Source organism: Streptomyces sp. NBC_00876 (assembly GCF_045207435.1).
In the GTDB taxonomy this organism is placed as follows: Bacteria; Actinomycetota; Actinomycetes; order Streptomycetales; family Streptomycetaceae; genus Streptomyces.
The window spans coordinates 4367617-4828989 of record NZ_CP108800.1 but is presented as its reverse complement, the minus strand read 5'-3'; the positions used below and the strand labels follow the sequence as shown (position 1 = coordinate 4828989).

General features: G+C 71.1%; 401 protein-coding genes, 12 tRNA genes, 3 rRNA genes, 1 other RNA gene, 13 pseudogenes and 2 riboswitches (2 of these 432 cut by a window edge). Of the genes and pseudogenes, 211 read left to right on the top strand and 219 right to left on the bottom strand.

The genetic code is table 11. From position 1 onward, the window contains the following. Positions 1-352 carry the 5' portion of a MarR family winged helix-turn-helix transcriptional regulator gene (locus OG782_RS21130; protein WP_406453226.1) on the bottom strand. Its footprint begins 89 nt before the window's first position, so 352 of the gene's 441 nt are visible here — the first part of the coding sequence; it begins with the start codon at positions 350-352; its stop codon lies beyond the left edge, outside the window. A 145-nt stretch (positions 353-497) separates the two neighbouring features. Here OG782_RS21130 and OG782_RS21125 point away from each other — a divergent pair, with 145 nt between their 5' ends. Continuing rightward, positions 498-704 carry a ribbon-helix-helix protein, CopG family gene (locus tag OG782_RS21125; RefSeq protein WP_148019339.1) on the top strand — a complete coding sequence of 69 codons (207 nt, stop codon included), beginning with the start codon at positions 498-500 and terminating at the stop codon, positions 702-704. A gap of 46 nt (positions 705-750) precedes the next feature. On the opposite strand, the gene OG782_RS21120 is transcribed toward OG782_RS21125, so the two are convergent. After that, on the bottom strand, positions 751-2205 hold the full coding sequence (locus OG782_RS21120; RefSeq protein ID WP_406453224.1) for an NCS2 family permease: 1455 nt from the start codon (positions 2203-2205) through the stop codon (positions 751-753). Between the two features lie 185 nt (positions 2206-2390). Here OG782_RS21120 and OG782_RS21115 point away from each other — a divergent pair. Further along, positions 2391-2663: pseudogene (locus OG782_RS21115) on the top strand (DUF2530 domain-containing protein); the annotation flags it as partial. A 252-nt stretch (positions 2664-2915) separates the two neighbouring features. Next, positions 2916-5396, top strand: coding sequence for a cation-translocating P-type ATPase (locus tag OG782_RS21110; protein ID WP_406453222.1), 2481 nt, complete (start codon positions 2916-2918; stop codon positions 5394-5396). A 9-nt stretch (positions 5397-5405) separates the two neighbouring features. On the opposite strand, the gene OG782_RS21105 is transcribed toward OG782_RS21110, so the two are convergent. Further along, a complete protein-coding gene (locus tag OG782_RS21105) occupies positions 5406-5897 on the bottom strand; it encodes a MarR family transcriptional regulator (RefSeq protein WP_406453220.1) in 492 nt (163 codons plus the stop codon). A gap of 141 nt (positions 5898-6038) precedes the next feature. Between OG782_RS21105 and OG782_RS21100 the strand changes: the two genes are divergently transcribed. Further along, complete coding sequence (locus OG782_RS21100) at positions 6039-6548, top strand: MarR family winged helix-turn-helix transcriptional regulator (protein WP_406459180.1); 510 nt, start codon at positions 6039-6041, stop codon at positions 6546-6548. Positions 6549-6632: 84 nt separating this feature from the next. On the opposite strand, the gene OG782_RS21095 is transcribed toward OG782_RS21100, so the two are convergent. From OG782_RS21095 to OG782_RS21085, 3 genes are all read right to left on the bottom strand, one after another. Beyond that, positions 6633-7574: a hypothetical protein gene (locus OG782_RS21095; RefSeq protein ID WP_406453218.1), complete on the bottom strand. Its 942-nt coding sequence runs from the start codon at positions 7572-7574 to the stop codon at positions 6633-6635. 197 nt (positions 7575-7771) lie between these two features. Next, complete coding sequence (locus OG782_RS21090) at positions 7772-10984, bottom strand: sacsin N-terminal ATP-binding-like domain-containing protein (protein ID WP_406453216.1); 3213 nt, start codon at positions 10982-10984, stop codon at positions 7772-7774. A gap of 528 nt (positions 10985-11512) precedes the next feature. Beyond that, entirely contained in the window at positions 11513-12448 is a 936-nt protein-coding gene (locus tag OG782_RS21085; protein ID WP_406453214.1) for a DUF3027 domain-containing protein, read from the bottom strand. Between the two features lie 420 nt (positions 12449-12868). On the opposite strand from OG782_RS21085, the gene OG782_RS21080 reads away from it, so the two are divergent. The 4 genes from OG782_RS21080 to OG782_RS21065 are packed head-to-tail and all read left to right on the top strand — an operon-like array spanning position 12869 to position 16384. Then, positions 12869-14305, top strand: coding sequence for an MFS transporter (locus OG782_RS21080; RefSeq protein WP_406453212.1), 1437 nt, complete (start codon positions 12869-12871; stop codon positions 14303-14305). A gap of 27 nt (positions 14306-14332) precedes the next feature. Next, a complete protein-coding gene (locus tag OG782_RS21075) occupies positions 14333-14812 on the top strand; it encodes a DUF2771 domain-containing protein (protein WP_406453210.1) in 480 nt (159 codons plus the stop codon). Positions 14813-14841: 29 nt separating this feature from the next. Further along, a complete protein-coding gene (locus tag OG782_RS21070; protein WP_406453208.1) occupies positions 14842-15546 on the top strand; it encodes a futalosine hydrolase in 705 nt (234 codons plus the stop codon). Then, on the top strand, positions 15527-16384 hold the full coding sequence (locus tag OG782_RS21065; protein ID WP_406453206.1) for a 1,4-dihydroxy-6-naphthoate synthase: 858 nt from the start codon (positions 15527-15529) through the stop codon (positions 16382-16384). The genes OG782_RS21070 and OG782_RS21065 overlap by 20 nt, the downstream gene beginning before the upstream one ends. A gap of 15 nt (positions 16385-16399) precedes the next feature. Here the strand turns inward: OG782_RS21065 and OG782_RS21060 are convergent, their stop codons facing one another. Further along, the gene (locus tag OG782_RS21060) at positions 16400-16783 is read right to left on the bottom strand and encodes a cold-shock protein (RefSeq protein ID WP_406453204.1); all 384 of its coding nucleotides are present in this window, start codon (positions 16781-16783) and stop codon (positions 16400-16402) included. Between the two features lie 210 nt (positions 16784-16993). Between OG782_RS21060 and OG782_RS21055 the strand changes: the two genes are divergently transcribed. Beyond that, positions 16994-17218, top strand: a complete 225-nt coding sequence (locus OG782_RS21055) for a hypothetical protein (RefSeq protein WP_406453202.1) — start codon at positions 16994-16996, stop codon at positions 17216-17218. Positions 17219-17255: 37 nt separating this feature from the next. Here the strand turns inward: OG782_RS21055 and OG782_RS21050 are convergent, their stop codons facing one another. Beyond that, positions 17256-17879, bottom strand: a complete 624-nt coding sequence (locus OG782_RS21050; protein WP_406453200.1) for an HAD family hydrolase — start codon at positions 17877-17879, stop codon at positions 17256-17258. Between the two features lie 103 nt (positions 17880-17982). Here OG782_RS21050 and OG782_RS21045 point away from each other — a divergent pair, with 103 nt between their 5' ends. From OG782_RS21045 to OG782_RS21030, 4 genes are read left to right on the top strand one after another with little or no spacing between them, the layout of a single operon-like run. Next, on the top strand, positions 17983-18993 hold the full coding sequence (locus tag OG782_RS21045; protein ID WP_406453198.1) for a FecCD family ABC transporter permease: 1011 nt from the start codon (positions 17983-17985) through the stop codon (positions 18991-18993). Next, the gene (locus OG782_RS21040; protein WP_406453196.1) at positions 18990-20060 is read left to right on the top strand and encodes a FecCD family ABC transporter permease; all 1071 of its coding nucleotides are present in this window, start codon (positions 18990-18992) and stop codon (positions 20058-20060) included. Before OG782_RS21045 ends, OG782_RS21040 begins: the two co-directional genes overlap by 4 nt. Beyond that, positions 20057-20902: an ABC transporter ATP-binding protein gene (locus OG782_RS21035; RefSeq protein ID WP_406453194.1), complete on the top strand. Its 846-nt coding sequence runs from the start codon at positions 20057-20059 to the stop codon at positions 20900-20902. Before OG782_RS21040 ends, OG782_RS21035 begins: the two co-directional genes overlap by 4 nt. Before the next feature lie 32 nt (positions 20903-20934). Further along, a complete protein-coding gene (locus OG782_RS21030; protein WP_406453192.1) occupies positions 20935-21906 on the top strand; it encodes an ABC transporter substrate-binding protein in 972 nt (323 codons plus the stop codon). A gap of 521 nt (positions 21907-22427) precedes the next feature. On the opposite strand, the gene OG782_RS21025 is transcribed toward OG782_RS21030, so the two are convergent. Next, complete coding sequence (locus tag OG782_RS21025) at positions 22428-23552, bottom strand: hypothetical protein (protein ID WP_406453190.1); 1125 nt, start codon at positions 23550-23552, stop codon at positions 22428-22430. 75 nt (positions 23553-23627) lie between these two features. On the opposite strand from OG782_RS21025, the gene OG782_RS21020 reads away from it, so the two are divergent. The 3 genes from OG782_RS21020 (at position 23628) to OG782_RS21010 (ending at position 28977) form a co-directional block, all read left to right on the top strand. Further along, on the top strand, positions 23628-26078 hold the full coding sequence (locus OG782_RS21020; RefSeq protein ID WP_406453188.1) for a helicase-associated domain-containing protein: 2451 nt from the start codon (positions 23628-23630) through the stop codon (positions 26076-26078). Positions 26079-26397: 319 nt separating this feature from the next. Beyond that, entirely contained in the window at positions 26398-26964 is a 567-nt protein-coding gene (locus tag OG782_RS21015) for a hypothetical protein (RefSeq protein WP_406453186.1), read from the top strand. Positions 26965-27333: 369 nt separating this feature from the next. Then, the gene (locus OG782_RS21010) at positions 27334-28977 is read left to right on the top strand and encodes a DNA repair helicase XPB (protein WP_406453184.1); all 1644 of its coding nucleotides are present in this window, start codon (positions 27334-27336) and stop codon (positions 28975-28977) included. A 132-nt stretch (positions 28978-29109) separates the two neighbouring features. Here OG782_RS21010 and OG782_RS21005 read toward each other — a convergent pair whose 3' ends face one another. Beyond that, on the bottom strand, positions 29110-29298 hold the full coding sequence (locus tag OG782_RS21005) for a hypothetical protein (protein WP_406453182.1): 189 nt from the start codon (positions 29296-29298) through the stop codon (positions 29110-29112). Between the two features lie 373 nt (positions 29299-29671). Here OG782_RS21005 and OG782_RS21000 point away from each other — a divergent pair, with 373 nt between their 5' ends. After that, entirely contained in the window at positions 29672-31744 is a 2073-nt protein-coding gene (locus tag OG782_RS21000) for a HelD family protein (protein WP_406453180.1), read from the top strand. Between the two features lie 48 nt (positions 31745-31792). Here OG782_RS21000 and OG782_RS20995 read toward each other — a convergent pair whose 3' ends face one another. Then, positions 31793-34384: a glycoside hydrolase family 9 protein gene (locus tag OG782_RS20995; protein ID WP_406453178.1), complete on the bottom strand. Its 2592-nt coding sequence runs from the start codon at positions 34382-34384 to the stop codon at positions 31793-31795. Between the two features lie 393 nt (positions 34385-34777). Further along, the gene (locus OG782_RS20990; protein WP_406453176.1) at positions 34778-35467 is read right to left on the bottom strand and encodes a copper homeostasis protein CutC; all 690 of its coding nucleotides are present in this window, start codon (positions 35465-35467) and stop codon (positions 34778-34780) included. Between the two features lie 252 nt (positions 35468-35719). Here OG782_RS20990 and OG782_RS20985 point away from each other — a divergent pair, with 252 nt between their 5' ends. Beyond that, positions 35720-38032, top strand: coding sequence for a heavy metal translocating P-type ATPase (locus OG782_RS20985; protein ID WP_406453174.1), 2313 nt, complete (start codon positions 35720-35722; stop codon positions 38030-38032). 167 nt (positions 38033-38199) lie between these two features. Here OG782_RS20985 and OG782_RS20980 read toward each other — a convergent pair whose 3' ends face one another. After that, a complete protein-coding gene (locus tag OG782_RS20980) occupies positions 38200-38859 on the bottom strand; it encodes a GNAT family N-acetyltransferase (protein ID WP_406453172.1) in 660 nt (219 codons plus the stop codon). 236 nt (positions 38860-39095) lie between these two features. Here OG782_RS20980 and OG782_RS20975 point away from each other — a divergent pair, with 236 nt between their 5' ends. From OG782_RS20975 to OG782_RS20965, 3 genes are all read left to right on the top strand, one after another. Beyond that, positions 39096-39545, top strand: a complete 450-nt coding sequence (locus tag OG782_RS20975) for a hypothetical protein (protein WP_406453170.1) — start codon at positions 39096-39098, stop codon at positions 39543-39545. 113 nt (positions 39546-39658) lie between these two features. Beyond that, the gene (locus tag OG782_RS20970; protein ID WP_406453168.1) at positions 39659-40225 is read left to right on the top strand and encodes a hypothetical protein; all 567 of its coding nucleotides are present in this window, start codon (positions 39659-39661) and stop codon (positions 40223-40225) included. Beyond that, entirely contained in the window at positions 40222-40767 is a 546-nt protein-coding gene (locus tag OG782_RS20965; RefSeq protein WP_406453166.1) for a hypothetical protein, read from the top strand. Before OG782_RS20970 ends, OG782_RS20965 begins: the two co-directional genes overlap by 4 nt. Before the next feature lie 61 nt (positions 40768-40828). On the opposite strand, the gene OG782_RS20960 is transcribed toward OG782_RS20965, so the two are convergent. Next, positions 40829-41485: a maleylpyruvate isomerase family mycothiol-dependent enzyme gene (locus OG782_RS20960; protein WP_406453164.1), complete on the bottom strand. Its 657-nt coding sequence runs from the start codon at positions 41483-41485 to the stop codon at positions 40829-40831. Positions 41486-41603: 118 nt separating this feature from the next. Here OG782_RS20960 and OG782_RS20955 point away from each other — a divergent pair, with 118 nt between their 5' ends. The 5 genes from OG782_RS20955 (at position 41604) to OG782_RS20935 (ending at position 45896) form a co-directional block, all read left to right on the top strand. Continuing rightward, positions 41604-42056, top strand: a complete 453-nt coding sequence (locus OG782_RS20955) for a hypothetical protein (protein ID WP_406453163.1) — start codon at positions 41604-41606, stop codon at positions 42054-42056. After that, positions 42053-42841, top strand: a complete 789-nt coding sequence (locus OG782_RS20950; RefSeq protein ID WP_406453161.1) for a hypothetical protein — start codon at positions 42053-42055, stop codon at positions 42839-42841. The genes OG782_RS20955 and OG782_RS20950 overlap by 4 nt, the downstream gene beginning before the upstream one ends. Before the next feature lie 52 nt (positions 42842-42893). Further along, complete coding sequence (locus tag OG782_RS20945; protein ID WP_406453159.1) at positions 42894-43799, top strand: transporter substrate-binding domain-containing protein; 906 nt, start codon at positions 42894-42896, stop codon at positions 43797-43799. 99 nt (positions 43800-43898) lie between these two features. Then, positions 43899-44546 carry a hypothetical protein gene (locus OG782_RS20940; protein WP_406453157.1) on the top strand — a complete coding sequence of 216 codons (648 nt, stop codon included), beginning with the start codon at positions 43899-43901 and terminating at the stop codon, positions 44544-44546. 114 nt (positions 44547-44660) lie between these two features. Then, on the top strand, positions 44661-45896 hold the full coding sequence (locus tag OG782_RS20935) for a Cmx/CmrA family chloramphenicol efflux MFS transporter (RefSeq protein ID WP_406453155.1): 1236 nt from the start codon (positions 44661-44663) through the stop codon (positions 45894-45896). Between the two features lie 54 nt (positions 45897-45950). On the opposite strand, the gene OG782_RS20930 is transcribed toward OG782_RS20935, so the two are convergent. Both OG782_RS20930 and OG782_RS20925 read right to left on the bottom strand, forming a co-directional pair. Next, entirely contained in the window at positions 45951-46223 is a 273-nt protein-coding gene (locus OG782_RS20930) for a DUF4031 domain-containing protein (protein ID WP_406453153.1), read from the bottom strand. After that, positions 46220-46588: a hypothetical protein gene (locus tag OG782_RS20925; protein WP_406453151.1), complete on the bottom strand. Its 369-nt coding sequence runs from the start codon at positions 46586-46588 to the stop codon at positions 46220-46222. Before OG782_RS20925 ends, OG782_RS20930 begins: the two co-directional genes overlap by 4 nt. A 137-nt stretch (positions 46589-46725) precedes the next feature. On the opposite strand from OG782_RS20925, the gene OG782_RS20920 reads away from it, so the two are divergent. From OG782_RS20920 to OG782_RS20910, 3 genes are all read left to right on the top strand, one after another. Next, positions 46726-47643 carry a MurR/RpiR family transcriptional regulator gene (locus OG782_RS20920; RefSeq protein ID WP_406453149.1) on the top strand — a complete coding sequence of 306 codons (918 nt, stop codon included), beginning with the start codon at positions 46726-46728 and terminating at the stop codon, positions 47641-47643. Positions 47644-47724: 81 nt separating this feature from the next. Continuing rightward, the gene (murQ, locus tag OG782_RS20915; protein ID WP_406453147.1) at positions 47725-48690 is read left to right on the top strand and encodes an N-acetylmuramic acid 6-phosphate etherase; all 966 of its coding nucleotides are present in this window, start codon (positions 47725-47727) and stop codon (positions 48688-48690) included. A gap of 49 nt (positions 48691-48739) precedes the next feature. Beyond that, complete coding sequence (locus tag OG782_RS20910) at positions 48740-50284, top strand: PTS transporter subunit EIIC (protein WP_406453145.1); 1545 nt, start codon at positions 48740-48742, stop codon at positions 50282-50284. Positions 50285-50350: 66 nt separating this feature from the next. Here the strand turns inward: OG782_RS20910 and OG782_RS20905 are convergent, their stop codons facing one another. The 5 genes from OG782_RS20905 to OG782_RS20885 all read right to left on the bottom strand — a co-directional run bounded on the left by OG782_RS20905 (position 50351) and on the right by OG782_RS20885 (position 53352). Further along, positions 50351-50956 (bottom strand): Uma2 family endonuclease, encoded by a 606-nt coding sequence (locus OG782_RS20905; RefSeq protein WP_406453143.1) that lies wholly within the window; start codon positions 50954-50956, stop codon positions 50351-50353. Between the two features lie 119 nt (positions 50957-51075). Next, positions 51076-51960, bottom strand: a complete 885-nt coding sequence (locus OG782_RS20900; RefSeq protein WP_406453141.1) for an EamA family transporter — start codon at positions 51958-51960, stop codon at positions 51076-51078. A 41-nt stretch (positions 51961-52001) separates the two neighbouring features. Beyond that, on the bottom strand, positions 52002-52820 hold the full coding sequence (locus tag OG782_RS20895) for an inositol monophosphatase family protein (protein ID WP_406453139.1): 819 nt from the start codon (positions 52818-52820) through the stop codon (positions 52002-52004). Positions 52821-52874: 54 nt separating this feature from the next. Beyond that, complete coding sequence (locus OG782_RS20890) at positions 52875-53120, bottom strand: hypothetical protein (RefSeq protein ID WP_406453137.1); 246 nt, start codon at positions 53118-53120, stop codon at positions 52875-52877. Next, positions 53110-53352, bottom strand: coding sequence for a hypothetical protein (locus tag OG782_RS20885; protein WP_406453135.1), 243 nt, complete (start codon positions 53350-53352; stop codon positions 53110-53112). Before OG782_RS20885 ends, OG782_RS20890 begins: the two co-directional genes overlap by 11 nt. A 113-nt stretch (positions 53353-53465) precedes the next feature. On the opposite strand from OG782_RS20885, the gene OG782_RS20880 reads away from it, so the two are divergent. Next, the gene (locus tag OG782_RS20880; protein ID WP_406453133.1) at positions 53466-54308 is read left to right on the top strand and encodes a Scr1 family TA system antitoxin-like transcriptional regulator; all 843 of its coding nucleotides are present in this window, start codon (positions 53466-53468) and stop codon (positions 54306-54308) included. After that, a complete protein-coding gene (locus tag OG782_RS20875) occupies positions 54289-54555 on the top strand; it encodes a DUF397 domain-containing protein (protein WP_406453131.1) in 267 nt (88 codons plus the stop codon). Before OG782_RS20880 ends, OG782_RS20875 begins: the two co-directional genes overlap by 20 nt. 67 nt (positions 54556-54622) lie before the next feature. On the opposite strand, the gene OG782_RS20870 is transcribed toward OG782_RS20875, so the two are convergent. Together OG782_RS20870 and OG782_RS20865 are read right to left on the bottom strand one after the other, a co-directional pair. Then, complete coding sequence (locus OG782_RS20870; RefSeq protein WP_406453129.1) at positions 54623-55093, bottom strand: hypothetical protein; 471 nt, start codon at positions 55091-55093, stop codon at positions 54623-54625. Between the two features lie 231 nt (positions 55094-55324). Further along, a complete protein-coding gene (locus OG782_RS20865) occupies positions 55325-56134 on the bottom strand; it encodes a hypothetical protein (RefSeq protein WP_406453128.1) in 810 nt (269 codons plus the stop codon). A 376-nt stretch (positions 56135-56510) separates the two neighbouring features. Between OG782_RS20865 and OG782_RS20860 the strand changes: the two genes are divergently transcribed. Then, on the top strand, positions 56511-57326 hold the full coding sequence (locus OG782_RS20860) for a hypothetical protein (protein WP_406459178.1): 816 nt from the start codon (positions 56511-56513) through the stop codon (positions 57324-57326). A gap of 70 nt (positions 57327-57396) precedes the next feature. Here OG782_RS20860 and OG782_RS20855 read toward each other — a convergent pair whose 3' ends face one another. Next, on the bottom strand, positions 57397-60339 hold the full coding sequence (locus tag OG782_RS20855; RefSeq protein WP_406453127.1) for an FG-GAP-like repeat-containing protein: 2943 nt from the start codon (positions 60337-60339) through the stop codon (positions 57397-57399). Further along, positions 60339-62909 carry a S8 family serine peptidase gene (locus OG782_RS20850; protein ID WP_406453125.1) on the bottom strand — a complete coding sequence of 857 codons (2571 nt, stop codon included), beginning with the start codon at positions 62907-62909 and terminating at the stop codon, positions 60339-60341. The genes OG782_RS20855 and OG782_RS20850 overlap by 1 nt, the downstream gene beginning before the upstream one ends. Positions 62910-63320: 411 nt before the next feature. On the opposite strand from OG782_RS20850, the gene OG782_RS20845 reads away from it, so the two are divergent. Together OG782_RS20845 and OG782_RS20840 are read left to right on the top strand one after the other, a co-directional pair. Further along, positions 63321-67604 (top strand): S8 family serine peptidase, encoded by a 4284-nt coding sequence (locus OG782_RS20845; protein WP_406453123.1) that lies wholly within the window; start codon positions 63321-63323, stop codon positions 67602-67604. A gap of 167 nt (positions 67605-67771) precedes the next feature. Continuing rightward, positions 67772-71467: a S8 family serine peptidase gene (locus tag OG782_RS20840; protein WP_406453121.1), complete on the top strand. Its 3696-nt coding sequence runs from the start codon at positions 67772-67774 to the stop codon at positions 71465-71467. A 37-nt stretch (positions 71468-71504) separates the two neighbouring features. Here OG782_RS20840 and OG782_RS20835 read toward each other — a convergent pair whose 3' ends face one another. Both OG782_RS20835 and OG782_RS20830 read right to left on the bottom strand, forming a co-directional pair. Beyond that, the gene (locus tag OG782_RS20835; RefSeq protein WP_406453119.1) at positions 71505-72452 is read right to left on the bottom strand and encodes a helix-turn-helix domain-containing protein; all 948 of its coding nucleotides are present in this window, start codon (positions 72450-72452) and stop codon (positions 71505-71507) included. A gap of 92 nt (positions 72453-72544) precedes the next feature. Continuing rightward, entirely contained in the window at positions 72545-74221 is a 1677-nt protein-coding gene (locus OG782_RS20830; RefSeq protein ID WP_406453117.1) for a CocE/NonD family hydrolase, read from the bottom strand. Between the two features lie 106 nt (positions 74222-74327). Between OG782_RS20830 and OG782_RS20825 the strand changes: the two genes are divergently transcribed. Then, complete coding sequence (locus tag OG782_RS20825; protein WP_406453115.1) at positions 74328-75044, top strand: TetR/AcrR family transcriptional regulator; 717 nt, start codon at positions 74328-74330, stop codon at positions 75042-75044. Positions 75045-75149: 105 nt separating this feature from the next. Here OG782_RS20825 and groL read toward each other — a convergent pair whose 3' ends face one another. The 4 genes from groL to thrC all read right to left on the bottom strand — a co-directional run bounded on the left by groL (position 75150) and on the right by thrC (position 79377). Next, entirely contained in the window at positions 75150-76775 is a 1626-nt protein-coding gene (groL, locus tag OG782_RS20820; RefSeq protein ID WP_326737779.1) for a chaperonin GroEL, read from the bottom strand. Between the two features lie 326 nt (positions 76776-77101). Further along, the gene (locus OG782_RS20815; protein WP_003967346.1) at positions 77102-77308 is read right to left on the bottom strand and encodes a cold-shock protein; all 207 of its coding nucleotides are present in this window, start codon (positions 77306-77308) and stop codon (positions 77102-77104) included. A 456-nt stretch (positions 77309-77764) separates the two neighbouring features. Next, on the bottom strand, positions 77765-78043 hold the full coding sequence (locus OG782_RS20810; RefSeq protein WP_406453112.1) for a MoaD/ThiS family protein: 279 nt from the start codon (positions 78041-78043) through the stop codon (positions 77765-77767). A 41-nt stretch (positions 78044-78084) separates the two neighbouring features. Next, on the bottom strand, positions 78085-79377 hold the full coding sequence (gene thrC / locus OG782_RS20805) for a threonine synthase (protein ID WP_406453110.1): 1293 nt from the start codon (positions 79375-79377) through the stop codon (positions 78085-78087). Positions 79378-79394: 17 nt separating this feature from the next. After that, positions 79395-79521, bottom strand: a riboswitch (SAM riboswitch). Positions 79522-79675: 154 nt separating this feature from the next. Here thrC and OG782_RS20800 point away from each other — a divergent pair. Further along, positions 79676-80635 (top strand): glucosyl-3-phosphoglycerate synthase, encoded by a 960-nt coding sequence (locus tag OG782_RS20800; RefSeq protein ID WP_406453109.1) that lies wholly within the window; start codon positions 79676-79678, stop codon positions 80633-80635. Between the two features lie 53 nt (positions 80636-80688). Next, positions 80689-82080 carry a trehalose-6-phosphate synthase gene (locus tag OG782_RS20795; protein WP_406453107.1) on the top strand — a complete coding sequence of 464 codons (1392 nt, stop codon included), beginning with the start codon at positions 80689-80691 and terminating at the stop codon, positions 82078-82080. Here OG782_RS20795 and otsB read toward each other — a convergent pair. The 3 genes from otsB to OG782_RS20780 all read right to left on the bottom strand — a co-directional run bounded on the left by otsB (position 82057) and on the right by OG782_RS20780 (position 84562). Continuing rightward, on the bottom strand, positions 82057-82914 hold the full coding sequence (gene otsB / locus OG782_RS20790; protein WP_406453105.1) for a trehalose-phosphatase: 858 nt from the start codon (positions 82912-82914) through the stop codon (positions 82057-82059). The two genes, OG782_RS20795 and otsB, sit on opposite strands and share 24 nt — an antisense overlap. Before the next feature lie 137 nt (positions 82915-83051). After that, positions 83052-83312 (bottom strand): DUF3263 domain-containing protein, encoded by a 261-nt coding sequence (locus OG782_RS20785; protein ID WP_406453103.1) that lies wholly within the window; start codon positions 83310-83312, stop codon positions 83052-83054. 32 nt (positions 83313-83344) lie between these two features. Continuing rightward, positions 83345-84562, bottom strand: coding sequence for an extracellular solute-binding protein (locus tag OG782_RS20780; RefSeq protein ID WP_406459176.1), 1218 nt, complete (start codon positions 84560-84562; stop codon positions 83345-83347). A gap of 314 nt (positions 84563-84876) precedes the next feature. Here OG782_RS20780 and OG782_RS20775 point away from each other — a divergent pair, with 314 nt between their 5' ends. The 5 genes from OG782_RS20775 to OG782_RS20755 all read left to right on the top strand — a co-directional run bounded on the left by OG782_RS20775 (position 84877) and on the right by OG782_RS20755 (position 90055). Continuing rightward, entirely contained in the window at positions 84877-85785 is a 909-nt protein-coding gene (locus OG782_RS20775) for an SIS domain-containing protein (RefSeq protein ID WP_406453101.1), read from the top strand. A 182-nt stretch (positions 85786-85967) separates the two neighbouring features. Continuing rightward, entirely contained in the window at positions 85968-86900 is a 933-nt protein-coding gene (locus OG782_RS20770; protein ID WP_406453099.1) for an ROK family protein, read from the top strand. After that, positions 86900-88054, top strand: coding sequence for an N-acetylglucosamine-6-phosphate deacetylase (gene nagA / locus OG782_RS20765; RefSeq protein WP_406453097.1), 1155 nt, complete (start codon positions 86900-86902; stop codon positions 88052-88054). Before OG782_RS20770 ends, nagA begins: the two co-directional genes overlap by 1 nt. A 153-nt stretch (positions 88055-88207) precedes the next feature. Then, positions 88208-89149 carry a 1-phosphofructokinase family hexose kinase gene (locus OG782_RS20760; RefSeq protein ID WP_406453095.1) on the top strand — a complete coding sequence of 314 codons (942 nt, stop codon included), beginning with the start codon at positions 88208-88210 and terminating at the stop codon, positions 89147-89149. 54 nt (positions 89150-89203) lie between these two features. Beyond that, a complete protein-coding gene (locus OG782_RS20755; protein ID WP_406453093.1) occupies positions 89204-90055 on the top strand; it encodes a ketose-bisphosphate aldolase in 852 nt (283 codons plus the stop codon). Positions 90056-90136: 81 nt separating this feature from the next. Here the strand turns inward: OG782_RS20755 and OG782_RS20750 are convergent, their stop codons facing one another. Continuing rightward, positions 90137-91108 (bottom strand): carbohydrate-binding protein, encoded by a 972-nt coding sequence (locus tag OG782_RS20750; RefSeq protein WP_406453091.1) that lies wholly within the window; start codon positions 91106-91108, stop codon positions 90137-90139. Positions 91109-91260: 152 nt separating this feature from the next. Beyond that, positions 91261-92910: a diguanylate cyclase CdgB gene (gene cdgB, locus OG782_RS20745; protein ID WP_406453089.1), complete on the bottom strand. Its 1650-nt coding sequence runs from the start codon at positions 92908-92910 to the stop codon at positions 91261-91263. Between the two features lie 357 nt (positions 92911-93267). Between cdgB and OG782_RS20740 the strand changes: the two genes are divergently transcribed. Continuing rightward, positions 93268-93774: a flavin reductase family protein gene (locus OG782_RS20740; RefSeq protein WP_406453087.1), complete on the top strand. Its 507-nt coding sequence runs from the start codon at positions 93268-93270 to the stop codon at positions 93772-93774. Positions 93775-93849: 75 nt separating this feature from the next. Here the strand turns inward: OG782_RS20740 and arfB are convergent, their stop codons facing one another. Next, entirely contained in the window at positions 93850-94284 is a 435-nt protein-coding gene (gene arfB / locus OG782_RS20735; protein WP_136329760.1) for an alternative ribosome rescue aminoacyl-tRNA hydrolase ArfB, read from the bottom strand. Between the two features lie 170 nt (positions 94285-94454). Here arfB and OG782_RS20730 point away from each other — a divergent pair, with 170 nt between their 5' ends. Next, on the top strand, positions 94455-95030 hold the full coding sequence (locus tag OG782_RS20730; RefSeq protein WP_148019381.1) for a TerD family protein: 576 nt from the start codon (positions 94455-94457) through the stop codon (positions 95028-95030). Between the two features lie 346 nt (positions 95031-95376). After that, on the top strand, positions 95377-96960 hold the full coding sequence (locus tag OG782_RS20725) for a M4 family metallopeptidase (RefSeq protein WP_406453084.1): 1584 nt from the start codon (positions 95377-95379) through the stop codon (positions 96958-96960). A 28-nt stretch (positions 96961-96988) separates the two neighbouring features. Here the strand turns inward: OG782_RS20725 and OG782_RS20720 are convergent, their stop codons facing one another. The 4 genes from OG782_RS20720 to OG782_RS20705 all read right to left on the bottom strand — a co-directional run bounded on the left by OG782_RS20720 (position 96989) and on the right by OG782_RS20705 (position 100826). Continuing rightward, on the bottom strand, positions 96989-98416 hold the full coding sequence (locus tag OG782_RS20720) for a M1 family metallopeptidase (RefSeq protein WP_406453082.1): 1428 nt from the start codon (positions 98414-98416) through the stop codon (positions 96989-96991). 76 nt (positions 98417-98492) lie between these two features. Then, complete coding sequence (locus OG782_RS20715; RefSeq protein ID WP_406453080.1) at positions 98493-99632, bottom strand: hypothetical protein; 1140 nt, start codon at positions 99630-99632, stop codon at positions 98493-98495. Next, positions 99629-100243: an ankyrin repeat domain-containing protein gene (locus tag OG782_RS20710; protein WP_406453078.1), complete on the bottom strand. Its 615-nt coding sequence runs from the start codon at positions 100241-100243 to the stop codon at positions 99629-99631. The genes OG782_RS20715 and OG782_RS20710 overlap by 4 nt, the downstream gene beginning before the upstream one ends. Before the next feature lie 25 nt (positions 100244-100268). Then, complete coding sequence (locus OG782_RS20705; protein WP_406453076.1) at positions 100269-100826, bottom strand: heme-binding protein; 558 nt, start codon at positions 100824-100826, stop codon at positions 100269-100271. 179 nt (positions 100827-101005) lie between these two features. Here OG782_RS20705 and OG782_RS20700 point away from each other — a divergent pair, with 179 nt between their 5' ends. The 3 genes from OG782_RS20700 to OG782_RS20690 all read left to right on the top strand — a co-directional run bounded on the left by OG782_RS20700 (position 101006) and on the right by OG782_RS20690 (position 103565). Next, positions 101006-102343 carry a sensor histidine kinase gene (locus OG782_RS20700; protein WP_406453074.1) on the top strand — a complete coding sequence of 446 codons (1338 nt, stop codon included), beginning with the start codon at positions 101006-101008 and terminating at the stop codon, positions 102341-102343. After that, on the top strand, positions 102340-102975 hold the full coding sequence (locus OG782_RS20695) for a response regulator (RefSeq protein ID WP_406453072.1): 636 nt from the start codon (positions 102340-102342) through the stop codon (positions 102973-102975). The genes OG782_RS20700 and OG782_RS20695 overlap by 4 nt, the downstream gene beginning before the upstream one ends. A gap of 92 nt (positions 102976-103067) precedes the next feature. After that, positions 103068-103565 (top strand): hypothetical protein, encoded by a 498-nt coding sequence (locus OG782_RS20690; protein WP_406453070.1) that lies wholly within the window; start codon positions 103068-103070, stop codon positions 103563-103565. A gap of 102 nt (positions 103566-103667) precedes the next feature. Here the strand turns inward: OG782_RS20690 and OG782_RS20685 are convergent, their stop codons facing one another. Genes OG782_RS20685 through OG782_RS20675 form a run of 3 tightly spaced genes read right to left on the bottom strand, consistent with a single transcriptional unit; the run spans position 103668 to position 105831 of the window. Continuing rightward, the gene (locus OG782_RS20685) at positions 103668-104369 is read right to left on the bottom strand and encodes a pentapeptide repeat-containing protein (protein WP_406453068.1); all 702 of its coding nucleotides are present in this window, start codon (positions 104367-104369) and stop codon (positions 103668-103670) included. A gap of 57 nt (positions 104370-104426) precedes the next feature. Continuing rightward, entirely contained in the window at positions 104427-104897 is a 471-nt protein-coding gene (locus OG782_RS20680; protein ID WP_406453066.1) for a GNAT family N-acetyltransferase, read from the bottom strand. A 31-nt stretch (positions 104898-104928) separates the two neighbouring features. Further along, on the bottom strand, positions 104929-105831 hold the full coding sequence (locus OG782_RS20675; RefSeq protein WP_406453064.1) for an aminoglycoside phosphotransferase family protein: 903 nt from the start codon (positions 105829-105831) through the stop codon (positions 104929-104931). Between the two features lie 33 nt (positions 105832-105864). Here OG782_RS20675 and OG782_RS20670 point away from each other — a divergent pair, with 33 nt between their 5' ends. Together OG782_RS20670 and OG782_RS20665 are read left to right on the top strand one after the other, a co-directional pair. Beyond that, complete coding sequence (locus tag OG782_RS20670; RefSeq protein ID WP_406459174.1) at positions 105865-106539, top strand: rhomboid-like protein; 675 nt, start codon at positions 105865-105867, stop codon at positions 106537-106539. Between the two features lie 60 nt (positions 106540-106599). Beyond that, positions 106600-108000, top strand: a complete 1401-nt coding sequence (locus OG782_RS20665; RefSeq protein ID WP_406453062.1) for an NAD(P)/FAD-dependent oxidoreductase — start codon at positions 106600-106602, stop codon at positions 107998-108000. A gap of 10 nt (positions 108001-108010) precedes the next feature. Here the strand turns inward: OG782_RS20665 and OG782_RS20660 are convergent, their stop codons facing one another. The 6 genes from OG782_RS20660 to OG782_RS20635 all read right to left on the bottom strand — a co-directional run bounded on the left by OG782_RS20660 (position 108011) and on the right by OG782_RS20635 (position 116228). Beyond that, positions 108011-109963 (bottom strand): anthranilate synthase family protein, encoded by a 1953-nt coding sequence (locus OG782_RS20660; protein ID WP_406453060.1) that lies wholly within the window; start codon positions 109961-109963, stop codon positions 108011-108013. After that, entirely contained in the window at positions 109960-110616 is a 657-nt protein-coding gene (locus OG782_RS20655; protein WP_406453058.1) for an isochorismatase family protein, read from the bottom strand. Before OG782_RS20655 ends, OG782_RS20660 begins: the two co-directional genes overlap by 4 nt. A gap of 97 nt (positions 110617-110713) precedes the next feature. After that, the gene (locus OG782_RS20650) at positions 110714-111481 is read right to left on the bottom strand and encodes a 2,3-dihydro-2,3-dihydroxybenzoate dehydrogenase (protein ID WP_406453056.1); all 768 of its coding nucleotides are present in this window, start codon (positions 111479-111481) and stop codon (positions 110714-110716) included. 120 nt (positions 111482-111601) lie between these two features. Continuing rightward, positions 111602-112870 (bottom strand): 3-deoxy-7-phosphoheptulonate synthase, encoded by a 1269-nt coding sequence (locus OG782_RS20645; RefSeq protein ID WP_406453054.1) that lies wholly within the window; start codon positions 112868-112870, stop codon positions 111602-111604. A 42-nt stretch (positions 112871-112912) separates the two neighbouring features. Continuing rightward, positions 112913-114523, bottom strand: coding sequence for an FAD-dependent monooxygenase (locus tag OG782_RS20640; RefSeq protein WP_406453052.1), 1611 nt, complete (start codon positions 114521-114523; stop codon positions 112913-112915). A 220-nt stretch (positions 114524-114743) separates the two neighbouring features. Continuing rightward, positions 114744-116228 (bottom strand): MFS transporter, encoded by a 1485-nt coding sequence (locus OG782_RS20635; RefSeq protein ID WP_406453050.1) that lies wholly within the window; start codon positions 116226-116228, stop codon positions 114744-114746. Between the two features lie 264 nt (positions 116229-116492). On the opposite strand from OG782_RS20635, the gene OG782_RS20630 reads away from it, so the two are divergent. Then, positions 116493-116975: an SRPBCC family protein gene (locus tag OG782_RS20630; protein WP_406453048.1), complete on the top strand. Its 483-nt coding sequence runs from the start codon at positions 116493-116495 to the stop codon at positions 116973-116975. A gap of 81 nt (positions 116976-117056) precedes the next feature. Here the strand turns inward: OG782_RS20630 and OG782_RS20625 are convergent, their stop codons facing one another. After that, complete coding sequence (locus OG782_RS20625; protein ID WP_406453046.1) at positions 117057-117791, bottom strand: SDR family oxidoreductase; 735 nt, start codon at positions 117789-117791, stop codon at positions 117057-117059. A 101-nt stretch (positions 117792-117892) separates the two neighbouring features. Further along, positions 117893-119509 carry an FAD-binding oxidoreductase gene (locus tag OG782_RS20620; RefSeq protein ID WP_406453044.1) on the bottom strand — a complete coding sequence of 539 codons (1617 nt, stop codon included), beginning with the start codon at positions 119507-119509 and terminating at the stop codon, positions 117893-117895. Positions 119510-119817: 308 nt separating this feature from the next. On the opposite strand from OG782_RS20620, the gene OG782_RS20615 reads away from it, so the two are divergent. Next, on the top strand, positions 119818-120291 hold the full coding sequence (locus OG782_RS20615) for an AtaL-like protein (RefSeq protein WP_406453042.1): 474 nt from the start codon (positions 119818-119820) through the stop codon (positions 120289-120291). 57 nt (positions 120292-120348) lie between these two features. On the opposite strand, the gene OG782_RS20610 is transcribed toward OG782_RS20615, so the two are convergent. Continuing rightward, on the bottom strand, positions 120349-123180 hold the full coding sequence (locus OG782_RS20610) for an ATP-binding protein (RefSeq protein WP_406453040.1): 2832 nt from the start codon (positions 123178-123180) through the stop codon (positions 120349-120351). A gap of 494 nt (positions 123181-123674) precedes the next feature. Here OG782_RS20610 and OG782_RS20605 point away from each other — a divergent pair, with 494 nt between their 5' ends. The 5 genes from OG782_RS20605 (at position 123675) to OG782_RS20585 (ending at position 129120) form a co-directional block, all read left to right on the top strand. Continuing rightward, complete coding sequence (locus OG782_RS20605; protein ID WP_406453038.1) at positions 123675-124520, top strand: 2-amino-3,7-dideoxy-D-threo-hept-6-ulosonate synthase; 846 nt, start codon at positions 123675-123677, stop codon at positions 124518-124520. Between the two features lie 67 nt (positions 124521-124587). Then, entirely contained in the window at positions 124588-125694 is a 1107-nt protein-coding gene (gene griH, locus OG782_RS20600; protein WP_406453036.1) for a 3-amino-4-hydroxybenzoic acid synthase, read from the top strand. Between the two features lie 8 nt (positions 125695-125702). Then, complete coding sequence (locus OG782_RS20595) at positions 125703-126479, top strand: amidohydrolase family protein (RefSeq protein ID WP_406453034.1); 777 nt, start codon at positions 125703-125705, stop codon at positions 126477-126479. Positions 126480-126577: 98 nt separating this feature from the next. Beyond that, positions 126578-127885 (top strand): phenylacetate--CoA ligase family protein, encoded by a 1308-nt coding sequence (locus OG782_RS20590; RefSeq protein ID WP_406453032.1) that lies wholly within the window; start codon positions 126578-126580, stop codon positions 127883-127885. A 23-nt stretch (positions 127886-127908) separates the two neighbouring features. Next, positions 127909-129120: an FAD-dependent monooxygenase gene (locus OG782_RS20585; RefSeq protein WP_406453030.1), complete on the top strand. Its 1212-nt coding sequence runs from the start codon at positions 127909-127911 to the stop codon at positions 129118-129120. 115 nt (positions 129121-129235) lie between these two features. On the opposite strand, the gene OG782_RS20580 is transcribed toward OG782_RS20585, so the two are convergent. After that, complete coding sequence (locus OG782_RS20580) at positions 129236-130483, bottom strand: aspartate kinase (protein ID WP_406459172.1); 1248 nt, start codon at positions 130481-130483, stop codon at positions 129236-129238. 238 nt (positions 130484-130721) lie between these two features. Then, positions 130722-130794 (bottom strand) — tRNA-Thr (locus OG782_RS20575). A 160-nt stretch (positions 130795-130954) separates the two neighbouring features. Between OG782_RS20575 and OG782_RS20570 the strand changes: the two genes are divergently transcribed. From OG782_RS20570 to OG782_RS20555, 4 genes are all read left to right on the top strand, one after another. Further along, positions 130955-132355 carry an RNA-guided endonuclease InsQ/TnpB family protein gene (locus tag OG782_RS20570; RefSeq protein ID WP_406453028.1) on the top strand — a complete coding sequence of 467 codons (1401 nt, stop codon included), beginning with the start codon at positions 130955-130957 and terminating at the stop codon, positions 132353-132355. Positions 132356-132738: 383 nt separating this feature from the next. Continuing rightward, entirely contained in the window at positions 132739-133875 is a 1137-nt protein-coding gene (locus tag OG782_RS20565) for an ABC transporter ATP-binding protein (protein ID WP_406453026.1), read from the top strand. A gap of 207 nt (positions 133876-134082) precedes the next feature. Then, complete coding sequence (locus tag OG782_RS20560) at positions 134083-134496, top strand: hypothetical protein (RefSeq protein WP_406453024.1); 414 nt, start codon at positions 134083-134085, stop codon at positions 134494-134496. 34 nt (positions 134497-134530) lie between these two features. Then, positions 134531-135241: an NDP-sugar synthase gene (locus OG782_RS20555; protein WP_406453019.1), complete on the top strand. Its 711-nt coding sequence runs from the start codon at positions 134531-134533 to the stop codon at positions 135239-135241. A 98-nt stretch (positions 135242-135339) separates the two neighbouring features. Here the strand turns inward: OG782_RS20555 and OG782_RS20550 are convergent, their stop codons facing one another. The 11 genes from OG782_RS20550 to OG782_RS20500 form a co-directional block, all read right to left on the bottom strand. Further along, the gene (locus tag OG782_RS20550; RefSeq protein WP_406453017.1) at positions 135340-136965 is read right to left on the bottom strand and encodes a DoxX family membrane protein; all 1626 of its coding nucleotides are present in this window, start codon (positions 136963-136965) and stop codon (positions 135340-135342) included. A 211-nt stretch (positions 136966-137176) separates the two neighbouring features. Then, entirely contained in the window at positions 137177-138133 is a 957-nt protein-coding gene (rlmB, locus tag OG782_RS20545; protein ID WP_406453015.1) for a 23S rRNA (guanosine(2251)-2'-O)-methyltransferase RlmB, read from the bottom strand. 82 nt (positions 138134-138215) lie between these two features. Continuing rightward, positions 138216-139622, bottom strand: coding sequence for a cysteine--tRNA ligase (gene cysS / locus OG782_RS20540; protein ID WP_406453013.1), 1407 nt, complete (start codon positions 139620-139622; stop codon positions 138216-138218). 114 nt (positions 139623-139736) lie between these two features. Then, positions 139737-140141: a PPOX class F420-dependent oxidoreductase gene (locus tag OG782_RS20535; protein ID WP_406453011.1), complete on the bottom strand. Its 405-nt coding sequence runs from the start codon at positions 140139-140141 to the stop codon at positions 139737-139739. Further along, complete coding sequence (locus OG782_RS20530; RefSeq protein ID WP_406453009.1) at positions 140138-141403, bottom strand: MFS transporter; 1266 nt, start codon at positions 141401-141403, stop codon at positions 140138-140140. The genes OG782_RS20535 and OG782_RS20530 overlap by 4 nt, the downstream gene beginning before the upstream one ends. Beyond that, the gene (locus OG782_RS20525; RefSeq protein ID WP_406453007.1) at positions 141400-143124 is read right to left on the bottom strand and encodes an ABC transporter permease subunit; all 1725 of its coding nucleotides are present in this window, start codon (positions 143122-143124) and stop codon (positions 141400-141402) included. The genes OG782_RS20530 and OG782_RS20525 overlap by 4 nt, the downstream gene beginning before the upstream one ends. Beyond that, positions 143121-144641: an ABC transporter substrate-binding protein gene (locus tag OG782_RS20520; RefSeq protein WP_406453005.1), complete on the bottom strand. Its 1521-nt coding sequence runs from the start codon at positions 144639-144641 to the stop codon at positions 143121-143123. Before OG782_RS20520 ends, OG782_RS20525 begins: the two co-directional genes overlap by 4 nt. A 50-nt stretch (positions 144642-144691) precedes the next feature. Further along, entirely contained in the window at positions 144692-145279 is a 588-nt protein-coding gene (locus tag OG782_RS20515; RefSeq protein ID WP_406453003.1) for a GNAT family N-acetyltransferase, read from the bottom strand. A gap of 149 nt (positions 145280-145428) precedes the next feature. Next, positions 145429-145941 carry a 2-C-methyl-D-erythritol 2,4-cyclodiphosphate synthase gene (ispF, locus tag OG782_RS20510; RefSeq protein WP_406453001.1) on the bottom strand — a complete coding sequence of 171 codons (513 nt, stop codon included), beginning with the start codon at positions 145939-145941 and terminating at the stop codon, positions 145429-145431. Continuing rightward, positions 145931-146677, bottom strand: a complete 747-nt coding sequence (ispD, locus tag OG782_RS20505) for a 2-C-methyl-D-erythritol 4-phosphate cytidylyltransferase (RefSeq protein WP_406452999.1) — start codon at positions 146675-146677, stop codon at positions 145931-145933. The genes ispF and ispD overlap by 11 nt, the downstream gene beginning before the upstream one ends. A 582-nt stretch (positions 146678-147259) precedes the next feature. After that, positions 147260-147742, bottom strand: coding sequence for a CarD family transcriptional regulator (locus tag OG782_RS20500; RefSeq protein WP_006380568.1), 483 nt, complete (start codon positions 147740-147742; stop codon positions 147260-147262). A 607-nt stretch (positions 147743-148349) separates the two neighbouring features. Here OG782_RS20500 and OG782_RS20495 point away from each other — a divergent pair. After that, positions 148350-149027 (top strand): DUF461 domain-containing protein, encoded by a 678-nt coding sequence (locus OG782_RS20495; RefSeq protein ID WP_406452997.1) that lies wholly within the window; start codon positions 148350-148352, stop codon positions 149025-149027. A 122-nt stretch (positions 149028-149149) separates the two neighbouring features. Here the strand turns inward: OG782_RS20495 and OG782_RS20490 are convergent, their stop codons facing one another. Continuing rightward, entirely contained in the window at positions 149150-149830 is a 681-nt protein-coding gene (locus OG782_RS20490) for a response regulator transcription factor (protein WP_073733027.1), read from the bottom strand. Continuing rightward, positions 149827-151101: a sensor histidine kinase gene (locus tag OG782_RS20485; protein ID WP_406452994.1), complete on the bottom strand. Its 1275-nt coding sequence runs from the start codon at positions 151099-151101 to the stop codon at positions 149827-149829. The genes OG782_RS20490 and OG782_RS20485 overlap by 4 nt, the downstream gene beginning before the upstream one ends. A 198-nt stretch (positions 151102-151299) precedes the next feature. On the opposite strand from OG782_RS20485, the gene phoU reads away from it, so the two are divergent. Then, positions 151300-151977 carry a phosphate signaling complex protein PhoU gene (gene phoU / locus OG782_RS20480; protein WP_406452992.1) on the top strand — a complete coding sequence of 226 codons (678 nt, stop codon included), beginning with the start codon at positions 151300-151302 and terminating at the stop codon, positions 151975-151977. Between the two features lie 273 nt (positions 151978-152250). Then, the gene (locus tag OG782_RS20475) at positions 152251-152403 is read left to right on the top strand and encodes a hypothetical protein (RefSeq protein WP_406452990.1); all 153 of its coding nucleotides are present in this window, start codon (positions 152251-152253) and stop codon (positions 152401-152403) included. 71 nt (positions 152404-152474) lie between these two features. Here the strand turns inward: OG782_RS20475 and OG782_RS20470 are convergent, their stop codons facing one another. Next, on the bottom strand, positions 152475-153806 hold the full coding sequence (locus OG782_RS20470; RefSeq protein WP_406452989.1) for an MDR family MFS transporter: 1332 nt from the start codon (positions 153804-153806) through the stop codon (positions 152475-152477). Positions 153807-154014: 208 nt separating this feature from the next. Here OG782_RS20470 and OG782_RS20465 point away from each other — a divergent pair, with 208 nt between their 5' ends. The 4 genes from OG782_RS20465 (at position 154015) to OG782_RS20450 (ending at position 155883) form a co-directional block, all read left to right on the top strand. Further along, positions 154015-154773, top strand: coding sequence for a phosphoglyceromutase (locus OG782_RS20465; RefSeq protein ID WP_406452987.1), 759 nt, complete (start codon positions 154015-154017; stop codon positions 154771-154773). Positions 154774-154894: 121 nt separating this feature from the next. Further along, on the top strand, positions 154895-155236 hold the full coding sequence (locus tag OG782_RS20460) for an XRE family transcriptional regulator (RefSeq protein ID WP_406452985.1): 342 nt from the start codon (positions 154895-154897) through the stop codon (positions 155234-155236). 159 nt (positions 155237-155395) lie between these two features. Continuing rightward, positions 155396-155644 carry a hypothetical protein gene (locus OG782_RS20455; protein WP_406452983.1) on the top strand — a complete coding sequence of 83 codons (249 nt, stop codon included), beginning with the start codon at positions 155396-155398 and terminating at the stop codon, positions 155642-155644. Beyond that, on the top strand, positions 155641-155883 hold the full coding sequence (locus OG782_RS20450) for a hypothetical protein (RefSeq protein ID WP_406452981.1): 243 nt from the start codon (positions 155641-155643) through the stop codon (positions 155881-155883). Before OG782_RS20455 ends, OG782_RS20450 begins: the two co-directional genes overlap by 4 nt. Positions 155884-155922: 39 nt before the next feature. On the opposite strand, the gene OG782_RS20445 is transcribed toward OG782_RS20450, so the two are convergent. After that, positions 155923-156717: a hypothetical protein gene (locus OG782_RS20445; RefSeq protein ID WP_406452979.1), complete on the bottom strand. Its 795-nt coding sequence runs from the start codon at positions 156715-156717 to the stop codon at positions 155923-155925. 244 nt (positions 156718-156961) lie between these two features. Here OG782_RS20445 and OG782_RS20440 point away from each other — a divergent pair, with 244 nt between their 5' ends. Then, on the top strand, positions 156962-157972 hold the full coding sequence (locus OG782_RS20440) for a phosphotransferase family protein (protein WP_406452977.1): 1011 nt from the start codon (positions 156962-156964) through the stop codon (positions 157970-157972). 28 nt (positions 157973-158000) lie between these two features. Here OG782_RS20440 and OG782_RS20435 read toward each other — a convergent pair whose 3' ends face one another. The 3 genes from OG782_RS20435 to mshA all read right to left on the bottom strand — a co-directional run bounded on the left by OG782_RS20435 (position 158001) and on the right by mshA (position 162027). Continuing rightward, the gene (locus OG782_RS20435) at positions 158001-159713 is read right to left on the bottom strand and encodes a glycosyl hydrolase family 28-related protein (protein WP_406452975.1); all 1713 of its coding nucleotides are present in this window, start codon (positions 159711-159713) and stop codon (positions 158001-158003) included. A gap of 144 nt (positions 159714-159857) precedes the next feature. Continuing rightward, positions 159858-160412, bottom strand: coding sequence for a YbjN domain-containing protein (locus OG782_RS20430; RefSeq protein ID WP_406452973.1), 555 nt, complete (start codon positions 160410-160412; stop codon positions 159858-159860). Positions 160413-160662: 250 nt separating this feature from the next. Continuing rightward, a complete protein-coding gene (gene mshA, locus OG782_RS20425; protein WP_406452971.1) occupies positions 160663-162027 on the bottom strand; it encodes a D-inositol-3-phosphate glycosyltransferase in 1365 nt (454 codons plus the stop codon). A 206-nt stretch (positions 162028-162233) separates the two neighbouring features. Between mshA and OG782_RS20420 the strand changes: the two genes are divergently transcribed. The 3 genes from OG782_RS20420 (at position 162234) to OG782_RS20410 (ending at position 166017) form a co-directional block, all read left to right on the top strand. Next, positions 162234-163010, top strand: coding sequence for a class I SAM-dependent methyltransferase (locus OG782_RS20420; RefSeq protein ID WP_406452969.1), 777 nt, complete (start codon positions 162234-162236; stop codon positions 163008-163010). 305 nt (positions 163011-163315) lie between these two features. After that, positions 163316-164380: a C40 family peptidase gene (locus OG782_RS20415; RefSeq protein ID WP_406452967.1), complete on the top strand. Its 1065-nt coding sequence runs from the start codon at positions 163316-163318 to the stop codon at positions 164378-164380. 293 nt (positions 164381-164673) lie between these two features. Next, the gene (locus OG782_RS20410) at positions 164674-166017 is read left to right on the top strand and encodes a PP2C family protein-serine/threonine phosphatase (RefSeq protein ID WP_406452965.1); all 1344 of its coding nucleotides are present in this window, start codon (positions 164674-164676) and stop codon (positions 166015-166017) included. Here the strand turns inward: OG782_RS20410 and OG782_RS20405 are convergent. From OG782_RS20405 to OG782_RS20395, 3 genes are all read right to left on the bottom strand, one after another. Then, positions 165999-166337 (bottom strand): DUF2516 family protein, encoded by a 339-nt coding sequence (locus tag OG782_RS20405; protein ID WP_406452963.1) that lies wholly within the window; start codon positions 166335-166337, stop codon positions 165999-166001. The two genes, OG782_RS20410 and OG782_RS20405, sit on opposite strands and share 19 nt — an antisense overlap. A 116-nt stretch (positions 166338-166453) precedes the next feature. Further along, the gene (locus tag OG782_RS20400) at positions 166454-167098 is read right to left on the bottom strand and encodes a hypothetical protein (RefSeq protein WP_406452961.1); all 645 of its coding nucleotides are present in this window, start codon (positions 167096-167098) and stop codon (positions 166454-166456) included. 27 nt (positions 167099-167125) lie between these two features. Continuing rightward, positions 167126-167581, bottom strand: coding sequence for a helix-turn-helix domain-containing protein (locus OG782_RS20395; protein ID WP_406452959.1), 456 nt, complete (start codon positions 167579-167581; stop codon positions 167126-167128). 152 nt (positions 167582-167733) lie between these two features. On the opposite strand from OG782_RS20395, the gene OG782_RS20390 reads away from it, so the two are divergent. From OG782_RS20390 to OG782_RS20370, 5 genes and pseudogenes are all read left to right on the top strand, one after another. Continuing rightward, the gene (locus OG782_RS20390) at positions 167734-168237 is read left to right on the top strand and encodes an NUDIX domain-containing protein (protein ID WP_406452957.1); all 504 of its coding nucleotides are present in this window, start codon (positions 167734-167736) and stop codon (positions 168235-168237) included. A 202-nt stretch (positions 168238-168439) separates the two neighbouring features. Beyond that, positions 168440-169093 (top strand): class I SAM-dependent DNA methyltransferase, encoded by a 654-nt coding sequence (locus OG782_RS20385; protein WP_406452955.1) that lies wholly within the window; start codon positions 168440-168442, stop codon positions 169091-169093. A gap of 91 nt (positions 169094-169184) precedes the next feature. Continuing rightward, positions 169185-170093 (top strand): aminoglycoside phosphotransferase family protein, encoded by a 909-nt coding sequence (locus tag OG782_RS20380; protein ID WP_406452953.1) that lies wholly within the window; start codon positions 169185-169187, stop codon positions 170091-170093. Positions 170094-170119: 26 nt separating this feature from the next. Continuing rightward, positions 170120-170314 (top strand): annotated as a pseudogene (locus OG782_RS20375) (hypothetical protein); the annotation flags it as partial. A 92-nt stretch (positions 170315-170406) separates the two neighbouring features. Then, positions 170407-170874, top strand: a pseudogene (locus tag OG782_RS20370) (MFS transporter); the annotation flags it as partial. Between the two features lie 106 nt (positions 170875-170980). Here OG782_RS20370 and OG782_RS20365 read toward each other — a convergent pair. Continuing rightward, on the bottom strand, positions 170981-171913 hold the full coding sequence (locus OG782_RS20365; RefSeq protein ID WP_406452951.1) for a LysR family transcriptional regulator: 933 nt from the start codon (positions 171911-171913) through the stop codon (positions 170981-170983). A gap of 220 nt (positions 171914-172133) precedes the next feature. Here OG782_RS20365 and OG782_RS20360 point away from each other — a divergent pair, with 220 nt between their 5' ends. Together OG782_RS20360 and OG782_RS20355 are read left to right on the top strand one after the other, a co-directional pair. Beyond that, the gene (locus tag OG782_RS20360; RefSeq protein WP_406452949.1) at positions 172134-172790 is read left to right on the top strand and encodes a CatB-related O-acetyltransferase; all 657 of its coding nucleotides are present in this window, start codon (positions 172134-172136) and stop codon (positions 172788-172790) included. Between the two features lie 5 nt (positions 172791-172795). After that, positions 172796-172924: pseudogene (locus OG782_RS20355) on the top strand (virginiamycin B lyase); the annotation flags it as partial. Positions 172925-173221: 297 nt separating this feature from the next. Here the strand turns inward: OG782_RS20355 and rox are convergent. Then, positions 173222-174652, bottom strand: a complete 1431-nt coding sequence (gene rox, locus OG782_RS20350) for a rifampin monooxygenase (RefSeq protein ID WP_406452947.1) — start codon at positions 174650-174652, stop codon at positions 173222-173224. A 368-nt stretch (positions 174653-175020) separates the two neighbouring features. Between rox and OG782_RS20345 the strand changes: the two genes are divergently transcribed. After that, positions 175021-175410, top strand: coding sequence for a hypothetical protein (locus OG782_RS20345; protein ID WP_406452945.1), 390 nt, complete (start codon positions 175021-175023; stop codon positions 175408-175410). An 88-nt stretch (positions 175411-175498) separates the two neighbouring features. Here the strand turns inward: OG782_RS20345 and OG782_RS20340 are convergent, their stop codons facing one another. Further along, entirely contained in the window at positions 175499-176446 is a 948-nt protein-coding gene (locus tag OG782_RS20340) for a helix-turn-helix domain-containing protein (RefSeq protein WP_406452943.1), read from the bottom strand. 96 nt (positions 176447-176542) lie between these two features. Here OG782_RS20340 and OG782_RS20335 point away from each other — a divergent pair, with 96 nt between their 5' ends. Further along, positions 176543-177577: a saccharopine dehydrogenase NADP-binding domain-containing protein gene (locus OG782_RS20335; RefSeq protein WP_406452941.1), complete on the top strand. Its 1035-nt coding sequence runs from the start codon at positions 176543-176545 to the stop codon at positions 177575-177577. Between the two features lie 118 nt (positions 177578-177695). On the opposite strand, the gene OG782_RS20330 is transcribed toward OG782_RS20335, so the two are convergent. Together OG782_RS20330 and OG782_RS20325 are read right to left on the bottom strand one after the other, a co-directional pair. Beyond that, on the bottom strand, positions 177696-178535 hold the full coding sequence (locus OG782_RS20330) for a phosphotransferase (protein ID WP_406452939.1): 840 nt from the start codon (positions 178533-178535) through the stop codon (positions 177696-177698). Further along, positions 178532-179389, bottom strand: a complete 858-nt coding sequence (locus OG782_RS20325; RefSeq protein ID WP_406452937.1) for an alpha/beta fold hydrolase — start codon at positions 179387-179389, stop codon at positions 178532-178534. Before OG782_RS20325 ends, OG782_RS20330 begins: the two co-directional genes overlap by 4 nt. Before the next feature lie 75 nt (positions 179390-179464). On the opposite strand from OG782_RS20325, the gene OG782_RS20320 reads away from it, so the two are divergent. Further along, positions 179465-180097: a sigma-70 family RNA polymerase sigma factor gene (locus OG782_RS20320; protein ID WP_406452935.1), complete on the top strand. Its 633-nt coding sequence runs from the start codon at positions 179465-179467 to the stop codon at positions 180095-180097. A 49-nt stretch (positions 180098-180146) separates the two neighbouring features. Here the strand turns inward: OG782_RS20320 and OG782_RS20315 are convergent, their stop codons facing one another. Beyond that, complete coding sequence (locus OG782_RS20315) at positions 180147-181637, bottom strand: MFS transporter (RefSeq protein ID WP_406452933.1); 1491 nt, start codon at positions 181635-181637, stop codon at positions 180147-180149. Between the two features lie 201 nt (positions 181638-181838). Continuing rightward, positions 181839-182954 carry a DUF4037 domain-containing protein gene (locus OG782_RS20310; RefSeq protein WP_406452931.1) on the bottom strand — a complete coding sequence of 372 codons (1116 nt, stop codon included), beginning with the start codon at positions 182952-182954 and terminating at the stop codon, positions 181839-181841. 229 nt (positions 182955-183183) lie between these two features. Between OG782_RS20310 and OG782_RS20305 the strand changes: the two genes are divergently transcribed. The 4 genes from OG782_RS20305 (at position 183184) to OG782_RS20290 (ending at position 186593) form a co-directional block, all read left to right on the top strand. After that, the gene (locus OG782_RS20305; protein ID WP_406452929.1) at positions 183184-183672 is read left to right on the top strand and encodes a MarR family winged helix-turn-helix transcriptional regulator; all 489 of its coding nucleotides are present in this window, start codon (positions 183184-183186) and stop codon (positions 183670-183672) included. Between the two features lie 147 nt (positions 183673-183819). Next, positions 183820-185289 (top strand): MFS transporter, encoded by a 1470-nt coding sequence (locus tag OG782_RS20300; RefSeq protein ID WP_406452927.1) that lies wholly within the window; start codon positions 183820-183822, stop codon positions 185287-185289. A gap of 108 nt (positions 185290-185397) precedes the next feature. Continuing rightward, positions 185398-185955, top strand: coding sequence for a pyridoxamine 5'-phosphate oxidase family protein (locus tag OG782_RS20295; protein WP_406452925.1), 558 nt, complete (start codon positions 185398-185400; stop codon positions 185953-185955). Positions 185956-186074: 119 nt separating this feature from the next. Beyond that, a complete protein-coding gene (locus tag OG782_RS20290; RefSeq protein WP_406452923.1) occupies positions 186075-186593 on the top strand; it encodes a DUF2199 domain-containing protein in 519 nt (172 codons plus the stop codon). A gap of 54 nt (positions 186594-186647) precedes the next feature. On the opposite strand, the gene OG782_RS20285 is transcribed toward OG782_RS20290, so the two are convergent. From OG782_RS20285 to OG782_RS20260, 6 genes are all read right to left on the bottom strand, one after another. Beyond that, positions 186648-187376 carry a TetR family transcriptional regulator gene (locus tag OG782_RS20285; RefSeq protein WP_406459170.1) on the bottom strand — a complete coding sequence of 243 codons (729 nt, stop codon included), beginning with the start codon at positions 187374-187376 and terminating at the stop codon, positions 186648-186650. Positions 187377-187487: 111 nt separating this feature from the next. Further along, positions 187488-188291, bottom strand: coding sequence for a TetR/AcrR family transcriptional regulator (locus OG782_RS20280; RefSeq protein WP_406452921.1), 804 nt, complete (start codon positions 188289-188291; stop codon positions 187488-187490). An 18-nt stretch (positions 188292-188309) separates the two neighbouring features. Beyond that, on the bottom strand, positions 188310-189416 hold the full coding sequence (locus tag OG782_RS20275; RefSeq protein WP_406452919.1) for a phosphotransferase family protein: 1107 nt from the start codon (positions 189414-189416) through the stop codon (positions 188310-188312). Positions 189417-189511: 95 nt separating this feature from the next. After that, positions 189512-190765 (bottom strand): GNAT family N-acetyltransferase, encoded by a 1254-nt coding sequence (locus OG782_RS20270; RefSeq protein ID WP_406452917.1) that lies wholly within the window; start codon positions 190763-190765, stop codon positions 189512-189514. Positions 190766-190989: 224 nt separating this feature from the next. Next, the gene (locus tag OG782_RS20265) at positions 190990-191958 is read right to left on the bottom strand and encodes an asparaginase (RefSeq protein WP_406459169.1); all 969 of its coding nucleotides are present in this window, start codon (positions 191956-191958) and stop codon (positions 190990-190992) included. A 153-nt stretch (positions 191959-192111) separates the two neighbouring features. Next, entirely contained in the window at positions 192112-192738 is a 627-nt protein-coding gene (locus tag OG782_RS20260; protein WP_406452915.1) for an ABC transporter substrate-binding protein, read from the bottom strand. Positions 192739-192855: 117 nt separating this feature from the next. Between OG782_RS20260 and dtd the strand changes: the two genes are divergently transcribed. Further along, the gene (dtd, locus tag OG782_RS20255; protein ID WP_406452913.1) at positions 192856-193305 is read left to right on the top strand and encodes a D-aminoacyl-tRNA deacylase; all 450 of its coding nucleotides are present in this window, start codon (positions 192856-192858) and stop codon (positions 193303-193305) included. A 31-nt stretch (positions 193306-193336) separates the two neighbouring features. Here dtd and OG782_RS20250 read toward each other — a convergent pair whose 3' ends face one another. The 6 genes from OG782_RS20250 to OG782_RS20225 form a co-directional block, all read right to left on the bottom strand. Next, positions 193337-194302, bottom strand: a complete 966-nt coding sequence (locus OG782_RS20250; protein ID WP_406452911.1) for a YgfZ/GcvT domain-containing protein — start codon at positions 194300-194302, stop codon at positions 193337-193339. Between the two features lie 43 nt (positions 194303-194345). Further along, entirely contained in the window at positions 194346-194822 is a 477-nt protein-coding gene (locus OG782_RS20245; protein ID WP_406452909.1) for a Fur family transcriptional regulator, read from the bottom strand. Between the two features lie 63 nt (positions 194823-194885). After that, positions 194886-195458, bottom strand: a complete 573-nt coding sequence (locus OG782_RS20240; protein ID WP_406452907.1) for an FABP family protein — start codon at positions 195456-195458, stop codon at positions 194886-194888. Positions 195459-195718: 260 nt separating this feature from the next. Continuing rightward, positions 195719-196642 (bottom strand): hypothetical protein, encoded by a 924-nt coding sequence (locus OG782_RS20235; RefSeq protein WP_406452905.1) that lies wholly within the window; start codon positions 196640-196642, stop codon positions 195719-195721. After that, a complete protein-coding gene (locus OG782_RS20230) occupies positions 196639-197487 on the bottom strand; it encodes a hypothetical protein (protein WP_406452903.1) in 849 nt (282 codons plus the stop codon). Before OG782_RS20230 ends, OG782_RS20235 begins: the two co-directional genes overlap by 4 nt. Further along, complete coding sequence (locus OG782_RS20225; protein ID WP_406452901.1) at positions 197484-198290, bottom strand: hypothetical protein; 807 nt, start codon at positions 198288-198290, stop codon at positions 197484-197486. Before OG782_RS20225 ends, OG782_RS20230 begins: the two co-directional genes overlap by 4 nt. 301 nt (positions 198291-198591) lie before the next feature. Between OG782_RS20225 and OG782_RS20220 the strand changes: the two genes are divergently transcribed. Then, on the top strand, positions 198592-198954 hold the full coding sequence (locus OG782_RS20220; protein ID WP_024489658.1) for a DsrE family protein: 363 nt from the start codon (positions 198592-198594) through the stop codon (positions 198952-198954). A gap of 10 nt (positions 198955-198964) precedes the next feature. On the opposite strand, the gene OG782_RS20215 is transcribed toward OG782_RS20220, so the two are convergent. The 8 genes from OG782_RS20215 to OG782_RS20180 all read right to left on the bottom strand — a co-directional run bounded on the left by OG782_RS20215 (position 198965) and on the right by OG782_RS20180 (position 204809). Continuing rightward, complete coding sequence (locus tag OG782_RS20215; protein WP_406452898.1) at positions 198965-199294, bottom strand: DUF3099 domain-containing protein; 330 nt, start codon at positions 199292-199294, stop codon at positions 198965-198967. A gap of 158 nt (positions 199295-199452) precedes the next feature. Further along, positions 199453-199740: a DUF1416 domain-containing protein gene (locus OG782_RS20210; protein WP_018490348.1), complete on the bottom strand. Its 288-nt coding sequence runs from the start codon at positions 199738-199740 to the stop codon at positions 199453-199455. 76 nt (positions 199741-199816) lie between these two features. After that, positions 199817-200662, bottom strand: a complete 846-nt coding sequence (locus OG782_RS20205) for a sulfurtransferase (protein WP_406452896.1) — start codon at positions 200660-200662, stop codon at positions 199817-199819. A 165-nt stretch (positions 200663-200827) separates the two neighbouring features. Beyond that, the gene (locus tag OG782_RS20200) at positions 200828-200935 is read right to left on the bottom strand and encodes a putative leader peptide (RefSeq protein WP_353962123.1); all 108 of its coding nucleotides are present in this window, start codon (positions 200933-200935) and stop codon (positions 200828-200830) included. A 319-nt stretch (positions 200936-201254) separates the two neighbouring features. Further along, positions 201255-201944: a DUF2993 domain-containing protein gene (locus OG782_RS20195; protein ID WP_406452894.1), complete on the bottom strand. Its 690-nt coding sequence runs from the start codon at positions 201942-201944 to the stop codon at positions 201255-201257. 168 nt (positions 201945-202112) lie between these two features. Then, on the bottom strand, positions 202113-203594 hold the full coding sequence (locus tag OG782_RS20190; RefSeq protein ID WP_406452892.1) for a hypothetical protein: 1482 nt from the start codon (positions 203592-203594) through the stop codon (positions 202113-202115). Between the two features lie 10 nt (positions 203595-203604). Further along, the gene (locus OG782_RS20185; protein ID WP_406452890.1) at positions 203605-203859 is read right to left on the bottom strand and encodes a MoaD/ThiS family protein; all 255 of its coding nucleotides are present in this window, start codon (positions 203857-203859) and stop codon (positions 203605-203607) included. A 53-nt stretch (positions 203860-203912) separates the two neighbouring features. Then, positions 203913-204809, bottom strand: a complete 897-nt coding sequence (locus OG782_RS20180) for an alpha/beta hydrolase family protein (protein ID WP_406452888.1) — start codon at positions 204807-204809, stop codon at positions 203913-203915. Positions 204810-205110: 301 nt separating this feature from the next. On the opposite strand from OG782_RS20180, the gene OG782_RS20175 reads away from it, so the two are divergent. The 6 genes from OG782_RS20175 (at position 205111) to OG782_RS20150 (ending at position 210680) form a co-directional block, all read left to right on the top strand. Then, on the top strand, positions 205111-205914 hold the full coding sequence (locus OG782_RS20175; protein ID WP_406452886.1) for a response regulator transcription factor: 804 nt from the start codon (positions 205111-205113) through the stop codon (positions 205912-205914). A gap of 24 nt (positions 205915-205938) precedes the next feature. Continuing rightward, positions 205939-206988 (top strand): LacI family DNA-binding transcriptional regulator, encoded by a 1050-nt coding sequence (locus OG782_RS20170; RefSeq protein ID WP_406452884.1) that lies wholly within the window; start codon positions 205939-205941, stop codon positions 206986-206988. A gap of 118 nt (positions 206989-207106) precedes the next feature. After that, entirely contained in the window at positions 207107-208249 is a 1143-nt protein-coding gene (locus OG782_RS20165) for a S1C family serine protease (protein WP_406452882.1), read from the top strand. Positions 208250-208259: 10 nt separating this feature from the next. Beyond that, positions 208260-208454, top strand: a complete 195-nt coding sequence (locus OG782_RS20160) for a hypothetical protein (RefSeq protein WP_406452880.1) — start codon at positions 208260-208262, stop codon at positions 208452-208454. Positions 208455-208521: 67 nt separating this feature from the next. Then, entirely contained in the window at positions 208522-209253 is a 732-nt protein-coding gene (locus tag OG782_RS20155) for a response regulator transcription factor (RefSeq protein ID WP_406452878.1), read from the top strand. Next, the gene (locus OG782_RS20150; RefSeq protein ID WP_406452876.1) at positions 209250-210680 is read left to right on the top strand and encodes a sensor histidine kinase; all 1431 of its coding nucleotides are present in this window, start codon (positions 209250-209252) and stop codon (positions 210678-210680) included. Before OG782_RS20155 ends, OG782_RS20150 begins: the two co-directional genes overlap by 4 nt. Before the next feature lie 207 nt (positions 210681-210887). Here the strand turns inward: OG782_RS20150 and OG782_RS20145 are convergent, their stop codons facing one another. From OG782_RS20145 to OG782_RS20130, 4 genes are read right to left on the bottom strand one after another with little or no spacing between them, the layout of a single operon-like run. Then, positions 210888-212081 (bottom strand): ABC transporter permease, encoded by a 1194-nt coding sequence (locus OG782_RS20145; RefSeq protein ID WP_406452874.1) that lies wholly within the window; start codon positions 212079-212081, stop codon positions 210888-210890. After that, complete coding sequence (locus OG782_RS20140; RefSeq protein WP_406452872.1) at positions 212078-212806, bottom strand: ABC transporter ATP-binding protein; 729 nt, start codon at positions 212804-212806, stop codon at positions 212078-212080. The genes OG782_RS20145 and OG782_RS20140 overlap by 4 nt, the downstream gene beginning before the upstream one ends. Beyond that, complete coding sequence (locus OG782_RS20135) at positions 212803-213930, bottom strand: peptidoglycan-binding protein (RefSeq protein ID WP_406452870.1); 1128 nt, start codon at positions 213928-213930, stop codon at positions 212803-212805. The genes OG782_RS20140 and OG782_RS20135 overlap by 4 nt, the downstream gene beginning before the upstream one ends. 2 nt (positions 213931-213932) lie before the next feature. After that, entirely contained in the window at positions 213933-214466 is a 534-nt protein-coding gene (locus OG782_RS20130) for a hypothetical protein (protein ID WP_406452868.1), read from the bottom strand. A 185-nt stretch (positions 214467-214651) separates the two neighbouring features. On the opposite strand from OG782_RS20130, the gene OG782_RS20125 reads away from it, so the two are divergent. Further along, on the top strand, positions 214652-215308 hold the full coding sequence (locus OG782_RS20125) for a response regulator transcription factor (protein ID WP_331740267.1): 657 nt from the start codon (positions 214652-214654) through the stop codon (positions 215306-215308). Continuing rightward, positions 215305-216525, top strand: a complete 1221-nt coding sequence (locus OG782_RS20120) for a sensor histidine kinase (protein WP_406452866.1) — start codon at positions 215305-215307, stop codon at positions 216523-216525. Before OG782_RS20125 ends, OG782_RS20120 begins: the two co-directional genes overlap by 4 nt. A gap of 295 nt (positions 216526-216820) precedes the next feature. Here OG782_RS20120 and OG782_RS20115 read toward each other — a convergent pair whose 3' ends face one another. Continuing rightward, on the bottom strand, positions 216821-217396 hold the full coding sequence (locus OG782_RS20115; RefSeq protein ID WP_406452864.1) for a TetR/AcrR family transcriptional regulator: 576 nt from the start codon (positions 217394-217396) through the stop codon (positions 216821-216823). 87 nt (positions 217397-217483) lie between these two features. Between OG782_RS20115 and OG782_RS20110 the strand changes: the two genes are divergently transcribed. After that, complete coding sequence (locus OG782_RS20110; protein ID WP_406452862.1) at positions 217484-218281, top strand: alpha/beta fold hydrolase; 798 nt, start codon at positions 217484-217486, stop codon at positions 218279-218281. A gap of 719 nt (positions 218282-219000) precedes the next feature. Here OG782_RS20110 and OG782_RS20105 read toward each other — a convergent pair. Beyond that, positions 219001-219789 carry a tetratricopeptide repeat protein gene (locus OG782_RS20105; RefSeq protein WP_406452860.1) on the bottom strand — a complete coding sequence of 263 codons (789 nt, stop codon included), beginning with the start codon at positions 219787-219789 and terminating at the stop codon, positions 219001-219003. A gap of 305 nt (positions 219790-220094) precedes the next feature. Here OG782_RS20105 and OG782_RS20100 point away from each other — a divergent pair, with 305 nt between their 5' ends. After that, complete coding sequence (locus OG782_RS20100; RefSeq protein ID WP_266646419.1) at positions 220095-220526, top strand: VOC family protein; 432 nt, start codon at positions 220095-220097, stop codon at positions 220524-220526. A 69-nt stretch (positions 220527-220595) separates the two neighbouring features. On the opposite strand, the gene OG782_RS20095 is transcribed toward OG782_RS20100, so the two are convergent. Both OG782_RS20095 and OG782_RS20090 read right to left on the bottom strand, forming a co-directional pair. Further along, positions 220596-221327, bottom strand: a complete 732-nt coding sequence (locus OG782_RS20095; protein ID WP_406459167.1) for a transposase — start codon at positions 221325-221327, stop codon at positions 220596-220598. Between the two features lie 85 nt (positions 221328-221412). Further along, positions 221413-222066: a hypothetical protein gene (locus OG782_RS20090; RefSeq protein ID WP_406452858.1), complete on the bottom strand. Its 654-nt coding sequence runs from the start codon at positions 222064-222066 to the stop codon at positions 221413-221415. Positions 222067-222171: 105 nt separating this feature from the next. On the opposite strand from OG782_RS20090, the gene OG782_RS20085 reads away from it, so the two are divergent. The 3 genes from OG782_RS20085 to OG782_RS20075 are packed head-to-tail and all read left to right on the top strand — an operon-like array spanning position 222172 to position 223860. Further along, positions 222172-222711, top strand: coding sequence for a hypothetical protein (locus OG782_RS20085; RefSeq protein WP_266738324.1), 540 nt, complete (start codon positions 222172-222174; stop codon positions 222709-222711). Between the two features lie 31 nt (positions 222712-222742). Beyond that, the gene (locus OG782_RS20080) at positions 222743-223291 is read left to right on the top strand and encodes a SigE family RNA polymerase sigma factor (protein WP_093548562.1); all 549 of its coding nucleotides are present in this window, start codon (positions 222743-222745) and stop codon (positions 223289-223291) included. Then, entirely contained in the window at positions 223288-223860 is a 573-nt protein-coding gene (locus OG782_RS20075; protein ID WP_406452855.1) for a PASTA domain-containing protein, read from the top strand. The genes OG782_RS20080 and OG782_RS20075 overlap by 4 nt, the downstream gene beginning before the upstream one ends. A 150-nt stretch (positions 223861-224010) precedes the next feature. Here the strand turns inward: OG782_RS20075 and OG782_RS20070 are convergent. The 3 genes and pseudogenes from OG782_RS20070 to OG782_RS20060 form a co-directional block, all read right to left on the bottom strand. Then, positions 224011-224217: pseudogene (locus tag OG782_RS20070) on the bottom strand (DUF4158 domain-containing protein); the annotation flags it as partial. Positions 224218-224559: 342 nt separating this feature from the next. Continuing rightward, positions 224560-225799: pseudogene (locus tag OG782_RS20065) on the bottom strand (IS110 family transposase). An 871-nt stretch (positions 225800-226670) separates the two neighbouring features. Then, entirely contained in the window at positions 226671-228761 is a 2091-nt protein-coding gene (locus OG782_RS20060) for an ABC transporter permease (protein WP_406452853.1), read from the bottom strand. Between the two features lie 253 nt (positions 228762-229014). Here OG782_RS20060 and OG782_RS20055 point away from each other — a divergent pair, with 253 nt between their 5' ends. After that, the gene (locus OG782_RS20055) at positions 229015-229188 is read left to right on the top strand and encodes a hypothetical protein (RefSeq protein WP_406452851.1); all 174 of its coding nucleotides are present in this window, start codon (positions 229015-229017) and stop codon (positions 229186-229188) included. Here OG782_RS20055 and OG782_RS20050 read toward each other — a convergent pair. The 4 genes and pseudogenes from OG782_RS20050 to OG782_RS20035 form a co-directional block, all read right to left on the bottom strand. Next, a pseudogene (locus OG782_RS20050) lies at positions 229168-229647 on the bottom strand (ATP-binding cassette domain-containing protein); the annotation flags it as partial. The gene OG782_RS20055 and the pseudogene OG782_RS20050 sit on opposite strands and share 21 nt — an antisense overlap. 207 nt (positions 229648-229854) lie before the next feature. Then, positions 229855-230226, bottom strand: coding sequence for a hypothetical protein (locus OG782_RS20045; RefSeq protein ID WP_406452849.1), 372 nt, complete (start codon positions 230224-230226; stop codon positions 229855-229857). A gap of 294 nt (positions 230227-230520) precedes the next feature. Beyond that, complete coding sequence (locus tag OG782_RS20040; RefSeq protein WP_398969687.1) at positions 230521-230715, bottom strand: DUF397 domain-containing protein; 195 nt, start codon at positions 230713-230715, stop codon at positions 230521-230523. A 14-nt stretch (positions 230716-230729) separates the two neighbouring features. Then, positions 230730-231584 carry a helix-turn-helix domain-containing protein gene (locus tag OG782_RS20035; RefSeq protein ID WP_406452847.1) on the bottom strand — a complete coding sequence of 285 codons (855 nt, stop codon included), beginning with the start codon at positions 231582-231584 and terminating at the stop codon, positions 230730-230732. Positions 231585-231830: 246 nt separating this feature from the next. On the opposite strand from OG782_RS20035, the gene OG782_RS20030 reads away from it, so the two are divergent. Beyond that, positions 231831-232292 (top strand): ATP-binding protein, encoded by a 462-nt coding sequence (locus OG782_RS20030; RefSeq protein ID WP_406452845.1) that lies wholly within the window; start codon positions 231831-231833, stop codon positions 232290-232292. A gap of 261 nt (positions 232293-232553) precedes the next feature. Then, positions 232554-233651, top strand: coding sequence for a cell wall protein (locus OG782_RS20025; protein ID WP_406452843.1), 1098 nt, complete (start codon positions 232554-232556; stop codon positions 233649-233651). Positions 233652-233705: 54 nt separating this feature from the next. Here OG782_RS20025 and OG782_RS20020 read toward each other — a convergent pair whose 3' ends face one another. Beyond that, the gene (locus OG782_RS20020; RefSeq protein ID WP_406452841.1) at positions 233706-234599 is read right to left on the bottom strand and encodes a phosphatidylinositol-specific phospholipase C; all 894 of its coding nucleotides are present in this window, start codon (positions 234597-234599) and stop codon (positions 233706-233708) included. Between the two features lie 167 nt (positions 234600-234766). After that, complete coding sequence (locus OG782_RS20015) at positions 234767-236635, bottom strand: bifunctional metallophosphatase/5'-nucleotidase (RefSeq protein WP_406452839.1); 1869 nt, start codon at positions 236633-236635, stop codon at positions 234767-234769. 680 nt (positions 236636-237315) lie between these two features. On the opposite strand from OG782_RS20015, the gene mshD reads away from it, so the two are divergent. From mshD to pstB, 11 genes are all read left to right on the top strand, one after another. Next, the gene (gene mshD / locus OG782_RS20010; protein WP_406452837.1) at positions 237316-238254 is read left to right on the top strand and encodes a mycothiol synthase; all 939 of its coding nucleotides are present in this window, start codon (positions 237316-237318) and stop codon (positions 238252-238254) included. Positions 238255-238348: 94 nt separating this feature from the next. Next, a complete protein-coding gene (locus OG782_RS20005) occupies positions 238349-238756 on the top strand; it encodes a GntR family transcriptional regulator (RefSeq protein WP_406452835.1) in 408 nt (135 codons plus the stop codon). Then, complete coding sequence (locus OG782_RS20000) at positions 238756-239661, top strand: ABC transporter ATP-binding protein (protein WP_406452833.1); 906 nt, start codon at positions 238756-238758, stop codon at positions 239659-239661. Before OG782_RS20005 ends, OG782_RS20000 begins: the two co-directional genes overlap by 1 nt. After that, a complete protein-coding gene (locus OG782_RS19995; protein WP_406452831.1) occupies positions 239658-240635 on the top strand; it encodes a hypothetical protein in 978 nt (325 codons plus the stop codon). The genes OG782_RS20000 and OG782_RS19995 overlap by 4 nt, the downstream gene beginning before the upstream one ends. A gap of 241 nt (positions 240636-240876) precedes the next feature. Continuing rightward, positions 240877-243132 carry an RNA degradosome polyphosphate kinase gene (locus OG782_RS19990; RefSeq protein ID WP_406452829.1) on the top strand — a complete coding sequence of 752 codons (2256 nt, stop codon included), beginning with the start codon at positions 240877-240879 and terminating at the stop codon, positions 243130-243132. Beyond that, complete coding sequence (locus OG782_RS19985; protein ID WP_406452827.1) at positions 243119-244144, top strand: CHAD domain-containing protein; 1026 nt, start codon at positions 243119-243121, stop codon at positions 244142-244144. Before OG782_RS19990 ends, OG782_RS19985 begins: the two co-directional genes overlap by 14 nt. Next, positions 244141-244566 (top strand): NUDIX hydrolase, encoded by a 426-nt coding sequence (locus OG782_RS19980; protein WP_406452823.1) that lies wholly within the window; start codon positions 244141-244143, stop codon positions 244564-244566. The genes OG782_RS19985 and OG782_RS19980 overlap by 4 nt, the downstream gene beginning before the upstream one ends. Before the next feature lie 365 nt (positions 244567-244931). Continuing rightward, positions 244932-246068 (top strand): phosphate ABC transporter substrate-binding protein PstS, encoded by a 1137-nt coding sequence (gene pstS, locus OG782_RS19975; protein ID WP_406452821.1) that lies wholly within the window; start codon positions 244932-244934, stop codon positions 246066-246068. 195 nt (positions 246069-246263) lie between these two features. Continuing rightward, positions 246264-247256: a phosphate ABC transporter permease subunit PstC gene (pstC, locus tag OG782_RS19970; protein WP_406452819.1), complete on the top strand. Its 993-nt coding sequence runs from the start codon at positions 246264-246266 to the stop codon at positions 247254-247256. Continuing rightward, positions 247253-248335: a phosphate ABC transporter permease PstA gene (pstA, locus tag OG782_RS19965; protein ID WP_406452817.1), complete on the top strand. Its 1083-nt coding sequence runs from the start codon at positions 247253-247255 to the stop codon at positions 248333-248335. The genes pstC and pstA overlap by 4 nt, the downstream gene beginning before the upstream one ends. A gap of 23 nt (positions 248336-248358) precedes the next feature. Beyond that, complete coding sequence (gene pstB / locus OG782_RS19960; RefSeq protein ID WP_406452815.1) at positions 248359-249135, top strand: phosphate ABC transporter ATP-binding protein PstB; 777 nt, start codon at positions 248359-248361, stop codon at positions 249133-249135. Between the two features lie 246 nt (positions 249136-249381). Here pstB and OG782_RS19955 read toward each other — a convergent pair whose 3' ends face one another. Both OG782_RS19955 and OG782_RS19950 read right to left on the bottom strand, forming a co-directional pair. Next, on the bottom strand, positions 249382-250380 hold the full coding sequence (locus tag OG782_RS19955; protein ID WP_406452813.1) for an anion permease: 999 nt from the start codon (positions 250378-250380) through the stop codon (positions 249382-249384). Between the two features lie 5 nt (positions 250381-250385). Continuing rightward, positions 250386-251006 carry a DUF47 domain-containing protein gene (locus OG782_RS19950; RefSeq protein ID WP_406452811.1) on the bottom strand — a complete coding sequence of 207 codons (621 nt, stop codon included), beginning with the start codon at positions 251004-251006 and terminating at the stop codon, positions 250386-250388. Positions 251007-251206: 200 nt separating this feature from the next. Here OG782_RS19950 and OG782_RS19945 point away from each other — a divergent pair, with 200 nt between their 5' ends. Next, the gene (locus OG782_RS19945) at positions 251207-251611 is read left to right on the top strand and encodes a metal-sensitive transcriptional regulator (protein ID WP_406452809.1); all 405 of its coding nucleotides are present in this window, start codon (positions 251207-251209) and stop codon (positions 251609-251611) included. A 33-nt stretch (positions 251612-251644) separates the two neighbouring features. On the opposite strand, the gene OG782_RS19940 is transcribed toward OG782_RS19945, so the two are convergent. Together OG782_RS19940 and OG782_RS19935 are read right to left on the bottom strand one after the other, a co-directional pair. Then, positions 251645-251938, bottom strand: a complete 294-nt coding sequence (locus OG782_RS19940; RefSeq protein WP_406459477.1) for a hypothetical protein — start codon at positions 251936-251938, stop codon at positions 251645-251647. 144 nt (positions 251939-252082) lie between these two features. Continuing rightward, entirely contained in the window at positions 252083-252949 is an 867-nt protein-coding gene (locus OG782_RS19935; protein ID WP_406452807.1) for a hypothetical protein, read from the bottom strand. Between the two features lie 132 nt (positions 252950-253081). Between OG782_RS19935 and OG782_RS19930 the strand changes: the two genes are divergently transcribed. Continuing rightward, entirely contained in the window at positions 253082-253267 is a 186-nt protein-coding gene (locus tag OG782_RS19930) for a hypothetical protein (protein ID WP_406452805.1), read from the top strand. Positions 253268-253345: 78 nt separating this feature from the next. Beyond that, entirely contained in the window at positions 253346-254953 is a 1608-nt protein-coding gene (locus OG782_RS19925) for an FAD-binding oxidoreductase (RefSeq protein WP_406452803.1), read from the top strand. A 42-nt stretch (positions 254954-254995) separates the two neighbouring features. On the opposite strand, the gene OG782_RS19920 is transcribed toward OG782_RS19925, so the two are convergent. The 8 genes from OG782_RS19920 to OG782_RS19885 form a co-directional block, all read right to left on the bottom strand. Next, positions 254996-255727, bottom strand: coding sequence for a phosphatase PAP2 family protein (locus tag OG782_RS19920; protein WP_406452801.1), 732 nt, complete (start codon positions 255725-255727; stop codon positions 254996-254998). A gap of 269 nt (positions 255728-255996) precedes the next feature. Then, a complete protein-coding gene (locus OG782_RS19915) occupies positions 255997-257004 on the bottom strand; it encodes an NlpC/P60 family protein (RefSeq protein ID WP_406452799.1) in 1008 nt (335 codons plus the stop codon). Between the two features lie 239 nt (positions 257005-257243). Continuing rightward, positions 257244-257849 carry a hypothetical protein gene (locus tag OG782_RS19910; protein WP_406452797.1) on the bottom strand — a complete coding sequence of 202 codons (606 nt, stop codon included), beginning with the start codon at positions 257847-257849 and terminating at the stop codon, positions 257244-257246. After that, positions 257846-260305, bottom strand: coding sequence for an alpha/beta hydrolase (locus OG782_RS19905; RefSeq protein WP_406452795.1), 2460 nt, complete (start codon positions 260303-260305; stop codon positions 257846-257848). Before OG782_RS19905 ends, OG782_RS19910 begins: the two co-directional genes overlap by 4 nt. A gap of 227 nt (positions 260306-260532) precedes the next feature. Continuing rightward, the gene (locus OG782_RS19900; protein ID WP_406452793.1) at positions 260533-260853 is read right to left on the bottom strand and encodes a hypothetical protein; all 321 of its coding nucleotides are present in this window, start codon (positions 260851-260853) and stop codon (positions 260533-260535) included. 236 nt (positions 260854-261089) lie between these two features. Further along, positions 261090-262898 carry an alpha/beta hydrolase gene (locus OG782_RS19895; RefSeq protein WP_406452791.1) on the bottom strand — a complete coding sequence of 603 codons (1809 nt, stop codon included), beginning with the start codon at positions 262896-262898 and terminating at the stop codon, positions 261090-261092. Beyond that, positions 262895-263158: a hypothetical protein gene (locus tag OG782_RS19890; protein WP_406452789.1), complete on the bottom strand. Its 264-nt coding sequence runs from the start codon at positions 263156-263158 to the stop codon at positions 262895-262897. Before OG782_RS19890 ends, OG782_RS19895 begins: the two co-directional genes overlap by 4 nt. 315 nt (positions 263159-263473) lie before the next feature. After that, positions 263474-265297: a hypothetical protein gene (locus tag OG782_RS19885; protein ID WP_406452787.1), complete on the bottom strand. Its 1824-nt coding sequence runs from the start codon at positions 265295-265297 to the stop codon at positions 263474-263476. 140 nt (positions 265298-265437) lie between these two features. On the opposite strand from OG782_RS19885, the gene OG782_RS19880 reads away from it, so the two are divergent. After that, entirely contained in the window at positions 265438-265974 is a 537-nt protein-coding gene (locus OG782_RS19880) for an AAA family ATPase (RefSeq protein WP_406452785.1), read from the top strand. A gap of 60 nt (positions 265975-266034) precedes the next feature. Here OG782_RS19880 and OG782_RS19875 read toward each other — a convergent pair whose 3' ends face one another. Then, a complete protein-coding gene (locus OG782_RS19875; RefSeq protein ID WP_406459165.1) occupies positions 266035-267162 on the bottom strand; it encodes a hypothetical protein in 1128 nt (375 codons plus the stop codon). Between the two features lie 271 nt (positions 267163-267433). Here OG782_RS19875 and OG782_RS19870 point away from each other — a divergent pair, with 271 nt between their 5' ends. After that, positions 267434-268708 (top strand): hypothetical protein, encoded by a 1275-nt coding sequence (locus OG782_RS19870; protein WP_406452783.1) that lies wholly within the window; start codon positions 267434-267436, stop codon positions 268706-268708. A 321-nt stretch (positions 268709-269029) separates the two neighbouring features. Then, positions 269030-269800 carry a DUF4232 domain-containing protein gene (locus tag OG782_RS19865; RefSeq protein WP_406452781.1) on the top strand — a complete coding sequence of 257 codons (771 nt, stop codon included), beginning with the start codon at positions 269030-269032 and terminating at the stop codon, positions 269798-269800. Between the two features lie 154 nt (positions 269801-269954). Here the strand turns inward: OG782_RS19865 and OG782_RS19860 are convergent, their stop codons facing one another. Continuing rightward, positions 269955-270446, bottom strand: coding sequence for a hypothetical protein (locus OG782_RS19860; protein ID WP_406452779.1), 492 nt, complete (start codon positions 270444-270446; stop codon positions 269955-269957). A 95-nt stretch (positions 270447-270541) separates the two neighbouring features. Here OG782_RS19860 and OG782_RS19855 point away from each other — a divergent pair, with 95 nt between their 5' ends. Further along, positions 270542-271216, top strand: coding sequence for an NADP-dependent oxidoreductase (locus tag OG782_RS19855; protein WP_406452777.1), 675 nt, complete (start codon positions 270542-270544; stop codon positions 271214-271216). 132 nt (positions 271217-271348) lie between these two features. On the opposite strand, the gene OG782_RS19850 is transcribed toward OG782_RS19855, so the two are convergent. Beyond that, the gene (locus OG782_RS19850) at positions 271349-271762 is read right to left on the bottom strand and encodes a VOC family protein (protein WP_406452775.1); all 414 of its coding nucleotides are present in this window, start codon (positions 271760-271762) and stop codon (positions 271349-271351) included. Positions 271763-272021: 259 nt separating this feature from the next. On the opposite strand from OG782_RS19850, the pseudogene OG782_RS19845 reads away from it, so the two are divergent. Continuing rightward, a pseudogene (locus OG782_RS19845) lies at positions 272022-272503 on the top strand (phosphotransferase). 20 nt (positions 272504-272523) lie between these two features. Here OG782_RS19845 and OG782_RS19840 read toward each other — a convergent pair. The 3 genes from OG782_RS19840 to OG782_RS19830 all read right to left on the bottom strand — a co-directional run bounded on the left by OG782_RS19840 (position 272524) and on the right by OG782_RS19830 (position 274137). Next, positions 272524-272916 carry a helix-turn-helix domain-containing protein gene (locus OG782_RS19840; protein ID WP_406452773.1) on the bottom strand — a complete coding sequence of 131 codons (393 nt, stop codon included), beginning with the start codon at positions 272914-272916 and terminating at the stop codon, positions 272524-272526. Continuing rightward, positions 272913-273506, bottom strand: coding sequence for a Uma2 family endonuclease (locus OG782_RS19835; RefSeq protein ID WP_406452771.1), 594 nt, complete (start codon positions 273504-273506; stop codon positions 272913-272915). Before OG782_RS19835 ends, OG782_RS19840 begins: the two co-directional genes overlap by 4 nt. Before the next feature lie 172 nt (positions 273507-273678). Beyond that, positions 273679-274137 (bottom strand): ATP-binding protein, encoded by a 459-nt coding sequence (locus OG782_RS19830; RefSeq protein ID WP_406452769.1) that lies wholly within the window; start codon positions 274135-274137, stop codon positions 273679-273681. A 210-nt stretch (positions 274138-274347) separates the two neighbouring features. Here OG782_RS19830 and OG782_RS19825 point away from each other — a divergent pair, with 210 nt between their 5' ends. From OG782_RS19825 to OG782_RS19815, 3 genes are read left to right on the top strand one after another with little or no spacing between them, the layout of a single operon-like run. Continuing rightward, complete coding sequence (locus OG782_RS19825; protein ID WP_406452767.1) at positions 274348-275199, top strand: Scr1 family TA system antitoxin-like transcriptional regulator; 852 nt, start codon at positions 274348-274350, stop codon at positions 275197-275199. 10 nt (positions 275200-275209) lie between these two features. Continuing rightward, positions 275210-275401 (top strand): DUF397 domain-containing protein, encoded by a 192-nt coding sequence (locus OG782_RS19820; RefSeq protein ID WP_406452765.1) that lies wholly within the window; start codon positions 275210-275212, stop codon positions 275399-275401. Beyond that, the gene (locus OG782_RS19815; protein WP_406452763.1) at positions 275394-275612 is read left to right on the top strand and encodes a DUF397 domain-containing protein; all 219 of its coding nucleotides are present in this window, start codon (positions 275394-275396) and stop codon (positions 275610-275612) included. Before OG782_RS19820 ends, OG782_RS19815 begins: the two co-directional genes overlap by 8 nt. Before the next feature lie 102 nt (positions 275613-275714). Here the strand turns inward: OG782_RS19815 and OG782_RS19810 are convergent, their stop codons facing one another. Next, the gene (locus OG782_RS19810; RefSeq protein ID WP_406452761.1) at positions 275715-276059 is read right to left on the bottom strand and encodes a hypothetical protein; all 345 of its coding nucleotides are present in this window, start codon (positions 276057-276059) and stop codon (positions 275715-275717) included. Positions 276060-276254: 195 nt separating this feature from the next. Between OG782_RS19810 and OG782_RS19805 the strand changes: the two genes are divergently transcribed. From OG782_RS19805 to OG782_RS19765, 9 genes are all read left to right on the top strand, one after another. After that, positions 276255-276944: a DUF5701 family protein gene (locus OG782_RS19805; RefSeq protein ID WP_406452759.1), complete on the top strand. Its 690-nt coding sequence runs from the start codon at positions 276255-276257 to the stop codon at positions 276942-276944. A 114-nt stretch (positions 276945-277058) separates the two neighbouring features. After that, on the top strand, positions 277059-277646 hold the full coding sequence (locus OG782_RS19800) for a hypothetical protein (RefSeq protein WP_406452757.1): 588 nt from the start codon (positions 277059-277061) through the stop codon (positions 277644-277646). A 78-nt stretch (positions 277647-277724) separates the two neighbouring features. After that, positions 277725-278414 carry a DUF402 domain-containing protein gene (locus tag OG782_RS19795; RefSeq protein ID WP_406459163.1) on the top strand — a complete coding sequence of 230 codons (690 nt, stop codon included), beginning with the start codon at positions 277725-277727 and terminating at the stop codon, positions 278412-278414. Between the two features lie 279 nt (positions 278415-278693). Continuing rightward, on the top strand, positions 278694-279002 hold the full coding sequence (locus OG782_RS19790) for a hypothetical protein (RefSeq protein ID WP_018101695.1): 309 nt from the start codon (positions 278694-278696) through the stop codon (positions 279000-279002). A 179-nt stretch (positions 279003-279181) separates the two neighbouring features. Next, positions 279182-280015, top strand: a complete 834-nt coding sequence (locus OG782_RS19785; protein ID WP_406452755.1) for a hypothetical protein — start codon at positions 279182-279184, stop codon at positions 280013-280015. Next, complete coding sequence (locus OG782_RS19780; RefSeq protein WP_406452753.1) at positions 280005-281357, top strand: hypothetical protein; 1353 nt, start codon at positions 280005-280007, stop codon at positions 281355-281357. The genes OG782_RS19785 and OG782_RS19780 overlap by 11 nt, the downstream gene beginning before the upstream one ends. Next, a complete protein-coding gene (locus tag OG782_RS19775) occupies positions 281354-282904 on the top strand; it encodes an SCO6880 family protein (RefSeq protein ID WP_406452751.1) in 1551 nt (516 codons plus the stop codon). Before OG782_RS19780 ends, OG782_RS19775 begins: the two co-directional genes overlap by 4 nt. A gap of 42 nt (positions 282905-282946) precedes the next feature. Then, on the top strand, positions 282947-284365 hold the full coding sequence (locus OG782_RS19770) for an ATP-binding protein (RefSeq protein ID WP_406452749.1): 1419 nt from the start codon (positions 282947-282949) through the stop codon (positions 284363-284365). A 1-nt stretch (position 284366) separates the two neighbouring features. After that, complete coding sequence (locus OG782_RS19765) at positions 284367-286094, top strand: type VI secretion protein (protein ID WP_406452747.1); 1728 nt, start codon at positions 284367-284369, stop codon at positions 286092-286094. A gap of 25 nt (positions 286095-286119) precedes the next feature. Here OG782_RS19765 and OG782_RS19760 read toward each other — a convergent pair whose 3' ends face one another. Continuing rightward, positions 286120-286677: a GNAT family N-acetyltransferase gene (locus OG782_RS19760; protein ID WP_406452745.1), complete on the bottom strand. Its 558-nt coding sequence runs from the start codon at positions 286675-286677 to the stop codon at positions 286120-286122. Positions 286678-286820: 143 nt separating this feature from the next. Here OG782_RS19760 and OG782_RS19755 point away from each other — a divergent pair. The 4 genes and pseudogenes from OG782_RS19755 to OG782_RS19740 form a co-directional block, all read left to right on the top strand. Then, positions 286821-287618, top strand: a pseudogene (locus OG782_RS19755) (ATP-binding cassette domain-containing protein); the annotation flags it as partial. A 199-nt stretch (positions 287619-287817) separates the two neighbouring features. Continuing rightward, on the top strand, positions 287818-288477 hold the full coding sequence (locus OG782_RS19750) for a sensor histidine kinase (RefSeq protein WP_406459161.1): 660 nt from the start codon (positions 287818-287820) through the stop codon (positions 288475-288477). Next, positions 288423-288835: pseudogene (locus tag OG782_RS19745) on the top strand (LuxR C-terminal-related transcriptional regulator); the annotation flags it as partial. The gene OG782_RS19750 and the pseudogene OG782_RS19745, both read left to right, overlap by 55 nt. A 190-nt stretch (positions 288836-289025) precedes the next feature. Beyond that, a complete protein-coding gene (locus OG782_RS19740; RefSeq protein WP_406452743.1) occupies positions 289026-289586 on the top strand; it encodes a PH domain-containing protein in 561 nt (186 codons plus the stop codon). 50 nt (positions 289587-289636) lie between these two features. On the opposite strand, the gene rrf is transcribed toward OG782_RS19740, so the two are convergent. The 4 genes from rrf to OG782_RS19720 form a co-directional block, all read right to left on the bottom strand. Continuing rightward, positions 289637-289753, bottom strand: a 5S ribosomal RNA gene (rrf, locus tag OG782_RS19735). Positions 289754-289832: 79 nt separating this feature from the next. Beyond that, positions 289833-292957: ribosomal RNA gene (locus OG782_RS19730) — 23S ribosomal RNA — on the bottom strand. A 298-nt stretch (positions 292958-293255) separates the two neighbouring features. Next, a 16S ribosomal RNA gene (locus tag OG782_RS19725) occupies positions 293256-294781 on the bottom strand. Together the 16S, 23S and 5S rRNA genes form the textbook arrangement of a ribosomal RNA operon. Before the next feature lie 690 nt (positions 294782-295471). Beyond that, positions 295472-296026: a MarR family winged helix-turn-helix transcriptional regulator gene (locus tag OG782_RS19720; protein ID WP_406452741.1), complete on the bottom strand. Its 555-nt coding sequence runs from the start codon at positions 296024-296026 to the stop codon at positions 295472-295474. Between the two features lie 156 nt (positions 296027-296182). On the opposite strand from OG782_RS19720, the gene OG782_RS19715 reads away from it, so the two are divergent. Beyond that, positions 296183-297487: an MFS transporter gene (locus OG782_RS19715; protein ID WP_406459159.1), complete on the top strand. Its 1305-nt coding sequence runs from the start codon at positions 296183-296185 to the stop codon at positions 297485-297487. A 19-nt stretch (positions 297488-297506) separates the two neighbouring features. Here the strand turns inward: OG782_RS19715 and OG782_RS19710 are convergent, their stop codons facing one another. Together OG782_RS19710 and OG782_RS19705 are read right to left on the bottom strand one after the other, a co-directional pair. After that, positions 297507-299159, bottom strand: a complete 1653-nt coding sequence (locus tag OG782_RS19710; protein WP_406452739.1) for a SpoIIE family protein phosphatase — start codon at positions 299157-299159, stop codon at positions 297507-297509. A 190-nt stretch (positions 299160-299349) separates the two neighbouring features. Next, positions 299350-300747, bottom strand: a complete 1398-nt coding sequence (locus OG782_RS19705) for an NAD(P)/FAD-dependent oxidoreductase (RefSeq protein WP_406452737.1) — start codon at positions 300745-300747, stop codon at positions 299350-299352. A 399-nt stretch (positions 300748-301146) separates the two neighbouring features. On the opposite strand from OG782_RS19705, the gene OG782_RS19700 reads away from it, so the two are divergent. Both OG782_RS19700 and OG782_RS19695 read left to right on the top strand, forming a co-directional pair. Continuing rightward, entirely contained in the window at positions 301147-301977 is an 831-nt protein-coding gene (locus OG782_RS19700; protein WP_406452735.1) for a TetR/AcrR family transcriptional regulator, read from the top strand. Between the two features lie 538 nt (positions 301978-302515). Next, positions 302516-304540, top strand: coding sequence for a sigma-70 family RNA polymerase sigma factor (locus tag OG782_RS19695; RefSeq protein WP_406452733.1), 2025 nt, complete (start codon positions 302516-302518; stop codon positions 304538-304540). A gap of 69 nt (positions 304541-304609) precedes the next feature. Here OG782_RS19695 and OG782_RS19690 read toward each other — a convergent pair whose 3' ends face one another. Both OG782_RS19690 and OG782_RS19685 read right to left on the bottom strand, forming a co-directional pair. Continuing rightward, positions 304610-308044 (bottom strand): ATP-binding protein, encoded by a 3435-nt coding sequence (locus OG782_RS19690; RefSeq protein WP_406452731.1) that lies wholly within the window; start codon positions 308042-308044, stop codon positions 304610-304612. A gap of 92 nt (positions 308045-308136) precedes the next feature. Continuing rightward, positions 308137-310245, bottom strand: coding sequence for an asparagine synthase-related protein (locus OG782_RS19685; RefSeq protein WP_406452729.1), 2109 nt, complete (start codon positions 310243-310245; stop codon positions 308137-308139). 1290 nt (positions 310246-311535) lie between these two features. Here OG782_RS19685 and OG782_RS19680 point away from each other — a divergent pair. From OG782_RS19680 to OG782_RS19665, 4 genes are all read left to right on the top strand, one after another. Continuing rightward, positions 311536-313149: a sporulation protein gene (locus OG782_RS19680; protein WP_406452727.1), complete on the top strand. Its 1614-nt coding sequence runs from the start codon at positions 311536-311538 to the stop codon at positions 313147-313149. Positions 313150-313346: 197 nt separating this feature from the next. Then, positions 313347-314603, top strand: coding sequence for an L-2-hydroxyglutarate oxidase (lhgO, locus tag OG782_RS19675; protein ID WP_406452725.1), 1257 nt, complete (start codon positions 313347-313349; stop codon positions 314601-314603). Then, positions 314593-315531: a tRNA (guanosine(46)-N7)-methyltransferase TrmB gene (gene trmB / locus OG782_RS19670; RefSeq protein WP_406459157.1), complete on the top strand. Its 939-nt coding sequence runs from the start codon at positions 314593-314595 to the stop codon at positions 315529-315531. Before lhgO ends, trmB begins: the two co-directional genes overlap by 11 nt. Before the next feature lie 130 nt (positions 315532-315661). After that, positions 315662-317272 carry a PrsW family glutamic-type intramembrane protease gene (locus tag OG782_RS19665; RefSeq protein ID WP_406452723.1) on the top strand — a complete coding sequence of 537 codons (1611 nt, stop codon included), beginning with the start codon at positions 315662-315664 and terminating at the stop codon, positions 317270-317272. Here the strand turns inward: OG782_RS19665 and OG782_RS19660 are convergent. The 4 genes from OG782_RS19660 to OG782_RS19645 all read right to left on the bottom strand — a co-directional run bounded on the left by OG782_RS19660 (position 317269) and on the right by OG782_RS19645 (position 321458). Then, positions 317269-318243, bottom strand: coding sequence for an aldo/keto reductase (locus tag OG782_RS19660; RefSeq protein WP_406452721.1), 975 nt, complete (start codon positions 318241-318243; stop codon positions 317269-317271). The genes OG782_RS19665 and OG782_RS19660 overlap by 4 nt on opposite strands. A gap of 175 nt (positions 318244-318418) precedes the next feature. Next, a complete protein-coding gene (locus OG782_RS19655) occupies positions 318419-319576 on the bottom strand; it encodes a M23 family metallopeptidase (protein WP_406452719.1) in 1158 nt (385 codons plus the stop codon). Between the two features lie 11 nt (positions 319577-319587). After that, a riboswitch (cyclic di-AMP (ydaO/yuaA leader) is annotated at positions 319588-319741 on the bottom strand. Between the two features lie 271 nt (positions 319742-320012). After that, positions 320013-321173, bottom strand: coding sequence for a PP2C family protein-serine/threonine phosphatase (locus OG782_RS19650; protein ID WP_406452717.1), 1161 nt, complete (start codon positions 321171-321173; stop codon positions 320013-320015). A 211-nt stretch (positions 321174-321384) separates the two neighbouring features. Then, positions 321385-321458 (bottom strand) — tRNA-Met (locus OG782_RS19645). Positions 321459-321946: 488 nt separating this feature from the next. Between OG782_RS19645 and OG782_RS19640 the strand changes: the two genes are divergently transcribed. Both OG782_RS19640 and OG782_RS19635 read left to right on the top strand, forming a co-directional pair. Continuing rightward, complete coding sequence (locus tag OG782_RS19640; protein ID WP_406452715.1) at positions 321947-322333, top strand: hypothetical protein; 387 nt, start codon at positions 321947-321949, stop codon at positions 322331-322333. A 122-nt stretch (positions 322334-322455) separates the two neighbouring features. Further along, positions 322456-322866: an SHOCT domain-containing protein gene (locus OG782_RS19635; RefSeq protein ID WP_406452713.1), complete on the top strand. Its 411-nt coding sequence runs from the start codon at positions 322456-322458 to the stop codon at positions 322864-322866. A 94-nt stretch (positions 322867-322960) separates the two neighbouring features. Here the strand turns inward: OG782_RS19635 and OG782_RS19630 are convergent, their stop codons facing one another. Beyond that, on the bottom strand, positions 322961-324385 hold the full coding sequence (locus OG782_RS19630) for an NAD(P)/FAD-dependent oxidoreductase (protein WP_406452711.1): 1425 nt from the start codon (positions 324383-324385) through the stop codon (positions 322961-322963). Positions 324386-324718: 333 nt separating this feature from the next. On the opposite strand from OG782_RS19630, the gene OG782_RS19625 reads away from it, so the two are divergent. Then, a complete protein-coding gene (locus tag OG782_RS19625; protein ID WP_406452709.1) occupies positions 324719-326116 on the top strand; it encodes an FAD-binding oxidoreductase in 1398 nt (465 codons plus the stop codon). Positions 326117-326235: 119 nt separating this feature from the next. Here the strand turns inward: OG782_RS19625 and OG782_RS19620 are convergent, their stop codons facing one another. Continuing rightward, positions 326236-326598 carry a peptidase inhibitor family I36 protein gene (locus OG782_RS19620; RefSeq protein ID WP_406452707.1) on the bottom strand — a complete coding sequence of 121 codons (363 nt, stop codon included), beginning with the start codon at positions 326596-326598 and terminating at the stop codon, positions 326236-326238. A 614-nt stretch (positions 326599-327212) separates the two neighbouring features. Between OG782_RS19620 and OG782_RS19615 the strand changes: the two genes are divergently transcribed. Together OG782_RS19615 and OG782_RS19610 are read left to right on the top strand one after the other, a co-directional pair. Continuing rightward, positions 327213-328907 carry an alpha/beta fold hydrolase gene (locus tag OG782_RS19615; protein ID WP_406452705.1) on the top strand — a complete coding sequence of 565 codons (1695 nt, stop codon included), beginning with the start codon at positions 327213-327215 and terminating at the stop codon, positions 328905-328907. 380 nt (positions 328908-329287) lie between these two features. Beyond that, the gene (locus OG782_RS19610; RefSeq protein WP_406452703.1) at positions 329288-329845 is read left to right on the top strand and encodes a flavoprotein; all 558 of its coding nucleotides are present in this window, start codon (positions 329288-329290) and stop codon (positions 329843-329845) included. 202 nt (positions 329846-330047) lie between these two features. Here the strand turns inward: OG782_RS19610 and OG782_RS19605 are convergent. From OG782_RS19605 to OG782_RS19575, 7 genes are all read right to left on the bottom strand, one after another. Then, a tRNA-Lys gene (locus OG782_RS19605) sits at positions 330048-330121 on the bottom strand. A 90-nt stretch (positions 330122-330211) separates the two neighbouring features. Next, the gene (locus OG782_RS19600) at positions 330212-331885 is read right to left on the bottom strand and encodes an amino acid permease (protein ID WP_406452701.1); all 1674 of its coding nucleotides are present in this window, start codon (positions 331883-331885) and stop codon (positions 330212-330214) included. 71 nt (positions 331886-331956) lie between these two features. Continuing rightward, entirely contained in the window at positions 331957-334095 is a 2139-nt protein-coding gene (locus OG782_RS19595) for an FG-GAP repeat domain-containing protein (protein ID WP_406452699.1), read from the bottom strand. Positions 334096-334154: 59 nt separating this feature from the next. Continuing rightward, a complete protein-coding gene (locus OG782_RS19590; RefSeq protein ID WP_406452697.1) occupies positions 334155-337355 on the bottom strand; it encodes an FG-GAP-like repeat-containing protein in 3201 nt (1066 codons plus the stop codon). A 229-nt stretch (positions 337356-337584) separates the two neighbouring features. Beyond that, complete coding sequence (locus OG782_RS19585; RefSeq protein WP_406452695.1) at positions 337585-339882, bottom strand: DEAD/DEAH box helicase; 2298 nt, start codon at positions 339880-339882, stop codon at positions 337585-337587. A gap of 240 nt (positions 339883-340122) precedes the next feature. Then, positions 340123-340692, bottom strand: coding sequence for a hypothetical protein (locus OG782_RS19580; protein WP_406452693.1), 570 nt, complete (start codon positions 340690-340692; stop codon positions 340123-340125). A gap of 175 nt (positions 340693-340867) precedes the next feature. Then, on the bottom strand, positions 340868-341218 hold the full coding sequence (locus OG782_RS19575) for a metallopeptidase family protein (protein WP_406452691.1): 351 nt from the start codon (positions 341216-341218) through the stop codon (positions 340868-340870). A gap of 271 nt (positions 341219-341489) precedes the next feature. Between OG782_RS19575 and OG782_RS19570 the strand changes: the two genes are divergently transcribed. The 3 genes from OG782_RS19570 (at position 341490) to OG782_RS19560 (ending at position 341774) form a co-directional block, all read left to right on the top strand. After that, positions 341490-341562 (top strand) — tRNA-Glu (locus OG782_RS19570). Between the two features lie 38 nt (positions 341563-341600). Further along, positions 341601-341675 (top strand) — tRNA-Asp (locus tag OG782_RS19565). A 22-nt stretch (positions 341676-341697) separates the two neighbouring features. After that, positions 341698-341774 (top strand) — tRNA-Phe (locus tag OG782_RS19560). A 38-nt stretch (positions 341775-341812) separates the two neighbouring features. Here the strand turns inward: OG782_RS19560 and OG782_RS19555 are convergent. The 3 genes from OG782_RS19555 to OG782_RS19545 are packed head-to-tail and all read right to left on the bottom strand — an operon-like array spanning position 341813 to position 343946. After that, a complete protein-coding gene (locus OG782_RS19555) occupies positions 341813-342769 on the bottom strand; it encodes a cytochrome c biogenesis CcdA family protein (RefSeq protein ID WP_406452689.1) in 957 nt (318 codons plus the stop codon). Further along, entirely contained in the window at positions 342766-343587 is an 822-nt protein-coding gene (locus OG782_RS19550) for a DsbA family protein (RefSeq protein WP_406452687.1), read from the bottom strand. Before OG782_RS19550 ends, OG782_RS19555 begins: the two co-directional genes overlap by 4 nt. 59 nt (positions 343588-343646) lie before the next feature. Beyond that, entirely contained in the window at positions 343647-343946 is a 300-nt protein-coding gene (locus OG782_RS19545) for a hypothetical protein (RefSeq protein ID WP_406452685.1), read from the bottom strand. Positions 343947-343962: 16 nt separating this feature from the next. On the opposite strand from OG782_RS19545, the gene OG782_RS19540 reads away from it, so the two are divergent. The 4 genes from OG782_RS19540 to OG782_RS19525 all read left to right on the top strand — a co-directional run bounded on the left by OG782_RS19540 (position 343963) and on the right by OG782_RS19525 (position 348937). Then, positions 343963-344157, top strand: coding sequence for a hypothetical protein (locus tag OG782_RS19540; protein WP_406452684.1), 195 nt, complete (start codon positions 343963-343965; stop codon positions 344155-344157). Positions 344158-344249: 92 nt separating this feature from the next. Continuing rightward, positions 344250-348182 (top strand): ATP-dependent RNA helicase HrpA, encoded by a 3933-nt coding sequence (gene hrpA, locus OG782_RS19535; protein WP_406452682.1) that lies wholly within the window; start codon positions 344250-344252, stop codon positions 348180-348182. A gap of 115 nt (positions 348183-348297) precedes the next feature. Then, positions 348298-348372: transfer RNA gene (locus OG782_RS19530), tRNA-Asp, on the top strand. A gap of 139 nt (positions 348373-348511) precedes the next feature. Then, positions 348512-348937, top strand: a complete 426-nt coding sequence (locus OG782_RS19525; RefSeq protein ID WP_406452680.1) for a DUF6274 family protein — start codon at positions 348512-348514, stop codon at positions 348935-348937. A gap of 579 nt (positions 348938-349516) precedes the next feature. Here the strand turns inward: OG782_RS19525 and bldC are convergent. Next, positions 349517-349723, bottom strand: a complete 207-nt coding sequence (gene bldC / locus OG782_RS19520; RefSeq protein WP_003949541.1) for a developmental transcriptional regulator BldC — start codon at positions 349721-349723, stop codon at positions 349517-349519. 512 nt (positions 349724-350235) lie between these two features. Beyond that, positions 350236-351081, bottom strand: coding sequence for a hypothetical protein (locus tag OG782_RS19515; protein WP_406452678.1), 846 nt, complete (start codon positions 351079-351081; stop codon positions 350236-350238). 187 nt (positions 351082-351268) lie between these two features. Between OG782_RS19515 and OG782_RS19510 the strand changes: the two genes are divergently transcribed. After that, positions 351269-352351, top strand: a complete 1083-nt coding sequence (locus tag OG782_RS19510) for a Leu/Phe/Val dehydrogenase (RefSeq protein WP_406452676.1) — start codon at positions 351269-351271, stop codon at positions 352349-352351. 323 nt (positions 352352-352674) lie between these two features. After that, on the top strand, positions 352675-352932 hold the full coding sequence (locus OG782_RS19505; RefSeq protein WP_406452674.1) for a DUF3073 domain-containing protein: 258 nt from the start codon (positions 352675-352677) through the stop codon (positions 352930-352932). 185 nt (positions 352933-353117) lie between these two features. Here OG782_RS19505 and purM read toward each other — a convergent pair whose 3' ends face one another. Together purM and purF are read right to left on the bottom strand one after the other, a co-directional pair. Next, positions 353118-354191 (bottom strand): phosphoribosylformylglycinamidine cyclo-ligase, encoded by a 1074-nt coding sequence (gene purM / locus OG782_RS19500; RefSeq protein WP_406452672.1) that lies wholly within the window; start codon positions 354189-354191, stop codon positions 353118-353120. A 60-nt stretch (positions 354192-354251) separates the two neighbouring features. After that, positions 354252-355778 carry an amidophosphoribosyltransferase gene (purF, locus tag OG782_RS19495; protein WP_406452670.1) on the bottom strand — a complete coding sequence of 509 codons (1527 nt, stop codon included), beginning with the start codon at positions 355776-355778 and terminating at the stop codon, positions 354252-354254. Between the two features lie 680 nt (positions 355779-356458). Between purF and OG782_RS19490 the strand changes: the two genes are divergently transcribed. Both OG782_RS19490 and OG782_RS19485 read left to right on the top strand, forming a co-directional pair. Then, positions 356459-356551 carry a putative leader peptide gene (locus OG782_RS19490; RefSeq protein ID WP_406452668.1) on the top strand — a complete coding sequence of 31 codons (93 nt, stop codon included), beginning with the start codon at positions 356459-356461 and terminating at the stop codon, positions 356549-356551. 235 nt (positions 356552-356786) lie between these two features. Beyond that, on the top strand, positions 356787-358232 hold the full coding sequence (locus OG782_RS19485) for a sulfatase-like hydrolase/transferase (RefSeq protein WP_406452666.1): 1446 nt from the start codon (positions 356787-356789) through the stop codon (positions 358230-358232). 189 nt (positions 358233-358421) lie between these two features. Here OG782_RS19485 and OG782_RS19480 read toward each other — a convergent pair whose 3' ends face one another. The 6 genes from OG782_RS19480 to purS form a co-directional block, all read right to left on the bottom strand. Beyond that, positions 358422-359249, bottom strand: coding sequence for an META domain-containing protein (locus OG782_RS19480; protein ID WP_406452664.1), 828 nt, complete (start codon positions 359247-359249; stop codon positions 358422-358424). A 37-nt stretch (positions 359250-359286) separates the two neighbouring features. Beyond that, positions 359287-360087 (bottom strand): sterol carrier family protein, encoded by an 801-nt coding sequence (locus OG782_RS19475; protein ID WP_406452662.1) that lies wholly within the window; start codon positions 360085-360087, stop codon positions 359287-359289. Between the two features lie 10 nt (positions 360088-360097). Next, entirely contained in the window at positions 360098-360760 is a 663-nt protein-coding gene (locus OG782_RS19470) for a TetR/AcrR family transcriptional regulator (protein ID WP_406452660.1), read from the bottom strand. Positions 360761-360909: 149 nt separating this feature from the next. Further along, positions 360910-363159: a phosphoribosylformylglycinamidine synthase subunit PurL gene (purL, locus tag OG782_RS19465; RefSeq protein WP_406452658.1), complete on the bottom strand. Its 2250-nt coding sequence runs from the start codon at positions 363157-363159 to the stop codon at positions 360910-360912. Then, entirely contained in the window at positions 363156-363836 is a 681-nt protein-coding gene (gene purQ, locus OG782_RS19460) for a phosphoribosylformylglycinamidine synthase subunit PurQ (protein ID WP_406452656.1), read from the bottom strand. The genes purL and purQ overlap by 4 nt, the downstream gene beginning before the upstream one ends. Then, positions 363833-364093, bottom strand: a complete 261-nt coding sequence (gene purS / locus OG782_RS19455) for a phosphoribosylformylglycinamidine synthase subunit PurS (RefSeq protein WP_311311191.1) — start codon at positions 364091-364093, stop codon at positions 363833-363835. Before purS ends, purQ begins: the two co-directional genes overlap by 4 nt. A gap of 384 nt (positions 364094-364477) precedes the next feature. Between purS and OG782_RS19450 the strand changes: the two genes are divergently transcribed. From OG782_RS19450 to OG782_RS19430, 5 genes and pseudogenes are all read left to right on the top strand, one after another. Beyond that, positions 364478-364813, top strand: coding sequence for an Lsr2 family protein (locus tag OG782_RS19450; protein ID WP_406452654.1), 336 nt, complete (start codon positions 364478-364480; stop codon positions 364811-364813). Positions 364814-364977: 164 nt separating this feature from the next. Next, positions 364978-365049: transfer RNA gene (locus OG782_RS19445), tRNA-Gly, on the top strand. 81 nt (positions 365050-365130) lie between these two features. Next, positions 365131-365203, top strand: a tRNA-Gly gene (locus OG782_RS19440). 263 nt (positions 365204-365466) lie between these two features. Then, a pseudogene (locus OG782_RS19435) lies at positions 365467-365913 on the top strand (LuxR C-terminal-related transcriptional regulator); the annotation flags it as partial. A 22-nt stretch (positions 365914-365935) separates the two neighbouring features. After that, positions 365936-366008 (top strand) — tRNA-Gly (locus OG782_RS19430). A 60-nt stretch (positions 366009-366068) separates the two neighbouring features. On the opposite strand, the gene OG782_RS19425 is transcribed toward OG782_RS19430, so the two are convergent. The 6 genes from OG782_RS19425 to ffs form a co-directional block, all read right to left on the bottom strand. Then, positions 366069-366983, bottom strand: a complete 915-nt coding sequence (locus OG782_RS19425) for a phosphoribosylaminoimidazolesuccinocarboxamide synthase (RefSeq protein WP_406452652.1) — start codon at positions 366981-366983, stop codon at positions 366069-366071. A gap of 117 nt (positions 366984-367100) precedes the next feature. Then, positions 367101-368564: a N,N-dimethylformamidase beta subunit family domain-containing protein gene (locus OG782_RS19420; protein ID WP_406452650.1), complete on the bottom strand. Its 1464-nt coding sequence runs from the start codon at positions 368562-368564 to the stop codon at positions 367101-367103. A 457-nt stretch (positions 368565-369021) separates the two neighbouring features. After that, on the bottom strand, positions 369022-370758 hold the full coding sequence (locus tag OG782_RS19415; RefSeq protein WP_406452648.1) for a hypothetical protein: 1737 nt from the start codon (positions 370756-370758) through the stop codon (positions 369022-369024). A gap of 265 nt (positions 370759-371023) precedes the next feature. Next, positions 371024-372274 carry a phosphoribosylamine--glycine ligase gene (gene purD / locus OG782_RS19410; protein WP_406452646.1) on the bottom strand — a complete coding sequence of 417 codons (1251 nt, stop codon included), beginning with the start codon at positions 372272-372274 and terminating at the stop codon, positions 371024-371026. 162 nt (positions 372275-372436) lie between these two features. Next, positions 372437-374614, bottom strand: a complete 2178-nt coding sequence (locus OG782_RS19405) for a DNA polymerase III subunit gamma and tau (RefSeq protein ID WP_406452644.1) — start codon at positions 374612-374614, stop codon at positions 372437-372439. 119 nt (positions 374615-374733) lie between these two features. Further along, positions 374734-374830: signal recognition particle sRNA small type (gene ffs / locus OG782_RS19400), an RNA gene on the bottom strand. 132 nt (positions 374831-374962) lie between these two features. On the opposite strand from ffs, the gene OG782_RS19395 reads away from it, so the two are divergent. Continuing rightward, positions 374963-375050, top strand: a tRNA-Ser gene (locus tag OG782_RS19395). A gap of 78 nt (positions 375051-375128) precedes the next feature. Here the strand turns inward: OG782_RS19395 and OG782_RS19390 are convergent. The 6 genes from OG782_RS19390 to OG782_RS19365 all read right to left on the bottom strand — a co-directional run bounded on the left by OG782_RS19390 (position 375129) and on the right by OG782_RS19365 (position 379117). Beyond that, positions 375129-375317, bottom strand: a complete 189-nt coding sequence (locus tag OG782_RS19390; protein ID WP_406452642.1) for a hypothetical protein — start codon at positions 375315-375317, stop codon at positions 375129-375131. Between the two features lie 37 nt (positions 375318-375354). Then, entirely contained in the window at positions 375355-375663 is a 309-nt protein-coding gene (locus OG782_RS19385; RefSeq protein ID WP_406452640.1) for a hypothetical protein, read from the bottom strand. Between the two features lie 357 nt (positions 375664-376020). Then, a complete protein-coding gene (locus OG782_RS19380) occupies positions 376021-376407 on the bottom strand; it encodes an NUDIX hydrolase (RefSeq protein WP_406452638.1) in 387 nt (128 codons plus the stop codon). A gap of 65 nt (positions 376408-376472) precedes the next feature. After that, positions 376473-377387, bottom strand: coding sequence for an FAD-dependent oxidoreductase (locus tag OG782_RS19375; protein WP_406452636.1), 915 nt, complete (start codon positions 377385-377387; stop codon positions 376473-376475). Between the two features lie 4 nt (positions 377388-377391). Continuing rightward, positions 377392-377961 (bottom strand): isochorismatase family cysteine hydrolase, encoded by a 570-nt coding sequence (locus OG782_RS19370; protein WP_406452635.1) that lies wholly within the window; start codon positions 377959-377961, stop codon positions 377392-377394. Between the two features lie 25 nt (positions 377962-377986). Next, positions 377987-379117 carry a helix-turn-helix domain-containing protein gene (locus OG782_RS19365; RefSeq protein ID WP_406452633.1) on the bottom strand — a complete coding sequence of 377 codons (1131 nt, stop codon included), beginning with the start codon at positions 379115-379117 and terminating at the stop codon, positions 377987-377989. A 213-nt stretch (positions 379118-379330) separates the two neighbouring features. Between OG782_RS19365 and OG782_RS19360 the strand changes: the two genes are divergently transcribed. Genes OG782_RS19360 through OG782_RS19325 form a run of 8 tightly spaced genes read left to right on the top strand, consistent with a single transcriptional unit; the run spans position 379331 to position 386465 of the window. Further along, complete coding sequence (locus tag OG782_RS19360) at positions 379331-379798, top strand: NUDIX domain-containing protein (RefSeq protein ID WP_406452631.1); 468 nt, start codon at positions 379331-379333, stop codon at positions 379796-379798. 3 nt (positions 379799-379801) lie between these two features. Continuing rightward, positions 379802-380449, top strand: coding sequence for a hypothetical protein (locus OG782_RS19355; RefSeq protein WP_406452629.1), 648 nt, complete (start codon positions 379802-379804; stop codon positions 380447-380449). Beyond that, positions 380446-382245 (top strand): DUF4254 domain-containing protein, encoded by a 1800-nt coding sequence (locus OG782_RS19350; protein WP_406452627.1) that lies wholly within the window; start codon positions 380446-380448, stop codon positions 382243-382245. The genes OG782_RS19355 and OG782_RS19350 overlap by 4 nt, the downstream gene beginning before the upstream one ends. A gap of 46 nt (positions 382246-382291) precedes the next feature. Then, on the top strand, positions 382292-382867 hold the full coding sequence (locus tag OG782_RS19345; RefSeq protein WP_406452625.1) for a phosphoribosyltransferase family protein: 576 nt from the start codon (positions 382292-382294) through the stop codon (positions 382865-382867). Beyond that, on the top strand, positions 382864-384012 hold the full coding sequence (locus tag OG782_RS19340) for a glycosyltransferase family 9 protein (protein ID WP_406452623.1): 1149 nt from the start codon (positions 382864-382866) through the stop codon (positions 384010-384012). Before OG782_RS19345 ends, OG782_RS19340 begins: the two co-directional genes overlap by 4 nt. After that, positions 384009-385145 (top strand): hypothetical protein, encoded by a 1137-nt coding sequence (locus OG782_RS19335; RefSeq protein ID WP_406452621.1) that lies wholly within the window; start codon positions 384009-384011, stop codon positions 385143-385145. Before OG782_RS19340 ends, OG782_RS19335 begins: the two co-directional genes overlap by 4 nt. Continuing rightward, positions 385130-385879 carry an SDR family NAD(P)-dependent oxidoreductase gene (locus tag OG782_RS19330; protein ID WP_406452619.1) on the top strand — a complete coding sequence of 250 codons (750 nt, stop codon included), beginning with the start codon at positions 385130-385132 and terminating at the stop codon, positions 385877-385879. The genes OG782_RS19335 and OG782_RS19330 overlap by 16 nt, the downstream gene beginning before the upstream one ends. Next, the gene (locus OG782_RS19325; protein ID WP_406452617.1) at positions 385872-386465 is read left to right on the top strand and encodes a histidine phosphatase family protein; all 594 of its coding nucleotides are present in this window, start codon (positions 385872-385874) and stop codon (positions 386463-386465) included. Before OG782_RS19330 ends, OG782_RS19325 begins: the two co-directional genes overlap by 8 nt. A gap of 152 nt (positions 386466-386617) precedes the next feature. On the opposite strand, the gene OG782_RS19320 is transcribed toward OG782_RS19325, so the two are convergent. The 3 genes and pseudogenes from OG782_RS19320 to OG782_RS19310 all read right to left on the bottom strand — a co-directional run. Further along, positions 386618-387415: a DUF6907 domain-containing protein gene (locus OG782_RS19320; RefSeq protein WP_406452615.1), complete on the bottom strand. Its 798-nt coding sequence runs from the start codon at positions 387413-387415 to the stop codon at positions 386618-386620. 732 nt (positions 387416-388147) lie between these two features. Further along, the gene (locus OG782_RS19315; protein WP_406452613.1) at positions 388148-388972 is read right to left on the bottom strand and encodes a hypothetical protein; all 825 of its coding nucleotides are present in this window, start codon (positions 388970-388972) and stop codon (positions 388148-388150) included. A gap of 869 nt (positions 388973-389841) precedes the next feature. Next, a pseudogene (locus OG782_RS19310) lies at positions 389842-390111 on the bottom strand (NUDIX domain-containing protein); the annotation flags it as partial. 17 nt (positions 390112-390128) lie between these two features. Here OG782_RS19310 and OG782_RS19305 point away from each other — a divergent pair. Then, positions 390129-390332 carry a hypothetical protein gene (locus OG782_RS19305; protein ID WP_406452611.1) on the top strand — a complete coding sequence of 68 codons (204 nt, stop codon included), beginning with the start codon at positions 390129-390131 and terminating at the stop codon, positions 390330-390332. Continuing rightward, positions 390329-391150: a class I SAM-dependent methyltransferase gene (locus tag OG782_RS19300; RefSeq protein WP_406452609.1), complete on the top strand. Its 822-nt coding sequence runs from the start codon at positions 390329-390331 to the stop codon at positions 391148-391150. The genes OG782_RS19305 and OG782_RS19300 overlap by 4 nt, the downstream gene beginning before the upstream one ends. A gap of 115 nt (positions 391151-391265) precedes the next feature. Here OG782_RS19300 and OG782_RS19295 read toward each other — a convergent pair. Continuing rightward, positions 391266-391539: pseudogene (locus tag OG782_RS19295) on the bottom strand (HAD family phosphatase); the annotation flags it as partial. Between the two features lie 11 nt (positions 391540-391550). On the opposite strand from OG782_RS19295, the gene OG782_RS19290 reads away from it, so the two are divergent. Further along, a complete protein-coding gene (locus OG782_RS19290; RefSeq protein ID WP_406452607.1) occupies positions 391551-391703 on the top strand; it encodes a DUF6192 family protein in 153 nt (50 codons plus the stop codon). Between the two features lie 197 nt (positions 391704-391900). Here the strand turns inward: OG782_RS19290 and OG782_RS19285 are convergent, their stop codons facing one another. Next, positions 391901-392122, bottom strand: a complete 222-nt coding sequence (locus OG782_RS19285) for a hypothetical protein (RefSeq protein WP_406452606.1) — start codon at positions 392120-392122, stop codon at positions 391901-391903. A 186-nt stretch (positions 392123-392308) separates the two neighbouring features. Here OG782_RS19285 and OG782_RS19280 point away from each other — a divergent pair, with 186 nt between their 5' ends. Then, on the top strand, positions 392309-392524 hold the full coding sequence (locus OG782_RS19280; protein ID WP_406452604.1) for a type II toxin-antitoxin system VapB family antitoxin: 216 nt from the start codon (positions 392309-392311) through the stop codon (positions 392522-392524). Continuing rightward, a complete protein-coding gene (locus OG782_RS19275) occupies positions 392521-392943 on the top strand; it encodes a PIN domain nuclease (protein WP_328866186.1) in 423 nt (140 codons plus the stop codon). The genes OG782_RS19280 and OG782_RS19275 overlap by 4 nt, the downstream gene beginning before the upstream one ends. Positions 392944-393306: 363 nt before the next feature. On the opposite strand, the gene hisF is transcribed toward OG782_RS19275, so the two are convergent. The 3 genes from hisF to OG782_RS19260 form a co-directional block, all read right to left on the bottom strand. Next, a complete protein-coding gene (gene hisF / locus OG782_RS19270; protein WP_406452601.1) occupies positions 393307-394101 on the bottom strand; it encodes an imidazole glycerol phosphate synthase subunit HisF in 795 nt (264 codons plus the stop codon). Then, positions 394095-394736: an imidazole glycerol phosphate synthase subunit HisH gene (gene hisH / locus OG782_RS19265; RefSeq protein ID WP_406452599.1), complete on the bottom strand. Its 642-nt coding sequence runs from the start codon at positions 394734-394736 to the stop codon at positions 394095-394097. Before hisH ends, hisF begins: the two co-directional genes overlap by 7 nt. A gap of 370 nt (positions 394737-395106) precedes the next feature. Next, positions 395107-399705 carry a CHAT domain-containing protein gene (locus OG782_RS19260; protein WP_406452597.1) on the bottom strand — a complete coding sequence of 1533 codons (4599 nt, stop codon included), beginning with the start codon at positions 399703-399705 and terminating at the stop codon, positions 395107-395109. Between the two features lie 67 nt (positions 399706-399772). Between OG782_RS19260 and OG782_RS19255 the strand changes: the two genes are divergently transcribed. The 5 genes from OG782_RS19255 to OG782_RS19235 all read left to right on the top strand — a co-directional run bounded on the left by OG782_RS19255 (position 399773) and on the right by OG782_RS19235 (position 403778). Next, positions 399773-400159, top strand: coding sequence for a hypothetical protein (locus tag OG782_RS19255; RefSeq protein WP_406452595.1), 387 nt, complete (start codon positions 399773-399775; stop codon positions 400157-400159). A gap of 8 nt (positions 400160-400167) precedes the next feature. After that, positions 400168-400977, top strand: coding sequence for a hypothetical protein (locus tag OG782_RS19250; protein ID WP_406452594.1), 810 nt, complete (start codon positions 400168-400170; stop codon positions 400975-400977). 395 nt (positions 400978-401372) lie between these two features. After that, the gene (locus tag OG782_RS19245) at positions 401373-401786 is read left to right on the top strand and encodes a YciI family protein (RefSeq protein ID WP_406452592.1); all 414 of its coding nucleotides are present in this window, start codon (positions 401373-401375) and stop codon (positions 401784-401786) included. Further along, positions 401783-403030: an RNA polymerase sigma factor gene (locus tag OG782_RS19240; protein WP_406452590.1), complete on the top strand. Its 1248-nt coding sequence runs from the start codon at positions 401783-401785 to the stop codon at positions 403028-403030. Before OG782_RS19245 ends, OG782_RS19240 begins: the two co-directional genes overlap by 4 nt. A gap of 127 nt (positions 403031-403157) precedes the next feature. After that, positions 403158-403778, top strand: coding sequence for an HhH-GPD-type base excision DNA repair protein (locus OG782_RS19235; protein WP_406452588.1), 621 nt, complete (start codon positions 403158-403160; stop codon positions 403776-403778). A 58-nt stretch (positions 403779-403836) separates the two neighbouring features. Here the strand turns inward: OG782_RS19235 and OG782_RS19230 are convergent, their stop codons facing one another. After that, positions 403837-405528: a helicase HerA-like domain-containing protein gene (locus tag OG782_RS19230; protein WP_406452586.1), complete on the bottom strand. Its 1692-nt coding sequence runs from the start codon at positions 405526-405528 to the stop codon at positions 403837-403839. A 103-nt stretch (positions 405529-405631) separates the two neighbouring features. Between OG782_RS19230 and OG782_RS19225 the strand changes: the two genes are divergently transcribed. Next, a complete protein-coding gene (locus OG782_RS19225; protein ID WP_018101777.1) occupies positions 405632-405928 on the top strand; it encodes a type II toxin-antitoxin system VapB family antitoxin in 297 nt (98 codons plus the stop codon). A gap of 162 nt (positions 405929-406090) precedes the next feature. After that, positions 406091-406690, top strand: a complete 600-nt coding sequence (locus tag OG782_RS19220; protein ID WP_406459155.1) for a LytR C-terminal domain-containing protein — start codon at positions 406091-406093, stop codon at positions 406688-406690. Between the two features lie 38 nt (positions 406691-406728). On the opposite strand, the gene upp is transcribed toward OG782_RS19220, so the two are convergent. Further along, positions 406729-407364, bottom strand: a complete 636-nt coding sequence (upp, locus tag OG782_RS19215) for a uracil phosphoribosyltransferase (RefSeq protein WP_406452584.1) — start codon at positions 407362-407364, stop codon at positions 406729-406731. Positions 407365-407466: 102 nt separating this feature from the next. Between upp and OG782_RS19210 the strand changes: the two genes are divergently transcribed. From OG782_RS19210 to OG782_RS19170, 9 genes are all read left to right on the top strand, one after another. Then, positions 407467-407673: a hypothetical protein gene (locus tag OG782_RS19210; RefSeq protein WP_406452582.1), complete on the top strand. Its 207-nt coding sequence runs from the start codon at positions 407467-407469 to the stop codon at positions 407671-407673. 266 nt (positions 407674-407939) lie between these two features. Continuing rightward, positions 407940-408509 (top strand): hypothetical protein, encoded by a 570-nt coding sequence (locus OG782_RS19205; protein ID WP_406452580.1) that lies wholly within the window; start codon positions 407940-407942, stop codon positions 408507-408509. 9 nt (positions 408510-408518) lie between these two features. Further along, positions 408519-409019 carry a tRNA adenosine(34) deaminase TadA gene (gene tadA / locus OG782_RS19200; RefSeq protein WP_406452578.1) on the top strand — a complete coding sequence of 167 codons (501 nt, stop codon included), beginning with the start codon at positions 408519-408521 and terminating at the stop codon, positions 409017-409019. A 78-nt stretch (positions 409020-409097) separates the two neighbouring features. Next, positions 409098-409182: transfer RNA gene (locus OG782_RS19195), tRNA-Ser, on the top strand. A gap of 452 nt (positions 409183-409634) precedes the next feature. Then, complete coding sequence (locus OG782_RS19190) at positions 409635-409799, top strand: hypothetical protein (protein ID WP_406452576.1); 165 nt, start codon at positions 409635-409637, stop codon at positions 409797-409799. Between the two features lie 9 nt (positions 409800-409808). After that, complete coding sequence (locus tag OG782_RS19185) at positions 409809-410102, top strand: Dabb family protein (RefSeq protein WP_406452574.1); 294 nt, start codon at positions 409809-409811, stop codon at positions 410100-410102. Positions 410103-410497: 395 nt separating this feature from the next. Continuing rightward, entirely contained in the window at positions 410498-411313 is an 816-nt protein-coding gene (locus OG782_RS19180) for an RNA polymerase sigma factor SigF (protein ID WP_406459153.1), read from the top strand. A 234-nt stretch (positions 411314-411547) separates the two neighbouring features. Then, entirely contained in the window at positions 411548-412414 is an 867-nt protein-coding gene (locus OG782_RS19175; RefSeq protein WP_406452572.1) for an RNA polymerase sigma factor SigF, read from the top strand. 57 nt (positions 412415-412471) lie between these two features. After that, positions 412472-413293: a hypothetical protein gene (locus OG782_RS19170; RefSeq protein ID WP_406452570.1), complete on the top strand. Its 822-nt coding sequence runs from the start codon at positions 412472-412474 to the stop codon at positions 413291-413293. Between the two features lie 40 nt (positions 413294-413333). Here OG782_RS19170 and OG782_RS19165 read toward each other — a convergent pair whose 3' ends face one another. Next, positions 413334-413546 carry a hypothetical protein gene (locus OG782_RS19165; RefSeq protein ID WP_266780498.1) on the bottom strand — a complete coding sequence of 71 codons (213 nt, stop codon included), beginning with the start codon at positions 413544-413546 and terminating at the stop codon, positions 413334-413336. A gap of 514 nt (positions 413547-414060) precedes the next feature. Between OG782_RS19165 and OG782_RS19160 the strand changes: the two genes are divergently transcribed. The 5 genes from OG782_RS19160 to OG782_RS19140 all read left to right on the top strand — a co-directional run bounded on the left by OG782_RS19160 (position 414061) and on the right by OG782_RS19140 (position 419580). Continuing rightward, positions 414061-414582: a MarR family winged helix-turn-helix transcriptional regulator gene (locus OG782_RS19160; RefSeq protein ID WP_406452568.1), complete on the top strand. Its 522-nt coding sequence runs from the start codon at positions 414061-414063 to the stop codon at positions 414580-414582. Positions 414583-414605: 23 nt separating this feature from the next. Next, positions 414606-417104, top strand: coding sequence for a DHA2 family efflux MFS transporter permease subunit (locus tag OG782_RS19155; protein WP_406452564.1), 2499 nt, complete (start codon positions 414606-414608; stop codon positions 417102-417104). A 225-nt stretch (positions 417105-417329) separates the two neighbouring features. Further along, positions 417330-418148 carry a YceI family protein gene (locus OG782_RS19150; RefSeq protein ID WP_406452562.1) on the top strand — a complete coding sequence of 273 codons (819 nt, stop codon included), beginning with the start codon at positions 417330-417332 and terminating at the stop codon, positions 418146-418148. Positions 418149-418172: 24 nt separating this feature from the next. After that, positions 418173-418643, top strand: a complete 471-nt coding sequence (locus OG782_RS19145; protein WP_406452560.1) for a PPOX class F420-dependent oxidoreductase — start codon at positions 418173-418175, stop codon at positions 418641-418643. A gap of 49 nt (positions 418644-418692) precedes the next feature. Then, entirely contained in the window at positions 418693-419580 is an 888-nt protein-coding gene (locus tag OG782_RS19140) for an NAD(P)-dependent oxidoreductase (protein WP_406459151.1), read from the top strand. On the opposite strand, the gene OG782_RS19135 is transcribed toward OG782_RS19140, so the two are convergent. Continuing rightward, complete coding sequence (locus OG782_RS19135) at positions 419574-420368, bottom strand: TetR/AcrR family transcriptional regulator (protein WP_406452558.1); 795 nt, start codon at positions 420366-420368, stop codon at positions 419574-419576. The two genes, OG782_RS19140 and OG782_RS19135, sit on opposite strands and share 7 nt — an antisense overlap. Positions 420369-420461: 93 nt before the next feature. Further along, a complete protein-coding gene (locus tag OG782_RS19130) occupies positions 420462-421985 on the bottom strand; it encodes an MFS transporter (protein WP_406452556.1) in 1524 nt (507 codons plus the stop codon). A 140-nt stretch (positions 421986-422125) separates the two neighbouring features. On the opposite strand from OG782_RS19130, the gene OG782_RS19125 reads away from it, so the two are divergent. Continuing rightward, the gene (locus OG782_RS19125) at positions 422126-422989 is read left to right on the top strand and encodes an endonuclease/exonuclease/phosphatase family protein (protein WP_406452554.1); all 864 of its coding nucleotides are present in this window, start codon (positions 422126-422128) and stop codon (positions 422987-422989) included. A gap of 10 nt (positions 422990-422999) precedes the next feature. Here OG782_RS19125 and OG782_RS19120 read toward each other — a convergent pair whose 3' ends face one another. The 7 genes from OG782_RS19120 to OG782_RS19090 form a co-directional block, all read right to left on the bottom strand. After that, positions 423000-425147, bottom strand: coding sequence for an ArnT family glycosyltransferase (locus OG782_RS19120; RefSeq protein ID WP_406452552.1), 2148 nt, complete (start codon positions 425145-425147; stop codon positions 423000-423002). After that, positions 425144-426490: a glycosyltransferase gene (locus OG782_RS19115; RefSeq protein WP_406452550.1), complete on the bottom strand. Its 1347-nt coding sequence runs from the start codon at positions 426488-426490 to the stop codon at positions 425144-425146. Before OG782_RS19115 ends, OG782_RS19120 begins: the two co-directional genes overlap by 4 nt. A 26-nt stretch (positions 426491-426516) precedes the next feature. Further along, a complete protein-coding gene (locus OG782_RS19110) occupies positions 426517-428109 on the bottom strand; it encodes an ATP-binding protein (protein WP_406452548.1) in 1593 nt (530 codons plus the stop codon). Between the two features lie 4 nt (positions 428110-428113). Further along, positions 428114-428854: a response regulator transcription factor gene (locus OG782_RS19105; protein WP_406452546.1), complete on the bottom strand. Its 741-nt coding sequence runs from the start codon at positions 428852-428854 to the stop codon at positions 428114-428116. 88 nt (positions 428855-428942) lie between these two features. Next, positions 428943-429818 (bottom strand): amidohydrolase family protein, encoded by an 876-nt coding sequence (locus OG782_RS19100; protein ID WP_406452544.1) that lies wholly within the window; start codon positions 429816-429818, stop codon positions 428943-428945. A gap of 44 nt (positions 429819-429862) precedes the next feature. Then, entirely contained in the window at positions 429863-430744 is an 882-nt protein-coding gene (locus OG782_RS19095) for a DUF2797 domain-containing protein (protein ID WP_406452542.1), read from the bottom strand. A 135-nt stretch (positions 430745-430879) separates the two neighbouring features. Then, positions 430880-431167, bottom strand: a complete 288-nt coding sequence (locus tag OG782_RS19090; protein WP_406452540.1) for a DUF3303 domain-containing protein — start codon at positions 431165-431167, stop codon at positions 430880-430882. Positions 431168-431355: 188 nt separating this feature from the next. On the opposite strand from OG782_RS19090, the gene OG782_RS19085 reads away from it, so the two are divergent. Both OG782_RS19085 and OG782_RS19080 read left to right on the top strand, forming a co-directional pair. Next, positions 431356-432300 carry an RNA polymerase sigma-70 factor gene (locus tag OG782_RS19085; RefSeq protein ID WP_406452538.1) on the top strand — a complete coding sequence of 315 codons (945 nt, stop codon included), beginning with the start codon at positions 431356-431358 and terminating at the stop codon, positions 432298-432300. Between the two features lie 115 nt (positions 432301-432415). After that, positions 432416-433630 (top strand): NAD(P)/FAD-dependent oxidoreductase, encoded by a 1215-nt coding sequence (locus OG782_RS19080; protein WP_406452536.1) that lies wholly within the window; start codon positions 432416-432418, stop codon positions 433628-433630. A 38-nt stretch (positions 433631-433668) separates the two neighbouring features. On the opposite strand, the gene OG782_RS19075 is transcribed toward OG782_RS19080, so the two are convergent. Next, positions 433669-434625, bottom strand: coding sequence for an AIR synthase-related protein (locus OG782_RS19075; RefSeq protein WP_406452534.1), 957 nt, complete (start codon positions 434623-434625; stop codon positions 433669-433671). A 103-nt stretch (positions 434626-434728) separates the two neighbouring features. Next, the gene (locus OG782_RS19070; RefSeq protein ID WP_406452532.1) at positions 434729-436186 is read right to left on the bottom strand and encodes an MFS transporter; all 1458 of its coding nucleotides are present in this window, start codon (positions 436184-436186) and stop codon (positions 434729-434731) included. Between the two features lie 212 nt (positions 436187-436398). Here OG782_RS19070 and OG782_RS19065 point away from each other — a divergent pair, with 212 nt between their 5' ends. The 4 genes from OG782_RS19065 to OG782_RS19050 are packed head-to-tail and all read left to right on the top strand — an operon-like array spanning position 436399 to position 443849. Further along, positions 436399-437433: an AfsA-related hotdog domain-containing protein gene (locus tag OG782_RS19065; RefSeq protein WP_406452531.1), complete on the top strand. Its 1035-nt coding sequence runs from the start codon at positions 436399-436401 to the stop codon at positions 437431-437433. 4 nt (positions 437434-437437) lie between these two features. Continuing rightward, complete coding sequence (locus OG782_RS19060; protein ID WP_406452529.1) at positions 437438-439936, top strand: BTAD domain-containing putative transcriptional regulator; 2499 nt, start codon at positions 437438-437440, stop codon at positions 439934-439936. Beyond that, positions 439927-442167 carry an ATP-binding protein gene (locus OG782_RS19055; protein WP_406452527.1) on the top strand — a complete coding sequence of 747 codons (2241 nt, stop codon included), beginning with the start codon at positions 439927-439929 and terminating at the stop codon, positions 442165-442167. The genes OG782_RS19060 and OG782_RS19055 overlap by 10 nt, the downstream gene beginning before the upstream one ends. Then, positions 442158-443849 carry an AMP-binding protein gene (locus OG782_RS19050; protein WP_406452525.1) on the top strand — a complete coding sequence of 564 codons (1692 nt, stop codon included), beginning with the start codon at positions 442158-442160 and terminating at the stop codon, positions 443847-443849. Before OG782_RS19055 ends, OG782_RS19050 begins: the two co-directional genes overlap by 10 nt. A 21-nt stretch (positions 443850-443870) precedes the next feature. Here the strand turns inward: OG782_RS19050 and OG782_RS19045 are convergent, their stop codons facing one another. The 3 genes from OG782_RS19045 to OG782_RS19035 all read right to left on the bottom strand — a co-directional run bounded on the left by OG782_RS19045 (position 443871) and on the right by OG782_RS19035 (position 448831). Further along, entirely contained in the window at positions 443871-444833 is a 963-nt protein-coding gene (locus OG782_RS19045; protein ID WP_406452523.1) for a polyprenyl synthetase family protein, read from the bottom strand. Positions 444834-445121: 288 nt separating this feature from the next. Next, positions 445122-447839: an AAA family ATPase gene (locus tag OG782_RS19040; RefSeq protein WP_406452521.1), complete on the bottom strand. Its 2718-nt coding sequence runs from the start codon at positions 447837-447839 to the stop codon at positions 445122-445124. 146 nt (positions 447840-447985) lie between these two features. Next, a complete protein-coding gene (locus OG782_RS19035) occupies positions 447986-448831 on the bottom strand; it encodes a metallophosphoesterase family protein (RefSeq protein ID WP_406452519.1) in 846 nt (281 codons plus the stop codon). Between the two features lie 293 nt (positions 448832-449124). Between OG782_RS19035 and OG782_RS19030 the strand changes: the two genes are divergently transcribed. Then, complete coding sequence (locus tag OG782_RS19030; protein ID WP_406452517.1) at positions 449125-449844, top strand: 4'-phosphopantetheinyl transferase; 720 nt, start codon at positions 449125-449127, stop codon at positions 449842-449844. Positions 449845-450286: 442 nt separating this feature from the next. Then, complete coding sequence (locus tag OG782_RS19025; RefSeq protein ID WP_406452515.1) at positions 450287-451276, top strand: LuxR C-terminal-related transcriptional regulator; 990 nt, start codon at positions 450287-450289, stop codon at positions 451274-451276. Positions 451277-451296: 20 nt separating this feature from the next. Here OG782_RS19025 and OG782_RS19020 read toward each other — a convergent pair whose 3' ends face one another. The 8 genes in view from OG782_RS19020 to OG782_RS18985 are tightly spaced (at most 16 nt apart) and all read right to left on the bottom strand, a layout consistent with a single transcriptional unit that may run on beyond the window. Next, complete coding sequence (locus OG782_RS19020; protein ID WP_406452513.1) at positions 451297-452151, bottom strand: 4'-phosphopantetheinyl transferase family protein; 855 nt, start codon at positions 452149-452151, stop codon at positions 451297-451299. Beyond that, complete coding sequence (locus tag OG782_RS19015) at positions 452148-452393, bottom strand: phosphopantetheine-binding protein (protein ID WP_406452512.1); 246 nt, start codon at positions 452391-452393, stop codon at positions 452148-452150. The genes OG782_RS19020 and OG782_RS19015 overlap by 4 nt, the downstream gene beginning before the upstream one ends. Continuing rightward, on the bottom strand, positions 452380-454281 hold the full coding sequence (locus OG782_RS19010; protein WP_406452510.1) for an HAD-IIIC family phosphatase: 1902 nt from the start codon (positions 454279-454281) through the stop codon (positions 452380-452382). The genes OG782_RS19015 and OG782_RS19010 overlap by 14 nt, the downstream gene beginning before the upstream one ends. Before the next feature lie 7 nt (positions 454282-454288). Further along, on the bottom strand, positions 454289-455302 hold the full coding sequence (locus OG782_RS19005; RefSeq protein WP_406452508.1) for a 3-oxoacyl-ACP synthase III family protein: 1014 nt from the start codon (positions 455300-455302) through the stop codon (positions 454289-454291). Next, complete coding sequence (locus tag OG782_RS19000) at positions 455299-458256, bottom strand: type I polyketide synthase (protein WP_406452506.1); 2958 nt, start codon at positions 458254-458256, stop codon at positions 455299-455301. The genes OG782_RS19005 and OG782_RS19000 overlap by 4 nt, the downstream gene beginning before the upstream one ends. Continuing rightward, positions 458256-458588 carry an acyl carrier protein gene (locus OG782_RS18995; protein WP_406452504.1) on the bottom strand — a complete coding sequence of 111 codons (333 nt, stop codon included), beginning with the start codon at positions 458586-458588 and terminating at the stop codon, positions 458256-458258. The genes OG782_RS19000 and OG782_RS18995 overlap by 1 nt, the downstream gene beginning before the upstream one ends. A gap of 16 nt (positions 458589-458604) precedes the next feature. Beyond that, positions 458605-460368 (bottom strand): acyl-CoA dehydrogenase, encoded by a 1764-nt coding sequence (locus tag OG782_RS18990; protein ID WP_406452502.1) that lies wholly within the window; start codon positions 460366-460368, stop codon positions 458605-458607. After that, positions 460365-461373: the 3' portion of a fatty acyl-AMP ligase gene (locus OG782_RS18985; RefSeq protein ID WP_406452500.1), read on the bottom strand. It continues 812 nt past the right edge of the window; the window shows 1009 of its 1821 coding nt (coding positions 813-1821); its start codon lies beyond the right edge, outside the window — the gene reads right to left on this strand; the stop codon is at positions 460365-460367. Before OG782_RS18985 ends, OG782_RS18990 begins: the two co-directional genes overlap by 4 nt.

Below are 461373 nucleotides of genomic sequence, written 5' to 3'. Positions count from 1 at the left end.
GCCAGGCGTTCCGCTTGTCGCGGCTCTCGGCGAGCATGGCTTCGGCCTGCTCGGTCTGGCTGACCATCTTCTGACGACGGTCATCGGGGTGCGGTTCCAGCCTGACCAGGCCCTTGGCTTCCAGCAGCGCGACGATGCGGGTCATCGAAGGCGGCTGCACATGCTCCTTGCGGGCCAGCTCACCGGGGGTGGCCGAACCGCAACGGGCGAGTGTGGCGAGCACCGACATCTCTGTCGGGCTCAGCGACTCGTCGACGCGCTGGTGCTTGAGGCGCCGGCCTAGCAGCATGACGGCGGAACGAAGGGAGCTCACGGCGGCGGCACTGTCGCTGTCGTGGATCAGGTCAGGCATGTTTGTTAGCGTAACTCATTACCTACCCTAAAGACCACTCGGTGGTACACGCGCGAGAGCCGAATCACCAATCGATCACCCAAACGAGTGAGTCGATTCCGGAAAGTCACGCGCGTCGGGCCCCGAGGACGTAACCCTGCATGCCATGGGATCGACAGTGCTCAGCCTGCGGATAGACGGTGAGCTGCTCGACCGGCTCAAGCAGCACGCCGCCAAACGCGGAATGAGCGTCCAGGACTATGTGGTCCGGACGCTCATTCGCGACGATTTCGACGAGCGCTTCCAGGCGGCCGTCGACGAAACGGAGAAGTTCTACGGGGCGGAGGGGGTCACGGCCGAGGAGGTCACCTGACGGAGACCTTCCGGGCCGCGAGCCCGCTCCCGCACCCCTCTCGGGATCACGTGAGGCCGAGTGCCGGCATCGCGTAGTAGAAGACGAAGACCGCCGACACCACATACATGGCCACCGGCACCTCGCGCCCGCGCCCGGCGGCCAGCCGCAGCACGCAGAACGTGATGAAGCCGATGCCGATGCCGTTGGTGATCGAGTACGTGAACGGCATCATGACCATGGCCAGGAAGGCCGGGATCGCGAGCGTGTAGTCGCTCCAGTCGATGTCCCGCACCGAGCCCGCGATGATCAGGAAGCCGACCGCCAGCAGCGCCGGAGTGGCGGCCTGCGAGGGGACCATGGTCGCCAGCGGCGTGAGGAACAGCGCCACCGTGAACAGCAGACCCGTCACCACGCTCGCCAGGCCGGTGCGGGCACCCTCGCCGACACCGGCCGTGGACTCCACGAAGCAGGTCGAGGCGGAGGAGGAGGTCGCACCGCCCGCGGCGACCGCGATGCCGTCGACGAAGAGCACCTTGTTGATGCCGGGGAAGTTGCCGTCCTTGTCCATCAGCTTGGCCTCGTCGCCGACGCCGAGGATGGTGCCCATCGCGTCGAAGAAGCAGGACAGCAGCACGGTGAAGACGAACAGGACGCCGGTGAGGACGCCGACCTTGTCGAAGCCGCCGAACAGGCTGAAGTTGCCGAGCAGCCCGAAGTCGGGCGAGGCGACCGGGTTGCCCGGCCACTGGGGAACGGTCAGCCCCCAGGCCTCGCCCGGCAGGTCGGCGACCGCGTCGATGATCAGCGCGACGACCGTCATGGCCACGATCGAGATCAGGATCGCGCCCGGCACCTTGCGGACGATCAGCGCGAGGGTGAGCAGCGCGCCGAGGACGAAGACCAGGACCGGCCAGCCGTTGAGGTGACCGTCGCTGCCGAGCTGGAGCGGGACGGTGGTGTGGGCGGCGTCCGGGATACGGGAGACGAAGCCCGAGTCGACCAGGCCGATCAGCAGGATGAAGAGACCGATACCGATCGCGATGCCCTTGCGGAGCGAGGTCGGTACGGCGTTCATCACGCGTTCCCGCAGCCCGGTCGCGACCAGCAGCATGACCACGATGCCCGCGAGGACGACCATGCCCATCGCGTCGGGCCAGCTCATCCGGGGGGCGAGCTGGAGGGCGACGACGGTGTTGACGCCGAGGCCCGCGGCCAGCGCGATCGGCACATTGCCGATGACACCCATGAGCAGGGTGGAGAACGCCGCGGTCAGCACCGTCGCGGTGACCAGCTGGCCACTGTCGAGCTGGTGGCCGTACATGTCCTTCGCGCTGCCCAGGATGATCGGGTTCAGCACGATGATGTACGCCATCGCGAAGAAGGTCGCGAATCCGCCGCGGATCTCGCGCCCGACCGACGACCCCCGCTCGGAGATCTTGAAGAAACGGTCCAGGCCGCCCGAGGGCTGGGGAGACGAGGGCGGCGTGGAGTCGACCGAAGCGGTGGCCGAGGGGGACATGTATGACCTCAGTCGTACGTAGAGGGGTTAAATGTGGTCAGCTTTGGACTTTCACACGAATAATTCGAGACAGCCGTAAGCAGATTCAGTATGAATACATAAGGCGAAGATCGCTATCTCCGCGCGTAGACCCATGGGCCGACTGGCTCGACGGCCTTTATGCACCCGCCGCATACACTGAGCCCATGGCGAAGTGGACACCGAAGCATGAGGCACCCGAGCCCCTGGAGGGGCCGGTCGTCGCGACCATCACCGGCGGCACGATCCTCTGGTTCGTCCTCTTCCTGGTCCAGCTCCCCTTCTACGGCTGGTTCGACGACCACGGGCACCTGTGGTGGGTGTGGACCTGTCTGGCCGGTGCGGGTCTCGGCCTGATCGGCATCTGGTACGTACGGGGACGCGACGCCGCACTCAAGCGGGCCGCGGCTGCGGCCGCCGCACCGCAGACGGGTTCGGATTCCGGTTCGGGACCGGGTTCGGATCCGGATTCTGGTTCCGATTCTGGTTCCGATTCGGGTTCCGATTCTGGTTCCGATTCGGGTTCCGATTCGGGTTCGGATCCGGGTTCCGGGGACACCCCCGGCGCCACCGCCTGAGAGCTGGGCGCCTCGCCGGTCCCGTACACCCACGGGACCATTCGTGTCCTCCCCCGGTCTGATCTTCCGACCCACGGTGGGTGAAACGGACCTTCCGCCCGTACCGTCGGAACCATGACTCAGCGGGCACCCGACCCCTCCGGGGAGCAGCAACCCGGTTCCTCCGGACCCCGGGGCACCGCGCCGCCGGTGGCGATCGACGCCGGTTCCGAGCTCGACCCGGTCCACCCGGTCGAGCTGCCGGCCCCCGCGGCCGGCGGGCTGACCTCGGCCGAGGTCGCCGAGCGGATCGCCCGCGGTGAGGTCAACGACGTACCGGTGCGCTCGTCCCGGTCCCTGACCGAGATCGTCCGCGCCAACGTCCTCACCCGGTTCAACCTGATCATCGGCGTGCTCTGGGTGATCATGCTGAGCGTCGCGCCGATCCAGGACAGCCTGTTCGGCTTCGTGATCATCGCCAACACCGGCATCGGCATCGTGCAGGAGTGGCGGGCCAAGAAGACCCTGGACGGCCTCGCGGTCATCGGCGAGGCGAAACCCATGGTGCGGCGGGACGGAATGGCCGCCGCGATCTCCACCTCCGAGATCGTGCTGGGCGATCTCGTCGAGCTCGGACCGGGCGACAAGGTCGTGGTCGACGGCACGGTCGCCGAGGCCGACAGCCTGGAGATCGACGAGTCCCTGCTGACCGGTGAGGCCGACCCGGTACTGAAACGGGCCGGCGACCCGGTCATGTCCGGCAGCTTCGTCGTCGCGGGCGGCGGGGCGTTCACCGCCACCAAGGTCGGCCGCGAGGCCTACGCCGCGCAGCTCGCCGAGGAGGCGTCCCGCTTCACGCTCGTCCGCTCCGAGCTGCGCACCGGCATCTCCACCATCCTCAAGTACGTCACCTGGATGATGGTCCCGACCGCGATCGGCCTGATCATCAGCCAGCTCGTGGTCAAGAACAACGACATCAAGGACTCCATCGCCCGGACCGTCGGCGGCATCGTCCCGATGATCCCGGAGGGCCTGGTCCTGCTCACCTCGGTCGCCTTCGCGATCGGTGTCGTACGGCTGGGGCGCAAGCAGTGCCTGGTCCAGGAGCTCCCCGCCATCGAGGGCCTGGCCAGGGTCGACGTCGTCTGCCTGGACAAGACCGGCACGCTCACCGAGGGCGGCATGGACATCACCGAGGTCCGCGCGCTGAACGGTACGGACGAGCCGTACCTGCGCCGCGTGCTGGCCGCCCTCGGCACCTCGGACCCGCGGCCCAACGCCAGCCTCCAGGCGATCATCGACGCCTACCCGGTCCCCGAGGGGCAGGCGTGGACCGTCACCCGGACGCTCCCGTTCTCCTCGGCACGCAAGTACAGCGGCGCCGCGTTCGACGAGGGCGGGGGCGCCGAGTCCGTCTGGCTGCTCGGCGCCCCCGATGTGCTGCTTCCGGAGGAGGACCCCTCGCTCACCGAGATCGAACATCTCAACGAGCAGGGGCTGCGGGTCCTGCTGCTGGCCCGTGCCGAGGGCGAGCTCGACGGTCCGGGCGTCGCCGCCGGGGCCGTACCGAGTGCGCTGATCGTCCTGGAGCAGCGGCTGCGGCCGGACGCCGGGGAGACCCTCGCCTACTTCGCCGACCAGCGGGTCGCCACGAAGGTGATCTCCGGTGACAACGCCGTATCGGTCGGCGCCGTCGCCGCGAAGCTCGGGCTGCCGGGCGCCGAGCACACCCTGGACGCGCGCCGGCTGCCCACCGACCCGGACGCGATGGCCACCGCCATGGAGGAGAACGCGGTCTTCGGCCGGGTGTCCCCGCAGCAGAAGCGGGAGATGGTCGCGGCCCTCCAGTCCCGCGGCCACACCGTCGCGATGACGGGCGACGGGGTCAACGACGTCCTCGCCCTCAAGGACGCCGACATCGGCGTCTCGATGGGCTCCGGCTCGGAGGCGACCCGGGCGGTCGCCCAGATCGTGCTGCTCAACAACAGCTTCGCGACCCTGCCCTCCGTCGTCGCCGAGGGCCGCCGGGTGATCGGCAACATCACCCGGGTCGCGACCCTGTTCCTGACGAAGACCGTCTATTCGGTGCTGCTGGCCGTCCTGGTGGTCTGCTTCCAGGTGGAGTACCCGTTCCTGCCCCGCCATCTGACGCTGCTGTCGACGCTGACGATCGGCGTCCCGGCGTTCTTCCTGGCGCTGGCCCCCAACAAGGAGCGCGCGCACCCGCACTTCGTGCGCCGCGTCATGCGGTACGCGATCCCGTCGGGCACCATCGCGGCGATCGCCACCTTCTCGACGTACCTGATCGCGCGGCACCACTACGCCGGTACGGGGGCGCTGGACGCGGAGACGAGTGCGGCGACGCTCACGCTGTTCCTGGTCTCGATGTGGGTCCTGGCGATCATCGCCCGCCCCTACACCTGGTGGCGGATCTGCCTGGTGGTCACGATGGGCCTGGCGTTCCTGATCGTGCTCGTGGTGCCGTGGCTCCAGAACTTCTTCGCCCTGAAGCTGGTGGGCACGTCGATGCCGTGGACGGCGGTGGGTATCGCCGCCGTGGCCTCGGTGGCCCTGGAGTACGCCTGGCGCCTGGTGAGCCGCCGCTTCCCGGCGTAGCGGCGCTCGTCAGGCCGCGGTGACCACGGCGTTGGCGCGGGCGGTGATGCGGGCCAGGACGCGGGCGGCGGTGGCCATGTCCTCGGCCGGGATGCCGCTGTACACATCCGCCGTGATCTCGGCGACGGACGTGCTCAGCCGGTGGTACAGCGCGGCGCCGGACTCGGTGAAGGCGACCTTCGCTTCGTCGTCCGGAGCGGTCCGCAGCAGCCGGGCGTCGGTCAGCCCGGTGACGGTGGCGCGCGCGGTCGCCCCGTCGGTCTTCAGCGAGCCGGTAAGCCGGCCGACGACCTGGTCGCGGTGGACCGCCCCGCCGCCGGCGGCGACCGTCTTCAGGGCCACCCACTGCACGAAGGTGGTGCCGGTGCCGCGCAGGACGTGGGCCATCAGCGGCTTGTGGGCGTTCTCGGCCTCGCCGATCAGCTGCGGGTTCAGGGTGGGGGTGGGGTTCGAGGCCCGGTTCGTCGCCTGGTTCGCGGTCTGGTTCGTGGTCGCAGACATGGCAGACACCTTCGCAATCCATTAACCAGTCGAACGTTTCCCGTTCGAACGTTTCTGGCACTAACGAAATTACATCGTTAGTGCCACTAACGCAATGGCTATGATCGGTTCATGAGCGGCGCGGACGAGAACACGGGTGACATGACGAACGACGGCCAGGACGACGGGAGCGGCCCGGACGACCGGGCGGCCACCGCCCGGCTGCGCGGGCTGCCGAGCCGGCTGCTGGGGCTGACCGCCGCCCAGGCGGACCGTCTGGTCGGCGAGGGGCTGGCCGGCGCGGACGCGCGCAAATGGCACTACGCCGCACTCGTCGCACTTCTGGAATCCGGCCCGGCCAGCCAGGCCACGCTGAGCCGGCGCACCGGTATCTACCGCAGCGATCTGGTGGCCGTCATCAACGAGCTGGCCGAACGGGGCTTCGTGCAACGCGCACCGGACCCCGACGACCGTCGCCGCAACGTCATCACGATCACCGAGTCCGGCCGCCGCCACGCACAGCGCCTCGACGCGCTGCTGGCCGGCGTGCAGGACGAGCTGCTCGCCCCGCTCTCCCCGGCCGAACGCGAGCAGCTGACCGGGCTGCTGGCGCGGATCCTGGAACATCACACCCGGGCTGCGGCGCACGCGCCGCGGGAATCGTCCGCCTGAGCCCCGTTCCAGGACCCGCGCGCCCGGCACATCGGCCGGGCAATGAGCAGTGGGTAACGGGCGGCCCGGAAGGCCGCCCCCCGACTACTTCACGTCGACGTAGTCGCCCGTGGCGGTGGCGGCCGGGGTGGTGGACGTACCGGCGAAGCTGTAGCGCCAGTAGCCGTCGACCGAGGCCTTGACGGTGGTCTTCAGGTCGCCCTTGTTGTTCGTCGTGACGGTCTTCACCGTGGTGTAGGTGCTGCTTCCCTTCTTACGGAACTGCAGCTTCACCGGCTGGGCGGTGTAGCCGTGGTACTTCAGGTCGTCGAAGTTGGCCCGGGACAGCCATCCGGTGACGGTGAGGGTCCCGCCCTTCTTCACCGGCTCCGGCGAGGCGTTGACGGACTGCTTCGACGCGCGCTGGAGGAGGGAGGTCCCCAGACCGTCCTGGAGGGCGAAGCCGATCTTGGTGACGTCGGGGTCGAGCGGGTCCTCGCCGTTGTAGTCGACGGCGAAGCCCATCGCCTTCCACTTCGTGGCGTCGGCGTTGCCGTACAGGTCGAACTCGGGCCAGACGGAGATCTGCCCCTTGCAGGTCGCGACCGTGGCGGACACGGCCTTGCACACGGGGGCGTCCTCGCCGTAGAGCTCGTTCGCCGGATTGTCGAACGAACCGCGGTAGAGCGAGACGTCGAGGATGAAGGTCGGGGCGAAGATGTCCACATCGGCGGCATGCGTCACGGTGAAGGTGGTCGGGACCCGCTTCGTCAGCGTGGTGCCCACCACGATCGGCTTGCCGCCGTTGACCGTGAACTTGGAGAAGCTGAGGTCGAGCTCTCCTTCGGCGGACGCGGCCGCGGACGCGGCCGGGCGGGCGCCGGACTTCGCACCGGACTGGGCGGCGGTGGACTGGGCCGCACGGGCCGCATCGGCGGCGGTGCTGGTCGAACCGTGCGCGCCGTCGGCCTGGGCGGCCGACGGAAGGACGAGGGCGGAAAGGGCCAGGGCGCCGCTCACAGCGGCAACGGTGGCACGAATGCGCATGTTCGTTCCCCAAGGTGGAGAAGGGGGCCCGCGGCGGCGACTGTCCGCACGCAGACCCGGGATCGTCTGTGAAGCCTGATGGCTTCACAAGCAAGACGATCCTCAACCGTGAAGGGTTGTGCGGATGTTGAGACTTTTTCGTGAAAGCGCCACGCACCCCGCGCTCGGGGTGCGTGGCCGGCCTCTCACCACAGGCCCTAGTCGAACCAGCGGTCCCGGGCCAGTTCCGCCGTACGGGACGGGTCCTCCAGCAGCGCCGCGACCTCGAAGCGGCGCGGCCACTGGCCCGCGGCCCAGGCCAGGCCCGCCGCGACGCCCTCCAGCGTCGAGGCGTGCACCACCCCGTCCGGGGTGCGCCGCCAGTCCAGTTCGACGCCGCCCGCACGCAGTTCGCCGTGCTCGATGTACGTGTCCGGGGTGCCGGGGCCGAGCAGGATGCGGACCGGGTCCGGTACCTCGTGCTCCTCGCCCTCGGACGTCACCTCCGCCTCGACGCTCTCGCCGAGCCTGCGCACCTGGAACAGTTCGGCCAGCTCCGCCGCGTTCGCCGGGGCGACCGGCAGCAGCGCCACGCCCCCGGTCAGCGGCAGCAGGTCCGGGGCGTCCGCGATCACCGCGTCCGCCGCGTCGACGACCCGCACCTCACCGTCGACGACGGCCCGCAGGTCGTCCGGCAGCGTGACCTGATCCGGGTCGAGTTCGGCGAGCGCCGTGTACAGGGAATGCAGTTGTACGGGACCGACCTGCCGGTCCTCGTCCGCGAGCCGCCCGAGGAGTTCGGCCGCACCGCCGGGCTCGTCCAGCAGGGCCGCGACCGAGGTCCGCACGCCGAGGGCGCGCAGCACCTGGGCGTCGTCGAACCCGGTCGCGTCGACGGAGTCGTACAGGCCCGCCAGCCGGGGATCGCCGCCGTGGGCGCGCAGACCGGCCGGGCGGCGGCCGTCCAGCACCGGATGGTCGCGCAGCCACCAGGCGGTGTACGGGCGTACGGACTGCGTGGTGCCGTCCGGGAGCAGCACCCGTACGGGCTGGGTCAGCGCGTCACGCAGCGGCGGCTGGGCGAGGAGCGCGAGCGCCTGCGGCCAGGCGTCGTCGTCGACGAGGTCGAGGTCGCGGACGGCGACGAGTTCGGTGGCGACCGGCGGCACGGGTGTGTCCGGCAGCTGGTCGAGGATGTCCTCGCACCACACGTCGACGGCGTCGAGCAGTCCGGCGTCGTCGTTCTCGGCGAAGTCGTTGTCGCGCGGCTCCAGTTCGTCCGGGTCCAGGACCACGTCGGTGGCCCGGACGAGGGCGAACGTGGCGAGCACCCCGCAGGCGGTGAGCGGCTGCTCGCCCCAGCGGCCGGCCAGTTCCTCGTCGCAGAGGGCGAGTTCACCCTCGCGCATGATCGCGGCGAACGGGCTGCCGGGCAGCACGAGTTCACCGGCGGGTGCGCTCTCGCCGTCCTCGTCGGGCAGGGCGAGCGCCCCGAGCCAGGGCTCGTCGCCGGGGGCCAGGTCGGCGTCCCGGACGAGGGTGAGGACGGTCTCCACGAGCTCGTCGCCGTCCAGCGCGTCCTCGTCCCAGATCTCGCCCGCGTCCATGGAAGCGGCGACGGCGGCCCGTACCTGCGGGGTCGTCAGCACGGCGCGCGGCGTGGCGGGCAGGGCGCCGAGCTTCTCCAGGAGCGGGTGCGCGGCGTCCGGGTGGGCGACCTTCAGCCCGAGCCGGGCGAGCCGGCCCAGGACCGGTCCGGTCAGCCCGTCCGGCAGCGGAAGGAGGATCTGCCGGGGGCCGATCGTCGTACGCGGGACGGCCGGGGCCTCGGGGTCCGCCCCCTGCGACGCCGTTCCGGCGAGCGGCACGGGCAGCCCGGAGAGCCGGTCCGGGTCCACGCCGGCCAGGCTGTCGTACAGCCGCCGCCACCAGCCGGGATCGCGCTCCAGACCGGCCAGCCGGTCGATCGCCTCGGTCAGCGGGACACGGGCGACGCCGAGCGTGCGCAGTTCGGTGCGGCGCTCAAGGCCGGCGGGCAGCAGACAGGGCAGCACCTCGGCCAGCACGGCGACCGTCTCGGCGCCGACCCCCTCCAGCACCTCGGCCTCGATGGGCCGCAGCGCGGTGGTGGCCTCGCGGGCGCTCTCCGGCCCCGCGTCCCAGCTGTCCCACCGGTCCGGTTCGGCGGCGGGGTCGCGCGGCGCGGCCGGCTCCAGGAACGCGACGCGCGGCAGCCGTTCCAGTACGGCGCCCCGCAGGGCCCCGTCCAGCTCGCCCTTGCCGAGCGGTCCGGGCACCAGGGCGATGGTGGCGACGGACACCGGCTGCCAGCCGGCGAGCAGCTCCGCGTACGCGTCGGCCGCGCGCTGCACCAGGAAGTCGGTGAGCGGGCCGGGCGCGGGGTGCCGGCGGGTGGTGTCCAGGGGCAGTGAGGCGATGAGCAGCGCGGGGACGCCGAGGGGTTCGTCGGTGGGCGTCGGCGCGTGCACGACGGGGGCGGTACGGGGGCTGACGGGGGCGCCCTCCGCGTCCACGGGGACGGCCCAGGTCACCGACCAGTGCGGCCGCAGCCGTTCCTCCAGCGGACGGTCGGCGAGCAGGGCGGGCTCGACGGGGCCGTGGCGGGTGACGGTGCGCCAGCGGTTCGTACCGTGCGCGGAGTCCTCGATGTGCGTGTACGGGCCGTGCTGCGAGCGGCGCAACGTCCGTACGGTGTCCGGGGTTTCGACGACGATCTCGTCGAGGCCGGCCAGCGTGAGCAGCAGGGCGTCGTCGACGGCGTCGAGCAGCCGGCCGACCAGGTCCTGGGCGACGCCGTCGCGCAGCGGCAGGACGACGACGGTGTCGTAGCCGTCGGGGGCGGTGCCCTCGGCGGGCAGCGGGAGGCGCAGCAGCGGTACGTGGCCGTCGCGGCGGCGGAGCTCGTCGCCGAGCCCGGGGCTGCCGACGGCGGCCTCGCGGGCGAGGTCGCGGGCCTCGGCGAGGGACCAGCGCACGCCTCCGTGGCGGCCGACGACGGCGGGCTCGTCGCTCACCGCGAGCACGGCGGCGAACCCGACGCCGAACCGCCCGACGGCCCCCTCGTGGCCCTCGCGCTTGGCGGAGGCCCGCAGGGTGGACAGCGACTCCACGCCGGTGGCGTCCAGGGGTGCGCCGGTGTTCGCGGCGGCGAGGACCGCGGGGGCGGTCGCGGTCGCCGGGTGCAGGGTCAGCCGGAGCCGGCCGGGCACGCGGGCGCGGGCTGCGGCGTCGGCGGCGTTCTGGGCCAGTTCGACGACGAGGCGGTCGCGGTAGCCGCCGAGCGCGAGGTCCTCCTCGGCGTTGGCGTCCTCACGGAAGCGGGCGGGGCCCGCACCCCAGGCGTCGAGCACGCCGCGTCGCAGCCGCGCGGTTCCGAATGGGTCGGCCCCCTCGGTCCCAATGATGCTCACGCTGTGACTCCCTCTTCCGGTGACGCCCGTGCCGCCAAGTGTGCGCCCGAAGCTACCGGGTCCCTTCGTCCTCGATCGCCGGACGGGCTGGGATGGCCCCTGGACGGCCGGAAACCACCCGGCACCGAGCCCCGGATACGGGGTTGCGTCCTCAATCTCCCCCACAGCCTCAAGGGCATGGGGGACCCCCACGGCGGGCTGGAACGGGCTGACCGGACACGACGAGCAGATCAGGCCCGTCCGGCGGTCGAGGACGCAACCGGCACGCCGGACGGGCTGGGAATGCCGGGCTCGACGCAGCCCTGAGACCCGGCAGACTCAGCCCGTCCGGCGATTGAGGACAAGGCCGTGCGCCCGGACGGGCCGCGCCACATCAAGCCCGTCCGGCGATTGAGGACAAGGCGGTGCGCCCGGACGGGCCGCGCCACATCAAGCCCGTCCGGCGATTGAGGACGGACCCGGTACGCCGGAGCGGCCTGCACTCCGTCCCCCCACCCGCAGCGGGCCCCGGACCCCCCGGCCACGGCCTCAGGAGTGGCCGAGGTCCTCCGACGGCTCGTCCGTCTCCACCGGCACCGAGCCGGAGTCCCGCGCCGGACGCAGCGGGTACTCGTCCACCTGCATCGTGTCCAGCGCATGCGGTGCCGGCTTCGGCGGCTTCGGCATCACCGCGGCCTCCGAGTGCCCGCCGCACCCGTACGACAGGGACACCACATGCCCGTCCGCCGGACCGAACTCGTTCGCGCACACCCCGAAGGCCTGCTTCAGCGAGCCCGCCAGCGGGACCAGGAAGGCGCACGACACGCAGGTGGCCGGAGCCGCCTGGGCCATCGGCGTCTTCGCGCCGAAGCCCTCGTCCCAGCGGTCGGCCGCAGCGTGGAGCCCGTACCGGGACAGCACCCGCGCACGCCGCATGCCGAGCTCGTCCGCGACCGCCGCGATCGAACCGCGACGCGGCGGCTCCGGGCGCGTCGTCAGCTCCGCGTCCTCCGACTCGACGAGGTCGGCCAGCTCGGCCGAGACCCCGGCGACCGCGGAGTTCGGCGGCGGCTCGTCCTCGCCGGTGTAGCCGGGCTCCAGGCGCAGATCGTCCGCCTCGGTGGGCAGCAGATCGCCGGGCCCCATGTCGCCGGGCCGCAGCCGCTCGCTCCACGGCACCCACTCCGGCGCGAGCAGCGCGTCGCTGCCCGGCAGCAGCACCGTCTCGTCCAGGGTGACGTTCTTCGCACGGGAGGCCCTGGCGACCGTCACCGCCCAGCGCCAGCCCCGGTAGCCCGGGTCCTTGCACTCGAAGTAGTGCGTGACGACCCGGTCCCCCTCGGAGACCACGGCCACATGCTCACCCACGACCCCTGGCGCGGCTGCCTCCTCGGCCGCCGTGCGGGCGAGGTCTACCGCCTCGGCGCACAAACGGTCGGGAACAGGGGTACGGGCCGTACGGCTTCGCGTCGTCGCAGCACTCACAGGTCTCGCTTCTCTCCTACGCCAGTCTCACGAGCGCGCCAGCACATCCATCGATTTCGGCCATACGGCTGCGGGCGGAGCGGACCTGGGGGCCGCGTCGACGTCCACACCCGTGTGTACCTGCCTCGGGCGCACCTTCTGCAACCCATTCTGCGGGATCGCCGAGAGGCGCGCGGCCAAGAAGAACCGCCGGTGGCGCGCTACGCACGCTACCCTCTCCGCCGCTCCCCGCCCACCTGCCCGTCCCAAACGACGCCGTATCCGACGCCGTGTCCCGTGCGGGAAGCGCACTGCGGCCGCCCCGATCCGCTCCTCCGCACCCCCTGCGACCTGCCCGATCACTGACCCGACGGGGCGGTACACACCGCGCCCCGCCCCGATCTCGGTTCGCGACGGCGGGTACTGGGGCACTATGACCAAGTGGCTTCTGCCAGGTCGCACGACGGATCCGGCCCGCTCCGCAGGACGGGCCGGTCGATCGGTCATGCCCTCCACACCCCGTTCACCGGAACCGCCAGGGGCATCCGGAAGGCGACACACGCCCATGGGGCCGGCGAATCCGGGCTGGGCAAGCTGATCGAACTGCACGCGGTGAACGGCGCGGGCGACGTGATGATCACGGTCGCGCTGGCGTCGACCGTGTTCTTCTCCGTACCGACGGACCAGGCCCGCGGCCGGGTCGCGCTCTACCTCGCCGTCACGATGGCACCGTTCATCCTCCTCGCCCCGGTCATCGGCCCGCTCCTGGACCGTCTGCCGCACGGCCGCCGCGCCGCCATGGCGGGCTCGATGCTGGCCAGGGCCGTACTGGCGCTCACCATGTCCGGCGCGGTCGCCACCGGCGGCCTGGAGCTGTATCCGGCGGCCCTGGGCGTGCTGGTCTGCTCGAAGGCGTACGGAGTGGTGCGCAGCGCCGTCGTACCGCGCCTGCTGCCACCCCGGTTCTCACTCGTCAAGGCGAATTCACGGGTCACCCTCGCCGGTCTCCTGGCCACCGGCGCCGCCGCGCCCATCGGGGCGGGGCTGCAGACCATCGGACCGCCGTGGCCGCTGTACGGCGCGTGCGTGATCTTCGTGGGCGGCGCGATCCTCGCCTTCACCCTGCCGCACAAGGTGGACTCGGCGAAGGGCGAACGCAAGGCGCACCTGGTGCCGCCGCACACCGAGAACGCGCCCCGGCCCGAACCGCTGCGGAAGTCCGAGGCGCCCAGGACCGGAAACAGACCGGCCAGGTCCAAGGAGAAGAGCGGTGAGAAGCGGCCCGGCCTGCGCTCCGTCGGCCCCTCGGTCCTGCACGGACTCCAGGCCAACGCCTCGCACCGGGCGCTCTCCGGCTTCCTGATCTTCTTCCTGGCCTTCCTGCTGCGCGAGCACCCGCTCGCCGGGCAGAGCGCCGCGATCTCGCTCGGCATCGTCGGGGTAGCCGCCGGGGTGGGCAACGCGCTGGGCACGGCGGTCGGCTCCTGGCTCAGGGCCCGCGGCCCCGAGATCATCGTCGCCTCGGTGCTGGGCCTGGCCCTGGGCGTCGCCGTGCTGGCCGCCGTCTTCTTCAGCACGGTCATGGTCGCCGCGCTCGCGGCCGTGGCGGGCTTCACCCAGGCCCTCTCCAAGCTGTCGCTGGACGCGATGATCCAGCGCGACGTGCCGGAGGAGGTGCGGACCTCCGCCTTCGCCCGCTCGGAGACGGCGCTCCAGATGGCCTGGGTGGTCGGCGGGGCGATCGGGATCGCCCTCCCCCTCAACGGCGTACTGGGCATGTCCGTCGCCGCGTGCATCCTCGCGCTCGGTGCCGCAGCGTCCGTACGGGGGCTGCTGGGGGCCGCTCGGCGCGGCTCGCCGCACCCCCGCGTGGCGTGAGCCGGAGCGACCGATAGCCTTCGGCCCATGACCGTTGCGTTCTTCTCCGGTAAGGGCCGTCGAATCGGCGTCGCTCTTGGTGCCGTGTCCGCGGGACTCCTTGTCCTCTCCGCCTGCGACAAGCCGACGCCGCTCGCCACCGTGACGGTCGGCGACAACTCGGTGAGTACCGAGGCGTCCTGCTACAACGACGGCAAGGCTCTCAAGGAATCCGACATCAAGAGCTGCCTGAACAAGAAGGCGGAGAAGACCGTCAAGGTCGCGATGGAGGACAAGGTCCACTTCGGTGTCGACCCCGAGGTCGCGGACAACGGCTGGACGATCTTCATCAACGGCCAGCAGGCCGAGCAGGAGCCGAACAAGAAGACCTACCGGACCATTCCGGGCAGCGCCTTCTTCGCCAGCCAGACCGGCGAGACCACGGACAAGACGCAGCTCAGCATCGTGGAGACCAAGGGCAAGGAGCTGCTGGGCATCTGGCACTTCGAGCTCAAGAAGACCGACTGATCCCCTCCTGACCTCGGAGGACTCCTCCCGTGCGTGTGCTTGTCGTGACCGCTGTCCCGGTGGAACGGGACGCGGTCACGCGTGCGTTCGGGGCCGGTGACGAGGTCCGTGTCCGTACGGTGCCGGGCGCGGAGATCCACCGCGCGGGCCCCTTCGACGTCCTCGCGGGCGGCGCGGGACCGGCCGCCGCGGCGGCGTCGGCCGCGTTCGCCCTGGCCTCGGACAGCTACGACCTGGTGATCTCGGCCGGCATCGGCGGCGGGTTCGCCGGGGCCGCCCCGGTCGGCTCCCTCGTCGTGGCCGGCCGCATCGGCGCGGCGGACCTGGGCGCCGAGACCCCGGCGGGCTTCGTGCCCGTCAGCGATCTCGGCTTCGGCCGGGTCTGGCACTTCCCGCCCCGCTCGCTGGTGCGGGCGGTGGTCACCGCGACCCGTGCGGTGACCGGCGACGTCCTGACCGTCTCCACCGTCACCGGCAGCGCGCACCGTGCCGCCGCCCTCCTCGCCGCACACCCCGGCGCCGTGGCCGAGGCGATGGAGGGCTTCGGGGTCGCGGAGGCGGCCGAACGCGCCGGCGTCCCCGTCCTGGAGATCAGGGCCGTCTCGAACGCCGTCGGCCCGCGCGACCGCGACGCCTGGCGCATCGGCGACGCGCTGGCCGCCCTCACCGACGCGTTCGGGAAGCTCACCCCCGTACTGGAAGGCTGGACCCACCATGACCGAAACGACTCCTGACCCGCTGCGGATCGCCTTCTCGCCGTGCCCGAACGACACGTTCGTCTTCGACGCGTGGGCGCACGGAAGGGTCCCCGGCGCGCCCGCCCTCGATGTCACCTTCGCGGACATCGACATCACCAACGGGATGGCCGAGCGCGGCGACCTGGACGTGCTCAAGGTGTCGTACGCGGTGCTTCCCTGGGTCCTCGACGAGTACGCGCTGCTGCCGTGCGGCGGCGCGCTGGGGCGCGGCTGCGGGCCGCTCGTCCTCACGAAGGAGGCGGGCACGGACCTGACGGGCAGGACCGTCGCCGTGCCGAGCGAGCGCTCCACCGCCTATCTGCTGTTCCGCCTCTGGGCCGCGGACATGGTGCCGGGCGGGGTCGGCGAGATCGTCGTCATGCCGTTCGACGAGATCATGCCGGCGGTGCGGGACGGGAAGGTGGACGCCGGTCTCGTCATCCACGAGGCGCGCTTCACGTACCAGAACTACGGTCTGCACAACCTCGCCGACATGGGACGGCACTGGGAGGACACGACCGGGCTGCCGATCCCGCTCGGCGCGATCATCGCGAAGCGCTCCCTGGGCGCGGACACCCTGAAGCTGCTCGCCGAGTCGGTGCGCACCTCGGTGCGCATGGCCTGGGACGACCCCGAAGCCTCGCGCCCCTACGTCCTGGAGCACGCGCAGGAGATGGACCCGTCCGTCGCCGACCAGCACATCGGTCTGTACGTGAACGAGTTCACCGCCGACCTCGGCGAGGCCGGCTACGCGGCGATCCGCGGCCTGCTGACACGCGCCGCGGCCGAGGGACTGGTTCCGCCCCTCGGCCCGGACGCGCTGTCGTTCGGCTAGTCGGTCTCCCCGGCGCTACACGTCGAGCTGGTCCGCGACCGCGCGCAGCAGACCGGCGATCTTGGCGCCCGCCGCCTTGTCGGGGTAGCGGCCGCGCTCCAGCAGCGGCGTGATGTTCTCCAGCACGGTCGTCAGATCCTGCACGATCGACGCCAGCTCGTCCGGCTTGCGGCGCTGGGCGGCCGCGACGGACGGGGTGGGGTCGAGGATCGCGACGGAAAGTGCCTGGTCACCGCGTTGTCCGGCGACCACGCCGAATTCGACGCGCTGGCCGGGCTTGAGTGCGTCGACTCCGGCGGGGAGCACGGACGAGTGCACGAAGACGTCGCTGCCGTCGTCGCGGGAGAGAAAGCCGAAGCCCTTCTCGCTGTTGAACCACTTGACCTTGCCAGTCGGCAAAGCACGCACCCCATCTCAACCCGTATGCCGGAACAAGGCCCTCAGCAGGTCAGGCCGTCCTGTGGTCAGGCTCCCCTGCTGGCAGCAGCCTCTACAGGTGAAGTACCCCTCGTCAACCCTGGTCATCCGGACTCTGTCCGGAAACGGCACCTGGTTCACCCGCCGGGCGCCCGGCGCCGGTTCACCACCGCCGGGAACTACCCTGGCCGGGTGAGTACTACATCTTCTGGCGCAGGCGACCGGCTGGTCCGGATCGGCGCGATCGTGTTCTTCCTCGGCGCCCTGTCGACCCTGGTCACCATGGCCCCGCTCTTCCTCGGCACCGACCCGCTGCCGTCCATCGCCTGGTCCCTGTGCATGCTGATGGGCGTCGGCTTCCTGATCGCCGCGGCGGGCGTGGTCCGGTCGGTGCGCGCGGGGTCGCCGAAGCCGTAGCGCGCAGGCGCCCCCTGGCCCCGCACCCGGCGAAGCGCTACGCCGCGTGCTCCTTCACCCACTGCGGGAAGTCCGCCAGCGACGTCAGCACCACGTCCGCGCCCGCCGCGCGCAGCTCGGCCGCATCGCACGGGCCCGTCGTCACGGCCACCGACAGGGCGCCGGCGGCCCTGGCGCCCCGTACATCGCCCGTGTGGTCGCCCACGTAGACACCGGCTCCGTGCTCCCGCAGGGCGCCCGCCTTCGCCTCGGCCCACAGGCTGCCCACGATCACGTCGGGCTCGATGCCGAGATGCGCCAGGTGCAGCCTCGCGTTCGGTTCGTACTTCGCGGTGACGACGATCGTCCGGCCGCCCAGGGCGCGGACCGCCTCGACCGACTCGCGGGCGCCCGGCATCGCGAGCGCCGGGGCGATCGCGTGGGCGGGATAGGTCTCGCGGTAGCGGTCGGCCATCGCGGCCACGTCGGCGGGCGGGAACCAGTTCGCCAGCTCGTGCTCCAGCGGCGGGCCCAGCCGGCTCACCACCAGGTCCACGTCGATCACCGCGCCCGTCTCGGCGGCCAGCGCCACAAAGGCGGCCCTGATGCCGGGGCGCGAATCAACGAGGGTCATGTCCAGGTCGAAGCCGACCGTCAGTGCGCGCGAAGCCATGCCGTCCATTGTGCCGGGCCCCGTCAGGTCTCGGCACACCCCCGGTCGGCCCCGCGGAGGCGACACCTAGACTTAGCCCAGCCTAACCTTGTTTCGCTTTCGATTGGGTCCGATGTCAGCCGCCGCACCACGCCGCTCCAGACGCGCTCTCATGACGGCGGCGGCCGTCGTGGCGCTGCTGTTCGCGGTCCTGCTCAGTCTCGCCGTGGGGGCCCGTTCCATCGCCCCGTCCGCCGTCCTGGACGCCCTGCTGCACGGCGGGCACTCCGATGCCGCCGAGGTCGTCCGGAACATGCGGGTGCCCCGCACCCTGATCGGGCTGATGGTCGGCGCCTCGCTCGCCCTGGCCGGGACGGTGCTCCAGGGCATCACCCGCAACCCCATCGCCGACCCCGGCATCCTCGGCATCAGCCAGGGCGCCTCGGTCGGGGTGGTGCTGGCCATCGCGTACGCGGGCGTCCACACGCTCACCGGGTACGTCTGGTTCGCCTTCGCGGGCGCGGCGATCGCCTCCGTCGCCGTGTACGCCGTCGCCTCCAGCGGGCGGGGCGGCGCGACCCCGGTGAAGCTCGCGCTCGGCGGCGCCGCGATCAACGCGCTGCTGGTGTCCGTGACCATGGCCGTGCTGACGACGAAGGCGTCCGCGCTGGACGAGTTCCGGTTCTGGCAGGTCGGTTCGATCGCCGGACGTGAGGCCCAGGTGGCCCAGCAGATCTGGCCCTTCCTGCTGGTCGGGACCCTCCTCGTCCTCTCCGTGGCCCGCGGCCTCGACGCCCTCGCGCTCGGCGAGGACATGGCGAAGGGGCTGGGCCAGAGCATCGCGACCGTGCGGATCGTCGGCGGTATCGGTGCCACCGTGCTCACCGGCGCCGGTGTCGCGGCGGCCGGTCCGATCGCGTTCATCGGTCTCGCCGTACCGCACATCGCCCGCGCGATCGTCGGCAACGACCACCGCTGGGTGCTCCCGATGGCCGCCCTGATCGGACCCGTGATGCTGCTCGTCTCCGATGTCATCGGCCGGATCCTCTTCCCGCCGAGCGAGGTGCCCGCCGGGGTCATGACGGCCCTGATCGGGGTGCCGTTCCTGGTCACGCTGGTGCGCCGGAAGGCGGTGCCCGCATGAGCGCCCCGACGGCCGCCGTACGGCCCTCCGGCTACAGCCTCGTGACGATAGGGACGCGCGGACGGTTCCTGCTGCACCGCCGGGCCGCCGTCGTCGCCGCATCGCTCGTCGCACTGCTGGCCGTGGTCTGCGTCGCGTACCTCTGCGTCGGCGAGAGCTTCGTCGCACCGTCCGAGGTCGTGAACGTCATCCTGGGGCGGCCCTCCGCCGACGAACTCGTCGTCGGCACGCTGCGGCTGCCCCGCATGGTCGTCGGGCTCCTCGTCGGCCTCGCCTTCGGGATCGCCGGAGCGCTGATCCAGACCGTGGCCCGCAACCCCCTCGCGAGCCCCGACATCATCGGGATCAGCCAGGGCGCGAGCGCGCTGACGGTCGGCGCGATGACGTTCGGCATCACCTCGTACACCGTGCTGCCGTACCTGTCGGTGATCGGCGGGGTCGCCGCGGCGGCCCTCGTGTACGCCTTCGCCTGGCGCGGCGGCCTGCACGCCACCCGCTTCGTCCTCATCGGCATCGGCTTCGCGATCGCGCTGCGCTCGGTCACCACCCTGTTCCTGACCAAGGGCGACTACCTCGTCGCCCAGCAGGCCCAGATCTGGATGACCGGCTCGCTCAACGGCCGCGGCTACGACGAGGCCGCGCCCATCGGCTGGACCCTGCTGATCCTGCTGCCCGCCGTCCTGTGGGCGGCACGCGCCCAGCGGTCCGTGTCCATGGACGACGACACGGCGACCGCGCTCGGGGTACGGCTGGGCCGGGTACGGCTGGGGCTCGTCGTGCTCGGCGTGATCCTGGCGTCCGTGGCGACGGGGACGGCCGGGCCCGTCGACTTCGTCGCCCTGCTCGCCCCGCAGATCGCCCGCCGGATGACGCGCACCGCGCAGATCCCGCTGCTCTGCTCGGCGCTGCTCGGCGCGGTGATCGTCGTCTTCGCGGACCTGCTGGCCCGCAGGCTCTTCTCCCCCACCGAACTGCCGGTGGGCGTCCTGACGGCGGCGGTAGGCGCCCCGTATCTGATCTGGCTGATCATCCGCGGTCACGGTGGCCGCAGGGGAGGCAACGCATGACCACGACCCGGCAGCAGGACGCCGTGACCAGCCGCCTGACGGTGCGCGAGCTCACTCTCGCGTACGAGGACCGCACCGTCGTCCACGAACTGGACCTCGCCGTCCCGGACGGGAAGGTGACCGTCATCGTCGGGCCGAACGCCTGCGGCAAGTCGACGACGCTGCGCGCGCTCGGCCGGCTCCTCAAGCCGCGCGGCGGGGCGGTGCTCCTGGACGGCACCGAGCTCTCGAAGATCCCGACGAAGAAGATCGCCCAGTCGATCGGGCTGCTCCCCCAGACCCCCGTGGCCCCCGAGGCCATCACCGTCTCCGACCTCGTCGCCCGCGGCCGCCAGCCCCACCAGCACTGGTGGCAGCAGTGGTCCCAGGAGGACGAACGGGCGGTGACCGAGGCCATGGAGCGCACGGATGTCACCGCGCTCGGCTCCCGCTCGGTGGACGAGCTCTCCGGCGGTCAGCGCCAGCGCGTCTGGATCGCGATGGCCCTCGCCCAGGACACCGATCTGCTGCTGCTCGACGAGCCGACCACGTACCTCGACATAGCCCACCAGGTGGAGGTCCTCGACCTGGTGCGCCGGCTCGCCGCCCCGGCGGCGGACGGTACCCGCGGCCGGACCGTGGTGACCGTGCTGCACGACCTCAACCAGGCCGCCCGGTACGCCGACCACCTGGTCGCCATGAAGGCGGGCCGGATCGTCGCCGAGGGCCACCCGCAGGACGTCGTGACCGCCGAGCTCGTACGCGAGGTCTTCGGCCTCGAAGCCGTGATCGTCCCGGACCCGGTGACGGGTTCACCGCTGGTCGTGCCGGGGGCGCCCTGGCAGCCCGAGCCGTCGTCCTGAAACCACACCCTCCACGAAAGGCCACCCCTTCCATGTCCACCGACCTGCGCCGCCGCGGACTCACCCTCGGCGCCCTCGCCCTGACCGGCGCGCTCGCCCTCTCCGCCTGCGGTTCGTCCGACAGCGACAGCACCGCCAAGGCCGGCGCCGCCACGACCCACACCGTCAAGACGGCCATGGGCGACGTGAAGGTCCCCGTGACGCCCGAGCGGGTCGTCGTCCTGGACACCGGCGAGCTGGACTCCGCGCTCACCCTCGGCGTGCAGCCCGTCGGCGCGACGCACTCCGCGACGGAGGACGGCTTCCCCACGTACCTGCCGGCGGAGAAGACGAAGAAGCTCACGGAGGTCGGGGAGATCGCCAACCCCAACCTGGAGACCGTCGCCTCCCTGAAGCCGGACCTGATCCTCACCAGCAAGGTCCGTGACGGCGAGCGCTACGAGCAGCTCAGCGCCATCGCCCCCACCGTGATGACGGAGTCCACCGGCACCGCCTGGAAGGAGAACTTCCAGGTGCACGCCGAGGCGCTCGGCAAGCAGGCCGAGGCGAAGAAGGTCGTCGCCGCGTACGACGCCCACGTCGCGAAGGTGACCGAGGCGATCGGCGGCAAGGAGAAGGCGGCGGCCACGGACGTCAACTTCGTCCGCTTCGTCGAGGGCGCCGACATCCGCATCTACGGCAAGCAGAACTACATCGGCTCGATCCTCGCCGACCTCGGCATGGGCCGCCCCGCCATCACGGACAAGGCCAAGGACGGCTTCTCCTACGACGTCTCCCCCGAGAAGATCGACCTCGCGGACGCGGATGTCGTCTTCACGTCGACGTACGGCGACCCGGACAAGGCGGGAACGACCAAGACGATGCAGAGCGGCCTGTGGAAGGGCCTGACCGCCTCGAAGAACGGCAAGGTCTTCAAGGTCGACGACCGCCTGTGGATCGCCGGCATCGGCTACACGGCGGCGGGCCAGATCCTCGACGAGTTCCAGACGAAGATGACCGGCTGACGGCGGGGGTCTTCCGGGGCGCGGGGTTCCGTCCTCAATCGCCGGACGGGCTTGGTGCGGGTGCTCCGCGACGCGGAGGCGCGTTCCCCGCGTGGTGGGGGTCCGGTGCCCCTCCGGGGAGACTCCTCGGACGACGAACGTTCGGCGGGTACGCAGCGGACCCGGGTCGATGTTCGTCGCCCTGCGGGGACTCCCCTGCACGCCCCCGGACCGGCCGCCCCACGTCTGCGGCAGTACTACCGCCGGCGTGCAGACGCGATGACGGCCGGGTGGGGACGTGCAGGGGAGTCCCCGCAGAAAATGGCGTACGACCCGAGTCCCTCACGGACCGGGGTGCACACGCCATTTTTGAGGAGTCTCCCCGGAGGGGCCCCACCCCCACCCACCGGACAAGGCGCCCCGCGGGGCACCCGCACAAAAGCCCGTCCGGCGATTGAGGACGGAACCCCGCACAAACGGAACCCCGCACCAACAGGCCCGGGCAAGGGACACGCAGCCGCCCGCCCAAGGCCCCCGCGACCTCACCGCCCGCCCGGCCGAGGGCCCCGCGCCCGCCACACCAGGTAGAGCGCGGAGGCCACGGCCGCCCCCCGCACCACCCACGGCCATGCCTGGCCGATCGCGGGGCCCATCTGCCCCTCCGCGATGGGCGCGCCCCACCGGCCGTCCATCCGGCCCCACAGCCAGACGAGGGCGCCCGCCGCGACGCCCCCCGGCAGCCACATCACCGCCCACTTCGCCTGCGCCCGGGACAGCTTGCGCGTGGCGTACGCGAGCCCCCAGCCGCCCGCCAGCGCCGGCAGGGCCTGCGGGAGGTCCATCACCGCACCGGCGACCAGCAGCACCGCGGCCAGCAGGAGCAGCGGGTGCGAGAACCCGCGGGGCGCGTCGTCCTCGGCACGAGCGCGGGCGCGGGCTCGGCGCAGCCGCGGCAGCCACCTCCGCCGGCGCCGGCCCTCCCCGGCCTCCGCCTCTTCCTCGAACTCCTCTTCGTCCTCGTACGCGTCGTCCTCGTCGTCGCCCTCGTCCTCGTCCTCGTCGTCATCCGGCGCCGGCGGCCTCAGCACGGCCGGGATCTCCACCCCGCCCCGGAAGCCCGGCACGTCGGTCCCCGCGCCGAACTCGCCGGTGTCGCCGAACCGGCCCGGGGCGACGCTCCACCAGTCCGTGTCGTCCCCGGACGAGCCGAGTTCGTCCGTGCCCGCCCGGTGCGGTGCGGACGCCGCCGGTCCGGGTGACGTCCCCGGCTCCTCCCGCCGCACCTCGCCCCGCGCCTCCCGCCGCGCCTCCGACGCGCCCTTGCGCGAACCGTCTTTCCGGCCGTCCTTGCGGAGCCTGGCCCGGCGCGGCCGCGGGATGCCGGCCGCCGTGGCGGAACCCTCCTCGGGCCCCTGCGGCAACGGCACCGTCCCGTCGGCCGACGAGGCCGCCGCCGCGACGAGTTCGTCCGGTGTGCCGAGCGTCCCGATGATGCGGCGCACCGTGGCGGGCGTGTCCGCCGCCTGCCTGACGCGCTGCCGGTCGATCTCGCTCCGCAGCGTCGCCACGAGCCTCATCCGGGTGCCCGATGACAGCTGTTGCTGCTGCGCCAGGTCACCGACCCGGCTCAGGTAGTCGTAGACCAGCTGGTCGCTCTCGATCCCCACGCGATGGTTCCCCTCTACCGCCCTGCACCGACGGTAGCGCCCTCGGGCCTGTCCGGAGCGACTACCGTGGGACGGATGGGGATGACCACACCACCGCGGACGCTCGCCGAGGCTCTGCGCGCCCGGGACGACGAGTCACTGGCCGGGCTGCTGCTTGCCCGCCCCGATCTCCTCACCCCCGTGCCCGGCGACATCACCCAGCTCGCGACGCGCGCCGGCACCCGTGCCTCAGTCGTCCGCGCCCTGGAACACCTGGACCGGTTCGCCCTGCAGACCGCGGAGGCGCTGGCGGTCGCACCCGACCCGGCGCCGTACGAGATCCTGCTCGGCCTGCTCACCGGCGACGGCCGGGACGACGGCGAACACGCGGACGACGCGGGCGCCGCCATCGTGGCCGCACTGCCCGGAGCCGTCGCCACGCTGCGCGAACAGGCCCTCGTCTGGGGTGAGAACGACCGGCTGCGCCTGGTGCGCACCGCCCGCGAACTGCTGTCGCCGTCCCCGCAGCACCCCTCCCCCACCGGGCTCGGGCCGACCGTCGCGGAGGCCACCGCCGGCATGTCGCCGGGCCGGCTCCAGGAGATCCTGCACGCGGCCGGGCTGCCCGCCACCCATGACCCGGTCTCCGCGGTGACCGCCCTGGCCGCTCTGTTCACCGACCGCACCCGGATGGGCGAACTCCTCGACACCGCCCCCGTGGAGGCGCTGTCCGTGCTGGACCGGCTGGTCTGGGGCCCGCCGTACGGCGAGGTGACCCCGAACCCCACCCCGCCCGTGAAGTGGCTGCGCGACCGCGGGCTCCTGCTGCCCGTCTCGACCCGCACCGTCGTGCTGCCCCGCGAGGCGGCCCTCCACCTGCGGGCCGGGCGCGCCCACCGCGTGCCCGAGCCGCAGCCGCCCGCCGTGGCCGCCGTCGCCGAACGCGATCCACAGGCTGTGGACAGCGCGGCGGCGGGCCAGGCGTTCCTGGCGGTGTCCACCGTCGAGGAGCTGCTCAAGAGCTGGAACGGCGGCGGCCCCGCCATACTGCGGGCCGGCGGCCTCAGTGTCCGCGAACTGAAGAAGACCGCCGCCGCGCTCGACGTCTCAGAACCCGTCGCCTCCTTCTGGATCGAACTCGCCTACGCGGCCGGGCTGCTGGCCTCCGACGGCGAGGCGGACGAGCGGTACGCGCCGACTCCCGCGTACGACGACTGGACCGAACTGTCCGCCCAGGACCGCTGGGTGCGCCTCGCCGCCGCCTGGCTCGCCGCCACCCGCACGTCGGGACTGGTCGGCGGCCAGGACGCCAAGGGCCGCGCCCTGTCCACCCTCGGCCCGGACCTGGACCGCACCGCCGCCCCGGAGGTCCGCCACCGGGTCCTGGCGCTGCTCGCCGCGCTGCCGCCCGGCACCGCCCCTGACCCGGAGACCGTGCTCGCCCGGCTCCGCTGGGAACGCCCGCTGCGCGGCGCCTCGGCCTCCGCCGGGGACACCGTCGACCTGCGGTCCCGGATCGCCCTGTGGACGCTGAACGAGTCCGAGCTCCTCGGCATCACCGGCCGCGGCGCCCTCGCCCGGCAGACCCGCGCCCTGCTCGCCGGCGAGCCCGCCGAGGCCGCCGCCCTGCTCGCCCCGCTCATCCCGGAGCCCCTCGACCACGTCCTGCTCCAGGCCGACCTGACAGCCGTCGCCCCCGGGCCGCTGGAACGGCCCCTGGCGGACATGCTCGCCGCGCTCGCGGACATCGAGTCGAAGGGCGGCGCGACGGTCTACCGGTTCACCCCCGGGTCCGTACGCCGCGCCCTGGACGCGGGACAGTCCGCCGCCGACCTGCACGCCTTCCTCGCCGCCCACAGCCGCACGCCGGTGCCGCAGCCCCTCAGCTACCTCATCGACGACGTGGCCCGCCGCCACGGCCATCTGCGGATCGGCGCCGCCTCCTCGTACGTACGCTGCGACGACGAGGCCGTCCTCAACGAGATCCTCGCCGACAAGCGCTCCGCCACGCTGCGGCTGCGCCGCCTCGCCCCCACGGCCCTGGCCGCCCGGACCGACCCGGCGTCCCTCCTCGACGGCCTGCGCGAGATGGGCTACGCACCGGCCGCGGAGTCCGCCGACGGCGACGTCCTGATCACCCGCGCGGGCGCCCGCCGCACCCCGCACCGCGCGGCCCCCGTCCCCGTCCCCGAGGGCCCGCCGGTCCCCGACCCCACGCTGCTCGGCGCGGCGGTCCGGGCGATCCGGGCCGGGGACACGGCGGCGACGGTCGTCCACAAGGACACCGGCCCCTCGGCGCCGTCCGGCTCCCTGCCCCGTACGACCTCCGCCGAGACCCTGGTCACCGTGCAGGCCGCCGCGATGACGGGCTCCGCGATCTGGATCGGCTACGTCAACGCGGACGGCGCCGCGAGCCAGCGCGTCATCGCGCCGGTGCGGGTCGAGGGCGGCTACGTCACGGCGTACGACCACACGGCGGACGAGGTCCGCACGTATCCGCTGCACCGGATCACCGGCGTGGCGGAACTGGCGGACGACCAGACCTGACGGTGCGGGGTCCCGTTTGTGCGGGGTTCCGTTTGTGCGGGGTTCCGTTTGTGCGGGGTTCCGTCCTCAATCGCCGGACGGGCTTGTGTGCGGGTGCCCCGCGGGGCGCCCTGTCCGGTGGGTGGAGGTGGGGCCCCTCCGGGGAGACTCCTCAAAAATGGCGTGTGCACCCGACGACGAACAGGGACCCGGGTCGTACGCCATTTTCTGCGGGGACTCCCCTGCACGTCCCCACCCGGCCGTCAATGCGTGTGCACGCCGGCGATACGACTGTCCCGCGAACCGGGGGTGAATCGCGGCCCGGGCGGGCACACTTGGCGTGTCCACGACTCTGGGGGATCTCATGCGACGCACCGACGCGGCCAGACAGCTGGGCGGCTTCGTCCGCGAGCACCGCACCAACGGGTCCAGAAGGCTGACGCAGGCCGGGGTGATGATGTGCGTCGGGGCGGTGGGCCTGGCGTTCGGCATACCGGTCACGGTCGCGACCATCGGCACCACCGAGGGGGCTCCGGAACTGGCCGGCCTGCTCCTCGGCGTCGGGCTGGTCGGGATGGGCCTGGGGATCTGGCGGCTCGTCCAGGGCTTCCGTACCCGTGAGCAGAGCTTCGACATCCACGAGCGCGGGCTGACCCACCGGGTAGCCGGCACCGCCACCCTGATCCCGTGGCAGGACATCGAGACCGTCGGCGCACACGGCGACGACGGCCGGCCCCTGGCCGAGGCCCGCGGTGCGGGCTTCACCTGCGTGATCAAGCTGCACGACGGACGCAGCATCCGCATCGACACCTTCACCGAGGACGCCCGGCAGCTGGCACAGACCGTGCACAGCGCCGTACACCTGGGCCGGCTCCCCGAAGGCCGGGGCCACCGCCGGACCTCCTGACTCGACCGGCCTCCTCATTCCTGTGGCAGCAGTACCGCCGGTGTGCAGACGCGATGACGGCCGGGTGGGGACGTGCAGGGGAGTCCCCGCAGAAAATGGCGTACGACCCGGGTCCCTCACGGACCGGGGTGCACACGCCATTTTTGAGGAGTCTCCCCGGAGGGGCACCACCCCCACCCACCGGACAAGGCGCCCCGCGGGGCACCCGCACAAAAGCCCGTCCGGCGATTGAGGACGGAACCCCGCACAAACGGAACCCCGCACCCAGGGACCGGGGCACGGAACCCCACACCGCACCGCCATACGGCACACTGGAGGTTTGGCCAACCCGCCGCCCCCGTGGCGGCCCCGCAGAAAGGGCCGAAGCGCGTGACCGGACCCCTCATCGTCCAGAGCGACAAGACACTGCTCCTGGAAGTCGACCACGAGCAGGCGGACGCCTGCCGTCGTGTGATCGCCCCCTTCGCGGAGCTGGAGCGTGCGCCCGAGCACATCCACACCTACCGGCTGACCCCCCTCGGTCTGTGGAACGCACGGGCCGCGGGGCACGACGCCGAGCAGGTCGTCGACGCGCTCGTGAAGTACTCGCGCTACCCCGTACCGCACGCGCTGCTCGTCGACATCGCCGAGACGATGGACCGCTACGGCCGCCTCACCCTGTCCAAGCACCCGGTCCACGGACTGGTGCTGACCTCCACGGACCGGCCGGTCCTGGAGGAGATCCTGCGGTCGAAGAAGGTCCAGCCGCTGGTCGGGGCCAGGATCGACCCGGACACCGTGGCCGTGCACCCCTCCGAGCGCGGCCAGGTCAAGCAGACGCTGCTGAAGCTGGGCTGGCCCGCCGAGGACCTCGCGGGTTACGTGGACGGCGAGGCGCACCCGATCGACCTGGACGAGAGCGGCTGGGCGCTGCGGCCCTACCAGCAGCAGGCCGTCGAGGGGTTCTGGCACGGTGGCTCGGGAGTCGTCGTGCTGCCCTGTGGCGCGGGAAAGACGCTGGTCGGGGCGGGCGCGATGGCGCAGGCCAAGGCGACCACGCTGATCCTGGTCACCAACACCGTCTCCGCCCGGCAGTGGAAGCACGAGCTGGTGAAGCGGACCTCGCTGACCGAGGAGGAGATCGGCGAGTACAGCGGTACGCGCAAGGAGATCCGGCCGGTCACCATCGCCACGTACCAGGTGCTGACGACCCGCAGGAAGGGCGTCTACCCGCACCTGGAGCTGTTCGACTCCCGCGACTGGGGTCTGGTGATCTACGACGAGGTGCATCTGCTGCCCGCGCCCGTCTTCAAGTTCACCGCGGACCTCCAGGCCCGCCGGCGGCTCGGGCTCACCGCCACGCTGGTGCGGGAGGACGGCCGTGAGTCGGACGTCTTCTCGCTGATCGGGCCCAAGCGGTTCGACGCCCCGTGGAAGGAGATCGAGGCGCAGGGCTACATCGCGCCCGCCGACTGTGTCGAGGTCCGGGTCAATCTGACGGACTCCGAGCGGCTCGCGTACGCGACCGCCGAGCCCGAGGAGAAGTACCGGTTCTGTGCGACGACCGCGACGAAGCGGAAGGTCACCGAGGCGCTGGTGCGCAAGCACAAGGGCGAGCAGACGCTGGTCATCGGGCAGTACATCGACCAGCTCGACGAGCTGGGTGAGCATCTGGACGCCCCGGTGATCAAGGGCGAGACGAGCAACGCCCAGCGGGAGAAGCTCTTCGACGCGTTCCGGCAGGGCGAGCTGAACGTGCTGGTGGTGTCGAAGGTGGCGAACTTCTCCATCGACCTGCCGGAGGCCACCGTGGCCATTCAGGTGTCGGGCACCTTCGGCTCGCGCCAGGAGGAGGCCCAGCGGCTGGGCCGGGTGCTGCGTCCGAAGGCGGACGGGCACGAGGCGCGGTTCTACTCGGTCGTCGCCCGCGACACGATCGACCAGGACTTCGCGGCACACCGCCAGCGCTTCCTGGCCGAGCAGGGTTACGCGTACCGGATCATGGACGCGGACGAGCTGCTGTCGGACAGCTGACGGACGGTACCCCGGGCGGGGCCGCGTTCGGCCCCGGTGCGGCCGGACGGGCAGGACGGGCAGGACGGGCAGGACCGGTTGGACGGGCCCGGACCGCACACGGAGGACCGGCAGGGCGGGCCCGGACCACGTTCAGCGCGTGCGGCGGACGCCCGCCTCCTCCGCGTACTCGCCGAGGACGACGACGCCGAACGCGGCCCGGACGAAGACCTTGACGGCGCGCAGGGCGTCGCCGGCCCGGTGGCTGTAGTGGTGACCGGTGGCCGCGGTCGCGCCGTGCGCGGGGCCGGTCCTTCGGGGGTTCAGGGTGACGGTGCTCATGTCTTCCATGGTGCTCCGGACACGTGCGTCGCGGCGTCGGCCCGCAGGCTGAAGCGTGGGGGCGTGCGTCTACCCCTGTGGTCGCATGCCGTCCCCTACGGGATGGACCCGCGCGATATCCGTTCGCGTCCGGCGGGAGCGGTCGATACAATCGCCGGTCTGCCCGCCTCCCGCACCGTGGTACCGGCCGTCCGCAAGGACGCGTACCGGCAGCCGGGGGAGCGCCGCCGACCGGACGGAAACCGGCCGACAACCGTGCGTACGCCCTCGTACGCACCAGTGATCGATCCCCGAGCGGACCGCATCGCCCCCGCGCAGTGTCCGGGGACGGGGTGCGGTCCGCCGTCCTGCGTTGAATGCCGGAGGCAAGACCGTGCCCGCGCACGAACACGAGAGCGACACCACGACCGACCCCCTCGCCCATGAGCGCGCCCATCTCACCGCCTCGCGCGCCGCGCTGCGCGCCATGCGGGAGGACGCCCAGGCCCTGGACATCCGCGATGTCACGGCGAACTGGGTGAACGCGGCCGTGCTCCAGGCCCAGATCACCGACCGCATCAAGTCGCTCGCCGACCTCGCCCACACGCCGCTGTTCTTCGGTCGCCTGGACTATCTCCATGTGGTCGGTGCCGCGCAGGCCGAGGGCGCGGAGGGGGAGCAGTTCTACATCGGCCGCCGCCATGTCCACGACGCCGACGGTGATCCGATGGTCATCGACTGGCGTGCGCCGGTCTCGCAGCCGTTCTACCGGGCGTCCCGCAAGGACCCACTGGACGTCGGCCGGCGGCGCCGTTTCGGCTACACCGGCGGCGAGCTGACCGCGTACGAGGACGAGCACCTCACCGACCCCGCCGAGGCGGAGCAGACCAGCAAGCTCCTCCAGGCGGAGATCGAGCGGCCCCGTGTCGGTCCGATGCGTGACATCGTCGCGACGATCCAGCCCGAGCAGGACGAGATCGTCCGCAGTGAGCTCGGTGGCACCGTGTGTGTGCAGGGCGGGCCCGGCACCGGGAAGACTGCCGTCGGCCTGCACCGGGTCGCGTATCTGCTGTACGCGCACCGCGAGCGGCTCGCCCGCACCGGCACGCTGGTCATCGGGCCGAACAAGTCGTTCCTGCACTACATCGAGCAGGTGCTGCCGGCCCTCGGTGAGCTGGAGGTGAAGCAGGCGACCGTCGACGACCTGGTGACGGCGCAGGTCGAGGTCCGGGGCACGGACGAGGCGCGGGCCGCCGTCGTGAAGGGTGACGCCCGGATGGCCCAGGTGCTGCGGCGGGCGATCCGGTCCCACGTGACCATGCCGGTGGAGCCCGTCATGGTGGTGCGCGGTTCGCGGCGCTGGCGGGTCCCGGCGTACGAGATCGAGGAGATGGTCAAGGAGCTGCTGGCCCGCGACATGCGGTACGGGGCCGCGCACGAGGCCCTTCCGCAGCGCATCGCGCACGCGGTGCTGGTGCGGATGGAGGAGGCGGGCGAGGCGCCCGACGACCGGGTGCAGAACGCGGTGGCCCGCACCCCCGCGGTGAAGGCGGCGGTGAAGGCGGTCTGGCCCGCGGTCGACCCGTCGAAGCTGGTGCTGCGGCTGCTGTCGGACCCGGAGTTCCTGGCCGCCCAGGCGGACGGGCTGCTGACCGAGGACGAGCAGAAGACGATCCTGTGGACCAGGCCGGCCCGCGGTGTGAAGTCGGCGAAGTGGTCGGCGGCGGACGCGGTGCTGATCGACGAGGCGAACGATCTGGTGGCGCGTACGCACTCGCTCGGCCATGTCGTGATCGACGAGGCCCAGGACCTCTCCCCCATGCAGTACCGGGCGGTGGGCCGCCGCTGCTCGACCGGGTCGGCCACGGTGCTGGGGGACCTGGCGCAGGGCACGACGCCGTGGTCGACGCAGAGCTGGGGGCAGGCGCTGCACCATCTGGGCAAGTCGGACGCGGTGGTGGAGGAGCTGACGGCGGGCTTCCGTGTGCCGCGCGAGGTGATCGCGTACGCGTCCCGGCTGCTGCCGGTGATCTCACCGGGTCTCGCGGCGGTGGAGTCGGTGCGTGAGGCGCCCGGTTCGCTGTCCGTACGGGAGACGGCGGGCGCGGACGCACTGGACGCGGCCGTGGTCGCGGCGTGCGAGGAGTCGCTGAAGCACGAGGGTTCGACCGGTCTGATCGCCGCCGACGCGCGCATCCCGGCACTGGCCCAGGCGCTGACGGAGGCGGGCCACACCTACCTCTCCCCCGGTCAGGAGACGTCCGCCGAGTCCCGGCTGACCCTGGTCCCGGCGTCGCTGGCCAAGGGCCTGGAGTACGACTACGTGGTGCTGGACGAACCGGCGGCGGTGGTCGACGGCGAGCCCGACGAGCGGACGGGGCTGCGTCGGCTGTACGTGGCGCTGACCCGTGCAGTGTCCGGGCTGATCGTCCTTCACGCGGCGCCGCTGCCGGAGCAGTTGGCCTGACGGCGGACGGTGTGCGGGGCGGATGTCCGCCCCGCACACCGGACTTGTTCACCCGGCCGTGCAGGCCCTCCCGTTCAGCTTGACCGCGCCCGGGTCGGCGGCCGCGCCCGTGACGCTGCTGTTGAACCCGAAGTCGACCTCCGCGCCCGGTGCGAGGGTGCGGTTCCAGGACAGCGGCGCCGCGGTGACCGTCCGTCCGTACTGGGCGAGTTCGGCGCTCCAGGTGTGGCTGAGCTTCTGGTCGCCCGGCAGCAGCCAGGTCAGGGACCAGGGGGTGAGCGCCTCGGTTCCGGTGTTCTTCACCGTGACCGTGGTGGTCGATCCGGTGCCCCACGGGTGCGAGGAGTACGTGACGCGGCAGGAGCGGACCGGGCCCGCGCCGTCACCCGCGTCGTCCAGGTAGGAGGCGACGAAGGCCAGCGGCGCGTTCCAGTTGATGGCGACCTCGTTGGTGGCGTACGAGCCGTTGTCGTCGAGGTAACACATCGCCGCAGCGCATCCCTTGAGCTTCGCCGCGGCCTCCGGGTCCCCGGAGGTGGGGGCGGTGAGGTTGGGTCCGCCCGCGAGGGACCCGGCGGGCGGGTGGGGCAGGGAGGGGTCGCTCTGGTGCGCCCAGACCCGGTGGTGCTGGTTCTCGGAGCTGCGCTCGCCGTACCCGGTGACGTACGACTGGTTGAGCGGGTTGCGTCCGAAGAGGTAGTCGGCGCCGCGCAGTACGGCGTCGCGGTACTCGGCCTTCCCGGTGAGGTCGGCCGCGGTGGCCAGCACGATCATGTTGTTGAGCACCTGGCTGTTGGAGCCCCAGACGTAGTTCTGTCCGGCCGGGGCGTACGGCACCCCGTACAGCTGGTCCTCGGTCTGCCGGGCGTAGTGGCCGGCGGCCGTGGTCACCACGGAGCGGACCTCGGCCAGCTGTCCGGCGGTGAGGTCGTTGGGCACGGTGGCCAGGGTGAGGACGCCGAGTCCTGCCGTCCCGCCCCACCACATGCCGCCGTCGGCCGGGAAGACCGCGTCGGTGTCACCGTGCAGCGGGGAGTCGAGGAGGGCCTGACGGTAGGTGCCGTCGCCGGTGGTGGTGAAGAGTTCGGCGGCGGCCCAGTAGAACTCGTCGGAGACGTCGTCGTCGCCGTAGGTCCCGCCGCCCGTACCGTCGTTCGGGTCGGCGAGGACGTCCGGGTGGGCCTTCGCGGCGGCCCAGGCGGTCTCGGCGGCCGTACGGCACCGGTCGGAGAAGTCCGCGTCGTACGGGGCGTAGAGGCGGGCGCACTGGGCCGCCGCGGCGGCCAGGTTGAGCGTCGCGGCGGTGGTCGGCGGGTGCAGCTCACGCTGCTGCGGGTCCAGGTGGGGCATCGTCGGCAGCCCGGTCCACTGGGCGTCGTGCACCTTGTGGTGGACCATTCCGGCGAGCGGCTGCCCGGCCGGGACCTGCATGCGCATCATGAAGTCGAGCTCCCAGCGCGCCTCGTCGAGGATGTCCGGGACGTCGTTGCCGTGTTCGGGCACCCGCAGGGCGCCGTCTCCGAGTTCGGCGGACTCCGCCCCGTCGGCCGTCAGTGTCCGCTCGTAGGTGTCCATCAGCTCGGCGACCGCGATGCCGCCGTTGACGACGTACTTGCCCTGGTCACCGGCGTCGTACCAGCCGCCCCGCACATCGAGCCGGTAGTCGCAGACCCCCGCCTGGCAGGGCACGTCCGTGTCCCCCTTGTTGGGGGCGACGCCGAGGTGTCCGGCCGGGCGCGCGTACTGCTCGCCGACGAGGTCCGCGTCGATCTCGATGCCGCTGCGGTTCTGGTAGAAGTACGCCAGCGAGTCGCCGCGCAGGCTGTCGTAGAGATCGCCCCGGATCGAGAAGGGCTCGCTGACCTGCCCGTCCGCCTCGACGGTGTAGCCGTCTCCGGGAGTGGTGACCTCGCTGAAGTCGAAGGTGTGGACGTTCTGCCGCGAGGTGGGGTCGACGCCGCCGGGGACGGTGGTGCCGGTGGCGGCGGCCGTTCCGTCGGCCGCCCTGAGCGTCCAGGACAGCGGCCCGGTCGCCTCGGTGACCAGGGTGCCGCTCTTGGGGCCCTGCGGGAGGTAGCCCACCTGGTTGACGCGGACGGCCGATCCGGTGTCGGGCACGTACACGGGCGGTTCGGCGCCGCCGCGCAGGGACACGTCGTCGAGGCAGAAGGTGGCCGCCTCGTCGTTGCCGCCGATCTGGAACGCGAGTTGGGCGGCGTCGCGGTCGGCGGACGCGGTGAAGACATGGGTGACGGGGGCCGCGTCCGCGCCGATCGCGTCGGTCGCGGACAGATCGGTGGTGTACGGCTCGGTGGCCATCTGCACGTTGGTGTGGATGGAGAGCGGGGCGGTGGACGTGGCCGTGTAGGTGAGCGTGTACGTCTCCCCCGCGACGAGCGGGAGGTCGTTCTGGCCGACGATCACGTCCCACGGGTTGGCCGTTCCGGCCGGTACGCCGGTGCACAGCCGGCCGTCCGTGACGGCGGCGGCGGTGTTGGCGGTCCACCACCAGGGGGCGGTCCCGGCGGCGAAGTCACCGTTGGTGATCTGCTCCGGGGCGGGGTCGGCGCCATCGGCGGCGGCGCCCGGCGCGGTGAGGACGGCGCCGAACACAGCGGCGAGAGCCAGTGTCCCGAGCACACGGCGCCCGTGCCGGGCGCGGGCGCGACCGGTGGGGGACGGAGGCGGAGAGGTGTTCACCGGGAGCCTTTCGGTAGGGAGCGACGGCGGCGGTGCGAAGGAGCGGTCGGGTACGCGGCGGAGCTCGGCGGGAGCGCGGCAGGAGCACATTGGGAGCGCTCCCATATGTGATGGGCAGCGATGGGCAGAGCCGGAGAAGCGTCGTGGGAGCGTTCCCACGCCGCTGATGCATTGTGGCGGCCGTGGTGTTTGATGCGCCAGGGTCATGACAGAACCCGCCCGTGGAACCACCCCGGGACGACAGGGCGCCGGGCACGGCAACGGGCGGGGCGGGACGCCGTCACCCGGCATCCCGCCCCGCCCGTAACGCCTGCGCCGCAGGCTCTCGACCGCCTACGCGTCGAGCACGTCCCGCCATTCACGTACCGCCGCCGCGTCCACCGGTCCCGACCAGCCGTGCGGGCGGGCGGCGCCGCCGATGTGGACGGCGTCGATGCCCGCGGCCAGCAGCTCCGGCAGGTGCTCCAGCCGCAGGCCGCCGCCGACGAGGATCTGCGGCTCGTACCCCGGCTCGCCCTTGCGGGCCGCCTCGACCAGCAGCGTGGGGATGCCGTCGTCCACCCCGGCGGGCGAACCCGCGGTGAGGTACGTGTCCAGGCCCGGCAGGTCCGCGAGGGCCTTGCGCAGGGCGTCCCGGTCTGCGGCGCGGTCGATCGCGCGGTGGAACGTCCAGTTGCAGCCGTCCAGCTCGGCGACGATCCGCTCGACCGCGACGAGGTCGGGGCGGCCCTCCTCATCCAGGAAGCCGAGCACGAATTCGTCCGCGCCCTCGGCCCGCAACTCGTGCGCCTTGCGGACGAGCACGCCGACATCGCCGGCCGCGAAGCCGTCCGCGACCCTGAGCATCACCCGCAGCGGAATGTCCACCGCGGCGCGGATCGCCGCGAAGGTCGCACAGGACGGGGTGAGGCCGTCCGCCGCCATGTCGGTGACCAGCTCAAGCCGGTCCGCACCACCCGCCTGGGCAGCGACCGCGTCCTCCGCGTCGAGAGCGATCACCTCCAGGACTGCACGGTTGCTCATGGGAACCCAATCCTCCAGGAAGCAGCTATAGGTCTAGTCCAATGCCAGCCTACGGGGCGCGCCGCCGGACCCGCAGCCGCACCGTGAACGTGAAGATACGCGAGGTCAGAGACGCGACAGGCGACCGGACGCACGTGATCCGCGCATCCACGGCGGATCGCCCTTGCGTTTACATAGGGGTAGGGGGTATACCTGAATCAGCACCGCATACCCCCAGGGGGTATGAATGACCCATCGAACGAGGAGGGCCCCGTGTCCGCGCAGACCGCAGCCACCACTGGCACCACTGCTCCCAGTGGCCCCGCCGGCACCGGCGTCGCCGCAGAGGTCGAGCTCGCGATCGGCGGCATGACCTGTGCCTCCTGCGCGGCCCGTATCGAGAAGAAGCTCAACCGGATGGACGGGGTCGAGGCCACCGTCAACTACGCGACCGAGAAGGCCAAGGTCAGCTACCGGGGCGAGGACGTCTCCGTACAGGACCTGATCGCCACCGTCGAGAAGACCGGCTACACCGCGCACGAGCCCGCTCCCCCGGCCGCACGGACCGGTGACACCGGGACGGACGACGCGCAGGCGGCGGAGGCGGACGAGCTCCGCCCCCTGCGGCAGCGGCTGACGACCGCGGTCCTGCTCGCGGTGCCGGTGATCGCGATGTCGATGGTCCCGGCCCTCCAGTTCGACAACTGGCAGTGGCTCGCCCTCACCCTCACCGCCCCCGTCGTCACGTACGCCGCCTGGCCCTTCCACCGTGCCGCGTGGACCAACGCCCGGCACGGCGCGGCCACCATGGACACGCTGATCTCGGTCGGCACCTCGGCCGCGTTCCTGTGGTCGCTGTGGGCGCTGTTCTTCGGCACCGCCGGGATGACCGGCATGACGCACCCCTTCGAGCTGACCATCGGACGCAGCGACGGTTCCGGGAACATCTATCTGGAGGCTGCCGCGGGCGTCACCGCGTTCATCCTGGCCGGGCGCTACTTCGAGGCCCGCTCCAAGCGGAAGGCGGGCGCCGCGCTGAAGGCGCTGCTGGAGCTCGGCGCCAAGGAGGTCACCGTTCTGCGGGACGGCCGCGAGATCACCGTGGACACGGCGGACCTCCAGGTCGGGGACCGGTTCCTGGTCCGCCCCGGCGAGAAGATCGCCACGGACGGCACCGTGGTGGAGGGCAGTTCGGCGGTGGACGCGTCGATGCTCACCGGTGAGTCGGTCCCGGTCGAGGTCTCGGCCGGTGACTCCGTGACGGGCGCGACGCTGAACGCGGGCGGCCGGCTGGTCGTCGAGGCGACCCGGGTCGGCGCCGACACCCAGCTGGCCCGGATGGCGAAGCTGGTCGAGGACGCGCAGAACGGCAAGGCTGCGGCGCAGCGGCTCGCCGACCGGATCTCGGCGGTGTTCGTCCCGGTCGTGATCGCGCTCGCGCTGGGCACGCTCGGCTTCTGGCTGGGCAGCGGGGAGGGGCTGTCGGCCGCGTTCACGGCCGCCGTGGCCGTACTGATCATCGCCTGCCCGTGCGCCCTCGGCCTCGCCACCCCGACCGCCCTCATGGTCGGTACGGGACGCGGCGCACAGCTCGGCATCCTGATCAAGGGACCCGAGGTCCTGGAGACCACGCGGCGGGTGGACACCATCGTTCTGGACAAGACCGGCACCGTCACCACCGGCAGGATGACCCTCCAGGCCGTCCACACCGCGGACGGTGTCACCGAGACCGACGTCCTGCGCCTCGCCGGAGCCCTGGAGCACGCCTCCGAACACCCCATCGCCCAGGCCGTCGCCACCGGAGCCACCGAACGCACGGGCGCTCCTCTGCCCACTCCCGAGGGCTTCGCCAACGTCCCCGGACTCGGTGTCCAGGGCGTCGTCGAGGGCCATGCCGTCCTCGTCGGCCGTGAGCAGCTGCTGGCCGAGTGGGAGATCCACCTGCCCGTGGAGCTGGCCGGCCGCAAGGCGGAGGCGGAGGCCGCCGGCCGTACGGCGATCGCGGTCGCCTGGGACGGCGAGGCGCGTGCGGTGCTGGAGGTGGCCGACGCCGTGAAGGACACCAGCGCGGAGGCGATCCGGCGACTGCGCCGGCTCGGTCTGAAGCCGATCCTGCTGACCGGCGACAACCGGGCGGTCGCGGAGTCGGTCGCGGCCGAGGTCGGCATCGACGAGGTGTACGCGGAGGTCATGCCCCAGGACAAGGTCGATGTCGTCAAGCGCCTTCAGGGCGAGGGCCGTTCGGTCGCGATGGTCGGTGACGGCGTGAACGACGCGGCCGCCCTCGCCCAGGCCGATCTGGGCCTGGCGATGGGCACGGGCACGGACGCGGCGATCGAGGCCGGCGATCTGACCCTGGTCCGCGGGGACCTGCGGGCCGCGGCGGACGCGATCCGGCTGTCGCGCCGGACGCTCGGCACCATCCGTACGAACCTGTTCTGGGCCTTCGCCTACAACGTGGCGGCGCTGCCGCTGGCCGCGATGGGTCTGCTGAACCCGATGATCGCGGGTGCGGCGATGGCGTTCTCGTCGGTGTTCGTGGTCGGCAACTCGCTGCGGCTGCGGGGGTTCCGCGCGGCGGCGTAGGGCCTGCCGTGCGGATCGGGACGAAGGTTTCGCGCGGCGGCGTAGGGCCTTCCTTACGGATCGGGACGAAGGTTTCGCGCGGCAGCGTAGGGCCTGCCGTACGGATCGGGCGGGGGCGCAGGGCCTGTTGGCCGGCTGCGGCCCCGCCCGCCGGTGAGCGGCCGGACTCAGCTCCCCACGGGGAGCCGGGCCTCCGGCCGCTCACTGCCGCGTGGGCGCGCGATGCGCTCCTCCAGCCGTGCCCGGACGTCCGGCCACTCGTCCGCCGTGATCGAGAAGACCGCGGAGTCCCGCAGCCGTCCGTCCTCGCCGGGCGCCCATGACCTGGACCAGTTGCGCAGCACGCCCTCGAAGCGCGCGCCCGCCGCTTCGATCGCGGCCCGGGAGCGGCTGTTGCGCGCGTCCGTCTTCAGGTCGACGCGCGCCACGCCCCACACCTCGAAAGCGTGCCGGAACAGCAGGTACTTGGCCTCGGCGTTGATGCCGGAGCCCTGGGCGGAGGCGGCCAGCCAGGTGAAGCCGACCTCGATCGCGCTGAGCGTGTCCTCGTCCAGCCAGTGCCGGGGTTCCCAGTAGGCCGTGGCCCCGACCGCCCGGCCGGACGCCCGGTCCACCTGTGCGTACGGGGACAGCTTCCCGGCGGCGGCGCGGGCGAGCTGGGCGTCGATGTAGCCCTCGACCTCACCGGGGCCGGGCACCCAGGTGAACCCGTAGGAACCGCGGTCCTCCCCGGCGGCCCGGAGCAGGTCCCGCGCGTGGCGGTGCTCCAGCGGCTCCAGGCGCACCCGCGTGCCCTCCAGAACCGGCCCTTCCAACGCGAAAGCCATCGCTCATCCATCCCGTCGCAGCACGCACGCGTCCCTGTGCGGACGCAGGTCCGTGCGCAGCCTTCCAGAGGCTCCGCAGGCCTGTCGTGCGAATAATCCGCCGCTGTCGCCGGAGAACCGGGTGGCCCTTGCACGCGTCGTATCCCTCGTGGATCTCCCCGGGAACGGTGTGCTCCGGCGCACTGCGGCTCGCGGGATGATCCGCTCATTCCGAGCAATGATCACGGAGAATGTCTATGCATCGAACAGCCAGGTCCCCCAGTGCCACGAAGCGTTCCCGCCTCGGCCGCCGGGCCACCGCCGCCCTGCTCGGCGCGGTCGCTCTGGCCGGTCTGAGCAGCGTCACCGCGTCGCCGGCCACCGCCGCCGAGGCGCCGACCGGCATCAACTGGGACCACACGTGGAACGGAAAGGGCGTCAGGGTCTACGTGGAGGAGCACGGGGACTACATCTCCGTGTGCGACACGGCGGCGAACGGCCACTCGGCCTTCGTCACGGTCGATGACGTGGACCTCAACATCAGCCACTACAAGGCCAAGGTCACGACCGGCAAGGGCACCTGCGTCACGCACAAGGCCAGCCAGGGCGGCAGGTACAACCTGCACGAGTGGAGCGAGATCGGGCTCACCTTCGAGGGCGAGGGCGGCAGAGGGTCCTACGCGGTGAACTTCGTCAACGACCACTGACGCAGCACCGGGGCCCCGGGCGTTCACTGAACGGGATTGCCCAGCAACGGGGTTCTCCAGCAACGGGGATTTCCAGCAGCCGTGTTGTCAGTGGTCGTCTTTACGATCGCTCCATGACCAGCTGGATGTACGACTCGTTTGGCCACCACGAGGTGAACCTCGTGTTCGCCCGGGGCCTGTCCCTCGAAGCCTTCATCTCCGGCCTGCGCGATCAGCACCGCGAGCCGCTCGCCCACGGCGAGGCGGGCGGCTGGGTCTGGGCGGTGCACGACATGATCGACGACGAGACCGACGACTACGACGGTGTCCACTACGGCCGTCTCTGCCCCGAGGGCACGGAGGTCGCGGTGTTCGTGACCGAGCCGTGCAGCGCCAAGGCGCACGGGCCCCAGTTCCAGTACCTCCGGGACGGCCGCACGGTCCTCTTCTTCAGCTTCGAGGACATCGGGCAGCGGGTCGGCGAGAACCCCGACCTCATATCGGCCGAGCTCCTCGCCGCGAACCTCATAGGCCCCGGGGCGGAGTGCGAGCAGGAGGAGACGGACGACCACGACTGCTTCGACCACCACTACGACGACGAGGACCGGCTCGTGAGGGCGATCGCGGACGCGTTCGCCCTGCCGTCGCCCCCGCTCGCCCTGCCGTCGCCCCCGCTCGCCCCGGCGGTGACGGCGAAGTGAACGCGATCATCCCGCCGCACACGTATCTCACCTACGCCAGGGGCCTGGACCTGCCCACGCTCGGCGCCGTGTACGACGAGGCGTCCTACCCCGCCCTCACTCAGGGGGAGTCGGACGGCTGGGCCTGGGTGACGCACGACGCGACCGGGGTGTCCGGCCGCGGGGTCATGGACCTGGCGCGTGACATCACCGGATTCCGCTACGACGAACGGTTCGGCGGGCCCGGCCGCGTGGAGACGGTGTTCCTGGCCTCCACACCCGCGTGCGAGTGCCCGCACGGGCAGAACTACATGATCGCGCACTGCGACGACCACCCGTTCCAGTTCCTGCACAGCCGGGGCGGGTTCGAGCGGACGTACTTCAACGTCGGCCGGCGCCGCGAGTCGCACCGCAGCGGCGACCTGCTGGTGCGGGAGCTGCTGGACGCCGGGATCGTCGGCCGCGAGACCCCGCTGTACGACGCCGACCCCGGCTTCAACGCCGACGGCGCCGTGACGATGCGCATCATCGCCGAACACTTCGGGCTGCCCGCCGCGTCGTGACGGGTGAGGCACGGGGCGCGGGCAAGGGACCGCCCCCGCCCCGTGCCTCGCGCGCCCCGCCTCAGCCGAAGAGGAAGAGTTCGCGCTCCGTGACGCCCTCCAGTTCGTACCGCGTCCCCGCCAGCGACCTGCCCGCGCACAGCCTGATCAGCGTCGCCCCGTCACCCCGGTAGCGCCCGGGTGCCCGGCCCTCCTGCTCCCTGCCGATGACCAGCTCCTCCTCGCTGTCCTCGAGCTCGGCGACCAGCAACGGCATCTTCTGGTGGCGGGCGCGCGGCCCGAGGAGCCGGAGCGCGAGCGGCAGGCCCGGCCCCCGGTAGGCCCCTTCGAGCCCCCATGCCTCGCGTACGTCGCCCGCGTGCACCCACTCCCCCAGCGCCACCCCGTCCAGCACCCCGGGACCGGCGGCGATCACGGCTCCGGCGCCGGTCATCCCCGCCTCCAGCTCGTCCACCACCTGTGCGTCGGTCCAGCCGGCGCGTTCGGCGATGTCCCGGTCGTTGCACTCAGGGCTGAACACATCCGGCCCGAACCGGCTCTCCACCACCCGGCTCAGCACCGAACCGCAGTGCGCGAGCACATCCCGCACGGTCCAGCCGGGACACGCGGTGCGCAGCGCGAAGTCGCTCGCGGCGGCGGACCGCAGCAGCGGGATCAGGAGGTCCCGCTCGGTGCGCAGGAGGAGACCGGGAAGTTCGGGATCACGTTCGTCAGCCATGCCCCCAGCCAACCACTTTTTCCGGACAACCTTTGCGGATTCATGAACACGGCACGCATCCGCAACTACCCTCAGTTCCCCACGTGTTACTGGAACTCCGGAAACTCATGGAGCCATCGTGTCGCTGCTGTTCGAACTCGTCGGCCAGCTTGCCCCTCACGCGTCGCTCTTCGCCGGGCGTATGGCGGACGGAGCGATGGAGGGCGTCATCCAGCGGATCACCGACCGGACCGTGGACGGCGGCGAGGGGGTCTTCCGCCGCCTCATCGGCCGGGGCGGGCAGAATCCGGGCGGCCCGGCCGGGCTCTCCGAGCCGGATGCCGTCGAACTGGACGCCCTGCTGGACCGGTTGAACGAAGCCGAGCGGGCGCAGCTCGCGGCGGCGCTCACCACCTGGCTGAACGGCTCGCCGGACCGTCAGGACCTGAACGAACTGGTGGGGGCCCCGGCATCCGTCCCCGTCCCCGCGCCTGCCCCTGCCCCGTCCACCACGGTGAACTCCACGGGCGACAACAACATCGTGATCGGCAACGTGGGCACCTTCACCCAGCAACTGCGGGACGAGAGGTGACGAGCCCGGGCAACTGGGGTCACGGAGACCCGTCGCTCAAGTCGCAGGGCGACAACAACAACATCATCGGCAACGCCGGCACGTTCAATCAGTTCCAGATCCTCATCCGGCGTGCCTCCTTCGTCACCGGCTGGCTCTTCCTGATCCTCTCCGTCCTCCTGGCCGGCTACGCCACCTGGAAGTGGCCGGGGGGCTCCCGCAACCAGTACGTCGGCTTCTTCGCCTTCCTGCTGCTCGCCTTCCTCGCCTCCGTCGTCCACATCAGCCTGCGCCGCGCAGACCGCTCCGGTGCGACCGGGACGGGCGGTCCGGCCGGGCGGAAGGGCTCGGGGCTCCGCCTTCCCGACCTGCTGCTCATCGTCTCCCTCGTCTGCGCCCTCATCAGCTGGTGGTCGTTCCAGAACGTCGTGCGCAACGGCGAAGTCGATGTCCTGGTCCGGACGCAGGGCGCGCAGGCGCTGACCAACGAGCCCGACAGCGCGCTCGTCCTCACCGTGGCCCCGTCGAAGGCCGCCGACCGGCGCGGCCGGCTGCGGCTCACTCTGGAGCTCGGGGAGTACGACGCCGGGGCGCCCGCCTGCTCCCACCGGACCCGGGTCCGTCTCACGGCCCTCAGCGAAAGCGTCACCCCGCTCGTATCGGATCTGCCCGCCCGCTCCACCACCGACTTCGACCTCGGCGGTCTCATGCAGCCGAACGGTGTGACGTTCGAACTCAAGGTGCAGACCCCCCAGGGCTGCACCCTGCGCCTGGTGAACAAGCAGGCCACCCTGCACAACGATTGACCCCACGACTCCCGCGCCTGGCGCACGGGTTTCCCATGGAGCGAGGTAGCAGATGTCAGGAGCAGCTCTGCGCGGGTGGGCGGCCGTCACCGCGGCGATCCTCCTCTGCGGCGGCGTGGCCGGGTGCGAGTCCGACCCTCCGTCGATCCTCTCGGACAGCACGGAAGTGGGAACCAAGGACGACCAGCCGGGCACGAGCTTCTCGCCGCACGGCGGCCAGTTCATCGGTTTCGACGTCTCCGTGGTCGGCACCCTCATGAACAACCTCGGTTACAAGACCCCGCGTTTCACCAGCGTCATGTCCCAGGACCGCATCCGGGTCCTGCACGAGGGGGGCGTGCAGCTGGTGGCCGCCACCTTCTCGATCACCCCGGACCGCATGGCTCCCGAGGGTACGAGTCCGCAGGCCGGCGACCTCGACTTCGTCGGCCCGTACGCCACGACCCAGCAGGGCTTCCTGATCCGCAAGAAGGACGCCGCGAAGTTCAGGAAGAAGAGGGATTTCGACGGCGAGATCGTCTGTGTGTGGGCGGGCACCACGTCCGCCAATCAACTGTCGAAGGGCGGCTTCGAGAAGATCGTCCCGACGATGGAGGACGACGCGAAGACCTGTGTGAAGAGGCTCGAGGCCGGAACCGTGGCGGCTGTCTCCACGGACGTGCTGATCCTCTACGGACTGACCCAGGAGCACCACGGTCTCGAAGTCGTGCCAGGTCTCGAATTCGGGGAGGCTCCCAATCAGTACGGCATCGCGATGACCAAGGGGCACCGCAAGGACTGCGTCAGGCTCCGCGACGAACTGCTGAAGTACATCGGCAACGCGACCACCTGGGAGACGAACTTCAAGTCCAGTCTCCCCGCTGTCCCCAAGGCCATCCGGGACGAGGCCAGGCCCCGGGAGGAGGACGTCATGGATCTGTCCTGCGTGGACAAGCCCGGCAACGGCTCCTCCGACTGACCGGCGCCGCCCCGTCCGGCCCCTCACCGGCACCGCCCCGCCCCGTCCGACCCCTCACCGGCACCGCCCCGCACCGTCCGGCCCCTCTACAGTCGCCCCATGAGCGACAGCGCCCAGAGCCTCCGCATCCGCTGGCAGGAAGCCCTCGTAGCCGCCCGGGGCGGCACCGAGGGCCCCGACCCGTTGCCGTACGCCGACAACCTCCTGGCGCGCTGGGCCGAGCCTCAGCGCAAGTACCACACCGCCGCCCATCTGACGGCGGTCCTGGACCGCATCGACACGCTCGCCGGCCATGCGGCGGACGCGGACGCCGTGCGGCTCGCCGCCTGGTTCCACGACGCGGTCTACCGGCCCGACCGCTCCGAGAACGAGGAGCGCAGCGCCGTCCTCGCCGAGCGCGCCCTGCCCGAGGCGGGGGTGCCGGACGCGGTCACCGTCGAGGTCGCCCGGCTGGTCCGGCTCACCGTCTCGCACGATCCGGCCGCCGGCGACACCAACGGCGAGGTGCTGTGCGACGCGGACCTGGCGATCCTGGCCGCGTCACCGAAGGAGTACGCGGAGTATGCGGCCCGGGTGCGCGAGGAGTACGGCTTCGTGCCCGACGAGGCGTTCCGGGAGGGGCGGGCAGCCGTGCTGCGTCAGCTCCTGGACCTGCCGGCGCTGTTCCGTACCCCGCACGGGGCGGAGCGGTGGGAGCCGAAGGCGCGGCACAACCTGCTGACGGAGCTGGAGCTGCTCGCGCGCTGAGGCTCGGCGGCTTTTACCGCGGTAAAGGCCGTTCAGCACGCAGCGCAGGGAATGCCACGGACGTTCTCGCTGTTGGCACCTGTCATGCCCGACTCTGCCGCTAGCCGCTCCCGCATGCCCCTGGCCGTGTACATCCTGGGCCTCTCGGTCTTCGCCCTCGGCACGAGCGAGTTCATGCTCTCCGGGCTGCTGCCACCCATCGCCGATGACATGAACGTGTCGATCCCACGTGCCGGGCTCCTCATATCCGCCTTCGCGATCGGCATGGTCATCGGCGCCCCGCTGCTCGCCGTGGCGACGCTCCGGCTGCCACGGCGCACCACCCTCATCGCGCTGATCTCGGTCTTCGGCCTCGGCCAGGTCGCGGGTGCGCTCGCGCCGACGTACGAGGTGCTCTTCGCGTCCCGGGTGATCAGCGCGTTCGCGTGCGCCGGGTTCTGGGCGGTCGGCGCGTCCGTCGCCATCGCGATGGTGCCGGTGAACTCGCGGGCCCGCGCCATGGCCGTGATGATCGGCGGTCTGTCGGTCGCGAACGTACTGGGTGTGCCGCTGGGGGCGTTCCTCGGGGAGAACCTCGGCTGGCGCTCGGCGTTCTGGGCGGTCGGCGCGGCCTCCGCCGTGGCACTGGTGGGGGTGGCGACGCTGATCCCCCGCATCCCGCGCCCGGACGAGAAGCCGCAGCTCAAGCGGGAGATGGGCATCTACCGTGACCGGCAGGTGTGGCTGTCCGTCGTGATCACCGCACTCGCGGCGGGCGGGGTGTTCTGCGCGTTCAGCTATCTGGCGCCGCTGCTGACGGATGTCGCCGGGCTGGACTCGGGCTGGGTGCCGACCGTGCTGGCGCTCTTCGGGATCGGCGCGCTGATCGGCACGATGATCGGCGGTCGGGTCGCGGACGCGCACCTCTTCGGGGTGCTGCTGAGCGGCATCACGGCGTCGACGGTGTTCCTGGCCGCGCTGGCGCTGCTCGCCTCGAACCAGGCCGCCGTGATCGTGCTGTCGTTCCTGTTGGGCCTGTCGGCGTTCTTCACGGCTCCGGCGCTGAACGCCCGGATGTTCAACGTCGCGGGCGCCGCCCCGACCCTGGCGGGTGCGACGACCACCGCCGCGTTCAACCTGGGCAACACCGGTGGCCCCTGGCTGGGCGGCACGGTGATCGACGCGGACTTCGGCTTCGAGGCCACCGCGTGGGCGGGGGCGGCGATGACCGTGGTGGCGCTGGTGACGGTGGTGTTCTCGCTACGTCTTCAGCGCAGCCGCAGCTCGTCCCGGCTGGTGGCGGGCGCCCCGGCGTCAGCGTCGCAGCAGCAGGACGCGGTGGAGGCGTGCGCGCCCTCGTCGACCGCCTGAGAACGGCTGCGGGAAGGTCTCCGGGCCCTCTCAGGAGCCCTCTCAGGAGCCCTCTCAGCCAGGTGCCGGACGCCCCTTCGGGCGGCGCAGGCCAGCCTCCGTGATCCGGCGCACCAGTTCTTTGGAGCCGATCTGCCGGGCACCGGCCCGGACCGCGTCCTCGTACCGTGCCTCCGGTACGTCGTAGTGGTCGCGCTCGAAGGCGCGCTCCGGGCAGCCGATGGACGCCGCGAAGGCGTGCAGCTCATCGAAGGACACATCGCTGACCAGGTGCGACCAGAGGCGCCCGTGCCCCGGCCAGTCCGGCGGATCGATGTAGACGGTCACGGCCGCAGTATCCCGCGCAGCGAACCGACCGGGGCGACCGCCACCGTGGCCTTGGTGCAGACCCAGTGCGGGTCCGGGCCGAGCTCCGGCTCGACGTCGAGGGCGTGCGGGTCGCCCGCGTCGCAGACCGGGCACAGCGGCCAGCGGCCGTACTCCTCCAGCAACGCGTCCTGGACGTCCTGGGCGATGAGGCCGACGACGAACTCCGCGCCCTCCGGCCACTGCTCCACCCACCAGCGCCGGTGCGTCACCGCGTCCTCGACCATCGAGACGATCTGCGCCTCGGCGACGTCTCCGGCGGCGAGGTCGGCCATGACCAGGGCGCGGGCGGTGTGCAGTGCCTGCTCCAGGGGGTTCATCTCCATGCAGCCATTGTCCACCTGCACGCAAACAGCCTTCCCGCACTCGGAGCCGCGCGCACCGCGACATCCCTTTCGGACCTTTCAGAGGTCAGGACCAAAGGGGGGTTGACGGACACCGGGGTTGAAAATATCTTTCAAAGGTGACCAATGACCTGAAGGAAAGTTTCAGCGCGGATTCGCCGCCCGCGCCGGCCGCCCTCGCGGCCAAGGTGCGGACGCTCGCTCCGTCCATGACCCGCTCCATGCAGCGGGTCGCCGAGGCAGTCGCCGGCGACCCGGCCGGCTGCGCCGCGCTCACGGTCACCGGTCTCGCCGAGCTCACGGGTACGAGCGAGGCCACCGTGGTGCGCACCGCCCGCCTCCTCGGCTACCCCGGCTACCGCGACCTGCGCCTCGCGCTGGCCGGTCTCGCCGCCCACCAGCAGTCCGGCCGGGCCCCCGCCGTCACCGCGGACATAGCGGTCGACGACCCGATCGCCGATGTGGTCGCCAAGCTCGCGTACGACGAGCAGCAGACCCTCGCCGACACGGCCGCCGGGCTCGACACGGTGCAGCTCGGTGCCGCCGTGGCAGCCGCCGCCACCGCCCGCCGCATCGACATCTACGGCGTGGGCGCCTCCTCCCTCGTCGGCCAGGACCTGGCCCAGAAGCTGGCCCGTATCGGGCTGATCGCGCACTCCCACATGGACCCGCACCTCGCGGTGACCAACGCCGTGCAGCTGCGCTCCGGCGACGTGGCCATCGCGATCACCCACTCCGGCTCGACCGGTGACGTCATCGAGCCGCTGCGCGTCGCCTTCGACCGCGGTGCGACGACGGTCGCGATCACCGGCCGCCCCGACGGACCGGTCACGCAGTACGCCGACCACGTGCTGACCACGTCCACGGCCCGCGAGAGCGAGCTGCGCCCGGCCGCCATGTCGAGCCGGACGAGCCAGCTCCTGGTCGTCGACTGCCTCTTCATAGGAGTCGCGCAGCGTACGTACGAGACGGCGGCTCCGGCCCTCGCCGCCTCCTACGAGGCGCTGGCCCACCGCCACAACCCCCGCACCCGCTGACACGGCACGACAAACCCCGCACCCGCACCCGCACCCGCACCCGCAGAACCGTACGAGTTCAAGAAAGCAGAGCCGCTCTCCATGACCTCCCTCACCGACGCCGACGCCACCACCCCCGACGGATACGGGGAACTGCGCGCCGAGCTCGCGACCCTCACCACCGAGGCGTTCCGTCCCGAGCTCGCCGAGATCGACCGGCTGGCCACCCCCGAGATAGCCCGGATCATGAACGGCGAGGACCAGACCGTCCCCGCCGCCGTCGCCGCCCGGCTCCCCGAGATATCCGCAGCGATCGACGCCACCGCGGCCCGCATGGCGCGCGGCGGCCGGCTGATCTACGCGGGCGCGGGCACCGCGGGCCGCCTCGGCGTGCTGGACGCCAGCGAGTGCCCGCCCACCTTCAACACCGACCCGGCCGATGTCGTCGGCCTGATCGCGGGCGGCCCGTCCGCGATGGTCACCGCCGTCGAGGGCGCCGAGGACAGCAAGGAGCTGGCCGCCGCCGACCTCGACGCGCTGAACCTCACCGCCGACGACACCGTGGTCGGCATCTCCGCCTCCGGCCGCACGCCGTACGCGATCGGTGCCGTCGAGCACGCCCGCGCCAAGGGCGCGCTGACCATCGGCCTGTCCTGCAACGCGGACTCCGCCCTGGGCGCCGCCGCCGAGCACCCCCTTGAGGTCGTCGTCGGCCCCGAGCTGCTCACCGGCTCCACCCGCCTCAAGGCGGGCACCGCGCAGAAGCTCGTCCTCAACATGCTCTCGACGATCACGATGATCCGGCTCGGCAAGACGTACGGGAACCTCATGGTCGACGTCCGCGCCTCCAACGAGAAGCTGCGCGCCCGTTCCCGGCGCATCGTCTCGCTGGCCACCGGCGCCTCCGACCAGGAGATCGAGGCCGCGCTCGCCGCCACCGACGGCGAGGTGAAGAACGCCATCCTCACCATCCTCGGCCAGGTCGACGGCCCCACCGCCGCCTCGCTCCTGTCCGCGTCGGACGGCCACCTGCGCGCCGCGCTCGCCGCCGCCCCCCGCTCCACCTGACCCTCCTGCTCCACCTCCGCACCCCCCGCACAGCAAGGCACCACGCACCATGGCTACAGAAGACAAGAACCGCGCCACTGCCGCCGCGATCCTTCCGCTCGTCGGTGGCGCCGCGAACGTCAGCTCCATTGCCCACTGCATGACCCGGCTCCGGCTGGGTCTGCACGACAGTTCGCTCGTCCAGGACGAGGCACTGAAAGCCGTGCCCGCCGTCATGGGTGTGGTCGAGGACGACACGTACCAGATCGTTCTCGGTCCCGGTACGGTCGCCCGCGTCACCCCGGAGTTCGAGAAGCTCGTCGAGGAGGCCCGGGAATCGGCCCCCGAGACCACCGCGGCCGCTTCCGCCGCCCCGCTCACGGCGGAGGAACTGGCCGCGCAGGGCGCCGAGATGAAGGCGGCCAGGAAGGCGAAGAACGCCACGCCGTTCAAGCTGTTCCTGCGCCGGATCGCCAACATCTTCGTACCGCTGATCCCGGCCCTGATCGGCTGCGGCATCATCGCGGGACTCAACGGGCTGCTGGTCAACCTCGGCTGGCTGACGTCGGTGACCCCGGCCCTGGCGGCGATGGCGTCCGGCTTCATGGCGCTGATCGCGGTCTTCGTCGGCTACAACACGGCGAAGGAGTTCGGCGGCACGCCGATCCTCGGCGGTGCGGTCGCGGCCATCATCGTCTTCCCGGGCGTCGCGAACATCGAGGCGTTCGGCCAGAAGCTCTCCCCCGGCCAGGGCGGCGTCCTCGGCGCCCTGGGCGCCGCGATCCTCGCGGTGTACGTGGAGAAGTGGTGCCGTCGCTGGGTCCCGGAGGCGCTGGACGTCCTGGTCACCCCGACCCTGACGGTCCTCATCTCCGGCCTGGTGACGATCTTCGGCCTGATGTACGTGGCGGGTGAGATCTCCACCGCGATCGGTACGTTCGCCGACTGGCTGCTGTCCAACGGCGGCGCGGGCGCGGGTCTCGTCCTCGGCGGCTTCTTCCTCCCGCTGGTCATGCTGGGCCTGCACCAGGCGCTGATCCCGATCCACACCACGCTGATCGAGCAGCAGGGCTACACGGTCCTGCTCCCGATCCTCGCCATGGCCGGTGCCGGCCAGGTCGGTGCGGCCATCGCGGTCTTCTTCCGCCTCCCGCGCAACGAGTCGATCCGCCGGACGATCAAGTCCGCCCTGCCCGCGGGCTTCCTGGGCGTCGGCGAACCCCTGATCTACGGTGTCTCGCTGCCGCTGGGCCGTCCGTTCATCACCGCGTGCGTGGGTGGCGCCTTCGGCGGCGCGTTCGTCGGCTTCTTCAACCAGCTCGGCGACGCGGTGGGCTCCACCGCGATCGGCCCGTCCGGCTGGGCGCTGTTCCCGCTGCTGGACGGCAACCACGGCCTGGGCTCGACGATCGCGATCTACGCGGGCGGCCTGCTGGTCGGGTACCTGGCGGGCTTCCTCGCCACGTACTTCTTCGGCTTCAGCAAGGACCTGCTGACGGAGTTCAACGTCTCCCAGGAACCGGCCGCCTCCCCGGTCGCGGCCACCGGCCCGGCCACGCCCGCGACCGGCACCACCGGCCCGGACGCCACCGCGAAGGAACCCGCGGGGGTCTGACGGACCACGGAACAACGGAGACGGCGGCACCCCGGCGGGGTGCCGCCGTTTCCGTTGTTGTCCGCGTCAGACCGGGAAGGCGTCCGTGGCCAATGCGACGTCGAAGGGCACCGGCATGACGAGCGGCTTGCCGAACGGCACCGGGTCGGAGTGCTTGAACGTACCGTCCTCGTTGGGCTCCGTGAACAGCGTGGCCATGGGCCCCCGGGTGTCGAACCGGTCGATCAGCAGATACATCGGCACTCCGGCGCGGGCGTAGGCGCGGTACTTCTTCGTGCGGTCGTCGCGGGCGTTGCCCTTCGAGGTGATCTCGACGACGAGCAGCGCCTCGGAGGCATCCACCGGATCGCTGCTCTCGGAGTCGGCGGCATCGATCAACTCGGCCGGCATGACCACGAGGTCGGGCACGTACAACTTGTCGAGGGGTGCCACGTGCACCCCCAGGGTCTGGTAGATCCCCAGCTCGTCGGGCAGATTCGCGTAGAGACGGCGCTGCACCTTGTCGGCGATGCCGTTGTGATGCGCATGCGGCGGCGGTACCAAGACGATCTGCCCTTCGTCGATCTCGGCGCGCCACCCCTCGGGCACGTCCAGTTCCTGCCAGGTGCGCAGCAGGTAGTCCCACGGGCGGCCTTCAGAGTCCTGCTGGTTCTCGACCATCGCGGCGGTCATCGCGGGTCCCTTCTCCTGAAGCCTGTCCGGGGAGCGTAGATCGACAGTTTCGCGGCGCTGGGCCGCTTTCCTCAGCGTCCCACGATCGTGTGACCGGTGCACCGAACACCGCACGCTGTTCACCGGTCGGACGCGGCCGCCTCCACCGACCGGCCCCCCGCCTGCACGGTGACGAGGGCGATCCCCCCGCAGCACACCGCCAGCAGCAGGAGTTCGGCGGCCGACGGGGCGGAGGCGCTGCCCAGGGCCCAGTCGCCGAGCCGGACCGTGAAGGGCACCGCCAGTTGCACGGCGGCGGTGAAGACCGGGCCGCGGAGCAGGATCAGCCGGTGCTGTACGAGGTAGGCGGGCGCGTAGACCGCGGCGCCCAGCAGCACGATGCCGCCCGTCGCGGCCGGGGTCGGCGGGTGCGCGATGACCGCGGGCAGGGACATCGGGAGCAGCAGGCAGGTGGCGGCGGCGAGCAGCACCGGCAGGACGGCGAGCGGGGGCAGGGCCGACAGCCGTTGCCGGTAGAGGAATCCGTAGACGGCGAAGGCCACCGTCGCGGCCGCCACCAGCAGCAGCCCCACGAGGTCCAGGTCCCCGGCGTCGGCCCCCAGCGCCGCGTATCCGGCGGCCGCCGCGCAGGCCAGGGCCGCGCCCGCAACCTTGCGTGGCCCGGACCGCTCACCGAAGAACAGCGCGCCGACCGCCACCGACGCGCACGGCATCAGCGCGACCACGAGGTTGGTCAGCGAGGTGCCGATGCGCGGGATGGCCAGCAGCGTGCCGGCCGCGTACCCGGCGAAACCGAGCAGCCCCAGCAGCCATACGGTCCCCGGCCGGGCAGCGGCCCGGCGCAGATCGGCCCGCCCGCTCGCGGACGACGCGGCGACGACGGTCAGGACCAGGCAGCACACGGCGGTACGCCCGACCGCCACGGTCAGCGGTTCGGTCCCGGTGACCAGGGCGCCGGAGAGCAGCCAGGTCCCGGCGAGCAGCAGTACGAGAACAACCGGCATCGCCGGACGCCTTTCCACGAGGGGCAGGAACGGGGTGGGGATCAGCGCCCGTCCGGGGCGGCCTGCTTCCTCACCATCTCCAGCAACGCCTCGTGCGTCTCCCGGTCCGCCGCCGCGATCAGTCCGCCTGCTCCGGTGTACGGCGGCCGGCCGTGGATGTCCGTCACCACGCAGCCGGCGGCTTCGCAGAGCGCGATCCCGGCCGAGAAGTGCACGCTGTCGCGCAGGTCCCCGTCGGTGACGTACGCGGCCCTGCGGCCGGCGGCGACCCAGGCCACGGCCAGCGTGGTGGAGACGACGCGCGGCCGGAACCGCTCGGCGAACTCCGGGGCGGCGAGGAGCTGTACCGCCCGGAAGCCCGGCGCGCTGGGGAACGGCGCATCGAGATTGACGTCGACCAGCCGCGAACCGGCGGAGGGCTCCAGCTCCTCGTCCACGCCGTCCTTCCGGACACGGGCGTGCACTCCGTCGGTCCAGAACACCTCCCCGTTGAACGGGTCGGCCGACGCGGCCGCGGTGGTGTCGGGCCCCACCCGCAGGGCGACGTTCACCGCGACCAGCATGTTCCGCACGGCGTAGTTCAGCGTGCCGCACAGGGGATCGACCAGCCACCTGCGCCGCGCGCCGTCCGCGCCGGTGCGCCCGCTCTCCTCGCCCGTCACGGCGTCATCGGGCCGGGCCGTCCGCAGCACGTCGAGGATGGCCTCCTCGGCCGCGAGGTCCGCGGTCGTCGCGAAGTCACCGGCGGACTTCGCGATCCGGCTCAGCGTCGTCCCGTACATGTCGCGGACGACCGCCGCCCCCGCCTCCGCGGCCCGGACGGCCAGTTGCGCATCGCTTTCCGTGTCCATGCTCACCATGCCCGCAGGCTATCCGCGCCCCTCCCCACCCCGACACGGCCCCGCCCCGCAGCCTCACCGCGGCAGCTGCCCCTCCCGGTTGACCTCGGTCACCCTCGCCCGTAGCACCAGCCCCGGTGGCGCCGGGCGGACGAAATCGGGCGGGCAGTCCCATTCCGCGCCGCCACCCGGCGGCCGCAGCTGCACATACGGGCCGACCCGCCCCATCACCCGGCCCACCCGCCCGTCCCGCACGTCCAGGGCGAACGACCCCGGCTCCGGCGTACACGCCTCCAGCCCGCCGTCGCCCTCACCCGCCATGACCCGCCGCCTTCCCGTGCAGCAGCTGGCTCAGCCGCAGCGCCGTATCGAGGTTGCAGCGCCCCAGGTCGACCAGCGCTGCCGAATCGCTTGCCGCGCACGAGGCCAGGTCGATCCGCAGCGAGGGCAGGGTGATCCCGACCCCCGCGAACCCGTCCCGCAGCCGCGCCACAGCCTCCTCGGCCTCCCGCATTCTGCCCGCTGCCGCCCTGCGCCGTTCCGTAGTCGTCATGATCCATTCCTTCCACGCTGCGTAATGTCAATGCATACCCAGAGTGGTGATTCTCTCGTTAGCCTGGAAGAGGTGCAGTTCCAACAACCGCACGTGTACCACAGGGAGTTGTCATGCCAGGTCCCAGAAAGCTCGATCCCTCCTCCTCTCCTCGCGCCCTACTCGGTGCCGAACTCCGCCATCGGAGAGAGAATGCGGGCCTCTCCCAGACCGAGCTCGGCGCTCCGCTCTTCGTCAGCGGTTCGTTCGTCGGACAGCTGGAGTCCGGGGTCCGGCGGATGCAGATGGACCAGGCCGAGAAGTTCGACGAGATCCTGGGCGCGGACGGTTTCTTCGTACGGAACTGCGCGGCGCTGAAGAAGTCGAAGTACCCCGAACACTTCGTGGAGGCCGCCGAGGCCGAGGCCCGCGCGGAGGCCATCCGGGAGTACGCGCCTCAGCTCATCCCCGGCCTGTTGCAGACCGAGGCGTACGCGCGGGCGGTGTTCCGGGAGTACCAGCCGACCGCTGTCGACAGCGCCATCGACGAACTGGTGACGACCCGTCTGGAACGCGCCCAGCTCCTCACCGATCCAACAGTCCCCATGTTGTGGGTCGTGCTGGACGAGGCGGTATTACGCCGGAGGGTGGGCGGTCCCGAAGTCATGGCGGCGGCACTTCGGCATATCGCGGGACTGGCCAGGCAACACCGAATCGTCGTCCAGGTCCTGCCTTTCTCGGAAGGCGCCCACGCCGCACTGACCGGCCCGCTCAAGCTGATGTCCTTCACCGACGCACCCCCACTCGCATACGTCGATGGCATGGGCATCGGCCACTTGCAGGACGATCCAGCCACGGTCCGGCAGTACCAACTGACTTACGATCTGGTGACGGCCAGCGCGATATCACCGGCAGCGTCCCTGGCCCTGATCGAGTCGGTGGCGGAGGATTACGACCATGAAGCTCAGCGGTTCTGAATACGACCTGTCCATGGCGACCTGGCACAAGTCCTCGTACAGCGGGGGCGACGGCGGCAACTGCCTTGAGGTCGCCACCTGGCGCAAGTCCACCTACAGCGGCGGGAGCGGCGGCGACTGCCTCGAAGTGCTCGACGGTGTCCCCGAGGTCGTCCCCGTCCGCGACTCCAAGGTGACCGGCGGCCCCGCGCTGGTGTTCCGCGCGGCCGCCTGGCAGTCCTTCGTCGCCGGCCTCAAGCGCGGCTGAACCGGTCTCACCACTCGACCGGGCCCGGGGCTTGAGCCCCGGGCCCGTCCCGTTCTGCCGGGGCCGACTAGCCGACCCACTCCAGGGCCCACTCGGGCGCACCCTCACCGGCCAGCGTGGCCCGGTCGCCGCGCGCGGTGAGCGAGCCCGCCTGCGGCACCTCCTTGAGACGCAGGGCGATGGGCCCGCGGTCGTCCGGACCCTCGACCAGCCACTGGTCCGGGTTGGAGTCGCACGGGGTCTCCGACACGGCCGGCGGGAAGATCCTCACCGGTGACAGCCCCAGGCACTGGTCCGCCTGTCGCACCGGCCTGAACTGCACCGCGCCATCGGGCAGGTTGACGAGCCGCCACGCAGCGTCGATGCCGCCGCAGTCGCCGAGCCGGCCGCCGAAGGGGCCGCCGCCGGCGTTCAGGCAGGCGCCGCTCCGCGTGCTGTGGATGAGGTAGACGCCGTCGTCAGCGGCCTGTGACGGGGTGGCCAGCGCCACGACCGCGACAGCGGACGCGGCCAGGGAAAGGATCGCGCGAATACGCACGGGACTCCTCGGTCAGACGTGAGGGGGGTGGGAGCGCGGGCCGTGTGATCCGCGTCACCCCCAAGATCACAAACCGTCGGGGTCCTGAGCCACCGCCACCACACCAATGGCCGCGGCGTACTGGCAGCAAACCGGCGCACCGGCTCCGTGACGCGCGCCCGGCCATGCGGCCGAACCCCCGCACGCGAAAGACCCGGTGGGCTCAACCACCGGGCCTTCGGTCCAGCTTCACTACCGCGCGAACGTGACCCTCTTGAGCGTGGGCTGACCCACCCGCACCGTGTCACCGGCCGAGGCGATCTGCGCCGTGGTGCCGGTGCCGTCGAAGAACCAGCGCCAGGCGCCCGCCGATGTCGCGGTCACCGTGGTGCTGAGCTTTCCGCTGGTGCCGGTCTTCACCGTCTTGACCGTCGTGTACGAGCTCGCACCGGCCTTCTTGAACTGGAGCTTCACCGACTGCCCGGTGTAGCCGTAGTACTTCAGGTCCTCCCAGTTGGCCCGCGCGAGCTTTCCGGTGATCTTGAACTTCTCTCCCGGGCGCACCTGATCGGGCGCGGCATCGGTCACGAGGGTCGCGGCACGCTTGACCCGGTACAAGGCGATGCGGTCGGAGATCCAGTAGTCGCGGTCGTTGGCGTTGACCGTCGCGCTCACCGACCAGGTCCCCGCCATCTCATCGGCATCGTCCGACGAGTAGCCGTGCATCCACTCCGGGACGATGCTCATCATCGCCGTGCAGACCGACGTGGTGGCGCTCTTCTTCTCGCACGTCACGGAGTCCATCTGCGCGATGCCGATGCCGTTGGCGATGTTGTACGTGTCGACGCTGCTCACGTACTTGACGCCCGAGTTGTCCTTGATCGTCATGGCGATCGGGTATCTGACGGTCTTCGACGTCCCCACGATGACGTTCGTCCCGTGGTCGACCACCGTGCTGATGACCCGGATGTCGCCCCGCCCCTCGGCGTGTGCGGTCGTCGTGGTGACGAGCGCCAGTGCCGCGGCCCCCACCGCGACAGCCACGCCTCTTGTCCTGCGCATGAGTCCTGCTTTCTCTCTCCCCGCCCCAATCGCGGTGCGCCGGAGCGTACAACAGTGCGCATGCGCGGAATCCGAGGGGTGCGGCACGGCCCGGGGCTCAAGCGTCGAGATCCGAGCGCTCTTTCAGCGGAAGGGGTGGCGGGATTGAATGCCCACCCACCCTCCCTGCCTGGCGGGTTGACTTCTCGCGATCGACTTGCGACGGACCGTAGCGACGCTCTAGCGTCAGCCGGGACACGACGGCCCCCGCCGGTGCGCAAACACCGAGCAGGGGCCTGACCACTTCGATCGCTAGAAGGCCGATCTCATGGCTGTCAGCCAGCTTAGTGCTGCCTCTGTACCCCCGTACGTGCCCGCGCCCACGCTCGACCACCCGATGGCCAACCCCGGGTACGGCAAGCGTTCCGCGCCGGACCAACGCCCGCGCACGGGCCACGACTTCGTCCATCTCCTCCCCCGTGACGCCGCCATCGCCGCCTACATCGACGGTCTGTGCGACGGCGCCGACATCTCCGTGAAGACCCTGGCCAAGGCGCTCCCGTACGGGCAGTGCGCGCTGCGGACCACGCTCAACCGGCTCCAGGCGGCAGGACATCTGCGCCGGGGCAGTGAGTGCGTGGCGACGGAGGAGGCGCTGCTGTGGGTGACCCGGACGTTCTTCTCCCGTACCGCACGCGACGACGAGTGGTGGGCGGCCTTCACCCGGGGTGACGTACCGCCGGAGCCCCAACGCTCCACCCGCTCACGGGCGTTCATCCTGCTGGCCGCGCTCGGGCGCACCACGCCCGCGCTGACGCTGTCCCAGGCCAGCTGTGTGGAACTCGAACCGCAGGTCGGCGAGTGGTTAGAGCGTGGCGCCACCGAGGCGGAGATCCTGCACGCGCTGACCGAGGGACTGCCGGTACGGGTCCATCACGCCGCCCGGTTCGTCGGACGCAGGCTGCTGGACAAGCTGCCGCCCCTCCGTATCGCTCCCGTCCGCCAGGTCGTCCTGCGCACCCTGGAGTGCAGCGAGTGCCGGGCGCCCGGCAGCCCGGAGGCGATGCCGGGCGGGGTCTGCGGGGCCTGCCGGGGCACAGCGGATGAGGCGCCCAGAGGCCCGGAGGGCGCCGTGCCCGTACAGGGTGTGCGGGCACGGATGAGCGCGGTGCGGGCGGGGCTGGTGCCCCGGGCGGAGCGGACCCACCGGTGAAGGCCCCGGAACGGCCGCAGGCCCCCGCGTCCTGGGGGACGCGGGGGCCTGCACCGGTGATGTGCGTCGGTCAGGGAGCGTCGATCGTCGCCACGATCGTCTGGCGCATCGCGGAGAACGGCGCGGAGTAGCCGCCGCCTTGGAGCGCCGTCGTACGGTCCATGCCGTACTCGTCGAAGTTGAGCGACACGATCTCGTCGACGCCGTCACCGTTCAGGTCGGCGACGTGGATCTCGTCGCCGCCCATCGCCTGGACGTCGGCCACGCTGTACGGGTAGTCGTTTCCTGCGGTGAGGATCGAGGGGTCGTACGTGCTGGCGCCGCCGAGCTCGCCCGAGACGATGATGCGCTTGCCGCCGGGACCGTTCGCGAAGGCGGCCGTGTGCGAGTCCGCGATCGTGTACACCCGTGAGTCCTGGCCGTTCGGCCCGAAGGTACGCAGGGAGACCCTGCTGACCATGGTCAGACCGTCGGGACCGGTCAGCCAGCCGGTGAGGCCCCACGGGCCGCCGTCGGCGCCTTCGTGGAGCAGCTCACCCGTGCGACCGTCCCGGATCTGCATCATGGTCTTCAGGGCGCCGGTGGCGTCCTCGACGAACGCGGTGAAGACGACCGCGTGCCCGTCCGCGTAGGGAATGCCGGGCGAGGCGAACGTACCGGCCCGCAGCGGGGCGCCGTAGATGACGCCGTCCGTCGCGGACCCCGTCTTCGGAGTGACCGCCCAGTCGAGGGTGCCGGTCCTGGCGTTCAGGGCGACACCACCGGCCACGCCGGGCTGCATGGAGCCCACGTCGCCGGTGTGCGAGGCGTACTGGGCGTAGAGGTGGCCGTCGGCGACCGAGACGTCCGCGAAGACGACGTCACCGGCGGACGCCGGGGCGCCGTACTCCCACAGCTTCTTGCCGCTGCCGTTGTAGACGCGCACCTTGTCGGTGGCCACGAGGATCTCGGCCTTGCCGTCACCGTTGACGTCGGCGGCCTGCGCCGAACGGACGAACTGACCCTGGCCGTCGATCGTGGTGAGGACCTTGCCCGTACGGGAGTCCAGCACCGCGGTCGCGGAGTCGGCGGCGACGATCGTCTCGTCCCGCTTGTCGCCGTTGACGTCGGCCTTCACGAGCCCGTGCACCTGGCCGGGCACGGTGGCCGTCCACAGCTGCTTCGGCGTCCCCGACACCATCGACGGGCCGTCGTACGCGAAGACGCCGTTGGACACACCGCCGACGATCAGGTCCTGCTTCTTGTCGCCGGTGATGTCCGTGGACACCGCCGAGCTGACCGCGGAACGCAGCGGGAGGAGGTTCTCCTGCTTGCCGCTGCCCAGGTTGTACGTGCGGATGTTCTCGTTCGTGTCGACCGTCCGCAGCCGCCAGCCGCCGTTCTTGCGGAACGGCTGTGCCCACATCTGCGAGGTGACCAGGCCGCGCTGCTCCCAGCGCACCGAGCCGTCCTTGCCGGACAGGACTGCGAGGCGGCCGTAGCGGCCTGCGGCGCGGTTCTCGGCCATCTCGTAGCCGGCGTCGTCCTTGTACGAGGCGACGACCTTGCCGTCCACCACTTCGAGACCCCAGGCGCCGCCACCGTCATGGCCGTTGGCCTCGTCACGCTTGACCGTGCGCGACCACAGCTCACTGCCGTCGTCGCCGTTGACGGCGCGCACGGTGTTGGAGTTGATGTACAGCGCGGCGTCCAGCGTGGACTCGCTGACCGTGTACTCCGGCTTGGAGCTGCCCTGGAGGTCACCGATCACCAGGTCGATCGGCAGTGCGTTGATCCGACGGTCGACGGTGGTGCGGGTGCCGTCGGACAGCGCGTACGAGGCGAGCTCGTAGGCGACGCCCTCGTTCGGGTCCGACTGCTCCAGCGCGACGATGCTCTTGCGGGCCGCGTCGTAGTGCAGCTGCCGCGAGTAGAGGCGGTTGGTGGCCTGCCACTTGACGCTGCCGTCCGCGGTGTCGAGCACCAGGGTGTGACCGGACGGATCGGTGGTGGCGCTCAGCTTGCGCTGGTCCCAGGAGGCGGCGATCAGCCCGTCGCCCAGCGGCTCCAGGCTCGCCCAGCTCGCACCGAGGAAGGCGCCCGCGTCGTACGACCAGGTGTCGGCGGGGGTGAGCGCGCCGTCGGCGTACGAGAAGCGGATACCCGTCAGCGTGGTCTTCGAGTCCTGGGGCGCGTTCAGGTTCAGGTACGGCGAGTCCGCGAGCACCAGGGTCTTGCCGACCAGCTTGATGTTGTAGACGCCCGTGTAGAGCTTGGTCCACAGCGTCTTGCCGCTCTTGCCGTCCAGGACCGTCACGAAGGTGCCGGTCGGCAGCTTCGAGTCGGGGGACGTGAACGGGCGGTAGGGGTAGGCGCCGACGCTCGCGGTGAAGACCACGTCGTCCACACCGTCACCGGTCAGGTCACCGGTGGTGTAGCCGTTGTCGGAGGCCACGGTGAAGGGGCCGACCGCGTTGGAGCCCATGACGATGCGCGCCGGGTAGGGCTCGGTCTGCCACGGACGAACGTTCGTGATCTTCCAGTCGGCGTACAGCGAGGCGTTGTCGCGCCGCCACACCTCCTTGCCGTCGGCGGACCGCCGCTGGACGGGGCCGAGCGCGTCGAGGGCGAAGTAGTCGCCGTTCGCACCCGCCACCGGGGCGGTCGCGACCATCCCGAAGTCGCCCTCCACGGACGACTTCTTGGTGACCTTCCAGGTGCCTGCCGCGTCGGCGGTGGCGCCGTCGAGCGACGAGCCGCTGCCGCTGCCGCCCGTCGTGCCTGTGGACGGTGCCGTGGCCGCGTCCTCACGGGTGCCCACGTGCTGCGGGTCGTAGGCCTGACCCTCGGCGTCGCCGTAGGGGTTCAGCTGCGCACGCGCGGAGAGGTCGGCGGCCTGGCTGTCCGTGAGCGTCAGCAGACCGTTGCTGTTGTCGGCGTCGGCGGCGAGCGCGGCCGGGGCGGCGCTCAGCACCAGTCCGGCGGCCACCAGCATGGAGGCGAGGCGTACGCCTCTTCGGTTGATGTTCCTCATCACGCGGCCTTCGGGAAGAAGCGGATCGCGGAGGCGTCCTTGAGGACGGTCTCGTTGAAGGAGTACTGGAGGGCGTCCGTGCCGGCCTGGTTCTCGATGCCGATGGTCGCGGAGGAGCCCTTCTGCGTCGCCTTGGTGCCGATCCCCTTGTACTGGAGGGTGATCGTGCCGGTCGCCTCGTCGAAGACGGCCTCGAAGCTGAGGCGCACCGAGGTGTCGGAGACGAGCGCGGCGTTGTTCCACACGATGGCGAAGGTGCGGTGGCCCGCGGCGCCCGTCGTGGTGGTCTGGACGCTGGACTTCTTGTCGATCGTCAGGTCGTCCCAGAAGGCGGCGACGACGCCGTTGGGCTGGGCGGCGGCGGGCAGCGCGGTGTTGGCGTAGTCACCGAGGCGCGGCGACAGGAAGTTCACCAGACCGTTGGTGGTGATGTTGGCGCTGGTGTAGGAGACGCCGTAGTAGTTCACGGGGAACGGCAGGGCGACGCCCTTGGCGTTCTCGTCACCGCTCAGGGCGACGTTCGTCTTCCCCGAGACCCAGCCGTACGCGGCGGGCGTGCAGGAGTACGTACCGGCGGCGTCGGTGCGCGGCGGCAGCGAGGCCGACACGGTCTCGTTCCCGTCGACGGTGAACGCGCCGGTCCAGTCGCCGTTGCACAGCACCGGGGCGGCGGGCTTCACGGTCAGGTGGAAGGAGCCCTCGGCGACGGACGGGAAGGTGTACGTGCCGTCGGTGCCGGTGGTGACCGCGTCCAGGGGCGCGTCGGCGAACTGCACCTTGGCGCCCTTGAGGGGCTTGCCGGTGACGTCCAGGACCGTGCCGGAGACGCTGTGGCGGGCGACCGCGTCGAGCGCGACGTCGAGCGACTTGGTCTCGCCGATGCCGACCGTCACCGTGTCGGTGCGGGACGCGTAGCCGTAGCCGGTCGTGGTGACCGTGTACGTGCCGGCGGGCAGGTGCAGCTGGTAGCTGCCGTCGGCGACGGTGGTGACCGTACGCGTGATGTCGCCGTTCTTCGCGGTCACGGTGGCGGTCACGGCCTTGCCGGTGGCCCGGTCGGTCGCGGTGCCGGTGATGGTGCCCGCGGTGTGCGGGGCGGCGTCGACGGAGGCCAGGATGTCCAGCTTGCCGCTGCCCCAGACGTTGTTCATCGCCGCGGTGCCGCCGCAGTGGGTGTCGTCGACGTCCGCGGAACCCTGGTCGAGCAGGGCGCGGGTCTCGTCGATCTTGCCGATGAGCGAGGGGGCCGCGGACCACAGCAGGGCGACGGCGCCCGCGACGTGCGGGGTCGCCATCGACGTACCGGAGATGGAGTTGTACGAGTTGCCCGGCCAGGTGGAGCGGACGTTGACGCCCGGGGCGGAGATGTTCGGCTTCATCGAGCCGTCGAAGACGGAGGGGCCGAAGCCGGAGAAGTCGGCGATCTTCCCGTTGACGTCATAGGCGCCCACGCCGTAGGAGTCGGCCTGCGAACCGGGCGCGTGGCCGGTCGAGCAGGTCGCGCCGTCGCCGTCGTTGCCCGAGGCGAAGGCCTCGAAGATCCCGGCCGCGTTCCACGCCTTCACGATGTCCTGGTAGAAGTTCGTGTCACCGCCGCCCCAGGAGTTGTTGACGATGTCGGGCGCCATATCGGGCTTCGGGTTCTGCCCGTTGTGGTCGGTCGGCGCGAGGATCCACTGGCCGGCGGCCAGGAGGGAGGAGTCCGAGCACTCCCTGGCCTCGCAGCCCTTGGCGGCTATCCACTTGGCGCCGGGGGCGACGCCCACGCCGTTCTGGCCGACCATGGTGCCCATGGTGTGGGTGCCGTGGCCGTTGTTGTCGCAGGGGGCACCGGTGGTGCACTGGCCGGTCGGGTCGAAGAAGTTGTAGTCGTGGCTGAAGGTGCCGTTGCCCAGGTTGCCCCGGTAGTTGCCCACCAGATCCGGGTGGTCGTACTGCACACCCGAGTCGACGTTGGCGATGACGATCCCGTCACCGCGGTCGTTGTACTGGTCCCAGACCTGATCGGCCTTGATGTCCTTGACGCCCCACTCGGGGGTGACCTCGGTGGCACCGGAGTCCGCGTCGGTCTTCGTGCCGGGCGTCGTGGAGGACTCCAGCTCGTCGAGCGCGTAGCGCTGCTCCTTGACGATGCTCGCGACATCGGACCGCGCGGCGAGCTCGTCCACGAGCTTCTGGTCACCGGTCACCTTGACGGCGTTGGTGATCCAGAACGACTCGTGGCCGACCTTCTTCTTGTCGAGGAAGGACGCCAGGGACTTCTGCGAGGTGCCCGCCTCGGCCCGCAGCGCGGAGAAGGCGGACTTGGCCTTGTCCTTGTGCACGCGCTTGCCCCGGGCGGCGGACAGGTCGGCCTTCTTCTTCATGACAACGAAGAAGGTCGACTCCTTGCCCTTGCCGACAGCGGCACGCAGAGCGGAGTCGACCTTGGCGGCCGGGGCGGGGGTCGCGGTGGACCCGGATCCGGTGACGGCGACGGCGGACGGCGCCGAACCGAGCACGGCCAGGGCCGTGAACGCGGTCGCCGCCCATGCGACGCCGCGGCGCCGGGGGCTTCTGGGTGGGTACATGAAGGGGAGCTCCTACCGGGAGAGGTGCGCTGCGACCCGGCCGGACCTCCGGAGACCGGGGGAGGCACCGCAAGCACGGCCAGGTTGGTGCGAGAACCTACGAGGAGCCCGTTACTGAGGTATTACTGACCGCCTGGCGGCGCCCGGCACAGGACTGTGCCGGGCGGCCGGCCCTGGTCCCCACCCACCCTCCCTGCCCGGCAGACTGACCTTCCGGGCGGGGCTGGTCCCGCGGGCAGACCGCACCCGCCAGTGACACCCGGGCGGGACCGCCCTCGCCGGTAACGCCCTGCCCCGTCTCATGGCGGCTCTACGACATGTCGAATTGTCGCCACCTCCATCTGGTGCGCGGGGTCCGTCCGACTCTGTAGACCCGGGGAGCACACCCACCCCGGAAGGAGCAGGACAACCATGTCCCGCAAACCAACCCCCGCCAGACGACGGCTCACCGCTGCCGTCCTCGCAGCAGGGCTGACCGTTCCTCTGCTGGGCCTGTCCGCCCTGCCCGCCCAAGCGGCGCCTGTGCCGGGTCCGTTGGGCGCTGCCGTGCCCGACGTACCGAAGCAGCCCCTCAAGTCCGATCGGGACAAGCTCGGTTCGCACGACCGCACCCTTCTCCAGAAGGCCGAGAGCAAGAAGGCCGCCACGGTCACCGTGCTGCTGGCCACCGATCGCGGTGACACGGCCGACGTGCGCCGCCGCGTCACCCAGCTCGGCGGCACCGTCGGCGAGGTCACCGACAAGCTCGGTTACGTGCGCGCCACCGTACCCACCGGCAAGGTCACCGAGCTGGCCGCGCTGTCCTCGGTGCGCGCCGTCGACCTGAACGAGACGTTCAAGATCCCCGACCCGTCACCGGTCACCGGTGAGGACCGGAAGCAGGACCACTCGTCCGGCACGGGGAGCAGCAGCACTCCCGCCGCGCCCGGCAAGGGGACCCCTGCCGACAACCCGTATCTGCCCACCGGCGAGACGGGCGCCACCGACTTCACTTCCGCGCACCGCGACTGGGACGGGCGCGGCGTGACCATCGGCATCCTGGACACCGGCGTGGACGCCGCGCATCCGGCGCTGCAGAAGACCACGACCGGCGAGCCGAAGATCAAGAACTGGGTCACGGCGACCGATCCGCTCACCGACGGCGACCCGACATGGCTCCAGATGAGCCGCAACGTCACCGCCACCGGAGGCACTTTCCGTTTCGGCGGCGTGGACTACAAGGCGCCGGACGGCACGTACGAGTTCCAGACCTTCGCCGAGAGCACGACGTACGGCGGCGAGCTGGGCGGCGACGTGAACCGCGACGGCGACTACAAGGACACCTTCGCCGTCCTCTACCGGCCCGCCGACCACCGCGTGTGGGTCGACGCGGACCTCGACCACACCTTCGGTGACGGCGATGTCGTCGAACCGTACGCGAAGAGCGGGAAGTTCGCCTCGTTCGGCACGGACGACCCCAGCACACCCGTCGCCGAGTCGATGCCGTTCACCGTCGAGTACCGCGACGACGTGGACCTGTCGCCGCTGGGCGGCGGCAACGCCGGCAAGAGTGCCGACTACGTGAACATCGGCATCGTCGCGGGCGCGCACGCCACGCACGTCGCCGGGATCAGCGCGGGCAACAGCCTGTTCGGCGGGAAGATGAACGGCGCCGCGCCCGGCGCGCAGATCGTCTCCGAGCGGGTGTGCCTGTTCGCGTCCGGCTGCACCGCGTACGCACTCGCCGAGGGCATGATCGACGCGGTCGTGAACCAGCACGTCGACGTCGTCAACCTGTCGATCGGCGGACTGCCCGCCCTCAACGACGGCAACAACGTGCGGTCCGTCCTCTACAACCGGCTCATCGACGACTACGGCGTCCAGATCGTGTCATCGGCCGGCAACGACGGGCCGGGCATGAACACCGTCGCCGACCCCGCCGTCTCCGACAAGGTGCTCGCGGTCGGCGCGTCCGTCAGCAAGGACACCTGGTGGGCCGATTACGGCTCCAGGGTCCGGGCCTCCCAGTCCCTGTTCCCGTTCTCCGCGCGCGGACCGCGCGAGGACGGCGGCATGAAGCCGGAGATCGTCGCCCCGGGCGCCGCGGTGTCGTCCATACCCACCTGGATGCCCGGCGAGGGCGTACCCGACACCGGCTATGAACTGCCCGCCGGATACGGCATGTTCAACGGTACGTCGATGGCGTCGCCGCAGGCGGCGGGCGCTGTCGCGCTGCTCCTGTCGGCTGCTCGGCGCTCCGGTACGAAGGTGACGCCGGCCGCGCTGCGCACCGCGCTGACGAGCTCGGCGACGTTCCTCGCCGACCAGCCCGCGTACGCGCAGGGCGCGGGGCTCATCAACGTCCCGAAGGCGTGGAAGCTGCTCGCGAAGGGCGCCGAGCCGACGTCGTACACCGTCAACGCCCCCGTGTGCGGGGCGCTCGCCGGAATGCTCGCCACCCCGAAGTCCGGCACCGGCGTGTACAACCGGTGCTCCCCCGGCGACGGCGGCCAGACCACCGGCGACACCAAGGCGTACGACGTCCGGCTGACCCGTACCGGCTCCGGCAGCGGTGTCGCGCTGCTGTCGTGGCTGGGCAATGACGGCACGTTCAGCGCCCCGCCCGTCGTGCTGCTCGGCAAGGGCAAGGAGACCACCGTCACCGTCCGCGCGCGGACCGGCTCCACCGGTGCGCACTCGGCGCTGCTGCGCGTCGACGACCCGACGACCCCCGGCGTCGACAAGCTCGTCCCGGTCACCGTCGTGGCCGCCGCCGACCCGGCGAAGTCCTCTTACACGGTCAGCGCCAAGGGATCGGTGGACCGCAACCAGACACGTTCGGTGTTCGTGTCCGTGGCCGAGGGCGCCTCGGCGCTGAAGGTGGACCTGAGCGGGATCGCGGGCGACAGCCAGACCCGGTTCCTCGCCATCGACCCGCAGGGCATGCCCGTGGACGCCACCGCCGTCAGCCTCTGCTACACGAACTTCTCGGACGCCGGGACGTGCGACCCCGCCTCGCGCACCTACGAGCAGCCGATGCCCGGCATCTGGGAGTTCGAGGTGGAGGCGCGGCGCACGTCGCCCGTCATGGAGAACCCGTACCGGCTGAGCGCGTCCGTTCAGGGTGCCACGTTCGACCCGGCGTCGTCCGTGGTCGCCGAGGCCGCCCTGCACGCGCCCACCGAGCAGGCGTTCACCGCCGTCAACCGGTTCGCCCCGGTGACCGCGCACGCGGCCGGCGGCTCGCTCGGCGCCCTGTCGCAGGCCCGGCCCACCGTCGCCTCCCAGGCGATGACCGGCAAGCAGATCACGGTGCCGCGCGACGCGACCCGCCTTGAGGTCGTACTGGGCAACGCCTCCGACGAGGACGCCGACCTCGACCTGTACCTGGTCGCCCAGTCCGGAGCCCTGGTCGCCTCGTCCACCCACGGCGGCTCGCGTGAGTCGCTGACCATGAAGAACCCGAAGCCCGGCTACTACTTCCTGTACATCGCGGGCACCGACGTGCCGTCCGGTTCCACCGAGTTCGACATCCAGGACACGATGTTCTCGAAGTCGCTGGGTGCGGTGACGGTGGACGACGAGAAGCCGGTGAAGGTGGGCACCGGACAGTCCATGAAGATCGCCGGGCGTCTCGTCGCGGACACCGCGCCGCCGGCCGGCCGCCGTCTGGTCGGCCGGTTCTCCCTGGCGAACGACGCGGGAACGACGCTGGGCAGCGCGGACGTGCTGCTCGGCAACGTCACCGTGCCGTCCCTCGACGTCACCGGGTCCTTCGGCCCGGCCAGCGGCTTCGGCTTCAACGACCAGGGGCAGGTGTCCGGTTCGGCGCAGGTCTCAGGGGTCACCCGGCCGGTCCGCTGGGACGCCGAGCACGGCGTCACGCTGCTCGACAACACCGGGGTGCGCAACGGCAGCGCCCTGGGCCTGAGCCAGTCCGGTGCGTACACCACGGGTCAGGTGACGCTGACGGGCGGCGGCACCCGCGGCGCCGTGTGGGACGCGGACGGCAAGCTCACCACGCTCCCGCTGCCCGACTGGGAGGAGTACAGCTTCGACCGCGGCTTCGCGGTCGATGACGCCGGTACCGTCGTCGGCAACGCCACCGGGTACATCAAGAACCCCGCGACCAGCGGCAACATGCAGGTCAACGACCCGTTCATCTGGTCCGCGAAGGACGGGTTCCGCAAGCTGAACCACCTGACCGACTCGCGCACCCTGACCGAGCCGCTCGCGCTCAACGAATCCGGTGTCATCGTCGGCCACTCGTACAAGGCGGGCGCCCGCCACGCGGTGAAGTGGAGCGTGGACGGTTCGGTCACCGACCTGGGCACGCTGCCCGGCATGGCCGACAGCACCGCCCGGGGCGTCAACGCGTCCGGTGTGATCGTCGGCAAGAGCGGCGACGACGCGTTCGTCCTGAAGCCGGGCGGCACCATGACCCGGCTGCCCGACCTGGGCTTCGACGCCCAGGCGCTGGCGGTGAACGACGCCGGCTGGATCACCGGCACCGCCGAGCTCGAGCCCGACGCCGAGACGGCCGTGCTGTGGGACCCGCAGGGCCGGATGTACGACATCGGCGCCATGGTGGACCGCAAGCACTGGGCACCTCTGGAGGGCCTCGGCATCAACAACCGGGGCGAGGTGGCGTTCTACGCCAGCGATCTGACGGACGGGGGCTCGACGAAGATCGTCGTCGCCAAGCTGCCGTCCTGACCGTGTCCTTCCCGGCTGCCCGCGTGCGCGGGCAGCCGGGGAGGCACCTCCGCTCACCCGGCCGGCGTCCGTCAGCCGGGGAACCTCAACGTCCGGTTTTCGCCATGGCGAGAACTCGACACCGTCCACCGGTACGCAAGGTGTTCCGCACCGGATAGACCGTTCCCATGCAATCCATACCCAGACGCCGCTACCTACCCGCCGCCACCGCGCTCACCATGGCGCTCATCGGGTGGGGATCGGTCTCCGCTCCGGCGGCCGACGCCGATCCGGCCGCCGGGACCGGGGCCAGTGCACCGGCCGGCAAGTCCTACGACATCACCCTCGTCACCGGTGACCTCGTGCACTACACCGACCTGCCCGGCAACCACGACATCGTGACCGTGGACCCCGCCGACGCGGGCTCCGACGGCGTCGAGGTGCAGACCCGCGGCGACGACACGTACGTCATCCCGCGCCAGGCCATGTCGCTGCTCGCCGCCGGGAAGCTCGACGAGCGGCTGTTCAACGTCACCGGCCTGGTGGCGATGGGGTACGACGACGCGCACACGGACACCGTCCCGGTGATCGCGACCGCGCCGGCCGCCGCCCGCTCGGCGAAGACCAGGGCCGCGACCCCGGCCACGCCCACCGGTGCCGAGTCGGTCCGCACGCTCCCCTCGATCCACGCGAAGGCGCTGCGCGCCGACAAGGGCCGGGCCACGTCGTTCTGGAAGGGCATCGCGGCGGGATCCGACCCGAAGTCCCTGTCGGGCGGCATCGGCAAGCTGTGGCTCGACGGCAAGGTCGAGGCCTCGCTCGCCACCGAGACCGCGCAGATCAAGGCCACGGATGCCTGGCAGCAGGGCCTGGACGGCAAGGGCGTCAAGGTCGCCGTGCTCGACACCGGCGCGGACCTCGACCACCCGGACCTCGTCGGGCAGGTCGACGCCACGGCGAGCTTCGTGCCCGGCCAGAGCGTCGACGACGGCAACGGCCACGGCACGCACACCGCCTCCACCATCGCCGGTACCGGAGCCGCCTCCGGCGGCAAGGAGAAGGGCGCGGCCCCGGGGGCCCGCCTCCTGGTCGGCAAGGTGCTCGGCAACGAGGGCACCGGCGAGGAGTCGTACTCGATCGCGGGTATGGAGTGGGCCAAGGCGCAGGGCGCGGACATCGTGTCGATGAGCCTCGGCACCCCTGACGGGTCCGACGGCACGGACCCCACGTCGCAGGCCGTGAACGAGCTCTCCGCGGACGGTGGTCCGCTGTTCGTCATCGCGGCGGGCAACGCCTACGACCCGGGCACCATCGGCTCCCCGGGCGCCGCCGCCTCCGCGCTGACGGTGGCCGCGGTCGACAAGAACGACGACCGCGCCGCGTTCTCCAGCCAGGGCCCGCTGATCGGCACGCACAACCTCAAGCCGGACGTCTCCGCGCCCGGCACGGACGTGTCCGCCGCCGCCTCGCAGTCGGTGCCGGGCTGGACGGGCGGCCTGTACCGGACGATGAGCGGAACGTCGATGGCGACGCCGCTCGTCGCGGGATCGGCCGCGATCCTCAAGGAGCGGCACCCCGACTGGAGCGGCGAGCGCATCAAGAACGCGCTGATGTCGACGTCGGACAAGACCACCGAGACGCCGTACGCGGCGGGCACCGGCCGGGTGAACGTTGCCTCGGCCGTCAGCTCCACCATCGAGGCGACGGGCTCCGTGGAGGCAGCCTCCTACGACTGGCCGAACGCCGACGCGAAGACGGCGACCCGCACGGTCACCTACCGCAACGAGGGCGACGCGGACGTCACGCTGGCCCTCGCCCTCGACACGGCCGCCGACGCGTACACGCTGTCGCGGTCCTCGGTGACGGTCCCGGCGCACGGCACCACCGAGGTGACACTGACCCTCGACGCGTCGAAGGTCCCCGCGGGCACCACGTTCTCCGGCCAGGTCGTCGCCACGGACACCACGACCGGTCAGGCGGTCGCACACACCGGCTTCGCCCTCTTCAAGGAGGCGGAGATGTACGACTACACCATCAAGCTGACGGGCCGGGACGGGAAGCCGCAGTCCGGCAACGTCACGCTGCACACGGCGGACTCCACCGACGCCGCGGTCATCGCCGTCGACGGCGAGAAGACGCTGCGTCTGCCGCCCGGCCGCTACACCACCACGTCCTACGCCGAGGTGCCCGGCGACAGCGCCGACTCGCTCGGCCAGGCGCTGCTGATCTCGGACGAGGCCATCCTCGGCGACGGCCACTCGTCCGGCACCGCCGACCTGGACGCGACGAAGGTGCGCAAGGCGTACGCGGTCCCGGAGCGGGAGAGCGAGGAGACGCAGGCCGTCTTCAACCTCCAGCGCACCTACGACGCCGGCGCGGGCCTCAGCTGGTCCACCTCCTGGCTGGTGGCCGGTAAGTACGACTCGCTGTACCTGGCACCGACGAAGAAGGTGTCGGACGGTTCGATGCGCGCCTTCCTGCACTGGCGGCTGCGGCAGAAGGCCCTCGACGCCGAGACCGGCACCGGGCGGGACATCGAGCTGACGCCGCAGCCGAACACCGCGTACCACGACGGCTCGTCGACCCTGCGCACCGTGTACGCGGGCCGGGGCGCGGCAGCCGACTACACCGGCCTCGACGTGCGCGGCAAGGCCGTGCTCGTCGACCGTAGCGACGACGTGACCGCAGCCGGGCGGGCGCAGGCAGCCGCCGACGCGGGCGCGGCGCTGCTGGTCGTCGTCAACGACACCCCGGGGCGCCTGTACCAGAGCTACGGCAGCGCCGCCGCCGGGCTCACCGTCGCCTCCGTGCGGCAGGGCGACGGCGCACGTCTGGTCTCCGAGGCGAAGTCGGGGAAGGGCCGGCTGCGCGTGAAGCAGCAGCAGTACCCGGACTACACCTACGACCTGGTGCAGCAGTTCAAGGACGTCATCCCGGACAAGTCCCTGGCGTACAAGCCGGACGACCACGATCTGGCCCGCGTGAACAACAGCGTGTACGCGGCGCCGGGCACCCTCGGCTACGGCGGGCGCTACTTCATCCCGGCATGGGGCGCGGGACTGGGCGGTGACGGCTACGAGAAGTGGTCGCGGACGACGACGGAGTACGTCACGGGCGGCACCACCGCCGTCGGGTCCTGGTACGAGCAGCACACCGGACTCGGTGCGGCGGACGGCTTCTTCGAGCGCGGGTCGACGGACTCGTACACCGGGGGCCGCCGCTACGACGCCGCCTGGTTCAAGCCGGTCCAGGCCGCACGCCTGGGCGACACGTACGTCCCCTTCCAGACGATCAGCACCCTGAGCTGGAACGTCGCGATGTGGTCCGGCAGCAGCGACGGCACCCACGTCGGGGCCGGCGGCGGCACCAAGCAGACCACGCTGTACCGCGGCGACACCCAGCTGGCCACGTTCAAGGCCCAGTCGGGCCGTGCGTCCAACCTGCCGGCGGGCTCGTACAAGCTCGTCGCGACGGGGCAGCGCACCAACGCCGCCTGGCCCGGCACCACGAGCACGAGCACCACGTGGGGCTTCGACTACAAGCCGCTGCCGACAGGCCGTGCCAATGTGCCGATGCTGAACCTCGGCTACGACGTCGACACGGATCTGCAGGGCACGGCCAGGGCGGGCAAGCGCCTCACCCTGGGCCTGCGCTCGGCGACGTACGACGGGGCGACCGCTGCCACGTCGGCCACCCTTCAGGTCTCGTACGACGACGGGGCGACCTGGCGGGACGCCAAGCTCAAGCGGGCCGGTGACGGCCGCTGGACGACGGTCCTGGACACGCCGCGCGCCGCGAAGTCGGTGTCGCTGCGGGCCGCGGCCGGGGCGCCGGGCGGGCTGACGATCGGCCAGGACGTGATGCGGGCGATCACCCTGAAGTAAGCGGGGCCGAGATCAGGGTGGGTGTGGCCGAGGGGGGTCACACCCACCCGTGCTGTCCGGCGTACCAGCCCAGCTGGAGCCGCGAGGTCGCACCGGCGTGGGACATCATCAGCTGGATGCGGCGCTGCACGGTACGCGCCGAGAGCCCCACCTGCGTGGCGACGGCGGTGTCCGTGAGCCCGGCGAGCAACAGCCGCAGAATGTGCGCGTCGACCGGGTCGATGCCGGCGCCCGCCGCCTCCTGGTAGGGGCTGCCGCGCTCCCACACCTGCTCGAACAGTTCCCGGGCCATGTGGGCGAGCCCGCCGCGCAGCACGACCGCCGGGTCGACGTCGGCGTCCCGCCCGTGCAGGGGCAGCATCGCCACGGATTCGTCGCAGAGGATCAGCTTGTACGGCACTTCGGTGACGGTCCGCACCTGGACCCCGTCGGCCAGGGACTGCGCGACGTTCTCCGCGGCGCCCGGTTCGCGCAGGAAGCCCTGGTCGATGACGGCCCGCACCCGCACGTCGCGGGCGATGGCCGTCACCTCCTCGCTGTCCGCCGGGGTGACCGCCTGGGGCCTGCCCGCCGAGAAGATGTCGATGGTGCGGCGTGCGGACAGCTGCAACTGGCGGTAGCGGGTGCCGATGGCCTCGCCGCCCTCGACGATCTCCACGAGTTCGCGCTGGGCGCGGTCCGCGGTCGCCATGCGGTACGTCTCCGTGAGCCGCGCCACCGTCACCTCGGCGCGCTGCAACCGCTCGCGGTGCGCTGCGAGCTCGGCGCCCAGCGCGACGGCCGGGGGCGCCGCGGAATACCGGTGCCCGTCGACGGCGCGGACGACGAGGCCACGGGCCACCAGGGAGCGCAGTGCCGCACCGGCCCGTCCGGCGGGCAGACCGGCGGCCTCGCCGATCGCTTCCGCCCCGGCCGACGGCTGAGCGATCAGCATCTGGTAGACGGCCGCTTCATCCGGCACGATCCCGAGCTCGTCGAGTTCCATGCCCCGCCCCTCCGCTGTCCGGTGACCATCGGGGCACCGGGTGCATGGTACGCCCGAGCGTGTCAGCCGTGCGGTGCTGGATCATGGCGGGATCAGCCGTACGGCAGCACCAGGCCGGAGTCCGCGTGCAGGGTGATCCGTACCGGTACGAACTCCGTCGCCTCCGCCCGGGGTTCGCCCGTTCCCGGGTTGCGCGCATACCGCGGGTGCGCGCCCGCGCTGATCTGCCAGCGGATGCGGTGGCCCGCGGCGAAGCGGTGGGCGGTGGCGCCCATGGAGACCGTGACGTGCGCGGGCTCCCCTTCCGCGGTGCGCAGCTGGGCGAGTCCGTCGCAGACGTTGACGGAGCGGCCGTCCTCGTCCACGTCGCACAGCCGGGTGAAGACGTCCGCGAATCCGGTGTCCGTGGCCGCGCCGATCCGCGCGGTGACCTCGCCGAGGACGGTGACCGGCTCGGTCAGGACCGGGCCGGTGAAGGTCGTGACGTCCTCCCTCGCCTCCAGCGTGCGGTTGTCGCGGACGCCCGCGGTACGGGAGAGGAGCGGGCCGCCGAGCGAGGGGGTGGGGGCGTCGGGGTCGTAGCGGAAGGACGTCAGGGGTACGGCGTCGGTGGGTGCCTGCCGGGTGAGGTGGCCGTCGGCGGTGGGGAACCACGAGGTGGTGGCCGGGGAGAGCGGCCATTCGGCGAGGTCCTGCCACGCCGCGTGCGCACCGCTCGTGTGGACGCGTACGGGGGTGGGCCGCAGGCCGGAGGGGTCGTCGCACAGATGGGCGCGGAGCCAGGACAGGGACTCGGCGAACACCTCGGGCCAGCCCTTCTGCAGGGCCGAGGTGTGGGTCCAGGGGCCCACCAGCAGGGAGGCGTCCCAGCCCGCCCGGCGCAGCCGGCCGTACTGCTCGAAGGTCTGGCCGGCCAGGGCGTCGTGCCAGCCGGTGATCAGGGCGGTGGGGACGTTCGCCCGGTCGGCCGCCTCGCCGGCGGAGGCGCCCTGCCAGTACGGGTCGTCCGCGTCCGGGTACGTCATCACCGCGTCCAGCCACGGCACTTCGCCGCCGAGCGCGTTCGCGTACGACCCGCGCAGCGGCTGCGCGGTGACGAGGTCGCTCATGTGGCGCTGGAGGCGCAGGGTCGCCTTGATGAAGGGCCCCATGCCGCGGTGCTGGTGCGTCATGCCGGAGCCGACCAGGAGCGCGTTCTCCAGGTGCAGCGCGCCGTCGGTGTGGAAGAGGGCGTACGGGTCGTGCAGGCCGACCTGGACCGCCATGGCCTTCAGCTCCGGCGGCGGGTCCAGGGCGAGCGCCCACTGGGTGTAGCCGAGGTAGCTGGGCCCGGTCGTGCCGAGGCTGCCGTTGAACCAGGGCTGGTCGCGCAGCCAGGCAACGGTGGCCAGGCCGTCGGCGGCCTCGTTGCGCCAGAGGTCGAAGGTGCCGCCCGAGCCGCCGGTGCCGCGGCAGCTCTGGAGGACCACGTGGAAGCCCTGTTCGGCGAAGAGCATCCCGTACTGGGGGGACCACGGCACGCCCCGCCCGTAGGGCGAGCGCACGAGGAGGGTGGGGAAGTCGCCCTCCGTACGGGGGAAGTAGTGGTCCGTGATCAACGGGCTGCCGTCGGCGGCCGGAACCGTCAGCCCCGGCTCCCAGCCCACCTTGTGCCGGGCGGCGGGAAGTCCCCGCCAGCTGGCCCGCATCAGCCGTGCGGACAGGGGCGGCTTCGCGGACGACGGCGTCCAGGCGGGCCTCGGCAGGGCGTCGTGCGTGGGTGATGTCATCGTTCGCCTCCATCGCTCAGAGCATTCTCGTACTGTGTACGAGAATAGACGATGCTTGGATGACTTCGACAGGAGGAGCCGTGGTGAGGAAGGAAACAGCAGGATCGTGACCCGTGCCGACGGGCCCGGCGCCGGCGGCGTCGACCCACGAGAACTCTGGCTGGACCAGGACCGGCCCCGCAGGGGGCGCAGGCCCGCCTTCAGCCGCGAAGCCATCACGGCGGCGGCCGTCGCCCTGGCCGACGCCGAAGGAATCGACGCGGTCACCATGCGGCGGGTCGCCGCGGAGGTGGGCGCCGGCGTCATGTCGCTCTACAGCTACGCCCCCGACAAGGAGACGCTGCTGGACCTGATGATCGACCAGGTCAACGGCGAGCTGCCCACGTCCTCCCCCCTCACCGGCGACTGGCGGGCCGACCTCAAGGCCATCGGGCACCTCCAGCGCGACCACATGCTCCGCCACCCCTGGCTGGCCACCGCCGTACCCGCCCGCCGCACCCTGGGCCCCCGCACCCTCGCCTTCCTGGAACACGCCCTGGCCGCCCTGCGCCCCATCGGCCTCGACGGCCTCGCCCGGCTGGAGGTCTTCGCCCAGCTCACCGCGTTCGTCGCCGGACACGTGGCCCACGAGGTCGCCCAGGCCGCGGCCGCCCAGTCACCCGACCGGGCCACGGCCGAGGCGCTCTACCTCGCCGCCGTCGCGGCGGACGGCCACCACCCGGAACTGGCGGCCGCCCTCTCCTCGGCCGGCCGCCCGGTCACCCCCGACGCCACGTTCACCCGCTTCCTGAACCGGCTGGTCGACGGCCTGGACGCGGACTGACCAACCGGCCGGCCGGGGGCACACAAAAGACACCGACCCCCGGGGAACGAGTCCCCGGGGGCCGGTGTCGTGTACTGCTGTGCAGGAGCTACCGATCCGTCAGGATCAGAAGTCCATGTCACCGCCGGGCATGCCGCCCGGAGCGCCGCCGGCAGCGGCCTTCTCCGGCTTGTCGGCGATGACGGCCTCGGTGGTGAGGAAGAGCGCGGCGATGGACGCGGCGTTCTGCAGGGCGGAGCGCGTGACCTTCGCCGGGTCGAGAATGCCCTCGGCGATCATGTCGACGTACTCGCCGGTCGCGGCGTTGAGGCCGTGACCGATCGGCAGGTTGCGCACCTTCTCGACGACGACGCCACCCTCGAGACCACCGTTGACGGCGATCTGCTTGAGCGGGGCCTCCAGCGCCAGCTTGACGGCGTTGGCGCCGGTCGCCTCGTCGCCCGTGAGCTCGAGCTTCTCGAAGACGGCCGAGGCCTGGAGCAGAGCCACGCCACCACCGGCGACGATGCCCTCCTCGACGGCGGCCTTGGCGTTGCGCACCGCGTCCTCGATGCGGTGCTTGCGCTCCTTGAGCTCGACCTCGGTCGCGGCGCCGGCCTTGATGACGGCCACGCCGCCGGCCAGCTTCGCGAGGCGCTCCTGGAGCTTCTCGCGGTCGTAGTCCGAGTCGGAGTTCTCGATCTCGGCGCGGATCTGGTTGACGCGGCCCTGAACCTGGTCGCTGTCACCGGAGCCGTCGACGATCGTCGTCTCGTCCTTGGTGATGACGACCTTGCGGGCGCGGCCGAGCAGGTCGAGACCGGCGTTCTCCAGCTTGAGGCCGACCTCCTCGGAGATGACGGTGCCACCGGTGAGGATGGCGATGTCGCCGAGCATGGCCTTGCGGCGGTCACCGAAGCCCGGAGCCTTGACGGCGACGGACTTGAAGGTGCCACGGATCTTGTTGACGACCAGGGTCGACAGGGCCTCGCCCTCGACGTCCTCGGCGATGATCAGCAGCGGCTTGCCGGACTGCATGACCTTCTCGAGCAGCGGAAGGAGGTCCTTCACGTTGCTGATCTTCGAGTTCACGATCAGGATGTACGGGTCGTCCAGGGACGACTCCATGCGCTCCATGTCCGTGGCGAAGTACGCCGAGATGTAGCCCTTGTCGAAGCGCATACCCTCGGTGAGCTCGAGCTCCAGACCGAAGGTCTGGGACTCCTCGACGGTGATGACGCCTTCCTTGCCGACCTTGTCCATGGCCTCGGCGATGAGCTCGCCGATCTGGGTGTCGGCGGCGGAGATGGAGGCGGTCGAAGCGATCTGCTCCTTGGTCTCCACGTCCTTGGCCTGCTCCAGGAGGGCGGCGGAGACGGCCTCGACGGCCTTCTCGATGCCCCGCTTGAGAGCCATCGGGTTGGCACCCGCGGCCACGTTGCGAAGGCCCTCGCGGACGAGCGCCTGAGCGAGAACGGTGGCGGTGGTCGTACCGTCGCCGGCGACGTCGTCCGTCTTCTTGGCGACCTCCTTGACCAGCTCCGCACCGATCTTCTCGTACGGGTCCTCCAGCTCGATCTCCTTGGCGATGGAGACACCATCGTTGGTGATCGTGGGGGCGCCCCACTTCTTCTCAAGGACGACGTTGCGGCCCTTGGGGCCGAGGGTGACCTTGACGGCGTCGGCGAGCTGGTTCATGCCGCGCTCAAGACCGCGCCGGGCCTCCTCGTCGAAGGCGATGATCTTGGCCATATGAAGTGGTCCTCCCGGACAGGGGTGGATTTCTCCGGACCGAGAGGCGCCCGCGACGGACGGCCTGCCTGTCTGCCGGTTCCTTGCCCCGGCAGACCTGCGGGCCTCACCGGCCCGGTCCAAGTTTCTGTCACTCTCACCCAGAGAGTGCTAACCAATAATTAGCACTCGACCCCCGAGAGTGCAAGCGTCCTCCTCGGAGTGTGGACAGCCGTACGGGGCGCGCGGAAGCGGCCCGGGACGCACGAAGGGCCCGTACCTGTGAGGTGCGGGCCCTTCGTGCGTGAGTAGTGTCGTTGGCCGACTGTGTCGTGGCCGTGCCGGGCTCAGCCGACGGCGAGCTTGACCATGTCCGCCTGCGGCCCCTTCTGGCCCTGCGAGATCTCGAATTCAACTCGCTGACCCTCTTCGAGGGTGCGGTACCCGTCCATCTGGATCGCGCTGTAGTGGACGAAAACATCCGCACCACCGTCGACCGCGATGAAGCCGTACCCCTTCTCCGCGTTGAACCACTTGACGGTGCCCTGAGCCATGCCTAACTCCCCTATTACTGGCCCTTGCACAGGACCGCACTTCGCGGGCCCGGGTCAGAACTCACCCTCCGACAGGAGAGGGTGCGTGCGCCGGAACGCGCCGACCGCGGCCGAATGTATCTGCCCAACTGCCCTCTGCAACAGGTCAATCGGACGAGAAATCTGGGCAGCACCGATCGCCCGAAGATGAGGAATCCACAAGAATGCAGGGCAAGTCGGGCCAGGCAAAGGCGACTTATGACTCAAGGGGAGTGAACACTTTGGCTGCATCTGGTCACGGCCAGGCGCATTCTCATATGCGGGCGGCACGGGCAGCGAAGGGGACTTCCCTCACTCTACCGCGCTCAACCATGCAGAATTGCCCCCTCCGCTTCTCTCGCAGAGGGGGCAATTCCGGTGACACGGTGAAGTCGGGCCGCGGGGGCGGCCCGGACGACGGGCCCGGGGGCCCGGGGCTCAGCAGCCGCCGGCGACGGCCGGGATGATCGAGATTCCGGCGCCGTCCGGGGTGACCGCTTCCAGGCCGCCCTCGAAGCGCACGTCGTCGTCGTTGACGTACACGTTCACGAAGCGCCGCAGCTTGCCCTGGTCGTCCAGGACGCGGGCGGCGATGCCCGGGTGGTCCTTCTCCAGGGACTCGATGACCTCGGAGAGGATCGCGCCCTCGGCCGGGACCTCGGCCTGGCCGCCCGTGTAGGTGCGGAGGATGGTGGGGATACGGACCTTGACGCTCATGGTGGGTGCCCTTCCTGAAGTCTCGGGTGGTCGAACGCTTCTCAGCTGGTGGCGAGTCCGGCGGCGCGGAAGGCTTCCAGGCTCGGGCGGATCGTGGCGCTCGCCTGCGAGGTGGCGGCCACCGCGTCCAGCGTCTTGAGGCCGTCGCCGGTGTTCAGGACGACGGTGGTGAGCGACGGGTCCAGCAGACCGGCCTCGATCAGCTTCTTCGTCACGCCGACCGTCACCCCGCCCGCGGTCTCGGCGAAGATGCCCTCGGTGCGGGCCAGCAGCTTGATCGCTTCGACGACCTGCTCGTCGTCGACGTCCTCGACGGCGCCGCCGGTGCGGCGGGCGATGTCCAGGACGTACGGGCCGTCGGCCGGGTTGCCGATCGCCAGGGACTTGGCGATCGTGTTCGGCTTCTGCGGCCGCACGACGTCGAGACCGGCCTTGAAGGCGGCGGAGACCGGGGAGCAGCCCTCGGCCTGGGCGCCGAAGATCTTGTACGGCTTGTCCTCGACCAGGCCGAGCCTGATCAGCTCCTGGAGACCCTTGTCGATCTTCGTGAGCTGCGAGCCGGACGCGATCGGGATGACGATCTGGTCGGGCAGCTGCCAGCCGAGCTGCTCGCAGATCTCGTAGGCGAGGGTCTTGGAACCCTCGCCGTAGTACGGGCGCAGGTTGACGTTGACGAAGCCCCAGCCCTCGCCGAGCGGGTCGCCGATGAGCTCGGAGCAGAAGCGGTTGACGTCGTCGTAGTTGCCCTCGATGCCGACCAGCTCACCGCCGTACACCGCGGCCATGACGACCTTGCCCTGCTCCAGGTCGTGCGGGATGAACACGCAGGACCGCAGGCCGGCGCGGGCGGCGGCGGCGCCCACCGCTCCGGCGAGGTTGCCGGTGGAGGAGCAGGACAGGGTGGTGAATCCGAAGGCGCGGGCGGCCTCGACGGCGATCGCGACGACACGGTCCTTGAAGGAGTGCGTCGGGTTGCCGGAGTCGTCCTTGACGTACAGGCCGCCGGTGACGCCCAGCTCACGGGCGAGGTTGTCGGCCTTGACCAGCTTGGTGAAGCCGGGGTTGATGTTGGGCTTGTCCGCGACGTCGGAGGGGACCGGCAGCAGCGGCGCGTAGCGCCAGATGTTGTTCGGACCGGCCTCGATGCGCTTCTTCAGCTCGTCCGGGGAGCCGCTCGGCAGGTCGTACGCCACTTCGAGCGGCCCGAAACAGGACGCGCAGGCGAAAATGGGGCCGAGTTCGAATCGCTCTCCGCATTCGCGGCAGGAAAGCGCCGCGGCGGGACCGAGGTCCACGGAAGATTCGGTGTTTGCTGCAACAGTCTCAACAGCCATGATGGCGAGGCCCTTTCTCCTCATCTTCCTCGTGACGCATTTCGCCACAAGACGGAATTGGCACCTTCCCCACCTGACCTCGCGGTCGGCAGGAGGGTTGCCGGGACTTCAACGGGCCGTTCCCTCAGTCCCTCTGGATGAGCGCTATGGCACTGGATCATGGATCCAGGCGTTTATCGGCGGACGGACCCCCGGCATGCGACGGTCATCTGCGTTGTTCAAGACTGTAACCGAAGCACCGGACTGTTGAGATAGTCGTCCGAACCGCGAGATGGATCACATACAGGGAGTATCGACCGTGCTGGAAGAGGTCGAACGCTGGCTGACCAGGCGTTCCTGGTCGGCCGCCGACCGCCCGCTGGAGCGTCTCCTGGCCGCCCGGGGCCCCGGCGGGAGTGCCGCCGGCCACGGCCGTGTGAGTGTCGTCCTGCCCGCCCTGAACGAGGCGGCGACGGTCGGGGACATCGTGGCGACGATCCGGCGCGAGCTCATGGAGAAGGTCCGGCTGGTCGACGAACTCGTGGTGATCGACTCCGGCTCCACGGACGCCACCGCCGAGGTCGCCCGCCGGGCCGGCGCCCGGGTGGTGCACCGGGACGCGATCCTCCCCCGCGTCCCCGCCGCCCCGGGCAAGGGCGAGGTGCTCTGGCGCTCACTCCTGGTGACCGGCGGCGACATCGTGTGCTTCATCGACGCGGACCTGAAGGACTTCTCTGCGGACTTCGTCTCCGGCATCGTCGGCCCGCTGCTGACCGACCCGGACGTGCAGTTCGTCAAGGCGATGTACGACCGCCCCCTCGACGGGACCGCAGGCCAGGGCGGCCGGGTGACCGAGCTGGTGGCCCGGCCGCTGCTCAATCTCCACTGGCCGCGGCTGGCCGGCTTCGTCCAGCCGCTGGGCGGCGAGTACGCCGTACGCCGCTCACTGCTGGAGCGGCTGCCCTTCCCGGTCGGTTACGGAGTGGAGCTGGGCCTGCTCGTCGACGCCCTGCACACCGTCGGCCTCGACGCGCTCGCCCAGGTGGACGTCGGGGTCAGGAAACACCGCCACCAGGACGGCCAGGCCCTGGGCCGGATGGCGGCCGCCATCTACCGCACCGCCCAGCTGCGGCTCTCCCGCGGGCACCTGGTCCGACCGTCGCTGACGCAGTTCGAGCGCGGCGAGCACGGTTTCGTCCCGCACACGTACGCGGTGGACACCGAGGAACGGCCGCCGATGCGGGAGATCGAGGAGTACGTGTCACGCCGCGCGGCGTGACAACGGCCGACTTCGCACGTTTGGGCGCTTCGCGATCGGGCTAGGTTCCGCCCATGGTCTCCGAGCACGCCCTCCAGCCCGCTGCCCAGGTCCTCGTCGCGTCCAACCGCGGCCCGGTGTCGTACGCCCTGCGCGAGGACGGTTCCCTCGACGCGAAACGGGGCGGCGGCGGACTCGTCTCCGGCCTGAGCGCCGTCGACGACAAGATGTGGGTGTGCGCCGCACTCGGGGACGGCGACCGCGAGGCGGTGCGGCGCGGGGTCGGCGAGCCGGGAGTCCGGATGCTCGACATCGACGCGGACGTGCACGCCGACGCGTACAACGGCATCGCCAACTCGGTGCTCTGGTTCGTCCACCACCTGCTCTACCAGACCCCCTTCGAGCCCGTCTTCGACGCGGAGTTCCGCCGGCAGTGGGCCTCCTTCGAGACGTACAACCGGGCCTTCGCCGAGGCGCTCGCCGAGGAGGCGGGCGAGGGTGCGGCGGTCCTCGTGCAGGACTACCACCTGGCGCTGGTGCCCGGCATGCTCCGCGAACTCCGCCCCGACCTGCGGATCGGCCACTTCTCGCACACCCCGTGGGCGCCCGTCGACTACTTCCGGATCCTGCCCGACGACATCGCCGAACAGCTGCTGCGCGGCATCCTGGGCGCCGACCGGGCGGCATTCCTGACCCGGCGCTGGGCGGACGCGTTCATCGGCTGCTGCACGGAGATCCTGGGCGGCACCGGCCACACCCGGATCGGTGTGCACGGGCTCGGCGCCGACGCGGACTTCCTGCGCCGGCGCGCGCACGAGGCGGACGTGGACGAGCGGATGGCGGCGCTGCGGGAGCAGGTGGGCCCCGGCCGGAAGACGATCGTGCGGGTGGACCGTACGGAACTGTCCAAGAACATCGTCCGCGGTCTGCACGCCTACCGCGCCCTGCTCGACGGCCGGCCCGAATGGCGCGGCCGCGTCGTGCACGTCGCGTTCGCCTACCCCTCGCGGCAGGACCTGGCGGTGTACCGGGAGTACACCGCCGAGGTGCAGCGCGTCGCCGACGCGATCAACGCGGCGTACGGGACGCCGGACTGGACCCCGGTCGTCCTCCACGTCAAGGACGACTTCGCCCGCTCGCTGGCCGCGTACCGGCTGGCCGACGTGGCGCTCGTCAACCCGATCCGGGACGGGATGAACCTGGTCGCCAAGGAGGTCCCGGTCGTCTCCGACCACGGCTGCGTGCTGGTGCTGTCGCGGGAGGCGGGGGCGTACGAGGAGCTGGGCGCCGACGCGATCACGGTGAACCCGTACGACGTGTCCGCCACCGCCGAGGCCCTGCACGAGGCGTTGACGACACCGGACGGCGAACGGGCGGAGCGCTCGAAGCGGCTGGCCGCGGCGGCCACCGCGCTGCCGCCGCAGCAGTGGTTCCTGGACCAGCTAGAGGCTCTGCGCGAGGGCTGACAGGAACTCCACGACGGCCCCCGGCCCCGGCACCAGCAGGTCGGCGCGCTCGGCCAGTTCCGGCACTTCCGCGCTGCCGCTGCAGATCAGCAGGCCGGGGGTGCCGTCGGGTCCCTCGGTGCGGAGTTTCTCCACGGCGGCGTAGGCGGCGAGGTCGCCCAGGTCGTCGCCCGCGTAGAGCACGGACTCGGCGCGCGTCTCGCGCAGGTACTCGGTGAGCGCCACTCCCTTGTCCATGCCGGGCGGGCGCAGCTCCAGTACGAGGCGGCCCGGTTCGACGATCAGGCCGTGGCGGGCGGCGAGCTCGCCGAGGGGGCCGCGCAGGGCGTCGAAGGCGGCCTGCGGGTCGGCGGCGCGGCGGGTGTGGACGGCGAGCGCCTGCCCCTTCTCCTCCGTCCAGGTGCCGCGCCAGGAGTCGAACCGGTCCAGCACGCCCGGGAGTTCGGCCCGCACGGCGGCGACGCCGGGGTGCGGGGCGGGTGCGTGGACGGTGCCGGAGACGGCGTCCCATCGCTCGGCGCCGTAGTGGCCGAGGACGACGAGGTGGTCCAGTCCCGCCACCCCGGCGAAGCCGCCGTGGCGGACGGCGACGCCGGCCGGGCGGCCGGTGATCACGGCGATCGAGGCGACCTTGGGGGCGAGTGCGGCCAGCGCCTCGACGGCGCCGGGGTGGGCGCGGGCCTGTTCGGGGTCCGGGACGATGTCGGCGAGCGTTCCGTCGAAGTCGAGTGCGATGACGGCGCGGGCGGGCCGGGCGAGGAGCGCGGCGAGCCCCTCCCGGCCGGCGGAGGTGGTCGGGACCGGCAGGGGTGGGGTGTGCGGGTGGCTGCCCATGCCTTGAGCCTATAGGCGGTGGCCCACGTGTGGGGGGCTGCGGCCGGGGTGCCTGCGCGGCTGCCGGGGCGCTGGCCCGAACCCCGCCCCTCAATCGCCGGAGGGGCTTGATTTCGCCCGGCTGCGGAGCCCTGGTGTCACCGGCGGCCGCGCCGCGCCTCGCGCACGCGGCGCAGGCGGTTCACCGTCACCGGGTCCGCCTCCAGCGCCCGCCGGTCGTCCAGCAGGGCGTTCAGCAGTTGGTAGTAGCGGGTCGGGGAGATGCCGAGCTGTTCCCTGATCGCCCGCTCCTTGGCCCCGGGGCCGGCCCACGACTGCCGCTCGACCGCGAGGACCGCCCGGTCACGGTCGGACAGCGGGGCGGGCTCGTCGGGGCCGTTCGGGGGGAGGGCGGTCATATCAGCCAATATATTGCGCGGCCGCCGAGCCGCTACTCCGCGCTCTCCGCCGCCGACGACTCCTGCGCGATGCGCTCGAGCACGCTCGCGGCGTTCGCGCCGGGCTCGACCGCCTCGCCGATGTTCTCCTTGATCGACTCGCTGGCCTGGGCCCAGGACGTCTTGCCGAACGGATAGAGCTCCGCGTTGGGCAGCGCGGTGAGGAACTTCCGCAGCGGCTTGAACTCGGGGTCGGTCTCCATCACTTCCGAGGCGCTGTCGGTGACCGGCAGCATGTCGTACGTATCGGCGAATTCGATGACGTTCTTGTCGCTGAACATGAAGTCGAAGAACTTGCCCATCTCGACGCGGTGGCCGTTCTGCTTGAAGCCCATGATCCAGTCGGCCACCCCCATCGAGCCGATGGTGGGCCCCCCGGGGCCGGGCAACGGCACCATGCCGACGTCGACGCCCTGCTTCTGGGCCTCCTCCATCAGCGTGGGATGGCCGTTGAGCATGCCGACGTCGCCCTTGGTGAACGCCGCGAAGGCCTTCGCCCGGTTGAGCTTGCCGGGGGCGACGGGACCGACGAGGCCCTTGTCGACCAGGCTCGACTTCAGCCAGTTGAACGTCTTGGCGTTCTCGGGCGAATCGATGTTGTACGCGCCGGAGTCGTCGGTGTAGCCACCGCCGCCGCTGAGCAGCCACATCAGGGTCTCGGCCTGGGACTCCTCCTCGCCCAGCGGCAGCGCCAGCGGGTATTTCACGCCGCGCTGCTTGAGCGCCGCGGCGTCGGCGGCTATGTCGTCCCAGGTCCGCGGGGCGTTCAGGCCCGCCTGGCTGAAGAGCTTCTTGTTGTAGAAGAGCAGCCGGGTGCTGGCCACGAAGGGCAGTCCGTACTGGACGCGGCTGAACCGGCCCGCGTCCGCGAGCACCGGCAGGAAGTTCGCCTGGGTGGGGATGCTGAGCATCTGGTCGGCGGTGTAGAGCTTGCCGGCCTTGGCGTAGTCGGCGTACGCGCCGATCTGCGCGATGTCGGGGGCGTTGCCGGCCTTCACCATCTCGGCGACCTTGCGGTCGACGTCCGTCCAGGGATAGACGGACACCTGGACCCTGATGCCGGGGTGGGAGGCCTCGAAGTTGCGGGCGACCCCGTTCCAGTACGTGTCGGACTTGTTCGCGTCGCTCGTGCCGTAGTCGGCCGCGACCAGCTTCAGGACGACGTCGCCCGGGCCGCTCCCACCGCCGCAGCCCGACAGCGCCGCCGTCATCCCCAGTGCGGCGACAGCCGCCGTCAGTCCCAGATATCGCCGCTGCACAGCCCAGTCCGTCCTAGTCGATTGCGCCAACCGCGGCGCCACGTCCTCGTGGGCCCTCCGGATGAGCTGCGATCCTGCCCCACCCCGTTCGAAAAGGTCTACACCAAAGGGGTCTCGCTTCCGCAACGCAGCAGCATTGCACGGGACGTGCGGCGACTGCTAAGTAGGTCTCGGCGCAAGGCTCTTATTGGTTCAGACCTTTAGGCCGGCGCATACGGTGTCGCCGAGACTCCCCCGCACAGCCCAGCCGCAAGGAGCCGTCCAGCATGTCCCGTACCGCATCTGAAATTGCCACCCAGCCCAGCTGCTGGCGGCGTGCCGCGCAGGCGGGCGCGGCCTTCGACGGACTGCCGCGTCCGGGCGAGCGGGTCGCCGTCACCGGGTGCGGCACCTCCTGGTTCATGGCCATCGCCTACGCGGCGCTGCGCGAGGCCGCCGGGCAGGGCGAGACGGACGCGTACGCCTCCTCGGAGTTCCCCGCCGGGCGGGCGTACGACCGGGTGGTGGCGATCACCCGCTCCGGCACGACGAGCGAGGTGCTGGCGCTGCTCGGCGAACTGCGGGGCCGGACGGCCACGGTCGCGCTGACCGCCGACCCGAAGACCCCGGTCATGGACGCCGCCGACGCGGTGGCCGTACTGGACTGGGCGGACGAGGAGTCGGTCGTCCAGACCCGGTTCGCCACCACCGCGCTGGCCTTTCTGCGAGCCGGCCTGGAGGCGGCGGGCCCCCTCCCCGCAGGCGTGAAGACGGTCGCCGAGGCCGCCGTCGACGCGGAACTCGCGGTGACCGAGCCGCTGGACGAGGCGGTCGTCGCGGCCGAGCAGTGGACGTTCCTGGGGCGCGGCTGGACCTACGGGCTGGCCCAGGAGGCCGGGCTGAAGATGCGCGAGGCGGCCGGCGCCTGGACCGAGTCGTACCCGGCGATGGAGTACCGCCACGGCCCGATCGCGATCACCGGGCCCAACCGGGTGGCCTGGGTCTTCGGCGCCCTGCCCGAGGGGCTCGCGGGCGAGGTCGCGGGCGTCGGCGGGACGCTGGTCGCCCACCGGTCCGCGGACCCGATGGCCGATCTGATCCGGGCGCAGCGGCTCGCGGTGGTCCTCGCCGAGTCGAAGGGCTACGACCCCGACCACCCGCGCAACCTGTCGCGCAGCGTGATCCTTCCGGGCTGAGGGGCCTCCTCCGGGGCGCAGCCGGGGCGACGGCCGCCGAACGCCGCGCGGTCCCCGCCGGACGGTTGCGTCCCGATGCCGGCGGGTTGCCGGCCCGTTACGGCGCCGATTTTGTATGGATGCGCAACAAACAGCGATAGTGGACTAGACCTTTTGGGGTTCGTCGGGCGAAACTGTTCCCCGTGAAACACGTCATCGCCCTCGATGTGGGCGGCACCGGAATGAAGGCCGCACTGGTCGGGGCCGACGGCGCCCTGCTCCACGAGGCACGGCGCGCAACCGGCAGAGAGCGCGGCCCCGAGGCCGTCGTCGAGTCGGTCCTCACCTTCGCGGCGGATCTGCGCGCGTACGGCGAGGAGCACTTCGGCGAGAGCGCCCTCGCGGCCGGCGTCGCCGTGCCCGGCATCGTCGACGCCGAGAAGGGGATCGCCGTATACGCGGCGAACCTGGGCTGGCGCGACGTGCCGATGCGCCGACTGCTCGGCGAACGGCTCGGTGGCGTACCCGTGGCCCTCGGCCACGACGTCAGGACCGGCGGCCTCGCCGAGGGCCGGATCGGTGCGGGCAAGGGCGCCGACCGCTTCTTCTTCGTGCCGCTGGGCACCGGCATCGCCGGCGCCATCGGCATCGCGGGCACCATCGAGGCGGGCGCCCACGGCTACGCGGGCGAGATCGGCCACATCGTGATCCGGCCGGACGGCCCGGACTGCCCCTGCGGCCAGCGCGGCTGCCTGGAGACCCTGGCCTCCGCCGCCGCCGTCAGCCGCGCCTGGGCCGCCGCGTCCGGCGACCCGGAGGCGGATGCCGCCGACTGCGCCAAGGCCGTCGAATCGGGCGACCCGAAGGCCGTCGCGGTGTGGCTCGACGCCGTCGACGCGCTCGCCGCCGGACTGGTCACCGCGCTCACCCTGCTGGACCCCCGCACGATCATCATCGGTGGCGGTCTCGCCGAGGCCGGGGAAACCTTGTTCACACCACTCCGTGCGGCCGTCGAGGAACGCGTCTCGTTCCAGAAGCTGCCCCACATCGTCCCGGCGGCCCTCGGGGACACCGCCGGATGCCTGGGCGCAGGGCTGCTCGCCTGGGATCTTCTCTCCACGGAGGTATCCGCCTGATGGCCGGACGCGCAGAAAGCACCGTTCTCGCAGGTGCCCGGGTGGTACTCCCCACCGGCACCGTCGAGAACGGCCGGGTGATCGTCGAGGGCACCCGCATCGCCGGCAGTTCGGCGGAGGGCGCCCGGACCGTCGACCTGTCCGGCCACTGGATCGTTCCCGGCTTCGTGGACATGCACAACCACGGCGGCGGTGGCGCGTCCTTCACCTCCGGCACCGTGGACGAGGTGATGACCGGCGTCCGTACCCACCGCGAGCACGGCACCACCACCCTGGTCGCCTCCACCGTCACCGGTGAGATGGACTTCCTCGCCGAGCGCGCGGGCATCCTCTCCGAACTGGTCGAACAGGGCGACCTGGCCGGAATCCACTTCGAGGGCCCCTTCATCTCCCCGTGCCGCAAGGGCGCCCACAGCGAGGGCCTGCTGCGCCACCCGGACCCCGCCGAGGTCCGCAAGCTGATGGACGCCGCACGCGGCACCGCGAAGATGTTCACCCTCGCCACCGAACTGCCCGGCGGCATCGAATCCGTACGGCTGCTCGCCGAGCACGGCGTCATCGCGGCCATCGGCCACACCGACGCCACGTACGAGCAGACCGTCGAGGCGATCGACGCGGGCGCCACCGTCGCTACGCACCTGTTCAACGCGATGCCCTCCCTGGGCCACCGCGCGCCCGGCCCGATCGCCGCCCTCCTGGAGGACGAGCGGATCACGGTCGAGCTGATCAACGACGGGACGCATCTGCACCCCGCCGCCCTGGAGCTGGCCTACCACCACGCGGGCGCCCACCGTGTCGCGCTCATCACCGACGCCATGGACGCGGCCGGCTTCGGCGACGGCCAGTACCAGCTGGGCCCGCTCGCCGTCGAGGTGAAGGACGGGGTGGCCCGGCTCGTGGAGGGCAACTCCATCGCCGGCTCCACGCTCACCCAGGACACCGCCTTCCACCGGGCCGTCACCATCGACCGGATTCCGGTCGGCGACGTGGTGCAGTCCATCTCCGCCAACCCGGCCCGGCTCCTCGGCGTGTACGACCGGGTCGGCTCGCTGGAGCCCGGCAAGGACGCCGACCTCGTCGTGCTGGACGAGGGCTTCAGGGTCAAGGGCGTCATGCGCAAGGGCGAGTGGATCATCGACCCGCGGACCGCCTGACCGGGCCTGTCGCATACGTAACGAAGAGACGGCGGTTGGTCCCGAGGTCTGGGCCGACCGCCCTCTCTTTGGCATGATCGCCTGGGAAACAGGCAGAGAAAGCGCGTTCTGACAAAGGATCCGCGCTCCACAAGGATCGAGAGGGCGGCCGAAGTGATCCTCACGGTCACGCTGAACACGGCACTCGACCTGACGTACGGCGTACCGGCGCTCGTCCCGCACTCCAGCCACCGCGTCACCGACCTCTCCGAGCGCCCCGGCGGCAAGGGCATCAACGTCGCCCGCGTACTCGCCGCCCTCGGCCACGAGAGCGTCGTCACCGGCTTCGCCGGAGGCGCCACCGGAGCCGTACTGCGCGAACTCCTCGCCGCCCTGCCCTCCGGCCCCGCGACCGTCACCGACGCGCTCGTCCCGGTGGCCGGCGACACCCGCCGCACCCTGGCCGTCGTCGACCGGGCCACCGGAGACACCACCCAGTTCAACGAACCCGGACCGCACGTCAGCGCCGACGAGTGGACCGCCTTCCTCGGCTCGTACGGGAAGCTGCTCGCCGCCGCCGACGCGGTCGCCCTGTGCGGCAGCCTGCCGCCCGGCATCCACGTCGGCGCCTACGCCGAACTGGTCCGCCTCGCCCGCACCGCCGGCGTCCCCGTCCTGCTGGACACCAGCGGCGAACCGCTGCGCCGCGGCATCGCCGCCCGCCCCGACCTGATCAAGCCGAACGCCGACGAGCTCGCCCAGCTCACCGGCTCCCGCGAACCCCTGCGCGCCACCCATGACGCCCGCCGCCGCGGGGCGCACGGGGTGATCGCCTCACTGGGACCCGAGGGCATGCTGGCGGTCACCCCCGACGGCAGCTGGCAGGCGTCCCCGCCCGCCCCCGTGAAGGGCAATCCGACCGGGGCCGGCGACTCCTCGGTGGCCGGACTGCTGTCCGGCCTCGTCGAGGGCCTCAGCTGGCCGGACCGGCTGCGACGGGCGGTGGCACTGTCGACGGCGACCGTGCTCTCCCCCACGGCCGGCGACTTCGACCGTGCGGCGTACGAGGAGCTGCTGCCGCGCGTCGCCATCGAGAAACACGCAGACGCGGCCTGAGCGCCACGTCCCCACCGGGCCCGCGACGGGCCCGAGGAAACAACAGAGGTCAGCATGCCGCTCGTCAGCACCGGTGAACTCGTCTCCGCCGCACAGGCCCGGGGACGCGGGATCGCCGCCTTCAATGTCATCACGCTGGAGCACGCGGAGGCGATCGCCACCGGTGCGGAGCGCGCCGGGGCCCCCGCCATCCTCCAGATCTCCGAGAACGCCGTGAAGTTCCACGGCGGCCGTCTCGCGCCCATCGCGGCCGCCGCCGCCGCCGTCGCCCGCACCTCGAGCGCGCCGCTCGCCCTCCACCTCGACCACGTCGAGTCCGTGGAGCTGCTGCGCCAGGCGCACGACGAGGGCTTCGGCTCGGTGATGTTCGACGCCTCCAAGCTGAGCTACGAGGAGAACGTGCGGGCCACCGCCGAAGCGGTCGCCTGGGGCCACGAGCGCGGCATCTGGATCGAGGCCGAGCTCGGCAAGGTCGGCGGCAAGGAGGGGGAGGCCCCCCTCGACGCCCACGCCCCCGGCGTCCGCACCGACCCGGCCGAGGCCGCCGCCTACGTCCTGGCCACCGGCGTCGACGCCCTGGCCGTCGCGGTCGGCTCCTCGCACGCCATGACCGAGCGCACCGCCGCCCTGGACCACGAGCTGATCGGCCGGCTGCGCGACGCCGTGCCCGTCCCGCTGGTGCTGCACGGCTCCAGCGGCGTCCCGGACGAGGAGATCCGCCAGGCCGTCGCGGCCTCCGGCATGGTCAAGATCAACGTGGGCACGGCGCTGAACACCGCGTTCACCGGGGCCGTACGCGCCTACCTGGCCAAGAACGCCACCGGCGTGGACCCGCGCAAGTACATCGCCCCGGGCCGCGAGTCGATGGCCGCGACGGTGGCCGGCTTCCTGGCCCTGATGGGCTGAATCCGCCCGCACCACGACAACGCACCGGCCCCCTCGCCCGAAGGCGAGGGGGCCGGAATGCTCAGCCGCGGGCCGGGCGGATCAGCTGGTCTTGTGACCCGCCTCCAGCGACAGCTGGTCCAGGTTGGCATCGCACTGGTCGCCGTCGTTGCAGGAGATCGTCAGGGTGTTCTCACCCTTGGTGAGGTTGACGTAGGCGTAGGTCCTCGTCCACCCCTTCTCCAGATCGCCCTCGGCGGCGTTGGCGTAGTTCTTCATGTTGACGGACCGCGGGGCCTCGGCGTTCACCGTGAGGGACGTCTTCGCGTCCTTGCCCGGCACCCCGTACGTCACGTACAGCGTGTACTCGCCGGCGTCGGGCACCTCGACGGTCCAGGTCGCGGACCTGCCGACCTCGTTGAGGTTGATGTACTGCCCGTTGTTGCTCTTGGCACCCTTGACGGTGTTGTCGAGCCGGGCCGTACCGCCGAGCTTCAGCGACGCCGCGTCCTGCTTGGGGAGCTCGACGGGGGCCTCGGAGCTCTTGGACTGCTCCGGCGTCGGCGACTGCTCGACCTGCCCGCCCGCGCCGGCGGAGGACGCCGTCTCGTCCTTCTTCTTGCCCTTGTCGCCGTCGTCCGTCATCAGCGCGGCACCGATGCCGATGAGCACGACGGCGACCACCGCGAGCGCGCCGATCAGCAGGCCCTTGGTGTTGGGACCGCCCTTGCCGGGGCCGCCGGCACTGCCGCGGCCGCCCTGGTGCGGCACCTGCGCGGTGCCGGGACCACCGGGATACGTCTCCGGGGCCGCGTACTGAGCGTTCGGCTGGCCGTAGGGCGCCTGGGGGTACCCGTACGCCTGCTGCTGCGGCACCTGCTGCCCGTACTGGCGCTCGCCGACGGTCCGTACCTGGTTGTACGAGGTCCGGGGCACGCCCGGCTGCGCGGCGGGGCCCGGGTAGCCGTAGCCGCCCTGTCCCGGCGGCTGTGCGCCGGCCGCCTGTCCGTCCTCGTAGAGGTAGCCGAACGGATCGTCGTCCTCGGGTGTGCTCGCGCCGTTGTTCCCGGCCATCCCTGGGTCACTCCTCACCATGTCGCCAGCCGTCGCCGAATATCGCCAGCCGTGGCCGACCGGCCGAGCCTACCCCGAACGGCCGACGCCAAGAGTTGCCGGAGGTGCGGCGGGAACCGGCATGGGGTAAGGGAACGACACACCGGCGAACGTCAGCCGGCCCTGCGGTGAACCTTCGACCGGGACCGCTTCTCGACGTACATCCGCTGGTCGGCGGAGCGCAGCACCTCTTCGGCGGTCATCCCGCAGGCGGCCCAGCCGATGCCGAAACTCGCCCCGACCCTGACCGCCCGGCCATCGACCCGAATGGGGGGAATGATGGCGTTACGCAGGCGTACGGCCAGGTCCGCGGCGTCCGCGGCCCCCAGCCCGTCCGCGAGCACGACGAATTCGTCACCCCCGAGCCGGGCGACGGTGTCCCCGTCGCGGACACAGGTGGTGAGCCGGCGGGCGACCTCGATGAGAACCGCGTCACCCGTGTGGTGCCCGAAGCGGTCGTTGATCGACTTGAAGCCGTCCAGGTCGCAGAAGAGGACCGCCAGCCCCTTCGAGCCGTCGTCGCCCGTCGTGTCGGGTGCGACGGAATGCACATGGTGGTCGAACGGGCCGGCGCCCGGCCCGACGCCCAGCCCCTCGGACGGAAAGGGGTGCGCCCGCGCGTCGTCCACATCGCCGTACGCCGCGTCCAGCGCCTCCACGTCCGTGGACGCCACCGCGTGCGGCCGCGCACACAGCCGGGCGCCGAGCCGGGACCGCAACTCCGCGCTGTTGGGCAGCCCGGTGAGCGCGTCGTGCGAGGCGCGGTGCGCGAGGTTCAGCTCGTGGCGCTTGCGCTCCTCTATGTCCTCGACATGCGTCAGCAGGAAGCGCGGCCCGTCCGCGGTGTCGGCGACGACGGAGTTGCGCAGCGAGACCCAGAGGTACGTGCCGTCCCGGCGGCCGAGACGCAGCTCGGCGCGGCCGCCCTCGGCGGAGGTGCGGAGCAGGGTGCCGATGTCCTCGGGGTGGACGAGGTCGGCGAAGGAGTAGCGGCGCAGCACCGACGCGGGCCGGCCGAGCAGCCGGCACAGCGCGTCGTTGGTGCGCAGGAGCCGCCCGTGCTGGTCGCCGCCCATCTCCGCGATCGCCATGCCGCTGGGGGCGTACTCGAAGGCCTGGCGGAAGGATTCCTCACTGGCCCGCAGCGCCTGCTGCTCGCGCTCCAGACGGACCAGGGCCCGCTGCATGTTGGCCCGGAGCCTGGCGTTGCTGATCGCGATGGCCGACTGGGACGCGTACATCTGGAGCGCCTCGCGGCCCCAGGCGCCGGGGCGGCGTCCGTTGCGGGGCCGGTCGACGGATATGACGCCCAGGAGGTCGAGACCGCCGCCCGAGGCGTACATCGGTGCGTAGAGACGGTCCTCGGGGTGCCACTCGTCCTCGAAACGGGGTTCGGGACCCTCGGTGTGCCACTGCGGGACGTCGTCGTCGAGGAGGACCCAGCCCTCGGTGTGGGGTATGAAGCGGAGCTCGTCCCATATCTCGCCCATGGACAGCCGGCGCTCCCACGAGGTGCGGGAACCCACCCGGCCGGTGATCAGGGTCTCGGCGGCGGTGTTGCCCGCGAAGGCGGCGACGACGAGATCGCCGTCGGGACGGACGAGATTGACGCAGGCCAGCTCGTAACCCAGACCGGCGACGATTCCGTCGGCCACGGTCTGCAGTGTGTCGGCCAGGCTCCGTGCCGTATTGAGATCGGCCACGGCCTGGTGCAGCTGCCGCATCGTCGCAAGACGGACGTAGGGCTCCGACTCGGCCTCCATTGCTCGCACTCCCCGAGACCTCGACAGCACTCCAGATTTCATATCGACGTACATGACGTACTTACTGCAGTGTCCCGGCCACTGAATCACACTGAGCTGTGCACCCGGTACACAGGGTCAACAAATATTGCTCTCTGTGACTCAAGTCACAACAGGTGGTGAAGGGTCAGGAGCGACTCCCGGAACCGGTCCGTCCTTTTGTTGAACGCAATGAGCGAACTCCTGGCCTGGAGGTCCTAGGACCTGACTGGTCCCCTGGTCCGATGCGGGTGCACACCGTACGCGGCTAGCGTTCCCGGTGTGTTGCAGACGAAGCCCCCCGCCCCGCGTACCGAAGCCGTCCCCCATGCTGAGGGGGTGAGCAACGATGAGTTCCGTGGCGCCCTCGCCCGGCTGGCAGCCGGCGTGGTGCTGATCACCGCGCAGGAGCCGCCGCTCGACGAGCACGGGCGCGGTGAGGACGTCGGGATGACCGCGACCGCCTTCATGTCGGTCTCGCTGGACCCGCCACTGGTCATGGTGAGCCTGCGCAACGACTCACGGATGGACGATCTGCTGGCGGAACAGCCGCTGTGGGCCGTCTCCGTACTGGCGGAGAGCCAGCGGCACATCGCGGGACGGTTCGCGATGAAGGGCCGGATCAGCGACCGGCTGCTCTTCGAGGACATCCCCTACGTACGGGGCGAGATCACCGGGGCCCCGCTGGCCGGGGGCGCGCTCGCGACGCTGGAGTGCCGTACGGAGCAGCGGATCGTGGCGGGAGACCACACGCTGGTGATCGGACGCGTGCTCAGCGCGCAGCTGCCGAGCGTGGAGGGCGGACCGCTGACGTACTTCCGCGGCCGCTACCGGCAGCTGGGCTGACGGCCCCCAGGACACCGGGGAGCGGCGGGACACCGGGGGCGCCTGGACGCCTCGCGCCCGTGCCTGCCGGACGTACTACCAGTCGCGGCCCGAGCGGCCGCGTTTGGTGTCTCCGCGCTGCTTCTTCTCGCGCAGCCTGCGCTCGTTGATACCGCGCGGGATCTTGCGCTTCACGCGCGCCTTGGGGGGCGGCGCCGTGGCCTCGGCGAGCAGGGCGGTGAGCCGTACGGCCGCCGTCTCACGGTTGCGCCACTGCGAGCGGTGCTCCGAGGACCGGACCGACACCACGCCGTTGACCAGCCGGTTCGCCAGCCGTTCGAGCGCGCGCTCCTTCCAGACCTCGGGCAGCGACTCAGTGGCCGCGAGGTCGAAGCGCAGCTCCACCTGGGAGTCGCTGGTGTTGACGTGCTGCCCGCCGGGCCCGGAGGACCGCGAGAAACGCCACATGAGCTCGGCCTCCGGCAGGGAGACCGCACCGCGGATGACATAGGGCCCGGACATGACACCCATGTTCCCCGGCCCGCAGGGCGTTCGTCACCTCCTTTTGCCGTACCCCGTCATCAGTTCGGTAAAGAAAGTAAAGGCGGAAGGAACCTCGTGGCCCCCTGTCTGCGTTATGAACTGTGACGGTAGCTTCGTGATGGCATGAAGCCCGCACCGACAGATGAAAGGGACTTCCCATGGCAGTAAGCCTGTCCAAGGGCGGCAACGTCTCCCTCACCAAGGAGGCCCCCGGCCTCACCGCCGTCACGGTCGGCCTCGGCTGGGACGTCCGCACCACCACGGGTACCGACTTCGACCTCGACGCCTCCGCGATCGCGGTCAACACCGCGGGCAAGGTCTTCTCCGACGGGCACTTCGTCTTCTTCAACAACAAGGCGACGCCGGACCAGACCATCGTGCACACCGGTGACAACGTCACGGGTGAGGGTGAGGGCGACGACGAGCAGATCAACGTCAACCTGGCGGGTCTGCCGGCCGACATCGACAAGATCGTCTTCCCGGTGTCGATCTATGACGCCGAGACCCGCAGCCAGAACTTCGGCCAGGTGCGGAACGCCTACATCCGCATCCTCAACCAGGCCGGCGGCGCCGAGATCGCGCGCTACGACCTGAGCGAGGACGCCGCCACCGAGACCGCCATGGTCTTCGGCGAGCTGTACCGCAACGGCGCCGAGTGGAAGTTCCGCGCTGTCGGCCAGGGTTACGCCTCCGGCCTGCGCGGCATCGCGCAGGACTTCGGCGTCAACCTCTGACGCTCCGTACGTCCGCTTCACCGAAGCCCCCGGCCGAACGTCCTGCGGCCGGGGGCTTCGGCGTGTCCGCGCACCACCGCCCCCGTGCCACCGGCCCCGCACAGCAGGCCCCATGCAGCCCGCCCCACAGCACCGGCCCATACCACTGATCGCCGCCAACAGCGCACTCGCCACGCGGTGTTGTGAAACTGCCGGAAGTCCGCCGGATAGCGGACACAAACGCATCCCAGTCGGACAAGAACTGGTCAAAGAAATGTGAGGTAATTGTTGGTACACCGTCAATCCCGGTCATTCGGTGGCACGCTCTCCGCTCGTAACCCCCCACGGAACGAGCAACGGAGAAAGCATGACCCCCCACATGAACACCCGTCGCGCCGCAGCCCTGGCCGCCGTGGCCGCGATGGTCGTCGTAGGAGTCCAGACCGGTGCGGCGAACGCCAGCCCGAACACACCCGGCGACGGTTCGTCCGCTTCTCCCCGCACCACCTCTCCGGCCTTCAGCAGCGCCTCCGCGCGCATGTCCGCCATCAAGTCGGCCCAGACCGAAGCCTCTTCGACCGCCGGCGCCCTCGCGCTCGGCTCCAAGGAGAAGCTGATCGTCCGTGACGTGATCAAGGACGCCAACGGCACGGTCCACACCCGCTACGAGCGCACCTACGCCGGACTGCCCGTCCTCGGCGGCGACCTCGTCACCCACACCGCGAGCAACGGCAAGCTCAAGAGCGTCACCAGGGCGACCAAGGCGAAGATATCCGTGCCGTCCACGACGGCGAAGATCAAGACCGCGGCGGCTGCCCGCAAGGTCATCTGGGCGGGCGGCGGCAAGCCCGTCCTCGCCCTGGAGACCGTGAAGACCGGCGTGCAGAAGGACGGCACCCCCAGCCGGGTGCACACCCTCACCGACGCCACCACCGGCAAGAAGCTGCACAGCTACGAAGCGGTCGAGACGGCCGGTGTCGGCAACAGCCAGTACAGCGGCAAGGTCGACCTCTCCACCACCGAGTCCGGCTCGGGCTTCGAGCTGACCGACGGCGACCGCGGCGGCCACAAGACCTACGACCTGAACCAGGGCGAGAGCGGCACCGGCGACCTGGTCACCGACGACGACAACACCTGGGGCGACGGCACCGGCAACGACCGTCAGACCGCCGCCGTCGACGCCCACTACGGCGCCGCGGTGACCTGGGACTTCTACAAGTCCGCCCTCGGCCGCGACGGCATCGCCGGCGACGGCAAGGCCGCCTACTCCCGGGTCCACTACGGCGACGCGTACGTCAACGCGTTCTGGGACGACTCCTGCTTCTGCATGACGTACGGCGACGGCGCCGACAACAAGAGCGCCCTCACCGGCCTCGACGTCGCCGGTCACGAGATGAGCCACGGTCTGACCGCGGCCACCGCCAACCTCGACTACGTCGGCGAGTCCGGCGGCCTCAACGAGGCCACCAGCGACATCCTCGGCACCTCGGTGGAGTTCTTCGCCGACAACGCCACGGACGTCGGCGACTACCTCATCGGCGAGAAGATCGACATCAACGGCGACGGCACCCCGCTGCGCTACATGGACAAGCCCAGCAAGGACGGCGGCTCGGCCGACTACTGGGACAGCAGCGTCGGCGACCTCGACGTGCACTACTCGTCCGGTGTCGCCAACCACTTCTTCTACCTGCTGTCCGAGGGCAGCGGCGCGAAGACCATCAACGGGGTCGACTACGACTCCCCGACCTCCGACGGCTCCACCGTCACCGGCATCGGCCGGGACAAGGCCGTCCAGATCTGGTACAAGGCCCTCTCCGAGTACATGACGTCGACCACCGACTACGCGGCCGCCCGGGTGGCCACCGAGAAGGCGGCGACCGACCTGTACGGGGCGGACAGCGCCGAGCTCGCCTCGGTCAGCGCCGCCTGGAGTGGCGTCAACGTGAGCTGACGCCCACCGCGTTGCTTCCGGGAGCCGGTCAGCCGTCCGCGGCGGGCCGGCTCCTGCCGTACAGCCAGTCGTCCCACAGCTCCGTCAGATCCTGCCCGGTCGCCTTCTCCACATAGGCGGTGAAGTCCTTCGTCGAGGCGTTGCCGTGCCGGTGGGCCTTCGTCCAGCCGGCGAGCAGCGCGAAGAACTCCTCGTCGTCGTCGACCGCTTCACGGATCTTGTGGATCACCATGGCCCCGCGCCCGTACACCGGCTGCTCCGAGATGTCCGCGGCACTCGGCGGATCGGCGGGCGGAAAAGCCCAGTTGGCGTCGTCCTCGTAGGCCTCGTCGAAGGAGTCCTGGGCCGGGGTGTCCTCCTTCTCCTCCTCCCACAGCCACTCCGCGTAGGTCGCCAGACCCTCGTTGAGCCACATGTCGCGCCAGCTCTCGGGTGTGACCGAGTCGCCGAACCACTGGTGCGCCATCTCGTGGACGAGCAGCCCGATGCTCGGCGGCCCGGGGAAGAACGGCCGGTTCTGCGTCTCCAGCGCGTAGCCTGCGTCCCCCTTGCGCTCGACGATCGCGCCCGTGGCGGAGAACGGATACGGCCCGAAGTGCTCGGCCTCCCACGCCACCACCTCGGGGACCCGGGCCACGGTCCGCGCACTCGCCTTGGCCGACTCCGGGTCCACGGCGGTGAACACCTTGATGCCGCCCGCCATGGTCGTCGTCCTCGTCCCGAAGCGGCCGACGGCCAGTGTCGCGAGGTAGCTCGCCATCGGTTCGGCGGTGTGCCAGCGGAACGTGGTGCGGCCCCCGGCCGTCCTGGGCGGGCCGGCCAACACCCCGTTGGAGACCGCCGTCAGCCCCTCGGGGACAGTGACGGACACGTCGTACGAGGCCTTGTCGCTCGGGTGGTTGTTGCCCGGGAACCAGGCCATCGACCCGGTCGGTTCGCCGAGGGCGACCGAACCGTCCGCGGTCCGCAGCCAGCCCTCCTCGGAGTCGTCCGAGTCGGTGATGGTCCGCGGGGAGCCGGAGTAGCGGACGACAGTACGGAACGTCCTGCCCCGGTGCAGCCGGCTCTCCACCTCGGCGTCCGGACGCAGCGTCAGCTCGCCGCCCGCCCGGTTGACGGCGGCGGGCCGCCCCTCCACCGTGGCCGATTCCACGGTCATCCCGACGAGATCGAGGTTGAACGAACTGAGGTCCTGGGTGGCACGCGCGGTGATCTCGGCGGTGCCGCGCAGCGTCTGCCCGTCCGGGTCGACGTCGAGGGTGAGGCCGTAGTGCGTGACGTCGTAACCGCCGTTGCCGAGCTTGGGGAAGTACGGATCACGCAGACCGGAGGCGCCCGGCCTGCCCTCGACACCGCCGGTTCCGGCGGTGCAGGCGGGGGCGAGGAGGGCGAGGGAGAGGAGAAGGACGGCGGTCCCCGCCCTGCGAGGTGTGCGTGCCGGAGGTCGCTGATCCACACCGGTGATCCTATGTGCGGAATGCGGGGGTACGGGGACGAACCGGTCCGCCCCCGTGCCCGGGGGCCGTCAGACGTCAGAGCACCGCGATCCCCAGCGGCCTCTCACCCGCCGCCAGCCGCACCGGCGGAGTCTTCCCGGCGAGGTCCACGACCGTGATGCCGTTCCAGTACCCGTCCCGGGTGAAGCCGCCGGTGACGTACGCCGTGCGGCCGTCCTCGGACACCGCGACGTCCTCGTGCGGACCGTCCAGCTCGATGACGCGCTCGGTGCCGTCCGGCTTCCGCACGGTCAGCGACGCGTCCTCGTCGTCGGAGGCGACCGGGCCCGTACCGACGACGAGCAGCGTGCCGTCGGGGGCCAGGGCCGCACCGTGCTGGTGCGTGTCGGCCGTCATCGGTTCGATGGCGACCTTGCCGGTGGCCGGGTCGAGAACGGCCAGCCGCTCGCCCTCGAACGGCAGCAGCAGCTTCCCGTCCTCGGGGCGGACCACCGCGTAGTGCGGCTTCAGCCAGGAGCCGAGACCGCCCTCGGTGCCGTACGGGGCCACTTCCATGCGCCGGGTCCGCAGGGTGTCCGTGCGCACGGACGTCACGTCGAAGGAGTCGTGACCCGTGGCGTACACCTCCGCGCCGTCGCGGGAGACGTCCACGTCGAAGGGGCGGCGGCCGACCGGGACGGTGTCGGTGACCTCACGCGTCCCGGTGTCGATCACCTCCAGCACGCCCTTCGCACCGGGGACGTTGACGCCCACGTAGACATGCCGGCCGTCGGGCGCGAGGGCGATGCCCATGCCGCCGCCGCGGTACTCGCCCGTGGTGACGGGCCCGGTCTCCGTCTCGTACGGGATACGGGCCTGCCGGGTGCGGGTCCGCGTGTCGAGGACCGCTACGCCCTCTGCGGTGGCGACCCAGGCCCGGCCGTCGGCACCGACCGCCACGCCGTACGGGGCGGTGCCGACCTCGACCCGGGCGAAGGTGCCGCGCTCCGGATCGACGAAGCTCACCGTGTCCCCGCCGAAGTCGGCGACCAGCAGCGTGCCCTCGGGGGTGTTCCCGGACGCGGCCGGCACGGAAGGGGTGCCCTGCGCGGCCGGGGTCCTCGCGCCCGGGCTGTCCGGCGCCCCCGTCACGTCCGTGGCTTCCGTGGCTTCCGTGGCGCAGCCGGCGAGCACGGCCGCGGCGGCCAGCGCGAGCACCGTCCGCCGGGCCCTCACCGGGTGTCCCGGGTGTCCGGCGCGCCCCTCAGCAGCGCCGCGATCTCCGTGAAGCCGCGGCGCTCCGCATGGGCCAGCGCCGTGACGCCGTCGTTGTCCGCCAGCCCCGGCGTCGCGCCCGCGGCCAGCAGCAGTTCGACGATCTCCTGATGGGCCCGGCCGCCGTCGCCGAGGATCACGGCCTCCAGCAGGGCCGTCCAGCCCAGCCGGTTGACGTGGTCGACGTCGATGCCGGTGACCCGCAGCAGCTCCCGCACGTAGGCGACATGGCCCCGCTCGCTCGCCGGGATCAGCGCGATGCCGCCGAACCGGTTGCGGAGCTTCAGGTCCGGCCCGGCCGGCAGCAGCACGTGCAGCATCTCCACGCTGCCCGTGACGCCCGTGGCCAGCCAGGGGCTCTCCTCGCGGCGGTCCTGCGCATCCGGGTCCGCACCCGCCTCGACGAGCAGCCGGGCCGCCGCCGCATGGCCGCCGTGGACGGCCAGGAGCAGCGGGGTGCGCAGCTCCTCGTCGCGGACGTCCACCTGGGCGCCGCCCTCGATCGCGGTCCGCACGGCATCGGTGTCGCCGGTGCGCGCGGCGTCGAGCAGCTGGTGATCGAGGGCGTTCATGTCCGTCTCCCGTGGGTGGTCGCGACTACTTGGCGAGGGCGGCGACGCCGGCCCGGGCGAACTTCTCGTCGAGGTCGCCGCTGGGCGCGCCGGCCACTCCGATACCCGCCACCGGGGCGCCCTTGACCTGCACCGGGGCGCCGCCCGCGAGGAACAGGGTGCCAGGGATGTCCTTCAGGTTCGGGGTCTGGGCCAGCCGCCCGGACAGCTCCGAGGTGGGAGCGTTCCACGACACGGCCGTGTACGCCTTCTTCTCGGCCGACTCGTACGCCTGCGGGCCCGCGCCGTCGCCGCGCAGGGTCAGGATGGTGTTGCCGTTGCGGTCGACGACCGAGACGGCGACCCGCTGGTTCTCCTTCTCCGCCGCGTCGAGGGCGGCCTGCGCGGCCTTCGTCGCGGCGTCCACGGTCAGGTGCGTGGACTGCTGGAGATCACGGTTCGCGGTGTCGGCCCTGACGGTGGCGGCGGGGGTGGCGGCCGGGGCGGAGGCGTTCGCGGACACGGCCCCGAAGGTGCCGGCTCCCAGAGCGGCGGCGGCGACGGTACCGGTCAGGACACGGGTGCGCAGCGACATCTTCTTCATGGTGGGCTCCTCAGCGGTGGCATCGGGTGGTTGCGTGGTTCCTGCGTTCCGAGATCAATCCTCCGGCCGGATCCGGGGCCGTACGGTCGGCGTACCGGCTCGACAGCGCGCGCAGGACGGCTGACGGCCCCATCGGCCGATCGGTTGATGCGGGGGCGGCCGATCGGGGTGACGATGGAATGTCCACGCAGGTCAGCGGCGGTTCCCAGGTCCCCGCGCGGGGCCCGGTGCGGAGGAAGGGGTACGGGGTGGAGCGGCGAAGCAGTCCGGTGCGGGGCGCCTTGCAGGCCGGTGACCAGGCCGGTGACCCCGGGACCCGCGGTCTGGCCCTGCTCATGCACGCCGCGTTCTTCCTGCTGCTCGGCGCCTCGCTGACCCGGTTCCTGCTGCGGCACCCCGGCGAGCCCCGCACCCCGTGGGTCATCGGCCTCTCCGTCGCCCTGGCCGCCCTGTACGTGCTCGGGCCCGTACTCGGCTCCCGTCCGACGCCGCGCAGCCTGCTCCGGCTCGGGGTACTCGTGGCCGTGTGGATGGTGCTGGTCGTCCTCGCGCCGAGCTTCGCGTGGTGCGCGGTCCCGCTCCTCTACACCGGGCTGCACCTCCTGCCGCCGCGTGCCGCGCTCGCGCTGGTCGCCCTGCTGACGCTGTTCGTCGTCGCCGCACAACTGCGGCTGGCCGACGGCTTCGACCCGAACCTCGTCCTCGCCCCGCCCGCCGTGGCCGCCGTGGCGACGGCCGTCTTCGTCCATATGCGGCGCCAGTCCGTCACCCAGGGCGCGCTCATCGACGACCTGCTCCGCACCCGCCGCGAACTGGCCGCCACCGAACGGCGCGAAGGCACCCTCGCCGAACGCCAGCGGCTCTCGATGGAGATCCACGACACCCTCGCCCAGGGCCTGTCCAGCCAGCAGATGCTGCTCCAGGCCGCCGACCGCACCTGGGACACCGATCCGGCGACGGCCCGCCGCCATGTCCGTACCGCCACCGGCATCGCGGAACGCGGCCTCGCCGACGCCCGCCGCTTCGTCCACGACCTGGCCCCCGCCGACCTGGCCGAGGGCGGCGGCCTGGACGCGGCGCTGCACGCGCTCGCCGCCCGGGAGACCGCCCAGGCCCAGGGCCGGCACACCGTCCGCTGCCATGTGGAGGGCGCACCGCCCGCCGTGCTGCCCGACCGGACGCAGTCCGCTCTGCTGCGGATCGCCCAGGGCGCGCTGGCCAACGTCACCGAGCACGCCGGCGCCACCGAGGCCGCCCTGACCCTCACCCACCTCGACGACCGGACCGTCCTGGACATCGCCGACAACGGCCACGGCTTCGCGCCCGCCGCCCCCGCCGTGCCTCCGGGCGGAGTGCGCGGCCATGGTCTGCCCGCGATGCGCGCCCGGCTGCGGCAGCTCGGCGGCACCCTGAGCATCGAATCCGCACCCGGGGAAGGCACCGTCGTGACCGCCACCGTGCCCCTCGGCGACGCACCCGCCCGCCCCGCCCCCCGCACCCCCCAGGACCCCGTATGACCACGAACCCGCCCGTCCGGATCCTGCTCTGCGACGACCACGCCGTCGTACGCGCCGGGCTCCTCGCCCTCCTCGGCAGCGAACCCGACATCGAGGTCGTCGGTGAGGCCGGCAGCGGCGAGGAGGCCGTCGCCGCCGCCGCCGGGCTCACCCCGGACGTCGTCCTGATGGACCTCCAGCTGGGCGAGGGCATCGACGGCGTCGAAGCCACCCGGCGCATCGTGGCCGCCGCCACCGGCAGCCACGTCCTCGTCCTCACCACGTACGACACGGACGCCGACATCACCCGGGCCATCGAGGCGGGCGCCACCGGCTACCTGCTGAAGGCCGAACGCCCCGAGGAACTCTTCGCCGCGATCCGCTCGGCCGCCCAGGGCCGCACCACCCTCTCCCCGCCCGTCGCCAGCCGCGTCATGGCGCGCATGCGCAAACCGCAGCCCACCCTCACCGACCGCGAACGCGACATCCTGGGCCAGCTCTCCCAGGGCCTGGGCAACCGGGACATCGCCCGCGCCCTGTTCATCAGCGAGGCCACCGTCAAGACCCACCTGGGCCGCATCTACGACAAACTCGGCGTCGACACCCGCGCCGGAGCCGTCGCCGTCGCCAAGGAGCAGCGGCTGCTGCCCTGAGCGGACGGCCCCGCAGCCGCCGTGATCCGCCGGTGATCCGCCCGTGATCCGCCGGTGCGGAACCGGCCCGCCGGGCATGACACCATCGAACCGTGCTCGATATCGGCTACTCCCTCTCCCGGCGCTTCCCCGATCCCCCGCAGACCGACTACCGACGGGCGGACGTCCACGCCCTGCGCCACGATCTGTTCTCCGGGGACGTCTACCTCGCGGACACCAAGGAGGACCGCGAAGTATCCACAGCCTGGGGATGGGTGCCGGTACTCGACTTCGCCTGGGCGCTGTGCGACATCGTCGAACAGATCGACCAGGACCCCCGCGGCAACCGCTCGCACCGCCGCCAGTTCGCCGAACTCGACTTCACCGAGTCCTCCGACCGCATGCTCTTCGAGCGCCGCTTCGGCTGGGTGGACGTCGAGGCCGACTGGATGCCCGCCGAAGAAGCGCCCCTCACCTTCGGCCACTCCCTGCTGCGCCGGGAGGCCCGCGACTTCCTGCACGACCTCATCGCCGACCTCTGCGACATGCACGAGGGACTCGCCGACAACCCCACGGTCTGGGACCTCCAGGCCCGCTTCCCCCGCCTCTGACCAGCGGTCTTCGGCCCAGGCGGCCCAAGGCGGACCAGGCGGACCGGTCGGCCCCGGCCGCCCCTCAAGCCTCCGGCCGGGGTCCTCGGCCCGGCCGCCCCCTCACGCCTCCACGCGCACCCCGATCTGCGCCGCGAACGCCGGAGCCAGCTCCATCAGCTGCGCCGGGCTGATCACCGCACCCGCCAGCCGCTCCACACCCCGCGCGATGTCCAGCTCCGCGACCGTCCGCAGATCCACCGACTCCATCCGCACCGCACTGAAGTCGGCCCGCTTCAGCACACAGTCCCGGAACTCCACCCGGGCCAGCTGCGCACCCCCGAAATCGGGCTCCGACAGCACACAGCCCTCGAAGACCACATCCTTCAGCCGCGCCTTCCGCAGATTCAGGTAGTCGATCTTCCCGCCCCTGATCAGCACCCGCTCCAGCACCGCACCGTGCATCTGCACCCCGCCCAGGCGCGCGTCCACGATCTCCACATCACGCAGCGACGCCCCCGCGAGATCGGTGCCGACCCCCCGCACCCCCGTCAGCACCGAATCGATGAACCGGGCCCTGACCAGCTCCGTACGGTCCAGAGCGCAGCCCTCCAGCGCACAGTCCATGAACCGGGCACCCGGACCCGACTCGTCCGCCAGATCCACCGCCCCGAACCGCACGCCGTCGTAGTCCCCGTCCGGCTCCAGCCCGCCGCCCTCGTACTCCACCAGCGGCGGCAGCCGCACCTCGGGCCGCCGTGCCCCGGCGACACCGCCCTTGCCGCTCCTGCCCGTACCGCCACCACTACCGCCGCTGCGCACCATGCCCCCATCGTGACGCACAGCACTGACAACGCCCCGCCACCCGCACGTTCCCCCGCGTCAGCCGCCGAGCTCCGCCAGCGCCCCGTCCGTCAGCCGGTACACCGTCCACTCGTCCTGCGGCCGCGCACCCAGCGACTCGTAGAAGGCGATGGACGGGGCGTTCCAGTTCAGCACCGACCACTCCAGACGCTCGTAGCCGCGCTCCACACAGATCCGTGCCAGCTCCGTCAGCAATGCCTTCCCGTGCCCGCCGCCGCGCCGCTCGGGACGCACGTACAGATCCTCCAGATAGATCCCGTGCACCCCGCGCCACGTCGAGAAGTTCAGGAACCACAGGGCGAAACCGACCCTCTCGCCGTCGTCGGACTCGGCGATGTGCGCATACGCGGCAGGCCGCTCACCGAACAGCGCCTCGCGCAGCTGCTCCTCGGTGGCCCTCGCCTCGTCCAGCGCCTTCTCGTAGTCGGCCAGCTCACGGATCATCGCGTGGATGGCGGGGACATCAGCGGCAGTAGCGGTACGAATCATGAGGGCAGCGTAAGCAGCGCCGGCCCACCCCCTACCCCCGCCCCAGCAGCCGCCGTGCGATCTCGGCGTGCTCCGGAACCAGCCGCCGCTCACCGCTCTCACCGCCCCAGCACGCGTTCTGGAGCACCCGGCCCAGCGTCCACGCCCGCGCCCGCCCCCGGTCCAGCCCCAGAACCTCCGTCAGCAGGTCGAACCGCCGGCCCACCGCCGAGGCATCGAACCGGTTGGCCAACGCCGGAAACAACTCGAACCCCGGATCACCCACCAACGGCTTCGGATCGATCGCCACCCACCGCCCGCCCGGCCCGGCCAGCACATTGCCGAAGTGCAGATCCCAGTGCAGCAACCGGTCCCCCGGCTCCCCCGCCACCTCCCGCACCGCCGCCGCGCAGTCCAGCACCAGCCGCCGCTCGCCCTCGTCCGCCAGCAACCGCGCCGTCCCGGGCGCCGCCCCCAGCATCCTCGCCGCCGCGTCCCCCAGCCCGCGCAGACCGCACCCCGCCGGGGCCCGCACCGCCGTCAGCCCCGCCAGCGACTCCGCGACCACCCGCACCGCCTCCCGCACATCCGCGACGCCCGACAGCGCACGGTGCCCGTCCAGCCGCTCCAGCAGCATCGTCCCCGTCACCGCGTCGTGCGCCAGCAGCTCCACCGCGCCCGCCGACGCCTCACCCCACACCCGCAGCGCGACCGGCTCCCCGGCCGTCTCCTCGTCCACCGTCTGCAATTTCAGAGCCGCCCGGCAGCCGTCCGCCTCCCGCACCACCGGAAGGACCAGGGCGCACACCCCGTACCACGCGTCGCCGTCCCGGCGCAGCCCCCACCGCTCCAGGAAGTCCGCGGCCATGCCCGGCAACGCGGCGATGAACGCCCGCCCGGCCTCACCGTTGTACTTGGACTGAGTGGCGATCAGCGCATCCGGAATGTCAATCACGCCCACGATCGTAGGAGCGTGCGTCAATCGGCTATGACCCCGAGCCACCCCGCCCCGCCCACACGGCCCCGCACCGTCCCCGCCGCGTGGCTCCGCAGCGCCGGCTCATGGATCCGCAGCGCACCGGGCACCTACATCTGGCTGACCGCCCTCTTCGTCACCACGGTCATCGTCCACCAGATGTCACCGGACTTCGAGGAGGACTTCCTGCGCCAGCGCTCCACCAACATCCACGAACTGTCCCAGAACCCCGTGCGCGTCCTCATCAGCAGCGCCTTCTGGATCGACGGCGGCGCATGGCTCCCCTACGCCGTCCTCTACACCGTCTTCCACGCCCCCGCCGAGCGCCGCCTGGGCACCCTGCGCTGGCTCACCGTCGCCGCCGCCGCGCACGTCCTGGCCACCCTCGTCAGCGAAGGCGTCCTCGCCTGGGCCATCCGGCACGGCCACGCGCCCTCGTCCGCCGCCAACACTCTCGACGTCGGTGTCAGTTACGCCCTCGCCGGAGTCGTCGCCGTCCTCACCTACTACGTCCCGCGCCCCTGGCGGTACGTCTACCTCTTCGCCGTCCTGCTCATCTACGGCCTCCCCCTCGCCACCGGCGCCACCTTCACCGACATCGGCCACTTCACCTCCGTACTCATCGGCCTCGCCTGCTACCCCCTGACCCGCACCCGGCACGAGACGAAACCCGCCCCCGCCCAGTAACGTCCGCCACACAGGCACAGCCACCCGGCCACCAGGCCACCCGGACAAAGCAGGGGCGACATGAGTACCGTCAGCACCGTCAACGGCGGCATATCCTTCTGGTACGCGGACCAGGGCACCCCCACCCCCCGCGAACCCCTGCCCGGCGACAGCACCGCGGACGTCTGCATCGTCGGCGGCGGATACACCGGCCTCTGGACGGCGTACTACCTCAAGAAGGCCGTTCCCTTCCTCAACATCACCGTTCTGGAAGGCAAGTTCTGCGGATACGGCGCCTCCGGACGCAACGGCGGCTGGCTCTACAACGGCATCGCGGGCCGCGACCGCTACGCGAAGCTCCACGGCCGCGACGCGGCCGTCCGCCTCCAGCAGGCCATGAACGACACCGTCACCGAGGTGATCCGGGTCGCCGCCGAGGAGAACATCGACGCCGACATCCACCGGGGCGGCGTCCTCGAAGTCGCCTGCACGCCCGCCCAGCTCGCCCGCCTCAAGGCCTTCCACGCCGCCGAGACCGCCTTCGGCGAGACCGACCGCACCCTGCACGGCGCCCGCGAGACCGCCGAACGCATCCATGTCACCGGTGCCGTCGGCTCCAGCTGGACCCCGCACGGCGCCCGTCTGCACCCCGCCAAACTCGTCAAGGGCCTCGCCGACACCGTCGAGGCACTCGGCGTCACCATCCACGAGTCGACGCCCGTCACCGAGATCAAGCCCAAGCACGCCATCACGCCCTACGGCACGGTCCGCGCCCCCTACGTCCTGCGCTGCACCGAGGGCTTCACCGCCGGCCTCAAGGGCCAGCGGCGGACCTGGCTCCCGATGAACTCGTCCATGATCGTCACCGAGCCGCTCTCCGACGCCCTCTGGGACACCATCGGCTGGGAGGGCCTGGAAACCCTCGGCGACATGGCCCACGCCTACATGTACGCCCAGCGCACCGCCGACAACCGCATCGCGCTCGGCGGCCGCGGCGTCCCCTACCGCTACGGCTCCGCCACCGACAACGACGGCCGCACCCAGCCCGCCACCATCGAGGCCCTGCGCGAACTCCTGGTCCGCCTCTTCCCCACCACCGCCGGCACCCGCATCGACCAGGCCTGGTCCGGCGTCCTCGGTGTCCCCCGCGACTGGTGCGCCACGGTCACCCTGGACCGCTCCACCGGCCTCGGCTGGGCCGGCGGCTACGTCGGCTCGGGCGTCGCCACCACCAACCTCGCCGCCCGCACCCTGCGCGACCTGATCCAGCAGGACTCCGGCCAGTGCGGCCCCACCGAACTGACCGCCCTCCCCTGGGTCAACCACCGCGTACGCCGCTGGGAGCCCGAACCCCTCCGCTGGCTCGGCGTCCACGGCATGTACGCCGCCTACCGCGTCGCCGACCGCCGCGAACTCACCTCCCCGCGCCCCGGCACCGACCCGATCGCGAAGATCGCCGACCGGCTGTCGGGGCGGGGCTGAGCCCGCCCGCTCACCCCGGCCTGCTGTACGCGGGCTCCGCCAGGATGCGGGTCATCGCCTCGCGCAGGATCCGCGGGCCGTCCTGGGTGAGCAGCGACTCGGCGTGGAACTGCAGGGAGGAGAAGTGCGGCCCGCGCAGGGCGTGGATCTCCCCGGTGGCCGGTGAACGGCTGATCTCCACCGGGCCGACGTCCTCGCAGTCGGCCTCGTCCGTGTCGCTCCAGGCGGCGAAGGCGTTGTAGAAGCCGACCCGTTCGCGGCTCCCGAAGAGGTCGATCTCCTTCTGCACGCCCTGGTTGGGCACCTCGCGCCGTCCCAGGCGCAGGCCGAGGCGGGCGGCGAGCACCTGATGGCTGAGGCAGACCGCCAGGAAGGGCTGCCGGCCGGCCAGCAGCCGGTCGGTCGCGGCGTTCAGGCGGCTGATCTTCGGGTGGTCGCTGTCCCGCGGATCTCCCGGCCCCGGCCCCATGACCACGAGGTCGTGCCCGTCCAGGCGGTACGGCTCGTCATAGCGGCGGACGCTCACGTCCAGGCCCAGCGCCCGCAGTTGCTGGTCGAGCATGTACGTGAAGGTGTCCTCGGCGTCGATGACGAGGGCCGTGCGGCCGGCGAGGGCCGGGTCGGGGCCTTCGCGGCCGGCACCCTCGGCGAGCCAGAACCCCGCGATCGTGTCGTTGCGCCGGGCCAGCGCCGCGCTGATGTCGGGATGTGCGCCGAAGCCCGGCCGGCGGTCGCTCTCCAGCGCCGCGAGCAGCCCGGCGGCCTTGGCGTGGGTCTCCGCGACCTCGGACCCGGGGTCCGAGTGCCGTACGAGCGTGGCGCCCACGCCGATGCGCAGCCGGCCGCCGGCGTCGATGTCGGCGGTACGGATGAGGATCGAGGAGTCGAGGGCGCGCCCGCCCTCCTCGTCGTGCCCCACGAGTGCGAGGGCCCCGCTGTAGTAGCCGCGCCCACGAGGCTCATGACGGCTGATCACCCGGCAGGCGCTCTCCAGCGGACTGCCGGTGACGGTGGGTGCGAACATCGTCTCGCGCAGGATGTCGCGCACATCGTGGGTGGTGCGTCCCTCGACGAAGTACTCGGTGTGCGCGACCCGGGCCATTTCCTTGAGGTGCGGCCCGGTGACACGACAGCCGCCGGCGCAGATCCGGGCCATCATCTTCAGCTCTTCGTCGACGACCATGTACAGCTCGTCGGTCTCCTTGGGGTCCGCGAGGAACTCCATCACGCCGGGCAGCGTGGGCCCGGTCGCCGGGTAGCGGTAGGTGCCGCTGATCGGGTTCATCACCGCGACCCCGGCGCGCAGACTGATGTGCCGCTCCGGGCTGGCACCGACCAGGGTCCGCTCCCCGGTGTGCACCAGATACGTCCAGTACGCCCCCTGCTCGCCCTCCAGCAGCCGCCGGAAGAAGCACAGGGCGTGAGCGAGCGTGTAGCCGTCGATGTCCGCGACGAGCGAGCGCTGGATGACGAAGTTCGCCCCCTCGCCCTCACCGATCTCTTCCTTGATCACCCGTCGCACGATCTGCGCGTACGTCTCGTCGTCCACGTCGAAGTGCTTGCCGGTGATCTCGATCGGCACCTTCGGTATCCGGCGCATCACCTCGCCGGTCGTCAGCACGGTCTGCTCGGTGACCGTCATGGCCAGCAGGGGCTCGCCGTCGTCGGTGCAGGCGAAGCCTCGCTCCGCGATCTGGCGGTACGGGAGCAGCGCCAGCACCTCGTGCGCCGCCCGCCCCGGGCCCACCGGCCCGTCGGTGACCGGCAGTTGCGCCAGGGTGTCGAGCGTGGAGAGCTCACCGGTCACCACCTCCAGCAGCCCGGGACCCGTCGCCTGGGGCCGGTACAGCAACGCGAAGGGCGGTGGCTCGACGCCCAGGACGCGGTCCAGCAGATCCTGCGGTGCGGGGGTTGCCTGCGGTATGGGGGTTGCCTGTGGTGCGGGGGTTGCCTGCGGGCTCATCCTGCCGTCACCACCGTGTCGAGCGCGCTGACGACGGCGTCGGTGGTCAGGACCACCGCACAGCGCTCCGCCGCGTACTCCAGCGCCATCCGGTGGTACTTCTCCGAGAAGTCGGCGACCGCGTCGGCGACCAGGAACGTCTCGATGTCCTGGCTGAAGGCCTCCACGGCCGTCATCAGCACACCGACGTGCGCGTAGACCCCGCACAGGACGAGCTGGTCACGGCCGGACTCGCGCATCCACTCCAGCAGCCCGGACCGGATGAAGGCGCTGTAGCGCCACTTGGTGAACACCCGGTCCCCGGGGGCCGGCGTCAGTTCGTCGACGACCTGGCGGTCCGCGGGGGCCGGGCGCATCCCCGGGCCCCAGAAGTCCTTCAGGAGCCCTCGCTGCTCTTCGTCCATCCCGCCGGGCTGCGCCGTGTAGGCCACGGGCATCCCGGCCTCCGTACACCGCTCGCGGAGCCGCCCCGCATGGGTGACCAGTTCGTTGTGGGGCGGCCTGCCCGCGGGCAGGGGCTTGAGGAAGTACCGCTGCATGTCATGCACGAGCAGGACCGCGCGGCGGGGGTCTGGCACCCAGGACGCCGTGTTCCGGGGCAGGTCTCTCTGGGTGGGCATGGGGTACGAGTGGACAGTGGGTATGCCGGACATGCACGCCTCCCGCGTGATTCAGAACTTGTCGGTCCGCCGGGATTCCGCGGCGGACCGGCACAGGCTGTGCTGTGCGTACCGCGCCGGACCTGAACGGTCAGACGCCGAGCGACGCGCCGCCGTCGACGGTGAGGGCGTGCAGCGTGATGTGGGACGCCTGGTCGGAGAGGAGGAAGACGACCGAGTCCGCCACCGTGGCGGGGGCGGCGATCCTGCCCAGCGGGATGCCCACCCGGTACTCCTCGGGGCGGCCGTCGACGGTCCCCCGCAGGCCGCTCTCGTCCTGCCACATCGAGCTGAGCATCGTGGTGTCGGTGGAGCCCGGCGCGACCACGTTGCAGCGGATGCCGTACCGGGCGACCTCCAGGCCCAGGCACTTGGTGAACATCGTCGTCGCCGCCTTGGAGGCGGCGTAGGCGGCCATGCCCGTGCGGGGCGTTCCCGCGGCGTTCGAGGCCACGGTGACGATCGCGCCCCGGCCGCGTCCGACCATGCGGTTGACCACCGCACGGGACATGTGGAAGACGCCCGTGGTGTTCACGGCGAACGTGTCCGCCCAGTCCTGGCCGGTCAGCTTCCGCGCCTCACCGAGCCGCAGCACTCCCGCCGCGTTGACCAGGTAGTCCACCGGCCCCAGACGGTGCTCCACCGCTGCCACCAGCTCCTCGACCTGCCCGGCGGAGGTCACATCGGCGGGAAACGCCTCGACGGCCGCTCCCGGGTCCTGCCGCCGCACCGTCTCGTCGAGCCTGTCCGCTTCCCTGTCGACCGCCGCGACCCGTACCCCCCGCTCGCACAGGCTGCGGACCACGGCCTCGCCGATCCCGCCGGCCGCGCCGGTGACGATCGCTGTCTTGCCTTCCATCCTTACGAACCTCCGTTGGCCTGGTCCGGTACGGAACTCGACCGGACGCACGATTCCCTTCATCCGTAAGGGAATCGGGATGCGCTGTTCGTTGGGAGTCAGATGTCCGGGCGCCGGCTCTCAGCCGCGCCACTCCGCGGCCACTGCGACGGCCTGGCGGGGATTGAGCCGTGGATCGCACAGACTCGTGTACTTGACCCCGACCTGATCGAGCCGGGAGCGGTCGGCCACGCATTCGGTGACCTCGTCCGGGGTGGTCTCCAGGTGCAGCCCGCCGGGCACGCCGCCGGCCGAACGGACCGCCGACCGGAACGCCCGCACCTCGCGCAGCACCGTCTCCACGAGCCGGGTCTTCAGACCGTCCGGGCCGCTGACGGTGTTGCCGTGCATGGGGTCGGTCAGCCAGACGACCGGGTGGCCGGACGCGCGGACGGCCTCCACCAGCGGCGGCAGCTTCGTGCTCACCGCGTCGGCGCCCATCCGCGCGATGAGCGTCAGCCGGCCCGGCTCGCGCTCCGGGTCGAGGCGCTCGCACAGGGCCGCCACCTCACCGGGCGTCATCGAGGGCCCCACCTTGCAGGCGACCGGGTTCACCACGCCGGCCAGGAGCGCGACATGGGCGCCCTCCAGCTGACGGGTCCGCTCGCCGATCCACGGCCAGTGCGTGGAGGTGAGCAGCAGGCGCCCGTCGTCCGTGCGCCGCACCAGCGGGCCCTCGTAGTCCAGCACGAGCGCCTCATGGCTCGTCCACACCCGCGGCTCCGAAGACCGCCGGGCGCCGGAGCGCCCCTGTTCCTCCCCGCCGGACCACCCGAGGTACTCCATCGTGCTGCTCGCGGCCTCGTAACACGCCAGCATCCGGGCGGGATCGTGGCGGCGGGTCGCGAGTTCGGGCTGCGGGCCGTTCACCATGTGCCCGCGGTAGACCGGGAGTTCCTGGCCGCCCATCATCTCGGTCGGGCGGGAACGCGGCTTGGCGAACTGGCCGGCGATCCGGCCCACGCGCAGGACGGGCCCGAACGAGACGCTCTGGACCACCGCCGCCAGCGCGTGCAGCAGGTCCGCCTTGCGGGCCGTGTCACCGGGTGTGCACTCGGCCGGGTCCTCCGCGCAGTCGCCGGCCTGGACCACCTGGCGCTCACCCGCCGCGACGCCGGCCAGCAGGCCGCGTAACGCGTCGGTGTCCTCGACGCGGACCAGCGCCGGCGAGCCGGCGAGTTGCCGCCGCACCCCCGTGAGCAGTTCCCGGTCCTCCCAGTCCGGCTGCTGCCGGGCCTCCCGCTCCTCCCGTTCCCCCCACACATCCTCAGATCCGGGGCCGTCCCCCGCCGGACCCCTGAAGCCGGTCGGGTCGACCGGAGCACCGGGCCGGTCGGCTATTCCTGACATCGCTCTTCCCCCGTTGGTTGAGTGCGTCGTTGCGTATACCGTTCAGCTGCCGGTGAACCGCCCCAGCAGCTCGTCCCAGGCGCGGGGAGCCGGGGCCACGTCGCCCCGCCACGCCACATGGTGGTCGGGCCGCACCAGCACCAGATCGCGCTCCCACACGGTGCGTACGGCGTCGTCGTCGACGGTGAGCAGAGAGCACGGAACGCCCCCGCGCCGCGCCTGCTCCACCAGCGCCTTGCCCCGGTTCTCGCCGGACAGGTCGACCAGGGTGAAACCCGTTCCCAGCCGGTCGAACAGCGGTGTGCCGTCCCCCAGCCACACGTTCGGCGCGCGGCCACCCGGATGGGTGGTCGGGACGATGGAGTCCCACTGCCAGTCCGGCTCGGGACCGTCCTCGTGCCGGATCACCCCGGAGCCGCCGTAGCGGTGACCGAAGTGGATGCCCACGTTGTCGATCTGGAAGCTCTCCCTGCCGAGGTACGCGGCGAGCTGGGGGCGGGAGGCGCCGGCGGCCGCCAGTTGCGGGAAGCGCATCCACACGGCGAGGAGGTTGGCGCACATCTCACGGTTGAAGAGTGCGACGGGCCGGCGCTCGGCCTCGTAGGAGTCGAGCAGGCGCGCCCCGGCCCAGCCGTCGAGCGTGGCCGCGAGCTTCCACCCGAGGTCGAAGGCGTCACCGAGACCGGTGTTCGCCCCGTGCCCGCCGGTCGGGTAGAACTGGTGCGCCGCGTCGCCCGCGAGGAAGACCCTCCCCCGCCGGTACGAGTCCGCGACGGCCAGCCGTCCGTACCAGTACGCCACATTGAGCACCTCGTCCACGGCGAAGCCGAAACCCAGCCGCTCCTTGACGACGGCCAGCGGCTCGTCCGGCTCGGGCTCCCCGTCGGGAAGTACGAACGTGCCGGTCCAGGTGCGCCCGCCGTCGCGGTTCACCAGCGTCGCCCCGCCGGCGGTGATGGTGAGGAAGAACTTCCCGTGACGGGACAGGGCGGGGTCCTCGCTGCGGAAATAGACGTCGCAGTGGCGGGTGGCCGGACCGCTCTGCTGCGTCGCGATGCCCGCGCACCGCCGCACCGTGCTGCCGCCGCCGTCGCAGCCCACGAGATAGGAGGCGCGCAGGGTGTGCTCGGTGCCGTGCACCACATCGGACAGCCGCGCCGACACGCCTTCCCCGTCGTCGCTCAGGTCCAGCAGGTCCCACCCCTCCCGCAGGTCGACCAGCGGGTGTTCGCGCACCTGCCGGCGAAGGACGTCCTCCAGCAGCGAGCCCTGGAGCCGCTGGTACGGCTCGAGCGGCGCCGAGCCGTCGGTGACGCCGGCGGACTTCTCGCGCAGCCCGGCCACCGAGGGGTACTCCCAGACCGATACGGGCGGTTGCGCGGGGTCGGTCATCCAGTGGAAGTCGAACGGCTCGTCGGGTGCCACCCCCCGGCGGCGGATCTCCTCGGTCACACCGAGGCGGCGCAGCAGTTCCATGCTGCGGCCGTTGATGAAGTCCATCTTGGGATGGGCCGAGACGGTCGTGGAGCGCTCGACGACGGTGCTGCGCACACCGTGGTGGGCCAGTTCGAGGGCGAGGGTCGCACCGACCGGCCCGGCCCCGACGATCAGGACGGGCGCGCTGTCGGGGAGTGACGAGACGTGGTCGGGCACGGATGCTCCTGCGGGATCGGCACGGGGAGACAACGGGATGAGAAAAGGGCGCGAGGAAGCTCAAACGCGACAGGAAGGGCGCCGGAAGGAAAGGCGCGCGAGGAAAAGCGCGTGAGGAAGGGATCGGGAGAAGGGGATCGGGAGGAGGAACGCGGTGGGAAGGGCGCAGGGAAAGGGGCGGGGCCGGGACGCCCGGTCCCGGCCGCGCCCCGGCTGAGCCCTAGGAAGGCTGGGCCTCCGCCTGCGGCTGGGCGCCGAAGCGGATGAACCGGGTGAGCAGAGCCGCCAGCAGCGCCACACCGACCGAGCACCACAGGGCGACCTGGTAGCCGGAGACGAGAGCCTCCAGCGGTGCCCGGGTGCCGGTCAGGGCGTGCGTCCGGGCGTCGGCGACCGCGACGAGAACGGCGAGGCCGATCGCCCCGCCCGCCTGGTACGTGGTGGTCGCGAGGCCCGATCCGGCGCCGGCGATCGGGCCGGTGAGCCCCATCGTGCAGACGACGAAGGACGAGACGATGCACATCCCGAGGCCGAAGGCCCACAGCACGGCCGGCAGCAGGAACCCCGTGAGGTAGCCGCCCTGGACGTCGATCACCAGCGCCCACACGCCGAGCGCCACACCCTGGATGAGAGCGCCGCCCATGAGGACGTTCGGCGGGCCGTAGCGCAGCACGCGCGGGGCCACCTGCGTACCGGCCAGCATGGCCAGCGGAATCGGGACGTAGGACAGGCCGGCCTTCGCCGGGCCGTAGTCCAGCACCTGCTGGAGGTAGATCGTGATGATGAAGAAGGTCGAGATCAGCAACGTACCGACCAGGGCGAAGACCATGTTGCCGACGACCACCGACCGCATCCGCAGCAGCGCCGACGGCAGTACCGGATCGGCCGCCGTGCGCTGGCGGACGACGAACGCCACGATCAGGACCAGCGCGGCGGCGAACTCGGCCAGGGTCGAGGCCGAGCCCCAGCCCTGGGCACCGCCGCGTGACGTGGCCAGGATGAGCATGACCAGGCCTGCGGTGAAGGTGACCGCGCCGATCACATCGAGCTTGGCGGTGGTCAGCGGGCCGGTGGCCGGCAGCAGCCGCAGGGCGGCCACCAGGATGCCGATGCCGATCGGCACGTTGATCACGAAGATCCACTCCCAGCCGACCGTGGTGAGCAGTCCGCCGAGCACCAGGCCGACCGGCGCCGCGACACCGGCCATTCCCATGAACAGGCCGAGCGCCTTGTTGCGTGCCGGCCCCTCCGGGAAGATGTCGGTGATCAGCGCCAGGGCCGCCGGGGTGACCAGGGCCGCGCCCAGGCCCTGCAACAGCCTGGCCACCACCAGCTGCCAGTCGTCCGCCGCGAGCGCGCAGCCCAGTGAGGCCACCGTGAAGAGGGCCACACCGCAGGTGAAGAGCCGCCGCCGGCCGACGACGTCGGAGGCACGGCCCGCCAGCAGCAGGAAGCCCGCGAAGCCGAGCAGATAGGCGTCGACGACCCAGGCGAGGCCGGTGGTCGAGAACCCCAGGTCGTCCCGGATGGCGGGCAGGGCGATGTTCACCACCGAGGCGTCCATCACCGACATGAACTCGATCAGTGCCAGCACCGAGAAGATCGCCCAAGGACTGCGGCCACCAGCCGTTGTGGCCTTCCCTGACGCCGGCTGGTCGTCGCGGTCCACGGCTCCGCTCCGACTCGGTGTGGTGTCGTTGGTCATCAGAGGTTTCCCATTCGTCGTGTCGTCGGGGCCGTTCCGGCTGAGTCCCGCTGCGGCGCGGTGACGCTGCTCCATCGTCGAGCGGCCCCCGTTGTGCGGCATCACGTCATCACGCCATCCTTCGCACCCCGCGCCACGGGCGGACGGCCGGTGACCGGCCTCGGCAGATCGCGTGAAACTGGGATATCCCCGGGCCCCGGCGAAGGTCATGCTGCGGCGAGGAGCAATGTCATCTGCCACCGGAACGCACGAAAGGTTCGACCCATGGTCGTCTTCACGTACACCCTGCTCGTCAACGACCCCAGCCTCCCCGGGCACCCGGAGATCCAGCGCGACGAGCTCTGGGAGAGCCTGGTGCACAAGGCGGCCCAGCCGGTCTCCTACGTGCCGTCGATCAGCTTCGCGGAGGTGCTGGAGGAGTTCGAGGGCGGCTTCGTGCGGCGCATCGCGCTGCGGGGCGACCACTCGGTGCTGCTGCGGGAACGGATCACCCTGGAGCCGCAGCGGCGCATCGTCTTCACCCAGCTGGACAACCCGATGCTGACGCAGATCACCAATGAGATCGGCGAGGACGAGGAGGGCCGTCTCACCTTCACGTTCACCGCCTCGCTGTCCGCCGCGGGCCTGGAGCGCAGCCGGCAGGAGGCCGGTTTCATCGCGGAGAACGACCTGCTCTTCTACGACACGGCCGCGGCCACGGTGAACACCGTCCGGCTCACGGCCGGCCGGGCAGTGGCCTCGGCCTGACCCGGAGGAACGCGAATGCCGCGGTCCGGAACCCGATTTCGGGCCCCGGACCGCGGCATTTCACGACTGGCGCGCGAAGACCTACGCAAAGCCGCCGTTGGCGTGGATGGTCTGGCCGGTGAGCCAGCGGCCGTCCTCGCCCGCCAGGAAGGCGACGACATCCGCGATGTCACCCGGCTGCCCGAGCTTGCGCAGCGGGGTCTGGGCGATCAGGCCGTCCAGGTTGGCGCGCGCCTCGGGGGCGAGCATGTCCGTGTCGGTCGGGCCGGGGGCCACCGCGTTGACGGTGATGCCCCGCTCACCCAGCGCGTGGGCGAGGGAACGGGTCAGGACCTCGACGCCCACCTTCGTCGCCCCGTACGCGCCGAGGAAGGCGATCGCCGCGGCCGGCAGCCCGGCGGAGAGGTTGATGACCCGGCCGCCGTCGCGCAGGTGCTTGCTGGCCTGCTGGTGGGAGAGGAAGACGCTCTTGAGGTTGGTCGCGACGAGGCGGTCGAAGTCCTCCTCGCTGATGTACTCCACCGGCGCGGCGGCCACGGTCGCGGCGTTGTTCACGACGATGTCGACGCCGCCGAACTCCTTGACCGCGGCGTCGTACAGAGCGGCGACGTCGGCGGCGACGGACACATCACCCTGGACGATGACGGCCTTCCCGCCACCCGCGATGACGGCCTTCGCCGTCTCCTGCGCCGCCTGCTCATTGCTGTGGTAGTTGACCACGACGGCAGCGCCCTCGCGGCCGAGACGCTCGGCCGTCGCACGGCCGATACCGCGGGATGCGCCGGTGACGATGGCAACCTTGCCGTTGAGACTCATCTGTGGTGACTCCTAGTCAGTGCTGGATGGATCGGTACTGTGCCGGCAGGGGCTGTACGGATACGGGGCCCGGCCGGCAGGTGTGCGTTCCGCCGGCCCGTTCAGGCCGGCAGCGGTATGGACTGGGCATGACGGAAGACGTTCCGGGGATCCCACGCGGCCTTGGTCTTCTGCAGCCGCGGGAAGTTGACGCCGTAGTACAGGTCGTGCCAGGGCACACCCGAGGTGTTCCACGCCGGGTCGGAGAGGTCGCCGTCCGCGTAGTTCACGAAGCAGCCGTCGGTGAACTCACCGGACACGGGCACCCCGCCGGTGCCGGCGTACACGTCCCGGTAGAACTCACGGATCCACGCCTCGTGCCAGGCGTCCTGCGACTGGTCCCGCCAGAAGTTCACATACATCAGCTTCATGACGGAGCTGCGCTGGGACACGGCGGTCGCCGTCGGGGAGACGCTGTTGACCTTGCCGCCGTAAGAGCTGATCAGCACCAGGGCGCCGGGGTAGGCGTAGTCCGCGCGCGTCAGATGCTTGTAGAACGCCGCGACCTGGGCGTCCGTGAAGGTCTTGCGCATGTACGCGGACTTGCCCTTGAAGCGGTTGGTGGGGTCGCCACCGCCGGTGAAGCCCGGCCACTCGACCCCGTGCAGCCACGGGATGGTCCTGCGCTCGTCGACCTGGAAGGAGACTCCCGTGCCGAGGTTGACGGCCGCCAGGAAGTCGTCGAGCAGCTTGTCGGCACCGGGCAGGGACGCGTCGATCTCCGTCGTCAGGGAGAACGAACCCGCCGCCTTCGGCGCGGGCTTCAGCTGGCTGAACAGACCCGCGTACGGCGAGGTCGCGGAGGCGTTGTCCGCGCACCAGGTGCCGTAGTTCTTCAGGATCCGGCCGAACGACTGCTCCGTGAGACCGGCCCACGACCAGGAGACGGAGCTGACCAGCAGCGAGGCCGGCGGCTTGGGAAGCATGGTCTGCGGGGTGGTCCCGGCGTCCGGCGAACGGAACAGATAGCGCGTCACCACACCGAAGTTGCCGCCGCCACCGCCGGTGTGCGCCCACCACAGGTCCCGGTTGGGGTCGGACGCCTCACGGGTGGCCGTCACCAGCCGGACCTCGCCGGCCGCGTTCACCACTATCACCTCGACCCCGTACAGATGGTCGACGATGAGACCGTGCCGCCGGGACAGCGCACCGTAGCCACCGCCCGCCACATGCCCGCCCGCGCCGACCGTCGGACACGTACCGCCGGGCAGGGTGACCCCCCACCTCTTGTACAGGGCCTTGTAGATCTCCACGATCGTGGCGCCCGCCTCCACCACGAACACCTGGCGGGAGGCGTCGAAGTACACCTGGTTCATCTGGGACATGTCGACGACGACATTCACCCCGTCACTGACCCAGGGCTCGTAACAGTGACCGCCGCTGCGCACGGCGATCCGCTTGCCCGCGGTGACGGCCTCCTGCACGGCGCCGAGCGCCTGAGCCGGTGTGGCGGCCATCTGGACGTAGTCCGGCTTGCCCACCCAGCGCTGGTTGGTCCCGCGGACAAGATCCATGTACTGCTGATCGGCCGAAGTGACGTGGAACGGGCCGCCCGCCGTGCCCTGACCGCCCGCCGCCGCTCCCGTCCCGCCGGCCGCGACGGCCGTGGTGGCACCACCGATGACGGTTCCCGCCGCCGCCGTCGACACCAGGAACCCCCGCCTCGATATGCCGCTCATGTTCTGCTTCCCCCGTGTCATGTACCGCTCCCCCGTGAAGTGCTGACTCCCGCCCGCGGAAGGTTCCGGTTTCGATGGTTCCGGTTCCGTGCGGCGGGATCCCAGCCTCGCCGAGCACGCCCGCGCGCACATCGCGTCTTTACGGGATGCCGGGCCGGTCGGGCACCGGCCCGGCACCCGGGCGAAGCTCACGCGAACCGGGGATGTCCCGTGCGACGTACCGGAGGAAGCTGTCCTTCCGGGAAGAGCGCCGCGACGCGCGGGCGACGGCGTCCGCCGCGGCGCCGGCCCGCAGGAGGCGAGGACCCATGCCCGTGCTGAGCTGGACACTGCCGGTCGTAGGAAAGGACCGGGGGGACAAGCCGCTGGACCCCGAAGAGGTCTGGCAGGGGCTGCTGCGCAAGTCGGAGAACCCTGTCCCGTTCATCGCCGGCATCACCGCGTGCCGGGTGCTGGAGCGCCACGACGAGGGACTGCTGCGGGAGATCACCGTCGCGGACCGGGCCAAGGCCCGTGAGCGGGTCACCTTCCACGACCGCCGCCTCATGGTCTTCCACCAGCTGGACGACCCCTACCTGGCCGAGCTCCGCAACGAGATAGGACAGGACGAACAGGGCGTCACCACACTCACGATCACGGTCGTGCTCTCGGCGGCGGGAAAGGAGAAGGGCGAACGGGACAGCTCCTTCCTGGAATCGACCGCCGGATACTTCGGCGGCATCATGCAGCCGATCGTCGACACCATCGTCCGCATGCGGGAGGAGCTGACACCCAAGGCGTGACCGCTCAGCGGTCACGCCCCGGGCGGGAGCGGAAGAGGCCGGGGGCGCCGGAGCGGATCAGCCGCCCGCCGGTTCCTCGCCCGTCTCGTGGACCATCGCCTGCCGCGCGAGCTCCACCCGGCTGGACACACCCAGCTTGGCGAAGGCGTGCCGCAGATGCGTGTCCACGGTGTGCGGCGACAGGAACAGCCGCTCCGCCGTGGCCCGGTTGGTCAGCCCCTCGGCGACCAGACGCACCACCCGCAACTCGGCGTCCGTCAGGCTGTCCCAGCCCGTCTGCGCCCGCTGCACCGACTGCCACTTCTTACGGCGCACGCCCAGTGCGCGCAGCGCCCGCTGGGCCCGCGCCACGGACCGGGTGGCCCCGCAGTGCGTGAACCGGCTCAACGCCTCCTCGAACAGGGCGACCGCGTGGGTACGCCGCCCCGCCCGCGCCTCCGCGTGCGCGGTGTCCTCCAGGGCGATGCCCCGCGCCAGATGCCGCGGGCTCGTCCGGTACCCCTCCACCGCGGTGCGCAGGGACGCCAGATCGTCGTGCAGGAGCCCCTCCGCGTGATGCGCCGCAGCCGTCAGCGAGATGTTCTTCGGGGTGTGCACCGCCAGCCGCCGGGCCGCGGCCGCCGCCGCCTCCGCCTCCGGGCGCGCCCCCGCGTCGAGCGCGAACCGCACCAGCGCCGGCGAGGCCCACGAGATCTGGGTCAGCAGCAGAGGACGGACCTCCAACTGCGCATAGACACCTGCCAAGGCCGTCACCGCCGCCTTCGGATCCCCCGCCGCATACTCCAACTGGGCCTGCAACCAAGCGAGATCCTCCGCCACGACCCCGCCACCGGAGTCGGCCATCCGGCGCGCGTCCCTGAACAGCTCACGGGCCCGCACCAGTTCGTCCCGGTGGATCGCCACCTGACCGAGGACGGCCAGCAGCGAAGGGACCACGGCGAGCGCGCTGAGCTGCTCGGCCACCGCCTTCCCGGCCTCCGCCTCCGCCTGGGCGTCGTCCAGCTGGCCCGTCATCATCCGCAGCTCGGCCCTGCCGTAGTGCCACAACGGCAGCGACCAGGCGGAACCCAGGGTGCGCGCCTCGTCCTCACCCAGCGCGAAGACGGCATCGGCCTCGCTGAAACGGTCCGCGGCGACCAGCGCCCGGCCCAGCCACATCCGGGGATGCCGGTGACGCGCGTCCCCGCCCGTTTCGTCGGCCAGCTGCACGGCATCCGAAGCGAGGGACACGGCCTCGTCGATCCTGCCCCGGATACGCGCGGCCGCGCTGCGGGCCGCTCCCGCGTACACCGCCGTGTCCGTCTCCCCGAGCACCATGGCCTCACTCGCCGCGGCCTCCGCACCGGACACATCGTCGCCGGTGAGCAGGGCGTGCGCCTGAACGGCCAGGAGCTGCCCCCGGACCGCGCCCGCGACCCCGGGGTGCGCCAGGGCCCGGCGGGTGTACTCGACCGCCATCACATCCTGGCCCGCATGCTTCAGCGCATCGGCGAGCCCCACGTAGACCGCCGCCTCCTGGACCCGGCCGATACTGCGGTGCAGCGCCGCCCCGCCCAGCTCACGCGCCTCGGTGATGCGCCCCGACGACGCCAGCAGGCTGACCGCCCTGGCGAGCAGGGAAGGCGTCCTGGGATCGTCGCGCGACAGGATGCCCAGCGCCTCCAGCATCATGTCGGCAGCCGTACTCGGAGAAGTGGAGGCCACCTCGTCCGCCGCCTCGCACAGCACCGACAGGGTGCGCGGATTGTCGCGGCCGGCCCCCCTGATCAGATGCAGCGCGGTCTCGGCGCGCGGCCTGCCCGACGCCTCCAGAACAGTGGCGGCCTCCTGGTGCAGAGCCCGCCGGACCGAACCGGTCAGCCCGTCGTACAGCGCCTCCCTGATGAGATCCTGACGGAACGTCAGCGCCGTGCCGTCGTCCACCAGGACGTGCGCCTGCACCGCCTCCTCGACCTGCGGCACAAGAGCGACGCCGCGCTCCCCGAGCAGACCGGCCGCCTCACCCAGCAGGAACGGCCGGCCGAAGACGGAACCCGCCTCCAGGAACCGCCGGGTCGGCCCGGACAGATGGCCCAGCTGATAGTCGACCGCGGACAGGAAGTCGTCCGGCAGGGCATCGTTCCCCAGCACATCCACCGTGCCGTCGGCACGGTGCAGCCGGCCGCTCTCCTCCAGCGCGTTGAGCAACTGCCCCAGCAGATAAGGGTTCCCGTCACTGCGCGCCACAAGGGCCGCAAGACCGGGACTGGGGGCCGCGCCGAGCGCGAGCGTACAGAACTCGGCGATCGCGTCCGGACCCAGCGGTTCGAGCCCGATGTGCCGCGCACCGTCCTGGAGAAGCCGCCCGACCACGTCGTACCTCGGCGACTGGGCAGGCGGCGAACGCCGCGCCAGCAACCAGATCACCGAGCAGGCGTGCAGCCTCGGCACCAGGATCTGCAACGCGAACGCCGTCACCTCGTCCATCGACTGCGTGTTGTCCAGAGCGATGAGCAGCGGGCGGGTACGGGTGTACTCCTCGATGAGATCGCCGAGTTGGCTGACCAGCCAGAAACGGTTGGCCTCCTGACCCCCCAGACCGCCGAGCGCCGCCATGTCCGCCGAGTCCAGGACAGCGGGCACGCTGTCACGCAGAGCGGACAACAGCACCGAGAGCGGTGCCACCCGGTCCAGTTCGGTGGCCCGGCCGAGCGCCGCGGTCATCCCCAGCCGCCCCGCCTCCCGGGCGGCCTCCTGCAGCAGACGGCTCTTGCCGATCCCGGGCGGCCCCTCGACCACAAGACATTGGCCGGTTCCCCACGCGGCCGATTGCAGGGCTTTCCGCAGCCCGTCCAGCTCATTCTCCCGACCCACCGTCGGATCTGCGTTCCGCGCAACAATGTCGTGCATCGCGTTCCCCCGTGTGATTGTCGGCGCGGGCCTGAATCCCCACCCTGGGCCCGCAACCAGCACATCTTTTCGATCTCACGGTAGTCGCTCCCGCCTTGCCGGGCGCGGTCACTTTTACGGGACCGGACCGGGAGGGGCCGAAAGTCGACTGTACGCGGAAGCAGCCCCATGCCGTGGGCACAAGCCCGCCCACGCCCCGCGTGGCGCCGACACACCCCGCACACGGAACCCGCCCCACCCGCGCCCGCCGGAACCAGCCAGAACCCGCGACGACACACCCCGCGCGCGCCCCACCCGAGAAGACATCGCACCCCACCCGGCACGGCCCCGCACCCGATCTCCCGTGCCCCGCACCGGCCGGATCACGTAAACGAGCGATGGCACACCGGGACCCGTCGGCGAAAGCTTGCCGAAGACGGGCCAGGGGCAAGCCGAGCGGGCCAGGACCGAGAACCGCCGGCCGCCGCCCCGCACCCGCAAGGAGGGGATGTGCGATGTTCACCAATCTTTCATTCGGCCGCAGGCTCCGGCTGAGGCGCCTGTACGACGACGGCGCCCCACTGCTCGTCGTACCACTGGACCACCCCATCAGCGACGGACCGATCACCATGCGGGACGGCGGGCTGGACGCACTGGTCGGACAGCTCACCGACAACGGCGCCGACGCGGTGGTCCTGCACAAAGGAGGACTGCGCCGCGTCAGCCCGGACCGGTTCTTCCGCACCTCACTGATCGTCCACCTCAGCGCGAGCACCATGCACGCACCGGACCCGGACGACAAATACCTCGTCAGCAGCGTCGACGAAGCACTGCGCCACGGCGCCGACGCGGTCAGCGTGCACGTCAACCTCGGCTCGGCCGAGGAACGCCAGCAGATCACCGACCTCGGCCACGTATCCGACCTGTGCGACCGCCGGAACGTACCGCTGCTCGCCATGATCTATCCGCGCGGCCCCAAGGTCACCAACCCGCGGGACCCCGCCCTCATCGCCCACGCCATCACCGTCGCCGCCGAACTCGGCGCCGACATCGTCAAGACGCCGTACGCCGGCACACCCGACGAAATGGCGGACGTCGTCAAGGGCGCGCCCATCCCCGTCATCGTCGCCGGAGGCCCGCGCAGGACCACCGTGCCCGACGTACTGGCCTACGTCGACGAAGCCCTGCGCGGCGGCGTCAGCGGCTTCGCGATGGGGCGCAACATCTTCCAGTCCGCCGACCCCGGCGCGATGACACGCCAGATCGCACAGCGCCTGCACCAACTGCGCGGCCACGGCGTCGGGGACAGCCCCGCCATGGACAACCCGCACCAGGAACAGCTCAGCACCCTCGTCGGCTGAGCCGCACCGGCCACCGGCCGGCCCCGCACCACGACCACACCACTCATCTCTCCACGGGAGCACCGAAATGAAGATCAGCTGGCTGGACGTCCGAGGTCTCGGCGAGGCCAAGGAGGCCATCCTCCAGGAGGCCCTGCACTACCGCGTCGAAGGCCTCGTCGCGGACGACGCCGCCGATCTGGCGGACCTGCCGCCCACCATCACCAAGATCCTCTTCCCGCGGGGCAACAAGCTGCCCGAAGACTTCGGGGACGCCACCGTCGTCATCGTCGAACCCGCCCGCCACGGAGTCACCCCGGCCGAACTCGCCATCAAACACCCCGGCGTGGAATTCGGCCGCTTCGTCGAGATCATCGACGCGCCGACCCTGGAAGACGCCTGCGAGTCGGCACGCACCGAGAAGTGGAGCCTGCTCCTCTTCCGCGACCCCACCAAGATCCCGCTCGAGATCGTCATAGCCGCGGCCGCACGCTCGACCGGCAGCCTCGTCACCATCGCCCAGGACGTCGAGGAGGCCGAGATCATCTTCGGCGTCCTCGAACTCGGCTCGGACGGCGTCATGATGGCGCCCAAGACCGTCGGCGACGCCGCCAAGCTCAAGGCCGCCGCCCAGTCCGACGTACCCGACCTCAACCTCACCGAACTCGAAGTCGTGGAGACCTCGCACATCGGCATGGGCGAGCGGGCGTGCGTGGACACCTGCACCTACTTCCGCGAGGACGAGGGCATCCTCGTCGGCTCGCACTCCAAGGGCATGATCCTCTGCGTCAGCGAGACCCACCCGCTCCCCTACATGCCCACCCGCCCGTTCCGGGTCAACGCCGGCGCCATCCACTCGTACACCCTCTCCAAGGACGAGCGCACCAGCTACCTCAGCGAGCTCAAGGCCGGCAGCAAGGTGATGGCCGTCGACATCAAGGGCAGCACCCGGATGGTCACCGTCGGCCGGGTCAAGATCGAATCCCGACCGCTCATCTCCATCGACGCCGTCGCACCCAACGGCCAACGCGTCAACCTCATCCTCCAGGACGACTGGCACGTCCGGGTCCTCGGCCCCGGCGGCACCGTACTCAACAGCACCGAACTCAAGCCCGGCGACAAGGTGCTCGGCTACCTGCCGACCGAGGACCGCCACGTCGGATACCCGATCGACGAATTCTGCCTCGAGAAGTGAGCCCGCACATGTCAGCGGCGCAGACCGGACAACCGGTGCTGGACTTCCACGTCCGGCTCGCCCCGGTGCCCCAGGCACCAGGGCGGCTGCTCGCCGCCATGGACGAGTGCGGCATCGGACGCGCGGTGGTCTGCGCGGGCGGCACCATGCCGCTCGCGCAGCTCTCCCGCTTCCTCGTGGAGGGCGGACACATCGAGTCCGACGCCGACAACGACGCCGTACTAGGGGCCTGCGCCGCATCGGACGGCCGGCTGATCCCGTCCTACTTCGCCAACCCGCACCAGGACCCCGAGCACTACCGCCGCGCGGCAGCCGACTTCCGCGGCGTGGAGATCTCCCCGGCGGTACACGGAATCGCACTCACCGATCCACGCACCGCCGGCCTCGCCGAAATCGCCCAGGACGTCGGACACAGCATCTACACCGTCTGCCTCGAACGCCCCGGCAGCCGCGTCGCCGACCTCGTCACGCTCGCCACCCGCTTCCCCGAGGTCACCTTCGTCCTCGGACACGCGGGCATCGGAAACATCGACCTGTACGCCGTCGAACTGATCACCCCGCTGCACAACGTGCTGCTGGAGACATCCGGCGGCTACACCTGCGTAGCCCGCGCCGCAGTCGAACAACTCGGCGCCGACCGCGTGCTCTTCGGCTCCGAGGCCCCGCTACAGCACCCCGAGGTGGAACTGACCAAACTCCGCCACCTCGGGCTCGACGACGACGACTGGCAGAAGGTCGCCGGGCGCAACGCCTGCCGTCTTCTCGGACTGGAGGAAACGGAGTGACGACAACCGACAAACTCCCCGGCGCCGCAACGACGACCGGAGAAATACCCCGCCCCCGAGCAGCGGGGTCCGGAGAACCGCCCCGCGCCGGAACGACGGTGCCCGGCGACCTCCCACGCATCGGCGACTGGTCCACATACGAAGAACTGGCCGCCCTGCAACAGGCGACGCTGCCCCGGATACTCGCGCAAGCCGCCAAGTCACCCTTCTACCGGGCCCGGCTCGGCACGGACGCGATGACCGGCGACCCCACCGCCTTCCACCGGCTCCCCACCACCACCAAATCCGACCTCCGCGAGAACTACCCCTTCGGCATGCGCGCCGTACCCAACAGCGAACTCGCCACCTACCACGAATCCAGCGGCTCCACCGGCCGGCCCACCCCCTCCTACTACACCCAGGACGACTGGGTCGACCTCGCCGAACGCTTCGCCCGCAAATGGGTCGGCATGGACGCCTCCGACACACTCCTCGTCCGCACCCCGTACGCCCTGCTGCTCACCGGGCACCTCGCCCACGCCGCAGGCCGGCTGAACGGCGCGACCGTCGTACCCGGCGACAACCGCTCACTCGCCATGCCGTACTCACGCGTGGTCAGAGCCCTGCACGACCTCGACGTGACCCTGACCTGGTCCATGCCCACCGAATGCCTGCTGTGGGCCGCCGCGGCCAGGGCCGCGGGCCTCAACCCCGGCCAGGACTTCCCCGCACTGCGCGCACTCTTCGTCGGCGGCGAACCGCTCAGCCAGGCCCGACGGGCCAGAATCAGCAAACTGTGGGGAGTACCGGTGGTGGAGGAGTACGGCTCCACCGAAACCGGAAGCCTCGCCGGCGAATGCCCGCACGGCCGGCTGCACCTGTGGGCCGACCGCGTCCTGTTCGAGGTCCGCGACCCCGACACCGGGACGATCAGCAAGGAAGGCGCGGGACAACTCGTCGTCACCCCGCTCCACCGGGCAGCCATGCCCCTGCTCCGCTACAACCTGGAGGACTCGGTCGAGGTCTCGTACGACCCGTGTCCGTGCGGCTGGGTACTGCCCACCGTCACCGTCCTCGGACGAGCCCTCCACGGACACCGGATCGGCGACACCCTGGTCACCCAGCACCGGCTGGAGGACCTCGTCTACCGCCTCCCCTTCGAGTACGGAGTGCTGTTCTGGCGCGCGCAGACCACCGCCCGCCACCTGCGCGTCGAGATCGAGGTGACGGCCGGGCACCGGACCGCCGCATGCGCCGAACTGGCCGACGCCGTAAGGCGGGAGCTGGGCGTGGAGTGCCTGATCGAGGGGGTCGACCCGGGCACCCTGGTACCGCATGATGTGCTCACCGGCATGCCCGACGTAGTCAAACCCAGGAGTCTGTTCGGCCCGGACGAGGACTGGAACAAGGCCATCCTCTACTACTGAGGCCCCCGTCGAGAGTTGTGATCATGATCCAGAATCGAACGCCTTCCCTGGGGAGAAACGGCGTCCGCATCGCAGTGGTGGGCGCCGGCATCGCCGGCCTCACCGCGGCACTGTCCCTCAGCCGTGCCGGCATGCGCTGCGAAGTCTTCGAACAGACGAGGAACCTCCGCGAAGTGGGGGCCGGCGTCCAGCTCGCCCCCAACGCCACCCGCCTCCTGCACCGCCTGGGCCTCGGCCGCCGGCTGAGCCAGGTCGCGGTCCGCCCCTCGGCCGTGGAGATGCGCAGCTGGGACGAGAACCAGCTGCTCGGGCGCACGGAACTCGGCGACGCCTGCGAAGAGCTCTACGACGCGCCGTACTACACGGTCCACCGCGCCGATCTGCACCAGGCACTGCTGTCGAGCATCGACAACAACGTCCTGCACATCGGACGCAGGTGCGTGGGCGTGGAGGAACTGCCCGAAGGGGTACGGCTCCGCTTCGAGGACGGTTCCACGTACGAGGCCGACGTGGTGATCGGCACCGACGGCATCCACTCGGTGGTGCGCGACACCCTCGCAGCGGACGAGCCCACGTTCTCCGGGCAGTCCATCTACCGGGGGCTGGTCCCTGCCGACCAACTGCCCTTCCTGATGGAGGATCCCAAGGTCCGGCTGTGGTTCGGACCCGACCAGCACTGCGTCTGCTACCCGGTGAGCGCCGGACGGTGGATCAGCGTCGGGGCCACGGCTCCGGCCGGCGACTGGTCGGTCGAGTCCTGGACCGCACAGGGCCGCGCCGAGGAACTGCTCGAGACCTACCAGGGCTGGAACGACGAGGTGCTCACCGTCCTCAAGTCCGTTCGATCCGTTGGCCGTTGGGCCCTGCACGACCGCGACCCGCTCACCCGCTGGTCCACCCGCCGCACGACGGTCGCCGGGGACGCGGCACACCCCATGCTGCCCTTCCAGGCACAGGGAGCCAACCAGGCGATCGAGGACGCGGTCGTCCTCACCGCCGCCCTCCAGGGCGTCCAACCGGACGGCATCCCGGACGCGTTGGCCCGCTACGAGCGGATACGCCGCCCCCGCACCGACGGACTGCAACAACTGTCCCGGGCGAACTCCCGCAGCTTCCACCTCTCCGACGGAGAAGGACAGCGCGAACGCGACCTGGTCCTGGCCGGCACCCAGAGCCTGCGCGAGCAGGCCTGGCTGTACGGGTACGACGCCGAGTCGGCGTTCCTCGCCACATAGCCGGCACCCCGGAGACGGACGAGGAACGACGCACGACGCACGACGCACGAGGAACGACGGACGACGCCGCGGCTCACGGGCCGCGGCGTCGTCGTGCCATCCCCACACCCACTCGTCACCCGAGAGGGGCGACGCCCGCGAACGCCTCGGGACCCGCCGACGCGAACTCCGCGTGCAGCAGCCGCAGGGCCCGTACGTGGTCCTGCCTCGGCACGATCACGGAGACGCGCAGCTGGGAGCTGGACACCCAACTGGTGCCGATCCCCGCCCCGGTGAGAACCGTCGTCAGACGCGCCAGATACTCCGGACGGTTCAGCAGCCCCATACCGATCAGCGACACCTTGGCAACGTCCGTGTCCACCCGGACACCGCCGCCGAAGGCCGCCACGGCGGACTCGAGCGGCTCCACGATCCGGGCGACATCACTGTGCCGCACGGTGAACCCCATCCGGAACTCGTCCTCCTGCGGACCCGAGCGGGCGACAAGATCCGCGGGCACCGCGTTGCCGGCGAGAACGACCAGGATCTCGGAGGCCGGGTCGCTCCGGCCCTTGCAGTGCACGAGGACCCGCGCGACATCCGCGTCCGACGTGATGGCGGTGATCGCGCTCCCGGTCTCCAGCGAGCCCGTACCGCCCCGGCTCACCACCGTCCCCTCCCGGTCGGACAGCGAACTCCGGACATGCAGCTCGACCCCCTTGGCCGCGGCCAGCTCCGCCGACCTCGCATGCAGGACCTTCGCCCCCGAGAAGGCCATCTCCACCATGACGTCCGCGGCCACGTGCGGAAGCTTCCGGGCCGACTCGACCAGCCGCGGATCGGCCGTGTAGACGCCGTCCACGTCCGTGTAGATCTCACAGCCCCCCGCATCCAGGGCCGCCGCGAGCGCGACGGCCGTGGTGTCGGACCCGCCACGGCCCAGAGTGACCACGTCGCCCGAGTCGTTGAGCCCCTGGAAGCCCCCGACGACAACCACCCGCTCCTCGTCCAGGCAACGCCTGATGCGCCCGGTGTCGATCGAGTCGATCACCCCCTCCCCGTACCGGCCGACCACCCGGATACCGGCCTGCGCCCCGGTGAGCGAGACGGCGGGCACCCCCAGCCGCTCCAGCGCCAGAGCGAGCAACGCCGCCGAGGCGTACTCACCCGTCGCCAGCAACTGGTCGACCTCCCGCGGCGCGCGCCGTGCCGCGTGCCGCCCCCCGACTTCCTCGACCAGGCCCAGCAGTTCGTCGGTGGTGTCCCCACGGGCCGACACCACGACCACGGTCCGCTTGCCGGCGCGGCGGGTGGCCGCCACCCGCTCGGACACCCTGCGGAGTCTTTCCATCTGAGAGAGCGAACTGCCCCCGTACTTCTGCACCAAGATGTCCAAGACTGGCTCCGTCCCCGGTTCAGGATCCCGGCCGAGCGGTCGAGTAGCGTGCTCGGGCCAGTGGGGAGCCTGCCTTGCCCCTGAAGCCGGGACATCCCCCGATCGCGGGAATCCGACGGGTGAGCCCGCCCGCCGCTCCGGCCCGAGAGACCCCTGGCAGCGACAGCGGAAGTAGGGCCAGAAAAAGGAAATCCCAGGCCAGCATGGCTGCTGACCTGGGGTTTTGAGCCGCCTGTCGGAATCGAACCGACGACCTTCGCATTACAAGGGCGGCGCTCTACCAACTGAGCTAAGGCGGCAACGCGAACGAAAGGAAAGGCACGCGCGCGAGCCCTCACTCTACACAGCGCCCCACCCGCCGATCCAGGAAGTTCCACCCGCCCCGTAACCGTCCGAGCACCCGTGCGTGAAGAACACTGACGTACTGATCCGGATATCGGACAGTCGGGGGAGGCAAGCATGACGGACACCGCGGACCGGTCGACACGGGTGACGGGCGACGAGGCCAAGCGCATCAAACGCGAGGCTCTGGGCATCGCCGACCGCAAGAAGCACCACGGCCGGGCAACGACCGCCATGAAGAGCCGGGCCAAGGAGCCCGGCACACAGCAGCGCGTGTACCGGTACCGCTTCTACCCGACTCCGTCGCAGGCCGAGCAGTTGGAGAAGACCTTCGGAGCCTGCCGCTGGGTCTACAACGAGGGGCTGGCGCTCCGGGTGGGCGCCTGGGAACGGCATCGCGTTTCCGTGGGGTTCGCCGAGTCCTGCCGGGCGTTGACGGGGTGGCGCCAGTCGTCGGAGACGTCCTGGCTGGGTGAGGTGTCCTCGACGGTGCTGCAGCAGTCGTTGCGACATCTGGACGGAGCGTTCACGCGGTTCTTCAAACAGTTGGCGAAGTACCCGCAGCGGAAGACGAAGCGCCGGTCGCGGGATTCGGCGACGTATGTACGGACCGGTTTCCGCTGGGCGGAGAATCCCGAGCGGCCCGGTACGGGGCTGGTGACGCTGGCGAAGCAGACGGTGCCGCTGGACGTGCGGTGGTCCCGGCCGCTGCCGGCCGGGGTGACGCCGGTGAAGTTGTCGGTGACGCGGGACCGGGCGGGCCGGTACTTCGTGGCGATGCTGGTCGAGGAGCGGATCGATCCCCTGCCTGCCGCCTTCGTACCCGGAGGACGTGAACCGAAGGCCGTGGGGATCGATCTGGGGCTGGCCTCGCTGGTGACGCTGGACGACGGAACGAAGGTGGATCATCCGCGGCTGCTGAAGAAGTACGAAAGGGAGCTGGCGCGGCTGCAGCGGGAGCTGCACCGCAAGAAGAGGGGGTCGCAGAACCGGGGCAAGGCCCGGGAGCGCATCGCCCGGCTGTACGCCCTGATCAGCGACGTGCGCAGAGACATGCTGGACCGGCTGACCACCCGCCTCGTGCGCGAGAACCAAGTGCTCGTGGTGGAAGACCTGGCCATCATGAATCTGCTGCGTCCTGCCGCCGGGAAAGGACGTCGGCGCAAGGCCCGGCTGAGCCGGTCGATCATCGATGCGGCCTGGGGCGAGCTGCTCCGGCAGCTGCGCTACAAGTGCGCCTGGTACGGGCGGACGCTGGTGATCGTGGACCGCTTCTTCCCGTCGACGCGTCGGTGTTCCGACTGCCACGCCAAGGGGCCGTCACTCGACGTGTCCGTACGGGAGTGGACCTGCGCGGAGTGCGGTGCGGTGCACGACCGGGACGTGAACGCTGCGCGGAATCTCCGGGAGGAGGGCATGCGGCTGTACTGGCTGGTGGCCTCCGCGCTCCCGCCGGGGCGGATGCCTCCGTCTGTGATCAAGGCATCTGAGCTGCCAGACGTACTGCTGGCTGCATGAAGAAGTGAAGGACTGCGGTACGGACCGACGGGCCGTCGGCCGTAAAGCCTGTGGAGCCCGTGTAAGACCGGCCCGGTACACCCATCAGGGGTGCGTCGGGGTGGCAGGGGTGTTGAAGCAGGAAGTGTCACAACCGTGGCGAGGGTCAAAAGTGATTTGCTCTGCCGCCGTGCACACAAGGTCAAAAGTCAACCGCTCTGCCAGGGCCTTCCCAGCAGAAGCGCTGCCACCCCACCCCGCCAGGAGATATTCCTCCCCAGAGAACTACTGACAGATCCGAAATCGCCAGGTAGCGTCGCTGGAGGTTCACTCAGGTGGACCAGACCACTCCCTTTACAACGGATCGTCCGGCACGTTCCTGCCGGTTGAGGAGAAGATTCAGCATGGCCAGTGTCACGTTCGACAAGGCGTCCCGCGTCTACCCCGGCTCCACGAAGCCGGCGGTCGACCAGCTCGAGATCGACATCGCGGACGGCGAGTTCCTCGTCCTCGTCGGTCCCTCCGGTTGTGGCAAGTCGACCTCCCTGCGCATGCTCGCGGGTCTCGAGGACGTCAACGGCGGCGCCATCCGCATCGGTGACCGCGACGTCACGCACCTGCCGCCGAAGGACCGGGACATCGCGATGGTGTTCCAGAACTACGCGCTGTACCCGCACATGTCCGTCGCGGACAACATGGGCTTCGCGCTGAAGATCGCCGGTATCAACAAGACCGAGATCCGGGCGAAGGTCGAAGAGGCCGCCAAGATGCTGGACCTCACCGACTACCTCGACCGCAAGCCGAAGGCGCTCTCCGGTGGTCAGCGTCAGCGTGTCGCGATGGGCCGCGCCATCGTGCGTGAGCCGCAGGTCTTCCTCATGGACGAGCCGCTGTCGAACCTCGACGCCAAGCTCCGTGTCTCCACCCGTACGCAGATCGCCTCGCTCCAGCGCCGTCTGGGCATCACGACCGTGTACGTCACGCACGACCAGGTCGAGGCCCTCACCATGGGTGACCGCGTCGCGGTCCTCAAGGACGGTCTCCTCCAGCAGGTCGACTCGCCGCGCAACATGTACGACCGCCCGGCGAACCTCTTCGTGGCCGGCTTCATCGGCTCCCCCGCCATGAACCTGATCGAGGTCCCGATCACCGACGGTGGCGTGAAGTTCGGCAACAGCGTCGTCCCGGTCTCCCGTGAGGCGCTCACCGCCGCCGCGGACCGTGGCGACACGACCGTCACGGTCGGTATCCGTCCCGAGCACTTCGACATCGTCGAGCACGGCGGCGCCGCCGCGAAGTCCCTCACCAAGGACTCCGCCGACGCCCCGGCCGGTCTGGCCGTGTCGGTCAACGTCGTCGAGGAGCTCGGCGCCGACGGCTTCGTCTACGGTGGCGCCGAGGTCGGTGGCGAGCACAAGGACCTCGTCGTCCGCGTCGGCGGCCGCGCCGTCCCGGAGAAGGGCACCAAGCTGCACGTCGTGCCGCGCCCGGACGAGCTGCACGTCTTCGCGACGTCGACCGGTGAGCGTCTCACCGACTGATCCCGCACACGCTGTACGGTGGCCCCGCACGTTCTCCGTGCGGGGCCACCGCGCGTTGGGGGGTTTGGACGGGCGGCGGCAAATTCCCCGGCACAACGGTCATTTCACTCCGATTCGTCAACACGGGATTCGAAAAGCAGAGTCGAACCGTCCCTCGCGAGGGTGACGTAATGTCGCCGAATCACCACTGACCGCTACGCTCGCTGCGTGACCCACACCGCGCGCCGTATCGGCCGATCCCTCGCTTTCGTACTGCCTGTCGTCTTGGTCCTGTCCGGGACCCTCGCGGTCACCGCCGTGCCGTGGGCAGCTCGCAACTCCGACTCGACGATGCTCACCGCGTCGGCTCAGACCGTGTCCAAGCGCGCCAAGGCGCGCACCCCGCAGGACGTTCTGCGCGACAAGCTTCTCCTGGAGCTCCAGGAGAAGGACCCGGGTGTCGCGTTGACGGATCTCCAGCGTGCCGTCGAAGGCCGGCCGTCGCTCGCGAGGCACTGCATGTCGATCGCGAAGGCGCTGGGGAAGGCGGCGGTCGAGCAGTACGGTCCGACGCGTGCGCACCGGTTCTCGCGTCCGGTCTGTGACACGTCGTTCGCCTCGGGTGTCGCACAGTTCAGCTGACCGCTCCGGCCGGGCACGGCATATCGTGCCTGGCATGCATACGTTTCCGACGCAGGCCGTGATCCTGGCGGGTGGCCAGGGATCGCGGCTGCGCCCGTATACCGATGACCGCCCCAAGCCGATGGTCGAGATCCCGGGTACCGGGACGCCGATCATCGGCCATCAGCTTTCCTGGCTGGCCGCGGAGGGCGTGACCGATGCCGTGGTGTCGTGCGGGCATCTGGCCGAGGTGTTGCAGGAGTGGCTGGCCGAGGCGGTGCTGCCGCTGCGGGTGACGACGGTGGTGGAGTCCGAGCCGCTGGGCCGCGGTGGCGGGCTGAAGTACGCGGCGGCGCGGCTGCCCGAGCCCGAGCAGCCCTGGTACGCGACCAATGGTGATATCTGGACGCGTTTCTCGTTGCGTGAGATGGCCGCGTTCCATGCGGAGCGTGATGCGACCGCGACGCTGGCCCTGGCCCGGCCGCGGATTCCGTGGGGTGCGGTGGAGACGGACGCGTTCGGGCACATCACGGATTTCATCGAGTCCCCGCCGTCGCCGTATCTGATCAATGCGGGGGTGTACGTGTTCTCGCCGGCATTCACGGCGTTGTTGCCGGACCGGGGTGACCATGAGCGGACGACGTTCCCGCGGCTGGCGCGTGAGCGCCGGCTGGCGGGCTTTCCGTTGCCGCACGGGGCGTACTGGCGGGCCATCGACACGGCGAAGGACCTGACGGAGGCGGCGAAGGAGCTGAACGGGCAGTAGGCCCGGCGCCTGTGGCCGCGGGTCCGTGGCGAAGGGGCGGGTACCGGTTGGGATTCCGGTACCCGCCCCTTCGGTCTGTGCGGGGTGCGGTTTCCGCGTCAGCCGAGGAGGCCGCCGATGGGGTTGCGGCCGCCGCTGCCGCCTCCGCCGGTGGTGGAGCCCGTGGAGCCGGTGCCGGGGTCCGTGCCGCCGGTGGTGGAGCCGCCGCCGGTGGTGCCGGAGGAGCTGGGGCCGGAGCTGGTGGTGGCGGGGGGCTGTTGCGGGGTGCTCTGCTGCGGGGGCTGCTGTCCGGTGCCCTGGGTCTGGCTGGGCTGTCCGGTGCCTGCGGCCTGGCCGGTCTCTCGGACGGTGTCGGTGGTGGGGGTGGTGGCCCTGGCGGACGGGGTGCTGGGGGCGGTGGAGCGGGAGGGGGCCGGCCGGTTGCCCGCGGGGCTCTTGGAGGCCTTGCCGCTGCGGGATTCGCCCGGGAGCGGGGAGCCGGGGAGCTGGTTGGTGGGGATGCCGTCGGGTCCTGGGACGGTGACGACTTCGGAGGAGCGGACGGCGCCGCCGAGCAGGGAGCCGATGAGGAGGGTGAGGCCGACGACGACGGCGGCGACGATGGCTCCGCGGCGCAGTACGCGGCGGCGGAGGTCCCAGATCTCGGAGCGGGGGCCGAGCTTGCGCCAGGCTTCGCCGGCGAGGCGTCCGTCGATGGAGTAGACGGGGGCGCCCGCGATGACGAGGGGGCTCCAGGCGGCGAGGTAGATGATGTCGGGTGCGTCGTACACGGCGACGGTGCGCCAGCTGACGGTGACCAGGAGTGCGGCGGACAGGAGGGCGCCGACACTGGCGGCAACGCGTTGCCAGAGGCCGAGGACGGTGAGGACGCCGACGACGACCTGGAGGAAGGCGATGGTCAGTCCGGCGCCGACGGGGTGGGAGAGTGCGAAGTCACGCAGGGGTTCGGCGAGGGCCCAGGGGTGCAGTGAGGTCAGCCACTTGACCATGGAGCCGCGGTCGCCGCCGTCGAAGTAGACGGGGTCGCAGAGCTTGCCCATGCCGGCGTAGATGGAGATGAAGCCGAGGAAGACGCGCATCGGCAGCAGGACGACGCCGAGGTTCATGCGGTGGCCGGGGTAGTACGCGTGCCGGACGGTGTCGGTGTTCTGGCGTCGGCTGCGGTGGTCCGCGCTGTCGGCGTCTTCGGCGTCGTACGGTCGCCGGTCGTATTCGTCGTACGGTCCGGGCTCGACGGGGTCGTAGGCGCCGACGGCCTGGCGCATGGGGGGCAGCAGTGGTCCGCCGGGGCGGGGGCCGCCGATGACGGGGTTGGGCTGGGTCTCTTCGAGGCGCGGGATGACCTGGGTGCCGGCGCCGCCGTGTCCGCTGTCGAACTCGTAGGAGGCGTACGGCTCGTAGGGGTCGTAGGCGGTGTCGGCCCGGCCCGCGGTGGAGTTCCGTACGGCCTGGAGGAGTCCGGTGGCGCCGGGGTCGCCGGGGGCTGATCTGCCGCTCCACACGACGGGGGCGCGGCGGCCGCGTCCTGCTCCGGTGCCGCTCATGGCGGGGATCCTGGGCGCACCGGCGGGGGTCGCACCGCGCAGCCGTGCGCGCTGGCCGGGGGCGAGCTGCACCCGGAAGCTGGCGTGGTTGACGATGACCTGCGCAGGGTCGCAGTCCACCTTGGTCATGCTCAGGGCGGGTTGTTCGTCGAACCGAGGCGTTCTGGTGTCCACACTCATCTAACCGAGTGATGTGTGTTTAGGACACTGCCTTGACGGTGTCGAAGTGTCGGAGGCCCGTCAACAGGTGGTGGCGGGGTGCGCCGGGGCGTGCGCGTGTCCTGGTGCGCCCCCGGGCGGGTCCTGCCGGGGAGTCGGCCGGCGGAGGGTTGCTCCGTCGGCCGACGCCCGTGCGGGTGGTCCTGCGGGGTGGTCCTGTGCCCCTGGTGGCTCAGGCGCGGCGGCGTGCGACCTCGTACATGACGATGCCGGCGGCGACGCCGGCGTTGAGGGATTCGGCGCCGCCGGGCATCGAGATGCGGACGCGGTAGTCGCAGGTCTCGCCGACGAGGCGGCCGAGGCCCTTGCCCTCGCTGCCGATGACGATGACGACGGGTCCGCCGAGGGCTTCGAGGTCCTCGACGGTGTGCTCGCCGTCGGCGGCGAGGCCGACGATGGCGATGCCTTCCTTCTTGTACGCCTCGAGCGCGCGGGTCAGGTTGGTGACCCGGGAGACGGGCGTACGGGCGGCGGTGCCGGCGGAGGACTTCCAGGCTCCGGCGGTCATGCCGGCGGCGCGGCGTTCGGGCACGACGACGCCGTGGCCGCCGAAGGCGGAGACGGAGCGGACGATGGCGCCGAGGTTGCGGGGGTCGGTGACGCCGTCGAGGGCGACGATGAGGGGGTCCTCGCCGTTGTCGTAGGCGGCGGCGGTGAGGTCCTGCGGGTCCGCGTACTCGTAGGGCGGGACCTGGAGGACGAGGCCCTGGTGGTTGAGGCCGTTGGTCATGCGGTCGAGCTCGGGGCGCGGGGCTTCCATCAGGTTGATGTTGCCGCGCTCGCCGGCGAGCTGGAGGGCTTCGCGGACGCGCTCGTCGTTGTCGATGTACTGCTGGACGTAGAGCGTGGTGGCGGGCACGCCGTCGCGCAGGGCCTCGAAGACGGGGTTGCGGCCGACGACCATTTCGGAGGTGCCCTTGGCGCCGCCGCGGCGGGGGGCGGGGCGGCGGTTGGCCGCGTGCTTGGCCTTGGCGGTCGCGATGCGGTTCTTCTTGTGCTTCTTGCGGTCCTCGGCGGGCGGCGTCGGTCCCTTGCCTTCGAGACCACGGCGACGCTGGCCACCGCTGCCGACCTGCATGCCCTTCTTGTTGGACGTGCGGCGGTTCTTGCGCTGGCTGTTCCCGGCCATGACCTACCTGTTTCGTTGCTTCAGACGTGCGTACGTATAAGTGAGAGTGTGCCGCCCGGCGGGCCGGGCGGCACATGGAGGACTACTGGCGGGGGCCGAGTGTCCACCGCGGTCCGGTGGGGCTGTCCTCGATGACGAGCCCGGACTGGTTGAGCTGGTCGCGGATGGCGTCGGCGGAGGCCCAGTCCTTGCGGTCGCGTGCCGACTGGCGCTGGTCGAGGACGAGGCGTACGAGGGTGTCGACGACGCCGTGGAGGTCGTCGCCGCGGTCGCTCTCGCTGCCGGCCCAGTGGTCGTCGAGCGGGTCGAGGCCGAGGACGCCGAGCATGGCGCGGACCTCGGCGAGGCGTGCGACGGCGGCTTCCTTGTCGTCGGCGGCGAGGGCGGAGTTGCCCTGGCGGACGGTGGTGTGGACGATCGCGAGGGCCTGCGGGACGCCCATGTCGTCGTCCATCGCCTCGGCGAAGGCGGGCGGCACCTCGGCGGCGGGTTCGACGGTCTCGCCGGCCTTCTCGGTGACGCGCTGGACGAAGCCCTCGATGCGGGCGAACGCGGACTCGGCCTCGCGCAGGGCTTCCTCGCTGTACTCGATCATGGACCGGTAGTGCGGGGTGCCGAGGTAGTAGCGCAGCACGATGGGGCGCCAGTTCTTGACCATGTCGCTGACGAGTACGGAGTTGTCGAGCGACTTGGACATCTTCTCGCCGGACATGGTGACCCAGGCGTTGTGCACCCAGTACTTCGCGAAGTCGTCGCCGAAGGCCTTGGCCTGGGCGATCTCGTTCTCGTGGTGCGGGAAGATCAGGTCGATGCCGCCGCCGTGGATGTCGAAGGCGGTGCCGAGGTACTTGTGCGCCATGGCGGAGCATTCGAGGTGCCAGCCGGGGCGGCCGCGGCCCCAGGGGGTCTCCCAGCTGGGCTCGCCGGGCCTGGACGCCTTCCACATGGCGAAGTCGCGCTTGTCGCGCTTGCCGGACTCGTTGTCGCCGGAGGGCTGGCGCAGGTCGTCCAGGTCCTGGTTGGAGAGCTCCAGGTAGCCGGGGAAGGAGCGGACGTCGAAGTAGACGTTGCCGTCGGCGGCGTAGGCGTGGCCGCGCTCGATGAGGCCGCGCATCATCTCGATCATCTCGGTGATGTGGCCGGTGGCGCGGGGCTCGTAGCTGACCGGGAGGCAGCCGAGCGCGTCGTAGCCCGCGTTGAACGCGCGCTCGTTCTCGTAGCCGATGGCCCACCACGGGCGGCCCTGTTCGGCCGACTTCGTGATGATCTTGTCGTCGATGTCGGTGACGTTCCGGACGAACGTCACGTCGTAGCCGCGGTGGGCGAACCAGCGGCGCATGATGTCGAAGTTCAGTCCGGACCTGATGTGCCCGATGTGCGGGGCAGCCTGGACAGTGGCGCCACAGAGGTAGATCGAGACACAGCCCGCTGTGAGCGGGACGAAGTCACGGATCTGCCGGGCGCTGGTGTCGTACAGGCGAATAGTCACGCCTCAAGGGTAGTGGGCGCGCACCAGTGCCCCGCGACCCCTTGGGGGATTGCTTCGGCAGTTGTTACGGCTCCGGTTGGCCCGGCCGTCTTCCGTGGCTCCGTCCGGGGGTGCTCAGAGGCTGCCGACGACCTTCCTGGGGGTGATCCGGACGACGACGCGCGGGTCGTCGGTGGCGGAGGCGGGGTTGAAGTCGGCGTACTTCTTGCCGGTGTACTTCTGGGAGAGCTCGTCGATGAGTTCCTGGCCGCCCTCGGTGGTGAGGGTGGCGGTGCCGCGGATCTCGGCGTAGGTGTACGGGGAGTCGAAGGGCTGGAGCACGACGGAGACGCGTGGGTCGCGGGCGAGGTTCTGTTCCTTGCGGCGTCCGGTGGTCGTGGAGATGAGGATGTCGTCGCCGTCCCGTTTCACCCAGACCGGGGACACCTGGGGGCTGCCGTCGGGCTGGACGGTGGCGACGGTGACGAAGACCGGGGTGTCGAGAAGCGCCTTGAGTCCTTCGGAGAGTGCGGCGGTCATGGCGTACGTCCTCCTGAGCTGGTCGGTGATGCCTCTATCCCTACCCCAACCGCGCTTCCCCGTCCCTGCTTCCCGGCGGCGCCCACCGGAAGGGTCAGTGCCAGGGCGGCGCCGGCGAGCGGGACGGCGGCGAGGGCGGCCCACCGGACGGGTGCGGGGGCGTCGAGCAGGGCGCCGGTGGCGGCGCTGCCGCCGAGCACGGCGAGGCCGGAGACGGAGGAGAGCGCTCCGGTGGCCAGGCCCAGGTGCCGGTCGTCGACGAGGTCGGGTACGAGGCCGCGGGCGGCGGGCACCAGGAGCATCTGGCCGAGGGTGAGCAGGACGACGAGCGCGGCGGGCGGCAGCAGTCCGGCGGGGCCGGCGGGGGTCAGGGGTACGGCGGCGAACCCGGCGGCGACGGTGGTGAGGCCGGTGACGAGGGCGGTGCGGGGGGCGAGCCGGTGGGCGGACCAGCGGGTCAGGGGCAGCTGGGCGCAGACGACGAGCAGCGAGGAGAGGGCGAAGAGCCAGCCGAGGGCGGTCTGCGAACCGGTGGCGTGCTGCACCTCGGCGGGCAGCGAGAGGTAGAGCTGGTTGTACGCGACGAGGTAGCTGCTGTACGTGAGGCAGAGCAACAGGAACGGGCGGTTGGTGAAGACGTGGCGTACCGCGCCGCGGTGTGCGGCTGTTCGGGTGGCGGGGGCGCGGCGCGGCATGAGCCGGGCGTGTCCGGCGAGGACGGCGGCGAAGACGAGGACGCCGGCGAGGCAGGCGGCCCGGAAGCCGGCGCCGAGGAGGAGGAGCAGCGAGCCGAGGAGGGGGCCGAGGAAGGCGCCGGCCTGTCCTGCGGCGGCGAACCGGGCGAGGACCTGGGCGCGTGGGGTGCCGGTGCGTTGTTCGTGCCGGACGGCTTCGCGGGCGGTTTCGGATTCGACGGCGGGTGAGAAGAGTGCGGCGGCGAATCCGGTGAGCAGGACGGCGCCGATGACGGTGGCGGTGGAGTCGGCGAGGGCGAGCCAGCCGAAGCCGGCGATGCGCAGGGCACAGCCGGTGAGGACGACGGGGCGGGGTCCGTAGCGGTCGGTGAGGGCGCCGCCGATGACGAAGAGGCCTTGCTGGCTGAAGGTGCGGAGGCCGAGGACGAGGCCGATGAGCCAGCCGGCCATGCCGAGGCCGGTTCCGAGGTGGGTGGCGAGGTAGGGCAGGACGGCGTAGAAGCCGGTGTTGAAGGCGAACTGGGTGGTGGTGAGGAGGCGGAGGTAGGGGGTGGTGGCGGAGCTCATGCGGGGTGCTTCCGCGTTCCGCGGCCCCGTACCGCCGCTGTGGTGAGGGCGGCGAGGGCGCCGAGTACGGCGAGTGCGGCGGCGGGGGCGAGGACGGAGAGGGGGGCGCGTTCGGCGTAGGGGAGGTTTTCGGAGAGCATGCGCCCCCATTCGGGCGAGGGGGGTGCGGTGCCGAGGCCGAGGAAGCCGAGGGAGGCGAGGGCCAGGGCGATGGCGGGGATGCGCAGGACGGCGTGGCGGGTGACGGGTGGCAGGACGCCGGGCAGGAGGTGGCGGCGCAGCAGGTGGAGCCGTCCGGCGCCCATGGCGCGGGCTGCGGTGAGGTGGGGGGCGGCGCGTTCCTGGGCGTGCAGGGCTGCGGTGTGGGCGGCGAGGGGTGCCCAGGCGACGGCGGTGACGGCGGCTGCGGCGCTCCAGGGGCCGGGGCCCGCGATGCCGGCGACGACGAGTCCGGTGAGGATCGCGGGCAGGGCGTTGGCGGTCTCGGTGAGGGCTCCGGCGCGTACGGCTCCGAGGGCGAGGCCGATGAGCAGGGTGGCGGCGGAGACGGCGACGGCGGTCAGGACGGTGCGGGCGGCGCCGTGTCCGAGGCGGGCGAGGATGTCGCGGCCGAGGGAGTCCGTGCCGAGCGGGTGGGCGGCGGAGGGTCCGGCGAGGCGGGCGGCGGCGTCGATGTGGAGCGGATCGCGCAGGAGTCCGGCGAGGGTGACGGCGGCGAAGAGTGCGGTGAGGAGGAGTGCGCCGGTGATCAGGGACGGGCGTGCGCGGGTGGCGGGCGGGACGAGTGCGGGCAGGGCGCCGTCGTTCAGGGCGGGGCCGAGCAGGGTGCGGGAGGTGAGGCGGGCGGTGAGTCCGGCGGCGGTGCCGAGGAGCAGCAGGATCAGGACGCAGGCCTGGAGGACGGGGAGGTCCTGGGCGAGGGCGGCGGACAGGGCGGTGGAGCCGAGGCCGGGGATGGCGTAGAGGGTTTCGACGGCGACGGCTCCGCCGGTGAGGCCGACGACGATCAGGCCGATCTGGGGCAGCAGGCCGGGCAGGGTGCGGCGCAGGGCGTGGCGGGCGGTGCGGTGTCCGGGCATCCCGGCCGCGGTGGCGGTGCGGGCCCAGGGTTCGGCGAACGCGGCGGGCAGTGCGTCGTCCAGGAGCCGGCCGAGGAGGGCGCCGGCGGGGATGCCCATGGCGAGGGCGGGCAGCACGGTCTGTGCGGGGGTGCCCCAGCCGAGTGCGGGGAGCCAGTCGAGCCGGACGGCGACGACTGCGGCGAGGACGGCGGCGATCAGGAATTCGGGGAGGGCGGCGAGGACGGCGGCGCCGGTGCCGGGCCCGGCGTTGACGATCCGGTGCCTGGCCGCGCGTCGCAGGGTGCGGGCGGTGAGGGCGGCGGCGGTCAGGAGGGCGACGGTGAGCGAGAGGCCCATGAGGGTCAGGGAGACCCCGAGGGCGGATATCGCGTCGGGGGCGACGGGTTGTCCGGAGACCCAGGAGGTGCCGAGGTCGCCGCGCGGGAGTCCGCCGAGCCAGTTGCCGAGGACGTGGAGGGGGCCGCCGTCCAGACCGGTCTCGGCGCGGATGGCGTCGAGGGTCTCGTCGGTGGGCGGCCGGTCGGCGTACCGGGCGTGCAGGATCGTGAGGGCGGGGTCGGTGCGGGTGAGCCTGGGCAGCAGTCCGATGACGGCGACGACCGCGAGGAGTGCGGTGAGCCGGCCGGCGAGATGCTTCACCCGACGCGGGTGTCTGCGGTGATGAGGGTGCGTTCCATCGGGTCGAGGGATACGCCCTTCACGCGGCTGTCGTCGTAGCCCTGGACGAAGCGTTCGTGGAGCAGGGGTACGAGTGCGTCGGTGCCCAGGACGTCGGCCTCGGCGGTTGCGGCGGCGGTGTGGCGGGCGTCGGTCGCGGTGGTGGCGGCGGCCTTGTTCACGTCGGCGTCGACGCGCTCGTCGCAGAGCTGGGAGATGTTGAAGCTGCCGTCGCAGGTGAAGTCGGAGGCGAGGTAGGAGACCGGGTCGGCGGTGTCCAGGAGGGTGTTGCGGGCCTGGATGAAGGCGTCGTACTTCCCGGCGAGGGCGTCGGCCTCCAGCTGGGCGTAGTCGCGGACGACCTGCTTGACGGTGAAGCCGCGCCCGGTGAGCTGCTGCTGGACGACGGTGGCGACCTCGGGGAGTTCGGGCCGGTTGGTGTAGGTGGCGAGGACGATCTCCTTCGTCTTCGCGACCTGGGCCCGGTCGGCGGCCTTCGCCCGGTCGACGGGGGCGGTGCGGGCGTCGGCGGCCCAGGGGACGCCGGGGCCGAGGAGGCCCTGTGCGGTGTCGGCGCGGCCTTCGTAGACGGCCTTGACGAGGGCCTTGGAGTCGATGGCCTCGCGGGCGGCGGCGCGCATCGCGGGGTCGGCGAAGACGCCGTGCGCGGTGTTGAGGGAGAGGCCGTTGGTGCGGGCGGAGGGGAACTCGTGGACGAGCCCGTCGCCGAGGAGGGAGGCCTGGGAGACCGGTACGTACTCGGCGACGTCGACGGCCCCGGTGCGCAGGGCGTTGGCGCGTGCTGTGCCGTCGGCGACGAAGGTGACGTCGACGCCGGGGGCCTTGGCCGTGGCGCCCCAGTAGGTGTCGTTGCGTTCCAGGGTGGCGCTGACGGCGCCCTTGACGGTGGCGAGGGTGAAGGGTCCGGTGGCGTGTCCGGCCGGGTTCACCTTGCCGTCGCGGTAGGCGGCGGCGGACAGGATGGTGAGCGAGGGGTTGGCCAGGCGCTGGGGCAGCAGCGGGTCGGCTTCGTCGGTGACGATCCGTACGGTGCCGGCGCTTCCGGCGGTCGCGGTGATGCCGGTGTCGGACAGGACGCGGGGCTTCGGTGAGGCCTTCTCGGCGGCGTTGAGCGAGCGTGCGACGGCGGCCGGGTCGACCTTCGTACCGTCGTGGAAGAGCGCCTTGCGCAGGGTGAAGGTCCATTCCTTCGCGCCGTCGCGCTTCCAGGACGTGGCGAGTGCGGGCTTCGCCGCGCCGTTGCGGTCGAGGGTGGTGAGGCCTTCGACGACCGCGAGCCGGCTGAGGGTGACGGCGTCGTCGCCGTAGGGGGACATGGCCTGGGCGGGCGGGAAGGCCATGACGACCCGGAGTCGTTGCCCTGTGCCGGCCGCGTCGTCGGACGCGCCGCCGGAGCAGGCGGTGGCGAGCGGGACGAGGAGTGCGGTCGCGGACAGGGTCAGCGGCAGCGCGGAGCGACGGCGTCGGGGCGTGGGCATGGAAACGACCTTATATGAAAACGATTGTCATTTGATGGGAGGGGGGTGGCTCAGGCGCCAACGCGCGGCCCGGCCCCGGGGAACGGCAGCTCGAAGTGGACGATGCCCTGCCCGCCGCCCGGCAGGGTGCGCTCGTCGCACACCTCCCGCGCCAGCGACCGCCAGAACGGTTCGGCGCCCGGCACGGCGGGGTCGGTGTGCAGATAGACCGCGTCGTACCCGCCGGCGCCCGCCACGAAGTCGCAGAGCTCGCGCACCATCCGGCGGGCGAGCCCCTGCCTGCGGTGCTCGGGCGCGACATAGATCCGGCACAGCTGGGCGGTCGAACCGGACGGGAAGCGGTCCGCGACCCACTGCGGATTGGGCGGCGCCTGCGGGCCCCGGTCGCGCACGGCGCCCGTGGCGACGATCTCGCCCGCGCGCTCGGCCACCAGCAGCGTGCACCGCGCCGGGCGCAGATAGGCGGCCTCGGGGTCGATGATGTCGGCGTGCCAGCGCGGTACGTAACCGGACCGCAGATCGCGGTAGACGGTGTCGAGCATGACGGCCCGCGCCCCGCCGATGTCCTGCGGTCCGGCGGTGCGCAGGACGTACCCGCCGGCGTCGGCCCGTACCGGAGCGATCGTCGTCGTACTCATCCCGGAGTTCCACCGTCCCTCGCGCGCCACGTCATTGCCGTACCAGCGTACGTGCAAGTGATGTGCAACAAGGTCGGGGGCCCGGAGGACCGCCAGGTCAGGGCTGCGGGAGTGCCCTCAGCAGGACATCGGCGGACCCCCGGGCGGGCTCAGCCGGTGCGGTAGACCAGGGCGGTCGCGATGCCCGCGACGCCCTCGCCGCGCCCGGTGAAACCGAGCCCGTCGGACGTGGCGGCGGAGAGCGAGACCGGCGCACCGACGGCTGCGGCGAGCACCTGCTGCGCCTCGTCGCGCCGCTTGCCGATCTTCGGCCGTACGCCCACGACCTGGACGGCGACATTGCCGATCTCGAAGCCCGCGGCCCGCACGATCCTGGCCGCCTCGGTCAGCAGCGTGACCCCCGCGGCGCCGGACCACTCGGGGCGTCCGGTGCCGAAGCGCTGCCCGAGGTCACCGAGGCCGGCGGCCGAGAAGAGCGCGTTGCACGCGGCGTGCGCCACGACGTCGGCGTCGGAGTGCCCGGCGAGGCCGGGCCCCTCGCCCTCCCACAGAAGACCCGCGCACCACAGCTCGCGGCCCTCCTCGAAGGCGTGGATGTCGGTCCCGATCCCGACGAGTGGGATCACCGGCGCGGCGCGCCCGTCCGTGCTGTCAGAAGCCATCGTTCGCCCTCCTGCGTGCGAGAACCGCCTCGGCCAGGACCAGGTCCAGCGGCCGGGTCACCTTGAACGCCTCCTCGTGCCCGGGTACGACCACGACGGGCGCCCCGAGCTGCTCCACCATGCCCGCGTCGTCGGTCGCGCCCTCGCCGCTGACGGCGACCCGCTCATGGGCGCGCACCAGCGTGTCGCGGTCGAAACCCTGCGGGGTCTGTACGGCCCGGAGCCGGGCCCGTACGGGAGTGGAGAGCACCGGCTCGGGCTCACCGGGCGCACCCGGCTCGACCTCCTTGACGGTGTCGGCGAGCGGCAGCGCGGGGACGACGGCGGGCGCGCCGTCCCGTACCGCCTCGATCACCGCGTCCACGGTGTCGACGGGCACGAGCGGGCGGGCCGCGTCGTGCACGAGGACGGCATCGATGTCGGCGGGCAGTGCGTCGAGGCCCCGCTTCACCGACTCCTGGCGGGTGTCGCCGCCCGGTACGACGAGGAACTCCGTGCGCTCGGGCAGGGCGTGCTCGTCGAGCAGGTTCCTGACCTCGGGGGCGCCGTCCGGCGGTGCGACGACCACGACCAGGGACACATGGCGGGAGGCCGCCATGGCCCGGACGGCATGGATGAGCATGGGCGTCCCGCCCAGCCCGCGCAGCGCCTTGGGGGCGCCCGGGCCGAGCCGTACGCCGCGGCCGGCCGCGGGAATGACGGCGGCGGTGCGGTAAGGACGCGATTGATCAGACATCGGTTGCACTCCGAAGCATCGGCATGTTTGTCTCCACGGCCGACGTGGGTATGGCCACAAGCGAGCCGGGCGCTACGCCATGACTCGACCGGGACCCTTTCCGTGACCCCGGGCGAGCCAGGGACCGCCCCGGCCGCTCGGGATCGGCCTGACACGTCGACTTCACAAGATCGCGAGCAAAGTACCGGGGGATCGTCGGTGAGGCCAACGCACCGGCGTATCGGAAAGAACATCCGGGGTCACCGGGCCGCGCCGCCCACAGACGTCACCCCGTCGTTAATTCCTGTCCGGAACACATGGCCGTCAGGAACAGATGGCCGGATTCCGCAGCCCATGGCTTGAATGCATGCGCTTGGAATGCACGCCGGAACCGATGTCCGGGCACGCCTCGCCCGGACAGGCCGCATCCGGACAATCGACATACGCACATACGCACATACGTCCGGACATGCCGCAGCGCCCGGCGACACACCGTGAAAACGGCTGGTCAGCGGGCACCGCGGCACACTATCTATAGCCCGACGCGATCCAGCTGTGACGGCTGGCGCGATCCGGTTCGGACCGGTGCGGTCCTGGTCCGATTCAGGACGCGAGAACCTCGTCGAGGAGAGCCTCGGCCTTGTCCTCGTTCGTGTTCTCCGCGAGAGCGAGCTCACTCACCAGAATCTGGCGAGCCTTGGCGAGCATGCGCTTCTCACCTGCGGAGAGTCCACGCTCGCGCTCGCGACGCCACAGGTCGCGAACCACTTCGGCGACCTTGATGACATCGCCGGATGCGAGCTTCTCGAGATTTGCCTTGTAGCGCCGGGACCAGTTCGTCGGCTCCTCGGCATACGGTGCGCGCAGCACCTCGAAGACCCGGTCCAGCCCTTCCTGCCCGACTACGTCGCGCACACCCACGAACTCCGCATTGTCCGCCGGTACACGCACCGTCAAGTCGCCCTGAGCGACCTTGAGCACCAAGTAGGTCTTGTCCACGCCTTTGATCTGGCGAGTTTCGATAGCCTCGATCAGCGCGGCCCCGTGATGGGGATAGACCACGGTGTCGCCAACCTTGAACGTCATGTGACAGGTACCCCTTCCGTGGCTATCAAGAGTAACACGAGAACAGCTTCTCCTGAATGGCGTTTTCGCAGGTCAGGGCATATCTCGGGGCTTGACAACTGCGACACGGACGTGCTGCGGAAGGCTCTCGGGCGACGGTATTCGCAGGTCGGAGCGGCTGTACGGGCAGGGAGAAACGCGGACGTTACACCTACCGGAACCCGCCCCGAAGTGACTGAACGTCCCGGTTTGCCGGGTTCCAGATGGTGAACTTTCTGTACTCCGTTCGGCGATCGATCACCCGTACGGCGGTAAGTGCCGATGCCCAATGAAATTGATCAACGTTCGGCCGGCGCGAGGATTATGTGCAATGAATGCGTCAAGGCCGGTGAACAGCGGGGGAAGCGCGGGGCGAACGTGCGGCGGAATTGATCAAGCGTGTTATGTGAACGGCGTGCGAATGAACACCGGGCGGCGGCCCGCGATCCCCGGGACCCGTCAGGGGCGGGTCGGGTGCGGGGCGGCGACGGGGGCTCGGTAACCTGGCGGCTGACAGACCCTTAGGGCGGCTTTACACCGCTCGCCCGACCCCGTCCGTAAGTCCGTACGTTAAGGAGTTGCCGCCGCCGTGAGCCGCAGCCTTCGACACGGCGCCTTCGCCGCCACCGCCATCGTGTTCTCGATCGCCGCGCTCTCCGCATGTGGTGCGGGCCAGAACGCGCAGACGCTCGGAGTCAGGCCTGACAACGCCGCCACCTCGTCGGGCGACATCAAGATCCAGAACGCCAATGTCGTCACACAGTCCGTGCGCGGCGCCAACGGCCCGGCCGTCGTCACCGCCACGCTGTTCAACAACGGCACCAAGGCGGAGACCCTCGACGCCATCACCCTGACGGGCAGCAGCGGCTCCGTGCAGCTGCACGCCGCCGAGGGCTCGGGACCGGTCGTCGTCCCGGCCGGCGGCAAGGTCCTCCTCGGCGGCAAGGGGAACGCCGCCGCCGTGATCGAGAACGGCAACGAGGCCACGCAGAACGGCAACGTGCAGCGGCTGGTCTTCAAGTTCAGCGAGACCGGCGACATCCCGCTGGGCGTGTCCGTCGTTCCGGCGGACAGCTACTTCAAGGGCTTCGGCCCCAGCTCGCTGCCCCAGCCCCCGAAGCTGCCGGAGAAGTCCCCGGAGACCTCGCCGACCGGTTCCCCCTCCGAGACCCCGGGCGAGCCCACGGGCACCCCTTCCGGCTCGGCAACGGGCGGCGACACGTCCACCCCGAGCGACGCGGCGTCCGACTCGCAGCAGCCCGGCTGACCGCACCGACCCGCACGGCACGCAGGTATGGCTGAGGGCGCCTCCCGGTCCGGGAGGCGCCCTCAGCCATACCTGCGTGCCTCAGCGTGCCGTATCGCCCCGGAGCGGGGCGGCAGGCCGGTTTACGGCTCGAACTTGTACCCCAGACCCCGCACCGTCACCAGGAACCGCGGGGCACCCGGGTCCGGCTCGATCTTGGCGCGCAGGCGCTTCACGTGGACGTCGAGCGTCTTCGTGTCGCCCACATAGTCCGCGCCCCAGACCCGGTCGATCAGCTGCATCCGGGTCAGCACCCGGCCGGCGTTGCGCAGCAGCATCTCCAGCAGGTCGAACTCCTTGAGCGGGAGGTCGACCTTGCCGCCGGAGACCGTGACGACGTGACGGTCCACGTCCATCCGGACCGGGCCGGCCTCCAGGGCGGCCGGGGTGACCTCCTCCGGCTCCCCACGGCGGCGGAGCACCGCGCGGATGCGGGCGACGAGCTCGCGCGAGGAGAAGGGCTTGGTCACATAGTCGTCGGCTCCTATCTCCAGGCCGACTACCTTGTCGATCTCGCTGTCCTTGGCCGTGACCATGATCACGGGAACGTTGGACTTGCTGCGAAGCTGCCGGCAGACCTCGGTGCCCGGCAGGCCGGGCAGCATCAGGTCGAGGAGCACGAGGTCGGCGCCGTTGCGCTCGAACTCGTCCAGACCGTCGGGTCCCGTGGCCGCGATGGCGACCTCGAAGCCTTCCTTGCGGAGCATGTAGGACAGGACGTCGCTGAAGGATTCCTCATCCTCGACGACAAGCACTCGGGTCACGGAAGAGCCTCCGGGGCAGGGAATGATTCAAGAGTGTCTGGGGCGGCGGCCGGGTAGGGCCCCTCGTCGCCGTTGACGATGAGCGGTCCGCCTGATGTGCGGTCCCGTTCCCGTACGGAGCCCGCTTCGGGCAGCCGCAGGGTGAAGGTGGAGCCCTGTCCCTCCGAGCTCCAGACAGTGACCTCCCCGCCGTGCGAGGCGGCCACATGCTTGACGATGGCGAGGCCGAGGCCGGTGCCACCGGTGGCGCGCGAGCGGGCCGGGTCTACGCGGTAGAAGCGTTCGAAGACCCGTTCCCGGTCCTTCTCGGAGATGCCGAAGCCCTGGTCGGTCACGGCGATCTCGATCTCGTCCCCGCCGGGCACGGCCACCCGGCGGACGGCGATGCCGACGCGGGTGCGGGCGGGGCTGTAGTTGACGGCGTTCTCGACGAGGTTGCCGAGTGCGGCGGCGAGCTGGCCGCGGTTGCCCCATATCCGGAGCTCGGCGGTGCCGCCGGCGGCCATGGTGATCTGTTTGGAGCCGGCCTGCTGCCGGCAGCGGTCGATGGCCTCGGCGACCAGCTCGTCCACCCGGACCGGCTCGGCGTCCTCCAGCGGGTCGTCGTTCTGCACCCGGGAGAGGTCGATGAGCTCCTGTACGAGGTTGGTGAGCCGGGTCGCCTCTATCTGCATCCGGCCCGCGAACCGTTCCACCGCCTCCGGATCGTCGGAGGCGTCCATGACGGCCTCCGAGAGCAGGGACAGCGCGCCGGTCGGGGTCTTGAGCTCGTGGCTGACGTTGGCGACGAAGTCGCGCCGTACCGCTTCGATACGGCGTGCCTCGGTGAGGTCCTCGACCAGCAGCAGCACCAGCCGGGAGCCCAGCGGGGCGACCCGGGCGGAGACCGCGAGGGCCTCGCCCCGGCCGGTGCCGCGGCGCGGGAGGTCCAGCTCGACCTGTCGTATCTCGCCGTCGCGCCGGGTGTCCCTGGCCATGTTCAGCATCGGCTCGACGGCGAGGCGGCCTCCCCTGACCAGTCCCAGCGCGTACGCGGCGGAGCTGGCCTTGACGACGCTGTCGCTCTCGTCGAGCACGACCGCGGAGGAGCTGAGCACGGACAGGACCGTGTCCACTCCGGGGGGCAGGGGGGCATTGCTGTCGGGCCGCAGGGACGTACGCGTCGGCTTCTTCTGGTCGCGCTCGCTCCAGCGGAACGCCAGCATGGCGATCACACCGGTACAGACCCCGGCGATCGCTGCAGCTGCGGCGACCGCCGCGTTCACGTCCATGTGTCCAGGTTATGCGGCCGGGGCGACACTCTCCCAGCCGTCCGAGTGCGTATCCGAACACTCGTCGCCCAGAGTTCACCATGGGGCAAGCACCGGTTCACTTGGCCGGTCGGAACCCGACGCGTAGGGCCGTCACGGTGGCAACGTGGGGTGCAGAGCTGGCCCCGGCCTCGGTTAAGGACTGGAGAGGGACATCCCATGCGTGACGCGTACCACGAGGAACTCGACTCGATCGGCGAAGGCCTGGTCGAGATGGCCCGGCTCGTCGGGTCGGCGATCGGCCGGGCGACGACGTCCATGCTCGACGCCGACCTCAAGCTCGCGGAGACGGTGATCGCCGCGGACCAGAAGGTCGACGACCTCCAGCACGACCTCGAGGCCAGGGCCATCGCCCTGCTGGCGCGCCAGCAGCCGGTGGCGACCGATCTGCGGATCGTCGTCACCTCGCTGCGGATGAGCGCCGACCTGGAGCGCTCCGGCGACCTCGCCCAGCACGTCGCGAAGCTGGCCCGGCTGCGCTTTCCGCAGTCGGCGGTCCCGCACGACCTGCACGCCACCATCCTGGAGATGGGGCAGCTGGCGCAGCGCCTGATGGCGAAGGCCGCCGAGGTGATCATCACCAAGGACGTCGACCTGGCGCTCCAGCTGGAGCAGGACGACGACGAGATGGACCTGCTGCACCGCACGCTGTTCCAGCACCTGATGGACGACCGCTGGAAGCACGGCATCGAGACGGCCGTCGACGTGACGCTGCTCGGCCGCTACTACGAGCGGTTCGCCGACCACGCGGTGTCGGTGGCCAAGCGCGTCGTCTACCTGGTGACGGGTGAGCACGCGGACGAGATCCAGCAGCCGGCGCCGGTCGAGGGCTCGTAGGACTGCGTGCAGGGCTCGTAGGGCAGTCCCGGGTGGGGGTCCGGGGTGGGGGTCCGGGGTGGGGGTCCGGGGTGGGGGTCCCGGGCGGGGGTCCCGGGGCGGGGGGTGCACGACGGCGCATCGGCTCGCACAAATGTTCCTGCGCGTGTGCGCCGTTGATGCGCCCGTCCGGGTGGGCATGCAATGGGGTGGGGCGGTGCGACTTGTCCGTACCGCTCCGGTCGTGGGCCCCGTGCGGGCGTACGGCCCTGTCGTACGCCTTGAGGAGGAACCATGGCCGATTCCCCCATGACCGAACCCCAGCAGGAGACGCCCGCCGCCGAAGTGGCGCGGCAAACCGTCCTCGGCGCCTGCGGCTGCGGCTCGGGCTGCGGCTGCGGCTGCCAGTCCGGAGCGCCGTGCCAGTGCGGCGGCTGCTCCGGCTGACGGGCGCGGAACGCCGGAGGGGAGTCCCGCGCGGACCGTTCCGCGCGGGACTCCCCCGCCGACGCCCTGCCTCAGCCCATCCGCTCGACGGCGGGCTCCGCACCGGTCCCGGCCACAGCGCCGTCCACGGCCGGTCCGCTGTCCATGACCGGTCCGCTCTCCACGACCGTGGCGGGCGGCGTCGCGCCGTCCTTCGGCAGGTTCCGCATCAGCAGCCAGTAGCCGAACGCGGCCACGGTGCCCAGGACCGCGCACGTCCCCCACAGCCACCCGGCCCCGAAGTGGTCGATCACCACACCGGACATCAGCGGGGCGACGAGCGCCGCGGCCGCCCACGACAGGGTGTACATGCCCTGGTAGCGGCCGCGGCCGTGAGCCGGTGACAACTGGACGACCAGGCCGTTCTGCACGGGCGCGTTGACGATCTCGGCGACGGTCCAGACGCAGATGGTCAGCGCGTACACGCCGACCGAGCCTGCGAAGGCGGTCAGCCCGAATCCGTACCCGGCCAGCAGCGACGACACGATGAGCAGCCGGCGCGGGTCGCGGCTCTGGATGAACCGGGTGACCGGGATCTGCAGCGCCACGATCAGGACCCCGTTGACGGCGACCGCCGTACCGAAGTCGGAGCTGCTGAACCCGTCGGCCCCCATGGCCACCGGCAGCCCCACGTACCCCTGCTGGAAGATCAGGGCGATCACGAACGACAGCCCGACGACGCCCATGAACCGCCCGTCGCGCAGCACGGTGCCGAGCCGTACGGCATCGTCGGCGGCGGAGGCGCCCGGGGCGGTGGACGGGACCTTCGCCGGCCGGGACTCCGGCACCTTCATGAAGACGACGACCGCGCAGACCAGGGTCATCACCGCCTCGCCGACGAAGCCCGCGAGATAGCTGTACTCGGCGACGAACCCGGCCCCGGCCGACGAGACCGCGAAACCCAGGTTGATCGCCCAGTAGTTCAGCGAGAAGGCCCGTACCCGGTCCTTGGCCGGGACGATGTCGGCGATCATCGCCTGGACCGCCGGGCGGGAGGCGTTGCTGGCCATGCCGACGACGAAGGCGACGGCGGCGATCGCCACCGGATGGACCATGAAACCGAGCACGGCCACCGACACGGCGGTGGAGACCTGCGCCACCAGCATCGTGGGCCGCCGCCCGAACCGGTCCGTCATCACCCCGGCCCCGAGCGAGGAGACGACCCCGCCGAGCCCGTGGAGTGCGGCGACCAGACCGGCGTACGAGGCCGAGTAGCCCCGGTCCATGGTCAGGTACAGGGCCATGAACGTGGCGACGAACGCCCCGAGACGGTTGACCAGGGTGCTGGTCCACAGCCACCAGAACTCCCTGGGGAGGCCGGAGACCGTTTCACGGGTGGCCCGTCTGAGACCGGCGACAGACATACGGGTTCCCCCCGGGGCGTACGGAATCGGATGCCGGCGGTAAGAGGTCCGCCGACCACCCGAACATTACGAACCGGGGATTTGGAGCTGCCACTCAATTGACGCCGCCCGTCAATCGGAGCCCGTCGCCACCCCGCCGGCGCCACCCGCCTGTCCGCCCTGTGGCCGGGCGCGCGCGGCCCGTACGGGTTCGATTACGCTCGGACTCATGGCCGACGCACCGTACAAGCTGATCCTCCTCCGCCACGGCGAGAGCGAATGGAACGCGAAGAACCTGTTCACCGGATGGGTGGACGTCAACCTCACCGAGAAGGGCGAGAAGGAGGCGGTCCGCGGCGGTGAGCTGCTCAAGGACGCCGGCCTGCTCCCCGATGTGCTGCACACCTCGCTCCAGAAGCGCGCCATCCGCACCGCCCAGCTCGCGCTGGAGTCCGCGGACCGCCACTGGATCCCCGTCCACCGCTCCTGGCGGCTGAACGAGCGCCACTACGGCGCCCTTCAGGGCAAGGACAAGGCCCAGACGCTCGCCGAGTTCGGCGAGGAGCAGTTCATGCTCTGGCGCCGCTCGTACGACACCCCGCCGCCCGCCCTCGAGGACGGCACCGAGTTCTCCCAGAGCGGCGACCCGCGCTACGCGTCGATCCCGCCGGAGCTGCGCCCGCGCACGGAGTGCCTCAAGGACGTCGTCGACCGCATGCTGCCGTACTGGTACGACGACATCGTCCCGGACCTCCTCGACGGCAAGACGGTCCTGGTCGCCGCGCACGGCAACAGCCTCCGGGCCCTGGTCAAGCACCTCGACGGCATCTCCGACGCCGACATCGCGGGCCTGAACATCCCGACGGGCATCCCGCTCGCCTACGAACTGGACGAGAACTTCCGCCCGCTGAAGCCGGGCGGCACGTACCTCGACCCGGACGCGGCGAAGGCGGCCATCGAGGCCGTGAAGAACCAGGGCAAGAAGTAGCAGCCCCTGCGCATCGAGCCCCCTGCTCGCGGTTCATCCGCGTGCGGGGGGCTCTTCGCTGCCCGCGGATATCGCACCCATGCGATATCACACACACCGGAGCAGCCAGGAATGAGGACTCATGAACGCGAGTAGGCCGAAGGCAGCCAACTCCGTCAACTGGGAGGATCTCAAGGACGAGTTCGGCTTCTCCGCCCAGGAGGCAGCGGAGGTCGAGCAGCGAACTGCCGCCATGCTGTCGGAGGTGCGAGCGTATCGGCTCGCCGAGGTGCGCAAGCGTCAGAAGATGACGCAGACAGCAGTGGCCAGGACTCTCGGCGTCACCCAGGGGCGCATCTCGGCCATGGAGAACGGTGCCATCAGCCGGTCCGAGGTCGAGACGCTCGCCGCGCATGTGGCAGCCCTGGGGGGGCAGCTCAAGCTGGTCGCCGATTTCGGCGACGAATCCCTGGTTCTGGGCTGAACGACGGCTTGCCGCAGGGAACCGGCCGCCGGACTTTCCCCACCATCCGCCCACCGGCCGGCCGGCACCGCATGAAGCGGTGACGGCGCGGCCGCAAGTGACGCCTCCCACACCTCGTCGTACCCTGTGGCGCATGCGGGGAGAGCGGGGAGAGCAACCATGAGTGAGCCCCTGAAGACCTTTGTGGGCGGTGCCGAGGTCGAGGTGCCCAACAGCATTCCGGCCATCCGTGACGCCCTGCCCGAGGTCAGGCGCGAGGAGTTCGACCGCGCCATCAACGATGCCGGAGTGCACGAGATCCAGGCCGTGATGCGGCACTGGATGCTGGAGGCCGTTCCCGATCCGGAGGCCGAGCGCATCCTGGACCGGCTGGCGGCGGACGAGGCCGAGAGGCGGACCGTCGCTTGAGCTTCCGGATCTCCTACGCGCCGCCCGCCGACGACACCCTGGCCAAGATGCGGGACGGCGAGACCTTCCGGGACGAGATGGCGCAGACGCTGGGGCGTGACCCGTACGGGCACGGGTCGTCCGCCGTGAAGGGTGAGCACGATCGCCGCGAGGCGACGGTCGCCGGGGCGATCGTGCTCTTCTACGTCTCCGGGTCCGTGCTGACCGTCACCGTGGTGCGGCTCGTCCCGTTGCCGTGAACCTCACCCGGCCCACACCGCGTCGGCCCCGGCCCGCGATCAGGCCAGCTTGGCGGCCTGTGCGTCGATCACCGCGGTCGGCAGGTCGAAGTCGCCGCCCGCGCCGGACGCGCCCAGGTTGAGCGAGGTCAGCGAGGCGAGCGTGGTGCCCTTGCGGATCTGGATGAGCTTCATCGCGCTCTTCTCGCCGTCCGCCTCCACCGTCACCGTCCAGGCGACGGCCTCCTCGCCGCCCTTGACCGGCACCTCCGCGATCTTGACGATCTTCTGCTTCGTTCCGGCCGCCGTGACCGTGAAGCCGGACGCGCACTCGGTGGCGGCGGTCCGCAGACCGGACAGCGTCTCCCCGGCGCCCTTGCCGTCGTACGTGGTGAGCGTGGCGAGCGTCGTCGTGATGTCGAAGGCCGCCTTGAACGCCTCCGCCGGGTCCTCGCTCTCCTTGTCGCCACCCTTCTTCGGCTCGCTGACCACCTTGCGCTGCGTGGACGCGGCGGGCGTACCGGTCTTGGCGCCCATCAGGACGTCGCCGAAGACGTCACAGGCCGCCTTGTCCGCCTTCACGTCATCGGCGGAAATCGAGTCCGCCGGACCGGCCTTGGCGATCTTGTGACCCTTGACGTCGCCCTGGGCCAGCGAGGCCTTCTCCAGCTCGGCCGCGCTCAGTGCCTTGGCCGTGGACTGGTCCCCGCCCTTGTCCGCGGGCGCGGCGGAGGCGGAGGAGTCCGCCTTGCCGTTGTCCTTGTCCGCCTCGTCCGAACCGCAGGCCGCGGTGAGCAGGGCCAGGGACATCACGGTGGCGGCAACAGCGGTACGGCGTATGGCAGTGGGTCGCATGGCCCGTCCTTCTTGTCTCAAGGTGTTCCGCCCGCACGAGAGCGGCCGCGCCGGGTTCGGCGCGGCGGTGAGAGTCGTGGGGGTTTGCCAACTCTATGAGCCGACTGTGGTTTGAGCATCCGTCAAACGGGCAGCGGACCTGATCGTGACGACGTCGTGATCACCCCGCGAAGGCTCTGAACTGGGCATTCGGCACAGACGGCAGCAACTCGCCCCGGGGTGACCGCTCGAAGGGGGTTCGCTGATGCCGATCGATTCCGTCCTGTCCGCCGTGCTCGGTTCGGCGGGGGTGGCGCCGGAACTGGTCGCCTCGTCCGTCCCGCTGGCGGGAGGCACGTACAACGCCGTGACCCGTGTGGCGCTCACCGACGGGCGCCGGTGGGTGGTGAAGACGCCGCCACCGGCGGCCGCCGGCTGTCTCGGGTACGAACGCGATCTGCTGGTCAACGAGGTCACGTTCTACACCGCGGCGGCCGAGGTCGCCGAGGAGACCGCCGTCCCCGGCGTCGTGCGCAGCGGGCTCGACCCTGCCGCCCCCGGGGGCGCGTACGTGATCATGACGGAGTGCCCCGGGCAGCCCTGGCACGAGGTGGCCGGCGCCCTGGCCGACGGTGAGGAGCAGCTGCTGCGCACGGAGCTCGGGCGGATCGTCGGCCGGCTGCACAGCGCCCCGGGGCCGGGCGGATTCGGCTATCCGTCCGCGGCACTGGGCCCGTTGGCCCCGACGTGGCGGGCGGCGTTCACCGCGATGACCGATGCCGTGCTGGCCGACGCGCGGACGTACGAGGCGCGGCTGCCGCGTCCGGCGGCGGACATCGGCCGGGTGCTCGGCGCGGCTTCGTACGTCCTGGACGACGTCACCCGCCCCGCCCTGGTCCACTTCGACCTGTGGCAGGGCAACATCCTGGTCACCGGTGAGCCGGGTGCCCGGCGGATCGGCGGGATCATCGACGGGGAGCGGATGTTCTGGGGCGACCCGGTCGCCGACTTCGTGTCGCTCGCGCTGTTCGGGGACATGGCGGAGGACAAGGACTTCCTCGCCGGTTACGGGGCGTCGGCGCCGGGCGGGCCGGTGGAGTTCGACGGGTCGGTGCGGCTGCGGCTCGCGCTCTACCGCGCGTACCTCTACCTGATCATGCTGGTGGAGACCGTGCCCCGGGGGACGGAAGGGGCGGACCTGGAGTGGACGTGGAACGAGGTGGCGCCGCGGCTGGAGGCGGCGCTCGGTGAGGTGGAGTCGGCGCTGCGGGCCTGAGGGCCGCCGCAGCGCCGCCCCCCGTTCTTCAGTGCCCCAGGGCCCGTTGGGCGTCGTGCAGGTTGGCCGGCCGGACCGCCCCCGGTGTTCCGTACGCCTCCAGGCGGGTGTGCAGGTCGCCGGTGAAGTCGGGGACGTCGGTCTGGTCGGACTCCGTCACCTCGCTCACCCCGACGGTCGCGCTGTACGGGGCGAGGCCGTCGATCCGCATGAGGCCGGCCCGGCCGTTGGTGACGCGGATGTTCCAGTGGGTGAAGCGGGCGCCGAACAGTGGTCCGGCGCTCGCGTCGCCGCCGTGGCGCCCGTTGTTGTTCACGGTGATGTCGGTGCGGACGTCGGCGAACGGCATCCCGCGGTGCGAGTCGAAGGTGCCCATCTCCATCACGCCGCGCGACCAGACGTTGTAGCTGGACAGCCCCTCGACGTTGATGCCGTGCAGCTGGGTTCCGGCGGGCGCCGGGACGGTGCGCTGCTCGATGGTGAAGTCCTCGATCAGGTTGTCGTGGCTGCCCTCGCGGCAGTAGTACGGGTGGTGCGAGCCGCGGCCGGCGACCTTTGTGCCGCGCAGGGTGCAGGCGGACGCGCCGATGAGGCCGAAGCCGTTGTCGACGTGGCGGACGGTGATGTCGTCGGCCCAGCAGTCGTACGCGCACTGGAACGCGACGCCGTTGTAGCCCTTGTCGAGCAGGTGCGGGGACTGCGGGGTCTCGACCGCTTCGAGGGTGAGCCCCTCGACGCCCGAGCCGGTGAGCGGGGTGGCGAGGGTGGTGAGGCGCGGGTCCCACTCGGGGCGGACGTCGAGCGGCAGCGGTCGCTCCAGGGTGACCCGGCGGCCGTGCACGGCGGTGATGCGGACCGGCCATTCGTAGGGGACGTACGAGGTCAGCTTCGTCTTGTCGTCCCAGTAGTACGCCTCGGGGCCGGGGCCGCCGCCCGCCATGTGCTCCAGGAGGGTGTGGGCGGAGTCGTCGGCGAGGCGGAGCAGGACGAGTGCGCCGCGCTTCAGCTTCCGGGTGTCGTCGACGGTGATCGTGCGGTCGCCGAGGCGGGCGGGTGCGACGGTGGTCAGGGTCTGCCACTCGTCGCGCCTGTTCCCGGTCCAGCCCTCGAAGGGCCAGGCCTTCGCCCTGATGGCATCGGTCAGGGATGCCCAACGGACCTCGGGGCAGAGCCAGATGAGGCCGCCGGCCCAGGACCAGCTGGACTTGTCGCCGCCGTACCGGCTGCCGTACACCCCGATCAGCTCGGTCAGGTTCTTCGTCGCGTGCAGCGTGGTGCGTCCGCTGCCCGCGCCGCGCAGCACGACGTCGCTGTGGCCGATGCGGATGATGTCGTCGATGCGGTACGTGCCCTCGGGGACGATCACCGTGCCGCCGCCGCGCCGGCCGGCGTCGGCGATGGCGCGGTTGATGGCGGGGGCGGCGTCGGCGGAGTTGTCGGGCTTCGCGCCGTAGTGCAGGACGTTGGCGGTGAAGCCGTGGCCGGTGCGGCGGGGCAGGTCGGAGCCGCCGCGGTAGCCGGCCCGGCCGATGAACGGGATCTGCGGGTGGGTGAGGGGCGCTGCGGCGAACTCCCGCCAGAGCGGGGTGAGCTGCGGCCGGCTGCCGGTCGCGGGGCTGCCGGTCGCGGCGAGGGCTGTCCCGCCGCCCGGCGTTCCCGTCGCCGCAGCCGCGGCGACGGCCACCGCGCTGCCGAGCAGTCCACGCCTGCTGAAGTTCCTCTGCGCCGCTTTAGTCGCCATGAGCCCGATCCGCCTTCCATGAGTTTCACGGATGTGAACGATGTTCATATGTGCGTCGGCGGTGAGCATGCCACGAGCCTGGCGCGCGACGAAAGAGTCGCGCACCAGGGAATATCCGGACGGGCAACCGTCAGGCGGCAGGCGTCAGTTGACGGGGCGCTGGGTCAGATGTGTGAACGCGTCCAGGTTCCGCGTGGACTCCCCGCGCGACACCCGCCAGGCGTACTCCTTGCGGATCGCGCTCGCGAAACCGATCTCGAGCAGGGAGTTGAAGGCGCCGTCGGCGGCCTCCAGCACCACGCCGAGCAGCCGGTCCAGCTCGCCGGGCGTCACCACGGACAGCGGCAGCTTGCCGACGAGGTAGATGTCCCCGAGCGAGTCGATCGCGTAACTCACGCCGAAGAGCCGGAGGTTGCGCTCCAGCAGCCAGCGGTGCACCGCCGCGTCGTTCTCGTCGGGGTGCCGGATGACGAAGGCGTTGAGGGAGAGCGAGTGCGTGCCGACGATGAGCGAGCAGGTGGTGGAGAGCTTGCGGGTGCCGGGCAGCTGGACGACATAGCTGCCGGGTGCGGGGCTCTCCCAGTCGAGCCCGGCGTCCTCGAACGTCGCCTCGATGACCTGCGAGACCTGCGCGCCCTGCGCCACCTGCGCGACCGGTGTGACCTGCGTCGTCGCCGCTTCCTCGGGTACGTCAGCCATGAAGCGAGCGTACGTCAGCGGCCGGGCGTCCGTACGAGCGGCAGGCGTCCGTACGGACGGCGGCCGGCCGTACGGACGGCGGGCGGCCGTACGGACGGCGGGCGGGCGGCCGCACGGACAGCGGGTGGGCGTACGGGGGGAGGCGGCCCGTCTTACGGGCGGCAGGCGGCCGTACGGGAGGCCGGGCGGCCGCACGGGGGAGGCGGCCCGCCTTACGGGCGGCAGGCGGCCGTACCCCGTCGGAACGGTCTCAGCCGTGGTGCGACCGCACCCGCCGCCGGTGTTCCTGCATGGCCGCGGTGTACACGTCCGCGGTCGCCGCCGCCGCCGTGTCCCAGCCGAAGCGCTGCGCGTGCGCCGCCGCCGCGCCGCCCATCCGCTCCACGAGCTCCGGAGCCACCGCGAAACGCTCGAGCGCGCGGGCGTACGCCTCCGGGTCGTGCCCGGGGATCAGGAAACCGCTGACCTCGTCGCGCACCGCCACCGGCAGTCCGCCCACGGCCGCCGCGACGACCGGGGTGCCGGCCGCCTGGGCCTCGATGGCGACCAGGCCGAAGGACTCGCTGTACGAGGGCATGACCAGCACGGACGCGGCCCGGAACCAGTCGGCGAGCTGGTCCTGCCCGACCGGCGGGTGGAACCGTACGACGTCCGCGATACCGAGCCGGGACGCCAGCTTCTGCAGCCCCTCCGGCTTGGCCAGGCCGCTGCCGCTCGGGCCGCCCACCACGGGGACGACGATGCGGGAGCGCAGCGAGGGGTCACGCTCCAGCAGGACGGCCACGGCGCGCAGCAGCACGTCCGGGGCCTTCAGCGGCTGGATACGGCCCGCGAAGAGCGGGATCAGGGCGTCCTGCGGCAGCCCCAGGCGGGCGCGGGCGGCGGCCCGGCCGTCGGCGGGGCGGAAGCGCTCCAGGTTGACGCCGGGGTGGACGACGGCGACAGCGCCCGGATCGGCCTCGTAGAAGCGGACGAGCTCGTCCGCCTCCTCGGCGGTGTTCGCGATCAGCCGGTCGGCCGCGCTGACGATCTGGGTCTCCCCGATGACGCGGGCGGCGGGTTCGGGGGTGTCGCCGGCGGCGAGCGACGCGTTCTTGACCTTGGCCATGGTGTGCATGGCGTGGACGAGCGGGACGCCCCAGCGCTGCGCGGCGAGCCAGCCGACGTGGCCGGAGAGCCAGTAGTGGGAGTGCACCAGGTCGTAGTAGCCGGGGCGCTGACCGGCCCACGCCTGCATCACACCGTGTGTGAAGGCGCAGAGCTGGGCGGGCAGCTCTTCCTTGGCCAGACCCTCGTACGGCCCCGCGTCCACGTGCCGGACCAGGACGCCGGGCGACAGCTCCACGGCCGGCGGCAGTGCGCCGGTGGTGGAGCGGGTGAAGATCTCGACCTCGATGTTGATCGCGGCCAGGCGCTTGGCCAGCTCCACGATGTAGACGTTCATACCGCCCGCGTCGCCCGTCCCCGGCTGGTGCAGCGGGGAGGTGTGCACGGAGAGCATCGCGATCCGGCGCGGCTTGCGGTGGCTGCCGGGGAAGGAGCCGGTGAGACCGGCGGGGAACCTGAGACGCGGTGCGACACGGCTGCTGCCGAGCCGAGAGACGTACTGGCTCACGTCGTCCGGTCCTCCTTACTCAGGGCACTGGTACCGAATCGCTCACGGGCATGGCACCGAAGGGACACAGGGTCCCTTCGAAGGTCTGGAACAGTGGAACCCCTCCTTTCATTTCCGTTTTGCCAAATCATTACGGTATGGCTCCGGCGCGTCGCCACGGCGGCCGCCGGAAGCCCGCGCTCCCGGGGATCGTTACGCTCTGTGTCATGCGCCCGATCGGCACCGCGACCCGCGGGACCACCAACCCGAACCGGCTGCGCCGCATGGACCGCTGGATCGCCGCCACGCACGGCCCCGCCCTGCGCCGCGCCGACGCCCCCGTGGCGGTCGACCTCGGGTACGGCGCCGCCCCCTGGACCGCCGTGGAGCTGCTGGAGCGCCTGCGCACCGCCGAGCCGCGCACGGAGGTGGTCGGCATCGAGATCTCCCCGGAGCGGGTCGCGGCGGCGCGGCCGTACGAGCGCGAGGGGCTCACCTTCCGGCACGGCGGCTTCGAGATCCCGCTGCCCGGACGGCCGGTGCTGATCCGGGCGGCGAACGTGCTGCGCCAGTACGACGAGGGCGAGGTCACCGCCGTCTGGCAGCGGCTGTGCGACCGGCTCGCGCCGGGCGGGCTGCTGGTGGAGGGCACCTGCGACGAGATCGGGCGCCGCCACGTCTGGGTGGCGCTGGGACCCGAGGGGCCGCGCACGGTGACCTTCGCGACCCGGCTCGGCTCCCTCGGCCGGCCGTCCGACCTCGCGGAGCGGCTGCCCAAGGCGCTCATCCACCGCAATGTGCCGGGCGAGCCCGTCCACGCGTTCCTGCGCGACTTCGACCGGGCCTGGGCCGCCGCGGCACCGTACGCCTCCCTGGGCGCCAGGCAGCGCTGGATCACGGCCGTACGCGCCCTGTCGGGCGACTGGCCGCTGGCGGACGGGGTGCGGCGGTGGCGCCAGGGCGAAGTGACGGTGAAGTGGAGCGCGCTGCGGCCCGAGCAGTAGCCCGGGACGCGAGGAACGCACACGGGAGAGCGCGAGCGAGCGAACGCGCGGGGGAACGCATGCGGGAGCGCACGCGGGGAACAGGCGAGCGGTGGCCCAACACGCGTGGAACAAGAGGGAACCCTCGACCCGTCGGGAACGACCGCACGGCATCGTTCGTCCCAGAACAGGGAGGGCCGGCCGGACCGGTCATGGAGATGTGTCTGCCTCTGTTGCTTTTCGGTAGGGCATGGCACGATCTCGTCGGTGCCATAAGTTACTGACGGTAAATCAGATTCGTTGCAATCTGTTCGGAGGGGGAGCTCGTGTACCGACGCCACTGTGCCGCCGCTGCGATCACTCTGGTCTGCGCGCTGGCCGTACTCGCCGCGCCGGTCCAGGCCTTCGCCGCGCCCGAGCCGCCCCCTGCCTCCGCCGTACCCCCGAAGGCGGGGAAGAAGAGCCTCGAAGAGGTGCGCGAGGAGATCGACGCGCTGTACCGCAAGGCGGGGGCCGCGACGGACGCGTACAACCTCGCCGAGGAACAGGCGAAGAAGCAGTCGGGCGAGATCGTCAAGCTGGCGCAGGCCATAGTCGAGGGCCAGGCGAAGATCGCCGACCTCAAGAGCCGGGCGGGCGCCCAGGCGCGCGAGCAGTACCGCAACGCCGGACTGCCGCCCGGCGCCCGGCTGATGCTCAGCGGCGACCCGCAGCTCTTCCTCGACGGCCTCGGCCGGGCCCGCCAGGGCCAGCAGGCCGCCAAGGGACTCCTGGGCGAACTGAACAGGACCCAGGAGGACCTGGAGACGTACACGCACGACGCGAGCACCAACTGGACGAAGCTCGAAGCCAATCGCGTCAAGCAGGCCAAGGCCAAGAAGAAGATCAACGCGCAGATCGCGGCGGCGAAGAAGCTCGAGTCCCAGCTGGAGAAGAAGGAACGGGCCCGGCTCCTCCAGCTGGAGCAGGAGGCGGAGTACAAGTCGCAGACCGCCTGGCTGGGCTCCGGCGCCCTGAAGGAGATCAACCGCAAGGCGAGCCCGAGCGGCAAGAAGGCGGTGGCCTTCGCGACGGCCAAGATCGGGCTGCCGTACGAATGGGGGGCGGAGGGCCCCAAGTCGTACGACTGCTCGGGGCTGACGTCCCAGGCGTGGGCGGCGGCGGGACGGCCGATCCCGCGCACCTCGCAGGAGCAGTGGCGGCAGTTGCCGCACATCGCGATCAAGGACATGCGCCCCGGCGACCTGATCATCTACCACAGCGACGCCAGCCACGTCGGGATGTACATCGGCGACGGCGCGATCGTGCACGCCCCGCGCCCCGGCCGCAACGTCACGCTCGCGGGAGCGGGCTCGATGGAGATCCTCGGGGTCGTCCGCCCGGACAAGTAGGGCGGAGCGCTCGCGCCACTCCCGCCACTCCCCCGCTACCGGGCCCCGGCGTGAGCGGCGCCACGCCGGGCCGGACAGCGGGCGTGACCTTTGTCATGCCGTCCCGGGCGGCTCCCGGCGGGCCCATCACGCCGGATCCGTGACCTGACGCGGCTTATGGCGGTGCATATGCCGGAGGCCGGGTGCCGTGCGCCATTCCGTTCCCGCATCCCGTACCGCTATGGTCCCCGTCTGGCGGGTCGTCGATCGTCGTTCCGCCGCGCCCTCGGGGGGAGGGAAGGAAACCAGAACCGATGCCCGTACCCGTACCGCAGCAGCGTTCCGTTCCCGCTGCGGAGACCAGCTATGGCGCCGACCTCACCCTCCTGGTGATCGAGGACGACCCGGCGGGCACCATCAGCGTCCCGGAGCTCTCCGCCGCGGCCGGCGCCCGCGTCCGTATCCGCGCCGCCCGCAACCTGACCGAGGCGGGCCGGCTCCTCACGGACGACGTGGACTGCATCCTGCTGGACCTGGCACTGCCCTCCGGCACCGAGACGCGCGGCGACCGGGGCGCGCAGGAGGACAGGCTCGCCACCCTCGAGCACGTGCTGCGGATCGCTCCCCGGCACGCCGTACTCGCCCTCACCGCTGAGGACGACGCCGAGCTGGCCGCCGACGCCGTACGGGTGGGCGCGCAGGACTACCTCTTCCGCGGCGAGCTCGACGGCAGGCTCCTCAGCCGCGCCATCCGCTACGCCGTCGAGCGCAAACGCGCCGACGTGGCGCAGCACCAGCTCACCGAGTCCCGGCTGCGTGCCCAGGAGAACGCCCGCCTGGAGCGCGGGCTGCTCCCCACCCCGCTGCTCGACGGCTCCGATCTGCGCTTCGCCGCCCGCTACCGCCCAGGCCGCAGCCGCGCGCTGCTGGGCGGGGACTTCTACGACACGGTCCGCACGCCCGACGGCACGGTCCACGCGATGATCGGCGACGTCTGCGGCCACGGTCCGGACGAGGCGGCGCTCGGCGTCGAACTGCGCATCGCATGGCGGGCGTTGACGCTCGCCGGCCTGTGCGGCGACGAACTGCTCTCCACGCTCCAGCAGGTCCTGGAGCACGAGCGGGAGAGCGAGGAGATCTTCGCGACGCTCTGCACCGTCGACATCTCCCCCGACGGCCGCCGCGCGGGCCTGTGCCTGGCGGGCCACCCCGCACCGCTGATCGCCCGGAAGGGGCGGGCGGCGCGTCTGCTTCCGTACGAGGACGGCGGCCCGGCCCTCGGCCTGCTGCCGCGCGCACGCTGGCCGCGCAGACAGGTCGAACTGGGCGGCTCCTGGAGCCTGATGATGTACACGGACGGGCTGATCGAGGGCCGCGTCGGCAACGGCACGCAGCGCCTCGGCCAGGACGGCATGGTCGCGATGATCAACCGGCAGCTGACCGAGGGCCTGGCCGGCGAGGACCTCCTGGACGCGGCGGTCACCCACGTCCGGGAACTGAACGGCGGCGAGCTGACCGACGACGTCGCGGTCCTGCTGCTCGACCGCGACCAGGACACCGTCCGCCGCCGGGACCGCAACGGCGCCCGGGGCCGGAGCATCCCGCGCCCCCGCCCCGGTCAGGTCTCACCCGCGGGCGCTCAACGCCCGCCGTTGTAGGGCCCGTACGGCCCGTCGCTGCTCGATCCGCCGCGGCGGCCACCGCCGCCGCCCGAGACGGCCTTGAGGGCGGGCCGTACATCCACGAAGAACACGATGGACGCGACCAGCCCGGCGAGCTGCACGAAGAGCATGGGCACCCAGAGGTTCACCACGACCGCGATGCCGAGGATGATCAGCCAGAAGGACTTCTTCTGCTTGTCCGCGGCGCGGTAGGCGTCCTCGCGGGCGATCGCGGCCATGACCAGGGCGACCACGGCGAGGACGAGCATGGCCGTGTAGATCAGCCCGAGGAATGAATTGAAGCCTTCGAGCAACATGATGTGCACCGCCTAATGAGTGGATGAGCGCCTCGCGGCCAAGGTACCGGGACAACGACCGGGACACCCCGAAAGGTGCCCGCCCGTCCTCCCGGCACACCTGCCGGACATCGCGCCTACTTGGCGGTGGGCGGCGTGGCCTTCTTGGCGACGGGCTTGCGCGCGGGCGCCTTCTTGGCGGGCGCGGGTGACGGCTTGGCCTCGGCCTTGACGCTCTTGGCGGCGGGCGCGGGCTTGACGGGTGCGGGCTTGGCGGGCGCCGGCTTGGCGGGAGCGGGCGCGGCCTTGCTCTCCGGCTTCGACTCCTTGCGCGGCTCGACGACCACGGCGATCTCGACGATCTCCTCGGCCGTCTCGCCCCGCCACGTCCGCACGGTCTGCTCGCCGCGCTCGGCGACCTTCTCGTACGTCTCGCGGGCCCTGACCGCGTACTCCGCGGCCACGCCGACGCCGCGCAGCGCCAGGTCCTGGGCGCTCTCGCCCAGCTTCTTCAGGTCGGTGTCGAACGCCCCGATCACCTCGGTGACCTTGGCGGAGAGGGTGGCCTGCGCCTCCTTGGCCTGGCCGGCGACCTTCTCCTGCACGGCCTTGGGGTCGGTGTTGCGCACGGCCTCGATACGCTCCGGCGCCTCGGCCCGCAGCTGCTCGATCAGGGCCGGAACCTTCCGGGCCTGCTGCACGGCGAGATCGGCCGTACCGGCGGCGAAGTAGAGGGGGGTCGGGTCGGTGAGGGTCTTACGCAGGTCATCGGTGATGGCCATGACTGTGGTCCTCCCGGATCATCAGACTCAGTGTGAGGGTTTTGAAGGCTTGGAAGCTGTATCGGCAGCACTGCCGTCGTCACTGAGGGGCGCATCCGCAACGGACGCACTCCCCTCCTCGTCCCCGGGCTCGTCCTCGAACCCGTTCTCCTTGCGGAAGGAGGCGTAGATCTGGAGCAGCACGCTCTTCTGCCGCTCATTGATCGACGGATCGGCAAGGATCACCGCCCGCGTCTCCAGCTCCTCCCGCTCCCGCTCGTCCAGAATCCCGGCCCGTACGTACAGGGTCTCGGCGGAGATCCGCAGCGCCTTGGCGACCTGCTGCAACACCTCGGCGCTGGGCTTGCGCAGCCCGCGCTCGATCTGGCTGAGATAGGGATTGGACACCCCGGCGGCATCCGCGAGCTGCCGCAGGGACAGCTGCGCGGTACGGCGCTGCTCGCGCAGGTACTCGCCGAGATTGCCGACGTTGAGTGATGCCATGCCTCGATGGTGGACCCCTGGCGCTAACTTTTGCAAGCAGACGCTTGCAAAAGTGTTCCGAACCACTCGCGTGGGCCAGTGAGCCGGAGTGCGACAGGTGCCCTCATCCGCGTCCGGCCTCGCTGTCGGTGGGCTCTGCCAGGGTGTGCGTCGTGGACGAACCGGTGGAGCGTGTCGACGATCAAGATCGTGTACTTGGGGTGGCGGTCAGCCGCCGGCGGGCCATCCGGGAGGGCTGGCTGCATCGGGTCGCCGTGACGGTGTGTCGTGATGCGCGTGGGCGGGTCCTCGTTCACCGGCGGTCGGAGCAGCTGTCGCGCTTCCCCGGGCGCTACGAGGCCGTGGTCGGTGGCGCCGTGGGTGTCGGCGAGTCCTACGAACAGGCCGCCGCGCGGGAGCTGGCCGAAGAGCTGGGCATTCGTGTGCTGCCGCGCTTGCTGTTCACATTCCTCAACCGCAGCGGTTTGAGCCCTCACTGGCTCGGCGTGCATGAAGCCGTGGTGCCGGACGCCGTGGTCCCCGATCCTGATGAGGTCGCCTGGCATGGCTGGCTGACCGAGCCGGAGCTGCGGTCGGCCTTGCCGGAGTGGCGCTTCACCCCCGACAGTCACGAAGCCTTCAGCCGGTACCTCGCGTTCCGGACCGCGCGGTCCTGAACTTGCCGGCTTCTCGGGCCGGGGTGCCTGCTTGCGGCCAACTTGCCTGCAACAAGCACGGAACACATCAGCACAACGATGCGTATCCGGCGCGTCCCGTCTCGAAGGATCTGGCCTCCACATCAAGTGACCTGGTCTGATTCGCAGTTGTCCTCAGTCGATCCGATTCGTCATCCTGATCACTGCACTAATCTGTCGAGCCATGAACGCGGACCGCTGGTTGGCAGACACCCGGACCTCCTACGACACGGTCGCGGTCAGTTATGCCGACCAGCTACGTGAGGCTCTGGCCGGGGCGCCCTATCTTCGGGCGGCTCTGGCGCTGTTCGCCGACCTGGTCCACATCGCCGGCGGTGGGCCGGTGGCGGACGTGGGCTGCGGACCTGGACATGTGACCGCTCACCTGCACGAGCTGGATGTGGACGCGTTCGGCATCGACCTTTCACCCGCGATGATCGATGTGGCCCGGCGTGACCACCCTCACCTGCGGTTCGAGGTGGGCTCGATGACGGACCTCGACCTCGCCGATGCTTCAGTGGCCGGCCTGCTCGCATTCTGGTCGTTGATCCACATCCCCGACGAAGCAGTGCCCACGGTCTTCGGCCACTTCCGGCGCGTGTTGCGTCCCGGCGGACCACTGCTGCTCGGCTTTCACGTCGGCGACGAGTCGAGGCTGAAGACCCAGGGCTACGGTGGTCACCCGATGAACGTCCACGTTCACCGCCGCCGGCCTGACCAAGTGGCGGCCTGGCTGCGCGATGCCGGGTTCACCGTCGAGGCCCACATGCTGACCGACCCCGACAAGAGCGTTCCAGGTGCGGTCCTCTTCGCACGCCGTCAGCCCGAGAGCCCCTAGCCACGCCGGTCCCCGACATCTTCGGGGGTCACGGCCAGGGCTGCCGGAAAGTCACTGGCTTCCCGTTCCCTCCAGCGATGAGACTTCCCACGTGGCACTTCACGAGAACGAGATCCCGGTCGACGAGACGATCGTCCGATCACTGCTGAAAGCGCAGTGCCCGGAGTGGGCCGCCCTACCGTTGTCGCCCGCAGGCGCGGGCACGGACAACACCATGTACCGACTGGGCGATGACCTGCTCGTGCGCCTTCCACGAACCGCCGACAACGGGAGGTCCGTACGGAAGGAACAGGAATGGCTTCCCCGCCTGGCGCCCCTCCTCCCATGTCCGATTCCCGAGCCCGTCCACGCCGGGACGCCCACCGACGCCTTCCCATTGGTCTGGTCGGTCTACCGCTGGATCGACGGTGCCGAGGCCGGCCCCGACACCGTTCAGGACTGGTCCGCATTCGGAACCGACCTCGCGAAGGCCGTGAGGGAGCTCCACCGCATCGACCTCATGGGAGCGACCCGTGCAGATGGCCTCAGCTGGTATCGCGGAGGCGGTCTGGGGCCGTGCGACCAATGGATCAGTGGGTGTTTCGACGACTGTCGGACCACCGTGGGTTCAGAGCTCGACGTCGACGCTCTGGAACAGTTGTGGCGAGCCGCGCTCTCACTGCCCGAGCCCACCGGACCTCATGTGTGGCTCCACGGCGACCTCAAGCCGACCAATCTCCTGGTCCGGGAAGGCAAACTCCACGCGGTCATCGACTTCGGAGGGCTCTCGGTCGGCTTGCCCGACGCCGAGCACTCCACCGTCTGGGACCTGCCGTCACAGGCGCGACAGGCTTACTGGGACACCTTGAACCTCGACGAGGTGACCTGGACCCGCGCCCGCGCCTGGGCGGTCGCGGTGGGCGTCAGCGGGATCTCCTACTACTGGGACACCTTCCCGGCCTTCGTCGCCGAATGCCGGGCACGACTTCAGGCAATCCTCGCCGACGCCGCCACGCGTTGAGTGGCCTCCTGGCACAGGAGGAAGGGCACCAGTACGACCTGGTTCACGCCCACGGCGACTACGACCTGGAGTGGGACGCCACCACGGCAAGCCCACGCGAATGCGCCCAGCGCATCAAAAAGCTCCTCCCGCACCGCCCGAACCCGACCGCCTTCACCCGACTCCGCCGACGCCACCTGCCAGGCGGCCCCGCCGACGTCGATGCGACGGGACACCGGTGATTCCCGAACGCCATGCATGATCCTCGGAGTTCACCTGCACATGACAGATGAATTGGGTTGCGGCTGAGCGGCCGGCCCGGTGGGGTGCCTGGTTCCTCGGCGACGTGAGCGGGTTCTCCCCGGGCACCGTCAGCGCCCTGCTCGTGGCCGTCGGTGTGGCGTGTCTGGCCGGGGTGAGCATCACCGGCGCGCTGCTGGACCGCTTCCCGCACGCCGCCCTGACCACTGCCGTGGGCACGCAGGCGGTGGGCATGCTCGGCCTGTACGCCGCCGGTGACCATCCGGTGGCCGCGGTGGTGTTCCTGCTGTTGATGGGCGGTGCACTCGGGCCGGTGTTCATGACCACCCAGAACGCGATGCTGCATTGCGCACCGGGCCGCACGGATATCGCCCTCGCGGCGAACTCCGGTTCCTACAACGCCGGTATCGCTGCGGGCGCCGCGCTCGGTGGGCTGGTCCTGCCGCTGGCCGATATGAGAGGCGCCTTCCTCGCCGGCGGGCTGCTGACGTCGGGGGCCTGCGCGGCGCTGCTCGGCGGGCGGGCGGCCGCCCGGCCGTGACGACTCACGTACTTCGGTCAGGGTGGTTGTGCGTGCGCATTCCTCTGAGCCCTGGGCCGGGCCGGAGTGATCAGCCGCGGCGGAGTGATCAGCCAGGTCAGACACGTCAGCCAGAAGCCGGGTGACCGGCCAGCCGGATCTCGCGTGCCCCGAGTTCGCGGGCCGTCTCCACGAACGCCTGTACGTGCGGTGCGGGGGCGGATTCGGGCAGGACGAGCGCCCATTCGGTGAGCGGTGCGTCCTCGATCGGGACCAGCGCCACACCGGGATAGGCGTAATAGCGCGATACATGGGCGTTGAGCGGGCAGACCACGCGCCCGGTGGCCACCAGGGCCAGGACCTCGTGGAAGGTCCTCGCCTGCGGGCCGCGGTGGACCAGGCGGCCGCCCGGCGTCCGTTCCGGGCACATCGCCCGGAACCACTCCTCGGGCGTACGTGTGCCGGGATCCGGAAGGGTCCGGCCTGCCAGGTCCTCGAGGGACACCCGAGCCCGTGCCGCCAGGTCGGAGCCCGCGGCCACAGCCAGGACCCGGCCTTCCGTCAGCACTACGGGACCGGCCCGGAGTCCGGGCTCGGGCACCGGGAGCCACATCAGTTGGGCCGCCGCCTCGCCTGCCCGCATCCGGGCGAGCGGATCGCTGAAGTGGTACTCCACGAACTCCACGCCGCAGTCGGGGTGACGGGCGCCGAAATCATCGACGAGCCAGGTCAGTTCGGAGGGCAGTACGCCCATCACCCCCAGCCGCACGGCTCCGGAGCAACCGCGGGCGCTATCCGCCGCCCGGGTCAGGGCTTTGCGGATCAGCCCGTAGCCGGGGCGGAGATCGTCGCGCAGCCGACGGCCCAGGGGTGTCAGTGTCACGGTGCGGGTGCTGCGGTCGAACAAGGCTCCGCCCAGGCCGCGTTCCTGCCGGCTGATGGACTGACTCACGCGCGCCTGGGAGAGATGCAGCCGCTCCGCGGTCCGGCCGAAATGCAGTTCCTCCGCCAGGGTCAGGAAGATCTCGATGTCCCGCAGTTCCACGGATCCCCCATTCATCACTCCCGCTTATGGCTGTCTTGCGCAAATCGGCGTTGCTCCGGCCGATCAGCCTAGGCGAGACTCGGCCATGCCCAACTGGGCCGTCGGCGCACGGCCGTGAGGAGCGTCGGCCGCGTCTGCCGCCCTCTCTCCTCTCCGTACCGTCCGCCGACGCGCACCGCACAGCACCGCATCGCATCGCATCGCATCGCATCGCATCGCACAAAGGAACCGCGCTTTGACACCTGATCCGGCCACCGTTCACCCACTTCCCGCGCACGACCGCGTGGTGTTCCTCAAACCGCTAATCGCCTCACCGAAGATCGTCGTCGGCGAATACACCTACTACGACGATCCCGGCGGCGCGACGGAGTTCGAGCACCGCAATGTGCTCTACGCCTACGGGCCGGAGCGCCTGATCATCGGCAGGTACGGCGCCATCGCGACGGGAACCCGTTTCCTGATGGCCGGCGCCGAGCATCCGACGATGGGGGTGTCCAGCTACCCGTTCACCATGTTCGGCGGTCGCTGGGCCGAGGAAACCCTGGACATCGTGATGGCCATGCCCAGCCGTGGTGACACGGTCATCGGCAACGACGTCTGGTTCGGTCACCGGTCGACCGTCATGCCGGGTGTGCACATCGGCGACGGCGCCATCATCGCGGCCGGTGCCCTGGTCGTCGCCGACGTCCCTCCGTACACCGTCGTCGGCGGCAACCCGGCCAAGCCGATCCGGCAGCGGTTCAGCGACGACGACGTCGAGCGGCTTCTCCGCGCGGCATGGTGGGACTGGCCCGTCGACCTGGTCACCGAACACGCACGCACCATCATGGCCGGAACCCCCGCCGACATCGCGCGCATCGCCGCCGAGCACGGGCTGGAGAAGACCCTGTGACCCGGGTGTCCATCGCCGAGCACGCTGTGGCCGACAGCGAGGCCGGACCGTACGCCATCACCACCGGGCCGGACGGCGCGCTGTGGTTCACCCTGGTCCACAGCGGTCGGGTGGGCAGGCTGGTCCCTGGCGAGGAGACCCCCGGCGGCTGGTTCGTGGTCGACGTGGCCGACCGTGCGGAGGCCGTCGAACTGGCCAGGTCCCTGCCCACTCCGGAGACGATCGAGATCCGCCCGCTCCTCGAATCCGCCTGAGCTCCGTCACCGTCGTACCGGAGGCTCACGTCCGGTCGACCGGTCCCGGCCCGTACCGCGCGGCGAGGGACCTCGCCGGGCGGTACGGGCTACGGGCTACGGGCGCCGTGCGACGAGGACGAACTCCCCGCCCGGCCGGCCGGGCGCATCGCGTACGTCCGCGACCCGGACACCCGGTCACCCGGCCGCGGCGCCGAACCACCGGGGCAGTACGGCAAGCAGATCCGCCTGGTTCTCGCCGGCCCACACCACATGGCCGTCCGGCCGCAACAGCACGGCGGGCACGTCCAGTTCCTCGCAGGCGTCAACGACATGGTCCACGCGGTCCGTCCAGCCCGCCGCCGAGAGCCGGCCGGTCCGGTCGAGCAGCAGCCCCCGGCCTTCGTGCATCAGCCCGTAGAGCCGGCCCTCCTTCAGCTCGACGTCCCGCATCCGCCGGCCGAGCAGTTCATGCCCCTCGCCGAAGTCGTAGGCGACGTCGACCGCGGTGATGACGCCGGTCACGTACCGGTTCACCTCCTCGAAGTCCATCAGCTTCGAGAACAGCTCCCGCAGCGCGGTCGCACCGGGGCTGGTCCCCAGCAGCGTGATCTGCGCGCGGGTGTTCGCCAGTACGGCGGCGCCCACCGGATGCCGTTCGGCGTGGTAGCTGTCGAGCAGCCCGTCCGGCGCCCAGCCGTCGACCGCCGCGGCCAGCTTCCAGCCGAGGTTGAACGCGTCCTGCACGCCGAGGTTCATCCCCTGCCCGCCGGTGGGCGGGTGGATGTGCGCCGCGTCGCCGGCCAGCAGCACCCGGCCGGCCCGGTAGCTCTCGGCCTGCCGGGTGGCGTCGCCGAACCGGGAGAGCCAGCGCGGCGAGTGCACGCCGAAGTCGGTGCCCGCGACCCGCCGCAGCTGCTGCTTGAAGTCGTCGAGTGTCGGGGCCGTCGCACGGTCCTCGGACACCCCGTCGGCGGGCACGACGATGCGCCACGCCGTCCCGTCACCGCTGGGGGTGACGCCGAACCGCAGCTGAGTCCTGCGGACCTCCTCGACGACGGCGGCGATGATCGCCGGGTCCTCGGTCACCTCCATGTCGCCCAGCAGCGTCTCGACCGTGGCGGGCTCACCGGGGAACCCGATGCCGAGTCGCTTGCGCACCACGCTGCGGCCGCCGTCGCAGCCGACGAGGTAGCGCGAGCGCAGCCGCGTGCCGTCCGCCAGCTCGACGTCCACCCCGTCCTCGTCCTGGCTCACGGCGACGACTTCGCAGCCGCGCCGGATCTCCGTACCGAGTTCGAGGGCACGCTCGTTGAGCAGCCGCTCGGTGACCGGCTGCGGGGTCGCGAGGCCGTACGCGTGCGCCGTGTCCAGCCGGTCCGGCCACGGCTTGATGATGCCGCCGTAGAGACCGCCGGCCCGGAACTTCTCACTGACCGCGAGGAACCGGTCCAGCAGTCCGCGCTGGTCCATCATCTCGACGCTGCGCGCGTGGAGGCCCTGCCCACGGGACTCCCTGGTCGGCTCGGTCAGCTTCTCCAGCACGACCGTCCGCACGCCGTGCAGACGCAGTTCGGCGGCCAGCATCAGGCCGGTCGGTCCGCCACCGGCCACGAGCACATCAATCATCCGCACGCCCATTCATTTGAGATCGGCTATCGACCGGCTCGCCAATCCGCCTGGCCCATGTATCCGCAAACACATATGAGTTACGCGGATCTGTCATTTCCCCCGGTTCCGGGCCGTGGCCGATCATTCTGTGGGACACCCCGGGCCTTGCCGCAAGCCCCCCGGTGCGCTATATGTTGAGAGTGGAAAGGAGTGAGTAGCCCTCTTTCCACCTTCCGCGGCGTTCCCGGGAATCTCCCGCCGCCCTCCGCGCACTCGGTCAGCGTCTCCCGCGACAGCTTCGTGCGATTGCGCCGGACTACGTCATGGGCCGGAGCCGTGATCCGTAGAGTCTCGGGGCAACTCGCCCCACACAAGAGGAGATTCACGTGCATCCACTGGCGCTCGAACAGGACTTCCGGATGCGCGCGGACCGGCTTCGGAGCTGGGGAATCGGGTTGCTGGTCTGCGCCTGCCTGTTCTGGATCTACGCCGCGTGGCAGGTATTCACGCCGTACGACTCCACCTACAACGCGGTGGACTGCCCCGCACCCATCAACTCCGAACCGAGGGACATCTACTTCGCGGATTCCGGATCCGCGCACGAAAGCGCCCTGCAATGCGCATCCGACCGGAACTGGCCCCAACCGCTGGCCGCGCTGGTGCTCTCCATCCCTCTTTCACTCATAGGCACCGGGCTGTTGACCGCCGGGACGGTCAGTATCCGGCTGCGCCACCACGAGGCCGCACTTCATAGCGCTCAGAGCGCTCAGAGCTGAGGCGGGAACCTTTCAGGGGCGGCACGGGCGGGTCCGGATGGACCCAAACCCGTGCACCCGCACCGGCCGACCCGCCAAGCCGGCCCCGTCAGGCGGGCCTCGCGCTGCGGAACGCGCGCCGGTAGCTGTCCGGCGGGACCCCGACGATCCGCTTGAACTGGCGCCGCAGCGTCGTGGCGGTGCCCATACCGGTCGCGAGGGCGACCGCCTCGATGGACTCGTCGGTGGCCTCCAGCAGCTCCTGGGCGCGGCGTACGCGCTGGGTCAGGAGCCACTGGATCGGCGTCTGCCCGATCACCGACCGGAACTGCCGTCCCAGGTGGCGCGGGCTCGTGTTCGCCTTCCGCGCCAGATCGGTCACGCTCAGCGGCTGGTCCAGCCGCTGCTGGGCCCAGGCGAGCAGTTGGGTGAGCGCGTGGTCCCCGGACACCTGCACCGGTGTGGCCACGAACTGCGCCTGCCCGCCCGCCCGGTGCGGCGGCATGACGAGGCGGCGCGCGACCGAGTTGGCCAGGGCGGCACCGTGGTCGAGGTGGATCAGGTGCAGGCAGAGGTCCACGGCGGCGGCCTTGCCCGCGGCCGTGAGCACGCTGCCGTTGTCCGTGTACAGGACGTCCGGGTCGACCACGGCCAGGGGATGGCGGGCGCTCAGCTCGGCGGCGTGGGCCCAGTGCGTGGTGGCCCGACGGCCGTCCAGCAGGCCCGCGGCACCGAGCACGAACGCCCCGGTGCACAGGGAGGCCACCCGGGCACCCGCCTCGTGCGCCGCGCGTACGGCCTCGACCAGCTCCGGCGGCGGCGGTACGTCGATGTCGGCGCACGCCGGCACGATCACGGTGTCGGCTGTGGCGACCCGGTCCAGCCCGTGATCCGGCTCGACCTCGAACGGGCCGACCCGCACCGGCCCGGGGCCGCAGAGCAGGACGTCGTACCAGCCGTCCGTGGCCTCGCGCGGGGGGTTGCCGAAGATCTCGTAGGCCACGCCGAGTTCGAAGTGCAACAGGTCACCGGCGGTCAGCAGAGCGACAGTTGGCATGTCCGAAAGTGTACGCATGATGTCGTTCCAGACCATCACCTTCGCCTGCCGCCCGCACCGAGACTGGAGCCATCACCACATCGAGAGCGGGGAACCATGAGTACAGCGGCTGCAGTAGTGGTCTACGGGGCGACCGGGCACACCGGCCGGTTCATCGTCGCCGAACTCCGTCGGCGCGGCTTCACCCCGGTCGTCTCCGGCCGCAGCGCGGACCGGCTGGAGGCGCTGGCCGCCGCGTGGGGTGATGTGGTGGTGCGCCCGGCCGCCGCGGACGACGCGAGCGCGCTGGACCGGGCTCTCGCCGGCGCGGTGGCGGTCATCAACTGCGCGGGCCCCTTCGCGGTGACGGGCGGACCGGTCGTCGAGGCGGCTCTGCGTGCGGGCATCCCGTACGTCGACGTCGCGGCGGAGATCGAGGCGAACGTCGCGATGTTCGCCGACCACGCGGAAGCGGCCCTGGAGTCGGGCACGCCCGTCGTGCCGGCGATGGCCTTCTACGGCGGGCTGGGCGACCTGCTGGTGACGGCGGCGATGGGCGAGTGGACGGCCGCGGACACCGTGGACGTCGCGTACGGGCTGAGCAGCTGGCACCCCACGGCCGGCACCCGGGAGGCCGGGCAGGTGTCCCATGAGCGCCGCGCGGGCCGCCGGGTGAGGTTCGCGGACGGCGCGCTGCGGTACCACGACGACAAGGTGTCGCAGGAGGAGTGGCTCTTCCCCGAACCGCTGGGCCGGCGCACGGTGATCACGGAGTTCACCATGGCCGACGTCGTCACCGTCCCCAGCCATCTGGACGTGCCCCGGGTCCGCACCCACATGAGCGTCGAGGCCGCGGGGGACCTGGCGACGGCGGACACTCCGGCGCCGGAGGCGGTCGACGCGCTGGGGCGGTCGAACCAGACGTTCGTCGTCGACGTCCTGGTCCGCGCCGGCGGCGTCGAACGCCGGGCCACGGCCCACGGCCAGGACATCTACGCGGTCACCGCGCCCTTGGCGGTGGAGGCCGTCGAGCGCATCCTGGCCGGGCGCACCCGGACCACGGGAGCGGCCTCGGCCGGTGCGATGTTCGACGCGGCGGACTTCCTCCGCTCACTGGCCCCGTACGTGACGGTCGAGCTCCCGGCCGCCTGACCGGCCGCACGCCGACGCGCCTCCCGGAAGCGGACGGGCCGCACGCCGGCACGACTCCGGAAGCGGACCGGGCGGACGTCGGCGCGGCTCCCGGAAGCGGACCGGGCGGACGTCGGTTTCAGGGCGCTGCCGCCCCGGAACTCCCGGCCAGTTCGGGACGGTGGTCCGACACCCACCGGTGCGCGGCGCGCACTTCCTCGACGACGCCTGACTCCCGTATCCGGATCATGGCCGGATCACCCCGGCCGGCGGCCGCTTCGATGCCGCGCGCGCACCGGTCCTGCCACCACAGGACCGAGTCCACGATCCGGCCCTGGCCGGCGATGCCGTACGCCTCGCGGATGAGCGCGATGCGGCGGGCGGCCTCCGGCACGTCCGTCACGGCGGGTCCGAGGTCCAGGTACTGCCAGCAGACGTGCGCGACATCGTGGATGCGTTCGCCCGGGGCGGCGAGGTCCCAGTCGATGAAGGCCAGCGGGCGCCAGTCACCGCCGTCGACGGCGTAGACGGTGTTCTTCGGCGCGAGGTCGTTGTGGCAGACGACCTCATGGGCACCGGCGAGCGGCGTACCGGCCGTCAGGTCGTGGAACTCGCGGAGGAGCTCCGCCACCCGCACCAGGGCGGCGTCCGTGCAGGCCTTCCGCCGGTCACCCGGCTGCCAGGCCGCCCGGCCGTCGATGTGGCCGAGGATCTCCCGCCCCTGCCCGTCCACACCCAGGTAGCGGGGCGCACCGGACCAGCCACGCCGTTCGAGGTGTCCCAGGAGCCCATGGACGAAGTCCGGGCGCGCGGGCGGTGTCCGCCGCACGGTCGCTCCGACACGGACGACGTCATTGACGAACCCACCGGACAGGACCGTCTCCGTCTCCGTCTCCGTCTCCGGCTCCCGCTCCCGCTCCCGCTCCCGCTCAGTCTCCGTCTCCGGCTGCGGCTCCGGCTGCGGCTGCGGCTCCCTCATACGGACAGTCCGGCAGCGGCCCCGCCCAGGAACTCGGCGGCGGTCGCCGTGAACCGCTCGGCGTCGTCCACCCACGGATAGTGCCCCGCCCCCGCCTGCACGACGAGTGCGGCATCGGGGAACAGGGCGGCGAACGCGGCCACCGACGTCGGCGGACTGTTCAGGTCGAACTCACCGGCGAGCAGCAGAACGGGCGCCGCGAGGGCCGCGAGCGCGGTGCGGGTCGCCTCCGGGTCGAAGGCGCCCTCGGCCCCGAAGAGTGCGACGGCTTGCGGATTGTCCGGCCGGCCCGCCGCGTGATGGTCCCGTGCCGCCTCGTCCCACCGCCCGTAGAAGAACGGGTCGACAGCCGGCCAGTCCGTGCCCGTCCCCCGGTTGATCGCCTCCAGAGCGGCGAACGCCCCCGGGAACCACGGCTCGTCGCTCCGCAGCCGCGCGACCGCCCGGCGCTCCTCCCAGCCGGTCTCGATGCCGACGGCCCGGGCCCCCGGTGTGACCAGGGCGAGCCTGCCGACCCTTGAAGGGTGACGGGCCGCGTACTGCGCCGCGATGTTCGCACCCGCGGAGTGGCCGAGCAGATCCGCACGGGAAAGGCCGAGGTGGTGGCGCAGCGCCTCGACGTCGTCGACCAGGCGGTCGCAGCGGTACGAGGACATGTCCTCGGGAACCGCCGACCGGCCGGTGCCGCGCAGGTCGAGGACGACGAGGCGGCGGTGGGCGGACAGGCCGCCGAGGTCGCCCAGGTAGCGGGAGTCCGTGGGGCCTCCGGGGACGCAGATGACCGGGTCACCGTCTCCTTCGCCGTACGTGCGGTAGGCGAGCCGGGTTCCGTCGGTGGCGCTGAAGATCGTCATTGAGTACACCCTGCCATTCATAACCAGGTTGTACAACCTGGTTATGAATGAGTGGTGGCGGTATATAACTGAGGTGTGGCAGGCGCAGAGAACACGCAACAGAATCCCGGAACGCTGACCGAGGAGCAGGCCGCGCGGATGCTCGCCGGCATGAACGACGTCATCCGCGCCGGCGAGGAGATGAGGAAGCTCCGGGCCGAGATGATCAAACTGTTCGTCGGTTTCGGCTGGACCCAGGACCGTATCGCCCGGCTCACCGACATGAGCCAGCCCGCCGTGTCCAAGCAGGTGACGAAGTACCGGAGCGCCGATCCGGCACCCCCGGTGGACCTGTCCCTCGACCAGCACGACGTTCCGTGGCTCGAAGGGCGCCTGTGGGGGCTCGCCGAGGACCTCTCCGAGACGTACCCCGACACCGCCCGCTGCACCCGCTGCGTCGGCGCCCTCGCCCGGGGGAAGAAGCGCTTCACGCCCGAGAACGTCGACGAGCTCCGCCGCCTCGTCGAGGAGGACCTGCGCCTGCATGCCACGGAACCGGCCGGCGGCCGGGCGGGCGGCAGCCACCGGAGCGCGTACGACGAGATCAGCCGCGGCCTCGACCTGCCGGCCACACCTGACACCGCCCAGACCGCCCCGACCGCCCCCGCCTCCGTACGCCGCGCCCTCGCCCACCGGATCCAGCGCGACCGACTCAGGGGCGACGCCTGACCGTTCGGCTGCGGCCCGCACGCGACGCCTGACCGTTCCGCCCCCGCGCTCAGTCGCTGCGGGCGCGTACGGCGAGCGTCGCCGCCAGGATGCTCGGGACGAGCAGCAGACCGAAGGCGGCGGCGTACCCCGCCAGGTCGTCGGAGCCGAAGCCCAGGAAGAGGTTGAACAGGGCCGAGGCGACACCCATCACCGCCATCTGGCCCAGGTTCTGACTGGTCTGCATCGCGCTGCTGGCGTATCCCTGCCGGCCCGGCGGGCTGTGATTGAGCGAGAGCAGCGTGAGCGAGGGGGCGACCATGCCCATGCCGACGGCCGCGAGGACCATGGCCGCGGCCGCGGTCAGCAGGGGCGTCGCGGGCAGCGTCCCCACCGCGGCGATCGCCACCGCCGCCGCCATCACCAGCGCACCGGCCGTGACCAGGCCGTGGCGGGAGACGCGCCCCTGGAGGCGGCCCTGAAGCCAGGAGGCGCCCGCCCAGGCGATGGCGGCCCCGGTGAAGGCCAGACCGGTCTGCACGGGCGGCACCCGCCGCGCGGTGGTCAGCAGCAGGGGCACGAAGGCCTCCAGCGTGAAGTACGCGCCCGACGTCAGGCCGCGCAGCAACACGGCGGCGGGCAGTCCGCGGACGGCGCGCCAGGTGCCCGGCGGCAGCAGTCGCGGTACGAACACCACCAGCAGGGCGACCCCCGCCACCCCGCACAACAGATGGCGCACGTCCCAGCCCGAGACGGCGTACTGCCCCAGCGCCGCACCCACGCTCACCGCCGCGGCGACCATCAGCGCGGGCCGCGGCACCCGGCCCTCGGAGGGGCCGGACTCCACAGAACCCGACGCCACAGAACCGGACTCCGCAGCACCGGACTCCGCAAGACCGGGCCCCAGCGGCTTCGAGGGCGGCTTCGAGGGCGGCTTCGAGGGCGCCTGCCAGGAACGGCTGCGCAGCAGGACGACCACGGCCAGCGACGGAATCACGGTCAGGGCGGCCAGGCCGAAGAACACGACCCGCCAGGACCACCAGGCGGCCACGAGTCCCGCCAGCGGCGGGCCGGTCAGCGACGGAATGATCCAGCAGGTACTCATCAACGCCAGGGCACGCGCGCGCAGTCGGTCCGGATAGGCGTGGGCGATGGCGGTGTTGATGGCCACCGCGATCATTCCGGCCGCCACCCCGTCCAGGAAGCGGCCGACCGCCAACTGCCAGATGGAGGTGCTGGTGGCCGACACCACCAGGGTGACCACGGCCAGCACCACACCCGCAGCCAGTGGGCGCCCCGCCCCGGCCCGGTCCGCCCAGTCACCGCCCAGCACCCCGCCGAACAGGCTCGCTGCGACGAAACAGCCCGCCACCAGCGGGTAGAGCGACACCCCGTCCAGCTCGCGGGCGGCCACCGGCAGCATGGGGACGACGGCCAGTGCGGCGAACCCGGTCAGGAACATCACCGCGGCGAAGCTGAGCGTGGCGGCCGCGTACGTCCGCGAGAACAGGCGCTCCGCTTCCTCGCCGGCCTCGGGCTTGGCCGTTGCCTGGCCTGTCATCGCCGCCCGCCCGTCGCCGGCCGGCCGGATCGGGGGTCGCCGAGGGCTTCCGCGTACCCGTCGACGAGTGCTTTCGGATCTTGGGTCACGGGCGCCCAAGCTATGCGGGGCGCACCACGGCCCGCCACTGGATTTCGCACCGCCGCCCGCCGCCCGCCGCCTACCCCGCCGCCCGTCACCGACGGCCCGCCGGCTGGCCGCTCACGTACCCAACAGCCCCGCGCTCGCGGCCCGTAGCGCCTCCCCGCCCCTCCCCGTCAGCAGATCCGTGTTGTCCGTCCACTGGTCCACGGCCCCCGTCAACGGCAGGCCGCGCAGTTCCGGGTCGGTGACCGAGGCGGCCAGCGGGCGGGCGAAGCGTTCCGCGTGCAGGACGAGGAACGGACGGCCGTGGTACGGGCGGGGGGACGGGTCCACCGGGTCGACGAGGCCGGACTCGTTCTGGCGGGTCGCCACCGCCTCGTACGCGGCGCAGAGGTGCCGCTCCCGCTCCGCGTAGTCCGTTGCCGCCAGCGCCCCGCGCAGGGAAGGCAACAGCGTTCCAGCCGCGCCCAGTTGGGAGAACGCACTGCCCAGCCACTTGCTGTACGGCGCGTACCGCCGCTCGAGCAGCAGGCTCAGCCGCATGAGGTCACGCACCAGCCGGGCGGCGACCACGGCCGAGCCGAGCTCGTCGCCGACCTCGGCGCAGCGTCCGACGAAGGCCTCCTCCTGGGAGATCCGCTGCCACTGGCAGGCCAGCAGATACCGCCACACCTGTTCGGGGTACCGGGCCAGCCTCGCCCGCGCGGCGGTGAGGCGGCCGGGGCCGTCGTGGAACACCGCGCCGCCGGTGATCTCCGCGAGCTTCTGCTGCGGCATCGCGAGCCAGTCCAGCACGCCCGGTTCGGCGCTCGCGGCGTCGAACCCGGCTTCCCGGGTCAGCCAGGCGCCGAGGTCGTACGTGGACACGCGGTGGTTGACCGGCCCGTCGGTCGCCTCCATGTGACCGACCGGGTCGAGCGGGTCGTCGGCGGCGCGGAAGTGGGTGGGCCAGCCGCGGATGTCCTTCGGCAGCCGGTCCGCCAGGAGCCGTCGGATCGCGTCGCCGTGTGCCGCCAGGTCCTCCGGGGCGAGAAAGAGGTCCAGACGCGGCCCCCAGTCGTGGTCGGCCGACCGCGCGGTGTCGAAGCCGAGCACCTCGGAGCCGGATCCGATGCGCGCGGCGGCGTACGGCAGGCCGGGGAGGGCGTCATCGAGGACCGGCCGCACCGCCTCCTCGTACAGGATCCGGGAAAGCTCCAGACCGGGCAGGAAGGCGGCTTCGGCGTGGTTCATACGGCCAGACTGCTGGCGCCGGAGCGGATCGGCCAGCCAATATCCGGGGCCGAGTCCGGGACCGGACCCAGGGCCGAATCCGAGACCGACCCGGGGCCGGCCCCTGACCGACCCCGGGGCCGCCCCCGAACCGACCCCGGACCGACCCCGCGCCGACCCCGCCCCACCCCGGGCCGAAAGCTCTACTTGCGGACGATCCACCACAGACCGAATTGTTACGCTGGCAGACATGACCGCCATGGACCCCACCCGCACCGCACCGGACCTCTCCTACCTCCTAGACCACACCAGTCACGTCCTGCGGACCCAGATGTCGGCGGCGCTCGCCGAGATCGGGCTCACCGCGCGCATGCACTGCGTCCTGGTCCACGCCCTGGAGGAGGAGCGCACCCAGATCCAGCTCGCCGAGATCGGCGACATGGACAAGACCACGATGGTGGTGACCGTCGACGCCCTGGAGAGCGCGGGCCTCGCCGAGCGCCGGCCGTCCAGCCGGGACCGGCGGGCAAGGATCATCGCGGTCACCGAGAAGGGTGCCGCCCTGGCCGGACAGAGCCAGGAGATCGTGGACCGGGTGCACGCGGAGGCCCTGAGCAGCCTCCCCCGCGCGGACCGGGACACCCTCCTGCGCGCCCTGAACCAGCTGGCCGCCGAGCACCTGGCCACCCCGGCCGAGAACCCGCGCCCGGTACGCCGGGCCCGCCAGAGCCAGAAGTAGGCGCCGCGGCACCCACTCGCAGGGCAGCGAGATCCCCGATCACCGAACCGCCCGCGAGACCCCCGGAAAATAGAACCGAAAGAAATAGTCCGCAACAAAACCATCTGCTAAGTTCTCTCTTGTCGAACCGACCGACAGGAGAGCCCGATGTCTGCCCGCGCCACTACCGCTATCGCGCCCATCGCCCCCGCCCCCTCACCCGCCGGGACCCGCTCGCGCGGGATCGCACTCGGCGTGATCGCCACCGGTCTGCTGATGACCGTGCTGGACGGCTCGATCGTGACCGTGGCGATGCCCGCCATCCAGAACGACCTCGGGTTCACGCCCGCCGGCCTCAGCTGGGTCGTCAACGCCTACCTGATCGCCTTCGGCGGTCTGCTGCTGCTCTCCGGGCGGCTCGGCGACCTCATCGGCCGCAAGCGGATGTTCCTGGCCGGCACGGCGGTCTTCACCGCCGCCTCCCTGCTCGCGGGGGCGGCCGGATCCCCCGCCCTGCTGATCACCGCCCGTTTCCTCCAGGGCGCGGGCAGCGCCATGGCCTCGGCGGTCGGTCTGGGCATCCTCGTCACCCTCTTCACCGAGAGCCGCGAACGGGCCCGCGCCATCGCCGTGTTCAGCTTCACCGGCGCGGCAGGGGCTTCGATCGGCCAGGTGCTCGGCGGCATACTCACCGACGCCCTCGGCTGGCACTGGATCTTCTTCATCAACCTGCCGATCGGACTCGCCGCGCTCCTGGTCGCGGTGCGCGTCCTGCCCGCCGACCGCGGACCCGGACTCTCCGGCGGCGCCGACATCATCGGCGCGCTCCTGGTCACCGCGGGGGTGATGCTGGGCATCTACTCCGTCGTCGAGGTCGAGTCGTACGGATGGGTCTCGGCGCACACACTCGGTCTGGGCACCCTCGCCCTGGTCCTGCTCGCCCTGTTCGTCGTCCGCCAGACCACGGCCTCCGCCCCGCTGCTGCCCCCGCGGATCCTCGCGTCACGCAGCGTCGCGGGTGCCAATCTGGTCCAACTGCTCATGGTGGCGGCGCTGTTCTCGTTCCAGATCCTGGTGGCGCTGTATCTCCAGCAGGTGCTCGGTTACGGTGCCACCGCCACCGGACTCGCCATGCTGCCCGCGGCCCTGGTCATCGGCGCGGTGTCGCTCGGGGTCTCGGCCCGGCTGAGTGCCCGGTTCGGCGACCGGAACGTGCTGCTGGTGGGGCTGGTGCTGCTGATCGGCGTGCTCGGCCTGCTGGCCCGGATCCCCGTCCACGCGCACTACGCCACCGATCTGCTTCCGGTGATGCTCCTCGCCGCGGGCTTCGGCCTCGCCCTCCCGGCGCTGACCACGCTCGGCATGTCGGGGGCGGGCGAGGAGGACGCCGGGCTCGCCTCCGGGCTGTTCAACACCACGCAGCAGATCGGCATGGCCCTCGGCGTGGCCGTCCTGTCCACCCTCGCGGCCTCCCGCACCGACACCCTGCTCGCCGGGGGCCGCAGCCGGGCCGAGGCGCTGACCGGCGGCTACCACCTGGCCTTCGCGGTCGGGGCCGGACTGCTCACGGCGGCGTTCCTGGTCGCGCTCGTGGTGCTCAGGCGGCCGGGACACCGGACCGAAGCCACCACGTCCTGACCCGCAAGGCCTCCCCGTATCCAGCGGAGCCGACAGCCAACAGCCACCAGCCAGGAACCGGCAACCCCACCCGTACCACTCGTCCCGACCAGCCGAAGGACAGATCCCATGACCACACACCCCACCGACCCGGCCACTCCCACCACTCCCACCACTCCCACCACTCCCTCCGCCCTGGTCGAGAGCGAGTCGCAGTCCGGCCCCGGCGCAGGCCCCGCCCCGCGCGTGCTCACCGACGCCGAGCTGTCCCGGCTGCTCGGTGAGCAGCAGTTCGGGGTCCTGGCGAGCGTGCGGCGCACCGGGCATCCCCATCTGACGACCGTGCTCCACACCTGGGATCCCGAGGAGCGCGTGGTACGCGTCTCCAGCACCGCAGACCGCCTCAAGCCCCGCCGGTTGCGTACCGATCCGCACGCGGCGCTGCACGTCAGCGGGCCGGACGCGTTCTCGTTCGCGGTCGCCGAGGGCGAGGCGGAGGTATCGGAGCCGGCCGCGGTGCCGGGCGACGCGGTCAGCCTCGAACTGCTCTCCCTGACACCCGGTTTCGACGACCCGGCCGAGGAGGCGGCCTTCCTGGCCCAGGTCGTCGCGGACCGGCGCGTGGTGATCCGGCTCCGGGTCTCCAGGCTGTACGGAACGGCTCTGGACATCCCTGCCGCGGACTGAACACGGCGGCCGGCGCCTACCGCGGCCGCATGCGCGCGACACGGAAGCTCCAGGGTCTTTCGTTTGGGTCACCCCGCGAGCCCGGCATGACCCGGACGAGAGGCTCTAGGATCCCGCCCATGGCTACCGACCCCGGCTACACCTGCTCCCGCTGCGGCGAACACCACACGGAACTCCCGATGGGGTACTCGACCATGGCGCCCGACGTCTGGGACGCGAGCCTGGAGAACGATCCCGACAGCATGCTCTCGTCGGACCAGTGCATCGTCAGACACGAGCACTACTTCATCAAGGGCCTGATCGAGATACCCGTGATCGGCGGCCGGGAGCCGTTCTCCTGGGGTGTCTGGGTGTCCCTGAGCCGGGAGAACTTCGGCCGCGCCCTCGATGTGTGGGAGACGCCGGGCCGGGAGTCCGAGAAGCCGTACTTCGGCTGGCTGACCACCGAGTTGGGGCTCTACTCCCCTCGTACGACCAACCTCAAGACCAATGCGCACACCCGCCCGATCGGCCGTCGCCCGCTCATCGAGCTGGAACCCACGGATCATCCACTGGCCGTGGAGCAGCGCAACGGCATCACACTCGACCGGGTCCGGGAGATAGCCGAATCGGTGCAGCACGCCGAGCCCGGCCGATAGCGGCCGATAGCGGCCGGGAAGGGCTACTGACAGCCCGCACCGGTAAAGGGGGACCTACCGGCCTCCGCCGTCGCCGCCGCCGTCCCCCAGCCCCGACCGCAGCTGCGCGAAGCCCAGCTCCGCCGTCTCGACCGCCTCCCCGTACAGCGCGTCCGCGCTGCTCCCCTCGTCGATCCGCCGCCAGTTCTCCATGGCCAGGATGCGCAGGGCCGCAACGATCTGGGCGGCGGCCAGCCGGTCCGTCATCCGGTCGCCCAGGGCGCGGGCGAGGGCGGCCTCCGAGCGTCCCTGGTAGCCGTGGAGCCGGGCCACCAGGGACGGGGTCCCGTACAGCAGCCGGTGGAACGCCAGCACCTGAGGTACGTCGCAGAGCCCCGTGACCGGGTCGCGCCGCTCCAGCCCGTCCAGGAAATGACGTCGCAGCGCGTCCAGCGGGGACTCGCCGTCCTCACGGGCGGCGACCACCCGGGCGGCCTCGTCCTCGTGGTCGGCGAACCGGTGCAGGGCCAGGTCCTCCTTGGCCGGGAAGTACCGGAACAGGGTCGGCTTGGAGATGTCCGCGGCGGCCGCGATCTCCGCCACCGAGACCTTGTCGAAGCCGCGCTCCAGGAACAGGGAGATCGCTGCTTCCGAGACCGCCTGATACGTCAGCTGCTTCTTCCGCTCGCGCAGGCCCATCGGCGCGTCCGGCCCACGGGCCGCATCCGCACCCGCACCCGCAGCCGCACCCGCACCCGCACCCGCATCCACGCCGGACCTGGGCTTCTCTCCGCTCATGACCATGAAGCGTACGCCCATGACCTCAACCGGACTTGACGTCCGCTGGACAGCCCGGCCCATGCCATACCCCCGCACGCCCCCACAGCCGCCGCCTCCCCGGGCCTGTCCCTCCCGCTACCCGGCCTCCCGCGCACGGATGAGCACGTCGACCCCGTCCAGCACCCGTTCGAGGCCGAACCGGAACTCACGGCCGGGATCGTCCCGCGCCCGCATCACATCGGATGCCATCAGGCGGGAGAGCGCGGGATGGCGTACGGGGTCGACCAGCCGGTTCATCGTCCGGGCATAGCCCTCCGTCACCTCCTGCGCCGGTACGCCGCGCGCCTCGACGGCTGCGCCGAGATCGCTCATCAGCAGGGCCTCGCTCCGCACGAAACCGCAGACCAGACGGATGACGGAGACCTCCTCGTCCGGTTCCAGGCCGGTGCCTTCGAGGGCCTGGAGGCCCTGTTCCCACCAGGCGACGGAGTGCGGGCTGGCGGGCGGCCCCGCTATGGGGATGCGGAGCATCCACAGGTTCCGGTGGAAGACCCCGCGCTGCGCCCACGCCCACCGCGCGAGCGCCTCCCGCCAGCCGGCCGCCTCCTCGAGAGCGGACAGCGGGGGCGGCGGGCCCATGGCCGCCTCCTGCATGAGGACGTAGAGCTCGTCCTTGGCCGCCACGTACCGGTAGAGCGACATCGTGGAGGCTCCGAGGTCCTTCGCGACCCGGCCCATCGACACCCCGCCGAGCCCTTCGGACGCGGCCACCGCCATCGCCGCGTTCACGATCCGCTCCAGGCTCAGTCCGGGCCTGGGCCCCTTCACCGGCCGTGCCCGCAGCCCCCACGCCGCCTCGATGCTGGCCGGCAGGCCCGTGCCCCCGGGCGAGCCGTATCGCTGCGTCACCTGAACCCCCTCCGTCCACGGGAGGTTCATCCTAGTTATGCGCAACCCTTACGAATGTTCCCGCAGCCACCGGCCGTAGGCGGCGGCCACCTGACGTACCGTCGGCTCACGCGTCAGCCCGAGCGCGCCGTGCGCCGCCCCGAGCACTTCCTGGATCCGCCGGGCCATCCGGGCCGGAGAGGCCGGAGAGGCCGGAGAGGCCGGAGAGGCCGGCTGCCGCCGGCTCCCCTCACCCCCGGGGCCGCGCAGCACGAGCGCGGCCCGGATCACATCCGTGTAGACGGAATGCGCCCGCCTGTAGGCGCGGAGCACGGGGAGATCGGCGTCCCAGCCGGCGACGCATTCGGGGCGCTTCGCCTCGACCGCCCGGAACCAGAGCCGGGCGATCCGGTCCGCCTCCTTCGCCGAGTACCGCATGAGGTGGAGGTGGCTGGCCAGCTCGTAGAGCGGATCGCCGATCCTGGCGAGCTCCCAGTCGATGGTCCACAGGTCGCCGCCGCGGTCGACGATGAAGTTGCGGCGGTGCAGATCACTGTGGAGCAGGGCGAAGGAACGGGGGGTCAGGTCTGCGGCCCGCGCCTTCAGGTCCGCCAACGCGCCGTCCCGCACGCCGAGTTCGGCGAACAGCTCCAGGTAGTCGGCGCCGTGTTCCCGGTAGACGCGTTGCTCGGTGAAGTCGATGAGGCGGCTCAGGAATCCGGCGGAGTCGCCGTCGCCGAGCGAATCGGGACCGGCACAGACCCTGCGGGCGCGGACGTCACGGATGTCGAAGGCGGCGAGCTCGCCGAAGAGCTGCCCGAGCCGGCCGCGATGCCGCCGCGAAAGGGCGTTGCCCGGCAGCCCGCCCGCCCTCGGTATCCGTCCCTCGATGTACCGCTGCACCGGCACATCGGGGCCCACCGGTTCCGGGACGCGGGTCACCCGTCCCCGGAGGTCGCGAAGCAGCTCCTCCTCCAGGAGGAAGCACCGCGGGTCGACCCGGAGCAGCCCCGGACGCGGCTCCCGGTACTTGGCCCGCCCGCCGCCGGGCAGCGGGACCGCGTAGGCCACATGATGATGCCCCTCAAGGGGCCCCTCGATGCCCGGATGATCCACGGGCAGCCCGAACCGTTCCGCCGCCCGGCGCTTGACCTCGGTCTCCAGCGACACCGCCATGCGGGCACACCCTCACACGAGTAACTCAGCCTCCAGCGAAGGAAGTTACCCGCACCGGATCCCGCGCCCAGCATGATCCGGTCAAGAGGCCCTGACTAGAACACATCCGGGCACCAGGCCCGTCGGCCCGCCCGCAGCACCGCGTCCGCCCGTGCCGCCGCACCCGGGGTCAGCTCCTCGACGCGGCCCAGCGCAGCCAGCCGCAGGACCGATTCGTCACCGAGGTACAGCGTGCCCAACTCCCTTACGTCCATGGCCAGATCGGCGGACCGGGTCGTCGGGGTGCAGGTGGCGCCGTCCTGCGTGGCATCCAGGTGGAAGCGGCCGGCCGCGAGGCCCGCGGTGTCGTGGATGTCCAGGACGAGGGAGCCGGGAACCGCGTAGGTGCGGGCCTCCAGTGCGCGTACGACGTCCAGGATGCGCACCCACAGGAAGTCCGCGTGCGTCACGACGCGGGCCGCGCGCGGGTCCGGGAGGAGGAGCGGGAGCAGGTCGTCGGGGGCGCGGTGGCCGGTGCGGATCGTGGTGATCCAGTCGACCGAGCACAGGAAGTGCCACAGCGCCCGCTCCGCCGCCGGGGTCGTCGCGATCAGGCTGCGTACCGTCGCCCGGTTGAGCGGCTGCTTGGCGTCGCCCCAGTGGTCGTCGGCGCGGTAGACGAGCAGCCCGTCGACGGTGCCGTCGGCCGCCCGGTAGACGGCGTAGAAGGGCTCGGTCCAGTGGTCGTTGGGGAAGAGGGCCTGGCCGGTCACCAGGTCCCACCAGCGTGCGCCCCGGCTCACTACCCCGTGCTGTCGCGCCCTCAGCCGGTCGTGCAGCTCCGGGCCCAGCTTGCGAACCTCCGCACCGTCCACCAGGTCGATCCGGCCGCCGTCCTCGGCCGACGGGACGGGGAGGTTCGCGGCGAGGCCCGTCCGGGGGATGTCGATCTCCCACTCGGCGGTCCAGGCCGCGGGCCCGAAGCCGTACCGCCCGTAGATCGGATACTCGGCCGCGATGAGGGTGGCGGCCACCTCGCCGCGCTCCTTGGCCGCCGCCAGGTCCGTGGCCATCATCCGCGAGAGCAGCCCGCGACGGCGGTGGGTGGGCGACACGGTGACGTTGGTGACCGCGTCGGTCGGCACAGTGGCACCGCCGACGACCGTCAGCTCCTGCGCGAACGAACGGAACGTCGCCACGCACCGCCCCGCGTCGAACACCCCCTGCATACGGGCCAGGTCCAGGTACGGCAGCCGCCCGGCCACCTCCTCGTCCGAGGGCGTCGGCGCCCGCAGGAAGCCGGTGTTCACTGCGCGCAGCCAGTCGTGCAGTTCGGATTCGGCGATGGGACGGGCGTCAAGGGTGGTCATACGCTCCACGCTAGGTACGGAGGGGCCGGAATGTCGCCCGGATTTCGGCCGGGTACGGGCAGCGGTGGGCCGCAACCCGGCCGGCGGCCAGGCAGGCAGGCGGGCAGGCCGGCAGGCAGATCAGCGGGTCAACGCGCCAACAGGCGAACTGATCAGCGCGCCAGCAGATCAGCGCGTCAACAGAACACCGGGTCAGCAGAACACCGGGTCAGCAGAACAGCGGGTCAGAACGCTGCCCGGATCTCCCCGACCTCCGCGCTGCCGCCCAGCAGCGGCGCCCTGCCGATCCGCGACACCACCGGGGCGTCGACCCCGAGCAGGCCCAGCGCGCGGGCCAGGACCGGTCCGAGCGCCCGGGTCGAACCGTCGTCGATCTTGAAGGCCAGCGCCCGGCCGTCCGCGAGTGCCACCGCCTGGACCGCCTCCGCGCCCATCTTGGACAGCGTGCCCGGCACCTCCCGCATCAGCCAGGTGTCGGGGCGCCGGGTGCCGGCGACGTACTCCGGGTGCGCGCGCATCGCGTCCGCCACCCGGCGCTCGGCCGTGCCCTGCTCCGCCGTGACGAACGTACGGAACGCACGCGCCAGACCCACCAGGGAGATCGCCATCAGCGGCGCCCCGCAGCCGTCCGTGCCGACGGCGGCGACCGGTTCGCCCGCCGCCTCCTCGACGACCCGGTGGACCAGCTGCTGGAGGGGGTGCGCCGGGTCGAGATAGCCGGCCGCGTCCCAGCCGTTCTGCGCGCAGACCGCGAGCATCGCCGCGTGCTTGCCGGAGCAGTTCATGGTGATCCGCTCCCGGACGTGGCCCGCGGCGAGGTAGGCCTCGGCCTCCACCGGGTCCAGCGGCAGATCGGGGGGCGTCTGCAGATCGTCGGGCGACAGCCCGTGCTCGGCGAGCATCCTGCGTACGAGATCGAGGTGGAAGCCCTCGCCCGAATGGCTTGCGGCGGCCAGCGCCAGCCGCTCCCCGGAGAGGTCGAGCCCGGCCCTCAGCACCGCGGCGGCCTGCATCGGCTTGTTGGAGGAGCGCGGGAAGACCGGAGCCGTCGGATCACCCAGGGTCAGCTCCACGCTGCCGTCGGCGGCCAGGACGACCAGGGAGCCCCGGTGGTGCCCCTCCACGAAACCGGACCGGACGACCTCGGCCAGCACCGGCAGGACGGATGCCGCACCGGGCGTGGGGCCGGACATCGGACCGGATGCCGTACCGGGCGTCGGGCCGGATATCGGGCCGGGTACCGCACCGGGCGTGGGGCCGGATATGCCGGACGCGGGCGACGGGACTGCGCTGGAGGTCATGGTGGCCTTCCGGGGACGGGCGGGACCCGCCCCGGAAGGGTCGCTTCAGGCGAGCAGGTCGTCTACTTGTGCTTCCCCGTCACGGTACCTGCGGGCGATCTCCCCGCTGCAATCGTCCGCGGTGCGCTGGAGCCGGTGACGGCGCCGGGAGACCTGCTGTTCGTAGCGGACCAGGCGTCCCATCGCGGTGTGGAGCTCTTCGTCCGTCCGGGCGTCGAGGTCGGAGAGTTCGACCTCGGCCAGAGTCTCGGCCGCGAGCTGCCGGTACTCGTCGCTGCGCGGCGTGCTGAGCGTGACGTGCCGCGCGGAGGAGCGGTGCAGCGAGGGGGCGTCGGCGAGGATCTCCGAGAGCCGGTCCACGACCGGCGACTCGGGGTCCCGGCGCCGTGCCAGCTCGGCCCGCAGGATGTCGATCCGCCCCTGGACGAGCCGCCGCACATAGCTGAGGTCGGCCTCGTCGCGCTGCGAGTCGCGGCGCAGCGTGCGCAGTTCCGGCAGCCGCAGGGTGCCCAGTTCGGGCGGGCGCGGCCCGTCGCCGGCCTCGTCAGAACCCTGTCCGGTCCGCTGCTGGGGTGGGCGCATGGTGCTCGTACTCGTACTGGCACTGCTGTTGGTGCCGGGGCGTGCGACCGGCACTGCGCCCGGGAACTGCCCGGTTCCGTGCGTGCTCATGCTTGTGTCCATCCCCTCGACCGGTGCGTCGGCACACCGCCTCCCGTGCATCGTGCCACTCCGAGCGGCCCTGTGGAGTTGCTCTGTACCCGTTCAGCCCAAGATAGGTTGGTCTGTATGCGTGCAGTGATACAGAGGGTGGACGGTGCGAGCGTCACGGTGGCCGGCGCCGGGGGCGAGGGTGAGGGCTCCTCGGTGGTCGGCGAAATCGTCGGCGAGGGGCTGTGTGTGCTGGTGGGAGTCACCCACGGGGACACCGCGGAGAAGGCGGCGCAGCTCGCCCGCAAGCTCTGGTCGGTCCGCATCCTGGAGGGCGAGAAGTCCTGCTCCGACGTGAATGCACCGCTTCTGGTGATTTCGCAGTTCACTCTCTACGGGGACGCCCGGAAGGGCCGCAGACCCACATGGAACGCCGCGGCGCCCGGCGAGGTCGCCGAGCCGCTGGTCGACGAGGTCGTGGCGCAGCTGCGGGCGCTGGGCGCGCAGGTGGAGACGGGCCGGTTCGGGGCGGACATGCGTGTCTCGCTCACCAACCACGGCCCGTTCACCGTCATCGTCGAGGTCTGAACGGCGCCGGCGCGCGTACGGCCGGGATGCCCTACGGCTCGACGACCGTCTCCTGGGCCGCCGCCGTGTCCCCCGCCAGCAGCTCCGCGTCCACCGCCACGTTCCGCTTCACCAGGGCCAGGGCGATCGGCCCCAGCTCGTGGTGGCGGGCGGAGGTGGTGATGAAGCCCAGCTGACGGCCCTCGGCCCCGTCCGCGGCGAGCCGTACCGGTGTGCCGTGTCCGGGCAGCAGCACCTCGCTGCCGTCCAGGTGGAGGAAGACCAGGCGCCGGGGCGGCTTGCCCAGGTTCTGCACCCGGGCCACGGTCTCCTGGCCCCGGTAGCAGCCCTTCTGGAGGTGGACGGCGGTGCCGATCCAGCCCAGCTCGTGCGGGATGGTGCGGTGGTCGGTCTCGAAGCCGAGCCGCGGGCGGTGTCCCTCGACGCGCAGCGCCTCGTAGGCGAGGACCCCGGCGACCGGGCCGTGCTCGGCCGCGTACCCCTCCAGGCTCTCGCGGGGCAGGAACAGATCGCGGCCGTACGACGTCTCCCGCACTGCGGCGCCCTCCGGCGCCTCGGCGATCGAACCGGCCGGCAGGTACACGACCGCGAAGTCCTCGGTACGGTCGGCGACCTCGACCCGGTAGAAGAACTTCATCGACTCCAGGTAGGCGATCAGCTCGCCCTGGGTACCCGGCTCGACGTGCATCCACACGGTCTCGCCGTCGTCGACGAGATACAGCGCGTGCTCGATGTGCCCGTTCGCCGTGAGGACGAGGGCCTCGGTGGCCTGGTTCGGGGCGAGTTCGCTGACGTGCTGGGTGATCAGGAGGTGCAGCCACGCCAGCCGGTCGCTCCCGGTGACGGCCACGACCCCGCGGTGCGAGAGGTCGACGAGACCGGAGCCGTCGGCGAGGGCGCGCTGCTCGCGGAACAGATCGCCGTAGTGCGCGGCGACACCTTCGTCGCGGCCCTCGGCAGGGACGGCGCCGGGCAGGGACAGCAGGGGGCTCTTCATGCGACCAGCGTACGACTCGGCCCGGGGCCCGGGTCCGGGAGCCTCAGGGCTTGGCGCCGCCGGCCGCCCCGGCCGTCCCCGCTGCCCCAGCCGTCCCGGCCGCCTTCGCCGTGCAGTCGGCGCAACGGCCGAAGATCGCGAAGTGCTTCATGTCCGTCTCGAACCCGAACGTGCCGCGCAGCTTCTCCGTGAACTCGGCGACGACGTCGACATCGGCCTCGATGACGTTCGTGCAGTCCCGGCAGACCAGATGGATGTGGTGGTGGCGGTCGGCCAGGTGGTACGTCGGGGCGCCGTGGCCCAGATGGGCGTGGCTCACCAGATCCAGCTCCTCCAGGAGCTCCAGGGTCCGGTAGACGGTGGAGATGTTCACGCCGGACGCGGTCCGCCGCACCTCGGACAGGATCTCGTCGGGCGTCGCGTGTTCCAGCGTGTCGACGGCCTCCAGGACAAGCTGGCGCTGCGGCGTCAGCCGGTAACCACGCTGCCGAAGATCGGTCTTCCAGTCGGTGCTCACCACAGGCTCCAGTGTAGGTCCGGGCGGGCCCACGCCCCCCGGCGACCGTGGAAAGGGCCTCGCGGACTACTTGAAGAAGGCGATTCCGTCATCCGGCAGGTCGCCGAGGCTCTTCGCCATCGCCGCGACGTCTTCCGGGGTGACGACCTTCTTCAGGTGTGCCGACATGTACGGCCGCAGCTCGACCTCGGGCGTGGCCTTCTCGCCGACCCACATGAGGTCGCTCTTCACATAGCCGTAGAGCCGCTTGCCACCGTTGTACGGGCCGGAGGCCGCGGTCCGGGCCACCGCGTCGGTGACCAGGTCGATCTGCGGCTTCTTGTCGGCGAGCTCGCCGTACCAGATCTCGATGACGCCCTGGTCGCGGGCCATGACGACCTCGACCTTGCGGTCCTTGTCGATGCGCCAGTAGCCGGACTCGGTCTCCAGCGGGCCGGTCTTGTTGCCCTCGGCGTCGAGCACCCAGGAGTGCGAGACGTACTCCAGGAAGTCCCGGCCGTCGTGGCTGAAGGAGACCTCCTGGCCGAAGTTGCACTTCTCGGCGCCGGGGAAGTCGGCCACGCCCGCGCCTGCCCAGTTACCCAGGAGGAAGGCCAGCGGGACGAGGTCCGGGTGGAGGTCGGACGGAATCTCGATCATGAGCGGCTCAGACGATCTGTGAGGCGGGAGGCGGGGACGCCGGGAACGGGAAGGGGATTAGCGCTGACCCTGGTACAGCTTCTTCACGGTCAAGCCGGCGAAGGCGAGAACGCCGACACAGACCAGGACCAGCAGGGCGGAGAAGAATGCCTCAAGCACGGGAGCTCCTTGAACGAGCGGTATGGCGGCAGTACAGGGCCGGGCCCCAGCCTAATGGGTGGGGTCCCGGCCCGCCGGTTCGGGGCTTGCCGCGGGGCGGGTCAGCCCAGCAGCTGGTTCTGCAGGATCAGCGTCTGGTGGAAGGGGATGCGCGGTGTTCCCCCGCCGCCCTTGCGGGACTGGATGACCAGGGCGACGGTGTCACCCGCGACCAGGTACGCCTGCCGGGCCTGGACGTCCCCGAAGGGCTTCTTCTCGCTGTACACGTACGACGACGTGTTCTCGACCTTCCCCCCGCCCGACCACGCCTCGTCGAGGGTCATCTCGGGCTTGCCGGCCAGCGCGTCCCCGGTCGACGCCGACCCGATGTAGCGGTCGTCGCGGAACGCGTCGGTGTCGGCCGTCGAATTGAACCGGAGCAGATAGATCCGGGTCGATGTGCCGTCCGGCATGGTCCAGCCGCGTGCCGCGATGTGGCGCAGGGCCGCGTCGCGCAGCGTCTGGGTGAGGCCGGTGCGGGGGCCGTCGTCGAACTCGGAGACGAACTGCCGCGTGGACACCCAGCCGCCCGTCAGCTTCTTGTCCGCCGTTGCTCCGGCGGGGGCCGGGAGCAGCAGCTTGCGCAGGTCGGCGTGGTGGACCTCGGCCGCGTTGCCGTCGCTGAAGGGGCGGGGCGAGCCGGCCGGGAGCGCGGGCAGGCTCAGCCGGGGGTAGTCCCAACGGCCGTCGCTCTCGGTGGCCAGCCCCGGGACGTCGGTGCGCTCCATCGAGGTGATGCTGTACGCCGTACCGGTACCGACCCCGCCGAGCACCAGCACGGCGGCGGTCCACCGGGCCACGGCCCGCAGGACCCGGCGCGGCGGCCTGGGCGCGGCCGGCGGCGGGGGCAGGGGCGGCAGCTCCGGCATGGGCGGGAACTGCGGCGCCGGGGGTTCGGCAGCGGTCGGAATCTCCCCGGCCTCTGCGGACCCGTCGGCCGCCGGCGCGGGATCGGTGGCGGCCGGTGCGGTCGTCTGCTCGGTCATACGTACTCCCCCGGGGACGTGATGTGGTCGAGCTGGTCCTTCACCAGCTCGGCGACGGCCGACTTGTCGAAGGGCTTGATCCCGGACGCCGTGAAGGTGAGCATCACCCCGCCGTCGTACGCCATGCAGTACATGCCCTCGATCTTCTGCTTGTCCTTCGGGGCCAGGAAGCACGTGGCGTTCCTCTTGTGGCCGCCGACAGCCGGACCGTCGCGGAAGATGCTGATGGCGTCGTAGAGGCCTGCCCTGAACCGGTAGAGGTCCCGGACGGCCTTCTTGTCCTTCATCCGCACCAGCTGGGTATCGACGATCAGGTCGTTGTCGTTCGAGGCGTACGTACGGATCGCCAGGCCCTGGATGTGCAGCTTGTCGACCCGCTTCTCGAACTCCCGGCGCTGCCTTCCCGCCAGACCGCGGCTGCTGTCCTTCATCTCGGCGGTGGCCGCGCGGCCGCTGAGCTCGGCGTCGTTCCCGTACTTCCCGGAGTCCGGGCCGAGCCGGTAGCCGGAGGGAACGGGCAGCAGCAGCTTGCTCAGTTCGGTGGAGGCCCGGCCCCGGGAGACGTCACCGGCCGGGTCCTTGCCCGGTTCGCGCGCGGGCTTCTTCCAGAGGGCCGTCGTCACCGTGCGGTCGGCACCGTCGACGGTGACCTTCGTGTACACGGCCGCACCGGCCACAGCCGCGAGCACCAGCACGACGGGGACCGTCACGAGGATCACCCGGCGGGCCCTGCCCTTCCCCGTGCGGACGGGAACGGGTTCGGGGACGGTTCCGGGTTCGGGGACGGGGACTGGGACGGGTTCGGGGACGGGGACGGGGGCGGGCGTGGTCACGTCGTCGTTCACAGGCGCTCCAGCTGTCGCTCGGCCAGCGTCCGGATGTCCTTCTTGCTGATCGGTGAGGTGTCGAACATGTTGATGTCGACCATGACGTCACCACGGTGGAAGACCGCCCTGGCCCGGTAGGACGGCATGTAGCCGGCCTTCCGTTCGGGCGCGAAGAGGTAATAGCGGCCGTTGCCGCTGCCCTTGAGCACGTCGCCGTCGTTGCCCGCACCGTGCTCGGACTGTGGCATGTAGGAGCGCTGGTCCTCGGCGTGGTCGGCGGCCCCGTTGCGCGTCCCCGAGCGGAACTGCACGAGCCAGACGTTGGCCGTGCGGTACTCGCCCTTCGTCCAGGCCGCGGCCGCGACGCGGCGGATGCCGGCCTCCAGGAGGTTGCCGTACATGTAGTCCTCGCTCTCGAAGTCGAGCGCGTAGTCCTCCAAGGGCATCCATCCGTCGGACAGGAACGTCATGTCCTTGTCGTCACTCCAGCCGGCGGGCCGGGACACGAGCAGCTTGCGCAGATCGCCGTCCGTGCGGACCCGGCGGTCCTGCGAGGCCGGCAGCGGTTCCGGCACCTGGCCGGCGGGCAGCGCCTTCGCCGGGTACGCGAGACCCGGCTGCGACAGCGCGGTCAGCGGTGTCGGGGCGCGCCCGGCCTGCACGCCGTACCCGACGGCGGTGCCGGCGGCGATGCCCAGCACCACGGCGGCGGCGATGATCAGAGACGTACGACCGCGCGGGCGACGCCTCACCGCGGCGGCCGGCGGACCGGACGGCTCGTCAGCAGGACTTTCCGGCAACGGCGTTACCGCATCGGACACGTCCGGAGAAAGGGCATCCGGTACATCCGGAGAAGAAGCATCCGGTACGTCCGCAGAAGGCGCATCCGGTGCGTCCGGCGCGTCCGGCGCGGCCGGAGAAGAATCTGCCGGCACGTCCGGAATTACCGGGTCCGCCGCTTCCACCTGGCCGGACGGCTCGGCCGGCCCGCCAGGAATGGTGTCTTTCGGATTCAAAAGGGGTCCCCCCACGAGACCTGAGGCGCAGATTCCGTTACCTGCACACACCACTGACCCACGGGGTACCCACGAGGTTGCACGGCCGAGGATTACAGTTCGGCATATGCCGAAGAAGCTCGTGATCAAGGTGACCGCAGGTGCCGACTCCGCCGAGCGCTGCTCGCAGGCGTTCACCGTGGCGGCGGTCGCCGTCGCCAGCGGGGTGGAGGTCTCGCTCTGGCTGACCGGGGAGTCCGCCTGGTTCGCCCTGCCGGGGCGTGCGGCCGAGTTCGAACTGCCGCATTCCGCGCCGCTGCCGGATCTGATCGAGTCGATTCAGGCGGGCGGCCTGATCACCCTCTGCACCCAGTGCGCGGCGCGCCGCGACATCACCGAGCAGGACGTCCTGGACGGCGTACGGATCGCCGGCGCGCAGGTCTTCGTCAGCGAGATCATGGCGGACGGCGTGCAGGCACTCGTCTACTGACGAAGCCGCCTCAACCGCGGCGCTTGCGGCCGTCGAGCTCGTCCCACCACTCATCGGACTCCGGGTCACCGGTGGGTCCGGTGGGCCCTGCGGGGCCGTCCTTGCCGGGCCGGGACGGGGCGCGGGGCCCGGCTCTCGGGGCGGGCTCGTCCCACCAGCGGTCCTCCGGCCCCTTCCGGTTGGCCACCATCGCCGCGACGGGCGGAATCACCATCGCGACCACGCACATCGCGATGGCGGCGGGCATCGACCAGAGCCTCACGAAGGCCCAGGCCGAGACGAAGAGGACGAGGCACCCGCCCATCATCAGGAAGTAGGCGCGCCGCCGACGGCGGTACATGCATCCAGCGTAGGCCTGATCCGCCCGCCCGGCCGTTCCTGGGCGGCGCCGGATCCCGCCCCGGACGGCACGAAGGGCCGTACCCCGGTTCAGAAGGCGTCCAACCCCCTGGGGTACGGCCCTTCGGCCGGTCATCGGCAGAGCCGTGACAGTAACTGCTAGACGGCGATGGCCACCTCGGAGAGGCCGCCCGTCTGCGCCACGACCGTACGGTCGGCGCTGCCGCCGGGCACGAGGGCGCGCAGCGTCCAGGTGCCCTCGGCCGCGTAGAAGCGGAACTGTCCGGTCGCCGAGGTGGGGACCTCGGCGGTGAACTCGCCGGTCGAGTCCAGCAGGCGGACGTAACCGGTGACGGGCTCGCCGTCGCGGGTCACGCTGCCCTGGATGGTGGTCTCACCGGGCTTGATCGTCGAAGCGTCGGGGCCGCCGGCCTTTGCTCCACACATGGTGTTCTGTCCTTCTGTCGGGGGTCGTGCTGGTCAGGAGTCCGGAGTCCGAAGACTTACGGAGTGGCGCCGATGACTACTTGTTGGCGCCGAGCTCGATCGGCACGCCGACGAGGGAGCCGTACTCGGTCCACGAGCCGTCGTAGTTCCGGACGTTCTCCTGGCCGAGCAGCTGGTGCAGCACGAACCAGGTGAGCGCGGAGCGCTCGCCGATGCGGCAGTAGGCGATGGTGTCCTTCGACAGGTCGACCTGCTCGGCCTCGTAGAGGGCCTTGAGCTCGTCGTCCGACTTGAAGGTGCCGTCGTCGTTGGCGTTCTTCGACCACGGGATGTTGCGGGCGCTCGGCACGTGGCCGGGGCGCTGCGACTGCTCCTGCGGGAGGTGGGCCGGGGCGAGCAGCTTGCCGCTGAACTCGTCGGGCGACCGCACGTCGACCAGGTTCTGGGTGCCGATGGCCTTCACGACGTCGTCGCGGTAGGCGCGGATCGACTCGTCCTGCGGCTGGGCCTTGTACTGGGCGGCCGGGCGGGACGGGATCTGGTCGCCGTCGACCAGGTCGCGGGAGTCGAGCTCCCACTTCTTGCGGCCGCCGTCGAGCAGGCGGACGTCCTGGTGGCCGTAGAGCTTGAAGTACCAGAACGCGTAGGACGCGAACCAGTTGTTGTTGCCGCCGTAGAGGACGACCGTGGTGTCGTTGCCGATGCCCTTCTCGGACAGCAGCGCCTCGAAGCCGGCCTGGTCGATGAAGTCGCGGCGGACCGGGTCCTGGAGGTCCTTGGTCCAGTCGATCCGGATCGCGTTCTTGATGTGGTTCTTCTCGTAGGCGGAGGTGTCCTCGTCGACCTCGACGAGGGCGACCTTCGGGTCGTCGATGTGGGCCTCGACCCAGTCGGCGTCTACCAGGACGTCACTGCGGCTCATTCTGTTCTCCTCCGGGGCAGTCTGCGGCGAGATGATGCGAGTGGTGCGGGATGGTGCGTGATCCGGATGTGCGCGGCGCGGGCTCGGCGCGTGCACGGTCGTCACGCGGGATGGCCCCGACGAGCGGTCGAAGGGCCGGGAATGCGGGAAATCGACGGATCCCGCTCAGACAGTGCGACAGAGCATGGCGGCGACGCGGCACAGGTCCACTGCCCGCCGCTTCGTGAGATCCGCCCGTCCCCGCTGAGGGAGACCGCTAATAGAGCACTGCATGGGACCGATCGTAGGGATGTACGGGCGGACATGTCACCGTTGTGTCGCATATTGAGACACGATCGTCCATGATGCGAGATGTGGACGGGAAAGCGGCCGCTCGGGAACCGTTGCCGGGTGCGTGACGCCCTTCGGCCATCTGCGGACCGGACGCGGCCGTCTCAGCATGTGGCGCAGCGGCCGGAAAGGGACCGCGCGAAGGCCGTGCGAAGGCCGCACCAAGGCCGTACGAACGCTGCGGCGAGGCCCGGCTCTCCGCAGCCTGGCTGCGGGACCCTACCCGGCCACTTCGGAGTTATCCGGCGAGCTATCCGGCGAGCTATCCGGCGAGGCGGACGTCGGAACCCGTCACGGAGATCTCCAGGCCGTCGGCGGTCGGCTGGATCTTCTCCAGCTTCAGGCCGTTGGGAAGCCCGCCGATCTCGCGGTCGAAGTCGGTCTTGTCGCGGATCAGGCCCTCCAGGCCGGGGATCCCCTCACCCGGAACCTTGTCGGCGTGCACGCGGACGGTGTGACCGTCGACCAGGGTGACAGTGGACAGGACGCTGCGCGAGAGCGTGCGGCCGAGAATGTTGACCGCGCCGGTCACCTTCACCTTGCCGTTGCCGCCGTACTCGACGACGACGTCCTTGCTGGCGGCCTTGGTCAGGTCCTCGTACGAGATGACGGCCGTCCCGGTGGCACGGGAGGCGGTGGCGCCGGAGAAGCCGTCGCTCAGCCGCACCTGGTGCAGTTCGGCGTTCATCTCGCTGATCCGGAGCTTGTGGCCGGCGGCCGTCGTCTCGATCCCGGTGATCTTCACGTCGACCTCGTCGAGTTCCGATCCGGCGACCTGGGTCAGGAACGGGAAGCCCTTGATGGAGATGTCGGTGGAGCCGATCCGTGCCCCGGTGACCACCACCCGGTCCGCGGCCTGCGACTCGGCGAAATACACCGCCGCGCGGTCCACGGCAATGAACACACCCGCCAGAACCACTACGACGATCAGCAGTATTCGCAGTGCACGCATGCCTGTCTCCCCCACCCCGCGTCCGTCCGGACCCCTGGCGCCCGTGAGCCTACTGCGGCCGCACGTCACGCCCCCGGTGATCGACGATCAGAAGCCCCCCATCGGTTCCCCGTGGAGGGCTTCTTCCTGCCAGTGACGGGTTACTGGTTACTGGTTACTGGTTACTGGTTACGAGAGCGCGCGGCCGATCAGATAGACGGCCGGGGCGGCCGCGGTGAGCGGCAGCGCCACACCCGCGGTCATGTGCACGAAGCGTGACGGGTAGTCATAGCTCGCCACCCGCAGCCCGATCAGCGCGCAGACACCGGCCGCGAGGCCGAGCAGCGCGCCCTTGGCGCCCAGGTCGGTGACGGCACCCGCCGCCGCACCCGCGCCCGCCGCGACGGCCAGCGCCGCAACGACCGAGGCCGGTCCGGGCAGCGGCAGTGCCCGGACGAGCACGGCGAAGGCGACGGCGACCGCGCCGGCCGTCACGGCGTCCGGGACGGCCGCGAGATGACCGGCGGCGAGAACCGCGAGCGCGGCCGAGGCGACCGTGGCCATCAGCCCCTGCATCCGCTCGTCGGCGCCCGCCCGGCTGCGCAGCTGGAGGACGAGGGTGAGCAGCACCCAGATGCCGAGGGTGCCGAGGATCGCGGCCGGACCGTTCTCCCGGCCGGCCGCCAGCAGCGCCACATCGGCGACCACGCCGCCGGCGAAGGCGAGCGCGATGCCCTGCCGGGCCGGCCACATGCCGTTGAGCCGGAACCAGCCGGCCGCGGTCACGGCCTGGAGCAGCACGAGCGGGACGACCAGGGCGTACGGCCCGATGGCCGCACCGAGCGCGAGCAGCAGCCCGAGCCCCGCGGTGAGGGCGGCGGGCTGCATACCGGGCGCGATGATCGGCGAACGCCCCTCGGCGCGTGCGCGCTGGGCGTCGGTGATGCGGGTGTTGCCCAGCGTGGTGGGCGCGCTGTAGCCCTCGGGGGCCGCGGCCTGCGCGGAAGCGGCGGGAGCCGCCGGGACCTCGGGGGGCAGCGGGTACGAACCGGATGCGCCCACCGGCGGCAGGGGGGCCGTACCGACGGCGCCGGCCTGCACGTGCGGCGCGGCCTGCACGGGCTGTACCGGCTCTACCGGCTGTACGGGCTGCTGGGCGGACTGCGTGCGCTGGACGGCCGGCTGGTACTGGGTGTCCCAGGTCTGGCCCTCCCAGGTCTGCGCGACGCCCTGCTGCCCGGCGGGCCAGTCATCCCCGGGCTGAGACTGCGGGGCCTGGTGCGTGGCCTGAGGCGAGTGCTGAGGCGAGTGCTGAGGTGCCTGGTGCGGGTCGTACGCGCCCTGCGGGTCGTACGCGCCCTGCGGACCGTACGCACCCTGCGTTCCGTACGGAGCCGCATCGGCCGCGTAGGGCGCCGCATGGTCCGCGTAGGGCGCCGCATCGGCCGCGTACGGAGTCCCATCGCCCGCATACGGCGCCTGCTGCCCGTAGGAGGGGGCCGCGTAACCCTGGTCCGCGTAACCCTGGTCCGGGTAGGCCTGACCGTACGACGGGTCGCCGTACTGCTGGGGCTGCGGCTGTCCGTACGGATACGGCTGCGGCTCCTGCCCGTACGGCGGCTGCGGTTCCTGCCCGTACGGGTACTGCGGCTGCTGATCGCTGCTGCTCATGTTCTGCGGTTCACCCTCCTGCGAACGGCGGGAGCACCTCGACCGTGCCGCCCTCGGCAAGGCGTACGGTCTCATGGCTCCGGGTCCCGACGGGGTCACCGTCGATGAGGAACGAACACCTCTGGAGTACGCGGCTCAGCTCGCCGGGGTGCCGCTCACGCACCGCGTCGAGCGCCTCTTCGAGCGTCACAGCGGTGTACGGCTCCTCCGCCGTCCCGGCTGCGGCCTTGGCGGCTGCCCAGTATCGGATCGTTCCCGCAGGCATGGCGGCGCTCCTCTCGTCTCGCGTCGGTTCACGCGTCGGCTGTCCATCATGGTTCACGACGTCACCGCCCAGTCGGCGATGCGGGTGAGCAAGGTCTCGTCCGCCGCGTTCTCCGCGTGCCCCATCCCGTGCTCCAGCCACAGCTGGGCGGCCCCGCCCGCCGCGTCGGCCAGCATCCGCGGGTGGTCGAGCGGGAAGTACGGGTCCTGGTCGCCGTGCACGATCAGCAGCGGGGCCGGGGCGATCAGGGCGGCGGCCCCGACCGGGGAGAGCGGGACCGGGTCCCATTCCTCGCGGTCGATCCGGGTCCGGAAGCCGTAGCGCCCGACCAGCCGCCCGGTGGGCCGGGTGACCATCCAGTGCAGGCGCCGCATCGGGGCCGTCCCCCGGTAGTACCAGCGCGCCGGGGCGCTCACGGACACCACCGCATCCGCGTGCGCCTCCGTACGCGCTTCCGTGCGCCCCTCGCGCTCTGCAACGGGCGGCGCGTCCTCGGTTTCCGTCGCGGGATCCGTATACAGCGCCCCGTGCCGGAGCACCACGGAACCGCCCATCGAGAACCCGACCGTAACGACGCGCGTGTGCCCCAGGGACCGCGCCCAGGCCACCGCCGCCGCCAGATCCAGCACCTCGCGGTCACCCACCGTGGACCGTCCGCCCGACCGTCCGTGCCCCCGGAACGAGAAAGTGATCACCGCCGCACGCTGGGAGAACACCTCCACGGCGCGACGCACCGCGGGGCGGTCGGCCGAACCGGTGAATCCGTGCGCGACCACGATCGCCGTACCGCCGCCGCCCACCGGGCCGCCCGCGCCGTCATCTGCCGTACACGGGTCGTACACCGCCTCGATCCGGACCCCGTCATCGGTCGGCAATGTGGTCCGCAGCGGACCGCGCGTGATCAAGGGAACAGAGGAACTCCGAAATCGCCCCTCGGACACTGAACTCATGTGGGCTATTCTCCTGGGAAGAGGATCCGGGCAAAGCAGCCCCCGGGTCCTTTTGTGCTTCCCGCGCGTTGTTACGACGACGTTTCGACAAGCTCAGCGGTCCTGGGCGCGGGGCCGCATCCGTAAAACCCGTATGACGGAACGTCGTACGGCCAGCACGAAAAAGCGTACGAAGCAGTGCCGCATACTCCCCCGGGCCCGGCCCGGGAGTGCCCCTCTCGCAGGGAACGAGGAGGACCGACGTAATGGGCGAGCCAACCGTGCACGATCATCGACCGACGACCCAGGCAGGTGGGCGGCGATGAGTTCACTGCTGCTCCTGACGAATGCCCTCCAACCGTCGACGGAGGTGCTTCCCGCCCTCGGCCTCCTGCTGCACAGCGTGCGGGTCGCCCCCGCCGAAGGACCCGCTCTCGTCGACACCCCCGGTGCCGACGTCATCCTCATCGACGGACGGCGCGACCTGCCTCAGGTGCGCTCGCTCTGTCAGCTGCTGCGGTCCACCGGACCCGGCTGTCCGCTGATCCTCGTCGTCACGGAGGGCGGCCTCGCGGCCGTCACCGCGGACTGGGGCATCGACGACGTCCTGCTGGACACGGCAGGTCCCGCCGAGGTCGAGGCCCGGCTGCGGCTGGCCACCGGCCGGCAGCAGATCACCTCCGACGACTCCCCGATGGAGATCCGCAACGGCGACCTCTCGGTGGACGAGGCGACGTACAGCGCCAAGCTCAAGGGCCGGGTCCTGGACCTGACCTTCAAGGAATTCGAACTGCTCAAGTATCTGGCGCAGCACCCGGGCCGGGTCTTCACCCGCGCCCAGCTGCTCCAGGAGGTCTGGGGCTACGACTACTTCGGCGGTACGCGGACGGTCGACGTCCACGTCCGACGGCTGCGCGCCAAGCTCGGCCCCGAGCACGAGTCGCTCATCGGCACCGTACGCAACGTGGGCTACCGCTTCGTCGCACCGGAGAAGCTGGAGCGGGCCGCCGCCGAGGAGGCCAAGGCAGCCGCCGCGAAGGCGGCCGCCGAGACCCTCACCCGTTCGGAGCAGCCGGAGGTTGCCGAGGTCACGGAAGAAGCCCCGGTCCGGCCTGCCAAGAGGTAGTTCCATCCGCGTAGACTGCCGCGCGTGGCCAAGGTGACGCGGGACGATGTGGCGAGACTGGCGGGGACGTCGACCGCGGTCGTCAGCTACGTCATCAACAACGGACCCCGGCCGGTTGCCCCGGCCACGCGCGAGCGGGTACTCGCCGCGATCAAGGAGCTGGGCTACCGGCCCGACCGGGTCGCCCAGGCGATGGCCTCGCGGCGGACCGACCTCATAGGGATGATCGTGCCGGACGCGCGGCAGCCGTTCTTCGCGGAGATGGCGCACGCGGTCGAACAGGCCGCCGCCGAGCGCGGGAAAATGGTGCTCGTCGGCAACTCCGACTACCGCGACGAGCGCGAGGTCCACTACCTGCGGGCCTTCCTCGGCATGCGGGTCTCGGGCCTGATCCTGGTCAGCCAGGGCCCCAGCGAGCGCGCGGCGGCCGAGATAGAGGCGTGGGACGCCCGGGTCGTGCTGCTGCACGAGCGCCCCGAGGCGATCGACGACGTCGCGGTCGTCACGGACGACGTCGGCGGCGCCCAGCTCGCCACCCGTCACCTCCTGGAGCACGGCAACGCGTACGTGGCGTGCCTCGGCGGCATGGAGTCGACCCCGGCGGTCGGCGACCCGGTCGCCGACCACGTCGAGGGCTGGCGCCGGGCGATGCACGAGTCGGGCCGCTCGACGGAGGGCCGCCTCTTCCAGGCCCCGTACAACCGTTACGACGCCTACCGGGTGGCGCTGGAGCTCCTGGCGGGCCCGGACCGTCCCCCGGCGATCTTCTGTGCGACGGACGACCAGGCCATCGGGGTGCTGCGGGCCGCGCGCGAGCTGCGGATCGACGTTCCCGGTGAGCTCGCGGTGGCGGGGTTCGACGACGTGAAGGAAGCCGGTCTGACCGATCCGCCGCTCACGACGGTCTTCTCGGACCGCCCGGCGATGGCGCGGGCCGCGGTCGACCTGGTGCTCGACGACTCGCTGCGGGTGTCGGGGTCGCGGCGGGAGCGGCTGAAGCAGTTCCCCTCGGCGCTGGTGGTCCGCCGCTCGTGCGGCTGCGGGGAGCCCCCGGCGCCCCGGTTGCTGTCCTGACGGGCCGGCCTCTCGGGGCCGGGCTCCGGTCGGCCTTTATATCGGGCATACGAGGTTCTGCCGGGCTTCTCAGCGCACACTCAGGGTCCTCTCATCTTCGCTGGACACTCTCGTAGACATGACAGAGAGCCAGCGCCCGAGCGGCGAGTACCCGATGTACCCCTCGTACGGCAACGGCGACGCGGCCTACCCGCCGCCGCCGTCATACCAGCCCGCGCAGCCGGTCAGCACCGGCCCCGGAACGACGGTGTGGCCCGGCCCCGGCACCACGGACGGATACACCGGCGGCGGACACGACGGCAGCGGACACGGCGGCGGTGACGGCTTCCAGGCATACGGGCCGCCGCCGGCCGCCCCCGAACCGGCCCCCTCCCGGCGCCGGGTCCGCCGCCCGGTCGCGCTCCTCGCGGCGGTGGCCATCGCGGCGGCGGTCGTCGGCGGCGGCACCGCGACCGTGATCGGTCAGCTCACCGACAACGGCACCGACAGCACCGCCGGCAGCGTCATCCCCGGCACCACCGTCTCGCAGAGCAGCAAGGGCACCGTCTCCGGCGTCGCCGCGGCGCTCTCGCCGACGATCGTCGAGATCGGCGCGACCTCGAACGCCGGACAGTCGACCGGCTCCGGCGTGGTCATCACGTCCGACGGCGAGATCGTCACCAACAACCACGTCGTCGCGGGCGCCACCGCCATCAAGGTCACGCTCAGCACCGGCAAGACCTACACCGCCGACGTCGTCGGCACCGACCCCGACAAGGACCTGGCGCTGATCAAGCTCCAGGGCGCGAGCGGGCTGAAGACGGCCACGCTCGGCGACTCCTCCAAGATCGCCGTCGGCGACCAGGTCGTCGCGATCGGCTCGCCCGAGGGCCTCACCGGCACCGTCACCAGCGGCATCGTGTCCGCCCTCGACCGCGATGTCACGGTCGCCAAGGACGGCGGCAGCAGCCAGGAGCAGCAGGGCGGCGGACAGCAGTGGCCGTTCGAGTTCGGCGGCAAGCAGTTCAACGGCGACACCGGCGACTCCACCACCACGTACAAGGCCATCCAGACCGACGCCTCGCTCAACCCGGGCAACTCCGGCGGCGCGCTGATCAACATGGACGGCGAGATCATCGGCATCAACTCCGCGATGTACTCGGCCAGTTCGTCCAGCAGCTCGCAGGGCTCCAGCGCGGGCAGCGTCGGCCTCGGCTTCGCCATCCCGGTGAACACGCTCAAGGCCGACCTCGACACCCTGCGGGCCGGCAACAGCTCCTGAGGAGACAGCCATGCACCACCCGACCGACACCCCCACCGGCCCGGCCGCCCTGGCCCTGCCGCTCGCGCTCGTCGCGGTCCTCGCCGAGCGGGCACCCGTCGAAGGAGACGGCGCGGACCTCCCCCGCGCCACCGAGCTCCGCACCACCGCCGGCAACCGCGGACGCCGTGCCGCGCGACGCCGCGCCATGACCGTGCGAGGCTGAGCAGCCCGGGGCCGCGAAGGAACGTGGCTCCCGCCCCCGCACGGAACGAGAAGAGGACGAAGCAGCGATGAGCCCCGCCGAAGACGATCCGCAGCGCATCCTGATCGTCGACGACGAGCCCGCCGTGCGTGAGGCCCTCCAGCGCAGTCTCGCGTTCGAGGGGTACGGCACCGAGGTCGCCGTCGACGGTCTCGACGCCCTCACCAAGGCGGACGCGTACGCCCCGGACCTCATCGTCCTCGACATCCAGATGCCGCGCATGGACGGACTGACCGCCGCCCGCCGCATCCGTTCCACGGGCACCACCACGCCCATCCTGATGCTGACCGCGCGCGACACGGTCGGCGACCGCGTCACCGGGCTCGACGCGGGCGCCGACGACTACCTGGTCAAGCCCTTCGAACTGGACGAGCTCTTCGCCCGCATCCGGGCCCTGCTGCGCCGCAGCTCGTACGCGGCCAGGGCGGGCGGTCCCGTCCCCGACGACAACGTGCTGTCCTTCGCCGACCTGCGCATGGACCTCGCCACCCGCGAGGTCACGCGCGGCACCCGCCGCGTGGAGCTGACCCGTACCGAGTTCACCCTGCTGGAGATGTTCCTGGCGCACCCGCGCCAGGTCCTGACCCGCGAGCAGATCCTCAAGGCGGTGTGGGGCTTCGACTTCGAGCCGAGCTCCAACTCGCTGGACGTGTACGTGATGTACCTGCGCCGCAAGACGGAGGCCGGCGGCGAACCGCGCCTGGTCCACACGGTGCGGGGTGTGGGCTACGCGCTGCGGGCGGGCGGTGGGGACGGATGACGGGCCCCCTGCACCGCATCCGCGCCCTGCCGCTCCGCTCCCGGCTGGCGCTGCTGGTCGCGACGGCGGTGGCAGTCGCGGTGGCGGCGGTGGCGGGCGCCTGCTGGTTCGTGACGAAGGCACAGCTGGAGCACCAGCGGGACGAGACCCTGCGCAACACCACGGTCGACGTGGACTACCTCAACAAGCTGTACGCGTACTGCAAGAGGGCCACCACACTTCCGCCGAGCAGCGACTCCGGCCTCACCGTCCAGCTCATCGACGCCCAGGGCGAGGTCTGCATCAACCCTGATTCGGCGGAGATCATGGTGAGCGCGGTGGACCTCGCCGTGGTCAACCACGAGGCGCGCAGCGTTCTGCATTCGGCGGACGACAAAGACGGCGTGAAGATGCGCGTCTACACCTATCCGGTGAAGGCGGTCCAGCCGGGCACGGGGCTGCCGCCCACGGACCTGGCCGTCTCCGTCGCCCGCCCCGCGAGCGAGGTGGACAAGCCCCTCTCCACTCTCGCCTGGGTCCTCCTGATCGTCTCCGGCATCGGCGTCATCGGCGCCGGCGCCGCCGGTCTCTGGGTGGCCCGTTCCGGTCTGCGCCCCGTCGACGAGCTCACCGAGGCCGTCGAGCACGTGGCCCGTACCGAGGACCTGACGGTCCGCATCCCGGTCGAGGGCGAGGACGAGATCGCGCGGCTCTCCCGCTCGTTCAACTCGATGGCCGCCTCGCTCGCCACCTCCCGCGACCGCCAGGCCCAGCTCATCGCGGACGCCGGCCACGAACTCCGCACCCCTCTCACCTCACTCCGCACCAACGTCGAACTCCTCGCCCGCAGCGACGAGACCGGCCGGGCCATCCCGCCGGACGACCGCAAGGCGCTGATGACCTCGGTGAAGGCGCAGATGACGGAGCTGGCCTCGCTCATCGGCGACCTCCAGGAGCTGGCCCGCCCGGACGCGCCGGACCCCGGCCCGCTCCAGGTGGTGGCCCTGCACGACATCACCCGCACCGCCCTGGAGCGCGCCCGCCTGCGCGGCCCCGAGCTGACCATCACTGCGGACCTGGCCCCCTGGTACGTACGGGCCGAACCGGCCGCCCTGGAGCGCGCGGTCGTCAACGTCCTGGACAACGCGGTGAAGTTCAGCCCACACGGCGGCACGATCGACGTGGTCCTGCACCGGGGCGAACTGACGGTCCGCGACCACGGCCCCGGCATCCCCGCCGACGAACTCCCCCATGTCTTCGAACGCTTCTGGCGCTCCCCGTCCGCCCGCCAGCTCCCGGGCTCCGGCCTGGGCCTGTCGATCGTCGCGCGTACGGTCCAGCAGGCCGGCGGCACGATCGAGCTGCGCCCGGCCCCGGGCGGCGGCACGGAGGCGGCCATCCGCCTGCCGGGAGCACCGCAGCCGCCGCCGGAGGCTCCACAGGGGTGAACACCGGCCAGTTGCCGAGGTCGGGCGTCCGCCGACTACGTGGTCGGCCAGCTCACCGCGTACGCCGGGGCCCCGCCCGGAGACCTGGCCCGCGGTGCGGACGGATACTCTCGGAAGGGAATCCCTGTGACCAGTGAGGCTGAGGTGGCGGTCGCTGTCCGCGTAGTCGGGCCCGGTCCGCGACCTCGGTGGCTCCGGCGCCGTTGGTCAGGCCGAGCGCAGGGCGTCTGTCGGGGACACCCTGGCTGCGCGCAGTGCCGGGTAGATTCCGGCGACGGCCGCCACCAGTACTGATACCAGGGGGCCGGCGACGACCGTATAGAGCGGGATGGAGGCGGGCCAGCCCTGCGCGAGGGCGTAGCCGTAGACCGCGAGGCCGCCGACGAACAGCCCGCCGACTCCTCCGATGAGGCCCATCAGTACGGCTTCGATGAGGAACTGGACGGCGATCTGGCCGCCTCGGGCGCCCAGCGCGCGGCGCAGTCCGACCTCGCCGCGGCGTTCCATCACTCCCACCACCATGGTGTTGGCGATGCCGACGCCGCCCACGAGCAGGGCGACCGCGGCGAGGGCGAGGACGAGTCCGGTGAGGGAGTTCTTGGTCTCGGCCCGTGCCGTGTACAGGTCGGAAGGGCGGCTGACGGCGACCGTGCTCGGGTTGGCGGGATCGGCGGTGGCTCCGGCAACGGTCTGTACGTCAGGGACGCGTTCCGGGTAGGCCCTGAGGTAGACCATGGCGGCGGTGCCGTCCGCGCCCAGGTGGGCGGTGGCCTCGGGCCAGCCGACCAGGGCGGCGGTGCCGAGCTCGGGTGCGAGCTCGTTCGGGGCCAGGATTCCGGTGACGACGAACCACTGTCCGCCCAGCCAGACCCGCTCGCCCGGCGCGGTCACGCCGAGCCGGAGTGCGGCCTGGTCGCCGAGCACGGTCACCGGGAGGTTCTCGCTCGCCCTGTCCAGCCAGTGCCCGCTCTGCAGGGTGGCGTGCAGGACGTCGAGCAGGTTGAGCCGGGCGGCCAGCACGGTGAGGCTGTTGGTCTGCTGCGGTGGGACCAGGTCGTTGCGGTAGACCTGGGCTTTGGTGGCCCCGGTCGCGGTGACCTGTTGCACGGGGGCGATGTTGGCGAGCATCTTCTCGGCCGTGGGCGGCAGCGGCACCGGCTTCTGGTCGGCGCCGTTGCCGGGGGCGACGGTGATCAGGTTGGAGCCGAGCCGGTCCAGGCGCTCCAGCAGGTGCGCCTGGTTGGAGGCGGAGATCCCGGTCACGGCGATCACGGCGGCGATGCCCAGGGAGATGCCGAGCGCGGACAGGGCGGAGCGCATCTTGCGGGTGCGTGGTCCGATCATGCCGAGGCGCAGCGTGTCCGTCGGACGTAGCCGGGTGCGTCGCAGGGGTGGTGTCATCGGACAGCTCCTGCGGGGTGCGGGCCGCGTTCGTCGAGGTCGATGCGGCCGTCGTGGAGGGCGATTCGCCGGGGGAAGGAGGCGGCCAGCTCGCGGTCGTGGGTGATGACGACGACCGTGGTGCCGTTGGCGTTCAGGGTGCGCAGCAGCTCGACGACGGCGGTGCCGGAGACGCTGTCCAGGGCCCCGGTGGGTTCGTCGGCGAGCAGCAGAGCGGGGCGGCCGACGAGGGCGCGGGCGATGGCGACGCGCTGCTTCTCGCCACCGGAGAGCTGGTCGGGGTGGTGGCGGAGCCGGTGTCCGAGGCCCACCTCGCGCAGGGCTTCGACAGCTCTGGAGCGCCGGAGCGGGGCGGGGGCACCGCTGTAGAGGAGGCCGGTGGCGACGTTCTCGACCGTGGTGAGCCCGGACAGCAGGAAGAACTGCTGGAAGACGAAGCCGATCCGGTGGGCGCGCAGGGCGGCCAGTTCGGGGTCGGAGAGCGCGGACAGGTCGCGTCCTTCGAAGTGCAGCTTTCCTGTAGTGGGCCGGTCGAGGGAGCCGAGCAGCGCGAGGAGGGTGGACTTGCCGGAGCCGGAGGGGCCGACGACGGCGAGGAGTTCTCCGGTTTCGACGGTGAGGTCGATGCCGTGCAGGATGCGCAGCGGCGGTGATCCCGGGTACTCCTTGGTGATGCCGGAGAGCTCCAGCACGGGCTCCCTGCGCGGTGGCTGAGAGGGCGTCACTTCGGAATCACCACCTGGTCGCCGGCTTTGACGTCCCCGGTGATCTGCGCCTTGGCGTCGGCGACCAGTCCCAGCTGGATTCTGACGAGCCGGGTGGTGGCGCCGCTGACGGCCTGGACTCCGTAGCCGCCGCCGTCCAGCGCGAGCAGCGCGGTGACGGGGACGATGAGCGCGTCGCTGACGGTCTCGCCGACGACGGTGACGGTCACGGAGGAGGGCCCGGCCTGCTTGGCCTGCCGCTGGTGGTCCAGCGCGATGGTGACGGTGGTCTTGTCCGCGCCGTCTGAGCCGTTGTCCCCGCCGTCGCCGGAACCGCCGTGGACCAGTGAGCGGATGCGTCCGTCGATGGTGCTGCCGTCGGCCAGCTTCACCGTCACCCGGCCGTTGGGCTTGAACTGGGAGAGCTGGTTGTCGGCGGGCTGCGCGGTGGCGACCAGGTCGGTGCCGGACACGGTCATGACCGCGGTGGCCCCGAGGGCCGAGCCGAGCTGCGCGCCGAGCTGCTGCACTCGCACGGCCGCCTGTGGCAGCATGACGACGCTGCCGAGCGTGACCGTTCCCGCCTGCTTCTCACCGAGGGCCTTCTGCCAGCGCTTGACGGCGGTGACGGTGGCAGGGGTGAACTTCTGGTCGGCCGTCAGGCCGAGTCCGTCGGCATGACCGAGCTTGATCAGGTTGCGTTTGAGCTGTTCGACGTCGGGTCCGTCACTGATTCCGGGGCCGAGGTCGCGCCACATCGGCCGGTCCCCGGTGAGCAGCACCACGGGCCGTCCGTCGACCTCGTACAACTTCGCTCCCGCCTTGACGACGGCGCCGACGGGCGGCAGGGCAGTGAGCGTTCCGTGGCCGGAGGTGATGACGGGAGTCGGCGTGGTGAAGCTGAGTGCGCCGCCTACCTGGATGCCGGTGGACAGCGAGCCCTTCTGCACCGCGACGGTGCCGTGGCTGACGGGCGGCTGCGCGGAGACGGTTCCGTGCCGCTCCCAGGGGCGGATCGCGGCGAGCGCACCCGAGCCGCCGAGCGCGGCGACCAGGACGAGCGCGACGACGGCCCTACGGCTCTTCTTTCGCGCGGGGGCGGGCGAGGTGCCGTCGGGGGCGGTGGTCTCAACAGTGCGGCTCATGATCACTGACCGATCGAGTAGCCGGGCATCGGGAGCTTGCCGCAGGCCGGCTGGATGGCGTCCCATTTGGCGGTGTTGAGCGATCTCGCCGGGAATACGAGGATGCCGGTCTTGGGGTCGGGGTCGGGGATGTCCGCGTAGCCGTGCTTCCGCGCGCACGCGACGAAGGCGCGCCCTTGCTCCACGAACTTCTCGTTGCCCTTCTGCTGGACCTGGTGGATGCCGGGGACCTTGGCGTCGCAGGCCTTGCTCGCCGCGTCGAGGCCGTTGGCCGAGCCGGGACTGTCGACATCGATTCCGGTGGCGGGGAAGGTGATGTTGCCGTCCTCGTCCTGCTCGACGCTGGTCTGCCCCTGCTTGTGCATGCAGTCCACCCAGGCCCGCCGGACCGCGTCGTCGTCCTGCGGCTTGCTCTTTCCCGTGCCGTCGCCCCCGGCCAGGCTGGGCGCCGCGTCGCCGGAGGAGCAGCCGGTCATCACCAGCGCCGCGGTCACGACGGTCGCCGCCAGTGCGGTTCGTATGGTCTTGATACGCATTTCGTGGTCTCCCTGCTGGATGTCGGCATCGACCTCGGCATTTCTACGGACCGGCGGGTTACGCACCGGTGAGTGCGTGCCTAACCACCGGCTAACGCCCGCCGAGGCATCGTTGACCAAGAAGGGCCAGGACAGGCCGGTGCGGGGCAGGACAGCGCAGGGCGCGGCGAGGGGAGTGGAGCAGAATGCGAGTGCTGATCGTCGAGGACGAGGTGGACCTGGCCGCGATGCTCGCCGAGGGCCTGCGTGCCGAAGGCATGGTCTGCGACGTCGCCCACGACGGCGCCCGCGCGCTCGAAATGACGGCCGCCGCCGACTACGACGTCCTGCTCCTTGACCGGCACCTGCCCAAGCTGAGCGGGGATGCCGTCTGCCGGGCCCTGAACACAGCCGGCTATCCGGCCAGAATCCTGATGCTCACCGCTGCCGGCGCCCTCGCCGACCTGGTCGACGGCCTCGGTCAGGGCGCCGACGACTACCTGGCCAAACCCTTCTCGTACCTGGAACTGATCGCCCGGCTGCGCGCGCTGGGCCGCCGCTCCCCTGCCGGCAGCAGCCCCACCGTACTGAGCAGGCACGGCGTCAGCCTGGACACCGTGCGCAGGGTCGCCGAACGCGACGGCCGGCCACTGAAGCTGACACCCAAGGAGCTCGGAGTGCTGGAACTACTGCTGGCCGCGGACGGCGCCCCTATCCCCACCGAGCAGCTGCGGGACAGCCTGTGGGACGCGGCACTGGACCCGGCCACCACCGCCGTCCGGGTCACCGTCCACTCGCTGCGCCGCAAGCTCGGCGAACCGCCACTGATCACCAACGACCCCGGCTACGGGTACCGGCTGTGACCCGAGGCCGGACCGGTCGCCGCCTCTCGCCGCACGAGCTGCCCCTGCGCGGCCGCCTCACCCTGATGACCACGACGGTCTTCGCAGTCCTGGGCAGCGGGCTGCTCCTGCTGAACTGGCTGAGCACCCGCCAACTCCTGAAAGACAACCGCCACCGCATCGAACCCGAGAGCGTGCTGGCTCCCGCCCGGACCGCGCCGACCCCCACCGCCACCCCGCAAAGCCCCTCGATCCCCGCCTCAATCACCACTCCCGCCCAGCACTTCGAGGACTTCCAGCACACCGTCCTCAGCGACCTGCTGCTGCGGTCCCTGCTCCTGCTCGCCGTCTTCACCGCACTCGCCGGACTACTCGCCTGGTGGGGCAGCAGCCGCTCACTGCACCGCCTCAGCCAGGTCACCGCGGCGGCCCGGCGCATCAGTACCGGCAGCACCCTGGACGAACGGCTCGGCCTGACCGGCCCGCACGACGAGGTCCGCGAACTCGGCGACACCTTCGACACCATGCTCGACCGCCTGGACCGCAGCTTCACCGCCCAGCGCAGCTTCACCGCCCACGCCTCACACGAACTGCGCACCCCGCTCACCCTCCAGCGCACCGCCCTGGAGATCCCCCTGGCCCAGGGCCGGGTTCCGGCCGATCTGAGACCCGCCTTCCAGCGGGCGCTGGACGCCACCGCCCGCAGCGAACGCCTGATCGCGGCACTGCTGACACTGGCACATGGCGAGAGCGCACAGCTGACACCGCAACCGGTCGACCTCAAGGACGCCGCCAGGGACGCCTTGGCGGACCTGGCCGACGAGGCCCGGACGGCAGGCATCCGGATCATCGCCGACCCCAGGCCCGCCCCGGTCACGGGCGACCCCTCACTGCTCCGGCAGGTCGCACTGAACCTGCTGACCAACGCTGTGCGGCACAACCACCACGACGGCACGGCGACGGTGACCACCGGCACCCTCGGCGGCCTTGCCTTCATCGAAGTCGGCAACACCGGCCCGGCACTGGACCCGGACGAGATCCCCGCCCTCTTCGAACCGTTCCAGCGCGGCCGGGAACACCGCAGCGACGGCACCGGGCTGGGACTGGCCGTGGTCCGGGCGATCACCCTGACCCACCACGGCGAGCTCACCGCCACCCCACGCCACGGCGGCGGCCTCACCGTCCGAGTCGAACTGCCCGCCACAAATGGAACAGGCCCCGCAGAGTCCGGCCTCTGAGAATCCAACGCTTCGGAACATCTGATCTCCGCCGGCCGCCTTGCCGTCCGACAAGGCGCGGACGACCATCATCAGCGCCTCGGGACCTCGGGCGGCAACGTTCCGGTGGAGCCGTCCGGACCCCGTAGCAGTGCGGGCTCCATCGCCTGCGGGGTCCGGTCCAGGAACGCACAGAGCTCCGCGATCTCCGCGCGGTGTTCAGGTAGCAGAGTTCGGTCTTCAGCGGTGCCGTGCATGGCGTTCTCTCCTTTGAAGATGAACCCAGCACCACGCAGTTCGAAGGAAGCGCAAACGGCTACGCCCCCTCCAGCCGCCCCGCCAGCGCCCGCAGTCCCGCCGCGATCTCTGCCGCGTCCGGGGCCTGCTCCGGGTCGGTCAGCCACTGGATCATCACGCCGCTCATCAGCGCGAGCTGCACCGACCCGAGCCCCCGCACATCCGCCTCGTCGACCTCCGCCTCCGGTACCCCGGTCAGCTGCGCCGCCACCCCCCGGCGGCCCTCGCGCTGGCCCTCGGCCAGGAGAGCCAGCAGCTCCGGAGAGCTCTGCGCGTGGACGAAGGCCTCGACCGAGGCGATCCAGAGCCAGCGGTCGGTGCGGTACGAGGCGATCTCCCGCGTCCACATGTCCGCGTACCGCTCGGCGGCCGAACCGCCCCCCTCCCCCGCATCCGCCCCGAACGCCTGGCCCCACTCGTCGATGGCCGCGAACAGCGCCTGGTTGAGCAGGGCCTCACGGGAGCCGAAGTGGTAGCCGATCGCCGCCATCGAGACCCGGGAAGCGGTGGCGATGTCGCGCACGGTGGTGCGGAGATAGCCCTTCTCCTCCAGGCAGCGCCTCGCCCCGGCCAGCAGATCCTCGCGGTTTCCCATCCCGGGATCGTACGTCCACGGAACTTGGGCAAGCGATCTATACAAACGTATTGCGCGACCGATCTACACATGCGTACAGTCACTGCCATGACTCAGCGCACCGCAGTCCGCAGCGAACTGACCATCGGCGGCCGCCGCCTCTCCTACCTCGACCACGGCCCCACCACCGGCCGCCCGCTCCTCGCCCTGCACGGCCACCTCTCCGAGGGCGCCTCATTCGACGGCCTGGCCGCCGGACTCGGCCCCGAATGGCGGGTCATCGCCCCCGACCAGCGCGGCCACGGCGACTCCGACCGCGCGGACGACTACAGCCGCGAGGGGTACGTCTCCGATCTGGCAGCCCTGCTCGACCACCTGGACACCGGCCCGGTCGTCGCCCTCGGACATTCGCTCGGCGGCATCAACGCCCTGCACCTCGCCGCAGCCCGGCCGGCCTCGGTCGCCGCGCTCGTCAACACCGACGCCCCGGTCGACCTGCCGCACCAGGACCCGGGCCCACTGGCCTTCCTCGCGGGCTTCCCGTACACGGCACCCACCCGCGAGGAACTGATCGCCGCCTGCGGCCCGTTGGGACCGAGGGTGGGACCCTCGCTGCGCCCGCTCCCGGACGGCGACGGCTGGCGGCTGCCGTTCCACCCGCAGGAAACACTCGACTCCGAGGGTCAGGTGCACGGCGACCACTGGGCACAGTGGCTTGCAAGTGACTGCCCCGCACTGGTGATCAACGGCCGCACCAGCCAGGCACTCCCGGCCGAGCAGGCCGCCGCGATGGCGTCGCTGCGCCCGCACACCTCACTCGTCACCCTGGAGACGGACCACTTCGTCCAGCTCCAGGACCCGAAGGGCTTCGCACAGGCGGTGGCGGAGTTCCTCGCGACCGTGTGAGGGCGGAACGTGAACAACCCACCCCGGCCGCGAAGTTGCCGGTGAACACGTCCCGTGCACCGCCTCACGGAAGAGCTCAATCCGCCCAGGCCGCCCTCTCGGATCACCGACCGGCATACTGGGCGCCATCTCCCGCACGGCCGGAAGCAGACAACGTGAGATCCGAAATACTTCGCATCGGCGCAAGCCTCGCGGCCGCCACCGCGACGGCACTCACCCCGTCCTCGTGCGGAGCGGAGAAACCCGTCGCCACTCCGAAGGCCGTGACTCACTCCCAACTGGTCGGCCGATGGGACGGGGAAGGGGAATGCGGATCGCCGATGCTTCGACTACGCGACGACTACACCTTCTCCAGCAAGGAGTTTCCGGTCCAGTGGGACGGCCCCGTGCCGGACTCACAGGTCACACGCCGTTCATCCGACGGAATATGGCATGGAGTCAACAAAGATCCAGGCCTGTCGCCCTATCTGGTACTCAATTTCGACCATCACAACGACCCCCAGTTTCTGCATTTCTATCTGGAGGATGGGAAGTTGCGGCTGGATGGGACTGTCTACGCGGACGGGGGCGACCCCTATCCCTACGAATGTCACTACAAACGCACTTCTGCCGACCCTGGGGCTCAGGGGGCGTCGTCCGGACCATCTCGCTGACCGGATGAAGCCGGCGCCGATCGGCCGTCACCATCTCCATGAGGCCGAAGGCGGGGGACCCTACGCTTAGGGTCGAGTGCCGTCCAGGTGCTCAAGGAGTGTCCGGGCTTCGACGGTGCGGCGGTGGTCTCGGCCGAATGACGCCAGGCAGGCATCGTGAGCGGCCGCAGCCTGGCGCCGGGCGTCGAGAGCGCGCCCCAACCCCGACAGGGCGGCAGCAAGGGCCAGTTCGACAGCACCCGTATCCGGGTGGCGCTGGGATTCGGGCAGAGCGCGGTACTGCCTGTCCGCGCCCTGCGCCTCGGTGAGGGCGTCTTCGTAGCGGGCCTGGCCGTTGAGGCTGCGAGCCAGGCCGAGTCGCAGGACGAGGGACACCCGGTCACGTTCGGGATGGCCGGCCAGGGCCTCGCGCGCGAGTACCTCGGCCTCCTGGTGACGCCCCTGCCCATTGAGGGCGAAGACCAGCCCATTACGGGCGGCCGAAGCCAGGAGTGACATCTCCGGTCCGGTACCGCGGCCCGCGGCCTCGGCGACGGCCGCACATTCCGCCTCGCACTCGGCATGCCGTCCGAGCGAGGTCATCTGCTGGGCGCGGTCCGAGCGCAGCTTCAGGGTCAGCCAGTGATCGGCTCCGAATATCCTGCTGAAGGTGACCAGCGCCTCGTCGTAGGTGGCGAGCGCCTCGGCATGGCGGCCCTGGGCGCCCGTAGCGAGCGCGGCGATGTTCAGCGCCACCGCTGCGTACTCGTCGCCCCGCGGCCGCGACCGGGCCACGGCACGGGCTTCAGCCTCCGCCTCGGCGTAACGCCCGCTTTCGTAAAGGGCATTGGCCTCATCCACAGGTGTTCCCGACATACGTCGGGCGTCAGCTCGGCCGCGCGGCCGGAAGAATCTCATGCCCGGGAGCATACGGATGCTGCACAGGCTGTCATGCGAAGAGAAGGGGAAATGGTCGACAGCCCCTGCTTCCTAAGGGCTGTCCCGTAACTGGTCTTCGGCACGCAGCTACGCGCCAGGGTTGCGTCGTTCGCGTGACCTGTTCGATTTGATTACCTGATGTCCGATCCGGGCCAGGTTTCGGCGGGGTTGGGTCGACATCTCGACGGCATGGGGATCCACCTGGGGAAAGTGCAGCAGAGCCCCCTTGGTAGGGTGCGCCGATGTCAGCGATCAAGCAGTTTCAAGTGACCTTCGACTGCGCTGAACCTGCGCGCCTCGCCGCCTTCTGGTGTGAGGTGCTGGGGTACGTCGTACCGGCGGTCCCGGAGGGTTTTGCCACGTGGGAGGAGTACCACCGCTCGCTGCCGCCCGAGGACGAGATCTACTTCGCGTGTACTGATCCCTCGGGTGTGGCCCCGCGCCTGCTCTTCCAGCGAGTTCCCGAAGGCAAGGTCGTCAAGAACCGGGTGCATCTCTGTGTGCGGGCCGGCGCCGGGCTCGTGGGTGACGAGCGCCTGGCCACACTCGAGGCTGAATGCGCACGGCTGATGGCGCTCGGCGCGAAGCACGTGCTGACGCAGCGCGCCGATGGCGTCAACGAGTCGTGCATCACGATGCAGGACATCGAGGGCAACGAGTTCTGCCTCGACTGAGTCTCCTCCGAGACTGCGAGGTGGGGAGCTGTCTTACCTGGACCCTCTCAGGTCCGCATGCGGCGGGGGTTATCCCGTGAGGGCGAGGTTGTGTAGGCGGGCGACGCCGTGCATTGCGTGGCGCACGCCGTCGCCTCTCAGGCGGCAGTCGCGCAGGATCTTCCAGGTCTTCATACGGGCGAAGGCATGCTCGACGCGGGCGCGGACCTTCTTGTGGGACTTGTTGTGGGCCTGTTTCCAGTCGGGGAGATCCTCTCCCTTGCGGCGGCGGTGCGGCATCAGGAGCCCGGTTCCTGGGTAGCCGCCATCGGCGATGGTCATCGTGTTGCCGACGGCGGCCTTGGCGCCGGACTCCGCCCAGGCCCGGCAGTCGTTGCGATTGCCCGGCAGCGGCAGGCCGACCACCACGACCAGGCGGGTGTCGGCGTCGATGACTACCTGGTGGTTGGTGGAGTAGCGGTAGTTCTTCGACTGCTCGGCGACCCTGTGGTCCCGGGTGGGCACCAGGGTGCCGTCCACGATCAGCACCGCGTCCTTGGCGAACCGCTGGCGGGGATGCAGCGCGAGCCTCGGGCCGATGCCGCCGATCACTCGGTCTGCGGCCGACTTCGACACCCCGAACAGCGGGGCCAGTTGCCGCATCGTCAAGTTCGTTCGCCAGTACGCGGCGACCAGCAGCACCCGGTCCTCCAGCGACAGCTTCCACGGCCGGCCCCGGCCCGGGGAGTCGGCACCCTCACGACGCAGCGCGGTCACCAACTTGCTGAAGACGGGCGGGCGCAGCCCGGTAAACGGGGCTATCCAGACACCTCACGGCGCTGAGCCGTCAAGTCGGGACACCGGGTACGAGCTCACTGTTCGATTTGGAGGGCCCTGCCGGTGGTCATCAGAGAGCGTCCTTGATGTGGCCTCGGGCGAAGTCCCATGGAGCGGGTGCGTGGGTGGCCGCGTATTCGTCTGCGATGCCGAAGACGCTTCCGCATCCTGGGCATTCCGCCTGGCCGAACAGGTGCGGTAGCCCCCAGGCGAGCCGTTGCTGGCCATCCCGTACGGCCGTCTCGTGCAACATCCTCCCGGTGCCGGTCAGCTCGTCCGGGGTGGCCGGCCGGAGCGGGACCTGGTGGACATCCCCCAGATTCCAGTCGCGGATCGAGGAGTAGCAGCCGTAGTCGCCGATTGCGATCGTCACCGGTGCGTCGCAGTGCGGACATGCGACAGTGACGAAGTAATCGGTGAAGTCGTCCAGGGCCTCGAACCACAAGGGCTGGCCGTCGAACGCGAGCATGGTCCGCAACCGGCTCAGGTAGATCTTCCCGGTCAGGCCTGGCCGCAGCCGGGCCGCGGCCAGGGCGCGAAGCTCGGCCAAGGTCGCCGCACGGCGGGCGACTTCTTCGTCGGCGCCGTGTGGTTGAAGGAGGCCACCTGCTATGGCTCCGGCCAGATCGAGCGCCCAGTCCCCGGCGTTCTCGGTTTTCGCGATGTCCGCCAGTCGCGGCAGTGCGGCGATGCTCGCCGGGGTGATCGTCCCCTGGTGGCACAAGCGCCCCCAAAGCCGGTCGCGAGTAGCAGCGGTACAGCGGTTAGCGCTAAGGAATGATCTTCGCTGCCGGGGGAGGCCCGGCCAGAACGGGCGCACGCTGGAGGTGTGGCTGAGGACCGGAACGCCGAGCTTGCCGCTCTCGCCCGCCAGGCCGTGGCAGCCGCGGGCGGCCTGCGGCTGCTGGTCGAGCGGATGGGCGATCTCGGCTGGCGGATGCAGGACTACCGCGACGAGGACCTGCTGAACGTCGCCTCCGCCCTGCGCGGCACCGCGATCCTGATCGCCCTCGACACCGAGGACATGGACCTGCACGAGGAAGTCACCGGGCGCCGGGTGCACGAGGTGCACGATGTCGCCGAGTGGCTCCGAGAGCACGGCGAAGGCGACGGCCGGCCGTTACCCTGCCGACCCGGGCCGGTTGTCCCGGCCGCCGGGGATGACCCGCAGGACGGGGCCGGCGGGGGCGAACTCGCCGAGGTCGAGAGCGGCGTCGCGTCCGCCCGCGCGGGACGCCGGGCCCCGCCCCCACCCCGGGCGGCAGCGGCGCGAGGTCCTGGGACACCCTTCCGTCCCAGCTGTGATTCACGTCACTGCCGGCGGCTCGGTGCAGCACCCGGCCCCGTTCCGCCGTCATGGGGGCAGTGATCGGGACGGGACGAGGAGAGGAGGTCGGCGGGTGAGGTTTCGCAGGAGCGGTCCGGGCAACGGATTCACGGAGTTCGTCGCACAGCGGTCGGGAGCGTTGTTCCGCACCGCGTATGCGCTGACCGGTGACGTGCACGTGGCCGAGGATCTGGTGCAGGAGGCGCTGGAGCGGGCGTGCCGACACTGGCGGAAGGTCGAGGTGGCGGACTCGCCGGAGGCGTACGTGCGCAAAGTGCTGGTCAACCTGGCCAACGACCGCTGGCGGCGGCTGTCGCGCCTGGGCGAGCGCCCCGGGCTGTCGGGGGTGCCCGAGACGGCCGACCCCCGGGACCGGTTCGGGCAGGTGGATCTGCGCGCGGAACTGATCGAGGCACTGCTCGGGCTGCCGATGGGCATGCGCAGCGTGGTGGTCCTGTACTACCTGCACGATCTGGACGCCGGGCAGGTCGCCGGCATCCTGGACATCTCTTCGAGTGCGGTGAGGTCCCAGCTCGCCCGCGGCCTGGCCAAGCTGCGCGATTCCGTATCGGGCGCCCAGGCGCCGCACACCCCGTCGGCCGCTTTCGGAGGTACGAAGTGAGGAACACGTCGTCCGGACCCGCCCCGTTCGAGCCGGGCCTCGAAGCCGAGCTGCGTGCCGCGGTGGCCTCCTTCGCCGACGGGCCGACGGCGCCGGTCGTCGACGCGGCCGCGATCGAGCGAGTCGTCAGCCGCAGCCGCACCCGCCGGGCGCTCCTCGGCACCGCTGCGGCGTGCTGCGTGCTGGCGTGCGCCACGGTGGGGTTCTTCGCGCTGAAGCCCGTGCCGCCCGGCGCCTCCCCGTCCCTGTCCACACGGGCGAACGGGGCGTGCACCCCGCTCGCCACCGGCACCCCCAAGAGCGGAAGCGCCGATGCGACTCCGACACAGGAGCAGGAGCAGACCGCGGGAGCGGGCATCGCGCTGCCGGACCTGGCCGGCATGCCGGTCGAACAGGCCGGAAGCCTGCTGCGCGGACTCGGACTGAGCTGCACGATCATGCGGCACACGGACTGGAACGCTCCCGCCGGGCAGGTGATCAGCAGTGACCCCCGGGGCGGCGCAGAACCGGTGGCACCGGGCTCGTCCGTCCTCCTGCTGGTCTCGACGGGCAAACCCGGCAGAACCTGAGCGACCGGGCCCTTCGGCCCGCGCACCGGCAGGACGGCGCCCCGTCCTGCCGGGCAGGGGAGCCACCCGGAGCGGGGGAACGGCTGCGGGTGGCGGGCTCCGATGCCGTCAGCCGCGCAGCTCGCTCGGCATCGTCTTTGGGTTGCGGAGGTCCTGCCCGAGGCGGCGGCCCCGACCGGCGCGGACGCGGGCCCGGCGCGCGAAGCCGAGGCGGTTGTGGTCCCCGCGCCGTTTCGCGATCAGCAGGCGGTCCTCGTCATCGAGGAAGAAGAATCGCTCCAGCTCAGGGCGGGTCGGCACCTCTTTGAAGGAGCCGTAGGACGCGGCCTGATCATCAGTTAAGAACTCAACCGGCACGGGCCGGAGGGTAGCCGGGCCGCCGCTGGCTCAGTTAGCCGTCACTCGAACCCCTGCGCGGAAGATCCCTTCCGTGATATCGGGCCCCCGAGCGTGATCACCCTCAGCGCCAATCACGGCCGCTGACCTGCCCCGGAGGCTTAGAGCTAACCGCTGTACCGCTGCTACTCACGACCGAAAGCCCGTCGATGGCCTCCTTGTCACGACCGACAGCTCGGTCCAGCAACCCGGGTATCGCGTGGGCCGGGCCGTAGGCGTCGTGGAGTGTGGACCAGTCGATCATCCGGTGATTCAAGCATGCTGCGGAGCGACCTCCGGGAGGCGGTGAGTCGGCGGGATCACCTACGCCACCGCCAGTGCTGGGGCCTGCGGCGTCGGGAACGCGGTGCGTTCATCGAACAGATGACCGTTCTTGAGGCAGTGGTGGAGCTGGCCCAGCATCCGGTTGAACAGATTGCGCTGGCCAGCGGCGTGCCAGTCTCCGTGGTCGTCACGTCGCCGCCGGTAGTCGGCTTTGGCACCTGGCGAGGCAGTGATCGCTGAGAACGCCCAGAGGTAGCCGGCGTGGTTGAGCCGGTCGTTCTTCACCCATCGTCTGGTGATGCTGGACTTCTTGCCAGAGGCCCGGGTGACGGGTGAGGCGCCGGCGTAAGCCTTCAGGCCGCGGGCGTCCGCGAAGCGGGTGCGATCGTCTCCGATTTCGGCCAGCATCCGGGCAGCAAGCTGGATACCGAGGCCGGGGAAGCTGAGGATAATTTCGGAGTCCGGGTGCTGCGGGAACGCCTCCTCGACGGCCTGGGCGAGGTCGTCGGCAGCGATGCAGGCGGCCGTGAGCTGTCCGAGGAGGGCGAGCGTCTGCTTGCCGAGCGCGTCCTCGACAAGCTCGGGCTGACGGGCCCAGTCGGTGCGGAACGCCTCGCGCAGCCGCTCGACGTCCGACTCGATGCCGCGCTTGCGGCCCGCACGCTTGAGAGCCGCCGTAATCTGGGTGCGAGTCAGGCTCGCGGCCTTGGCCGGTGTCGGCGCGAGCTTCATCAGCTCTCGGGCCTCCGGCCGGCACAAGCCGTTGTCCCACTTGGCGAAGGCATCCAGAGCAGCGGGGTAGTACTCGCGCAGCAGCGAGCGGAGCTGGTTGGCGACCTGCTGCCGGTTCCAGACCGCGTCCTGCTGAGCGCGGGCCAGTACGGCGATGGCACGGGCCAGGTCGCTGTCGTTCGGCAGCGGCCGGTGGGCATGCATATCCGTGCGCAGGATGTTCGCCAGGACCAGGGCGTCGCCAGGGTCGGACTTCTTGCGGGACACCGCGTGCCGGTCGCGGTAGCGGGCGGCAGCCATCGGGTTGATCGCGAACACCTTCCGCTTGCCTGCCCGACAGCACCGCGACCAGCAGACCGCGGGAGGTCTCTATCGCGACCGGAATCGGGGTCTCCTCCGTGTCGCCGTACTCGGCCAGCAGGTCCATCAGGCTGCTGTAGCCGGCCGCGTCGTCGGTGATGTGTCGCTTTGCAAGTAGCTGACCGGTGTCGTCGACCAAGGCAACGTCGTGTGTCCTCTCCGCCCAGTCGATGCCGCAGTAGATCAACCTTTCCTCCCCAGGGATGCAATGTTTGCGCTGGTTGCGAGCGCATGCGGGCCACGCAGCGACCTAATTCCAGGACTCGACCATCCGGTCGGTCCGCCACCTCACTAGCCGTTCGTGGCACCAGCGCACCCCACGGGCCTCGGTCTTCTCGGGAGCTCTGACGGCTCTGGACTATCAGGAGGTCGCCGTGCGGCGGGCTCACGCCACCAACACCAACGAGTGATCAAGCGGACAGTGTTGACGGTGATGGCGACCTCGAAGACACCGAACGCCGCCGCTCTGGATAAAGGGATCGAGTGCCCAGACGGCTCCAGGCGTACGGTCGGTGCCCGCGAGGCTGCCACCACCTGCGCTGTGGAAGACCGGGACGACAGAAGAGCATCGGTCCCCGGCGCTCGAACGGGCAGTGGCAACCCCCGGCTCCCACTGACCGTTACCAAGGAATTAGGACGGCTCGGAGGCCGTGATCACACCTGACACGGTCAAGATCATCGCAGAGCAAGATCACTTACGGGACGGCCCTTAACCTCGTACTTTAGTGACGCTTCACCAGATGAACTGGTGGGCCGTTTCGCCTTGTTGTACGGGGCGCGGGCAGGCTGACTGCCCGGCTGACACGTCGGGTGGGCACCGGACACCAGCCGCGGCGAGATCGTATTGCTCGTCGGGACGGGTGTTTACTGGTGACGGGATCCAGCGGCTGCCGCTTGCGACTGCTTCCCGCGACGGCTACGAGCGCACCGAGTTCATGCACTGGGTGAATGCCAACCAGGATTCGGGCAACACCCGAGCCGAGTTGACGGGCGGGCCACAGCTCGACGGCACCCGCCATCCACAACTTCAAGTGACCAGGACTCGCTCGCTCCGGCAATCAGTCACCGCGCGGGCGCCAGCTGCGGGCCTGCCGAACCGCCACGGTGCATGCCCATAGCCACATGAGAACGCCGATGACCAGGACGGTACTCGCAGCCGACGAGGTCAGTTCACGAGTGAGGAAGGCGTCGTCAGTGTCGGAGACCGGGTCCGCCAGGCCGGCAGCGACAGCGCTCCCTGCAAGTCCTGCCAGGAGGAGCGGCATGAAGACGGACCATGCAGCACTTGTGCGGAACACGCGGAGTCCACCGGTCAATACGGAAAGGGGCGCGAGCGCCCTCCCGTGGCGCAGGAACTCTGCCATGGCACTGAGGCCCGCGGTGACTGTGAGCACCGCGACGCCGACCAGGCCGAGCAACGTACTCCAACGCCCCTGATCCCGATTGGGGATTCCGGCAGTCAGCTCATCCTCCCCGGGAGAGCCGGCCCGCGCTCCGCGCGGAAACACCTCGTGGGCCAGCCGCTTGACAGCAGCGACGGAAACGGCACGCCCGTCACGACGTACGAGCACGAGGGAACCCTCCTCGGTGGAGGCAGCCGCACGGCGAGCGAGGGTTCCTGAGTCGATACGGCGTACCTCCGTCACCAGCGCGTCGTGCGGGGTCCATCTGATCAGTTCCTGCAGCCTGGGGTCTTGTGGCGCCCCGCTGAGGCGAGCTGTGAGTGCGGGGCACTGAAGGTGGAAGGCGGCCAGCGCCGGGCAGTCACCGGAGAGCCTCATGGGCCCAGCGCCCCCGACGCCGCCGGCCGGTCCTGCAAGGAGCACGGCTTCGGTATTGTCCGGCAGGCGATTCAGGAACGTCGCCATGTCCGCGTCCGACACTTTGCCCCGGACACCGACGGTGAGAGCACTGTTCCCGATTCGATTGAGGGTGTGCTGTGCGTCCGCGCTCTGTGCGCCGAACAGTCCCTGCCAGGCGACCGCTTGCATGAGGACGATCAGCGCCACCGTGATGCCGGTGACCAGCCGGGCGGTGCTGCCGGGGTAAGTGCTGGTGCGGCGCCCTGCCACGAGAGTCCCTGCCAGGCCGTGTGCCCGTCCCAAGCGGGTGAGGACTCGACCGGTAGCTGCGGTGGCGGCAGCCATGGCCGCCGGCAGGGTCAGGACGGTGCCCGCAATACCTGCCCAGCTGACCAGGGCACGCGGCCCGGAGTCGGATCCGGCAAGGTCAGGGCCACGCACGGCGACAAGGAACATGACGGGGAACAGCACTGCAATGCGAGGCAGCCAGACGGAGGCGACCGGGTTGTGGGGACGCGTTCCCGCGGTACCTCGACGCGGGACGAGCTCGGCCAGGACGACAGCCGCGAACACCGTCACAAGGGCGACGGCAGGTGCGAGACCAACCCACCAGCCGTGCTGACGCACATACTCGCTGGACAGGACGTAGCCGGTGTAAGGGAGGCGGAGGTCCTCAAGCATGGCCCACGCGACAACCGCACCGCCGAGCAGCGCACCGAGCAGTACGGGTCGCCCCGCTTCGCCGACAGCCACCAGGGCACGGTCCGTCCGGCGCCCGCCGAGCGCAGCGACCAGCGCGGTCCTGCGGTCGCGGGCGTGAGCCCCCGTACGCACGGCAATCAGCAGCAGCGCCAGGCCCGGCAGACCGAGCATGCCGGCCAGGCCGGCCCGGAACATCCACTCGGGCTTGTCGTCCATGCGCCCTGAACCGGGTTCCAGACCATCGGCGAATATCCCGCCGGCCGCCGGCCCGAAGCCGGTGACGACAGAACTCGGTGGCTTTTCGCTGAGGCCGTCGCGCGGACGGACGTAGGCGAGCCATTCTGTCGGCTCGTCGAGGCCGGACGGCTTGATGGAGCCGGCCAGTTCGCCAAACCGGTGGTCGATGTCCTCCGCCGCACCCGCCTTCCTCAAGGCCGGTGACAGTACAGCCTGACCGGGCGCCGGCCAGTGGTCCACACCCGGCGGCAGCGGAGCGCCGTTCCCGCGCGGAGCCAGGAACACGACGCTGAACCGCCTCTCGTTCACCAGCGAGTCGGAGCCCACCAGCCACGTGGTGGACGCCTGGCGGCTCGCGTTCTCCTGAACCACCGGGGTTCTCGCGACCCGGCGCTCCTCCTTGCCCACATACACGGCGTGGACCGCGGCCAGGCCGGCCAACGTGACAGACAGAACCACGGTGGCGAGGAGCAGGGCGACGACACGGACGCCCCCCCGCCTCCGCCCGCCGACCGGCAGCCCGCCCGACCCCCAGGAGCCGCCGAGACAGCCCTCCCCCGGGCAACCCGGCCATCACCGCCCCCCCAAGGGCAGCGGCCGACTCCAGGATCCCGGCCGAAAGATGCAGTGCGCGGTCCGCACGCGCCGCGATGCCCGGATCATGCGTAACCACCAGCAGGCCGCACGCATACTGCCGCGGCAGATCGAACAGCAAGTCGGCGGTCTTGTCACGGGCCTCGGAGTCCAGCGCACCGGTCGGCTCGTCCGCCAGCAGCAACACCGGCTCGTTGATGAGCGCGCGGGCCACCGCCGTACGCTGCCGCTCCCCGCCTGAGAGCTCCTGACTCGTCGCAGCGCGCGGAACCCCCAGCTCGTCCAGAAGCCGCTGCGCCCGCTCCCGCACCTCACCACCTCGGCCGTTGCGGGCCAGCAGAGCGGCCAGGTACACATTGTCCAGTGGGCTGAGTTCGGGAAGGAGTTCACCGAACTGGAAGACCATGCCGATCGACTGTGCGCGTACCCGGGCCAACCTCGCACCCCGAAGACCCGTAATTGGCGTACCGGTCACCGCCACCGCTCCGCCATCAGGCTTGATCAGGCCGAGGACACATGACAGCAGCGTGCTCTTCCCGGAGCCGCTCGGCCCGGTCACGGCGATCGACTCACCTGCTGCCAGCGACAGAGAGAGGCCGTCGAACAGCGTCCGCCCCCCGATCGCATAGCTGAGGCCCACTATCTCCAGAACCGGCTGCGCTTCCGCCACATCACCCTGAGCCGTGCCCACTTGCCTCATCCTCACTGTGCTGGACCCCCAACTGCGTTACCCAGTGGCGCACTCCGGAGCGCCTCTTCGCGTCATGGTCGCTGGCGTCCGTCACCAGGATGGTCGTCCAGACCGCAACGGTCCGGCGTGCTGTTGAGGTTTGACGCAAATGGTCACCCTAGAAAGGCAGTTGGTCGAGAACCAAGATGTCGCTCATCGACCCGGGAGACACCCTCCTCAGTCCCCGAGCACAGCCAGCCGGGTCCGGCCGCCGACGTGCAGGACCGCGTAGGGGCGCACCGTCCACTCGATCCACGCACCCCGATGGCTGAGTGAGAATCCGCAGGGCTCACCCCGGTGCAGCGACCCGAGAGCGCCGATGCAGCCTCCGCCGTCGACCCAGCTCAGGGCCCGATGCCGTTCCAGGAAAGGCAGTTCGGGAGCCAGCGAGTGGACGTCGAGCCGGATCCGCCGGATCGCGTCCGCCGGGCTCGGGGTGGAAGAGCGGTGGATCTCCGCCATCTCGTCCGCCTCTATCGTCCGGAACGTAATCCGTTCGCACCAGAACGCTTGCGCGGCGGGGCTCTCGGGTTCGGAATCGCTCAGCACGTCGCCTCCTGACGCTGGCCAGGACCCTCCTGCCCGCCACCGGCGTGACGAGCGACGAGCGAGGAGGGTCCCTCGAAACCCCCTCATCCGGCGCAGAGCAAGGGGAGTTGGGGCACCACCAAGCCTTCCCGTGGCGCCACATCGCGAAGCTAGTGCGTGATGCGAGGCGGTATCAAGCGTTTGACGTCTAACGAGTGAGAGTCCGGAACCCATGACACTTCGCACCGATCGGAGCGGGCGACCCCCAGCCCTGCGCCGGTGGGGGGCCGCCCGAAGAGGCGAAGAAGCGCTCGGCTACACCATGTCGTCGAACTCGCCGGCCTTCGCCCCGCCCAGGAACGCCTGCAACTTCACGCGAGTCGTACGGACGACCACGTCCGGGTTGTCACTCTCCCGTATGAGGATCTCCCCTCCGCTCTCTGCGAGTTCGAGGCAGTTGTCGCCGTCGGCATCGGCGGACTTGGACGACTTGCGCCACTGAATATCCATGGGTTCTCACGCCTTCATACTTGCTCTGCGACTTCCTTGATGAAGTCTCTTGAACTCTGCGGATCGAGCGATCGGCCTTCCGTTCGGTCAAGCACCGCACGGAAGGTCAGAAGACGCGCCTCGGCATCCACGAAACCGGAGCCACTCGGCGTGTCCGTCTGCACCGTGTCGAGCTGCGTGACCGGGCCGTAGACATAGTGAGTGGAGCTCCCCGAGTTCGGGAAGCCGCCCGCCGAGAACGGGATCACCCGAACCGTGACGTTGTCCCGCTCCGACTCCTTCAGCAGGTGGTCGAGCTGCCCGACCGTGACCTTGCGCCCTCCGTACCGCATCCGCAGGGCCGCCTCGTGGATCAGAAAGACGCACGCGGGAGGGTCGTCCGGCCGGTCCAGAACGTCCCGCCGCCTCAGGCGGTGCGACAGCCTGCGCCGCAGGCCCGCCGGGGTCGGAGCGGGCAGCGCTTCCGCGTACACGGCTCGCGCGTAGTCCTCGGTCTGGAGCAGGCCGGGCATATGCATGATCTGCACGGACCGGAATCCGCTCGCATGGTGTTCCAGTTCCGCCAGGTCGAGCGCGCTCACGGAGAGCTCACCGCGGTAGTCCTCCCACCACCCCTTTGTGCGTTCCTCAGCCATATCGACGAGTGCGTCGACATACGCCGGGTCGGGGCAGGCATAGGCGGCTGCCCATGTACGCACTCGCGCACCGCTCACTCCGAATCTTCCCGACTCGGTGTTGCTGATCGTGGTGCGGTCCGTACCCAGCAGGGCAGCGGCTTCGGTCGCCGTCAGACCGGTGCGCTCACGCATCTTGCGCAGTTCGGCGCCCAGTCGACACTGCCGTGCGGTAGGGGGCTTCCTGGGTGGCATCAGCCTCTCCTCTTGTCGAATCCCAGTGTGTCCGCATCCCTCGAAGGGGTCTACTTCCTGCATGGGTTATGAGTTTTTCCACAACACTTGATACTCGACGCTACGGTGATTCCCACGCCGCTCCGCACGCCGGGAGAGACGAAGGGCTGTCTCACAGAGGTGCGTTGCTCCCTGCCCACGTACGGCCATTGCCACGGTTCAACGAGCGGCACCCCCGTTCCGACCGCATCGCGCTGGGAGAACTGCATGACCAACCACGTCACAAAGCCCTTACCGATCAATCCCTTTGGTGGTGAGACCTACCGGCTCACCCTGCCGAGCACCGCCGTCGCGGCCAAACTCGCGCGCGACTTCGTCACTTCACTGCTGGGCGTCAGCAGACACCACGACCTGGTCGAGGACGCGCAGGTCTGCGTATCCGAAGTGGTCACCAACGCCCACCGCCACGCCAGTACGCCACTGATCCGGGTCCACGTCGCGGTCAACCGCAAGCGGGTCACCGTCGCCGTCGCGGACGACGGGCCCGCGGATCCCACGCTCCTGCGTGCACTGTGCGCGGAGCCCGAACAAGAGCGCGGGCGAGGGCTGTTGCTCGTGGAGAGCCTCGCTCTCGCCTGGGGAGCGAACACCGCAGGCGAACTCCAACCCGGCTGCAAGGTCGTCTGGTTCACGCTCGGACAGCCCTACCCGAACAGCGGTCAGACGTAGCTTCCGGCCACGCACCGCAGGCGGGGGCGGGGGTGGCAGACCATCCGGCACACCACCACCGCCCCGCCTTGATCCACCGACAGGCCCGCCCTCGGCCTGCCCCAACCCCCACGGACCGTAATGCGCCGCACCACCGGCGCGGCCTCGCGCCGCGCTCCTTCGCCATGCCCGGATCCGGCATGGATACCCGTTCCCCGCGCCTCGCAGGAGGTCGGCACGACCGCTGCCCGGCGCACCCGGCCGCACGCGTGGCTGCCTGCCGTGACGTGGCTGGTCGGCGCCGGACTGCACCCGCGCGCAACGGGGACGACGCTGACCGTGGCGCGGGATCTCGCGGCGCGGATGGACTACCGGCGGGGATTCGTGCTGTACGACCTCGAAGGCACGGCCGCCCGGTGCGGGGTGTCGACGGCGACGGTGAAACGCCATGTCCGGGTACTGCGGGAGCTGGGCGCGCTGGCATGGCACCGGCACGGCACGAAGAAGAACCTTCGGCTCCCGGGCCGCCCGTACACGGCCACGGCCACGATCTACGCCGCGACGGTCCCGGCCGCGTACGACGAGGCGGTGGGGCACCGGCTCGACGGGACCGGGTACCGGGCCCGAGTGACCGGAGTGACGGACGAGGGGCGGGCGCTCGCGGCCCAGGCTGCCACCCGGACGAAGCCACACCCTGTGGACAACGGGCGGCCGCACGCCCATGCTCGCGCGGAGCCTGCACCCCATTCTTCTGGGCGGCACCACGACGTAGCTGTTGGAGATCTGGGCGGGGGGTTGAACTACACCTCACGTACGTGCGCGCCGCGCGCGAGGGCGACAGCTCCCAGGAGGCCCGTGCACGACGGAAGTTCGTTACCCCGATCCCCGTGGCAGGTGGCCCGTGACGTCCACATCGCGCGGCAGGTCCGGCCGCTCGTCGGCTGGACCCAGCCGGAGGGGCTGCGCCGTCTGGGCTTCGCACTGCGACCGCTGATCGACCGGGGCCTGGAGGCCCACGACATCGCCGCCGAACTGCTCGGGATGGCCGTCGCCTGGCGCCCCGCACGGCCGGCCGCGTACATCGCCGCCGCTCTCGCCCGGGACCGGCGGATCGAAACGACCCGCCCGGCGGACCATGAACCCCCGGCCGACCCCGCCGCGCACCAGGAATGGCAGCAGTGGCTGACCAGCAGGCGACCGGTCATCGCGCCACGCACGGACGACGACCGCCGCCACGCCCGCCTCTACGCGTGGGACCGGTGGTACGAGGTGGCCGCCCACTACGACGACGATCCCGACGACGCCCTGGACCTCTACGGGACCCGGCTGTGCGCGTACGCCGTCAAACGGTCCGCACGCGTCGCCGGGTCTCCACAGTGAGCCGTAACGCCGTTCTCAGGCCGCCGGGTCCCCACCGTGACCCGAAACGGCCGCTCAGGCAGCCGGATTGTGCCGGATCAGCGACTCCACGAGCCCCGACCGCGTCGCCGGGAAGTCCAGCGGCACGATGCCGAGCCCGGTCCAGCCGGCCGTCCCCGAGGAGTCGAGGAACGACTGGACCTGCGGGTTGAGCCGGTCCGCGTTCCAGCGGGGCGGCATCAGGGCGGCGGTGCTCACGTAGTTCATGAAGAGCTTGCCCGGCTGCGCGGCCGCCTTGCGGAACTGGTCCTCGATCTTGGGGTACTTGGCGAACGGCTCCGCCATGTAGTCGTCCTGGATGTCGAAGAGCGCCGGATCGGCGTACCGCACCCCGGGCAGACCGCCGTTGTCGGCGAGCAGCACCACCTTGCCGCGGGCCCCGCCCAGCGTGGGCAACGCGGAATCGATGTGGAACAGCGGACGCCAGCCCTTGGTGTCGAGGTACAGATCGAAGATCCGGCGGAACGCGTCGTTGCTCTCCTCCGAGTACTCCTGCTTGACCCGCATCAGCACGGTCTCGGTGGGCCGCTGGGCCAGGAAGTCCCAGCAGGCGCCGAGGACGTCGCCGAACATCAGGTTCTGGTACGAGGCTCCGTGGTGGATCGCGAACGAGTCACCGGTGATCCGGCACCGTACGTCGAGGAAGCGGATACCGCTGTTCAACTGCTCGGCGATCGTGGTGTTCTGGCACTCGGTCCAGGGGCCGCCGTAACGGGCTCCGGAGTCGTGCGTGCCCGGGATCGTCAGGCGCTGGAGCGCGGTGGCGTCCGCGATCCCGCTCATCCAGTCCTGGGTGGTCAGGGCCTGCCGGGCCGACGCGCGGGCGGGCGCCGTGCCGATGAGGGCGGTGGCGGAAGCGGCCAGCGCTCCGGCCAGGAAGGTCCGACGGTTGGCGGTGTACGGGCTCATGCGGGGACGCCTCCGGGGGCCGTGTGGGGTCAGCTCCCGGATTATGACCCGTACACATCACGTACGGAACAGGGGCGGGGGTACGGCGCCCCGGCGGCGGCGCAAAACAGAGGATGCGCGGGCCGGGGCCTTCGCCCCCGCCCGCGCATCCTCTGTGCCGTACGTCCCTACTGAACGACCGTGATCCGGTCCGTCGCCGGCGGGGCCAGCGGCGCGGCGGCCGTGGAGTGCGCGGCCAGGTAGGCGTTGAACAGGTCCAGGTCGGAGGCGCCGACCAGCTTGTTGGTGCCCGCGCCGAGGGCCGCGAAGCCGTCGCCGCCGCCCGCCAGGAACTCGTTCATCGCGACGCGGTACGACTTGGCGGGGTCGATCGCCTCACCGTTCAGCTTGATCGTGTCGGTGACGACGCGAGCCGCACCGGTCTTCGTCATGTCGAGCGTGTAGGTGAGGCCCTTGGAGATCTGGAGGATCTTCGGGCTGGCCTCGTTCGAGCCGCTGACCTGCTGCTGGAGCGCGGTCACGAGCTGCGCACCGGTCAGGTCGACGACGTTCATCATGTTGGTGAACGGCTGCACGGTGAAGGACTCCCCGTACGTCACGACGCCGTCGCCCTCACTGGCCGTCGCCTTGTACACCAGGTCCGCACGGATGCCGCCCGGGTTCATGAACGCGACGACCGCCCCGCCCTTGTCCGCCGGGGCCAGACCCTCAAGCTGCGCGTCGGCGATCAGGTTGCCGAGCGGCTTCTCCGGGGCCGTGGAGCCGCGGCCGTTGATGTCCGCGGAGATGAAGCCCTGCGGCCGGTTCGAGATCGGCGCCGCGAGGGTGTTCCAGCGGGCGATCAGTTCCGTCATGTCGGTGGCCTTGGCCTGGTCCCGCGTGACGATGTGGTTCGCCGAGACCGGGTTCGCGGGCGCGGGGTGGTGCTTCGAGGAGCCGTTCGACGTACCGGAGCCCTTCACCGCGGTGCGCACGATGTCCTTGGTGCGGCGGTCGTACGTCAGCGTCGTGTCCGTGTACAGCTTGCCGAACGACGAGGCCGACGTGACCAGACGCGGGTTGCCCGCCGGGTCCGGGATGGTGCACACGTACGCCTGGTGGGTGTGGCCCGTCACCAGCGCGTCGACCTTGGGCGAGATGCCCTTGGCGATGTCGGTGATCGGCCCGGAGATGCCGTCACCGGCGCCCGGGCTGTCGCAGTTGTAGTTGTACGAGGACGAGGCCGGGGCGCCGCCCTCGTGGATGAGCGCGACGATGGACTTGACGCCCTGGCGGTCCAGCTCCTTGGCGTACTTGTTGACCGTCTCGATCTCGTCGTGGAACTTCAGGCCCTTGACGCCGTTGGCCGTGACGATGTTCGGCGTGCCCTCCAGGGTCACCCCGATGAAGCCGATCTTGACGCCGTTCTTCTTCCACACGGTGTACGGCTTGAGGATCGGCTTGCCGGTCTTCTCGTCCGTCACATTGGCCGCGAGGTAAGGGAAGTCGGCGCCCTCGAACTTCTTGTCCTGCTCGTAGCACCCCTCGACCGGGTGGCAGCCGCCGTTCTGGAGACGGGTCAGCTCGGTGCGGCCCTCGTCGAACTCGTGGTTGCCCACGCTCGTCACATCGAGGTCGATCTTGTTGAGCGCCTCGATGGTCGGCTCGTCGTGGAAGAGCCCCGACAGCAACGGGCTCGCGCCGACCATGTCGCCGCCGGCCGCGGTGATGGAGTACGGGTGCCCCTGGCGCGCGGCGCGCAGCGAGGAGGCGAGGTACTCGACGCCACCGGCCGGAATGCTCTTCGTCGTGCCGTCGGCCTGCGTCTCGGTGACCGAGCCGGCCGAGCCGGCCGGCGGCTCCAGGTTGCCGTGCAGGTCATTGAAGGACAGCAGCTGCACGTCGACGGTCCGGGCCGGCGTGTGGTGGCCGTGGCCCCTGCCGTGCCCGTGGGCTTCGGCCGGCATGGCGGCGACCAGCGCGCCGACGGTGGCAAGACCGGCCGCGGCGGCGAGCACCCGCCGGGACGCGCGGTTCTTCTGCGGTGTCGCTGACATCGGACCCCTTGTGAGTTCAGCGGGAGGTATGAGGGTGGTGGCAAGTCTGGAGACTGCGTGCCGCAGCCTAGAGTCAACGCGCGTAGCGCGACAGATGTTTGGGGTTACGAACTGGTTGCCGAGTGATCGGAACGGGTCCATTCACCCACATGGCGCATATATCCGATCGAACCGTCACCTTGGTGCGGGGTTCCGTCCTCAATCGCCGGACGGGCTTGATTGGTGCGGGTCCCCCCGCGGGGTGCGCCCCTGCCCGGTGGGTGGGGGTGGGGGCCCTCCGGGGAGACTCCTCAAAAATGGCGTGTGCACCCGACGACGAACAGATACCCGGGTCGTACGCCATTTTCTGCGGGGACTCCCCTGCACGCCCCCACCCCGCATCACCTGCGTCTGCACACCGGCCCTGATGACTGCCGCAGACGCACGACGGCCGGGTCCGGGGCCGTGCAGGGGAGTCCCCGCAGGACGACGAACATCGACCCGGGTCCATCACGTACCCGCGGAACGTTCGTCGTCCGAGGAGACGCCCCGGAGGGGCCCCGGACCCCCACCCACCGGGGTACGGCGAACCCCCGCGGGCGGACCCGCACCAAGCCCGTCCGGCGATTGAGGACGGAACCCCGCGCCCCGGGCCGGGGCAAGGCACAGGAACCCCACCCCCACCCCCGTACGCTCGACACATGACGACTGACGTACCCCTCCCCGCCCTCGGACGCGAGATCCAGACGCTCGACACCCTCTTCCCCGACCAGGCGGAAGCCGTCTCCGCCCTCCTGGCCGAGGCGGCGGAGTCCGACGGCAGGCAGGCCGTGTCCGAGCAGGGGCGGCTGCAGTTGCGGGGCGGGCACCGGGAAGGCGTACGGCACTTCCTGCTGACCTCCGGGGGCGTACTGGTCGGGTACGCGCAGCTGGAGGACACCGACCCCGTCGAGGCGCCGGCCGCCGAGCTGGTCGTGCACCCCTCGTACCGCGGACACGGGCACGGGCGGGCGCTCGGGGCGGCGCTGCTCGCCACCACCGGCAAGCGGCTGCGGGTCTGGGCGCACGGCGGGAAGGCCGCGGCGCGCCACCTCGCGCAGGTTCTCGGTCTCTCGCTCTTCCGGGAACTGCGCCAGATGCGGCGCCCGTTGAGCCCGCTGAACATCGCGGAGCCGGTGCTGCCGCCGGGCGTCACCGTCCGCACCTTCGTCCCCGGCCAGGACGACACCGCCTGGCTCGCCGTGAACAGCGCCGCCTTCGCCCACCACCCCGAGCAGGGCTCACTGACCCAGCGCGACCTCGACGACCGCAAGGCCGAGCCCTGGTTCGACCCGAAGGGCTTCTTCCTCGCCGAGCGTGCCACCGAGGACGGCGGCACCGAGCTGATCGGCTTCCACTGGACCAAGGTGCACGCCGACGAGCAGCTCGGCGAGGTGTACGTGGTCGGCATCCGGCCCGACGCGCAGGGCGGCGGCCTCGGCAAGGCGCTCACCGCGATCGGGCTGCACCACCTGGCCGCCCAGGGGCTGCCCACGGCCATGCTCTACGTCGACGCGGACAACACCGCGGCCGTGTCCGTCTACGAGCGGATGGGCTTCACCACCCACGAGGTGGACCTGATGTACCGCACGGAGTCCTGAACCCGTAAAAACAACTCACACCGGGGCGGCGTCACTTGACGCCGCCCCTTCCTTACGCCACCCTTTCACTACTCAATTAGTGAAAGGGGTGAACATGGCAGAGTCCGCAGCGGTCGAGTTCCGCATCGACCGGCGCAGCGGCGTCGCCACGTACCTCCAGATCGTCCAGCAGACGAAGCACGCCCTGCGGCTCGGACTGCTGGAGCCCGGTGACCGGCTGCCCACCGCCCGCGAGGTCGTGGAGGCCACCGCCATCAACCCGAACACCGTGCTCAAGGCCTACCGCGAGCTGGAGCGCGAAGGCCTCGTCGAGGCCCGGCGCGGACTCGGCACCTTCGTCACCCGGACCCTCGGCGGCGCGGCCGCCGCCGATGACGCCCCGCTGCGCGCCGAACTCGCCGACTGGGCGGACCGGGCCCGCGCGGCCGGCCTGGACAAGGACGACGTCAGCGCACTCTTCACCGCCGTGCTGGACAAGACTTTCGAGGGGGATCAGGCCTGATGACAGGCGCTGCGATCGAGGCGGACAGCCTCGGCATGAAGTACCGGGGCAAGGGCGGGGGCTGGGCGCTGCGCGACTGTTCGTTCCGGCTTCCCGCCGGGCGCGTGTGCGCGCTCGTCGGACCCAACGGTGCGGGAAAGTCCACCCTCCTGAGCATCGCCGCCGGATTCCTGCGGCCGGCCGAGGGGACGGTACGGGTGCTGGGCTCGTCGCCCGCCGAAGCCCGCAGCCGGATGGCGTTCGTGGCCCAGGACAAGCCGCTGTACCCGCGGTTGACGGTCGCCGAGACCCTGTGGGCGGGCGCCGAGCTGAACCCCGCCACCTGGGACCGGGACACCGCCGAGCGCATCGCCGAACCGCTCCCCGCGGGCGCGAAGGTGCGCACCCTGTCCGGCGGGCAGCGCACCCGGCTCGCCCTGGCCCTCGCGCTGGGCAAGCGGCCCGAACTGCTCCTGCTGGACGAGCCGATGGCCGACCTCGACCCGCTCGCCCGCCACCAGCTGATGGGCGCGCTGATGGCCGAGGCCGCGGAGCACGGCACCACCATCGTGATGTCCTCGCACATCCTCACCGAGCTGGAGGGCGCCTGCGACTACCTCCTGCTCCTGGACGGCGGCCGCGTCCGCCTCGGCGGCGAGACGGACGACCTGCTCGCCGCCCACACCCTGCTCACCGGCCCCGTACGGGACCTCGCCCCGCACACCGTGGTCGAGTCCCGCACCACGGGACGGCAGCTGACCGCACTCGTCCGCAAGGAGGGCCCGGTGGACGCGTCCTCCGGCTGGGAGACCGCCGAGCCGTCGCTGGAGGAGCTGCTGCTGGCGCACCTGCGGTCGCCGGGGGCGCCGGACCTGCTGACACCGGCGGCGGATACGCGGACCCCCGAGGCGGTGAGCGCGGCGTGAGCACCCTCGCCCTGCGCGGCCCCGCCCGCGTCGTCGTACGCCAGCACCGCCTCGTCCTCTGGACCACCGCGGCGCTCGCGCTCGCCGGAATCGCCCTGGTGACGGGGGCCTGGTGGTGGACGTCGGCCACCGCCGACACCTTCGCCGGCACCGGCTGCTCGGTGCAGCACACCGTCCACGGCTGCGGCATCGACGTCCGCCACTTCCTCAGCGTCGAGCTGTACTTCAGCCGCCTCCTGCGGTACGCGGGCGTAGTCATGACGGTCCTGCCGGCACTCGTCGGCATGTTCGTCGCCGGACCGATGATCGGCCGGGAGCTGGAGGACGGCACCTACCGGCTCTCCTGGAGCCAGTCCGTCTCTCCGGCCCGCTGGCTGGCCGCGAAGCTCGCCGTCTGCGCCGTCCTCACCGTGGTGGGAGTCTCCGTGCTGTCGGCTGTCTTCGCCTGGGCCTGGTCCCGGACGCACAGCACGCACTACCCGGCCCAGTGGTTCGAGCGGGAGGTCTACGGGGCGATGGGCCCCGTCCCCGTGGGCTGCGCCCTGCTCGGCCTCGGTCTCGGCGCACTCGCCGCGCTGCTGGTACGCCGCACGCTCCTCGCCATGAGCATCACGGCCCTGGCCTACGGCGCGGTGGTCGTGGCGCTGACCTCCGTACGCGACAGCCTGTGGCCGGTCGCTACCGTGGCCACGCCGCTGAACGCCACCCCGGCCGATCTTCCGGGCGGCACCCAGTACGTCGGCAGAGGGATGATGGCGGGAGAACAGCGGCTGCCCGACGGAACCTGCTACCGGGACCCCGTACCCGACGTGGACCGCTGCCTGGCGGACCACCACGTCACCGGCACGTACACCGACTACCACCCCGCCTCGCACTTCTGGCCGCTCCAGCTCGTCGAGACCGGCATCCTGCTCGTCCTCGCCGCCGCAGCGGTCGCCGTCGCCTTCCGGGTGCTGCGCCGCCGCCACGCCTGAGCGCCCCGCCGGCCGTGTCCGGGGGCCTCGGACCCCCGGACACGGCCACACCGCTTCCTGCATGTCATGTCGCCGTTACCGGGCATTCAGACGCCCTTGGGACCCTCTCAGGATGCAGCCAGCTGTGCCGACCCCCCGCAACGGGAGAAATCCCGGCAGAGAGCGTGCCGACCGCGCGATCTCCGCGATCTCGACCCGCTCCGACGCGCCCCCTGAGCACTCCGCGCGGAACAATGGGCCCATGAGCCAGCAGCCCAGCTCCGAGGTCCCGGTCCAGCCCGCCGCCCAGCCGTCCGTCGGCTCCCTCGCCGCACACCGGCCGCATGCCGTCGCCACCTCGTCGTCCGGGAGCGCCGCGCTGTCCACGGCAGCCGATCTCGACCCCGAGATCGATGCCGACGCCGACGCGTACGAACCCGATGTCGACGGCGACGAGCTGCCCCAGGGCCGCTTCCTGGACCGGGAACGCAGCTGGCTCGCGTTCAACGAACGGGTACTGGAACTGGCCGAGGACCCGTCCACACCCCTCCTCGAACGGGCTAATTTCCTCGCCATCTTCGCCTCGAACCTGGACGAGTTCTTCATGGTCCGGGTGGCGGGCCTCAAACGCCGCATCGCGACCGGTGTCGCCACCCGGTCCGCGTCCGGTCTCCAGCCCCGCGAGGTCCTCGACCTGATCTGGACCCGCTCGCGCGAACTCATGGCCCGGCACGCCGCCTGCTACCAGCAGGACGTCGCCCCCGCCCTGTCCGACGAGGGCATCCAGCTGATCCGCTGGCCCGAGCTGAACGAGAAGGAGCAGGCCCGCCTGTTCACCTTCTTCCGCCAGCGCGTCTTCCCCGTGCTCACCCCCCTCGCCGTCGACCCGGCGCACCCCTTCCCGTACATCTCCGGCCTCTCGCTCAACCTGGCCGTCGTCGTACGCAACCCGGTCAGCGGCCACCGCCACTTCGCCCGGGTCAAGGTGCCGCCGCTGCTGACCCGCTTCCTGGAGGCCTCGCCGCAGCGCTACGTCCCCGTCGAGGACGTCATCGCGGCCCACCTGGAGGAGCTCTTCCCGGGCATGGAGGTGCTCGCGCACCACATGTTCCGGGTCACCAGGAACGAGGACCTGGAGGTCGAGGAGGACGACGCGGAGAACCTGCTCCAGGCCCTGGAGAAGGAGCTCATGCGGCGCCGCTTCGGCCCGCCGGTCCGCCTGGAGGTCGAGGAGTCCATCGACCCGTACGTGCTGGACCTGCTGGTCCGCGAGCTGAAGGTGTCCGACGCCGAGGTCTACCCGCTGCCCGGACCGCTCGACCTCACCGGACTGTTCGGCATAGCGTCGCTGGACCGGCCCGAGCTGAAGTTCCCCAAGTTCATCGCCGGCACGCACCGCGACCTCGCCGAGGTCGAGTCCGCCTCAGCGCCCGACATCTTCGCCGCCCTGCGCGAACGCGACGTGCTGCTGCACCACCCGTACGACTCGTTCTCGACCTCCGTCCAGGCCTTCCTGGAACAGGCCGCGGGCGACCCGGACGTCCTCGCGATCAAGCAGACCCTGTACCGGACCTCGGGCGACTCCCCGATAGTGGACGCCCTCATCGACGCCGCCGAGTCCGGCAAGCAGGTCCTCGTACTCGTCGAGATCAAGGCCCGCTTCGACGAGCAGGCCAACATCAAATGGGCGCGCAAGCTGGAGGAGGCGGGCTGCCACGTCGTCTACGGCCTCGTCGGCCTGAAGACGCACTGCAAGCTCTCGCTCGTCGTCCGCCAGGAGGGCGACACACTGCGCCGCTACTCGCACGTCGGCACGGGCAACTACCACCCCAAGACGGCCCGGCTGTACGAGGACCTCGGCCTGCTCACCGCCGACCCGCAGGTCGGCGCGGACCTCTCCGACCTCTTCAACCGGCTCTCCGGCTACTCGCGCCGCGAGACCTACCGCCGCCTGCTCGTCGCCCCGAAATCGCTGCGCGACGGACTGATCGCGCGGATCAACAAGGAGATCGCGCACCAGCGGTCCGGCCGCCCCGCCTACGTACGCATCAAGGTCAACTCGATGGTCGACGAAGCGATCATCGACGCCTGCTACCGGGCCGCGCAGGCGGGCGTCCCCGTCGACATCTGGGTCCGCGGCATCTGCGCGATCCGCCCCGGCGTCACCGGCCTCTCCGAGAACATCCGGGTCCGCTCGATACTGGGCCGCTTCCTCGAACACTCCCGGGTCTTCTCGTTCGGCAACGGCGGCGAACCCGAGGTCTGGTTCGGCAGCGCCGACATGATGCACCGCAACCTCGACCGCCGTATCGAGGCACTGGTCCGGGTCACCGACCCCGCCCACCGGGCCGCGCTCAGCCGGCTCCTGGAGACCGGCATGGCCGACACCACCTCCTCCTGGCACCTGGGTCCCGACGGGAACTGGACCCGGCACGCCACGGACACGGAGGGCCGGCCCCTGCGGCACGTACAGGAAATGCTCATTGACGCCCGGAGGCGCAGGCGTGCGACGCCCTGACCACCAGACACAGACCGGCGTGACCGCGGGGGCGGTGCTCGCACCGTATCTGCGGGCCCAGGCCGCGGACTTCCTGCGCAGCCTGCGTCTGCACCGAGAGAACAGTGCCCCCACGGACGCCGGGTCCCAGGCCGCCGACCAGGCCGCCGAAGCGCTGCGCCGCTCGTCGCGCCGGATCAGCGGCACCCTGCACACCTTCCGGACGGCGCTCGACCCGCAGTGGGCCGAGCAGCTGCGCACCGAGCTGGCCTGGCTGTCCGGCACGCTCGCCCGCGAGCACGCGTACGCCGACCGGCTGACCCGGCTCCTCGAAGCGCTGCACGGGCTGTCCGGCGCGCCCCTGCCCGCGGCCCGCGCCGCCTCGTCGGCCGCCTCGTCCGCGTCCTCGTCCGGCTCCGCATCGGGCGCCGGTGCCAAGGAGCGCGCCGTCCTCGGCGTCGGGGCGGCGCGCGCCGGAGCGCTGCTGGAACGCCAGCTGACCCTCGCCCGGACCCGCGCCCATTCCGCCGCGCTCCAGGCCCTCGGCTCCTCCCGCTTCCACGCGGTGGCCGACGCGGTCGCGCTGCTCGCCTCCGAGGTCCCCCTGTCCGCCGAGGCCGCCGGACCGGCCGGCGCACTGCTGAGCGAACCCGCGGACCGGGCGGAGCAGCGCCTGCTCGGCGCGGTGGCGGCGCTCGCGTCGGACGAGGCGGCCGAGCCGTACAACGAGGCGCACGACGCGCCCTGGCACCGGACCCGGCTGCTGCTGCGCCTGCACCGGTACGCCCACGAGGTGGTGCACGGCGACTCCGATCCGGTCCTGGCCGTCCCCGGTCACGCGCTCGACCTGCACCGGGACGCGTCGGAGGCGGCCACCGCGGCGGCCACCGCGGCCCGCACCCCCCGGATCGCGCCGACCACCGCGTACGCCCTGGGGGTGCTCCACGCCGACCAGCGCCACGAGGTGGCGGCGGCGCGCTCGGTGTTCCGCGAGAGCTGGCCGTACGCCACAGCGGCGGCGACCCGGTCATGACCCGGACGGCGAGCGGCACGGTGCGGGCGGCGGGCTGCGTGCTGTGGCGCCGCGCGCCCGGGTCCGCCGGAGGCGTGGAACTCTGCCTCGTGCACCGGCCGCGTTACGGCGACTGGTCGTTCCCCAAGGGCAAGCTGAAGCGCGGCGAGTCCCCCCGGGACGCGGCTCTGCGCGAGGTCCTGGAGGAGACGGGCCACCACTGTGTGCCGCTCTCCGTGCTCCCCATGGTCCGGTACATCGCGAACGGCCGCCCGAAGGAGGTCACGTACTGGTCCGCCGAGGCCACGGCGGGCACCTTCGTCCCCAACCGTGAGGTGGACGCCGTGCTGTGGCTCCCGCCGGCCGCCGCCCGCACCCGCCTGACCCAGCCCCGCGACCGCGACCTGCTGGACGCGGCCCTGAGGACACTGCCGACCGCGTAACGCCGGCTCATCCAGCCCGCCCGGCGTTTGAGGACGCAGCCCCCCGCCCGGACCGGGCCGCCCCCGAGCGAGCGCGCACCCCCGCCCGGGACCGGGCCGCCCCCGAGTGCGGGCGCAGCCCAGGGCCCCCACGCGTACCTCCACCCCGCCCCCGCACCCCGCGCTCACGCCGGAACCAGGCCGCCCGACACGGTTCACCTTCCGTTCACTCACCCCCGCAAGCCGCTTCACCTGTTCTGCCTAATTTCGGCAGTGCACGGTGCGAGGCACAGACCGCACCGACCACGACTTCCGCACCACCCACCACCTCGCACGCCGTCGTAGAACGAAAACACCGCGGCGGCTCCTGGAAGGAACACCCGAAAGTGAAGCTTCAGCGCAAGAACCGGCTTCGTGCCACCGCGCTCGGTGCCCTCGCCGTCTCCGGCGCCCTGGTCCTCACGGCGTGCGGTTCGGACAACAACAGCGGCAGCGACACCGGCGGCAACGGCGGCCAGACGAAGGCCGCGTCGAACGTCAAGTGCGACGGTGCCAAGGGCCAGCTGCGCGCCTCCGGCTCCAGTGCGCAGAAGAACGCCATGGACCTCTGGGTCAAGGAGTACATGGCCGCCTGCTCCGGCGTGGAGATCAACTACAACTCCTCCTCCTCCGGCGAGGGCATCGTCGCCTTCAACCAGGGCACCGTCGGCTTCGCCGGCTCCGACTCGGCGCTGAAGCCCGAAGAGGTCGCCGACTCGAAGAAGATCTGCAAGACCGGCCAGGGCATCAACCTCCCGATGGTCGGCGGCCCGATCGCGGTCGGCTTCCACCTCGAGGGCGTCGACAGCCTGACGCTGGACGCCCCCACCCTCGCCAAGATCTTCGACACGAAGATCAAGAAGTGGAACGACCCGGCGATCGCCAAGCTCAACCCCGGCGCCAAGCTCCCGGACAAGGCGATCCAGCCCTTCCACCGCTCCGAGGACTCCGGCACCACGCAGAACCTGGGCAAGTACCTCGGTGCCGCGGCCCCGGCCGACTGGAAGTACGAGGCCGAGAAGAAGTGGCCGGCCCCCGGTGGCCAGGCCGCTGCCGGCTCCTCCGGTGTCGCCTCGCAGGTGAAGGCCGTCGACGGCGCGATCGGCTACTTCGAGCTGTCGTACGCGGCCTCGCAGCAGATCACCACCGTCGACATCAACACCGGCGGCACCGCCCCGGTCAAGGCCTCCTCGGAGAACGCCTCCAAGGCCATCGCCGCCGCCAAGGTCAAGGGCACCGGCAAGGACCTGGCGCTCGACCTCGACTACACCACCAAGGCCGAGGGCGCCTACCCGCTGGTCCTGGTCACGTACGAGGTCGTCTGCGACACCGGCAACAAGGCCGACACCCTCGGCACGGTCAAGTCCTTCCTGACCTACACCGCCTCCGCGGACGGCCAGAAGCTCCTCACCGAGGCCGGCTACGCCCCGATCCCCGAGGCGATCAACGCCAAGGTCCGCGAGACGGTCGCCGGCCTCTCGTAACGAGAGCACCCCGCACGACGCACAACGAGTAACGCGACAGGCGGCCGGTCCGGCACACCCCTCCGGACCGGCCCGCCACCTCAGAGGCTTTCGGGCCGCACCGCCCGATCGCAGGCAGCCCGACAGCCTCTCAGCCCCATCCGGTGCACCGCCGCCAGGGGAGCCCTCCGCTCCCCCACACAGACCGGAAAGACCATGGCTTCCACCACACAGACAGAAACACCACCGGCCCCGCCGGGCGGACGCTCCCGCCCCAGGCCGACGGGCCGGGCCGGTGACAAGATCTTCCTGGGCCTCTCCCGCGGCTCGGGCATCCTGCTGCTCGTGCTCATGGCATCCATCGCCGTGTTCCTCAGCTACCGCGCCGCGATCGCCATCTCCAAGGACGAAGGCAACTTCTTCACCACCTTCGACTGGAACCCGGCCGGCGACCCGCCGGTCTTCGGCATCGCCGTCCTGCTCTTCGGCACCGTCGTCAGCTCGATCATCGCGATGGTCATCGCGGTTCCGATCGCTGTCGGCATCGCCCTGTTCATCTCGCACTACGCCCCGCGCAAGCTGGCCGGTCCGATCGCGTACGTCATCGATCTGCTCGCCGCGGTGCCCAGCATCGTCTACGGCATCTGGGGCGCGCTCGTCCTCGTGCCGTACCTCGAAGGCCTGAACCTCTGGCTCGACCAGTTCTTCGGCTGGACGTACATCTTCGAGAAGACCGAGGTCGGCGTCGCCCGCTCGCTCTTCACCGTCGGCATCCTGCTCGCGATCATGATCCTGCCGATCGTGACCAGCGTCAGCCGCGAGGTCTTCCTCCAGGTCCCGAAGATGAACGAGGAGGCCGCGCTCGCGCTCGGTGCCACCCGCTGGGAGGTCATCCGCCTCTCGGTGCTGCCGTTCGGCCGCTCGGGCGTGATCTCCGCCTCGATGCTGGGCCTGGGCCGCGCACTCGGCGAGACGATGGCCGTCGCCACGGTCCTGTCGCCGAGCTTCCTCATCTCGCTGCACGTGCTCAATCCGGGCGGCGGGACGTTCGCCCAGAACATCGCCGCGAAGTTCGGTGAGGCCGACGCGTTCGGGCGCGACGCCCTGATCGCCTCCGGCCTGGTCCTCTTCGTCCTCACCCTGCTGGTCAACGGCGCGGCACGGCTCATCATCGCCCGCCGCAAGGAGTACTCGGGGGCCAACGCATGAGCCACGCATCCACCGGTGTCCAGGAACGCCCGACACCCACACCCCCCGCTCCGGCGGGCAGCCTCAGCAGCCGGGCCCTGCCCCGCCTGGCCCCGGTCGGCTTCGCCGTCGTGTCCCTCGCCCTCGGCATCGGCATCGGCATGGCCGCCGGCTGGCACAGCCGCGTCCAGTGGGGCCTGCTCTCCGCGCTGCTCTTCCTGACGATCTCGTACGTCGTGACGAGCGTCGTGGAGAACCAGCGCCAGGCCCGCGATCGCCTCGCCACCAGCCTCGTGTGGGTGTGCTTCCTGCTCGCCGTCGTCCCGCTGGCCTCCCTGCTCTGGACGACCATCAGCCGCGGCTCGGAACGCCTGGACCTCTACTTCCTGACCCACTCCATGGCCGGCGTCCTCGGCTCCGAGGCCAGCGGCGGTGTCTACCACGCGCTGATCGGCACCCTGGAGCAGGTCGGCATCGCCACGGTGATCTCCGCCCCGCTCGGCCTGCTCACCGCGGTCTACCTGGTGGAGTACGGCAAGGGCCCGCTCGCCAAGGCCGTCACCTTCTTCGTCGACGTGATGACCGGCATCCCGTCCATCGTGGCCGGTCTGTTCATCCTCTCGATCATGCTGATCGCGGGACTCGAGCCCTCCGGCCTGATGGGCGCCCTGGCCCTGACGATCCTGATGATCCCGGTCGTGGTCCGCTCCACGGAGGAGATGCTGAAGCTCGTCCCGAACGAGCTCCGCGAGGCCTCCCTCGCCCTCGGCATCCCGAAGTGGCGCACCATCCTGAAGGTGGTCCTGCCGACCGCGATCGGCGGTATCGCCACCGGCGTCATGCTCGCCATCGCGCGCATCGCCGGGGAGACCGCGCCGATCATCCTGCTGGTCTTCGGCAGCCAGCTGATCAACCCGAACCCCTTCGAAGGCGCCCAGTCGTCACTGCCGTTCTACATCTACGAGCAGTACAAGATCGGTGAGGCCGCGTCGTACGACCGCGCATGGGCCGCAGCCCTGGTCCTGATCGCCTTCGTCATGATCCTCAATCTGGTGGCCCGCGGCATCGCCCGCTGGAAGGCCCCGAAGACCGGCCGCTGAGGCCACGGAAAGCAGTGATTCAGATGGCCAAGCGCATCGACATCAGCGGCCTGTCGGCCTACTACGGCGCCCACAAGGCGATCGACGACATCTCCATGACCGTGGAGCCCCGCTCGGTGACCGCCTTCATCGGCCCGTCCGGCTGCGGCAAGTCCACCTTCCTGCGCACCCTGAACCGGATGCACGAGGTCACCCCCGGCGGCCGCGTCGAGGGCAAGGTGCTGCTGGACGACGAGAACCTGTACGGATCGAACGTCGACCCGGTCACCGTGCGCCGCACGGTGGGCATGGTCTTCCAGCGCCCGAACCCCTTCCCGACCATGTCGATCTTCGACAACGTCGCGGCGGGGCTGCGGCTGAACGGCAAGTACCGCAAGAGCGCCCTGAACGACATCGTGGAGAAGTCGCTGAAGGGCGCGAACCTCTGGAACGAGGTCAAGGACCGGCTGAACAAGCCCGGCTCCGGTCTCTCCGGCGGTCAGCAGCAGCGGCTGTGCATCGCCCGCGCCATCGCGGTCGAGCCGGACGTCCTGCTGATGGACGAGCCGTGCTCCGCCCTCGACCCGATCTCGACCCTCGCCATCGAGGACCTGATCGGCGAGCTGAAGGAGCGCTTCACGATCGTCATCGTGACGCACAACATGCAGCAGGCGGCCCGCGTCTCGGACCGCACGGCGTTCTTCAACCTCGCGGCGGTCGGCATGCCCGGCAAGCTCATCGAGATAGACGAGACGGAACGCATCTTCTCCAACCCGTCGGTCCAGGCCACCGAGGACTACATCTCCGGCCGCTTCGGCTGATCCCCAGACGGCCTTGGGGTGCTGCATGGCGGTGCCACCACAAGGCGAAGGGTCCGCCCCGTTCTCCGTGAGGAGAGCGGGGCGGACCCGTATCAACCGCCGGCCACATCAAGCCCGTCCGGCGATTGAGGACATCCTGTGAGCCCGTCCGGCGATTGAGGACGTCTGTCAGCCCGTCCGGCGATTGAGGACAAGGCGCCCGCCGGGCGCACCCGGCACCCAGCCCACCCCGCCCCACCACCACCGTCACCCGAACAGCAGCACAACAACCCCATAGCTCGCCGCCGCGACCAGCGCCGCAGCCGGCATCGTGATGAACCACCCCAGGATGATGTTCTTCGCAACACCCCACCGCACCGCGTTCACCCGCTTGGTCGCGCCCACACCCATGATCGCCGAGGTGATCACATGCGTCGTCGAGATCGGCGCGTGGAACAGGAACGCCGAGCCGAACATGATCGACGCCCCCGTCGTCTCCGCGGCGAAGCCCTGCGGCGGGTCCAGCTCGATGATCTTCCGGCCGAGCGTCCGCATGATGCGCCAGCCGCCGGCGTACGTACCCAGCGACAGCATCAGCGCACAGACGAGCTTCACCCAGACCGGGATCGGATCGCTGTACGTCTCGTGGCCGGAGATGACCAGGGCCATCACCACGATGCCCATCGTCTTCTGCGCGTCCTGGAGACCGTGACCGAGCGCCATGCCCGCGGCCGAGACCGTCTGCGCGATGCGGAAACCGCGCTTGGCCTTGTGCGGGTTGGACTTCCGGAACATCCACATGATGGCGACCATCACCAGATAGCCGGCCACCAGGCCGATCACCGGCGAGACGAACATCGGGATGACGACCTTGTCGAGCACCCCGTTCCAGTGCACCAGCGTCCCGCCCGCGAGCGCCGCGCCGACCATGCCGCCGAACAGGGCATGGGAGGACGACGAGGGCAGGCCGAAGTACCAGGTGATCAGGTTCCAGATGATCGCGCCGACCAGCGCGGCGAAGAGGATTCCCATCCCCTTGTCGCCCTCGGGCGTCGCGATCAGGCCCTCACTGACGGTCTTGGCGACCCCGCTGCCGAGGAACGCGCCGGCGAGGTTCATCACCGCCGCCATGGCCAGTGCCGCGCGCGGGGTGAGCGCCCGGGTGGAGACCGACGTGGCGATGGCGTTCGCCGAGTCGTGGAAGCCGTTCGTGTACGTGAAGCCGAGCGCGACGCCGATGGTCACGACCAGTACAAAGGTGTCCACGTGGTTCAGGACTCCTTGACCGCGATGGTCTCCACCGTGTTGGCGACGTGCTCGAACGCGTCGGCAGCCTCTTCCAGCACGTCCACGATCTGCTTCAGCTTCAGCACCTCTATGGCGTCGTACTTGCCGTTGAAGAGCTGGGCGAGCAGCTTGCGGTGGATCTGGTCGGCCTGGTTCTCCAGACGGTTGACCTCGATCCAGTACTCGGTGAGGTTGTCCATCGTGCGCAGGCCGGGCATGGCCTCGGCGGTCAGTTCGGCCGCCCGCGCCAGCACCTCGACCTGCTGCTCCACACCCTTGGGGAGCTCTTCGACCTGGTACAGCACGACCAGGTCGACGGCCTCCTCCATGAAGTCCATGATGTCGTCGAGCGACGAGGCGAGGTTGTAAATGTCCTCGCGGTCGAACGGCGTAATGAATGAGGAGTTCAGCTGGTGGAAGATCGCGTGGGTGGCATCGTCCCCCGCGTGCTCCGCTGCCCGCATACGCTCCGCGATCTCGACTCGGGAGGCAGAATCCGCCCCGAGCAGTTCCATCAGGAGTTTCGAGCCCGTGACGATGTTGTCCGCGGACGCGGAGAACATGTCGTAGAAGCTCGTCTCCCTGGGGGTCAGACGAAAGCGCACGTGGGGTCCTCGGGGTGCTTTGGATTCGGTCAGGCTGATGCTAGGCGCATCATCCGGCCACGGCTAACCGGCATTCTTCAGTGTCGCGCATCAGGCACAGTGATCAGCACGGGGCCCCGGTCACGTTTCAGCTGAATTCGTTAGGATATACCCACCAGGGGTATATAAACGGCAGGGTAAAGGGAAAACGGGAGGCAGTAATGACGACCACCGAGGCCACTGAGGCGGATCGCTCACCGGACATGACGGGCGCGGCGGACGGTGCGGCCACGGCGGACGCCACGGCCACCGCCGAAGCGGTCGTGACCGACCACGACCGCGGGATACACGGCTACCACCACCAGAAGGCGGAACACCTCAAGCGCCTGCGCCGCATCGAGGGCCAGATCCGCGGCCTTCAGCGCATGGTCGACGAGGACGTCTACTGCATCGACATACTCACCCAGGTCTCGGCGTCCACCAAGGCGCTCCAGTCGTTCGCGCTCCAGCTGCTGGAGGAGCACCTGCGCCACTGCGTCGCCGATGCGGCCGTCAAGGGCGGCGAGGAGGTCGACGCGAAGGTCGAGGAGGCCACAAAGGCCATCGCCCGCCTGCTGCGCACCTGAGGACAGCGGAGGCTCTCCCCCGCCCCTGCCCCGTCACCCCCGGTGGTCCGCCTGCCGGGGGACGGTGGTGCGTTCGCCGGTGGGACGGTCACTGGTGGTGCGGTCACTGGTGGTGTGGTCGCCGCCCACTCCGACGTCGAGCACCTCGGCACTCGCTCTGACGTCGAGCACCTCGGCGCCGGCTCTGACGTCGAGTACCTCGTCGATACGGTCCGCGCTGAGGCGCTCCCCGATCGCCGCCGACGCCGCGATCATCAGCTCCCCGCACAGCTCGATCTCGGCGAGGGCCACAAGGTCCGATACGGTCCGCGCGCTGAGCGTCACCACGTCACTCACCTCTCACTGCCCTCGCCGGCTTCCTAGAGTAGGGAGCGCGACACGTGCCGCGCATGGCACGGACGGACCATTTCGCCGCCGCCAGATGCCTAGGAGAACCCCCGGCCCGCCGCGATTCCCGGCCTCCCGCGATGGTCACTTCCGCGGCCCCTGATCGATCTCGCCGGTGAAGATGTCGCGTTCGTCCGGCAGCGGTACGGAGACCGGCACCCCGAATCCGTAGAGCAGCGTCGTCGACACCGCCTGCACCGCCGGCCCCTCGTTGGCGAAGCTGAACCGGTGGCGCACCTTGCGCAGCCGCCCCTGTTCGTCCAGATACGCGTCGAACGGCACCGCGTCCGTGCCGAACCCTTTCGCCGCCGCCATCAGCGCGCCCCGCGACGGCGCCGATGCCAGGCGCGCGGCCCGGCCGATGTCCGCGGTCCCCCGGTAGTGCCGCACGGTCACCCCGGCCAGATCGGTCTCGCCGACGTACGTCACCGCGCGCGCCCCGCGCAGCAGCTCGGCCGCGGCCATCGGATCGGTCACCCCGCCGGTCACCAGATTGCCGTCCGCCAGCGCCGTCGTGTCGATCCTCACCCACTTGTCCGCGGGCACCCCGGCACCCCGGTTCTTCATGTAGAGCGCGCCCGGGGCCAGCAGTTCCGTGATGGGCCGGTGCTCCTCCTCGCCCGCGGCGTCCTGCGGCAGTACGACCCTGAGCCGGCCGGACCGGGCACGGAAGTCGTACGTCCCCCTGCCCCGGATCGTCACCCGGGTGCCACCGGCCGCCGTCTCCATCGACGTACTCACCTGCGCGCTCCCGGCCTTCGCCCCCGCGAGCACCGCCGCCGCCCGCCGCACCACCTCGACCGCCCCGGCGCCGGCCCGGTCGTCGGCCGCGGCGCGGTCCCCGCCGCCGGCGTCCCCGGCGCACCCGGCGGCCGCCGCCATCACGCCCATCACGGCGAGGGCGCAGACAGCGCGCGCCCCGCCTCCGGACCTGTGCTGCTGCACCACCATCGCCTGCCAACCCCCAACGCCGTACCGCTTGCCCGAGCCCCCACCCGTTCCGCATAACGACCGCCCCTGTCCCCCGTAACGCGGCTCGCACACCCCTCACCGCCGGACGGCCCTGCCCAGTACCGTGGACGCGTGTACGACCAACACACCGCCGAGGTCCCGCCGGCCGTTCCGCCGGCCCGGCCCGCCCACGAGCCCACCACGACCGAACGCGGCTCCTTCTGTACGGCCCGCTGCGGCTGCGGCTGGTCGGGACCGGCCCGCAGATCCCGCGACCGGGCCCGCACGGACGCCGAGGACCACCGCACCACAGCCTGACCGCCGCCCTCACCCCACCTCGGTTCGTCCTCCCCCCACCCCACGTCGGCTCGCTCTCCCCACCACCCCGGAGGTCCGATGACCCTGCCGAACCGGCGCACCGTCCTGACCGCGGGCGCCGCGGCCGTACTCACCGGCGTCACCGCCACCGCGTGCGACGGCACGGACTCCGGCAGATCCACCGGCGGCTCCACCCCGGCCACCACCGGCACCACCGGTGCCACCACCCCGGCCGCCCCGGCCACCCCCACGAAGAGCTCACCCGCCGTCCCGGCGGACTGGCCGGCGCTCGCCAGAAGCCTGGACGGGTCCCTGGTACGCCCCGGCGACGCCGCGTACCCGACCGCCCGTCAGCTCTACAACACCCGGTTCGACGGCCAGAAACCGGCAGCGGTCGCCTACGTCAGGCACGAGGCCGACATCCGCGAGTGCCTGGCCTTCGCCCGCCGCAGCTCCACCCCCGTCTCCATCCGCAGCGGCGGTCACTCGTACGCGGGCTGGTCGAGCGGCAACGGCAGGCTCGTCCTCGACGTCTCCTCGCTCTCCCGGGTCGGCCGCGACGGCACGATCGGCGCGGGCGCCCGGCTGCTCGGCGTCTACCAGGGCCTCGCCGCCCACGGCCTGACGATCCCGGGCGGCTCCTGCCCCACGGTCGGCATCTCCGGTCTGACCCTCGGCGGCGGCCACGGCGTCGCCTCCCGCGCATACGGCCTGACCTGCGACAGCCTCACCTCCGCGAGGATCGTCACCGCCGACGGCAAGACGCTCACCGCCGACGCCAGACACCACCCGGACCTCTTCTGGGCGCTGCGCGGCGCGGGCAACGGCAACTTCGGCGTCGTCACCGAACTCGCCTTCCGCACCCGCCCCGCCCCGCAGACCGTCACCGCGTACATGTCCTGGCCCTGGTCGCGCGCCCGGTCCGTCATCACGGCCTGGCAGGAGTGGGGCCCGGACCAGCCGGACGAGATCTGGTCCGCCGCACATGTCGCGGCGGGCCCCGGCGGCGGCAACCCGACGGTGTCGGTGTCGGCGTTCAGCCTCGGCACGTACGGCGACCTGCAGAACGCCGTCGACCGCCTCGCCGACCGGATCGGCGCCTCCGCCTCCTCGGTCCTGCTGCGCCGCCGCAGCTACCAGGAGGCGATGCTCGTGTACGCGGGCTGCACCGGCATCACCGACGCCCAGTGCCACCTCCCGGGCACCACCCCGGGCCGCACCTCGCAGGGCACCCTCCAGCGCGAGACGTACGCGGGGGCGTCCGACTTCTACGACCGCTCGCTGCCCCCGGCCGGCGTACAGGCGCTGCTCGACCGGACCGAGGCCTTCACCCGGATCAGCGGGAGCGAGGGCGGCGGGGGTTCGATCGCGCTCACCGCGCTGGGCGGGGCGGTGAACCGGGTCGATCCGCAGGCCACGGCGTTCGTCCACCGGCGCTCACGGATGCTCGCCCAGTACATCGGCGCCTGGCGTCCCGGCACCTCGGGTACCGCTCAACAGAAGTGGCTGAAAAACACCTGTTCTGCGCTGCGCCCCTACGCCTCCGGAGCGGCCTACCAGAACTACACGGACCCGACGCTGAAGAACTGGCGGCAGGCGTACTACGGCACGGCGGCCGCCCGCCTCTCCAAGGTGAAGAAGAGCTACGACCCGGACGGATTCTTCACGTACCCGCAGTCGCTGTGAGTGCCGCGGCGCCCGACGGCGCCTCTCCCGGGCGGCGCGTCCTCAGGCCGCGAGGTCCTTCTCGCCGTCGGAGCCGCCGCCTGCGCCGGGCCGCGGCTCGGGGATTCCGAGCGCCTCGCCCCGGCCACCGGCCGCCGCCATGACCGGGCGGCGCGAGCGGACGAGCCGGCCCGCCCGGTCCGACCGTGCGACGGCCCCCACCAGGGGCGTCAGCAGCATCATCGCGAGCGGGGCCAGGAGCAGCGCGGCGGCCGTGCCGAGCGCGAAGCCGCCGATGACGTCGGTCGGGTAGTGAACGCCCATGTAGATCCGGCAGAAACCCTCCAGCAGCGCGAGCCCGATCGCCGCGATGCCGAACTTGCGGTTGGCGACGAAGAGCCCGACGCCGAGGGCCATCGCCATCGTGGCGTGGTCGCTGACGAAGGAGAAGTCGTTCTTGCCGTCGACCAGGACGTCCAGTCCCTGGTGGTCCCTGAACGGCCGCGGCCGTTCCACGAATCCCCGGATCGGGATGTTGATCAGCAGCGCGATCCCCGCGGCGAGCGGCGCCCAGACGATCCCGGCCACGGCCGTCACCGAATCCTCGGTCGTCCCGCGCCGGCGAACGCTCCACCAGCACCACAGGACCACCAGGACCATGCCGAGCATGATCCCGTACTCGCCGACGAACTCCATGACCCGGTCGAACCAGGTGGGAGCGGATTTGGCGAGCCCGTTGATGTCGTAGAGCAGGCTGACGTCGGGGTTCGACCCATCCAGTGCGAGTCCAGCCATCTGCCGCGGCCCCTTGCCTTGTCTGCTGCTGCGGACGCACACCCGTGTGCGCCGCCTTGACGAACCCCCGTGTTCGGTTCGATCACCTACTGGCGCCGGGGAGACGCCGGGTCAGTGGCCGTGGCCCCGGTCCAACCAGAGAACGACGTCTCCCGCGCGTACGTTCCACTCTCCACCGAATGATCACCATGACGTTATCGAAGAGTGACTCATCGTCGCAGCTCAGGGCCCAGGCTTCACAGAGAGTTCCGGCCACCGACGCCGTCGGGTCAGGCCGCCGGCTGCGTGGTCGGCAGGGCCGCGGCACCGTCCTTGGTGACGCGGGTCGCACCGAAGTAGTCGGGCGTGTCGATCTTGTCGAAGCGGATGACCGCGCCGGTGTACGGGGCGTTGATCATGTACCCGCCGCCGACGTACAGACCGACATGGTGAATGGCCCGCGAGTTGGCCAGGTCGTCGGAGAAGAAGACCAGGTCACCGGGGAGCAACTCATCGCGCGAGGGGTGCGGCCCGGCGTTGTACTGGTCGTTCGCGACACGCGGCAGCTCGATGTCCACCGTCCGGTACGCGGCCTGCGTCAGCCCGGAACAGTCGAAGCGCCCGCCCTGCTCCGGGGTGCCGTTGCCGCCCCACAGATACTTCGTACCGAGCTTCTTCTGGGCGAAGTAGATGGCGCCCGCGGCCTGCTGAGAGGGCTGCACACGGCCGACGGGCCGGGCGAAGCTCTTCTCCAGGGTGCGGATGATCTTGACGTAGTTCTTGGTCTCCGCGATGTCCGGTACGCCGCCCGACTTGATCACCCGGTACGCACCGGCGTTGTAGGCGGCCAGCATGTTGTCCGTCGGATCGCCGGGCACCTTCTTCACGTACCCGGCCAGTTCGCAGTCGTACGAGGCGGCGGACGGGATCGCGTCGGCCGGGTCCCAGACGTCCCGGTCACCGTCCTTGTCCCCGTCGACCCCGTGCCCGGCCCAGGTGCCCGGGATGAACTGAGCGATCCCCTGGGCCGCGGCCGGACTCTCGGCGCGCGGATTCCAGCCGCTCTCCTGGTACAGCTGGGCGGCGAGGAGTGCGGGGTTGATGGCCGCGCAGAGGTTGCCCCACTTCTGCACGAGCGGCTGGTACTTCGCCGGCACAGCCCCCTTGGCCAGGCCCACGGCCCCACCACCACCGCCCCCGAGGCCGGCGGCGGCGGAGTACGTACCGACGACGAGCAGCGCCACGAAGCACATGGCGACGCCGACGCCGATCCCACCTGCCATCCAGTATTTCCGCACCCCTCAACCATCCCCCATCGGGACGGCGTTCATGGGCTGTTTCGAGGGTGTGTACGAGTAAACCGGGTCATCGGAGTCATCGGCAGGCCCTTCCGGAGCACCGGACACCCGGCCCGGCGCGCGGGGTGCGCCGGGCAGGGGCCGGCAGGCGCGTCGGGCCGGGCTGCTTGGGCCGGGCCCAATGCGCTGGGCCCAGCGTGCCGGGCCCAGAGCGCTGGGCCCGGCGTGCTGACCGACCCTCAGGAAGCCCCGGCGGACCAGTAACCGGAGCGGACATTGGGGCTGGGCAGCGGGTAGACGCCCTGGTACGCCGGCCCGTTCGGTTCGGACGCTGAGTCGGCGACCTTCGACTCCTTCACACACGGGGTGTCCGCTTCGAAGAAGACCTGCCCCTTGGCCCGGACGCTCACGCTGATGCCGAAACCGTCCTTCGACACCGCGTAGACCGCCGGGAACACCGCGTCGTTGTTCTTCGCCTTGATGCGGTAGTCGCTCGTACGCCAGATCTTCTCGACCTGGTCCAGGAAACCCTGCCGACGGTCCGCGGACACGATGGTCATGACGGTGCGTCTGCGGGACACGTCGCAACTGCCCTTGGTCGTCGGACCGTGGGCCCACTGCACCTCGGGGTCGATCTTCTTCAGTACGGCGTCGAGCATGCCGTCGGCCCGCTCGGCGGCCTCCTGCATGTCCATGCGCTTCCCCTTGGTGCCCTTGGTGCCGGCGGAACTCTCGGTGGCGGCGGTACCCGCGTTCGCATCCGACGCGCCCTTCTCGCTGCCGCAGGCGGACAGCGTGAAGCCGACAGCTAAGGCCACCGCAATGATCTGGAACCTTCGGCTCATCGCTGTTCCTCCATCTTCAGCCGGTTTGCGTGTCCCGACACGATAAGAGCAATGCTGTCGGCGGACATGGCGTCCCGTACCGGGTTGAAGTAGTTCGAGTGTGCGTCGAAGCTCACCCCGTCACCGCTGACGAACGGCTGGCCGGGCGCCACGGGGAACCGTATGGCCCCGAACTCCTTGCTCGCCGGGTCCTTGCCGAACCAGAGGTCGTCGTCGCCCGGATCGGCCAGGTCCCCTGCCAGGTACGCACCGGCCGGCCCGCCCAGGATCATCCCGAGCGCACCCACGGCCACCTGTGTCTTGGACGGGAGCTTGGTCACCGGGTCGTTGGCGGCCGCACCGACGAAGACGTGCGCGGCGCCGACCCCGAGGTCCACGGCATGGTCCACGCCCACCCCGGGGCTGCCGACCAGAATGATGTCGTCCACCCCCGGGATCCCGCCGAGGCGCTGGGTCGCGGCACCGACGGTGCGGGAACCGTAGGAGTGCCCGATGGCGGTGACGTGCGGGTCCTTGTTCTGATTCGTGGCCACGATGCCGCCCATGAAGTCGTCGTAGGCCGCACCGCCCTTCTCCGCCCGGCCGGTGCCCGCGACCGCCAGGCTCTTCATCCCGTCCGGGGTCTGCGGTGTGTCGTACCCGAGCCAGACGATCGCCGCGCTGGACGGGTCGTAGCCCTGGGCGCCGATCGCCGTGTCACGGGCGCGCTTGAGGTCGTTCTTCGCGAACTCCTCGTCGAGGGAGGTGTTCAGCCCCGGCACGTAGGCCGACACGTTCTGCGAGGTGTCGGGGTTCCCGTAGGAGACGATCGCCCGCCCCTGGCCCTCGTCGCTGATGCCGATGAGGTACGCCGGGGGCTGGCTGCCCTCCTTCAACTGCCGGTCGATCTCCCGGAGCCCGGCCAGCTTCTCCTTGGACGCCTTGTCGCTCTGGCCCTCCAGTTTCGAGATCAGCCCCGGAAGGTTCCGGCGGTTGGCCGTGTCCCGGTCGGCCACCGGAATCCCGTCCAGACCGCCGATCCGGTCCGGGGAGAGCTCCAGGTACCGGTCACGCTGCTCCTGCGACAGCCCTTCCCACCACGCCTTGCGACCGGCCGCGCTGGAACCGGTCGGTATGCGGTCGTTGAGGTACTGCCGCTCCGCGTCCCGTACCGCCGACTCGACGCGCGTACCCGACCCGGGCAGCCCGGTGACCGCGCCACCGACCCCGCCGGGCCCTGCCGCCACGTCCCACGCGGCGTTCACGTACTGGCCCTTGCCCCACTTGCCGCCCGCCTTGTTCGCGACCTGGGCGTACTGGTCGACGACGCCCTTGGCGGTGTCGACGGGGTGCGCGATCGTGTCGACGGCCCCGGTCACATCGCCCAGCAGACCGCCGTCGCCCATGAGACCGGTGAAGAAGTTGCCGTCCGAACCGCCCGAGCCACCCTTGGAGCCCGAGGTCGGGGCTTGTCTACCCGCGTCAACTGTTGTGGAAGAACCACCGGTTTCACCCGAACCACCAGCCGCACCGGCGGTGCCGCCCGCGTCGGAACCACCGGCGCCACCGGCCGCTCCGGCGGTGCCGGACCCGCCAGCCGTGTCGGACCCGCCGGCGCCGTTGCCGCCCGAGCCGTTGCCGCCCGAGCCGCTACCGTCGGCGCCATTGCCACCGGATCCGTTGCCTCCGGCGCCATTGCCTCCGGTGCCATTGCCTCCGGTGCCATTGCCTCCGCCGGAATCGGCTCCACCGGAATCGGCTCCACCGGCCACGGTCGCGCCATCGAACCCGTCACCGGAACTGGACTTGCTGCCGGCGCCGTTGCCCTTGGCGTTCCCGCCATTGCTGCCGTCGGCGACAGGACCGGGGGACGAGCACGTACTTCCGGTGACCTGACAGACGGCAACGCGGAATCGACCGGCCACCTGTCCGCCGATGCCCGTGACTATGAGCCCGGTGACGAGGGCCACGACCACGAGGATCAGGCCCACGTACTCCAGTGCGGACTGGCCGGTCTCCGAACGCCACTTGATCATCCGTGGGATGCTGAACGGCCGGTGCTCGACGCGCTGTTCGGTGGAAAGCCCGAACCATTCGCGCGACCGGGGCCGGAACAGCAGGACGAGAACGGCGACGGGCAGCACCAGTTGCGTCACGCCCTGGCTGTTGTCCGCATCGCCCAGCGTCGCCAGGGCCCCGAGCACGAGCCAGCCATGAACGGCAACCAGCCCGCCCCAGACCCGGACGCCACCGGCCCGCACGTACAGGGACAACACGAACCCGGCGACACCGGGCAGCACGGCGTACAACAGCATGCCGAGCAGCCGACCGTCCACCGCGTCGACCGACGAGGCCACGAGCAGCGCGTTGAACGCGCTCGCGATCGTGACGACAAAGACTAATCGGACGAGAACCAGCACCGCCCGCAAGGGACGCGACAGTGCCTGCCTGTCCGGGGGGACCTCAGGGGTGCCCATGTCAGCGCCATCCGGTAGCGCTATTTCTCCTATGCCAGACACGACGAATCTCCCCAGCTTTGTGAGCGGGCGCAGTGACGGTTCCCCCGGTATCCGTATGCGACCACAACACTCCAGGGCTCCGCATGGGCCCCAGGGCCCAATACCGGACTCAACCTCCGACTTCCCGGGCCTCCCGTACCCCCACCGACCATGCCGTTACGGTCATTGGGGGCATGGACGGACCGTCAGGACGCGGTGGCGGACCAGAAGTCGGAGTGGACGTTGGGCCGGGGAATCAACTCGGCTTCCGCGTAGCTCGGTCCGCTCGGCGTCGCAACGGGGTCAGCCACGTCCGACTCTCTGACGCATGGGCTGTCGACCTCGAAGAAGACTTGACCCTTGTCTCCAACGATCAGGCTCACCCCGAAGCCATCAGTCGTCTGCGCAAAAATGGCCGGCACATCTACATCGTCATTGACAGCCTTGATTCTGTAATTACTCTTTCGCCAAAATCGATCTACCAATCCCAGGAAGCTCCCGCGACGCTCAGCAGAGATAATGGTCATTACAGTCCTCCTGCGAGTCACATCACAAACCCCCGTAGTTGTCGGGCCATGTGTCCACTGCACGTTCGGCCGAATCTCCGCCAAGGCAGAATCAAGAATATTGTCAGCGCGTTCAGCCGCCTGTTGCATATCCATTTGACCTTGCTCGCTCCTACTCGATGCCCTTTCGCCGCCAACACAAGAGCTTACTAACACGCACGAGATCAGAACGAATGCAATCCCACTAGTATTTCGCCTCACCGATACTCCTCAGATGTGATCTTCCCAGGGCGCCCCGCCGCAACGAGGGCGATATTATTCGCTGATACCGCATCTCTATTCGGGTCGAAATATTGCGAGTGCGCATCGATCGAAACCCCTCCCGAACTCAGCAATTGGGGCCCCTCATCGACCTGGAAGCGCCGCGCACCAAACGATCTGCTCGCAGGGTCCCGGCCGAACCAGAGATCGTCATCTCCCTGATCCGCCACCTCGCCGAGAAGGCTCGCGCCAACTGGTCCCGCAGCGGCCCAGCCGACAGCACCAACAGCACTCTGCTGTTTCGACGGCAACTTGGTCACAACATCGTTCTCCGCCGCACCAACGAAGACATGATCCTCGCCCACACCAAGATCCTCTGCGCGATCCACACCAACCCCAGGGCTTCCGACCAGAACGATGTCGTCAACTCCCGGAATACCTCCGCCTTGCTGCGTTGCAGCCCCCACCGTCCGAGAACCGTACGAGTGTCCGATCGCTGTCATGTGAGGATCCTCATTCTCGTTCGTGGCAGAGAGACCGCCCATAAAACGATTGAAGGAACTTCCACCTCTCTCTGCCCGCTCATCCCCCATGACGTCGAGGCTTCCCAGGCCATCAGGTGACTGAGGCGCGTCGTAACCAAGCCACACAATCGCAGAACTCGATGAATCGTAATATCGGGCACCAATCGCCGTGTCGCGAGCCCGCTTCAGATCACCCTCCGCAAACTCTTTATCAAGCGAAGTGTTCAGCCCCGGAACGTACGCGGCTACGTTCCTTGATGTATCAGGGTTACCGAACGCAACAATCGCCCTCCCGTTCCCCTCATCCCCGATGCCCAGCAGATACATGGGCGGCTCGCCTGGTTTATGTCCCGCCCGCAACTGCCGGTCGATCTCCCGCAGCCCCGCCAACTGCGTCCGCGACCCGTCGTCGTCCCGCCCCTCCAGCTTGCCGATCAGCAGCTGGAGGTTGTCGCGGTTCGCCGTGTCCCGGACCAAGGCCGGGATGCCGTCCAGGTTGCCGATCTGGTCCGGGTACACCGCGAGGTACTCCTCGCGCTGTTCGTCAGTCAGGCCCGCCCACCACTCACGGCGCGCCGCCGGACTCGCCTCGTGCGGGATGGCCGACTTCAGGTAGCCGCGCGCCGCCTCCCGGACCGCTGCCGCGTCCCCCGCCGCGTCCGTCCACGTCCGGTCCGGGACCTTCAGGCCCTCCTCGGCCTTCAGCTTTCGCAGGATCCTGGCGAACCGCCAGTCGATCTCGGCAGCCGTGCGCACCGCCTTCGCCACCCGGTCCGCGATGTCCTGGGCCTTCGCCGCGTGAGGGTTCGGGGCCACCAGCCCCGACGGCGGCAGCAGCCCCGGCGCGGCCCCCACCGACGCCGTCCCGCCCGCCAATGGCTTCCCGTCGATCAGGCCCTCGCCCCCTTCCGGGTACGTGACGGAGCCGTCCGGGTGCACGGTGAACCTCAGCGCCTCCGCATCGTCGAGCGCGTCCCGTAACGCCCGTTGCTGACCCCTCATCTCGAAGGCGAGGCTGTTCAGGGCCGTACGGACGAGGCCGCACTCGGTATAGACGTAACTCAGGTTCCGGCCCAGTTGCCGCAGCCTGCACACCGCCGCTTCCGCCGCCGCGCCCTGCTGGGTCTCGCGCAGACCGTTGAGCAACTGCTGCTCGATCCGGTCGCGTCCGGCGTCCGCGCGGTTGCTCGCCCTGCCCCAGCCGTCGGCCGCGCCCTCAAGCTCGGCACACTTCAGGTCCCGTAACTGGGCCCAGGTCAGCCGGGAGCCCGTCGGCGTCATCGTTCGACTCCCCGCGTCCGCCGCGCCACGGGCTCGAACGACGACTTCACGGTCTCGTTCGTCTCACCCTGGGCCCGCGCGACGGCCCGCAGCTTCCCGGCCAGGGATCCGCACTCCCGGCGCGCGGTCTCGAAGCGCCGCTCCCACGACTCGCGTACGGATCCCAGCTCGGCCAGCGCGATCAGTCCGGCGGTCCCCGCGAGCAGCCCCTCGTGCGCGGTCGCCAACTCCGCCTTCACCGGGCCGAGGTGCGCCCCCATCCCCTCCGCACCCCCGGCGGCCCGCAGCCACGCCCCGTCGCTGTGCCTCAGCTGATCCCCACCGGCCGGACCACCCGCACCCCCGCCGCCTGCCAGATCACTCAGCCTCTGGCGCCCCCCGGGCTGCCCCACAACGGCCACACCGCTCACCCCGCTCCTTGATCGTGGAGCGGCACTGTGCCAAACCCGGCCACCGCGACACGCCGCGCGCCACGGCGCCGGGGAGCGGGCAGTCCCCCGCGCCCCAGGCCCCCCAACGCAATCCCACCGGAAGGGGATCACCCGAACGGTGGACCGGGAGCCGCGCGCCGCCCGCTACGTGCCGTACGTCCGCGGGTCTTCCGTGGCGAGGCGATGAAGCGCGGCGGCCGCACCGTCCTCCGGCGCGGTGCCGTCCTCCGGGATGGTCCACATGCGGTGCTGCGTGGCGCCTCCCTCATCGGCGTACCGCAGGCACACCACGGTGTGGTCCGGGTCGCGGAACTCCGTACCGGCCCAGCTCAGTTCCACCTCCCAGCGGGTGAGCAGCTCCGGCCGGTCGCGCAGTCCGGCGGCGATCAGCCGGGCGGTTCTGCGGGCCGGCCACGTCCAGCCCTGGTCGTTCTCGGCACGCCTGATCTCGGCGTCGTACGCGGCCGCGTCGAAGCGGTACTCGGGGATGTGGCGCGTATGCAGCGGGGAAGGCGGCGGGGCCGGGCAGCGCCAGTCGGACCAGACGACCTCGTCGCCGTCCCGCCGGATCGTGACGTACAGCGCACCACAGCAGCCCTCGGTGCAGTACGCCTCCGCGAGCTGCACCTCGTGGGGTTCCACCGTGGCCCGCAGCCGGCCGCTGTCGAGCAGCCACTCCGGGGAGTGCGCTGGCCCCCGCCCGAACGCCTCGGGCACCAGGGGCCGGCCGTCGATCAGGACGCGGACCTCGACGGTGCCGGAGTCCGCCGGGTCGCGCTCCACGATCTCGATCCGCAGCCGCCGCGCCTCCTCGCCCGGCTCCCCCGAATCCGCGATATCCGCGATACCGCTGAACGGCCGCCCGGCCGTGCGCCGGGCCCACAGGAACCGGCGGCGTTCGACGGCCCCGGCTTCCGCCCCGGGCTCCGCGGCCGGTTCCAGCACCGCACGCCACGCGGGCCGGTCCAGTACGGCTTCGAGCTCGTCCAGCAATGCCTCACGGCGCCGCCCCCGACCCCAGTCATGAAGGCGGCCGGGCCCGCCGGTCAGGTCGAGGGCCGTGGAGAGCAGGAGCGCGTAGTGGTCGAGCGTGGGCGTCAGCGCCCCGGCGTACGACACGAACGCCTCGTACGTACGGACGGCGTCCTCGTAGAGGATGGTCTCGGTCCGGTCGTCCCGCAGGCTCGTCGTGCAGAACAGCAGCCACCCGACCTGTGCCGCCAACTCAGCAGGCTCAGCTGCTGGTTGTCCGTCATCCCGCAGGATGCCGAGCGGTCGGGCAGCCTCCAGGATTCTCCGCGCCACCACGGGCCCCACCGTCCTCAGCTCCTGGGGAAGGGCGGCCAGTCCCCTGAGCGCGGCGGCGCCGTCCCCCGCTTCGAGAGAAGTGACCAGGCGCCGAAGTTCCGGCGTCCTGATGTAGCGCCCCAGCCAGGTCAGAGCCGCGGTGGGCCTGTCGATGGCATCGAGCGCCCGCACGGCGGGGCGCACGAGGGCCCGCAACTGCGCGAGGGCTTTCAGGCAGGGCACGTCCTCCGGCTCACCGAGCCGGACCAGTAGGGCGAGGCCGACATGGACGGCGTCGGAACTGGTTCCGGTACGTGTGAGGCGCCGTCCGAGTGCGCGCGCCCGCGCCTCGTGCTCAAGGGGCAATTCGCTCACGACACCGCCGATATGAACGTCGCGAACGGCCGGTGCCAGTTCCGCGAGGCGCAGGTGGACTACCTCGGCCGCCCGCACCGGGTCCGGGGCGGCCAGCAGTGGGTTCAGCGCCTCCGCGACGGCGGCTCGGCTCTCGGCCCAGCTTCTGCCGTACTGGCGTTCCTGGCCGGGTGGAGCGGGTGGGCCGGGCAGCGGATATCCGCGCTCGGGGCGCTGCCCACCGGGCTCCGCGCGGATCAGGCGCAGGGCGTAGGCGTACAACGAGGGCCGGGGAGTGAGCGCTCCGCGCTCTTCCGGGGCGCTCAACGGGCGGGGTGGTTCTCGATTCCGTAAGTCATGCCGCGGAGTCTGACAGCACACCGGTCCCGCCTGCCAGCCGATTTCCCGCTCCCGTCACACAAGCCGCGTCACCCGTACGACGGGACGCCGCCGGTAGCGTGTCCCGCATGAGGGTGGGCACCGCCGAGACCCGGCTCGTACTCCTGCGGGGAAACTCGGCCTCCGGGAAGTCGAGCGTCGCCGCCGCCGTCCGGCAGCGGTTCGGCCGGGGTCTGGCGCTGGTGGGCCAGGACAATCTGCGCCGGATCGTCCTGCGCGAGCACGACCGCCCCGGCGGCGCGAACATCGGCCTCATCGACACCGTCGCCCGCTACGCGCTCGACGCCGGCTACCACGTGGTCGTCGAGGGCATCCTGTACGCCGAGCACTACGCGCCGATGCTCCAGCGGCTGCGCGAGGAGCACCGCGGCCCCACGCACTGCTACTACCTGGACATCCCGTTCCGGGAGACGCTGCGCCGGCACGCGACCAAGCCCCAGGCGGACGAGTACGGCGAGGCCGAGCTGAGCGCCTGGTACCGGCCACTCGACCTGCTCCCCGGCGGCGTGGAATCCGTGATCGGCGCCGGAAGCACCCTGGCCGGCACCACGGACCGCATCATGGCCGAGACCGGCCTGGACCGCCTTCCCGCACGCGACCACTGAACCGCGCGCCGGGCGCCATGCGGCAACCACCTACCACCGCAGGCACCGACCGCACCCCGCTCAGCGAGCCGTCCGGGCCGCCGCCGCCTGCCCCGGCAGGGCGATCCCCTGCGACTGTGCGGCCTTCCCCGGGCGCAGCGTCCACGGCACCGGAGAGGTGTCCGTCAGCCATCCGTCGGCGAGGATCCGGCCCACGACGAAGCCGCGCAGCGAGCGCGACAGCTTCTTCCAGCCCAGGCCCTTGCACAGCTGACCGTAGGACGGGCCGTGGCCGTGCTCCGCGCGGAAGGCCACGGTGAACGCGGCGGCCTCCCGGCCGCAGTCCGGGTGCGCGTCCCGCCACGTCCCGTACGCGTCGAGCACCGCGCGCTGCGCGGGAACGGGCGACGGCGAGGTCATGAACGCGTTCGCGACCCGGCCGAAGGAGAACCGGCACAGGGCGCACTGTTCCACCGCCTCCACGTGCCGCAGCAGCGCGGGGCTGACCGTGCCCTTCCACGCGGCCCAGCGCTCCGGGGTGACCTCCTCCGGTTCGGCGGCGGCCGCCGCCTCGCGCGCCGCCCGCCGCGCCTCTTCCTGCTCCGCGAGTACGGCGAGTTCCTCAGGGGTACGGAAGATGCCGGCCAGGTGCCCCACCACCGGAGCCAGCCGGTACGCGTCGCCGGACAGTTCGCCGAGGAACCCCTTGGTGAGGAGTTCGGGAAGGGCGTCGCGGCAGGCAGCGGGCATCCCGGCCGGGATCCGCCCGCGGAGATCGGTGGCGCTGTGGGCGGCCAGGAACACGGCGGCGAGCCGGGCGGCCGGTGTGGCCTTCTTGACCGGCTTGGCCATCCGCGTCCGCATCAGCCAGCCCGACACCCGCGACCGCGCGCCCTTGCCCAGCGGCAACGCGTGCGCGTCCCCCGGGGCGAGGTCCGGCACCACGATCCCCGACGGCTTGTCCGGGTCCCCGCCGATCAGCGACCCGGGCACCTGCCATCCTGCGGCGGACAGCTCGGCGACGGCCGCCTCCGGGTCCTCCAGCCGCAACGACCGCAGGTCGGTGCCGGTGAGGTTGCCGATCCCGGCGCGCACGGCCCGGATGGCCACGACGGCGGCGAGGAGCTGCGCGTCGGCGGAGACGAGCGGCAGGGCGACCACGTACGAGAGGAGCTCCCGTGCGGCCTCCCCCTGCCGTGGTGTCAGCATGAAGGGCGGCGGCACCGGCTTCTCGGACGGCAGGACTGCGGTCTCAACTGCGCTGGCAGACTTGGGCACATCACACCTAACGTTGACCCGCCCGCCGGGGTCACGACCATCGTGACGCGCGGCCGAGCGGCTGGGAACGGCGCTCGACGACGAACCTCGCACGGCGGCGGGCGTCTGAAAGCATGGTGCCCCATGGGGGCGGTGGTCACGAGCATCATCGCGGGCAAATGACGTTGCGCGACTCGGCCCCTTCCCCGCAGGATCACCCGCGATGACAAATGAACTCGCCGGAGCGACCGAGCTCCTGGACGCCGGGGACGTGCCCGGCACCGTACGGGCCCTGCGCCCCCTCGCCGACGCGGCACCCCTCAAGGACCTGGCGGAGCTCGTACACCGCCTCGCCACCACGGTCGGCTTCGACGACCTCGCCACCACCGCCCGTGCCGCGGCCCGCAATCCTGACCGTCCGCAGGAGCTCTACGACTTCGGGTACGCGTGCGTGGAGCGCGGCGTCCCCTTCCTCGCCGTCCCCGCCCTGCGCGAGGCCCTGCGACAGCTGCCCGGCTCACGGACCCTGCGGGCCGAGCTCGTCTCCGCCCTGGAACGCGAGAACCGTCACGCGGATGCGGCGGCCGTACTCGCCGCCCCCGGCGGCGAGCTGCCCGACTGGCCCGAGCGGTACCTGCTCGTCCACAACTCCCTGTTCGCCGGCGACCTTCCCCGTGCCCGCGCGGCCTTCGAGCGGCTGTCCGCACCGGACGACGCCAAGTGGGAGTGGGCGCACGGCCGCATCACGGACATGCTGCGCCGGGCCGAAACCGCCGCGCAGGCGGGCCCGCTCGGCCACCGGGATCTGCGCGGCTGGCACTACACCCTCACCGGCGGGTACCTGGCCATGCTCTCCCCGTACGGCTTCGACTCCCCGATGACCGGCCGGTACGCGTACCTGGGCGACTCCTTCGAGCTGTGCCGGCACGGCATCGACCGGCTGGCGCTCGTCCTGCGCACCACGGGGCGCACCCCCCGCTCCGTCTCCCTGCTGCCCGGCCGGAGCGACCGCATCCTCGGCCTCGCCGCGGCGCAGGTGCTGGGCCTGCCCACCGAGCCGTACGACCCGCAGCGGACGGACACCGTCGTCGTCGCGTACGACATCACGGCGGTCGAACCGGACACGGCCGTCACCCTGCGCAGACGGCCGGACGGACAGATCCTGTTCGAGCACGCCACCTGCTGGACGGACCCGCCGATCGCCACCGCCGACGTGAGCACGCTCCTCGTGCAGACCGTGATCAGGCCCTGGGACCCGAGCATGCGTATGGACGAGAACGGTGCGGAGCAGGTGCCCGCGGACGACCGCCCGGAACCGGACATCGCCGCCGAGATCGTACGGGCGGAGGGGACGCCCGACACCGGCGACGGCCAGACTCCGCCGGACGGCGATGCGGAGTTCGCCGCGTACGTGCGCGCCACCTCGGGCGGCTGGGCCACCCGCCCGCGTGACCAGGTCGATTCCCCGGGCCCGGTCCCGAGCTCCAGGTTCGCGTAACGGCGGACGGCAGACCGACGGACCGGCGGACGGGACCGACGACCGGCGGACGGCGGACCGGCCGACCGGCATACGGATGAGCGAGGGCCGCATTCGCGCGTCCATTCCGGTGACGTCAGCGGGACGTCAGGCGAGCGTTAGCAGAACATGAGCGGCGAGCGGGAAGCTTCAGGTGTCAGAAGGCCGGGAGGGGGTGCGGTTCGCCGCAGATTCCCGGTCCTGTCCGCACCGTCACACCCAGCGGCGTGCGCCTGACCACCGCACGCCACCACCGCTCACGACCACGCTCACGCTCACGACCACCGAAAACGGGGAATCCTCATGCGTACGATCCGCAGCCGCAAGCGCACCGCCATGCTCGGCGCCGCCGCCACCGCCGTACTCGCTCTGGCCCTCACCGCCTGTGGCGGGGACGGCACCGGCACGAAGTCCGCCGGCAAGGCGGACAACTCGGCGCCGGCCGGCGCCTCGGCGGACGCCAACAAGTCCGCCGCCACCGACGGCGCCGCCAAGTCCGACTCCGAGTCCGGGGGCACCGCGAAGACCGGCGACTCCTCGAAGACGGTCAACGCCGGCACGGACACGTCCAAGGGCAGCGCCACCAAGTCCGGCGGCAACACCAGCGACAGCTACGCCTACAAGCACCCGTGCAAGAGCGCGGACCTGTCGGTGCGGGTGTACGCCCGTGAGGGTTCGGCCACCCAGCAGGTGATCGAGATCAACAACACCGGCGCGAACTCCTGCGGTCTGAGCTACTTCCCCCGGGTCAGCCTGGGCAGCGCCAGCGCCAAGGACCACAGCGGGGACATCAAGCCGCTGGTCCCGGGCGGCCTGGGCGGCGCTCCGGCCTACCCGGTCAAGCCCAAGACCGCCGCCATCGCGGTGATCGACCTGAACCCGAGCGGCGGCAACGGTGTGACCTGGATCAACGAGCTGAACGTGCTGGCCGACAGCGACCACATGCCCAACGCGGAGCAGCTCAACTTCCCGCTCGGCCCGGACGTGAAGGTCAACGAGCCGAAGCTGGGTCTGTACCGGAGCACCATCGCCGACGCGGTGAGCTCGATGACCCAGGCCGACACCAAGTCCTGACCCGCGCCTTCCCCGACCCGGCCGGGTAACCGGACTCCCCCTCCCTCCGAACCCGGCCGACAGAGCCCCCTGCCGGACCCCAGCGGTCCGTCAGGGGGCTCTGTCGTCAGTACGGCCCCTGGCTGCGGCAAGGCCCTCGCACCCGAAACGCGTCCTAGCCATACGGGTTGAGTGCCCAGAAGCGGACGGTGTCGCTGCGACGGTCGAACCACAGATGTGTGGAGTAGCCGCTCCCGTCGCGGTCGAGATCGTGCGACCGAATCCAGTGCGGGCTCTCCGGCCCCTCACCCTTGAGCGGCTTTTCGAACCACGAGGTGAAGTCATCGGCCGGCCCCTCGGAGACGAAGGCGTGGGCCGCCGTCAACTCGGCAAGTCTCCCCGGTGCCAGCCGGACGAAGCCCGAGATCACCAGCTCCGGCGACGGAATGCCCCGGTCGTTGTCCCGGCTGCTCACCCACTTGGCATCCGTGAGCGGGCCCAGCAGCGGGAACGCCCGCTCCAGCGGTGCGGTGTCCGTGTGCCAGTCCCCGTTGGTCCCGTCGGTCCCGTTGGCCCCGCTGGCCCCGTTCACCACCTGGCGCAGGGCCCACCAGACGGGCAGGACCGCCAGCCCCGCACCGATCCCGATCACCTTCCGTCGCTCCAAAGCGATCCCCCTCATGACCGGCTTCAGGGCACCATATCCAGCTCAAGCCCCGCCTAGTCACCGCATGGCAGGCCGGTGACGAGGTGTTCGGCCTGGTGGACTTCCCCGGCCGGCACGCGGGATACGCCGAGTACGCGACCTCGCCCGCCGCCCACCTGGCGCGCAAGCCCGAAACGCTGGACCACGTGGAGGCCGCGGCCGTGCCGATGGCGGCGCTCACCGCGTACCAGTTCCTCGTCGAGCATCTGCGCCTCGGGCCGGGCGGCACGGTCCTGGTCAACGGGGCGGCGGGCGGGGTGGGCCACTTCGCCGTGCAGTTGGCCAGGACCCGGGGCGCCGGACGCGTGATCGGCATCGCCTCGGGCCGCCACGAGGCGTTCGTCAAGGACCTGGGCGCCGACCGGTTCGTGGACTACACGCAGACCGCCGCCGAGGATGTCCTGCACGAGGAGGTGGACGTCCTCGTCGACACCGTCGGCGGCCCCGACGCCCACCGGTTCCTGCCGGTCCTGCGGCGCGGCGGCCGCATCACCCCCGTCTTCCTCGGGGAGTACGACCCCGAGCGCGCCACCGAGCTCGGAATCACGGTCGGCGGCTGGCAGGTGCACTCCAGCGGCGAACAACTGACCGTGCTGGCTGGCCTGTTCGACGCCGGCCGGCTGCGGGTCGCCATCGACAGTGTCTTCCCGCTCAGCGAGGCGGCCCAGGCCCACACCCGCGCCGAACAGGGCCACATCCAGGGCAAGATCGTCCTCCAGGTGGTCGCGTGAGTGCCTACACCGGCACTTCTCCGCAGCCTGAGGAATGACGTCACCGGAAAGCCGAAGTCTGCGCCCATCATGCACGCTTCGGCTTTCCGGCGGATCCGGGAACCTCCGGCGAGGTGCCCGGACAGAACTTGGTCAGCCGGCCTTCGGCTGTGTGAAACGGACTCGGTTGCCGAAGGGATCGCGCAGGCCGCAGTCCGTTCCGTAGGGCCGCTCGGTGGGCTCCTCGGTGAACTCGACGCCCTGGGCGAGCAGCGTCTCGTACGTCTTGCGGCAGTCGTCGGTGGTGAGGATGAGCCAGCCACCCATCGCCCCCTTGGTCACCAGTTCGCGGACCTGGGCCGCCGTCTCCTCGGACATCGCCGGAGCACCCGGCTTCTCCAGAAGGATCTGGCGCTCGGGGTGGCCGGGGACGCTGACGGCCAGCCAGCGCATGAAGCCCAAGTCGGCGTCGGCGGCGACCTCGAGACCGAGCTTGCCGACGTAGAAGTCGAGGGCCTCGTCCTGGTCGAGTACGTACAGCTGCGAGTGTGTGATTGCGTTGAACATGAGAATCACGCTACGGGGATTGCCGGGCGAAAACTTATCCAGAACTGCTCAGTGCGGGGTCTTCTCCATGGCGGCCGCGCCCGTATCCCGTGAGGACGAGTGCGATGCGGGCCCGCCCCACGGCGCGGGACGTCGAGCGTGGGAGCATGGGCGGCCGACGCGAGAGCAGAACCCCCTGTGAGGAAAGGCCCTCATGGACACCGAACCGGGTCCCGCAGTCGTCCTGACCACCGGCGTGATGGCGGCGGGGTAGTCCACCGTGGCCGGCCTGCTGGCCGCGCGGCTGCCCCGGGCCGCCCATGTGCGGGGCGACGCCTTCCGACGCATGATGGTCTCCGGCCGGCCGGAAACCTGCCCGAGGAGACCGTCGAGGCCAAGGCTCAACTGGAGCTGCGCTACCGGCTGTCCGCCCTCGTCGCCGACGAGTACGCCGACCACGGATGGACCGCGGTCGTCCAGGACATCCTCCTGGGGGAAGCCCTGTCCCAGTACGTCGCCAGGGTGCGTACCCGGCCGCTGTACGTCGTCGTGCCGGCCCCCTCCGCCGCTGCCGTGCACACCAGAGAGGCGATGCGCCCGAAGACCGGGTACGGCCTCTGGACGGTCGAGGCGCTCGACCACGCCCTGCGCGAGGAGACTCCACGCATCGGGCTCTGGCTGGACACCTCCGACCAGACACCGGACCAGACCGTCGCGGCGATCCTCGACAACCTCCCCGCCGCCCGCGTGCAGACCGGCTGAGCAGGGCGCGCCGGAGGCCCTCAGGCGCTCGGCCGCGTCCACGCCATCGTGAAGCACGTCGGCACCCCCATGGCCACGGTCTCCTTCCGGTACGTACGTGGCGACCGCCCGACGATGTCGCGGAACGTCCGGCTGAACGTCCCCGTACTGCCGAAGCCGACCTCGAAGCAGATGTCCGTCACACTGCGGTCGGTCTCCCGCAGCAGGAACATCGCCCGCTCGACCCGGCGCCGCTGGAGGTAGCGGTGCGGCGTCTCGCCGAACGTGGCCCGGAAGGTGCGCGAGAAGTGCGCCTCGGAGACATGGGCGAGCTTGGCCAGCGCCGGTACGTCCAGCGGCTGGGCATACGCCCGGTCCATCGCGTCCCGGGCCCGCAGCATGCGGCGGTTGGAGTCCTCGACGGCACGGCTCACGTACCCGCCCCGGTCCCGGCCCCGTACCGGGGGAACGCGTCCGTCGCAACGACGAGGCCGAGGGAATCCGGCAGCCGGATCTCCTCCCCGTACTTGCCACCCGCCCTCTCCTGATAGGTGCCACCCTCCGGCCGCGTATGCAGGGCCCACGTACCGTGCCGGGGATCGATGACCAGCAGGGCGGCGACCCCGGCGACGGCGTACCAGTCGTTCTTCTGGCTGATGTCGCGCGCCTTCTCCGACTGCGAGATCACCTCGACGGCGAGCTCGACATCCCGCGGGTCGATGAGCCAGTCGTCGGACTCCAGGAACTCGGCCGGACACACCGTCAGATCTGGAGTGACGTAGTCATCCGCATCATCGGGCATCTCGATCGAGACCGATTCGGCGGCTACCAGAGCAACGGAGAGAACCGGGCGAATCGCCTCCTCCAGCCGGTAAATCACGCCCGCGTGTTTGCCGCGCGGAGTCGGAGACGTCACGAGACTTCCTCCCAGGACCTGCACCCGCAGGCCCGTCGCTTCTTCGATCTGCTCGGCGACGTCACGGAGATTCCCCGGAGGTGGGCGCAGCGGTCCCGGAACGGACATCTGTCTCGGCCTCCGTCTCGGCGAAGCGGGTGCGGCAGCCGCGGAGCGCGCGCGTGGAGAGGGCTCCGTACCGCGCTCAGCGGCCGTCCCACCGTACTGCGAGAGGTACTCATACGCTTCGGACATCACGCCCCCAGCCACCAGGAAACCGGCACTCCATCACTACACACAGTTACGGTAGACCGTCCCACTGACAGTCGGGCTTGGCGGCGCATTCCACCCAGAGCAGCTTCCCGCCCTGCCCCGGCAGCCCGCCGCGCATCGGGTACGCGCCCCAGCTCTCCGCGTAGATCGTGACGAGGTACAGCCCCCGCCCCCGCTCGGCCAGCTCCGCCGGGGACTGGGAGCCCCACCGGAACGGAGCGGGGATGTGGGGGTCGGTGTCCCAGACGCTCAGCCGGACCCGGCTGCGACCGGCGTCGCGCAGCCGCAGGGAGTACGGACCCGAGGAGTGCTGGTACGCGTTGGTGACGAGTTCGCTCGCCAACAGCTCGGCGGTCTCGGTGAGTTCGGACATGCCGTGCACACGGAGCACGTTACGGAGGGTGGCGCGGGCGACGCCGGGAGCGCGGGGATCCTGCGGGAGTTGGAGGGTGTAGGTCCAGGGCGGCGCTACGGTGGCACTGACCATTGAAGTCTCCGTTCACGGAGGGAAGCCGGAAGATGCGATCGGGTTGCCCGGTGACGAGGCCGCTCCGTCGAGCGGGGTACTTCCGGGCGGGTGGCCTGGGGTCGAGACTAGAGCGATGCAAAGATTCCTTGCACGCATAAACCGGAATCCTTGTTCCGAACCACTCGTGTGAGTGACAACCAACGGCAGGTAATGCCAGGGGAGTTCGACATGGCAGGCAGAGCCGCCCCCACCGCACGCCGCGCACGGCTCGGCGCCGAGCTGCGCAAACTGCGGGAACGCGCCGGCATGACCACCACACAGGCGGCCGACCTCCTGGGGACGAGCTCGGGGCAGCTCAGCAACATAGAAGTGGCACGCTTCGGGGTCAGCGCCGAACGCGTACGGGTCGCTGCCCACACGTACTCCTGCACGGACCAAGCCCTGGTCGAGGCGCTCGTATCCATGACAACCGACCGCACGCGCGGCTGGTGGGAGGAGTACCGGGAGATCCTGCCGCCGAAGCTGCTCGACCTGGCCGAGGTAGAGCACCACGGAACCAGCCTGCACGCGGCACACAGCATCCATATCCCCGGCCTGCTCCAGACCGTCGACCACTCCCGGGAGATCTACCGGCAGGCCGTTCCGGAGCTGTCCCCACCCGAGATCGAGCACCGGGTGTCCTACCGCATCAAGCGCCAGGCAGTGCTTTACCGGCCGAGCCCTGCGCCCTATCGGTCCGTCATCCACGAAGCCGCTCTGCGCATGAGGTTCGGCGGAACGAACGTCGCCCGGGGCCAGCTCGAGCACCTGCTCAAGGTGAGCGAGCTCCCTCACGTATCCATCCGCGTGATCCCCTTCGAGGCCACGTACTACCCGGGCTCGGGGCAGTCCCTGTACTACGTACACGGGCCAGTGCCCGCACTCGACACCGCGCAGCTCGACCAGTCGCACGGTCCGGTATTCATCGACGCGGAGGCCCAACTCGCCCAGTACCGGTTGCTGCTGGAACGCCTCGAGGAAGCCTCCCTGAACTCCGTAAAGTCCCAGGACCTCATCCACAAGGTCGCCCGAGGCCTGTGAAAGGACCGCGATGTCCCCGTACACCTGGCAGAAGTCGTCGTACTGCGCACAGGGCGAAGCCTGCGTTCATGTGGGCACCGACCGACCCGGGTCGATAGCCCTTACCGAATCCGGCGACCCCAGCGGCGCGATACTCCGCACCACCCCCGCCGCCCTCGGCGCCCTGCTGCGCACGCTCAAGGAGGGCGGGCTCCGTGACTGAGCGCCCAACCGGCCTCACCTGGACCCGCGCGGCCCCCGAGGGGGACCCCGGACCCGGACCGTGGATCGAGATCGCCTTCGGGGCGGACGATCACGTGTACCTGCGCGAGACCAGCGACCCCGGGAACATCGTCACGACCACCCGCACCAAATGGGAGGCCTTCACCAAGGGCGTCCGGGCGGGCGAGTTCGACCACTTCGCGGCCGGCTGAGGACGCGGGACGGCCCTGCCCGGTGGATCGGGCAGGGCCGTCGGGTCAGGCAGGGCCGCCGAGCGGGCTCGGGGTCAGTTCGGCCGCGCCGGCACTACGGGATCAGCACTCGCGCAGGCCCGGAGCGGGGTCCACGCCGGTGTGCACGGAGACGGCCGGGACGTTGCCCCACTGACCGTTGTCGAGCTGCGTCCAGTACCAGATGTCGTTCTGACCCTGGTGGGGATCGCCGTGGCCCCAGCAGGCGAACCAGCTGAACCCGGAGGTGAGCGTGCCGCGGGTCGCCGAACGGTAGGAGCGGTCCGCGTAGCCCTTCGCGCCGACATCGTTGCCGCAGTACAGCCGGCCGTCGGAACGGACTCCGCACTCGGCGGCGTGGGCGGTGGTGGCAGGCACGGAGAGTGCGAGCAGGGCGGTGGCAGCGAGCGTGCCCAGTGCAGTGGTCAAGCGTCGAGTAATCATGATCCGCTCAACGGCTGAGCAGGAGCAAGGTAACGCTCGACGCCGGCCATCAAACCTGACCGGACCTGCGAAGAGATCCGTCTTCCATGGGCGGCGGAGGGTGAGGGGAACGTTCCGACGGAGCCGTCTCGTTACCTCTGCGGTCATCACGTCACCATCAGCCGTAGGAGCAGGATCACCGTGCCCGAGTCCAGCCCCGTCACCCCCACCGTTCTCCCCGCGCTTCCGTCCCTGAGCGCACAGGCCGAGCGGCTGATCGGGCTGGGGGTCCACGAGATCGCCGGACTGTCGGCCACCGAGATCCGCGCCTTCGCCGAGGCAGCCGAGGCCGCAGCAGCCACCGGGGCCACCGACGGCGGGCTGCTCGCCGTGCACCCGGACCGCGCCCCCGCCTCCGCCCTCGCACCGCTGCTCCGCCGCGACGACAAGCCGGGGTTCGTCGTCGTCGACATGCCCGACGTCGACCAGTTCACCCCGCTCGACACGGTCGCGGTCCCCGACTCCCCCCTCTACGTCCTGACCGGAGTCGCCCGCGGCGACCACATGGCCAACTGGAGCCCGAACGAGGCGCTGCCCGCGCTCGCCGAGGACGCCCGCACCCCGCTGCTGCTCACCGAGGGCATCCACTGGGTGCTGCACCAGCCCGCCGCCCTGGAGCGCAACCACTGCTTCATGACCATCGGCTCCCGGCTGCGCAAGGCGAACGGCACCCTGGACGCCCGTACCCCGGCGATCTGGATCAGCAACGGCACCGGACGCGACGGCCGTGAGCGCCGCAACGCCCCCAAGGCCGGATGGTGCTGGGCGGGCAACCGTCACACCTGGCTGGGCTTCGCCTCCGCGACGGGTCGCCACGTCCAGGGCTCGTAACGGGCTACCGCACCGCCCTCGCGGGGCGGGCGCGGCCGTCGGGGCCGGGCCGCGGTCGGCATGACGAGTACCCCTGCTCATGCCACGCGCAGCCCAGCACCGGACACTCATGTCATGTCCCTCACCACGCGCCTCAGCCGTACAGCCGCAACAGCCGCCCTCCTCGCCCTCGGCGTGACCGCGTGCGGAACCGAACAACCCGGACAACAGGCCCAGTCGGCGATCCCCCGCCCCTCGTTCACCCCCCGGCCCAAGTGCGCACAGCCCACCGAGACCCCCCGTCCCCCCAGCCCGTCCTCCTCCTCGCCCACCCGGAGCGCGACCGGAGCACCGCAGGAGGGGAACAACGAGGACCGGCCCCCCAACTACGCCGACAACCACGCCTACCGCATGTCGGCCGAGCTCACGCCGGACAAGCGCGCCAAGGGCGAGGCGTCGGCCGCGCGCATCCAGGCCGAGCTGGAGAAGGCCCGCAAGGAGGGCGACGTCAGCGAGAAGCGGATCACGGCGGCGTTGCAGCGTCTGGGCTGCGGGAAGCAGCACGGCGTCTACATCTGGCACGAGTTCTACAGCGTTCACACCGGCGACGTGTGCGTGTCCGGACACGTGACGGAGAAGGAACTGACCATCGAGGTACACGGCGCCTACGCCGAGCCGCAGCCGGGAACGGGACCGTGCGTGGAGAACCGCGGCGGCCACTGACCCTGCGCCCGACGCAGGGCACGGCACGGCACCAACCCGGGCAGGACCGTTCGCGTGTCCGGACGGCCCCCCGTGGGCATGATCATCGGCATGAACGCGGGCATGAGCGACAAGCCGGGGCAGATCCTGCACTGGAACTTCTTCATAGGCGGCCACCTGAGCGCCTCCGTACCCGTGCGCCTCGTCGAACGCACGGCTGCGGGTCAGCTGGTGTGGATGGAGTCCGGCACACCGATGTGGCGGACGGCCCTCCCGCGCGGCATCACCCACCTGCGGGACATCGCCCCGCAGGAGCGCCCCGCCGAGGGCTACCCCGTGGTGGCCGACCGCTGGCCGATGGGCAACGCCCTCTTCTACCAGCCCACCGGCGCGGCGCACTCCGTCCTGTGGCTGTTCGGGCGCAGACGGAAATTCCGGGGCTGGTACGTCAATCTGGAACGCCGCGTCCATCACGGCGACGACATCGACATCGCCGACCACGAGCTGGACATCAACGTGGCACCGGACCGGACCTGGCAGTGGAAGGACGAGCAGTCCTTCGCGGAGAAGACCGGCCACCCCGCGTACTGGACGGCCGAGGAGGCCACCGCCATCCGGACCGAGGGAGACACGGTCGCACGGCTCGCCGAGGCCGGAACCTTTCCCTTCGACGGTTCGTGGTGCGATTTCCGGCCACCGTCGGCCTGGACGACACCGCCCCGCCCACCCAGTCCCCGCCACCCGCTCCTCCGGCCGGCGGACGCCCCGACCTCGCGCCCGATGCCCTGATGGGTGCGGTTGAGGCCCCGCTGCGCGTCTCGGTCAGGGTGGCGCGATGGCAATCATTGCCCGGCGTCACTCTCCGTGATACACAGAGTAACCATACGTACAACGGTCAGACACCGATTCGATCCGCAGGTCAGGGCGGCCGGATCGGTCAAATGTACGAGATCCGGGTAAAGAGAGCCGCCAAGTCGTCGTACGAGAGCAGTTTCATCAGCGAAGATAGAGGGTGACCCGTGCCGTGCGGCGCGGGCTCCGAACTACCCAACAGGGGCGGTGACTTACATGATCCTGGCAGCTGAAAAGGGCGACATCACCACCATCATCGGCGGAATCGCCCCGAACTGGGGGCCGTTCGGGACCTTGGGCAACGAGGCCCGCGTAATGATCGAGGTCGTGATGGCGATCGCCATCCTGCTCTGCCTCGGCATCGCGGTCTGGGGTGCGGCGAAGCAGCGAATCGGCGCGACGGCCCTGCGCGACACATTCAGCGCCGAGCAGGGCAAGGGGCTGATCGTTGCCGGTCTGACCGGTGTGTTCATCATCGGATCGCTGGGAACCTTGTTCACCATCGTCTACGGGATGGCCGTCTAACCCGCCGTCAGCCCACCCCGGGGGCAGTCCCGCCCCTCCCCACCATCCGTCCGTCGTGCCCACCGGCAGAGGTTGCGTCCCCTGATGTCGAGTCACCACACCGCGTCCGCGCGGAAACCAGCACGGCTACCGTCGTACTACGACGCGGTTCAGGCAACGGTTGAGGGGGCGTACGCGGCATGAGTCTCGGCGACGAGGACGGCTACAGCACCATCGGCGGTACGCGCCAGACCCGGACCCGCTTCCCCGACGGCGAGGGCGGCGACGGCTACGGCCCCCGCCGCCCGGCCCGCAGCTCCCGTTCCCTGATCACGGTCATCGGCGTGGTGGTCCTGCTGCTGGGCGCTATCGCGTTCGCGAACATGGGCGGCGGCGACGGGGGCGACGGCGGCGCGTCGGGAAGCGGCGGCAAGAAGGCGGACGCGGCGCCGACGGCGGCTACTGGGACGAAGCCGGTGACGGGGAAGAACGGCGAGATCGCGTCGGGGTTCGCGCATGACCAGCAGGGGGCGGAGAGTGCGGCGGCGAACTACTCCGTGGCGCTCGTGTCCGCAGACATCCTCAAACCGGCTCAGCGGGCACAGATCGTGCGACAGGTCTTCGTCGCAGGCAGAGTCGATGAACTCGAGACCAAGTTCAACCAGGCATACAGCAAGGACTTCCTCGACAAGGTTGGTCTCGACGAGAACGGTAATGCCGCTGAGGGCATGACGTACGTCTCGAGGACTGCGCCCGTCGGAACCAAGGTGACCCAGTTCTCAGGCTCTTCCACCTCTGTAGAGGTGTGGTGCACCGGAGTCTTCGGCACAGCCGGTGTCGGCTCCACCAATCCCGTGAGCAATGACTGGTTCACCATGACGCTCAAGCTCAAGTGGGAGGGCAACGACTGGAAGGTCGACAGCTTCTCCCAGAAGGACGGCCCGGCACCGGTCAATACCGACCGTACGGCCTCCAATGCCGACGAGATCGCCAAGGCTGTCGAGGAGTACGGAGGGTTCACCTATGCCCGCTAATTCACGGCACGCACTCAAACTGGGTGCGACCTTGGCGAGTGTCCAGGCAACATTGGTGATCCTTGCAACCCGTGTCGCCGCTGCTCCGAGCCCCTCTCCCTCCCCCTCAGGAGATGGGAACTGCTCCCTTATCGTGGGCCCGGCCAAGGACTACTGCGAAGGCGGCAGCTCCAGCCCCGCATCCAAACCCCCCAACAGCACCGACCCCGCTCTCGACCCCCTCACCTCCCTCGGCCGTGGCTGCGCCGACGCCGCCGCGTGGATCGTGGGCAAGCTCAGCGAGGCCGTCAAAAGCACCGCGAACGTCGACTTCACCAACACCCGGTTCCTCCAGCAGTACGCGATCGTCTTCGCCGCCTCCACCGTGCTGACGCTCGTCCTGTGGCTGCTCGCCGTCGCCAAGCGGGCGATCCGCGGCGTGCCGGTCACCACGGCGATCTCCGAGGCCATCGGGTTCCTGTGGCTCACCGTGCTCGCGTCCGCGTTCACACCGCTGATCCTCTACACGATCGTCTCCGCGACCGACGGCGTCACCGAGGTCATCGCCTCGTCCTCCGGCGGGCAGACCGATGTCTTCTTCGGGTCCTTCGCCGAGGCGCTCAAGAAGGACGCCGACATCGGCGGCGGCCCGATCATGCTGATCGTCGTCTCGCTGGTGTCGATCCTCGCCGCCGGCATCCTCTGGCTGGAGCTCGTGATCCGGGCCGCCCTGCTCTACGTGGGCGCCCTGCTCGGAACCGCCGTGTACGCGGGGCTCGTCGACAAGAACATGTGGGGGCACGTACGGCGCTGGGCGGGCATCATGATCGCGGTGATCATGGTGAAGCCGGTCATCGTCATCGTGCTCGGGCTGGCCGGGGCGCTGTCCTCGGACGACGGGCCCGACGCGTTCTCCGCCGTCGTGTCCGGGCTCTCCATCATCCTGCTGGCGATCTTCGCCTCCGGCATGATCTACCGCTTCGTCCCCGGCTTCGGCGACGAGATCCAGGGTGCCCGTACCAACCGCAAGCACGCCACCGACGGCTCCCAGGCCGCCGCGATGATCAGCTCGCCCGCCGCTCTCGTCTCCCAGGGCATCAAGACCCACAGCAGCCGCGGCGGCGGCCAGGACGGCGGCAACAACAGCGGCGGCGGGCGGCCCGCCAACCCGGTCAGCGGCGGAGTCGCCGCCCACAGCTCCCGCAACTCCGGGAGCGGAGTCGGCGGCGGATCTGTCCCCTCCGCCGCACCTTCGCCCCGCAGCGGTTCGGGCCCCACCTCCGGAACCCCGCACAGCAGCCGGGGCCCACGCGGCGGATCAGGCAGTTCAGGTAACAAGAGCACAGGAGGTGGCGGGCGTTGAGCACTCAGTCCCATCCGATCACGCCCCGCCGTACGTATCTCATCGGCCGGGCCAGGCCGAACGCGATCGTCGGCAAGAACCGCGAGACCGGCGAGATCGCCCTGATCATCGGCGGCGCGTTCCTCGGCATGATGAGCGGGCTGCTCGTCCCGGTCCTCTCCCTGCGGATCGTGCTGCTCACCGGCTTCCCGCTGCTCGCCCTGGCGATCGTCTACGTCCCGTACAAGCACCGGACCTTCTACAAGTGGTTCGAGATCAACCGCAGCTACAAGCGCTCCCTGCGCCGCGGCACGGCCTACCGTTCCCTCGCCATCGAGGCGGGCGTCAGCGCCGACGGGCGTGAGGTCGAGATCGGGCCGCCCCCCGGCATCGGCCGGATCAACTGGCTGGCCGCACCCTTCGGGCCGGACGAGATCGCCGTACTGCTGCACGCCGACCGCCGCACCGTCACCGCGGCGATCGAGATCGAGGGGCCCGGCGTCGGGCTGCGCGACAGCGAGGACCAGGAAGCGCTCGTCGACCGGTTCGGCACCCTGCTCAAGCACGTCGCGAACGGCGACGGGTTCGTGACCCGCATCCAGATGCTGGCCCGTACCCTGCCCGCCGACCCCGACGCACACGCCAAGGACGTCGCCCAGCGCGGCGACAAGAACTCCCCGGGCTGGCTGCAGGAGTCCTACGACCAGCTCCAGTCGATGGTCTCCACCTCCAGCGAGCAGCACCGCGCCTACCTCGTCGCCTGCATGCACTTCACCCGCGAGCTCGCCGCCGAGGCCAACGCCATGGCCCGCGCCGCCCGCCCCGGAGCCGGACGCAGGCTCGACCGGGACGCCGGCCTGGCCGTCGTCATGGCGCGCGAACTCACCGACATCTGCGCCCGCCTCGCCGAGGCCGACATCCGGGTGCGTCAGCCGCTCGGCCAGAGCCGCCTCGCCTCCCTCGTCCACTCGATGTACGACCCCGACCACCCCATCGACCACATCCAGGCGATGACGAAGCGCAACGCGTGGCCGGCCGAACTGGACGCGGTCGAGCCGACGTTCCTCCAGGCCAAGACCCGTGAGTCATCCACCCGCGCACCCTGGTGCCACTCCACGGCCTGGGTGAAGGAATGGCCGATGACGCCCGTCGGCGTCAACTTCCTCGCCCCGCTCCTCGTCCACACACCCGACGTGATCCGTACGGTCGCGGTCACCATGGACCTCGAACCCACCGAGATCGCCATCGAGCGGATGCTCACCGAGAAGACCAACGACGAGGCCGAGGCCAGCCGCCAGGCCAAGATGAACCGGACCGTCGACCCCCGCGACATCGCCGCCCACGGCAGGCTCGACCAGCGGGGTGAAGATCTCGCGAGCGGCGCGGCCGGAGTGAACCTCGTGGGGTACATCACCGTGTCCTCGCGTTCGCCCGAATCACTCGCCCGCGACAAGCGGACGATCCGGGCCTCGGCCGGGAAGTCCTATCTGAAGCTGGAGTGGTGCGACCGCGAGCACCACCGCGCGTTCGTGAACACCCTTCCGTTCGCCACCGGCATCCGCCGCTAGCCGCACACGACCGAGAGAGACGAAAGGGAGGTCGGTCACGCCATGCGAGATCCGCTGTCCGCGTTGTCGGACGCCTTCACCGCCTTCCTCTTCGGGAAGGTGGAGACGACCAGGCTGCCCGTCCGCACCTCCACCGGGCAGGCCCAGGCGGTCTACCTGCCCACCGCCGCCCCCGGCCTCGGCGACTCCGGCGTGATCATCGGCCGCGAGGTCTACTCCGGCAAGGGCTACATCTACGACCCCTTCCAGCTCTACGGGCAACAGCTCCCCGCCCCGCACTGGCTGGTCCTCGGCGAGTCCGGGAACGGCAAGTCCGCGCTGGAGAAGACGTACGTGCTGCGCCAGCTCCGCTTCCGCGACCGCCAGGTCGTCGTCCTGGACGCCCAGGGCGAGGACGGCGTCGGCGAATGGAACCTCATCGCCCAGGAACTGGGCCTGACCCCCATCCGCCTCGACCCGACCTCCGCGCTCAACGGCGGCATCCGCCTCAACCCGCTCGACCCCGCGATCACCACGACCGGCCAGCTCGCCCTGCTCCGCACCATCATCGAAGTCGCCATGGGACACGGCCTCGACGAGCGCTCCGGCTTCGCGCTGAAGGTCGCGCACGCCTATGTGAACGAGACGACGACCGACCGCCAGCCCGTGCTGATGGACATCGTCGACCAGCTCCGCCACCCGGAACCGGAATCCGCCGAGGCGATGAACGTCGACATAGACGACGTACGGGCCTGGGGCCTGGACGTCGCCCTCGTCCTCGACCGGCTCGTCGACGGCGACCTGCGCGGCATGTTCGACGGACCGACATCCGCAGGCATCGACCTCGACGCCCCACTGATCGTCTTCGACCTCTCGCACATCGACCGCAACTCGATCGCCATGCCGATCCTGATGGCGATCGTCGGCGTCTGGCTGGAGCACACCTGGATCAGGCCCGACCGGAAGAAACGCATCTTCCTGGTGGAGGAGGCCTGGCACATCATCAACTCCCCCTTCGTCGCCCAGCTCTTCCAGCGCCTGCTCAAGTTCGGCCGGCGCCTCGGGCTGTCGTTCGTCGCCGTCGTCCACCACCTGAGCGACGTGGTCGACGGAGCCGCGGCACGGGAAGCGGCGGCCATCCTGAAGATGGCCTCGACGCGCACGATCTACGCACAGAAGGCCGACGAGGCGAGAGCCACCGGCCGGGTCATCGGGCTGCCACGATGGGCGGTCGAGATCATCCCCACGCTCACCCCGGGCATCGCGGTCTGGGACGTCAACGGCAACGTACAGGTCGTCAAACACCTGATCACCGAGGCCGAACGCCCCCTCGTCTTCACCGACCGCGCCATGACCGAGTCGTCCGCGTCCGACCTGCTCCCGGAGGACGTACGCGCCGCCGAACTCGAGGCGGAACAGCGCGCGGCCAGGATCGAGAACCAGCAACGACTGAACGAGTCGTCCGAGTCAACGGTGGCATGACATGGCGGGGCGCGGCGAGGAACACAACGGTGGCAACGGGGGCGGCAGTGGCGGCATCCCCGACGGACTGCTGATCGGGCTGCTGGCCTTCCTGCTCGGGCTGACCCTGCTGGCCTGGACGGCCACCGGACTGGCCGGCCTCCTCGCCCACGGCGGCTGGCCGGACGGCGTCACCCTCGTCGAGACCCCGCTGGCCCTGCGCCGGCTGCTGGAGGCCCCGCACGACCTGCCGGCCGCCTGGCCGTCCACCCCTGCGGGCGAGCTCTCCGGGTACGGACTGTTCTGGGGCCTGCTCATCGGCGAACTGATGGTGCTCGTGGTGCTGTCGGTGTTCGTCATGGGCGTCGTCACCCGCTGGCGAGCCGTCCAGGCCCGCGGCCGCGCCGAACGGCAGGAGCGGCGGGAACTGCTGGAACAGCGAGTGCGGCAGGAGCGCAGGGAACGGCGGGAGAGCAAGAAGCGGAAGAGGGGAGGCAAGGAGCAGACGTACGTGCACGAGTCGCCCCTCGACGGCCCCGAACCCGCACCGCAGCAGCCCGCCCCGGCCACCACCAGCCCTCTCGCCGCCACCACCGCCACGGAACACACCCCCGAGCCCTGGTCCCTGGACAAGGATCGGGACGCGACGCCGGCCCCGGAACAGGACACGCGGCAGGACCTGGAGCGCAACCCGGTACCGGCCCCGGCGGGGAGCGGCCCCGGGCCGGCCCGCACCACCGCTCCCCCCGGCACCGCTCCTCCCGTAACCGCGTCCCCCGCCTCCGTCCCCGTCCCGTCCGCCGTCCCCTCCCCGCGCACCCCGCTCCTCGTGTTCGGCCCCGCCGCCACCCGGCGGCCCACCGCCGTCCAGGCCATCCGCGAGGCCGGCGGACCCGCGCTCGTCGTCACCTCCGACCCCAGCGTCTGGGCCGAGACCAAGGACGCCCGCGCCAAGCTCGGCCCGGTCCTCGTCTACGACCCCGGCCACCTCTGCGACACCCCGGCCCGCATCCACTGGTCCCCGACCTCCGGCTGCGAGCAGCCCGAACGGGCGGCCGCCCGGTCCGCCGCACTCCTCGCACCGGTCCGGCCGCAGACCCGTATCGACACGGCGACGGCCGACACCGCCGAAACCCTCCTGAAGTGCTGGCTGCACGCCGCCGCCATCGACGGCCGCCCCTTCCGCCAGGTCCACCGCTGGGCCCTCAACGGCAGCGCCCACGAACCGGTGCGCCTGCTCCGTACCCACCCCAAGGCCGCACCCGGAATCGCCGGGCTTCTGGAGTCCGCGCTCACCGCCCATCCCGAACGCCGCGAGATGGCACAGGAACTGACCGTACGGGCGCTCGGCGCCCTCTCCTCGGTCCACATCCGGGACGCCTGCACACCGAATCGAGCCGATGCGCTCGCGCTGGAATCTTTTGCGGCCGAGGGGGGCACTCTTTATGTGGTGGGCGAACCCATCGAGAACCCCCGATCCGGCCCAGGGGCCATGCCCCTGCTCACGGCGCTCGCCTCAGACGTGGTCGAGCACGGCCGCCGCATGGCCGCACGGTCATCCGACGGCCGGCTCGACCCACCAATGACACTCGTCCTCGACGACGTGGCGGCGGTGGCCCCGCTCCCCCGGCTGCCGGACCTGCTGGCCAACGGTGAGCGGCGCGGCCTGCCCACCGTCGCCCTGCTCCGCTCCCCCGAACAGGCCGGCGCCCGCTGGTCCCAGCGGCTCCGGATCCCGACCGCCCCCTGACCTGCGGGCCGGGCCCGGCCGGCCCCTACGGCCTCGGAACCGCGAACTCCAGCTCACGCGACGTCGGGTCGCCCGGCATCGGCACGGTCTCACCGGTCGGCGTGAACCCGATCCGGCGGTAGGCGGCGGCAGCCCGCGGATTGTCCTCGTGGACGTACAGCCGTACGCGCTCGATCAGCGGCTCGCCCAGCGACCAGGCCCACTCCATACCGGCCCGGAACAGTTCCTCGATCAGCCCCCGGCCCCGCGCCTCGGGCCGTACGAACACCCCGACCATATGGGCCTGGTGGACCGAGGCCCCCTCACCGAACACCACGCCCCCGTCCGGCCGCTCGATCAGCACACTCACCGTGCCCGCCCAGCTGCCGTCGGGCGCCTCGGCGATGAACTGCCGTACCCCTCCGGCGCCCTCCTCCGACGCACCGGTCGTCCGCTCCCGCCAGAACTCATCGGTCCGCTCCAGGCAGTTCTCGTACGTCTCCAGGAACGCCACCGGAGCGGCCGGATCCTGCAACGCGGTCAGCCGGAGTTCCTTGGCCTGCTGCCACTCATCGGCGCGTACCGGCCGTATCACGTAGTCCATGCACCGATCCTGACCTGCACTGCCGCAGCCGCGCAATGTGATTCCCGCCGGGTCCGCCGCGTCGTACCCCGGTACTACGCCCGCCGCGACAACCCGCCCCCGGTCCGACGCCCCGCGCCCGGCCGCTCCGTAGCGTCGGCCACATGATCAGGGCATACGAACTCACCAAACGGTACGGAGACACCACCGTCGTCCAGGACCTCGACTTCACGGTCCGGCCCGGCACCGTCACCGGCTTCCTCGGCCCGAACGGCGCCGGGAAATCCACCACCATGCGCATGCTCCTCGGCCTGGACGCCCCCACCCGCGGCCGCGCCACGGTCGGCGGCCGCGCCTACGCCACGCACAGCGCACCGCTCACCGAAGTCGGCGCCCTCCTGGAAGCCCGCTCCGTCCACCCCGGCCGGACCGCCTTCCACCACACGATGGCGCTCGCCCACACCCACGGCATCCCGCGCAGCCGCGTCGAACACGTCCTCGGCCTGGCCGGGCTGAGCGCCGTCGCCGGAAAGCGCGTCAAGGGGTTCTCGCTCGGCATGGACCAGCGGCTCGGCATCGCCGCCGCCCTGCTCGGCGACCCGGCCACCCTGATCCTGGACGAGCCGGTCAACGGCCTCGACCCGGAGGGCGTGCTGTGGATCCGCAACCTGCTCAGGTCCCTGGCCGCTCAGGGCCGCACGGTCCTCGTCTCCTCGCACCTGATGAGCGAGATGGCCCTCACCGCCGACCATCTGGTCATCATCGGACGCGGCCGCCTCCTCGCCGACACCACGGTCGCCGACTTCGTCGCCACGGCGGGCGGCGGCGCGGTCAAGGTCGTCACCCCGCAGGCCACCGCCCTGCGCCGGCTCCTGACCGGACCGGGCATCACCATCACCGGCACACCCGGCACGGAAGCCGACGAGCTGGAGATCCGCGGCACCGACGCCGCCCGCATCGGACACCTCGGGCGCCCTCCCGCTCACCGGACACATCCAGCGCCTGCTCCACCGCGTCCGCGCGTTCGACGGCCGCCGGCCGCTGCTCCGGGACGGGCTGCTCACCTCGTTCTGGGTGCTCTTCGCCGTCGTCGACGTCTCGTCCGGGGGCTGGCGCACGGTGGCCGTCGACCCGGACGTCCCCGCGCCACTGGTGCTCACGATGAGCGTGGCCTTCTCCGCCCCGCTGCTGTGGCGCCGCAGCCATCCGCTGGCCGTGCTGGTGTTCATGGCCCCGTTCTCCCTGGTCAACGTATGGACGGGGGCCGTCCTCCAGGCAGCCTTCCTCCAGGAGATCGTGGTCTTCAGCATCGCGCTCCGGCTGCCGCTGCGTGCCCTGGCCCGGTCGGGCGCCCTCGTGCTCGCCCCGCTCCTGATCGGCGCGGCCCGCTTCCCGGACGACTGGAACCGGCTCCTCCTGCCCCACCTGTACGCGTTCGCGTTCGCGTCCCTGGTCGGCATCGTGGTCCGTACGCGCAAGGAGTACACCGCCGCCCTCGTCGACCGCGCCGACCGGCTCGAACGCGAACGCGACCAGCAGGCCCAGCTCGCCGCGGCCGCCGAACGCACCCGGATCGCCCGCGAGATGCACGACATCATCGGGCACAACCTCTCCGTGATCACGGGCCTCGCGGACGGCGGCGCCTACGCCGCGGCCAGGAGCCCGGAACGGGCCGCCCAGGCACTGGAAGCCATCGGCACCACCAGCCGCCAGGCCCTCGCGGAACTCCGCCGCCTGCTGGGCGTCCTGCGCGACGACCCCGACTCGACCTGGACCGCTTCGCGTACGACGGCCTGCGCGCCGGCGCCAGCGGCTTCCTGATCAAGGACGCGCTGCCGGAGGAGCTCCTCTCCGGCATCCGCTCGGTGGCCGGCGGCGACGCGGTGGTCGCCCCGAGCCTGACCCGCCGTCTCCTGGACGCGTACGCACAACACTTGCCGGCCGTCCCCGGTGGGCCGGCCACCCCCGACGCACGGATCGCGAACCTCACCGACCGGGAGAGGGAGATCCTCACCGTCATCGGCCGGGCTGGAGCAATACGGAGATCGCCGAACGGCTCCACGTGGCCGAATCGACCGTGAAGACACACGTCTCACGCATTCTGGCGTAGACCGGAACCAGGGACCGCGTCCAGGCGGTCATCCTGGCGTACGACACCCACCTGGTGACTCCGGGCTGAGCGAAGGTGCGGTTACCGGCCCGACCAGCCCACGTGATGACATGACCCTGACGGCCTGGACGGCTCAGTCCATATGGCTCGCTCAACCGCAGTCTCCCTCCGGGGAGTCGTGCGACTCGCAGCCGCCCGAGACCTGATGAAGGGAACCATCATGTCCATACCCTCACCCACTCCTACAGCCGGTGAAGGGATGTTGCTCCCCGCCGAGCGGGCCCGCCGCTCCATGACCTACCTCTGCATCATCCTCACGGCGATGCTCGGCCTGGTGATCCTCGAGGTCCTGGTGTTCTACGTGGTCGGCGCGCTGGTCGCCGGTGACGGCATGGAAATCGTGCGCTCGCCGGACGTCGCCGGATATGCGGGACTACCAGTGGTCCTAGGAGTGGTGTGCCTGCCCCTGTTCGCGGTCGCGTGGCGGCATCCGGCCCTGCGCATCGATTCAACGGGCATCACCAAGGTGCGGCCCGGCGGTACAGAGAGCGTGCCGTGGGGTGAAGTCGACAAGGTTCAGTTCACCCCGAAGGGGGCGGTTCTGGTGCTGGTGGTGAAGGCGGACTCCCGCTCGGGGAAGCTGAACGCTGCCGGCGGACAGTCGATTCCTGTGCCCTACTACGCGCTCGGAAACACCTTCTGGCGCCGCCGGAGGCCGGCTCACCGCGACCTGATCGTTGATGCGGTCGAGCGATTCGCCCCGGGAAAGTACACCGCTGTGCCCTGGGACATTCGGCGGAGCCGCGGTAAGAGCTCGTAAACGCAGAAAAGCCCCGTGCCACAAGGGCACGGGGCTTTTCAACAATGATTGTTCGGCGGCGTCCTACTCTCCCACAGGGTCCCCCCTGCAGTACCATCGGCGCTGAAAGGCTTAGCTTCCGGGTTCGGAATGTAACCGGGCGTTTCCCTAACGCAATGACCACCGAAACACTATGAAATTAACCAACACCGGATAAAAACACGGCCGTTCGTTATTTCAGAACTAACACAGTGGACGCGAGCAACTGAGGACAAGCCCTCGGCCTATTAGTACCAGTCAGCTCCACCCGTTACCGGGCTTCCACATCTGGCCTATCAACCCAGTCGTCTACTGGGAGCCTTAACCCCTCAAGAGGGTGGGAATACTCATCTCGAAGCAGGCTTCCCGCTTAGATGCTTTCAGCGGTTATCCTTTCCGAACGTAGCCAACCAGCCATGCCCTTGGCAGGACAACTGGCACACCAGAGGTTCGTCCGTCCCGGTCCTCTCGTACTAGGGACAGCCCTTCTCAATATTCCTACGCGCACAGCGGATAGGGACCGAACTGTCTCACGACGTTCTAAACCCAGCTCGCGTACCGCTTTAATGGGCGAACAGCCCAACCCTTGGGACCGACTCCAGCCCCAGGATGCGACGAGCCGACATCGAGGTGCCAAACCATCCCGTCGATATGGACTCTTGGGGAAGATCAGCCTGTTATCCCCGGGGTACCTTTTATCCGTTGAGCGACAGCGCTTCCACAAGCCACTGCCGGATCACTAGTCCCGACTTTCGTCCCTGCTCGACCCGTCGGTCTCACAGTCAAGCTCCCTTGTGCACTTACACTCAACACCTGATTGCCAACCAGGCTGAGGGAACCTTTGGGCGCCTCCGTTACTCTTTAGGAGGCAACCGCCCCAGTTAAACTACCCATCAGACACTGTCCCTGATCCGGATCACGGACCCAGGTTAGACATCCAGCACGACCAGAGTGGTATTTCAACGACGACTCCACAACCACTGGCGTGGCCGCTTCAAAGTCTCCCACCTATCCTACACAAGCCGAACCGAACACCAATATCAAACTATAGTAAAGGTCCCGGGGTCTTTCCGTCCTGCTGCGCGAAACGAGCATCTTTACTCGTAGTGCAATTTCACCGGGCCTATGGTTGAGACAGTCGAGAAGTCGTTACGCCATTCGTGCAGGTCGGAACTTACCCGACAAGGAATTTCGCTACCTTAGGATGGTTATAGTTACCACCGCCGTTTACTGGCGCTTAAGTTCTCAGCTTCGCCGACCCGAAAGTCAGCTAACCGGTCCCCTTAACGTTCCAGCACCGGGCAGGCGTCAGTCCGTATACATCGCCTTACGGCTTCGCACGGACCTGTGTTTTTAGTAAACAGTCGCTTCTCGCTGGTCTCTGCGGCCACCCCCAGCTCACCGAGTAAATCGGATCACCAGTGATGGCCCCCCTTCTCCCGAAGTTACGGGGGCATTTTGCCGAGTTCCTTAACCATAGTTCACCCGAACGCCTCGGTATTCTCTACCTGACCACCTGAGTCGGTTTAGGGTACGGGCCGCCATGAAACTCGCTAGAGGCTTTTCTCGACAGCATAGGATCATCCACTTCACCACAATCGGCTCGGCATCAGGTCTCAGCCTTAATGTGTGACGGATTTACCTACCACACGGCCTACACCCTTACCCCGGGACTACCACCGCCCGGGCTGGACTACCTTCCTGCGTCACCCCATCGCTTACCTACTACAAGTCTGGTTCATCGGCTCCACCACTACCCTCAACTCCGAAGAGATCGGGCCGGCTTCACGGACTTAGCATCGCCTGATTCAGTACTGGGCGTTTCAAAGCGGGTACCGGAATATCAACCGGTTGTCCATCGACTACGCCTGTCGGCCTCGCCTTAGGTCCCGACTTACCCTGGGCAGATCAGCTTGACCCAGGAACCCTTAGTCAATCGGCGCACACGTTTCTCACGTGTGTATCGCTACTCATGCCTGCATTCTCACTCGTGAACCGTCCACAACTCGCTTCCGCGGCTGCTTCACCCGGCACACGACGCTCCCCTACCCATCCCAGCCCCCGTTGGGGGTACATGCTGGAATGACACGACTTCGGCGGTACGCTTGAGCCCCGCTACATTGTCGGCGCGGAATCACTTGACCAGTGAGCTATTACGCACTCTTTCAAGGGTGGCTGCTTCTAAGCCAACCTCCTGGTTGTCTCTGCGACTCCACATCCTTTCCCACTTAGCGTACGCTTAGGGGCCTTAGTCGATGCTCTGGGCTGTTTCCCTCTCGACCATGGAGCTTATCCCCCACAGTCTCACTGCCGTGCTCTCACTTACCGGCATTCGGAGTTTGGCTAAGGTCAGTAACCCGGTAGGGCCCATCGCCTATCCAGTGCTCTACCTCCGGCAAGAAACACACGACGCTGCACCTAAATGCATTTCGGGGAGAACCAGCTATCACGGAGTTTGATTGGCCTTTCACCCCTAACCACAGGTCATCCCCCAGGTTTTCAACCCTGGTGGGTTCGGTCCTCCACGAAGTCTTACCTCCGCTTCAACCTGCCCATGGCTAGATCACTCCGCTTCGGGTCTTGAGCGCGCTACTAAATCGCCCTATTCGGACTCGCTTTCGCTACGGCTTCCCCACACGGGTTAACCTCGCAACACACCGCAAACTCGCAGGCTCATTCTTCAAAAGGCACGCAGTCACGACTGCATGTGCAAGCACATACAGCGACGCTCCCACGGCTTGTAGGCACACGGTTTCAGGTACTATTTCACTCCGCTCCCGCGGTACTTTTCACCATTCCCTCACGGTACTATCCGCTATCGGTCACTAGGGAATATTTAGGCTTAACGGGTGGTCCCGCCAGATTCACACGGGATTTCTCGGGCCCCGTGCTACTTGGGTGTCTCTTAAACGAGCCGTTGATGTTTCAGCTACGGGGGTCTTACCCTCTACGCCGGACCTTTCGCATGTCCTTCGCCTACATCAACGGTTTCTGACTCGTCTCATGGCCGGCAGACCATGAAAAAGAGATCCCACAACCCCGCATGCGCAACCCCTGCCGGGTATCACACGCATACGGTTTGGCCTGATCCAGTTTCGCTCGCCACTACTCCCGGAATCACGGTTGTTTTCTCTTCCTGAGGGTACTGAGATGTTTCACTTCCCCTCGTTCCCTCCACACTGCCTATGTGTTCAGCAGCGGGTGACAGCCCATGACGACTGCCGGGTTTCCCCATTCGGAAACCCCCGGATCAAAGCTTGGTTGACAGCTCCCCGGGGACTATCGTGGCCTCCCACGTCCTTCATCGGTTCCTAGTGCCAAGGCATCCACCGTGCGCCCTTAAAAACTTGGCCACAGATGCTCGCGTCCACTGTGCAGTTCTCAAACAACGACCAGCCACCCATCACCCCGTTCCGAAGAACGAGTGCACTGGGGCCGGCAACCGAAGGACGACCTTTACGGCCGTACCTTCAGATACCCAACAGCGTGCCCGACACAATCAACCCGTTTACGCTTTCCACGCCGAAGCAGTACTTACGAAAACCAGCCAACCGTGCCGAATAGTCAACGTTCCACCCATGAGCTAACCACCGCCGAACATTTGCCGGCGTAGTGGCTCTGGATTCCTTGCGGAATCTAGATGCTCCTTAGAAAGGAGGTGATCCAGCCGCACCTTCCGGTACGGCTACCTTGTTACGACTTCGTCCCAATCGCCAGTCCCACCTTCGACAGCTCCCTCCCACAAGGGGTTGGGCCACCGGCTTCGGGTGTTACCGACTTTCGTGACGTGACGGGCGGTGTGTACAAGGCCCGGGAACGTATTCACCGCAGCAATGCTGATCTGCGATTACTAGCAACTCCGACTTCATGGGGTCGAGTTGCAGACCCCAATCCGAACTGAGACCGGCTTTTTGAGATTCGCTCCGCCTCGCGGCATCGCAGCTCATTGTACCGGCCATTGTAGCACGTGTGCAGCCCAAGACATAAGGGGCATGATGACTTGACGTCGTCCCCACCTTCCTCCGAGTTGACCCCGGCAGTCTCCTGTGAGTCCCCATCACCCCGAAGGGCATGCTGGCAACACAGAACAAGGGTTGCGCTCGTTGCGGGACTTAACCCAACATCTCACGACACGAGCTGACGACAGCCATGCACCACCTGTATACCGACCACAAGGGGGGCACCATCTCTGATGCTTTCCGGTATATGTCAAGCCTTGGTAAGGTTCTTCGCGTTGCGTCGAATTAAGCCACATGCTCCGCTGCTTGTGCGGGCCCCCGTCAATTCCTTTGAGTTTTAGCCTTGCGGCCGTACTCCCCAGGCGGGGAACTTAATGCGTTAGCTGCGGCACCGACGACGTGGAATGTCGCCAACACCTAGTTCCCAACGTTTACGGCGTGGACTACCAGGGTATCTAATCCTGTTCGCTCCCCACGCTTTCGCTCCTCAGCGTCAGTAATGGCCCAGAGATCCGCCTTCGCCACCGGTGTTCCTCCTGATATCTGCGCATTTCACCGCTACACCAGGAATTCCGATCTCCCCTACCACACTCTAGCCTGCCCGTATCGACTGCAGACCCGGGGTTAAGCCCCGGGCTTTCACAACCGACGCAACAAGCCGCCTACGAGCTCTTTACGCCCAATAATTCCGGACAACGCTTGCGCCCTACGTATTACCGCGGCTGCTGGCACGTAGTTAGCCGGCGCTTCTTCTGCAGGTACCGTCACTTTCGCTTCTTCCCTGCTGAAAGAGGTTTACAACCCGAAGGCCGTCATCCCTCACGCGGCGTCGCTGCATCAGGCTTTCGCCCATTGTGCAATATTCCCCACTGCTGCCTCCCGTAGGAGTCTGGGCCGTGTCTCAGTCCCAGTGTGGCCGGTCGCCCTCTCAGGCCGGCTACCCGTCGTCGCCTTGGTAGGCCATTACCCCACCAACTAGCTGATAGGCCGCGGGCTCATCCTTCACCGCCGGAGCTTTTAACCATCCCCCATGAGAGGGAAAGTGTTATCCGGTATTAGACCCCGTTTCCAGGGCTTGTCCCAGAGTGAAGGGCAGATTGCCCACGTGTTACTCACCCGTTCGCCACTAATCCACCCCGAAGGGCTTCATCGTTCGACTTGCATGTGTTAAGCACGCCGCCAGCGTTCGTCCTGAGCCAGGATCAAACTCTCCGTGAATGTTTTCCCGTAATCGGGTAGACACCACGAGAGCGGAACGACCATGTCGGAATATGACCGGTCGTCCACTGAATCCTCGCTGTGTGCATTGCCTACCAGGCCAGTGGCCTCGTAGGACTTTCAAAGGAACCTCGAACCTGCCGAAGCAGGTCGGGGTATCAACGTATCTGGCGTTGACTTTTGGCACGCTGTTGAGTTCTCAAGGAACGGACGCTTCCTTTGTACTCACCCTCAGAACATTCTCTGGGGCTTTCCTCCGGGCGCTTCCCTTCGGTCTTGCGTTTCCGACTCTATCAGACTCTTTCGTGTCCGATTCCCGGTCGAAGCGGGTTTCGCTTTCCAGTTCTTCGCTTTCGCGTTTCCCTTTCCGGCGAGTCCGACTCTATCAGATCCTTTCGGGCCTGATTCCCAGTCAGTGGGGCTTGCCTTCCCGGCTGTTGGGCCGTTCCGACGTCCAAAACTCTAGCGGATTTTCCCGGCGACTCATAATCGAGTCATCGAAATCAATTTCGGCACGCCGAAATTGTCCCGGGTGGGAGATCGTGCTGAGTTTTGGTTGCCGCATTCGCGGCGGGATCGGCTGCCGCAGAACCGTTCAGGCTCCGTGACAACTCGAAGAACCTTACGGATCGGGCCGAGGCGTGTCAACCCCTCCTCGGCCCTCCCCAGCCGGCCCCGGCGGGGGCGGCCTCAGTCCAGGTCGGTGAGGCGGCCGCCGGCGTCCGGCTGGGCGTGCTCCACCCTGCGCAGGAGGCGGATCAGCATCTCGCCGAGCTTGCCGCGCTCGTCGTCCTCCAGGTCCTGGAGCAGCTCCTCCTCGAAGTCGCTGGCCATGCGCATCGCCTCCAGCCACTTCGTACGGCCCTCGTCCGTCACCTCGACGATGACGCGCACCCGGTTGTTCTCGTCGCGGTCGCGGGTCACCAGACCCTCGCCCGCCATGCGGTCGATGCGGTGCGTCATCGCGGCCGGGGTGAGACCGAGCCGCTTCGCGAGCTCCCCCGGGCCGAGCCGGTACGGGGCGCCGGCCAGGACGAGGGTCTTGAGGACCTCCCACTCGGCGTTGCTGATGCCGAGCGCGGCGAGCTGCCGTCCGTACGCCACGTTCATCCGGCGGTTCAGCCGGCCGAGGGCGGAGACGACCTGCTCGACCTGGGGGTCCAGGTCGCGGTACTCGCGCTGATAGGCGGCGATCTGCTCGTCGAGGCTCGGCTCCTGGAGCCCGGAATCGGTCGTGTCAGGCATGGCGGGCAGTATGGCACGCCCTCCACAGCCGTCGAAGTCCTTCGACTTGTATTGTTGAACCTCTAACTTTAGTGCTAAAGTCTTCGGGTTCGAGTCGTTCCTGTCGCTCGAGCACACGGCTTCGAGACCTTGAGGTAGGTGAGTGTGACCAGGGAAATGGGTGCAGCACTGCGGCGGATCCAGCTGGGGAGCGCGCTGAGCGCGTTCGGGCTGGGGTTCACCGTTCCGTATCTGTACGTCTATGTGGCGCAGGTACGGGATCTGGGCGCCGGTACGGCGGGAGTCGTGCTGGCGGTCTTCGCCATGGCAGCGCTCGCCGTGCTTCCGTTCACCGGCCGGGTCATCGACCGTCGCGGGCCACTGCCCGTACTGGTCGTCGCCTCGGTCGTCGCCTCCCTGGGCGCCGCCGCACTCGGCTTCTCCTCCCAGATCACCGCCTCCGTCCTGTCGGCGGCGGTGCTCGGAGCGGGCACGGCCGTCATGCAGCCGGCCCTCGCCACCATGCTGGTCCGCTGTTCCGACACCGGCACGCGCACGCGCGCCTTCGCCACGCAGTTCTTCCTGCAGAACCTGGGGCTCGGCATCGGCGGCCTGGTCGGCGGACAGATCGTCGACACCAGCCGTCCGGAGTCCTTCACCCTGCTGTTCCTGATCGAAGCGGTGATGTTCCTCGTGCTCGGCGCCATCACGGCGACGGTGCGGATGCCGCGTACCCCTGCCCTCGCGAAGGCGGCGGCGGACGGTTCCGCCGGGCAGGGCGGGCTGCGGGTGCTGCTCTCCCACCGGGCCATGGTGCAGCTGTGCGTACTGGGCTTCGTGCTGTTCTTCGCCTGCTACGGACAGTTCGAGTCCGGCCTTGCGGCGTACGGGACCGAGGCCGCCGGGATCGAGCCGTCGACGCTCGGGATCGCACTGGCCGCCAACACCGCCGTCATCGTCGTGGCCCAGTTCGTGGTGCTGCGTCTGGTGGAGCGCCGCAGGCGCAGCCGGGTCATCGCGTGGGTCGGCCTGATCTGGGCGTTCGCCTGGATCGTGGCGGGCTACGCGGGGCTCGGGCACGGCAGCCAGACCATGGCGACTGCCGCGATGATCTCCACGTACGCGCTCTTCGGGCTCGGCGAGTCGATGCTGTCGCCGACCGTCGCGCCGCTGGTCGCCGATCTGGCGCCGGAGTCCATGGTCGGCCAGTACAACTCGGCGTTCGCGCTGTGCAAGCAGCTGGCGCTGGCGGTCGGGCCCGCCGTGGGCGGGCCCATGGGGGCCTCGCTGCACGGGCCGTACATCGTGACGTTCGTACTGTTCTCGCTGGGGATCACGGTGCTGGCGCTGCGGCTGGGCCGGCGGCTCACCCCCGTACAGGACCAGCCCTCGCTGGCGGCGGCGCCGTCGCGGGTGGTGGCCGTGTCGCTGCCGGAGAACACACCGGCCGAGGGGCCGGCCCCGGTCGCCGCCGTCCGCTGACGGCCGGGTCCCGGGCCCGCTACTGCGGCAGGGCGAACTCGCACCACACCGCTTTGCCGCCGCCGGGGGTGCGGCGGCTGCCCCAGGACGTGGCGATCGTCGCGACGATGGAGATGCCCCGGCCCGCCTCGTCGGCCGGGTCGGCTCGGCGGCGGCGCGGCAGGTGGTCGTCGCCGTCGGTCACTTCGATGATCAGCCTGCGGTCGGTGCGCCGCAGGCCCAGGCGCATCGGCGGGGTGCCGTGCTGGAGGGAATTGGCGACCAGCTCACCCGCGGCGAGAACGCCCAGGTCGCACAGCTCCCCCGGGAAGCGCCACGAGGTCAGCACGCCCGTCGCGAAGGCGCGGGCCCGCGGGGCCGCTTCGATGCCGCCGAGCAGGTCGAGCGAGGCGTTGTGGAACAGCTCCGCGGCCGCCCCCGTGCGCGCGGGGTGCTGGACGACCAGCACCGCCACGTCGTCGTCGTGCTCCGCGGTGACGTTGAGGGACCGGATCAGCCGGTCGCAGACCACCTGCGGGGACCCCTTCGCACCGGACAGCGCGCGCTCCAGCGCGGCCACTCCCTCATCGATGTCCTCGCTGCGGCGCTCGACCAGGCCGTCCGTGTAGAGGACGGCGGTGGAGCCGGGCGGCAGGGCGATCGTGTCCGAGGTGTGGACCCAGCCGCCGGTGCCGAGCGGAGGGCCGGTCGGGTCCTCGGCGCGGCGGACCGTGCCGTCCTCGTCGCGCACCAGGATCGGCAGGTGGCCGGCGGAGGAGTAGACGAGCAGGCCCTCGTTGGGGTCGTGGACGGCGTACGCGCAGGTGGCGATCTGGCTGGCGTCGATCTCGGCGGCGAGCCCGTCGAGCAGCTGGAGCACCTCGTGCGGCGGGAGGTCCAGGCGGGCGTAGGCCCGCACGGCCGTGCGCAGCTGGCCCATCACGGCCGCGGCCCGCACTCCGCGCCCCATCACGTCCCCGATGACCAGCGCGGTGCGGCCCGCGCCGAGGGTGATGACGTCGTACCAGTCGCCGCCGACCGCGGCGTCCGTGCCGCCCGGCTGGTAGGTGGCGGCGATCCGCAGGTCGTCGGGCTGTTCCAGCTCCTGCGGGAGCAGCGAGCGCTGGAGCGTGACGGCGGTCTCGCGGTGGCGGCGCTCGCTGGTGCGCAGCCGCTCGGCCGCCTCGGCGTGGTCGGTGACATCGGCGGCGTACACGAGGACGCCGCTCTCGTGCCCCTTGTCCTTGTCGCGCCGCACGGGGGTGCAGGTCACGGTGTACGAATTGCCGCTTGCGGCCTTGCGGGACTTGACCGTGCGCGGTGTGCCGCTGCGCAGGACCTGGTCCATCAGGGGAAGCAGACTGAGCTCGGTGAGTTCGGGCATCGCCTCGGCCGCGCGGGCACCGCAGGGGCGGGGGCCGAAGGCCGCCGCGTAGGCGTCGTTGATGTACGCGATGCGGTGGTCGGGGCCGTGCACCAGGGCGACGAGGGCGGGCAGCTGGCCGAGGATGTCGCGGGCGGAGAGGTCCTCGAGGGCCGGCGCCCCGGGCCGGGTGCCGGAGCCGTCCGGCGGGGCGGACCCCGGTTCGGCCTGTGCGTACTCGGCGCGGGCCGCGGGTACGGGACTGCGGTCGTCCCGGGCGGCCCGGCGCTGCGTACCGGGGAGGCGGGCGCTCCAACGCGTGAAGTTCACGGAATTTCTGGCCTCGTGTGTCGGTCTGGTCCGCTCGGGCGGGCTGCTTCCTCTGCCGGGGCGTCCCACCTGTCGTGGGGCGGTTACTGCCCCCGGGACGGTCTTCGCTGGTCACTGTCGGTTGCTGCCGGCCGGGTCACTCTGTGCAGATGTGAGCCCACCTATGGTCACACGTCCAGTGTGTCGGACCCTACTGACAGTCGTCGCCGTCGGGCAGCGGGCGTCTGCCTGCGGCGAGTTCGAACTCGGCCCTGGGGTGTTCCAGGGAGCCCAGGGAGACGATCTCGCGCTTGAAGAGACCGGCCAGCGTCCATTCGGCCAGCACGCGTGCCTTGCGGTTGAACGTCGGGACGCGGCTCAGGTGGTACATGCGGTGCATCAGCCAGGCCGGATAGCCCTTGAGCCGGCGTCCGTAGATGTGCGCGACGCCTTTGTGGAGGCCGAGCGAGGCGACGGAGCCCGCATAGCTGTGGCGGTACTCCTGAAGCGGTTCGCCGTCCAGCGACGCGACGATGTTGTCCGCGAGGACCCTGGCCTGGCGGACCGCGTGCTGGGCGTTGGGGGCGGTCTCCCGTCCCGGTTCGCCGGCGGTGAGGTCGGGTACGGCGGCGGCGTCGCCCGCGGCCCAGGCGTGTTCGGTCGCTTCGACGGTGAGCCGGGCGGTGCACCGCAGCCGGCCGCGTTCGTTGAGGGGCAGGTCGGTGGCGGCGAGCAGCGGGGCGGGTTTGACGCCCGCGGTCCACACGAGCGTGCGGGTGGGGAAGCGGGAGCCGTCGCTGAGCACGGCGATCCGGTCCTCGCAGGACTCCAGCCGGGTGTCGAGGCGTACGTCGATGTTGCGGCCGCGCAGTTCCCGTACGGCGTACCTGCCCATCGACTCCCCGACCTCGGGCAGGATGCGGCCGGTGGCCTCGACGAGGATCCACCTCAGGTCCTCGGCCTTGATGTTGTGGTAGTACCGCGCGGTGTAGCGGGCCATGTCCTCGAGCTCGGCGAGCGCCTCCACTCCCGCGTAGCCGCCGCCGACGAAGACGAAGGTGAGGGCGGCGTCGCGGATGCCGGGGTCGCGGGTGGCGGAGGCGATGTCCATCTGCTCGATCACGTGGTTGCGCAGGCCGATGGCCTCCTCGATCGTCTTGAAGCCGAAGCCGTGGTCGGCGAGGCCGGGGACGGGCAGGGTGCGCGAGACGGATCCGGGGGCGAGGACGAGTTCGTCGTACGGGATCTCCAGGGCGCCGGTGCCGTCCTCGCCCGTGGCCAGGGTGGTGACGGTCGCGGTGCGTTTGGCGTGGTCGATGCGCTGGGCCTCGCCGATGACGATGGTGCAGTGGGGAAGGACCCGGCGCAGCGGTACGACGACATGGCGCGGTGAGATCGAACCTGCGGCGGCTTCGGGGAGAAACGGCTGATACGTCATATAGGCATCGGGCGTGACGACGACGATCTCGGCCTCGCCGCTTCTCAGCCTCTGCTTCAGCTTCCGCTGGAGACGCAGCGCGGTGTACATCCCGACGTAGCCGCCACCGACCACGAGAATGCGCACACCCGGCGGGGGGCCGGGGGGTGTTCCCCCGGAAGCAGAAGCCATCACCACCCCATGACGCAACGTGCACCGGATTTTGTCCACAGCCCCGGCAAATTGTGTGACCGGCGGTCCGGTACGGACGGGTGGCGCCGGCGGCTCCGGTGGTACGGAAGGCCCGCAGGTCAGAGGTCGCGGTGAGGTGTGCGGGAGGGGGGTCAATCGGTGACCAACCGGTTCTTGCTCCGATCGGGGGGCGCTCCGGGCGGAACTGCCCCCTTCTGAATTGACCCGGGCTCAACTATGTTCGTATGTCGTCGGGGTGTCGGACGGTGACCATCGATCCACCCCCGACTGATACGGCGGGAGTCTCCGGGGGGAGACGTCATAACCGGGGGAACAGTTATGGATGTTCAGGAATCGCATTGGCCGACTGCTGCTGTCGCGTCCGAAGGAATCGGACGAATGGGGGCAGTCGCGACGGTGAGCGGTCTCGGATCCACCGCGGCGCCGTCTGCGGTGAGCACGCTGGGTGCCGCACTCGGCAGCCAGGCCGCAGCCGGGACGAACGGGCGCTCGGCGCCGCTTCGGGTGGACGCGCAGCGCAATCTGGAACACGTACTGCGGGCCGCGCGCGAGGTGTTCGGGGAGCTGGGCTACGGCGCCCCGATGGAGGACGTGGCACGCCGCGCCAGGGTCGGCGTGGGCACGGTGTACCGGCGCTTCCCCAGCAAGGACGTGCTGGTGCGCCGGATAGCCGAGGAGGAGACCTCCCGGCTGACCGACCAGGCCAGGACCGCACTGGGCCAGGAGGAGGAACCGTGGTCGGCGCTGTCGCGCTTCCTGCGGACCTCGGTGGCCTCGGGCGCGGGACGGCTGCTGCCTCCGCAGATACTGCGGGTCGGCGTGGAGAGCGACGAGTCGACGGTGGTCGGCGAGGGCGGTGCCGTACGGGCACCGGAATCCGCGGCGGGTGAGGCGCGGGACGAGCCAAGGGTGCCCCAGCAGCGGCAGGAGACCGCTCAGGCCGCTCTGCGGGTGGCCGAACCGCGCTCCGCGCCCGAGGCCGGGACCGAGGGCCTCGGTATCGGAGCGGGCGAACTGCTGGAGGTCGTGGGCCGGCTGGTCGACCGGGCACGCGCGTCCGGGGAGCTGCGCCGCGATGTGACGGTGGCCGATGTGCTGCTGGTCATCGCGACGGCGGCGCCTTCACTGCCGGACGCGGCCCAGCAGGCCGCGGCTTCCTCACGGCTGCTGGACATCCTGCTGGAGGGACTGCGCTCGCGCCCCGAGTGACCCCTCGGCGGGGCGCCTGAACCGGGATACGTGAACCGGGATACGTGAGCGCCGGGATGCGCGAACCGGGATGCGCGAACCGGGATGCTTGAGCGTCGGAATGCGTGAGCCGGGATGCGTGAATCGCGTGCCGGGCGGCTGTGCGGCCTCGTGGGAACGGGGTGCGCCAGTCGTCCGGACGCGGTCGCTGCGGACGCGGTCGCCGCGGGCAGCGCGGTCGCTGCGGACGCGGTCGCCGCGGGCAGCGCAGTCGCTGCGGTCACTGCGGACGCCCTCGTCACGCAGGTCACGCAGGTCATGCAGGGCACGCAGGTCACACGCTCTCTCAGCCTTCCCGTCGACACATCCCCTTACCTCTTCCTCAACTGCCCCTTCAGCACATCCTGTTACTCCTTCCCCGAATGCGTGTCCGCTAGTGCTCACATTCGGGAAGACGCCCCGGATGAGTGGTTGGCGGAGCCGGGAGTTCGCCGCCCCGGCGCTCTGTGGCACGCTTGCCCGGTGTTCGGGGCCGAAAGCGCATACGGGGGCGTCCGCGATGAGCGGTGACGGGCAGCAGGAAGAGTCGTTCGACGGTGTTTCCGTCGCCGGCGGCGGTACGGAGACGGGCGGCCTGCCCGGGCACCAGGTGCCGAGCCAGGCCGGTCCCGGGCGTCCGGGCGCCGACGAGGAGGGCGGTGGCACGGTCCTGCCCGGCCCGTGGCCGCCCGCACCGGTGGAGAACCCGGAACCGTCCGGCACGGACGCGGCCGACGCCGAGGCCGCGGTGCCCATGCAGCGGAAGGGCCGCAGCGCCCCCGCCGCGGACGGCTCCGCACTCGCGCCCTCCGACGCCCAGTTGATCCGCGAGATGCGCGACGGCGACGATCTCGCGTACGACGAGCTGTTCCGCCGCCACTCGGAGGCCGTGCGCCGCTATGCGCGCACCTGCTGCCGGGACTCCCACACCGCCGACGACCTCACGGCCGAGGTCTTCGCCCGGACGCTTCAGGCCGTACGGGGCGGCAAGGGGCCCGAGGAAGCGGTGCGGGCCTACCTGATGACAGCGGTCCGCCATGTCGCCGCCGCCTGGACAAAGACGGCGAAGCGGGAGCAACTGGTCGACGATTTCGCGGCGTTCGCCGCGCAGGCCGCACGCTCCTCTGAGGTGTCGGACGCGGACACACTCGATCTCGGCGCCGATGTGATGGCCATGCACGAGGCCGAGCAGTCGATGGCCATGGAGGCCTTCCGCAGCCTCCCCGAGCGCTGGCAGGCCGTCCTGTGGCACACCACCGTCGAGGAGGAGTCGCCCAGTGACATCGCCCCGCTCTTCGGTCTGACCGCGAACGCCACGTCGGTCCTGGCCAGCCGGGCCCGCGAAGGGCTCAAGCAGGCCTATCTGCAAGCCCATGTGAGCCAGGCGCTCACCTCGGGCGGCGACTGCGCACGCTATGCCGACCGGCTCGGCGCCTACGCCCGGGGCGGGCTGCGGATGCGGGCCGAGCGCGGACTGCGCGGACACCTGGACGAATGCGCGAAGTGCCAGTTGGCCGCAGGCGAACTGGCCCATGTCAACGCCGGGATTCCCGCGCTGCTGCCGGTCGCGGTCATCGGCTGGTTCGCCGCTGGATACGCGCTCAAGGCCGCCGGGATCGTGGCGGGCGGCGCGGCCGGCGCCGCGGGTGCGGGCGCCGCCGCCGCGGCCACCGGAGGAGGCTCGTCCGCGGGTTCGGCCGGTGGCGCCGCCGCCTCCGAAGGGCTCGGCGCTCCCGCGAAGGCCGGGATCGCGGCGGCGGTCGCCGTCGCGGCCGCGGCCGGGCTCGTCTGGGCGCTCGTCGGCGACGACCAGCCTCGCCCCGAGGCGAAGCCGGTCCCCAAGCCGCCGGCCGTGGCGCCCGCGGTGCCGGCCCCGCCGAAGCCGAAGCCGACGCCCCCCACGCCCGCACCGCCGGCTCCCGTACCGCCGAAGCCCACCCCCACGCCCACACCCACGCCGGCCCCGACGCCTCCCCCCGAGCCCGCGCCGCCGGCCCCCGTACCGCCCAAGCCCACCCCGACCCCCACGCCGACCCCCACACCCACACCCACTCCGACGCCCACTCCGACGCCCACTCCGACGCCTCCGCCGCCGCCCGCTCCCGCGCCGGAGGTCTTCCGGGTCAGCGAGTTGAGCTACAGCCTCTTCGGCGACCACTCCGGCCCCGAGGTGGTGCTCGGCGAGAGCAGCTGGGTCTGGCAGCGTTCCGGCATGTCGATCGGCGGCACGTCGTACGCGCACGGGGTGACGGTCCACAGCCGTTCCTCGGTCGTCATCCAGCTGAACCGCCAGTGCACCCGTTACGAGGCGATGGTCGGCGTCGACGATCTGACCATGGGGCTCGGATCGGTCCGTTTCTCCGTGTTCGGCGGCGACGGGGCACAGCTGTGGCGGTCCCCCGTGATGAACGGCGACGATCCTGCCGTGCCGGTCGGCGTCCCCCTCGCGGGCCAGGAACGGATCCGGCTCGTCGTGGAGCCGACGACCCCGTTCGGCGGGGTCGCCCTGGCCAACTGGGCCGAATCGCGCATCAGCTGCCACTGACCACCGGCGGCGGGAGTCCCCTCGTACGACACGGTGCAAGCCCTGCCGTTCCCTCCGCGCCTCCCCGGGTCACGGAAGGTCCGCGGCGACGCCTTCCATCAGCTCGATGACGTCATCGAGGGTCAGCTCGCGGCCCGCGGCGCGCTCCTCCTCGTACCGCATCGCCCCCAGCTCCTTGCGGGCCAGCCGCTCGACGGCGTCCACCTCCGACTGCTCCGGCGCGGACCTGGGGCCGGACAGCCGCCAGCTGTCGGCTGCGGCCAGCACGCGGACGGCGGCCGCATGGCGGCCCACCTTCGGCAGCACGCCCGCCGCGCCGTCCGCCAGGTACCCCGTGACGATCTCGGCGCACTGCGCCTCCTTCGCCGCGACCAGGGCTGCCGTCAGCCCGCGCACCCCGGCGGCGGGGCCGCCGCCGGGCTCCGGTTCGTACACGGCGATCCGGGCCGAGAGCCCTTCCTGGACGACGGTGAAGTGCGACGCCGGGCCGCCGCGCCCGTTCGCCTCCTGGGCCGAGGTGAGCAGCCGCCGGGCGGCCACCGCGTCGCCGCGGTCGAGCGCCATGAGGGCCCGCAGATAGTGGACGTACGAAGTGGCGTCGTGCGTCCGGTGGCGCTCCGCCTCGGCCTCCGAGCGGTCCAGGCCCTCCTCGGCGGCGGCCAGGTCGCCGGTGCGGTAGGAGAGTTCGGCGAGCCGGGCCAGGAGGAACGGGGCCTCGGCATGGGCGCCGACCTCACGGGCGAGCAGCAGCGCCTCCTCGTAGTCCGCGCGCGCCTCGTCGTACCGTCCGCGCATCATGCCCGCCTCGGCGGCGGCGCTCGCGACCTGGGCGCGCATCCAGCGGTCGCCGATGCGGCGGCTCAGCACGCGCAGTTCGGCGAGGTCGTCGTCGACGCCGGGCATGCCGCCCGGCATGTCGACGACCATGTGCGTACGGAACATCAGGGTGACGCCGTACTCCCATTCCCCGCCGTGGACACGGGCGTTGTCGACGGCCACATCGATCTTCCGCCGTACGTCCCCCATGGTCCAGGTGAGGAACGAGGTCATCGGCCAGAGCAGCCCGGGGAACCGGGCGCCCTGCGGTCCGGACCCGGCGAAGGCCTCGGCCACGCGGCCCATGAGCTCCTGGACCAGGGGGTCGTTCTCGTCCGGACTCGACGGCCCGCTGTCCATCGCGAAGAAGAACCGCAGCATCTGCAGATTCATCCGGGGCCAGTAGCGGGGGTCCGTGGCCTCGGCGGGTTCCGGGCCGAGCGCCAGGGTCCGCTCGGTCCAGGTGAGGCCCTCGGGGCGGTAGTTGCGCAGCCACCAGAACCACGCCATGCCCAGCACCAGTCGTGCCGCGTCCGCTTCGCGGGGGAGACCGGCGGCGGTGGTGCGCTGGAGCGCGGCACGGATGTTGTCGAGGTCCGCCTCCAGGCGCTGGATCCAGGGCAGTTGCTCACCGGAGCGCAGGAGCGGTTCGGCCTTCTCGACGAGTGCGGTGAAGTACGCGGTGTGGGCGCGCCCGGCGGCGGCCCGTATCTCCGGGACCTCGGCGCAGCGCTCGGCGGCGTACTCGTGAATGGTCTCCAGGAGGCGGTAGCGCATCGTGCCGTCGCCGGCCGGGGTGGCGACGACGAGGGACTTGTCGACCAGGGCGCCGATCAGGTCCGCGGTGTCGGCGGAGGCGTTGCGGCCCGGCCCGGCCGGGGTGATGACGGCCTCGGCGGCGGCCAGGTCCCAGCCGCCCGCGAAGACGGAGACCTGGCGCAGGGCGGTGCGTTCGTCCTCGTCGAGGAGGTCCCAGGACCAGTCGACGACCGCCCGCAGGGTCTGCTGGCGGGGCAGCACGGTCCGGCTGCCGCCCGTCAGCAGGCGGAAGCGGTCGTCGAGCCGGTCGGCGATCTGGCGTGGGCCGAGCAGCCGCAGCCGGGCGGCCGCGAGTTCGATCGCGAGTGGCAGTCCGTCCAGCCGGCGGCAGATCTCGGCGACGGCCTCGGGATCGTGCGCCGGCTCGTGTTCGGGGTCGAATCCGGGGCGTACGGCCCTCGCACGTTCGGTGAAGAGGCGCAGCGCGGGGTCGGCGGGGAGCGGGTCGACCGGCCGGACGGACTCGCCGGCGACGCCCAGCGGTTCGCGGCTGGTGGCGAGGACGCGCAGGCGCGGGCAGCGGGTCAGCAGGGTCTCGGCCAGTGCGGCGGCCGCGTCGATGACGTGCTCGCAGTTGTCGAGTATGAGCAGGACGGGCCGGGACCGGGAACCGTGCGCGAGGTGGTCGACGAGCACGTCGACCGGGTCGGTGCGCAGCGGGGGCCCGTCGGGGGTGCTGTCGCGCAGCAGTGCCGTCTCGCGCAGCCCGAGTGCGGAGAGCACGGCTCCGGGGACGGCGTCGGGGTCCTCCACCGGGGCGAGTTCGGCGATCCAGACGTCCCCCGGTGTGGCGGCGGTGCGGTTCTCGTGCGCCGCGGACTCCTCGGCGAGACGGGTCTTCCCCGAGCCGCCGGGACCGGTGAGGGTGACCAGCCGGGATCCGGTCAGGTCCTCGCGGATGGCGCGGAGTTCGGGCTCGCGCCCCACGAAGGAGGTGAGCCGGGGGCGGAGGTTGCCCCGTGCGGGCGCCGTCTCGGAGGGGGCGGGCGCGGGGGACACGGGTGCGAGGAGTTCCTGGTGGAGGGCGGTCAGCTCGGGCCCGGGGTCGGTGCCGAGGCCGTCGGCGAGGGTGCGGCGCGCGTCCTCGTACGCCGCGAGGGCGTCGGCCTGCCGGCCGTCGGCGCGCAGGGCGCGGATGAGCTGGGACCGGAAGCGCTCGTCGTACGGATGGGCGGCGGTCAGTTCCGTCAGCTCGGACACGAGGGCGGCTGGGCCCGGCGCGGCATGGCCCGAAGCAGCCGAGCCCGGCGCGGCGGAGCCCGAAGCAGCCGAGCCCGAAGCAGCCGAGCCCGGCGCGGCATGGCCCAGCACGGCATGGCCCGGCGAGGCATGGCCGTCGGGCGGGGTTCTCGCGGCCGCTCCCGTCGTGCGGCGCAGGTCGGCCTCGATGCGGCGTTCCAGTGCGGCCAGCCGGTGGGCCCGCGGCCGCAGGGCGTGGCCGTGCTCCCCGTCGGGCAGGTCGGCCAGGGCCGGTCCGCGCCAGAGGGCGAGCGCGGTACGGAGCGTGCGGGCGGCCTCCTCGGGGGCGCCGGACTCCAGCGCGGCGGCGCCCTCCCGGGCGAGCCGCTCGAACACGAACAGATCGACGTCCTCCGGGCCGGCCGCCAGGCAGTAGCCACCCGGGGTACTGGTGAGGGCGTCCTTCCCCAGCACCCGGCGCAGCCGGCCGACGAGGGCCTGGAGCGCGGCGGGTGCGTCCGCAGGGGGCTCGTCCGCCCATACGTCGTCGACGAGCGCGGCGACCGGCACGGAATGCCCGGGGCGCAGGGCGAGCGCGGCAAGGAGCGCGCGCAGGCGCGTACCGCCCAGGGGCAGCGCGCCGCCGCTCTCGTCCCGCGCCTGAGTGACGCCCAGAATCAGATAACGCACTCCGCCATTGTGTCCCGGCGGCCGGACAGCGGGGGCGGAAGGCCTCAGCCGCGGACGCGGCTGAGGCAGCAGCCACGGCAGCAGCCCTCTCCCTACGCCCGCAGCGACCGCCGCGCCGGGACCACTCCGCCGGCGACCGCGCGCAGGCGCGGTGCCGCCGTGCCCGTCCAGCAGGTGCCGCGCCGGTCCATGAGGCGGCGCAGCCACATTTCGGTGGCCGCCAGGTCGGCGAGCCCGTCCAGGGGCAGCGGCTCGCCCTCGGAGGCCGCGCGCAGCGCCTTGCGTACGACGCGGGCCTCGACCAGTCCCGCCTGGGCGAGCAGCGGGGCGTCGAAGAGGGCGATCAGCTCGGGCAGCGAGGTGCGCAGCCCGGTGCGGTTGACGGCGGTCTTGGTGGCCTGGGACGGGGTGCCCCAGCCGGGCGGCAGCTCGTGGATGCCCGCACCCGCCAGGACCCGGCGCAGGATCGCCGCGCGGGCGCCCGGCTGGACCCTCAGGGACTCGGGGAGCGCGCGGGCGGCGCGTACGACCTGGTTGTCCAGGAAGGGGGCGTGCAGCCGCTGGCTGCGGATCTCGGCGGCCTGCTCCAGGATCCGGTGGTCGGCGGCGTGCCGGGCCAGGGCGGCCCTGGCGCGGGCCTCGCCGGGGCGCTGGACGGACGTCGGGCGGATCGCCGCCGCCTGGAGGCGAACCGATACTTCGGCGAGCGCCTCCCCGGTCAGCCACCGGGCGGCAGGCCCCGGCCGGGACCAGGTCAGGGCGGCGAGCGAGGCGTCGGCGGGGGTGTCCAGGTCGGGGGTGAGGCGGTTGGCGTCGGACAGCCGGCCGGCCGCCGTCTCGAGCCCGGTGCGGTAGGACGTACGGGCCAGCCGGCGGGCCGCCCGGTAGACGGTCAGCGGGACGAACAGGGAGTGCGCGGACGGGCCTTCGGCCTTGGCGAGTGCGGCGACCGGGCGCAGCAGATGGCGCCGGCGCCGGTCGATCAGCAGGTCGGCGAGACGGGCCGGGTGGGCGTCGAGCACCTGCCGGGCGCCGTCGCCCACGAAGTGGTCGGCGCTGCCCGCGGAGAGCCGGCGCCGATGGCGTTCGGCCAGGACGAGGGAGGGCGCGGGTTCGTCGGTGAGGGGGCCGTCCAGGTCGGCGTACGGCAGGGCCTCCTCGCCGGCGGCGACGACGACGTGGTGCAGCCTCGGGTTGGCCGCGATGACGCGGGCGCGTTCGAGTTCGTCCTCGTGGGCGCGGGTCGTCAGATCGTTGAAGGTGACGGCGAGCAGCCGTTCCCCCGCTCCCGTGCCGTGGCCCAGGAGTGTGCCGGGCAGACCGGGGAGCCCGGCGGCCAGCAGGGCGAGGGTGGCCGACGCGCTGCCCCCGGAGAGGTCGGCGCCGATTCCGGGCACGGGTGCGCCCCGGGCGGCGCGGCGTTCGGCGGGGCCCATGCCGGGAACCGGACCGGGGTCGGGCGGCAGGGTCTCCGGGGCGTGGCGCGGCGCCAGGAGCCGGGCGCGTACGGCTTCGACCAGGGCGTCGCGCACCCCGTCGACGGCGCTCACGGGGTCGAGCTCGGGCGCGGCCACGGCGAGGGAGGCCACCGCCTCGTACCCGGTGATCTCCCGCGAGCCCTCGCGGAGGATCAGCGCGTGGCCGGGCGGGATGCGCTTCACGCCCTCGTACGGGGTGCCGTCACGCAGGGCCTCCGGTGTTTCCGGGCAGGCGAGCAGCGCGGCCAGATGACCGATGTCCAGCTGCGCCTCGATGAGGTCGGCGAGCGGGAGCGCGGCGGTGGCGTACGCCGTACCGCCGGCCCAGGGCGTGTAGAAGACCGGGCGGGCTCCGGCGAGGTCCCCGAGGACGGTGATCCGTCGCCCTATCTGGACGACGGCCGTGTAGCTGCCGGTCCATGCGGTGAGGTGGCGCAGGGCTCCGCCGCGGGCGGCGAGCAGGCCGACGCGCAGCTGTTCGTCGGTGGCGCCGCAGCAGCCGAGCACGGCGATCCGGGCGGTGGGTGCGCCCTCGGTGGTGTCCACCCGGACGGTACGGATCTCATCGGGCCGCCAGTCACCGACGGCCCAGAGCGGATCCGGGTCCCCCCACAGGAGTTGGGAGCCCACGGGGTGCATCGTGCGCCCGTCGTCACTGCCGCCGACCGCTCCGGCCGTGCCGAAGCTCGCGGCGATACTGCTCCACCCCACCAACCAACGCATCGCCGCCTCCACAGGCTGTGGACAAATCGGCGCAGCGGGAAGTATCGGGAGAACTCCGGTAACGCACGGCGCCGTTGCGGACATGCTGCCACGACAACGGCGCACAGGAGTGGCTACGTACGGCGCACGTCGCGAGTGCATGCGCCCCTGGCAAAGGCCGCAGAGCGACCACCCGGCCAGGCGTTCGACGCACGCCCCGCGCGCGCCGGTTCCGGCAGCAACGGAGTTACGGATTCCGGGCGTTGCGTTCCCCGCGCACACCTCGTACGAACGGCCCGGATCCGGCCATGACCCGCACCTCGCGGGGACGATCATCGGGATGTCCGCGAATCCGTCGGCCCAACCTCACCCGACCGACGACATTCGGCCAATCTCAGGGCGGTCGGGAACCTGTGGGCCGGCAAGCGAAGGTGAGCTTCCTCCGCTTTCCATGCTGTTTGTCCGCAGCCTCACCGGACCACGCGGACGGGCCGCCTTCGAGCCGCGTCCGGACTCCGGAACGACTCGCAGGACGCTCCCCCATCCGCCCCGCACCCGCCCGACGCACAGTCCGGGAGGCGCGGTTCACCTCCCGGACCGGTCCACCGCCTGCGGGGAATGAGGCGGCGGTCTCCCCCAGCCCACTGCGTCCGACGCGGCGGGCCGACCCACGCAGCACCCATGGAAGCGCTCCCCCCAGGACCAGGCCAGAGCGCACGGCCGGGCGCACGGCCACACACCAGGAGCACGCGCGGACACCCCGGACAGGACCCGCGCGAGGGCGTCCGGGACCGTGCGCGCAGGGCCGCCCGGCATGCGCCTCGGCTGCGGTTCCGCGCTGGTCGGCGGGCATGGAGAGGCTCCGGCCCACCCCCTGCCACCCGCATCCGCACCCTCCCGCGCGGCCCGCCCCGCAGCCGCCGGGCGCGGGCTCCGCCCACCGTTCCCCCCACCCGCCGACACCCCCCTCCATTCCCCCGCAATTTCTTCGCGCTTCCTCCGCGTCTCCATCGCCCCCGTTCACCCCGGCCGCCCCGCAGGCCCCTCCCGACCTCACGCTCCCCACAGTTCCCGGCAAGTGGCCGGGACGGACAACAATCCCGCCATACGGACGTCCGGCCCTTAACGGTAGGGATGCGGCGAACTACGCTGGGTTTACTGATGTTCTCGGCGGGGCGGCATATTCCTCGGGGCTCGGCCAAATGCGTGTGCGGCCGGAGTGCCGGGGGCCATCCCTGGGGAGAACACGGTACGAATGCCGCGCGCCTCAACGGTGACGCGGCTGCCGTCTGTGTGTCGAGGGGTGGCGCCATGTCCAGGGAGCAACGCGGACCGAACGAGAAGCTCGGAACCGTTCTCGCCCTCGCGGGAATCAGCAACGCCGGGCTCGCCCGGCGGGTCAATGACCTCGGGGCGCAGCGCGGACTGACACTTCGGTACGACAAGACCTCGGTGGCCCGGTGGGTCTCCAAGGGCATGGTGCCGCAGGGCGCCGCGCCCCATCTCATCGCCGCGGCGATCGGAGCCAAACTCGGCCGGCCGGTCCCGCTGCACGAGATCGGGCTCGCCGACGCCGACCCGGCGCCGGAGGTCGGACTGGCGTTTCCGCGCGATGTGGGCGAGGCGGTCCGTTCGGCGACCGAGCTGTACCGGCTGGATCTGGCCGGACGGCGGGCCGGCAGCGGCGGGATCTGGCAGTCGCTGGCGGGTTCGTTCTCGGTGAGCGCGTACGCCACCCCCGCGTCCCGCTGGCTGATATCCCCCGCCGACCCGTCGGTGGCCCGCGCCTCGGCGGAGATCGAGGCGGCGGTTCTCGGCACACAGGGCGCGCGGGGCGCGTCGGGGGCGCACGACCCCTCCGTGACGTCCGGCACACCGGGACGGCCGGGCCCGTCCGGCGCGGCGCTCGCACCGGGCACGGTACTCCCGGTCACGCAGCCGGTCCCGGGGCACAGCGTGTCGATCCCGGCCCAGCCGGGCCCGGAGTCCGGGCACGACGCGTCGTCGCTGCGGGTCGGCCACAGCGATGTCTCCAAGCTGCGCGAGGCCGCCCAGGACGCCCGCCGCTGGGACTCCAAGTACGGGGGCGGGGACTGGCGTTCGTCCATGGTCCCGGAGTGCTTACGCGTCGACGCGGCACCGCTGCTGCTGGGTTCGTACAGTGACGAGGTCGGCCGGGCGCTCTTCGGCGCGGCGGCCGAACTGACCAGGCTCGCCGGGTGGATGGCCTTCGACACCGGCCAGCAGGAAGCGGCACAGCGCTACTACATCCAGGCCCTGCGTCTGGCGCGGGCGGCAGCCGACGTCCCGCTCGGCGGCTACGTACTGGCCTCCATGTCGCTCCAGGCGACCTACCGCGGCTTCGCCGACGAGGGCGTCGACCTCGCGCAGGCCGCCGTGGAACGCAACCGCGGGCTCGCCACCGCACGCACCATGAGCTTCTTCCGCCTGGTGGAGGCACGGGCCCACGCGAAGGCGAACGACGCACCGGCCGCGGGGGCCGCGCTGAAGGCCTCCGAGGGCTGGCTGGAGCGTTCCCGGGACGGCGACGCGGATCCCGCGTGGCTGGGCTTCTACTCCTACGACAGGTTCGCGGCCGATGCCGCCGAGTGCCACCTCGACCTGAAGGCACCGCGCCAGGTGCGGCGCTTCACCGAGCAGGCGCTGTCCCGGCCGACCGAGGAGTTCGTCCGCTCGCACGGGCTGCGGCTCGTGGTGTCGGCCGTCGCCGAGCTGGAATCGGGGAACCTCGACGCGGCCTGCGCGGCCGGCACCCGGGCCGTGGAGGTGGCGGGCCGCATCTCGTCGGCCCGGACCACCGAGTACGTGCGCGACCTGCTGCACCGGCTGGAGCCCTACGGGGACGAGCCGCGCGTGGCCGAGCTCAGGGAGCGCGCCCGCCCCCTGCTGGTGGCACCGGCCTGAGGCCCTTCGTCCGGATCGGGACGGATCGGGACGGATCGCGGGCCCGGCACGATCCGGGCCGGAGGCCTGCCCGGGGTGCGACCGCCCCTCCCGGGGCCCGGAGACGGGTACGGGCCCCGCCGGGCGCCACGCTGACCTGCACGGGTTTGAGTCCGTTGTCAGTGGGTCAGTGCACTATCGGGGTGGGAGGTGGCGTGATGATGACGCACGCGGCGTACGACTGCGATGTGCTGGTGATCGGCGGCGGGATCGTCGGCCTGTCGGCCGCGTATGCGATCACGCGGACCGCACCGGGCACACGGGTGACCGTGCTGGAGAAGGAGTGGGGCCCGGCGCGCCACCAGACGGGGCGCAACAGCGGGGTGATCCACAGCGGCATCTACTACCCCCCGGGCTCTCTGAAGGCGCGGTACGCGGTGCGCGGCGCCGCCGAGATGGTCGACTTCTGCCGGGAGCACGGCATCGCGCACGCGGTGACCGGCAAGCTGATCGTCGCGACGGAGAGCGGCGAGCTGCCCCGGCTGCACGCCCTGGTCCAGCGCGGCCGGGAGCACGGCCTGCCGGTGCGCGAGCTGGGACCCGCGCAGATCGCGGAGTACGAACCACACGTGCGCGGTCTCGCCGCGATCCGGGTGGGCACGACCGGGGTGTGCGACTTCGGCGCGGTCGCCGAGCGGTTCGCCGCCGAGGTGCGCGGCGGCGGCGGCCTGATCCGGTTCGGTGCGGAGGTCACCGCGATCGACCGGCGTCCGTGGGGCGTCGCGGTGCGCACGGCGGACGGCCTGGTGGTGCGCGCCCGGGTGCTGGTCAACTGCGCGGGGCTGCACTGCGACCGGGTGGCGCGGCTGGCGGGCGACGACCCGGGGATGCGCATCGTGCCCTTCCGGGGGGAGTACTACGAGCTGGCCCGGCCCGGTCTGGTGCGCGGCCTGGTCTATCCGGTGCCCGATCCGGCGTTCCCGTTCCTCGGCGTGCATCTGACCCGCGGCCACGACGGCAGCGTCCACGTCGGGCCCAACGCGGTCCCGGCCCTGGCCCGCGAGGGGTACGGCTGGCCGGTCGTCCGCCCCCGCGAGCTGCTGGACACCCTCAGCTGGCCGGGCTCCTGGCGGATCGCCCGCAGACACTGGCGGTACGGGGCGGGCGAGGTGCACCGCTCGGTCTCGAAGCACGCGTTCACGGCGGCCGTGCGCCGGCTGCTGCCCGATGTCACGGAGGACGACCTGCGCCCCTCACCGGCCGGGGTCAGGGCCCAGGCCGTGCTGCGGGACGGCACCCTGGTCGACGACTTCCTGATCCGCGAGGCCCCGCACACCGTGCATGTGCTGAACGCCCCGTCGCCCGCGGCCACGGCCTCGCTGCCCATCGGACGGGAGGTGGCACGCAGGGCGCTGCTCCGGGCACAGGGGACGGGATGGAAACCGCCCGCCGTAGAATCAGGGCATTGTGTCTGAGCCCTTGAACCCCTCCCCCGCGACGCCCGGCGACGCCGCTGCCGAGACGGACAGCACGCTCCCCACCGGGACGCCCCCCACCGCTCCGCCCGCCACCGGGACGGACGGCACGCCCCCCGCGGAAGCGGAAGGTGCCGCGCCCTCGACCGCCGGGATCCCGGACGATCTGCGCGCCGCGGCCCTGGACCGTGCGCGCAGGCTGCGCCAGGAGCCCCGCTTCCCCGGCGGCCCCGCCGCCGACCCGGCCGGCTCGCACCACGAGCGCCGGATCCGCAGCTTCCAGCCGCGCCGCAGCCGCGTCACGCCCGGCCAGCAGGACGCCCTGGAGCGGCTCTGGCCGAAGTGGGGCCTGGACATCGACGGGCTGCGCGTCCTGGATCTGCCCGAGCTCTTCGACGGCCTCCCGGTCGTCCTGGAGATCGGCTTCGGCATGGGCGAGGCCACCGCGCAGATGGCGGCCGACGACCCGGGCACCGGCATCCTCGCCGTCGACGTGCACACCCCGGGCCAGGGCAATCTGCTCGGTCTCGCGGACCGGAACGGCCTGTCCAACATCCGGGTCGCCAACGGTGACGCGATCATCCTGCTGCGCGAGATGCTGACGCCGGACTCGCTGGACGGGCTGCGGGTGTACTTCCCCGACCCGTGGCCCAAGTCGCGCCACCACAAGCGCCGGCTGATCCAGCCGGAGTTCCTCGACCTGGTGGCGCAGCGGCTGAAGCCCGGCGCGGTCCTGCACTGCGCGACCGACTGGGAGCCGTACGCCGAGCAGATGCTCGAGGTGCTGAGCGCGCACCCCGGCTTCGAGAACACGGCGGCGGACGGCGGTTACGCCCCGCGGCCCGCGTTCCGGCCGCTGACCCGGTTCGAGGGGCAGGGCCTGGACAAGGGCCATGTCGTGCACGACCTGCTCTTCGCCCGCAGCTGACCGCCGCACGCAGCCACCCCCGGACCGCCGCACGGAACCACCCCCGGACCGCCGCACGGAGCCGCCCGCGAACCCACGGCGGACACCCTGCGCCATGGCCGTTGTCGGTCCTGCTCGTTAGGGTCGTGGGGTGTCCGACGGGTCTGTTCAGCAGCAATGGCAGTCGCAGCCTGCCGTCCCGGTGCTCGAGGAGCAGCGGGTCGGCGAGATCCTGGCCGCCGTGCCGGAACGCGGCCAGTGGCGTTACCGGCCGCGCCGCGTCGGCATGCTGTGGCGGAGCAGGACGCTGCGGGTCGTCGCCGTCTTCACCGTGCTGGCGCTCTGCGGGCTGGTGATCCTGGCCCTGGTCCGCGACCAGACCGGGACCCAGGGGTTCCTCGTCGGGCTCGGCCTGGCCGTCCTGCCCGTCCCGGTGCTGATGACGGCCTTCCGCTGGCTCGACCGGGTCGAACCGGGCCCGTGGCGCACCATGCTGTTCGCCTTCGCCTGGGGTGCCTGCGCGGCCGCCCTGGTCGCGATCCTCGCGAATTCCTTCGCGACCCAGTGGATCGCCTCGGCCACCGCCGACCCGGGCAGTGCGGACACCCTGGGAGCGACGGTCATAGCGCCCGTCGTCGAGGAGAGCGCCAAGGCCGCGGCCGTACTGCTGCTCTTCCTGTTCCGGAGACGGGACTTCAACGGGATCGTCGACGGCGTGGTCGTCGCCGGTTTCGCCGCGACGGGCTTCGCCTTCACCGAGAACATCCTCTACCTGGGCAACGCCTTCGGCGAGGACCAGCAGACGGGCTCGGGCTTCGCGTCGGTGACCGTGGCGACGTTCTTCGTACGGGCGGTCATGTCGCCGTTCGCGCACCCGCTCTTCACCGTGATGACCGGCATCGGCGTCGGTCTGGCCGCGAGCAGCGCGCGCCACCAGCGGGTCCGGCGCATCGTGTTCCCGCTGCTGGGCCTGCTCCTCGCGATGGGCATGCACGCCCTGTGGAACGGGTCGTCGACCTTCGGTCCGTACGGTTTCTACATCGTCTACGGGCTGTTCATGGTCCCGGCCTTCGGCCTGGTGACCTGGCTGGCGATCTGGTCGCGTCAGCGCGGACTGCGCACCCTCGCCATCGAGCTGCCGGCGTACGCGGCCGCCGGCTGGCTCTCCCCCGCCGAACCCTTCGCCCTCGCTTCGATGCGGGCCCGCGGCATGGCCAGGGACGCGGCCCGCCAACGGCACACGGCAGCGGCGACCGGCAGCCCCTACGGCCACGCGTACAACCCGGCGCACGCCCCCTCGTACAACCCGGTCGGGGCCGCGAAGCTGGCCAGGGCGCACGGCAGGGCCGCGGCCCGTACCGTCGCCGAGTACGAGTCGTTCGCGACCTCGCTGGCGTTTCTGCGCCGGCAGGCCCGCCACGGCACGGCGGGCCCTGATTTCGCCGCGCGCGAGCTGGAGCTGCTGCACCATCTCTGGCAGCGCAGGGAGGTGGCCGGTCCCGCCCTGGCGTACGCGGCGCAGGCCACGGGCCGCCTGCGCCGCCCCGTGCACCAGCCGCCCCGCCCGTACCAGGGGTACGGGGCGTACCAGACCTTCGGCGGCCACGCCCCGTACCCGCAACCGGCGTCTCCGTACGGCCAACAGCCCTACGGAGCGCCCCCGTACAGCCCGTCGCCGTACGCCGGCCCGCCGTACAACAGCCCCCCGTACACCGGCCCGGCCTACGGCCGCTCCCCCTACGACCCCCCGCCGCAGCCCTAGGCGGAGACCTCGGCGAGCTCCGCGGCGGAGGCCTCGGTGAGCTCGGTCAGCTCCTGGTCCGTCAGCCGCAGATCGGCGACCGCCAGCAGTGCCGGAAGCTGCTCGACCGTACGGGCCGAGGCGAGCGGTGCGGCGACCGTCGGACGGGACGCCAGCCACGCCAGCGCCACGGTCGCGATCTCGGCGTCCCGCTCCTGCGCCACCTTGTCGAGCGCGGCGAGGACCTTCCGTCCGCGCGCCGACTCCAGGTGCTTGCCCGCGTTCCCGGCGCGTGCGCTCTCCACGGCCGTACCCGGGCGGTACTTGCCGGTGAGGAAGCCCGAGGCCAGTGCGAAGTACGGAACGGCGGCGAGCCCGGCGCCGGCGGCGGTGTCCTGGAGCTCGCCCTCGTAGGTGTCCCGGGAGACGAGGTTGTAGTGCGGCTGAAGAGCCACGTAGCGGGCCAGGCCCTCGCTCTCCGAGAAGTCCAGCGAGGCACGGAGCCGCTCCGGGCTGATGTTGGAGGCGGCGATCTCGCGGACCTTGCCGTCCTTCACCAGCTGGTCGAGCGCGGTGATGATCTCCTCGACCGGGACCGTCTCGTCGTCGAAGTGCGTGTAGTACAGATCGATGTGGTCGGTGCCGAGCCGGCGCAGCGACTCCTCGGCGGCGGCCTTGATGGTGGTCGCGGAGAGCCCCTTGTACGCGGGGTGGGCACCGACCTTGGTGGCCACGACCACGTCGGAACGGTTGCCCCGCGCGGCGAGCCACTTGCCGATGATGGTCTCCGACTCGCCGCCCTCGTTGCCGGTCACCCAGGCCGAGTAGGAGTCGGCGGTGTCGATGAAGTTGCCGCCGGCCGCCGCGTACGCGTCGAGCACGGCGAAGGACTGCGCCTCGTCCGCGGTCCAGCCGAAGACGTTGCCGCCGAGGGCGAGCGGGAAGACCTGGAGGCCGGAGGGGCCGAGCTTGCGAAGGGGGAGGGAAGTCATGAGTGGAACAACCCGCTCCACCGGCCCCGCTATTCCATGCCGCATACAACCAACCCGCCGGCGCGGGTCCGCGGGAACAGACCGGCAGCCCTGACGTCGGGGGGTGAGCGTCAGGACTGCCGGGGATTTCGGTGGCCCGTGGGCCGGCCGGGGAGGCGAACCGGGGAGACGGGTCTCAGACCGTCAGACCCCGGGCGCGCAGCCAGGTCATCGGGTCGATTCCGGTGCCGTCCGGGGTGTGGACCTCGAGGTGCAGGTGCGGTCCGGTCACGTTGCCGGTGGCGCCGACGCGTCCGATGGTGTCGCCGGTCGTGACCTTCTGGCCGACGGTGACATCCATGGAGGACTGGTGGCAGAACCACAGCTCGGTGCCGTCCTCCAGCTCCAGGACCGTGCGGTAGCCGTAGGAACCGGAGTAACCGGCCGACTTGATCGTGCCGCTGTGGATCGCCTTGATCGGCGTACCGGTCGGCGCCGCGAAGTCGAGGCCCGTGTGGTAGCCGGAGGACCACATCGAACCGGCTTCGCCGAAGGTCGAGGTGATCGTGTACGAGGAGGTGGGGATGGCGTAACTGGCGGCGAGTTTGGCGAGCCGCAGGGCCTCCGCCTTCTTCTTCGCCTCCTCCTCCGCCTTCTTCTTCTCGGCGGCGATCTTGGCCTCGGCGGCGTCCTGCTGCTTCTTCGCCTCGGCGGCCGCCTTCTCGGCGGCGGCCTTCTCCTCGGCCGCCTTGGCCTCGGCGTCGGCGGCGCCCTGCTGCTGCTCGGCCTGCTGGAGGATGCGGGCGCGGAGCGCCTCACCGGCGTCCGTGGTGCCCCGCTCGGCCTCGGCGGTGGTGATGCCGGCGGTCGTCAGCGGGGCGGCAGCGAGTTCGGCCTCGGCCTGCTGGGCCTCCGACTCGGGCGCCTGCGAGAACAGCGCGCCCACGCCGGGCAGCGACTTGGCGTCGGGGAGGTTGTCCGAGATGGAATCGGGAAGGGAGATGGAGACCGGCGGCTTGCTCTGCGCGGTGGCCATGCCTCCCGCACCGACGGCCGCGATGACACCGACGCCGAGGACGGTGGAGCTGCGGGCCAGACCATTGCGCTGCTTGGCGACGCGGTGCTTGCCGCGCACGGGGCGGACGGACTCCTCGGTGGGATTCCATTCCTCCCAGGCCTTGTCGGGCTCGGCCTCGTCGGCACGGAAGCCGTTGCCGAACTCGCCGCCCCGGTCGGTTCCGTAGGCGGTCCCGTAATCCGTGGTGAACGCGGTACCGGGTCCGGACACGAAGTCACTGCCGTACTCGGGCACGAACCGGGAGGGGGATTCGGGGGCAGGCTTGTTGGACGCCACGCGGGCGCACTCCTTTCCTTCCTTCTCGCCTACCGGGTTAGCTGACGGGTTCGGAGCAGGAAGGTCTCCTACGGGCTCCTCCGTCTCTCAACGAGACAAAGATGCCCGATTCACCCCATGTAGGTGGTTCCCCGGTTCCCTTGCGGAATTCGGCGCTCGCGCACGGTGCCACCTCTGACGGCGACTGGGACCGCGCTGCGTTATCGAACGTTAATAGACACACGGGTCCGATTCCAAGCCGTTCCCACTGATCGTTCACGTCTTTGGCCTGGACTTTACGGGACACAACCGGGTGGAATCGGGCGAGTCGCTTACACCTTGAGGCGCCATCGAATTCTGACGTTGCGTCAAATGTTATGCGGAGTGGCGTCCTTCGGTCACGGACGGTGGCATCGGACCCGGCCCGCCCCTCGCGGCACCCCCACCGCACCCCGCCTCATCCGCCGCCCCCCAGACCCACGATCTTCACGGTCCTGCGCCGGTCGGGCTGGCCCTGCGCCGGCCGCACGACCGCGAGCAGCGCCATGTCGTCGGTCGTCTCGCCCCCCGTGTGCAGCCGCACGTCGTCCGTCAGCGCGGACAGCAGCTCCTCGGGCCCCGGGAAGAGCCGGCCGCGCAACCGCTCGGCGGGGTCGTAGAAGACTCCGTCGGGATTACGCGCCTCGGAGAGGCCGTCCGTATAGAGGAGGAGCGTCGCCCCGGCCGGCAGCGCCCACTCGTCCGCCCGGTCCGGCCACACACCCAGGTCCATCCCCAGGGGCAGCGCGGGCAGCGAGGGCGCCAGGACCTCCAGCGTCCCGTCCGAGTGCAGCAGCAGCGGGTCCGGGTGGCCGCGGTTGACGATCCGTACCAGGGAGGCGCCCGGCGGGATCTCCGCGAGCGCGGCGGTGACGAACCCCTCGACCGCGTCGAGGCCGCCGCGCGAGCTCGCCTCGCGCGCCAGCGCACGCTCCAGTCGCCGCGCGACACCCTCCAGCGACTCCTCCTGCTCGGCCGCCTCCCGGAACGCCCCGATGATCACCGCCACCGCCTCCACGGCGTCCAGCCCCTTGCCGCGCACGTCCCCGACCACCAGCCGCACGCCCTGCGGGGTGTCCGTGACCGAGAACAGGTCGCCGCCGATGAACTCGTCCGCCTGCGCCGCCTCGTACCGCGCGGCCACGTGCAGCCCGCCGATCCGGTCGGACGGCGTCGGCAGCACCGCCCGCATGGCGGTCTCCGCGATGACCCGGGCCGAGGCCAGTTGCTCGTTGCTGCGCCGCACGACCCCGTTGATCACGACGGCGAGGATGGAGACGGTGAGGACGGTGAGCAGTTCGATGGATGGCACGACCTGGATCAGGGTGCCGCTGTAGAGCCGCAGCGCGACGACGGCCAGCAGTGCCGCGATGCCGGTCCGGATGGTGCTGGCCCGGGAGAAGAACGGCGCGGCGATCAGCGGGGCGGCCGCGAACAGCGGGATGGCGGTGAACGCGGGTGGGCTGAAGAAGTCGAGCAGCATCCCCCCGATGATCATCAGAGCGGGAAGGGCCCGGACGAACCGGCGCGCCCGTGCGCCCCCGGCATGCCTCCCCCGCCGTCTGTCCCGCTTCCCCACCTGTGGTCTCCTGCCCGGTGCACCCACGGCCGCGGACGGTACCGCGCACCACTCCAAGCCTTCCCGGAGCACGGTCTCGGGGCGACTCCTCGTCGGCCAATAGAGGTATCTCCGCGACGCGGGCCCCACCGGCCGCCGGGCCGACGGCCTTCGGCCGACACAAACGAATCAGGCCCGGCACGCTGTATGCATGCCAGGCCTGATTCTTCAGTAGCGGGGACAGGATTTGAACCTGCGACCTCTGGGTTATGAGCCCAGCGAGCTACCGAGCTGCTCCACCCCGCGTCGGTAAACACAACTCTACGGCATGTTCGACGTACGGATGACCACCCCACGACCGGCACGCCCGCGAGCGGCACCCGGCCGCCCCCACCCCGCCACCGCACCCCCGCGAGCCGCACCCGGCCACCCCCACCCCACCGCGGCAGCAGCGCGGCCAACCGCACCAACTCCGCGACCCTCAAGGGAAATACCCATACTTCACCCTGAATGCCCCCTGCCCACACCCCTCTTACCGCGTCACCGGCCAGCCAAGGGGCGGGCGTCGGGACCCTCACCCGCACCCCATTCCCGCCCTCGACCCGTCGGCCGAGGAGGGCAAAGTGCAGAAAATGAGAAGGTGTTGCAAGGGGCACGTGTTCTGCCGCAAGGTATCTGCTGCATCCCCCGGACCGGTGGGCTGCCCGTGCGAGCAGGCCTCGAACCGCGCATGTCGCCGTGTCCGTGAGCCGCTCCCGGTCTCGCATCGCAGCCTGTCTGGAGGGTCCTCGACGATGACCGCACCGCTCACCCCTGCCCCCGCCCCTGCCCCCACCCCCGCCACTGACGCCTCTTCCGTCCCGGCGGCCACTGCGCCCTCTCCGCTGCGTGGCGCCGTCATCAGCGGTGTCATCGGCGGCGTGTTCGGGGCGGTGATGAGCGCGGTGGTCAATTTCGCGGCCATCGGCATGCCGGACAGCGAATCGGCCAACGCGATCAATCACGCGATATCGGGCCTGGTCAGCGGCTTCCTCGCAGGCTTCATCGGAATCCTGGCGCAGAGCAGGAAGCTGTCCGCGGCCGCACGCACCGCAGAACCGGCCCCCGCACCCGCGACCTCGGAGCCGTCCGAGGCCACCCCGGACACTTCCCCGGCCCCCACCACCGCACCGGAGAAGTAGCCCCACACCGCGCCCCCTTCCCCCTCCCGGCCGAACGCCGGGAGCACCAGCGGGCGCAGGCGTAAATGCGGTGATATGACTGATTTCAGATTAGCCATTCGACGCGGCGCCAGGAGTGGACGATGGACGACTATCCCCTGCTCAACCTGTTCTGGACCATGCTCTGGTTCTTCCTCTGGATCATGTGGCTCTTCCTTCTCTTCCGGGTCATCATGGACATCTTCCGCAGTGACGACCTCGGCGGCTGGGCAAAGGCGGGCTGGCTGATCCTGGCTCTGGTGCTGCCGTATGTGGGCGTCCTGATCTACGTGATCGCACGCGGCAAGTCCATGGGGACGCGCGATGTGAAGGAAGCGAAGGAACGTGACGCCGCCTTCAAGGCGTACGTGAGAGACGCCGCGGGCACGTCCGACGCGAACGGGGCTCCGAAGAGCAGCCACGTCGACGACCTGGCGAAGCTCGCCGAGCTCAAGGACAAGGGCGCGATCTCGGACGAGGAGTACCAGCGGGCGAAGACGAAGCTGCTCGTCTGAACGCACCCGGGCACACGGCGCCGGTGACCGCCTTCCCACGGCGGGCACCGGCGCCGTCGGCGTACGCGAGGGGCCCCCGGAGCCCAGGCACGCCTCAGAGGGCCTGCCCCGCGGGCCGCACGGCCGACTCCCATTCCTCGCGGGCGGGGCCGTCGAACCCCGGTGCGAAGTCCGGGTGTTCCGCCAGCCAGCACGCCACGCGGGCCCGTACCTCCTCGGTGCCGTACGCCTGATCCGGGCTCTCGACGAGGTGGCGGATGCGCGCGCGGGCCCGCATCACCACCGGGTCGTCCCAGGAGCAGGCGGACAGCGCGGCCTTCTCCCGGGCCTCGCGGGTGGGCGGCCGCGACAACGTCCGCGTGGGGTTCCTGAGCTGGACCTCGTTGGCCCGGTCCATGGCGACCTGGATGTCGAACCAGGGGCGCAGCGTCCGCCCGGCCCAGCGGTGGTAGCCGGCCGCGAACGACACCGGGTCCTCGGCGGCGGCCGGGGCGTGGCCGGCCACCCACTGCGCGGCCCACAGGGCCAGTGCGACGCCCTGCCCCATGGTGGGATTGGTGTACGTGACCGAGTCACCGACCCCGACCAGGCCGGTGACCACGGGCCCGGCCCCGTCCACCAGCCCGGTCCAGCGGTTGTCGAGGCCACCCATCGCGAGCACCCCGGAGACCGGCTCGGGCCGCAGCCGAAGCCATGCGGCCACCGCGGGAAACGTCCGGGCGACCCGTTCGAAGACCTCGGGGTCCAGGAGTGCGCCGCGGGTGGGGTCGGCGGTGGACACGGTCAGGGACACCGCGAAGGTGCCGTTGTCCGAGGGGAACACCCCGCCGACCGCGAAGGCCGCCACCGATCCGGCCTTGACCCGCCCCGGATTCCTCGGCCCGTCCGGGGGCAGCCGGTACCAGCGGCAGAAGTACGCGATCCCGATGCGGTGGTTCTCCACGACCGCGTCGCGGCAGCCCTCCCCGGACAGCCAGTCCGGCACCGGGGAGCGGCGCCCGCCCGCGTCCAGCACCAGATCGGCGTCATGGCTGCCGGTGGCGGAGCACACCCCTGTCACCCGGGGAACGTCACCGTGCCGGTCGACGACGAGCCCCTCGGCGGGCTCCCCGAGCCGGACGTCGACGCCCGGCTCGCGGTGGACGGCGTCGTGGAGCGCGGCCTCCAGCACGATGCGCCGCGTCTGGACCGTCACCAGGTCCTCGTCCCCCGGGCGCGCGGGCGGGGGCTCGGCGAACCACTCGAGTTCGTTGCGTTCGCCCGCCCCCATGCGCAGCATCGCCTCGTACACGTCGGGGGTCTCCGCGCGCAGCACGGTGCGTACCGGTGCGAGAAGTCCGTGGGGCTGGACGGCCTGGGGCACCCCCGGGCGCCGCCAGTCGAAGAAGTCCCCGTCGAGATCGTGTCCCGGGCGGTATCCGTCCCTCTCCAGCACCGTGACCGTATGCCCCCGGCGGCCCAGGAACAGCGCGGCGGCCAGGCCGCCGATCCCGCCACCGACTATCGCGACCCGTGTCAATACCGCTCCCTCAACGCCGTGTTGACCGGCAACGCTAGCCCAGGAGCACAACGGTGCGCCCCCGCCCCGGACTGCCCCACCCCGGCGCCGGCCGCGGTGGGGCCGGGGCACCCCGGATGCCGCACCCCGTATGCCGCTCCCTGCACGGCCCGGCCGACTGGCGCGGCCCCCCGCCCGGCGGGACGCTGGATACAACAGTCATCCACCCTGCGGTGTCGTGCTCACCCGCGGTTCCCTAGGTGCCGGCCCGCCGGCGTACGACTGCTCATACCGACGGCCCGGCAGGGAGTCGGGGCGGTGCGGGGCGAGGCCGCGCCCGGCTAGGAGACGGCCATGGACGGCACGACGCTCGAAAGCCTGCAAGAGATGGCGACCGCACTGCGCGGTCCGGTCATCGGGCCCGATGACCCGGAGTACGGTCAGGCCCGCACGATCTACAACGCCATGATCGACAGGTACCCGGCCGCCGTCGTGCGGTGCCGGGACTCGGCGGACGTAATGGCCGCGGTGGACTTCATCCGCGACCGGGACCTCGTGCTCGCCGTCCGCGGCGGCGGGCACAGCGGTGCCGGCCTCTGCCTGGTGGACGGCGGAGTCACCGTCGACCTCTCCCCCATGAACGGGGTGCGCGTCGACCCCGTCGCCCGCACGGCCACCGTCGGCGGCGGCGCCACGCTCGACGACCTCGACCACGCCTCGCACGCCTTCGGCCTCGCCACCCCCGCCGGCATCATGTCGACCACGGGCGTCGGCGGCCTCACGCTGGGCGGCGGCCACGGCCATCTGACCCGTAAGTACGGTCTGACCGTGGACAATCTGCTGGCCGCGGACGTGGTGCTGGCCGACGGCACGTTCGTCAAGGCGAGCGAGACCGAGAACACCGACCTGTTCTGGGCGTTGCGCGGCGGCGGCGGAAACTTCGGCATCGTCACCTCCTTCACCTTCCGGCTGCACCCCGTGGACACCGTGGGCGTCGGAATCACCGTGTGGCCGGTCGACCGGATCCCCGAAGTGCTGCGCTGGTACCGGGACTTCCTGCCCCAGGCCCCCGAGGACCTGAACGGCTTCTTCGCCGCACTCACCGTGCCGCCGGGGCCCCCGTTCCCGGAGGAGATCCACGGGCAGAAGATGTGCGGCGTGGTGTGGTGCTGGACCGGCGACCCGGACCGTATCGACGACGCGCTCGCGCCCGTGACCGACGCCGGACCGCCCGCGTTCCACTTCACGGCCCCGATGCCCTACCCCGCGCTCCAGAGCATGTTCGACGAGCTGCTCCCCAGCGGGCTCCAGTGGTACTGGCGCGGCAACTTCTTCGACCGCATCACGGACGACGCCATCGACATCCACGCCCGCTACGCGGAGAACCTCCCCACCGGCCTGTCGACGATGCACCTCTACCCGGTCGACGCCGCCGCCCACCGCCCCGGCCCGGACGACACGGCCTGGGCCTACCGCGACGCCCTCTGGTCGGGAGTCTTCGCGGGCATCGACCCGGACCCGGACAACGCCGAGACCGTGCGCCAGTGGTGCGTCGACTACTGGGAGGAGCTGCGGCCGCACTCCATGGGCGGTGCGTACGTCAACTTCATCGGCGCGGGCGAAACCCCGGACCGGGTACGCGCCACGTACCGCGGCCACTACGACCGCCTCGCGACGATCAAGCACGCTTACGACCCCGGCAACCTCTTCCGCGCCAACCAGAACATCACCCCGTCGGAGGGACAGGGCTGACACGGGCAACCCCGGGCTCCGGCCGTCGTTGACGGGGACGGCCCGAAACGCACAGGCCGGCGCATCCTCGCGCGCCGCCCCGCCCGCCCCGCAAAGGGCAGGACGGGGCGGACCGTCACTTACTTCCAGTAGCCGTAGCTGTCACCCAGGTCCGCGTTGACTTCGCCGGAGGGGACCTTCTTGCTGTAGCCGTTGCAGATCCAGCTCTGGCTGACGGTCCAGTCCTGGTCGTCCCGGTTCACGATCGACCGCACGGTGCCCGAGGGAACGCTGTCGCAGGAATGGATCTGCGGATTCTGATACGCCTCCATCGTCCCGCCGAAGTTGGCCTCCGGCCAGAAACACACCCACCCCGCGTAACAGTCATCGGGCCCGCTGGCGACGACCGCACTGGACGCCGGCGCCGCGGCCGTCAGCGCCAGCGCCGCGGCCACCCCCGCACCCGCCACCAGGAACCGCCGTGCAGTGGAGGAGATACGCATAGAAAACCCTCTCGAGCGATGACTCCGCACAGTGCCGAATCGATCACTCTGTGCATCCCCCGTTGATCGTCGGCCACACGTACAGAATCAGCCTCTGCCAACAGACAGAACACGCCGCCCCTACTGACCAGTGGCTGTGGCCGCACCGGCCTGAGCAGCCGATCGGTTTTTGGCGCGGTCGGCGCCGAGTTTCCTGGAGCGGGAAGGCGTGGAGTCCGGCGACCTGCTGTGGGCCGCCGCGAAGGCCGGACGCAGGATGCCGGACATCAGCGGGGACCAGTGGCAGTTGACCCTGCCCCAGGACGACGAAATCCCGGCAAGGAAGCGAAGCGCTCACCAACGCCATTGGCGGACTGCTGAGTTGAGCCCGCCTGCCCGTTGAGGCGGGTGCACGAGCTCGCCAGGCGCGTTTCGGTTCGGCCGGTCGCGGGGGCCGGGGGCTGCGCGCGGCTGCTCTGGGTCAGGCTCTGGCCTGCTGTCCGCCTGGTCGCTCGCACGGCGCCCTTCATCCGTTCGAGTGGCCGGCGTGAAGCGCCTCCCCGGGGTGATCTTGGCGATGCCAGCATGTGTCCGACACTTCGTCACCATCCCTTTCAAAAAAGGTGGGTACAGCCATGTCTGTTGACGGAACCCCGGAGACGCCGTTCGAACTCGGCGCCGACGACCTCGCGAAGCTCGACGCGATCCGTGAGGCGCTGCTGGACCCCTCGCCCCGCCGGATCGGCCGTCTGGACCAGTGGGGCCTGGCGGACGAGTACGAGGTGTACGCGGAGACCGGCCAGTACTCGGAGGTCTCCCTCACGATGGCGGACGGGACGGTCCTGGACGCGTCGCTGAGTGTCCCGAGGAGCCTCGCCCCCGGACAGGTCTGCCCCACAGTCGTCCTGCCCGCCCCGCTGATCAGCATCGGGCACCGGGCCTACCTCGGCATGATCGCCCGCTGGGCGCTGGGCGGGTACGTGGTCCTGGCCTACAGCCAGCGCGGTCTGGCGCGCTCCACGGGCGAGATCCACGTTGCCGGACCGCAGGACGTCGCCGACGCCACCGAGGTGATCAACTGGCTGACCCAGCAGGACGCGGTCGACCCGGACCGGATCGGCTTCTTCGGCGCCTCCTACGGCGCCGGTACGAGCCTGCTCGCGGCCGCGAAGGACCAGCGGATCAAGGCCGTCGCGGGCGCCAGCGCCTGGGCCGACCTCTTCGCCTCCCTGTACGAGAACGGCACCCGCCACCTCGCGGCGTTCGAGGCGCTCGTCGCTCTCTTCGGCGAGGACCGGTGTTCCAAGGAGTTCCGCGAGATCATCCAGAAGATCCGTGCCAACACCATCGACGACGAGGTCAGGGAGTTCGCCGAGGCACGGTCGCCCAAGACCTACGTCAAGGCGTTCAACGACGCCACGACGCCCATCCTCATGACCACCACCTGGCACGAGACCATCTTCTCGGTGCCCGCCGTCATCGACTTCCACAGCCGTCTGACCGGGCCAAAGATGCTCCTCGTGCAGGTCGGCGACCACGGCAACGCCGAGCTTCCGGGCCTGTTCGGCCTGCCCGCCAAGCCCACGGACATGGCCTACCGCTGGATGGACCACCACCTCGGTGGCAGCGCCGGCAACGGGGCGACTCCACGGTTCGACGTCCGCTCGGAGTACATGTTCAACCCCCTCTCCGACGTCCGCCACCCCTCCTGGGCCGACTACGCCCTCCCGGCGAAGCGGTTCCACCTCGCCGACGCGGCCTCCGGGCAGAGCGACGGTCAGCTGGCCGAGGGCGCCGCGGCGGCGGGCTGGACCCGTTCGCTGAAGGCCACCGGCACGGGCACCGACATCGTCGTCGCCCCGAAGCTCATCCAGACCGGCCTGGCCGAACGCCTGGGCCGGCCCCACGTCTACAAGACGGCCGACATCGACCGGGGCCTCGCGGCGGTCTTCGCCACCGCACCGCTGGAGAAGGCCGCGCGCGTACGGGGCGATCTGGAACTGCGGGTGACGGTGAAGCCGCAGCAGGCGGACGCCATGATCGTCGCCTACCTGCTCGACCACAACCCGGCCACCGGCAGGGCGCACATCGTCACCCACGCCCCCTACACCTTCACCTCCGAGCAGGCGGGCAAGGCCACCACCGCGACCTTCCCCCTCCAGCCCGCCGACTACGTCGTGGCCAAGGGCCACCAGCTCCAGCTGGTCATCGACACCCACGACCCCCTCTTCACCGCGCCCAACACCACCACCCCGGTGTCCACCTACGACATCACCTCGCCCAAGGGCACCGAGTCCTACCTCGACGTACCCCTCCACCCCGTCGACTGACTCCGCCCCGGCCGCACCGGTGCGGCCCGCCCACACGAACGGGCCGGCCGCACCGTCACCACCCCGTACGGGGGCGGCCAGTTATCCGGCCGCCGGCGGCGGCATCACCGCGCTCGCGGCCCCGATCCTCCCCAGAACCGCCCATCAGGACCTGGTCCAGTCCCTGCCGCCTGGAACAGCCCGCGGGACTGCCGAACCGGTGCCTGATCTCCAGAGCGGGCGAGACCAAGTCGCAGGTGTACGAAGCCTCTTCCGCACCTGCGATTTCACAATGGACACCGCCCGGCCGTCCGTGAGCCGGTGGCCGACACGGCCGCCCGCGACCGCCGACGTACGCTGCCGGAACCGCACCGCTTCAGCCGTCGACCGGGAGTCCCCGCGTGAGTGATCAGCCGGACCGTCAGACCAGGAAGCCCTTCCTGTACGTCGTCGTGTGCGCCTCCGGCATCGCCGGCGACGTCGGCATCCTGATCACCGCGGCCCAGAAGGCGAACTGGGATGTGGGTGTCGTCGCCACCCCGCAGGCCCTCGTCTTCATGGACGCCGCGGCGGTCGAGACACAGACCGGCTACCCGATCCGCTCCGCCTGGCGCTCGCCCGGCGACCCACGCCCGCTGCCGCCCGCCGACGCCATCGCGGTGGCCCCGGCCACCTTCAACACGATCAACAAATGGGCTGCCGGGATCTCGGACACCCTTGCGCTGGGCATCCTGTGCGAGGCGTACGGCTTCGGCATCCCCACTGCCGTCATGCCCTACCTGAACTCGGCGCAGGCCGCCCATCCCGCATACAGCCAGAGCCTGGAACGGCTGCGCGAGATGGGCGTCCTGATCGGTTCGTACGAGCCCCACAAGCCGAAGGCCGACGGCGGGGCGGACCAGTACCGCTGGGAAGAGGCGCTGGAGCTACTCACTCCCAAGCTGTCCGCACCGGCCTGATCAGCGCCGCCGCCCTGGTACCGAGTGCGCCCGTAAGGCTTCCTGGGCTTCCTCCGGAGCGCCTGCTGTCGGACCGCCCGCTCACGCATCGCTCACGCATCGCTCACGCAAGAGGCCGGAAACGACGAAGCGCCCCGACCGGCCGAAGCCGATCGAGGCGCTAAGTTGCAGGTCAAAGGGGGTTAACCCTCCCCGCATCGCGTAGGCCGTGTGGGACTCGAACCCACAACCAACGGATTAAAAGTCCGCTGCTCTGACCAATTGAGCTAACGGCCCTCGGCGAATCACCCCCGAGCATAGCCCGCCGCGGCCCGGCCGCCGATCGGGTATCGGTTGCCGGGCCCTGTCGGGGTGGAGGAGGCCCGCTCAGCGAGGTGTATTGCGGGCGGTCGTGCGCTTGTGATCCGGATTGAGGAACCAGTGGCGGGCCGAGGCCAGCCACCAGGTGGCGGCGAAACCCAGGACCGCAAGGACGGCGATCGGGGCGTAGTTGAAGGTCTCCCAGGTGACGGGCGAGACCTGGGGCAGCATGAAGAGCACCGTGATGACCGCCACCCAGACCACCGCCACGATGCCGATCGGGCGGGACCAGCGGCCCAGGTGCCAGGGGCCGCGCCGGAAGTCGTCGCCGCGCAGGAGGCGGAGCAGGGTGGGGATGACGTAGGCGATGTAGAGGCCGATCACCGCGATGGAGGTGACGGCCGCGTACGCGGTGTTGTTGATCAGGTACGGGAGGCCCAGGACCAGGGCGCCGCCGGCCGCCAGCCAGACCGCCGCCACGGGGGTGCGGGTGCGGGGGCTGACCGTGTGCCAGACACGGGAGTACGGGAGGGCGCCGTCCCGGGAGAACGCGTAGATCATCCGGCTGTTGGCGGTCACGGACGCCATGCCGCAGAAGAGCTGGGCGCCGATCACCACGAGGAGCAGGAGTTTGCCCGTGGTGGCGCCCAGGGCGTCGAGGAGGATCTGGGCGGGCGGGGCGCCGGTCTTGGAGGCCCGGGCCCCGTCGTACGACTGGATGGCGAAGGTGAAGCCGAGGAGGAGGACGAAGCCGGCGATCCAGGAGGTCCAGATGGACTGGACGATGCCGCGCGGTCCGGCGGTCGCCGCGTCGTGCGTCTCCTCCGTCATATGGGCGGAGGCGTCGTAGCCGGTGAAGGTGTACTGGGCCATCAGCAGCCCGATCATCACCACGTAGAAGCCGCTCCCCCAGCCCGTGTGGTTCACGAACTCCGTGAAGACGAACGACGTGGACTGGTGGGAGTCCGGTACGAAGGTCAGCGCGCCGACGATGACCGCGACGCCGAGCACATGCCACCAGACGCTGACGCCGTTGAGGATCGCGACGATCCGCACGCCGAAGGTGTTCAGCAGGCCGTGCAGGAGCAGGATCGCGGCGAAGAGGAGGATCGTGCGGCCGGGCGTGACCTTGAAGTCGAACTGGAGGTTCAGATACGCCCCCAGGAACGACGCCGCCCCGAAGTCGATCCCGGCGGTCACGGCGACCTGCCCGAGCACGTTGAACCAGCCCGTGAACCAGGCCCACGCCGCCGCCGAGCGGGGCGGGGCCAGGCGGTGGGCCCAGAAGTACAGCCCCGCGGATGTCGGGTACGCCGAACAGATCTCGGCCATCGCCAGACCGACGAACAGCGTCATCAGACCGACGCCGACCCAGCCCCAGGTGATCAGGACCGGGCCGCCGGTGTTCATGCCGAACAGGTAGAGCGTCAGGCAGCCGGAGAGCACCGAGATGATCGTGAACGAGACCGCGTAGTTGGAGAAGGCCGACATCCGGCGGGCGAGGACCTGCGTGTAGCCGAGCTCCGCCAGCCGCGCCTCGTCGGAACCGGTGGCGGGACCGGCGTCGGGACCCGCGTCGGGACCGGCGTCAGGACCGATCGCTCCGTCCGACGGTGCGGACGGTGCCGGGACGCGGGGCTGGGCCGACGGGACGCCGGGCGGATCCGATGCGCCGACGGCATCCGACGGGTCGGGCCGGTCCGGTGAACCGGACGGGGCACCAAGGGAGTTGTTTGTCATGCCCCCAGCGATTCCCTCGCCGGGGGCACGACATGCACCGATTGCCGCCCGCACAGGCGGCCGTCACTTCCTCAGTAGATCCCCTTGTACGTCTGCCACCCGGTGGCGATCTGCGTCCGGGCCCCGAACGACCCCTTGCCGTCGCCGTTGTTGCGGAACAGCTTGCCCGCCGAGTCGCGTACGACGATGTCGTTCCTGCCGTCACCGCTCAGATCGCCGACGCCCACCATCGAGTTGTACGAACGCCCCCAGTCCGTGAACACCTTCACGCGCGGTGCGAAGCTGCCGTTGCCCAGGCCGTTGTAGCGCCACAGACCGCCACTGCGGTCGTGCCCGAGCAGATCGGGCACACCGTCGCCGGTGATGTCGCCGACGCCGGTGATCTGCGCGTACGCCTTCCAGTTGGTGAAGATCCTGGCCTTCGGCGCGAACTTCCCGCCGGTCACGCCCGCGTAGAAGTACATGTCGCCGGTGAACGTGTGACGGGCCACGAGGTCGGGCCGGCCGTCCCCGTTCAGATCACCGGGAGAGGTCAGCACGTCGTACTGCTGCCAGCCCGTACCGATCGTGGTGTGACTGCTGCCCGGCGTGTACCCCGAATTCCCGCAGTGGCCGCTGTACTTGCGCAGCTCGCCGCCCGGCATCCGTACGAGCAGTTCGGAGCAGCGGTCGCTGCCGGTGTCCGCGAACGGGACGGCGAGCGTGCCGGCCGGCCAGCCGGAGCCGGACTTCTTGCCCGAGAAGGTGCCGGGGGTCTGCCCGAACTGGATGGTCAGACCGCCGGAGGAGTTGAGGGTGACCAGGTCGCCGATGCTGTACCGGCCCTGGTCGTGGAAGCCGGCCTGGCCGCCGTCCATCGCGATGGTCCCGCTGGTGGTGTACGCCCCCGAGCCGTCCTCGGAGGCCGCCTTCAGGGTCCAGGTGTGCCGGCCGTTGCCCGTGTATCCGCCCGCGTCCGTCCGGCCGTCCCATGCGACGTCAGCCTCGGTGCCGGAGGCGCCGCTCCTGAGCGTGCGTACGGTACGGCCGGTCCAGTCCTTGACGGTGTACGTCCAGGTGACGGGCTTGTTGAACTGCCAGGTGCTGAGCCACGCCTCCGGGCCGTTCACACCCTTGGGGTCCATGTAGTCCACGCTGATATCGGAAGCGATCTTCGCGAGGGGCTGTGCGGGCACACCGCTGGGCACGATGTGGAGGGACTGCGCGGCATCGACGTAGACAATGTCCCCGCCGAACTTGTCCACCGACCAGGTCAGCCGTCGCTGGTCGGCGGTCTGCCCGGCGGGCAGGTCGGCCACCGCACGGGGAGCGGCGGCCTTGCCCGTGTGGAAGTCGCTCAGCAGCAGCTTCCCCGCGGTCCGGTCGTGCCTGACGAGGTACCCGTCGCCGACGAGGGCGGGCCCGGACGGCACGGTGAACGACTTCTTCGCCGTACGGTCGTACACCCCGGCCGCGCCGGACGTCCCGCAGTTCCAGTAGACCCAGCGTCCGACCGCGCGCACCTCCTTGATCACGCAGGGGGCGCCGGTGGCGAGCGTCCCGACGACCTTCCGCGTGGCCAGATCGGTGGTGCTGAGCGCGCCGGTGGCGGAGGTCGCCGCCCAGAGTGTGGTGCCCCAGAGGGAGGCGGCGGTGGGCTTGCGGACGACGGGGTCGGCGTTGCCCCGGTAGCTCGGGTGGACACCGGCCTGCTGTTCGGCCGGTGAGCCGCCGTCGACCACCCATGAACGGCCGGCCAGATCCACGATCTTCGCGGTGCCCTCCGGGTAGTGGGTGCCCCCGAAGTGCGAGCTTCCCGACGTCCAGTACTGCACGCTCTCCTGTCCTGCGTCGTCGCCGTCGACGAATACGACGCCATAGCTCCCGTTGCCCGCGCCGACCAGCTCCACGCAGTCACCGATGTCGCAGGGCACCCGCCTGAGATGGGCGTCATTGGCGAACGTTCCGGCGTACGACCGGCCCTCGCGCGCGCCCACGGTCGTGCCGTCGGCGGAGACCTGCCTCGCGTAGACCCACTGATCGCCCGAGGCGCCGGTCTCCACGGTCATCAGCCGGCCGCCGGCGAAATCGAGGCCGTGTACGCCGGTGGTCGCCACCGTCGCCGGAACCGGCGCCGGCGCGGCCCCGGCCGGTACGGCGGCCGACGCGAGAACGGTCGCTCCCACCACGGACCCCACCAGTGCCGCACGGCCACGAATGAACGCGGTCAAGTAAGTCCCCTCCCGGGTGACGGATCGAATGGAACGCGCATGCACCAGCCAAGCCGCCATCAGAAGAGCCCGTTGTACATCTGCCAGCCGCCCCCGACCTTCGTCCGGGCCGCCAGGCCGCCCTTGCCGTCGCCCCGGTAGCTCCACAGCACTCCGGACGTGTCCCGCGCCAGCAGGTCCGCCCGGCCGTCGCCGTTCAGATCCCCGGCACCGACCAGCGAGTTGTACATGGTCCAGCCGTAGCCGGTCTTGACCCGGGTGCCGAGCGTTCCCTTGCCGGTGGCGGGGTAGCGCCACACCACACCGGAACCGTCCCGGGCCAGCAGATCGCCCTTGCCGTCGCCGTTCAGATCGCCCATACCGGCGAGGAGGTACTTCTGCCAGCCCGTACCGATCTTCACGCGCGGCTCGAAGAAGCCGTTGCCCTTGCTCCTGTAGAGATACAGGGACCCCGTCGAGGTCTCACGCGCCAGCAGGTCCGCCCGTCCGTCGCCGGTCATGTCGCCGGGCGAGGTCAGCGCGTTGAACATGTTCCAGCCCGTACCGATCTTCGTGTACGGGGTGCTGGGCTTCAGCGCGGCGCCGCAGGCGGGCTTGTACGTACGCAGCTCGCCGGACTTCATCCGCACCAGCACGTCGTTGCAGCGGTCGCCGCTGACGTCCTCGAACGGCACGGAGGCCGTCACGGTGTTGGCCCCCGTCCAGCCGGAGCCCGACACCTTCGTCTCGACCCGGCCGGCCCCCGTACCCGTACCGGCCCGCCAGTCGGCCACCCCGGCCGGCGTGAACGCCAGCAGGTCGCCGAAGCCGTCGTTGCCGACGAAGTCCCGTGCCGCGGCGGCTGCGCCGGAGAGCTTCACGGTGCCCGAGCCGGTGAAGGCCGCACCCTGGCCGTCGGCGGGCTTCGCGGTCAGGGTCCAGGTGTAGGCGCCGTTGGCGACCGGTCGCCCGGCCGCGTCCTTGCCGTCCCACGCGGCCGTCACCAGCCCCCGCGCCTCACCACCGGTGAGCGTGCGGGCCGTGACTCCGGACGCCTTGTTCTTCAGCGTCAACTGCCAGGAGGCGGCGGGCTTCGACAGCCACCAGGTACCCGCCCACTTCGGATCGGCCGCACCGAGATCGAGCGAGCCCCCGGGCGCCTTCGCGTCGATCACCGAAAGGGACGGGGCCGGGACACCCGTGGGCACGATGCGGACCCGCCGGTCGTCCCCGGTGTACGCGACATGTCCGCCGAAGCGGTCAACGGTCCAGCCGGAGCGGCGCACCGTGCCCTTGCCCAGTTCGGCCGCGCTCACCAGGGGCCGCTGGGGCAGATCGATGTACGTACCGCCGGCCGGCAGCCCGTTGTGCAGGTCGAAGAGGGTGAGTCCGGCAGCCTCCGTGTACGTGACGAAGTAGCCGTCGGCGAGGAGGACCTCGGCGTCCGGCGCCGTCATGGAACGCCCGGTCTGCCGGTCGTAGACGCCCGCGCCCTTGGGCCAGTTGTCCCGGCACGCCCAGTACACCCAGCGCCCCGCGGCCTGCAGTTCGGTGGGAACACACTTGTTGGACGTGGTGAAGGAGGCGCCCGCCGTGCCCGTCGGCAGTGTCTTCGAGGACACCGTGGGCGAGTCGGGGAGACCGGTCCACAGGGTGTTGCCCCACAGTGCCGCCGCGCCCTGCGGCCGGCTCTCCAGCACCTTGCCGGAATCGTCGCCCTGGAACTCGCTGATCTTCTGGGTGCCGCCCGAGGCCTCGTTCACCACACCGAACCGGCCGGAGAGATCGACGAGTTGCGGGGTCATCAGGCCGGTGGTGAGTCTCGGCCCCCAGTCCGCCGCCCCGTTCCGGAAGAGCATGGTCTGGCCCTGTTCGGTGCCTGCCCTGCGACCGTGGAACCCGTCGCCGCTCGCGAACATCCTGAGGCAGTAGTCCCCGTCCGTCCAGCCGCAGTCCGCGTCCCGCCCGCTGGTGAGACCGTCCACCGTCGTCCGGATCTCCTCGGGACGGCCGGAGGTGCTGAGCCATGTACTGCGGTAGCCGCCGATGTACGTGCCCGGCATGAAGAGGTTCGAGTCGTCCGCCGTCGTGAGGACGCCGCTGCCGAGGGAGATGCCTGCGGGCTGGGCGGGCATGTCCTCGATGTCCGCGATGCGTTCGCGCTTCACCGTGCCGTCGGCTGTTTCCGTGAACCGGTAGTAACCCCACTTGAGCGGGCCCCGGTCGGTCGGGGCCTCGGCTCCGGCGACCAGGAGGGAGCCGTCCGGCGCCCAGGAGAGGTTGTCGTGTGCGACGGCCAGCAGTACCTCGGGCGCCTCGCCGTCGCCGGAGTACCGCAGCAGGTTCCGCCCGCGGTACTCGTTGTCCCCGGCGTTGAGGGAGCCGACCCCCACGAGCGAGTTCCCGAGCATCCGGAACGTCGTGTCGTACGGAAGGTCCCTGAGGTCCAGCTCCCGGGGCGCGGCCGTCAGGTCGTCGCGGTCGTACACCTTGCCGGCGTACGAGCCCACCTCCATCAGGGTGTTCCTGCTGAGGGTCACCTGATCGGCATGCGCGTCCAGGACATCGATCTTCCCGGTGGCGAGGTCGACGAGCCACCAGCCGTTCGTCATGGTGCTGTCCTCCCAGAGGATGCCCCGGACGACGACCGAGCGGGAATCGCCCTCGGAGATCGTCAGGTTCCACCCTTCGGGAAGGCCCTCCAGCCGCTGGTCCTCGACGCCGCCGCCCTTCGCCCGCAGCAGATGGAGACTCGTCTCGGCGCGCTCGGTGCCCGTGCGGGTGACGACGGTCGTGCCGTACGTCCCGACGTACGTCTGCCCCTCCGGGATCGCGACGGTGGTGGCCGGTCCCTCGCCCGCGCGCTGCCGCAGCGTGACGTGCGGGCTCGGGCTCTGCGCATGGACCGCCACGGTGTCGGACCCGCGGCCGTAGCCGTCGGGCCAGGCGCCACGGTGGCGGCCTTCCTCGGGGTCGTACTCGAGCGGCTTCGGAAGCCGCTCGGGCAGAACCGTGGCCGCACCGGAGGCGTAGTCGATCCAGCGCAGGCGGTCGTCGCCCTCCTGCGCCGTCAGGAAGCCGGTCTCACCGGCGTTCAGCACACTCGTGGCGCGGGGCACGAAACGTGCTCCCGGGCTCACGACGACGGTCTCGGCGGACGTGTCGGCGACAGCCGTCCCCGTGGTGATCGCGCCCGTCCCGGCGGTGATCGCCAAGGTGACCAGAAGGGCGATGCGGCCGGACGCGCGCCGGCGTCTCCACCCGCTGGAAGCGTGGGTCACTGTGAAGGTCCCTCCCCAGGAACACGGCACGGGGAGAGGCCGGCAGAGAACCTGCGGCCTTCACGGTGCGGCGGCTGCCGCTCGCACCCCACCCCCATGCAAGTGGGCCGACTTTAACAGCATCTCCACAGTAAAGAACAGGGAAAATCGAACCCGTTCAAAACAAATCAGGGCCCGCACACCACCGAGGTGGTGTGCGGGCCCTGATCAGCAGTCAGGCTACGGACGGTCAGCCGTTGCGCTTCCAGCGCGGCTTGTCGTCACGGCGGCCGAAGGAGCCGGTGCTCGTACCGGTACCCGTGGAGCGGTGGTCGTCACGACGGCCGGTCGGGCGGTCGCCGCCGCCGGAGCGGAAGCCACCGGCCGGACGGTCGTCACGACGGTCGCGGTTGAACGGGCGGTCGCCGCCGCCGGAGCGGAAGCCACCGGCCGGACGGTCGTCACGACGTTCGCGGTTGAACGACGGACGGTCGTTGTCACGGTTGAACGACGGGCGGTCGTTGTCACGACGCTCGAAAGAACGGCCGCCACGGTCGCCGCCGCGGTCGTCACGGCGGTCGCCGCCACCGGAGCGGAAGCCGCCCGAGGGACGCTCGTCACGACGGTCGCGGTTGAACGACGGACGGTCGTTGTCACGACGCTCGAAAGAACGGCCGCCACGGTCGCCGCCGCGGTCGTCACGGCGGTCGTCACGGCGGTCGCCGCCACCGGAGCGGAAGCCGCCACCGACCGGACGGTCCTCACGACGGTCGTTGCTGCCGCGGAACGACGGACGGTCGCTGCTGCCGCGGTAGCCGTTGCTGCCGGCCGGACGGCCGCTGCGCTCGCCGACACGGTCGTTGCTGCCGCGGTATCCACCGCGGTCGCCGCCACGGTCGTCACGACGGCCGTAGTTGCCGCGCTCGTCACGACGCTCCTCGCGCACGGCCGGCTGCTCCGGCACGGAGGTGGCGGCCAGCAGAGCGGCCTCCGCCTCGGCGGTGACCTCGGCCACCGCTGCCTCGGGGTCGTCGCCCCGCTCGCGTGCGGCGCGGGCGACCAGACGGCCGGCCTCCTCGCGCAGCTCCACGGCACGGCGCTGGACGCGCTCCAGCTGCTTGGTCAGGTCGGCGGCCTCGCGCTCGGCCTGCTTGGCGGCGTTGTTCGCGGAGTCGGCCTGGACCTCGGTGAGCGAACGGGCGCCGGTGATCTCGGCGACCTCCGGCTCGAAGACACCCGCGCCCTGGACGATGTGACGCGAGGCGTCGACGCCCGCGTCCTCCATCAGGCGGAAGATCTGGCGGCGCTGGTGCGGAAGCGCCAGCGAGACCACGACACCGGACTTGCCGGCACGCGCGGTACGGCCCGAGCGGTGCAGGTAGTCCTTGTGGTCACCGGCCGGGTCCACGTTCAGGACCAGGTCGATGCCGTCGACGTGGATACCGCGGGCGGCGACGTCGGTCGCGACGAGCGCGTTGACGTAGCCCTTCTTGAAGTCCTCGAGGACGCGGGTACGGGCGCCCTGGGTCATGCCGCCGTGCAGCGCGTCCGCCTTGACGCCCGCCTCGACGAGCTGCTCGGCGATACGGTCCGCGCCCAGCTGGGTGCGGACGAAGATGATCGTGCGGCCCTTGCGGGCGGCGATCGCCGAGGTGACCGGCGCCTTGTCCTTCGGCTTCACGACGAGGACGTGGTGCGACATGGTCGAGACGTTGCCCTGGGCGGAGTCGACCTCGTGGGTGACCGGGTTGCTCAGGTAGCGCTTGACCAGCGTGCCGATCTCGTTCTCCATGGTGGCGGAGAAGAGCATGCGCTGGCCGCCGCCGGGGATCTGGTCGAGCAGCTCGGTGACCTCGGGCAGGAAGCCCAGGTCGGACATCTGGTCGGCCTCGTCGAGGACGGCGACCTGGACGTTCTCCAGGGAGCAGGCGCCCCGGTTGATGATGTCGCGCAGCCGGCCCGGGGTGGCGACGAGGACGTCGACACCGCGCTCCAGCGCGTAGATCTGGTTGCCCATCGACGTACCGCCGCAGACGACCTTCATCTTCAGGCCGAGCACGTCGCCGTACGGCTGAAGCGCGTCCGCGACCTGCATCGCGAGCTCACGCGTCGGGGTGAGGATGATCGCGCGGGGCTTCTTCTTCTCGGTGTGCCCACCGGCCAGCGAGGCCAGGGTCGGCAGACCGAAGGAGAGGGTCTTGCCGGAGCCGGTACGGCCGCGGCCCAGGATGTCCTTGCCGGCCAGGGCGTCCGGGATGGTCGCCGCCTGGATCGGGAAGGGCGAGGTCACACCGTTCTGCGCGAGCTTGCGGACGATGCCCTCGGGCAGGCCCAGGTCGGCGAAGGTGATGCCCGGCTCGGCGTCCGCCTCGTCGGCGGAGTCGGTGTCGGAGTCGGCCTGCTCGGCCAGGGGTGCGTCGACCTCGTCGGTGGACTGCGCGCCGGCCTGCTCGGCCAGGGGTGCGTCCGCCTCGACGGCGTCGGCGGAGTTGGCCACGAAGGCCTCTGCGACCTCGATGAGCTCGTCGTTCTCGACGTTCTCGGACATGACGGTGTGGTCAGAACTGGAAATTGACATGCGAAATGCGAAACCTTCCGGAGTCTCGGCACGCGCCCGTAACTCCGTGATTCGCAATTTCGACCGCCTCAATGCGGTCCAGCCACGGCAAGGGAGAGTACGCGCCACACGGCGCTCTTCTGTGTCGGCGCCGGGCAATGGGATCAAACGATCTACTACCATACGCACTCTCACCCACATTGCGCAAACCGACTCCTTCCGACCGCCCCCTCAAGCCGGTCCCACCTGCGGTGATGCCTCCGGAGTCCGCATCGCCCCCGGCCCGTCCGGCGGGCCCATCGCGTTGTTACGGAGCTGAGCGGCCGGCGAGGCCGACGGCACCGGCGGCTCCTGGGAGGGCTCCGGATCGGGCTCCGGCGGGACCGACGGCTGCGGGGTCGCCGATGTGCCGGGGCCCGGGTCGGACGGAGCCGGCGGTTCCGGCTGCTGGGGCACCCCCGGCCCGGCCGGCGAGAGCGCCGGGGCCGGCTGGTGACCGCCCTGGCCAGGAGCCCGGCCGCCGGACGCCGCCGGGCTTCCCGAGGGACCGGCGGAGGGGCTCGGGTCGCCGGACTGGCCGGTCTTGCCCCCTGAGTGCGCCCCGGCGTCGCCCCCGGTGCGGGCCCGGCCGGTGCCGGCCACCGTGGAACCGTCCGGCTCGGCCATCGCCCCCTTGGACGCGGCGGGCCGCGAGGGAGCCGGTTTCCCGCCGTCGGCGCCGATACTCATGCAGCCGGTGGACGTGGCGATCGTCACAACGGTGACGGCCGCCCAGCGGACGGGGACGGGCAACTGGCGCACGAGGGCACCTCCGGGGGTGCGGAGAAGGACGAGGCGGTACGGAACCGAGCCCGGCCAGGACCTTCGGCACGCTGCGGACTCGGGGAGCGCTGTGCCCAACTCCCACCGCCCCGTCGGGGACACGCCCGCCGGGCCGTCCCGCACACCTCGTTCACACCTCGGCGGGTGCGGGACGTCACCCGTAACCCAGCGCGTGCAGCCTCTCGTCGTCGATACCGAAGTGGTGGGCGATCTCGTGGACGACCGTGATCTCCGTTTCGGCCACGACGTCCTCGCGCGACTCGCACATCCGCAGCGTCGGCCCCCGGTAGATGGTGATCCGGTCCGGCAGGACGCCCGCGTACCACTCACCGCGCTCGGTCAGAGGTGTGCCCTCGTAGAGCCCGAGCAGTTCCGGATCATCGGTCTCCGGTTCGTCCTCGACGAACACCGCGACGTTGTCCATCAGCCGGGTGAGCTCCGGCGGGATCCGGTCCAGTGCCTCGCCGACCAGTTCCTCGAACGCTTCCCGCGTCATCTCCAGCACCCCGCCATTGTCACGTACGGCCGCCGGATGCGCCCCGAAGTGCCCGAAGGCGCACACCCGGGACCGCCGGCCGCCGGCAGTCCGGCGACGGCCGAGGTCAGCCGCCGTCCACCGGCGGAGAACCGGCGGAGAACCGGCGGGGAACCGGCCCTCCCGAGCCCGCCCCGGCCTCCTCCACACCCTCCCCGTAAACCGTTTTGGCGATAGCCGCCGCCATCCCATATGCTTCTGACGTCCCCGACGCGCTGGGAAGCGCGCAGGTGGGCCCTTAGCCCTCATCGTCTAGTGGCCCAGGACGCCGCCCTTTCAAGGCGGTAGCACGGGTTCGAATCCCGTTGGGGGCACGCTTTAACGTGTGCGAGACTTGTCTCGCACATTGCTTGGTCCTGTGGAGCAGTTTGGAGTGCTCGCCACCCTGTCAAGGTGGAGGCCGCGGGTTCAAATCCCGTCAGGACCGCTGCAGCCCGTATGAGCTGCGTGGCTGGGTAGCTCAGTTGGTACGAGCGATCGCCTGAAAAGCGATAGGTCGCCGGTTCGATCCCGGCCCCAGCCACCACCCGAAGGCCCCGTCCACTGGACGGGGCCTTCGTCGTGTCAGGCGCCCTTCCGGTCGGCGGTGTTCAGCGAATCCCCCGCCTCCGCTTCCCCGGTCTCCGCGTCCCCGGTCTCCGCATCCCTCGCCTCCGCGTTCCCCGTCTCCGCGTTCCCTTCCTCCGCGTCCCCTTCCTCCGCGCGACGCCGGCGCCCACCCCGTACCGCGAGCACCAGCAGCACCACAGCCACCACCGCGACCAGCAGCACCGCGTCCGGCACATGCTCGCCGGCCCGCTGGGCCCACTGCTCGACGGCGAACGACTGGTCCACGTCCAGCAGTCCGGGCAGCGCGGTCGTCCCGTCGTACGCCAGGAACATCGCGCCGAGGCCGATGAAGAAGAGTCCCGACAGCAGCGTCGTGGTGTGGAGCTCGAAGCGGCCGAGCCGCAGGACCCGGCCGCGCAGCCAGGCACGGCGGCCCAGCTCGAACCGCTCCCAGAGCAGCGCGAGCACGAAGAGCGGCACCGCCATGCCCAGGGCGTACACGGCCAGGAGCAGTCCGCCGTACGCCGGGCTGCCGCTGACGGCCGCCACCGTGAGGACGCTCCCGAGGATCGGGCCCGCGCAGAAGCCGGCCAGGCCGTAGACCGCTCCGAGGGCATAGACCGATACGGCGGTCGTCGGGCGGATCCGGCCGCTGAGGGCGGCGATCCTGCGCGAGGCGAAGCCCAGGCCGACGATCTGGGCGACACCGAGCCCGATGATCAGCCAGCCGGCACCGAGGACGAGGGCGTCGCGATGGCTGTAGAAGAGCCGCCCGGCGAACGAGCCCGCCGCGCCCAGCGGGACGAGGGTGGTGGCCAGACCCGCGTAGAAGATCCCGGTCCTGGCGAGCAGCCGGGAGGTGGAGTCGATGGAGTACGCGAAGAAGGCCGGGAGCAGCAGGGCGCTGCACGGGCTGATCAGGGCCAGCAGCCCGCCGAGGAAAGCGGCGAAGTAGCCGATGTCCGCCGTCACTTCCCGGTGCTCGCTTCGGGGGATGCGGTGCCCTGGGCGTCCTGGCCCGCGCTGCCGAGGTTCTTCGCGCGTTCCGCCGCCTCGTCGATGGCCCGGGTGAAGGTCTCCGGGGGCTGCGCACCGGCGATCGGGCGGCCGTTGATCAGGAAGGACGGGGTGGAGGTCGCGCCGATTCCGTACCCCTGCTCCTGGTCCTTGCTGACCGCCGAAGCGGCGGCCGTGCCGTCGGCGTCGCGGACGAAGCGGTCGAGGTCGGGTACCCCGGCCTGGCGTGCGAGCGCCTTCAGCCGGTCCTTGCCGAACCCCTTCTCCTTGACTCCCTCGGCGTAGGCGGCCCGGTGGAACTCCCAGAAGCGGCCCTGCTGCCCGGCGGCCCAGGAGGCGCGGGCTGCGGCCTCGGACTCGGCGCCGAAGATCGGGAAGTTGCGCCATTCGATGCGCAGGGTGCCGTTGTCGACGTACTTCTTCACCAGGGCGGGTTCGGTGTCGCGGGCGAACTTTCCGCAGTAGCCGCACTTGAAGTCGGCGTACTCGATGAGGACGACGGGCGCGTCCGCGCGGCCCAGCGCCAGCTTGTCGTCGGCGTCGCGCCGGGCGAGCTTCGCCAGTTCGGGGTAGACGCCCTCGTCCGGGCCCGCGGTGACGTCGGCGACCGCGGTGGAGGAGCCGGCCGAGGAGTCGGGGGCGGTGGCCCGGTAGGAGACGTATCCGAACAGTGCCGCGGCGACGACGACTCCGACGCCGTAGACGAGCGGCTTTCGGGAGGGCCGCTTCCGGGGCGACGGCTTCGGGGACGGCTTGGACGGGGATGCGGGCATGCGGAACTCCGGGCTGGTGAGGTGCGGTGAAGAGGACGGCCGGGTGGGACGCGGGCCGTCTACACCCTCAGTACGGAGAGCTCCACCGGGCTCGGCGCGGCCGCGTCGGGCCCGCGCAGCGTCATCGGCGCGGGCGCCCGGACCGGCTCGGGTCCGATGGCGGCGGGCAGACCCCACTCGGCGAGGCCGGGCGCCTGGTCGTGGGCGGCGCGGGCGCGCCCCGGAACGGCCGGCTCGGCACCGTCGCCCTTGCCCTTCTTGCCGCAGCCGGGCAGCCCGTGCCCCTGCCCGGTGTCCAACGCCACGTCCACGGCCATGTTCACGTCCACGGCCATGTCCATGGCCTCAGTCGCAGTCACAGACGAAGACGCAGACATGGCCACGGTCACGTTCACGGACGGATCCGGGAGGGGCGCCGACGCCGACGCCGTCGACGGTCCGCAGAACATCCCCAGGACGACCGCAAGGGCCGCCACCAGGCAGCACCACGACGAACGGGACACGGCGGACAGGCCTTCCGGCAGAGAGGTCGGCAGAGGGATCAGCTGTCCGGAATGGTACGTGCTGTGATCGCCCCGCCCCGTACCGTGCGGACGTCGTGACCGAGACCGCGCGAAATAGGTTCGCCGTTCCTCCGGCCCGGGTGAGATCCTGGAACCCGTATGTCTACTTCCTTCGCCGATCTCCAGTCCCAGCTCGGGCAGCTCTCGCTCCGAGACGCCCACCGGCTCGGCCGCCGCCTCGAAGGCGCGCGCCGCATTCGCAAGCCCGAGGCCCAGCAGACCGTGCTGGACGAGATCGCCGCCCAGGCCACCAAGGCGGCCGGGCGGCTCGCGCTGCGGGCCGGGCGGATGCCTGCCCTCTCGTACCCCGAACAACTGCCGGTCAGCCAGAAGAAGGACGAGATCCTGGAGGCGATACGCGACCACCAGGTCGTGATCGTCGCCGGTGAGACCGGCTCCGGCAAGACCACCCAGATCCCCAAGATCTGCATGGAGCTGGGCCGTGGCGTCCGCGGCATGATCGGGCACACCCAGCCGCGCCGGATCGCGGCCCGTACGGTGGCCGAGCGGATCGCCGAGGAGCTGAAGACGCCGCTGGGCGAGGCGGTGGGCTGGAAGGTCCGCTTCACCGACCAGGTCAATCAGGACGCGACCTTCGTCAAGCTGATGACGGACGGCATCCTGCTCGCCGAGATCCAGACGGACCGCGAGCTGCTCGCGTACGACACGATCATCATCGACGAGGCCCACGAGCGGTCGCTGAACATCGACTTCCTGCTCGGCTATCTGGCCCGGCTGCTGCCCAAGCGCCCGGATCTGAAGGTCGTCATCACCTCGGCGACCATCGACCCGGAGCGCTTCGCCCGCCACTTCGGCGAGGCCCCGATCGTCGAGGTCAGCGGGCGTACGTACCCCGTGGAGGTGCGTTATCGCCCCCTCCTCGAAGAGGACAGCGACGACTCCGACCGCGACCAGATCACCGCGATCTGCGACGCCGTCGACGAGCTCCAGTCCGAGGGACCCGGCGACGTCCTGGTCTTCCTCTCCGGCGAGCGGGAGATCCGCGACACGGCGGACGCGCTGAACAAACGCAACCTCAGACATACCGAGGTGCTCCCCCTCTACGCACGCCTGTCGCACGCCGAGCAGCACCGCGTGTTCCAGCGTCACACCGGGCGCAGGATCGTGCTGGCGACCAACGTCGCCGAGACCTCGCTGACCGTTCCCGGCATCAAGTACGTGATCGACCCGGGCAACGCCCGTATCTCCCGCTACAGCCACCGCACCAAGGTCCAGCGGCTGCCGATCGAGCGGATCTCGCAGGCCAGCGCCAACCAGCGCAAGGGCCGCTGCGGCCGTACGTCGGACGGCATCTGCATCCGGCTGTACTCCGAGGACGACTTCCTGACCCGCCCGGAGTTCACCGACCCGGAGATCCTCCGGACGAACCTGGCCTCCGTCATCCTCCAGATGACCGCGGCCGGCCTCGGCGACATCGAGAAGTTCCCCTTCATCGACCCGCCGGACCACCGCAACATCCGCGACGGCGTACAGCTCCTCCAGGAGCTCGGGGCGCTGGATCCGGAGGAGAAGGATCCGAAGAAGCGGCTCACCCCGCTGGGGCGCCAGCTCTCGCAGCTGCCGGTGGACCCGCGCCTCGCCCGGATGGTCATCGAGGCCGACCGCAACGGCTGTGTCCGCGAGGTCATGGTCATCGCCTCCGCGCTCTCCATCCAGGACCCGCGCGAGCGGCCGTCCGAGAAGCAGACGCAGGCCGATCAGCAGCACGCCCGGTTCAAGGACGAGACGTCCGACTTCCTGGCGTACCTGAACCTGTGGCGCTACATCCGTGAGCAGCAGAAGGAGCGCGGCTCCTCCAGCTTCCGCCGGATGTGCAAGCAGGAGTATCTGAACTTCCTGCGCATCCGCGAATGGCAGGACATCTACGCGCAGTTGCGCACGGTCGCCAAGCAGATGGGGATCGAGCTCAACGAGGACGATGCCCCGGAGCAGTCGGTGCACACCTCGCTGCTGGCCGGTCTGCTCTCGCACATCGGGCTGAAGGACACCGAGAAGAACGAGTACCTCGGCGCTCGCAGCGCCAAGTTCGCGATCTTCCCCGGATCGGCGCTGTTCAAGAAGCAGCCGCGGTTCGTGATGTCCGCCGAGCTGGTCGAGACGTCCCGGCTGTGGGCGCGGGTCAACGCCCGGGTCGAGCCGGAGTGGATCGAGCCGCTGGCCCAGCACCTGCTGAAGCGCACCTACAGCGAGCCGCACTGGGAGAAGGACCAGGCGGCGGTGATGGCGTACGAGCGGGTCACGCTGTACGGCGTACCGATCGTGGCCCAGCGCAAGATCAATTTCGGCCGTATCGACCAGGAGACCTCGCGGGATCTCTTCATCCGTAACGCCCTGGTCGAGGGCGACTGGCGCACGCACCACCAGTTCTTCCACGACAACCGCAAACTCCTGGGCGAGGTCGAGGAGTTGGAGCACCGCGCCCGGCGCCGCGACATCCTCGTGGACGACGAGACGCTCTTCGACTTCTACGACCAGCGGATCCCGGAACACGTCGTCTCGGGTGCGCACTTCGACTCGTGGTGGAAGCACAAGCGCAAGGACGAGCCGGACGCGCTGGACTTCGAGCGCTCGATGCTCATCAACGAGAAGGCCGGGGCCGTCACCAAGGACGACTACCCGGACTCCTGGCGACAGGGGAAGCTCAAGTTCCGGGTGACGTACCAGTTCGAGCCCGGTGCGGACGCCGACGGTGTGACCGTCCACATCCCGCTCCAGGTGCTCAACCAGGTCACCTCCGAGGGCTTCGACTGGCAGATCCCGGGCCTGCGCGCAGACGTGGTCACCGAGCTGATCCGGTCCCTGCCCAAGCCCATCCGCCGGCATTACGTGCCCGCGCCGGACTACGCCGGCAAGTTCCTGGACCGCGCCGTCCCCCTTCAGGAGCCGCTGCCCACCACCCTGGCCCGCGAGCTCCAGCGCATGGTCGGTGTCCCGGTCACCGCCGACGACTTCGATCTGAGCCGCATCCCGGACCACCTGAAGATCAGCTTCCGGATCGTCGACGAGCGGCGCCGCAAGGTCGCCGAGGGCAAGGACCTGGAGGCGCTCAAGATCCAGCTGCGCCCCAAGGCCCGGCAGGCCCTCTCCCAGGCCGCAGCGGCGACCGCGGGGCCCTCCGGGGAGTCCATCGAGCGCTCCGGCCTCACGGACTGGACGATCGGCACGCTGGACCGGATCTTCGAGACCCGGCGGGCCGGCCAGCCGGTCAAGGCCTACCCGGCGCTGGTCGAGCAGGAGGGAACTGCGGCGGGCACAGTGGCCGTACGGCTCTTCGACACCGAGGCCGAGCAGCAGCAGGCGATGTGGCGCGGCACCCGGAAGCTGATCCTGCTGAACATCCCGGTGAACCCGGCGAAGTTCGCCTCGGACAAGCTCACGAACCAGCAGAAGCTGGCCCTGTCCCGCAATCCGCACGGCTCCATCCAGGCGCTCTTCGACGACTGCGCGACGGCGGCCGCCGACCGTCTGATCGCCGCGCACGGCGGTCCTGCCTGGGACGAGGCGTCGTTCCGGAAGCTGTACGACAAGGTGCGCGCCGACCTGGTGGACCTCACCGTCCGCACGGTCGACCAGGTACAGCAGATCCTGGCCGCCTGGCAGGCCTGCGAGCGCCGGCTGAAGGCCACCAACAGCCTGGTCCTGATCAACAACGTCACGGACGTACGGGACCACCTGGCCCGTCTCGTGCCGCCCGGGTTCGTCACCCTGACCGGGCTGCGCAGGCTGCCCGACCTGATGCGCTACCTGGTCGCCGAGGACCGCCGGCTCCAGCAGATGCCGACGAACGTCCAGCGCGACACCACGCGCATGGAGAAGGTCCACGAGATGCAGGACGAGTACGCCTGGCTGCTGGAACAGCTGCCGCAGGGCAGGCCCGTTCCGCAGGAGGTCCTGGACATCCGCTGGATGATCGAGGAGCTGCGGGTCAGCTATTTCGCCCACGCCCTGGGCACCGCGTTCCCCGTCTCCGACAAGCGGATCGTGAAGGCGATCGACGCCGCGGCCCCTTAGGCCGCACGGCGGCGGGCGCGTAATGGCCCCGCCACCAGGAGTGAGTTCGACCGCACCCCGTGACCTCCTGTACAGTCTGGTTTCGCAGCCAGCCGCAAGGCAGCCGCGAAAACCTGGTCCTGTGGAGCAGTTTGGAGTGCTCGCCACCCTGTCAAGGTGGAGGCCGCGGGTTCAAATCCCGTCAGGACCGCAGTAACGAAAGCCCGGATCCCCTGGATCCGGGCTTTCGTGCGTCTTGACTCCGTCGCCCGGCGACGAGTACTCAGAAACCAGGGGCTGCCCCGGTTTCTCGGGGTGGGGCAGCACACATCCACCGGGAGGCGGCTCGGATGGCGGCAGCCACGGGCGAGGGGGTCCTCTGGGACCGGCCGGACGCCGACGGACCGCGCCCAGGTCCCGGCGCACGCCCGCGAACCGGCCCCGGCCTCGCCACCGACGCCCCCACCGACGCCGGCCCCGGTCCGCGGAGAACGCCCCGGCACGAGATCCGCGCGCTGCTGCGTGCCCACCTCGCGGCCGCTTCCGGCTACCGCCACCTCACCCGGCACTGCGTGGTCCGCGCCCGGCTCCTGCAGCTCGCCATGGAGCCCGTGACGGCCTCCTCGGCCGCGGAACCTGCAAAGGGGTCGCCCGGCCCCGCCAGGCCGCCCACGGGGCGTCAGGGGGCCGCCACACGGCCACCGGTGACACCGCCGGGTCCGGGCGAACCCATCCGGGCCCGCTGGACGCGGGACCAAAGTCCCCCCGCCGCATGACCAATGGCGCCGCCGTCCGCCGCACAGCAGTGGCAGGCTCGTAGTTGGCAAGACAGATGCTGTGTGACGGGAGTCACTGAATCAGTTTTGAGAAGGGGTGACTTTACACCCTTCCTACAACTGGCGAATTTAATATGTGCAATTGCACCACTCGGAACGGACCCGCCCAGGCCTCTGCCAGGACCCACCCGGGAGCCCCTCGGCCGACGGTTCCGATCTCGGGCAGGACGGCGGCAACCAGCCCCGCACGGACCCGGGAGAGCCCTCACGGGCCGCCCGGAGCGGACCGCACGCCCGGTTTTCCTGCGACGGGCGCGACACGCGATCCAGGGCCACCATGACGCGGGTACACGGGTGCACAGGCGCACAGGAATCACGGGCACCCAGGAATCCACGCCGGCGCGCGGACACAAAAAAGATCGCGCTGGACCCGGCGGAGTCCAGCGCGATCTGATGACGTGACCCGTATGACACGGGAACGGCGCCCGTTGGGGCGGGCGCCCGCCATATGGAGCTATGGGTGGGCTATGTGGGTTGGGGGACCCAAAAGCCCAGTTGTGACGCGGCGACAGGGATGGTTCAGGCCTCGCTGCGCTGCTGCGGAATACCCGCAAGCAGTGCGCGGACCTCTGCCTCGCGGTACCGGCGATGTCCACCGAGCGTGCGGATGGACGTGAGCTTGCCTGCCTTGGCCCAACGGGTAACCGTCTTCGGGTCCACGCGGAACATCGTGGCAACCTCAGCCGGGGTCAGCAGCGGCTCGGCATCAGGGGTGCGAGCGGTCATGAGCGGCCTCCTCGGGAGAACCGAACAATCTCGGTTCTTTCCTCTAAATTCTGCACCTTGACCCGCGTTGCCCGAAATGGCGGACGCGGGCCGAGTCGGTTATAGGACGAACGGCTTGTCCTCGGCACTACAACTACACCATCCGTCCAGCCACGTCGGCCAAACCGATGGAATTGCCCTCCCAGGTGTTCATCAGCGACGGAAGCCGATGGACCATGCCATAGCGGACAGTCACACCACCGTGACGATCAGTCACAGAGCGATCAGGAGTCATCAGACCCCCCATAGAGTGCAATGCTGAGCATTCCGCCCATACTTGGGCGGAAGGAACCCTCCCCGGACTCCTTGTCCTATTTTGGCACGAGGGGTAGGTAAGGGCGCAAGGGCCCCGTAAGTGCTATCCATCACGCTTGAGGCAAAGGCCCGGTTCGGGACGTAGGTCCCGAGACCACTGGAGTAGCCTTCCGCCTCTTCACCCTCACGTGTCACTCGGGACACAGGTTCATGGATCGTCAGTTCGCGAACTGACGATCCCTTACGGTCCTCCAGCGCTCCGCGAGACGCGCGTACGCCTCGCTCGCGGCCTCGGCGTCACCGGCCCGCAGCGCGGCGACCGCCTCGGCCACATCTGCGGCGCTCCGGTCGCCTGCGAGCTGCTCCGCCGACAGGGCGTGCACCAGGCCGCCGTAGTCCAGCTCGACGAGCGCGCGGGGATGGAACTCCTCCAGCCACCGGCCGACATCCACCAGGCCCTCGGTCAGCGGCCCGTCGTCCATGGACTCCCGCAGCGTCTTCAGCCCCCTGGCCAGCCGGCGGCGCGCCTGCACCATCGGCGTCCGGTACCGCAGCACCGGCGGCGCCCCGTCCTCCCCCGCCGCCAGGTGCTCGCGCTCCTCGTCCGAGAAGAGGACGAACCAGCGCACCGGCACCTGCCACACCGCCGTCCTGATCCACGGCCGGGCGTCCGGATTGCGCTCCGCCCACCGCTCGTGGTCGGCCAGCGCCTGCCCGCGCACCACCGGCGGCAGCACCGCGTCGAGCACCGGAGCCGGGAACATGTCCGCCAGCCCGTCCAGCGCCAGCCAGCCACGCAGCCTGGTCCGCCACGGACAGACGCACACCACGCCGTCGACCTCGGCGACGAACGCGTCGGCGCTCTCGTGCGCTGGCACGCCGACCGGCGGGGTCGCCGCCAAGTCGGCCAGCGAGCGGCGCAGTTCGTCCTGGGCCGTGGGAATCCGCTCCCGGCCCGCGTAGCGGGCCCAGTGGGCGCGCTCGGCCTCCGGGAAGGCCGCCAGTGGCTCGTACACCCGGAGGTAGGACGCGTAAGGGACGAGCACTGAAGACACCACCGACATGCAGCGATCGTGCCACGCCCGTACTCCTGGAGGGGGTGATCCACGGCACTGGGCCGGATCAATGTCCCCCCACGCTGCGCCCGGCCATAAGCTCATGCCCAGTCGGACCGTCCGTGCCGGTCGGTCCGGGGCCCTCCCCACCTTCAGGGGGGTCTTTCCGCCGCTTCGTACCTTGGGAGTCACCACAGTGACCGATGTGACAAACGGCGTCCTGCACACCCTGTTCCACTCGGATCAGGGGGGACACGAGCAAGTCGTGCTCTGCCAGGACCGTGCCAGCGGCCTCAAGGCCGTCATCGCCATCCACTCCACCGCTCTGGGCCCGGCCCTGGGCGGCACCCGCTTCTACCCGTACGCCTCCGAGGAGGAGGCTGTCGCGGACGCGCTGAACCTGGCGCGCGGGATGTCGTACAAGAACGCCATGGCCGGCCTCGACCACGGTGGCGGCAAGGCCGTCATCATCGGCGACCCCGAGCAGATCAAGAGCGAGGAACTGCTGCTGGCCTACGGCCGGTTCGTGGCCTCGCTCGGCGGCCGCTACGTGACCGCCTGCGATGTCGGCACGTACGTCGCCGACATGGACGTCGTGGCCCGCGAGTGCCGCTGGACCACCGGCCGCTCCCCCGAGAACGGCGGCGCGGGCGACTCCTCGGTGCTCACCGCGTTCGGTGTCTTCCAGGGCATGCGGGCCTCGGCCCAGCACCTGTGGGGCGACCCGACGCTGCGTGGCCGAAAAGTGGGGGTCGCCGGCGTCGGCAAGGTCGGTCACCACCTCGTCGAGCACCTGCTGGCGGACGGCGCCGAGGTAGTGATCACCGATGTACGGGACGACTCCGTGCGCCGGATCACCGACAAGCACCCCGGGGTCGCCGTGGCGGCGGACACCGCGGCGCTGATCCGTACCGAGGGCCTGGACATCTACGCCCCGTGCGCGCTCGGCGGCGCCCTCGACGACGACACCGTCCCGGTGCTCACCGCCAAGGTGGTGTGCGGTGCGGCCAACAACCAGCTCGCGCACCCGGGCGTCGAGAAGGACCTGGCCGACCGGTCGATCCTGTACGCACCCGACTACGTGGTGAACGCGGGCGGTGTCATCCAGGTCGCCGACGAACTGCACGGCTTCGACTTCGACCGGTGCAGGGCGAAGGCGGCGAAGATCTTCGACACGACGCTGGCGATCTTTGCTCGCGCGAAGGATGACGGCATTCCGCCGGCCGCCGCGGCCGACCGGATCGCCGAGCAGCGGATGGCCGAGGCCCGCCGCGCCTGACCGCACCGGAGCGCACCCGGGGGCCCTGCGGGGCGTCACGCCCCGCGTACGGCGCGCGACCCGCCGACCGGCGAGACAAGACTCACGCCGGTCGGCGGGTCGCGCGCCAATAAGAGGTTAAAATCGCAGTTGACCAGCGAGGACGGAGCTCCTCGCGGGTCCTCTTCCGGGGCGTGTGATGCGGGCGGCGTACCGTATGGCCGCGGAAGCAGGTACCGTTAAAGCTCTACAGGCGCGGTCTCTCAGCCGAGAGTCCGTCCTGAAACATGAACGCGTGTCAAGACTCTGGGGCCATCGAGCCCCGTCACCGAGGGGGTCGAGCCATGGGGCGCGGCCGGGCAAAGGCCAAGCAGACCAAGGTCGCCCGTCAGCTGAAGTACAGCAGCGGCGGGACTGACCTGTCGCGTCTGGCCAATGAGCTGGGCGCATCACCTTCGAGTCAACCACCGAACGCAGAGCCGTTCGAGGACGACGACGAGGAAGATGACCCGTACGCACAGTACGCGGATCAGTACAACGACGACGATGACGACGACGAGGACGACCAGTCCGGTCCGTCGTCACAGCGCCGCGGCGCTTGACCTCGCGCTGACACAACAACCCGGTCCGGGCCTGTCCCGGACCGGGTTCTGTGTTGTCCCGATCCGGAGCGTGACTGGTCCCTGATCTCCGGACGGGCCTTGCGGCCCGCCCGGCGTCCAGTGCTGCGATTCCCCCGGCCCCAGCGACTCCCCCGGCAACGCGGGAGTGTGTGCCGGGCCCACGGTCAGCGCGCGTACCCGCCCACGAGCTCCGCGCCCGTCGTGTGCGCTCCGCGGGCGGTGATCTCGCCGGCGACCCACGAGTCGACCCCGCGGTCGGCCAGCGTCGTCAGGGCGGAGTCCACCGAGTCCGCCGGGACGATCGCGATCATGCCGACGCCCATGTTGAGCGTCTTCTCCAGTTCCAGCTGCTCGACCTGCCCGGCCTTGCCGACGACGTCGAAGACCGCGCCGGGCGCCCAGGTGGAACGGTCCACCGTGGCGTGCAGACCGTCCGGGATGACCCGGGCCAGGTTGTTGGCCAGGCCGCCGCCGGTGACGTGGCTGAAGCCGTGCACCTCGGTCGTACGGGTCAGCGCCAGGCAGTCCAGCGAGTAGATCCTGGTGGGCTCCAGGAGCTCCTCGCCGAGCGTCCGGCCGAACTCCTCGACCTGGCGCTCCAGCGCCCAGCCGGCACGGTCGAAGACGACGTGGCGGACGAGCGAGTACCCGTTGGAGTGAAGACCGGAGGACGCCATCGCGATGACGGCGTCACCCTCGCGGATGCGGTCCGGGCCGAGCAGGCGGTCGGCCTCGACCACGCCCGTACCGGCGCCGGCGACATCGAAGTCGTCCGGACCCAGCAGGCCCGGGTGTTCGGCGGTCTCGCCGCCGACCAGCGCGCAGCCGGCCAGCACACAGCCTTCGGCGATGCCCTTCACGATGGCCGCGACACGCTCGGGATGCACCTTGCCGACGCAGATGTAGTCGGTCATGAAGAGCGGCTCGGCGCCGCAGACGACGAGGTCGTCCACGACCATGCCGACGAGGTCGTGGCCGATCGTGTCGTACACGCCCATCTGACGGGCGATGTCGACCTTCGTGCCGACGCCGTCCGTGGCGGAGGCGAGCAGCGGACGCTCGTAGCGCTTGAGTGCCGAGGCGTCGAAGAGGCCGGCGAAGCCGCCGAGGCCGCCGAGGCCCGCGACCTCGGGGCGCTGGGTCTTCTTCACCCACTGCTTCATCAGCTCTACGGCGCGGTCGCCGGCCTCGATGTCGACGCCCGCTGCCGCGTAGGAAGCACCTGTTGTCTCAGACATTGCCTGGGATCTTTCGTGTGGAAATACGGGGCTGGTGGGAAGGCTGCCGTGCCGTCCGGGTCACGGACGGCGCAGCGCGTCGGCCGCGGCGGTCGCCGCAGGGCCTGCCGCCAGCTCGGTCTCCAGCAGCTGCTTGCCGAGCAGCTCCGGGTCCGGGAGCTCCATCGGGTACTCACCGTCGAAGCAGGCGCGGCACAGGTTCGGCTTGTCGATCGTCGTCGCCTCGATCATCGCGTCGAGCGAGATGTACGAGAGCGAGTCGGCCCCCATCGAGGTGGCGATCTCGTCGACGGACATGCCGTTGGCGATCAGCTCGGCGCGGGTCGCGAAGTCGATGCCGAAGAAGCAGGGCCACTTCACCGGCGGCGACGAGATCCGGATGTGGATCTCGGCGGCGCCCGCCTCGCGGAGCATCCGGACCAGTGCGCGCTGGGTGTTGCCGCGGACGATCGAGTCGTCGACGACCACCAGTCGCTTGCCCTTGATGACTTCCTTGAGCGGGTTCAGCTTGAGGCGGATGCCCAGTTGCCGGATGGTCTGCGACGGCTGGATGAAGGTCCGGCCGACATAGGCGTTCTTCACCAGTCCGGCGCCGAACGGAATTCCGCTGGCCTCCGCGTAACCGATGGCGGCGGGGGTGCCGGACTCCGGTGTCGCTATGACCAGATCGGCCTCGACCGGGGCCTCGGCGGCCAGCCTGCGGCCCATCTCCACCCGGGAGAGGTAGACGTTGCGCCCGGCGATGTCGGTGTCGGGGCGGGCCAGGTAGACGTACTCGAAGACGCATCCCTTGGGCTTCGCTTCCGCGAAGCGGGAGGTGCGCAGGCCGTTCTCGTCGATGGCGACGAGCTCGCCCGGCTCGATCTCGCGGACGAAGCTGGCGCCGCAGATGTCGAGGGCGGCGGACTCGGAGGCCACCACCCAGCCGCGCTCCAGGCGGCCGAGCACCAGCGGGCGGATGCCCTGCGGGTCACGGGCCGCGTAGAGGGTGTGCTCATCCATGAAGACGAGGGAGAAGGCGCCCCGCACCTCGGGAAGCACCTTCGCGGCGGCCTCCTCGATGGTGAGCGGCTTGCCGTCCTCGTCCGTCTGGCCGGCGAGCAGCGCGGTCACCAGATCGGTGTCGTTGGTCGCGGCGACCTGGGTGGCGCGGCCGTCCTTGCGCGGAAGGTCGGCGACCATCTCGGCAAGCTGGGCCGTGTTGACCAGGTTGCCGTTGTGACCCAGGGCGATCGAGCCGTGCGCGGTCGCACGGAACGTCGGCTGCGCGTTCTCCCACACCGAGGCACCGGTGGTGGAGTAGCGGGCATGACCGACCGCGATATGGCCCTGGAGCGATCCCAGAGACGTTTCGTCGAAGACCTGCGAGACCAGTCCCATGTCCTTGAAGACCAGGATCTGGGACCCGTTGCTCACTGCGATGCCCGCGGACTCCTGTCCACGGTGCTGCAGGGCATACAGTCCGAAATAGGTGAGCTTGGCGACCTCTTCGCCCGGAGCCCAGACACCGAAGACGCCGCAAGCGTCCTGGGGGCCTTTCTCTCCGGGGAGCAGGTCGTGGTTGAGTCGTCCATCACCACGAGGCACGCCACCGAGTGTAGGCGAGATCGACCACTGGTCCGAATTGGGGATACCCCGCCGGGGCAGGGGAGAACAGCTCTCGCAACCCCCTCCGGAGGCCGCCCGGACGGTCACCGGGAGTGATCACGACCGGGGGCGGCCGGCGCCCGGTATTCGCCGCAGGGCAGTCGCCGCCCGGATCACCGGCGGGTTACCGACTGGTTCCAGCCACGGGACGGCGGGTGCCGGGGGCTGCTCGTGTCACTCCGTGAGGCGGCCCGCAGCCGTGCCGGACGAGGTGTCCGAACGCTCGTTTCGTGGCGAGCCTCACATCGGGCTGCCCGGTATGCGGCTTCCTGTAGCCGGCGCCCGCGGCGCAAAGCCCGTGGAGCGGACGTGGAACGAACGAGGCCGGGGCATCCACACCGCCCGGAACATCCCATCATCGGCACCGCCCGGAACAATCCATCATCGGCACCGCCCGGAACAACCGCACCGTCCGGAGCATCCCCACCATCCGCACTGCCCGGAACACCCTCACGATCCACACCGCCCGGGACTTCCCCACCATCCGCACCCTCCTGGGCACCCCCACCATCCGTACCGTCCGGTCGCCCGGGACTTCCCCGCCGACATCGGAGCATCCCCCGTCCGCAGAGCGAGACCGGCGTTGACAGGCGCATGCCGCGTTGGCAGGCTCCTGCCCCATGCAGCCCCTCGGTGACCGCACGGTCACGCTCGTGGAGCGCCGCCACGTCGATCTCGGACGTGTGTCGAGCGCCCTCTGTCGCTGCGCCTGATTTCTCCGCCCCGACGGGCCCGAGAGAGTTCCTTCTCCTTCCGCCTGCAACGGTGCTGCCCGCTTCCGCCGTCCGGCGGTCCGGCCTACCGGCCCTGCGGCGCCCCCGTCGGCCCGCACCCCTTCCCCCGTAACCCGCCCCGTGCGCAGGCCCGGCCGCCCCCGCGGCCGTCCGGCGCCGGCGGGCCCTTTCGCCTTCGCCGCCGTGCGCGGCCGAGCCCTGCCCCGGAGCACCCATGCCTTCTTCCGATACGGACAACATCTCTCGCGGTCCGCTGACGCGACGCGCCTTCGGGACCGCCGTCGGCGCCACGGCCGCCACCGCCGCCGTCGGTCTGCCCGCCGCCTCCCCCGCCGCTGCCGCTCCCGCCGGGTCCGCCACCCAGGAGCAGCCCTTCCGGGCGGCCCGGGGCCGGCACTCCCGGCGGCCCAACATCCTCTTCATCCTCGGCGACGACCTCGGCTGGGCCGACCTCTCCTCGTACGGGTCCCCGGACATCCGTACCCCGAACCTGGACCGGCTCGGCCGGCAGGGCGTGCGGTTCACCGACGCCTACGCCGGGTCCGCGACCTGCTCGCCGACGCGGTTCAGCCTGTACACCGGCCGCTACCCCGGCCGTACGAAGGGCGGTCTCGCCGAACCCATCGCGGACCGGTCGGTGGGCCTCGACCCCACCCACCCCACGCTCGCCTCGCTGCTGCGCGGTGACGGGTACGCGACCGCACTGATCGGCAAGTGGCACTGCGGCTACCTCCCGGACTACAGCCCCACCAAGTCCGGCTGGGACGAGTTCTTCGGCAACTTCGGCGGGGCGCTGGAGTACTACTCGAAGCTCGGGCTGGGCGGCGAGTACGACCTCTACGAGGGCGATGCCGAGTACAAGGACCTGCGGTACTACACGCGCATCCTCACCGAGCGCGCGAGCGAGTACGTGGCGCGTGACCACGACAGGCCGTGGCTGCTGAACCTCAACTTCACCACCCCGCACTGGCCCTGGATCGCGGAGGGCGACACCGCCGAGAGCGCGGAGATCGTCCGGAAGATCAAGGAGGGCGGCCTCGGGGGGCTGTTCCACGCCGACGGGGGCTCGGTCGCCAAGTACAAGGAGATGGTCGAGGACCTGGACCGCTCGGTCGGCGAGGTGCTGAAGGCGCTGAGGCGCTCCGGCCAGGAGGAGGACACCCTGGTCTTCTTCGCCAGCGACAACGGCGGTGAGCGCTTCTCGTACCAGTGGCCCCTCTCCGGCAACAAGAGCTCCCTCCAGGAGGGCGGCATCCGGGTCCCGGCCGTGCTGCGCTGGCCCGCCAGGATCGATCCGGGCCAGGTCAGCGGCCTGCCGCTGTTCTCCCCCGACTGGACGGCGACGCTGCTGGAACTCGGCGGCGCCCGGCCGGACCCGGCGTACCCGCTGGACGGGATCAGCCTCGCCGGATATCTCCTGCGCGGCGAGCAGCCGAAGGAGCGTGACCTGTTCTGGCGGGTGCGCGGGGAGCGTGCGCTGCGCCGCGGCGACTGGAAGTACTACCGGGGCAAGGGCGGCGCCGATCAGCTCTTCCAGCTGGCGCGGGACCAGCGTGAGCAGGCCGACCGGGCCGCTGCCGAACCCGCGCTGCTGGCCGAGCTGAAGGCGGCCTGGGAACGGACCGACGCGGGCCTGCTGCCGTATCCGAAGGCCTCCTGAGGCCGTCGGCCTGCTGCCGTATCCGAAGGCCTCCTGAGGCCGTCGGCCTGCTGCCGTATCCGAAGGCCTCCTGAGGCCGTCGGCCTGCTGCCGTATCCGAAGGCCTCCTGAGGCCGTCGGCCTGCTGTCGTATCCGAAGGCCTCCTGAGCCCCGGCCCCTGACAGCCGGGGGCCTCGGGCCCGTCCGCGTCAGTCCTTCTTCTCGGCCGCCGAGGCGACGAGTCCCTTGCCGCTGCCGCCCGTGGCGGTGAGGGACAGCGTGCGCTGGTCGATCGCGTACCGCGTCCGCTTGCCGTCGAGCACGGCGAGCACGGCGCGCTCCAGGTGCATCTCGGGGTCCGGGCACGTCTTCCGGGTCACCACGAGGCGGCCGAAGGTGATGGTGGAGCCGGAGACGTCCGCCTCGCCGCGGAAGCTGTTGCAGCCGAGGGTGCCGTGGACGGTGCCGTCCTTGCCGAAGGTGATGCGGGCCTTGTTCTCCGTACCGGTGGGCAGGGAGGAGGCGGCGGAGCCGGAGACCAGGGTGCTGATCCTCCAGTCGGTGCCGGTGAGCGGGGCCGCCGGCCGTGCGGTGAGGGCGATGGAGTCGCCGTTCGCCGTGGTCAGGGTGAGGGTGCTCTTCGCGCCGGTGGCGGTGAGCTTGCCGCTGAAGGCGCGGGACATCAGGGTCTCGAACCGCTGGATGTCCTGCTCGCAGCCCATTTCGGTGGTGGTGCCCGGCCGGACGGTGAGCGTGTCGCCGTCCAGCTCGGCCTGGGCGGTGAACCGGTTGCAGCCGTAACTCCCGCTCGCCCGGCCCTTGGTGTCGATCTCGACGTGGGCGCCGGCCGGGGCCTTCGAACGCTTCCCGCCGACCGTCACCGCGTCGACGCTCCAGCGGACGCCGGTGACGGAGGGAGTGCCCTGTACGGTGCCGCCGCCGGCGGGACCGGAGCCGGGACCGGAACCCTTCTCCGTGCCGCAGGCGGCGAGGGTGAGGAGGGCCAGGACGCTGACAGCGATGCGTTGTCGGTGCATGGGAGTGAGACGGTCGGCGGGGGCGATCCGGTTCCCGTCACCCCATCAGGGGCAGCAGCGCGGCGAGGTCCGCCCGTTCGCCACTGGCGCTGACCTTCGCCGCGTCGAGTTCCCGGGCCCATCGGGTACGTCCGGTGGCGAGCCGGATCCAGGTGAGCGGATCGGTCTCGACGACATTGGGCGGGGTGCCGCGGGTGTGCCGCGGCCCCTGGACGCACTGGACGACGGCGAACGGCGGCACCCGCACCTCGACCGAGCCGCCCGGAGCCTTCTCCGCCAGCGCGTCGGCCAGCAACCGGGTGCAGGCCGCGAGGGCCTGACGGTCGTACGGGATGGTGAGCCCGGTCGCCTCGTTGAGGTCGCAGGTGTGGACGACGAGCTCCACGGTCCGGGTGACCAGGAAGTCGCCGAGCCGCATCGCGCCGACCCGGGTGGCCAGCAGCCGGTCATCGGGGGCGCCCGGCACCAGCGCCTCGAAGCGGGCGGCCGTCTCCCCGTACAGCGCGTCCACATCGGGGTGACCGGCGGCGAGCGCCACGGTGTCGTCGGCGATCCGGGCGGCCCGGCCGGCGGTGGAGAACGGCCACTCCAGCAGGGTCACCTCGGGCTTGGCCAGAGCCGGTTCGGGGAGCTCCAGGTTCCTGCTGACGTGTGAGAGCGCCATGGTCAGATGGACGGTCAGCTCGCGCACCGTCCACTCCCCGAGCCCGCTCGGCGCATCCAGCTGCCGGGGCGTCAGGGTGCGCACGGCGTCCCGGACATGGTTGAACTGCGCCAGGACCGCGGTGCGGGTCCTGGCCGGGTCGTAGCGACGGGCGCGCTTCTGGGACGGCGGCATGGACGGGAGCCTACGACGCCATGCGCGGCGATGCGTCGTCCCGGGTCGCGTAGCCGCCCAGGCCCTTCTCCAGCAGATCGAACCCTCGCCCGGCCAGCTCGACGGCGTCCGCCGCGATCGCGTCGGCCGTTTCACCGGCGAGCAGGCGCCGGTGGTTCTCGGTGATCAGCGCGTTGCGCGTACCGATCAGCTGCGCGGCCACGATGCGCGCGATGACCGGTTCCTCGCCCTCCTCGACCAGGGCGTCGGTGAGCTGGTCGAAGGCGCGCACGAAGTACCAGTGCGCGCGGGTGAGGAGCGCCGGTGTCTGCTTGATCAGCTTGAGGAGCCCGAGGGCCAGGGGCGAATCACTCACGCCCACCGCCGGGTCGCGGCTCTCCACGGAGTCCAGGAACTGTCTGCGCACGGCGGACGCGGCGGACTCACCGGGGGCCCGGTCCCTCACCGCCCGCGCGACATCACCGATGTGCTCCTCCATCGGGGCGAAGACCAGGTCCTCTTTGCTGTCGAAGTAGTTGAAGACGGTCATCTTCGACACATCGGCCGCTTCGGCGATCTCCGCGACCGAGACCTGGTCGAACCCGCGCTCCGTGAAGAGCTTCGTGGCCTCGGCCAGCAGACGCCGTCGCGTCTGGATCTTCTTGCGCTCGCGCAGCCCTATCCCCTCGGTCATGGCATCACTGTACCAGGATGAAACTTTATCCCGGATTAAAACTTTACTCCGTAATTCTATCCCGGGGTCTTATCCCGGAGCCGCGGAAGCCCCCGCCCGGTCGGACCGGGCGGGGGCTTCTGCGAAGGGTGACGGACCTGTCCGCCGGGCTACGCGAGCAGCGCGGGGATCGTCCCCTCGTGCGCCGTACGCAGCTCGTCCAGCGGAATGCTGAACTCGCCCTGGATCTCGATCTCCTCGCCGTCCACGACACCGATCCGGGTCACGGGCAGACCCCGCGCCCCGCACATGTCGTTGAAGCGGAGCTCCTCGCTGCGCGGGATCGAGACGATCGCGCGTCCCGCCGACTCGGAGAACAGGAAGGTGAACGCGTCCAGACCGTCCGGCACGACCAGCCGGGCACCCTTCCCGCCACGGAGGCAGGACTCGGTGACCGCCTGGATCAGACCGCCGTCGGACAGGTCGTGCGCCGCGTCGATCATGCCGTCGCGGGACGCCGAGATCAGGATCTCGCCGAGCAGCTTCTCGCGGCCCAGGTCGACCTTGGGCGGCATGCCGCCGAGGTGGTTGTGGATGACCTCGGACCAGGCCGAGCCGCCAAACTCCTCGTGCGTGTCACCCAGCAGGTAGAGGAGCTGGCCCGCTTCCTTGAAGGCGACCGGCGTACGCCGCGTGACGTCGTCGATCACACCGAGCACGGCCACGACCGGCGTCGGGTGGATCGCCGTGTCACCGGTCTGGTTGTACAGCGACACATTGCCGCCGGTGACCGGGGTGCCCAGCTCCAGGCAGCCGTCCGCCAGACCGCGGGTGGCCTCGGCGAACTGCCACATGACGTCCGGGTCCTCGGGCGAACCGAAGTTCAGGCAGTCCGAGATGGCGAGCGGCTTGGCGCCGGAGGCGGCGACGTTGCGGTACGACTCCGCCAGCGCGAGCTGCGCACCGGTGTACGGGTCGAGCTTCGCGTACCGGCCGTTGCCGTCGGTCGCCATGGCCACGCCAAGGTTGGACTCCTCGTCGATGCGGACCATGCCGGCGTCCTCGGGCATCGCGAGCACGGTGTTGCCCTGCACGAACCGGTCGTACTGGTCGGTGATCCAGGACTTGGAGGCCTGGTTCGGGGACGAGACCAGCCGCAGGACCTGCTCGCGCAGCTCCGCGCCGTCGGCCGGACGGGCCAGCTTTCCGGCGTCGTCGGCCTGCAGCGCGTCCTGCCAGGACGGGCGGGCGAACGGGCGGTGGTAGGTCGGGCCCTCGTGGGCGACGGACCGCGGCGGAACGTCGACGATCTGCTCGCCGTGCCAGAAGATCTCCAGCTGCGAGCCCTCGGTCACCTCACCGATGACGGTGGCGATGACGTCCCACTTCTCGCAGATCTCCATGAAGCGGTCCACGTGCTGCGGCTCGACGATCGCGCACATGCGCTCCTGCGACTCGCTCATGAGGATTTCCTCGGGCGAGAGGGAGGAGTCGCGCAGCGGCACGGTGTCCAGCTCGACCCGCATGCCGCCGGAGCCCGCGGAGGCCAGCTCGGAGGTGGCACAGGAGAGCCCGGCGCCGCCGAGGTCCTGGATGCCCGCGACGAGCTTCTCCTTGAAGATCTCCAGGGTGCACTCGATCAGGAGCTTCTCCTGGAACGGGTCGCCGACCTGGACGGCGGGCCGCTTGGTGGGCTTGCTGTCGTCGAAGGTCTCCGAGGCAAGCACGGAGACGCCGCCGATGCCGTCGCCGCCGGTGCGGGCGCCGTAAAGGATCACCTTGTTGCCGGGGCCGGAGGCCTGGGCCAGGTGGATGTCCTCGTGCTTCATCACGCCGATGCAGCCGGCGTTGACGAGCGGGTTGCCCTGGTAGCAGGCGTCGAAGACGACCTCGCCGCCGATGTTCGGCAGGCCGAGACAGTTCCCGTAGCCGCCGATGCCCGCGACGATGCCCGGCAGGACGCGCCGGGTGTCGGGGTGGTCGGCCGCACCGAAGCGCAGCGGGTCCACGACCGCGATCGGACGGGCACCCATGGCGAGGATGTCGCGGACGATGCCGCCGACGCCGGTGGCCGCGCCCTGGTAGGGCTCGATGTACGAGGGGTGGTTGTGCGACTCGACCTTGAAGGTGACCGCGTAACCCTGGCCGACGTCGACCACACCGGCGTTCTCGCCGATGCCGACGAGCATCGCGTCGTTCTCCGGGACCTTCTCGCCGAACTGCTTGAGGTGGACCTTGCTGCTCTTGTAGGAGCAGTGCTCGGACCACATCACGGAGTACATGGCGAGCTCGGCGCCGGTGGGACGGCGGCCCAGGATCTCGCGGACCCGGGCGTACTCGTCCTCCTTGAGGCCGAGCTCCTTCCAGGGCTGCTCCACGTCCGGGGTTTCGGCCGCGTGCTTGACCGTGTCCAGGCTCATGCGTTGACCAGCTTCTTGATGATCGAGGTGAAGAAACCGAGACCGTCGGTACGACCGGTGCCGATCAGCGGCTCCACGGCGTGCTCCGGGTGCGGCATCAGGCCGACGACGTTGCCCGCGGCATTGGTGATGCCGGCGATGTCGCGCAGCGAGCCGTTGGGGTTCACGTCCACGTAGCGGAACGCGACACGGCCCTCGGCCTCCAGCTCGTCGAGCGTGTGCTCGTCGGCGGTGTAGCGGCCGTCCATGTTCTTGAGCGGTACGGAGATCTCCTGGCCCGCGGAGTAGTCCGAGGTCCAGGCGGTCTCCGCGTTCTCGACACGGAGCTTCTGGTCGCGGCAGATGAAGTGCAGGTGGTTGTTGCGCAGCATCGCGCCGGGGAGCAGGTGCGCCTCGGTCAGGATCTGGAAGCCGTTGCAGATGCCGAGAACCGGCATGCCCGCCTTCGCCTGCTCGATCACCGTCTCCATGACCGGCGAGAAGCGGGAGATGGCTCCGGCCCGCAGATAGTCGCCGTAGGAGAATCCGCCCGCCAGGATGACCGCGTCGACCTGGTGCAGGTCCTTGTCGCGGTGCCACAGCGATACGGGTTCGGCGCCCGCGACCCGTACGGCCCGGAGGCTGTCCGCGTCATCGAGCGTGCCCGGAAAGGTGACGACTCCGATACGAGCAGTCACTTCGACTCCTCGGCCTTCTCCACCTTCACGGTGAAGTCCTCGATCACGGTGTTGGCGAGGAACGTCTCGGCCATCTCGTGAATACGGGCGAGGGCGGCGTCATCGACCGGCCCCTCGACCTCCAGCTCGAAACGCTTTCCCTGACGTACGTCCGCGATTCCCTCGAAGCCGAGACGCGGCAGCGCACGCTGCACAGCCTGTCCCTGCGGGTCGAGGATCTCGGGCTTGAGCATGACGTCGACTACGACGCGTGCCACTGGCACTCCCGGTGTGGTGGTGTGGTGCGGCTGTTTCTCCGGGGGGTTCCCCAGACCCCCGCGGGTCCACTCAGCCTACCTGGCCAGAAATTCTACGCGGGTAGATATCAAACGGCCCGGATCACGCCGAGATATCGGTCACGACAACGGATGCGGAAAATCCTGCGAAAAAATCCCCACCGGCAGCACGCATAGAGGTTTGACACGCGCAGGTAATTGGACGGGCTTCACAATGCGGCACCCACCGCTGTACAAATGATTACCAGGGAAAGCAACATTGTCCCGAAGTGCCGGCATCAGTCGGCCAACATCCGCGCTCACAGCCGGAAGGCCGGCATCCGCGCATGTCAGACGCGCAGGTGCCGTAGGAAAGGACCGATATCCGTGGCTCAGCGCGTAGTGGTCACGCTCTCCGACGACATCGACGGGGGAGCAGCGGCGGAAACGGTCACCTTCGCCCTGGACGGTAAGTCGTACGAGATCGACCTCAATCCGTCCAATGCAAAGAAACTGCGCAAGGCCCTGGCGCCGTACATGGCAGCCGGCCGAAAGCAGACAAACGCCAGCAAGCACGGCAACGTGCCCGTCTCGTACCGGCACACCTCGCTCGCACCGGACCCGGCGGCGGTACGCGCCTGGGCCCGCTCGCACCGGATGGAGGTGCCGGCCCGCGGCCGGATTCCCAAGAAGGTCTACGAGGCGTTCCAGGAAGCCAGTTGAGCCGACGGGCCGGACGGAGGGCCGCCACGGGGCCGTCCGACGGCCCGTCAGCGGGCCTGCCGGCGACACCCTGCGGGAGCCGACTTGCGCGACACCCCTGCAGGTCGGCTAGAGTCTGGAGCACGCCGAAGGGCAAGGCCGCAAAGCCGAACCCCACGCAGCGTGCGGGTGTAGTTCAGTAGTAGAACATCCCCCTTCCAGGGGGAAGGCGCAGTGTGCAATTCCTGTCACCCGCTCTGCATCGCTCTTCTCAGACCACTCCGGTGGATCGGGTAGAGTAGTGCTCGCTCCACCGGTGAAAGCCGAGTGGCTGCAATGCGGACGTAGCTCAGTTGGTAGAGCGCAACCTTGCCAAGGTTGAGGTCGCCAGTTCGAACCTGGTCGTCCGCTCTTGATCGAAGGCCCCGGTCGATTTCGACCGGGGCCTTCGTCGTATTCGTTTCCGGGCTCACCCATGTCGTTTGCCGGCGCACCCATGACGTTCTCGTGCGCACCCCTGACGTTTGTCATGGACAGCGGTGACAGTCCGCACTCCTTCCCGCCCTGTCCGGGAGGAAGTCCTGAGTCATGACCAGCGGCGATATTCCCGATGGATCCGGCGGCCTCACGCGCACGGCTCCGCGTGAGCCCGTCCTGCAGGAACGACGATGAACGATCTGGAGATGCCGGGGGCGGACGGTGTGAGCGTCGCCACATCACTGCGGTCCGAACTCCCGGGCCGCCGGACCATGATCGTGACCAGTCACGGCAGGCCGGGCCACCTCAAGCGCGCCCTCGCGGCGGGCGTCCGGGCCTTCGTGCCCAAGACCGTCAGCGCCCGGCAGCCGGCCGGGATCATCCGTACCGTGCATGCCGGAAACCGTTACGTGGACCCGGAGTTGGCAGCCGACGCGATCGCCGCCGGGGACTCGCCGCTGACCGTGCGCGAGACCGAGGTACTGGAACCGGCGGCGGACGGGGCACCGGTCGCGGAGATCGCGGAGCGGGCCTCGCTGTCCCAGGGAACCGTACGGAACTACCTCTCGGCGGCGGCCTCGAAGCTCGGGGCGGAGAACCGTCACACGGCAGTGCGTCTCGCGCGGGAGCGGGGATGGGTATAGTGGTTCTCGCGCTTCGGCGCTTGCGGACGTAGCTCAGTTGGTAGAGCGCAACCTTGCCAAGGTTGAGGTCGCCAGTTCGAACCTGGTCGTCCGCTCGGTTCAGCAAGAAGCCCCCGGCCTTTCGGCCGGGGGCTTCTTCGTATGCTGCGGGGCGGCTACTGCCAGGGCGTACCGGTCAGGAGCTCGTACGCCTCCAGGTACTTGGCGCGGGTCGCGTCCACGATCTCCTGCGGCAGAGCCGGCGGCGGCTGCTCGCTCTTGCGGTCCCAGCCGGAGGCCGGGGAGGTCAGCCAGTCGCGGACGAACTGCTTGTCGTACGAGGGCTGGGCGTGGCCCGGCTCCCAGGTGGCGGCCGGCCAGAAGCGGGAGGAGTCCGGGGTCAGCACCTCGTCGGCGATGATCAGTTCCTCGCCGCCGTCGGCGGTGGGTGCGAACCCGAACTCGAACTTGGTGTCCGCGAGGATGATCCCGCGCTCGCGCGCGATGTCACGGGCCCGGCTGTATACGTCCAGGGTCGTGCGGCGCAGTTGCGCGGCGGTCTCGGCACCGACCTGGCGGGCCACTTCCTCGTAGCTGACGTTCTCGTCGTGGTCGCCGACGGCCGCCTTGGTGGCGGGGGTGAAGATCGGCGCCGGCAGCTCGGAGCCGTCGACGAGGCCCTCGGGGAGAGCGAGACCGCAGACGGTGCGGGACGCGTCGTACTCCACCAGGCCGGAGCCGGTCAGGTAGCCGCGGGCGACGCACTCGACCGGGACCATCCGCAGCGACTTGCAGATCGTCGTGCGGCCGGCCCAGTCCGCCGGGGCGCCTGCGGGCAGCTCCGTGGACAGGACGTGGTTCGGTACGAGATCGGCGAGCTGGTCGAACCACCACAGCGAGAGCCGGGTCAGGACGCGGCCCTTGTCCGGGATCTCGGTGGGCAGCACCCAGTCGTACGCGGACATCCGGTCGCTGGCGACCATGACGAGGTCACCGGCCTCGTTGCGGTACAGGTCGCGCACCTTGCCCGTGTGCAGGTGGGTGAGCCCCGGAACCTGCACGGGCTCGGGCTTTTCTACAAATCCGGACACGCTGCCTCCGCGTAGGTTGATCCAGGAGCTGTTCCGATTGTCCCGTATCCGGGTGCGGGCGGCTGCGGAGGGGGTGGCGGATGGGGTGGCCGGCGGCGGACGGGGACGCCCGTGTCCTCAGGCGCGCTTGCAGATGCGGTCGAGGAGGTTGGCGGTGGCCCGCTGGATGCGCGGGTCCACATGGCCGGGGCGGTCCAGGGCCGGGGACCAGGCGAAGGTGCCGGAGGCGAAGACGAGCGCGCCGGACGGGGCCCGGTACAGGGATGTCTCCTGGTGGCGCGTGACACCCTCGCTGTCCGCGTACGGGGAGTGGGCGAGCAGGATGCGGTTGTCGTGCTCGGGGAGCGTGGTGCGCGGGAAGTAGCGGTCGGCCTCGCCGGCGACCAGGCCGTCGATCTCGTCGCCCTCACCGGCGCCCGTCGCGTCCCAGAGCCAGTGCTCCGCGTTCCGCACGACCAGGGGGTGGGGATCGGGGACCCGGCCGGCGTACTGGATGCCGAGGAGCTGCTGCTCGGCGCGGTCGACCTCGCGCCAGAGCGCCGGTTTCCCCGGTCCCCGGCGTTTGCGGCAGGTGAGCAGCCGGTCGGGGACGCCGGACGGCGACGGGGCGAGGCTGACCTGCCAGTACATGGTGTTGGCGGAGAGGAAGACCAGCGAGGTGCCGTTGTCCCGGGCGCGCTCGGCGGTCCGGCGCATGGACACCGACCAGTACTCGTCGTGGCCCGGGAAGACCAGGCCCCGGTAGCGGCTCGGGTCGACACGGCCCGCGTGCAGGTCACGGGTGTCGGCGTAGGCGATGTCGTAGCCGTAGCGCTCGGCCCAGCGGATGAAGTCGTAGGCGTGGCCGACGTGCAGCGGGAGGCCGGCGCCCGCGTAGGGGCGGTCGAAGGAGACGGTGACGGCCGCGTCCTCCTCCCCCAGCAGTCGGCCCTGTTCGTCCCAGGCGTGGTACAGGCTGGCGCCGGTGTGCCCGTCCTCCGGATAGAGGTTGTACGCCTGCCACGTGATGTCCGGGAGGATCAGCAGCAGATCGGCGGGCTGGTCGTCGCGGACCGTGAACGGGATGTGGGAGCGGTAGCCGTCGACCGTGGTGAGCACGGCGACGTACGCGCCGATCGACCAGTAGGTCGGGATCTGGAGCCGCCAGGACTGCCACCAGTGGTGGCAGGAGACCGTGCGGTCGGCGGTGAGGGGGGCCGGCTGAACGATGCCGGAGAGCCGCGGACTCGTGGTGATCTTCGCGGCGCCGTCACCCCCGTAGTGACCGATCCGGTAGATGTCCACGGAGAACTGCTGGGGCGGGTCCACCGTGATGTGGAAGTCGATCGCCTCGCCGGGGGCCGCGGCGCCGGTCGAGATGAAGCCCTTGATCTGCCGGCGGACGTCGTCGGCGGTACGGGTGCCACCGCCGGTGGAACCGCGGGGCAGCGTGGGGTCTGCGTACCAGGGCACTACCTGACCGGTGTCGTCGAAGTAGTTCTCACTGCCGCGCAGCCAGGGGAGGGGGCCCTGGCCGAAAGGGTCCGTGACGGCATGCGCGAGGGCACCCGACTCCCAACGACGAATCTGCTCCGCCCCCATAACGCTCCCCTCCCTCAGGCCCCCGGAACAACTGTGGTGCGCCGATTGTCAGCGTCGCTCCCCAGCACATCACATAACGCATGCACTCCGTCACCCTTCGTCGCGAATTGACGTGACCGGAACCTGCCGTTCCGAATGTGGAGCGCCCTCGGAACACGTATCGCCGTCCGTCCAGGCTTGTTTGAGACGTTCCGTAGGCGACGGAGGGAGCCGTTTCGGGCGGGTGGGATGGATGGGGTGAGAGAGGTGGGCGGGGCGCAGGGGCCTGCTCAGGACGGGAGGGCAGGGTGAGTGGGACGCAGGGGTTGGGCAGAGGGCGGGCTGGACGGGCGAACAGACCCTGCCTCAGACGAGTCGGACAGGCTGCCCTGCCTCAGACGAGTCGGACAGGCTGCCCTGCCTCAGACGAGTCGGACAGGCTGCCCTGCCTCAGACGAGTCGGACAGGCTGCCCTGCCTCAGACGAGTCGGACGGGCTTGTCCGTGCGTACGCCGACCGCGGCGAGCCAGGTGCGCAGAGGCCCTGCGTCGCCGTCCTCGACCAGGCTGAGGACCGGGCCGCCGAGATCCGACCGGCGCTCGCCGTCGACGAGCAGCGCCGGGCCGTCCAGCCAGTCGAGGCCGGGTGCCGCGCCCGCAGTGTCGACGGCGGCGCAGCAGACCATCGCCGCGACATGGTCGGCGAGCAGCTCGGTCCCCGTACGGGGCGGCTGGAGCGGGAAGAGCGGCAGGGGGTCGGGCCCCCACAGGTCCAGCACGTCATCGCCGCGGCCGCCCGTGCCGCCGGAACCGCCGGGGGCCGGCTGCGGGGCCTGTTCCTGCGCCAGGGCCTCGTCACGGGCCACCGCCGCGCTGATCCCGGCCGCGAGCTCCTCGCCGCTGCCGTCACCCGCCGCGAGATGGTCGACGACGCGCGCCAGGGTCGCCACCCCGCCGGCGGCGGTCGCGGGCGGGGTGCCCATGGTGTCCAGGACGCGGTGCAGCCTTGCCGCCTCGGTACGCCACTTCCGGTCGACGACCTCGTCGGGATACTGCTGCCAGTCCACCGGCGCCCAGTCGGGCCCCGTCTCCGCGGGGCCGCCGTGGAAGAGCCGGGCGGCCAGCAGGGACGCCGCCTCGTCGGCTGCTCCCGGCTCCTCCAGGAGGTCACAGGCAGGGCGCTCGCCGAGCCGGGAGGTGAACCCCTCGGCCAGCCGGTCACGCCGGGAGAGCTCGGTGAGGGCGGAGACCACGCCCACGTCCAGCTGCGAGGGCCAGCGCCCCATCCGCCAGGCGGGGAGCGCGACGCGGGTGAGCAGCCGGTCCCAGCCCGCGTAGGCGAGCCCGACCTGCTCCTGGGCGACGATCCGCAGCCCGTAGTCCACGGCCTGGGCTCGCGTCGACGCGGCGGCGGCGACGCCCCGCTCCATTTCCGTGGCGTGGCTGCGACAGCTGCGCAGCAGTACCCGCGCGATCCGGCCGATGAAGGCGCGCGGCAGCCGCAGGACCGAGCGCAGCGGCCCCCGGACGGGTGTCGCCGCGTCGGCGACCGCGCCGTCCAGACCTCGGACGAAGCGCCGGGCCGCGGCTATGTCGGGGTGGGCGGAGGGGCCCGTGCCGGCGACGACCGGGGCGAGCACCGCCCGCAGCTCCGCGACCCGCATCCACCAGAGGAACGGTGAGCCGATGACCAGGACGGGCGCCGCCTCCACCCGGCGGAACCGTCCCGATGCGCGCTTCGGGCCGTCCTCCGGCCCGCTCGGGTCACGGCGGGCGGCTTCCCTGGCCGCCCGGTCCGCGGCCGGGTGGGTGCGGTCCTCCAGCCAGCTGTCGCAGTCGGGCGTGAGCGCGATGGCCGAGGGCGCGGGCACACCGAGCCGCTCCGCGAGGTCACGGACCAGCCGGTAGAGATCGGGGGCCGCCGCCTCGCTGAGCGGGACGGTCGGGCTGACCGCCGGCTTCGCCCGTACGACCGCGATCGCGACCGCTGCCGCGATCAGCAGAACGGCGACGGCGCAGACCGTCACGGCCCAGCGCGCCGCATTCCAGCCGCTGCCGTCGGCGAAGCCCTGCGCGCCTGCGGCGAACAGCACGACGGCCGCGGCGGCCGGCAGCAGTGCCACGGCCGTCGCCCTGCTGCGGATGCGCAGCAGCGCGAGCGCCCTGGCACGCGCTGTCTGCGCACCCAGATCCTCACCTGTACCGGTACCGGACACGGCCGGACGTCACCCCCTCTGCCCCGCGGCGGTGTTGCTCACTCCCCCACTGTGGCACCCGTCACTGACATCGCAATGCCGGTGGGCCAAGTGCCGGAACGCTTGCGCCGCACCCTAGTTGGGGCTTCGGCAGGCGTCATCCGGATGGCTCAGTCGTCACTCGATGGAATGGCTTTGGGCAAAGGTGCTGACGCGCCGCTGTCCATGGGGCAGCGGCGCGTCAGTGGTGGTCAGCGGTGCGTGAGTGATGGGCCGGCGGTACGGCTCAGGCCTCCGCGGCCTTCTTCGCGATGTCCGTACGGAGCTGGGAGCCGTCGAGCCGGATCCGGGCCGCCGCCGCGTAGGCGCGCTCACGGGCGCCGGCGAGGTCCTTGGCGGTCGCCGTCACGGAGAGCACCCGGCCCCCCGCGCTGACGACCGTGTCGCCCTCCAGCCGGGTCCCGGCGTGCAGGACGTACGCGTGCGGGGCATCCTGTGCCGCGACCTCGTCGAGGCCCTCGATGGGGTCACCCGTTCGCGGGGTGTCCGGGTAGTTGTGGGACGCGATGACGACGGTGACGGCGGCGTCGTCGCGCCACTTCAGCGGGGGCAGCTCGTCCAGCGTGCCATTGGCCGAGCCCAGCAGGACACCGGCCAGCGGGGTCTTCAGACGGGCCAGGACCACCTGGGTCTCCGGGTCGCCGAAGCGGGCGTTGAACTCGATGACCCGTACGCCGCGCGAGGTGATCGCGAGACCCGCGTACAGCAGCCCCGAGAAGGGCGTGCCGCGGCGGCGGAGTTCGTCGACGGTCGGCTGGAGGACCGACTGCATGACCTCGTCGACGAGCTTGGGGTCGGCCCACGGCAGCGGGGAGTAGGCACCCATGCCGCCCGTGTTCGGGCCCTCGTCGTTGTCGAGGGCCCGCTTGAAGTCCTGGGCGGGCTGGAGCGGCAGCACGGTGGTGCCGTCGGTGATCGCGAAGAGGCTCACCTCGGGGCCGTCGAGGAACTCCTCGATGACCACGCGGTCGCAGGCCAGCGCATGGGCGCGGGCCGCCTCGACGTCATCGGTGACGACGACGCCCTTGCCCGCGGCGAGACCGTCGTCCTTGACGACGTACGGGGCACCGAACGCGTCGAGGGCCGTGTCGATCTCGGCAGGGGTGGTGCAGACGTAGCTGCGGGCGGTCGGGACGCCGGCCCCGGCCATCACGTCCTTGGCGAACGCCTTGGAGCCCTCCAGCCGGGCGGCCTCGCCGGACGGACCGAAGCAGGGGATGCCCGCGGCGCGCACGGCGTCGGCGACCCCGGCGACAAGCGGCGCCTCCGGGCCGACGACCACCAGCTCGGCACCCAGTCCGGTGCCGAGGCGCGCGACGGCAGCGCCGTCGAGGGCGTCGACCGGGTGCAGTTCGGCCACCTCTGCGATGCCGGCGTTGCCGGGGGCGCAGTACAGAGCGGTGACGTCGGGGTCGAGGGAAAGAGAGCGGCACAGGGCGTGTTCGCGGGCGCCGCCGCCGATGACGAGGACCTTCACGGGGTGCAGCCTAGCCGCCGGTGCAGTGCGCTCTTGACGGGCGCCGCTCCGTGGACACCCCCGGCGCCCGCCCCGGCGAGGGCCCGGCCCCCGGTGGAGGACCACAGCGCCGTACCGGCCCCCCGCTTCTTTGTCCCCGCCCCCCGTCCCCGTCCGGCCCGCCTACTCGTTGTTGAACTCCTCGACGACCGTGGCGCCCAGTTCGCGGACGATCAGGTCGTGGCCGGACAGGGCGGAGTCGACGAGGTCCGGATCGTCGGCCTCGGGGGTGTCGTCCTCGGGGGCGACCGACCGGGGCGGTTCCGGAGCTGCGTACGACGGGGGCGCGGTCTCACCCGCGGGGCTGCCGCCGCCCGGCTGGTGCTGCTCGGGCGCGGGCCGGGGCTCGTAGGCCTGCGGTGCGGGGGCCGCGGGGCGCTGCGGGGCCTGCGGTGCGGCTGCGGAGGGACGGCCGCCGCCGGCCTGCGGGGGCTGTCCGGCACCGCCCGACGGGTCGACGATCGCCTCGATCTTCCACTGGGCGTTGAACCGCTCGGCCAGTGCCTGCTTCAGCACGTCCTCGCTGCCGCTGCTCGTGAAGTTGTCGCGGGCGCCGGCGTTGAGGAAGCCGATCTGCAGGGTGGCTCCGTCGAAGCCGGTGACCTGCGCGTTCTGGCTGAGCAGGATCCAGGTGAACCGGCGGCGGCCCTTGACCGCCTCCAGGATGTCCGGCCACATGTTGCGCACCTGTCCGGCGCCCTGCGTCATGCCCGGAGCGGGCTGTGCGGCGGCGGGCGCGGGGGTGGCAGGAGTGGCAGGGGCGGCCGCCGGCGCGGGGGTGGCCTGGGGGGCCGGTGCCTGGCCCGGGGTGGAGGCCGTCGGCCAGCCTCCGGGCCGGCGCCCCTGCTCGGGTGCGGCGGCAGCGGGCCAGGCGCCCGGCCGCTGACCGGCGGCTGGGGCGGCCTCGGCGGGCGGCGGCTGGACGGGGGCGACGGGCGGGGCGGCCTGCACGGGGGCGGGCGGCGGCGGGGGCGCGTCCCCGCGTGCTGCGGCGCGCGCGGCAGGGGGCCCGGACCCGGCCTCCGGCTGCATGACCGGGGCTTGCACGGGTGCTTGAGGTGCGACGGGGGCGGGGGCATGGGCCAGGGCCTCGGGCCCGGGGACGTATCCCATGGCGGGACCGGGGCCGGTGGTCGCGAAGGACGCGCCCCGCTCCAGCCGGTCCAGCCGGGCCTGAAGGGAACGCTCGTCGTCGAAGGCCGCGGGCAGCAGCACCCGGGCGCAGATGAGCTCGACCTGGAGCCGCGGCGAGGTCGCCCCGCGCATCTCCGTGAGCCCCTCGTTGACGAGGTCGGCGGCGCGGCTCAGCTCGGCGGCGCCGAAGACGGACGCCTGGGCCTGCATCCGCTCGACGACATCGGACGGTGCGTCGATGAGCCCCTTCTCCCCGGCGTCCGGCACGGCCGCCAGGATCACCAGGTCGCGCAGCCGCTCCAGAAGGTCGGCGACGAAGCGCCGCGGGTCGTTGCCGCCCTCGATGACCCGGTCCACGGCCTCGAAGGCCGCGGCCCCGTCGCCGGCCGCGAAGGCCTCCACGATCGAGTCGAGCAGCGAGCCGTCCGTATAGCCGAGCAGGGACGTCGCCATGGCATACGTCACACCCTCGTCGCCCGCGCCGGCCAGCAGCTGGTCCATGACGGACATCGAGTCACGGACGGACCCGGCACCTGCCCGCACGACGAGCGGCAGCACCCCGTCCTCGACGTAGCTGTTCTCCTTGCCGCACACCTCGGCGAGGTATTCGCGCAGCGTCCCCGGCGGCACGAGCCGGAACGGGTAGTGATGGGTACGCGACCGGATGGTGCCGATGACCTTCTCGGGCTCCGTGGTCGCGAAGATGAACTTGAGGTGCTCCGGCGGCTCCTCGACCACCTTCAGCAGGGCGTTGAACCCCGCCGATGTGACCATGTGCGCCTCGTCGATGATGTAGATCTTGTAACGACTCGACGCGGGCCCGAAGAACGCCTTCTCCCGCAGATCACGGGCATCGTCCACACCACCGTGCGAAGCGGCGTCGATCTCGATCACATCGATCGATCCCGGCCCGTTGCGCGCGAGGTCCTGGCAGGACTGGCACTCCCCGCACGGCGTGGGCGTGGGCCCCTGCTCGCAGTTCAGACAGCGGGCCAGGATGCGCGCGCTGGTCGTCTTGCCGCAGCCTCGCGGACCACTGAACAGGTACGCGTGATTGACCCGGTTGTTCCGCAGGGCCTGCTGCAGCGGGTCAGTGACATGCTCCTGACCGATGACCTCGGCGAACGACTCGGGGCGATAGCGGCGGTACAGCGCAAGGGACGACACACATACGAGGTTATCGGGGCGGACCGACAACCGGCCCCGGACCGGGCACACCACCGGCTCCCGGAACGCCCTCACCACGGAAAACCCACGCCCCTGGACACGTACCGGGCCCCGGAAAACACAAGGGCCCCCCACGCACCCGCCAGAGCCAACCTACCCTTGCTGCCTTCCGGCCCTGGGGGAGTTCAGTCAGATAGCGCCACGTGAGGGGCTGACGCCCACCTTAGCCGATCCCCACCCCCACAAGTCCACCTCCCCCACCCCCGGGAAGCCCGCCGGGACGGCTCCGGGACCTCCTGCGGGGAACGGGTTCGCGAGCACTCCTCAACGTCTTGTATTGTTTGCCGCGGAGGATTCGCCTAGTGGCCTAGGGCGCACGCTTGGAAAGCGTGTTGGGGGCAACCCCTCACGAGTTCGAATCTCGTATCCTCCGCCATTGCTCTCACCGGGCAATACGTCGAAGGGCCCCACCGCTTGCGGTGGGGCCCTTCGACGTTGAGGGTTGCAGTTCCGGCTATCGCCCGTTGAGGACGGACCGGCACACGTTGCAGTACATGGCGGCGTTCAGCCCGTAGCGCCGCATCATCTGGCCGCAGCCAGCGCACAGCCCGAGCTCCCACGGCGGGCATCCCAGTGCGGCCGAGGCGGCGGCGCGTTCCACGGTGGTGATCTGCAACGGGTCGCGGGAGCGCTGGACCGGCATGCGGGGAAGCGTGAAGCCACCGGTCGGCTGGTCGAGGTCACGGATGGGCCGGCCGTCGCTGACGAACCAGCTCTCCCCCCCCTGCTCGGCAGGCGCGGTCGATTTCCTGCTCGGCGAAGCTGATCACATCGTCCTCCTCTTCGGCCGGGGCTGCGGGCAGAGGTGTCTTCTCGCCGATGAGCTCCTGCCACAGCGCGCAGTCGTCGGCCGAGACCCACATGTGCCGACCGGCACGGCCGCTTCCTCGGTTGGGCACGTAGACCGGGACGCTCTCACCAGTGGCGCTCTGCAGGACTAAGTCCTCGATGAAGACCGGCTTCTCCTCCGGGAGGCACAGTGCGGGCACGAACCAGTCCGCGTGAATCGCGCCACAGTGGCCGGCACCCTCACTGATGAGGCAGTGGCACGACCCCACTGCTGTGCTCACCGAGGCAGCGGCCCGAAGGGAACTGGGCACGGTGGCGCACATGAGTGACGTACTCGTGTGGCGGCTACGCCGTTCAGCCGGCCTTCCTGCCGACCCCCGGCACCTCCAGGTCCCGCCCACTCATGAGAGGCGCCCGGTTGTCTCACCGGAGCCAGTAGCCCGGAGCGAAGTCATGCCTCTGAATGGCTCCCCACGGCGGCGCTGAACCGCACGTTCCAGCCCTGCCGCACCAGCCCCACACTCGTGGCGTTTCAAAGGGAGCAGGCTCGGCAGGGCTCACGCCAGCAGGACAGCGTCGAGGTAGCGCTGCACCGGCTCGAACAGCCCGTACGGCACGTACTGAGGAATTTCACCGAGCGTGGCCCAGACCGTGTCGGCCACTTCACCAGCGCTCGCCACAGCCGCCTCGCCCCCGACGGGCCGACATACGACGTAGTGAATCTCCCGGCCCGTCAGAGGGTGCACTCGGCACCCCAGTGACTTTTGTGGGGCCACCCGTAGCCCGGTCTCTTCTTGGGTCTCACGTACGGCGGCTTCTTCGGGTGTTTCGTCGGGTTCGATCTTTCCCGCCGGGAACTGCCATGAGAGGGCGCCTTCCGTCACGCGTCGTTGTACGAGCAGAACGCGCGCATCCCGAGCGACGATGGCAGCAGCGACCGCCATTTCTGCCCTTCTGGTCACAGGGGTTCCCCCTCCGAGAGCCATCCTTGACGCACAACACCGTGGCCTTATCCCTTGATGGGCAGGTCCCTGGCCAAGTAGTAAGCGTGCAGCGCTGCCTCGCTGCCGGAGCCCAGGGCGGTCATGATCCGTTGGAAGCGGGCGGAGCGGAGGTCGCCGGCCACGATGACGCGGGGGTGCTGGTCGGTGGGCGGGCAGTATCCGTCCGTGCCACGGATCAGGTCTCCTGGTGGGACTGCTGGGGCGCTTCCCAGGCTGAGGAACGCCGCGGCCGCCGTGATCGTCCGGTGGATCCCGTCCCGTCCCACTGCCTCGGCCGACAGCTGGGCACCTTCCCCACCGTGCAGCGTCAGGTGATCGACGGGGAGGAGTGTGACCCGTGGGTCATCGCGGATCTCGTCGATCTTGTACGCGTCGGTCGCCGGGTACGCCACGAGGAGGCGCGTGCCCGTGGTCGGGTGGGCGCGCAGGAAGGTGCCGATCGGGCGGTCGCCACCGAGGACGAGGAGGGTCCGGCCTTGGGCGTCGTCGGCGTTGGCCTGCCAGAGCGCAGGCAAGGTCAGGTCGGCGGGGGCGGTGATCCAGGGCGCGTCGCTGGGTTGGAGAGGGCCGACGCCCGTGGCGACGATGGCGTACGGGGCGGTGGGGGTAGCGCCCGTGTCCAACGTGACGGTCACCTGGTCGTCGTCGGCGTGAAGCTCGTTGACGTGCCGACCGAGTGCGAGGCGGCACAGCTCCGTGTTCTTCAGCTCGGCGTCGATGGCGTCGGCCAGCTCGGGGCCGCTGGTGTAGCCGCCGATGACGTTGTTCAGGGCCGGGATCCGGTACAGGTTCCGGCACAGCCGGTCCGGCTCGACCAGGATCGAGCGCATGCCGACGCTGGCGGCCATGCGTGCGGCAGCGCATCCGGCGGGTCCGCCGCCGATGATGACGAGGTCGGTGTCGTACAGCGTGTCGCCCATGGGGCTATTCCAGCACCGGGGCCCCGGCATACGCGGCGAGTTGATCGACCACGTGGTCCGCGGTGACAAGTTGGCCGGTTCCGATCAGGCGCCGGGCGACGACGAGGCCGGCGGCGTGTACGTCAGGGCCGGCGTCGCTGGCGCAGGCATCGGTGACGATCCAGGGTGCGTAGCCGTGTTCGAAGGCGTCGGCCGCGGACTTCAGGACGCAGCTCTCGGTAGCGATTCCGCAGAAGACGAGGTCGGTCCATCCGCCCCCGCGGACCAGTTCGGCTGCCTGGAGGGTGAAGAGCGTGTAGCCGGTCTTGTCGACGACAGCCTGCGCGCGGGCTGCCGCATCCGCGAGCTCGGGGACGATGGCGGTCTCCGGTGGTCCTTGGAGTCGGCGCCACTGGAAGAAGCGCTCGTAAGGGCTGTCCGGATAGTTGAAGTACCGGGTGAAGATCACGGGTCGGCCCGCGGCGGTCCACTGGGCGACAAGATCGGAGACCGCAGGCACGGCGTGGCGGCTTCGCTCGTTCACGAAGCCGTTCTGCATGTCGATCACGACCAGCGCGGCGCTGCCGATGTCCATCCGTTGCTTCTCCTGCTCTGTGTTCTCACCCGACGCCCTCTCGCAGAGCGTCCTGCGCGGCGCGCAGCCGTTCGGCCAGCCCGCTGGTCTTCATGATGGCCTCCCGCATCAGAACGTGTTGAGCGGTCTCCTGGGCTCGGGCGGTGGTGAGCCGGGAGGAGGCGGCACGCAGGAAGCGCCAGCCGTACTGCTCGGGCATGAAGGGGTCCTGACCGTCCTCGATCATCTGCTGCACCTGGCGGGTGAAACACCAGAGGGCTTGGACGGTCAGTTCGCAGGTGACCAACTCGTCGATCGTGAGGCTGCGCTCGCGGGAGTGGGACGCGTAGGCGACGCCGGACCAGCCCGCGTAGGCGGTGGACACACCCCGTACGCCGAAGGACACGATGTCGGGGTGGTCGAAGCCGGTGGCGAGGAGAGGCTCCTCGCCACCGGCCAGAGGAGCGGGCCCGCCCGGGGCGCCGCGGTCGACAAGGACGGAGGGCGTGGACAGCAGGCGCAGGGCGGTGTCGTGAGCGTCGCCGGACCAGGGCCCCGAGGTGAGCCAGTAGAGGGAGAGGACGTACTCGGGGTTGGGAACGCGGGCGGGTTCCTCGTCCAGGAGGTCGCGGAGCTTGTCTCGTGCCCAGGGCAAGTCGGAGGCGTAGGAGCGGTACCGCCAGACCGCGAGGTCGGTGAGCGCGGCGGGCTTGTGCGGCTGAAAGAGGTGGAAGACGGCCACCCCGCACGCGAAGACGTGAAGGACGCATTCCTGTGCCTCGGGGTGGTCGACGCGTGCCGAGGAGGACTCCAGCCACTCGTCGTGAGTGCTCGGTCTCATGTGCGCGCGGAGTCGGCCGGCGCGTTCGGTGCCGATGAAAACTGGCAGGAACTTGTGGGAGTCGACTTCGATTCGGCCTGTCACGGGTGGCGCAGCGCCGTTTGTTCCCAGTGCCGCCGCGAACCGCGTCTGCGCTTCGCCCGACGCATGGTCGAGCGCGGTGTCGAGCACAGCCTGAGACTCGGCACGCGGCTGGTAACCCGCGCCACCACCCTCCCAGTTCGACACGGTCCGGTCGCTGACCCCGAGGTAGGCGGCGAAGTCACGCAGGCTCATGCGAAGGGCTTCGCGCAGCAGCCGTGCTTCGCGGCCGGACCATCTCTGCACAGTCACCACCGTCGTACCCCCCGCCCGTCACCTGGTGAAACGCCGAAACCCCCTGTGCGGGCAGTCCTGTTCGGCATAACTGCGGCATTGCTGCAGCACCCGTGCGTCACACTCAGCGATCAGTTTGCACCATGCTGTATTCACGAACCGGGGAAAGTGGCCACAGCCAAAGAGCGCCCCTCCGCCCGTTCTCTCCGGTTACACACCCAAGGAGCAAACGGCATGACCGACATCGTCAAGCGCAACGCCCGCGCCATCCTTCTCGACGGCGACGAACTGGTCCTCATCAAGCGCACCAAGCCCGGCAGGGAGCCGTATTGGGTGTCGGTCGGCGGAGGCGTCGAGGCAGAGGACGCGACCATCGAGGCGGCGCTGCACCGGGAGGTGTTCGAGGAACTGGGCGGCAAGCTGGAGCGCGCCGAGCTCGTGCACCTCATCACCGACGTGCTGGAGGGAGGCGTCGGAGTCCAGCACATCTTCGCGGCGCGCCTGGAGTCGATGGACCTGGCCGCACGGACGGGCACCGAGTTCGACAAGCCGGAGCGGGGCGGGTACGAGGTGGTCCGGGTGCCCTTCACCGCCCAGGCCGTCCGTGAGCTGAACCTGATGCCACCGGAGTTGGCTGAGTTCATCGCCACGAACACCGACGCGATCAGCTCCGTTCTCGACACACCGATCCGCGAGGCATGAGCGATGGAGCGGTTACCGGCCTTCGTCAGCCTCAACGGCCCTGACAACGTCGGCAAGACGACCCACCTCGATCGGCTGGCCGCGCGCCGTCACGTCTTTCAGCCGCTGGGGGCTGTCCACGAGCACGACCCCGAGCCGTGGGCGCGGGTAGCGGCCGGCGACTACGCCCTGTGGTGGTTCGAGACGTCCACGACGGTCGAGCTGACGGAGATGTTGCTCGTCGGTCACGCCAAGCGGGCCGCCGCACGCGAGCCCGGTCGTACGGGACTGCTGGACCGTGGCCTGCCCATGCTCCTCGCTGTAGCCACTGCAACATGCATGGTCAAGGACGGGCTGACGGTAGGCGAGGCGTTCAAGACCGTGACGGACATCGCCGGTTCGCGCGCCACCGCATCGGAGACCTCGGTGCTGCTGCTCGCATCCCTCGACGCCGAGCGTAGTTACGCCATCACCAGCGCCCGCGAGGGCCGCCCGTGGACCGGGATCTACCCGGCCTATCAGAAGACGCTGCACGCCGTTCTGCTTCACCAGGCCGGCCACGGCACGTACGCCGCCGTCGTGGACTGCGAGAACCGCTCCTTGGACGACGTGCACAGCGCCGTACTCGATCACCTTGACCTCGCTCCACTCACCGACGGGAGTCCCCGATGACTCAGAACTCCCCGCCCCTGGTGCTGCCTCCGGGGCTCGCCCGCGCCATGGCCACCCTCCAGGACAAGGACCGGCACCGCCTGGACGACACCGTCACCCGGCTCCACGCCGTCAACGGGCGTCTGTGGGACACCGAGGACCGGGTGCGTAGCACCTTGCTCTCCGCCGCCCAGGTCGCCGACTGCAAGCGAGAGATCGACCAGCTCAACGCCGAACGCAACGCCCTCGCCGAACGGGCTGACGAAGTGCTCGGCTCGCTGGCGGACGCGGGCCGTGCCGATGTGCCGCTGCACACCGAGACGCTCGCCTCCGTCGTGGACCGCATGTCGGTGCTGACGCTGCGGATCTGGCACAGCGAGCGTGCGGCGGGCCGCGATGAGCTGGCCGCGCGACGTGTCCCGGCCCTTCACGGGCAACGTGAGGAGCTGTGCGCCGCTCTCGACGCGCTGGTCTCCGATGCCGTCGCCGGCCGTCGTCGGCTCCCCGTGCCGGCCCGCTTCAAGCTGTACGGGCGGGAGGACGTCGCTCCGGCGGAGATCAAGCCGAGTCGGCATCTGCGCCAGGTACTCGCCTTCGGCGGGCTGAGCGAGTGCGGGAAGAGCACCAGCGCACAGTTCGTCCAGCGGACCTGCGGCGCCCAACGCCTCAAGATCGGCTTCCTGTTACGGCAGGCAGCCCATCGGGAAGGGCTCGCGGACCCGTACGCGCTCTCAGCCCGTCGGCAGGCCGAACTGCTCCTCGGTGAGCTGAACCGCTTCGCGGACGCCCACGTCGACACGAAGCTGTTCACCATCGAGTCCGTCCACGACGATGCCTCAATCGCCGAGCTCAAGCAGCTCATGGGCAACACACTCCAGATCGTCTACCTGGACGCCTCCTTCGCCGTACGCGTCGAGCGGTCCGGCACACCGGCCCAGGCCGTCGCCGCGAAGGACGAGATCAAGATGAGCCGCGGCGCCCATCAGGTCGCCGCTCTGGCCGACCACGTCATCGACAACACCGGCAGCATCGCAGCCCTTCGCGCCCGCCTCCGGCGCATCGCCGCCCCGCCCTCCACGCCTGCGCTGCGCGTGGCCACCCCGTACGGGCTCGGTCTTCCGGCAGCAGTCGCGTCGGCGACGGCCGACTTCACCGACGCGGTACGGGCGTACGGACCCGGCGTCCGACTCGTCGCCCTGACCGGAAGCCCCGGAGAGGGAACCTGGATCGCCGGCTGGTCCGACCTGGACCTCATGGTGATCGCCGAGCACGAGGTCATCGGCGGGATCCATGAGGCCCTGGAGCAGTACAGGACGGCCCTCGGCAGCGCGGCCTCTCTCGGCCCCACCCTCGTCACGCCCGGAGAACTGACCGCCCGACGCCTCACTCCGCGCCTGGCTTTCGTCCTTCACCAGCTCCAGCAGGGCAGCCCCGTCCTGCATGCGGCATCCGACCTCGAACTTCCGACGATCAGCCGGGACGAGCTCGCGTTCGCCGCCCTCCGCGAACTGCCCCAGGTCATGATCACCATGCGCCGTCTGCGTACTGCGGAGGGAGCGACCGCCCTGCGGCAGCTCTACAAGCACCTCGTGCTTGCCTGCCGCCTTCTCCTGCGCGAGCACAACCAGTGGGAGTCCGGCCCTGACCGGATCCTCGCCGCCGCCTCCCGCATGCCGGGTCTGACGGCCCTCGCGGTCCCTCCTCTGGCCGAGGTCGCGAACGCTTGGCGTGACGGTGACACCAAGCTCGTCCTCAAGCCCGTCACCGCGGCGGTCGACCAGCTCCTCACCTGGTACGCCCTCCAGCTCGCCGCCTGAACCACGCACCTCTCCGTCTCCCCTCTCCACCGACAGGAGCTTCGTCATGCCCGAAACCGTCACCCTGCCGCCCTTCTCCGCCCGAATCGTCGAACGGCTCAGCGTTGGAGCCACGAGCCGCCGCGAGCGTGTCATCCACTCGTTGGACGGACTGGAAAGCCCGGTGCATCCCGACACCCTCGCCAGCACGGGGGCCGATCTGTGGCGTCTGCTCCGGGAGCAGCTGCCGGACGGAGCCGGCTCCGTGGACTTCCTCCTGGGCCTGGACGCGGGCGGCATCCTGCCCACCGTCTCCCTCGCCGACGCTGCCCGCCTCCCCTACAAGATCGCCTGGAAGCTGCATCTCCCCCTGGACGGCGCTGTCCGCTTCAGCGAGCCGCACGCCATGCGTACCGACGTCTTCGCCTACGGCATCGCTCCGGGACAGCGCATCGTCATCGTGGACGACGAGATCACCACCGGTCGGACCCTGGCCGACCTCACCCGCCGCCTCCGCGAGGCCGGCGCCGTCCCGCTGGCGGCGACCTGCCTGGTGGAGGACACCACACGCGGAGCCCGCGCACTGCTCGACGAGCTGGAGCTGCCGCTGGTCTCGCTCACCACGATCAAGGGCCCGGCGTGAGCTCGGTCGCCCCGCCAGGGGTCCGGTTCCACCACGGCTCCGTGGTCGTCCCCACCGGGGCCGTCCACACCACCCCGCTGGGGTACGACCGTGGCAGCGTCCCCATCGGCGCGCCGCTCCCGCTGACTGCCTCCGCCGAGTTCGTCCACCGCCTGAGCGATTGCGGCGAGGTCGTGGTGGCCTTCGAGGGGAAGCTCGGAGACACCCTCCTCGCTCTGTCGGGGGTCCGCGCGGTGCTCGACTGGCTGCGGCTGCGGTCGGTTCGCACGTCCGTCCGGGCGGTGGGGCCGTACGCGGGGCTGGTCGCCCGGACCGGGCTGCTCGCTCAACCCCCAGTCACCACGCCCCACGGTCGACGCGCCGTGATCGGAGACCGCGCGGGGATCGAGGCGCACGGCTCCGAGGCCGTGGTGAGCCTGGTACTCGATCCAGCGGCCCCGCCCTGCTGGTCGAGCGACGGCCGCGCCCATCCGGACCTGCCGGCCCGCCACTACCTGGGGCTGGAACGCCGCCTAGGCATCCGGCTCCCCGGCACGGCCCCCTTCGCGCCGACCCTCGCGACCGGCCCGAACAATCTCGTGGAGGAGCTGCGATCGGTGGGCTGGCTGGGCGGCCTGACCATCGCCGCCATCACCGCCACCAGCTGGCCGGAGCGCAAGGACTACACCGCCCAGCGGTACATCGACCTCGCCGAGCAGATCGCCGAAGCCCAACAAGCACAGGCCCGGCTGCTGCTCATCGGCGGCACCGCGGAAGACGGCCTTCGCGTCAGCGCAGAGGCCCCTCGACGCCACGTTCAGGTGCTCCACCTGGACGGGGCGCCGGCCGACCAGCTCGCCGATCTCTTCCCGCACTGCGACCTGATCGTCGGCAACGACACCGGCCTCACCCACCTCGCCGCGATGACGCGCAGTCCCGAGAGGCCCGTCATCGGCTTGTACGCGCGCCACAGTCACAGCAAGTGGCGCACCGGGCTCCCCCATCACCACGCCGTCGCCACCGACCTGTCCGACCGCATGCACCAGGGCGACCTCTGCCCCGTCCGAGACGCCATTCCCCCGGACGTCGACATTCACATGGACGCCTTCCCGCCCGCCGAACTGGCCCGAGTGTGCCTCGACCTGCTCAACGGGGTGCGGCCATGACCCTCCGCAGCCCTCTGCGGCTCGGCCCGGTGCGCCGCTTCACTCGCAACCTGCTCTGTCCCATCGACCTCCTCGGCCGTCCCTTGCTCCTGAAGTACACGCGCCACCCGGTGGAAAGCCGCACCGAGGTGCGCGGGCACGCACGTCTGGCCCAGCACTACCGGGTGCCTACCCTCCACGCCCACCTGCGTGTGCCGGGCGGGCGGCTCCTCGCGTACGAGCGTCTGCCCGGCGGCACCGATCACGGGCTCCTGCTCGATCTCCTCAACGCGAGCGAGGCGAGCGGCGACCTCCACGCCTACATGGATCAGCTCACGGCTGCGTACCGCGAGGCCATCCTCGCGACGGCGAGGCCCACCGACCCAACACGCGTGGTCCGCAAGCTGTACTGGGACCGTGCGGCCCCCGGCGGCCGACTCGACGACTACTACGCCGGCGAGGACTTCCCCATCGCCGACGACCTCATCGACGTCCCGGTCTCTCGCCTCGGCACCTACACCCTGAACATCAACGGCCGTCGGCACCACCTGGATTGGGTTGCCACCCTCCGCTGGCTGCGGGCCCACTTCGCCGCGACCGAGCCGGTCTGGACAGCCCTCACCCAGGGCGACCCCACCGACGTCAACCTCGCCCACCCGCTCGCCTGGTTCGACTACGACACCGCCGGCATGAACAGCATCCCCGGCGAGTTCGCCAACTTCCTCTGGTACGCCTCCGCCCTCGGCGGCTGGCTCGTGCCCACGTACAACCCGGCTGCCTTCGCCGACCACCCCGCCACGTTCGCCCGCGCCCCGGACAACACCCCCGAGATCCGACGAGCGGACATCGAGCACACCACGAGCACTCTCCACATCGACTACGCCCCACGTCTCGCGGCTCCCCGGCGGGCCTCCGTGACCACGTACTGGAACCAGCTCGTACGGCCGGTCGCCGACCGCCTCTGGCCGGGTGCGGACCTGGCGAACCTGCTCCGCCCCTACCTGGCCATGCGCATCCTCGGCGTCTACAACCTCGCCGACCTGGCCCCACCGGACCGGCTCGTCCTCCTCGCCCGGCTCGCCGAAGCAATGAGCCCCGCCTTCGACCCCGCCACCTACTTCTGCCCACTGGAGTCGCCATGCCCGACCCCTTGAAAGGCCGCACCGCCCTGGTCACCGGAGCCACCGGCGGACTCGGCACGGCCATCGCCCGCCGCCTCGCAGCCGATGGCGCCACAATGGCGCTCACCCACTTCGACGACGACCGAACGGCAGAGGAGCTCTCAGCCTCCCTCTCCTCTTGCATCTCCCTGTCGGCAGACCTTCGAGACGCCGAGGCCGTACGGTCCCTGTGCCATCGAGCCCAAGAGGCGCTGGGCTCGGTGAACATCCTGGTCAGCAACGCCGGTGCCTACCCGCGCCGATCGTGGCCGGAGACGACACCGACCCACTGGGAAGACGCTCTGGCCACCAACCTGACCAGCCACTACCTCCTCGCCCACGAACTCACCGCCGGGATGACGGACGCCGGCTGGGGCCGGGTCATCACGATCGGCTCCGTCCTCGCCACTGCGGGCCGCCACGAGCTCGCCGGCTACATCAGTGCCAAGGCCGGCCTCGAAGGACTCACCCGCGCCCTCGCCCGCGAACTCGGCCCAGCCGGCGTCACGGCGAACTGCGTCGCTCCCGGCTCCATCCGTGTCTCCGCCGAAGACGCCGTCGTCGACGACCCGGAAGCCATGACCGTCCGCCAGCTCGCCCGCCAGTGCGTCCAACGCCGGGGCCGACCGGAAGACGTCGCCGCGGCCGTCGCCTTCCTCGCCACCGAGGACGCCGGCTTCATCACCGGCCAGACCCTGCGCGTCGACGGAGGCTGGATCCTTGGCTGACATCTGGCTCATGCGCCACGGCGCCTACGAAGGCCACCGCCCCGGCTACCACGCCCCACACGAGGCCGCTCTCACCATGGAGTGCCGCGACCAGGTGTGCCGCTCGCTCCCCCTCCCCGAGGGCATCAGCGCGATCGTCACCAGCCCAATTCCCCGTGCCCGCCAGACCGCCACCCTCGTCTCGCATCTCACGGGCCTGCCGATCGTGGCCACCTCCGGCCTCCTCACCGAGTGGCGCGCCCCGAGCATCGTCCTCGGCCGCAGCGCCGAGACCTACCCGCCCGCCTATCGCGCCTGGCGAGCCCGGCGCCTCGCCAACCCGTCTCTACGCTGCGAAGACGGCGAAAGCCTTACCGACTTACACACCCGCGCCCGCCACTGCGCCACTTTCCTCCACCACACCGCCCAACGCCACGGCCCCCTCCTGGCGGTCTCCCACACCCTCTTCCTGGGCGTCCTCACACGTCTCCCAGAAGGCCCCGCCGCCTTCACCACCGCCGCGAAGACACCCTGGCCCTTCGCCGAACTTCGACTTCTGGCGACCCATCGACGGGCTGCAACCGGCCCTCACCGACCCGCCCCATAGATGGCCGACACGCCGGCCACTGCACCCGCTGAGAGACCCTCCGGTTCGTAGTGCATCCGAGCCCACCGCTTGCACCCCGGCCCCAGCACCCGGTTCCAATGCCGGGAGCAACAGGACCGCGCCCCTCGGCCCGTGCTCGCGAGCAACCTCAGTCAAGCGTTGGCTTCCCAGTCGATCCTTGCTTGAACGAGCGTCTTGCGGATCTCGTCAAGCCGTGCGGCCTGTGTTCGGAGCTTGTCGGCAATGTCTGCTAGGTCAGCAGGTCCGAGATTCTCCATCCAACGACCCTCCACCACCTCTAGATCGACATGCGGCACACGGGTGGGCGCGTCGTTGTCGAAGGGGCGTACTTGCAAATGTCCGCGAAAGATTTCTTCAGGCTCGGCTGGGTCGTTGCACCCGGGCCCAACCACATGCATTTCGACGCCTTCAACGGCGAGCCAGTGATCAATGTCCACCAGCAAGCGGAGCGAGTCGGCGCGCAGCGGTTGCTCCGCATAGTCATCGACACTGCTGCGCTCGGCCCACGGGGGGAGGTATCCGGAAAGCTGCCCGCCACCTTCGATGGCGATAGTCCAAGTAGTCGGCCTCTTCACGGTGTCGGCAGCTGGCTCAGACAAGCACGTCCTGGCTTGCAGTTGGTCAGCGAGTTCCATCACCTGGCTGGCGAACGTGCCGATGCTCATAGCATAGGAACGCAGCCCGGCGCCATCGAAGTCATCACTGTCGCCTTCGTGGGTGACGCTGGCAGTCAGTTCACCGTCGCCCTCGAGATCGTGTAGCCAGGCACGCAGGTGAGGGGAGGACCCCTGTCCGGTGCCTGGCACCTCGGCGACAACGCCCATGTGCGAATAGTGGTCGCCGGTGTCGGTGCACCAGGCATAGGCGGAACAAGTAGTCGTTGGGGCGATCGCAGGGACCGGAGCCGACTCGACGGTGGTGGCATTCATGCCGGAGGTACTAGCCACCGTGGGTGTCGACCATGCACCATCAGACGCGGTCCACCCCACCGGGTGGTCTATGTGTGAGGAGAGAGCTACGGGGAACAGGGCCAGCGTTCAGCCTCAGCATAGGAGCCAACAAGGGATGCCGCTTTCGGCAACGGCGTCCCCGTCCTCCTGCGCACGATCATGATGCGCGCCGCACGGCTGGAGTAGTACGAGCAAGGCGCTTCCCGCCGACAGCGACTCGCTGGTGCGCCCCGGAGGCTCGCTGAAACCCGTCGCTGGGTAAGCCGTCACCTTCCGCAACACCGCCAGGTTCCTAGCCCATGGCGCCCATGATGGAACACTCGACCGCGGACTGCGGTAGGTGCCCTGTTGCCAGGTGATCTTCCATTGGAACCGGCTCGGACTGTCCGTGCGAGGACAAGGCATGAACAGCCAGGACAACAATTCTGTTCGGCGAGGACGCCCCGAGGACCTCAGTGCGGTGACAATCGGGCATCTCCACAGCATCACCGTTCCGTGAAGAGCGGCGAACGTGTCCCCCGGCCCGGGTGGTTCCTCCTGACTACACGGCCGGCGACGGCCCTCTTTTACTTCTCCGTCCTACTCCTCGGGGCGCTCCACAAAGGGAAGCGCGCAGTTCTTCGGCCGACGACCCATCCGTAGCAGGGTGGTAGTTGCGCCCTCTCTGTCAGCCTTGAGTGAGACGTCCCGCTCCGAGTCGACCATCAGCGATCAGATGCTCGCCGGCCTATTCGCGTCCGAGTTGGGGGAGAGACGAAGGATCTTGTCCCAGGTGGCCACTAGCCCCGCCGCGGCGGCCGTGGCTAGGGCGACGCCCACAGCTGACGATGCCAGGGCAAAGATGATGCCAGCGAGACACAAGGTGAACGCAGATACCCGCAGCACCTGCTGCCGCCACGCTCTGCGCTCGCGGTGACTGTGCAACAGCCCGCCGGCGGATGCGTCCCCAGGTGCGAGATCTTGCAGCCGGCCGCTTGCGAGTACCTTCAGGATTCGCTCCACTTCGAGCAGAGCACGCTTCGCACCGTCGATCCGATCCAGCTCAACCCCGTCACGAAGTTCACGCACGAGGGCAGCGGCTGCTGCGAACCGAGCCACGACCTGAGGCATGGGGTTACGGCCATCAGGAAGCGCACGTTGCACGGCGTACCTCTCCAGCGCGATGGCGAAGTCTTCCAACGCTTGCACTGCCGCAACGTGCGGAGAGTTGAACGGCGATGCGGTCGGAGGCTCCTTCCCTGTCACCTCCAGAGGTTGGAGAAGTGCCTCATAGGCCCTACGCACCGTGACTGTTATGGCCTCGGTTGTCCACCGTTGCATGCCTTGGTTCGCGACAAGCGAAGCGATCACAGCGGTGATCAACATGGGCGCCACCAAGGCCCCTATGGCGACGGCGTCGCGCCAGACGTGCCAGCTTGTGCGTTGGATGGCTGTGGCAAGGGCGCCACCTGCTGAGACGGACATAGCGACGGGGACGACCATTTTGAAAGCGAGTGCCCTCCGGGACGCCTGATACAGGACGTCTTCGCGCTGCAAGTAGTCCAGCGTCGGACGTTCTGGACGCGTCGCCAAGGAGCTGTCGCGGACCTGGCGCACCAGGTGAGCACGGCGCCGTCTTGCGTGTGCCCGCGCGTAAGTCCAGCAGATCCGTTCCAAGAGCGTTCTGCTACTTCGGCGCTGCGAGGTTGCCGTCATGGTCAGGGCCCATATCGACAGTGTCCAAGCAGCGAAGATGAGCGCCCCAAACTCGGCCTTCCACACGTTCTCCCCCTACGGAACATCGAGGAACCCGTCCCCGTCACAAGTCTCTATGCCCTGGGTAGGTTCACCAACGCCTCACTGTCAGTACGAGACTCCGTGCGAGCCGAATACCGTCGATCCGGCCACCGCGGGCCCGTGACCAGCTACAGGATCAAGCTGCCGACCTTGCAGACGACCCAGCTTCGTAGTCTCAGTTCTGGTCTCGTTCGCCGCCGTCCGGCCCCGTCCAGACGGGGTCATCCCGAATGCTCCGCACCAGGTCAGGACAGGCACGCACCCCGCCGGACCCCCATACGAACATTTGGAAAGCGTGTTGGGGGCAACCCCTCACGAGTTCGAATCTCGTATCCTCCGCCATTGCTCTCACCGGGCAATACGTCGAAGGCCCCCGCAGCTTGCTGCGGGGCCCTTCTTCGTGCGTGGTCTCAGTTGCGCGGGGCGGACCGCCGTGGACTTCCACGGACAGTCTCGGCTGCTCCTACAGACTGCCAGGTCGCCAGGATCGTGATCGTCGACCGCATCGAGACCAAGATCCTCCTGGGCGAACAACATGAGTCTCCGCGGCAACGCGCGGGCCGCATCCAGCCCCAGGCGGCCCATTGAACCGGCCGGCAGAGAGGTCGGCCACAGCCTCGTTGTCAGACGGTGTCCGCGACGTGCGCGTGGCCGCCGATCACCTCGCAGGCGGTGTAGGACATCAGTCGGACAGTGGCGGGGCCCCGTTCGCCGAGGAGCTTGACCGCCATCAGGGTCAGGCCCGTCTCCTCCTGGGTTTCGCGTACGGCGGCGTCCTCACGGGATTCGCCGGCCTCGACCTCGCCGGCCGGGAACTGCCAGGAGAGCACGCTCTCGCCGACGCGGCGACCGGTCCTCCGGAGACCTGCACGCCGCGCATCTGGACCTGGCCACCGCATACCTGGCGAGCGGCGAGGTGGAAGGGGCCGGCACGGAACTCGCGGCGGTCCTCGGCGCGGATCAGTACACCGCGAGCATCACCATCAGGCTTCGCAAACTGGACACGCTCATCGGCAGCGGGCCGTACCGTGACTCACGGCCGGTGATCGATCTTCGGGAGCACATCCACGAGGTGACCATCCGGCCCGCTCTCGTCAGCGCACCCACGGAGCCGCGATGACCACCCAGCCGGCGAACGACCCTTCCGTGACCGACCGATTCCTGCTCTCCACCCAGGCGTACGGCAGCGGTCAGCATCTCGCAGCCCGCCAGTCCCTCTACCAATGGCAGACCCCACGACACGACCTCCCCGGCATCATCGTGGGCGAACTGGCCGGCGTACGCGGGGCGGTGGCGGACGTGGGCTGCGGCAACGGGAAGTTCGTGCAGCGGGTACGCGCCGACCGGCCGGACCTGACCGTGCTCCCCATGGACATCTCTCCCGGCATCCTGGCGGGTATCGAAGGAGCCGTGGCGGCAGATGCCCAGAGGCTCCCGATCGCCGACGGGGCGCTGGGTGCGGTCCTGGCCATGCACATGCTCTACCACGTCGCGGATCAGGCCCGAGCCGCCCAGGAGCTGGGCCGCGTCCTGGCCGACGACGGCATCGTCATCGCGTCCACCAACAGCAGGACCGACAAGCGCGAACTGGAGGACCTCTGGAGACGAGCCGCCGGGGATGTCCTCGGCACGCCGGAGGGCCCCGCACGCGTCCAGCTCTCTGCCCGCTTCACCCTGGAGGACGCCCCCGGCATCCTGGGCACAGTCTTCGACGATGTCCGGACGATCCCCCTCCCGGGAGTGATCGAAGTGACAGACCCCGGGCCCGTGGTCGCGCACCTGGCCTCGTACGAGGCGTGGGCTGTCCTGATGGGTGTCCCGTTCACGGAGACGATCGAACGGGCCCGCCGACGGGTGGACGAAGCCATCCGGGCGGAAGGCGCGTTCCGGGTCACCTGCCTTGGCGGAATCCTCGTCTGCCGAGCGGCGCACGCGTAGACCAGCATCCTTGAGCTGCGGTGACGCCTTCCGCAACCCAGGCCGACCGGACTTGCCCCCAGGGCCTGTGGCTTCCGAGCAGGCCAGGAAGGCCGCCACCAGCCAGGGGCCAAGGTCAAGCGGCGAGGACTGCAGTAACTCCCAGGAGAGCCTCAAGCTCCGCAACGGCCTCGTCCTCGCCCGTGGCGTGGGCGGTGGTGATCCCCAGCTCTGCTGCCGGCGGAAGGTTCCCAGATTCCGCCGTGCTCGTACGGGGTGAACGGGTCCAGACCGAAGCTGTTGGACAACAGGGCGACTCGATGACCAGCCGTCCGTGCCGCACGGGCGAGGGCAGCCATCCGGCGAGCCGCAGGCACCTCGGCCCACGCCCGGCCCATCAGGCGTGCTGGCCCAGGAGGAGATGCTGACCACGGAAGAGGAGGAGGCGGTCCTCGACAGCATCAAGAAGGTCCGCGCGGTCTGCGATTGGTGCGAGCACGTCGTCACCACCGGCCAGGCGGATATGGACGACGAACTCGCCCGGCTGCTCGGCGGGGAAGGGGACCAGCTGTGAAACCCCGACGTAGGTCACCGTCCGACCTCGGCCTCGAACTGTGGGACTTCGTCAAGGAGGGTGGCGAGGAGGGCTTGCCGCGGGAAACCGCGCTCGCCCACATGCCCCCAGCCAGTTCGAGATCGCCAAGGTCTGGGACCGGGACAACATGTGCGAGATGGAGCAGTGCTTCCTCTACGTACTCGGCCAGTACCTCATCACTCGCGACCCGCAGATGTCCGTTCCTCGCCCTCAACCGCGAGATCGAGCTGCTCTACCGGCGCGCCGTCCGCCTGCACCGCAGCTCCATAGCCCCGCTCGGCGAAAGTGGCCGCCAAAGCCCACAGCTCCTGGTGGCGCACACCGCACTGGCCGGCATGATCGAGGCCGCCGCGCCACTCCGGCACGCCAGCTTCTCGGCTGACGTCGTGGTCCGACACGGCACCAGCCCCTGAGCTGCCCCAGGGAATCGCGCCTCTCGCATCTCACGCCTACGACTCACCTTGTGAAGCCCATCAACACATAGCGGTCACCACTCAGGCCGGGCACCCACGAGCTGACATCACACAGCGATACCTCATCTGCGATATACTCGATGGCATAGTTGATATCCGAGGAGGTCATCGATGAGTCGCACAGTGATCGATCTCGACGACGAGCTGCTGGCCGACGTGGCTCAGGCGCTGGGGACCGGCACCAAGAAGGAGACGGTCAACACTGCGCTACGCGAGGTGCTCGACAACCGCCGACGGGCTCTCGCTCTCACTCGGCTGCGGGGTGCAGCGGGCGAGGGCGCGTTCGATCTGAATGTCTTCGAGGACAAGAGGGACTACCGGCGGTGAGCGCGGCACAGTTCCTGATCGACACCAGCGCGCTCGCCCGATTCTTCCGCGACGACGCCGAACAGTACGGATGGGATCAGGCCGCCACAGCAGGGCTCATCGCGACCTGCCCTGTTACCGAGCTGGAGTTCTTCTACAGCGCCCGCTCCGCCGCGGACCGTGCGCGCGGCATCGAGGACATGCGGCTGCTGTTCGGCTGGGTGCCCGTCGATGACCGCGCGTACGACCGCGCCTGGCAGGTTCAGGAGCTGCTGACTCAACGCGGTCAGCACCGCAGTGCGGGAGCTGTTGACCTAGTCGTCGCCGCCACAGCGGAACTCCAGGGACTGACCCTCCTGCACCGCGACCATGACTTCGAATGTATCGCCGCAATCACCGGTCAAGCCATGCAGTGGTATGGCCCGGTGTCCGGTAAATGAGCGAGCGCCTGGGTCTCAGTTCCGGTCTCATCGCAGGTGTTCGCCACAGTTCACCGAGCCTGTGGCCGCCGGCACCGCCACAGGTCCAGACGCCCGTGACTGTTCCCGAACGGCCGAGTGACGACTTGGAAAGCGTGTTGGGGGCAACCCCTCACGAGTTCGAATCTCGTATCCTCCGCCATTGCTCTCACCGGGCAATACGTCGAAGGCCCCCGCAGCTCGCTGCGGGGGCCTTCGACGTTGTCCGTCCCGGTCCCGGTCCCCTGTTCGCGGAACCAGGTCGCCCGGGCTGTAGTGATGCCGTTGTCGGGGCGGCCGGTCGTCCCGGGACCGGCCGCCCCCACAGCGGCTGAGCGAAGGCGACTACGGGCAGGGCCGCACCAGCAGGCTGTGGTCCCTGACCAGGTCCGCCTTGACCTCGCGCACGGACAGCGTGCGCTCCATACGCGGGGAGTAGAGCAGCGAACTGATGATGGCCGCCGAGGCCGACGCCTCGTTGAAGGCCGCCGCCACGTGCTCCGAGGAGCCGGCTCCGCCCGACGCGATCACCGGCAGGTTCACCGCTTGCGCGATCGTGCCCGTGATGTCCAGCTCGTAGCCCTCGTGCGTACCGTCCTGGTCGATCGAGTTGACCACGATCTCACCCGCGCCGAGTTCCTCGCCGCGTCGGGCCCACTGCACTGCGTCCAGCCCCGTCGCCACGCGTGCGCCGTCGATGAAGACCTCGTAGCCGCTCGGGATCTCCGGCGTCACGGGAACCCGCTTCACCTGCATGGACTGAACCATGCACTGGCGGCCGAACTCCTTGGATCCCTGGGCGATGATCTCCGGATCACGTACGGCCATGGAGTCGAGGGAGATCTTCTCGGCACCGGCGTCGAGCACCGCGTGCATGTCCTCGAGGGAGCGGATTCCGCCGCCGACCGTCAGGGGCACGAATACCTGCCGGGCCACCGCCTCGATGGTGCGCAGGTCGGCCTGCCTCCGTTGGGCGCTGGCCAGGATGTCGTAGAAGATCACCTCGTCGACACCGTCGGCGTACACCGACTTGGCGATCGTGGCAGCGTCTCCCACGTCGATGTTGTCCTGGAACCTCCGGGCCTTGGTGACACGGCCATCGACGATGTCGAAGCAGGCGATCAGCCTCGCAGTCAGCACAGTTCCTCCTGCGGAAGCTTCACGAACCGGTCGAGCAGGCCCAGGCCGAGCGGACCGGACTTCTCCGTGTGGAACTGGGTGGCCATGATGTTTCCCCTGGCCACCGCTGAAACGAAATCCACTCCGTACTCGGTCGTCGCCGCGATGTCCGACTCGTCCGCCGGCTCGGCGTGGTACGAGTTGACGAAATAGAAGTGCCCGTCCTGCGGCAGACCGACGACAAACGGGTGAGCGGACGCGCGCCTCACCTGATTCCAGCCCATCTGTGGCACGCGTACCGCCCGGGGGTCGAACGGGCGCACCGTTCCCGGGAGCCAGCCAAGGCACTTGGCAGACTGCTCCGCGCTCGTTTCGAAGAGAACCTGCAGGCCCACGCAGATGCCGAGGAACGGCATGTCGCCTTCGACGACCACGGTGTGCAGCGCGGAAGGCCATCCGGCTGCATTCAGGTAGTCCATCGTGGTTCCCGCCGAGCCCACTCCGGGCAGGATGACACGGTCGACCTCGGTGAGATCGTCAGGTGTCTTCATCAAACGATTCGGCACACCGAGAAAATCGAGCGCGTACTGCACACTCTGTGAATTCCCGGTCTGATAGTCGATCACGCCGACAACCGGCCGGTCGCGATAACTCATGAACGCCTCAATCCATGGTCGGATTTGACGACCAGGTTGGAATGACTTGCGGCAGTGCCGCACCAGTCGAACGACAACAGCGCCAAGGTAGCCGTTCCGGCCTGGCGGTGGCCTGGCTGTCTCACGGGAGGCCCGGGGGTGGCCGCGGACCGTCCCGCCGCTGTCATGGCGAGGCTCATCACGTCGCAAGGATCCGCTCCGTGCCGTGCGAAGAAACCAGGCCTGCCCGGTGTCACTCACGCCGAGATCTTCGGCTCCGGAATCCCTTTACCGGCCGGCAAGGTATCTCCTCCTCCCGCATCTCGTATTCCTGTCGCATTCCTGTCGTCGGAAGCGGGCCACGTGGATACGGCGGGCGGATCGGCACCGTTCACGTCCCCGCGTGCACGTACGCCGCCCAGATGTGGGGACGGTCCGGGATTCGGTGGCGCAGGGCTCGGACCGTGTGGTGCAGGACGTGGGCGGGTGAGGCGGCGGGGTCGGAGGTGAGGCGGCGGTAGAAGTCCTTGGTGACCTCGTCCGCGTGCCTGCTGTCGATCTCCCACAGGGTGCCGACCGCCGTGGGGAAGCCGGCGAGAAGGAAGGCGCTGGTGATGTGGATGGCCTCGTCCGAGAGGTGTTCGGAACTGCGGGCGGTGCCGCAGGCGGCCAGGAACGCGAGGCGGGCCGCGTCCGGGCGGGCGCGGCAGATCTCCAGGACCGACAGGGGCTCGCCGCTCGGCAGGTGGAGCAGGGCGCCGGAGGGCTCGGCCGGGTCCGTGGCCGCGTGGCAGCCGAAGTGGACCCATGAGGTGCCGCCCAGCGCGGCGAGGACGGCTTCGCGGGTGGCGGCGGGGCCGACCAGGGGGGCGTCCGCGCCGAGCAGCCGGGCCGCGAAGGCGGCCGTCCGCGCCACGCCGGGCAGCTCGTCCTCCGAGGACGCGACCAGCAGCGCGCCGCCGCTGCCGGCGGTGTCCCGGTGGGCGGCCCTGGTACGGGCGTGCGCCAGGGTCCGGAAGCCCGGGACGTACGAGGAGATCACCGTGTCGAGTGCGGCACCGCAGTCGCCGCGTTCGCAGCCGGGCCTCGCGCACTGCGCCGCGTGCAGCGGCAGGGAGTTGAAGGCCCCCGTCGGCACCCACCAGACGCGCGGCCAGGGCCCTTCGCCGTCGACCGGGCCGGACGAGCCGACCAGGTCCAGAACCGGCTGCACGACCGTGTGCCAGGTCCACTCCAGCGTCTCGCGGAGCGTTGCCCCGGCGGCGATGAGCGCGGCCGGGGACGGTCGCGTCGCGCCGCCGGCGCTGATCGCGTCGACGGCTTCGCACAGCCGTCGGGCCGCGTCGTCGATCTCTTCCGACGTGGCCTGAATGCGCAGGGCGGTGACCGACCGGGCCGTCACCACGAGGGCGTGGCTCATCTGCGGCCCGTGGTTGAGCACGACGATCGGGCCGTCGGCCGCGAGGTCGCGCAGCTGCGCGGCGGAGAGCGGTCGCAGGAAGCCGTCGAATCCGGGCCGGGTACGGATGTGCGCGACCAGGTCGTCGAGTTCGCGCGAGGCACGCAGTCCGGCGAGCCGGGCCCTCTCGGCGTGGCCGGCCGGCGCCCCGGCCCCGGACCCACTCTCGGGGGCCGGCACCCCGGACCCGGACCCACGCCCCGACCCGGGTCCTTCCCCGGTGGCGAGCAGGGCTGTCAGCCGCTCGACTTCGTCCGCCAGGTCCGGGTGCGCCGACCTGAGTTCGCCGAGGTCGGCGCGGGCCTCGATCCGACGGGCGAGCAGCAGTCCGCGCCCGCGTTCGAGGAGCTCCGTGGCACGGTCGACGGCGGGTCCGGTGAGGACATGGAGGGAATGGAGGGAGGCGTTCCGGTCGGACAGGCTCTCGGGCAGGGCGTCCGGAAGGGGCTGGTTCTCCGCAGCCGCGCCGGCGATCTCCTCCAGGGCCGCCACCCGGGCCTTCAACGCCGCGGTGCCCTCGCGCATGTGGAGGGCCATGAGGAGCAGCCCGACCACCTTGCGGATGTCTCCCTCGAACGCCGTCAGGCCGTGCTCGGCGGACTCCTGGTCGCTGCCGCGGTCGGTGATGGAGGCCATGGCCTCCACGGCGTCCTCCAGATGGGACAGGGCCGATTCGATCCGCGGCGGCACACTGCCCAGCGCTCCGGCCGCCGCCCCGATCGACCCGCTGGCCCGGAACCACGCCGGGAGCGCGGGATTGCGCCAGGCGGTGTCGTCGGCGATTCCGGACATGCGGTTCCGGAGGTTCACCATCAGGACCTCCATGGCGTTCGTGGGGACCTCCGGCGCCCCCGGCGGCCGTCCGATCCCCGACGGCCGTCCGATCCCCGGCGGCCCGATCCCCGACGGCTCCGTGCCGGACGGCCCGGCCCCCGACGCCCCGGTCCCCGGCGTCTCTGCCCGGGGCGCCCCGGCCCCCGGCGGCCCGGTCCTCGAGGAGACCGGCGGCAGTTGTCCTCCCAGGACCTGGATGGCGATGGCGCCGAGGTGCGGGCGCATCATGTCGGTCCAGCCCTCGGGGGCCTCCTCCCCCAGCGCGTCGACCAGATGGGCGGCCTCGGCCACGAGGGCCGTCGCCCGCCTCTGCTCGGTCTCCCGCAACGCGAGTGCGCGCAGGGCGAGCACCCGGATCAGCGTCATCCCGGTGGAGAGCCGCATCGGATGGCCCGCCGGACACGCCTCGAACGTCCTGCGGCACCGCTCCACCAGGTCGTCGGTGAAGGTACTGCCCGGGCTGCCCGACGGTCCGACGGTCTCGGTCAGGGACAGGTAGTTGTCGGCCATCGCGTCCAGCCAGACCGGCCGCTCCTGCCGGGCGGCCGCCGCTTCCTCGCTGAGTTCCTTGAGCTGTCGTGCGAGGTTCTTGGCGCGTTCGAGCTGGGCGGGTTCGTGGCCGAACAGATAGTTCTGCAGTGCGTTGTGGAATTCGGTGTGGATCAGCCACCCGGCCTGCCCGATGTCGGCAGGTACCTCTCCGCCCGGCGACCAGGCCGACAGAGCCGCCGCCTCACGCGCCCCCTCCGCGTCGAACCGCTGCGCCGACCGCATCGTGAGGGCGGAGGCCAGGAGCTGATCGAACCCTTCGGCGAGATCGGAGGAGTTGGCGTGCGCGAAACGCAGCAGCCGTACCGTCCATTCGAGCAGGCCCGGATCTCCGGACTCCGCCGTCCTGGCGAAGACCGCGCTGCCCAGCATGGCCGCCAGCGGCGCCTCGCGGGAGCGGTCCCCCTCCCCTATGTCACCGGCCAGTTCCCACAGGTCCGCGATGGCGGAGCCGAGATGCTCCGGGTCGCCCTCGCGGATGTCGTCGAGGCGGGTGAAGAAGGTCAGTTCGGGGTCCGGCTCCCGTTCCGGTCCGTCGCTCTGGACCGCCATCACGGCGACCGGCACCGCGGCGGTGAACCGGCCGCGCCGCAGTATCGCGAGGGGCGGGAAGCCGGCCGGCGCGTCGGCGGCCGCGGCCTCGGTCAGCGCGCCGGCTTCCGCGAGGAGTTCCGCGGCCCTGTCGGGTTCCGTCTTCCGCAGAGCCTGCCCCCGCGCCCCGGTCGTCGCGGCCAGCACGGCGGTGTAGCCGTAGCGCAGCGGTGTGCCGGGCGGCAGCGTGGCCAGAGCGGTGCGGTAGCGGGCGAGCCATGCGTCGGAGACCGTACCGGGGTCCTCGCCGGTCTCGGCGAACAGGCGGATGATCTCGATGTCGACGTCCAGGAACGGTGAAGGCGTCCCCTCCCGCTCGGCGAGATCCCTGATCTGTTCGGCTACGCGTACGGCCTGCGGCCCGTCCTTCCGGATGTCGATGCTGACCGGATCGTCGCTGCTCTCCATCAGCGCTTCCCAGGCGGCGGCGAGATCCTGGAGTTCCCTGTCCTCCGCCCCCGGCGGACCCGGCGGACCCGGTGGTGGCCCCGACGCGCCCTCGGCGGCGAGCAGTTCGCGCGCCTCCCGGTCCGCCTCCTCGTCCCCCCGCTCCTGCGCGAACGCCCGAAGTCCCCGGACCAGGGCCGCGACGACAGCGGGGCGGGCCTGATGCCCCGAAGTCGTACGGTCCAGGGCTGCGCGCAGACGGCGTACGCCACAGGCGATGCGGCCCGCGTCGTGTTCCAGCGCGCCGGCGTCGGCAAGGGCCTCCCCCAGGCCGAGGTCCAACTGTCCCGGCCACGCCATGGGGTCGGCGTACAGCTCACGCAGGATGTCCAGCCCCTCCGAGAGCTGCGGGGCGAGCGCCCCGTCCGGGAAGGCGGCCGCCAGCCGTTCGACATCGGCCAGCGAGGGGTCACCGAGCATCCGGGCCGCGTCCATGACCGTCCCGAGCGCAAGCGCGATCACCTCGGCCCGCCCCTCGCCGGCGACGCTCCCGGCGGCGGCCAGTCGCTCGCACACCAGACGCCCATGACCCGCCGCCTCGGCCAGCGCCTCCGGTTCCGCCATCAGCGCGAACCGCGCCATCTCCAGATGCAGGGCGTGCACCATCACTTCGACGAAGCCGTCGTGGTCCTCGGGAAGAAGGCCTCGGGCCGTGCCGGACCAGGCGAGCGCGCGCTCCAGCGCGATCAGCCGGTCGGACCCGGCCGCGTCCCGTGCGTCCGGTGCATTGAGCGCGTCACCGAAGGCACTGCTGACGAGATACGCGAACAGCGCGTCGTGGACCGGGTCGGCGGCGTCGAAGGACTCCCGCAGTGGCTCGGGGAGATGGAACTGTGCCGGGACGCGCGGCTGCAGGAAACCGAAGGTCCCCATCACCACCATCACGTTCCGCCGCCCCTCCGGGTCGTCGTCGCCCAGGTGGCGGAGCCAGAAGGTCCACAGAACGTCGGAGAGCGCGTCGAGGTCGATGGACTCCCCGGGCGACGGCGCCGCTTCACGCAGCAGCGCGAACGCGTCGGCGACCGCGTCCGGTGCACGCAGCGGCGCGGGATCGCTGCTCTCCTGGACTGCCGACAGCCGCGCGAGGACACGTTCCCGAAGCTCGGTCATCGTTCATTACAGTAGTTTGATTTCACGTCAGCAGGCAGTGATTCACGGGCAGTTGAGGGAGGACGCGATGGGAGACGGGGCGAAGACGCGCAGGCTCTACGAGGATGCCGTCGAGTATGTGTGCCGTAACACCGACGCGCTGCGCGAGCTCGTCGGACCCGCGCTCTGGGACGCCCCCTTCGCGGTCGTCCGGGACGAGACCCCGTCCACCGATGCCTGGCGGCAGGCCGTACGCGCACTGCACGACGCCGCCGAGGCCGCCGGGATCCCCGACGGGATCGGCCTGCGCGCCACGATGGGTGTCGGGGACTGGCCCGGCGGGCCCACGCCCCGGTCGGCCGGCTGGGTCTGTCCCGGCGGCCGGTGTGCCCGCGTCGAGCTGCGCGAGGGGGCGTCCCCGCAGACGCCCGCGTGCCTCCTGGCCGGGCAGCCGATGCGCCTGGTGGGCGGCTGACCACGACGATGACGCTGCTCGCCGAACTCCAGAAGCGCATCCCCGACGGGTGGTTCCTGCGTCGGCTGCTGCCCGCCGCGCTGTTCGTCGTCGTCGCCGTCGTGGGGGGCGGACAGCTCGGGCAGCGGCACTGGAACGACCTCGGGCTCGCCCGCGCCCGGATCGCCGCGGCCCTGCGGACGGGCGGCAGCCTGTCCGACGACAGCCTGGCGCTGCTCGTCCTCGTAGCGGTGGCGGTCGTGGGTCTGGCGTTCGCGGTGCCCTTCGCCGCGGCAGGGATCGGCGCGCTGGCCTCCGGGGCCTGGCCCTGGTGGCTGATGCCGCTGAGCCGGCGGGTGACGGCGTGGCGGGTGAGGCGGTGGGCGCCGCCCTCCGAGGTCGCGCGGGAGTCCGTCCGGGCCCGCGCCGCCGGCCGGGAGCTCCGCGCCGACCGTCTGGACGCGCGCCTGGCCCGTACGACGGACGAACCCGGCTGCCCCACCTGGTCGGGCGACCGGCTGCGCGCCACCGAGACGGAGATCAGGCGGACGACCGGCCTGGACATCGCCGGCGAGTGGACCGGTCTGCTGCTCACCGTCCCGGAGGTCTCCCGGGCCGCGCTGAGCGAGGCCCGGAACGCCTACGACGCGTCCTGCGAGGGTCTGGCCTGGAGCGTGGCCGTCGTGCTCCTCGGCGCCTGGTGGTGGCCCGCCGCGCCGGCGGGCGTGGTCCTCTGGCTGGCTTCCCGGCAGTCGCTGCGTCTGGCGGTACGGACCCTGTGCCGGACCACCGAAGCGATCTGCGCCCGGCAGCACACCGGCGGCCCGCCCCCCGCCTGAGCCCGGTACGGGCCGTCCCGTCCGCGCATGCCACGCGTGGCGGTCGCCCACGAGAGCGAAAGCGAACGCCGGGCGCCCGGCGATCCAGCCGGCCTTCACCGGCGTCTCCTCGCCCCGCCCGCTCCTGCCGAACGCCACCGCTGCTCCCCGCTCCCCGCTCCCGCCGGTTCCTCCGGTTCCCGGGGCCGGAAGATACAGGCCCCGCCTCTCAGGACCCGCCGGCCCGTCCGCGCGGTTGCGTCTCACGCGTGGCGGGTTCGCCTGGGCCGTTGCGGGAATTCTCGCGGATTCCGGGAAGCTCTCCGGCGCGGTGTCGAGAACCGTCCCCCCGCTCCGACGTCCCCTGTGAGAACCGCCCATGAGGGGCGGCAGGGACACCACCGAGGGAGCGGATCATGAAGTACCTGGTGATGGTGCAGGGCTCGCAGGAGGACTACGAGGCGATGCGCGGGAACGCGTCCGCCGGCAATCCGGCCTGGAGCGAGAAGGACGTACAGACCATGTTCGCGTTCATGGGCGCGATCAACGACGATCTCGCCGAGACCGGTGAGCTCATCGACGCCCAGGGGCTCGTCGAACCGGCGAAGACCCGCTTCGTCACGGCGGGCGAGGACGGCCGCCCGGTGATCACCGACGGTCCCTACGGAGAGACGAAGGAGCTGCTCGCCGGGTACTGGGTACTCGAGTGCGAGAGCCTGGAGCGGGTCACCGAGATCGCCGCGCGCGTCACGCAGTGCCCGGCACCCGCCGGTGCGCCCGCCCGCCCGGTGGCCATTCGGGCCATCGACAGCGGCGGGGGCGATGTGTGAAACGCAGGACCGAGGCCGAGGACCTGCTGCGGCTGCACGCCCCGCAGGTCCTCGGCGCGCTGGTACGCCGGTACGGGCACTTCGACCAGGCCGAGGACGCGGTGCAGGAGGCCCTGATCGCCGCTGCCCGGCAGTGGCCGGAGCAGGGGGTGCCGGACAATCCGCGCGGCTGGCTGATCAGGGTGGCCTCCCGGCGGCTCGTGGACCGGCTGCGCAGCGACGACGCCCGGCGCGCGCGTGAGGAGGCGGCGGCCGCGCTCACCCCGCGCGACGCCTTCACCGCGCCGCCGCCCGACGAGCCCGTGCCGGGCGGGGACCGGGCACCGTCCGAGGACGACACCCTCACCCTGCTCTTCCTGTGCTGCCATCCGGACCTGGCCCCGGCCGCGCAGATCGCCCTGACCCTGCGGGCCGTCGGCGGGCTGACCACGGCCGAGATCGCGCGGGCGCATCTGGTGCCCGAGGCGACGATGGCCCAGAGGATCAGCCGGGCCAAGCGCAAGGTCCGGGGCGCCGCGTTCGTCCAGCCGGTGCCCGCCGACCGGGACGGGCGGCTCGCCGCCGTGCTCCAGGTGCTCTACCTGATCTTCAACGAGGGCTATACGGCGACCTCCGGCCGCGCGCTGCACCGGGCAGGACTGGCCCGGGAGGCGATCCGGCTGACCCGAGCCGTGCGCCGGCTGCTGCCCCGGGACGGCGCGGTGTCCGGGCTCCTGGCGCTGATGCTGCTGACCGACGCCCGCAGCGCCGCACGCACCGGACCGCACGGCGAACTCATCCCGCTCGACGAGCAGGACCGCACCCGCTGGGACCGGGCGGCCGTCGCCGAGGGCATCGCCCTGGTCGAGGAGGCGCTGGGCGAGGGGCCCGCCGGGCCCTACCAGGTGCAGGCGGCCATCGCGGCGCTGCACGACGAGGCACCCCGCGCCGAGGACACCGACTGGCCGCAGATCCTGGCGCTGTACGACGTTCTCGTACGCATCGCCCCCGAGCCGATGGCCGGACTGAGCCGGGCCGTCGCCGTCGCGATGGTGCACGGGCCGCAGGCCGGGCTGGCCGAGACCGACGCGCTCGCGGACCGGCTGGCAGGCCACCACCGGCTGGACGCCGTCCGCGCCCACCTGCTGGAACGGGCCGGCGACCTGGAGGGCGCCCGCGCCGCCTACCGCGCGGCGGCCGCCGGGACCCTGAGCATCCCGGAGGCCCGCTACCTGCACCGGCGCGCGGACCGGCTGGCGGACTGAGCTCGTACGCCCGCCGCCGGCATCCCGCTGCCGCCCGACCCCGAAACCAGCGGCAAACGGCTGCAAACGGCTGCGCCGACGGTGGTTGTGCTGGCCGTCGCAGCTCGGGCTCGTAATGATCGGGGCCATGACCAAGAGCGACGAAGAGCGAGACATCACCCTCCGGATCGCCCAGCAGCCCGAGGCGGACGAACTGCTCGCGCGCAGCCCGCTCGCCGCGCTGGTGGGCATGCTGCTGGACCAGCAGGTGCCGATGGAGTGGGCCTTCTCGGGTCCGTACGCCCTGGCGCAGCGCATGGGACGGGACGATCTGGACGCCCATGAGATCGCCGTGTACGACCCCGAGGCGTTCACCGCACTCTTCACCGACAAGCCCGCGCTGCACCGCTACCCGGGCTCGATGGCCAAGCGGGTGCAGCAGCTGTGCCAGTTCCTGGTGGCGCAGTACGACGGTGAGGCGAGCGCGGTGTGGAGCGATGCCGCCACCGGCGCCGAGCTGCGTAAACGACTCAACGCCCTGCCGGGGTTCGGCACCCAGAAGGCGCAGATCTTCCTGGCGCTGCTGGGCAAGCAGTTCGGCGTCCGGCCGCCGGGCTGGCGGGAGGCGGCGGGGCCGTACGGGGAGGCGGGCTCGCACCGCTCGGTCGCCGACATCACCGGCCCCGAGTCGCTCGCCGAGGTCCGCGCCTTCAAGCAGGAGGCCAAGCAGGCGGCGAAGGCCGAGAAGGCGGCGGCCAAGGGCAGATGAGCCCGCCGGGAACAGCCTCCGCCGGTGTGCCGCCGGGAACCGGCCGCCCCGTCGCGCTCTACCGTCTGCGGCGTGCCGTGCCGAAGAGCGAGCGTGAGATCTCCCGGCCCAGCTGCGTCCCCACGGACCGCGCCAGCGACTTGAACATCCCGCTGCCGACCACCTGCCGCACCAGCGAGGCATCGTCCCCGGACTGTCCGCCCGCCCCGGAACCCGCCCCGGAACCCGCCCCGTCCCGGCGCGCCGCGGGTGCGGACTCGCCGGACCTGACCGCCGCCTCCACCGCCGCCCGGTCCGCGGCCTCGGCGGCGGCCCGCTGCTCGGCGTCCTGGGTGGCGCCCAGCTTCTCGTACGCCGACTCCCGGTCCACAGCCTGTGCGTAACGTCCGTACAGCGAGGACCCCTTCACCGCGGCGTCCAGCTCCGCCGCCGGGCACGGGCCCATCAGCGACTGCGGGGCCCGCAGCCGGGTAGCGGCGACCGGAGTCGGCGCGCCCTTCTCGCTCAGCACGGTGATCACCGCCTCGCCGGTGCCCAGACCGGTCAGCAGCTCCTCCAGGTCGTAGGGCGAGTTCGGGAACGTCTTCACGGTCGCCCGCAGCGCCTTCGCGTCGTCGGGGGTGAAGGCCCGCAGCGCGTGCTGCACACGGTTGCCGAGCTGGCCCAGCACATCGGCGGGGACATCGCGCGGCGTCTGCGTGACGAAGAAGATGCCCACCCCCTTGGACCGGATCAGCCGCACGGTCCGGGTGATCGACTCCAGGAACGCATTCGACGCCCCGCTGAACAGCAGATGCGCCTCGTCGAAGAAGAAGACGAGCTTGGGACGGTCCAGGTCCCCGACCTCCGGCAGATCGTGGAAGAGGTCGGCGAGCAGCCACATCAGGAACGTCGAGAAGAGCTGCGGCTTGTCCTGCACGGCGGCCAGCTCCAGTACGGAGACGAGGCCCCGCCCGTCCGGTGCCTGCCGCAGCAGCTCGGCCGTGTCGAACTCCGGCTCGCCGAAGAAGTCGCCCGCGCCCTGCTGCTCGAACGCGGTGACCGAGCGCAGGATCACTCCGGCCGTGGCCGTCGACAGCCCGCCGATGCCCTTGAGCTCCGCCCGGCCGGTGTCCGAGACGAGGAACGCGACGACCGAGCGCAGGTCCTTCAGGTCCACCAGCTCCAGGCCCTTGGCGTCGGCGTAGTGGAAGATCAGGCCGAGCGACTGCTCCTGCGTCCGGTTGAGCTGGAGCACCTTGGCCAGCAGGACCGGACCGAAACCGGTGACCGTCGCCCGCAGCGGAATGCCGGGGCCGGTGCCGCCCAGCGCGTAGAACTCGGTGGGGAAGGCGGTGGCCTTCCACTCCTGCCCCACCTGGCCGGCCCGCTCGGCCACCTTGTCGCCCGGCACGCCGGGGGACGCGATGCCGGAGACGTCACCCTTGATGTCGGCGAGGAAGACCGGCACCCCGTTCGCCGACAACTGCTCCGCGATCAGCTGGAGGGTCTTGGTCTTGCCGGTACCGGTGGCCCCGGCGACGAGTCCGTGCCGGTTCAGCATGCCGAGCGGGATGCGGATCCGGGCCCCGGGCAGGCACGAACCGTCCCAGAGCAGCGCCCCGAGCTCGAGCGCGGCCCCGGCGACGTCGTACCCGGCCGCGATCTCCCGCGCCTGCGGCGGAAGTGCGCCTTCCGCACCGGTTCCACCGCGCGCACCACCCTTCGCGCTCCCGGGTGCGCCCCCGCCCGTGCTGTCGCTCTCACTCATCGCGGCCTCAATTCCGGAATGGACGCTTATATGCCGCCCCGGCCAGCATCGCAGTCCCGCCCCATGGCTGCGCCCGGAGCCTCTTGACCGGTAGGCTTTCCGTGTGATCTTCAAGCGCATCGGAAATGGGAAGCCTTATCCCGACCACGGCCGGGAAAGCACCCGGCAGTGGGCGGATGTCGCGCCACGCCCGGTCCGCCTCGACCAGCTGGTGACCACCAAGGGCCAGCTGGACCTCGAAACCCTCCTCGCCGAGGACTCCACGTTCTACGGCGACCTGTTCGCGCACGTCGTGAAGTGGCAGGGCGACCTCTACCTCGAGGACGGGCTGCACCGCGCGGTCCGCGCCGCGCTCCAGCAGCGCCAGGTCCTGCACGCCCGCGTACTCGAACTCGGCTGAGTCCCCGACCGCTTTGTTCGACTCCGACGGGGTCTGTTCGACTCCTGCGGGGTTCGTTCGGGTGCATTCCCACCCGGACGGGTGCGATCCGTTGATCATTTAGTAGGCATCATCACCGGGTCGCACTACGCTGCGCCCATGAGCATGCTCACTCCCCCCGGCATGGGCGGAAAGTACCGCATCACGGGTGACAAGTACCCGCGTATGCGGCGCCCCCGCCGCCGCCGCAGCAAACTGGTCCTCGCGGCCACCGCCTCCGTGGTCGCCCTAGGGCTGGCCGGATGGGGCACGCTGCAGCTCATCGATGTCTTCACGGGCGGCGACAAGACGGCCAGCGCCGCCGACCGCAAGGCGGACTGCCCGTCCGCGAAGCCGTCCGCGCCCGCGAAGGTGCTGCCGAAGCCCGCGAAGATCAAGGTCAACGTCTACAACGCGACGCCGCGCAGCGGACTCGCCAAGACGGCCGCCGACGAGCTGAAGAAGCGCGGCTTCACGATCGGCAAGGTGGGTAACGCCACCAAGGCCTACGACAAGAAGGTCGCCGGTACCGGTCTGCTGCTGGGCGCCCCGGCGGCCGTCAACGGCACGTTCCCGGTGCTCGGCACCCAGCTGCCCGGAGCCGTGACGAAGACCGACGCCCGCAGGACCGGGGAGGTCGATCTGATCATCGGTACGAAGTTCAAGGCGTTCAGCACGCCGAAGGCGGCGGCCTCGGCCCTGACGGCCCTGACCGCGCCCGCCCCCGCACCGTCCTCCTGCTGAGGGCGGCGCCGGGGCGCGCGGGCGCGGGACAGCCGTGCCTAGTCGACGGTGCCGTACATGCGGTCTCCCGCGTCACCGAGGCCCGGCACGATGTAGCCGTGCTCGTTGAGCCGCTCGTCGACCGAGGCGGTGACCACGGTGACCGGCGTCCCCGCCAGCTCGCGCTCCATCACCTCGACGCCCTCGGGCGCCGCCAGCAGCACGACGGCGGTCACGTCGTCCGCACCGCGCTTGATCAGCTCCTGGATGGCCGCGACCAGCGTGCCGCCGGTGGCCAGCATCGGGTCCAGGACGTACACCTGGCGGCCCGAGAGGTCCTCCGGCATACGGGACGCGTACGTGGACGCCTGGAGCGTCTCCTCGTCGCGGATCATGCCCAGGAAGCCCACCTCGGCGGTCGGCAGCAGCCGCACCATGCCGTCGAGCATGCCGAGGCCGGCCCGCAGGATCGGGACGACCAGGGGGCGCGGATACGACAGCTTCACACCGGTGGTGGGTGTCACCGGGGTCTCGATGTCGACCTGCTCGGTGCGCACATCGCGGGTGGCCTCGTACGCGAGCAGGGTGACCAGCTCGTCGGCGAGGCGCCGGAAGGTCGGGGAGTCGGTGCGCTTGTCGCGCAGGGTGGTGAGTTTGTGCGCGACCAGCGGGTGGTCGACGACGTGAATCCGCATGCGTCAACAGTAGCGGCGCCTCCCGTACCCGTGCGCTGGCATCAACCGCACGTTCGGGGGGAAGGTGGGGGCATACGGACCCAGCCTTGGGGTGATGAGCCGATGCCGGACGGGGCGCAGCAGAAGCGGGGCGGGCCGGATCCGCAGGAACCGGACCCGCAGGAGACGGACGCGCAGCGCCGGAGGCGGCGCGCCCAGTTCCTCCGCGAACTTCACGAGGCGAAGGCGCTGCGCGACCGGGTCCAGCCGCGCCGGGTCAAGGCCGCCCGAATGCGCCAGGCCATGCGGATGCGGACGTTTCGCTGGTAGCCGCCGGACCTGCGGAGGAACCCCGGGTGGCGGCGCCGGAGAGAACTGATGGCCGACTCAACGGCGGAACTGCTCTCGCGAAGCCCTCGTTTCTGCCACGATTCCGATGGGCGGGACGCAGGACAGCCGGACCACCGACTGCCCTCCCGCCGGACCGACACACCTAGGGTCTTTCGTTCGGATCAGGCCGGATCAGGGTGCGTTCCAGAGCCCGCGAACCCGGCACGATCCACACGGGATCCCCTGAGACCAGTGGGAGAGTCACGGTGTACTTCGCCGCACTGCTCGCGCGCACCGAAGACGGGTGGGAAGCGAGCGACACGGAGCTCGACGATGTGGAGACCCTGTCCGATCTGACGGATCTGGCCCGTGAGGCCTCGGTCGACGAGGACACGGTGCTCGTATTCATCGAACAGGAGGACGCCTGGTTCGGCGTCGTCCGGGTGGACGGTGAGGAGGACCCCCGTATCTACATCTCCAACGCCTCCGCCGCCGCCCGCTCCTCGTACGGGGAGATCCTGCTCACCGATGAACTGCTCGGCCGCGAACCCGGGGCCGAGGACACGATTGCCGCCCTCGAAGAGCTCGTCGGCCTCGACGGTACGGAGGACGGCGAGCCGGACACCCCCGGTACCGACAACACCACCACCCCTACCGACAACAACAACGACGACGAGCCGGACGCCGACGCCGTACCGGCAGGTCCTCTCGGTGACACCGGGATCCTGTCCGACCTCGGGCTCCCCGAGGCGGAGCTGCTGATGCTGCGGACGGACGCCCTGGCCGAGATCGCGGACGCGCTGGGAGCGGCCGAGGTCCTGGAGACCGTCCGTTAAGGTCCGCGGGTGACCGAACCAGCGCACCCGCACCACCCCTCCCCACCGCACGATCCCCTGCGGGACCCGTGGCGGGCGCCCATGCGCCGCGCCCTGGACGAGGCGGACCTGGCGGCGGCGGCCGGCGATGTGCCGGTCGGCGCCGTCGTCCTCGCCCCGGACGGCGCCCTGCTCGCCGCGGGCCACAACGAACGCGAGGCGACCGGCGACCCGACCGCGCACGCCGAGGTCCTGGCGCTGCGCCGGGCCGCCGCCGCGCTCGGCGAGTGGCGGCTGTCCGGCTGCACGCTGGTGGTCACCCTGGAGCCCTGCACGATGTGCGCGGGCGCCCTGGTGCAGTCCCGCGTGGGCCGGGTGGTCTACGGGGCACGCGACGAGAAGGCCGGAGCGGCCGGCTCGCTCTGGGACGTCGTACGCGACCGCCGCCTCAACCACCGCCCCGAGGTCGTCCACGGAGTCCTGGAGGCCGACTGCGCGGCCCGTCTGACGGCCTTCTTCCGCGACCGCTGACCTGGCGTGCCCGTAGTCGCGGGGTCCTGTGCGGAATCGGATTTCGACGGACGGCCGAGATGGTCTAAGCTCTCTCTCGGTAGCGTGTCCGAGCGGCCGAAGGAGCTCGCCTCGAAAGCGAGTGTGGGGAAACTCACCGAGGGTTCAAATCCCTCCGCTACCGCTCTTGTGAAGGGCCCGACGCACAGCGTCGGGCCCTTCGAGTTTTCCGCGTCGGCGGTATCACTCCGGGTACGGCAGTGGCCCCGGGTCCGACCGTCGTCGGACCCGGGGCCACTGTCGCGTCCGGGTCGGGGGAAGCGGCATCGGGGGGACAAGCCGCTCCCCCCGATGAGAACAGGCCCTACCAGCCCTCGCCGCGATCGGGGGATGGCCGCGGCGAGAACCCCACAGATGAGGTCCTGTTCCTCGCCCCTCGGATTCCTGCCAAATCCGCTGGGCTCACCACCCATCCTGCCGCCCCGCAGAAGCCACGGGGACGGACAAAGGGCCCCGATCCCCGGGTCCTTGGTCCTTAAAGACGGGGTGAGTGATCGGAAACCGCCGGGGGATACGGCCATTCGTGCGGATAGACTCGCCCGACCGCACTGGGGATCGAAGGGGAGTCAGGGGCTGATGGTGCAAGCGAAGAAGATAGCTCTCTACTTGATAGTCGTCTTCGTGCTCTACACGATCATCAACTCTCCCGACCGGGCCGCTGATCTCGTCCAGGTAGGGTTCGAGGGTGTTGCAAGTGCCGCACAGGGCGTCGGCGACTTCATGTCCGAGCTGGTGAAGTAGGAGTACCGCATGATCCGCCATCTGGTCCTGTTCAAGCTGAACGACGGCGTCGAGCGCGACGATCCGCGCGTCGTCGCGGGCGCCACGGCCTTCCAGGAGCTGGCGGACAAGGTCCCCGGACTGGAGTTCTGGGAGTGCGCCTGGAACATCACCGACCGGCCGATCGCGTACGACTTCGCCATCAACTCCGCCGTTGCCGACGAGGCCGCGCTGAAGAGCTACATCGAGCATCCGGCCCACCAGGCGGCCGCGGGTCAGTGGCGGGAATTCGCCACCTGGGTGATCGCCGACTACCCGTTCTGACTCCTTCGGCCCTGCGAGCCCCTCACCACGGCGGTGAGGGGCTTTTCTTTGTGTTTAAACCAATTGAAGGTCAACACGGCGCTATGGGGTGCTTGCACATAGTGGGCATGTCTTGTGATGCTATGACCGCTTTTGACGGATGAGTTGACCGAAGTTGACCGCGAAGGGGTGGCGTCACCGTGCCGGCCAGTACAGCGCCTCAAGTGCCTCCCCAGACCGTCCAGGCGACGCACACCGCCCAGGCGACACAGACCGCGACCGTCCAGACGGCGCCTCCCCCCTCGACGGCGCCGGGCGCCCGGAGCGGGGAGGGCGGGCAAGGTGCGCAGGGTGTCCCGGGTGCCCAGGGTGCCCCGGGTGCACAGACGGTCCAGACCGTGCAGGCCGTCCAGACCGTGCAGACGATTCAGACCGAGACGCCCGACGACACGGTCGCGCCCGCCAGGACCCGGGGCGCGGACACCAGGGCGCTCACCCAGGTGCTCTTCGGTCAGCTCAAGGGGCTGGAGCCTGGCACCGCCGAGCACGGCCGCGTCCGGGCCGCGCTCATCGAGGCGAACCTGCCCCTCGTGCGGTACGCCGCCGCGCGGTTCCGCAGCCGCAACGAGCCGATGGAGGACGTCGTCCAGGTCGGAACCATCGGCCTGATCAACGCCATCGACCGGTTCGACCCCGAACGCGGCGTCCAGTTCCCGACCTTCGCGATGCCCACCGTGGTCGGCGAGATCAAGCGCTACTTCCGGGACAACGTGCGCACCGTCCACGTCCCGCGCCGGCTGCATGAGCTCTGGGTCCAGGTCACCGGCGCCACCGAGGACCTGACGACCGCTCACGGCCGCTCACCCACCACCGCGGAGATCGCCGACCGGCTGAAGATCTCCGAGGAGGAGGTGCTGGCCTGCATCGAGGCGGGCCGCTCGTACCACGCGACCTCACTGGAGGCCGCCCAGGAGGGCGACGGGCTGCCCGGTCTGCTCGACCGGCTCGGCTACGAGGACCCGGCCCTGGCCGGCGTCGAACACCGCGATCTGGTCCGGCATCTGCTCGTACAGCTGCCCGAACGCGAACAGCGGATCCTGCTGCTGCGCTACTACAGCAATCTGACGCAGTCCCAGATCAGTGCCGAACTGGGGGTCTCGCAGATGCATGTGTCAAGGCTCCTGGCCAGAAGTTTCGCCCGGCTTCGATCCGCAAACAGGATCGAGGCGTAACCGGAACGGGTAGACCGGACCCTGCGCGTTCCCGGCGGCACATATGCCGCACACCCCTGGTCAACTGCACAGACACCCCCAGGACTTGTCGACATGTCACTACAGCGTGTTGCCGACATGTGACATTCTGCGGGAACCGCGTTTGCCGCAGCCTCCCCTCCGGTATTCAGGTGGAGGCAGCGTTCCTCCGATGGTCGCGGCCTCCGCGACCGTCCGCGACCTCAAGGGGGTGGCATGTCCGCAGAACAGGGCAGCTCGAAGGTGCTCACGCTCATCAAGAGCGCACCCGCACCCGTTGTGCTCACCAGCTCGTCGGAAGCCATCGACACCCGCACGCTGTCCCGCTCACTGTTCCTGCGGCTCGCCGCGCTGGGGCCCGCACCGGGCCCCGACGGAACCGACAGCCCGGAGCGCGTCTATGTGCGGGACACACTCATCGAGCTCAACCTGCCGCTGGTGCGCTACGCCGCGGCGCGGTTCCGGAGCCGTAACGAACCCATGGAGGACATCGTCCAGGTCGGCACGATCGGCCTGATCAAGGCGATCGACCGGTTCGACTGCGAACGCGGCGTGGAGTTCCCGACGTTCGCGATGCCCACCGTCGTCGGCGAGATCAAGCGCTTCTTCCGCGACACCTCGTGGTCGGTGCGGGTCCCGCGCAGGCTCCAGGAGCTGCGCCTCGCCCTCACCAGGACCAGCGACGAGCTCGCCCAGAAGCTCGACCGCTCGCCGACCGTGCCGGAGCTGGCCAAGGCGCTGGGCGTCTCCGAGGAGGACGTCGTCGACGGCCTGGCCGTCGGCAACGCCTACACCGCCTCCTCGCTGGACTCGCCCTCCCCCGAGGACGACGGCGGCGAGGGATCGCTGGCCGACCGGCTGGGCTACGAGGACGCGGCGCTGGAGGGCGTCGAGTACCGCGAGTCCCTGAAGCCGCTGCTGGCCAAGCTCGCCCCGCGCGAGCGCCAGATCATCATGCTCCGGTTCTTCGCCAACATGACCCAGTCGCAGATCGGCGAGGAGGTCGGCATCTCGCAGATGCACGTCTCGCGCCTGCTGACCCGCACGCTCGCCCAGCTCAGGGAAGGGCTCATCGCCGACTGATCCGCGCGCAGCCGCGCAAGGGTTCCGATTTGACGGACCGTCAGCCACACTGGCGCGATGCGACGTCAGACATTCGTCCGGACCGGCCGCCGGGGCACCGTGATCGCCGCCTCGGCGGCCGTGCTGTGCCTGGGCGGGACACTGGCAGGCTGCGGCGCCGAGGCGGGCGGCGGGTACACCGCGGTCGGCGCGGCAGGCGCGGACCCGGGGAAGGCGCCCTCGGCGGCGGTGGCACCCTCGGGAAAGGTCACCCTGGTCCCACTGGACGGCGCCGGGGCGCGGAACGGCAGCGGGGGCGCCGGCGGGGACCGTCCGGGCACCTCGCCCTCACCCGGCTCCCCGGCCGGTGGAGACGCCGGCGGCACGGACAGCGGCGGCGGTGCGGGCGGGACGGGCGGTTCCGGCGGCTCCGGCGCGGACACGGGACGGCCGACGCCCGGCCGTACCGGACCGGCCTCGGGCACCTCGGGCGGTACGGGTACGAGCGGCACGGAATCCGGAGGTTCCACGGGTTCCACCGGCTCCCCGGACCCCGCCTCCCCTTCCGCACCGGGTTCCACCGCCCCCGCGGGCCCCGCCGCGCTGACGGTCGGCGCCCCCGTGCGGGCCGAGGCGGACGAGCGGTGGTGCGAGAAGGTGACCGTGGAGTTCCGCAATACCGGTGGTTCACCGGCGCGTTCGGGCACCGTCACCTTCGCCACGCACATCATCGGCGGGGCGGGGATCGACTGGGCGACCCGGGAATCGACAGCGCCGCTGCCCGCGCCGATCGACGCGGGAGCGGCGCGGAAGAAGACGTACACCGTCTGTGTGGACGCCTGGCGGGTGCCCCTGGGCATGCATGTCGAGACCCGGGACGTCACCGCCGTCTGGAAGTGACGGATGAGTACTTCAGTGGCCGGAGGTGGCCGGAGGCCGGTCAGCCGAGCGCGAGCCAGGCGACCGCGCCGAGCACGACGATCACCGCGACGACCGCTGCGATCATCCCGGTCCTCGGCCCGGACGAGACGGCGGCGGGCTGCTGCCTGCGCTGCGGCTCGCCCTCGTCGACGAAGGCGCGGAACATCTGGGTGTTGCCTGCCGGGTCGCTGTTGCCCTCGGGACCCTGCGGGGCGTGGGGGTTGTGTGCCATGTCGCAGGACCCTAGCGAACTCGGCGGAACGGCCCAACCCCCGGGGCGGTGAAGGCGCGAGGCCGTAACCGGGGAACCGGTGAAGAAGGAGGGGGGAAGGGACCCCGCTCCGGGGACCCCGCACCCGGGCCGCACTGGCCCCGCACCGGGCCCACCGCGGCCCGCTCCACCCAACCACCCGACTTCCGGACCCAGTTGAGGACCCCGCCCGCACTCATCCCCGCACTCACTCGTATATACGCGCGAAGGACGGCCGCCGGCCGCGCTTGGACCCCGGGCCGGGCGCCGGCCCACCCGCCGGGGCCGGCGCCCGGCATCCCCACCCCCGCCTCCGGTGTGGCACGAGACACACCCGCCAATCCCGCACCGCGCACGCTGGGCCTTTGACCCGCGCCCTACGCAGCCTTTTGCGTTCCTTTACTTATGCAAGCCTCATTTCGTTTGCCTGTGGCAACCAACGGCTTCTATGGTTGCCCTAAGCAACAAGATGGCCGACGAGATGTCTGGGGGTCCCGTGGCCGCACGGAGTCAGTACGAAGAGCTGGCCCGGCAGCTCAGCGCCGTCGGCGCCGTCAAGCGGGGCCTGGCCCGAATCCTTCCCGCCGAATGCCCTGGCGGGTCGGCGGCCGTACTGGCTCTGCTGAGTCAGCACGGCGAAATGCGGATCAGCAGACTGGCCGAACTCCTCGCAGTCGACATGTCGGTGACCAGCCGGCACGTCGCTCACGTGGCAGAACGCGGCTGGATCGAACGATCCCCCGACCCGGCGGACAAGCGCTCCCGGATCCTGCGGCTGACCCCCGCGGGCGAAGGCGTGCTCGACGAGCTGAACTGCCGGACGACCGAAATGTTCGCCCATCACCTTCAGGATTGGTCCGACGACGAGGTCGGACAGCTCAACACGCTGCTGGCCCGGCTGCGCGACAGTTTCTCCTGCCGCGCCCCCGGTGGGTGCGCCCCCGGAAAGCACAGCGGCGACTGCCGCTCCCGGCAGGCCGGCAGCCACGACGGCTCGTACACCCGTACACCCGTGTAACAGAAGCAAAGACAAGGAATTAAATGGCTACGACCACACCAACCGGTGTGCGGGGCGGCCACGCCAAGCACGGAGGACACGATTCCTCCGACGGCACGCCGATGACACACCGGCAGATCATGGAAGCACTCGCTGGGCTGATGCTCGGCATGTTCGTCGCGATCCTGTCCTCCACCGTCGTCTCCAACGCCCTGCCGGAGATCATCTCCGACCTCGGCGGCGGCCAGAGCGCCTACACCTGGGTCGTCACGGCCTCGCTGCTGGCCATGACGGCGACCACCCCCCTGTGGGGCAAGCTCTCCGACCTGTTCAGCAAGAAGCTGCTGGTCCAGATAGCACTCGTCATCTACGTCGCGGGCTCGGTCGTCGCCGGTATGGCGACCAGCAGCGGCATGCTGATCGCCTGCCGTGTGGTGCAGGGCATCGGCGTCGGCGGTCTCTCCGCCCTCGCCCAGATCGTGATGGCCGCGATGATCGCCCCGCGTGAGCGCGGTCGCTACAGCGGATACATCGGCGCGGTCTTCGCCGTCGCCACCGTCGGCGGCCCGCTGCTCGGCGGTGTCATCACCGACACCAGCTGGATGGGCTGGCGCTGGTGCTTCTACGTGGGTGTGCCGTTCGCGGTCATCGCCCTCATCGTGCTCCAGAAGACCCTGAAGCTCCCGGTCGTCAAGCGTGAGGTCAAGGTCGACTGGACCGGCGCCTTCTTCATCAGCGCCGCCGTCTCGCTGCTGCTCCTCTGGGTGACCTTCGCGGGCGACAAGTACGACTGGATGTCCTGGCAGACCGGTGCGATGCTCGCGGGTTCCGTGCTGCTCACGCTGCTCTTCGTCTTCACCGAGTCCCGTGCCAGCGAGCCGATCATCCCGCTGCGGCTGTTCCGCAACCGGACCATCACGCTCGCCTCGCTCGCCTCGCTGTTCGTCGGCATCGCGATGTTCGCCGGCACCGTCTTCTTCAGCCAGTACTTCCAGCTGGCGCGCGGCAAGTCGCCGACGATGTCCGGTGTGATGACGATCCCGATGATCACGGGTCTGTTCATCTCCTCGACCGTCTCGGGCCAGATCATCACCAAGACGGGCCGCTGGAAGGCCTGGCTGGTCAGCGGCGGCTTCCTGGTCACGGCCGGGCTCGGCCTGCTCGGCACCATCCGGTACGACACCACGTACTGGCACATCGCGGTCTACATGTTCGTGATGGGTCTCGGCGTCGGCATGATGATGCAGAACCTGGTGCTCGCCACCCAGAACCAGGTCGACCCCTCGGACCTCGGCTCCGCCAGCTCCGTCGTCACCTTCTTCCGTTCGCTCGGTGGTGCGATCGGTGTCTCGGCACTGGGCGCCGTCATGGCGAACCGCGTCACCCACTACGTCAAGGACGGCCTGGCGGACCTCGGCCCCCAGGGCGCGGCAATGGGCCACGGCGGCACCGGCGGCGGGGGCATCCCCGACCTGGACACGCTGCCCGCACCGTTCCGCACCGTCGTGGAGTCCGCTTACGGGCACGGCGTCGGTGACGTCTTCCTGTACGCCGCTCCGGCCGCGCTGCTCGCCTTCCTGATCACGATCTTCATCAAGGAGGTCGCGCTCAGGACGAACGCCGCGAACGACGCCCCGAGCGACGCCGCGGTACCGGCCCAGGCCGAGGCCCCGACGCTCGCCGAGGTCCCGTCCGCCGCGGCCGCATCGGTCTCCGCGGGAACGGCCGGGGTCACCCCGGTCGACATCGTGAAGGCCACCGCGGTGACGACCGTGCAGGGCACCGCGGTACGCGGTGTGGTGCGCGGCGCCGAGGGCGCACCCGTCGACCGGGCCGCCGTCACGCTGATCTCGCTGGGCGGCCGGCAGCTGGGCATCTCGGTCGCGCAGGCCGACGGCAGCTACGGCCTGGACGCCCCCGGCGCCGGTTCGTACGTGCTGATCGCGTCCGCCGACGGCTTCCAGCCGCAGGCGTCCACCGTGGTCGTCGGCGACGAGCCGCTCGCGTACGACATCCTGCTCGTCGGTACGAGCGGACTGGCCGGGACCGTGCGGGCCGCCGTGAGCGGATCGCCGGTCGACGGCGCCATGGTCATCGTGACCGATGTGCGCGGCGACGTGCTGGCCACCGGCAAGTCCGGTGACACGGGCGAGTTCACCTTCGGTGAGCTGGTCCCCGGTGCGGTGACCGTCGCGGTGAACGCGGCCGGCTTCCGTCCGCTGGCACTGCCGGTGGAGATCGGCGGCCAGGGTGTCACCCGGGTCGACGCCGCGCTGCAGTCCGGCGCGCTGGTCCAGGGCGTCGTGCGGGCCGGTTCCGGCCGGCTGCCGCTGCCGGACGCCCGGGTCACGCTGGTCGACGCGGCCGGCAACGTGATCGCCACCTCGACGACCGGGGAGGACGGGGCGTACGCCTTCGCCGACCTGGACGCGGGCGAGTACTCGGTCATCGCGACCGGCTACCCGCCGGTGGCCGGTGCCCTGACCGTGGCCGGTCGCGGAGTCGACGGCCACGACATCGAGCTCGCCCACCCGGGCGAGTGACGGCCTCGACGAGGTCGTAACAACCTGTCCGGGGCAGACCCCGGACACGCAGAACCCCTGGCGGGACAGCACTTCGAGCGGAGAGGCTGTCCGGGCCGGCGGAAATGGGCCCCGGCGGTGGGGACGGCAGGCAGGGGACGGCCTGCCGTCCCCGCCCCGGGGCCCGACTCATTGAGTGACCCGTTCCGTGAACGGACGGGGCATTGAGCAAGGAGAGAAAACGGGATGGGACTTCGCGCACAGGTACGGACGCGGGACGGCTGGGCCGTCCAGCACGCGGTCGTGACGGTCACCGACATGACCGGTACGCAGGTGCTGCGGGCCGCCGCCGACGAGGACGGGGCGGTGCGCACCGACGGCCCGCTGTCCGCGGGCGCGTACACGGTGATCGTCACAGCGGTGGGGTACGCCCCCGCCGCCTCGACCGCCCTCGTCACGGCGAGCGGCCGGGTCGAGGCCGGCACGGTGGTGCTGGCCCGCCAGGGCGGCGTGGAACTGCCGCCGCCGGGCGCCTGGTCGCTGGACCCGGCGCACTGTTCGGTGGGCGCGGTCGCGCAGCACCTGGGGATCTCCAGCGTGCACGGCCGGTTCACCGATTTCAGCGGCCGGATCGAGATCGCCGAGGACGTCCAGCACTCCCGGGTGGACGCGGTCATCGACGCGACCAGCATCGACACGGGCAACGGCATGCGGGACAAGCACCTGCGGTCCCCCGACTTCCTCGACACTGACCGGTTCCCGGAGATCACGTACCGCTCCAGTTCACTGACGCCGGCCGGACCCGACCGCTGGACCGTCCACGGCGAGCTGTCGCTGCACGGTGTGAAGCGTCCGATCGACCTGGACCTCAGCTACCTCGGCACCGGCCCGGACCCGTGGGGCGGCGTCCGCGCGGCGTTCAGCGCCACGGCCGAGCTGCGCCGCGACGACTTCGCCATGAACTACAACCAGGTGGTCCAGGCGGGCATCTCGGCGATCGGCACGACGCTGCGGATCGAACTCGACATCCAGGCGGTGCAGGGCGATTCCCTGCCGGCCGCCTGACCGCACGGTCGTAGGGTCTGATCCATGGCATCGAACATCGCGACCAACACCGCCGTGGAACTCGACGACTTGCTGGCGTTCGTACGGCCCCGGCACCGGGCGGTCCTGCTGACCACCCGGTCCGACGGCCGTCCCCAGGGCTCCCCGCTCACCTGCGGCGTCGACGACGCCGGCCGGATCGTCGTCTCGACGTACCCCGAGCGCGCCAAGACCCGCAACGCGAAGCGGGACGAGCGGGTGAGCGTGATCGTCCTGTCGGACGAGTGGAACGGGCCCTGGGTGCAGATCGACGGTTCGGCCGAGGTGATCGACGCACCGGACTCGGTCGAGCCGCTCGTCGAGTACTTCCGGAACATCTCGGGGGAGCACCCGGACTGGGACGAGTACCGGGCGGCCATGCTGAAGCAGGGCAAGTCGATCATCAGGATCACCCCCGAGCGGTGGGGCCCGGTCGCCACCGGCGGTTTCCCGGCGCATCTTTCCCCGGGCAGCTGACCCCGTGACGGTCCCGCCCGTTCCCGCCGGAGACCTCGGCCGGGGGCGGCTGCTGGTCGCGCCCGGCCTCGCCGCGTCGGCCGTCCGCTCACTGGAGCGGGCCGCCGGGCGTCCGGCGGAGCCGGACGGCACCGTGCCGGACGGTCCGTACGTGTACGTCGGGGCCACGCTGCCCGATGAGCTGCGCGGCGACGGCCTGTTGTGGTTCCACAGCGTGAACGCCGGTACGGACGCCCTGCTGGGCGCCGGCCCGTGGCCCGCCGGGGCGCTGCTCACCCGGACGGTGGGCCGGATGGGCGAGCGGATCGCGCAGTACGTGCTGGCCTGGGTGCTGGCGGAGTGCCAGTCTGTCCCGGAGTTCGCCGCGCAGCATGCGCGTGCCGAGTGGCGCCGCATCCCCTCCGAACTCGCCGCCGGTCAGACGGCCGTGGTGCACGGCACCGGCCGGATCGGCTCCGCCGTCGCCGGGCTGCTGGGGGCCTGCGGCATCCGGACGGTGGGCGTGGCCCGCACCCCGCGCGAGGCCCCGCCGGGCTTCGACGCGATGGCGGGCACGGACGAGCCGGTGGCCGCCCGCTGGGTGGTCTCCGCACTTCCGCTGACCGGGGCGACGGCCGGGTACTTCGGGGCGGACCGGTTCGCGGCCATGGGCGGGGCCACGTTCGTCAACGTGGGCCGGGGCGCGACCGTGGACCTGGCGGCGCTGGAGTCCGCGCTGCACGCGGGGACGGTGGGGCGCGCGGTGCTCGACGTGCTGCCCGACGAACCCGCCGTGCCCGGGGACCCCTGCTGGCGGCTGCCCCGTACGGTGATCACCTCGCACTCCGCGGGCATCACGGCGGACGACGACGTCGTCACGGACTTCACCGCGTGCCTGCGCGAGCTCAGGGCGGGGCGGGTCCCGGCGCTCGCCGTGGACACGGCCCGGGGCTACTGACGGGGCCGGGTCTCCCGGGCGGGGGACCGCTCCCGTTCGCGCATCGCGACGATGCCCGCGATCAGCAGGTCGAGCGCGAACGTGAAGTCCCGCTCGTGCATCTCGTGCACCGTGTCGGCTCCCCGCGCCTCCATGAGGTCCTGCGAGTTCTCCACGATCGGGCCCAGGTGCGGCTGTCCCTGGATGGCCGACATCGCCTGCTGGAAGTACTCGTCCTGGGTGAGCCCGGCCTCGGTGCTGCGCTGGGCGAACTGGCCCTCGACGGTGCCGAATCCGTACACGAACTGGAAGACCGCGGAGAGCGCGCCGGTCTGGTGCCGCAGCGGCAGTCCCGTAGCGCGGATCACGTCCTGGATGGCGTACGACATGAGCATCGCGTGCGGGCCCATGTTGAGGAACTTCCCGACGAGCGGGGAGACCCAGACGTGCCGGACCAGCAGCGCCCGGTAGGCCGTCGCCACCGCGCGCAGCCGTTGCTCCCAGGGCGCGTCCTCCTGCGGCGGGTCGATCTCGCTGTAGACCGAGTCGAGGGCCAGCTCCAGCAGGTCGTCCTTGGTGTCGACGTACCAGTAGAGGGACATCGCCGTGACGTTCAGCTCGGCGGCGAGCCGGCGCATGGAGAACTTCGCGAGGCCCTCGGCGTCCAGCAGCCGGACCGAGGCGGCGGTGATCCGGTCGCGGTCGAGCCCGGTGGGCTGGTCGGGTTTCCGGGTGCGCGACGGTGGCCGGTGGTTCAGCCACACACTGGTCCGGGCAGGGTCCTTCGCACGGTCGGCCGCGGACACCATGGCGCACTCCCTCGTCTTGCCGGCGGGACGTACCGGATACGTCTCCCGTGCCCCGGAAACGGAGCCGTATCGTCCGGTACGTCCCGCCCGATGCTATGCCGCTGCCGCGGCCGGGTCAGCCCGGGACGATTCTCCCCGTTCCGCCCGGCGCAGCAGCACCGCGGCCAGCAGTCCGCCGGCCAGCACCGCCACCGCCCCGGCCAGCATGCTGGTCCGGAGTCCCGAGGAGAAGGCGTCCATGATCCGCTGCCGCTCCCCCTCGCCTCCCGCGGCGGCCAGGGCGGCTGGCAGCGAGGCGGCGCCGACCGCCGTCGGGACGAGCGCCGCGAACCGGGAGTTCAGCACCGCGCCGAGCACCGCGACCCCGAGGCCGTTGCCGCATTCGGCGAGGGTGCCGTTGACCCCGGCGCCGACGCCCGCCTTCTCCGGCGGGATGGCGCTCATGATCGCGTTGGCCATGGCGGGCATGGCGAGCGCGATGCCGGCGCCCATCACCAGGAGGCCGAGCAGGGCGCCGCCGTAACCGTCCCCGCCGAGCAGGGCGATCGAGGCAAGACCCGCGGCGAGCAGCCCCATCCCGGAGGCGATGGTGACCGGCGTGCCCAGCCTGGGCACGAGCCGCGCGCCGAGTCCGGTGAGATTGAGGAGGACGACGCTCAGCGCGAGCGGAGCCGTCCGCAGACCGGCCTCCAGCGGGCCGTAACCGAGCACGAACTGGAGCTGCTGGGTGAGCAGGAACAGCGAGCCGCCCATCCCGAACGCGACCAGGATCGCGCCCGCGACCGCGCCGATGAACTTCTGGTTGCGGAAGAAGTGCATGTCCAGCATCGGGTACGGGATGTGCAGCTCCCACAGCACGAACCCGGTGAGGACGGCGACCCCGATGAAGGCGGTCAGCAGCACCTGGCCGGAGGTCCAGCCGTGTCCGGGGCCGGAGATGATCGCGTACACGACCGCGGCCATACCTATGGTGGAGAGCAGCGCGCCGAGCAGGTCGGGGCGCTCCCCGCTCGGGTTCTTCGACTCCGGCACCAGCCGCGCCACGGCCACCAGGCCGATCACGGCGACCGGGATGTTGATCAGGAAGATGGCGCCCCACCAGAAGTGGTCGAGCATCACCCCGCCGATCAGCGGGCCGACGGCGAAGCCGAGTGAGCTGACGGTCGACCAGATACCGATCGCCTTCACCCGTTCGGTCTCGTCGAAGATCTGGATGACGACGGCGAGGGTCGTGGTCATCAGCAGCGCCCCGCCCACGCCCATGCCGGCGCGTGCGGCGATCAGCTGTCCGGACGACTGGGCGAGCCCGGCCACCAGTGAGCCGACGCCGAACAGGGCGAGGCCCGCGATCAGCATCTTCTTGCGGCCGTAGCGGTCGGCCGAACTGCCGGCGGTCAGCAGCAGACCCGACTGGACGAGCGAGTAGGCGTTGATCATCCACTGCACATCGGCGGTGGAGGCGTCCAGTTCCCGGGTGAGGGAGGGGATCGCCACGTTGAGGACGGTGTTGTCGAGCAGCACGGTGAGCTGGGCGAGGCAGATGACGGCGAGGATCAGCCAGCGCTGCGGATGGCTCGGTGGCGAGAGGTGGTTCGGCTCGGCGGCGGTCGCCGTCATTCGGACTCCCGGGCGTTCGGTCAGGTCCCTATACGGTGTACAGGGGAAGAGCTGTACACCGTATAGCCGTGCATGCGCCACGTACAACCGGCTTTCCCGCGGTACGGTGCGGTCGCTGATCCGACAAGGGCTGGAGTGGTATGTCACTGCGTCGTCGTACGGTGGAAGTCCTGCTGGCCGCAGGCTTGTTGGGGACGGCGCTCGCGCCTCCCGCGAGCGCTGCCGGGCACGGGCCGGGGCAGCTGGTGCCCCTGCGCGTCGCCACGTACAACATCCATGCGGGCGCGGGCATGGACAACGTCTTCGATCTCGACCGGCAGGTGGCCGAGCTCCGCTCGCTGGACGCGGACGTGATCGGGCTCCAGGAGGTCGACGTCCGCTGGGGCGAGCGCAGTCGGTGGCGGGATCTGGCGGCCGAGCTGGCCGAACGGCTGGACATGCGGGTGTCGTTCGCCCCGATCTACAGCCTCGACCCGGCGACGCCGGAGGCACCCCGGCGCGAGTTCGGCGTCGCGGTGCTGTCCCGGTACCGGATCGTGAGCGCCGAGAACCACGACATCACCCGGCTCTCCACCCAGGACCCGAACCCCGTCCCGGCGCCCGCGCCCGGCTTCGGTGAGGTGGTGCTGCGGGTGAGGGGGCTGCCCGTGCACGTGTACGCGACGCACCTCGACTACCGCGGGGACCCGTCCGTACGGGTCGCCCAGGTGGCCGACACCCGCCGGATCATGGCCGAGGACCAGGAGTCGGAACGGCGGCCGGTGCACCAGATCCTGCTCGGGGACTTCAACGCGGCACCGGCCGCGCCGGAGCTGGCCCCGCTGTGGGGGACGCTCACCGATGTGGAGCCAGGTGGCCCCACCTACCCGGCGCTGAACCCGGTGCAGCGGATCGACTACGTGGCGGTCTCGAAGGACACCGTGCGGGTACGCGACGCGGCGGTGGCCGAGACGCTCGCCTCGGACCACCGCCCTGTTGTCGCGGACCTGTTGCTGCGGCGCTGAGCCGCAGCCGTCAGCCGCTCTTCGGCCGGGTCAGGTCGTAGAACGTGGCGCTGCCGGCCGTGACCTCCTTGAAGTTCTTCTCCACCCAGGCGGAGATCTGCGACGAGGTGCCGCCGCTGCCGCCCATGCCGCCGCCTCCGCCCGTGCCGCTGGAGATGAAGTAGTGGATCCGGCCGTCCTCGACGTACTCCTTGAACTCGGAGAGCGTCGGGGACGGGTCACTGCCGTTGAAGCCGCCGATCGCCATCACCGGGTCACCGGTGGCGAGCTGGTAGCTGGCGGCGTTCTGCGAGCCGATGGCGGCTGCCGCCCAGGTGTAGTCGTCCGCGTTCTTCGCCAGGAGCTTCTTCGCCGCCGCGTCGACGGTCGCTCCGTTGAGCAGACCGCCCATGCCGCCACCGCCACCGCCGAAGCCCTCACCCGTGCCGGGCATCCCTCCGGGCATCGCTCCGGGCCGCTGACCGTTCCGCGCCGTGCCGGGCCCGCCCTGGTTCCGGCCCTGGCCCTGCGGGGTGCCGGTCGGGGGCTGCCCCATGACGCCGCCGGCCTGTCGGCTGCCCTGCTTGCCCATGCCCGGAGGCTGCATGCCGCCACCCCCGCGGCCGCCGCCACCGCCCGGCCCGCCGCCCATGCCGCCCGAGGACGGGCCGGCCGTGACGATCGAGCCCTGGTGCCCGGTGTTCAGCGTGCTCACGGTGTACGCGACCGGTCCGGCCAGCGAGGCGACGAAGCCCAGCCCCACCGCGACGAGCGCCAGTTGACGTCCCAGCCGGGAGGCGAGCAGCAGCCCCAGCGCGCCCACGATCCCGGTGACGAGCACTGTCGGCCGCAGCCACGCCTGGTAGTCCGGGGTCCGCCCCAGCAGCACGTACGACCAGTACGCCGTGACCGCGACCGTGACACCGAGCGCGGCGCCCGCCCACCAGCGCGACCGTTCCTCCCACAGGACCGTGGCGCCCATGCCGATCAGCGCCGCGAGGCAGGGGGCCAGGGCCACCGTGTAGTACTGGTGGAAGATGCCGGCCATGAAGCTGAACACGGCCGCCGTCATCAGCAGCGAGCTGCCCCAGGCGAGGAACGCGGCGCGGGCCGTGTCCGTCCTCTTCGCCCGCCAGGTCAGCCAGATGCCCGCGCCGAGCAGGATCAGCGCGGCGGGCAGCAGCCACGAGATCTGGCTGCCGATCTCGGAGTTGAACATCCGGCCGATGCCGGTCTCGCCCCACTGACCGCCGGCCCCGCCACCCCGGCCGCCCCCGCCACCGCCGACGCTGCCGGTCTCCTCGCCGTTGATCCGGCCGAGCCCGTTGTAGCCGAAGGTCAGCTCCAGGAAGGAGTTGTTCTGCGAGCCGCCGATGTACGGGCGCGAGGAGGCGGGCCACAGTTCGACGATCGCGACCCACCAGCCGCCCGCGACGGTCATCGCCACGGCGGAGAGGCCCAGTTGACCGAACCGCTTGCGCACGGAGACCGGTGCGAACACCGCGTACAGCACCGCGAGCGGCGGCAGGATCAGAAACGCCTGAAGGGTCTTGGACAGGAAGGCGAGGCCTACCGCGACGCCCGCCCACACCAGCCACTTGGTGCGGCCGTTCTCCATCGCGCGCAGCACGCAGTAGACCGTGACGGTCATCAGCAGCGCGAGCAGCGCGTCCGGGTTGTTGAAGCGGAACATCAGCGCGGCGACGGGCGTGAGCGCGAACACCGCCATGGTGATCAGCCCGGCGGCGGCGCTGAACCGGCGGCGCACGGCTGCGTAGAGCACCCCTGCCGTGGCCGCGCCCATCAGCACCTGCGGGGCCAGGACCGCCCAGGAGCTCAGGCCGAAGATCCGCACCGACAGGGCCATCGGCCACAGAGCGGCCGGGGGCTTGTCGACGGTGATGGCGTTGGCCGAGTCCAGCGAGCCGAAGAAGAAGGCCTTCCAGCTCTGGCTGCCGGCCTGCACGGCCGCGGAGTAGAAGGAGTTGGCGTAGCCGGACGCGCCGAGGTTCCACAGGTACGCCAGCGTGATGACCAGCAGCATGGCGAGGAAGGCCGGGCGCGCCCAGCGGGGGTCCTCGGGCCGGCCGCGCCACACGCGGTGCGGCAGCGAGGGCCCGGGAGGTGCGTGGCCGGCCGCACCCTGGGGCGGGGCCGGGAGGTGGTCGAACGTGGTCATCGGACGTTCCTCGGTTCGTGGTGGGTGTCGTCGGCCGGAGCCGCGGCCGGACCGGGCGCGGGGGCGCCGGCCGGGCGGCCCGCGTCACCGCCCCGGTCACGGTCGGGGAAGACCCAGGCGCGGAAGAGCAGGAACCGCAGCACCGTTGCCGCGAGGTTGGCCGCGATCAGCACGGCGAGTTCGGTGCCGTGCGAGGGCGATCCGGACGCCGCCCCCAGCGCGGCCAGCGAGCCGCTGGTCAGGGCGAGGCCGATGGCGAAGACCACGAGGCCCTGCGCCTGGTGGCGGACGGCGCCGCCCCGGCCGCGTACCCCGAAGGTGAGCCGCCGGTTCGCGGCCGTGTTGGCGACGGCCGACACCAGCAGCGCGCCGCCGTTGGCGGTCTGCGGGCCGGCGCCCATCCGGAAGAGCGAGTAAAGGAGCAGGTAGAAGAGGGTCGACAGGGCGCCCACGACACAGAAGCCGACCAGCTGCCGGGCCAGTCCGCGCGGCACCCCGCCGATCCCCCGGTCGCGCGGATCGTCCCCGAAGGGCCTGGCCAGCCGGTCCAGCGGCAGTGCGCCGACGGCCAGCGCGCGCCCCACCCGCCACACGCCCTTCAGGTCCTCGGTGGCGGTCCGCACGATGTGGACCGTCGAGTCCGGGTCGTCTACCCAGTCGACCGGCACCTCGTGGATGCGCAGCCCGGCCCGTTCGGCGAGCACCAGCATCTCGGTGTCGAAGAACCAGCCGGTGTCCTCGACCATCGGCAGCAGCCGCTGGGCGACCTCGCGGCGTATCGCCTTGAATCCGCACTGCGCGTCGCTGAACCGGGCGGCCAGCGACGAGCGGAGAATGATGTTGTAGGCGCGCGAGACGAACTCCCGCTTGGTCCCGCGCACCACCCGCGAACTGCGCGCCAGCCGGGAGCCGATGGCCAGGTCCGAGTGTCCGGAGATCAGCGGTGCGACCAGCGGCAGCAGCGCGTTCAGGTCGGTGGACAGGTCCACGTCCATGTAGGCGAGGACCGGGGCGTCCGAGCCGGACCAGACCGTCCGCAGCGCCCGTCCGCGCCCCTTCTCCTCCAGCCGGAAGGACCGCACCCCGGGCAGGGTCCGCGCGAGCCGCTGCGCGACCTCGGGTGTCCGGTCGGTGCTCGCGTTGTCCGCGACGGTGATCCGGAAGGCGTATGGGAAGGTGCGCGCCAGATGGTCGTGCAGCCGCAGCACACACGGCTCGAGGTCCTTCTCCTCGTTGTAGACGGGTACCACCACATCGAGTACGGGGGCACCGGCCGCATCGCCCGCGCCGGCCAGGAGGTGGTCCCGGGCCGGCAAGGTGCTCCAGGGAGTGTCGGTTCGCATGACACCGACACTCGCCAACCGCGCTGTCACGCCCGTGTGGTGAGCCTGTGGTCCCGCTGTGAGGAGGAGGGACCGCCCGCTTCCGGGCCTCCGGCGTACCCGGCGTCCGCCGGCAGATGGACGGCGAACACCGTGTTCCCCGGCACCGAACGCACCTCGGCGAGGCCGCCGTGCGCGGCGGTGACGGCCTGCACGATGGCCAGCCCGAGCCCCGTCGAACCGGCGTGCCGGGAGCGCGAGGCATCGCCGCGCGCGAACCGTTCGAAGACGTGCGGCAGCAGCTCCGGCGGGATGCCGGGCCCGTTGTCCTGGACCTCCAGGGTGACCCAGCGATGTCCGGCCTCCGCGCGCACCCGGGCCGTGACCGTGGTCCCGGGCGGAGTGTGCGTACGGGCGTTGGCCAGCAGGTTGACCAGCACCTGCTGGATCCTGGTCGGATCGGCGCGCACCGCCGCGGGCACCTCGGGCAGCTCCAGCCGCCAGTGGTGGGCGGGCCCGGACCCGTCGGGCGAGGCGGTCCGGCCCGCGACGCGTGCGTCGCTCACCGCGTCTATGACGAGCGGCGAGAGATCGGTGCTCTCGTAACTGAGCGGGCGGCCGGCGTCCAGCCGGGCGAGCAGCAGCAGATCCTCCACCATGCCCGTCATCCGCTCCGCCTCGGACTCGATGCGGCCCAGCGCGTGCCGGGTGTCCGGGCCGGTGTTCTCCCGGCCGCGCCGGGTCAGTTCGGCGTACCCGCGGATCGAGGCGAGCGGGGTCCGCAGTTCATGGCTGGCATCGGCGACGAACTGCCGCACCCGCGTCTCGCTCCTCTGCCGCGCGTCCAGGGCCGAACCGACGTGTCCCAGCATCCGGTTGAGGGCCGCGCCGACCTGCCCGACCTCGGTACGCGGATCGGCCTCGGCCTCCGGGACCCGCTCGAACAGGGCGACCTCGCCGCTGTGCAGGGGGAGTTCGGAGACCCGGGTCGCCGTGGCGGCCACCCGGCGCAGCGGCCGCAGGGCGACCGTGACCATCGCGGCGCCCGCGATCCCGGCGGCGATCAGCCCGGCCCCGGTGACGCAGACCTCGACGACGATCAGGGTGGTGATGGCGCGGCTCACCTCGGTGGTGGGGATGCCGACGAGGACGGCCGAACCGTCGCTCGCGGGGGCGGCGGCCTGCACCCGGTAGCCGCCGAGTCCGGGCAGCTCGACATCGTGCGCCTTGCCGTCCACGGGGACCTGGGCCGCCGCCAGGGCGTCCTCCTGCGCACCGGTCAGCGCCTCGGTGGTCTCCCTCGCACCGGGCCCGTTGTCCTTCGCGACCGCGGAGTCGGTGACCTCACCGCCCTCGGAGAGCGCGCCGAAGGTGTTGAAGGGCTGGCCGCCGCCCATGCCGATGAAGCCGAGCGGCTCCTTGTTCCTGAGCCCGCCGGGAGCGGGCGCGCCGCCGCCGGGCCGCAGCTCGGCCCGGATGGCGAGATCGCGCAGCTGGTCGTCCAGCTTCCCGTACATATAGCTGTGGAAGGCTATGGCGGTGACCGTGCCGATCACGGTCGCGACGACCGCGATCAGCGTCACCGCGGAGACGACGAGCCGGGTCCGCAGCGTCCACGGCCCCTTCGCCAGCCGTTTCATCCGGCTACTCACCGGGCTTGATGAGATATCCCGCCCCACGCCGGGTGTGGATCATCGGCGTGCGGCCGGCGTCGATCTTCTTGCGCAGGTAGGAGATGTAGAGCTCGACGACGTTGGCCTGCCCGCCGAAGTCGTAGTTCCAGACCCGGTCCAGGATCTGCGCCTTGCTCAGCACCCGGCGCGGATTGCGCATCAGGAAGCGCAGCAGCTCGAACTCGGTCGCGGTGAGGTGGATGTTGGCGCCGCCCCGGCTCACCTCGTGGCTGTCCTCGTCCAGCATCAGGTCGCCCACGACGAGCGTCGACTCGCTGCGCACCGCGGCCGTGCCGGAGCGCCGGATCAGCCCGCGCAGCCGGGCCACGACCTCCTCCAGGCTGAACGGCTTGGTGACGTAGTCGTCGCCGCCGGCCGTGAGCCCGGCGATCCGGTCCTCCACGGAGTCCCGCGCGGTCAGGAACAGCACGGGCACGTCGGACAGCTCCCGGCGCAGTCTGCCGAGGACGGCGAGCCCGTCCATGTCCGGCAGCATCACGTCGAGGATCACCGCGTCGGGCCGGAACTCACGGGCCGTACGCACGGCATCGGCGCCGTCCCCCGCGCTGCGCACCTCCCAGCCCTCGTAGCGAAGCGCCATGGACAGCAGCTCGGCCAGCGGGGCCTCGTCGTCCACGACCAGGACCCGGACGGGGGTCCGGTCCGGCCTGAGCAGTTCGGTACGCCCCTGGGGCGAGGTCGTCGTCGTCATGCCCCAACCCTGTGAGACGCCCCTGAGAGAGTTCTTTCCCGATTCTGTGAATTCCCTGAGAAAGCCGGAAGCCCCGGACCGCACCGCCTCAGCAGTCGAACAGGGCCTTCGCGTTGTCGTGACAGACCGCCCGCAGCCAGTCGTCGCCGAGCTCCAGCCGCTCCAGGGCGTGCAGTTGGTGGGCGTACGGGTACGGAATGTTCGGGAAGTCCGTCCCCAGCAGGATCCGGTCGCCGAGCGCCGCGAGCCGCCCGCGCTCCGCCGCCGGGAACGGGATGGAGCCCTCCGTGAAGTCGGTGAACACCATCGTGGTGTCGAGCCGCACCTGCGGGTACTTCTCCGCGAGCGCCAGGAACTCCGTGTACTCCGGCATCCCCAGGTGCGCCACGATCACCCGCAGCCGGGGATGACGGGCGAGCAGCCGGCCGACCGGTTCCGGCCCGGTGTGCCTGCCGGGCGCGGGCCCGGACCCGCAGTGCATCACCACCGGGATGCCGGCCTCGGCGAGCAGCCCCCACACCGGTTCCAGCAGCGGATCGTTCGGGTCGTACGCCCCGACCTGGATGTGTGCCTTGAAGACCCGGGCCCCCGCCTCGACGGCCTCGGTCACGTACTTCTCCACGCCCTCCTCGGGAAAGAAGGTCGCGGTGTGCAGGCAGTCGGGCACCCGGCGCGCGAAATCGTCGGCCCAGCCGTTCAGCCAGGCCGCCATGCCCGCCTTGTGCGGGTAGAGCATCGAAGTGAACCGGAGCACGCCGAACGAGCGCAGCAGCGCGAGCCGTTCGTCCTCGTCGTGCCGGTAGGCGATCGGCCACTCCATGCCGGTCAGCGGACCGGCCGAATCGAAGTACGCCCAGACCTTGCGCAGCACCTGCTCCGGCATGAAGTGCGTATGGACGTCGATGATCCCGGGCAGCCCGAGCCGTTCCCAGAACCGCACCACGTCGTCACGGTCGTCACTCATACAGCGCTCCTCCCCTGGACCATTCGATGGATCGTCCGACCATGTCAGAACAGCCCGTCCTGCCTCGCGCCGCCCCCGACCACGACGGTCGGCACACTCACCCCGGCCCCCGCGCCGGCCGCCGCCAGCGCCCAGCCGGACATCAGCCGGGTGTCCACCACGACGACCCCGTCCGCCCCGGTCTCCAGATGCAGATCCGGTCCGGCCGCCGCGACCAGCCGCCCCGCGACCGCGCCACCGTCCACCAGCCCGGTCACCGCTCTCGCCGCCCCGGCCGCCGTGCCGATCCCGAAGATCCCCGCATGGTCGACGGCCTCGAACGGCAGCCGCTCCAGCGCCTCCGGCCAGCCGCCCCCTTCGAGCGCCACGGCCCGCCCGTACAGCCGCTCCACCTCGGCGGCCCGCACGGCCGCGCCCGGAAGGTCGGCCCGCACCGCCCGCTTTCGCGCGTACGGAATCCGGTCCGGCACCCCGAGCGCTGCCCGCAGGACCTCCTCGGCCCGTCGCGCCGCCATCAGCGGCCCGCGCCCCAGCCAGCTGAAGACCACCGCCCCCTGTTCCCGCAGCCGGGCCGCACCCCGCTCCTCGGCGGTGATCCCGACCTTCACCATGCCCGCCCCGAACCAGGCCAGGTACACGCGGTAGGTGCGCGGATCATCGGGAATCGTGTCGGCCGCCACCGAATGCGCCCGGTCCAGCCGCCCGCACTCCGGGCAGCGCCCGCCCGTGCTCCGCCCCGGCACCACGGCGCCCACCGGACACACGTTCCCCCGCGCCCCGGAGCAGTGCCGCTCCCCCTCGGCCCGGAACCCGAGCTCCGTCCCGTACGCCAGCGCGCTCCCCCTGGTCTCCCGGCCCCTGCGCCACCCGAGCACGGGACCGTCCTGTCCCTCGGGCCACCGAAGGCCGGTGCACTGCCACCCCATGCGCGAACTCCCGTGCTCCTGGACGTGGGTACGGACGCCGCCGCCGGCCGCCCGTGGCGGACACCCGCGTACGGACGGACGCGGAAGGCCCCCGGGATCATTCTCCCGGGGGCCTGGGGTCACCGCGGCCGTTCGCTACAGCGCGGAGAGGCCCTTCTGCACGTCCTCGGTGTTCATCGCCGGCTGGATCTCGATCTCCGCGCCGAGTCCCTGGAACAGCGGCTCCACGATGGAGGGCAGCTGTGAGCTGTCCGACATGTCGAAGACGAACGTGCAGGCGCGCTGTCCCTCGCTGGGGCCGAAGTAGGCCGCCTCCGGCTTGAGCTGTTCCGACAGCGACTGCATGATCTTCAGCAGCGTGCCGTCCTTCACCGCCGCGTTCGCGGTCTTCGTGTCCAGCCGTGCTCTCAGCATGACCCTCATCGCACCGCACCTCTGTCCTGTCCTCCACCGTGCCCGGCGCGGTGGAGAACCGCACTCCCTGAGACCCGGTGACGTCCGGCCCAGCCTTGCCCCGGCGGATCGGGGCAGCAACATCTCGACGTCCATCCGGCCGCACCCGGGCCCCGGGCCTCTCGTCGGACCGAACGGAAGGCCCTAGGATCCGGGCCATGGCTCTGACCATGAACGACGTGGACCGGTTCGAGGCCTCCATGCCCCGTCTGGAGGCGATCGCCTACCGCCTCCTCGGCTCGGCGAGCGATGCCGAGGACGCCGTACAGGACACCTTCCTGCGCTGGCAGGCCGCCGACACCGGCCGCATCGAGGTCCCCGAGGCCTGGCTGACGAAGGTCCTCACCAACCTGTGCCTCAGCCGGCTCACCTCGGCCCGTGCCCGGCGCGAGACCTATGTGGGCCAGTGGCTGCCCGAGCCGCTGCTCGCCGGGGACCCGATGCTCGGCCCCGCCGACACCGTCGAGCAGCGCGAATCGGTCTCGTACGCGGTCCTCGCCCTCATGGAGCGCCTCTCCCCCAATGAGCGGGCGGTGTACGTGCTGCGCGAGGCGTTCGGCTACCCGCACCGGGACATCGCCGAGATCCTCGACCTCACCGAGGCGGCCTGCCAGCAGATCCTCCACCGCGCCAGGAAGCACGTCGCGGACGGCAGGCCCCGCACCGAGATCGACGAGGCCGCCGCCCGGCGGATCGTCGAGGAGTTCCTCGCGGCCGCCACCAGCGGCCGCACCGAGCCGCTCGTGCGGCTGCTCACCGCGGACGTCATCTCGGTCGGCGACGGCGGCGGCAAGGTCCCGGCCCGCGCCAAGGCCTTCGAGGGCGCCGTCGCGGTCGCGAAGTTCATGCGCGGCCTGTTCAAGCCCAGCAAGGCCAAACGCGCCATCACCGGCGGCTCCCCCGAGGTCTACACCACGACCGCCAACGGCTCCCCCGCCGTCGTGGCGGTCGTCGACGGCCGGGTCATCGGTGTCATCTGCCTGGAGATCACCACCGAGGGCATCGCCGCGTTCCGCAGCCAGGCCAATCCCGACAAGCTCGAACGCGCGACCCGGCGGTGGGCCGCGTCCGACCACGGAGAACCCCTGTTCAGCGCCTTCTGACAGCCGCGCGACCCCAGTGTGACGTGCTTCACATCCTGTTCCTGTCAGGAAACGGCGGGCTGTCCGGTTCAAGGGGCGAACCACGCGGGACAGACGCGAGAGAAGGAGCAGGGACATGCAGCACCGCATCATCGTCATCGGAGCCGGCTACACCGGAGCCATCGCCGCCGGCCGCCTCGCCAAGCGACTGCGCAGCGAGGACGTGGCCATCACCCTCGTCAACGCCGAGCCCGACTTCGTCGAGCGCGTCCGGATGCACCAGCTGGCCGTCGGCCAGGAGCTCACGCCCCGGCCCTTCAGCAAGATGTTCGCGGGCACCGGCGTCGGGCTGAAGCTCGCGAAGGTCACCGCCGTGGACGTCGACCGCAAGGCCGTCACCGTCCTCGGCGAGAACGGCAACGAGGAGCTGGCGTACGACAGCCTCGTGTACGCCCTCGGCAGCGGCTGGAACCCCCAGGGCGTCCCCGGCACCGCCGAGCACGCCCACGAGATCACCGGCCGCCCCGGAGCTCTCCGGCTGCGCGAGCGCCTGGCCGCCCTGGACGCCGGACAGTCCGTGGTCGTCGTGGGCGGCGGCCTCACCGGTCTGGAGGCGGCGACCGAGATCGCCGAGGCCCGCCCGGACCTCGACGTCGCCCTCGCCGCCCGCGGCGAGCTCGGCGACTGGCTCTCGCCCAAGGGCCGCCGGCACGTACGCAAGGTCTTCGGCGGGCTGGGCATCACCGTGCGCGAACACGCCGCCGTCACCGAGGTGACGGCCGACCACGTCACCATCGCCGGCGGGGCGTCCGTCCCGGCCGCGGTCACCGTGTGGACGACCGGCTTCGCGGTCCACCCGATCGCCGGGGCCACCACCCTGGAGGTCGGCGACACGGGCCGGATCGTGGTCGACGCGACCATGCGCTCGGTCTCGCACCCCGACGTGTACGCCATCGGCGACGCGGCCCTGGCGATGGGCCCGGGAGACAAGCCGCTGCGGATGTCGTGCGCCTCGGGCGTCCCCGCCGCATGGCAGGCGGCCGACTCCATCGCAGCACGCCTGACCGGCGGAAAGCTCCCGCACGCCTCGATCCGCTACTTCAACCAGTGCATCTCGCTGGGCCGCAGGGAGGGCCTGATCCAGTACGTCACCGCCGACGACCGCGCCGTCCGGGCGGCCCTGACCGGACGCCTCGCCGCCCTCTACAAGGAGCTGGTCTGCAAGGGCGCGGCCTGGGGCGTGGCCAACCCGCTGCTGGGCCTCCCGGCCAGGCGCCGCCCGGTCGTGAGGCCCGAGCCCCTGACGGCTTCGGCCGCCGGTGCACCGGCCCCCGCCGCCGAACGCGCCTGACCGGGTTCCTGAGCCGGGCCCCGCTGTCCGGGGCCCGGTCAGAGGAGCCGTTCGGGCAGGGGGCCGGCGCTGGGCGTACGGGCGTGGACGCCGTCCGGGGTGATGAACTCGACGTCGCCCAGGGGATCGGCCGTGACCTCACCGACGACGGCGGCGTGCCGGCCGTAGCGGTGTGCGTGCAGGGCGGCCAGGACCTGCCGGGTGCGTTCCGGCGGGACGAACAGGCACAGACAGCCCGCACAGGCCGCGTCCAGCGGCGCGAGGCCGCGCGTGGCGAGGGCCACCCGCGCCTCGTACCGCACGGGCAGCGCGGCCTCGTCGACGCGCAGGGTCAGCCCCCGGCCGGCGGCACACAGGCGCAGGACCTCGGCGAGACCCCCGGCGGCCACGGGCCGGGCGTGGCGGATGTCGGCGGCGACGGTGCGCAGCAGGCCGCCGAGGGGTGCGCAGTCGCTGGGCACATGGTGTTCGTAGCCGAGACCGTCCCGCAGGGAGACCAGGTGGGCGGCGTGGTTGCCCAGCGGACCGGTCACGACGATGCGGTCGCCGGGGCGGACGGTGTCCAGGTCGAGCGGGGGCCCGCCGCGCTCCCCGAACGCGGTCGCGGTGACGAAGACCCGGTCGGCCTCGCCCGCGCGGACGACCTTGGTGTCGACGGCGGCGACGGTGACGCCGGCCTCGTCGGCGGCGGCGCGCACCGACGCGGTCAGCCGGTGCACCAGGTCCAGCGGCAGGCCGGCCTCCAGCACGATGCCGAGGGCGATGCGGCGGGGTTCGGCGCCGGTGGCGGCCAGTTCGTTGACGGCGCCGCAGACCGCGACCCGGCCGATGTCGCCGTTGCCGAAGAAGGGCGGGTCGACGACGTACGTCCCGGTGCGCACCACGACGGCGGGTTCCGGGGCGAGGGGATCCGGGGCCAGGGTCCGGGCGATCAGTTCGCGTACCTCCGGGCCGAACCCGGCCTGGGCCGTGTCCCAACTCCCCGTGTACGTCACGAAAGCCACCCCCCGATGCCCGCGCGTCATACGCGTGCACCCATCATCCAGCGGGGGTGGTCTCACGCATACCCGTGCCGGTGCGCGCGTCCCTGATGAGGGGTCAGTAGGGGCGGTCGTACGCGCGCAGGAGCAGGACCGCCGCGCCGGCGGCCAGGGCGGGGAGGGCCCCGAAGCCGGCCAGGATGCCGAACCGGGCCGTCGTGGTCTGCTCGGCGGCGTGGCCGGTGCCGGAGGAGACGTAGCCGGAGAGCTGGAGCACCAGGCCGTAGAGGAACGGGCCGAGGGCCACACCGAGGCCCTCGCCGGTGGTGAACACGCCGGACAGGACGCCGCCCCGGTGGCGCCCGGTCCGGGCGGTGTCGCGGGCGATGCAGTCCGGCAGCATGGCGTACAGGAAGAGGAGCTGGCCCGCGTGGCCGGTACCGGCCAGCGCCATGGCGGCCAGGACCGCGCCCCCGGGCAGGGCCGGGGACGCGAGGAGGAGCAGGCAGCCCGCGGCGAACAGTGCGGAGGCGACGGCATAACCGCGGGGGCCGCGCAGCCGTGACCACAGGGGCATGGTGAGGAGGTTGGGGGCGACGAACGCGGCCACCAGGGCGCCGACCCCCGAGGAGTCGTGGAGTACCTGTCCGGCGAAGTACGGGGCGCCCGCGAGGAGGACGCCGGTGGCGACGGACTGGACGACCACGCAGCGCAGCAGCGCCATGAAGGGCGGGTTGGCGCGGGCGGCGGCGAACTGTTCGCGCAGGGTGGGTTCGCCGGCGGGCACGTGGGCCGTGCCGGTAGCCGTGCGGGCCGATCCGGTCGCCGTGCGGGTTGCCGTGCGGGTTGCCGTGCTGGCCCTGCCGGTTGCCTTGTTGCTTGCCGTGCGGGCCGATCCGGTCGCCGCACCGCCTGCCGTGCGGGCCGTGCCGGCGAACACCCAGAGGGCGCCGGTGGCGATGACCGTCGCGCCGAACAGGCCGGCCCAGCGGTGCCCGGCGAGCCCGCCCCCGCCCGCGTCGACGAGGACCGGGGAGAGTCCGCCGGTGACGAGGGCCGCGATGCCGATGACGGCGACCCGGCCCGCGACCAGCCGCACCCGGTCCTCCTCGCGGTCGGCGAGTTCGGCGGGCATCGCGGCGTACGGCACCTGGAAGAAGGCGAAGGCGGTCGCGGTGAGCAGGTATCCGGCCGCGGTGAACCAGGCACCGGCGGACCCGGGCAGCGGGCCCGCGAACATCATCGCGAAGGCCAGGGCCATGGCGAGCCCGCCCCCGAGTACGTACGGGCGGCGGGAGCCCCAGCGGGTCCTCGTCCGGTCGCTGGCGCGGCCGACGAGCGGGTTGAGCACGGCGTCCCACGCCTTGGGCACGAAGACGATCACCCCGGCAAGGGCGGCGCCGACCCCCAGGGTGTCCGTGAGGTAGGGAAGCAGCAGCAGCCCCGGCAGGGTGGTGAACGTGCCGGTGACGAGCGCCCCGGAGGCGTAGCCGAGCCGCAGCCGGCGCGTAGGAGCTCCGGCGCGCGCCGGGCCCGGGGCGCCGGGCCGGCCGCCGTCGGTGTCCGTGATGGCCATCGGGGTGTCCTCCCTCCGAAAGCCCCGCCGAGGACGGGGGATGTCCCTCGGCGGGGCTGTCGGCATGCAGCATGACCGCGCGCGCATGGATGTCGCTTAAGCGGCTGCCGGGCGCACGACGCACCTTCCTGCCATGCACGTTGTGGCCATCGGGGACGGGTGGCTGGGGCTTGTCAGGGCGCTTCACCATGTGCCGAGAGAAGGAGAGGGACATGACAGTCGACAACCGCACGACCTCGGCTCCCGTCATCCACGGACCTGCGTCAGCGGCCACGGCGACCGCGGGGATCGCTCAGCACCTGATCCACCGTCCGTCCGCGCGGTCCTACTACGCCCTCGACGCGCCAAGTCCGGGTGAGGAGCACTTCACCCTCGTCGGCGAGACCCCCGTCACTCATCCGCTCTTCAACGACGGCCCCGGACACTTCCACGACCTCCAGATCGCGACCGGAGCCGTCCGCGACGTCGGCGAGCTCGTCGGGCACCGCTACTTCGGTGTGCCCGGGGACCGGCCCGGTCTCTTCTACCGGTTCGCGCTCGACCTCACCGATCTCTCCGCCTGGCGCACGGACCCCGCCGGCGGCCGGCCCGTGATCATGGAGACGCGCATCAGGGCCCGGCCCGCGAACGTGGTCGCCGAGGTGCCGCGCGGGCTCGACTTCCATCTGGACGTGCAGATCGACGGGCGTCCGTGCGCCGTCGGCTCGGCCGGGATGGTCTTCCTGATGCCGAAGCTCTACCGCAAGCACGTGGCGCACGCCCGGCAGGCCATGCGCGCCGTACCGGAACTCGACGACGCGCCGGACGGGCCTCCGCGCCCGGCCGACATCCTGGAGGTGAGCCGCGGCGCCGACGACAACATCGTGATCAGCGAGCCCATCGACGCCTCGCGCGGCCGGATCAGCACCTGGGTGCTGTCCGCGCCGGTCAGCCCCGTGTTCGACAACGCGGACGAGGGCTCGTACGGGGAGTTCTCGGGTCTGCACCTGCTGGAGGCACTGCGCCAGACCTCGCTGCTCACCGCGGGCCGCGCCCACGGTCTCGAACCGTCCCGGAGCACCCTCGGGGCCTGCCAGGTGCACTTCCGCGGGCAGGCGGCCCGTGATCTGCCGCTGCGCTGCGTGGCGGTGGCCGGTCCGCTGGGCCGGGACGCCGAAGGACGGCCGACGGTGCCGGTCACCCTGACGCTGACGCAGCAGCGGTGGGCGGTCGCCGAGGCCCGCACCTCCGTGGTCCAGGACTACTGAGCGGGTGAGCGCGGTGCGTTTCGGGATTCTGGGCCCCCTGGAGGTCAGCGGCGGTGTCCCGCAGGCCGCCAAGCTGCGCGGCCTGCTCGGGACGCTGCTGGTCCGTGCGAACGAGGTCGTCTCGGTGGACGGCCTCGTCGACGAGCTGTGGCCGCACTCCCCGCCGCGCACCGCCACGACGACGCTCCAGGTGTACGTGTCCCACCTGCGCAAGTCGCTGCGCGCCGCGGATCCCGGGAGCGGCGGCGAGGCACTGGTCACCCGCCGGCCCGGCTACCTGCTGCGGGTATCGCCGGACGAGCTCGACAGCATGGCGTTCGAGGAGCTGTCCCGGCTCGGCCACCAGGCCCTGCTGGACGCGGACTTCGCCGGCGCGGCCGAGCACCAGCGGAGCGCACTCGCCCTGTGGCGGGGGCCCCTGCTGTCGGACATCGCGCACGGGCCGCTGCTGGACGGCGCGGCCGTACGCCTGGCCGAAGCGCGCACCACGGCGCTCGACGAACGGGTACGGGCCGAGCTGCACCTGGGCATGCACCGCGAACTCGTCGCGGAACTCCATGAGCTGGCGGCCCGGTACCCGCTGCGCGAGGAGTTCCACGCCCACCTGATGGTGGCGCTGTACCGGTGCGGACGGCAGGCGGAGGCGCTGCGGGTGTTCGCGCTGCTGCGGCAGACCCTGGTGGAGGAGCTCGGCATCGAACCGGGCCCGAGGACACGCCGGCTCCAGCGGCTCATCCTGGAGGGCGATCGCGAACTGGCCCGGCCCGGGGCGGCCGAGAGGATCACGGGCGGCGGCGCCGGACGGCGCGGCGAGGACGCGCTGCCGGCCGCCGACCCCCGGTTCACCGGCCGCGCGGACGAACTCGCCGTGGTGGAACGCCTGCTGCGCTGCGCACCGGAGACGGGCGGCGACCTCGTCGCCGTGACGGGCATGCCGGGCATCGGCAAGACGGCGCTGGCGGTCGAGGCCGCGCACCGGGTGGCCGGCGTCTTCCCCGGCGGCGTGCACTTCTTCGACCTGGCGGGCGGCGCCCGGCCGCCCCGTCCGGCAGCCGGTCCGCGGGCGCTGCTGGTCGTGGACGGGGTGACCTCCGAGGCGCAGATACGGCCCCTGCTGCCGCTGGGACACGTCGTACTGCTCACCGCGCGCCGGGTACCGGCCGGACTGCCGGGGCTGCGCACCGTACTCCTGGGCCCCTGGCGCCCCGATGAGTCGCACCGGATCGCGCGCCTCTTCGAAGGACACGGCGAAGGACACGGCAACGGGCACGGCGACGGGCGCACCGGCAGCCGCGCCGACCCCGGCACGGTCACCGCCGTCGCCGGACTCTGCGGATGGCTGCCGCTGGCCGTACGGGCCGCCGCCGCCCAGCTCGCGGCCCGGCCGCACTGGACACCGGCCACCCTCGCCGCCCGGCTGCGCACGGAGGACGGCCGGCTCGACGCGCTGCGCACCGGCGACATGGATGTACGGGCCCGGCTCATGACGGCGTACGAGGACTGCCCCGCCGGCCGGCGGGAGGAGTTCCGGCTGCTGTCCCTCCTGCCACCGGGCCGCTTCGACGCCCGGCAGGCCGGCGCCGCACTGGACCTCACCGCGACGGAGGCACTCGCCGCCCTGGAGGCGCTGGCCGACGCCCGGCTGGTGGAGGCGGACCACGACGGCTGGCGGCTCCCGGAGCTGCTGCGGCTGCTCGCCTGCGAACTGCTGGCCCGGGAGGAGGCCCCGCAGGCCGTGCGCGCGGCGGCGCACCGCGTGTGCGACGCGTACGCGCAGGCCGCGGCGGATCCGCGTCGTGCGTCGCAGCCCGACGCGGCCGGCCTCGCCCGGCTGGCACGCACCGCGTACGACGCCGGGCTGTGGGAGCTCACGGTGCGGCTGACGGACGGGCTCACCGGGTACGCGCGGGAGGACGCGGAGACCGAGGAGGCCTGCTACACCCTGGCCCTGGACGCCGCCCGCCGGTGCGCGGACCGCTCCGCACAGGCCCGGATGCTGCGCTGCCTCGCGGAACTCGCCTCGCGCTACCGGAGGCTGGAACACGCCCGGGGGCTGCTCGGCCAGGCGCTGGAGCTGGCCGGGGAAGCCGGCGACGGGGAGGAGGCGGGCCACGCGCTGGTGGGCCTGGCCGAACTGCTGCTGGACGGCGGGGCGGCCGGTGCGGCGGCCGAGCTGCTGGAGCCCGCCCTGACCGCGCTGTCCGCACCCGGTCACGCGCGGGGCCGCTACGAGGCGAGCCGGGCACGCGCCCTGGTGGCCCTGGCCCAGGAGGGCCCGGCGGCGGCCCGGGTCTGGTTCGGCGAGTGCCTCCGGCTGGCCGGCACGCTGGGCGACCCCCGGCTCCAGATGTACGCCAGGCGCTCCCTGCGGGCGCTCGACACCGGGGCCACGGCCCCGAAGGCGGGCTTCGGGGCCGTGGAGATACGGCCCGGCCTCTGGCGGATCCACCAGGGCGAACCCTTCACCGGGCCGCCCCCGACCTACGGAGAACCATGTCGGTAGCGCTCGGCCCGGATACGGATCTCGTCGGCAGGGAACTCGAGACCGCCGCGCTGCGGGAGCGGCTGCGGCAGCGCCCGGTGCGGCTGGTGACGCTGACCGGGCGGGCCGGCGTGGGCAAGACCCGGCTGGCGCAGGAGGTCGTCCGGGAGCTCGGTGCCGAGTTCGACCGGGTGGAGACGGTCGACGCGGCGGCACCGGGCGAGGCCGGACGGGACGCGATGCGCGCGCTGGTCCGGCAGCTCGCCGACGGGACGCGGCCCGCGCCGGGGGCCGGCGACGGGCGGATCCTGCTGCTGCTCGACGGCTGCGACCACGAGGCGCGCGAGGTCGCCGCCGAGACCGCCGTCTTCCTCGCCGCCGATCCGCGCGTGGTGGTGCTGGCCACCGCCGTGGAACCGCTCGGTGTGTACGGGGAGCAGCTGCTGCCCCTCGCTCCCCTGCCGGTACCCGGCGACGGTGCGGACGACGAACCGCACGACGTGGCCTCCGTTGCCCTGTTCGTCCGCCGGGCCCGTGACGCCGACCCGTCCTTCGCGCTGACCCTGGAGAACAGCGCGGCCGTCACGGAGATCTGCGTGCTGCTCGGCGGCCTGCCGCTCTCCCTGGAACTCGCCGCGCAACGCCTGCGGCTGCTCCCCCCACATCTGCTCGCCGCCCGGCTGCGCGGCCGTACGACCGTGCTCGCGGGCGGTCCGGTCAACGCACCCGGACGGCACCGCTCGCTCGCCGCGCTCGCCGAGTGGAGCTGCCGCGGTCTGGCCCCCGCGGCCCGGATCCTGCTGGGGCGGCTCGCGGTGTACGAGCCCGGCTTCGGCCTGGACGCCGCGGGGCTCGCCGACGAGGAGGGCCTCGAACCCCTGATGGACCGCGGGCTGCTCACCGTGGTCGGTGAGGAGCGGGGCGAACTGCGGCTGGCCGTGCCCGAACCCGTACGGTCCTACGCGCGCACCGGGCCGGCCGGGGCGGATGGAGACGCGGTGCTGGACGCGCACGCGGAGCGCTACCGCCGGCTGGTGGCCGCCGCGCTGCCCGGACTCGCGGGCACCGGCCAGGACCGGCTGCTGCGGGAGTCGGCGGCCGAGAGCCCGAACGTGCTCGCGGCCCTGCGGCGGCTGCATGAGCGGGGCGACGGCGAGGCGGCCGCCGCGATGGTGCTGGGCTGCCGGCTGCCCTGGCTGGCGCAGGGGCTGCTGCGGGAGGGCCTGGAGTGGTGCGACGGGGTGGCCGACGGCAGGGGGCAGCAGCTCCCGGAGGCCCTGCGGGCCCGGCTCGCCGACCTGTCCGGGGTGTTCGCGCTCGCGCTGGGCGATCCGCAGGAGGCCGTGCGCCGCCACCGGCGGGCGCTCGCGCTCGGCAAGAGCGTGGGGGACCGCCGGCAGAACGCCCTCGCCGCCGTCGGGCTGGGCACGGCCCTGCTGAGGTCCGGCGACGCCTCGGGGGCGCGGAGCGTGCTGGTGACCGCGTTCAGCGCACTGTCCGCGATGGGCGTCACCGGCGGCACGGCCGAGGCGGGGGTCTCGCTCGCCGCCGCGCTGCACGCCGAGGGCGACCGCCGCAAGGCGCTGGAGGCGCTGGAGCGGGCCGAGGAGACCTTCCGGCGGATCCGGGACGGGCGGGGACTGGCCGGCGCCCTGCGGGCCGGGGCCGCGATGGCGCTGGAGGGGGACGAGCCCGAGCGGGCCGAGGCGGCGCTGCGGGAGACCCTGCGGCTGTACGAGGCCATCGGCGAACGGACCGAACTTCCGGGCCTGCTCGAAGAGTTCGCCCTGCTCCTGCTGCGCACCCAGCCCGCACAACGGCCCCGTACGGTACGGCTGCTGGCGGCGGCGGACGTCCTGCGCCTCAGGACCGGGGCCCAGGTCCCGCAGGAGTGGCGCTCCAGGGCCGAACAGGCCCGAACGGAACTGGGTTCCCGGCTGGACTGGCCGGACTTCGCCACCGCGTGGGCGGAGGGCGTACGGATGTCCGCGCCGACGGCGGTGACCGAGGCACTGTCGGCGCCCGCCCCCTCGCGCCGCCCGGCGGCCGGGACGGCGGCCGAGGCGCAGTCCCTCACGCCGCGCCAGGCACAGGTGGCCCTCCTGGTGTCGGAGGGGCTGACCAACCGCCATATCGCGGCCCGGCTCGACATCTCGGAATGGACCGTGGTCAACCACGTCCGCCAGGTGATGCGGCGGCTCGGATGCACCTCGCGGGTCCAGGTGGCGGGGGCGGTGGGACGGTGGGCCTGACCCGCGGCACGGGCACGGCGGAGCGCCGCATCATGGAGCTGACCGCACCCGCGGCCGTCACCGAACGGTTCCGGGCGGCCGGGTGGTGGCGGGCCGGTACCTTCCTCGACGACCTCTACCGCACGGCGGCCGGAGCGCCCGAGCGGCCCGCCATCGTCTCCGAGCGCCTGCTGCGCCCGGCCGGCCGGCGCCGCATCACACTGACGTACGGTCAGCTCGCCCTGTACGTCGACCGGTTCGCGGCCGCGCTGGGCTCGCTCGGGGTGGCACCGGGCGATCCGGTGGCCTACCAGTTGCCGAACTGGTGGGAGACGACGGCCCTCACCCTGGCCTGCCTGCGGGCCGGGGCGGTCGCGGTGCCCGTACTGCCGACCGTACGGGGCCACGGGCTGCGGCGGATCCTGGACGGCACGCGGGCACGCGTCTGCGTGGTGCCGGACACCTGGGAGGGCTTCGCGCACGCCGAGGCACTCGGGGAACTCGCCCCGAGGCTGCCGTGGTTGCGCCACCGGGTGGTGCTGGGGGACGCGGCGGCGACCGGCGCGGTCGACTTCACGGAGTACTTCGTACGCACCGCGCACGAGCGGACCGCGACGGGCCGGCGCGGCAGGCCGCTGCCGGGGCAGGCCGACCGGCCCACGCTGCTGATCAGCGTGATGGGGCTGCGCGACTCCTACACCTCGGTACTGCACTCCCCCGACACGCTGTACGCCAACATCTCCGCCCAGGACCATCCCGACGGCCCCGGCCGGCGGCCGGGCGAGGTGTTCCTCAGCACCCTGCCGCTGACCTCGCTGGCCTCGCTGATCTACTCCGTGTGCTGGCCGCTGACGGTCGGCGGGACGGGCGTCTATCAGGACGTCTGGGACCCCGGCCGGTGTCTGGACCTGATGGCGGAGACCGGGGTCGACCAGGTGTACGCGGAACCGGCCTACTTCGCGGAGCTGCTCACCACGCAGCGGCACCGGCCGCGAAACCTGGAGCGGCTGCGGCTGGTGCTCTCGGGCGCGCGCACCAGCACTCCGGAGCCGCTCGCGGCCGAACTGCGGGAGGTGTTCGGGGTACCGGTGCTGTCCGCGTGGGGGGCGCCGGAGCTGGGGATGGGCGCCCTGTCGGCGTCCGGGGGCGCCCGGCTGCTGCGCGGTCTCGAGGTGTCGGCCGGGAGCGGTTCGGCCGCTGCCCCGCTCAGGGTCCGCGGGCCCTCCGTGGCCCTGGCCACCTGGCGGCACGGCTCCCCGGCGCCCGTGTCCACCTGGGAGGACGGGGACGGCTGGCTGGACACCGGTGACCTCGCGACGGCTGCGCCCGGGGGCGGGATCCAGGTGCTGGCCAGGGCGGGGACGCGGACCGGCGCGATCTTCATGGTGCCGCTCGCGGAGGTGGAGGAGGGCCTCCTGGCGCACCCCCGGGTGGGGGAGGCCGCGGTGGTCGCCTACACCGATCCGGAGCACGGGGAGCTGCCCTGCGCGGTGGTGGTGCCGACCGCGTGGGACCGGCCGCCCGGTCCGGCCGAGCTGCGCGAGCACCTCACCGCGCTGGGGATCGCCGAGGCGTTCCTGCCGACGCGGCTGGAGATCGTCGGAGCCCTCCCCCGCGACGAGCACGGCAGGCTCCGCCGCGCCGCCCTGCGCAGCTGGCTGCTCCGCCTCCACCCGGGCAGCCCCCGGCCGGCCCCCGGGTAACCACAGCGACGGGCCGCGCCGTCACTGCTCGCAGCCCGCCACCCGGCGGGCGAAGGCGGCGAGTTCGGTGCGCCAGCCGGGGGTCACGGGGGCGGACGCCACCGCCGTGTCGGCCCGCTCCAGAAGCCCGGCGATGGTCTCCTCGGCACTCTCACGGGCCCGTGCGTCGAAGAAGATGTCCCGCAGGAACTGCGCGTCGCCGCCGAAACCCGGGCCGCCGCGCAGGAATCCGCGGATCCGCCAGGCCCCGTGCAGGGCGCGCGCGTACTCCTCGTACGCCGCGCGCAGATCCTCCCGGCCCGCGAGCGCGGCGCCGATCAGCAGGGCGTGGCGCAGCCCGTACCAGCCCGCGCCGCAGCCGCTGCCGCAGCCGTCGAGGCACTGGCCCGGCCAGGCGTCGTCGAGGTACTCGGTCGCCGCGGCGGCCTCCGCGTGCGCCCCGATGGCCCGTTCCGTGCGCAGCCCGTCCCACAACTGCCAGGCCTCGTCCGGGAGCCGGGCCGCGAAGCGGTCCCCGTACGCGAGGGCGAGATCGCCCGCGAGGACCGCGGTGCCCTCCCCGAAACGGCGGGACTCACCGCTCCAGCCGTTGCGCTCGTGCTCGGCCGCGTGGCTGATGTGCAGGGTGGGGATGCCGCGGCGCAGGGTCGCGTTGTTCCGTACGTCGTCCCGGATCATCAGGCAGGTGTCGAGGAGTTCGAGCGCGACGGACGCGGCCACGACGTCGTCGCCGGCCGGGTCGCCGCCGGCCGCGAGGTACCCGGTGAGGCAGATGACCGGGTGGGCCCGCTCGGCGCCGGCCTGCACCAGCTCGGCCACACCCGCCACCAGTACGGCGCTGCGCGGATCGGATGTGCGACGACTGCGGCCCTCATCGGCGAACAGCCGGGCGAGCCGCTCCTCGACCCGGTCGAGCATGGCATCGCGCACCCGGCCGGGCGTCGCCGCGCTGCCCGGCTGGTCGTGCGTGGGGGTGGTGGTCATGGTGCCCTCCCTGGTGGGCTACGGCCTCAGGACCGACCTTCCAGGACCCACCGCACGCGAACCACCCCGGCGGGCCGGTGTGCGAGCGCCCGGCAAAGGAGAGGATATGGGGCACCAGTTGCCTGCCATGGCAGGGCGGGACCGGCCAGGGATTGCCATGGCCTTGCCATGCCGCGGGTGGACGCGGCCCGGTGACCGCCACGTCGCGCCCGCCGCCCCGCGCACCACCGCGGGAAGCCCGGACCGGCCGGGCGCACGGGGCGGCGTCGCCCCGTGCGCCGGCCGGTCTCAGATGAACTCGGCCACCCCCAGGTGGAAATCGACCGGGAGCGCCTGCCGGCCCGGGATCTCCAGCTTGCGGTAGACGCGGGTCAGGTGCTGCTCCACCGTGCTCACCGTGATGTACAGCTTCTGCGCGATCTCCCGGTTGGTGTGGCCGTGCACGGCGAGCAGCGCGACCCGCTTCTCCGACTCGCTGAGACTGGCCACGAGGTCGGCGTGCGGGGCCCCGGCCGCCGAGGCCGTCTCCGGCTCCTCGCCGGTGTGACCGGGAAGGATCTTCACGCACAGCGCCTCGGCCCCGCACTCCTTCGCCACGTGCCAGGCCCTGCGGTTGACCATGGCCGCGCGGGCCGGTTCGCCCAGGACCCGCAGGACCCGGCCGAAGTCGCTCATGGCACGGGCCAGTTCGTAACTGTCGCCAGAGCGGTGCAGGTCGTCCACGGCCTTGGTGAGCATCACCTGCCGCTCCTTCGGCTCGCGCAGCGAGGCCCGAAGGCGCAGCGACATGCCGCGCACCCAGGGGTCGTTGGCGTCACGGGTGGTCAGCTGGTCGGCCAGGAAGCGGTCGGCCTGGTGGGTCTCGCCGAGCCTGAACAGCGCCTCCGCCGCGTCGGCCCGCCAGGGCAGCACCCGCGGGCGGTCCAGCCCCCAGCGCTTCATGTGGCGGCCGATGTCCAGGAAGTCACCGAGGGCCGCGTGGAAGCGGCTGGTCGCCAGGGCGTAGTGGCCCCGGGCGCGCAGGTACGCCAGTCCGTGGACGCTGCCCGTCAGCCGGTCGGGAACGGGCCGGCTCAGTACGGCCGCCGCCGCCTCGGGCCGGCCCATGGCGGTGAACGCCCGGACCAGGGTCGCCGTGACGGCGCACAGCTGGACGCCGCCGCCTCCGGCGGGTACCGCGCGCAGGGCCGCCTCCGCCGTGGTGACGGCGCCGGTGAGGTCGCCCAGCCGCAGCCGTACCTCGGCGAGGAGCCCGGCGAAGACGGCCTGCCAGCCGGTGGCACCGCGCGCCTCCGCCTGGTCGGCGAACGCCTCGCACCAGGGCAGCGCCCGGTCGGCGCCGCCCAGGTACAGCAGGGTGCGCAGGGCCTGCACGGTCGGCTCCACCATGCCTTCGGCCAGGGTGGCACCCCGCAGGAAGAGTTCGGCGGCCTGCGCGGCGGCCCCCTCCTCGGCCTCCGCCGGAAGGGACCAGAGCGCCGCGGGGTGGACGGCTCCGCGCATGGCGCGGCCCGCCGGCTGCCCGCCCGGCTCGACGGAGACGCAGCGGCGGCCGACGGCTCCCCACTGGGGGAACGCCGAGAGCCCGTCGAGCGGGTCGTCGCCCGGGATGTCGCCGGGCCTGCGCTCGGTGGTGCCGGGGTGCCGGCCCTCACCGGCCGCGAGCCTCTCCAGCACCTCCGTCGACTCGTCGATGCGGCCCTGCGCGGCCAGGGCGCGGGCGAGCGGCCCCAGCGCGCGCGGCTCCAGCCGGCCGGCGGCGAGAGCGGCGAGGGGTTCGTCGAGGTGGCGTTCGGCGGCGGCCGGGTCGGTGCGCCCGGTGACGACGCTGAGCCTGACGCTCACTTCGGTGCGGCGGGCCTCGTCCGTGCACGTCTCGCGGGCGAGCCGCAGCAGGGCGGTGGCCCGGTCGGGGGCGGCGTCGGCGGCGTGCTGGTCGGCCGCGGAGCACAGTACGGGCAGCGCCCAGTCCTCACCGGTGTGCCGTGCGGCCAGGAGCTGGGCCGCCACGGCCGTGTCGGGGGCGCCCGCTCCACGTGCCAGCAGGGCGGCCCGCCGGTGCAGGGCCCGGCGGGCTTCCGGCTCCATGCCTTCGAGTACGGCGGCCCGCGCGGCCGGGTGGCAGAAGCCCTGCCCTCGCCCGGCGGCGAGCAGGCCCGCTGCTTCGAGGGCGGCGAGCGCGCGGGCGGCGGCGGGTTCGGGGGCGCCGGCGAGCCGGGCTACATGAGGGGCACTCGCCAGGGAGTCGAGCACCGCGATGGCCTCGGTCAGCTCCGTGGTCGCGGATCCGCAGCGGTGCAGACAGGCCAGCACGGCCTGCGCATACGCCTCCCCGGGCCGGGCCCCGGCGTCCTGGAGCAGGGCCCGCAGCAGCAGCGGGTTGCCGCCGCTGGCCCGGTGCAGCCGGCCGGCCTCCGCCTCGCCGCGGTCGGGCAGCATCGCCCGGACCGCCTCGGGCGTGAAGCGCTCCAGCCGCAGGCGTACGAAGTGGGGCAGCCGCAGCAGTTCGGTGCGCAGCAGCGGGTCGTCCCCGTGTTCGTGGAAGGACTCGGTGAGGACGAGCAGCACCTTGGCCTGGCGGGTGGAGCGGGTGAGCTGGAGCAGATAGCGGCCGGACAGCTCGTCGACGTGGTGCAGGTCGTCCACGCAGATCACCACCGGTGCGGTGGTGCTCAGTTCACGGACGGCCGAGGCGAACTGCCGCATGGCCCCGAGCCGGCCCGCCTCGCCGGGCGAGGACGGCACGGCCGGCAGCGCGCCGGCCGGGGCGTCGGCGGTCAGCTGGCGCAGCACGCCCAGCGGGTGCCGCCGCTCGTCGGCGGTGCCCATGCCTCTCAGCACGATGCCGCCGCGCTTCTCCGCATTCACGGCCACGGTCTCGAGGAATTCACTCTTCCCGCAGCCGACCGCACCTTCGACAAGAATTAGTCCAGAATTCCCTTCTCCGCAGCCTTCGATCAGCTTTTCCAGAAGAGAAAGTTCCTCCGCGCGACGGAACAACACCATGAGATCCCCCAGTGCCCACTTTCCGCGTGCTCGAATAGAAAGGGAACGCGAATCGGATTCAGGACCGATCGAGCTGCGCTTGAAAAGCAGTCCAGGAACACTCTAGGGGTCGGTTTCCGGTCCGAGCGGTGTCCGGAAGCTGCCAGTCAGCTATCCCCGGGGACGGCCGGGAAGATGCGGCGCGGGGCGACCCGGGAACGGCCCTGGTGGCGCCGCTCGCGGGGGTAGCCGACGGAGACCTCCTCGAACCGCACCCCGTCGTACCAGGTGGTCCGCGGGATGTGCAGATGCCCGTAGACGACCGCGGCGGCCCGGAACCTGGTGTGCCAGTCGGCGGTGAGGTCGGTGCCGCACCACTGGGCGAACTCGGGGTGCCGCAGGATCCGGGTGGGGGTGCGGACCAGCGGGAAATGGTTGACCAGCACGGTGGGCAGTTCGGGATCGCAGGCCGCCAGGCGCTGCTCGGTGGCGGCGACCCGGGCCCGGCACCAGGCCTCGCGGGAGGGGTAGGGGTCGGGGTGCAGCATGAACTCGTCGGTGCACACCACTCCGGCCTCGTAGGCCTGCTCCAGCGCCTGCTCCTGGGTGGCGGCGGTGGGCGTACGGAAGCTGTAGTCGTACAGCAGGAACAGGGGCGCCACGACCAGCGGTCCGCCCGGCCCCGACCAGACGGGGTACGGGTCCTCCGGGGTGTACGCGCCGTACGACCGACAGATTTCGACCAATCGCCGGTAGCGCGCGTCTCCACGCAAGGGCACGGGATCTTCGCGAAGAGTCCACAGATCATGGTTTCCGGGCGCCCAGATCACGGTGGCATACCGCCGCGTCAGCAAATCGAGCACCCATCGCAGATCATCGGGCGACTCGCCCACGTCACCGGCCACGATGAGCCAGTCGGCGGGGCTGTCGGGATACAGCTCCTCGACGATCCGGCGGTTCTCCGGGAATGCGACATGGAGGTCACTGATGCCCATGAGGTTTCCGTGCGCCATTCACCCAGGCTGGACGGCCGGCGGTACGGCTAACACCCCTCCCGCACCCCTCAGTTGACTGCGGCCGTCCACGCCCGTCCGGATGGCAGGGAGATGGCAAGGCCCGCCGCGGGCAGTGACAGCGCACCCCCGGGCGGGGCGGAGACCGCCCCGGGGATGGCAGCGGCCTGGGAGAAAGTCCGGGCCGGGCGGGCCCTTCCGGCCGGGCGGCACCCTCTTCGCTGGCCCGGACCGGGCGGCGGCGCGAGCGTGGGAGAGGTCGGACCCCGACGCACCGACCCGAAGGGAACGCCGTGCTCACCAAGCTCCTGCCGTCGAACGTCGCCACCGCCGAGGCCACCGCCGACCCGGCCGATGTGTTCCTCTTCCCGGAGGAGGAGACCCTGATCCGCAACGCCGTCCCCAAGCGCCGGCTGGAGTTCGGCACGGTGCGGTGGTGCGCCAGGCGTGCGATGGGGGCGCTGGGCGTGGCGCCGGCCGCGGTGCTGCCGGGCCGGCGCGGCGTTCCGCAGTGGGCGCCCTCGGTCGTGGGGTCGATGACGCACTGCGCCGGCTTCCGGGGCGTGGCGCTCGCCCGTGCGCAGGACTTCCTCTCGGTGGGGATCGACGCGGAGCCCAACGCCCCGCTGTCCGCCGGGGTGCTGGAGTCGATCGCACTGCCGCAGGAACTGCGCCGGACCCGTGAACTGGCCTGGTCGGTGCCGGAGATCGCCTGGGACCGGCTGCTGTTCTCCATCAAGGAGGCCGTCTACAAGACCTGGTTCCCGCTCACCGGCCAGGAACTGGACTTCACCGACGCGCTGGTGAGCGTGGACGCCGCGCAGGAGACCTTCCACGCCCGGCTGCTCCCGGGGCCCGAGGAGCTCTCCCCGGCGGGGCCCACCTCGTTCAGCGGCCGGTGGTCCGCGCGCGACGGTGTGCTGCTCAGCGCCATCGCGGTACCCGCCCGCAGGCCGGCCGCCCCGGCACACAGCGATGCTCCCCGCAGGTGCCACGCGGGGAGCATCGGCTGAGACATGGACGGCCGGCGGGAGGGTCAGTCCCAGCGGTCGTCGTCCGGTCTGTCCTGCCCCACCTGAAGGAGCCCGCTCGCCGCCCCCGTGCCGCCGGACCCTGTGGACGCCCCGTGCAGCACCAGGCCCGACATGAACTGCCCCCCTATAACGGCCAGAAGTATACCCGCCAGCAAAGTCAAGAGAGCTAACGATTCTTTGCCATACCTTGCCATTGCGACTCCCCTCGGTCGGCGAATGAGCCCTGCCTCCGCAAACTCCCTCACCCGAAATCTCCGGCTTTGGAGGGACCGGGTGACGGGAATAGAGTCTCGGATAGCGATCATTCGCGCCAAGGCCTGCACGTTGGCGTAAAGTTACGTGGCAGCAATTACATCGATCAGTGGGGGCTGGCGTGTTCCAAGGGGAGTACGCAGATTCGGGCTTTGCCGAACTGGACGACGTGAGCGCTGCGGCATACGGCCTCGCCGTCGAGTGCGGCCGCTTCGACCGTGAGCGGATTGCCGAGCAACTGTCCCTCACGCACGACGAGATCGCGCGGGTCGAGAGCGTTTTGTCCGGGGTCCGGCTGCTCCAGTCGGTGCCCGGCCACTCCCACCAGCTGACCCCCGTCACGCCCGACGCCGCGGCCGCCTCCCTGGTGGGCCCCGCCGAACGGCAGATCCGCGACCTCCAGCAGGCGATCACGGACGTCCGGGCCAAGCTGATGTCGCTGACCCCCCTCTACTTCGAGGGACGCAGGCTGCGCAATCACCTGGAAGCCTTCGACGTCATCAGTGACCCCTCCCGGATCCAGGCGATGCTCGACCACCTGGGCCAGACCTGCAAGAGCGAGCTGATCACCGTCCAGCCCGGTGGCGCACGCCGGGCGGACATCCTCGCGGACGCCCGGGAGAGCGCCCTGTCCATCCTCGGCCGCGGGGTCAGCATCCGCACCATCTACCAGCACACCGCCCGCAACGACCTGCCCACCCGCTCGTACGTCCGCGACGTCACGCTCCAGGGAGCGGAGGTCCGTACCGCCGACGAAGTCATCGACAGACTGATCATCTACGACAGGGAAGTGGCCTTCCTTCCCGAGCGTTCCGCCCAGCCGGGCAGCACTCCGGGCGCCGCCGTCGTCCGCCAGCCCACCCTCGTGGCGTTCCTGTGCTCCGTCTTCGAGTACCTGTGGGAGGGCGCGTCCCCGTACGTCGTGGAGTCCCAGCGGCCCCCCGCCTCCACCGACGAGCTGAAGTGGTCGATCATCCGGCTGATGACCAAGGGCTACAAGGACGAGATGGTCGCCCGCAGGCTCGGTATGTCCGTCCGCACCTGCCGCCGCCATATCGCGGAGATCACCGAGCAGTTGGAGGCGACCAGCCGCTTCCAGGCCGGATACAACGCCGCGCGCCAGGAGTTGCTCCCCGGCGACCCGACGCACTCGTTCTGAACCCGGCACCGCCCCGCACCTCACGCGCCGGTGTCCGAGTCGAGGGCCTCGGTGATCGCGTCCACGCAGTCCTGGTCGAGCATCGTCGTGACATGGGCGTCCTGGAGCTTGCCGAACCCCGCGTCGTACACCGCCGCACTGACCACATAGCCGCCCGGCAGGGCGAAGGTGCGGAAGGTCCACTCCTGCCCGGTGCCCGCCGTGCCGTCCGGCCGCTGCACCCGTACGGGCCGGCCGTCCGGGCCGAAGCCGAACTCGGTGAAGCGGAACTGCATGCCCTGCCCGATCGCCTTGCTGTACGCCTCCTTCAGCGTCCACAGCCGCACCAGCGCACCGTTGCGCTCCTTCTCCGGCATCCCGGACAGCAGGACCGCCTCGTAGGGCGTGCAGATGTGCCGGACGAGTCCGCCGCCGTACATGTCGCGCTCGGCGCGCTCGGCGTCCACCCCGATCAGCCCGCAGGTGGTCAGCCCGACGAGCAGCAGGTCCTCGGTGTGGCTGAGGCTGATGTCGATCTGGTCGCAGCCGCGCAGATACGGGCGCCCGGTCGGCCCGTAGGCCAGTTCCAGGTCGGCCGGTTCACTGGCCAGCACGGCTCCCGCCGCGTGCTTGAGGAGCATCCGGGAGGCGACGTAACGGCCGCGCACATCGGCGTGGGTGAGGTCGAGGTAGCGCGTCCAGTCGCGCCCCAGGAGCTCGCGCAGCCCGTCACCGGACGGCACCTCCGGCTCCAGGTCCTTCAGCCACGCGTAGGCCAGCGCGCTCCCGTGGGTGGCGAGGTCCTCTCTGACCCTGTCCCACGAATCACCTCCGGGAACCACGGCGACGGGCTCACCGAGCGGTGAACCGAGCGTGAGGCTGCCCGGGGCGGTCATCCGTACTCCTTCACGAGCGTGTGAATGTCCCGGAGGCTGCGCGCCTCCAGCAGGCGGTGCACCGGTACGCGATGGCCCGACTCCTCCAGGAGGGCCACCAGCCGGAGCAGGTTCAGCGAGTCCCAGCCGGGCAGGTCCGTGAGGGCGGTGTCCGCTCCGGCGGGTCCGTCGACGTCCAGGCCGAGGTCGTCCCCCACGGTCCGCAGGAAACCGTCGAGGCCGAGCGGATCAGCGGAGCTCATCCAACTGCCCTCCGGACTCGGTGACGCGTACATGGCCCGGGACGTCCGGAAGCACCGTCAGATCGTGGTGGAACTCGAGAGCACCGTCCCCGTCCGCCTCCCGGTCCGGGAGATCACGGGCGACGAACCCGCAGGACGGATAGAAGTCCCGGACCCGGTGGTTGCGTACGGTGGGTACGTAGCGGGCGCTCACTGTGTTCAGTCCGAGGCGCCGGGCCCTTCTCAACAGTAAGGCGAGGAAGGCCTGTTCGATGCCACGGCCGAGCACCCGGCAGCTGATCCACAGGTTGTCCAGCCGCCACATCCCCTCGTCCACGGTCACCAGCACGGCGCCGGTCAGACCGTTGTCGCCGAAACGGTCGGCGCTGCGCGCCGCCAGCAGCAGCTGCCGGCCGGGCCCGCCGGCCAGGGCCGTCAGCCCGGCCTCCGAGTGGCCGCCCCCGGTGAGGTTGAACTGATTGGTCCGCAGGGTCAGCTGGGAGATGCGGCCGAACTCGTGCGGACGGGCCGGGCCGACCTCCAGAGCGAGGTCCAGGGCTTCCAGGAACTCCTGGTGGGAGCCCGAACCGGCGTGCAGGTCCCGGCGTTCCCGGCGGGCCCGGTACTCACCGGTCCTGGCCCGGTCCTCCTCGGTCAGGCTCATCGCGTCGAACCAGCCGTCCGCCAGCAGCCGCTCCACGTGCGAGGCGGGATCCTCGCCGAGCGGCACGACGGCGACCTCGGGCAGGCCATGGCGCACCTGCGCACGCTCGGCCGGTGAGTCGTCGGCGAAGACGAGTGCGTCGGTGCCCAGATCCAGCTGCCGGGCGATGTCGGCGAGATTGGCGTCCTTGGGCTCCCAGTTGGCGTTGACCGCCACGAAGTCCGTCCCGCGCAGCACCAGATCGGGATGGCCGGCGAGCACCCGGTCCACCTGCTCCTGGTCGTTCTTGCTGCTCACGGCGAGCAGTACGCCCTGGGAGGCGAGCTGCCCGACGCATCGCTGGAAGGCGCCGAAGGCCTCCCCGCGCAGGGTCCCCGCGGCGGCGATGCCGTCCGGGCCCTCCTCGCCGAGCACGCCGTCCCACAGGGTGTTGTCGAGGTCGAGCACCAGGCACTTACGGGTCGCGCCACGCAGCGACCTGGCCAGATGGCCGGCCTCACGGGCGTAGGCGGCGAGGAGTTCCGCGCCGAGCTGCACCTTGGCGTACCGGGCCAGACGCGGGTCGGTGACCGGCCCGCCCTCACCGATCAGGGGCTCCAGGTCGATCACCACCAGTGCGGGCCACTGCTCCGTGAGGCGCAGCAGCCGGGCGTTGAACTCCCGCCACACCGCGCCGAGCCGGGCCCGGGAGCGGTGGTCGACGAGCTGGTGGCTGCGGCTCCGCGGCAGCGGGAGGGTGTTGAGCACCAGGGTGCCCGGGGCGGCAGCGGCCAGCGCGGCGCACCGGGCCAGTACCTCCTCCGCGGCCGCCGCCACGTCCTCGGGTCTCCACACCCCGGGGACCTGGGAGAAGAGGGTCTCGGCGTCCAGTAAGCACAGGGTGAGGTCGGGGGCGGCCGCGTGCAGCTCCCCGGCCGGGTCGGTGAGGTCGCGCAGATAGGTGCCGTGCTCGCCGAGGACCGGGCGCAGGAGCATCCCGTGGCGGGCCAGTTCGCCCCTGAGCGGGTCGAGGACCTGGCCCACCGTGGACTGCCCGGTGACGGCCACCGTGACGACGGGGACCGCCGGATGGTGAGCCAGCACTCCATCGGGGCCGACGGTGGCGAGCAGCCGGCCGGCCGCTGCGGCGTCCGGCAGCCCGCCCCCCGGCTCCTCCTGCGCGAGCACCGCCGCGACCTGGTCGTACTCCTTCTCCAGCAGACCTCTTCTGCGCAGATCACGCAGCCGGTCCAGGGCCGTGGTCATCCGTGCCTCACACCTTCTCCAGGGCGAACCCGGCTCTGATCCACCTGCTGGACTCCACGCACAGGCCCAGCGCGCGGTCCCCCACCGTGAACCGGGGCAGCAGCCGGTCGAGTTGGAGGAACGGCAGGGCGTTGCCCGTGTTGCCGGTGTCGGCGACACAGGAGATCTGCTGTGCGGGGCCGGCCGGCAGCCGTTCCACGATGCGTGCGGTCATCCGCTCGGAGAGCTGGGGCGGCAGCAGGAAGCCGACCTCGTCGAGGCTCCAGCCGAGGCCGCCGAGCAGCTCCCAGAGGATCTCCGCGGCGATCGGGGGCACCTGCTCCTCGATCGCCTTGTAGTCCTCGGCGAGCATCGGCCGGTCCGAGTCACGGTCCGTGATCCCGTACCAGTCGATGAGCTGGCCGGGCGGCCGGCCGCGCCCGGTCCAGGAGTTCAGCACCGCCCGTACGGCGACCCGCTCCCCCTCCGGCTCGTCGGTGAGGACGGCGGCCCCGGCCCCGTCGCCGAACAGGACGTAGTTGACGAGTTCCCCGGTGGGGATCCTGGCCGTGTCCCTGCGGGGCGACAGGAACCGGTGCGTGACGTCGCCCCCGATGATCAGGCCGGCCCGGCGGCCGCCATGGATCAGGCTGCGGCCGAGGTCGAGCGCCTGGACGGCGCCGGAGCAGCCGGCCTGTATCTGGTAGACGGGCAGGTGGTCGAGGCCGAGCCGGTCGGCGACCTCCGTCGCGGTGGTCGGCAGAAGGGTGTCCGGGGTGGCGGTCGCGAGCACCACGAACTCGATGTCGGCGGCGTCGAGCCCCGATGCCTGTACGGCCCTGGCCCCGGCCTCGGCGCACAGATCGGCGAGGGAGCCGCGGACCTCCCCGGTGACCGGGTCCCAGCCGAAATGCCGGGTCCTGGTGCCGACGAAGAGATCGATCCACTCCCTGCTGACGCCCAGCATCGCGCCGAGCACGGTGTTGTCCACCGGGTCGCCGGGCAGCGCCGTTCCGGTCGCGGCGATATGGACGGCGCTCATGCCGACCTCGCCATGATGACGCCGTCGAGGAACTCGGCGAGCGAACCGACCGAGCGCAGCGCGGGCAGCAGACGCTGGACGGACACCTCTCCGACGCGCGGGAGGCGGGCCTCCACCCGGTTCTTGAGCTGCATGATCATCACCGAGTCGAAGCCGAGGTCCTCGTGGAACCGGGCCTCGCGCACCACACGCTCCGGGGGGTACCCGCCCACTTCGGTGACCGCCTGGACCACCGCCAGGAGCACCGGGTCGCCCGGGTCCGCGTCCGTGACCGCCGCCGGCCCGGCCCGCCGTTCCACCACGGGCGGCCGCACCGCGGCAAGCGGGGCGGGCACGTCGCTCGCGGGCATCGGCGGCCGGTCCCAGTAGCGCTGGGCGGACGAGAACACGTACGGGGCGAGCGGTTCGGCGGTCCGGTGCTCCGGCGCGTACAGCTCCTCCCAGCGCGGGTCCACGCCGCAGCGGTACAGGGCGGCGACCACCTCCGCCAGGTCCCGGCCGGTGCCCTCGGGGCCGGGAGCGGGATGCAGGAGTTCCGCACCGCCCGCCCGCCCGCCGCGCACGGCGATCTGCGTGAGCTGCGGCCGCGCCCCGATCTCGATCAGATGCGTCGGGGCGATGTCACCCACGAGCGCCCCCAGCGCGCTGTCGAAGAGCACGGGTTCCTCGGTCTGGCCGGCCCAGTAGCCGGCGTCCATGGGCTCGTCCCGCAGCATCCGGCCGTGCCGGGACGAGGCCACCGGCAGCGCGGGCGGCGCACACCGCACCGGGGCCTCGCGCAGCCCGGCGGCGGCCGGGGCCATCAGGGGCGAGTGGAAGGCGTGGGCCGCCGCCGGTTCCCTGACCCGGATCCCGAGCCCGGCAAGCTCCTTGCCGATCCGGGCCAGCGCGTCCAGGGGACCGGACAGGACCGTGTCCGCGGGGCCGTTCAGCGCTGCGGCCACCACCTCCGGCTCCCCCGCCAGCGCGCCGGCCAGCTCATCGGCGCCGGCGGCCACGGCGAGCATGCCGGCGCCACCCGGCAGCCCGGCCGTCAGCCGGGCGCGCAGGACCACCAGGCGGGCGGCCTCGTCCAGGGCGAGGGCGCCCGCGGTGACGGCGGCGGCGTACTCACCGAGGCTGTGGCCGAGTACGGCGGCCGGGGCGACGCCCAGGCCCGTCAGCGTGCGGGCGAGGGCGACGCCGACGGCGAACAGGGCCGGCTGCACGGCCTCGGGCCGGTGCGCCAGGTCCTCACCGCCGAGGATCAACTCCCGTATCGAGAAGCCGAGGTGGGCCCCGATCGCCTCGTCGGCCTCGTCGAGGTGGCGGCGGTAGGCCGGCGACTCGCGGTAGAGCCCCGCCGTCATGCCGGGGAACTCGCTGCCCTGGCCGGTGAAGAGGAACGCCACCACGGGCCGGCCCCAGGGGCGGTCGGTGGGGACCGCCGCGTCCGGTGACGCGGGGGTCCGCAGGGTGACGGCCCGGCGCAGCTGCGCCGCGAGCTCGCCGGTGTCGCGCACGGTGACCGCGAACCGGTGCGGCAGGCCGGTCTTGACCCGGTTGCTGCTCCGGCACAGGGCGGCCGCCCCACCGTTCGGGCGGGCGGCGATCGCGTCGGCCTGCGCGGCGAGGTTGCGGCGCAGCGCCTCGGGGGTGTCGGCGCTGACGGTGAACACACCGGCGGCGTCGGCGCGTTCACGGGCCGGGACGGGCGCGGCCTTCGGGGTCCTGGGCGCACTGGCGAGCACGGCGTGGGCGTTCGTGCCGCCCATGCCGAAGCTGCTGACCCCGGCGATGTTCTCCCCGCGCGGCAGCCGCGTGGCGGACTTCAGCAGCCGCAGACCCCGCTCGCCCAGCCGCAGCCGGGAGTTCTCGCGCTCGGCGAAGAGGCTCGCGGGGACGATGCGGTGGTGCAGGGCCAGCGCGGTCTTGATGAACCCGGCGATACCGGCCGCGCCCTCGGTGTGGCCCAGGTTGCCCTTGACGGAGCCGATCGCGCAGGGGGTGTCGCGCGGGATGCCGTGCACCGACCCGAGGGCCGCGCACTCGATGGCGTCGCCGAGCACCGTTCCGGTGCCGTGGGCCTCCACGAAGGCGACCCGGTCGGGGGTGACACCGGCCCGCCGGTAGGCCGACTTCAGGACGCGCTCCTGCGACCAGCGGTTGGGGGCGATCATCCCGTTGCTGCGGCCGTCCTGGCTGACGGCGCTGGAGCGCAGCACCGCGTAGACGCGCTGGCCGTCGGCGAGCGCGTCCTCCAGGCGGCGCAGCACCACCAGTCCGACGCCGTCGCTGCGGCCGATCCCGTCGGCGTCGGCGCTGAACGGCTTGCAGCGTCCGTCGGCGGCCGCCAGTCCCAGCTGTCCGTAGACCATGCCCAGCGAGGGCGACAGCACGATGTTGACCCCGCCGGCCAGCGCGGTGTCGCACTCCCCGGTGAGCAGGGAGCCGGCCGCGAGGTGGACGGCGACCAGGGAGGAGGAGCAGGCGGTGTCGACGGCGAGGCTCGGCCCGGTGAGGTCGAAGTGGTACGAGATCCGGTTGGCGGCCATTCCGGCGCTGCTGCCGGAGCCGAGCAGCGGGGTGACGCGGGTGAGGTCGCTCATGGTGAGGCGGCCCCATTCGCCGCCCATCACACCGATGAACACCCCGGTCTCGGTGCCCGCGAGTTCCCCGGGGGCGCGGCCCGAGTCCTCCAGGGCCCGCCAGGCGCACGGCAGCAGCAGCCGGTGGTGCGGGTCCATCGCGGCCGCCTCGTGCGGGGTGACGGAGAAGAAGTCGCTGTCGAAGACATCGGCGTCGTCGATGAAACCGCCGCTGTCGCCGACGGCGGGGAAGTCCCGTGCCTCCCAGCGCTGTCCGGGAACGGGGCCGGTGCCGGCCCCGCCGGACATCAGCAGGTCCCAGTACGCCCGCACGCCCGCCGCTCCGGGAAACGCACAGTCGATCCCGACGACGGCGATGTCGCCCATCAGTGCCGGCCCTGTGCGGCGGCCGTCTCCGCGACCGGGCCCGTGGACGGGTCCGGAAGTACGGCCGTCAGATGGCGGACGAGGCTCGTGACGGTCGGGTAGTCCCACAGCAGGGTCGGCTCGACCTCCAGGCCGAACTCGTCCTCCAGGTCCCCGCACAGGCTGAGTGCCGCCACCGAGTCCATGCCGTACTCGGCGAGCGGCACCGTGGGGTCGATGGTCTCGGGCGCCCGCCGCAGGTAGAGCGAGAGGCGGGCCGACAGCCACTCGTACACGCCGTCGGCCTTCGCGGTGTCGGCGGCCACGGCGTGCCGGCCGGTGGGAATGGTCATGGCGGGACTCCTTCGGTCAACCCGGGATCGGGGTCGAGTAGAGGTCGTAGCTGGTCCGGGTGGAGAAGCGGAGCTGGACCTCGTGCCGGAGCCGCGTCTCGCACTCCGCCGGGAGGTCGGTGACGCGGGTGCCGAGCCGCCGGCAGATCCGGTGCAGTGCGGCGGCGGCCCAGGACGGGTCGGCGAGGAACGGGTCGCAGCCGTAGCGGGCCTGGTCCCACACGCCGAGCACGGCGGCCCCGGCCAGCAGCAGCGTGTACCGGTCCATGAGGGCGAACCTGGCGGGCTGCGCACCGGCGGCGGGCCCGGCGGCCTCCAGCCTCAGCACCCGGCCCCGGACATCACGGAACTCCTCGACGAGCAGCCCCGCGAGCGTGCGCAGGGCGCGCTCCACGGGGCCCTGGCCACTGATGCCCGCGGCGACGGCGAGCATCGAGGCGCTCAGCGAGTCCCGGCCGCAGGCCAGCGCCAGCCGGTCGGTGCGCAGCGGCGGCAGATCCCCGTCCAGCCGGAACAGCCCGGCGGGGGCCTCGTCCTCGATGAACCAGGACCCCCGGGCCAGCCGGGGCATCTGCGGGATGACGGTGGCCTGGCAGGCGACGGTCCCGGCGTGGCCGAGGCTGAGCACGGGCACGTCCCTGACGTGTTTCTGGAAGATGCCGAGGGTGCCCTCGCGGGTGTAGAAGTCCGAGCCCAGCACGATGGACAGGTCGTACATCGTCTCGGTCAGCACGCGGGGCAGCAGGTACTTGAGCGCCGAGGAGTAGACGCTCGTCTCGGCGGGCAGCAGGTGCAGGGCGCGGGTGGCGACCACCGCGAGACTGTCGTAGAGCAGCAGGCTGACGAAGGCGTTGGTGAGGGCCGCGCCGGTACGGCTGCCGTCGGTGCCGCGCGCCTGCCAGCCGCCGGACTGCTCCCGGTCGATGCGCACGGCGGTGCGCAGGCTGGTGTCGAGGGCGGCGACGGCGGTCGCGGCCATCACCGTCCGGCTGATCTGGAAGGAACGCAGCGCGGTCTCGATACCGCTGCCCTCGGGGCCCAGCAGCGCGGAGCCGGGCACCGGGCAGTCGTCGAACTCCACACCGGCGAAACGGCAGCCGCGCAGCCCGACGGGGGTCCGGCGGGCGGTGACGGCCGCGCGGGCGTCCGCCAGCTGTCCGGGCTCCAGCAGCAGCACCGAGTGGCTGCGGCTGCCGGGAGCCGGGTCCGTACGGCAGAACAGGACGAGCGCGCCTGCCCGTTCCAGGTTGTTGACCAGCGGCTTGCCGCCACTGATCAGATAGCCGCCGGAGCTGCGGCGGGCGGTGACCTGGCTGCGGACGTAGTCGTTGCTGTGGGCGGTCTCGTGCTGGGCGATGGCCGCCCTGCCGCCCTTGCGCAGCAGCCCGGCCAGCCACTGCCGCTGCCGGGAACTGCCCGCGGCCCATACGTCGGACGCGGCCATGAAGGTGGTCATGCCGTGCCCGACGGCCAGGCCCACGTCCCGGCGCATGACCGGGCGCATGACCCTGACCAGGGTGTCCATCGCGTCGAGCCGGCCGCCGAGCGAGCGCGGGACGTACTCGTCGACGATCCCGAACTCATCGAGCAGCGCCTCGCCCTCGGCGAAGGGCACCGCCGCCCGGTCGGCCTTGAGCAGCGCGGTGTACCCGGCCGGGTTGGCCGGGTCCGACGGGTCGCCGAGCAGGGCCTCCAGGCCGGCGACGCGGGCCCGGACGGCGCTCTCGCGCCGCTGCGCGGCAGCCGCGGCCTCCGGCCGCTCGCCGAGCAGGCCCGTCACCACCGCCTTCCTCCGTCGGCTCCTTCCGGCCGCAGCAGGTCGCCTCCGAACAGCACGTCCTCGGCGCGGGCCAGCGCCCACACGTCGGGGGTGAGCACCTCGTACTCGCCGCGCACCGCACCGTCGAGGAAGAGCTTGCGCATCAGGGTGCGCTGGACCTTGCCGCTGCTGGTGCGGCGGACGGCGCCGGGGCGTACGAGCAGGACGTTGCCGGCCGGGATCTCGAACTCCTGGCCGATCAGGGCCTGGATCTTCTGGGCGACCGTCCGCAGCTCGGTGCCGGCGACGCCGCGCACCTCCTGGACGAGGACGAGGTGCTCGCGGCCGGCGTCCACGGAGAACGCGGCGCCCGCACCGAAGGTCAGGGCGGGGCTGACGGTCCGCGCCGCCCATTCGACGTCCTGCGGGTACACATTGCGGCCGTTGATGATGATGACTTCCTTGAGCCGCCCGGTGACGAACAGCTCACCGTCCACCAGCATGCCCAGGTCGCCGGTGCGCAGGAAGTTGCTCTCCTCGTCGTTGAGGCTGGCCCGGAAGGTCCGTACGGTCTCGGTGGGGCGCCGCCAGTAGCCGCGCGCGATGCTGTAGCCGCGCAGCCAGATCTCACCGACGGCGCCGGGCGGCAGCTCGTGGTGGGTCAGCGGGTCGACGATCCGCACCTCCATGTCCACGGGGGCGCCGCAGCCGATGAGCGTCTGCCGGCGTGCCTCCGTCCCGGCCCCGGCGACCCGGTCCTGCTCCAGCTCCGTCTTGTCGAACACCTTGCGCGCGTGCGGGGTGCCGGGAACGCCGCCGGAGACGACCAGGGTGGCCTCGGCCAGTCCGTAACAGGGGCGCAGGGCCTCGGGGCGGAACCCGGCCGGGGCGAAGCGCTCGGCGAACGCGTCGAGGCTCTCCGCGCGCACCGGCTCGGCGCCGTTCAGGGCCAGGCGCCAGCGGGACAGGTCCAGGGCGGCGATCTGGTCGTCCTTGACGCGGTGCACGCACAGGTCGTAGCAGAAG

Bases quoted from the DNA above. Each gene is read 5' to 3' on its own strand.
- OG782_RS20150 (WP_406452876.1), top strand. From the start codon at position 209,250: ATGACGGGCCCCCTGCACCGCATCCGCGCCCTGCCGCTCCGCTCCCGG.
- OG782_RS19125 (WP_406452554.1), top strand. From the start codon at position 422,126: ATGTCACTGCGTCGTCGTACGGTGGAAGTCCTGCTGGCCGCAGGCTTG.
- OG782_RS20810 (WP_406453112.1), bottom strand. From the start codon at position 78,043: ATGAGCGTCAAGGTCCGTATCCCCACCATCCTCCGCACCTACACGGGC.
- OG782_RS20610 (WP_406453040.1), bottom strand. From the start codon at position 123,180: ATGCACGACATTGTTGCGCGGAACGCAGATCCGACGGTGGGTCGGGAG.
- OG782_RS20445 (WP_406452979.1), bottom strand. From the start codon at position 156,717: ATGCGACCCACTGCCATACGCCGTACCGCTGTTGCCGCCACCGTGATG.
- OG782_RS19420 (WP_406452650.1), bottom strand. From the start codon at position 368,564: ATGGGGGCGGAGCAGATTCGTCGTTGGGAGTCGGGTGCCCTCGCGCAT.
- OG782_RS19785 (WP_406452755.1), top strand. From the start codon at position 279,182: ATGAGTCTCGGCGACGAGGACGGCTACAGCACCATCGGCGGTACGCGC.
- OG782_RS20115 (WP_406452864.1), bottom strand. From the start codon at position 217,396: ATGGGAAACCGCGAGGATCTGCTGGCCGGGGCGAGGCGCTGCCTGGAG.
- OG782_RS19320 (WP_406452615.1), bottom strand. From the start codon at position 387,415: ATGAATGCCACCACCGTCGAGTCGGCTCCGGTCCCTGCGATCGCCCCA.
- OG782_RS19870 (WP_406452783.1), top strand. From the start codon at position 267,434: ATGACAAATGAACTCGCCGGAGCGACCGAGCTCCTGGACGCCGGGGAC.
- OG782_RS19700 (WP_406452735.1), top strand. From the start codon at position 301,147: ATGGGGGCAGTCGCGACGGTGAGCGGTCTCGGATCCACCGCGGCGCCG.
- OG782_RS21120 (WP_406453224.1), bottom strand. From the start codon at position 2,205: ATGTCCCCCTCGGCCACCGCTTCGGTCGACTCCACGCCGCCCTCGTCT.
- OG782_RS20220 (WP_024489658.1), top strand. From the start codon at position 198,592: ATGCCGAAGAAGCTCGTGATCAAGGTGACCGCAGGTGCCGACTCCGCC.
- OG782_RS19695 (WP_406452733.1), top strand. From the start codon at position 302,516: ATGAGCGGTGACGGGCAGCAGGAAGAGTCGTTCGACGGTGTTTCCGTC.
- OG782_RS20725 (WP_406453084.1), top strand. From the start codon at position 95,377: ATGACCCCCCACATGAACACCCGTCGCGCCGCAGCCCTGGCCGCCGTG.
- OG782_RS19100 (WP_406452544.1), bottom strand. From the start codon at position 429,818: ATGAGTGACGACCGTGACGACGTGGTGCGGTTCTGGGAACGGCTCGGG.
- OG782_RS20685 (WP_406453068.1), bottom strand. From the start codon at position 104,369: ATGGTGCGCAGCGGCGGTAGTGGTGGCGGTACGGGCAGGAGCGGCAAG.
- OG782_RS19790 (WP_018101695.1), top strand. From the start codon at position 278,694: ATGATCCTGGCAGCTGAAAAGGGCGACATCACCACCATCATCGGCGGA.
- OG782_RS19875 (WP_406459165.1), bottom strand. From the start codon at position 267,162: ATGCTGACACCACGGCAGGGGGAGGCCGCACGGGAGCTCCTCTCGTAC.
- cdgB (WP_406453089.1), bottom strand. From the start codon at position 92,910: ATGGAGGCCGAGTCGGAGCCCTACGTCCGTCTTGCGACGATGCGGCAG.
- OG782_RS20310 (WP_406452931.1), bottom strand. From the start codon at position 182,954: ATGAACCACGCCGAAGCCGCCTTCCTGCCCGGTCTGGAGCTTTCCCGG.
- OG782_RS20005 (WP_406452835.1), top strand. From the start codon at position 238,349: ATGGCAGAGTCCGCAGCGGTCGAGTTCCGCATCGACCGGCGCAGCGGC.
- OG782_RS19105 (WP_406452546.1), bottom strand. From the start codon at position 428,854: ATGACGACGACGACCTCGCCCCAGGGGCGTACCGAACTGCTCAGGCCG.
- ispF (WP_406453001.1), bottom strand. From the start codon at position 145,941: ATGGCTTCTGACAGCACGGACGGGCGCGCCGCGCCGGTGATCCCACTC.
- OG782_RS20250 (WP_406452911.1), bottom strand. From the start codon at position 194,302: ATGAAGAGCCCCCTGCTGTCCCTGCCCGGCGCCGTCCCTGCCGAGGGC.
- OG782_RS19370 (WP_406452635.1), bottom strand. From the start codon at position 377,961: ATGGACATCGGCAGCGCCGCGCTGGTCGTGATCGACATGCAGAACGGC.
- OG782_RS19190 (WP_406452576.1), top strand. From the start codon at position 409,635: ATGGTGCAAGCGAAGAAGATAGCTCTCTACTTGATAGTCGTCTTCGTG.
- otsB (WP_406453105.1), bottom strand. From the start codon at position 82,914: ATGGGCAGCCACCCGCACACCCCACCCCTGCCGGTCCCGACCACCTCC.
- OG782_RS19820 (WP_406452765.1), top strand. From the start codon at position 275,210: ATGTCCCCGTACACCTGGCAGAAGTCGTCGTACTGCGCACAGGGCGAA.
- OG782_RS21005 (WP_406453182.1), bottom strand. From the start codon at position 29,298: ATGAGCACCGTCACCCTGAACCCCCGAAGGACCGGCCCCGCGCACGGC.
- OG782_RS19080 (WP_406452536.1), top strand. From the start codon at position 432,416: ATGCAGCACCGCATCATCGTCATCGGAGCCGGCTACACCGGAGCCATC.
- OG782_RS19380 (WP_406452638.1), bottom strand. From the start codon at position 376,407: ATGGCGGTCGCTGCTGCCATCGTCGCTCGGGATGCGCGCGTTCTGCTC.
- OG782_RS20945 (WP_406453159.1), top strand. From the start codon at position 42,894: ATGTCAGGAGCAGCTCTGCGCGGGTGGGCGGCCGTCACCGCGGCGATC.
- OG782_RS20395 (WP_406452959.1), bottom strand. From the start codon at position 167,581: ATGGCATCACTCAACGTCGGCAATCTCGGCGAGTACCTGCGCGAGCAG.
- OG782_RS20475 (WP_406452990.1), top strand. From the start codon at position 152,251: ATGGCCGATTCCCCCATGACCGAACCCCAGCAGGAGACGCCCGCCGCC.
- OG782_RS20660 (WP_406453060.1), bottom strand. From the start codon at position 109,963: ATGAGCCCGCAGGCAACCCCCGCACCACAGGCAACCCCCATACCGCAG.
- OG782_RS20670 (WP_406459174.1), top strand. From the start codon at position 105,865: ATGACCCCGAGCCACCCCGCCCCGCCCACACGGCCCCGCACCGTCCCC.
- OG782_RS19715 (WP_406459159.1), top strand. From the start codon at position 296,183: ATGGGTGCAGCACTGCGGCGGATCCAGCTGGGGAGCGCGCTGAGCGCG.
- OG782_RS19825 (WP_406452767.1), top strand. From the start codon at position 274,348: ATGGCAGGCAGAGCCGCCCCCACCGCACGCCGCGCACGGCTCGGCGCC.
- OG782_RS20925 (WP_406453151.1), bottom strand. From the start codon at position 46,588: ATGGAGATGAACCCCCTGGAGCAGGCACTGCACACCGCCCGCGCCCTG.
- OG782_RS20260 (WP_406452915.1), bottom strand. From the start codon at position 192,738: ATGAGCACGCACGGAACCGGGCAGTTCCCGGGCGCAGTGCCGGTCGCA.
- OG782_RS19330 (WP_406452619.1), top strand. From the start codon at position 385,130: ATGCCCGACCCCTTGAAAGGCCGCACCGCCCTGGTCACCGGAGCCACC.
- OG782_RS20960 (WP_406453164.1), bottom strand. From the start codon at position 41,485: ATGGCTGACGAACGTGATCCCGAACTTCCCGGTCTCCTCCTGCGCACC.
- OG782_RS20405 (WP_406452963.1), bottom strand. From the start codon at position 166,337: ATGTTGCTCGAAGGCTTCAATTCATTCCTCGGGCTGATCTACACGGCC.
- OG782_RS19120 (WP_406452552.1), bottom strand. From the start codon at position 425,147: ATGACCACGTTCGACCACCTCCCGGCCCCGCCCCAGGGTGCGGCCGGC.
- OG782_RS19235 (WP_406452588.1), top strand. From the start codon at position 403,158: ATGACCAAGAGCGACGAAGAGCGAGACATCACCCTCCGGATCGCCCAG.
- OG782_RS19250 (WP_406452594.1), top strand. From the start codon at position 400,168: ATGACGCTGCTCGCCGAACTCCAGAAGCGCATCCCCGACGGGTGGTTC.
- OG782_RS20865 (WP_406453128.1), bottom strand. From the start codon at position 56,134: ATGCGCAGGACAAGAGGCGTGGCTGTCGCGGTGGGGGCCGCGGCACTG.
- OG782_RS20130 (WP_406452868.1), bottom strand. From the start codon at position 214,466: ATGCGTATCAAGACCATACGAACCGCACTGGCGGCGACCGTCGTGACC.
- OG782_RS19055 (WP_406452527.1), top strand. From the start codon at position 439,927: ATGTCGGTAGCGCTCGGCCCGGATACGGATCTCGTCGGCAGGGAACTC.
- OG782_RS20410 (WP_406452965.1), top strand. From the start codon at position 164,674: ATGCCCGTACCCGTACCGCAGCAGCGTTCCGTTCCCGCTGCGGAGACC.
- OG782_RS20645 (WP_406453054.1), bottom strand. From the start codon at position 112,870: ATGTCAGGAATAGCCGACCGGCCCGGTGCTCCGGTCGACCCGACCGGC.
- OG782_RS19890 (WP_406452789.1), bottom strand. From the start codon at position 263,158: ATGGGGGCGCACCTCGGCCCGGTGAAGGCGGAGTTGGCGACCGCGCAC.
- OG782_RS20890 (WP_406453137.1), bottom strand. From the start codon at position 53,120: ATGGCGGGTGAGGGCGACGGCGGGCTGGAGGCGTGTACGCCGGAGCCG.
- OG782_RS20365 (WP_406452951.1), bottom strand. From the start codon at position 171,913: ATGAATGGGGGATCCGTGGAACTGCGGGACATCGAGATCTTCCTGACC.
- OG782_RS19000 (WP_406452506.1), bottom strand. From the start codon at position 458,256: ATGGGCGACATCGCCGTCGTCGGGATCGACTGTGCGTTTCCCGGAGCG.
- OG782_RS20550 (WP_406453017.1), bottom strand. From the start codon at position 136,965: ATGAGTGTGGACACCAGAACGCCTCGGTTCGACGAACAACCCGCCCTG.
- OG782_RS19110 (WP_406452548.1), bottom strand. From the start codon at position 428,109: ATGAAACGGCTGGCGAAGGGGCCGTGGACGCTGCGGACCCGGCTCGTC.
- OG782_RS19935 (WP_406452807.1), bottom strand. From the start codon at position 252,949: ATGGTGGTGCAGCAGCACAGGTCCGGAGGCGGGGCGCGCGCTGTCTGC.
- OG782_RS19070 (WP_406452532.1), bottom strand. From the start codon at position 436,186: ATGGCCATCACGGACACCGACGGCGGCCGGCCCGGCGCCCCGGGCCCG.
- nagA (WP_406453097.1), top strand. From the start codon at position 86,900: ATGGCCGGACGCGCAGAAAGCACCGTTCTCGCAGGTGCCCGGGTGGTA.
- phoU (WP_406452992.1), top strand. From the start codon at position 151,300: ATGCGTGACGCGTACCACGAGGAACTCGACTCGATCGGCGAAGGCCTG.
- OG782_RS19585 (WP_406452695.1), bottom strand. From the start codon at position 339,882: ATGTCCGAGAACGTCGAGAACGACGAGCTCATCGAGGTCGCAGAGGCC.
- OG782_RS20730 (WP_148019381.1), top strand. From the start codon at position 94,455: ATGGCAGTAAGCCTGTCCAAGGGCGGCAACGTCTCCCTCACCAAGGAG.
- OG782_RS19750 (WP_406459161.1), top strand. From the start codon at position 287,818: ATGAGCGTGGCCTTCTCCGCCCCGCTGCTGTGGCGCCGCAGCCATCCG.
- OG782_RS20650 (WP_406453056.1), bottom strand. From the start codon at position 111,481: ATGGAAGGCAAGACAGCGATCGTCACCGGCGCGGCCGGCGGGATCGGC.
- OG782_RS21030 (WP_406453192.1), top strand. From the start codon at position 20,935: ATGTCCACCGACCTGCGCCGCCGCGGACTCACCCTCGGCGCCCTCGCC.
- OG782_RS19850 (WP_406452775.1), bottom strand. From the start codon at position 271,762: ATGTTCAACGCAATCACACACTCGCAGCTGTACGTACTCGACCAGGAC.
- OG782_RS20695 (WP_406453072.1), top strand. From the start codon at position 102,340: ATGACCACGAACCCGCCCGTCCGGATCCTGCTCTGCGACGACCACGCC.
- dtd (WP_406452913.1), top strand. From the start codon at position 192,856: ATGCGTGCAGTGATACAGAGGGTGGACGGTGCGAGCGTCACGGTGGCC.
- OG782_RS19260 (WP_406452597.1), bottom strand. From the start codon at position 399,705: ATGACCGAGCTTCGGGAACGTGTCCTCGCGCGGCTGTCGGCAGTCCAG.
- OG782_RS20265 (WP_406459169.1), bottom strand. From the start codon at position 191,958: ATGTCCGGCCCCACGCCCGGTGCGGCATCCGTCCTGCCGGTGCTGGCC.
- OG782_RS20635 (WP_406453050.1), bottom strand. From the start codon at position 116,228: ATGACCAACGACACCACACCGAGTCGGAGCGGAGCCGTGGACCGCGAC.
- pstC (WP_406452819.1), top strand. From the start codon at position 246,264: ATGGCTTCCACCACACAGACAGAAACACCACCGGCCCCGCCGGGCGGA.
- OG782_RS20195 (WP_406452894.1), bottom strand. From the start codon at position 201,944: ATGCGTGCACTGCGAATACTGCTGATCGTCGTAGTGGTTCTGGCGGGT.
- OG782_RS19685 (WP_406452729.1), bottom strand. From the start codon at position 310,245: ATGCGTTGGTTGGTGGGGTGGAGCAGTATCGCCGCGAGCTTCGGCACG.
- OG782_RS21045 (WP_406453198.1), top strand. From the start codon at position 17,983: ATGTCAGCCGCCGCACCACGCCGCTCCAGACGCGCTCTCATGACGGCG.
- OG782_RS21110 (WP_406453222.1), top strand. From the start codon at position 2,916: ATGACTCAGCGGGCACCCGACCCCTCCGGGGAGCAGCAACCCGGTTCC.
- purL (WP_406452658.1), bottom strand. From the start codon at position 363,159: ATGAGCCTGGACACGGTCAAGCACGCGGCCGAAACCCCGGACGTGGAG.
- OG782_RS20625 (WP_406453046.1), bottom strand. From the start codon at position 117,791: ATGAGTCTCAACGGCAAGGTTGCCATCGTCACCGGCGCATCCCGCGGT.
- OG782_RS19245 (WP_406452592.1), top strand. From the start codon at position 401,373: ATGAAGTACCTGGTGATGGTGCAGGGCTCGCAGGAGGACTACGAGGCG.
- OG782_RS20750 (WP_406453091.1), bottom strand. From the start codon at position 91,108: ATGGCCGGGAACAACGGCGCGAGCACACCCGAGGACGACGATCCGTTC.
- OG782_RS19335 (WP_406452621.1), top strand. From the start codon at position 384,009: ATGACCCTCCGCAGCCCTCTGCGGCTCGGCCCGGTGCGCCGCTTCACT.
- OG782_RS20105 (WP_406452860.1), bottom strand. From the start codon at position 219,789: ATGTCGGGAACACCTGTGGATGAGGCCAATGCCCTTTACGAAAGCGGG.
- OG782_RS20795 (WP_406453107.1), top strand. From the start codon at position 80,689: ATGGTCTCCGAGCACGCCCTCCAGCCCGCTGCCCAGGTCCTCGTCGCG.
- OG782_RS20895 (WP_406453139.1), bottom strand. From the start codon at position 52,820: ATGGTGAGCATGGACACGGAAAGCGATGCGCAACTGGCCGTCCGGGCC.
- OG782_RS20830 (WP_406453117.1), bottom strand. From the start codon at position 74,221: ATGACATCACCCACGCACGACGCCCTGCCGAGGCCCGCCTGGACGCCG.
- OG782_RS20305 (WP_406452929.1), top strand. From the start codon at position 183,184: ATGACCGCCATGGACCCCACCCGCACCGCACCGGACCTCTCCTACCTC.
- OG782_RS19660 (WP_406452721.1), bottom strand. From the start codon at position 318,243: ATGACTTCCCTCCCCCTTCGCAAGCTCGGCCCCTCCGGCCTCCAGGTC.
- OG782_RS20535 (WP_406453011.1), bottom strand. From the start codon at position 140,141: ATGACCGCCGCACTCTCCGAAGGACTCAAGGCGCTTCTCGACACCCCG.
- OG782_RS19800 (WP_406452757.1), top strand. From the start codon at position 277,059: ATGTCCCTCACCACGCGCCTCAGCCGTACAGCCGCAACAGCCGCCCTC.
- OG782_RS19705 (WP_406452737.1), bottom strand. From the start codon at position 300,747: ATGGCTTCTGCTTCCGGGGGAACACCCCCCGGCCCCCCGCCGGGTGTG.
- OG782_RS19525 (WP_406452680.1), top strand. From the start codon at position 348,512: ATGGCGGCAGCCACGGGCGAGGGGGTCCTCTGGGACCGGCCGGACGCC.
- purM (WP_406452672.1), bottom strand. From the start codon at position 354,191: ATGTCTGAGACAACAGGTGCTTCCTACGCGGCAGCGGGCGTCGACATC.
- thrC (WP_406453110.1), bottom strand. From the start codon at position 79,377: ATGGCTGTTGAGACTGTTGCAGCAAACACCGAATCTTCCGTGGACCTC.
- OG782_RS19150 (WP_406452562.1), top strand. From the start codon at position 417,330: ATGGGACTTCGCGCACAGGTACGGACGCGGGACGGCTGGGCCGTCCAG.
- OG782_RS19795 (WP_406459163.1), top strand. From the start codon at position 277,725: ATGATCATCGGCATGAACGCGGGCATGAGCGACAAGCCGGGGCAGATC.
- OG782_RS20470 (WP_406452989.1), bottom strand. From the start codon at position 153,806: ATGTCTGTCGCCGGTCTCAGACGGGCCACCCGTGAAACGGTCTCCGGC.
- OG782_RS20710 (WP_406453078.1), bottom strand. From the start codon at position 100,243: ATGAACGCCCTCGATCACCAGCTGCTCGACGCCGCGCGCACCGGCGAC.
- OG782_RS19600 (WP_406452701.1), bottom strand. From the start codon at position 331,885: ATGACAAACAACTCCCTTGGTGCCCCGTCCGGTTCACCGGACCGGCCC.
- OG782_RS20015 (WP_406452839.1), bottom strand. From the start codon at position 236,635: ATGTCAGCGACACCGCAGAAGAACCGCGCGTCCCGGCGGGTGCTCGCC.
- OG782_RS20040 (WP_398969687.1), bottom strand. From the start codon at position 230,715: ATGGATATTCAGTGGCGCAAGTCGTCCAAGTCCGCCGATGCCGACGGC.
- OG782_RS20875 (WP_406453131.1), top strand. From the start codon at position 54,289: ATGAAGCTCAGCGGTTCTGAATACGACCTGTCCATGGCGACCTGGCAC.
- pstA (WP_406452817.1), top strand. From the start codon at position 247,253: ATGAGCCACGCATCCACCGGTGTCCAGGAACGCCCGACACCCACACCC.
- OG782_RS19480 (WP_406452664.1), bottom strand. From the start codon at position 359,249: ATGCACCGACAACGCATCGCTGTCAGCGTCCTGGCCCTCCTCACCCTC.
- OG782_RS20835 (WP_406453119.1), bottom strand. From the start codon at position 72,452: ATGGAACTCGACGAGCTCGGGATCGTGCCGGATGAAGCGGCCGTCTAC.
- OG782_RS20530 (WP_406453009.1), bottom strand. From the start codon at position 141,403: ATGAGCTCCGCCACCACCCCCTACCTCCGCCTCCTCACCACCACCCAG.
- OG782_RS20235 (WP_406452905.1), bottom strand. From the start codon at position 196,642: ATGACCGAGCAGACGACCGCACCGGCCGCCACCGATCCCGCGCCGGCG.
- OG782_RS18995 (WP_406452504.1), bottom strand. From the start codon at position 458,588: ATGACCATTCCCACCGGCCGGCACGCCGTGGCCGCCGACACCGCGAAG.
- OG782_RS20570 (WP_406453028.1), top strand. From the start codon at position 130,955: ATGACGGACACCGCGGACCGGTCGACACGGGTGACGGGCGACGAGGCC.
- OG782_RS21035 (WP_406453194.1), top strand. From the start codon at position 20,057: ATGACCACGACCCGGCAGCAGGACGCCGTGACCAGCCGCCTGACGGTG.
- OG782_RS21075 (WP_406453210.1), top strand. From the start codon at position 14,333: ATGACCGTTGCGTTCTTCTCCGGTAAGGGCCGTCGAATCGGCGTCGCT.
- OG782_RS20030 (WP_406452845.1), top strand. From the start codon at position 231,831: ATGACCAACCACGTCACAAAGCCCTTACCGATCAATCCCTTTGGTGGT.
- rox (WP_406452947.1), bottom strand. From the start codon at position 174,652: ATGATTGATGTGCTCGTGGCCGGTGGCGGACCGACCGGCCTGATGCTG.
- OG782_RS20700 (WP_406453074.1), top strand. From the start codon at position 101,006: ATGTCCACGCAGGTCAGCGGCGGTTCCCAGGTCCCCGCGCGGGGCCCG.
- OG782_RS20465 (WP_406452987.1), top strand. From the start codon at position 154,015: ATGGCCGACGCACCGTACAAGCTGATCCTCCTCCGCCACGGCGAGAGC.
- OG782_RS20940 (WP_406453157.1), top strand. From the start codon at position 43,899: ATGAGCGACAGCGCCCAGAGCCTCCGCATCCGCTGGCAGGAAGCCCTC.
- OG782_RS20215 (WP_406452898.1), bottom strand. From the start codon at position 199,294: ATGTACCGCCGTCGGCGGCGCGCCTACTTCCTGATGATGGGCGGGTGC.
- OG782_RS19350 (WP_406452627.1), top strand. From the start codon at position 380,446: ATGACTCAGAACTCCCCGCCCCTGGTGCTGCCTCCGGGGCTCGCCCGC.
- OG782_RS21100 (WP_406459180.1), top strand. From the start codon at position 6,039: ATGACGAACGACGGCCAGGACGACGGGAGCGGCCCGGACGACCGGGCG.
- OG782_RS19515 (WP_406452678.1), bottom strand. From the start codon at position 351,081: ATGTCGGTGGTGTCTTCAGTGCTCGTCCCTTACGCGTCCTACCTCCGG.
- OG782_RS19300 (WP_406452609.1), top strand. From the start codon at position 390,329: ATGACCACCCAGCCGGCGAACGACCCTTCCGTGACCGACCGATTCCTG.
- OG782_RS21040 (WP_406453196.1), top strand. From the start codon at position 18,990: ATGAGCGCCCCGACGGCCGCCGTACGGCCCTCCGGCTACAGCCTCGTG.
- OG782_RS20605 (WP_406453038.1), top strand. From the start codon at position 123,675: ATGTTCACCAATCTTTCATTCGGCCGCAGGCTCCGGCTGAGGCGCCTG.
- OG782_RS19175 (WP_406452572.1), top strand. From the start codon at position 411,548: ATGTCCGCAGAACAGGGCAGCTCGAAGGTGCTCACGCTCATCAAGAGC.
- rlmB (WP_406453015.1), bottom strand. From the start codon at position 138,133: ATGGCCGGGAACAGCCAGCGCAAGAACCGCCGCACGTCCAACAAGAAG.
- OG782_RS19010 (WP_406452510.1), bottom strand. From the start codon at position 454,281: ATGACCACGGCCCTGGACCGGCTGCGTGATCTGCGCAGAAGAGGTCTG.
- OG782_RS19020 (WP_406452513.1), bottom strand. From the start codon at position 452,151: ATGACCGCCCCGGGCAGCCTCACGCTCGGTTCACCGCTCGGTGAGCCC.
- OG782_RS20430 (WP_406452973.1), bottom strand. From the start codon at position 160,412: ATGGCTGACGTACCCGAGGAAGCGGCGACGACGCAGGTCACACCGGTC.
- OG782_RS19470 (WP_406452660.1), bottom strand. From the start codon at position 360,760: ATGACCGAGGGGATAGGGCTGCGCGAGCGCAAGAAGATCCAGACGCGA.
- OG782_RS20035 (WP_406452847.1), bottom strand. From the start codon at position 231,584: ATGCCACCCAGGAAGCCCCCTACCGCACGGCAGTGTCGACTGGGCGCC.
- OG782_RS19620 (WP_406452707.1), bottom strand. From the start codon at position 326,598: ATGCGTATCTCCTCCACTGCACGGCGGTTCCTGGTGGCGGGTGCGGGG.
- OG782_RS19880 (WP_406452785.1), top strand. From the start codon at position 265,438: ATGAGGGTGGGCACCGCCGAGACCCGGCTCGTACTCCTGCGGGGAAAC.
- OG782_RS20200 (WP_353962123.1), bottom strand. From the start codon at position 200,935: ATGCAGTGCTCTATTAGCGGTCTCCCTCAGCGGGGACGGGCGGATCTC.
- OG782_RS21125 (WP_148019339.1), top strand. From the start codon at position 498: ATGGGATCGACAGTGCTCAGCCTGCGGATAGACGGTGAGCTGCTCGAC.
- OG782_RS20585 (WP_406453030.1), top strand. From the start codon at position 127,909: ATGATCCAGAATCGAACGCCTTCCCTGGGGAGAAACGGCGTCCGCATC.
- OG782_RS19475 (WP_406452662.1), bottom strand. From the start codon at position 360,087: ATGCCGCCGTCCCAGAAGCGCGCCCGTCGCTACGACCCGGCCAGGACC.
- OG782_RS20110 (WP_406452862.1), top strand. From the start codon at position 217,484: ATGACTCAGCGCACCGCAGTCCGCAGCGAACTGACCATCGGCGGCCGC.
- OG782_RS20785 (WP_406453103.1), bottom strand. From the start codon at position 83,312: ATGACCGCCCTCCCCCCGAACGGCCCCGACGAGCCCGCCCCGCTGTCC.
- OG782_RS19505 (WP_406452674.1), top strand. From the start codon at position 352,675: ATGGGGCGCGGCCGGGCAAAGGCCAAGCAGACCAAGGTCGCCCGTCAG.
- OG782_RS20155 (WP_406452878.1), top strand. From the start codon at position 208,522: ATGAGCCCCGCCGAAGACGATCCGCAGCGCATCCTGATCGTCGACGAC.
- OG782_RS20910 (WP_406453145.1), top strand. From the start codon at position 48,740: ATGGCTACAGAAGACAAGAACCGCGCCACTGCCGCCGCGATCCTTCCG.
- OG782_RS20515 (WP_406453003.1), bottom strand. From the start codon at position 145,279: ATGAGTACGACGACGATCGCTCCGGTACGGGCCGACGCCGGCGGGTAC.
- hisH (WP_406452599.1), bottom strand. From the start codon at position 394,736: ATGAGTTATCGCGACCGGCCGGTTGTCGGCGTGATCGACTATCAGACC.
- OG782_RS19615 (WP_406452705.1), top strand. From the start codon at position 327,213: ATGTCTGTTGACGGAACCCCGGAGACGCCGTTCGAACTCGGCGCCGAC.
- groL (WP_326737779.1), bottom strand. From the start codon at position 76,775: ATGGCCAAGATCATCGCCTTCGACGAGGAGGCCCGGCGCGGTCTTGAG.
- OG782_RS19895 (WP_406452791.1), bottom strand. From the start codon at position 262,898: ATGACGCCGACGGGCTCCCGGCTGACCTGGGCCCAGTTACGGGACCTG.
- OG782_RS19990 (WP_406452829.1), top strand. From the start codon at position 240,877: ATGAGCCAGCAGCCCAGCTCCGAGGTCCCGGTCCAGCCCGCCGCCCAG.
- OG782_RS19920 (WP_406452801.1), bottom strand. From the start codon at position 255,727: ATGGCTGGACTCGCACTGGATGGGTCGAACCCCGACGTCAGCCTGCTC.
- OG782_RS21095 (WP_406453218.1), bottom strand. From the start codon at position 7,574: ATGCGCATTCGTGCCACCGTTGCCGCTGTGAGCGGCGCCCTGGCCCTT.
- bldC (WP_003949541.1), bottom strand. From the start codon at position 349,723: ATGACCGCTCGCACCCCTGATGCCGAGCCGCTGCTGACCCCGGCTGAG.
- OG782_RS20295 (WP_406452925.1), top strand. From the start codon at position 185,398: ATGACCACACACCCCACCGACCCGGCCACTCCCACCACTCCCACCACT.
- upp (WP_406452584.1), bottom strand. From the start codon at position 407,364: ATGCGGATTCACGTCGTCGACCACCCGCTGGTCGCGCACAAACTCACC.
- OG782_RS20420 (WP_406452969.1), top strand. From the start codon at position 162,234: ATGCGCCCGATCGGCACCGCGACCCGCGGGACCACCAACCCGAACCGG.
- pstB (WP_406452815.1), top strand. From the start codon at position 248,359: ATGGCCAAGCGCATCGACATCAGCGGCCTGTCGGCCTACTACGGCGCC.
- OG782_RS20330 (WP_406452939.1), bottom strand. From the start codon at position 178,535: ATGAGGGAGCCGCAGCCGCAGCCGGAGCCGCAGCCGGAGACGGAGACT.
- OG782_RS21050 (WP_406453200.1), bottom strand. From the start codon at position 17,879: ATGGACGGCATGGCTTCGCGCGCACTGACGGTCGGCTTCGACCTGGAC.
- OG782_RS19015 (WP_406452512.1), bottom strand. From the start codon at position 452,393: ATGAGCTCCGCTGATCCGCTCGGCCTCGACGGTTTCCTGCGGACCGTG.
- OG782_RS20400 (WP_406452961.1), bottom strand. From the start codon at position 167,098: ATGGCCATCACCGATGACCTGCGTAAGACCCTCACCGACCCGACCCCC.
- OG782_RS20340 (WP_406452943.1), bottom strand. From the start codon at position 176,446: ATGCCAACTGTCGCTCTGCTGACCGCCGGTGACCTGTTGCACTTCGAA.
- OG782_RS21105 (WP_406453220.1), bottom strand. From the start codon at position 5,897: ATGTCTGCGACCACGAACCAGACCGCGAACCAGGCGACGAACCGGGCC.
- OG782_RS19255 (WP_406452595.1), top strand. From the start codon at position 399,773: ATGGGAGACGGGGCGAAGACGCGCAGGCTCTACGAGGATGCCGTCGAG.
- OG782_RS19485 (WP_406452666.1), top strand. From the start codon at position 356,787: ATGCCTTCTTCCGATACGGACAACATCTCTCGCGGTCCGCTGACGCGA.
- OG782_RS19980 (WP_406452823.1), top strand. From the start codon at position 244,141: ATGACCCGGACGGCGAGCGGCACGGTGCGGGCGGCGGGCTGCGTGCTG.
- OG782_RS20880 (WP_406453133.1), top strand. From the start codon at position 53,466: ATGCCAGGTCCCAGAAAGCTCGATCCCTCCTCCTCTCCTCGCGCCCTA.
- OG782_RS20280 (WP_406452921.1), bottom strand. From the start codon at position 188,291: ATGAACCTCCCGTGGACGGAGGGGGTTCAGGTGACGCAGCGATACGGC.
- OG782_RS19390 (WP_406452642.1), bottom strand. From the start codon at position 375,317: ATGCCGGTCCAGCGCTCCCGCGACCCGTTGCAGATCACCACCGTGGAA.
- OG782_RS20385 (WP_406452955.1), top strand. From the start codon at position 168,440: ATGAACGCGGACCGCTGGTTGGCAGACACCCGGACCTCCTACGACACG.
- OG782_RS20860 (WP_406459178.1), top strand. From the start codon at position 56,511: ATGGCCAACCCCGGGTACGGCAAGCGTTCCGCGCCGGACCAACGCCCG.
- OG782_RS19035 (WP_406452519.1), bottom strand. From the start codon at position 448,831: ATGGCGCACGGAAACCTCATGGGCATCAGTGACCTCCATGTCGCATTC.
- ispD (WP_406452999.1), bottom strand. From the start codon at position 146,677: ATGTCTGATCAATCGCGTCCTTACCGCACCGCCGCCGTCATTCCCGCG.
- OG782_RS20500 (WP_006380568.1), bottom strand. From the start codon at position 147,742: ATGACGTTCAAGGTTGGCGACACCGTGGTCTATCCCCATCACGGGGCC.
- OG782_RS19290 (WP_406452607.1), top strand. From the start codon at position 391,551: ATGCTGACCACGGAAGAGGAGGAGGCGGTCCTCGACAGCATCAAGAAG.
- OG782_RS19280 (WP_406452604.1), top strand. From the start codon at position 392,309: ATGAGTCGCACAGTGATCGATCTCGACGACGAGCTGCTGGCCGACGTG.
- OG782_RS19680 (WP_406452727.1), top strand. From the start codon at position 311,536: ATGTCCAGGGAGCAACGCGGACCGAACGAGAAGCTCGGAACCGTTCTC.
- OG782_RS19210 (WP_406452582.1), top strand. From the start codon at position 407,467: ATGCCGGACGGGGCGCAGCAGAAGCGGGGCGGGCCGGATCCGCAGGAA.
- OG782_RS20775 (WP_406453101.1), top strand. From the start codon at position 84,877: ATGTCCCGTACCGCATCTGAAATTGCCACCCAGCCCAGCTGCTGGCGG.
- OG782_RS20055 (WP_406452851.1), top strand. From the start codon at position 229,015: ATGCGTAACCACCAGCAGGCCGCACGCATACTGCCGCGGCAGATCGAA.
- OG782_RS20485 (WP_406452994.1), bottom strand. From the start codon at position 151,101: ATGGACGTGAACGCGGCGGTCGCCGCAGCTGCAGCGATCGCCGGGGTC.
- OG782_RS20460 (WP_406452985.1), top strand. From the start codon at position 154,895: ATGAACGCGAGTAGGCCGAAGGCAGCCAACTCCGTCAACTGGGAGGAT.
- mshD (WP_406452837.1), top strand. From the start codon at position 237,316: ATGACGACTGACGTACCCCTCCCCGCCCTCGGACGCGAGATCCAGACG.
- OG782_RS19355 (WP_406452629.1), top strand. From the start codon at position 379,802: ATGGAGCGGTTACCGGCCTTCGTCAGCCTCAACGGCCCTGACAACGTC.
- OG782_RS19185 (WP_406452574.1), top strand. From the start codon at position 409,809: ATGATCCGCCATCTGGTCCTGTTCAAGCTGAACGACGGCGTCGAGCGC.
- OG782_RS20840 (WP_406453121.1), top strand. From the start codon at position 67,772: ATGCAATCCATACCCAGACGCCGCTACCTACCCGCCGCCACCGCGCTC.
- OG782_RS20270 (WP_406452917.1), bottom strand. From the start codon at position 190,765: ATGACCACCCTTGACGCCCGTCCCATCGCCGAATCCGAACTGCACGAC.
- OG782_RS20300 (WP_406452927.1), top strand. From the start codon at position 183,820: ATGTCTGCCCGCGCCACTACCGCTATCGCGCCCATCGCCCCCGCCCCC.
- OG782_RS19230 (WP_406452586.1), bottom strand. From the start codon at position 405,528: ATGAGTGAGAGCGACAGCACGGGCGGGGGCGCACCCGGGAGCGCGAAG.
- lhgO (WP_406452725.1), top strand. From the start codon at position 313,347: ATGATGACGCACGCGGCGTACGACTGCGATGTGCTGGTGATCGGCGGC.
- OG782_RS19910 (WP_406452797.1), bottom strand. From the start codon at position 257,849: ATGAGCCGAAGGTTCCAGATCATTGCGGTGGCCTTAGCTGTCGGCTTC.
- OG782_RS20705 (WP_406453076.1), bottom strand. From the start codon at position 100,826: ATGAAGAAGATGTCGCTGCGCACCCGTGTCCTGACCGGTACCGTCGCC.
- OG782_RS20205 (WP_406452896.1), bottom strand. From the start codon at position 200,662: ATGAGCCGCAGTGACGTCCTGGTAGACGCCGACTGGGTCGAGGCCCAC.
- OG782_RS20755 (WP_406453093.1), top strand. From the start codon at position 89,204: ATGCCGCTCGTCAGCACCGGTGAACTCGTCTCCGCCGCACAGGCCCGG.
- OG782_RS20555 (WP_406453019.1), top strand. From the start codon at position 134,531: ATGCATACGTTTCCGACGCAGGCCGTGATCCTGGCGGGTGGCCAGGGA.
- OG782_RS19925 (WP_406452803.1), top strand. From the start codon at position 253,346: ATGACCCTGCCGAACCGGCGCACCGTCCTGACCGCGGGCGCCGCGGCC.
- OG782_RS21065 (WP_406453206.1), top strand. From the start codon at position 15,527: ATGACCGAAACGACTCCTGACCCGCTGCGGATCGCCTTCTCGCCGTGC.
- OG782_RS19145 (WP_406452560.1), top strand. From the start codon at position 418,173: ATGGCATCGAACATCGCGACCAACACCGCCGTGGAACTCGACGACTTG.
- murQ (WP_406453147.1), top strand. From the start codon at position 47,725: ATGACCTCCCTCACCGACGCCGACGCCACCACCCCCGACGGATACGGG.
- OG782_RS20845 (WP_406453123.1), top strand. From the start codon at position 63,321: ATGTCCCGCAAACCAACCCCCGCCAGACGACGGCTCACCGCTGCCGTC.
- OG782_RS19550 (WP_406452687.1), bottom strand. From the start codon at position 343,587: ATGCCCGCATCCCCGTCCAAGCCGTCCCCGAAGCCGTCGCCCCGGAAG.
- OG782_RS19945 (WP_406452809.1), top strand. From the start codon at position 251,207: ATGACGACCACCGAGGCCACTGAGGCGGATCGCTCACCGGACATGACG.
- OG782_RS20630 (WP_406453048.1), top strand. From the start codon at position 116,493: ATGGTCGTCTTCACGTACACCCTGCTCGTCAACGACCCCAGCCTCCCC.
- OG782_RS19090 (WP_406452540.1), bottom strand. From the start codon at position 431,167: ATGAGGGTCATGCTGAGAGCACGGCTGGACACGAAGACCGCGAACGCG.
- OG782_RS19635 (WP_406452713.1), top strand. From the start codon at position 322,456: ATGGACGACTATCCCCTGCTCAACCTGTTCTGGACCATGCTCTGGTTC.
- OG782_RS19780 (WP_406452753.1), top strand. From the start codon at position 280,005: ATGCCCGCTAATTCACGGCACGCACTCAAACTGGGTGCGACCTTGGCG.
- OG782_RS20125 (WP_331740267.1), top strand. From the start codon at position 214,652: ATGCGAGTGCTGATCGTCGAGGACGAGGTGGACCTGGCCGCGATGCTC.
- OG782_RS20335 (WP_406452941.1), top strand. From the start codon at position 176,543: ATGAGTACAGCGGCTGCAGTAGTGGTCTACGGGGCGACCGGGCACACC.
- OG782_RS19345 (WP_406452625.1), top strand. From the start codon at position 382,292: ATGCCCGAAACCGTCACCCTGCCGCCCTTCTCCGCCCGAATCGTCGAA.
- OG782_RS20455 (WP_406452983.1), top strand. From the start codon at position 155,396: ATGAGTGAGCCCCTGAAGACCTTTGTGGGCGGTGCCGAGGTCGAGGTG.
- OG782_RS20000 (WP_406452833.1), top strand. From the start codon at position 238,756: ATGACAGGCGCTGCGATCGAGGCGGACAGCCTCGGCATGAAGTACCGG.
- OG782_RS19765 (WP_406452747.1), top strand. From the start codon at position 284,367: ATGGCGGGGCGCGGCGAGGAACACAACGGTGGCAACGGGGGCGGCAGT.
- OG782_RS20315 (WP_406452933.1), bottom strand. From the start codon at position 181,637: ATGACAGGCCAGGCAACGGCCAAGCCCGAGGCCGGCGAGGAAGCGGAG.
- OG782_RS19900 (WP_406452793.1), bottom strand. From the start codon at position 260,853: ATGACCATTATCTCTGCTGAGCGTCGCGGGAGCTTCCTGGGATTGGTA.
- OG782_RS20285 (WP_406459170.1), bottom strand. From the start codon at position 187,376: ATGGTCATGAGCGGAGAGAAGCCCAGGTCCGGCGTGGATGCGGGTGCG.
- OG782_RS20175 (WP_406452886.1), top strand. From the start codon at position 205,111: ATGAGTTCACTGCTGCTCCTGACGAATGCCCTCCAACCGTCGACGGAG.
- OG782_RS20520 (WP_406453005.1), bottom strand. From the start codon at position 144,641: ATGCCCACGCCCCGACGCCGTCGCTCCGCGCTGCCGCTGACCCTGTCC.
- OG782_RS19065 (WP_406452531.1), top strand. From the start codon at position 436,399: ATGACAGTCGACAACCGCACGACCTCGGCTCCCGTCATCCACGGACCT.
- OG782_RS19040 (WP_406452521.1), bottom strand. From the start codon at position 447,839: ATGGTGTTGTTCCGTCGCGCGGAGGAACTTTCTCTTCTGGAAAAGCTG.
- OG782_RS19045 (WP_406452523.1), bottom strand. From the start codon at position 444,833: ATGACCACCACCCCCACGCACGACCAGCCGGGCAGCGCGGCGACGCCC.
- OG782_RS19770 (WP_406452749.1), top strand. From the start codon at position 282,947: ATGCGAGATCCGCTGTCCGCGTTGTCGGACGCCTTCACCGCCTTCCTC.
- OG782_RS20850 (WP_406453125.1), bottom strand. From the start codon at position 62,909: ATGTACCCACCCAGAAGCCCCCGGCGCCGCGGCGTCGCATGGGCGGCG.
- OG782_RS19155 (WP_406452564.1), top strand. From the start codon at position 414,606: ATGGCTACGACCACACCAACCGGTGTGCGGGGCGGCCACGCCAAGCAC.
- OG782_RS20440 (WP_406452977.1), top strand. From the start codon at position 156,962: ATGCCGATCGATTCCGTCCTGTCCGCCGTGCTCGGTTCGGCGGGGGTG.
- OG782_RS20905 (WP_406453143.1), bottom strand. From the start codon at position 50,956: ATGACCGCCGCGATGGTCGAGAACCAGCAGGACTCTGAAGGCCGCCCG.
- OG782_RS20145 (WP_406452874.1), bottom strand. From the start codon at position 212,081: ATGACACCACCCCTGCGACGCACCCGGCTACGTCCGACGGACACGCTG.
- OG782_RS20180 (WP_406452888.1), bottom strand. From the start codon at position 204,809: ATGAGTTCAGTGTCCGAGGGGCGATTTCGGAGTTCCTCTGTTCCCTTG.
- OG782_RS20620 (WP_406453044.1), bottom strand. From the start codon at position 119,509: ATGAGCGGCATATCGAGGCGGGGGTTCCTGGTGTCGACGGCGGCGGCG.
- OG782_RS20970 (WP_406453168.1), top strand. From the start codon at position 39,659: ATGACCAGCTGGATGTACGACTCGTTTGGCCACCACGAGGTGAACCTC.
- OG782_RS19085 (WP_406452538.1), top strand. From the start codon at position 431,356: ATGGCTCTGACCATGAACGACGTGGACCGGTTCGAGGCCTCCATGCCC.
- OG782_RS20135 (WP_406452870.1), bottom strand. From the start codon at position 213,930: ATGAGCCGCACTGTTGAGACCACCGCCCCCGACGGCACCTCGCCCGCC.
- OG782_RS19135 (WP_406452558.1), bottom strand. From the start codon at position 420,368: ATGGTGTCCGCGGCCGACCGTGCGAAGGACCCTGCCCGGACCAGTGTG.
- OG782_RS19095 (WP_406452542.1), bottom strand. From the start codon at position 430,744: ATGGGGTGGCAGTGCACCGGCCTTCGGTGGCCCGAGGGACAGGACGGT.
- OG782_RS19740 (WP_406452743.1), top strand. From the start codon at position 289,026: ATGTTGCTCCCCGCCGAGCGGGCCCGCCGCTCCATGACCTACCTCTGC.
- OG782_RS20615 (WP_406453042.1), top strand. From the start codon at position 119,818: ATGCCCGTGCTGAGCTGGACACTGCCGGTCGTAGGAAAGGACCGGGGG.
- OG782_RS20565 (WP_406453026.1), top strand. From the start codon at position 132,739: ATGGCCAGTGTCACGTTCGACAAGGCGTCCCGCGTCTACCCCGGCTCC.
- OG782_RS20160 (WP_406452880.1), top strand. From the start codon at position 208,260: ATGCACCACCCGACCGACACCCCCACCGGCCCGGCCGCCCTGGCCCTG.
- OG782_RS19115 (WP_406452550.1), bottom strand. From the start codon at position 426,490: ATGCGAACCGACACTCCCTGGAGCACCTTGCCGGCCCGGGACCACCTC.
- OG782_RS20020 (WP_406452841.1), bottom strand. From the start codon at position 234,599: ATGAGCCCGTACACCGCCAACCGTCGGACCTTCCTGGCCGGAGCGCTG.
- OG782_RS20885 (WP_406453135.1), bottom strand. From the start codon at position 53,352: ATGACGACTACGGAACGGCGCAGGGCGGCAGCGGGCAGAATGCGGGAG.
- OG782_RS20975 (WP_406453170.1), top strand. From the start codon at position 39,096: ATGCATCGAACAGCCAGGTCCCCCAGTGCCACGAAGCGTTCCCGCCTC.
- OG782_RS20165 (WP_406452882.1), top strand. From the start codon at position 207,107: ATGACAGAGAGCCAGCGCCCGAGCGGCGAGTACCCGATGTACCCCTCG.
- OG782_RS20275 (WP_406452919.1), bottom strand. From the start codon at position 189,416: ATGGCGGTGTCGCTGGAGACCGAGGTCAAGCGCCGGGCGGCGGAACGG.
- OG782_RS20210 (WP_018490348.1), bottom strand. From the start codon at position 199,740: ATGTGTGGAGCAAAGGCCGGCGGCCCCGACGCTTCGACGATCAAGCCC.
- OG782_RS20935 (WP_406453155.1), top strand. From the start codon at position 44,661: ATGCCCCTGGCCGTGTACATCCTGGGCCTCTCGGTCTTCGCCCTCGGC.
- OG782_RS19540 (WP_406452684.1), top strand. From the start codon at position 343,963: ATGGCCACGGTCACGTTCACGGACGGATCCGGGAGGGGCGCCGACGCC.
- OG782_RS19760 (WP_406452745.1), bottom strand. From the start codon at position 286,677: ATGGACTACGTGATACGGCCGGTACGCGCCGATGAGTGGCAGCAGGCC.
- OG782_RS19490 (WP_406452668.1), top strand. From the start codon at position 356,459: ATGCAGCCCCTCGGTGACCGCACGGTCACGCTCGTGGAGCGCCGCCAC.
- OG782_RS20595 (WP_406453034.1), top strand. From the start codon at position 125,703: ATGTCAGCGGCGCAGACCGGACAACCGGTGCTGGACTTCCACGTCCGG.
- OG782_RS19005 (WP_406452508.1), bottom strand. From the start codon at position 455,302: ATGAGCGCCGTCCATATCGCCGCGACCGGAACGGCGCTGCCCGGCGAC.
- arfB (WP_136329760.1), bottom strand. From the start codon at position 94,284: ATGGGTGTCATGTCCGGGCCCTATGTCATCCGCGGTGCGGTCTCCCTG.
- OG782_RS20990 (WP_406453176.1), bottom strand. From the start codon at position 35,467: ATGAGCAACCGTGCAGTCCTGGAGGTGATCGCTCTCGACGCGGAGGAC.
- OG782_RS19830 (WP_406452769.1), bottom strand. From the start codon at position 274,137: ATGGTCAGTGCCACCGTAGCGCCGCCCTGGACCTACACCCTCCAACTC.
- OG782_RS20855 (WP_406453127.1), bottom strand. From the start codon at position 60,339: ATGAGGAACATCAACCGAAGAGGCGTACGCCTCGCCTCCATGCTGGTG.
- OG782_RS19865 (WP_406452781.1), top strand. From the start codon at position 269,030: ATGCGTACGATCCGCAGCCGCAAGCGCACCGCCATGCTCGGCGCCGCC.
- OG782_RS20325 (WP_406452937.1), bottom strand. From the start codon at position 179,389: ATGACGATCTTCAGCGCCACCGACGGAACCCGGCTCGCCTACCGCACG.
- OG782_RS19835 (WP_406452771.1), bottom strand. From the start codon at position 273,506: ATGTCCGTTCCGGGACCGCTGCGCCCACCTCCGGGGAATCTCCGTGAC.
- hrpA (WP_406452682.1), top strand. From the start codon at position 344,250: ATGTCTACTTCCTTCGCCGATCTCCAGTCCCAGCTCGGGCAGCTCTCG.
- OG782_RS19720 (WP_406452741.1), bottom strand. From the start codon at position 296,026: ATGCCTGACACGACCGATTCCGGGCTCCAGGAGCCGAGCCTCGACGAG.
- OG782_RS20665 (WP_406453062.1), top strand. From the start codon at position 106,600: ATGAGTACCGTCAGCACCGTCAACGGCGGCATATCCTTCTGGTACGCG.
- OG782_RS20815 (WP_003967346.1), bottom strand. From the start codon at position 77,308: ATGGCTCAGGGCACCGTCAAGTGGTTCAACGCGGAGAAGGGGTACGGC.
- OG782_RS19375 (WP_406452636.1), bottom strand. From the start codon at position 377,387: ATGGGCGACACGCTGTACGACACCGACCTCGTCATCATCGGCGGCGGA.
- OG782_RS20680 (WP_406453066.1), bottom strand. From the start codon at position 104,897: ATGATTCGTACCGCTACTGCCGCTGATGTCCCCGCCATCCACGCGATG.
- OG782_RS19640 (WP_406452715.1), top strand. From the start codon at position 321,947: ATGACCGCACCGCTCACCCCTGCCCCCGCCCCTGCCCCCACCCCCGCC.
- OG782_RS19625 (WP_406452709.1), top strand. From the start codon at position 324,719: ATGGACGGCACGACGCTCGAAAGCCTGCAAGAGATGGCGACCGCACTG.
- OG782_RS20290 (WP_406452923.1), top strand. From the start codon at position 186,075: ATGGCTACCGACCCCGGCTACACCTGCTCCCGCTGCGGCGAACACCAC.
- OG782_RS20100 (WP_266646419.1), top strand. From the start codon at position 220,095: ATGTCAGCGATCAAGCAGTTTCAAGTGACCTTCGACTGCGCTGAACCT.
- OG782_RS19130 (WP_406452556.1), bottom strand. From the start codon at position 421,985: ATGACGGCGACCGCCGCCGAGCCGAACCACCTCTCGCCACCGAGCCAT.
- OG782_RS20900 (WP_406453141.1), bottom strand. From the start codon at position 51,960: ATGCCGGTTGTTCTCGTACTGCTGCTCGCCGGGACCTGGCTGCTCTCC.
- OG782_RS19220 (WP_406459155.1), top strand. From the start codon at position 406,091: ATGGGCGGAAAGTACCGCATCACGGGTGACAAGTACCCGCGTATGCGG.
- griH (WP_406453036.1), top strand. From the start codon at position 124,588: ATGAAGATCAGCTGGCTGGACGTCCGAGGTCTCGGCGAGGCCAAGGAG.
- OG782_RS20185 (WP_406452890.1), bottom strand. From the start codon at position 203,859: ATGCCTGCGGGAACGATCCGATACTGGGCAGCCGCCAAGGCCGCAGCC.
- OG782_RS20190 (WP_406452892.1), bottom strand. From the start codon at position 203,594: ATGAGCAGCAGCGATCAGCAGCCGCAGTACCCGTACGGGCAGGAACCG.
- OG782_RS19360 (WP_406452631.1), top strand. From the start codon at position 379,331: ATGACCGACATCGTCAAGCGCAACGCCCGCGCCATCCTTCTCGACGGC.
- OG782_RS20980 (WP_406453172.1), bottom strand. From the start codon at position 38,859: ATGGCTTTCGCGTTGGAAGGGCCGGTTCTGGAGGGCACGCGGGTGCGC.
- OG782_RS20655 (WP_406453058.1), bottom strand. From the start codon at position 110,616: ATGTCCGGCATACCCACTGTCCACTCGTACCCCATGCCCACCCAGAGA.
- OG782_RS19165 (WP_266780498.1), bottom strand. From the start codon at position 413,546: ATGGCACACAACCCCCACGCCCCGCAGGGTCCCGAGGGCAACAGCGAC.
- OG782_RS20435 (WP_406452975.1), bottom strand. From the start codon at position 159,713: ATGGCGACTAAAGCGGCGCAGAGGAACTTCAGCAGGCGTGGACTGCTC.
- OG782_RS19905 (WP_406452795.1), bottom strand. From the start codon at position 260,305: ATGGGCACCCCTGAGGTCCCCCCGGACAGGCAGGCACTGTCGCGTCCC.
- OG782_RS20780 (WP_406459176.1), bottom strand. From the start codon at position 84,562: ATGACGGCGGCGCTGTCGGGCTGCGGCGGTGGGAGCGGCCCGGGCGAC.
- OG782_RS21020 (WP_406453188.1), top strand. From the start codon at position 23,628: ATGGGGATGACCACACCACCGCGGACGCTCGCCGAGGCTCTGCGCGCC.
- OG782_RS20240 (WP_406452907.1), bottom strand. From the start codon at position 195,458: ATGATCGAGATTCCGTCCGACCTCCACCCGGACCTCGTCCCGCTGGCC.
- OG782_RS19170 (WP_406452570.1), top strand. From the start codon at position 412,472: ATGCGACGTCAGACATTCGTCCGGACCGGCCGCCGGGGCACCGTGATC.